Source organism: Bradyrhizobium murdochi (genome assembly GCF_000472965.1).
Lineage (GTDB): Bacteria > Pseudomonadota > Alphaproteobacteria > Rhizobiales > Xanthobacteraceae > Bradyrhizobium > Bradyrhizobium murdochi.
On record NZ_AXAU01000001.1, the window covers coordinates 278,401 to 735,593 of the forward strand.

Consider the following 457,193-nt stretch of genomic DNA (forward strand, 5'->3'; position numbering starts at 1 on the left):
GGGTCGACGTTGCCGAGACCTTGGCGATCGAGCGCGCCAAAAAGCTGTTCGGCGCGCAATTTGCAAACGTGCAGGCGAACTCAGGCAGCCAGATGAACCAGGCGGCGTTTCTGGCGCTGCTGCAGCCCGGCGATACCTTTATGGGCCTCGATCTTGCGGCCGGTGGCCATCTGACCCACGGCTCGCCGGTCAATATGTCCGGCAAGTGGTTCAAGGCCGCGCACTACACGGTGCGGCGTGAGGACCAGATCATCGACATGGACGAGGTGGCGAAGCAGGCCGAGCAGGTAAAGCCGAAGCTGATCATCGCCGGCGGATCGGCCTATTCGCGCGCCTGGGACTTCAAGCGCTTCCGCGAGATCGCCGATAGCGTCGGCGCCTATCTCCTGGTCGACATGGCGCATTTCGCAGGCCTCGTTGCCGGCGGCGTCCATGCCTCGCCAGTGCCGCACGCCCACGTCACCACCACGACGACGCACAAATCGCTGCGCGGCCCGCGCGGCGGCCTGATCCTCTGCAACGACGAGGCGCTCGCCAAGAAGCTGAATTCGGCGATCTTCCCGGGCCTGCAGGGCGGCCCGCTGATGCATGTCATCGCCGCCAAGGCGGTGGCGTTCGCCGAGGCGCTACGTCCGGACTTCAAGGTCTATGCGAAGAACGTCGTCGAGAACGCCAAGGCGCTTGCCGAAACGCTGCGCGGCCACGGCCTCGACATCGTCTCCGGCGGCACCGACAACCATCTGATGCTGGTCGACCTTCGGCCGAAGGGGCTGAAGGGCAACGTCTCCGAGAAGGCGCTGGTGCGCGCCGCCATCACCTGCAACAAGAACGGCATTCCGTTCGACCCCGAAAAGCCGTTCGTCACCTCGGGCCTGCGTCTCGGCACGCCGGCGGCGACGACGCGCGGCTTCGGCGTCGCCGAGTTCAAGCAGGTCGGCGGCATGATCGCCGAGGTGCTCAACGCGCTGGCGCAGTCGGAGGACGGCAAGGCGCCGCTGGTCGAAGCCGCGATCAAGGAACGCGTGAAGGCGCTCACCGACCGCTTCCCGATCTATCAGTAAGGTCTAGCAAGTCGAAGGTCCCGTTGGATGCGTTGTCCTAGCTGCAACAGTCTCGATACGCAGGTGAAGGATTCGCGTCCGACCGAAGACTCGGCCGTGATCCGGCGGCGGCGGGTATGCATCGCCTGCAACTTCCGCTTCACCACCTTCGAGCGGGTGCAGTTGCGCGAACTGACGGTCATCAAGCGCAACGGGCGCCGGGTGCCGTTCGACCGCGACAAGCTGGTCCGCTCGCTGCAGATCTCCTTGCGCAAGCGCCCGGTCGACCCTGAGCGGGTCGAGAAGATGGTTTCGGCGATCGTGCGCGAACTCGAGAGCGGCGGCGAGGCGGAAGTCTCCTCGGAGGCGATCGGCGAGATCGTGATGGAGCATCTGCGCCAGCTCGACGACGTTGCCTATGTGCGCTTCGCCTCCGTCTACCGCAATTTCCGCGAGGCCAAGGATTTTGAGACCGTGCTCGGCGAGCTCTCAGGCGAGGACGAAGCGCGGATCGCCACGTTGCGCAAATGATCTTCCGCATCCTGGAAGACCAGTACGGACAGAAGATCAGGGAGTCCAAAGCGGCGGACCAGCGCTTCATGCAGCTTGCGCTGTCGCTCGGCCGGCGCGGACTGGGGCGCACTTGGTCCAACCCGGCCGTCGGGGCGGTCGTCGTGAAGGATGGCGTCATCGTCGGGCGCGGCTGGACGCAACCGGGCGGGCGACCGCATGCCGAGCCGGAGGCGCTCAAACGTGCCGGCGAGGCGGCGCGTGGCGCGACGCTGTATGTGACGCTGGAGCCCTGTTCGCATTTCGGCAAATCGCCGCCTTGCGTCGATGCTGTGATCGCCTCCGGCATTGCGCGCGTGGTGTCGGCGATCGAGGATCCCAATCCGGAGGTGGCCGGGCAGGGGCATGCAAAACTCCGCGCGGCCGGGATATCCGTCGATGTCGGGCTCGGTGCTCAGGAAGCCGCGCGCGATCACGCCGGCCATTTCCGCCGCGTCCGCGACAAGCGCCCGCATGTGATCCTGAAACTCGCCGTCTCCGCCGACGACAAGATCGCTGCCGCCGGCCACAAGCCCGTTGCGATTACGGGCGAGGCCGCGAGAACGCAGGTGCATCTGTTGCGCGCGCAATGCGACGCGATCCTGGTCGGCATCGGCACCGTGCTGGCGGACGATCCGCTCCTGACTTGCCGCCTGCCAGGGATGGAAGCGCGGTCGCCGGTGCGCGTGGTGCTGGATCGCGCGCTGCGGCTGCCCGGCACCAGCAAGCTCGTTCAGTCCGCGCGGCAGACGCCGCTCTGGGTCATGACGTCGGACTTCGCCGAAGCTCCTGCGGCCATGAAACTCGGTGCGGCGGGCGCGCAGGTAATGCGCGTTGCAGCTACCGCGCAGCCGGGGCTGGATTTATCTGCGGTGCTGCACGCGCTGTCCGACAAGGGCATCACCAGGCTGATGGTCGAGGGTGGATCGCGGGTAGCGTCGTCCTTCGTCGCGAGCGGCTTGGTCGATGAAATCTGGCTGTTGCGCGGTCCTGATAAGGTGGGTGCTGACGGCATCCCCGCGCTGGACGCATTACCGCTGTCGACTCTCACCGGGTCGCCCGTGTTCAAGCCACGTGCTAGCGAAAGCCTGGGCAACGACACTCTCACGATTTACGAGCGCGCTTGAATGTTTACCGGAATTGTCACCGACATCGGCGAAATCGTCGCACTGACGCCAACGGCGCAGGGGCAGTTGCACCGGATGCGGATCGCCTGCCGCTACGACCAGACGACCATCGCCGACGGGGCCTCGATTGCCTGCAATGGCGTCTGCCTGACGGTAGTCGCTTCCAGCGTCGAAGGCGGCAAGACCTGGTTCGACGTCGATGCCGCCGCGGAAACGCTCGGCATGACCACGGCCAAGCATTGGGCCAAGGGAACAAAGCTCAACCTCGAACGCGCGCTGAAGATCGGCGATGAACTCGGCGGCCATATCGTCGCCGGCCATGCCGACGGCGTGGCCACCATCGTCAGGCGCGACGATCTGCCCGATATGGCGCGGTTCGAACTGCGCACCACGCGAGAGCTGGCGCGTTTCATCGCCGCCAAAGGTTCGGTGACGCTGGATGGCGTATCGCTGACCGTGAATACGGTCGAGGATGTCACATTTTCGGTGCTGATTATCCCGCACACGCTCAGCGTCACCACGCTTGGCGGCTGGGCAGCAGGCAGCGAGGTCAATATCGAGGTCGACCTGATGGCCCGCTATGCGGCGCGGCTGTCGGAAATGAAGTGACAGGGTAACATACGGCGCTTAAAACGCCGGCCCAACCCCTCATGGTGAGGAGGCGCACTTGCGCCGTCTCGAACCATGAGGCCCGGAAGTAAACCCATCCTTCGAGACGCGGCCATGAGGCCGCTCCTCAGGATGAGGACCGAGCAAGACGGAAGATAGTTGATGGCAGACGCACGGCGCGCACCGCTGAAAGACCAGACCGACATCACAGGCGCGCGCGCGCTGATCGTCGAGGCGCGGTTCTATGACGACATTCAGGACGCGCTGCTGGAAGGCGCCGTCGCCGAGCTGAAGGCCGCCGGCGTGACGCACGACGTCATCACCGTGCCGGGCGCGCTGGAGATTCCGGCCGCGATCGCGATCGCGCTCGATGCCGCCGACCGGAACGGCAAGCCGTATGATGCGGCGATTGCGCTCGGCTGCGTGGTGCGCGGCGACACCATCCATTTCGAGATCGTCTCGATCGAATCCTCGCGCGCCCTGATGGACCTTGCGGTCGCGCGAAAGCTGCCGCTCGGCAACGGCATCATTACCGTAAATACCGAGGCTCAAGCCTGGGCGAGGGCGCGCGCCAGCGAGTTGAACAAGGGCGGCGACGCCGCGCGCGCGGCGCTGGCGATGCTGCGGATCAAACGCCGGCTGGCAAAGGCTTAGGCGATGGCAGAGAAGAAGCCCGCCAAAACTCCCGACAAGAAAGCCAACCGCCGCGGCGCGGCGCGGCTCGCGGCCGTGCAGGCGCTGTACCAGATGGACATCGCAGGCGCCGGGATCAACGACATCTTCGCCGAGTTTGAAAGCCACTGGCTCGGCAACGAGGTCGAGGGCGAGAAATACCTGCCGGCGGAAGCTGCATTCTTCCGCGACGTGGTGTCAGGCGTGGTCCGCGACCAGGCGAGGCTCGATCCTCTGATCGACGACGCGCTGCAGAAGGGCTGGTCCTTGAAGCGGATCGACGCGATTTTGCGCGCGGTGCTGCGCGCCGGCTCCTACGAGCTCGAGCATCGCAAGGACGTGCCGGGCCGCGTGGTCGTCTCAGAATATGTCGACGTCGCCCATGCCTTCGTCGAAAAGGACGAGACCGGCATGGTCAACGCCGTGCTCGACCAGATCGCGCGCCAGTTCCGCGCCGACGAGTTCACGCGTGGCTAGCGGCAAACCAGTGTCCGGCGAGGAGGCGCTGATCGCGCGCTATTTCCGGCCGCTTGCAACCGACCCCGGCGCCTTCCGTCTCGACGACGACGCTGCGGTGCTGAAGCCATCGGGCGATGACATCGTGGTGACGACGGATGCAATTGTCGAGGGCGTGCATTTCCTGCCCGATGATCCGCCCGATGCGGTCGCGCGCAAGGCGCTGCGGGTGAACCTCAGCGATCTCGCCGCGAAGGGCGCGACGCCGGCCAGCTTTGTGCTGACGCTGGCGCTCCGCAGCGTGGATGAGGGCTGGCTACAACCGTTCGCGGCGGCGCTGGGCGAGGACATCCGGCAGTTCGCATGTCCGCTGCTCGGCGGCGATACGGTGTCGACGCCGGGACCGCCGATGGTGTCGGTCACCGCATTCGGCCGCGTGCCGTCGGGAAAAATGGTCCATCGCAGCGGCGCCAAGCCCGGCGAGCGCGTGATGGTGACGGGCACGATCGGAGACGCCGGGCTGGGGCTGGCTATCCTCCGCGGAGGGAAGGTGCATGCCGCCGCCGATACGGCCGCGCGGGAGATGCTGGTCGGGCGCTATCGCGTCCCGCAGCCGCGCGTGGCAATGGCCGAGATCGTTCGCGAATACGCCAGTGCTTCGATGGACGTCTCGGATGGATTGGCGGGCGATCTGACAAAGCTCTGCAGCGTGTCAGGCGTATCCGCCGTGATCGATCTGGCGCAGGTGCCGTTGTCCGGCGCAGCGCGGGGGTTGGTGTCGCGCGGCATTGTCGGACTGGAAACATTGATCGCCAGTGGCGACGATTACGAAATCCTCTGCACGATTCCGGAAGAGCGTGTTGAAGCCTTCGAAGCTGCCGCGGAGCGCGCAGGGGTTGCGCTTAGTTCCATTGGAACGATCGTCGCAGGGAGTGCAGTTCCGAAGTTCGTCGACAAGGAGGGCAAGGAAATCGCCTTGGAACGGCTGTCCTACAGCCATTTCTGAAGGCATCGCATAATGCCGTCGGCTTTATTTCCTGCCGGCCATTGCAATTTCGCTGAAAACCTATAGGTTGTAGCGCATTCGATTACCGCCGTGCCTTTTTGAACGCGCCCCACGGGGCTTCTTTCCAGAGACATCGTCGAGATTGGATTTGAATCCGTGCGATCGCCGCGCGGAATGAAAAGCCTATGTGCTTTGGAGAAGAGAAAATGGCTACAGGAACAGTGAAGTGGTTCAACGGTCAAAAGGGTTTCGGTTTCATTGAGCCGAGCGATGGCAGCAAGGATGTGTTCGTGCACATCTCCGCCGTCGAGCGCGCCGGCCTTGGCGGGCTGGCCGAAGGTCAGAAGGTTCAGTTCGAACTCAAGACCGACAAGATGCGGGGCAAGGTAAGCGCGGAAAACCTGTCGCTGGTCTAAGGCCTCGAAACGGTCGTTTCACGGATGTACTGGAATGGCTCGTGAGCCCGCTCGATCCCTCCCGGGGTTGAGCGGGCTCTTCTATTTGGGCCGGGCCGAATACCCGATGCCCCCCGGGCGCCAGTTGGCTGGACGTATTCCGGGTGACACCTTTCAAAAATCGACGGTTTTCGCCCTTCGTGACATTGCGCCGGAGGGGCGATTTTGGCATGGTCCCGCCCGATTTGAGGCCGCCCTTCTGGGCAGGGAAGGCCTCCTTTTTGTGCGTCCGCCGCGACCGCGGTGACGGCGCGGGGGTGGAACGAACAAAAAACTGAGGCAAATTCGATGACAGCATTGTGGGTGATTGTGCTCTGCGGAGCGCTTTCGATTGTCTACGCCATCTGGGCCACGTCTTCCGTTCTGAAATCGGACGCCGGCAATCCGCGCATGCAGGAAATCGCGGCGGCTGTCGCTGAAGGCGCGCAGGCCTATCTGCGCCGCCAATACATGACGATCGCCATGGTCGGCGTCGTGATCTTCGCGCTGCTGGCCTACTTCCTCGGCATGCTGGTTGCGATCGGCTTCCTGATCGGCGCGGTGCTGTCGGGTGCTGCCGGCTTCATCGGCATGAACGTCTCGGTTCGCGCCAACGTACGCACCGCCCAGGCGGCGACCACTTCGCTGGCCGGCGGCCTCGAACTGGCCTTCAAGGCGGGTGCGATCACCGGTCTTCTGGTGGCCGGTCTCGCGTTGCTCGGCGTCACCATCTACTTCGCCTATCTCACCCAGATCATGGGGCTGAAGGCCAACGATCGCGTCGTCGTCGACGCGCTGGTAGCGCTCGGCTTCGGCGCCTCGCTGATCTCGATCTTCGCCCGTCTCGGCGGCGGCATCTTCACCAAGGGCGCCGACGTCGGCGGCGACCTTGTCGGCAAGGTGGAAGCCGGTATTCCCGAAGACGATCCGCGCAACCCGGCGACCATCGCCGACAACGTCGGCGACAACGTCGGTGACTGCGCCGGCATGGCGGCCGACCTGTTCGAGACCTATGCGGTGACCGCCGTCGCCACCATGGTGCTCGCCGCGATCTTCTTCGCGACCTCGCCGCTGCTGGTGAACATGATGACCCTGCCGCTCGCCATCGGCGGCATCTGCATCATCACCTCGATCATCGGAACCTTTTTCGTCAAGCTCGGGGCCAGCCAGTCGATCATGGGGGCGCTGTACAAGGGCCTGATCGCAACCGGCGTCCTGTCGCTGCTCGGCGTTGCCGCCGTGATCCACTGGCTGATCGGTTTCGGTCCGCTGGAGGGCGTGAAATACACCGGCATGGCGCTGTTCCAATGCGGCGTCGTTGGTCTCGCCGTCACCGGCCTGATCATCTGGATCACCGAATACTACACCGGTACCGATTATCGCCCGGTGAAGTCGATCGCTTCGTCCTCGGTCACGGGCCATGGCACCAACGTGATCCAGGGTCTGGCGATCTCGATGGAATCCACCGCGATGCCCGCGATGGTCATCATCGCCGGCATTCTCATCACCTACAGCCTTGCCGGCCTGTTCGGCATCGCGATTGCCACCGCGACGATGCTGGCGCTGGCCGGCATGATCGTGGCCCTCGACGCCTTCGGTCCGGTTACGGACAACGCCGGCGGCATTGCCGAAATGGCCGGCCTGCCGAAGGAAGTTCGCAAGTCGACCGACGCGCTGGATGCGGTCGGCAACACCACCAAGGCGGTCACCAAGGGCTACGCGATCGGCTCCGCCGGTCTCGGCGCGCTGGTGCTGTTTGCGGCCTACAATGAAGACCTCAAGTTCTTCATCGCCAATACCGCGAAGTTTCCGTACTTCCAGGGCGTGCTGCCCGACTTCTCGCTCAACAATCCCTACGTGGTGGTCGGCCTCTTGTTCGGCGGCCTGCTGCCGTACCTGTTTGGCGCGCTCGGCATGACGGCGGTCGGCCGTGCGGCGGGCGCGATCGTCGAGGAAGTGCGGCGCCAGTTCCGCGAAAAGCCCGGCATCATGCAGGGCACCGACAAGCCGGACTACGGCAAGGCGGTCGACCTGCTGACCAAGGCGGCGATCAAGGAAATGATCATTCCGTCGCTGCTGCCGGTGCTGTCGCCGATCTTCGTCTATTTCGCGATCTACGCGATCGCGGGTGGCGGCGCGGCCGGTAAGTCGGCGGCGTTCTCCGCCGTCGGCGCTATGCTGCTCGGCGTGATCGTGACCGGCCTGTTCGTGGCGATCTCGATGACCTCAGGCGGCGGCGCCTGGGACAACGCCAAGAAGTACATCGAGGATGGCCATTTCGGCGGCAAGGGATCGGACGCCCACAAGGCCGCAGTGACCGGTGACACCGTCGGCGATCCCTACAAGGATACGGCGGGTCCCGCGGTCAACCCGATGATCAAGATCACCAACATCGTGGCGCTGCTGCTGCTGGCGATCCTGGCGCACTGATCCGGGGCGAGGCTGATCAAAACGAAAACCCCGCGGTGCAAGCCGCGGGGTTTTTCATGCGCGAGCCCGGTCGAGCATCTGCGATATCTGCTCGTCCCATTCTGGATGCAGTTGCTTTAGCGGCGCGAGGAAATGACTCTCGGGCCCTGTCAAATCGTTCATGCGGCTTGCGCAGCGGCGTGCATCGTCGACCTTGCCGAGCGCGACATGGCAGCATGCGAGCGTTTCCAGTGTAGGACGAAACGTCGGGCGAATGGCGAGCACCGTGTTGGCGGTCGCAAGGGCACGCTCAGCTTCTCCGGCGAGAAGCTGTGCATAGGCGAGCAGATTGTACCAAGTGAGATTTTGCGGATCGTTCGGATTTAACGCCAGACCATGCTCAAGCGGTTCGATTGCCTCTCGCGCCAGGCCCGCGAACAGACGGGCCAGGCCGAGAACCAGATGTCCCAATGCGAAGCTTGAGCTCAATGCGATCGCTTTCTCGGCTGCCGACACAGCCACCAGCGGCGCATTGCTGTATGCATTGGCAATAGCGAAGGCGTAGTGCGCATACGGATCTCTCGGATCGAGTGCTATCGCGTGCGCCGCGGCATCCACGCCTTCCTTGCTGTCCGCGCCGGGCGCGTCGCTCCAGCCGTACGCGATTATCCCGGCGCTGACGCGCCCGAGCCAGATGTGTGATTCCGGCAAGTCCGGGTCGATTGTACAAGCGTGGCGAAAGAGGGCCCGCGCCGCCAGGTGGCCGTCCCGGGTGACCTTGTGGAAATGCCACATTCCCCGACGCACCAGGTCCCACGCGGTCATGTTGCCGGTATGCCGCATGGCCGCAACGTAGGATTCGCTTTTGAGAAGCTCGGGCTCGATCGCACCCGCGACCCGCTCGGCGATCTCGTCCTGGATCGCAAAGACATCGGCCATCTCAAGGTCGTAGCGCTCTGCCCATACATTGCTACCATCGCTCGCGTCGATGAATTGCGCCGTAATGCGCAGCCGCAGCGCGGACTGGCGAACGCTTCCCTGCAGCACGTAACGCGCGCCAAGCTCGCGAGCAGCTTGCAGTGCGTCCATCTGTTTGCCCTTGAAGATAAAGGCAGAACCGCGCCCGATGACTCGGAACCAGCGAAACCGGGATAGCGCCGTGATGATATCTTCGGTCAGCCCATCGGCGAGATATTCCTTGTCGGCTTCGCCAATGATGCCGAAAGGCAGAACCGCGATAGAGGGGCGCGACTGGGCGTTGCTCTCAGCGCGCTGCGGCGTGGCGCTCTGCGCCCGAGAAGCGACCGGTCCAGCAAACCGGTAGCCGACACGCGGAACGGTAGTGATCCATTCAGCGCCGTCATGGGCGGTGCCGAGCAGCTTGCGCAGCGCCGCGATCTGGACTGATAGGTTGCTTTCCTCCACGGCGACGCCAGGCCAGGCAACGTCCATCAGGCTCGCTTTGCCGAGGATTTTGCCGGGCGACTGCAGGAAAGCCTGCAGCAGGAGGAGGCCCTTTTGGCCGACCGCGACCGGTCGGCCGTCCCGCGACAGCATTCCGCGATCCATATCAAGCATGAATGGGCCAAACGTGAAGGGCGCACTGGGCATGCGGCGAGCTTACCGGGCTTTGGAAGAATTTGGAATTTTTCGGACCGATCTTTGAGACTCCGGCCGTCCAGACGAGTGATCTTGCGCATGTTGGGTAAAAACCCGAACCGGAGAGATGAAAATGAGCAACATGATCGTACGGGAACGGCACGGCGTGGACTCGGGAGCTGGCGGGAAGGGGTTCGTCGTGAAGGGAAGTGCCAGCTACCGCGCCGAGCAGGGTTCTGACTATCAGCCGGGGATCAGTGCGGAGACTGTCGGCTCGAAGATGATTTGGCTCGGTATTATCACCCTGCCAGCCGGCCGACGCACCAAAGCCCATGTCCACGAGCATCATGAGACGGCGCTCTACATGATGAGCGGAGACGAGCTGGAGATCTGGACCGGCGACCAGCTACAGCACTGTGAAAAGGTGCACCCCGGTGACTACATCTATATTCCGGCGGGCGTCCTGCACGTTGCGGTTAATCGCGCCGCCACGCCGTCGGTCTTCGTCGGATCGCGTAGTGAGGCGACTGCGCAGGAGAGCGTGGTGATGCGGCCGGAGATGGACGAGCGGGTCCCGTGAGTGGCCACTGGCGATCCTGACGCAGTGAGCGGCGACAAGCTGATCGAAAAAGAACCCCGCGGTGAAAGCCGCGGGGCTTTGATTTTGGATGAGACGTCTGGCGCTCAGCCTGCATCCATCTGCAGGCCTTCGCGCTTGATGATCTCGCCGAACTTCGCCGTCTCGGCCTGCACGAAATCGGAGAACTGTTGTGGCGTTCCCCAGTCGGCGGTCGCGCCCATCTTCCCGATCGTCTTCTTGACGTCATCCCGCGCCAGCATCGCCTTGATCTCCTTGTTGAGCGCTTCAACGGCGGGAGCGGGCGTGGCCTTCGGCAGGAAGATGCCAAACCAGGAGGAGACGTCGAACTTCGAAAGCTCCGGCGCGCTTTCGCGCATCGTTGGAACGTTCGGGGCGAGTGTGCTGCGCTCGGGCGTGGTGACGGCGAGCGCGGTGAGTTTGCCTTCCTGGGTCTGCGGCAGCGTCGGGTAGAGATTGTCGAACAGGATCTGGATATCGCCGGCCAGCGCCGCCTGCAGCGCGGGGCCTGCGCCGCGGAACGGCACGTGCACCATCTTCAATCCGGTGAGCTGCAGGAACCAGGCGCCCGTGAGGTGAGGGCTCTGGCCTACGCCTGAGGAGGCATAGGTGAGCTTGTCCGGATTGGCCTTGATGTAGGCGATCAATTCGCCGATCGACTTGATGCCGGTCGACGGATGCGCCGACACGATATTCGGAATCCGGATCATGTTGCTGACCGGCTGCAACTGGTCGGCCTTGTAGGTCATGTTGCGGAAGATGCTGTAGGCAATCGCATTCGGACCGGGATTACCGACCAGGATGACATGGCCGTCCGCCTTGCCCCGCACGACTTCGCCGGTGCCGATGGTGCCGCCGCCGCCCGAGCGGTTTTCCACGACCGCGGACTGGCCCCAGGCGGTCTGCAGATGTGCGGCCAACAGCCGTCCCATCACGTCGGTGCTGCCGCCGGCTGCCGCTGGCACGATGAGACGCACGGTCTCGGTCGGGCGCCAGTCGGAGCCGTAACTCGCGCGCGGCAAGATCGCCGCAGCGGAAATGCCCGCGGCTCCGGTCAACACACGGCGGCGAGAAAAAGTTCTAATCGTCACAAGTTAACTCCCTGCTGAATCATTATTGATTGGCAGCGAGCCTAGGCAACGCGCGCATGCAGGGCAAGCGGGCGACTTGGCACAGGTTTTCCGCCTCGCGGAACAGGCGAAATCGCTATGACGTTTTCGAGCGAAGTGCATGCGGTTCGCTTAGCGACAACGCAAAGACAAAGTGCGGAGCTTGGTTCTGATTCAATCAGAACCGATTGGCGCTAGTTAAAGCTGAGTAGCTTGAACAGCGGCGTCAGGTAGCTGAGCTCCTGGCCGGACGTCGGCGTGGTGCGGCTGATGAAGTCGAAGATCTTGCCGTCCTGCAATCCGTAATTGGCGAGCCGCGTCACCTGGCGATTCTTGTCGAAATAGATCGCGATCACGCGCTGGTCGACCACCTGCTGATTCATGAACGCGACTTTGCGCTCGGAGCGCTGCGAGATGTAGTAAAACACCTCGCCGTTCAAGGTCGCGACCGTGGATGGCGTTCCCATCACGATCAGCACCTGGTCCTGGCTGGCGCCGATCGGAATCTGCTCCAACGCGTTGGGCGGCAGGATGTAGCCCTTCTGGAACTGCTCGCCGGTGCATCCGGCGAGAGCGGCGCAGACCAGTGCGACGGCTGCGGCGGCGCGAAAGCCGCGCCGGCGCGCGGTCAGGCGGCGCGGCGTGGACACGCGGGCGCTCAGGTGGCTCATTTCGGTCATCTCAGGAATTCGCCCGTCCTCTTGCATCGCGCGGTGCGTTGACGTACCGGGCAGCACGCTGGATTGCAACATGCGCGGCCCGGGAGGGCTCGCGTACGGAACCCACAATGCTTTGGCCGTTCAATCACTTCAGGAAACCCCGGACGCCGCTGCGCGGCACCATCGAGGCCATCTATGGCATGATCGTGACGCAGGCGCGAGAACCGTTGTTTTATCGGGACTTTGGGGTTCCGGATACGGTTAACGGCCGTTTTGACCTGCTTCTCCTGCACTTGTGGCTGGTCCTGCGGCGGCTGAAGTCGGTGGAGGGCGGTACGACGCTGTCGCAGGGGCTATTCGACCATTTTTGCGACGATATGGACGATAATCTGCGTGAGATGGGGGTTGGAGACCTCGCGGTGCCGAAGCGCATGCAGGCCTTCGGCGAAGCCTTCTATGGCCGGACCGCGGCCTATGACCTAGCGCTGACCGAGGGCCGCGAGGCACTGGCGCAGGCGATGTGCAAGAATATCCTGAATGGCGAGAACATCGAAAAGGCCCGGCTGCTTGCCGCCTACGCCGAGGCGGCAATGGCGGGCCTCGACAGCCTCGACGAGGCGACGCTGGTGAGCGGCCGGGGCAAGTTTCCCTCGCCGGAGAAAGCAGGCGCGCAGCAATGAGCAAGACTGGCACAGAGAAGCCCGACCCGTGGCGTGTTCCCGTTGCGGTGGCGCAGATCCCGGAGACGGGCCTACATCGTGATATCGAGGCCGACCAGGCTATCCGCAAAGCCGTCGCCGACACGGGCGGCTTGCGCGAGGTGCTATCGGCGGGGGCTTCCTTCGACGTGACGCCGAAGAGCGGCGGCCGCTTCCATGTGGCCGGCCATGTGCGGGCGCGGATCGGGCAGACCTGCGTTGTGACGCTGGAAGACATCGAGAACGACATCGACGAGCCGATCGATCTGATTTTCGCGCCGCCCGAGCAGGTCCCGCAGATGGCCGCGCTGGTCGATGAGGCCGAAGAGAGCGATGACGAGACGCCCGATCCGCCCGAGCCGATCGAGAACGGCATCATCGATCTCGGCAGGGTTGCCACCGATGCATTGTATCTCGCGGTCGATCCATATCCGCGCAAACCCGGCGCCGTATTTGAGCCGATGGTTGAAGCCGCCGATCCCGAGGATCACCCGTTCGCGGCGCTCAAGGCGTTGAAGGCGTCACCGAGGAAATCCGGCACCAGGAAGCCCAAAGGCAAGTAGCCGGCGGCTAAAGTAGTCCATGAGGCCGCATTCGGTTTGAGGTAGCTGCGTTATCTCGCCAGGAATCCTAAATAAGGCATTGAATTATCTGAATATATTTCTTATTCTTGACTTCGGGCCACACCGCTTCGCTTTTGCCAAAAGACGGCGGTCAAGAGGTTGTGTCGGGCCGGGGACACGCTATTGTCGCCGCCCGGCGGAGGTGCAGTATCGCGTTTCGCCGAGCACCGCCTAATGGTGCCATTCCAGTGCACCGCCGGCCTCTACGAGGGCCGCCAAGAGATCAGGTTTCCGGGACGTTCATGCCGCAAAAGGTTCGCATCGCGCTTGACGCCATGGGTGGCGATGTCGGCGCATCGGTCGTCATTCCCGGCGCCGCAATTTCTTTGAATCGGCATCCCGACAGCGAATTTCTGCTTTACGGCGACAGCAAGCAGATCGACGAACAACTCGCCAAGTACCCGGCGCTGCAAAAGGCGTCGCGCGTGATCCACACCGACGTCACTGTGAGCATGCACGACAAGCCGAGCCAGGCGTTGCGTCGCGGCCGCAAGACGTCGTCGATGTGGCTTGCGATCGATGCGGTGAAGAGAAAGGAGGCCGACGTCGCGGTCTCCGCGGGCAATACCGGCGCGCTGATGGCGATGGCGCGTTTCCATCTGCACACCATGCAGGGGATCGATCGTCCGGCCATTGCCGGCGTGTGGCCGACAGCGCGCGGCGATTCCGTCGTGCTCGACCTCGGCGCCACGATCGGCGGCGACGCGCACCATCTCGTGGCGCTGGCGGTGATGGGCAGCGCAATGGCGAGCGTGCTGTTGAACCGGGAACGGCCTACCGTCGGCCTCCTCAACATCGGGGTCGAGGAGATCAAGGGCCATGAGGAGATCCGCGAGGCGGCCGAGCTGCTGCGCGCGTCGCAGCTCAATTATATCGGCTTCGTCGAGGGCGACGGAATCGGCCAGGGCGCGGCCGATGTGATCGTGTCGGAAGGTTTTAGCGGCAACATCGCGCTGAAGGCTGCGGAGGGAACCGCGCGCCAGATGGCGGACTTCCTGCGCCAGGCCATGAAGAGCAGTTGGCTGTCCCGGATCGGTTACCTGTTCGCCCGCGGCGCGTTCAAGGCGCTGCGGGACAAGCTCGACCCGAACAAATCCAATGGCGGTGTGTTGCTCGGCCTCAAAGGCGTGGTTGTCAAAAGCCATGGCGGAATCAGCGCCGAAGGCTTTGCCTACGCAGTCGATGTTGGCTATGAGATGGTCCGCTGCGATCTCCTCACCAAGATCAATCAGATGATAAATAGCGACGGCAGTGCGCTGGCACCGACCGCGCAGGAGGCTGTCTCGTGACTGCGAAACGTTCGGTGGTGCTGGGCTGCGGCTCTTACCTGCCGCAGAAGGTGCTGACCAATGCCGAACTGGCGGCCCGAATCGATACTTCGGACGAGTGGATCGTGCAGCGTACCGGCATTCGGGAGCGCCACATCGCGGCCGAAGGCGAGTTCACCTCGCACCTGGCGATCAACGCCGCGCGCGCGGCGCTGGAACATGCCGGTCTCGACGCCCAGGCGATCGACCTGATCGTTCTCGCGACCTCGACGCCGGACAATACCTTTCCGGCCACCGCTGTTGCAGTCCAGAACGGGCTCGGCATCCATCATGGCGCCGCCTTCGATCTGCAGGCGGTGTGCTCCGGCTTCGTCTTCGCGCTCGCAACCGCCGACAATTTCCTGCGCTCCGGCGCCTACAAGCGCGCGCTGGTGGTTGGTGCGGAGACGTTTTCGCGCATTCTCGACTGGAACGACCGCGGCACCTGCGTGCTGTTCGGCGACGGCGCCGGCGCGGTCGTACTGGAAGCGCAGGACCAGCCGGGTTTGCCTTCCGATCGCGGCGTGCTCACGACCCATCTGCGCTCGGACGGCCGGCATCAGTCGAAGCTCTTCGTGGACGGCGGCCCGTCCACGACGCAGACCGTCGGTCATCTCCGGATGGAGGGCCGCGAAGTGTTCAAGCACGCGGTCGGCATGATCACGGACGTGATCGTGGATGCCTTCAATGCGACCGGGACGACGGCCGAGGACATCGACTGGTTCATCCCGCATCAGGCCAATAAGCGAATCATCGATGCTTCGGCGCATAAGCTTCATATTGCGCCGCAGAAGGTGGTGTTGACCGTCGATTTGCACGGCAACACGTCGGCTGCGTCGATCCCGCTGGCGCTCGCGGTTGCCGTCAAGGACGGGCGGGTAAAGAAGGGCGATCTGGTGCTGTTCGAGGCCATGGGCGGCGGCTTCACCTGGGGTTCCGCGCTGGTGCGCTGGTAGACGCGGCGCCAAAATGCTGTTTAAAATTGTAGTGCGGTTCCATGCTTCTGCATGATGGTCGCTGTTGACCATTGCGTGCTAACCTCATAATTTCAGGGAATAAATTTTGTTCGCCGAGAGTGCGGGGCAGGCGATGACCGGGACCGGAAAAACAGTCACACGCGTCGATTTGTGCGAGGCGGTCTACCAGAAGGTGGGCCTCTCGCGAACGGAATCCTCGGCGTTTGTTGAGCTCGTTCTGAAAGAAATTACCGATTGCCTGGAGAAGGGCGAGACGGTGAAGCTGTCGTCGTTCGGCTCCTTCATGGTGCGCAAGAAGGGTCAGCGTATCGGACGTAATCCGAAGACCGGTACTGAAGTGCCGATCTCGCCGCGTCGCGTGATGGTGTTCAAACCATCCGCTATTCTGAAGCAGCGGATCAACGGGCACACGCCCGGCAATGGCGAAAGCAAGACCGATTAAGAAGACCGACTAGCGAGATCGAGTAACACGGCCGCGTAGCAAGGCGAGTACCGCGTCTTCACCAACGAAATAAGTTGAGAGGAGCTGGCACTTGGACAAGGCCCCGGATGCGTTTCGCACCATTAGCGAAGTCGCTGAAGAACTCGACATTCCCCAACACGTGCTGCGGTTTTGGGAGACGCGGTTCGCCCAGATCAAGCCGATGAAGCGAAGCGGCGGGCGGCGTTACTACCGCCCGGACGATGTTGATCTGCTGAAGGGCATCCGCCGTCTGCTGTACGGCGAGGGCTATACGATCCGCGGCGTGCAGCGGATCCTCAAAGAGCACGGCATCAAATCGGTGCAGGGCCTCGCCGACCAGACCTCGGCGGTCACTTTCGGCGCAGTCGAGGAAGCGATCGGCCTCAGCCTGCAGGAGCCCGACGAGGGCGAGATCCCGACCGTCGCAGCCGACGACGAGGATTACGAGACCGAAGAGAAGGAAATCGATTACCGCTTCGTCGACACCGACGACGACGGCATTTTGCTGCCATTTGCGAGGGCCAAGCCGGGACCATCGGACGCCGACCGCGAGCGCCTGGAGCGGGTGCTGCAGGACTTGATCGCCTGCAAGCAATTGCTGGATAACGCAATGAAGGACGGCTGAGCGGGCGGGCGGAACTGCCGGTCTGTCGGCCGCAATGAGGCCGCTCTCCTGCCTTGCGCCGGGCGCCGATCGCAGCTAATGGAACGGCATCGGAGCGTGGCGCAGCCCGGTTAGCGCACTAGTCTGGGAGACTAGGGGTCGAAGGTTCAAATCCTTTCGCTCCGACCATTTCTTTCACGGGTGGCGATTTTGATCGCTGCTAGATGCCGAGAACCCAGACGGCAACAATGGTCCCCAACACAGCTATTCCGCTGACTGTCCAGCCCGTCAAATAGGCCGCACCATCGGTTTCCGGTCGATCCACCATGGTATCGCGCCACTGGGTCATGGCGGCCTCCTGTTCATTTTTATTGATACTGCCTCCTGTTTGTAAGTCGCTGCCGTGGGCTCAAGGTTCAAGCGGCGCGGGCCGCGAAATAATTCCCCGCGCTTCATGATCCAACCAAGCTCGATACCTGCACATATCCAACCGGTCGGAGACGCGCGGCGCCCTGGGCATGCCGGCTGTGGGTTCTTCAACCTCAGGGCACTGTGCCATGCGGAGGAATTTTGCACGGCATTTCCGATGCCCTGCCGTGTCAATTCCGCAACTGGATCGCGGTCCCGACCTTCAATAGGCTTGCCGCAACCCGGCGGGCAGGTCGGGAAAAGGGGATACACCCCGTTATCAGGGAATCGAAACGCGAGGGTCAACCCATGAAAGCACGTCCGACCGGCGTGATACCGCCGATGACGACGCCGTTCCGGAAAGACGGCGAGATCGATTTCAAACTCGTTGCTCCGCAGGTCGACTGGTTGATCGCGGCCGGCAGCCACGGCATGGCGGCGGGCGGTTCGACCGGGGAGGGCCATACGCTCGATCACGAGGAGTATCGGGATCTGGTGGCGGCGACGGTGGAGGCCGCGAAAGGGCGCGCGCCCGTGATCGCCGGCATCATCGTGGATTCCACCCGCGATGCGATCCGTCGCGGCAGACTGGTGCGCGACATGGACGTCGCAGCGCTACAGGTGACGCCGGTGCACTATTTGTTCAAGCCGGACGAGCAGGCGATGGTCGACCATTTCCGCCGCATGGCCGACGAAACCGGTATGCCGATCATCATCTACAACGTCGTGCCGTGGTCGTACCTCTCGCCGGCACTACTGACCCAGATCATGAACGAGGTGCCGCTGGTCGTCGGCGTCAAGCAGAGCGCGGGTGATCTGAAACTGTTTGCCGACCTCATGATGATGGCGCCGGACAAATTGATCTACAGTGCCGTCGATGCGCTGATGTATCCGTCCTACACGCTCGGCGCGCATGGTTCGATCGCGGCGATCCTGAGCGCCGCGCCGCATGCTTCCGTCGAACTCTGGAATGTGGTCAAGGCAGGCAACCACATTCGCGCGCTCGAACTGCACAAGAAACTGCTGACGCTGTGGAACGCGATCGTCTCGGACAATCTGCCGGCATGCACGCGCTATGCGCAGTCGCTGCAGGGCCTCCCGACGACATTCTCCCGCGCGCCGATGCCGGAAGCATCGCCCGCGCAGCAGACTGCGATCCGGAAGGCGCTGGAGGGATTGGGTGCGCTTGGCGGCTCGCGCGAGGCGGCGGAGTAAATTCCGCTGCGCGAAAACGCCCTGCAACACAATCGGGCCGCCCGTCTCGCGGACGGCTTTACCGGCAGCTCCCACCTGTTACTGTCGTTCCGCACGGGCTCCACGCCATGAGGGCCCCAACTCAAAAATTGCAAACCGAGGTAAGCGTCTCAATGAAGGATTTTGCCGGAAAGTTCGCCGTGATCACCGGGGGCGGCACGGGCATGGGCCGCGAGCTCGCGCGTCAGCTCGTGGCCGAAGGCTGCAATGTCGCGATGTGCGATGTCTCGCCGGAGGCGATGGCCGAGACCAAGCGGCTGTGCGAGGCGGAAAGGCTGCCGCAGGGCTTGCGCGTCACCACCCACGTCGCCGACGTCTCGATCGAGGCGCATCTGCAGCGCTTCCGTGACGAGCTGATCGAACAGCAAGCGACCGACAAGATCCATCTGTTGTTCAACAATGCCGGCATCGGCGGCGGTGGCAGTCTGTTCACCAACACGCGCGAGCAGTGGGAACGGACCTTCAACATCTGCTGGGGCGGTGTCTATCTCGGTGTCCGCACTTTTCTGCCGCTCCTGATGAAGGCCGAGGAGGCACACATCATCAACACATCGAGTGTCAACGGATTCTGGGCATCCGTGGGCGTGGGTGCCTCGCACACGGCCTACAGCGCCGCCAAGTTCGCAGTGAAAGGCTTCACCGAAGCGTTGATGACGGATCTGCGGCTCAACGCCCCGCACATCAAATGCTCTGTCGTGATGCCCGGGCATATCGGCACCTCGATCGTTGCCAATTCGCGCAAGATCCAGAGCGGATCGGAATCCGATGAACTCAGCCCGAACGAAATTTTGGCGACACGGCAGCGCCTGAAGGGCATGGGCATCGACACCGCGCCGATGTCGGATGACGACATCCAGCAGATCGCACTCGACCGCGCCCGCTCTTTCCGCGAGGAGGCGCCGACCACGGCGGCGGCTGCGGCAAAAATCATCCTCGACGGCGTCAAGGCCGATCGCTGGCGGATTCTCGTCGGCGACGATGCGCACAAGCTCGATGAGCGGGTGCGGCAGGCCCCGGAGAACGCCTACACGCCGGAGTTCTACAAGAGCTTTACGGAAGAGGTCGGCTGGCGACTCGGGTAGTGGACGATCGGTTCTGATGGAATCAGAACCGAAGCTTCGCTTTTTGATGCGTCTTCACGGCAACTGATGCCGCTCACGCGCGCGAGATGCGCTGACGCGAACCCGGGCGGTAGGCGAGGCGGGTGTGGCCCGAGCAATAGGGCATGCCTTCCACGGGCGTATTGCCGCAAAAGCAGAAGTCCTCTGCGCCTGGCGTGCTGATCGGCCAGCGGCATCTTTCGTTGCTGAGTTCGTATAGCGAGCAGCGGCGTTCGCTTACGATAGGTTCTTCCTGTAACGGCTGCGCGTTTTCGTAGACGGCTTGCAGGACTTGATATTGCAGCCTGGGGACGGATTTCCTGGAGCGCTCCCTGGCAGCCTTGGTCGGACGCGGTTCGGCTGGGGCGGGGCCGCGCGTCAATTGCAGGCGCGAGAGTTTGCCGATCACGGCGTTACGGCTGACGCCGATGCTGGCCGCGATCTCGCGGCAGGTGAGGCCGGCTTCAAAATGGCTTTTCAGGAGTTCGACGCGATCGGTAGTCCAGGTCGGTACATTCGTAAGCATTTTCTCGGTTCCACATTCTGTGAAAACCGCCGCGTTGCTCCCGTCAGGACGTCTTGCCGTTGTCGCGGATCGCAAGCAGCCCATCCTTGATGGCGAGCCGAATGCCTTCCTCGATCAGGGTCCTTGCAACGCCGGGAACACTTGTGCCGTGGGTGCCCTGTCTCACCAATTTTTCCATATACGCGATGGTCGAGAGCGCCAAGGTCACGGGAACGCGGTCGGTTTCGGCTTTTTCTGTAGCCATGGGGAACGCTAACTTTTAAATGCTGTACAGAAAAGTTACTATTTCGACTCTATTTAGTTTTGCACACATGAGTCAAATGACTTGTGGATAGCTCTCTATCCATTTGAAAAAACATATTAAAAGCCGAGGCACGGTTTGTGGATTTGCTAAAGCGCCCGTGACGCGCAGCGCGCGGCGGCCTTAACGGGGTTAACAGCCGCGGCGAAACGATCCAGCCGTACGGCCATTTCCTGATTGCTTCGCGCTGCAGGGAATGCCGATGATGTCCTGGGACGGCGGCAAGGGCGCAATGACGGTAACGAACGGTCTCTACACCATTCATATCGAGATGACGGACGGCGGCCATGGCCGCGCGCACGGCGTGATCGTACTGCAAGACGGCAAGATCGCTGGCGGTGACTCGTATTTCTATTACACGGGCTCTTACACCGCAGATCGCGGCAAGTGGCGCGGCGAACTGATCACCAACGAGCACACGAAATCGGCAGGCAGCCTGCCGCTGTTCGGCGGGCGCGAAGTCACTTGCGGCTTCAGCGGGTCGTACGCCGCCGATGGCGCGCAGGTGCAGGGGACCGCGTTGGTCGGAAAGACCAGCGTATTGTTTCACGCGCGGCTGAAGCTGCGCTCTCCTTTTTGAAGAGGCGCAAGTCGTCCAATCAGCCGTGCACGACCGCCTTCGCGATCATGCAGTGAATGCCCTTGGAGCCGTTCACCGTTTGCGTCACGCGCAGATCGGCGGCGAGGCTGCAGAGCGTGTAGGCATCCTCGCGCGACAGATTGCGCTTCTCGCCGAGCAGCACGATCATGTCGCGCAGCGCCCGCACCACGCATTGATCGAGATCGGGGTCCATCGCCATTGTCATGTAGTGGTCAGGCGTTTCCGCGCGGGGATAGGCGAGCCGCAGGTCCTTGCGCAGCGTCAGACGGAAGCGGCCCTGCAGCGCGGTCTCGATCGCGGTGACGCAGACTTCGCCATCGCCCTGCACGCCGTGGCCATCGCCGCAGGAGAACAGCGCGCCCGGCACGAACACCGGCAGATACAGCTTGGCACCGGCGCCCAGCTCCTTGTTGTCGAGATTGCCGCCCATCGCGCGCGGAATCAGCGAGGTGATGCGGCCCCAGGCTGCCGGCGGCGCCACGCCCATCACACCGAAAAACGGCTTGAGCGGCAGATCGAGCCCCCACGGCATGCGTCCCACCATCCGCTCGCGGTCGAGCGGAATGTTCAGGATCCGCGTTTCGTGAAAATCGTCGGGTAGCGTCCCCGCCAGCGGACGGATCAGATTGTAGCCCCAATCCTGCCGGAGCTGGACGTCGAGAATCTCGACCTCCAGCACGTCGCCGGGCTCGGCCCCTTCCACGGCGACCGGGCCGGTGAGAATATGGCCCGGCAGCATCCGCTCGCTTCGCGCGTGAATATCGGCAAGCTCGGGAGGTACGTGAAACTTGCTGCAATCAGGCGCCACGTCCGGGCCGCCGGTCACGGTGTCGATCGTGACCTCGTCGCCGCTAGCGATGGTCAGGACGGGCTTCAACTTGGCTTCGAAGAAGCCCCAGTGGCAGGTTTCGGGGCTGGAATGCAGGTGATGATGGGGCATGCGAAGGCTTTCTTGCCGGGATTGTCATGTTCAATTTGTCATTGCCGGACTTGGTCCGGCAATCCATCATTTTTCAAATGGGGCTGGCATTTAGCGAAGAAGATGGATACGCGGGTCAAGCCCGCGTATGACGAGTTTGCTTATCCGTGAGGCTTCCCTTGTTTTTTGTCCTCTCCAAGACGCTCGGCTTTCTGCTGTTGCCGACGAATCTGCTGATCGGCGTAGGCTTCGTCGGTGCCATCCTGATGTTCACGCGCTTTGCATCGCTCGGCCGCAAACTGGTGATCGCAGCCGTTCTGCTGCTCGTCATCTGCGGACTGTCGCCGCTCGGGAACCTGCTGCTCTATCCGCTGGAGCAGCGCTTTCCGCCATGGGACGGGGCGCGCGGTGCGCCTGATGGCATCATCGTGCTCGGCGCGTCGATCGAAGCCGATCTTTCCACTGCGCACGGCACACCGGTGGTGCGCAGCTCACCGGATCGCCTGATCGCGGCTGCCGCGCTGGCGCACCGCTACCCGAAGGCGCGCATTGTGTTCTCCGGCGGCAGCGCGAAACTGATTTCGAACGACGCCAGGGAAGCCGATTTCGCTGGCGCCATCTTCGAAAGCCTCGGCATCGACAAGTCGCGGCTGACCATGGAACGGGGTTCCCGCAACACGCTGGAGAACGCGGAATTCTCCAAAGCCTTGCTTGCGCCCAAGGAAGGCGAGCGTTGGCTGTTGGTGACTTCGGCCTTCCATATGCCGCGATCGATCGGCCTGTTCCGGAAGGCGGGATTTGCGGTCGAACCTTATCCCGTCGACTGGCGGGTCGGCGGACGTGACGATGTGTTTGACTTCACCAATGTCGCGATCGATGGACTGGGACGGACCGACGTGGCAGTGCGCGAATGGGCGGGTCTAATCGCTTACCGCGCCACCGGCAAGATCGACGAGTTGTTGCCGGGGCCGGCAAAGTAGCAGCGGGCAGCCAGCCGGGCTACAATCGAAGACAGGCGCCGGCTAAGCGCGCCGATTTGGGAGTTGACGCCATGCAACAGCAAACGCCGGAAGCGTTCGATTTGGCCGGCATGGTGGCCGACCTGAACAGCCTGCTACGGCTGAAGACGACTGTGATCGGCATCAAGATGTTTGCCAGCGTCGAGGAGATGACGGCGATTCCAAAAATCCGGCGTCCCTCGGCGGTGCATACCACCGATCAGATCGTCAGCATGGCTTCGCGGCTCGGCTGGACCGTCGGCATCACCGGCGACGATTTGGTCGGCGCGCAATGCCGAGCGGTGATCGGGCTTGCGCCGCAGGACGAGAAGTGGCTCGCGGGGGAAAACTACGTGGGCGTCTGGCATGGCACCGCCGAAGACGCACGCAAGCGCCAGGAAGCGCTCGACGTCGTGCCCTTCGGCCAGTACCAGGCGATGGCAGTGAGCCCGCTCACCAGCGGGCGGCTCAATCCGCCGGATATCTGTCTGGTCTATGCCACGCCCGGGCAGATGATCATTCTGATCAACGGCCTGCAATATACCGGTTACAAGAAATTCGAATGGGGCGTGGTCGGCGAGACCGCCTGCGCGGATTCCTGGGGCAGGGCGCTGAAGACCGGCGAGCCCTCTCTGTCGCTGCCGTGCTTTGCGGAACGGCGTTATGGCGGCGTGCCTGATGAGGAGATGCTGATCGCGCTCAAGCCGGAGCATCTTGCCAAGGCCATCGTAGGCATGAAGCAACTCGCAAAGAACGGTTTGCGCTATCCGATCGCGCCCTATGGGATCCAAGCTGATGTCCGCGCCGGGATGGGCGTGTCCTATCCGAAGAAATAGCCCAGCCGTCATTGCGAGGCGCGAGGCGATGACCGCGTCCGCCGTAGCTCAAGGAGCGAAGGCGGAAGCAATCCTGCCTTCCATCGTGGCCCGATTTCTGGATTGCTTCGCTTCCCTCGCAATGACAAAAGGGGCCAAATTCGTATCTGTAGGAAAGCCCAGCTATGTCTTCGTCGAAATTCGACATCGTCGTCTATGGCGCCACCGGCTTCACCGGCCAGCTCGTCGCCGAATATCTCGCCGAGCATTACAAGGGTGACGGCAGCCTCAAATGGGCGATGGCCGGCCGCAGCAAGGACAAGCTGGCTTCCGTCCGTGACGCGATCGGCGCGCCCAAGGACACGCCGTTGATCGTGGCCGATTCAAGCGATGTGGCATCGCTGAAAGCGATGGTGGAGCAGACGAAGTCGGTGATTGCGGGTGTTGGCCCATATCAGTTGTACGGAAGCGATCTAGTTGCCATCTGCGCTGCAACCGGCACCGATTATCTCGACTACTGCGGCGAGCCGATCTGGATGCGGCAAATGATCGACGCGCACGAGGCGCAGGCGAAAGCGAGCGGGGCGCGGATCATGTTCTCATGTGGCTTCGACTCGCTACCGTTTGAACTTGGCGCGTTCTTCGTCCAGACGGAGGCCAAGCGCGTGTTAGGCGTGCCCGCCTCTCGCGTCAAAGGTCGGGTGCGCGATATGCGCGGCACGCTCTCTGGCGGTACTGCCGCAAGCGCCAAGGCGACGTTCGGTGCTGTCGCCAGGGATCTCAGCCTCGTCTCCATCCTGAACGATCCCTTTGCGCTCACACCGGGATTTAGCGGCGTGCGACAGCCGCGCGGTAACAAGCCGGTTTACGAAGAAGATCTTCAATCCTGGGCCGCGCCTTTTACAATGGCCTTGATCAACACGCGCAACGTTCATCGCTCCAATATGCTTATGGGATTCCCGTACGGCCGCGAGTTCGTCTACGACGAGATGGTATTGACCGGTCCCGGCGATCAGGGAGAAGCGAACGCGAAGCTTGTAATGGCTGCGAACAACGAAAAGACCGGCCCCAAGGCACTCAAGCCGGGCGACGGGCCGTCGAAGGAAGAGCGCGAAAATGGCCGTTACGATTTGCTCTATGTCGCGACCACGCCTGATGGACGGCAGGTGCGCACGTCCGTGAAAGGCGACTGCGATCCCTACGGCGCGACGGGGAAGATGATCTCCGAATGCGCAATCTGCTTGTTGCGCGATACGCCTGACGTGCCAGCCGGCTTCTGGACACCGGGCGCAGCGATGCAGCACAAGCTGATCAAGCGGCTGGTTGATCACGCGGGGCTGACGTTTGAAGTTGAGAAATAGCCGCAGATCGTAGGGTGGGCAAAGCGCAGCGTGCCCACCGTCAATGTGCGGGCGGGTAGATGGTGGGCACGGCGCAACGCGCCTTTGCCCACCCTACGCTGCGACGGGTCACAATCGCTCCGCCCGCGCCGGATCGGCACCCGCCTTCCAGCGTTCGGCGGCGACGAACATGCCCCACATCGTTCCCAGCATCATCCAGAAGTGCCGCCAATGGTCGGTATCGATGATGAAGCTCTCGCCGACCGTGCCGAGGAAGGCTGCGAAGATTGCCAGATAGGCCGGTTGCCAGGGCGCGCGGACGAAGACATAGCGGAAGCCCGTCAGGACTGTGACGAAGACCAGCGCCGGATAGCAGACGCCGGAGAGCCAACCGCCCGACATGAACGCGTTCAGGTACGAATTGTGGGTGTCTTCCGGGAAGTAGCGAGTGAACTGTAGCGGGCCGATGCCGAATGGCAGGCCCAGCGCCATTTCTGCGCCGAGGATGTGCCGGCCGAACCGGCCGAAGCGGCCTTCGTCGTAGCTCTGGTCCAGGCTGGCGCGCTCCTTGAATAGCTGCGCAATCGAATCGAACGACAGAAGCACCGCAACCAGCGCGGCCGCCAGCACGACGGTAACGAGCGCCATCACGATGATGCGCGAGCGCTGCGACTGCGAGCGGCTGGTCAGCACCATCAATGCCAGCGTGAAGGCGGATGTAACGATCAGTTGACCCCACGCGGCGCGGGAGAACGAAAGCAGGATTGCTAGCGATATCACGCCGAACGCGATGGCGCTGCGGAGCGACTTGCCGAACTTGTCGGAGACGACGCTTTGCAGCGCGAACAGCGCGGGCAGGATCAGAAACGCGCCGAGCACGTTCGGGTCTTTGAAGGTGCCGCGGGCGCGGTCATACAGCGTCAGCAGGTCGCGCCCGCCGGGGACGAGATTGAAGTAACCCGCGATGCCCGCGAGCGCCGCAATCATCGCGCCGACGATGAGGCCGCGCCGGAGCATGTCGAGCCGCGCCGCGGTATCCTCGGAGATCACCATCGCGAAGAAGATGACCGTGATCGCCATATACCAGGAGGTCGCAATCCAGCTCGGCACATTTGGCCGATCCATGACGGGGGCCGCACTGATGCTGTAGCCGAGGTTGAGCAGGAACAAGAGCAACAGCAGCGGCATGAACGCCAGCCGCATCCGTGCGCCCGTGGCGAAGAAGATCACCGAGGCGGCAAGCGTCGCCAGCTCATAGGGGCTCGGCTCGATGAAGACGATGGCGATGGACGCGCCCACCAGCCATACCAGCGCGCGCTGCAGCGCGAGCACGCCGGGCGCGGCCGTTATCGATGGGAGTGATTCCCCGGCTGTCGCCGCATACGCCATTACATACTCACGCAACTCAATAGAACCGTCATTGCGAGCAAAGCGAAGCAATCCATCTATCCCAGCGCCGCGCCACGGGTTGCTTCCGCCTTTCGCGCGTTGAGCTACGGCGGACAAGTCGCTGCGCTCGCAATGACGGCTGGCGATCCTTCAATACGCGTTCTCGCTCTTGGTCATCAGTGCGATCGGCGTCTTGAGCAGGATGTAGAGATCGAACAGCACCGACCAGTTCTCGATGTAGTACAGGTCGAACTCGACGCGCTTCTGGATCTTCTCGTCGGTGTCGACTTCGCCGCGCCAGCCGTTGATCTGCGCCCAGCCGGTGATGCCGGGCTTGACGCGGTGGCGCGCGAAATAGCCGTCGACGGCCTCGTCGAACAGGCGGCTCTGCAACTTGCCTTGCACGGCGTGCGGGCGCGGCCCGACCAGCGACAAGTTGCTCTTGAACACGACGTTAAAGAGCTGCGGCAGTTCGTCGAGGCTGGTCTTGCGGATGAAGCGCCCGACGCGGGTGACGCGCGGGTCATTCTTGGTCACGACCTTGGAGGCGTTCGGATCAGCCTGATGGTGGTACATCGAGCGAAACTTGAAGACGTCGATGCGCTTGTTGTTGAAGCCGAACCGCTTCTGGCGGAACAGTATCGGCCCGGGGCTGTCGAGCTTCACTGCAATCGCGACCAGACCCATCACCGGCAGCGCCAGCAGCAGGATTGCGAAGCCGACGACGTGGTCGAACAGCCACTTCATCACCAGGTCCCAGTCGGTGATCGGCGCCTCGAACACGTCGAGGGTAGGCACCTCGCCGAGATAGGAATAGGAGCGGGGACGGAAGCGCAGCTTGTTGGTATGGGCCGAAAGGCGGATATCGACCGGAAGCACCCACAGCTTCTTCAACATATCGAGAATGCGCGTCTCGGCCGAAATCGGCAGCGCGAACAGCACGAGGTCGATGCGGGTGCGGCGCGCAAACTCGACGATGTCGTCGACCTTGCCGAGCTTGGGACTGCCGGCGCAGGTGTCCATCGCGCGGTCGTCGTTGCGGTCGTCGAACACGCCGAGCACATGGATGTCGGAATCGTCCTGCGTTTCGAGCGCTTGGACGAGTTCCTCGCCGTTCTGGTCGGCGCCCACGATGATGGTGCGGCGATCGAGCCGGCCCTGACGGGCCCAGCCGCGCACCAGCGAGCGCAGGAACAGGCGCTGCGTGACCAGCGCCGCGACGCCGCTCACGAAAAACGCCGTAAGCCACAGCCGCGAAATCTCGCTGCCGAGCTTCACGATGAAGGATGCGCCGATGAACAGCAGGAATACGAATGCCCAGGATGAAATCATCCGCGTCATCTGGCGAAGATGGCCGCGGAATAACTGCACCTGGTAGATATCGGCGGCCTGGAAGCAGATCACGGCCGTTGCCGCCACGCCGAAGATCGCCGCGAGAAATTCCCAGGAAAAGCCGCTGAGAGGCACGACGTAACCAAAATAGAGCGCAATGCCGATCGCGCTCAACATCGCGAAATCGATCACGCGAACCACGCCTGCGATCACGATCGGCGAATAGGCGCGGCCAACTTTCTGATTGGTGACGGCGAGCGCTGCCGGAGACAGCCTGCGGCGCCGTTCGATCTGCGGACGATCGGCGCTGGCGGTCGCCGCGGCATCGAGCATCGAGCGTGCGTTAATCGGTTCCACTGGTCCACGTCCGTTCTAGAGCGGGCACACAGCAACGTGCCCGCCGGTGCGGAATTCCCCACACCACGGACTTACGGGACAAATCGGAAGAAACAGTTACGTCGGTAATTTTCGGTTAACGATTGGCAAACGCCTCGCGGTAGCCGGCAACAACGCCCTCGACCATCGCCTTCTGCGAAAAATGCTGGAAGATTCGTTCGCGCAGCGATTTGGCCCGCTCCTTCGTCGCGGCCGGATCCTCCAGCGCGGCTTTGATGGCATCGGCCATGGCGGCCGCGTTGCTCGGCGCGAACAAGGCATCGCCATGCGGGCCGAAAATTTCGGGGATGCCGCCGACATTGGCGGCGACCATCGGAATGCCGGCGGCCGCCGCCTCGATCACGACATAGGGCATTGAGTCTCCGCGGGAGGGAACCACCAGCAGCGAGCCCTTGGAGAAGCCGTAACGCGCCTTGACGTGGCCGATGAAGCGCACGGCCTCACCGAGGCCGAGCCGCGCGACCTGGGCTTTGAGGCCTTCGCTTTCCTCGCCGTCGCCTGCGAGCGTCAGCGTCACCGGACGGCCGTCGGCGCGTAGCCGCGCTACCGCATCGATCAGAAGGTCGGCGCCCTTGATGTGCCGAAACTCGCCGACATAGATCAGGTCGGTGGCGTCCTCCGCCTTGACGACGGGATCGAATTCGCTGGCGGTGACGCCGTTGAACACGCATCGCACCAGCCCCTTCGGCGTGCCGATGGTGCGCTGGTAGGTGTTGCGAGCAAACGCGCTTTCGAACAGGAACAGGTCGGTATCGTTCATCAGCGCGCGTTCGACACGGGCATAGATGTTGCCCTTCAGCGTCGACAGCGGATAGTGCAGCGAGCCGCCATGCGGGGTGTAGACCCTGATCCTGTGGCGGGAAGCGGTCCTTATGCGCATGAAGGCGCCGGCCTTGGCGCCGTGACCGTGCAGCACGTCCGGCTTCAATTGGCGGATCATGCGCTGGAACCGGGCCCACACCAGAAGATCGCTCGGAAGCGGCTCGCGGCGAATGGCGGTGCGGTGAACGCCGAGCTTGAGGCGCGGGGCGATTTCCGCCAGCGCCTGCTCGGCGCGTTCGCCGCCGGTGAGGCTATCGGCAATGATGCCGACGTGATGGCCGCGGTCGACCTGGCCGTTGGCGAGATCGAGGATGTGGCGGAAAATGCCGCCGACCGGCGCGCGCGTCGCGTGCAGAATCCGAAGCGGCTGACCGTCAACGACAGGCATCGACACCGCCTTCAGATGCGACCGGAACCTGCGTGGTCCGGGCCAGGCAGCCCGCAAGCGTCAGCGCAGCAATCAGATATGGAATAGGGGCGAGCACGCCGCGCATTACAGGTATCCTGGAAAAGTATCCAGCGATTAAGGGCTTTGATGGTTAACAAAAAATGACTGCGCGCGCGAGGCGTTGCTCGGGCGCGCAGACAAGGCAAATTAACCCAGCGGCAACCATAATGAAGTGTAATCGGCCCTGTCGAGTGGACCGATAGTTGCGTCCACGGGAGTGTGGGATGCGTTTGGCGTTCTGGCGTGCAGGCAAGGACAAGCCGGTGGTGCAGCAGGCGACGGCTAGGCCTGTGGCTTCGGCGCCGAAGCCCGTCGCCGCATCCGATTCTGGCGATCTCGATCTGCATGCGCTTGGTCAGGCATTGATGCGCAGGCGGAGCTGGATCATCGTTCCGACATTGCTGGCGCTGGTGCTGTCGCTGGCCGCGGTCAACATGATCACGCCGCGTTACAAGTCGGAAGCGCGCATCCTCGTTGACGGGCGCGAGAACGTTTTCCTCCGGCCGAACGGCGAGCGCAACGAGGAGCGCAGTGCGCTCGACGCCGAGGCTGTCACCAGCCAGGTGCAGTTGGTGCAATCGCGCGATCTGGCCCGCGAGATCATCAAAAAGAACAAGCTTGCCGAGCTTCCCGAATTCGATCCGGTGCTGCAGGGGATCTCGCCGCTGAAGTCGCTGCTGGCACTGGTCGGCATCGGGCGCGATCCGTTTTCGTTGACGCCGGAAGAGCGCGTGCTGGAGGCCTATTATGAGCGTTTCACGGCCTATGCGGTCGACAAGTCGCGCGTGATCGTCGTTGAATTCCAGTCGCGTGATTCCGAACTCGCCGCGCGTGTCGCCAACTCGATCGCGGAAGGCTATCTGGTGCTGCAGCAGGACGCGCGGCAGCAGCAAGCGAAGTCTGCCAGCCAGTGGCTCTCAGGCGAAATAGAACACTTGCGCAAGCGCGTGGCTGACGCCGAATCGCGGGTCGAGGATTTCCGCTCCAGGTCGAGCCTGTTCGTGGGCACCAACAACACCACGCTGTCCAACCAGCAGATGGGCGAGATCAACACGCAGTTGAACAACGCCCGCGCGCTGAAGTCGGATGCGGAATCCAAGGCGCGGCTGATCAAGGAGATGCTTCAGAGCGGCAAGCCGATCGAGGCTTCCGAGGTGCTCAATTCCGAACTGGTGCGCCGGCTATCCGAGCAGCGCGTGACGCTCCGTGCGCAGCTCGCCGAGCAATCCTCGACGCTGCTCGGCGGTCATCCCCGCATCAAGGAATTGAAGGCCCAGCTTGCCGATCTCGATCGGCAGTCGCGCGAGGAAGCGGGCAAGGTGTCCCGCTCGCTGGAGAACGACGCCCGCATCGCCAGCGGCCGGGTCGAAGGCCTGACGGCGAGCCTCGATCAGTTGAAGAAGCAGGCTTCTTCGACCAACGGCCAGGACGTGCAGCTCCGCGCTCTCGAGCGCGAGGCCAAGGCCCAGCGGGACCTCTTGGAATCCTATCTCGCCAAATACCGCGAGGCGAACACCCGCGAGAATATCGAGGCGGCGCCGGCCGATGGCCGCATCATCTCCCGTGCCACCGTCTCCAACACCCCGACCTATCCGAAGAAGCTGCCGATCGTCTTGATCGCGACGCTGGCGACCCTGCTGCTCACTTCGGGCGCGATCGCGACAGGTGAGCTCTTGCGCATGACCGCGCCTCGGACACTCGGTACGGTTTCGCCGGAAGTTATGCGTGAAATCGCACCCGAAATTGCACCCGAAATCGTCTTGGCGTCTGCGCCGGAACCGGTGCGTGCGCCGGCGATCGCACCCGAGCTTCCTGTGGCGAACCTCGCTGAAGCGGATCACGTTGCAGAGCCAACCTTGATTGAGCCGCATGCTGACGCCCCGGGCATGGATGCTATTGCAGGGGACAGCGAGATCGAGCAACTGTCTGATGATCTGGTTGGCGCAGGCGCCGCAGCGCGCAAGGTCACCGTGCTCGGCACGGCATCGAGCGAGAGCATCACGCTGACCGCACTGACGTTGGCGCGGCTGATGGCGCAGCAGGCAAAGATCGTGGTCGTCGATCTCGTGGCGTCCTCGCCGACGATGACGGCGGCGTCGGTCGATCCGGTGGCGCCGGGGCTTGCCGAACTGATGCAGGGCGAAGCCTCGTTTGCGCAGATCATCACCAAGGACCGGCTGTCGCGGGTTCATCTCGTCAGCGCGGGACGCCCCGGCTTCGACCGTGCGCAGCTTCAGTCACCGCGGCTGACGCTTGCGATTGACGCGTTGCTGCGGGTCTACGATCATGTGCTGCTGGATGCTGGCACGGCGTCCGATCTGCCGGCCGAATTGCTGACGTCGCAGGCGCGTGCGGTCGTGGTGCCAGAAGCGTCGATGGCGCAGGATGCGCGCGTGCTGATGTGCGAACAGCTCAGGGCGGTCGGCTTCTTTGAGGTGACGATGCTGAGCAAACCCTGCGAGTCGTCGGACGCCGTCGAATCCGGCCCGCGCGTGGTGGCGGCTTGAACGATCTTGTAGGGTGGGCAAAGGCGCGCTAGCGCCGTGCCCACCATCTCTCCGAGATCACAGATAGAAATGGTGGGCACGCTTCGCTTTGCCCACCCTACGGTCCTGCCGGCGTCATTGCGAGGAGCGTAGCGACGAAGCAATCCATCTATCCCCGCGCGGAAAGATGGATTGCTTCGCGGAGCCTGTCATCCGGCGGCGCTTTGCGCCGACCGGGTGGCTCGCAATGACGGAGGAGCCTAGCCAAACGCGCTGCGCAGCTTTTGCGCCATCTCCAGCAGCGCCGGATTGTGCTTCACCAGCCGCTTGGTGCGATTGAGGCCGGACATGACGCTGGCCGCGAGCTTGCCGCGCTGGCTGAGCGGGATGAAGCTGTCGAAGATCAGCTCGTCGCTCTTGCAGAACAGCCGCTTGTAGTCGTCCGACCCGATTCCGAGGTCGAGCGCGCGGTATCCCTGTGCGGCATAGTGGTCGATGATGTCGCGCATCAGGATCAGGCCGGGGCTGTACTTTGAATTCGCCGACATTGTGTAGGTGTTGAACATCATCGAGAACCGATGCCCGTCCGCGACGCCGGCAAAAATCGCAATCACTTCCTCGTCGCATTCCAGCGCGTGGATGTCGATGGCATGCCTGCCGCCGGCGAGCGGCGCGGTGCAGGCGCTGCGGACGAATTCCTCGATGCCGGGATCGGCGAACACATTCGGCAGCTTCTGTTCCGCCATCCGCAGCGGCTTGACGCGGAAAAACCAGTCGAGCAGCCGGGTGATCTCGGCGGCTGACGACGCAACATAACTGCGATAACCGGGCAGGGACTGCAGCTTGCGTTCCTTGCCCTTGAGGCGGCGCCGGAACGAGTTGCTGATCAGCGCGGCGGGCGCTGCGCCCGGCTCGATCGCCAACAGCGGGCAATCATTGGCCGAAGGTTGATGCGGCAGCGAGGCGAACGGATTGGGCAGATCGCGCCAGCGAACCGGTTGCTGGTGCAGCGCGAGGACGTCGGCTTCCGACCGCCGCGATATCGCTAATATGAGGTCTTCGAGATCGGCTTGCGTTGCGCTTGCGGCGAAATCGCGGTCGAACAGCGCCATGTTGAAAGTGGAATGCTTGCCGCCCATGAAACTGGCGCAGCGCGCGCCAAAAGCGTGCCTGAGCGCGAGCGGAAGCAGCGCCAGCGGACGGCGTTCCGCGTCGAAGGCAATCACGATGAAGGGAACGAGGCCTTCGCGCGCGCCGACCTGCCGCTGCCAGGGGCTGAGGAAGTCGAATCGCTGATAGGGCGTGAAGAAGGTTTGCGCACCTTCCAGGTTGCGCCAGACGCCTTCCGCCGCAGCGAGGTCGCGAACGATGTCGATGCCGGCGATGCGGCTCGCCTTCGACCACCCATCTGCATCCGCCGTCCGGCCTTCGATCGCGGCAGCCATGGTCATCGCAGAGCCCGTGTTATATGAATTTGTTTACAATTTCGGCTTTGGCCGACCTTCGCAGGGAAATGTCAACAAAGGGTAATACGATGTGGCGCGGCGGGGGCAGCGCGACCGCATGGTGAGGGCGGTACGTTTGGCGTCGGATTTCGGAATTTTGCGGCGGGCCTGGATGGAGCTCGCCTATTTCAGCGGCTATTTCAGGCTGAAGCAGCGGCAGCGCGGTGGCGCCGGCGTCATTTTGCGGTTCGAGCGCGTGCGTCCGCGGGATTCCCGGCCGTTTCAGCCCAATCGGTGGCGTGAAATCACGCCGCAATTTCTCGACAGGACGATCCAGGGGCTGAAGCGCTGGAACTTCGACCTGGTCACGATGGACGAGATGTGCCGGCGGGCGGTCACGCTGCCAAGGGCCAATCGGTTTGCCTGCCTGACCTTCGACGGCGGCTGTAAGGATGTCATCACGCAGGCCTATCCGGTATTGTCGAAGCACGGCGTGTCCTTCACCGTCTACCTGCCCACCGCGTTTCCGGATGGGCTCGGCGAAGCCTGGTGGCTTGCGCTGGAAGAGATGATCGCGCGCGAGGATCGCATCAGCCTGGTGATTGACCGCAAGGAGCGGCGTTTCGCAACGGGCAGCACGTCCGAGAAGCATGACACGTTCGAATTTCTATCGAACTGGATGCGGACGCTGCCGCCGCCGGATCTTTCGTTCGCGATCCACGACCTCTGCACGCGCTACTCCGTCGATCTCGCGGCGCTGTCGCGCGCGGCCTCGATGGATTGGGACGATCTGGCCAAGCTCGCCACCGATCCGCTGGTGACGATCGGCAGCGCAACGGTGAACTATCACCCACTGTCCAACCTGAAAGGGACGGACGCGCAGCGCGAAATGACGATGGGCAAGGCGGTTGCGGAGACCGCCTTGCGCAAGCCCGTAAGGCATTTCGCCTATCCGTTCGGCGACCAGCAATCCTGGCGCCGCGAGCACGTCATCATGGCGCAAGAGGCAGGTTTCGCCAGCGCGGTATCGACGATCCCAGGCGTCGTTGAGGCCAGGGGATTCACCAACCTGCACGCACTGCCCCGAATCGCCTGGGACGGCCGGCAGGATTCGCTGCGCACGATGCGGGTGTTGCTGTCAGGGATGATGTTTCCCGCGGTCAGGCCGACCCGGGACAATTGGGTTTAGAGCGTTTTCAAGCGAAAGCCTGCCCCGGACTTGATCCGGGGTGGATACCGGTTCGCGTGAAGAAAACGCGTCAAAACAGGAATCTTCTAAGCGGCGCGATCGGGCCGCGACATCCAGCTCACGATCGGCATCGCCGGCAGCACCCATCCAAGGCCTGCCACGACATAGAAGATCGCCTGCAACAGGCCTGAACTGGCCAGCCACGGCGTCTGGGCGATGGTCATGCCCAACAGCGACCACACCACGACCAGCGCCAGCAAAGCGAGGGTTCCAAAGAATTTGCGGGTGCGTATCGTCATGTCGGATATATCGGGCTCGTGGCGGGTTGCGCGCGGGAAGGGGCGGACTATAAGGGGCGCGCCAATTCAATCAAGCGCGCCTTCGGGGCGAGCCAGGACGGATTTTCAGACGGGTTTTTATGACCGCTAGTTCCGCACAGCAGGCCCCGCATGCCAGCGCCATCAGATGGTGGCTGATCGTGGTTGCCGCGCTGATTGCGGTCATGGTGCTGGTCGGCGGCGCCACGCGCCTGACGGAATCCGGATTGTCGATCGTGGAATGGAAGCCGGTTACCGGCACGCTGCCACCGCTCAACGAGGCGCAATGGGCGCAGGCGTTCGAGGGCTACAAGGCCATTCCACAATACCGCGAACTCAACGCCGGCATGAGCCTTGCCGAGTTCAAGACCATCTTCTGGTGGGAATGGAGCCATCGCCTGCTCGGACGCGTGATCGGCGCGGTCTATCTGCTGCCGTTCCTGTACTTTCTGTGGCGTGGCGCGTTCAGCACCGAATTGAAAAAGCGGTTGTGGCTGATCTTCGGCCTCGGTGCGCTGCAGGGGGCGGTCGGCTGGTGGATGGTCGCCTCCGGCCTGTCCCAACGGACCGAGGTATCTCAATATCGTCTGGCGACGCATCTGGTGCTCGCGCTGATCATTTTTGCGTCGATCATCTGGACGCTGCGGCGGATGCGTGCGCGTCCGCAACCTGCGGCGGCGCCACGACTGAAGATAACCGCTGTGGCGTTGCTGGGATTGACCTTCCTGCAGCTCTATTTCGGCGCGCTGGTCGCGGGCCTGCGGGCGGGCAGGGTATACAACACCTGGCCCGAGATCGATGGCGCCTTCATTCCATCGGCGGCGCGGCTGTTCTTCGAGGAGCCGTGGTGGCGCAACTTGTTCGACAACACGCTCACTGTGCAGTTCGAACACCGCATGACCGCCTACGCGCTGCTGGCGCTGGCGGTCTTTCATGCGGTCGATAGCGTGAGGTCACGGGCCGATATTGCCGTGGTCGGCGGCGCCTGGTCTCTGGTGGCGGCGATCACGCTGCAGGCCGTGCTCGGCATTCTGACGCTGCTGCGCCAGGTGCCGATCGATCTCGCGCTGGCGCATCAGGCCGTCGCGATCGTGGTCCTGACGCTGGCGGTTTTGCAAACCGAGCGTCTGGTCGCGCGGCGCGCCGAGCACGACAGGCAGAAGCTGGCGATGCCGCTCGGGCAGCCCGGCTGAAATTGAGCAATTCTAATCTGCCGTCATTGCCGGAAGTGCCCGATTTGCAGGGGTTTCTTGCTGCGCAAGGGCCTTGATGCATTTGGGTGGCGTGCGACCGCTTTACTTGAATCGTTTGGACGATAAAACGAGCCAAAACAAAGGTTCGGTTTCATGTCGTCAGCCTTCATCCAAGCCGCTGTCATCCTGCTCCGCGAGGGGCTCGAAGCCATGCTGGTGATCGCAGCACTCGCGGGCTATCTGACCAAGGCCGGTGCCGCCCACCGCATTCAGGCGCTGTACGGCGGCGCGCTCGCCGCGGTCGGCGCCAGCTTCGTCGCCGCCTGGCTGTTTGCGGTGCTGAACTCCGGCGATCACAGCGATATCCTCGAGGGCGTCATCATTCTCGTGGCCGCCGCCCTGATGCTCTATGTCAGCGGCTGGCTGATGGTGAAGCAGGACCCGCGCGGCTGGCAGGATTACCTCGCGCATAAAGCCGACCGCGCGCTGTCGCAGGACACGGTGTGGGCGGTCGGCGCATTGGCTTTCCTCGCGGTGTTCCGCGAGGGCGCCGAGACCGTGCTGTTCATCCATGCGCTGGCGAAGACCGAGGGCGGCTGGAGCGCCGGCCTGTTCGCCGGGCTTGCCGCCGCGACGGTGGCCCTCGCCGTGCTGTTCTATTTCATCAACCTGATTGCGCGAAAGCTTCCGCTGCGGCCGCTGTTCATCGTCACCTCGGCGTTCCTGTTCGTAATGGCGATCAAGTTCATCGGCGAGGCGGTGCAGGAGTTCCAGGAGCAGGCGATCATCACGGTAACCGAGGTGAAGGGCTCGGCGTTTCTGACCGCGATCGGCCTGAATCCTTCCATGGAAGCGCTGTCGATCCAGGGCCTGGTGATCCTGTTTGCGCTGGCGAGCTATTCGGTGGTCCAGCGCAACAACCGCCTGATGCGCGAGGACAAGGCAATGCGCGCGGCCGAGTGATCCGCCAAAGCTACGCCGCCTGCCGATTGAGTCCGAGATAGTCGAGGCCGATATCGAGCGCGGCGGAGCTGTGGGTCAGCCAACCGGCGGAAATCAGATCGACGCCGGTCGCTGCGATCGCTTTAGCCGTCTCGGCCGTGATGCGGCCGGAAGCCTCGGTAATCGCCCGACGGCCGGTCATCGCCACCGCCTGCCGCAGCTCCTCGACGGTCATGTTGTCGAGCAGGACGGCATCGACGCCGATCGTAAGGGCTTGTTCGAGTTGCGCGAGGGTGTCCACCTCGACCTCGATCTTGACGAGGTGGCCGGCATGCGCCTTTGCACGTTCGATCGCGGTCCTGATATCGCCGGCCAGCGCGATATGGTTGTCCTTGATCAGAATGGCGTCGTCGAGCCCAAAGCGGTGATTGCTGCCACCGCCGGCACGGACCGCATATTTTTCCAGCGCGCGCAGCCCCGGCGTCGTCTTGCGGGTACAGACGATGCGCGCCTTGGTGCCTTGTGCGGCCGATACCAGCGAGGCCGTTGCGGTCGCGACGCCGCTGAGGTGGCAGAGAAAATTCAGCGCCGTCCGTTCGCCGGTCAATAGTCCGCGTGCCGGCCCCTCGATCGCGGCGATCACGTCTCCCGGCGCCACCACGCTGCCGTCGGGGCGCTCCGCTTCGAGTTGGATGGCAGGATTGACGAGCTGAAATGCACAGCGCGCGATGTCGAGCCCAGCCACCACGCCGGGCTGGCGCGCGCGCAGCACCAGCGAGGCGCGCTTGTCCGCCGGAACGATCGCGTCCGCGGTGATGTCGCCGGCGCGGCCCAAGTCTTCGAGCAGCGCGGTTCGAACCAGCGGCTCGTACACGACAGGCAGAAGCGGGGTTAGTGTCACGGCTGGGCACTCCCGGTAAACAGAGATTCGGTTTCAAAGATGTCGCGCGCGGTGTCGAGTGCGTCCGCAAGCGAGATGGATGAAGGCACGGCCGAAGGCAGGACCTCGGGGAAGTCGGTGCGAAAATGCCCGCCGCGGCTTTCCTCGCGCCGCCAGGCGGCGACCGCGATCATCAATCCCACCAACGCGGGATCGGCTGCCGCACTTTTGCCGTTGGCGAGCGCATGGAGGCTGCGGATCGCGCGCTCGATGCCGTGCCGGTCGCGGAGCACGCCGAGGCCTTGCGACAGGATCGGCCGTATGGCCGAAGGATCGGACGCGGGGGGAGGCGCGTCGGCCACGCGCGCTTTCGGCCGGCCGCGGCTCGCACCCGTGACGCTCTCTGCAACCCATTGCGCACAGACGATGGCTTCCATCAGCGAATTGCTGGCGAGTCGGTTGGCGCCATGCAACCCGGTGCGGCTGACCTCGCCGCAGGCCCAGAGGCCGTCCACGCTGCTGCGGCCTTCGCCGTCAACAGCGATCCCGCCCATGTGGTAGTGCACCGCCGGCCTCACCGGAATCGGATCGGCCGCGGGATCGATTCCGGCCATTTTGCAGAACGCGGAGATGACGGGATAGCGTTTTGCAAATTCCGCTCCCGGATGTTTGCGCGCGTCGAGGAAAACTCGATGTCCTTCCGCGCGACGGCGCCAGACCGCACGCGCGACGATATCGCGGGGCGCGAGTTCGGCACCGGGCTGATCCGCCATGAAATGCTGCCCGGTATCGTCGATCAGGATGGCGCCATCGCCGCGCACGGCCTCGGTGACCAGCGGCATCGGGCGCGACGGCCCGTCGAAGGCCGTTGGGTGAAACTGGATGAATTCGAGATCGGCGAGCAGCGCGCCCGCGCGCGCCGCCAGCGCCAGTCCCTGGCCGTAGCAGCCGGCGGGGTTGGTGCTGTCGAGGAACAGTCCGCCGATGCCGCCCGTCGCGATCACGACGCGACCGGTATCGATCACCAGCGGCCCCTGCGCGTTCACTGCGAGCACGCCCCTGATGGCGTTATCCTCGACGATCAGGCTGCGCGCTTCGACGCCCTCCAGCAGCGTGACCGACGGACAGCGGCGCACCGCTGCGATCAGCGCGCGCATGATCTCGCGGCCCGTGCCGTCGCCGGTGGCGTGCACGATCCGGTTGCGGCTATGGGCGGCTTCGAGGCCAAGCCGCCAGGCGCCATCGGGCCGTCGGTCGAAGGCGACACCAAGCCGCGCGAGATGCTCGACGGCGGCAGGCGCTGCGTGAACGATCCGGCTCGCAATGGCCTCGTCGCACAGGCCCGCGCCAGCGGCCAGCGTATCGGCCACGTGCAGGGCAGGGTCGTCGTCGTCGCCCATCGCTGCGGCCAATCCGCCTTGTGCCCACAGGCTCGAAGCTTCCGCGCCTAGCGGTGCCTTCGACAGCAATACGACCGGCTCGGGCGCCATCTGAAGCGCCGTCATCAATCCGGCGGCGCCGCCGCCGATGATGACGGGACGGTGGTTGAGCGCTGAAATCTCGGAGCTCATAGCGCGAGCATCCATTCGACGGCGCGACGGGCGGGCGCAGCAATCGCGGGATCGATCGTCACCTCGTCTCGGCCGGTTTCCAGCGCATGGCGAATGTTCTTCAGCGTGATCCGCTTCATGTGCGGACAGAGATTGCAGGGCCGGATGAACTCCACTTCGGGATGGAGCACGGAAACGTTGTCGCTCATCGAGCATTCCGTCAGCAGCACGACCCGGGGCGGGCGCTGCTTGCCGACGTAATCCGACATCGCGGCCGTCGAGCCGGAGAAATCGGCTTCCGCCACCACTTCGGGCGGGCACTCCGGATGCGCCAGGATGGTCACATCAGGATGGTTTTCGCGCAGTTGCCGGACGTCGGACGCCGTGAACAGCTCGTGCACCTCGCAATGGCCTTTCCATGCGATGATCTTCACGTCCGTCTGCGCGGCGATGTTCTGCGCCAGATATTCATCCGGCAGCATGATCACCCGCTCCACGCCGAGTGACTCCACGACCTTGAGCGCGTTCCCGGAGGTGCAGCAAATGTCGGATTCCGCCTTCACTGCGACCGAGGTGTTGACGTAGGTGACGACGGGAACGCCGGGATAACGCTGGCGCATCAGCCGGACATCCTGCGCGGTGATGGAATCTGCCAACGAACAGCCGGCTGCAAGGTCGGGGATCAGCACGGTCTTTTCCGGATTCAACAGCTTGGCCGTCTCGGCCATGAAGTGCACGCCGGCCAGCACGATGATGTCGGCATTAACCTTGGTGGCTTCGCGCGCCAGCAGCAGGCTGTCGCCGACGATGTCGGCGACACCGTGAAAGATTTCAGGTGTCTGATAGTTATGCGCCAGGACGACCGCGTTGCGCTCGCGCTTGAGCGCCAGAATGGCGTCGACATCCTCGGCAAAGACGGCCCATTCAGGTGGCGGGATGACCCGTTTGACACGATCGTAAAGCGGCGCGGTGCGGGCGAGCGCTGAGGAGCTGAGGTTGGCCATTTATACTCTCCGTGAGTATATCTTGGCTTATACTTATCCTGAGCATAATCGAAGTCAAGTGCGCGATAAGGGAAGTTTGGTTCCGACGATCGCCCGCTCGGCCAGCACGCCGTGGCGGAACCTGAACAATTTGGCGGGGCGGCCGACGGTGTCAGCGGCGATTGCGCCAGTTTCCTCAACGAGTTGCTGCTGCTCGATCAGGCGACGAAAATTCTGCTTGTGCACCAGCCGGCCTGCAAGCGCCTCAACGCTGCGTTGCAGTTGCAGCAGGGTGAATTCCGCTGGCATCAGTTCAAACACCACGGGGCGGTATTTGATCTTGGCGCGCAGGCGCGCGATCCCGGTGGCAAGAATGCGGCGATGATCGCCGGTCATTGGCTTACCCGGAATGACGGTCGTGGCGGCCGCCCCGTCACGCACGGCTTCCGGGATCAGGCCGGCTTCATAGAGCAGCTCATAGCGCTGCAGCACCAGCTCCTCATTCCATTCGCGATCGTCGAGGCCAAACGTGATGGCGGCGCGCTGCCAGCGTTGGCGCTGCAGGCCGGTGGTCTCAGCGGATTTCGCCCAAGCCCGCAGCCGCGACGTCAATGTCTTCGCCAGCGAAGCGGGGAGACCGGCCCGCTGATCCTCCCATGGGAAATATTCGTACCAGCCGGACCAGTGCGCCTCAAAACCCTGGCCGACCTTGTCTTCGCGTGTCAGGCCCAGATAGCTGATCGAGATCGAATGCGGTGACTTGGCACCTCCGGCGCGCCCACGATCGGCAAACGTGTAGAGCTGCTCGACATAGCCGAGCGGATGGCCGGTCTGTGCCTCGACCCAAGCCCGCAATCCCGTCTGCAGCGAACGGTGCGCGAATTCGAATGGGCCGCTCGGCAGCGCGCCGTCGTTGGCGATGGTCATGATCTTGGGCTCGCCCTCGGTGACGGCGACGAGGACGGCGACCAGATCCGCCGTGACCGCGTTGGCAGAACTTGTTGCCCTGTCTTTCTTCAATGCCCCTGCCACCTCTGTTGTCCGTCTCCGTCGCTGATGCACCGTTAGCAATATCCGTACACGCCGCAGGCGTAGGGCAGGCGAGCCCAGTAGGGTGTATAGGAGCCGCCATAATAAGGGCCGTCATAGCTGTAGGAATGGCTCGTTCCATAATAGCCGGGCAGCGTCGACGACCCTGGCAGCAATGGCGTACCCCTGACCAGCGGCACGTAGGGCACTACTCCCACCGGCTTGATCAGCACTTCGGGCTCGTCTTCCGCGACGACCACCAGTGGGCGGCCGCGCCGCACGTAGAGCGGTGCGGCGGGGGCGACCGTGGTTCGGTAATTGTAATGCGCCCGAGGTAGGCCCGGCGGCAAGTTGCTGGCGGCACGAACTGCGGCGCGCTTGGTGGCGGCGGGGCCGTCGGCGGCGACTGCGGTTCCGATCGCGAACGTTGCAATCAGCAATGACATCGTCCAGCGCAGCATGGTTGGCTCCGAATCGTTCGGGGGCGGGTCACCGCCACTTTATGCCGGAATGACCGTTAATGAGAGGCTCGTGATTGCAGAGCCTGGAAGGTGGTTGGACCTCAATCGGACGTCATCGCTCGCCAACGGGTCGCGCGAATGCGCGCCCGATGACAGGCTCCGGCGGGCGATCCAGTATCCCAGAGACTGGCAATGCAGCCGAGAGGCCGCAGCGTACCGGATACCCGCTTTTCGCGGGTATGACGATCTTCTTCGGGGCGATCCGACCGCGCCCATTTGCATCACGCGCTCAGCGCCCGCTCCAGATCCGCGATCAAATCTTCCTTGTCCTCGATGCCGATCGACAGGCGCACGACATCAGGCCCCGCGCCGCTTCTCACCTTGGCGTCGTCGTCGAGCTGGCTGTGTGTGGTCGAGGCCGGGTGAATCACCAGCGAGCGGGTGTCGCCTACATTGGCCAGATGCGAGAACAGTTTCAGGTTCGACACCAGGCTGACGCCGGCGTCGTAGCCGCCCCTGAGGCTGAAGGTGAATACGGCACCGGCGCCCTTCGGTGCGTATTTGCGCGCGAGCTTGTTGTACCTGTCGCTGGCGAGGCCCGCATAGTTTACCGCGGCCACCGCGGGATGACCGGCCAGAAATTCCGCGACCGCCTTGGCGTTCTCGCAATGCTTCTGCATGCGCAGCGGCAGCGTCTCGATGCCGGTCAGGATCATGAAGGCGTTGAACGGCGACAGCGCCGGGCCGAGATCGCGCAGACCCAGCACGCGGCAGGCGATCGCGAAGGCGAAATTGCCAAACGTCTCCTGGATCCTGATGCCGTGATATTCCGGCCGCGGCTCGTTGAGCATCGGATATTTGTTGTCCTTCGACCAGTCGAAGGTGCCGCCATCGACGATGATGCCGCCGAGCGAGTTGCCATGGCCGCCCAGGAATTTCGTCAGCGAGTGCACGACGATGTCGGCGCCATGATCGATCGGGCGGATCAAATAAGGCGTTGCCAACGTATTGTCGACGATCAGCGGCACGCCGGCCTTGCGGGCCACCTCCGCGATCGCTTCGATGTCGGTGATGCTGCCGGCGGGGTTGGCGATCGACTCGATGAAGATCGCCTTGGTGCGCGGCGTCACCGCGCGCTCGAAACTGCCGATATCATCGGGGTCGGCCCACGCCACATTCCAGCCAAAGCTCTTGAACGCATGCGTGAACTGGTTGATCGAGCCGCCATAGAGTTTTCGCGCGGCGATGAATTCGTCGCCCGGCATCAGCAATTGCTGCAGCACGACGACTTGCGCAGCATGTCCCGAAGCAACCGCAAGCGCAGCGGTGCCGCCTTCCAGCGCAGCAATGCGCTCTTCCAGTACGGCGGTCGTGGGATTGCCGATGCGGGTATAGATGTTGCCGAACGCCTGCAGCCCGAACAGCGAAGCGGCATGGTCGGCATCATTGAATACGAAGGACGTGGTTTGATAGATCGGCGTCACCCGCGCGCCGGTGGTAGGATCGGGCTGCGCGCCGGCATGCACGGCAAGGGTCGAAAATCCCGGGAGACGGTCGGTCATTCTTCTTCGTCCTGTTCTCTGGCTTGCTTGAAAATGCGTTGACGATGCTGATCGCAGCCGCGTCCGCCGTCAAGGCGAGGCGTTCACATGCGGCGGATTGGAAACGGGTCTGCTTGGTCAGGCCGCGTCTTCGAAATAATTGTTTCTCATTGCTTCACGTCGGCTCGCCTTTGTTCTTTGCGGCGCGATCCGACGCTGCCGTTGCCCCGCCGCCGACGCTCATCCGGTTCAGCGACAGCCGCATGCCCTGCGTCGGGATCGGCGCGCGCTTGGAGCTCAGCGTGCGCGAATTGACGCCCATCCATGAAATCTCCGACGACAGCCGACCATACTCGATCTTCGGGCAGCGGTTCATCACCACCTTGATGCCGACGGCTTCGGCTTTTTCGGCAGCCGCGTCGTCGCGCGCGCCGAGCTGCATCCAGATCACTTTTGGCAACGGCGACAATGTCAGGGCCTCGTTAACGACAGGCATGATGTGGCTCGAGCTGCGGAAGATGTCGATCATGTCGACGGGACGGCCGATATCGGACAGCGAGGCGACGAAGGGCTTACCGAGTAGCTGCTTTCCGACATGACCGGGGTTGACCGGAACCATGTCATAGCCACGCTGCGCCAGGTATTTGAACGCGAAGTAGCTCGGCCGCACATTGACCGGCGAGGCCCCGACCATCGCGATCGATTTCACGGAGTTGAGGATGCTGCGGATGTAATTGTCGTCGTATGCGTCGTGGTTCATTTGATTTCCTCAGACCCTCATGGTGAGGAGCGCGGAACGCGCGTCTCGAACCATGAGGCCACATACGGGCCTGCATCCTTCGAGACGCCGCTTGCGCGGCTCCTCAGGATGAGGAACGTCTATTTATCCTGCCACTTCGGCTCACGCTTTTCGATGAAGGCGCCGATGCCTTCCTCGGCGTCGCGCGCCATCATGTTCTCGGTCATCACTTCGGCCGCATAGCGATAGGCCTCGGCGAGACTCATTTCGGCCTGGCGATAGAACGCCTCCTTACCGAGCTTGACGGTGTAGGCGGATTTGAGCGCGACCTTCTGCGCCAGCGCGATCGCCGCATCGCGCTCGGTGCCGGCGGCCACGATTCGGTTGATGAGGCCGATATTCTTCGCCGTCGTCGCTGAAATCGGTTCACCGGTGAGCAGCATCTCCATCGCCTGCTTGCGCGGGACGTTGCGCGACAGCGCCACCATGGGCGTCGAGCAGAACAGGCCGATATCGACGCCGGGGGTCGCGAAGCCTGCCGCCTCGGAGGCGACCGCGAGATCGCAGCTCGCCACCAATTGGCAGCCCGCGGCGGTCGCGATGCCCTGCACGGCGGCGACGACGGGCTTCGGCAGGTGCACGACCGCCTGCATCATCGCGCTGCAGGCGTTCATGATCTGCGCGAAATAGGCGCGGCCGCGATCGGGATCGCTGCGGCGCGCGGTCAGTTCCTTCATATCATGGCCCGCGGAGAACGCGGGACCGTTGGCGGCGATGACGACGGCGCGGACGCTGTTGTCGCCGTGGATTTCCTGCAGCGCGCCGTGTAGCTCCGCGATCAGCCCCTCCGACAGGCTGTTGCGCGCCGCCGGCCGGTTGAGCGTGAGCACCCGGATGCTGCCGACATTTTCCTGCAGCAGGATCGGAGGTTGCGGCGTGGGTGCGCGAGCAGTTTGGGCAGTCATCTCTGAGGTTTCCACTCCAAGATTTTCATTTTGGCTTTGCTGATAACGTAATGTAACAGGCAGTCTTAATCGAGGGGCAGGGGTGGCATGGCGGAAGCGAAAATGAGCGTGGCTGAGCTGGAGAAGTTCCTCCGCGAGGAATTTCCGCAAGCCTTCAGCGATGGCGATATCACGATCGAGAGCGCCGACGGCGAGACCTGCCTGCTGCGGCGGCGCTTTGACGAGCGCATGCTGCGCCCAGGCGGCACCGTGTCGGGGCCGACCTTGATGGCGATGGCCGATTTCGCGATGTATGTAGTGCTGCTCTCGGCGATCGGCCCGGTGGGATTGGCGGTAACGACCAATCTCAACATCAATTTCCTGCGCAAGGGCCAGCCGGGACAGGATGTATTGGCCGCGGCCCGCCTGCTGAAACTCGGCAAGCGGCTGGCGGTTGGCGAGGTCAACCTGCTGTCAGGCTCGTCGCCCGATCCGATCGCCCATGTGACGGCGACCTATTCCATTCCAAACACATAGGCTTTTGAAAGGTAGTATCGCACCATATTTTTAAGCAATTGTTTTCATTGGTGTAATTTGCGAACATTGGCGTTGACTGACGGCGCGCCGTTCTCTAGAAACCCGCCAGTTCGGCGCATCTGGCGCCGATTTCCATTTTCACGGATTTCCTCACATGAAAACCTATTCGGCAAAGCCCGCCGAGGTGACGAAGAAGTGGGTCTTGATCGACGCCAAAGGCCTGGTGGTCGGCCGTCTCGCCACGCTCGTCGCGATGCGCCTGCGCGGCAAACATCTGCCCACCTATACCCCGCATGTCGATTGCGGTGACAACGTCATCATCATCAACGCGGCGCATGTGGTGCTGACCGGTCGCAAGCGCGACAACAAGGTCTACTACAAGCACACCGGCTTCATTGGCGGCATCAAGGAGCGGACCGCGAAACAGGTCCTCGAGGGCCGTTTCCCCGAGCGCGTGGTCGAGAAGGCCATCGAGCGCATGATCCCGCGCGGTCCGCTCGGACGCGTGCAGATGGGCAATCTGCGCGTCTACCCCGGCGCCGAACATCCGCATGAAGCCCAGCAGCCCGAGAAGGTTGATATCGCTTCGATGAACCGCAAGAACATGAGGGCCGCATAAGATGTCGGATACCATGCAGTCGCTCGACCAGTTGGCGTCGTTGAAGACGGCCGCTCCTGAAGCGCCGAAATATGTCAAGAAGGTCGACAAATACGGCCGCGCCTATGCCACCGGTAAGCGCAAGGATGCGGTCGCCCGCGTCTGGATCAAGCCGGGCGCCGGCAAGATCACGGTCAACACCCGCGAAGTCGAGATTTACTTCGCCCGTCCGGTGCTACGCATGCTGATCCAGCAGCCGCTGGTCGCGGCCGCGCGCGCCGGCCAGTACGACGTCATCTGCACGGTCGCCGGCGGCGGTCTGTCGGGCCAGGCGGGTGCCGTGCGTCACGGCATCTCGAAGGCGCTGACCAACTTCGAGCCCGATCTCCGCGGCGTGCTGAAGAAGGGCGGCTTCCTGACCCGCGACTCCCGCACCGTGGAGCGCAAGAAGTACGGCCGGGCGAAAGCGCGCAAGTCGTTCCAGTTCTCGAAGCGCTAATTGCTTCGCTAAAATTTGCAGCGGATTGCTGCATTCACCGGAAGAAAAAAGGGCGCCGATCGGCGCCCTTTTTGCTTACTATTTAGTGATGGGTTACTACGGATTTTCGTGAAAACTTGCTTACCCGCACTCACGAAATTGGAACACGGCCCTCCTAGTGTCCCCTGATGCGATGGCGCGAAATTGCATTTTCAGTATGCGCCGAACAAGTACCATCACACGCGTTCGGGTGAGCCCATGTCGTTCGATACTTCCACGCTCTATTTATTTGCCACGATGGTCGCGGGCATGCTCGGGGCGATGTTGGTGCTGTTCGGCAAGCAGGAAAACATTCCAGCCTTGAAGTGGTGGGGGACGGCCTATCTGCTTGGCGCATCGTCGGTGGCGATCTGGACCATCGGCGGCGCCAAACTCGGCGAGCCGCTGTTGCTGACGCTGCATGCGCTTGGTTTCGCGGCCTGCGGCATGGTCTGGAATGCCGCACGCGTATTCCACGGCCGCAAGCCCAATCTCCCAGGGCTTTCCCTCGGCGCGATCGCCTGGGTCGGCACGGTGCTGGCTTTGCCGTCGTTGAATCCCGCCATGCGGCTCGTCGTCGGTGCGGCGATCGTCGCGATCTACGCTGGGCTGACGGCTTCCGAATTGTGGAGCGAACGGCGGCGGACGATGCACAAGCGCTGGCCGACGATTGTCGTGCCCGTGATGCATGGTTGCGTGCTAGCGCTGCCGATCCTGCTCGGCAGCCTGCTGCGCCCGCATGACGAGACCTTTGCCAGCAGCATCTGGGTGACCGCATTCTCGATCGAACTGATCTTGTATGCGATCGGCACCGTCTTCGTGATCTTCATGCTGGTGTCCGACCGCGCCGTGACGGTGCACAAGACCGCGGCCTCGGTCGATCCCTTGAGCGGAATGCTGAACCGCCGCGGCTTTTCGGAAGCCTGCAATCAGGTGATCGAACGCGAGGCCGCCGCGGGGCGGCCGGTGACGGTGATGATTTTCGACATCGACCATTTCAAGAGCATCAACGACCGCTTCGGCCATCCCGCGGGCGACGAAATTCTCAAATTGTTCTCCACTGTCGTGGTCAGCAATTTGCGCATCAGCGATCTGTCGGGGCGCATCGGAGGCGAGGAGTTCGCGGCGTTGCTGGCGTGTCCGCTGGAAGAGGGCGTAATTGTGGCCGAGCGCGTGCGCGAGGCGTTCGAGGCATCCAAACTCGTCTGCGAAGAAGGCCCGGTCGTCACCACCGTCAGCATCGGCGTCGCCGGCGGTCCGGCGGGCACGGAGCTCGAAGTGTTGCTGGCGGCGGCCGATACCGCACTCTATCAGGCCAAGCGCGGCGGCCGTAACCGGGTCGAGGCGGCGGAAGAGCTGCCGCTGTCGCTCGAGAAGTGGCGGCGCAAGACCGCGGGGCGCGCAGCTTCGCAACGCCAGGTGCCGGCGACCTAGCCCGGAATGGTGCGCGCGGCTGAAGCGCTAGTTCGGGAGCCCGGATTTGATTGCGAGGTCTTGCACGACGGTGGCGACACGCATCAGTTGGGGCAGGGCCTGGTCGTGGAAGGCGGCCATGTCCATGCGCGTCGCATCGACCGTGATGCTCAAGCCGGCAGTCACCGAACCTTGCGCGTCGAAGATCGGCGCTGCCAGCGTGCGGAGACCGTAAGCATTTTCGCCGTCGGAGATCGCGTGGCCCTGCCGCCTGACGAGGTCGAGCCGGTCAAGCAGGGCATCGAGATCCGTCAGGGTTCGCTCCGATAATTTAATGCGAGGCCGCGATTCCAGCCGGCGGATCTGTTCGTCCCGCGGCAGATACGCCAGCATGACGTGGCCGAGTGCGGCGCTGTAAGCCGGAATTCGCGTGCCGGGCCGACGGTCCATCTTGTGCCGGTCGAGGCCCGTGCCGACGCGAGCGAGATAGATCACGTCGCCTCCGTCGAGCGCGCCGAGCGAGGCCGCATCAGACACTGACGGCACGAGGTCGCGCAGCAACGGCTCGGCCAAAGCGCGCAGCGTTCCCCCCGATAGCACCGTGTAGCCGAGATCGAGGCAGGCGACGCCAAGCCTGAACCGGCGGCTTTGTGGAACGGGGTGGAGATAGCCAAGCTCAACCAGCGTCTGGATCAGACGGAACGCCGTGCCGCGATCGAGATTGGCGCGCGCGGCAATCTCGCTGAGTGTCAGTTCGAAGGCGTCGCTCGAAAAACTCTGCAGAACGGCGAAGGCCTTGCCGACGGATGCGACGTGGTTCTTTGGATTTTTCGGCGCGGTGGTCGGCGCGCGCTTGGATGTCTTGGCCATCTCGTCAATGCCCGCTTGCAAGAACGACAGCCGGCGGCCCTTGACGGGGGCGGCGGTCCGGTTCTAGGAGAGTGCAAGCGACATAACAAATGTTCGCATTCCGAACAACAGGTTTCGGGCGATCGGAGGAACTTTGTCGACATCATCCCTGCATCCTCGTGGTGTGTTCTGTGCGGCGCTGACGCCGCTCGACGCCGGGCTCGCACCCGATCACGCGCGCTTTGTCGCGCATTGCCGCTATCTCCTGAGTGAGGGCTGCGATGGCATCGCGATGCTCGGCACTACCGGCGAAGCCAACTCGTTCTCAGTCGCCGAACGCACCGCGCTGCTCGAGGCGGTCGTGCGGGATGGCATCGCGCCGAACCGGCTGCTGCCCGGAACCGGAGTCGCGGCGCTCACCGATACGATTGTGCTGACGCGCCACGCGCTCTCGGTCGGCGTCGATACCGTGGTGATGCTGCCGCCATTCTATTACAAGGGCGTCACCGATGACGGCGTCTATGCATCCTACAGCGAAGTCGTGCAGCGGCTTGGCGACGCGCGGCTCAAGATCGTGCTCTACCATATTCCCCAGATGTCGGCGCAACCGATCTCGCATGCATTGATCGAGCGGCTGCGTGCGGTCTATCCGGCGACCTTCGTCGGCATCAAGGACTCCTCCGGTGACTTCGCCAACATGACCGCAATGGTCGAGCGTTTTCCGGGTTTTGCGGTGCTGGCCGGCGCGGATCCGCTGCTCCTGCCGCTATTGCGCAAGGGAGGCGCGGGCTGCATCACCGCTACGTCCAACCTCGTCGCGCGCGATCTTGCCTATGTCTATCGGCACTTCCGCGACAGCGACGATGACACTGGGCTCGCGGCGGCGCAGGCGCGCATCGTGAAGGCGCGCGAGCTTGTCTCACGTTTTGCGCAGATGGCATCGCTGAAGGCTCTGGTTGCGCAGCGAACCGGCCATGCCGGATGGCAACGCCTCCGGCCGCCGCTGGAGTTGCTGCCGGCTCCGCAGTTGAAAGAGCTGCTTGCTAACGCCGGCGCGTTTGCCGCCGCCAGCGTCTAGCGCCAGCGGGCGACGGGACGAACTGATGACCGGATCCTTCCAAAATGTGCTTGCTGGATTGGCGGCAATCGTCGGCGACAATTATGTCATCGATTCCGCGCCCGATCAGGAGCCCTATGTGGTGGACTGGCGCGGACGCTATCGCGGCCGCGCTGTCGCGGTGGTCAAGCCCGGCTCGACGGCTGAGGTCGCGGCGGTTGTCCGCTATTGTGCAGACAAGCGGCTCTCGATCGTCCCGCAAGGCGGCAACACCGGGATGTGCGGCGCCGCCACACCGGATGACAGCGCATTCAACGTCGTGATCCGGCTCGACCGCATGCGGCGTGTGCGCGACGTCAGTCCGCTCGCCAATACGATTACGGTGGAGGCCGGCTGTATCCTCGCCGAAGTGCAGGCTGCGGCCGCGGCTGTGGACCGTCATTTTCCGTTGAGCCTCGGCGCCGAGGGCTCGTGCCAGATCGGCGGCAATATTTCCACCAATGCCGGCGGCACGGCGGTGCTGCGCTACGGACCGATGCGCGATCTGGTGCTCGGGCTGGAAGCGGTGCTGCCGGACGGACGGATTTTCAACGGCCTGCGCGCGCTGCGCAAGGACAATACGGGCTACGCGCTCAAGCAGCTCTTCATCGGCGCGGAGGGGACACTCGGCATCGTCACCGCGGCGGTGCTGAAGCTGTTCGCGCCGCCGCGCAGCTCGGCTTTGGCGCTGCTCAAACTGCAAAGGGTTGATCACGCCCTGCAGATCATGCAGCGGCTGCGCGGCGCCGTCGGCGATCGGCTCGGCAGCCTGGAAATGATGTCGCGCAGCCAGATCGAGGCGATCGCCGCGACCGTGCCCCATGTCGCCATTCCCTTCGAACTCACCACGCCGTGGTACCTGATCGTCGAACTGACCGATACGCTGGCCGGGATTGACCTCAACGAGCCGCTGGCCGCCGTGCTTTCGGAGGCGTTGGATGCGGGACTGGCTGAGGATGCCGTGCTGGCATCGAGCGTTGCCCAGGCGAAGGCGATTTGGGCGGTGCGGCACAGCGTGTCCGAAGGCAACAAGCGCAGCGGCTATGTGGTATCGCACGACAGCGTGGTTCCGCTGGAGCGGCAGGCCGCGTTCGTCGCCAATGTCGAGGCCAGGATCATGGCGGCGGTACCCCATGCGCGCGTCGTGATGCATGGCCATATCGGTGACGGCAATATTCACGTGATCGCCCTGATCGACCGCGATCGCTGCCGTGACCCCGACGCGACGGCCGCGTTGGTGGCGAAGATCAACGAGATTGTCGACGACGAGACCGCCGCGCAAGGCGGGGCCATCAGCGCCGAGCACGGCATCGGCATCACCAATCGTGACCGGCTCGCGCGGGTGGCCGATGCGCTCGATGTCGACCTGATGCGCGGCATCAAGCAATTGCTCGACCCGAACGGCCTGATGAATCCAGACAAGATCTTCGCGAGCGAGCGCCGTACGACCCGCAGCGCCGGAGCGGCATGACGATGACGAGCGTCCGCCTTCTTGCCGACGACCTCACCGGTGCGCTCGACACCGCGGCCGAGTTCGTCGGCTTGTGTGGACCGTTCGACGTGACCTGGCCGGAGGCGCTCCCGACGCGCGAACCGCAAAATCTTGCGATCGACAGCGGAACGCGCGAACTCGCAAAGGCAGAGGGCATCGAGATCGTTGGACGGCTGGCGCCGCTGCTTTGTGATGGCGCGATCGCCTACAAGAAGATCGATAGCCTGTTGCGCGGAGCGTGGGCTGCCGAACTTGGCGCCTGCTTGCGCACTGGCTATTGGGCCTCCTGCGTCGTTGCGCCGGCTTTCGAGTACCAGGGACGCCGCACGTGCGATGGTCAGCAGTTCGCTCGCAAGTCGCAGAGCGAGTGGTATCCGGTCGGCGCGAATCTGCTGGCGCAACTCGAAGCGGAGAACATCCACGCCCGGCAAGGCCGGTTCGAGACGCTGTCGTATGGCGGCGTTCAGGTCTTCGATGCCGAGAGTGACCAGGATCTCGATCGTGTGGTCGAAATGGGCCGCCAGCTTGCTGCGCCTGTCCTATGGTCCGGGAGCGGCGGACTGGCCGGCGCGTTGGCGCGCGGCAGCTACGCTGGCGCATCGCGGCGCTTGAAGAAGCCGGTGCTCGGATTGTTTGGCTCCGATCAAATCGTCACCGCATCCCAGCTTGAGGCGTGCGGAGAGGCCACCATCGCCCTTGTCGAAGCCGAGGCCGGAGGTGCGGCGCGGGTGCACCGCAAGCTTGCCGATGACGGCGTGGCGCTGGTGAAGTTCTCGCTTTCCGAGGGCCTTTCGCGCCCGGAGGCGGCCAGGCGGATCGCGCGTGAAATGACCGCATTGATTGCAGCGCTTGATCCTCCCGGCACGCTGATCGTGGCCGGCGGCGAGACCTTGAAAGCGGTTTGCGTCGCTCTCGGTGCGCAGGCGTTGCGGGTCGCAGGCCGCCTCGTGCCCGGCCTGCCGCGCTCGACCCTGCAGGGCGGCCGTTGGGCTGGCGTTGACGTGATCTCCAAATCCGGAGCGTTTGGTACAAGGGAGCTATGGCGCGATCTGCTCCATGACAATCAACTGCTCAGCACAGGGAAACCGACATGACCTCTCGCCATCTCGCGATCACCATGGGCGATCCGGCCGGGATCGGGCCGGAAATCATCGTCAAGGCCTGCATCGGCTTGCAGGACCGGATTGCCAAGGGCGATCTGCGCCTTCTGATCATCGGCAGCGGCGCCGCATTGGGGGCCGCGAAGGCCGCGCTTGGCGCAAGCATCGCGATTCCGGAAGTGCGCGCCGAAGACCGCGATTGGTCCGATCTCTGTTTTCTACAGGCCGACGCTGAAGGCGCGCCGATCCATCCGGGCGTGTTGAGTGCCGATGGCGGAAGGTTTGCGTTCAAGGCGGTCGAGCGGGGCGTGCGGCTGACACAGGCCGGGCGGACCGCGGCCATCGTCACGGCGCCACTGAACAAGGAGGCGCTCAACAAGGCGGGCTACCACTATCCCGGCCACACCGAGATGCTGGCGCACCTCACCGGCGTGCGCGGCTCGGTGATGCTCCTGGCCCACGGCAACATGCGCGTCAGCCATGTCTCGACCCATGTGGCGCTGGAGGACGTGCCGAAGCGGCTGACGGCGGAGCGGCTCCGTCAGGTGATCGACCTCACCGACGATGCGCTGCGCCGGCTCGGTATCGCGCGCCCGAAGATCGCAATTGCGGCGCTCAATCCGCATGCCGGCGAGGGCGGGTTGTTCGGCCGGCAGGATATCGACGTCTCGGCGCCGACCATCGCCAAGGCGGTCGCCGATGGTCTCGACGTCGTCGGGCCAGTGCCGGGCGACACCATCTTCGTCAAGCTGCGCGCCGGCCAGTTCGACGCGGCGGTCGCGATGTATCACGACCAGGGGCACATTCCGGTAAAACTGCTCGGCTTCCAGGTCGATCCCGCGACCGGTCGCTGGCAGGAGCTTTCCGGCGTCAACATCACGCTAGGCCTTCCGATCATCCGCACCTCCGTCGATCACGGCACAGCCTTCGATATCGCCGGCAAGGGCATCGCCAACGAACACAGCCTGATCGAGGCCATCGATTACGCCGAGCGCCTGGCCGGCGGCCCCTCCATAGCTCCAAAGTGACGAGAGCAGACGTCCAATGACCAATTCCTTCACGCCGATCGAAATTCTGCGTCCCACCGTGGTCGAGTTCGGATGCGGAACGATTGCTGCCGCTCAGCGCTTTGCGGAGCGGATCGGCGCGCGGCGGCCGCTGGTGATTTCGGATCCATTCAACGCGAAGCGCATCGATCAGTTGGCGTTGCCCGGAGCAGTCAAGGTATTCGGCGACGTCAAGCCCGAGCCTGATATGCCCAACCTCGACAAGGCGGTGGCGATGGCGCGTGAAGCCGCGCCCGATCTCATCGTGGGTTTCGGCGGCGGCAGCGCGATGGATCTCGCCAAGCTGGTGGCTGTGCTCTGCACCGGCGATACCGCCTTTGCCGACATCGTCGGTGCCGAGAAGGTTACAGGCCGCAGCGTGGCGCTGATGCAGATCCCCACCACCTCTGGGACAGGCAGCGAAGCCGGCACCCGGGCGCTCGTGACCGATCCGGCGAGCCGCAACAAGCTCGCGGTGCAGAGCCGCTTCATGCTGGCTGACATCGCCATCGTCGATCCCGACCTCACGATGACAGTGCCAAAGGATATCACCGCGGCAACCGGCGTCGACGCGCTGGCGCATTGCGTCGAGGCTTACACCAGCCGCAAGGCGCATCCGGCCATCGATCTCTACGCGATCGAAGGCGCGCGGCTGGTCGGGCGCTATCTGCGGCGCGCGGTTGCCGACGGCAGCGACCGGGAAGCGCGTGCCGGCCTTGCGCTGGCCTCGCTTTATGGCGGCTATTGCCTCGGCCCGGTGAACACGACGGCGGGTCACGCGGTCGCCTATCCGCTCGGCACGCGGCATCACGTGGCGCATGGCCTCGCCTGCGCGGTGATCTTCCCGCATACGCTGGCGTTCAACATGCCGGCAATCTCGACGAAGACGATCGCCGTGCTGCACGCGCTTGGCTTGTCAGAACGTAACGTTCCAGCGGCTGCGTTCGACGCCGCTTATGGTTTCTGCACCGATCTCGGCATCGAGATGCGGTTGTCCGCGCTCGGCGTTCCCAAGGACGATCTCGGCGTCATGGCGGACGAGGCGCATGCCATCCGTCGTCTGCTCGACAACAACCCGCGCGATTTGAGCCGTGACGGGATTTTGAAGATGTACGAGAAGGCGTTCTAGCCCGCCTGGCTGCGGCGCACGGCACCGACCAATAACAAGCAGGAAGCAAGAGGAAACTTCGATGAGATTGATGAGGCTTATTGTTACGTCGGCGATGCTGCTGGCGGCGGCGCCAATGAAGGCGGAAGAGGCGTATCCCTCCAGGCAGGTGAGTGTGATCGTTCCCTTCGCCGCCGGCGGGACAGCGGATATCTTCGCGCGGATGGTCGCCAATCACCTTCAGGCGAAATTGGGCAAGCCGTTCGTGGTCGAAAATGTCGGCGGCGCCGGCAGCATCGTCGGCGTGACCCGGCTGGCGCGCTCGGCGCCGGACGGGCTGACATTGGGCTTGGCGAGCACATCCGCGCTTGCGATCAACCCGTCGCTGTATGGTCCGAAGCTCAGCTATCAGCCCGATAAGGATCTGCAGCCGATCGTCCAGATCAGCGTCGTGCCCAACGTGCTGGTCGTCAACCCCGACAAGATCAAGGCGCGGACCCTGCCGGACCTGATCGCCTATCTGAAGGCCAATCCGGAGAAGGTCTCTTTCGGTTCGGCCGGTGTCGGCACCTCGCAGCACCTGGCGGGCGAGTTGTTCCAGCAGATGACGGGTACCAGGATGGTGCATGTGCCCTACAAGGGCTCGAGCACGATGTTGACGGATCTCCTCAGCGGCCAGATCGACCTCGCGTTCGACAACGTGCCGCTGCTCCTGCCGCAGGCGAAGACCGGCAAGCTCGCGCTGATCGCGGCCGCAACGCCCAAGCGCGCGTCGTTCGATCCGAATCTTCCCACCGTCGCCGAGCATCTACCCGGCTTCGAGGCGGTCGCCTGGCACGGCTTCTTCGTCCCGGCCGCCACGCCGAAGCCGATCGTTGAAAAGCTCTCGGCGGAGATCCGGGCCTTCATGCAGCAGCCGGAGACGGTGCAGAAGATGGCCGAACTCGGCGCCGACGCCGTGGCGCTCGATGCTCAACCGTTTGCGGCTTACATCGCGTCGGAGACGGCGCGATGGAAGAAGGTCATCGAAGCCGCCAACATCAAGCTGGAGTAGCGCTTCTCAGCGCTGCCTGAAACATTACGCGCGAACAAGGCGATATGTCCGGAGGCTGATTCAACACTTTCGAATTGGTCTCCGGATGAAGTTGGTGTGGTAACCTCCCGTTTACCATTCCATCCATATCATCTGCGTATGAATTCATCCCGCAGACGAAACCCACAGGCTGCCCTGATGTCGCTCGAAGCGGCCGCAGCCTCCGCCCGCGGCGGGTTTGGCTGCATGTTCTCGACCTCGGAAGAATTCGAGATGGCGCTCATCACCGAGCGCCGTGCGCAGGGGCGTTACGTTCAGCGCAGAATGCGCTGGCCTGCCATCCTGTTCATCGGCTTTGCGCTGATGGTCGCCGGCACGGCGCTGCTATTCGGCTAGCCGCTACTCCTCACTTCGCCAATGGGTCGGGGCGAACCTGAATATGCACCGCCCGCGGCTTTGAGCCCTTGCCACCTTCCATCAACCAGGGTGTGCGGTCACCGCTCGAGCTCCAGAGACCACGGCCTTTCCAGCCAGCGTTTGGATCGTCAATGCGTCCGTCGAGGCCCTTGGCAAAAAAGCCGAGCGGATAGGGGATGCGCAGCATCACCATCTGCCCGTCCTTGAAGGCGACGAAGCCGTCGTTGAGGTTGGCGGTGGAGATCGGGATGTTCTCGCCGAGCCCGACCGTGTTGTGGTGATCGACCCAGGTGTAATAGCTCGCCTCGGCGCTGGAGTTCTCGAACCCTTCGAAGCCGGGGCCCGGATATTTGAAGTAGGCGAAGCCTTCCGGGCAGTGATTGCCGGTCGCGCCCGGCCCGTTCAGCGGCGCCTTGCACTTGCTGCGATGGAAGCGGATCAGGCTGCCGTTCGAGCCCGAGCCCCAGAGTACGCCGTTCTTGTCGATATCGCCGCCGCGAACGCCGATGCCTTCCTTCGGAATCGCGTAAAATTCCGACAGCTTGGTCTTGGGATCGAACCGCATGAAGCCGGGCGGCCCGACGAACACGTTGACGGTGTACCAGACCGAGCCGTCGGTCGGATGCGGCATCACCGCGTAGGGGCCGGAGCCCGCGATGCGCATGTCCTTGCCGGCCTCCGCCGGCTTGCCCGGGTCGGTATATTCGTCGACCTTGCCGTTGCCGTTGGTGTCGAGCACGAATGGTGCCCATCCCTGCGCTTTGACGGCATCGCCGGTCTCGTCCCATAGCCTGGTGTTCACCCATCCGGCGACCGGGCCGGTCCCCGAGAGCCACAGCGTATCGTCGGCGTCGTAGCCGAATTGCGGATGATGGGTGCCGAAGCAGGTATCGACGAAGCTGTACTTCTGGGTCTTGGGATCGAATACCGACACTTGCCGGCCCGAGCGTTCGAGCGGAAACGCCTTGGCCGACGGGTGATCAGACCCCTTCTTGCAATACGCTGGATTCTCGATGCCCCGCACGGCCGCCGCCAACCACAGGCGGCCCTTCTTGTCCAACATGCTGTTGTGATTATTGGTCCGCTGGCTCCAGATCTTCTCGTCGCCCCAATAGGCCGAAGGGCTGACCGGATTGAGGAGGGCCGTGCCATGCAGCGGAGGGCCGAACGATTCCGGCGCGTTGGGATCGGCGACCGGCATCTTTGAGAACGTTACCTTGTGCGTTTTGGGATCGAGGATCGGCATGTCGTCGGAGGAATATTCGTTCGCCCCGTACAGCGGGCCGTAGGCGTTGACGGTCGGGTAGCGGCGGTCCGAGGAGATCAGGTCGTGGACGAAGTGCTTCTCGGTGGCCCATTCCCAGGACGAGATCACGACGTTGCGCTCGATGCCGGCCGGCCGCGGCGGTTTTTCTTTCGGCAGTTCGCCCTTGGCCACCCGGTCCGTCCAGTCGCCGAAATATTTGAACGGCACGCCGCCCATTTGCCCCGCGAGCCGGTTCACCATCCATTCGCCGGTCTGCCCTGCAGCAACGCGGCGCATCCAGGCTTCCTCGCCCGATTTGAATTCGCCGAACGCGGCCGGAATCGTGCGGGTGGATTCCTGGCCGAGCTGATGACAACCGATGCAGTCGACATTGTTCATCCGCTGGCGCCAGATCTCCTGCGTGATCTCTTTCGGGATCTCGGTGGAGCCTCCGAAATCTTTTGCCGGCGGGATCTTCATCATCGTGTACCAGTAGATCGCCGAGTAATAATGAGCGGCGGCGGCATCGTTCGGTGCCGGGACCGCCGTGAGATTGACCTGCTGGCCGGGCTTGGCGCGCAGTTTGGGTGAATCCACAAGGCCATAGCCGCGAACCCAAATCGCGTAGTTGACGTTCGGCGGCAGGTCTGGGATCACGTAACGGCCCTGGTCGTCGGTGACAACCATCTTGGCCAATTTGGTCGGCAGTTCGGTGGTCTCCGCGATGACCCAGACGCCGGCCTCTGGGCCGTTCGGTCCGCGCACCATGCCACCGATATCATCATTGTCGATGGCGACCGCCGCTGGCTGCTGCGCATGCGATGGCGCCGCCATCAAGCTCAGTCCACTTGCCGCCGCAGCCAGGGTGAAGGAGAACAGGATCCGACCGAGATTCATCGTTTCTCTCCCCGTGACCATGAGCTTGTTGTCGCTCGTTGTTGGCGCAAGCCTACACCAGACCAGGGTTGCGGCGGGAGCATGTCACTGGCCCGGTTTCCTCACGCTTGCGGCATTGAGAGCCACCGTGCATCGCAGCAACACCTATGCATCCGCCTTTTGCTTTTGAGGCGGCTGGGTTAGACACGCCAATTCTCACGAGAGGGCGTAACCAATGATCACCGAAATCGCGCAAATCGACGTCAAGCCGGGCACCGAGAAGGAATTTGAAGCGGCCGTCGCCAAGGCCCGTCCGCTGTTCCTGCGCGCCAAGGGCGGCAAGGGGTTTGAACTGCACAAATCGATCGAGAAGCCGCAGCGATACCGGCTGGTGGCGAAGTGGGAGACGCTGGAAAACCACACCGTCGACTTTCGCGGCTCGGAAGATTTCACCGCCTGGCGCGCGCTCGTCGGCCCGTACTTTGCTTCGCCGCCCGAGGTCGAGCATACCGAGACGGTGCTGACCACGGCGGACTGAAGCCATCAGCCGGCCGCAATCGCGGCCGGCGTCGCTTCCGCCTTGAAATGATCGATCATCACCTTGGCGATCGCCATCAGGGGCAGGGCGAGCGCCAGCCCCCAGATGCCGAACACGACGCCGAGCAGGATCTGGAACGCAAACAGCGTCGCAGGCGGAATGTCCAGCGCCTGCCGCTGAATGATCGGTGTCAGCACGTAGCTTTCCAGCGCATGCACGCCGAGGAACAGGATGAAGGCGGAGAGGCCCGCGACCCATCCCGAAGCAAGACTCGCCAGCACCACGATCAGCCCGCCGAGAATGGCGCCGACCGTCGGGATGAAGGCGAGCAGGCCGGCCTGGATGCCCAGGATGAACGAGCTCTGGATGCCGATGATCGATAGTCCGATCCAGGTCACCAAAAACACCGCCATCATGGTGATGATCTGCGCGATCAACCAGCGCTCTAGCGTCTCGCCGATCCGGTCGACGATCGCAACCGCGCGCACGCGATGCTTCACGGGCGCCATGAACAGCAGTCCGTTGCGGTAGACGCTTGGCTGGGTTGCGAAGGCAATCCCCAAAAACAGCACGATGAAGAAGTTTCCGACTGCGCTGGCGGTGCCGAGAATCAGTTTCAGGCTCTGGCTGAAGATGGCGCCGCCGCTGGCCGCAATCGTGCCGGCGCTGGGAAGCGTGTGCGGTGTCGGCGTCGTGGCGGGCGCCGGCGTGCCATCGTCTGACGTCGACGACAACGTGCCGAAATCGAAAAAGCTGGTGTCGATGCCGTTCCGCTCCAGAAAGCCTTTGACGTTGACGAGCTGCGACTTGAGCGTGTTGCTCAACGCCGTCGTCTGCTGGGCGATTGTGGTGCCGCCGAGGAAGACGATGCCCGACAGCATGCCCGCGACCACCAGGCAGACCATCGTCAGGCGCAGCGCATGCGGCAGCCGCACCACGCGTCCAAGCAGGTTGCTCATGGCGTTGAGGGTGACGCCGAGCAGGATGCCGGAAAAGATCAGAAATAGTGTCGCGGCAAAGTGCCAGGTGAGGGCGAGCAGCGCGGCGAACAGCACGACGCCGATGCCGCCGACCGATATCGCCCACGCCATATCGTTGCGGGCCTGAAGGCGATTGTCAGCCGGACCTTTCACATTGATTCCTTTTCGCAGAATGTCGTCTGCAGTCTTTCGCCAAAAACGCCGCCGGGATCAAGCGGGAGCGCACGCGCCGGTTTGACGCTGCCACGTCCGGTATGCCAAGCGGTAGCCGAATCCGATATGGCGCCGGCGAGGACGAGATGAATTTCAAATGGTTCGGCCCGATTGCGCTGTTGGCGGCGCTGGTGATCGGCGACCAGATCAGAATCAACCGTCCCGCCCACAAATATCGTCTGTCGGTCGACGTCGAGACGCCGGACGGGCGCAAATCGGCATCCGGCGTGGTGGCCGTTTATCCCGATCGCAGCTACACCCGCCGCGGTCAGACCCGCACTGTCGGCGACGCCATTTTCGTCGATCTCGGGCAGGGCAAGAACCTTGTCGCGCTGCTCGCGCATGTCGACAACAACCTCGTCCTCGACGACGTGAACTACGTGGCTCTGCGCGCCTATGCCGCGGCGGCCGGCCAGCGGGTCTCGTTTAACGAGATGAGCCGGTTGACCGGCGTCGTGCCGGTAAAGGACGCGCTGATCCCGGTGCTCGTGACCTTTGCCGATCCGGCCAAGCCCGGCACCGCGCGGCGGATAGCACCCGACGATGCGGAGGCGGTGTTCGGCAGCGGGTATCGCATTCAGGGGATATCGGCTGAAGTGGTGCCGAATGGATATTGGCCGGTCGATTTCGGCGGCGCGCTGGGCAAGCCGGTCACACGTGGAATTCAGGCGAAACTGCCATGGCTGGGTGATGCCGGCAATTCGGCTGCCGCGGCGCTCCGGGCGGCCGGTTTGCCCGGGGTCGACGGCATGGACGCCCGCGAGGCTTTCACGCGAAAATAGCAGGGCAGGCCCGCGAGCCCCTGCCGGATATTGATCCGCCGCCGGCTCGCGGGCATTATCGTCCGCAATAGCGGCCCAACCCAGAAGATCCTTGCAGAGGACGATGACAGCGGAAAATTGGCGATGAGACGGCCCGTGGTCGGTGTGATCGGGAACGCCTATCGCGTCGAAAATCGTTTTCAGACCCAGATGGTCGGAGAGCGCAATTTGCGCGCGGTCACCGACGTGGCGGGGGCGCTGCCGCTGATGTTTGCCGGGTCGCCCGAGATTACCGACATCGGCGCGCTGCTCGACGTCGTCGATGGCATCGTGCTGACCGGCGCACGGGCCAATGTCCATCCGACCCGCTTCAAGACCGAGCCGCACGAGAGGCACGAGCCCTACGACATCCACCGCGACGACGTCGCGCTGGCGCTGACAGAGGCCTGCGTTGCCCGCGGCGTACCGATCTTCGGCATCTGCCGCGGCCTGCAGGAAATGAACGTCGCCTTCGGCGGCTCGCTGCATCCGGAAATCCGCGAGATCCCCGGCCGCATGAACCACCGCATGCCGCGGCTGGAGAACGGCGAAATCCATCCGGACCCGACGGTCGTGTTTGCCGACCGCCACGACGTCCACCTCACGCCCGGCGGCACCTTTGCAAGCCTGCTCGGCTGCGAAACCATCCGGGTGAATTCGCTGCACGGGCAGGGCATCCTCGAACCGGGGAGGCGCGTCGTCATCGAAGGCATTGCCGAGGACGGCACCATCGAAGCGATCCGGATCGCGGACGCCCCGAGCTTTGCGCTCGGTGTGCAGTGGCATGCCGAGTATGATCCGCAGCGCAACCCGATCAATCGCAAGCTGTTCGAGGCGTTCGGGGCGTCGCTCAAGGCGCACACACGCGCGAGGTGACCGGACAGACCCCGACCGGGCGCGTCCCGAAGCGACCTGATCCGTAATCCTACGGGGCCGAAAAGATGGGATCGGCTCCGGGAAGTCGGTTAAGTCACCCATCATCTCTACACTGGTAAAGCGGCCATGACGCAACCAGGACGTCTCGCGCCGGCGATGATCTTGCTGGTCCTCGTGACGTCCTGCGTCGTGAGCGCCGTGACCTATTTCCTGGCGACGCGCGCCCCCTCGCTGGGGCCGCTGGCGATCATCGTCGGCGCCGCGCTGGCGAGCGCTGCAATTATCGGCCTGTTTGCGATTCTTGCTGCGGCGAGGCTTTGGCACAGGCTTTCCGATGTGGAGGGCCTTGCGGATGGACGCAACGGAGCGGAGGAGGGACGCGCTGACCAGACGCTGATCGACAGCGACATGGCGCAAGCCATTATCGAAGGCTCGCTCGACGCCTTTGTCCAGACCGATGAGCGCTGCGTCATCCTCGGCTGGAGTTCGCATGCCGAGGCCCTGATGGGATGGACGCGCACTGAGGCCATCGGCCGGAGCGTGGACGAACTGGTCTTTCCGGAATCGCAGCGCGCGGTGCACCGGCAATGGATCGATCGATTCCTGAGCGAGGCGGCGGGCGATGCCGTCGGAGGACGCTACGAAACGCCGTTGCTGCACAAGGACGGCCGCGAATTCTTCGCCGAAGTATCGCTCACAGCACTGCGCCGCGGCGAAGGCTATATCGTCAACGCCTTCATCAGGGATATCACCGCCAAGCGCGCCGCGGAGGAGCAGTTGTTCCAGGCGCAGAAGATGGAGTCGGTCGGGCAACTGACCGGCGGCATCGCACACGACTTCAACAACGTGCTGACGGTGATCACGGGCACGATCGAAATCCTGGCCGACGGCGTCAAGCATGATCCGGCGCTCGCCTCGATCGCCCGAATGATCGGCGATGCCGCCGATCGCGCATCCCAGCTTACGGCCAACCTCTTGGCCTTTGCCCGCAAACAGCCGCTGCGCCCGCGCGAGACTGACGTCAACGCGCTGGTCGAGGAAGTGGTGCAACTGTTGGCGCCGACCCTCGGACGACAGATTCAAATCGAAACCGCATTGAGCGATCAGGTCTGGACGGCTTTGGTCGACGGCAGCCAGCTCTCCTCCGCCCTCGTCAATCTCGCGATCAACGCCCGAGACGCCATGCCCGATGGCGGCAGGCTGCTGTTCAGGACGGGAAATCTCACGCGCAGTGAGCATGACGCCGACATGGGTGGGCTCGGCGCAGGCGCCTATGTCGTGATCGAGGTGATCGATACCGGCGCCGGCATTCCACCCGCGATCCGCGACAGGATTTTCGAGCCGTTCTTTTCGACCAAACAGTTCGGCGTGGGCACGGGACTTGGGCTGAGCATGGTGTTCGGCTTTGCAAAGCAATCCGGCGGCTGCGTCGTGGTCGAGAGCGAGGAGGGTAAGGGTGCCTGCTTCCGCATCCTTCTCCCCAAGGCCGATACCGAGCCCTCGGACGCGCTTGGCGCGAGCGATGCACCGCCGGAGGCGGACAGCGAATTGCGCGGCGGAACGGAAACCATCCTCTGCGTGGAGGATGACGACGTGGTGCGGGCGCATGTCGTCGGCCGGCTCGAAAGCCTCGGCTACAAGGTCATTGCCGCCGCCAGCGCGGCGCAGGCGCTTGAGCTGGTCAACTCCGGTGTGGCATTCGATCTGCTGTTCACCGACATCGTCATGCCCGGCGCGATGAACGGCCGGCAGCTTGCGGAGGAGGTCGCCAAGCTGCGCCGGCCGCTTCGAGTGCTCTATACGTCCGGCCATGCCTTCGATGCCTTTGGTTCGAGCGAGCGCCCCGGCGATGGCGTGCTGTTGCTCGCCAAGCCGTACCGCAAGGCCGAATTGGCGCGCATGCTGCGCCTCTGCCTCGACCGTGCGATCGACCACATGGGCGACCCGATCCCCTTGCCATATTCGGTGCAGGAGGACGTCGATCGTTTCCTGAAGGAAAATCCGCCGGGGCGGGAGTAGGGCGGGACGGCTGGCTCCGCCGTCATTGCGAGCGCAGCGAAGCAATCCATCGCGCGGCAAGTGGAGATGTGGATTGCTTCGCTGCGCTCGCAATGACGTGGAGATAGCGACGCACACACTGCTGTCATCCCCGCGAAGGCGGGGATCCAGTACGCCGCGGCTTATCGGTTCAATCACTGCTGTCTCTGGAATACTGGATCGTCCGCCTTCGCGGACGATGACAACTGAATATGAGGCGGCATTCTCGCGACGCATTGCGTCCGAGCTTTGCCTGAAACTTCCCGCCCTCTGATTCAGAGGGCGCAGGGAAGACCGGGTGCTTGCTGCACCCGCGGTCTCGTGTGCAATTGTGCATAGCAAAAGCGCACACGAGCGTACAGGTACAGCGGGAGCATCCCGGCCTTCCCTGCGCAATGGCTTTACGGCTTACTTCGTGCTCTTCCCGGAGAACGGCTCTCTTGCCTCCGTCGCTGCACAAATAGTTTCACGCAGCTTAACACCAGCACCGCGGCGCCCGAACCACACGACTTCGCCGTACGCTTCCTGCGCCTACGTCTTGCGCCTTCCGCGTCCATCGCATCTCACCGCACGTTCGTGACGATCGCGAGCGCCCCTCAATGGGTGAGACGGGCGGAGTTATGCGACTGATTTGCCTCTCGCGTGAAGCGGAATATTTTTGATTCCCGGGCTTGACACGATTTCGGAAAATCCGAAGTGATTTGCCCGTCGTGCCAATTGGTCGCAGCCGCGGCATTGAAATTTCGCTTGGGCGCGTGGCAAATCAGCTTGTGCGCACGGGCCGCGCGAATGCGCGAAGATCATGGCTAGTCGCTAGCTAACTTCCGTGGAATAGATCCTTTACTTTACAGTTGTACTGATCGGCCATGACAACGTTGGGCCACCAGGCACGTGCTTCGGTCTCTGAGAAGGTTTATGCGGTATTCACCGCGGCGGCTGCGGCTATCCTCGCCTTTATCGTCGCACTGGACTTCAAATTAGCGGCGGATCAGTCGTTCTCAACTTTCATCCTCGACCCGGGCGGTTTTCCGGTCGGTCGGGATTTTCTTAACACTTGGATGGGCGGCCGCTCGCTGTTTTCGAGCGGTCCTACGGACTGGTTTGATTCCGACGTCTACATGGCTGCACTGGTCAAGGTGACCGGTATCTCCGATTTAGCACCAATGTACTGGTCGTATCCTCCGCATATTGTGCTCCTTATTTGGCCCTTTGGTTTGCTAGGCTTTTTGCCTTCCTACATCGTTTGGTGCGTAGTCGGGCTCGCGCTCTATGTGTGGGCGGCGGTCGCGAGTGGCGTCGACCGAAAATACTGGCTATTTCTGGCGGTCGCGCCTGCTGTCACCGTGAACGTGTTCTTGGGCCAAAATGGATTTTTGACGGCTGCGCTTTTGATCGGCGGACTGGCAAATCTCGATCGGCGACCGATCATCGCCGGAATCCTGTTCGGCATCCTGACTATCAAGCCGCAATTGGGGCTACTGCTTCCGGTATTGTTGGTATTGGGAGGACACTGGCGCGTCATTAGCTCAGCGGTCGCTACAACGGCGTTGCTCGTCGCCGCGACTGCAATATGGTTCGGGCCGGATATCTGGATACAGTATTGGCAGAAGGTAGCACCGCAGCAGCATGACTTGCTCAACGTCGCCGGTATCAAGGGCTGGCCGATCGTTGCCTCAGCCTTTGTCAACGCTCGCCTTATCGGCCTGTCGGACAGTAGTGCCTGGGTGGTCCAAGCAGTGATATCGGCCTGCGCTTTTGGCGCGGTTGTTTGGACGTTCTGGCGCAAGCGGGATCCGGTGCTCTCACAAGCGCTCTTCGTCACCGCGACCTTCCTGGTTTTGCCTTGGATAACGAACTACGACATGGTCGTGTTCGGATGGATTGTTGCGCTCTTGCGCCAGCGCGGAAACGAAACCGTTGCCGATCAGTGCCTTTCGCTGGCGCTGTGGATGTTGCCCATTCTGATGTTTCCATTGGGCTTTGCGCATATTCCCAGTGCGCTATTCATCCTACCGCTGTTCGCGGCTCGTCTGCTGTGGCGGTTGGCCCATGATAGATCCGAGCGAGCGTCATCAGCCGAGGTGCTGGTTGCAACGTAGTGGCAGGCACTACCGCAAAAACAAAAGGCGCCCGAATGCAGGCGCCTTTCGCATCTTACAACAACGATCCCGGCGGCAAGCCGCCGACTAGCAAGTAGCCCGCATGAGCGCAACGATATGCGGGGAGGGCGGCAATCCCGGGTGTCGCTGCGCTCACCCGGGCTACGCTTGCTGCATTGGAGGTCGTGGCGAAGCGCGATTGCGGTGACGTTGGTTTAACGCAAACCCAAGCTTTGCAGGAGCGACGGTGTCTGGGCATTTTGCACAGCCTGCTCCTGTGCCCGGGGGTCCGGCACGGGCGCGATCTGTACCGGTGCATTTTGCTCTTCCCGGACCCTTGCTCGGGGATGTCGCTGGGACCGGATCTCCGCTCGCGCATTGTGCACGGACCGGGCCCGTCGATGTTTCTTCGTTGGCTGGGCCTGAACTGGGGCACCCTGCGCAACCTGCACTGGGGCAGCTTGCGCGGGCTGTACGGGCACGACCTGTGCCCGTGTATCTTCCTGTGCCCGTGCATCTTCCTGTGCCCGTGCATCTTCCCTGGCCGCCCAGGCTTCGAATTCCTTCAACAAGGATTCGGCCGGTGGTTGACCGGTCACGGTTTGATTCTGATCGGCAGGTTCAGAAGCTGCTGCAATTTCGTCGCGCGCCGACACATCGCTTGTCTTCGGCGGCGAGTCCTGAGTGCTGGCGATTGATTGAACTGCTGGCGCCGACGAATCGGCGTCAGACTGAAGCGCCGGTTTTTCGACCCACATAGCCGTGACGTTCTCAACGAGCGCGACTGGATCTCCCACCGATAGGATCGCGATACCGATCGCTGTCGCCGTTACAGCCCAAATACTCGCCTTGAGGATTCGCGACGAGATAGCCGCTCTGTTCAAAGCCTTCCCGATATCCGGCTGCGCGATTTTTTCGGTATGTTCGGACAGAAAGAGAGGAGAACGATCCGGCGGGAAACCGTCTTTTGTCGCCATTGGCTGATGTCGCCTCTTGTTGTTCTTGTCCACCAGTACGCTGCCAGCGAGGTCTAAAAGCGACAATCACTGCCACGATTTGGGAGAAGTCTTGATTTCAATGGGATTTGGGAACCGCAAGATCACGCGGAAGCCCGGTTAGCGTTGAGCAAGACCGGAAATGAAAACAAAAGGCGCCCGAATGCAGGCGCCTTTCGCATCTTGCAACAATGATCCCGGCGGCAAGCCGCCGACTAGTTCACCGGTGATGATGTCGTCACTGGGGCACGCGGCGTGCGGGCGCGGGCGCGGCGGCCGGCCGCAGCTCCATTGTGGATACGCCTGCCGCAATATTCACGCCTGTCTGCCCCTGCACGGATAGCGGCTGCATCATTACCGTACGGTCCGAGCCTCCGACCAGGACGTTGGCACTCGCTCCGGCGCCGACCGTGCCGCCGGCAGTCGCACCCGTATAGGTTCCCGCCAATGCCGCCCGGCGCAGCGTGGTGGGCGCAAAAATCGCCCAGGCCAACTGGCCGCCGGTCGTGGCACCGATGTCGAGGCCAAGCGTGCTGACGGTACCCTCATAAGCCTCGCGCCCCCTGCCTCTCGATGATGCATAGATACAGCTCAATTGCCGCTGCCCGCCGACAACGAGGCCGACACCGGGCGCGATGTTGCAGGTGAGCGTGCCGACCCTCGTCCGCCCGGTGTCCTGAGCCGTGGCCGGCGGAGCCATGGCGAGGGCGAGCGCCAGAGCGACGCATGTGGTCGCGAGACTATTCAAGGTTGTTCTATTCAAGGTTGCTTTATTCATGGGCGGCGTCCTCCTTCGACGCATTCTGATGGACCCCCTCAACGCGCGGCGACATTGCGAGGTTCCTGCCGGCCTTAGAGCGCTTGCGGCCATATGAGCGGAATTCGCACCGCAGTTGGCCGTATGAGTATGCGAACGAGGCGGCCGAAGCGCCTGATTTTCCTCCGCAAAAACAAAAGGCGCCCCTCGGGACGCCTTTTGCATTGTCGGACGGTGATACTGGCGGCGCGAGCGCCGCGCGCCATCACTGCGAATAATACATCTCGAACTCGACCGGGTGCGGGGTCATTTCGAAGCGCTCGACTTCGGTCATCTTCAGCTCGATGAAGCTGTCGATGAAGTCATCGTCGAACACGCCGCCGTTCTTGAGGAAAGCGCGGTCCTTGTCGAGGTTTTCCAGCGCCTCGCGCAAGGAGCCGCACACGGTCGGGATCTGCTTCAGCTCTTCCTTCGGCAGGTCGTAGAGGTCCTTGTCCATCGCCGGACCCGGATCGATCTTGTTCTTGATGCCGTCGAGGCCGGCCATCAGCATCGCGGCGAAGCCGAGATAGGGGTTGGCCATCGGGTCGGGGAAGCGGACTTCGACGCGCTTGGCCTTCGGGTTCGCCGTATACGGGATGCGGCAGGAGGCCGAGCGGTTGCGCGCGGAGTAGGCGAGCAGCACGGGGGCTTCATAGCCCGGGACCAGGCGCTTGTAGGAGTTGGTCGACGGGTTGGTGAAGGCGTTGATCGCCTTGGCGTGCTTGATGATGCCGCCGATATAGTGGAGGCAGGTCTCCGAGAGGTCGGCATATTTGTTGCCGGCGAACACCGGCTTGCCGTCCTTCCAGATCGATTGGTGGCAGTGCATGCCCGAGCCGTTGTCGCCGTAGACTGGCTTCGGCATGAAGGTGGCGGTCTTGCCGTAGATGTGCGCGACCTGGTGGATGCAGTATTTATAGATCTGCATCTGGTCGGCCATCAGCGTCATGGTGTCGAACTTCATGCCGAGCTCGTGCTGGGCAGAAGCGACTTCGTGGTGATGCTTCTCGACCTTGACGCCCATCTTGGCCATCGCGCCAAGCATTTCCGAGCGCATGTCCTGCACCGAGTCCTGCGGCGGGACCGGGAAGTAACCGGCCTTGGTGCGGATGCGGTGGCCGAGGTTGCCGCCCTCATACTCGGTGTCCGAATTGATCGGCAGTTCCGAGGAATCGAGCTTGAAGCCAGTGTTGTAGGGGGTGGTCTGGTAGCGCACGTCATCGAACACAAAGAATTCGGCTTCCGGTCCGAAGAACACGGTGTCGCCGACGCCCGACGATTTCACCATTGCCTCCGCTTTTTTGGCGATGCCGCGGGGGTCGCGGTTGTAGGGCTCGCCCGTGGTCGGCTCCAGCACATCGCAGACGATGACCATGGTGGTCTCGGCGAAGAACGGGTCGATCGTCGCGGTCACCGGATCGGGCATCAGGCACATGTCGGATTCATTGATCGCCTTCCAGCCGGCGATCGAGGAGCCGTCGAACATCTGGCCTTCGGCAAAGGTGTCCTCTTCGATCATGCTGACGTCGAAGGTCACGTGCTGCCACTTGCCGCGCGGATCGGTGAAGCGCAGATCGACGTATTTTACGTCGTTGTCCTTGATCGATTTCAGGACGTCTTTAGCGGTCTTCATGAATACCCCTTTTGGCTTACGGACGGTTTCCGGAGCGCGACATTTCGCAGACGATCGATTGGACACCGCGAACGAAATCAGGCCGCGGAAGCAGCCCTTTTCTTGTTTTTCAGTCGCAAACTTTCGGATAGCACCCGGCTCAGATAGCGTCCAGCCCGGATTCTCCGGTTCTGATCCGGATCGCTTCCTCGATATTGGAGACGAAGATCTTGCCGTCGCCGATGCGCCCGGTCTGGGCGGCGCGGCGGATCGCGTCGATCGCCTTCTCGACCAACTCGTCCGAAATCACGATCTCGATTTTCACCTTGGGCAGGAAGTCCACGATGTATTCCGCACCGCGGTAGAGCTCGGCGTGTCCCTTCTGCCGGCCGAACCCCTTGGCCTCGGTGACCGTGATGCCCTGCAGTCCGACTTCCTGAAGCGCCTCTTTCACCTCGTCGAGCTTGAATGGCTTGATGATGGCTTCAATCTTCTTCACTGAGCGCCTCCCGGGCATTTCCAAATTGCAGAGTGCAGATAGCTTCGATGTCGCAGCCTGGTGAACTTACCTGGCGCCGTCTGGTTTGATCCTTGCATCCGGCAAAGCCGGAACTGCTACTGATTGCAAAGCCGGAACTGCTCATAATTTGCCGCTGACTGCGACGATCCTGAGCTCGGCTTTCCAACCGGCTTCCTCAAAAGCAGGGTCTATGCCAAGTTGTTAATGCGGCTGATTTCGGAACGTTATCAGACTTTTAACAGGCAAGTGAAAGAGGTCTACCGGCGGCTCGCATGATAGCGAAGCTTACAAAATAGGCAAATCGGTCATTTCGTGTGCAAACGAGGCGAAGCAGGCCACGGGCACCACGGGAATATGCCTTCAGAAAAGGCGGATGGATCGAGGATTCGGCATGGAAGTTTTGACCACGACCGAGATGGAGCGGGCCGACCGGCTGACGATCGCCGGCGGAACGCCTGGCTTCGCGCTGATGATGAGCGCCGGCCAGGCCGTGGCGGAGGCCGCGATGGATCTCGTCGAGGAGGGGCCGATCGTCGTGGTCGCCGGCCGCGGCAACAATGGTGGCGACGGCTTTGTGGCGGCCGCCGAACTCGCCGCACGCGGGCGTGAGGTTTCCGTCATCCTGCTGTGCGAGCGCGACAGCCTGCAGGGGGATGCCGCGCTCGCCGCGCGCGGCTGGAAATATCCGGTGTTGCCGTTCAACCCACAGGCGATCGGCAAGCCGGCCTTGATCGTCGACGCGCTGTTCGGCGCAGGTCTCAACCGTCCGGTCAAGGGCGATCCGCTCGAGATGATCGAGGCGATCAACGCCAACGGTGCGCCGGTGCTGGCCGTCGACCTGCCGAGCGGCATCAACGGCACCACGGGCGCGGTGATGGGCGCAGCAATCAACGCCGCCGAAACCGTGACTTTCTTCCGCCGCAAGCCGGCGCATCTGTTGATGCCCGGGCGCAAGCATTGCGGCCGCGTCCGCGTCGCAGAGATCGGCATCGATGCGCATGTGCTGCAGGAGATGCGGCCGCAGACGTTCGAGAACGTTCCGGAGAGCTGGCGAAAGTCGTTTCCGGTGCCTTCTATCGACGGCCACAAATATGCTCGCGGCCACGCCGTCGTGCTGTCGGGGGAATTGGCGTCGACGGGAGCGGCGCGGCTGGCGGCCCGTGGCGCGCTGCGGGCAGGGGCCGGCCTCGTCACCGTGGCCTCGCCGCGCGATGCGCTCGCCGTCAATGCCGCGGCGCTGACGGCGGTGATGGTTCGCCCCGTCGATAACGTGGTCCAATTCGCCGACCTTGTGGGCGACAGGCGGCTCAATTCCATCGTGATCGGGCCGGGCGCCGGCATCGGCGCGCGGACGCGCGATTTCGTCCATACGGCGCTTTCGACGAAGCGCGGCCTCGTGCTCGACGCCGATGCGCTGACGAGTTTTGCCGAAGCGCCGGAGCGGCTGTTCGAGCAGATCAGGGCGAGCGAGGATCCGCAGGTCGTGCTGACCCCGCATGAGGGCGAGTTTCCGCGCCTGTTCAGCGATATCAGCAACAAGCACCCCGGCCGTTCGAAGCTGGAGCGGGTGCGCGACGCCGCCCAGCGCTCCAGCGCGGTGGTGCTGCTGAAGGGACCGGACACGGTAGTGGCTTCGCCCGACGGGCGCGCCAGCATCGCCTCCAACGCGCCGCCCTGGCTCGCGACGGCGGGGGCCGGCGATGTGTTGGCCGGCATGATCGCGGGGCTGCTGGCGCAAGGCGTGCCGGCCTATGAAGCCGCCTGCATCGGCGTCTGGATGCACGGCGAAGCCGCGGGCGAGGCGGGGCCGGGCCTGATCGCGGAAGACCTTTCGGAAGTGCTGCCCGCCGTGTTCCGCCGGCTCTATGACGAGTTCGGGGTTGAGTACTAGCTCACCCGCCCGAGCTCTGAAGCTCGATCGCGATCACGAGCTGCCGTTGTTGATCTCAGTGTTGGTGTCATTCTTCTATTCTTCACGAATTTGTGAATCTGGGCCGGCGGAGGATTTGTCCGCGTCGTCGTCGTAACTTCAGAATTCACACGCGGCGAGCCGCGAAGACGGCAGGGGACGACGGCGAGTGAACGACGGCGGCAAGCGACGACGGTTTGAGGCGCTGGCAAGACCAGAACTCGATGCGCTGTTTCGTACAGCTCGGCGGATGACGGGCGATGCGGGGTTGGCTCAGGATCTTGTGCAGGATACCTGCCTCAAAGCCTACAAGGCGTTTTCGCTGGACGATGAACCCCGACAGATCCGACCTTGGCTTTTCCGCATCCTCATCAACGGTGTGGTTGATCATGCACGCCACCGCAAGCGGGAGGCTTTCGGAACGCACAACGCCGAATTGATAGCGGCAGCTCAGGCCGATCTTGAGCTTCATTCCCGGCCGGACCGCGCCCTCACAAGCCGCGAGACGGGACGCGCCATCGAGGCGGCGCTCGCAGCGTTGCCAATCGATCTGCGCGCCGTTGCCATCCTCGTCCTTGTCGAAGAGGCGTCCTACGCCGACACGGCGGCGGCCCTCTCGATTACCGACGATCTCGTGCGTTCGCGATTGTCCCGCGCTCGCGACCTGCTGCGGCAACACCTCGCCGAGCATAACGACACGGTCGCGGCGCAAGCAGTCCAGCACCTCAAGCGAGGTCTTGAATGACGATGCACCCAACAGACACGACTGCCTGCGACAGACTCCGCATAGTCATCGGCGCCTTTGTCGATGGAGAGGCGGATGAGGTGGAAGCCAGCGACGTTCGCACGCATCTGCGCACCTGCGCTTCTTGCCGCGCGTTGGCGCATGATCTCTCGACGATCAATCAGTTCTCGAGCGCGCTCTCCGAGGAGCGCGCGCCAGAGCATCTGTGGCCGGGTATCGCGGCTCGGCTGGAGCAGGCCGATGCGACGGATCCCGCACGACGGGCACGTCCGGTTTGGCGTATGGCCGCGATTGCTTGTGCAGTTCTGATCACAACATTTGTGATCGTCGTGTCGATGCTGCCGAACCGCGATGTCGTGCAAGCGTCCGTCGAGGACTTCATTACCTATCGCGCCAAGGGCTGGACCGTCGATCTTGCCGCCCGTGACGGCCGGACGGTGACCGAGTGGGCGCAGGCGCGCGTGCCCTTCGCTGTGCCGCCGGTGACGGATCGGATTGGCGTGTTCGAGGTCGGCGGCGTGCGGCTCTGCTGGCTGCTGGAGCGGCGCCTGCTCGGCGTCACTTACGAGACAGGCGATGATCGCGCAGTGCTTTATGTCATGGAAGCCGGTGGACTATCGCTGCCGCAACCGGATCGGGTGATCGGTGGCAATCGCCACGTGGCGGTGGCGCAGCACAAGGGTCATGGCGTGGCTGTCTGGACTGAAAACGATCTCGTGTTCGTTCTGGTCGCCGCTGAGCCTGTGTTTGATCGCATCTTGGAGTTAGCCGCTCAATCCATGCCCAAGCACGTTCGAATTGCCGCTCAGCATCCAGGCTGAACCAGCTCTTTCCCTCTCGTCGCATCGATCTCCAACCAAGGACAGGAGTTTTCCGGAATGTTCACCTTCGCCAATCCACAATCATCGACCGCGCAGGCGCAGATCGCGCTTGCGCTCCGCGTGGGCCTCGGTCTCGTCTTTATTGCCGGCGGGATCGCCAAGCTGGAGCGCCTGCTCACGCCCATGAAAGCCAAGGGGATCGTCGACCAGTATGTCGGGCCGCTCGGCTACATCAACCAGACCTTTCTTGATTGGCTGTTTGCGAGTCCTCTCGGAATGGTACTCACGCCGTGGAACTTCCTCACCGTGCTGTCGGCCTTCGAACTGATCTCCGGTGTTATGCTGGTGATCGGCCTGATGGTGCGGCCGCTCAGTGCATTATGGGCATTGCTGCTGTGGAGTTTCGTGGTCTCGTTGCCGGTCGTGACGACGCCGGGTGTGGCTTTAACGGCGAAAACCTATCAGTCGCCAGCCGAGTTCATCCAGATCCGCGACATCGCGCTCTCCGGCTTCTTCTTCGTTCTATACAATCTTGGTTCCGGCGCTCGCAGCATGGACGCGGGCCGCTACCTCATGCCTGAGACGCTTGGCCGTGACTGGGAACCCATGGGCCTGCTGCTACGCGTATCGCTCGGTGCCGTATTTCTCGTGGGCGGCCTTTTTGCAGGCTACGACAACATCATTACCTTCGGAGCACCGGGCTGGCTGCTGGCCATCATTGGCCTCGGCCTCATTGCAGGGGTCGGCGAGCGGTGGTTCGCGACGGCGGCTTGCGCGGTATTGCTGTGGTTCATGCTGACGAAGCTCCTTGCCGCGACCGGCGTCATCGCGTTCTTCAACGGGGTGAAGCGCGAGTTTGCGCTCCTGGCGGCGGCTGGAGCCATCGCCGCCTTCGGCGGCGGCAGCCTCTTCACGCTCGGCAAGATACAGGCTGCACTCGCCGGCTGGCGGGCCACATATTTTGGAGGTCGAGCCGAGCCTGCCCGGTCAGGTCACCGGCCTACGGCATGATCCCGGCCAAGATGTGCAGCGTCGCTGATACTGCACATCTTCTATGCGACGAAACGGTCACCAAACTTCGGTAGGTCGCTGGGTGAGCGCGCGCAGGTCGCCTCTGTCCTGGAGCGCGCCCGATGCGCCGCGAGCCGGCCGCTTTCGATGCGCAGGATATCTGCTCTCAAGTGCAGTCGCGGTTGAGGCCGCGCGGCACTTTTGCTCACAAAGCCGAGATGCTTCTCGATGAAGTTCGTGATTGTCTACGAATAGTTTGTTGCAATGCATGAGTCTCTGTTGGCACACCGCGTCATTTCGCTGCGCTGCGTAATTTGGCCGCTATCGGGGCATAGCGGACTTTGGCAAGCCGACCGCGCGGCGGGTTTATGGTGTTCACCGCCTAGTCGTAATCAGACGAGATATTTCGCAACGGCGCGCTCATCCCATTCCAGCCCCAGGCCAGGCCCTCGCGCAGTCAACGTGCCGTCGATGATCTCGGCCGGCTGGGCGAGGATGACGCGGGCAAAATCGAGGAACTCCAGCCAGTGTGCCGTGGGCGTCACTGCCAATACGTGCGCGCTGGCTTCGGCGAAGAGATGGCTCGACATCGGGATGTTGGCGGCGTGCGCCTGGGCGGCAACCTGCAGCCAGCCGGTGACACCGCCGCACTTCATCAGATCGGGCATGATGAAATCGCTGGCGCCTAGCGCGATCGCTTCGGCAAAGCCGCGCGGGAACCACCAGTTCTCGCCGGCCTGAATCGGCGTCGGCGAAGTCTCGCGGACCTTGGCGTGTCCCGAGAGGTTTTCCTGCGGCACGGGCTCTTCGATCCAGTGCAGATCGTAGGGCGCGAGGCGAGCGATACGGCGCGCGGCTTCCGCGGGATCGAGCGACTGGTTGAAGTCGATCATCAGCGCGATGTCGGGGCCGATGAGGGCGCGCACGCCCTTGACCACGCGCTCGTCATTGGCGGCATTGCCGTCGCCGCCCTTGATCTTGATGCCGCGAAATCCTTGTTCGAGCGAGCGGCGCAGCGCTCTTTCGTCCGCCACCGGATCGACCACGCCATAGCTGTCATAGGCCCGGATCGGTTTTGGCGACCCGCCGAGCAGTTCAACCACCGGCTTGCCGGCCAACTGGCCGAGCGCGTCCCAGTAGGCCATGTCGAGGCCGGATACCGCCATGCCGACCAGGCCCTGCCAGCCGAGCAGGCGGAATTTTGCGTCCATTGCCGCCATCAGATCGTAGGGCGCAACCGGCTGGCCTACGAGTTCGCGCCCGATCTCCTCGATCAGGTGCACCAGTGGCTTTAGCGTCAGCTTGCTGTAGGCGAAAATGTAGGAGCGGCCGGTAACGCCCCGATCGGTCTCGACATCGATCAGGACCAGCGGGCCGACATCGATCACGCCAAAGGCGTTCTTCACCGGGCGGGCGAGCGGCACGACGAGCGCTCGCGCCTTGACGCTGCGGATGGCGGGAACCGGCTTGCTCATGGCGTGCTCCTCATTCGACTGCGTACCATCGCACCAGGTGCGGTGCCGCCCAGTCGGTGGCGACGGATTCGATTAGCCAGCGGCCGGCATGCTCGGCGGCAAAGGCGATGCGTTGGGTCTGGCCGGGCTCGATCGCCAGCGTATCAAGCCAGAACGGCTTCCAGCCGTCGTCGAGCCGGTCCAGCAGGCGGAAATGATGGCCGTGGAGGTGGAAAACGGTGGCGACCGCGGCGCGGTTGGTGAGCGCCAGCACCACGGTGCGGCCTTTCCGGGCGCGGAAGGCGGGCGGAGCACTCACGGCAAAATTGGCTGGCGCCATCCAGTCGCCGGAAGGTCCGCCCAGCACAACATCGATCCGGACGGCCCCCTTGAGGTCGAGCCGCTCGGGCAGGCCGTTGGAGGGCAGCGGCGGTGCGGGCGGCAGCGGGGCCGGGCGGGCCGGCGGTTCGTTGGAGACAGTAAGTTTGCCGATCGGGCGGGCTTCCTTGCCATCATGCAGCAGGATCGCATGGGTCGTGCCTACTGAGGCGGTCAAATCGATGAAGGCGTCGACCCGCCCGCCCGGCGCCAGTACCAGCGCGCCATTGCGGGCCGGGAACGGCTCCGAGGGCTGGCTGTCGATGGCCATGACCCGGACCTCGAGCCCTTCCAGTTTGATAGCCATAACAGAGCGGTGGCAGCCGCTGATGATGCGGAGCCTGATCCGTTCGTTGCTCCGACCTGAGAGTTCGAGTGAAGTCCGGCCGTTAATCGTATGGAGGGGTGCGGTGTCCTTCGGATCGATTCCCGGCGCGATCGCTGTTCCATCGGGCCTTGCCTGCCAGTCCTCGATCAGGAGCACTTCATCGCGGTCGATGGCGACCTGCTCGGTTTCGCGAACGATCAACGGCCGTGCCCGCGTTGGTTGTGCCTGTCGATCGCCAAGCAGCCCGGGGTCGCAGAGGAAGGTCCCGGCGTGGCGCAGGGGAAGCTGCAAGGTGGCCTTGCCACCGCTTGTGAGGGCTCCGCGCGCCGTGAGGGGGGCGTGAGCCGGAATGCCGTCCATACCCCGCCAGTTGAGGACGACCGGCACTGGCAGCTCATTGGCAAAGGCGATCTCGGCCGTCTCGCCGCGCTTGAAGGTGAGGTCGGGTCCTTGCAGCGACCAGACCGGCGCGGCCGTACCGCCCGGCCGGAGTGCGAGAGTCTCCGGCGTGGCCTGTAACGTCAGCGGGGGACGTGTCTGGGCTGCGCCGGACGCCGGCCATGTCGGGGCCAGCGCGGCGGCGCCCAGCCCGGCCAGCAGTTCGCGTCGATCTAGCGTTGATTTGGGGCTTGCCATCGGACCAATGTGGACCATTTTCTGATGTGCCTGTCCTAGCTGTGACGCCTTGCCCCGGGGCTGTCAAAAAGGGCCATTTTTTTGCTGCGGAGGTGTAGGCTCATGTTATAAGCCCGCCGCCCGCGGCATCGCGGCCGGGTATGGATGCTTTTCACGCGGGCGTGGCGGAACTGGTAGACGCGCTGGATTTAGGTTCCAGTGACGAAAGTTGTGGGGGTTCGAGTCCCTCCGCCCGCACCAAGCGCTCTATCCAAGCGTTTGCATGACGAATACTGGAGGGCTTGCCTCCCCCTTTGGGGGAGCCAGGGTCAGCCGAACCACCGGCGCAGGGCTGCAAGGCTTGCGCGTCGAACAAAATTAGACACTGCCGCGGCCGCTTGGCCCGGCGCAAGCGGAAGAAGATTGACACCATGCAGGTCACCGAAACCCTCGCCGAGGGATTGAAGCACGAGTTCAAGGTCAGCGTTCCCGCATCGGACCTCGATGCCAAGGCGGATGCCAAGCTGGTCGACCTCAAGGACAAGGTGAAGCTCAATGGCTTCCGTCCCGGCAAGGTGCCGGTGAGCCATCTGAAGAAGGTGTATGGCCGCTCGGTGATGGCCGAGACCATCGACCAGACCATCCGCGACACTAACACGCAGATCTTCACCGATCGCGGTTTCCGCCTCGCGACCGAGCCCAAGATCACGTTGCCGACCGAGCAGAAAGAGGTCGAGGAACTGCTCGCGGGCAAGAGCGACCTGACCTACACGGTGGCGATCGAGGTCGTGCCGACGATCCAGCTCGCCGATTTCAAGACCTTCTCGGTGGAGAAGCCGGTGGTCGACGTGACCGACGCCGAAGTCGATGAGGCGATCAAGCGCATCGCCGACCAGAACCGTCCCTATGCGGCCAAGACCGAGGGCGCCAAGGCCGAAACCGGCGATCGCGTCACCATCAACTTCAAGGGCTCTATCAACGGCACGCCGTTCGACGGCGGTACCGGCGAGGGCATCCAGGTCGTGATCGGCGCCGGGCAGTTCATTCCGGGCTTTGAGGAACAGCTTGTCGGCATCGGGGCCGGTGAAACCCGCACGCTGAAAGTGTCGTTCCCGAAGAATTACGCCAGCGAGAAGCTCGCCGGCCAGCCGGCCGAGTTCGAGACCACGGCAACCCTGATCGAAGCCCCAGGCGAGACTGAGATCAACGACGAGTTTGCAAAAACGCTCGGCCTGGAATCGCTCGACAAGCTGAAGGAGGCCGCGCGCGAGCGGCTGGTTGCCGAGTTCGCCGGCGCCACGCGCCAGCGCGTCAAGCGCGCGCTGCTCGACCGTCTCGACGACAGCCACAAATTCGAGGCGCCGCCGTCGCTGATCGAGGAAGAGTTCAACCTGATGTGGAACTCGATCAAGGCCGAGATGGAATCCTCCGGCAAGACTTTTGCCGACGAGGACACCACCGAAGAGGCGGCCAAGGAAGAGTACAAGAAGATCGCCGACCGCCGCGTCCGGCTTGGCCTCGTGCTGTCGGAGATCGGGGAGAAGAACAAGATCACCGTGACCGATGACGAAGTCAGCCGCGCGGTGATCGAGCGGGCGCGATCGATGCCCGGCCGCGAGAAGGAGGTCTGGGACTACTATCGCAACAATGCCAATGCGCTGGCCCAGCTTCGTGCGCCGATTTATGAAGACAAGGTGGTCGATTTCATCCTTGAACTCGCCAACGTGACCGAAAAGAAGGTGTCGCGCGAGGACCTGTTCAAGGACAACGAGGCCGACGAGAAGAGCGCGGCCTGATCGATTTGGTCAGGCCGCCATTAATGATGAACGGCGATAGCGGCGTGGTGACGGCACCCGTCGCTATGAGACCGGCTGCGAATCAGTTTGAACTTCTCTCATTCGGCTCCGCAATTGCCCGGCCTTGTCGCCAGGAAATTGGCTCATATCTGTTCTGCGAGCGGCTTATGCGAGTTGTGAGTTGAAGTCCTGCATCACGGGACGTTCGTCCGCGCGGCAATCACGCTGCCTTGCCGATGGATGTTCGTTCCCGCTTATTCTCTATCCGAACCCTTGGGTGATTTATGCGCGATCCCGTTGAAACCTACATGAACCTCGTTCCGATGGTGGTCGAGCAGACCAACCGCGGCGAACGCGCCTACGACATTTTCTCGCGGCTTCTGAAGGAGCGCATCATCTTCGTGACCGGTCCGGTCGAAGACGGCATGTCGACGCTCGTCGTCGCCCAGCTTCTGTTCCTCGAGGCGGAGAATCCGAAGAAGGAAATCTCGATGTACATCAACTCGCCCGGCGGCGTGGTGACATCGGGGCTTGCGATCTACGACACTATGCAATTCATCCGTCCGCCGGTGTCGACGCTTTGCACCGGGCAGGCAGCCTCGATGGGTTCGCTGTTGCTCGCGGCTGGTGAAAAGGACATGCGCTTCTCGCTGCCCAATTCGCGCATCATGGTGCATCAGCCTTCCGGCGGCTTCCAGGGCCAGGCCACCGACATCATGCTGCATGCGCAAGAGATCCTGAATCTCAAGAAGCGCCTCAACGAAATCTACGTGAAGCACACCGGCCAGACCTACAAGGCGATCGAGGACGCGCTGGAGCGCGACAAATTCCTGACCGCCGACATGGCGCACGACTTTGGTATCGTCGACAAGGTGATCGACAAGCGCCCCGAAGAAGTGACGCCGGTGAGGGTCCCGTAAGGATACGGATCGCGACACCCCGCGTTGACCTTAACGGTTGGTTGAATCGGCAAATATGGCCGAAAGCCGCGTCTATGCCCCCGTGTAGGCCGAAAGTTCCGCTTTCGTGCCGGTTTTGCGGCGTGACAATACCGCAACGCTCGGTCGATTTCGTGAACTTCTCCCCGTGCGAACGCCACAAATCACGGTATTGTCACGGGTAGCCAAACCGGCCCCGATTAGCGAATTCTTGATAGTCGGGTGTCAGCATGGTTGGCTGTGTGAGATGCGTTAAGATCGCGGGGGATTGTGGAAGCCGTGATTCGCACGGTGGGTAATTGAGTTGGGGTCTTTTCTGGTACGGAATTTGCTCTATCTACCTTCAGGTCCGGTGCAGTGCCGGAATGGGTCGATCGGGTAACGGATCGAACGGCGGACGGAGACAGGAATGAGTAAGGTTGGCACGAGCGACTCCAAGAACACGCTATATTGCTCGTTCTGTGGAAAGAGCCAGCACGAAGTCCGCAAACTCATCGCGGGTCCCACCGTATTCATCTGCGACGAATGCGTCGAACTCTGCATGGACATTATCCGTGAGGAGAACAAGTCCTCGCTGGTGAAGTCGCGCGATGGCATCCCGACGCCGAAGGAAATCTGCAAGGTGCTGGACGATTACGTGATCGGCCAGAGCCATGCCAAGAAGGTGCTCTCGGTTGCCGTTCACAACCACTACAAGCGCCTCAATCACCAGACCAAGCACAACGACGTCGAACTCGCGAAGTCGAACATCCTGCTGATCGGTCCGACCGGTTCGGGCAAGACGTTGCTGGCGCAGACGCTGGCGCGCATTCTCGACGTGCCGTTCACCATGGCGGACGCGACGACGCTGACCGAAGCCGGTTACGTCGGCGAGGACGTCGAGAACATCATCCTGAAGCTGTTGCAGTCGGCCGACTACAATGTCGAGCGCGCGCAGCGCGGCATCGTCTACATCGACGAAATCGACAAGATCAGCCGCAAGTCCGACAACCCGTCGATCACCCGCGACGTGTCGGGTGAGGGCGTGCAGCAGGCGCTGTTGAAGATCATGGAAGGCACGGTCGCCTCCGTGCCTCCGCAGGGCGGCCGCAAGCACCCGCAGCAGGAGTTCCTGCAGGTCGACACCACCAATATCCTGTTCATCTGCGGCGGCGCGTTCTCGGGCCTTGAGAAGATCATCTCCGCACGCGGACGCTCGACCTCGATCGGCTTCGCCGCTCAGGTGCTGGCGCCCGAAGACCGCCGCACCGGCGAAATCTTCCGCCATGTCGAGCCGGAAGACTTGCTGAAGTACGGCCTGATCCCCGAATTCGTCGGCCGCCTGCCGGTGGTTGCGACGCTGGAGGATCTCGACGAGACCTCGCTGAAGAAGATCCTGACCGATCCGAAGAACGCGCTGGTGAAACAATACCAGCGGCTGTTCGAAATGGAGAACATCGAGCTCACCTTCGCCGACGAGGCGCTTGGCGCGGTCGCCCGCAAGGCGATCGAGCGCAAGACCGGCGCGCGCGGGTTGCGCTCGATCCTCGAAAGCATCCTGCTCGAGACCATGTTCGATCTACCCGGCTTGGAAGGTGTCGAAGAGGTTGTGATCTCGCGCGAAGTTGTCGAGGGAACTGCCCGTCCGCTCTACATTTATGCGGACCGTTCGGACCGGGCCGTCGAGAGCAGCGCCAGCGCCTGATACCGTCGCGCTGGCCAGAACTCATACTTTTGAATAACCCTTTGAATAAGGCGGCTGCCGGTGTTTCGGCGGCCGCTGTGGCGTAAGCGTTTTTCGCGCGTCTGATCCGCAATTTGCAGTCATTTTCCGTGACTTGACACCCCCATACCCGATAGCCACCTAATGCTCATGGTGGCGGAAATCACGTTCGAGATTCGTCGCAAAGATCATCCGGTGAGCGGCGGCAGCGAAGGCGGCCGACCGGCCCGGAACTCCCAGCACCTTGTGGCGGTTGCGCAAGCGATGCGGACTGCGTGCAAGGGGGCAAAACAGAAGGAATAGGCCATGACGACTCCAAAAACCCGGCCAACCATCATTCTCGGCGAAAGCCATTCGTATCCGGTGCTGCCGCTCCGCGACATCGTCGTATTTCCGCACATGATCGTACCGCTGTTCGTCGGCCGCGAGAAATCGATCCGTGCCCTCGAAGAGGTGATGAAGAACGACGCGCTCATCCTGCTCGCGACGCAGAAGAACGCGTCCGATGACGATCCGAGCTCGGATTCCATCTACGAAGTCGGTACGCTCGCCAGCGTGCTGCAGCTCCTGAAACTTCCCGACGGCACCGTGAAGGTGCTGGTCGAAGGGCTCGAGCGCGCGCGTGTGCAAAAGTATTCCGACCGCATCGAATATTACGAGGCGACCGCGATCGCGCTCGCCGATACCGACGCCAACTCGGTTGAAGCCGAAGCTCTGGCGCGCTCGGTCGTGTCCGACTTCGAAAGCTATGTGAAGCTTAACAAGAAGATCTCCGCCGAAGTCGTCGGCGTGGTTCAGGCGATCACTGACTTCGCCAAGCTCAGCGATCAGGTCGCGCAGCATCTCGCCGTCAAGATCGCCGATCGCCAGGGCATCCTGGAGACGTTGTCCGTCACGCAGCGCCTGGAGAAGGTGCTGGGCCTCATGGAGAGCGAGATCTCGGTGCTGCAGGTCGAGAAGCGCATCCGCTCGCGCGTCAAGCGCCAGATGGAGAAAACCCAGCGCGAGTATTACCTGAACGAGCAGATGAAGGCGATCCAGAAGGAGCTCGGCGACGACGAAGGTCGCGACGAGCTGGCCGATCTGGAAGAGAAGATTGCCAAGACCAAGCTTTCCAAGGAAGCGCGGGAGAAGGCGCAGCACGAGTTGAAGAAGCTGCGCCAGATGTCGCCGATGTCCGCGGAAGCCACCGTCGTGCGCAACTATCTCGACTGGCTGTTGTCGATTCCGTGGAACAAGAAGTCCAAGGTCAAGAAGGACCTTGAGCAGGCCCAGGCCGTGCTGGACTCCGACCATTATGGACTCGAAAAGGTCAAGGACCGCATCGTCGAGTATCTCGCCGTGCAGTCGCGCGCCAACAAGCTGACCGGACCGATCCTGTGTCTGGTCGGGCCTCCCGGCGTCGGCAAGACTTCGCTCGGCAAGTCGATCGCAAAAGCCACGGGCCGCGAATTCGTGCGCGTCTCGCTCGGCGGCGTGCGTGACGAGGCCGAGATCCGCGGTCACCGCCGCACCTATATCGGCTCGATGCCCGGCAAGATCATCCAGTCGATGCGCAAGGCCAAGACTTCGAATCCGCTGTTCCTGTTGGACGAGATCGACAAGATGGGCGCCGATTTCCGCGGCGATCCGTCGTCGGCGCTGCTCGAGGTCCTCGACCCCGAGCAGAACTCGACCTTCAACGACCACTATCTGGAGGTCGATTACGATCTGTCGAACGTCATGTTCATCACGACCGCGAATACGCTCAATATTCCGGGTCCGCTGATGGACCGCATGGAGATCATCCGGATCGCCGGCTACACCGAGAACGAGAAGGTCGAGATCGCGCGCAAGCACCTGATCCCGAACGCCGTCTCCAAGCATGGCCTCGATTCCAAGGAATGGTCGATCGACGACGATGCTCTGCTGTTGATGATCCGCCGCTACACCCGCGAAGCGGGTGTGCGCAACCTGGAGCGTGAGCTCTCCACACTCGCCCGCAAGGCGGTGAAGGAGCTGATGATCTCCAAGAAGAAGTCGGTCAAGGTCACCGAGAAGACTCTCGAAGACTTCCTCGGCGTGCCGAAATACCGCTTCGGCGAGATCGAGAGCGAGCCGCAGGTCGGTATCGTCACGGGTCTAGCCTGGACCGATGTCGGCGGCGAGCTGCTGACGATTGAAGGCGTCATGATGCCCGGCAAGGGCAAGATGACGGTTACGGGCAACCTGCGCGACGTGATGAAGGAGTCGATCTCGGCGGCGGCGTCTTACGTCCGCTCGCGGGCGATCAACTACGGCGTCGAGCCGCCGCTGTTCGACAAGCGCGACATTCACGTCCACGTGCCGGAGGGCGCAACCCCGAAGGACGGACCGTCGGCGGGTGTGGCGATGGCCACCGCGATCATCTCGGTCATGACCGGCATTCCGGTTCGGCACGATGTCGCGATGACCGGCGAAATCACGCTGCGTGGTCGTGTGCTGCCGATCGGTGGCCTGAAGGAGAAGCTGCTTGCGGCCGCCCGTGGCGGCATCAAGACGGTGCTGATCCCCGAGGACAACGCCAAGGATCTCACGGAGATTTCCGATGCGATCAAGGGCGGTATGGACATCGTCCCGGTTGCTCGGCTCGATGACGTCGTCGCCAAGGCGCTGGTCCGCGCCCCCGTGCCGATCGTCTGGGAAGAGGACACCAAGGTGCCGGTCAAGCAGGACGCCTCGGACGAAGCGGCTGGTGGCCTGACGGCCCACTGAGCTCGATCAGTCACCACTGATCATCGAACTGAAATGATAAAACGGCGCCTTCGGGCGCCGTTTTTTGTGCGGATAGGAGCTCGGTTTGAACCTCGGCCCGGCGACGGCGTTGATGAGGGATGGAAATCGACGGGCAATGCCATTGCGGGCGGGTGACCTATCAGGCCGATATCGACCCTGAAAAAGTGTCGATCTGTCACTGCACCGATTGCCAGAACCTGACGGGCTCGCCGTACCGGGTGACGGTGATCTGTTCGGCCGAGCAGGTCCGCATGACCGGCGCGCCGGCGAAGGTTTATCCGAAGAAAGGCGACAACGGCCGGACGCGCTTTCAGCACTTTTGCGAAGTCTGCGGCTCGCCATTGTTCACCAGCGGAGACGGCGGACCGGACGATTGGGGCATCCGCTGGGGCAGCATCCGCCAGCGCGATCGGCTCAAGCCGGCGCGCCAAATCTGGTGCCGCTCCGCCGCGCCGTGGATCCACGAGATTGGGGCGTTGCCGGGGCGGCCGGGCGACTAGAGCCATTTCGGTTCTGATTGAATCAGAACCGGGCTCTAGGTTTTTGTTTTGACGCGTTTTCTTGACGCGAACCGGTGTCCACTTCGCTAGAAAACGCTCTAGTGCAACCAAGCGCGGATATCCCACCTTGCACCAAAGGGGGTCGAGAGGCTAAACAGGCGGCTTACGGGCGGCTAGCTCAGCTGGTTAGAGCATCTCGTTTACACCGAGAGGGTCGGGAGTTCGAATCTCTCGCCGCCTACCAGCCTTCGCCCCTGCGGGCTTCGGCTCGGCATGCCAGCCTTCACGGCAGTGACGCAACGTTTGCTCCTCCGCAGGGGCGAAGGCTGTCGCGCCGAAGCGCGAAGAGCGAAGGCGGACCGGTGCGGAACATTCCGGAAGTAAAAGCCCTGCGGGGCTTCGGCTCGGCATGCCAAGCCTTCGCGGCAGTGACACAACGTTTGCTCCTCCGCAGGGGCGAAGGCTGTCGCGCCGAGCTTGAAGAGCGAAGGCGGACTGGCCTTACGCTCTTCTCATTTAGCCTTGTGGGGTTGTCGTAGTAGCCGGGAGAATTAGGGGCGCTCCTCCCAGGGAAACAGGTCCCTCATATTTGGGCTGCGGGGCCATCTTCTTGCGCACTACTCGGGATAGCCGGTTTTGAGCGTGCCTTGCTGAAATGGAGGAAGTTATTTCCGGCTTTATTGCATTTTGCAGCGAGTCGACCTTCGCCATAAGCTTGGAAAGCTGAGCAGATATCTTCTTCACGTCTTCATGTTCATCCGCTATCTGAGCAGATATTTTCTTCACACTGACGTGCTCATCCACGACGCTCTGTCTCAGAGAAGCAAGCGCAATTGAATCCTGCTGAAGAAGAGCTGTGTTTTGCTGCAACAGGATATTGTTCTCTTGCAGCGCGACAACGTGTTGCTGCTGAGCCGACTGAATATCCTTCAATGCGGCAACAGCCGGATCCGCTATCGGATCGGAAGCTTTCTGATGTGGAAGCAGTTCGGCCAAACGGCTGATATCCGGCAGGGTAAAATCCGGCGGCAGCGTATAGACGGCCGCTGCAGTGTTTACTCCAAGAGCGAACACCGCTAGCGCCAAGACCGATTTCCGGCTCGATTGTTTGCTCGGTGCGGTGGATTCGGGTTGTTCGGTTTGGCTCTGCGTTTCCGATGCCGTGGTCACGTGTACTAACCTCAAATGAGTGAAATGAAAAAGGAGCCGTCGCTGGATCGTCCCTCGCGACGGCTCCCTTACGCGACACCCAACTAGAACTGCCTGAAATAATAGGCCTATGAGATTAATTCGGCGTTAGCGCCTCCAGGGCGCAGGCTAGCGCCGAAGCTCGCTGAGCGACGACGGACCTGATCGACATCGAACCGAGCTTCCGATCACGATGCGTAATGGAGGACGCCATTACCAGCAATCTAAACGCTAACAGGTGCAGCGCGGGGCGGTGCCGAGCAATGCCGGACCACCCCGCGACTAAGAATTAGTAACCTCTACAAGTCTCACGATACCGACGGCAATTTCCTTCGCCGCGTTCACCCAACTCATCCTTGTTGAGGCAAGCATATCTTAGTTCGGCGCACAAATCTCTCCGAACTGGTCGCCCGCAGGCTTCCCGATATCTGCGGCAATTTCCTTCGCCCCGCTCTCCCAGCGCGTCCTTGTTTTCGCAGGCAAGCCTCAGTTGCTCGCATCGCCCACCTCCTCGATCTACCCGAACGCCTCCCGGTCCAATCTCAATGGATTGAGAAAAGGCCGAAATCGGAATTATAAAAAGAGCGGCCGCCGCTGCGGCGCCGAACGCATATTTACGCATTGCATTCATCTTAATCCCTCCAGGTGCTAGTGCCGGTCAGTTGCCTTGCGGCAATAGATCACGCGAAAGGCGGGATATCGTTCCGAAGGAAATGCACGAAAGTGTAGTTATGACTATAAATCTCGGGGTACATGAACGAACGAAGCGGCATCACGGCAATGATACGGCAATGATACGGCGTGAACGGTCCGGCATAGGGGCGACGGACGTTCGAAATTGAAAAAGGAGCGCGCAAATGGACACACCGGCAAGCCACGACCAGAACGCCGACCAGGTCGCCTACTGGAATGGGCCGGCCGGCCAGCGCTGGGCGGAGCGGCGGGCGGCGCAGGACGTGCTGCTCAAGCCGGTCGCCGACCTTGTCGTCGACCGGGCCAGGCTGAAGCCGGGAGACCGCGTCATCGATATCGGTTGCGGCAGCGGCGCCACCGCGATTGCGTTCGCGCAAAAGGTCGCCCCGTCGGGCCATGTGCTCGGCATCGACGTGTCCGGCCCGATGCTGGAGCGGGCGCGGCAGGCTGCGCCGAGCGACCTGCCGATCGATTTCGTTCTGGCGGATGCCACCGTCTATCCGTTCGAGCTTGCCAGCTTCGATGTGCTGGCCTCGCGGTTCGGCGTGATGTTCTTTGCCGATCCGGCGCTGTCGTTCGCCAACATGCGAAAGGCGCTGAAGCCTTCGGGGCGGCTGGCGTTCGCCTGCTGGCGCGAGCCGCGCGAAAATCCGTTCTTCATGGCGCCGCTTGCGGCCGCCTACAAGCACGTGCCAAAGCTGCCGCAGCTTGGGCCGGAAGACCCCGGGCCATTTGCGTTTGCCTCGGAGGAGCGCGTGCGCCGTATCCTGGACGCGGCCGGCTTTACCGGCGTCGAAATGGAAGCCTGTCCGCTGTTGCTGGATGCAGCGATCGGCCGCGGCCTCGACGGCGCGGTGCAGGGTGCGCTGGAGATCGGCCCGGTGAGCCGTGCGCTGGACGGCCAGCCGGAAGAAGCTCGCGCTGCCGTCGCTGCTTCCATTCGCGAAGCGCTAACGCCGTTCGCGAAGGGCGACGCGGTACTGCTGCCGGCATCGGTCTGGATTGTGACGGCGCGGGCGTCGTAGTTGGCGTCCGCGCAAAGCTCTCTCCCCGTCATTGCGAGGAGCGAAGCGACGAAGCAATCCATGTTTCCGCATTTGCCGATGGATGGATTGACGGGGAGAGAGCGGCGCGCGGACTCGCTACGCCCGCTCTTCCCAGATAATTGCCAGATGCACGATGGTCTCCGCCGCCTTCTCCATATCTTGACGGCTGACCCATTCCAGCCGCGAATGGAAGGCGTGTTCGCCGGCAAAAATGTTGGGGCAGGGCAGGCCCATGAAGGACAGGCGCGAGCCGTCGGTGCCGCCGCGGATCGAGCTTCGCACCGGTGTCAGCCCGGCGCGCTTGATCGCCTCGATGGCGTACTCGACCGTCTCGGGGTGACGGTCGATCACCTGTTTCATGTTGCGGTATTGCGGCTTGACTTCCATCCGGTAGGTGGAGCGCGGATAGTCCTTCATCACGTCTTTGACGATATCTTCCAGCAGGGCTTCCTTTTGCTGCAGCCCCTCACCGGTGAAGTCGCGCACGATGAAGCCGATGGCGGCTTTCTCCAGCGCGCCGGAAATGCCGATCGGGTGCAGAAAACCTTCTTTGCCTTCAGTCGTCTCAGGCGAGCAGGTATCCTTGGGCAGGCGGTCGATGATGGCGGCTGCGATCTTGATCGCGTGCTCCATCTTGCCTTTGGCAAAGCCGGGATGGGTCGAGACGCCTTCGATGGTTACGGTGGCGCCGTCGGCTGAAAAGGTTTCGTCCTCGATATGCCCGGCGCTTTCGCCGTCCATCGTATAGGCGAAATCGGCGCCGAGCTTTTTCAGGTCGACCTTATCGACGCCGCGGCCGATCTCTTCATCCGGCGTGAACAGGATCTTGATGGTGCCGTGCTTGATGTGCGGATTTTGAATCAGGAACCGCGCCGCATCCATGATCTCGGCAAGGCCCGCCTTGTTGTCGGCGCCGAGCAGGGTGGTGCCGTCGGTCGTGATGATGTCGTGGCCGATCTGGCCGGCAAGCGCAGGATGGTCGGCAAAGCGGATCACCTGGGTGGGATCAGCCGGCAGCACGATGTCGCCGCCGCGATAATTCTTCACGATCTGCGGCTTGACGTTGGCGCCGGTGCAGTCCGGGGAAGTGTCCATATGCGAGCAGAAGCAGATCACCGGAACCTTCTTCTCGGTAGTGGCCGGGATTGTCGCATAAACATAGCCGTGCTCGTCGAGATGGGCGTCGGCGAGCCCCATCGCCTGCAGCTCCGATGCCAACAGGCGGCCCAAATTCTTCTGCTTCTCGGTGGAAGGGCAGGTCGGCGAGGCCGGATCGGACTGGGTGTCGATCACGACATAGCGCAGGAGGCGCTCGGTGACATCGTGGGTGAAGGTTATGGGCGAGGCCAGCATGACGATCCGGAAAAGTTGAGCAAGGAAAGCGCTCTATAACAGAAAAGCGCCATTCCGGGTCCTCGCCGGAATGACGCTTCTGGTGCGATCGGTCTAGGGGAGCGTTGGTCAGACGGCTTCCTTGAGTTCCTTGGCCGCGCGGAACGCGACCTTCTTGCTGGCCTTGATCTGGATCGGCTCGCCGGTGGCGGGGTTGCGCCCGGTGCGGGCGGCGCGCTTGCGGACCTGGAGGATGCCGAGGCCAACGATCCTGATCCGCTCGCCCTTTTTCAGGTGTTTTGTGATCTTGCCGACCATGTCGGTCAGGATCGCCTCGGCGGCCTTTTTCGACAGATCATGTTCCTCGGCGAGAGTCGCCGCTAGATGCTTCAGTGTGATGGTGGCTGGAGCCGCCGCTTTCTTCGCCATGTCTGGCCCTCCTCGTTGGTTGAATGGCTTTGAGCGCGTTCGCTGGTACCGGTCCGCGCTGGGAAAATGCGTTCGTGGTGACTTGAAACCCGGGGGGTCCGGTACAACCGGAGCTGGGAGGATTTCAAGAAACCCAGACGTAGCAGGCCTCAAACGATTCGGATAATCGCCTCCCGCGGTGTTTTACCTGAAAACAGGCCGTTATTTGCATCACAATAGCAGAAATGCCCGTCTGGCGCGGGGATTCGCAACGTCCTTGACTAAGCGAGAGCGGGCCTTTATGCCCTCGGTTCTGCGCGGATCAGGATCTGATTACGGCATCCGCGGGAGTAGCTCAGTTGGTTAGAGCGCCGCCCTGTCACGGCGGAGGCCGCGGGTTCGAGTCCCGTCTCTCGCGCCATTTTCTCGATGGCTTGACGTTGATCTCCGAGACCGCCGCAAACAAAAAGGCCGCCCGAGGGCGGCCATTTTTATTCCAACGATATCGCTATCGTTTAGCGGACCGTCGAGGTGTTCGAGCTGGTGACAACCACCGGCTTGCCCGCTTTTACGACCTGGGCAGTTTGGCTGTACTCAGAACCGGTCCGAGCCGAAATGCCGAAGGCCGCAACCGCGATACCGGCCACCAATGCGACAACCACGATCTTCAGGTGGGTACTACGATCCGCCGAGTGGAAGGAGTGGTTCATGTGATGCCTCCCGGACGCCTTTGGCGTCCTGTGTTGGGAAGAGACGTACGCCCTGTCTGTTTCAGGATCGTTTCGCGGTTTCGGCAAAATGGTTTCATTCGGCCGGTTTGTGGCCGGTTTTTTGCCCAAGCATCTGTGATGTGGGTCACATACTGCCCGCGCGCCCGGATCAAACGCGGCTCACACCGGAGCCGCGCTGAACCTGCCGCTCACGCCTCGCGAATGAAATTGCCCGCCTCGAATTGAACGGCGGCGCGGTTGAATCGAACGAGACGCCGATCGGATCGCGGCCGGCGGCGATCGCTGCGAGCTGATCGCTCAGCATCCGCCGGATCATCAGGATGCCGCGGTCGCTCTGGCCGAAATGCTCCTCCGAATGCAGCGTCACCTCGCCCTGGCCGACCTGCGCCTCATAGTCGCCGGGTCCGACGTGGGCCGGTCGCGAACAGCACCAACTCCTCGCCGAGCACGCGCACTTTTCTGGGGATATTGGTGGCGCCGGACACGAGCCCGATCGGGTGCCAGTAGCGCCGCAGCAGTTCGCCCATTGGCGTGCCGCGGCCGACTGCCGTCAGCTCCGTCCGGGTCGTCGACGGCTTCACGGCGTAGCCAGTCCCGGGATCGCGATCCCGCTGCGTAATGGTCATGCCGTTTCCTCCCGCCGCGACTTTGATGCCGCGGTCATTCGATTTGCTTTAGGAAGTAGCTGATCGATGACAATGTCAGCGATTGCGATGAGACTATTCGATGACCCCATTCGATGGGCTTATCTGATGATCCTTCTTGATGGTCCTTGGCACCGGCGTGCTTTGTTGGGCAGAGGTTGCAAATGAGCCGGAAGCCGGAAAAGCAGACCGCGGCGTCGCCTACGGCCGCCGATGTCGCGGAATTGGCGCCGATCACCGCGATGATGTCATCGCGGCTGATGGTGCTGGCCAATCTGCTCAAGCGCGGCGCGATCCTGCGCTATAAGCGGCTAGCGGGCTTGTCTTCGGTGGAGTTCGGCCTGGTGGCTTCGCTGGGGCGGCGGCCGCCGATGAGCGTTATCCGGCTTGCGGAGGCGGTTGGCATGGACAAGGGCCAGATCAGCCGGGCGCTGGCGGAATTGGTCGCGCGCAAGCTGGTCGCCAAGGCGGTCAACCCGCAGGACAACCGCGAGACGCTGGTTTGCCTGACCAAGGCGGGGCTAGCCGCCCATGATGCAATTTGTGGCAGGGGCGCAGGAGCGTAACCGGCGCCTGATGGAACAGCTCGGCAAGGAAGAGCTGGCGGTGCTGCTCGACCAGATCGATCGCCTGACGGAGACGGCCGCCCAAATGCTCGCCGACGAAAAGGATTTGAAGTGAAGATTTGGCACCATGCGGCCCGGCCCGCGTTGATCGGGCGAGGCAGGAACGCAACACTTTTTCGGGTTCTGCCGACACGTCGACGGCGGACGGAGACGTGAAACCGGCTCGTCTTGCGCCCTCTGTTGCGCTGCGCTAAGCCAAGAATAATTCCAATCAACGAATCTGCGGCCAAATCCGCAGGAAAAGGCACCGCCGATGAACGGCATCCTGCAAGATTACCTGCCACTTGTGGTGTTTATCGGGGTGGCGAGCCTGATCGGTCTGGCGCTCCTGATCGCCCCGTTCCTGGTCGCGTTCCAGCAGCCGGACCCGGAAAAGCTCTCCGCTTATGAATGCGGATTCAACGCATTCGACGACGCCCGCATGAAGTTCGACGTTCGCTTCTACCTGGTAGCGATCCTCTTCATCATCTTCGACCTGGAAGTGGCGTTTCTGTTCCCGTGGGCGGTCGCGTTCGGCAAGTTAGGGGCCACCGGCTTCTGGTCCATGATGGTGTTCCTCGCCGTCCTCACGGTCGGTTTTGCTTATGAGTGGAAGAAAGGCGCGCTCGAATGGGATTGAGCCCGACAGCTTTAGGCTCTTCGCCTGATATCGCGCAGGCGCCGAAGGGCATTCTCGACCCCTCGACCGGCAAGCCGGTCGGGGCTAACGACCCGTTCTTCCTCGAGGTCAATCACGAGCTTTCCGACAAAGGTTTCTTCGTTGCCGCCGCCGACGATCTGATCACTTGGGCGCGCACCGGCTCGTTGATGTGGATGACGTTCGGCCTCGCCTGCTGCGCGGTCGAGATGATGCAGGTATCGATGCCGCGCTACGACGTCGAGCGCTTCGGCTTTGCGCCGCGCGCCTCGCCGCGCCAATCCGACGTGATGATCGTGGCGGGTACGCTGACCAACAAGATGGCGCCGGCGCTGCGCAAGGTCTACGACCAGATGCCCGAGCCGCGCTACGTGATCTCGATGGGGTCGTGCGCCAATGGCGGCGGCTACTATCATTACTCGTACTCGGTGGTGCGCGGCTGCGACCGCGTCGTGCCGATCGACATCTATGTGCCAGGATGCCCGCCCACGGCGGAGGCGCTGCTCTACGGCGTGCTGCTGCTGCAGAAGAAGATCCGGCGCATCGGGACCATCGAACGCTAAGGTTTTAGGTAATGGACGACGGCAAGCTCGATACCCTTGGGCAGACGATTGTTAGCGCGCTTCCGGGCGCGGCCACTGCCCATACGGTCGCGTTCAACCAGCTCACCGTCACGGTCGAGGCGAGCAAGATCGTCGAGGTTGTCAAGTACCTGCGCGACGATCCCTCATTGCGGTTTGTCAACTTCACGGACGTGACGGCGGTGGACTATCCCAGCCGCGAGAAGCGTTTCGACGTGGTCTACCACCTGCTGTCGCCGACGCTGAACGAGCGCATCCGCCTCCGAGCCGAAGCCGACGAGACCACGCAGGTGCCCTCGATCATCGAGGTGTTTCCCGGCGCCGACTGGTTCGAGCGCGAAACCTACGACCTCTACGGCGTGATCTTCACCGGTCACCCCGACATGCGGCGGCTGCTGACGGATTACGGCTTCGACGGCCATCCGCTGCGCAAGGATTTCCCGCTCACCGGCTTCGTCGAGGTCCGCTACGACGACCAGGAGAAGCGGGTGCTCTACGAGCCGGTCCGCCTCAACCAGGAATTCCGCAAATTCGATTTCCTCTCGCCCTGGGAAGGCGCGGACTATCCGCTTCCGGGCGATGAGAAGAGAAGTGGCGAGTAGCGAATAGCGAGTGGCGAATAGGGATGATTGTTGAGCGACCAATCGATCAATTCGTACCGGGACTTGAGGGTATGGCAGGATGCCATGACCTTAGCGGAGTCCTGCTATCGATTGACGCGCCAATTTCCGCGCGACGAGCTGTTCGGGCTGACATCGCAGATCAGGCGTTCGGCGGGATCAGTTCCTGCCAACATCGCGGAAGGTCACGGACGAGAAAATACCGGCAACTTCGTGCAACATCTGCGCGTCTCACAGGGGTCTCTGAGGGAGTTGGAAACGCACCTGCTATTGGCCGAGCGGGTGGGTATCTTGCCAGGACCGGATTTGGCGCCAGTTCTCGCCCAGTGCGAGAGCTTGGGAAAAATGCTTCGCGCCTTGATTCGGTCGCTTCAAGACAAGTCTGCGAAATGATGCCATTCGCCATTCGCCATTCGCTATTCGCTATGGCGCGGAGCGCCCAATGAACGAACAGCAGAACCTGCGTAACTTCACCATCAACTTTGGGCCGCAACATCCGGCCGCGCACGGCGTGTTGCGCCTTGTGCTTGAGCTCGACGGCGAAGTCGTCGAGCGTGTTGATCCGCATATCGGCTTGCTGCATCGCGGCACCGAGAAGCTGATCGAGCACAAGACCTACCTCCAGGCGATCCCCTATTTCGACCGGCTCGATTACGTCGCGCCGATGAATCAGGAGCACGCGTTCTGTCTCGCGGCGGAAAAGCTGCTCGGCATCACGGTGCCGCGCCGCGGCCAACTGATCCGCGTGCTCTACTGCGAAATCGGCCGCATCCTGTCGCATCTGCTCAACGTCACGACGCAGGCCATGGACGTCGGCGCGCTTACCCCGCCGCTGTGGGGTTTTGAAGAGCGCGAAAAGCTGATGCAATTTTACGAGCGCGCCTCCGGAGCGCGCATGCATGCGGCGTATTTCCGCGTCGGTGGCGTGCACCAGGATCTGCCGCAGAAACTGATCGACGATATCGATGCCTGGTGCGATCCGTTCCTGCAGGTCGTCGCCGACCTCGACACCTTGCTGACCGGCAACCGCATCTTCAAGCAGCGCAACGTCGATATCGGCGTGGTGTCGCTGCAGCAGGCCTGGGAGTGGGGCTTTTCGGGCGTGATGGTGCGCGGCTCCGGCGCGGCCTGGGACCTGCGCAAGGCGCAGCCCTACGAGTGCTACGCCGAGATGGATTTCGACATTCCGATCGGCAAGAACGGCGACTGCTACGATCGCTACCTGATCCGCATGGAAGAGATGCGCCAATCGGTCCGCATCATGAGGCAATGCATCGCCAAGCTGAACTCGCCGGACGGGCAGGGGCCCGTCGTCGTCGAGGACAACAAGATCGCGCCGCCGCGGCGCGGCGAGATGAAGCGCTCGATGGAAGCGCTGATCCATCACTTCAAGCTCTACACCGAAGGCGCGCACGTGCCCGCCGGCGAGGTCTATGCCGCGGTCGAGGCGCCGAAAGGTGAGTTCGGCGTCTACCTGGTCTCCGATGGCACCAACAAACCTTACAAGTGCAAGATCCGCGCGCCGGGCTTTGCCCATCTGCAGGCGATGGACTTCATCTGCCGCGGCCATCTGCTCGCCGACGTCTCGGCCATTCTAGGTTCCCTCGACATCGTGTTCGGAGAGGTCGATCGGTGATGGCGCAGGCGCCCATCCAGTTTGACCGGACTTCGGGCGTACTCGAGGGTGCGAACGCGTGGGAGCGCTTGGCTGCGGTGGCGCTGGCGCTAGGGTCGAAGGTGGCGTCGAATTTTTCGCACCGTGGCTACAATATGTGCGCCAATTTGTTGCGCACGACGCTGCCTGAGCGCGGCATCCAGATCAAACTCAATCCAGACGCCGTCTTCGAGTTTCCCTATGGCGACGGCTACTGGAGCAAGCTGCTTAACCGCACCTATAGCTACGAGGACGAGCTGGAGCTGCTGTTCAAGGACTCCGCCGACGTCGATTACACGCTGCTCGATTGCGGCGCCAATTACGGCTACTGGTCGGTCCTGGTGTCGAGCAAGCCGTTCGGTTCGCATAAGGCGATCGCGATCGAGCCCTCGGGGCAGAATTTCCCGAAGCTGGCCAACAACGCCAAAATCAACGGCAACCGTTTCGAGGTGATGAAAAGCGCGATCGGCGCCGCGCGCGGCACCGCGCGCCTGTCCGGCACCAAGCATGAGGCCTTCAGCATCGCCGGCGACCAGTCGGACGGCGAGGAAGTGCCGGTCATCGCGCTCGACAATCTGCTCGATGACGGCAAGGTCGCCGCGGATGGAAAATACCTGATCAAGCTCGACGTCGAGGGCGTCGAGATCGAGGCCATGAAGGGCGGCGCGCGGCTGATGCAGATCGACAGCGTCTTGCTGTGCGAGGAGCACGGCAATGATCCCGAGCATACCGTGTCGCGCTATATCCTCGAACAGACCCCGCTGAAGCTGATCGTCTACGATCCGCGCAGCCATCGCCTTGAAACCGTGACCGACCTTTCGATTCTGGATCGGATCAAAGTTTCAACCCATGTCGGCTACAACGTGTTCGGCACCGCAAGCGCATTCTGGCTCGCCCGGATCGATGCGCTCAATGCGAAAGCCGCGCGCCGCGTGCAATGAGAGACTAAACGATGTCCGTCCGCCGCCTCGCACCGAAGGAATTGCAGCCCGCGAGCTTCACGTTCACGGATGAGAATCTCGCTTGGGCCAAGGCCCAGATCGCAAAGTATCCGCCGGGCCGCCAGGCCTCCGCTGTGATCGCGATCCTGTGGCGCGCGCAGGAGCAGCATGAGGGATGGGTGTCGGAAGCCGCGATCCGCGTGGTCGCCGACCTGCTCGATATGCCCTACATCCGCGTACTGGAAGTTGCGACCTTTTACACTATGTTCCAGTTGCAGCCGGTCGGCAAGAAGGCCCATGTGCAGGTGTGCGGCACCACGCCCTGCCGCCTGCGCGGCGCCGGCGACCTGATCGAGGTGTGCCAGAGCCGCATCCATCACGAGCCCTTCCATCTGTCGAAGGACGGCAATTTCAGTTGGGAAGAGGTCGAGTGCCTGGGCGCCTGCGTGAACGCGCCGATGGTGCAGATCTGGAAGGACACCTACGAGGACCTGACCAAGGAAAGTTTCGGCAAGGTGCTGGACGGCTTTGCCTCGGGCAATCCGCCGAAGCCCGGACCGCAGATCGACCGTCAGTTCTCGGCGCCTGTGGGCGGGCCGACGACGCTGAAGGAACCCACATGAGGCGTGGCGCTACATTGTCCGTAAACCGGACGGAGAGGGGCCGCGTGATGGAGAAGTCGCGCTGTGCCGGGGCTCGCCTGCGCGCAGTCCAATCGCTGATCTGAGGAAGCTTCAAGTCATGCTCGACGACAAGGATCGCATCTTCAAGAACCTTTATGGCCTCCACGATTGGGGGCTGGAGGGTGCGCGCCGCCGCGGCGCGTGGGACGGCACCAAGGCGATCATCGACAAGGGCCGCGACTGGATCATCAACGAGATGAAGGCCTCCGGCCTGCGCGGGCGCGGCGGAGCGGGCTTTCCGACCGGCCTGAAATGGTCGTTCATGCCGAAGGAATCGACCGACGGCCGGCCGAGCTATCTCGTGGTCAACGCCGACGAATCCGAGCCCGGCACCTGCAAGGACCGCGAGATCATGCGGCACGATCCGCATCTGCTCGTGGAGGGCTGCCTGCTGGCGAGCTACGCCATGGGCGCGCATGCCTGCTACATCTATGTGCGCGGCGAGTTCATCCGCGAGCGGGAGCGCCTGCAGGCCGCGATCGACCAGGCCTATGACGCAAAACTGGTCGGCAAGGACAACGTCAATGGCTGGCCGTTCGATGTCTATGTCGCGCATGGCGCCGGCGCGTATATCTGCGGCGAAGAGACCGCGCTGCTGGAAAGCCTAGAGGGCAAGAAGGGCCAGCCGCGGCTGAAGCCGCCATTCCCGGCCAATGTCGGTCTCTATGGCTGCCCGACCACCGTCAACAACGTCGAGTCCATCGCGGTTGCGCCCGATATCCTCAGGCGCGGGGCAGCATGGTTCGCGGCGATCGGCCGGCCCAACAATGTCGGCACAAAGCTGTTCTGCGTCTCCGGCCATGTCGAGCGCCCCTGCAACGTCGAAGAGGCGATGGGGATTCCGTTCCGTGAGCTGATCGAGCGCCATTGCGGCGGCATTCGCGGCGGCTGGGACAATCTGAAAGCCGTGATCCCCGGCGGCTCGTCGGTGCGGATGGTGCCGGCCGAGCAGATCATCGACACACCGATGGATTTCGACAGCCTCGGCAAGCTGCGCTCCGGCCTCGGCACCGCCGCCGTGATCGTGATGGACAAGTCGACGGACCTGATCCGGGCGATCGCTCGCATCTCCTATTTCTACAAGCATGAGAGCTGCGGCCAGTGCACGCCATGCCGCGAGGGCGCAGGCTGGATGTGGCGCGTCTTGACCCGGATGGCCGAGGGCCGCGCCCACAAGCGCGAGATCGACATGCTGCTGGAGGTTACAAAACAGGTCGAAGGCCACACCATCTGCGCGCTCGGTGATGCTGCGGCATGGCCGATCCAGGGCCTGATCGCGCATTTCCGCCACGAGATCGAGGCGCGCATCGACCAGTATTCGCATAAGGCCGACATCGACGATGCCGGCGTGCGCGATCCCGAGAACTTGGTCGCGGCGGAATAGGGCAATGGCAAACGAACCGGACAGCATTGTGCTGGCGATCCTGCGCAAGATTGATCAGCGCACCGAGCGGATGGCGGAAGACCGCGAGCGTTACACCGCCAGACTGCAAGCTGGGAAAGACTTGAGACAGCAATGACCAAACTCATCATCGACGGCAAAGAGATCGATGTGCCTGCGGAGTACACGCTGCTGCAGGCGTGCGAGGCCGCGGGCGCCGAAATCCCGCGCTTCTGCTACCACGAGCGGCTGTCGATCGCCGGCAATTGCCGGATGTGCCTCGTCGAGATCAAAGGCGGCCCGAAGCCGGTCGCAAGCTGCGCCTGGGGCGTGCGCGATTGCCGGCCTGGCCCCAAGGGCGAGCCGCCGGAAATTTCCACGCGTTCGCCGATGGTCAGGAAGGCACGCGAAGGCGTGATGGAATTCTTGCTGATCAACCACCCGCTGGATTGCCCGATCTGCGACCAGGGCGGCGAGTGCGATCTGCAGGACCAGGCGATGGGCTACGGCGTCGACACCTCGCGCTTTGCCGAGAACAAGCGCGCGGTCGAGGACAAATATCTAGGCGCGCTGGTCAAGACCTCGATGAACCGCTGCATCCAGTGCACGCGCTGTGTCCGCTTCTCCGCCGAAGTCTGCGGCACGCCGGAAATGGGCGCCACCGGCCGCGGCGAGGACATGGAGATCACGACCTATCTGGAGCAGGCGCTGACTTCCGAGCTGCAGGGCAACCTCGTCGATATCTGTCCCGTGGGCGCGCTGACTTCGAAGCCGTATGCTTTTGCCGCGCGTCCGTGGGAGCTCGGCAAGACACAGTCGGTGGACGTCATGGATGGCGTCGGTTCCGCGATCCGCGTCGATACCCGTGGCCGCGAGGTGATGCGGATCCTGCCGCGCATCAACGAGGCGGTGAACGAGGAATGGATTTCCGACAAGACCCGTCACGTCGTCGACGGCCTGCGTACGCAGCGGCTCGATCGGCCCTATGTCCGCGAGAACGGCAAGCTTCGCGCCGCGTCCTGGCAGGAAGCCTTCGCGGCGGTCGCTGCCAAGGTCAGGATGAGCGACGGTAAGCGGATGGGAGCCATCGCTGGTGACCTCGCCGCGGTCGAGGAGATGTTCGCGTGCAAGGATCTGCTGGGCCGATACGGCTGCAGCAATCTGGCAGTGCAGGGCGGCGACGCCTTCGACCCCAAGGCGGGACGGGCGACCTACATCTTCAATCCGACCATTGTGGGCATCGAGCAGGCCGATGCGCTCCTGATCATCGGCTCCAACCCGCGCAAGGAAGCCGCCGTCCTCAACGCGCGGATCCGCAAGCGCTGGCGCACGGGTCAGCTCAAGGTCGCTCTCGTCGGCGCCAAGGCCGATCTAACCTACGACTACGACTATCTCGGTGCGGGCACGGATACGCTTGGCGAACTCGCCAGCGGCAAGCATTCCTTTGTCGAGGTGCTGAAGGGCGCCAAGAACCCGATGGTGCTGGTCGGCGCCGGTTCGCTGGCGCGCCATGACGGGGCGGCGGTCCTTACGCTGGCGGCCAAGGTCGCGGCAGGCGTAGGCGCGCTCAAGGATAGCTGGAACGGCTTTGCCGTTTTGCAGGATACCGCCTCGCGCGCGGGCGCGCTCGATATCGGCTTCGCCCCCGGCGCGGGCGGGCTCAGCCTCGCGCAGATGACGACATTCGGCACGCTCGACGTGCTGTTCCTGTTGGGGGCGGATGAGGTGAAGGTGCCGGACGGCACGTTCGTGGTCTATATCGGCACCCATGGCGATCGCGGCGCGCACCGCGCCGACGTCATCCTGCCGGGCGCGGCCTATACCGAAAAGTCCGGCCTCTACGTCAACACCGAGGGCAGGGCGCAGATCGCCAGCCGCGCGGCGTTTCCGCCCGGAGAGGCGCGCGAGGACTGGGCGATCGTCCGCGCGTTGTCGGACGTGCTCGGCAAGAAGCTGCCCTATGATTCCCTGCAGGCGCTGCGCCAGGCGCTGTTCAAGGCCTTCCCGCATCTGATGCGGATCGACCAGATCGAGCCCGGCAAGGCCAGTGACGTCAAGGCGCTCGCAGGCAAGAAGGGCGGCAAGGTCGACAAGACCCCGTTCAAGAGTTCGGTCGAGGATTTCTATCTGACCAACCCCATCGCGCGGGCCTCGACGGTGATGGCGGAATGTTCCCGGCTGGCGTCCGGGAAAATGCTGACGGCAGCGGAGTGAGCGTGATCTGATGGCTGAATTCTTCGCAAGCTCGTTCTGGACCGGCTTCCTCTGGCCGCTGATCATCATGGTCGCGCAGAGCCTGTTGCTGCTCGTCGTGCTGCTGATTGCGATCGCCTACATCCTGCTCGCCGACCGCAAGATCTGGGCGGCGGTGCAAATCCGCCGCGGCCCCAACGTGGTGGGTCCCTGGGGCTTGCTGCAATCCTTCGCGGACCTTCTAAAGTTCGTGCTGAAGGAGCCGATCATCCCGTCCGGCTCCAACAAGGGTGTGTTCCTGCTGGCGCCGCTGGTGTCCTGCGTGCTGGCGCTGGCCGCCTGGGCCGTCATTCCGATGGATGCCGGCTGGGTGATCGCCAATATCAATGTCGGCGTCCTCTACATCTTCGCGATCTCGTCGCTGTCGATCTACGGCATCATCATGGCCGGCTGGTCGTCGAACTCGAAATATCCGTTCCTGGCGGCGCTTCGCTCCGCGGCGCAGATGGTTTCTTACGAGGTCTCGATCGGCTTCGTCATCATCACGGTTTTGCTGTGCGCCGGCACGCTCAATCTCTCGGCCCTGGTGGAAGCGCAGAACACCCGCGGTTTCGCCAGCCTGATCGGACTGCCGCAGCTCACCATTCTGAACTGGTATGTGTGGCCGCTGTTCCCGATGTTCGTGGTGTTCTACGTCTCGGCGCTGGCCGAAACCAACCGTCCGCCGTTCGATCTGGTGGAAGCGGAATCCGAACTGGTGGCCGGCTTCATGGTCGAATACGGCTCGACGCCGTATCTGTTGTTCATGCTTGGCGAATATGTCGCGATCACCACGATGTGCGCGCTGGCGACGATCATGTTCCTCGGCGGCTGGCTGCCGCCGGTGGCGCTGCCGCCGTTCACCTGGATCCCGGGTGTAGTCTGGTTCGCGCTGAAACTGTTCTTCATGTTCTTCCTGTTCGCGATGGCGAAGGCGATTGTGCCGCGCTACCGCTACGATCAACTGATGCGGCTCGGCTGGAAGGTGTTTTTGCCGCTGTCGCTGGCGATGGTGGTGATTGTGGCCGGGGTGCTGCAATTCGCCGGCATTGCGCCGAAGTGAGGCCATCATGAGTGTCAACGTCAACGCAACCGCCCGTGCGCTTCTCTTGAGCGAATTCGTATCGGCGTTCTTTCTCGCCATGCGCTATTTCTTCAAGCCGAAGCCGACGATCAACTATCCGTTCGAGAAGAACCCGATCTCGCCGCGCTTCCGCGGTGAGCATGCGCTGCGCCGCTATCCGAACGGCGAAGAGCGCTGCATCGCCTGCAAGCTATGCGAGGCGATCTGCCCGGCGCAGGCGATCACGATCGAGGCCGGCCCGCGCCGCAACGACGGCACCCGCCGCACCGTGCGCTACGACATCGACATGGTGAAATGCATCTATTGCGGCCTGTGCCAGGAAGCCTGTCCGGTCGATGCCATCGTCGAGGGACCGAATTTCGAATTCGCGACCGAGACCCGCGAGGAACTCTACTATGACAAGGCGAAACTGCTCGCCAATGGCGACCGCTGGGAGCGCGAGATTGCGAAAGCCATCGAACTCGACGCGCCGTACCGGTGAGGTGAGGGTATGATCCTTCCCGCACTGTTCTTCTATCTCTTCGCTGGCGTCTGCGTGGCCTCGGCTGTGATGGTGATTGTGTCGCGCAATCCCGTGCATTCGGTGCTGTATCTTATCCTGGCCTTCGTCAATGCGTCCGGCCTGTTCGTGCTGATGGGCGCCGAATTCCTCGGCATGATGCTGATCGTGGTCTATGTCGGCGCGGTCGCGGTGCTGTTCCTGTTCGTGATCATGATGCTCGATGTCGACTTCACCGAGCTGCGCGAGGGCTTTATCGAATATCTGCCGATCGGTCTGGTGATCGGCGGCATCTTCCTCGCCGAATTGCTTTTGGTTGCCGGCGGCTGGGTCATGAGTCCCGGCACGGCGAAATCGATTACGGCGGCGATTCCGGCCAATGTCAGCAACACCGAGGCGCTGGGGCTGGTGCTCTATACGAAGTACATCCATTACTTCCAGATCGCCGGCATGGTGCTTCTGGTCGCGATGATCGGCGCCATCGTGCTGACGCTGCGCCACAAGGCGAAGGTCAAGCGGCAGGACATCAACGTGCAGAACGCGCGCACACCGGAGCTCGCGATGGCCGTGCGCAAGGTGGCGCCGGGGCAGGGGCTGCAGGATTCGGACGCGGCGGAGTGGGTAAAATGACGATCGGTCTGGGCCACTATCTCGCGGTCGCCGCCACCCTGTTCACGATCGGGATCCTCGGCATCTTCCTGAACCGCAAGAACATCATCGTCATCTTGATGTCGATCGAGCTGATCCTGCTCGCCGTCAACATCAACCTGGTGGCGTTCTCGACCTTCCTCGGCGACATCGTAGGCCAGGTGTTCGCGCTTCTGGTGCTGACGGTTGCAGCCGCTGAAGCTGCGATCGGTCTTGCGGTGCTGGTGGTCTATTTCCGCAACCGCGGTTCGATCGCGGTTGAAGACGTCAATCTGATGAAGGGCTAGCTCAGCTATGGTTCAGGCAATCGTCTTTCTGCCGCTGCTGGGCGCCATTCTGGCCGGCCTGATCGCGATCTTCGGGGCGCATGCGCGCAATCCGAGCGGCGATGAGGTCAAGCATCACGACCACGGCCATCACGGCCACGGCGATCACGCGCACGCCGCGGAGGCCCCTGACGATCATGGTCACGACGATCATCATGTCTCCGAGCCGCCGGCTCAGGGCTCGCGCGCGGCCGAACTGATCACGACGGGACTGCTGTTCGTTTCCGCGGCGCTCTCCTGGGTGACGCTGGTCGATGTCGGCTTCATGCACCATGACGCCCGGATCGCGCTGTTTCCCTGGATCAATTCCGGCGATCTGCAGGTGTCGTGGGCGCTGCGCGTCGACACGCTGACCGCCGTGATGCTGGTGGTGGTCAACACCGTCTCCTCGCTCGTGCACCTCTATTCCATCGGCTATATGGACGAGGATCCGCACCGGCCGCGCTTCTTCGCCTATCTCTCGCTGTTCACCTTCGCGATGCTGATGTTGGTGACCGCGGACAATTTGGTCCAGCTTTTCTTCGGCTGGGAGGGCGTCGGTCTGGCGAGCTACCTGCTGATCGGCTTCTGGTACCAAAAGCCGTCGGCGAATGCGGCGGCGATCAAGGCCTTCGTGGTCAACCGCGTCGGCGATTTCGGCTTTGCGCTCGGCATCTTCGCCGTCTACATGCTGCTCAACACCACCGATTTCGAGACCATCTTTGCCGGCGCGCAGGGGCTCTCGGGCAAGACCATTAATTTCTTCGGCTGGCACGCCGATGCGCTGACGCTGATCTGCCTGCTGCTGTTCATGGGCGCGATGGGCAAGTCAGCCCAGTTCCTGCTGCACACCTGGCTGCCGGACGCGATGGAAGGCCCGACGCCGGTCTCGGCGCTGATCCACGCCGCGACCATGGTGACGGCGGGCGTGTTCATGGTGGCGCGGCTGTCGCCGCTCTTCGAACTGGCGCCCAACGCGCAGGCCGTGGTGATGTTCTTCGGCGCCACCACCGCGTTCTTTGCGGCGACCGTCGGCCTCGTCCAGAACGACATCAAGCGCATCGTCGCCTATTCGACCTGTTCACAGCTCGGCTACATGTTCGTGGCAATGGGGGCGGGGGCCTATTCGGTCGGCATGTTCCATCTGTTCACGCACGCCTTCTTCAAGGCGCTGCTGTTCTTGGGGTCAGGCTCGGTGATCTACGCGATGCATCACGAGCAGGACATCCGCAACATGGGCGGGTTGAAGGACAAGATTCCCTACACCTACAGCGTGATGGTGATCGGCACGCTGGCGCTGACCGGCTTCCCGCTCACCGCCGGCTATTTCTCCAAGGACGCGATCATCGAGTCCGCCTATGTCGCGCATAATCCGTTCGCGTTCTACGGCTTTGCGCTGACGGTGGTCGCGGCCGGCCTGACCTCGTTCTATTCGTGGCGGCTGATCTTCAAGACGTTCCACGGCGAGCCGCACGACCAGCAGCATTACGAGGCCGCCCACGAGTCGCCGCTGTGGATGCTGGTCCCGATCGGCCTTCTCGCCGCCGGATCGATCCTGGCCGGCTTCCCGTTCAAGGAAGTGTTTGCGGGCCACGGCGTGGCAGAGTTCTTCCGCGATTCGCTCAAGATGCACCCGCACATCATCGACGAGATGCACCACATCTCGCCGCTCATCGCCTTCCTGCCGACGGTGATGATGGTGCTGGGCTTCCTGATGTCGTGGCTGTTCTACATCCGCCGGCCGTATCTGCCGGTCGAGCTCGCCAACCAGCACCAGATGCTCTACCACTTCCTGCTCAACAAATGGTACTTCGACGAGCTCTATGAAATCATTTTCGTTCGCCCGGCGAAGTGGCTCGGCCGCTTCCTGTGGAAGAAGGGCGATGGTTTCGTCATCGACGGCTTCGGCCCGGATGGTGTCTCGGCGCGCGTGCTCGACGTCACCCGCAATGTGGTGAAGATCCAGACCGGCTACCTCTATCACTATGCTTTTGCGATGCTGATCGGCGTCGCGGGGCTGATCACCTGGTTCATGTTCGGCTTGGGAGGCCAGTAATGACAACCTGGCCGATTCTTTCCGTCGTGACCTTCCTGCCGGTGCTGGGCGCGCTGGTAGTCTATCTCAGCCGTGGCGACGACGAAGCCGCGCGGCGCAATGCGCGCTGGATCGCGCTGTGGACCACGCTGGTCACCTTCGCGGTGTCGCTGATCCTGGTCTGGCGCTTCGATGCCGCAAGTGCGGACTTCCAGTTCGTCGAAAAAGCGAACTGGCTCGCCAGCGGCATCAGCTATCACATGGGGGTCGATGGCATCTCGCTGCCGTTCGTGATCCTGACCACCGCCTTGATGCCGCTCTGCATCATCGCGAGCTGGAAGTCGATCACCGATCGCGTGCGCGAATACATGATGGCGTTCCTGCTGCTGGAAACGCTGATGGTCGGCACCTTTTCGGCGCTCGACCTCGTGCTGTTCTATCTGTTCTTCGAAGGCGGCCTGATCCCGATGTTCCTGATCATCGGCGTCTGGGGCGGTCCGCGCCGGGTCTACGCGTCGTTCAAGTTCTTCCTCTACACGCTGCTCGGCTCGGTGCTGATGCTGCTCGCGATCATGGCGCTGTACTGGAATGCCGGCACCACCGATATCCCGACCCTGATGCAAACCGCCGTGCCGCGCAGCTTGCAGACCTGGGCGTGGCTGGCGTTCTTTGCCTCGTTTGCGGTGAAGATGCCGATGTGGCCGGTGCACACCTGGCTGCCCGACGCGCACGTCGAGGCGCCGACGGCAGGCTCAGTGATCCTGGCCGCGATCCTCTTGAAGATGGGCGGCTACGGCTTCCTGCGGTTCTCGCTGCCGATGTTCCCCCTGGCCTCGCATGATTTCGCGCCGCTGATCTTCTCGCTGTCGGTGATCGCCATCGTCTACACCTCGCTGGTGGCGTTGATGCAGGAAGACGTCAAGAAGCTGATCGCCTATTCGTCGGTGGCCCATATGGGCTTCGTCACCATGGGCATCTTCGCCGCGACCACGCAAGGCGTCGCCGGCGGCATGTTCCAGATGGTGTCGCACGGCATCGTCTCCGGCGCGCTGTTCCTGTGCGTCGGCATCGTCTACGACCGCATGCATACCCGCGAGATCGCGGCCTATGGCGGCCTCGTCAACCGGATGCCGCTCTACGCACTGGTGTTCATGGTGTTCACCATGGCCAATGTCGGGCTGCCCGGCACGAGCGGATTCGTCGGCGAATTCATGACGCTGCTCGGCACCTTCAAGGTCTCGATCCCGACGGCGACCTTTGCCACCCTCGGCGTCATCCTGTCGGCGGCTTACGCACTGTGGCTCTATCGCAAGGTCGTGTTCGGCCCGCTGACCAAGCCGTCGCTGGCCAGCATCAAGGACCTGACATTGCGCGAAAGCCTGACGCTGTTCCCGCTGGTCGCGCTGACCATCCTGTTCGGTGTCTATCCGAAGCCGGTGCTCGACATGTCGGCGGCCTCGGTTCAGCAACTCGTCAACAACTACAACGCCGCCGTGACTGCCGTGAAGGCAGCCGCGTTGATCCAGTAAGGCCTTTGCCATGAGCTTTTCGAGTGCAGGTTATCAGTTGCTGCCGGTATTGCCGGAGCTGGTGCTCGCCGTCGGCGCCATGGCGCTGTTGATGCTCGGCGCCTATCGCGGTGCGGAGACGACCAAGCTCGTCACCGGTCTGGCGGTCGTGCTGCTGGTCCTCACCGGCGTGCTGGAGCTGATGCTGCCGGCGGGAAAGCTTACCACCTTCGGCGGCAGCTTCGTCGTCGACGACTTTGCCCGCTTCCTGAAGATCCTTGCGATCATTGGTTCGGCGGTGACGCTGATCCTGTCGACGGAGTTTCTGTCCGATCCGTCCCGGCGCATTTTCGAGTACTCGATCCTGGTGCTGCTCTCCACGCTCGGCATGATGGTGCTGATTTCGGCTGCCGACCTGATCATGCTCTATCTCGGGCTCGAGCTGATGTCGCTCGCGCTCTACGTGGTTGCGGCAAGCAACCGCGATAACGCCAAGTCCAACGAGGCCGGGCTGAAGTATTTCGTGCTCGGCGCGCTGTCCTCGGGCATGTTGCTTTACGGCGCTTCGCTGATCTACGGTTTCACCGGCACAGTCGATTTTGCGGGCATTGCGGCGGCGGTGAAGACCGGCAGCGTCGGCATCGTGTTCGGCCTCGTGTTCCTGCTGGCCGGGCTCTGCTTCAAGGTATCCGCCGTGCCGTTCCACATGTGGACGCCTGACGTCTATGAGGGTGCGCCGACGCCGGTCACGGCGTTCTTTGCCTCGGCGCCGAAGGTCGCAGCGCTTGCGGTATTTACCCGCGTGACGCTGACCGCTTTCCCGGGCATCGTCCCGCAATGGCAGCAGATCCTCGTGTTCGTCGCGATTGCCTCGATGGCGCTGGGTTCGTTCGCCGCGATCGGGCAGAGGAACATCAAGCGCCTGATGGCCTATTCGTCGATCGGCCATATGGGCTTTGCGCTGGTCGGGCTTGCGTCCGGCACTGTGGAGGGCGCGCAGGGCGTGCTGGTCTACATCGCAATCTACGTCGCGATGACACTCGGCTCCTTCGCCGTCATCCTGACCATGAAGCGCAACGGGCAGGCGGTCGAGCAGATCAGCGATTTCGCCGGCCTATCGCGCACCAATCCGATGCTGGCGTTCTTGTTTGCGATGCTGCTGTTCTCGCTGGCCGGCATTCCGCCGCTCGCGGGCTTCTTTGCCAAATGGTACGTGTTCGTGGCCGCGATCAAGGCGGGCCTGTTCACGCTCGCCGTCATCGGCGTGCTGACCAGCGTGGTGGGCGCGTTCTACTATCTCACCATTATCAAGCTGATGTATTTCGACGAGCCGGCCGGCCAGGTCGAGCCGATGCGCATCGAATTGCGCACGGTGCTGGCGGTTGCCGGTATCTTCAACATCTTCTTCTTCGTCTATCCGGGGCCGCTGGTCAGCGTCGCCACGGCGGCGGCGAAGTCGCTGTTTTAGAGTGCATGATCCCAGAAAGCGGGCCCCGGGTTTCGGAGAAGATCATGCGCAGAAATAGGAAATGACTTTCTCGCTCGGTCCCAAAGCTATATCGGCGGGCTACCGTCTCGCCGCTTTCGACCAGATCGGTTCGACCAACGCCGAAGCCATGACGCGCGCCCGGAACGGCGAAGTTGGGCCGACGTGGTTCGTAACGACGGAGCAGACCGCGGGGCGCGGCCGCCGGCAACGCGCCTGGAGCGCGCCGCGCGGCAACCTCGCCAGCAGCATTCTGGAAGTCATGGATGTGTCGCCGGCCGTGGCGGCGACGCTGGGCTTTGCCGCCGGGCTTTCGCTGGAACGCGCGCTGCAGAAACTCAGCATCGAAGCCAATATGCGCCGGGCCGGCGCGGATCCTCTGAAATTCGCCTTGAAATGGCCGAACGACGTGCTGGCTGAGCGGCAAAAGCTCGCCGGCATCCTGCTGGAGGCCGAAGCCGTGGCGGGCAACCGTCTCGCCGTGGTGGTCGGCATCGGCACTAATGTCATTGCCGCGCCCGAGGGCACGCCGACACCAGCGACCTCGCTCGCCGCGCTCGGCGTTCATGTCGGCGCGGAGGAGCTTTTCACGGCGCTGTCGGACGCCTGGGTTGAATTCCGCGGCATCTGGGACAACGGCCGCGGCTTTACCGAAATTCGGAAAGCCTGGCTGGAGCGTGCCTTCGGCCTTGGCGAGCCGGTCGCGATCAGCACGGGAGCTGCGACCGTCGAAGGCACGTTCGACACCATCGACGAGAGCGGTTGCCTGATCGTTCGCAACGCCGAAGGCAAGCGCGCGGCCATCACGGCGGGCGAAGTCTATTTTGGCGCAGCGGCGTCAGTGGGGGCAGCCTGATGGCGCGGCCGGATGAACTGACGTTTGCGCCGCTTGGCGGTGTCGGCGAGATCGGCATGAACCTGTCGATCTACGGGCTCGGCAACCGCCACCAGCGGTCCTGGCTCGCGGTCGATCTCGGCGTCTCCTTCGGCGACGAGGAGCATCTGCCGGGCATCGACCTGATCATGCCCGATATCCGCTTCCTGGAGAAAGAGCGCAACAACCTGATGGGCCTGGTGCTGACGCATGCCCATGAGGACCATTTCGGCGCCATCATAGACCTCTGGCCGAAGCTGCAATGCAAGGTCTATGCGACCAAGTTCAGCGCCGCGCTGTTCGAGGCCAAATGCGCCGCCGAACGCAACCCGCCGAAAATCCCGGTGACCGTGGTGCCATCGGGCGGCCGCGTCGAGATCGGGCCGTTCACCGTCGAGTTCATTCCGGTCGCGCATTCGATTCCGGAATCGCATGCGCTGGCGATCCACACTTCCGTCGGCACCGTCCTCCACACAGGCGACTGGAAGATCGATCCGACCCCGGTCATCGGTCTGCCGACCGACGAGCGCCGCCTGCGCGAGCTTGGCGATGAGGGTGTGCTGGCGCTGGTCGGCGATTCCACCAACGCGGTGCGAGACGGGCGCTCGCCCTCGGAAACCGAGGTCGCCGCCACCATCAAGAAGCTGGTCGGCGCGGCCAAGGGCCGGGTCGCCGTCACCACCTTTGCCTCCAACGTCGCGCGGGTGAAGGCGGTGGCCGACGCCGCCAAGGCCGCCGACCGCGAGGTGGTCGTGGTCGGCCGCGCCATGGAACGCGTGGTGCAGGTCGCCCGCGAGACCGGCTATCTCGATGGCGTGCAGAATTTTCGCGGCGCCGATTATTACGGTCATTTCCCGCCGGACAAGGTGTTGGCGCTGTGCACCGGCAGCCAGGGCGAGCCGCGCGCCGCGCTGGCCCGCATCGCCAACAACGACCATCCGCAGGTGACGTTGAACAAGGGCGACAGCGTGATCTTTTCCTCGCGCACCATTCCCGGCAACGAGAAGGCGGTCGGCTCCATCATCAACGGGCTGATCGTCCAGGGCATCGAGGTCATCACCGACCGCAACGATCTCGTCCACGTCTCCGGCCATCCGCGCCGCGACGAGCTGCGCGACATGATCTCATGGGTGCGCCCGCAGATCCTGATCCCGGTTCATGGCGAGGCGCTGCATCTGTCGGAGCATGCCAAGCTGGCGCGCGCCGCTGGCGTGCCGAAAGTAATGACTTGCCGTAATGGCGATCTGGCCAAGCTCGGGCCCGGCGATCCCGGCATCATCGACGAACTGCCGTCGGGGCGACTCTACAAGGACGGTGCGATCCTGGAGGACTCCAAATCCCGCGCTGTGGTCGAACGGCGGCGGATGGGCTTTGCCGGCTGCGCCTTTGTCGCGATCGCCATGACCGAACAGGGCGAGCTGGCCGAAGATCCCGAGGTTGATCTCGTCGGCATCCCCGAGAAGAATACCGCCGGCGAGATGATCGACGAGATCGTGTTCGATTTGGTGATCTCGACCGTTGAAGGCCTGCCGCGGGCGCGGCGCCGCGACGCGGACGCCACGGCGGAATCGGTGCGCCGCGCGGTGCGGGCGGTCATTGCCGAGAATTGGGGTAAGAAGCCGATTTGCCTCGTTCACGTTCTAACGGTTTGAGGTAAAAGACCTTTCGGGCGGACACTGGTCCTCGCCGGGAGCGCTAGAGGCAGGGAGTGGAGTAATCATGCTGGGCCGGCTCAATCACGTCGCGATCGCAGTCAAGGACGCGGAAAAAGCCGCCAGGATCTATGGCGGCGCGTTCGGCGCCGAAATTTCCGGCGCGGTGCCGCTGCCGGAGCATGGCGTCATCACCGTGTTCGTGACGCTGCCCAACACCAAGATCGAGTTCATCCAGCCGCTCGGCGACGCCTCACCGATCGCCAAATTCGTCGAACGCAACGCCGACGGCGGCATTCACCACATCTGCTACGAGGTGCCCGATATCGTTGCCGCGCGCGACAGACTGATCAGCGAGGGCGCGCGCGTGCTCGGCGACGGCGAACCGAAGATCGGTGCTCACGGCAAGCCGGTGCTTTTTTTCCACCCGAAGGATTTCTCCGGCGCGCTCGTCGAAATCGAACAGGCTTGAATACTGATGGCTTACAGCATCTCCACCGCGCTTGCGATCTACTTCGTGCTGTGGTGGGTCGTGCTGTTCACGACGCTGCCGTTCGGCGTCCGCAGCCAGCACGAGGACGGCGAGGGCGCGCCCGGCACCGATCCAGGCGCGCCGGTGATGGCGCGGATGGGCTGGAAGCTGATGTGGACCACGATTGTTTCGGCCGTAATTTTCGGCATCGGGATGTGGGCGTATCACCAGGGCTATCTGAATATCGAACGGCTGTCGAAGCTGATGGGGCTGCCGTTCTGAATTTTTCGATGTGGCGACGCAAATGGCCTCGAAAGAAGCCGCAGGGATCATCGATCTGTACCAGCGCAAGGCGCGCCACTGGATCGGGAGCCGCGCCCGAACTGGCCTGTTTGAAAAGCCCTGGCTTGACTATTTTCTGGCGCTGCTGCCGCCCGCCAGCCCGATCCTCGATATCGGCTGCGGCTCCGCCGAGCCGATAGCTGCCTACCTGATCGGTCTCGGTCATTCCGTTACTGGCGTGGATTCTTCCCCGGCCATGATCGACGCCTGCCGGAAACGTTTTCCAAAGCAGGAATGGATCGTAGCCGATATGCGAGAACTTGCCTTGCAGCGGGCCTTTTACGGCATCCTTGCGTGGGACAGTTTCTTTCATCTCCATCACGACGACCAACGCCGGATGTTTCCGTTGTTTCGCGCGCATGCTGCGCCTGACGCAGCCTTGATGTTCACAAGCGGGCCTGCGCATGGCGAGGCGATCGGAAGTTTCGGAGGTGAGCCGCTGTATCATGCGAGCCTCGACCCGGCCGAATACCGTTCATTGCTCGACCGGAACGGGTTTCGTGTGGTCTCGCATATCGTCGAAGACCCCGATTGCGACGGCCATACCGTCTGGCTCGCACAGCTCATTTGAGACGTTGGGCCAAGTCGGGACGGGAGAGACGCTGGCCGCCGGCCGTACCTTGTGGCTATGATCCGGTCAAGGAAAGGCCGGATCAAATTTTCTGAAACGGGAGTGAACCGTAGCTCCCGCGCCGGCATGGGGGAGACCGGCATGAGTTCACAGCGACGATCATTGGCTGATCCACGGCAGGGCGACTATCGAATTCTCCATGAAGCCGACCTGCGGGACTACCTCGCAGGGCTTCCCGCGGTCGCGGCCCGCCTCGGCGGCGATCCGGCTGCCTGGTCGATCAGCGAAGTCGGCGACGGCAACCTCAATCTCGTGTTCATCGTCAAAGGGGCAGCCGGCGGCGTCGCCGTCAAGCAGGCGCTGCCTTACGTGCGGCTGGTCGGCGAAAGCTGGCCGCTGCCGCTGTCGCGCTCGCATTATGAATACCTGGCGCTGACGCGTCAGGCGGAGTTGGCGCCTCGGCTGGTGCCTAATGTGCTGCACCACAACGAGGCGCTCGCGCTTGTCGTCATGGAGCTGCTCGAGCCGCACATCATCATGCGCAAGGGGCTGGTGGCCGGCGCGACCTATCCGCGCTTCGTCGAGGACATCACGACCTTTCTGGCGCGCACGCTGTTTCTTTCGTCCGACCTCGCGGTATCGGCCGCCGAAAAGAAAGAGGGCATCGCTGCGTTCGCAGGCAACCATGCGCTCTGCAAGATCACCGAGGACCTGATCTTCACCGATCCCTACCGCGTGGCCGAGCAGAACCGCTGGACGCAGCCATGGCTCGATGCGGCCGCGGCGGCTTTTCGCGAAGACCTCGACCTCCACGTCGCGATCTCGCGGCTGAAACTGAAATTCCTGAACGCGCCGGAAGCTCTGATTCATGGCGACCTCCACACCGGATCGATCATGGTTACGGACAGCGAGACCAAGGTGATCGATCCCGAATTCGCGTTCTATGGCCCAATGGGCTTCGATATCGGCGCGGTCATCGCCAACCTGCTAATGGCTTATCTCGCGTCCGCCGTCACGAGCGGTCGCCTGGCGAGCGCCGTGCGTTCGAGACGTGGGTGCTGGAGACGGTCGAGGGTGTCTGGACGGAGTTCGCCCGCAAGTTTCTGGAGCTCTGGCGAACGCAAGCCGCAGGCGATGCCTATCCGCAGACGCTGTTCGAAGGCGAGGCCGGCGCCGCGCGGCTGGAGGCCGAGCGGCAGGCCTATATGGCGCGGCTGCTTGAGGATACCGTCGGGTTCGCGGCGGCAAAAATCATTCGCCGTATTCTGGGGCTCGCGCACAACATCGATTTCGAATTGATCGAAGACCCGAAGCGGCGGGCCGTGTGCGAGATGCGCAGCCTCCGGCTGGCACGCGCCATGATGGTAGACATGGCCTCGTTTCCGACCATCGTTGCCGTGACCAAGGCAGCCCGGGAAGTGCGCGACTGGCAGCCGGATTTCGCCGGCTGAAAGGGGCACGGAGGGGCAATGTCCGCTGTAGGGAGATACCGGGAGCCGGTATCTCGTTCTTGCAGGCGGGCTGACCTTAGCTTCGATGGTTCCAGAATTAACCGCCAGCGCGGACATCAAGGTTAAATAACAAGCTTACCCAAGCAATTCGGTTGCTCGCTTCCATAGGGAGGCTAACCGTCTAAGCCGTATTTCGAGAGACTTTTTGTGTCTGCTCACTTTTTCATTCAGGGAGCGCTGCCATGGCACGTTCAACAAAGCCGCCGCTTTTAGATACGATCGACCTCGAGCGCGAGATCGAAGAAGAGTTTCGCAAACTGCCGTCAGTTCGCGAATCCCAGCCGACCGACTACGCGCCGCCTTCCGTGCGCGCTCCAGAGTTGGGGATGCCGGATTATGTGGAGCATAGCGACGGCGCCACGGAGATCGGCAAGTTGTCAGCGGAAGCTGTTGTCCGCGAATATGAAGCCGCCGCGAAGGACATCGAGGCGCTGGGCGTTGAGCTCATCGAGCAGGCCAGGCAGTGCGAGGCAATGACTCGCGAAGCGCTCGCAGTGACCGAAGAACTGAAGGAGACCGCGGCGCGCTACCGTACGGAAGCCAAGCGCGTCTTCCTTCAAATTGAGAGCTGCTCGTTGTTAACGGCGGAGGTACGCAAGATCTGCGAGGAAATGAAGGATAAGATCGCAGCTCCGACCCTGGTCGAAACTAAAGCCGGGAAGTAAAGCCCGAGCCATCCAGGTACCGACGATGGTGTTAGCACGCCCGAGCTAGCTTCGTTACAGAGGCCGGCGGCTGAATGTCGTCGGAACGATTAATCAGCTACTCTAATAGCTCCATGCGCATTCTGCCGCCTAATCGAATGGCTCGGCGCTGCCTATAACAAGCACACGAACCAACGCCGGGTCTGACAGCCTGCGTGTTGAAGCCAGTGGTGCGCCGCACCTGTCGGGAAATTCGCGGCCATCGCTCCGCCCAGCCGCGCCTGCGCCACACGGAATACAGGCGAGCGATAGCAACCCATGAATGGAGTTCGATGTGAAATTTGTTCGCACCACGATCGCATCGGCCCTCTTGATAGCATCGTCATTCGCGCACGCGCAGCAACCCAATGTCACGGGCCGGAGGCTGTCGCCGGAAGACGTGCGGCGGGTTGCTCCGGCGCTTGAGAAGTACACACAAGAACGGCTCTACGGCGAGGTCTGGAAACGGCCCGGTCTGAGCCCGCGCGATCGCAGCATTGTCACGGTCGCCGCGCTCATCGCCCGCGAGCTGACCCTGCCGATGGCTTATTATTTCAATCAGGCGCTCGATAACGGCGTCAAGCCAAGGGAGCTTTCCGAGATCATTACGCATCTCGCCTTCTATTCGGGTTGGGCGAACGCCTTTGCGGCGATAGGACTCGCCAGGGACGTCTTTGCCCAGCGCGGAATCGGACCTGATCAGCTTCCTCCCGCGTCGCCTCAGCTCCTGCCGCTGAACGAAGCCGCGGAGGCCGATCGCGTTGCACGGGTCGGGCAGCAGTTCGGCGCCACCTCTCCGGGACTCGTTCAACACACCACCGATGTCCTGTTCCGCGACCTATGGCTACGCCCGGACCTCGCGCCACGTGACCGGAGCCTCGTGACCGTCAGCGCGCTGATCGCATCGGGCCAGGTCACGCAGGTGCCATACCATCTCAATCGGGCGATGGATAACGGTCTGACGCAAGAGCACGCTGCCGAAGCGATCATGCATCTCGCTTATTACGCAGGTTGGCCGAACGCCTTCTCGGCGCTGCCGGTCGCGAAAGACGTCTTCGAGAAGCGTCCCCGCTAATTTAGGAGGCCGACATGAGCGTTAAGCAGCCTCCAATTCTTAGGGCCGCGGTGCTGACGTTATTTCTGTGCGGGCCTGCACTTACCCAGGAGACGCAAAGCCAATACGTGCAGCTAGCAGAATTGGAAATCGATCCCGCTCAGTTGGAAAGCTACAAGGCTGCGGTTCTGGAGCAAATCGATGCAGCTATTCGCCTGGAGCCAGGAGTGCTGGTCTTATACGCCGTGTCTGAAAAGGATAATCCCGCCAACATCAGGGTTTTTGAAATTTATAGGGATGCGGATGCGTACAAGTCGCATTTGGAATCCGCTCATTTCAAAAAATACAAGGCCACGACGGAGAAGATGGTCAAGTCACTCAAACTTGTCCGGACGGACCCCCTTATGCTCGGCGCCAAGGCAAAGTGAGGGCGAGCGGTACGCCTCCTCTTGAACGCTGTTATCCCCGATAGCGCAGCGCGTCGACCAGCAAGGCAAAGGCCGGTGAAGACTGACGGCGGTGAGGATAATAGAGGTGGTAGCCCGACCAAGGCGGGCACCACTCTTCAAGCACGCGCTTCAGGCGCCCCTTCGCGAGATAAGGCTGCGCAATATCCTCCGGCACGAAGCCTAATCCAAGCCCGGCAGCGGCGGCATCCAGCACCTGGAAAATGCCGTTGAAGACGAGCTGGCCCTCGACGCGTACTTTCAGCTCGCGTCCGTCCTTCTCGAACTCCCAGGCATAAGTGCCGCCATAGGTCGGCAGGCGCAGGTTGATGCAGTTGTGGTCGATCAGATCCTGCGGCGTTCGTGGGGCTGCTCGTTTCGTAAAGTAGGATTTTGTGCCGACAACGGCGAAGCGGATGTCCGGCCCGATCCGCACCGCGATCATGTCCTTCGCAATCTGTTCGCCCCAGCGCACGCCGGCATCATGGCGCTCGGCAACGATATCCGTCAGGCCGTAGTCGATAACGATTTCGAGCTTGATGTCGGGATAATCCGGCAGGAATTTCTGCAGCTTCGGCCAGAGGACCGACTTGATTGCGTGATCCCCGGCCGTGATCCGCACCGTGCCAGCGGGCTTTTCCCGAAGTTCGCTCAAGGCCTCGAGCTCGGCTTCTATCTCCTCGAAGCGGGGTGCCACCGTCCGCACCAGCCGCTCGCCCGCTTCGGTCAGCGAGACACTGCGGGTCGTGCGGGTGAGAAGCCGCACGCCCAGACGCCCTTCAATTTGACGGATCGTCTGGCTGAGAGCCGACTGCGACACGCCGAGCTTTCCCGCCGCCTTTGTAAAGCTGTGCTCCCGCGCGACGGCGATGAGGTAGCGAAGATCGTCGAAGCTGCCGCGCGGCATTTATTGCACCACCTTATAAGTCCTTGCAGATTATAGGGACTAGTCGCGGCAGAGCCATCCCCTAATCGTGGCCCGAGGCATCGCGCAACGCGATGCTTCCCGAAGCTGCGCTTCACATCGGACATGCTGCTCACCGGTGAATCGTGTTCGAAGCCCGGGAACCGGTCAGGAGGCGGCGTAGTTATTCGATGCCCGTGGGGCGGCGCATAGGCCGCCGTCTGCATCAATCAGTGCTCAGCATACCCGGAGGCAGCCATGGCACTCGCGATCAAGGTCAACGGTACCATACAGAGCGTCGATGTCGATAATGACGCGCCGCTCCTTTGGGTCCTGCGTGATGCGCTCGGCCTGGCCGGCACGAAGTTCGGCTGCGGTGTCGCACAATGCGGCGCCTGCACCGTGTTCGTGGATGGCAAGCCCATGCGCTCCTGTACCCTGCCGATCTCGGCGCTCGGCACCCGCGAGGTGACCACCATCGAGGGCGTCTCCGGGCGGGAGGCCGAGGCGGTACAGCAAGCCTGGATCGCGCGCGACGTGCCGCAATGCGGCTACTGCCAGTCAGGCCAGGTGATGAGCGCCGTCGCGCTCCTCAAGCAGGTCAAGAAACCGAGCGACCGCGACATCGATCTCGCGATGAACGGCAACGTCTGCCGCTGCGCCACCTACGTTCGTATCCGCGCCGCGATCCACGACGCCGCCCGCGCGCTGGAGGGCTGAGCCATGACGACACACGACGTTGCGCTTTCACGCCGCGCGATGCTCAAGGGCGCCGCCGGCCTCGTCATCGGCCTTTATCTGCCCGAGAAGGCGCGCGCGCAATCGGGCGCGGCGCACGCCTTCCGTCGCGCCGCCGGCGGCGCTGATTTCGCGCCCAACGCCTTCATTCGCATCGGCGCGGACGATACGGTGACCGTACTGATCAAGCATATCGAGTTCGGCCAAGGTCCCTTCACCGGTCTCGCAACCCTTGTCGCCGAGGAGCTCGACGCCGACTGGTCGAAGGTGCGGGCCGAGCACGCGCCCTCCAACACCGACTTCTACAAGAATTTGGCCTTCGGCGTGCAGGGCACGGGCGGCTCTACCGCGATCGCCAATTCGTACGATCAGATGCGCAAGGCGGGCGCGACTGCGCGCGCCATGCTGGTCGCCGCCGCGGCGCAAAGCTGGGGCGTGCCGGCGCGCGAGATCACGGTTGAGCGCGGCGTGCTGCGCCATACCGGGACCGGTCGCGAGGGCCGCTTTGGGCAGTTCGCCGAGGCAGCCGCACGCCAGCCGGTCCCGTCCGACCCGCCGCTCAAGGACCCGTCCGTCTTTCGGCTGATCGGCCGCGACGACGGCTCGGTCAAGAAGCTCGACAGTGCCGCGAAATCCAACGGCACGGCGCAGTTCACGATCGACATGAGCGAACCCGGAATGCTCACCGTCGTCGTGGCGCACCCGCCGCGGTTCGGCGCCCGGGTCGCGTCCTTCGATGCGAGCGCGGCACGCGCGGTCCAGGGCGTGGTCGACGTCAAGCAGGTGCCGACCGGCGTGGCCGTCTACGCCAACGGCACCTGGCCGGCGATCAAGGGGCGCGAACAATTGCGCATCAGTTGGGACGAGTCGGCCGCCGAGAAGCGCAGCAGCGACCAGCTCATCGAGGAATACCGCGCGCTGGCGCGCCGGCCTGGCCGCATTGCCGGTGCCCACGGTGACGCGATCACGACGCTCGCGCGCGCCGAGAGAACCATCGAAGCCGAATACGTTTTCCCCTATCTCGCGCACGCCCCCATGGAGCCGCTCGACGGCTTCCTGCGCTGGGACGGACAGCGCGCGCATGCCCGCTTCGGCAGCCAGTTGCAGACGCTCGATCACCAGGCGATCGCCACGGTGCTTGGGCTCAAGCCGGAGCAGGTGGAATTGGAAACGATGCTCGCCGGCGGCAGTTTCGGGCGCCGGGCGCAGCAAACGAGTCATCTGGCTGCGGAATTGGCCGAAGTGGCGAAGGCGATCGGCCCTGGCCGGCCGGTGAAACTCGTCTGGACGCGCGAGGATGACATCCGCGGCGGCTATTACCGTCCGCTCATCGTGCACCGCATGCGCGGCGGCCTCCGTGATGGCAAGATCGTCGCCTGGACCGACACCGTCGTCAGCCAATCGATCTTGAAGGGCTCGCCCTTCGAGGCCGTGATGGCAAAGGGCGGCATCGACGCCACGTCGGTCGAGGGCGCGAAGGAAATCCCCTACGATATCGCCGATTTCCGCTGCGATCTGCACACGACGGATGTCGGCGTGCCGGTCCTGTGGTGGCGCTCCGTCGGCCATACGCACACCGGATATGCGGTCGAATGCTTCGTCGACGAACTCCTGCAGGCGACCGGGCAGGATCCGGTGGCGGGCCGGCTCGCCATGATGGGCAAGGCACCGCGCGAGGCTGGCGTGCTGCGCGCCGTGGCCGAGCTCGCGCAATGGTCCGGGCCCGGCCCGGTCAATGGCCGCGCCCGCGGCGTTGCGGTAGTGAAGAGCTTCGACAGCTACGTCGCCCAGATCGCCGAGGTCTCGGCCGGCGATGACGGCCCGCGCGTGCATAAGGTCTGGTGCGCGGTCGATTGCGGTGTGCCGGTCAATCCGGACGTGATCCGCGCGCAGATGGAAGGGGGCATCGGTTTTGGTGTCGGTGCGGCACTCTACGGCGAGGTGGCTCTCGACGAGGGCCGGCCGGTGCCGGCGAATTTCGACACTTACCGCGTGCTGCGCATCCACGAGATGCCTCAGGTCGAGGTGCGCGTCGTCAACTCGACCGAGAAGCCGACGGGCGTCGGCGAGCCGGGCGTGCCGCCGATCGGGCCTGCTGTCGCCAACGCAATGGCCCGGCTCGGCCTCGGGCGGCCGCGCCGCCTGCCATTGGTGAGGGCGGTCGCATGATGCGCGCACAGGCTCTTCTCGCGGCGGGGGCGGCCGCCGTGACGGTTCTGGTCGCGGGCGCGGCGGCGCAGACCACCCGCCAGCAGACTACTGCGAAGGACTTGCGCCCCGTCTCGAGCTTCCAGAGCGTCGCCGATCAACAGGCGCGTTCGATCGCGCTGTTCGAAGAGGCCGGCAAGGTGCTGCATCATCCGCGTTGTGTGAACTGCCACCCGGCGACCGAGCGGCCGTTGCAGAGCGACGCGATGCGGCCGCATCAGCCGCTCGTGGTGCGCGGGGCCGACGGGCACGGCGTGCCTGGCATGACCTGCAATACCTGCCACCACACCGCGAATTTCGATGCCGCCCGCGTGCCAGGCCATCCGCAGTGGCACCTTGCTCCGGCGTCGATGGCTTGGGAGGGGCGCACGCTCGGCGAGATCTGCGCGCAGATCAAGGATCCGAACCGCAATGGCGGCAAGGACATGGCCGCGCTCCTTCACCATATGGCGGAGGACTCGCTGGTGGGCTGGGGCTGGTCGCCCGGTCCGGGCCGCGAGCCAGCGCCGGGCACGCAGGCCTCGTTCGGCGCTCTGCTGCGGGCCTGGGCTGATGCTGGCGCGCATTGCCCGCCCTCATGAGGCGGAGGTGTTAACTCCGTATGGAATGTCCCTGCGGGGTCTTGGCTGGATCAAAACGCGTTTCGCATCGGTCGTCGAAGCCCCGCGCGCCATTTATTGCTCCAGCTTATAGGTCCTTGCGGATCATAGCGGCTAGTCGCGCCAGAGCCATTTCCTAATTTGTCATCATCAACGCGGGCATCCACCGCGGACCCCGCAACCATTCGGAACGCCTGATGATCACTCGCAGAGGCATGCTTAGCTCGACCTGCGGCATTGCGGCCGTGACATTCACCGGCGTCGCCGCGGTCCAGCCATGGCTGCCCCCACACAAGGAAGGACCGGAGCCATGCAGATCACACGATCCGGCTCGCAACCGTCCCGCAAGGGAGAGGCGAAGTATTTCACGGGCGATGTACGGATCGATCCACTTTTCCAGGCGCCAGATCCTGCGCGCGCCGGCGCGGGAAGCGTCACGTTTGAGCCGGGCGCCCGCACCGCCTGGCACACGCATCCGCTCGGTCAGACGCTCATCATCACGGCGGGGGTCGGCTGGGTTCAGGGCGAGAACGGCCCGGTCGAGGAGGTACGGCCCGGTGACGTGGTGTGGATCGCGCCGAACCTCAAGCATTGGCATGGCGCGACTCCGACCACGGCGATGACTCATATCGCGGTCAACGAATTGCGGGATGGCAAGAACGTCGACTGGATGGAGCACGTCACCGACGAACAATACCGAAGATGAACTCGCGGGCTGCGACCGCCGCGCGATCAAGGCTCTGCCGCGCGCCCCATGAGATCCGCATGGTCACATGGTCCAAAGATGAACTACGCAAGATCGCAGAAGGCGAGCGTGTGCTAGTCCGCCGTCCGCTCCCGCAAGCGCTGCGCATAGACGTTGATCACCAGCGCGGCCAGCAGGATCAGGCCGCGGATTAAAATCTTCAGGAAACTGTCGATGTTGACGTGATCGAGTCCGTTGTTGAGGACGCCGAGCACGAACAGGCCGACGATGGTGTTGCCGATGCCGCCGCGGCCGCCAAAGAGACTGGTGCCGCCGACCACGACGGCGGCGATCGAATCCAAAAGGTACGTGTCGAACTCGTTCTGTTGCGCGCTGCCGAAATGGGCGACGCCGAGCATGCCGCCGATGCCAGCGCAGACGGCGGAGATGACCATCACGCTGCCGAGGATGAGTTTGACGTTGAGGCCGGAATATTCGGCGGCCTCGCGGTTGCCGCCGACCATATAGACGTAGCGGCCGAAGCGGGTGTAGGTCAGCACCAGATGGCCGCCGAGCAGCATCAAGGCCGCCACGATCACGATCCAGGGGACGCCGCCGATCGATGTCGATCCGAGCGTCGAGACCAGCGGGGGCACCTTGTAGGCGATTTGCCCGCGTACCAACAGCGCCGAGATGCCGGCGGCGATCTGCATCATCGCCAGCGTCATGATGAAAGAGGGGATGCCGATAACCGTCAGCCCGAAGGCGTTGACGAGGCCGAGCAGGGCGCAGAGCGCCAGCGCCAAGAGGATCGCGGCCCATCCGGGCATCGGCACGTTGGCGATGTTGACGTAGGATTCCTGCAGCGTGAAATAGGCAACCGCAATGCCGGTGACGTTTGCGATGGCGGCGATCGAGAGGTCGATTTCGGCGCAGAGGATCACGAAAGTGAGGCCGACGGCGATGATGCCGGTGACCGAGATCTGGGTCAGGATGTTGCCGAGATTGTCCAACGTCGCAAACGAGGGACTGGCGGCGGCGAAGAAGCCGAACAGACAGATCAGCGTCAGGAACGGCGCGATGTTGCGCATCTGGGAGCGCAGCATCACGGCGAGCCGGTGCGGGCGTTTGCGATCGGAAGCGGGGACTGTCACGCTTTCACCTGAAGTCATGTCGGTCTCCTCACGCCGCTTCGAGCAGGCGGTCCTTGCTGATCCGTTCGTTGGAAAATTCGCGCACCACCGCGCCGCGCTTGAGCACGATGATACGGTCGGCAAGCGACAGCACTGTCTCCGGCTCGGTGGAGAGCACGATCACGGCGAGCCCCTTGGCGCGCAAATCCCTGACGATGTGGATGACGTCGTCCTTGGCGCCGACATCCATGCCGCGGGTCGGTTCGCACAGCACCAATAGCCGCGGCGGATAGCTCAGCCATTTCGCCAGCGCGACCTTCTGCTGATTGCCGCCCGAGAGCATGCCGAGATCGAGTTCGACGGCTGCGGGCCGAATCCGCAACTGGTCGACCTGCCGCGCGGCGATCTCGCGTTCGCGCGACGGCTTGAGCAGCAGGGATGAAATGCGGTCGAGGACGCTGATCGAGATGTTCTTGTAGACCGGCTCCTGGTGGAACAGCATGTCGCGCCGGCTCTCGGGCACGAAGGCGATGCCGGCGCGGCGTGCGCCGGCCGTGCTGCGGAAGGCCTTTTGTTCTCCGGCAATCGCCAGCGAGCCCTGGTCGGGTTTGAGCTTGCCGAACAGGATCCGCGCCAGTTCGAGCTGCCCGCATCCCATAAAGCCGTAGATGCCCAGCACTTCGCCGGCGCGGACGTCGAACGAAACGTCGCGCAGGCTGCGGGCGAGCGATAGCCCGCTCGCGTTCAGCACCACTGGCCTCTCGGCGGGCGGCGGCAGCATGATGTCATGCGTGTAGGTCTCTTCCAGCGCCTCGCGGCCATGGCCGATCATGGCCTCGATCAACGCGGGCTTGTTGGTATCGGCGGCCCTCGTCTCGGCGACCTTCCTGCCGTTGCGGAACACCGTTACGACGTCGGAGACGCGCAGGATGTCCTCGATGAAATGCGAGATGAAGACGATGCTGGTGCCTTCGTCGCGCAACCGCTTCAGGGTCGCGAACAGGCGCTCCACTTCCGGCGGCGACAGCGCCGAGGTCGGCTCGTCGAGGATGATGATGCGGGCTCCGGAAAACAGCACGCGGGCGATCTCGATCAGTTGCTGCAGGCCGATCGGCAGGTCGCCGAGCCGCGACATCGGATCGACGTCGATGCCGAAGCGTTTGAGTTGCTCGCCGGCCTCGCGTGCCATGCGCCGCCACTGCACGAAGCCAAAACGGTTGGTCGGCTGGTTGCCCAGAAACACGTTCTCGGCCACCGACAGATCTGGCGCCACGCTCAGTTCCTGATGCACCATCGCGATACCCGCCGCATGCGCATCGCGCACCGATCGAAAGCGGGTTTCCCGGCCGTCCAGGATGAAGCGGCCGGAAAAATCGGCATGCACGCCGGCGATGATCTTCATTAGCGTGCTTTTGCCCGCGCCGTTCTCGCCGACGAGACCATGGATCTCGCCGGGAGAAAGCGCAAAATCGACACTACGAAGGGCTTCGACGCCGCCGAAGGCCTTCGTGATCTCTTGCAGTTCGAGGATGGGCTTAAGTCCCACAGGCATGCTGACTCAGATCAGGAAATGGTCCTGCATCCACTGCATGCCGGCGGCATTGGCCTTGGTCACGACCGGGCCGTCAGTGATGACGTGCTTTGGGATACCCTGTCCGCTCTTCTCGCCCGCGGTCACCGCAGCGACGCCGGCAATGATGGCGCCACCATGGATGCGGCAGGAGGGATTGCGGACGGTCGCGAACATGCGGCCTTCGCTCACCGCCTGGATCGCCGGCGGCATGGCGTCGACGCCGCCGATCAGGATGTTGGTGCGGTTGCGCGCCTTCATGATGTTGTAGGCGGCCAGCGCCATGTCGTCATTGTGGAAGAAGGCAGCGTCGATCTGCGGGTGCTTTGTCAGATAGGTCTCCCACAGCCGCGCCGTCTTTGAGACATCCCAATCCGCGGGCTGGGTGTCCAGCACTTCGATGTTCGGAAATTGCTTCACCACTGTGTTAAAGCCCTTGGCGCGGCCCTGCGCGCCGGTGTGGCCGAGGGCGCCCTGCGTCATGATGATCTTGCCCTTGCCGCCCATGGCGTTGCACAGCGCCTGGGTCACCGAAGCGCCCATGAATTCATTGTCGGGCGCCAGGAACGAATGAACCTTGATCTGATCGAGCGGCGCGATCAGCGTGTCCATGTCGATCACGGGAATGCCGGCATCGATCATCTTCTGCACGGGCTGGGTCAGCGTGCCGATGCCGAACGCCTGGATGGCCACGAAATCCCATTTTTGCGACGCCATGTTATCGATCGCCGCGCGCTGCTTGACCGCGTCGAGCTGGCCGTCGAACCAGGTGACTTCGACGTTGAACAGCTTGCCCCACCATTCCGCCGCCTGCTTGCCCTGGGCGCACCAGGTCGCCTGCAGGCCTGCATTGGAGAACGCAGCCTTCAACGGTTTCTCTGAACGGGCGGCTGCCGCCAGCGCTGGATTAATACCCAGTCCCCCGAGCAGGGCGGCGGCTGCGCCAGCCGCGCCCGCGGCCTGAAGAAGGTCGCGCCTGGTCGTTGCCGTTTTGTCAGTTCCGGACATCGTTTGCTCCCTCGCTTGTCGTTTGTTATGGCCGTCGGCGTCGATTGCACGCACCGCGGATCGAGGCAGTCTTTCACACTCGGCGCGTTTGCGCCACCGGATGACTTGATCGTCGGTATCAATGAGCGCCCGAAGACTTTGGTCTCGTCATTTCACTGCGCTGCAACGAGGCCCTCGATCTCGCCGAGCAGTTCTTGCCACGCCGCATCGATTTCGTCCGACCAGTCCGGCCCGACGATTTCGCGTAGCGTCTGCGCGATGATGCCGAAGAACGCGACGAACAATTCGCGCGGCGTGCCGTAGGAGTCGTGCGAGGAAACTTCCGATGCGATCAGACGGAAATGGCCGGTGCGTTGGCCGGCAAAATCCAGAATGGCGTTGATCGTCAGGGCCAGCATCGAGCCCTTGACGAGTTCGCCGCCCTCGGTCCGAAACATCGTCCGCGCCTCGGGGTGCGCCTCGAACAGGCGGCGATAGACCAGCGGCGTCAGATCTTCGCAGCGCGCGGCGGCCAGTTCAAAACTTCGCTCGATCGGATTTGACGATGCCGTCATTGTCGTTTGCGATCGTAACGAAAAAAAAGAGCAGGGCACCAAGCCCTGCTCAAAAATTGTGTCGACCCTTAATTTCCTCGAAAATTGAGATTTGATCTTGATTGTCGAGGCGACGCTGCTTGTGCGCGTCAGGGCTCCTCCCGAGACTTGGACCACCAAGCTTTGCCTGTCGGCAAGCCTGAGCCCGAATTGGTAGACCATCTTTTTCGTCTTGTCACCAATTTCGGCAACGTTTGTTCAAAATTCCAGCACTCTGCGAAATGATTGGGAATATGCTACTCGCAGTTGTGGATTTAGCTGCAATTCGCCCGAGGCTTGGTATCCCGGTAAGGCGCCCTCCAAATGATGCAAAACGCATCTCTTTTCGCCAGCATCTCTCCTTGAAGCTGCAACATAGTTCCGGGAACCTGATCTCGACTCCAGACTCCTGAAGTGATTAAGGTCTGAAGCGGATGGGTTTGCGATGCGCCGGCGGCTGAAGAATTTTCTGCCAATTGTCCTGATTGCCCTGGTGGTGCAGATTTTTGCACCCATCGGCGCATGCTGGGCGGCCAGCATCGCGGCCTCCGATCCGCTCGCCGGCGCCGTGATCTGCCACGGCGATGGCGGCGGTGGTGCCGGGCAGGCCGACCAAGCCGGCCACCGCGCCCACGACGGATGCTGTTCGGTTTGCAACGTGCTGCAGACCGGAGCCCCGGTCGACGCGCCGGAGGCATCCGAGCTCATCGCGATTGATCGCCAGCCCGCGCGCGTGGTCTGGATAGAATTTGCCCCTGACCGGTTCGCTTCCCGTGCCGGTTCGCAAGCGCAGGCGCGTGCGCCTCCATCCATTTCCTGACCTCACTTGACCTTCGTCAAACGGTGCGGCCTGCGGCCGTGCCAGTTCGTCCAGTTGAGTAAGCCAGCCAAAGCGCTGGCGTCAGGAATGTCTTATGTACCCCCCTCGTGTTTTGGGAAGCGCGAGCCTGCTTGTGCTTGGCAGTGCGCTGTCCCTTACACCGTCGAATACGACCGCCCAGACGGCGTTGCCGGCGGTGACCGTCGATGCGCCGCGCGCCGTGACCGCCAGACCTGCGGCCCGAAAGCCGGCCATTCGCGCGTCCGCCCGGACGCAGGCGAGGCCGCCTTCGGCCAACCCCGCGCCTTCAGCGTCGCTAACCGCGGGCATTACCCCGAGCGTGGCGCGCGCGCTGCTTTACCAGGCGCGGAATGGCCAGACCGGGACGACCATCGATCGTAGCCAGTTCGACAACCGGCCTTCGTTTTCCGTGGCCGACGTGCTGCGCGACAGCCCCGGCATCTCGGTGAAGCAGGGCAACGGGCCGCGCGATATCGGTATCTCGATCCGCGGTTCCAACGCCCGAAACGGCTTCGGCATCCGCAACCTCGTGATCTTTGACGACGGCTTTCCGGTCACGCAGCCGGACGGGCTTTCCCGCAGCGACCTGATCGATCCCAATGCCTATGGCGCGATCGATGTCATTCGAGGACCGTCTTCAGCGCTCTTTGGCAACTATGCCACCGGCGGCGCGCTCAACTTCCGCACCCGCCCGGGGCTTACAATCGACGGGGTCGAGTACGGCGTCGATGGCGGCAGCTTCGGCTACCTCAACAACTATCTCGCCGCAGGCAAGAAGGTCGGCAATTTCGAGTACTCGCTGTTCGCCAGCGATGCGCGCGGCGACGGCTTTATCCAGAATAGCTGGTTCAATACCCAGACCGTGAATTTCTTAGGCACACTGCAGGCGACGCCCGACGACCGCTTCACGGTCAAGTTCATTAACAACAATCTCGATACTCGGGTGCCGCTCCGGCTGTCGCTCAACCAGTATTCTCAGAACCCGTTCCAGCAGGGCTGCGATATGGCGGGCGTCGCCGGCTGCGCCTCAGTTAACCTCCTCAACAACGGCTTCAATGGCACAAGGACTCCGATCACCGCCATCCAGGCCGGGCTCGGCCGCGAAGATCGCCGCACCATCGTCGGCGGTAGATGGGAGCACGATTTCGACAACACGACCACCTGGCGCAACCAGTTCGTGTTCGACGATCGCAATATCAACCAGCCGACGGGAGCGACCAGCGCGATCGGCGATTTCCCGTCGTACAACTACATGAGCGACGTCACCAAGCGCGGCGAAATCCTCGGCATGGAATCGACGACATACTTCGGCGCGTTCTACAATACGCTGACCGCGTCAAGCGACTCACGCCACGTCATGCCGGGAGGCAATGCGAAGCTCGGCCTACTGCAAAGCAATACCTGGAGCGACACCACGAACTATGGCGTTCGCGCTCGCGAGGAATTGAAGCTGACGCCGCAATTAACCGCTATTGCCGGCATCGGATGGGAAACCACGCATCTGAAGGGGATCAATTCCGCCTACAATTACGGAAACTCGCCGATTCCGATGCCGACGATCACCACGACGACCGCCGATCGGCAATTTCAGAACACCGCGCCCGAGCTGGCGCTGCTCTACAAGCTCAATCCCGAATGGCTGTTCCGCGCGCGCGTCGCCACCGGCTACGGCACCCCGCAGGTCAATAACCTCTTCGTCCTCCCGAACGGCCAGAACGGCAACAATACGCAGCTAAAGACGCAGCAGAACCTCGGTTACGACGTCGGATTCGACTGGACGCCGAACAGCGCGCTCAAATTCAGCGCGACCGGCTTCTATGAATTCTTCAAAAACGAGCTGGTCTCGCAAGCCACTCAGGTCGGCGCGCCCAATGCGAGCTTCACGTTCAACGCCCCGAAATCGGAACATCGCGGCGTAGAGCTGGCCGCCGACTGGAAGTTCTATCCCGGCTGGCGTTTCACGGCCGTCTACACCTATCTCGACGAGGTCTATACGGAATACACCGAGAATATCGTCAACGGCGCGACGTTCAGCTTCAACCGTGCAGGTAACAAAATTCCCGGCATCTCGCCGCACGAACTGACGGCGCGTCTTGGCTATGAGCAGATGTGGGGGCCGCTTGCCGGCCTCGGAGCATTCGTAGAAGTCCAGTGGAAGGATTCGTTCTACATGGACAACGCCAATCTCTTGAAGGCGCCCGGTTACGAACTGGTCAATCTCAACGTGCACTACAATACGGATCTCAAGTCCGACTACTTCAAGTCATTGAGCATGTATGTCGAAGTCAGGAACGTGTTCGACCGGACCTATGTGGCTTCCGCGAACAACATCGCAAACTCGGTGACGGCAGGCGGCATCCAGAATCCCGCCAGCGTGTTGGCGAATACGACCGGCTCGATCTACGCGGGTTCGCCGCGTGCGTTCATTGCCGGAATGAAGCTGGCGTTCAAATGACCGGACAACAACGCAGGAGGAGTAAAGCCATGCTGCGAATGAGCCTGCTCGCGATGCTCGCTCTCTCGCTTTGCCAAAGTGCAGCGCAAGCGCAAATGAGCCATCATCAGCACGCCTCGGAAGCCGCGTGCGAGGAGACAGCCTTGCGCTGTGCGTCGAAGGTCATGCCGGCCTTCGCGCCGGACGGAACGCTGTGGCTCGCCTGGATGGCGGGAGGCCAGATATCGGTCGCGAGTTCGAAGGATCAGGGGCGCAGCTTTTCGACGCCGGTTCAGGTGACAAAAGAAAAGCTCAACCTCGATTGGGGTCCGGATGCGCGTCCGCAGATCGTCATCGACAAGAATGGCGGCATTGCACTGGCGTTTTCGCGCTTCCGGGATAAGGCGTTCAATGGTCAGGTGCTGGCCACGAGGTCGGTCGATGGCGGCCAGAGCTTTGCCGCGCCGCAGCCGATCACGTCGAGTAACGAGAGCCAGCGCTTCGTGGCGCTCGGGCTTGATGCGGATGGTTCGGTGTTTGCGGCCTGGATCGACAAACGCAACCGCGTGCCGGCGCGTGAGGAGGGCAGGAAATATGAGGGGGCAGGGCTGTTCTTCGCATCATCGAAGGACGGGGGCGCGACCTATTCCGAGACGCACCTCGCAGCAGACAACACCTGTGAATGCTGCCGGCTTGGCCTCGCGTTCGCAGGCGCCGGCCGTCCGGTGGTGGTGTTCAGGAACATCTTCGAAGGCGGTGTGCGCGATCACGCGATCATGACGTTCGCCGACCCGGCGACGCCGGGCGAAGTTCGCCGCGTCAGCCGTGACGATTGGCAGATTGCCGCGTGCCCGCATCATGGGCCAAGTCTTTCGATCTCGCCCGCCGGCACTTACCACGTGACGTGGTACACCAACGGCAAGGTGCGCAAGGGGCTGTTCTATGCCCGCTCGCAAGACGAGGGACGTACGTTTTCCGATCCGCTTCCGCTCGGCCGCGCCGATCGCAATCCTACGCGGCCCTACGTTCTTGCCGGCCCGCGTGGCACCACCATGGTCTGGAAGGAGTTCGACGGCGAGAAGACCGCGGTCAACGCGATTGTCTCGCATGATGAGGGCAAGAGCTGGTCAACGCCGGTCGCGATCACTACGACGACCGATACATCCGACCACCCGCTGCTGGTCAGTGACGGGCAGAAGGTCTACCTTTCGTGGATGACCAAGGCCGACGGATATCGCCTTCTACCGATCGGAGATGGATCATGAAGCGCCTCCTGCTCGCCGTCATATTCCTCGTTGCCTGTCTGGGCGCCGCGCCCGGCGCCGAGACGCCGTCCGAGCTCACGCTCAAGCCGTTCGTGCGGGGAAGCTGGCAGGACGTGCTGCGTTCGCATGCCGGACGTCCGACGCTGGTGCATTTCTGGGGCGTCACCTGCGGTCCTTGCAAGGTCGAATTACCGTTGCTCGGCCAATTCATGAAGGACCATTCCGAGCTCGACGTTGTGATGATCAGCGCCGACCTCGTTCCGAATCTGGCCGGCGCGACGCGCGCGATGCTGCAGAAGGCCGGGCTGGGATCGGCGGAAAACTGGATCTTCAGCGATGGCTTCGTCGAACGCCTCCGGTTCGAGATCGATCCCGCCTGGCAGGGTGATATCCCGCGCACGCTTCTTATCGGGCGGGATGGAACCGTCACCACGATCGAAGGTTCGGCGGAAATACCGGACCTCGAAAAATGGTTGGTTCAGCAAAAGGCCGTGAAGAAATAAGGACGCAATCCCGCTATATTGTGAACATGAACGTTGCATTCTCAAGTTAATGCAACGGCGGCCCTCGGCCGTCCGTTGTGTGCCGGCCAGAAATCGAAAGACATCCGATGAAACCTGTCTTGCCATTGTTCGCCTTCGCCACCCTGTTTGCTCTCCTGGGTACGCCCGCGCACGCCCAGGAGGTCAAGGCCGGAGACCTCGTCATCAAGCAGGCTTGGAGCCGCGCTACGCCGAGCGGCGCAAAAATCGCCGGCGGATATCTCACTGTCGAAAACAAGGGCAGCGCGCCGGACAAGCTCGTTGGCGGCTCGGGCGATAATATCGGCAAGGTCGAAATTCACGAGATGGCGATGAACAACGGCGTCATGACGATGCGGCCGCTCGACAAGGGCCTGCCGATCGAACCGGGCAAGACCGTCAAGCTCGCGCCGGGCGGCTATCATTTGATGCTGATGGATCTCAAGCAGGCCTTCAAGCAGGGCGACAAGGTGCCGGTCACCCTCGAATTCGAGAAGGCGGGAAAGGTGACGTTGTCGCTCGATATACAGGGCGTCGGCGCGCAGGGGCCGGCGGGCGGCGAAATGAAGCACGATCATTCAGGGATGAAGAAGTAGGGAGCGGCTTGTGTAGGGTGGGCAAAGCGAAGCGTGCCCACCTTATCAAGCGCGATCTGCCGATGGATGGTGGGCACAGCGCAAGTGCGCCTTTGCCCACCCTACAAAACTAACAATTCGCTGCCAAAACGACCTACAAATCCGCGTTTTCAGGGGCTTTTTCGCGGCTTCCGGCCTTGTGTTTTCGCAGCCGATCCGGTTTCACTGCACCTCTTCCGGTAGCCCACTGATTCCTCGAGTTGTCCCATGCGGTTGTCGCGGTTTTTTCTACCCATCCTGAAAGAGAATCCGAAAGAGGCGGAGATCGTCTCGCACCGGCTGATGCTGCGCGCGGGCATGATGCGGCAGGAGGCGGCCGGCGTCTACGCCTGGCTGCCGCTCGGCTTCCGGGTGTTGAAGAAGATCGAGCAGATCGTCCGCGAGGAACAGGACCGCGCCGGCGCCCTGGAACTGTTGATGCCGACGCTGCAACTCGCGGACCTCTGGCGCGAGAGCGGACGCTACGACGCCTACGGCCCGGAGATGCTGCGCATCAGCGACCGCCACAAGCGCGAATTGCTGTATGGGCCGACCAATGAGGAAATGATCACCGAGATCTTTCGCGCCTACGTCAAATCCTACAGAAGCCTGCCGCTCAATCTCTATCACATCCAGTGGAAGTTCCGTGACGAGCAGCGTCCGCGTTTCGGCGTGATGCGCGGCCGCGAGTTCCTGATGAAGGATGCGTACTCCTTCGATATCGACGAGGCGGCGGCGCGCCGTTCCTACAACCGGATGTTCATCGCTTACCTGCGCACCTTCGCGCGAATGGGATTGAAGGCGATCCCGATGCGCGCCGAGACCGGGCCGATCGGCGGCGACCTCAGTCATGAATTCATCGTGCTGGCGGAAACTGGCGAGTCCGGCGTGTTCTGCAACAGCGACGTGCTGAACCTGCCGATCCCGCCCGACGACGTCGATTACGACGGCGATCTAACCCCGATCATCAAGCAATGGACGGCGGTCTATGCTGCAACCGAGGACGTCCACGACGCCGCTCGTTACGAGCGCGAAGTGCCGGCCGACAAGCGCGTCAATACGCGCGGCATCGAGGTCGGCCAGATCTTCTACTTCGGCACCAAATATTCCGATGCGATGAAGGCGCTGGTCGCCGGCCCTGACGGCGTCGACGTGCCGATCCATGGCGGTTCCTACGGCGTCGGGGTCTCGCGGCTGGTCGGCGCCATCATCGAGGCCTGCCACGACGATGCCGGCATCAAATGGCCGGAGGCGGTGGCGCCGTTCACGGCCGTGATTTTGAACCTGAAGCAGGGGGACGCAGCCGTGGATGGAGCCTGCGAGAAGCTTTACCGCGAGCTTCAGGCCAAAGGCGTCGATGTGCTCTATGACGATACCGACCAGCGCGCTGGCGCGAAATTCGCCGCCGCCGACCTGATCGGCATTCCCTGGCAAATTCTGGTCGGGCCGAAGGGCCTCGCCGAGGGCAAGCTCGAGATCAAGCGGCGCAGCGACGGCTCGCGCGAGAATCTCAGCCCTGCGGAAGTGGTGGCAAAGATCGCGGGATAAGATATCCACCGCGGCTGATATGTTGGCCAATACGGCCACATTTGGCCCGAATCATGGGATTATCGAGTAATGGATGAGACCATGAACGAGACAGCCCGAACTCCGCCTTTTGCGCCCTTCGAATGGCTGCTGTCCGGGCGTTACCTGCGGGCGCGTCGCAAGGAAGGCTTCATTTCCGTCATCGCCGGCTTTTCGTTCCTCGGCATCATGCTCGGCGTCGCCACGCTGATCATCGTGATGGCCGTGATGAACGGTTTTCGCAAGGAACTCCTGGATAAGATCCTCGGGCTCAACGGCCACCTGTTGGTGCAGCCGCTGGAATCGCCGCTGACCGACTGGAAGGACGTCGCCGAGCGCGTCAGCCAGGTCGACGGCATCCGCCTTGCCGCGCCGGTCGTGGACGGCCAGGCGCTGGCGTCCTCGGCCTTCAACGCCGCCGGTGTACTGGTACGCGGTATGCGCTCTGCGGACCTGAACAACCTCACCTCGATCGCCAAGAACATCAAGCAAGGCACGATGGAGGGGTTTGACGAGGGGCAGGGCGTCATCATCGGACGCCGGCTCGCCGATCAATTGTCGCTGCATGCCGGCGACACCATCACGCTGGTTGCGCCCAAGGGCGCAGTGACCCCGATGGGCACGACGCCGCGCATAAAGCCCTACAAGGTGGCGGCCGTGTTCGAGATCGGCATGTCGGAATATGACGCAAGCTTCGTGTTCATGCCGCTGCCGGAGTCGCAGGCCTATTTCAACCGCAAGGACGACGTGACTGCGATCGAGATATTCACCACCAATCCCGATCGAATCGACGCGTTCCGCAAGAGCGTGACGGAGGCAGCCGGGCGGCCGGTGTTCCTGGTCGACTGGCGGCAGCGCAACTCGACCTTCTTCAACGCGCTTCAGGTCGAGCGCAACGTGATGTTTTTGATCTTGACCATGATCGTGTTGGTTGCCGCGCTCAACATCGTCTCCGGCCTGATCATGCTGGTCAAGGACAAGGGCCAGGACATCGCCATCCTGCGCACCATGGGCGCCTCGCAGGGCTCGATCATGCGGATCTTCCTGATCACGGGCGCTGCGATCGGTGTGGTCGGCACGCTGACCGGATTCTTCGTCGGCATGCTGATCTGCCTGAATATCGAATCGATCCGGCAGTTCCTGTCCTGGATGACCAACACCGAATTATTCTCGCCGGAACTCTATTTCCTCTCCCGGCTGCCGGCCGAGATCGATTTCGGCGAAACCACTGCGGTGGTGATCATGGCGCTGACGCTGTCGTTCCTGGCGACGCTCTATCCGTCCTGGCGCGCCGCGCGCCTCGATCCCGTCGATGCGCTCCGGTACGAGTGAGGGCGAGATGGCCGAGGAGGCGGAAGATGTACCCGTTATCTATCTCCACGAGATAAAACGCGAGTACAGGCAGGGCGAGGCAACGCTGACCATCCTCGACGGCGCCAAGCTTGCGCTGTGGGCGGGGCAATCGGTGGCGTTGGTGGCGCCGTCGGGGTCCGGCAAGTCGACGCTGCTGCACATCGCGGGCCTGCTCGAAAGCCCCGATGACGGCGAGGTCTATGTCGCGGGCACGCCGACCTCGCAATTATCAGATATCGACCGCACCCAGATCCGGCGCTCCGACATCGGCTTCGTCTATCAATCGCATCGGCTGTTGCCGGAATTCACCGCGCTTGAAAACGTCATGCTGCCGCAGATGATCCGCGGCCTCAAACGCTCCGAGACGATCAAGCGCTCGCAGGAGATTTTGGCCTATCTCGGCCTCGGCGATCGCACCTCGCACCGACCGGCCGAACTGTCCGGTGGCGAGCAGCAGCGCGTCGCCATCGCGCGCGCGGTCGCCAACGCGCCCCGGGCGCTACTCGCCGACGAGCCGACCGGAAATCTCGATCCACATACCGCCGATCATGTGTTCAACGCGCTGATGCAGCTCGTGAAGGCGACGCAGGTCGCGATGCTGATCGCCACCCACAACATGGAGCTCGCCGGCCGCATGGACCGGCGCGTGTCGCTGGTCGACGGCCGGGTCGTCGAACTCGAATAACGGCGTTCAGTAAACGCCGCGCCTGCGCACCGGCCGATCCTGATAGGCGTTCGACGCGTAGGGATTGAGCACGCATTGTGCCGCGCGCCCCGAGGCGGACATATTACATTGTGACAGCGACGTATAACGGCACTCGTAGTAGGTGGCCGGGCCGTAGACACGCAGGCAGACCGGATAGTCGGATCCGTAGGTCTGCGCCCGAGCCGGCGCCGAAGCGGAGATCATTGCAATCGCGAGGATCGCCAAAACCGGAATGCGCATCAAAATCTCCCTTGAGATGTGCGATCGATCCGCATGTGCAGACGGCCAGCAGACATTCGACGCGCTGCGGCGTCAAATCACGTTCGCGCGCTGCAAGGGCTCGCGCTCAGTAGCCGTTGCGGTAGCGGTTGTAGCGGCGTGCCGCCGGTTCTTGAGATGCATGTGCGAAATACGGATTGATCTCGCATTGCGCCGGGCGGCCCGATGCCGACATGTTGCATTGAGCCAGGGAGGTATAGGCACATTCGTAGTAGTTGATCCCCCTGTTATAAACATGCAGGCAAACCGGATAGCGGGGATCGTAAGTCTGTGCCTGCGCCGGTGCCGCTGCCGAGGCCGCTCCGACTGCCAGAATTGCCAGAGTTAGAACTCGCATCAGAATCTCCTTGGGACTGCATCGGTCCGCGTGTGCTGACGGCCAGCAGATATTCGACGCGGTCCGGCGTCAAATCACGTTCACGCGCTGTAGGTGCGGGCGCCCGGAGGCTCGCGTGTCTCGGCGGCGAAAGGCCGCTGCTCAGTACCTGCCGTAACCGGGAGCGGGCGGCAGCGCGCGGCCGGGCAGCGGGCGATAGGCGGCGGGCGGCGGTTCGCTCTCGCCGATATAATAGGGATTGGCAATGCAGGTGAGAAAGCGTCCCGACGCGGTCGCCTGGCACTGCTCGTAGCTCGTGAACGTGCAGTAGCTCAGTGCCGGATATTCATCGCCCTGAAGGCAGAACGGATATCGGGTGCCGACCGCTTCGGCAGGCGCAGCACCGATAGCTACCAATCCGATCGCGGTCAGCACGGCTAGCATCGCTCTACGCATTTCGAATCTCCCTCACGGCGCATCGGCACTTCGCGTCCCATTCTGATCGACACAAGCCGCAGCTCTGCAATCCCGTCAAGCCAATCCGTGCTGCAATACCGCCGCAAAACTAAATGTGAACTTTTTTCGGCGAGCTACGGCGTAAAGTTTCGAAAAACGCCTGCAAGACAACATTAACTTGCGTTCACACTGAGGCCATTTGGTGTGGGCTGTTGCTGTGAGGTTACAGCAATTCGAGCCAACGATGCTATGAGCATGCCGCGGCCTTGGGGGCTGTCAAAAAAGGAACGGGAATAAGAATGAAGAAGGTTTTGCTTGTTACGGCCAGTCTGATCGCGCTCGGCGCGGCTGCGCCGGCTGTTGCTGCTGATCTCGCTGCGCGCCCTTACACCAAGGCGCCCCCGATGGTCGCTGCTGTCTATGATTGGACCGGATTCTACATCGGTGCGAACGGCGGTTGGGGTTCGAGCCGCAACGAGTGGGATGCGGTTCCGCCTTCTGGTCTCATCGGTCCCGAGGGCTCCCATGATGCGACTGGCGGAACGGTCGGTGGCCAGGTCGGCTATCGCTGGCAGGCTGGCACCTGGGTGTTCGGCGTTGAAGCCCAGGGCAACTGGGCCGACTTCTCGGGCAGCAACGTGAGCCAGGTGTTCGCTACTCGCAACCACACGAACGTCGATGCGTTCGGCCTGTTCACCGGTCAGGTTGGTTATGCCGTCAACAACGTCCTGCTCTACGTCAAGGGCGGTGCTGCGGTGACCTCGAACGAGTATCGCATCTCCAACCTCGCAGGCGCGACCATTGGCGTTACCGGCGACGACACCCGCTGGGGCGGCACGATCGGCGCCGGCCTCGAATACGCCTTCGCGCCGAACTGGTCGATTGGCGTCGAGTACAATCACCTGTTCATGCAGGACCGTACCTACACCTTCACCGCGCCGGGCGGCGGCTTCGTCGGCACCGACCGTATCAGTCAGGACGTTGATCTCGTCACCGCCCGCCTGAACTACAAGTTCGGCGCTCCGGGCGTCGCGAGGTACTGATCTCGCACTCGCTGCGAAACAACGAAGCCCCGGGGCGCTGTCCCGGGGCTTTTTGTTGCTGGCGGCTGGCCGGTTAACCAAACCGAAATGGTCGTAAGACGCTCTGTGAGACGGGTCTTGACTCTGAGAACAAAAAAGGAACAATGTTCCTCATATGTTCTTTGACCGTGGGAGTCGGATCATGTTGCGGATGTTCGTGGAAGAGGCGGCAGCGCTGGCGTCGATTACGCTGTTTGTCGGGATGATCGCGGTGTGGGCGCAGGTGATACCGCAGCTTTGAGGCGCGGCGGAGACCCGGCCCGATTCGGCTTGCGGGCTGGGCTGGGGAAAAGCCGGATGGCGGGAGCGCAAGCGGCGTTCCGCGTGGACTCCGTCCGGCCGAGGCATCACCATTGCGGCAGCGAGTCGGCGCTCCCTCGGTCGCCGATGATCGCTCCCATCATGATGCGAGAGCCCGTTAAGCGACCATGTCCAGTGCCGGATTCGTTCATCTCCACGTTCATTCGGCCTATTCGCTGCTGAAGGGCTCGATCAAGATCGCCAAACTCGGCGAACTCGCGAAAGCCGACCGCCAGCCCGCGCTGGCGCTGACCGACACCGACAACATGTTCGGAGCGCTGGAATTCTCCGACAAGATGGCCGGCTACGGCATCCAGCCGATCGTCGGCTGCGAACTCGCCGTCGATTTTGGCGACCAGGATCCCAACGCGCGCAATTCGCTGGCCGCCACGCCGTCGCGAATCGTACTGCTGGCGGCGCGCGAGCGCGGTTACCGCAGCTTGATGCGGCTGAACTCGCGGGCGTTCTTGGAAACGCCGGTCCATCAATCCCCGCACATCAAGCTCGAATGGCTGGAGGGCGATGCCGAGGATTTGATCGCGCTGACCGGCGGCCCCGATGGCCCGATTTCGCTGGCGCTCGACGCCGATCACACGGCGCTTGCAGCCGCGCGTATCGACCGGCTGGCGAGCCTGTTCGGCGACCGCCTCTATGTCGAATTGCAGCGTCACGGCGTCGACAAGGAGCGTCGCGTCGAGGCCGGCCTGATCGATCTCGCTTACGCCAAGGGCCTGCCGCTGGTTGCGACCAACGAGCCATATTTCGCGTCGAACGACGATTATGAAGCCCATGACGCGCTGTTGTGCATCGCCGGCGGCAAGCTGATCGCGGAGACCGACCGCGAGCAGCTTACCCCCGACCATCGCTTCAAGACCCGCGCCGAAATGGCGGTGCTGTTTGCCGACATTCCGGAAGCGCTGGCCTCCACGATCGAGATCGCCGAGCGTTGCTCGTTCCGGCCAAAGACGAGAAAACCGATCCTGCCGCGTTTCACCGTCGGTGCCGATTCGGGCTCCGACGCGGCAACCGAAGAAGCCGCGGAGCTGAAGCGTCAGGCCGAGGCGGGGCTCGCACGGCGTCTCCAGGTTCATGGCCTGTCGCCCGGCGCGACGGAAGAGGAATACCAGAAGCGTCTCGCCTTCGAGATCGACGTCATCAACCGCATGAACTATGCGGGCTACTTTCTGATCGTCTCGGACTTCATCAAATGGGCCAAGGCCCACGACATTCCGGTCGGTCCGGGCCGCGGCTCCGGCGCCGGCTCGCTGGTCGCCTACGCGCTCACCATCACCGACCTCGATCCGATTCGCTTTGGGCTGCTGTTCGAGCGCTTCCTCAACCCCGAACGCGTCTCGATGCCGGACTTCGACATCGACTTCTGCCAGGACCGCCGCGGCGAGGTGATCGACTACGTGCAGCAGCGCTATGGCCGCGATCAGGTGGCGCAGATCATCACCTTTGGAACGTTGCAGGCGCGCGGCGTGCTACGCGACGTCGGCCGCGTGCTGCAGATGCCCTACGGCCAGGTCGACAAGCTGACAAAACTGGTGCCGCAGAATCCCGCCGCGCCGGTGACGCTGGCGCAGGCGATCGAGGGTGAACCCAAGCTGCAGGCGTTCCGCGACGAGGACCCGGTGGTCGCGCGCGCCTTTGACATCGCCCAGCGCCTCGAAGGACTGACGCGCCACGCCTCGACCCACGCTGCCGGCATCGTGATCGGCGACCGACCTTTAAGCGAACTGGTGCCGCTCTATCGCGATCCCAAATCCGACATGCCGGTGACCCAGTTCAACATGAAATGGGTCGAGCCGGCCGGGCTTGTGAAGTTCGACTTCCTCGGCCTGAAGACGCTGACCGTGCTCGACGTCGCGGTAAAACTGCTCAAACAGCGCAACATCCATGTCGACCTGGCGACGCTGCCGATCGACGATGCGCCGAGTTACCAGATGCTGGCGCGGGGCGATGTGGTCGGCGTGTTCCAGGTGGAAAGCCAGGGCATGCGGCGGGCGCTGATCGACATGCGCCCCGACCGGTTCGAGGACATCATCGCGCTGGTGGCGCTCTATCGCCCAGGTCCGATGGCCAACATCCCGACCTATTGCGCGCGCAAGCACGGCGACGAGGAGCCGGAATATCTGCATCCGATCCTGGAGCCGATCCTGAAAGAGACGTTCGGCGTCATCATCTACCAGGAACAGGTGATGCAGATCGCGCAGGTGATGGCCGGCTATTCGCTCGGCGACGCCGACCTGTTGCGCCGCGCGATGGGCAAGAAGATCCGCGCCGAGATGGAGAAGCAGCGCGCGATCTTCGTCGCCGGCGCGGTCAAGAACGGCGTGCCGAAGGGGCAGGCGGACACGATCTTCGAACTGCTCGCCAAATTCGCCGATTACGGCTTCAACAAGAGCCACGCCGCGGCTTACGCGCTGGTGTCCTACCACACCGCCTACATGAAGGCGCATTACCCGGTGGAGTTCTTGGCGGCGTCGATGACGCTCGAACTCAACAACACCGACAAGCTCTCGGAATTTCGCGCCGAGGCGCAGCGGCTCGGCATCAAGGTCGAGGCACCGAACATCAACCGCTCGGGCGCCACCTTCGAGGTCGGCGAGAAAACCATCTACTACGCGCTGGCGGCGCTGAAGGGTGTCGGTTTGCAGGCGGTCGAGCAGATCGTGGAGGAGCGCAAGAAGGGCGCCTTCACCTCGCTTGCGGACTTCGCCGCCCGCGTCAATCCGCGCGCGATCAACAAGCGCATCATCGAAAGCCTCGCCGCGGCCGGCGCATTCGATACGCTGGAGTCGAACCGCGCCCGTGTCTTTGCCGGGGCGGACGCGATTCTCGCCGCCTGTCAGCGCAGCCACGAGGCGGCGACGATCGGCCAGAACGACATGTTCGGCAATGCTGCCGACGCGCCGACCATCATGCTGCCGCAGATCGAGCCCTGGTTGCCGGCCGAAAAACTCCGCCGCGAATACGATGCCGTCGGCTTTTTCCTGTCCGGCCATCCGCTCGACGACTACGCCGCCGTGTTGAAGCGGCTGCGGGTTCAGTCCTGGGCGGAATTCTCGCGTGCCGTGAAGACCGGCGCGACCGCGGGCAGGGTTGCGGCGACCGTGGTGTCGCGCATGGAGCGCCGCACCAAGACTGGCAACAAGATGGGCATCATGGGCCTGTCGGACCCGACCGGACATTTCGAGGCCGTGCTGTTTTCCGAGGGCCTGGCGCAATACCGCGACGTGCTGGAGCCGGGGGCGGCCGTATTGCTGCAACTCGGCGCCGAGTTGCAGGGCGAAGACGTGCGCGCGCGGGTGCTGCACGCCGAGCCGCTGGATGACGCCGCGGCCAAAACCCAGAAGGGCTTGCGGATCTTCGTTCGCGACACCAAGCCGCTGGATTCGATTGCGCGACGGCTCAACATGCCGGAAGCATCGGCGCAAAACGGTTCGGCCAAGGGCCTGCCGGCGAAGCCTGCGCCCGCGCCATCGGGCGGCGCCGATGGCGACGTCTCGCTTGTCATCATGCTCGATCTGCAGACCGAGGTGGAGATGAAGCTGCCGGGCCGCTTCAAGGTCTCGCCGCAGATCGCCGGCGCGATCAAGGCGGTTGCGGGCGTGGTTGATGTGCAGACACTATAACCAGCGCCTGGATATGGCGTACGCCAACATCTTCGCGAACAGAGAATTCGACTCTGCCAATCGCTGATCGTGCGCGGGAATCCTCGCGCCTGTTGCGCCGGTTTAAGAGCCAAAGCTTAACCAGCTTGAAAGCTTCGCCGCGCAATCATAGCCGATATGTCGGATCAGGCGTCAGCGACACGGACGCTGCAAGCCGCAAAGGCAAGGAAAAGTGCAATGTGCGAAAAATGCGTCTCAAATCAGCTTCATCCCACGGCGCCCTCGCGGCGATCTGTAGTTCTCTTCGCGGCCTCGGCACTTGGGCTGATGTTCGCCGACCCAGCTAATGCCAAGGATACGAAGACTCCTCCCAAGCCGCACAACGTGTTGTCGCCGGATGCCGCCCTCAAGAAATTGATGGAAGGAAATGCACGCTATGTTGACGGCACATCGAGGCGTCACGACTTCAAGCATGAAAGGGAGGCATTGGTCGGAGGTCAGAACCCTTACGCGGCCGTTCTGAGCTGCGCGGATTCGCGCATAGCGCCCGAATATGCCTTCGATAGCGCGCGCGGTGACCTGTTCGTCTGCCGCGTGGCCGGCAATTTCGCTAATGACGATACGGTTGCCAGCATGGAATACGCCGTCGCCGCGCTCGGCACGCCGCTGATCCTCGTTCTTGGTCACGACAGTTGCGGTGCCGTCGACGCGACGATCAAATCTCTGAAGGACGACAAGCCGCCACCGGGACACATTCCGTCTCTGGTGGCTGCGATTGCGCCGTCGGTGAAGGCGTCAGCACAGCAGAGCGGAAATGCGCTCGACAACGCTATCCGCCAGAACGTGATTGATAACGTCGCTAAGCTGAAATCGGCCGCACCGATCCTCAACGCAGCCGTTGAGCAGAACAAGCTCAAAGTGGTCGGCGGCATCTACCGGCTTGCAATGGGCAAGGTTGAGCTGTTGAGTTGACCAGGCTGGATGGGGCGCGGCGCGCGCCGCCGCGCCCAGCAGAGTGCTGGGCGTGGTCACGTTAGGGACGCTGCGGCAATGATTGCCGTCATCCGGTCTAGGTTTCCAAGCGTGATTTCACCACTGCGCCCGGCCGTATCTATCTCCTTCTCGTCAAGTCGAGCGCGAGGCATGATGCGGTGGCTGGAATGTCACTGGTCGGGGGATTGGCCGGCGTGGCGGTTGCGGCTGTCGCAACGTCCGGCAGCGATAATCTCGGGCCGGGCGAATTTATTCCGCTGGACGATCCGACCGCGAGAACGATGCTCGCGGAGCTGCAACTGGCAGATTAGAACGTTTTCAAGCGAAAGCTTGCCCCGGACACCGGTTAGCGCCAAGAAAACGCGTCAAAACAAAAATCTAGAGCCGGGTTCTGATTCAATCGTCCGGTCCACAGCCATCGCGCCGCCGTTTATCAAGCCGACTAAAGTCTATCGGGAGATGCTGCCAATTTGTGCCAGCATCGTCAGGCGTAACCGGCCGTTGACGGCTTGAGAGCGGGGACATCAAGATCGCGTGCGTTTGATCTGGGATCAATTCGCCACCCGCACCACCGAGCCATCCAGGCGGGCCGCGTCTGGACCAATTGCTATCACGGCTATCCGGCGCATGCCGCGTTCGGCGGTTACAAGCAATCGGGTGTCGGCCACGAGACCCACAAGATGATGCTGGACCATTACCAGCAGACCAAGAACCTCTTGGTCAGCTACAGCCCGCTCGGCTTCTTCTGACATCCTTCTGAGTTGGGCGACGGCGTTGCGCGGGGCACTTCAACCCCACGCAACGATGCGTTTCGCGAATTCAAGAAGTTGTCATTGCCTTTTTCGATGCCGACCTACCCGAAACCGTCATATAATCGAGTCGAGGGGGAACTGTGCTGCATCACGGGAGTATTACCTGAAATCGCAGTTACGGAGGTCCGCCATGAAAGTCAAAGACGCGATGCACAAGGGCGTCGACTGGGTCAACCCCGATACGCCTATCACCGAAGTCGCGAAGCTGATGCGAGAACATGACATCGGCTGCATTCCGATCGGAGAGGACGATCACCTGGTCGGGATGGTCACCGATCGCGACATCGTCTGCAAGGGGCTTGCGGACGGCAAGTTCGATGCCAGCCGTGCGAAGGCGCGGGACGTAATGACCGAAGGCATCCATTGCTGCCGGGAGGATGATGACCTTGCCAAGGCCGTCCATCACATGGAGACGCTGCAGGTCCGCAGGTTGCCGGTGATCAACAAGAGCAAGCGAATGGTCGGCATGATCAGCCTGGGCGACGTCAGCCGTTCGGCGCCCAATGATTTGCTGGCCGGATGCGTGAAGAGCGTTGCCGCCCATCACTGATGACGCGGCGGCTGCCCGTTCGCGCCGGCCCATCACGATTTTCCGTTCGCCGCAGGCTCGTGATTTCCGAGGCTGCGACAGCGGTGGGAATGGGTCACCGCCACAGTTGATGAGATGGGCACTGCGGGTGCTATGATCCGGCGATAACTGGCGCTTCAGTCGGCCGGTTTGCTGCAGCTTGCGTCGCTGCGTTCAAGCTCCCCAGCGAGGCATTTGGGTGGCTACAAGCGGTGAGAATAGGGCGGGCGAACAGGATGTCGCCGTTCGGTCTTACGCGGCCTCCGATTTCGAGGCCGTCGCTGATCTGTCGACCGTGTCAACCGGGAGCTGGCGCCGGCGGGAATGGAATCCCTGTTCGAGCAATACATTGCGACCACCATCGAGGGCGAGCTTTCGCGTTTGCTCGATGTCTTCTCGCGGGCGAGACGCAATGCGTTCTGGGTGGTTACGCCGGGCGAGGATAGCCGCCAGATCGTGGGCAGTTTCGGCATCGAGTGCCATAGCCGCGACACGACAGAACTCCGGCGCATGTACATCGATGCAGGTTGGCGCGGTTGCGGCTTGGCTCAGCGCATGCTGCGCACCGCCGAGAATATGGCGCACGAACTCGGCTTCTCCCGCATGATCGTCAGCACCGCTGACGTCCAACACGCCGCGTTCCGGTTCTACACCAAAAGCGGCTTTCAGCGCGTCAGGAGCGAAATCGCTGAGGCCATGACAGTCAAGCAGGCTGGCGGAGGGCTCCTCCGCCACTACTTCGAGAAGGCACTCTAGCCGCCACAGCCAGGATCGAGCGGTCTCAATCGTGCGTGCTGAAGTGGCCGCGCCAGGCCTTGGCGTTAAGTCGCGCGAATTGCTCGCCGTCCATGCGGATCAGCGTCGCGTGATCGCCCGCCTCCATGTAGATATCCCGTCGCGGGTCGATGCTGTCGTCGACGATGACATCGAGCCCATAGCACTCGCCAACCGGCGGGATGGCTCCAATGTCGCAGTCGACAAACAGCTCCGCGATCTCTTTTTCGCTCGCCAGGTCGACCTTGTGGCCGAGCTGACTTTTCAGGGTCGACAAATGCAGGTGATGGGAGGCCGGAAGAACGGCCATCATGTAGCCGCCGTCACGGCGGAGCACGACGGCCTTGGCCAGCGCATCGCCCGGCACGTGGCAGGCTTCTGCCGTGCGCGTCGATGACTTCGTGGGGGCATGAGGGATCACGTCGTAGGTGACGCTTTGATCCAGGTATTTCTGCAGGGTTGGGGCGACGGTCATGACGATTTCCTCCATTGCATGGGCATTCCGCACACCGGGAGGAACTCGCGCAGTCGCCTCACGATGCGGGCGAACACGATTAGGGTGAAAGGATACGCCCGCCGGGCGGCCGCGACAATGCGAATCTCCGTGCCGGAACCGGGCGGAGCAGAATCCGGGCTCGATTTGACTTGCAGCATGCCTTGCTGAGAGCGCATTTGTTCAAGAAAGGTTCAGCTTAACGCGCGTCCTATGCAGGCGGGCGGAGACAGGGTGGGATCCCATGCAGGCACTAAGAAGTTTGTCGATCCTCTCAGTGTGTCTCGTCGCGATGTCCGGACTGGCCGGTCATTTGGGCTCCGCCGCTGCGCAACAGCAGGAAAAGCGCATCGCGCTGGTGGTCGGCAATGCCGCTTATGCGAAATCGCCGCTGGCAACCGCGGCCAACGATGCCGGCCTGATCGCCCAAACCTTGCAGGCGGCGGGATTCGACGTCATCGGCGCCCGCGACCTCGATGGCGACACGCTGCGCAAGAGTTTCCGCGACTTCATCCAGAAGGCCGAAAGCTCGGGGCCGGACACGGTCGCGATGGTCTATTTGGCCGGTTATGGGCTGCAATTGGCCGGCGAGAACTATTTCGTGCCGGTCGATTCCGCGATCAACCGGGATACCGATGTTCCGACCGAGGCATTGCGGACCGGCGACTACATCCGCCAACTCGCTTCGCTCCCGTTGAAGGCCGGAATCGTCGTGCTGGACGCGGCGCGGCAGCAGCCGTTCGTCGAGGGACAGATCGCGAGCGGTCTGGCTCTGGTTGAGGCTGATCCGCATATGCTGATGGCGTTCAACGCGGCGCCCGGGACGGTAGCGCCTGCCGAACAGGGACCGTACGGCATCTACGCCCAATCGCTGGCCGAGATGATCCGGACCGGTGGATTGCCGCTGCCGGAGGTCTTCAATCGCGTCCGGCTTCGCGTCAACGAAGCCAGCAAGGGCGCCCAGGTGCCCTGGGACAGCCAGAAGGTCGACGCTAGCTTCACGTTCTTTGAGCGCTCACCGGATGCGCCCGCCCCGGCGCCGCCGGATCAGGTCGCCGCCATCCGCAGCAAACCGATCCGTGATCTCGGCGCGCAGGACGCTTACGCCGCGGCGCTGGAGCGGGACACGCTGCCGGCCTATGAGGATTTTCTCGCCGCCTATCCCGACGATCCCATGGCAAAGCGGGTGAGGGCGATCGTGGCAGCGCGGCGCGAAGCGATCACCTGGCGCCGCACCTACCGTGCCGACACCCCGAACGCTTATTGGTCGTATCTGCAACGTTACCCGCGTGGGCCTCATGCGGCCGACGCGCGCCGCCGGCTGGTCATTCTCACTGCGCCGGTCGAGCCGCCGCCGACATTCGATGTGATCGATTACGACGTGCCGCCGCCGCCGCCGGATGAGATCATCTATGTCGATCGTCCCGTGCTGGTGTTCAGCGATCCCGAGTTCGATTTTGTCCCGCCGCCACCGGCGCCGGTCTACTACCTGCCGCCGCCGCCGGATGATTTCGTGGTGCTGGAGCCGCCGCCGCCGCCGATCGGGCTGTTCATCCTGCCGCAGCCGATCTTTGTGCCGATACCGGTCTATGTGAGGCCGCCGCGCTATGTCGCGCCGCCGCCGAACAACATCATCTTTGCCAACATCCACAACCGGACCGTGATCAACAACGTCATCAACAGGCCGCAGCCCGCTTTGCCTGCGGCGGGACTTGGCGACAGGGGACGTCCCGGCTCCCCGGCGGCGAGGGTGGTTGCGCCGGCCCAGGTTGGTGGCGCCACACCGACGCTGCCGCCTGCCGTGGCGCAGCGGGCCACCCTGATCCAGCAGGGCAAAGCGCCGGTGCCGCCAAGCGCCGCGATCAATCCTGCCGTGAGGACCGGTCTGCCCGGCGCTCCGGCTGGGCAGACCGGACGGCCGGGCGCGGTGCAGCCGGCGAACACACCAGCCGCGCTGCCGCCGACACAGCCCCTGCCGAGGACCAACGCCCTGCCGGTTCCGGGCGCCAGGGGCGCGCCAGCCGCGCCGCCAAGCGCCGCCGTCAATCCGAACGCAAGGCCAGCGCCGGGTGCGTTGCGCCCGGGAACAGCGGCGCCCACCGCACCCGGCGCGGTTGGCGCACGGCCAGCCGTTGGCGCGACGGCTCCCGCGGCTCCGGCAGGCCGGCAGCCCGCGGTTGCGCCGCCGCCCAGTGCCGCCGCGCCATCAAGGCCGGCGGCTGCGGTTGCGCCAAAACCTCAATTGCAGCCTGAGCTGCGGCGTGGCGCGCCACCGTCTGCAGTGAATGTGGCAAGGCCTCCGCCACCGCCGGCAGGGCGAATAGCTCCGGCATCGCCCCCGCCCAGGATGGCCGCGCCGCCGCCACCGGCGAGGATGGCCGCACCGTCGCCTCCACCCAGGATGGCTGCGCCGGCCCCGCCGCCGCGTATGGCCGCGCCGCCATCGCCGCCGCCGCGGATGGCCGCGCCGCCGGCCCCGCCGCCGCGGATGGCCGCACCGCCGGCCCCACCGCCGCGGATGGCCGCACCCCCACCACCGCCGCCGCGGATGGCGGCGCCGCCACCGCCGCCGCCGAGGATGGCCGCACCACCCCCGGCACCCGCGCGGATGGCCGCACCACCGCCGATGGCTGCACCGCGTCCGGCGCCGGCGATGGCTGCACCGCGCCCGGCTCCGGCTGCTCCGGCGGCCGCGGCCAGGGGGTGCCTGCCGGGGCGATGCTGATTGTTAGCCGGCCAGATCCCCCCGGGTCTGGCCGGAGCGGCCCTAAAACGCTGATCTGGAAGACCGAAAAACCGGCCGTATTTCCTTGCTTCCGGCTGGAATCCGGCTATATAGCGCGCCATCTCACACGGAAACATGGCTCTCAAAGGCCGTCCGGTGGCAACCGGGCCAGTCAGGCTCGTTTGCTCACACGTTTCCGGAGGAACCAACCGGAGAACTATTACTATGGCGCTACCCGATTTTTCCATGCGTCAGCTCTTGGAAGCTGGCGTCCACTTTGGCCACCAATCGCACCGCTGGAATCCGAAGATGGCGGATTACATTTTCGGTGCCCGCAACAACATCCACATCATCGACCTCGCCCAGACCGTGCCGATGCTGCATCGCGCGCTGCAGGCGGTCTCCGACACGGTTGCCAAGGGCGGCCGCATCCTGTTCGTCGGCACCAAGCGCCAGGCGCAGGACGGCGTTGCCGAGGCGGCCAAGCGCTCGGCGCAGTATTTCGTCAATTCGCGCTGGCTCGGCGGCACGCTGACCAACTGGAAGACGATTTCGGGCTCGATCAAGCGCCTGCGTCACCTCGATGAGGTGCTGTCGTCCGGCGAAGCCAACTCCTACACCAAGAAGGAGCGGCTGACGCTGCAGCGCGAGCGCGACAAGCTCGACCGCTCGCTCGGCGGTATCAAGGACATGGGCGGTCTTCCCGACATGATCTTCGTGATCGACACCAACAAGGAAGACATCGCGATCCAGGAAGCGCAGCGGCTCAACATTCCCGTTGCAGCGATCGTCGACACCAACTCCGACCCGAAGGGCATCACCTATGTGGTGCCGGGCAATGACGACGCCGGCCGCGCCATTTCGCTGTATTGCGACCTGATGGCGCGCGCCGCCATCGACGGCATTTCGCGAGCGCAGGGCGACTCCGGCATCGACATCGGCGCCGCCGTTCAGCCGGTCCGCGAGGAAGTTCCGGTAGTGCCCCAGCCGACCGGCTTCCAGGGACTGGCCGGTCCGCGCGGCACTGCCGACAACCTCAAGAAGCTCACCGGCGTGTCGGGTACGATCGAGAAGAAGCTCAACGACCTCGGCATCTTCCATTACTGGCAGCTTGCCGAACTCGACCACGACACCGCGCACAAGATCGGTGAAGAAGTTGGTCTTCCGAGCCGGGCCGATGCCTGGGTCGCCCAGGCCAAGACGCTGACCGCGGAAGCGGAATAATTGGTTCGCCGCGTGGCCGGGTCTTCCGGCCACCGGTCCTGCTCCCCAGATACGGCATTCCCTGTAGCTGACGACGGCACGGTGCAAAGCGCGCGCCGCGCCCGCAGCTCACAGGCAAGAAGGATATTCGACGATGGCAACGATCACTGCGGCAATGGTCAAGGAACTGCGCGAGTCGACCGGCGCAGGCATGATGGACTGCAAGGCAGCGCTCACCGAAACCGCGGGCGACATGCAGGGCGCCCAGGACTGGCTGCGCAAGAAGGGCCTCTCGAAGGCCGCCAAGAAGGCCGGCCGCGTCGCGGCGGAAGGCCTGATCGGCGCGGTCACCTCGGGCGTCAAGGGCGTCGTGGTCGAAGTCAATTCCGAAACCGATTTCGTCGCCCGCAATGAGCAGTTCCAGGGCCTCGTCAAGATGATCGCGCAGGTCGCGCTCGACGTCGGCGCCGACGTCGAAAAGATCAAGGCAGCGAAGGTCGGCAGCGTGACGGTCGAAACCGCGATTTCGGACGCGATCGCCACCATCGGCGAGAACATGACGCTGCGCCGTGCTGCTTCGCTCGAGGTCGGCAAGGGCGTGGTGTCGAGCTACATCCATGGCGCGGTGATCGATGGCGCCGGCAAGATGGGCGTGCTGGTCGCGCTTGAATCCACCGGCAAGACCGATGAACTCGCACATCTCGGACGTCAGCTTGCGATGCATGTGGCTGCGACCAATCCGCAGGCGCTGGATCCGTCCGGCCTCGACCCCGAGATCGTGAAGCGCGAAAAGGACGTGCTGGCCGACAAGTATCGCCAGCAGGGCAAGCCGGAAAACGTGATCGAGAAGATCGTCGAGTCCGGCCTGAAGACCTATTACAAGGAAGTCTGTCTGTTGGAGCAGGCGTTCATCCACGACGAAAAGGGCAAGTCGGTCGCGCAAGCCCTGAAGGAAGCCGAAGGCAAGATCGGCGCGCCGGTGAACATTGCCGGATTTGTGCGCTATGCTCTCGGCGAGGGAATCGAAAAGCAGGAATCCGATTTCGCAGCCGAGGTCGCGGCGGCCAGCGGCAAGAAGTAACCGCTGCGGTCACAGTCTTCCGGCGCAAATGCGCCGGAAGTCGCCTGCGCGGGAGAGGGAAGCGTAAGCAATGGCTGAGCCGGTCTATCGTCGCGTCGTGATCAAGCTCTCAGGCGAGTATCTCGCAGGTAGCCATTTCTTCGGCATCGACCAGCCAACCGTTGACCGCATCGCCGACGACCTGATCGCGGCCCACAAGCTCGGCGTCGAGGTGGCCGTCGTGATCGGCGGCGGCAACATCGTTCGCGGCGTGGAAGTGTCCTCGCGCGGCGTTTCGCGCCCGACCGGCGACACCATGGGCATGCTCGCCACCGTGATGAACTGCCTGGCGCTGGAAGCTGCCATCGAGCGCAAGGGGGCGCCGGCGCGGACCTTGTCGGCGTTCGTGATGCCTGAGATTTCCGAGGTCTTCACCCGCGGTGCAGCGCACAAATACCTCGCCGAGGGGCGTATCGTCCTGCTGGGTGGCGGAACCGGCAATCCGTTCTTCACCACCGATACCACGGCAGTGCTGCGGGCGGCCGAGATCGGGGCGCAGGCAGTGCTCAAAGCCACCAATGTCGACGGCGTTTACAGTGCCGACCCCAAAAAGGACCCGTCCGCCAAGCGTTTTGATCGGCTGACGCATTCGCAGGCGATCGCCGGCGACTACAAGGTGATGGACGCGACTGCATTCGCGCTTGCCCGCGAGACGTCACTGCCTATCATCGTATTCTCGATCGCCGAGCCGGGTTCGATCGGCGCGATCCTGCGCGGCACCGGCCACGGCACGGTGGTTGCCGGCTAATATGCCGGTTGCAGTTTCGAACCGCGGCTTCAAGACGCCAGCGGCTGGTTTCCAAGGAGGGGAGAGCGTTATGCCCACGCCCGGTTTTGACATCAACGAATTGAAGCGCCGCATGCAAGGCGCCACCCATGCGCTCAAGCACGAGCTGGGTGGTTTGCGGACCGGCCGCGCGGCAGCGTCCATGCTGGAGCCGGTACAGGTCGAGGCCTACGGCTCGCACATGCCGCTCAACCAGCTCGCCACCGTCAGCGTGCCCGAGCCGCGGCTGCTTTCCGTCCAGGTGTGGGACAAGTCGATGGTGAAAGCCGTGGAGAAGGCGATCGTCGATTCCAATCTCGGCCTCTCGCCCGCGACCGAAGGGCAGGTGCTGCGCCTGCGGATTCCCGAGCTTAACGAAGAACGGCGCAAGGAACTGGTGAAGGTCGCGCATAAATACGCCGAGGCCGCCAAGGTTGCTGTTCGCCACGTCCGTCGCGACGGCCTGGATATCGTCAAGAAGCTCGAGAAGAATCACGAGATCTCCGAAGACGATCAGGAGCGCTTGGCCCATGACGTGCAGAAGGCGACCGATAGTACAATTGCGGAAATAGATCAGTTGCTGGCGGCGAAGGAAAAGGAAATCCTCACCGTTTGATGACAAGGTTCACGAGTTGAGACTGGCCCTGGAATTCAGATAATGCCGAACGCCGCCGCCCCCGCCACGGAAGGACCGGATCGCTCCGTCCCGTTGCATGTGGCGATCATCATGGACGGAAATGGGCGCTGGGCAGCAGCGCGCGGCTTGCCGCGCGCCGAAGGTCACCGCCGCGGCGTCGATGCGCTGCGCCGCGTCGTTCGCGCCGCCCATGAACTCGGCGTGCTCTATCTGACGATCTTTTCGTTCAGCTCCGAAAACTGGTCGCGGCCGGCGAGCGAAATCGGCGATCTGTTCGGATTGCTCCGCCGCTTCATCCGCAACGATCTGGCGACGCTGCACCGCGATGGCGTGCGCGTGCGCGTGATCGGCGAACGAGAGGGGCTGGAGCCCGATATCTGCACGCTCTTGAACGAGGCCGAAGAACTGACGAGAGGCAACACCAAGCTCAATCTCGTGGTCGCGTTCAATTACGGATCGCGCCAGGAAATTGCCGGCGCTGCCCAACGGTTGGCGCGTGAAGTTGCGGAGGGCAAGCGCGATCCCGCCTCGATCGATGCCGATACGCTCGGCCGCTATCTCGATGCACCTGAGATTCCCGATCCCGACCTGATCATCCGCACGAGCGGCGAACAGCGGCTATCGAACTTCTTGATGTGGCAGGCGGCCTATAGCGAACTTGTGTTCGTGCCGATCCATTGGCCGGATTTCGACAAGGCCGCGCTCGAAAGCGCCATAGCCGAATATGCCAGACGGGAACGCCGCTTCGGCGGTCTGGTTGCGAAAACCGGATCGTGACCGACCCCGAGCCCTCGTCGGCGGCAGCAAGCGCGCCCGATTCACGCAATCTCGTGATGCGTATCGCCGCCGCCGCGGTGCTGATCCCGCTTGCGGTCGCCATCGCCTATGCGGGTGGCTGGCTGTGGGCCGCGCTGGTGACGCTGGCGGCCATCGGTCTGTTCGTCGAATGGCTCGCGATCGTGGGCCTCGCCGGGGCAACGCGTGTGATCGTCCCGGGCGTGGCCGCGCTTGCGCTCGGCGGGGTTTGCTTTGCGATCGGCCGGCTCGATGCCGCCCTGATCGTGCTCGGCATCGGCTTTGTCGCGGTGGTGTCGATCGCGCCGGAGCGGCGAAACTGGGCGGCAGCCGGATTTCTGTACGCGGCGGCGGCCGAAATTGCCTCGGTGCTGGTGCGTCTGGATTCCGTAAAGGGTTTTGCCGCCCTGATGTTCGTGCTGCTGATTGTGTGGGTGACCGACAGTGGCGGCTATTTCGCGGGCCGCGGTATTGGCGGACCGAAACTGTGGCCGCGCGTCAGCCCGAAAAAGACCTGGGCCGGCGCCATCGGCGGTTTTGCCGCCAGTCTGGCCGTGGCAGGCGGGTTTGCCGCCTTCGGTCTTGGTAAGATGGGACCGTTATTGCTGCTTTCGGCGGCCCTCTCGGTGGTTTCGCAGTTCGGCGACCTCTTCGAATCCGCCGTGAAGCGCCGTTTTGGCGTAAAGGACTCAAGTCACATCATTCCCGGCCATGGCGGACTAATGGACCGTCTGGACGGGTTTGTCGCAGCCGTTGTTGTGGCGGCACTTTTCGGCTTTCTGCGGGGCGGCGCCGATGGCGTCGGTCGCGGTCTTATGGTTTGGTGAAACGATGAGCGCAGTTCCATTGCGTAACAACAAGGCCGCTTTGTCGGATGCACGCACCGTCACGGTGCTGGGCGCCACAGGCTCCATCGGCGACAGCACCATGGATCTGCTGCGTGGCGCGCGCGACCGCTATCAGGTCGAGGCGCTGACCGCGAATTCCAACGTCGAAGCGCTGGCCAGGCTTGCGAAGGAATTCGGCGTACGATTCGCTGCGATCGCAGACCCCGCGCGGCTTGGCGAACTGGAGGATGCGCTGGCGGGCACGAACATCGAATGCGGCGCCGGCGAAAGCGCGATCATCGAGGCCGCCGCGCGTCCGGCCGACTGGGTGATGGCGGCGGTGAGCGGGGCGGCCGGGCTGAAGCCGGCGCTCGCTGCGGTCGACCGCGGCGCCGCCGTCGCATTAGCGAACAAGGAATGCCTGGTGTGTGCCGGCGATTTCTTCATGCAGCGCGCGGCGAAGGCCGGCGCCTGCATCCTTCCGGCGGATTCCGAACACAACGCGCTGTTTCAGGCGCTCTCTTCCGGCAATCGCGAGGAATTGGTGCGCGTGATCATCACCGCATCCGGTGGCCCGTTCCGCACCTGGGCGCCGGCCGACATTGAGCAGGCGACGCTTGAGCAGGCCTTGAAGCATCCGAACTGGAGCATGGGCCAGAAGATCACCATTGATTCGGCCTCGATGATGAACAAGGGCCTCGAAGTCATCGAAGCCTCCTATCTGTTCGCGCTCTCGGCCGACGAGATCGACGTCCTCGTGCATCCGCAGTCGATCATCCACGGCATGGTCGAATTCTCCGATCGCTCTGTGGTTGCACAGCTCGGCGCGCCTGACATGCGCATCCCGATCGCGCACTGCCTTGGATGGCCCGATCGAATCATCGGCCCGTCGGCCAGGCTGGACCTCGCAAAAATCGGCCAGCTCACGTTCGAGGCGCCGGACTTCGAGCGGTTCCCGGGCTTGCGGCTGGCCTACGAAGCGTTACGTACGGGACGTGGCGCGACCACGGTATTCAACGCCGCCAATGAGGTGGCGGTGGCGGCGTTCATCGCCGGAAAGATCAAGTTCGGGTCGATCGCGCGCCTCGTCGAAGCCACCATCAACGATTGGATTCGTGCCGGGAACCTTGCGCCTTTGAGCTCGGCGGACGACGCGATCTCCGTTGACCATAACGCGCGAAATCGAGCCGCCTCCCTATTGCCTCAAATTGCCTTAAAGGCATCCTAGAGGTTTGGGGACGGAGCCATCGGCTCTTGTCGAGGGGAACCTGATGTCAGAGTTTTTTCTAAGCAGTTTCAGTACGTTGGGCCACGGGCTCATCGGCTACATCATTCCCTTTTTGTTCGTTCTGACCATCGTCGTGTTCTTCCACGAACTCGGCCACTTCCTGGTCGCCCGCTGGGCGGGCGTGAAGGTGTTGACGTTCTCGCTCGGGTTCGGGCCGGAACTTGCCGGCTTCAACGACCGTCACGGCACGCGCTGGAAGATTTCCGCGATCCCGCTAGGCGGCTACGTGAAGTTCTTCGGCGACGAATCGGAGGCCTCGACGCCCGCATCGGCCGAATCGCTCGCCCGCATGAGCGAGGAAGAGCGCGCCGGCAGTTTCCATCACAAGAAAGTCGGCGCGCGCGCAGCCATCGTGGCCGCCGGTCCGATCGCGAATTTCATTCTGGCGATCGTCATTTTCACCTGCCTCTTCACTTTCTTCGGCAAGCCGAGCACGACGGCACGCGTCGACAAGATCGAAGCCAGCAGCGCCGCCGAGCGAGCGGGCTTTCAGGTCGGCGATGTCGTCACCGCTATCGACGGCAAGAGGATCGGCAGCTTCTCGGACATGCAACGCTTCGTGAGCGTTCGCGCCGGCGAGACCATGACCTTCACCGTCAAGCGGGGTGATTCCACGCTTGAATTGAAGGGCACGCCGGAACTGCGCGAAGTGAAGGATCCGTTCGGAAACACCCAGAGGCTCGGAATTCTCGGCATTACCCGTGCGACCTCGCCGGGCGAGGTGACCACTGAGAAGGTCGATCCGGCAACCGCATTCTGGCTCGGAATCAAGGAAACCTGGTTCGTCATCGAGCAGACGCTCGCCTATATCGGTAACATTTTTACCGGCCGGGCGAGCGCGGACCAGATCGGCGGGCCGATTCGGATCGCGCAGATTTCGGGGCAGGTGGCTACCTTGGGAATCATTCCACTGCTGCATCTGGCGGCGGTGCTGTCCATTTCGATCGGGCTATTGAATTTGTTCCCGGTGCCTTTGCTCGATGGCGGTCACCTTATGTTCTACACGGCCGAGGTGCTTCGCGGGCGTCCATTGTCGGAAAAATCCCAGGAATACGGGTTCCGAGTCGGGCTGGTTTTGGTCCTGATGCTGATGGTCTTCGCCTTCTATAACGATTTCCATCAGGTGCCCTGGCTGAAGGGGCTGTTCGGGAGGTCGTAGAAGCGGCTTTTTTATGACGTTGCCCTTTGGCAACGTCTTGGAATGAAATTGGAATCGCATCGCGATGTCTGGTTTGCCCCCCTGTCGAAATTGGCTACAAGCAATGCAACTTTGGGATTCTGCCGGTTCGTAGGGGTACGAGCCGGCAGTGCAATGACGAGGGCGCGTTGCGCATGATGTTGGGAATGCGAGTGCGGGGGGGTCTGCTGGCCGCTCTGATCATGGTTGCCGCGCCGATGGGGGGCGCGTTGGTGTCAGTGCCGGCCACGGCGCAGACCGCGGCGTCGATCGTCGTTGAAGGGAACCGGCGTGTCGAGGTCGAGACCATCCGCTCCTATTTCAAGCCGGGCCCCGGCGGCCGCCTCGGGCAGGCCCAGATTGACGATGGCCTGAAAGCGCTGATCGAGACTGGCCTGTTCCAGGACGTGCGAATCAACCAGGTCGGCGGCCGGCTGGTCGTGACGGTCGTCGAAAACGCCGTGATCGGGCGCATCGCCTTCGAAGGCAACAAGAAGGTCAAGGACGAACAGCTTTCGGCTGAAATCCAGTCCAAGCCGCGCGGTACTTTCTCGCGCCCGATGGTTCAGTCGGACGCCCAGCGCATCGCCGAAATCTACCGGCGCTCCGGCCGTTATGACGTGCGCGTCACTCCGGAAATCATCGAGCAGCCGAACAACCGCGTCGATCTGATCTTCACGATCACCGAAGGCAGCAAAACCGGCGTCAAGTCGATCGAGTTCATCGGCAACGTCGCCTATTCGTCCTATCGCCTCAAGGACGTTATCAAGACGCGCGAATCGAACCTTCTGAGCTTCCTCGGCGGCGCCGACGTCTATGATCCCGACCGGGTCGAGGCGGACCGCGATCTGATTCGCCGCTTCTACCTCAAGAACGGTTACGCCGACGTGCAGGTGGTCGCCGCACTGACCGAGTATGACCCCGAGAAGAAGGGCTTCCTCGTCACCTTCAAGATCGATGAGGGGCAGCAATATCGCGTTGCATCCGTCGATTTCCAAACCTCCATCCCGACCCTCGATGCCGCCTCGATGCGCAGCTTTTCGCGCGTCAGCGTCGGCTCGGTTTACAATGCCGAGGCGCTGGAGAAATCCGTCGAGGAAATGCAGATCGAGGCTTCACGGCGCGGCTACGCCTTCGCCGTGGTGCGTCCGCGCGGCGATCGCAATTTCGAGCAGCACACCGTTTCGATCGTGTTCGCTGTCGACGAAGGCCCGCGAACCTATATCGAGCGCATCAACGTCCGCGGTAACACCCGTACCCGCGACTACGTGATCCGCCGCGAGTTCGACCTGTCCGAAGGTGACGCCTACAACCGCGCCCTGGTCGATCGCGCCGAGCGCCGGCTGAAGAACCTCGACTTCTTCAAGAGCGTGAAAATCCTGACCGAGCCCGGCTCGTCGACCGACCGCGTGATCCTGATCGTCGATCTCGAAGAAAAATCGACCGGCGACTTCTCGGTGTCGGGCGGCTATTCGACCACGGACGGTGCGCTGGCCGAAGTCAGTATCTCCGAGCGCAACTTCCTCGGCCGCGGCCTGTATGCGAAGGCTGCCGTGACCTACGGTCAGTACGCGCGCGGCGGCTCGCTGTCGTTCGTCGACCCCTATCTGTTCGACTATCGCGTCGCGCTCGGCCTCGACCTGTTCTACCGCGAGCAATTGGCCAACAGCTACATCGCCTATGGCACCAAGACGCTGGGCTTCAGCCCGCGGCTCGGCTTCACCTTGCGCGAAGATCTTGCGCTGCAGTTGCGCTACTCGATCTATCAGCAGGAAATCTCGCTGCCGAACGCGCTCGCGAACTGTAACAACAACTCGACGAACTCGTTGCTCGCGTTCAATCCGTCGCCGGCATATGCGAATCTGGTCGGTGCGCCCGCCGGCGGATCGATCACGGAGGGAGGCCAAACCGCCACCGACGTCTCGGGCCAGGGTTTGTGGTGCTACTTCGACGGCGAAGCTTCGCTGCCCGTCCGCAGGGAACTGCAGAGCGGCAAGGCGCTGACCTCGTCGGTTGGCTATTCGCTGAACTACAACACGCTGGACAACAACAAGAACCCGACCGACGGCTTGCTGATCGACTGGAAGCAGGACTTCGCGGGCGTTGGCGGCGACGTGAGCTACATCAAGTCGGCGATCGACGCGAAGTACTACACCCCGCTGGTCGCCGATATCGTCGGCCTGATCCACCTCCAAGGCGGTATTCTCAACCAATTCGGCGGCAGCGAGCTGCGCATGCTGGATCACTTCCAGATGGGCCCGAACCTGGTGCGCGGTTTTGCGCCGAACGGTATCGGTCCGCGCGATTTGAATCCGTTCGGTACGCGTGACGCGCTCGGCGGCACCAAGTACTGGGGCGCTTCGTTCGAATTGCAGATGCCGTTCTGGTTCCTGCCGAAGGAAGTCGGACTCAAGGGCTCGGTCTATGCCGACGCCGGCGGACTGTTCGACTACAAGGGTCCGACGTCGTGGGCAGCAACGGGCGAGGTCAATGTGCCCGGCTGCGTCCCGCCGACGCAAGCGACCGCGACGACCGCGGCCTCTCCCGGGACCTGTTTGGGATTGCAGTATGACAACGGCAATGTGGTCCGCACCTCGGTGGGTGTCGGTATCATCTGGGCCTCGCCCTTCGGTCCGCTGCGCTTCGACTATGCGGTTCCGCTTACGAAGGGCCAGTTTGACCGCGTGCAGGAATTCAAGTTTGGCGGTGGCACATCGTTCTGAGGTGTATTGAAGCGAAATGGGCTAAGGTCCACGTGACGAGTACACCAAGGAGTAAGGGGAGGGTTCGGCTTCGCGTCTTCGAAGCCGGCTCTCCGGTGTGAATAGCGGCCGGACTGCGACGGGTGAAATGGCGCAGCCGATATTCTTCAAGCAACCTCCTTCCTCAACGCTGGCCGAGCTGGCCGCGTTGACAGGAGCGGTATTGGTCGACCCTGCGCGGGGCGATCATGTGATCAGGGGCCTCGCTTCGCTCGACGAAGCCGGCCCGATGCATCTAGCGTTCTTCGACAATCTCAAATACGCCGATCAGCTCAAGGCGACCAATGCCGGCGCTTGTCTGATCAGCCCGCGTTTCGAGGCCCAGGTGCCCGCCCATGTGGCGGTGCTGCGGGCGACCCAGCCGTTCCGCGCCTTCGTCAAGCTGGCGCGCGAGTGGCACGCCGATGCGCTCCGCCCGCAATCCTGGTTCGACAATGACGGCATCGCGCCATCGGCGATCATCGATCCGTCCGCCCATCTCGAGGACGGCGTCATCGTCGATCCGCTCGCGGTGATCGGCCCACGGGTCGAGATCGGCACTGGCACCGTAATCGGTGCCGGCGCGGTGATCGGCGCCGACGTCAAAATCGGCCGCGACTGCAATGTCGGCGCGCGCAGCGCGATCCAGTTCGCCCTGATCGGCAACAACGTGCTGATCCACCCCGCCTGCAGTATCGGACAGGACGGTTACGGCTTCATTTTCTTCGGCCCCGAGGGCCATTTGAAGGTGCCCCAGACCGGCCGCGTCCTGATCCAGAACGACGTCGAGATCGGCGCCGGCACCTGCATCGACCGCGGCAGCCTGCGGGATACGGTAATCGGTGAGGGCACCAAAATCGACAATCAGGTCCAGATCGGCCACAATGTAACCATCGGCAGGCACTGCCTGCTCGCGGCCCAGATCGGGCTCGCGGGCAGCCTGACGATCGGCGACAACGTCGCGCTGGGTGCCAAGGTGGGCATCAACAACCACCTCAAGATCGGCGATGGCGCGCAGGTGACGGCGATGAGCGCGGTCAAGGACGATATCCCACCCAACGGTCGCTGGGGCGGCCATTTTGCCAAACCGACCAAGCAGTGGTTCAGGGAGATTGTTGCAGTAGAGCGGCTGGTGCAGGGTAGCACCGTCGATCCGAAAGGCGAAGGGCGCGAGTGATGGAGGAGGCACCGGTCAGGTTTGAGCTCGTGGATATCAACGAGATCCTCAAGACGCTCCCGCACCGTTATCCAATGCTGCTGATCGATCGGGTGATCAAGATCCGGACTGATTACAGCGGCATCGGCATCAAGAACGTTACCTTCAACGAGCCGCCGTTTCTCGGCCATTTCCCCGAACGTCCGGTCTATCCCGGCGTGATGATGATCGAGGCCATGGCGCAGACCGCCGGCGTGATCGGCATCAAGTCGGTCGAAGGCACCGAGAAGCCGCGCGCGGTTTATTTCCTCACCATCGACAAGTGCAAATTCCGCAAGCCGGTGATGCCCGGCGACACCATCGAGTACCACATGCGCTCGATCGGCCGCCGCAAGGCGATGTGGTGGTTTCACGGCGACGCCAAGGTAAATGGCGCGGTGGTCGCGGAAGCCGACGTCGGCGCGATGCTGACGGATTGAGCCGGACTGGATTTGTCCGTCACACAACTGACGTCTTGCTGATGTCTTTGTACAATCCTTGGTAGTGGCGCCCATTTTCGAGGTCGATTGACGAAATTTGCGGATTAGACCTGGCTTGGGTCCACGTTTTTTAACGGAGGCGTCCTTGAACAAGTTTGCGTCCATCATTTCGTGTTTGGTCATTTTTCTGCTGATGCCGCCGCAAGGTTACGCGGCAGATCTCAATGGTCTTGTCGCGTCCCTCAAGGGTGGCGGCTACGTCATCGTGTTTCGACACGGCGCCACCGACGATAGCCAGAAGGACATTTACCCCTTCAAATTCGACGACATGAGTGCACAGCGCCAACTGAGCGAGAAGGGCCGCACGCTGGCGCGCGAGCTTGGAGCTGCACTCGCGAAACTTGGCATACCAATCGGCGAGGTCTACACCAGCCAGCTAAACCGCGCGGTCGAGACCGGCAAGCTGCTCAGCGGCAAGGACGTTTCTCCCGTCGACGCCCTGACCGACAGCGGCGCGGGCAGTGCGTCGGCGATGGCGAATCCCGATGGCAAGAACGCCAAAATTGGGCGCGCTGTCCGCGATCTCGTCAATGCGCCTCTGAAAGCCGGCGTCAATAATGTGGTGGTGACACACAAGACCAACGTTGCCGATGCCTTCGGAAAGGAATTTGGCGATATCCGCGAAGGCGAGGCGCTCGTCTACAAGACCAGTAGCTCAGGCCCGGCCGTCCTGGTCACGCGCGTGCAACCTGGCGAATGGATTGCTCAGACCGGCAGTTAGAGCCTTTTCGGTTCTGATTGAATCAGAACCGGGCTTTAGATTCTTGTTTTGACGCGTTTTCTTGACGCGAGAACCGGTGTCCATCCCCGGACAAAGTCCGGGGAAGGCTTTCGCTGGAAAACACTCCGGCAGGACACCGTTCGACCGTGCATCAACCTTGGGGCGATCGGTCCAGCCCAATTGTGACGTGTTGAGGGAACTTCAGCCGGCCAGCAGCTTTATAGATGCTGTGGGGAATCTGTTGCCGGATGGCCGCATGAAGTTTCTCTGGGTCGGAGTTGCACTGTTAGTTCTCGGCGGACATGCCGTGGCCCGCGATGACGGTCGCTACGCCAAATCTCCGCTCAAGTCGTGGTTCGACAGCCTCAGGAGCGGAAAGGGGCCATGTTGCTCCGACGCCGATGGCTCTGTTGTCGCCGATGTCGATTGGGAATCCAAGGACGGCCATTACCGCGTGCGGCTCGAGGGCCAATGGATCGACGTCCCCGACGATGCCGTGATTACCGAGCCCAATCGCGCAGGCCGAACCATGGTGTGGCCGATGAAGGACTCGCTCGGGATTACGATCCGCTGCTTCCTGCCCGGCAGCATGACATAGCGACGGCTTGTCTCGGCCTTTGGGGTGTGGAAATGGGCGGCAGCGGATGGATGTTGCAGGCCTTGCGCGCTCGACACATGACGTAATCATACGTCACTAGACAGCATTGAAATGCCGCGCTAACCACCGGAAAACGCGAGATATTCGCGCGCAATCGATGGGCTGGGCTGCTTGATGGGTATGATCGATCCAACCGCGCGGGTTGAGGATGGCGCTGTGATCGGAGAGGGGACAACAATCGGTCCCTATTGCATCATCGGGCCGAACGTCACCATAGGCGCGAACTGCAAGTTGATCGCGCATGTGAACGTGGCGGGGCATACGACCATCGCCGATGGCTGTGTTATTTACCCGTTTGCTGCATTGGGAGGTCCGCCGCAGGACCTCAGCTATCGCGGTGAACGGACCCGGCTCGAGGTCGGCGAAGGATGCACCATCCGCGAAGGCGTAACGATGAATATCGGAACGAAGAAGGGCGGCGGCCTCACGCGGGTGGGCGCACGCGGTTACTTCATGAACAACAGCCACGTCGGCCATGATTGCGTCGTGGGGAGCGACGTTATCTTCGCGACGTCTGCGACGCTGGGCGGTCATTGCGAGATTGGCGATTTCGTCTACATCGGCGGGCTGTCTGCCGTGCATCAGTTCACGCGGATCGGGCCGCAAGTGATGGTCGGTGGCGTCTGCGGCGTGCGCGGCGACATCATTCCGTTCGGTCTCGCCAATGGACAGTATGCCAGCCTCGAAGGGCTGAACATCATCGGCATGAAGCGCCGCAAATTCACCAGGGAGCGGCTTGTCAAGGTGCGCTCGTTCTACCAAAAGCTGTTTCACGGGCCCGGTATTTTTGCCGAGCGGCTGAACGCGGTGCAACCGATGGCTGGAGAGGATCCGGCGATCGCGGAAATCCTCGCCTTCATCGGCGACGGTAAACTTCGTCCGCTCTGCCTTCCCGCCGGCGACGGCAACAAGCCTTGATGACGGGATCGCCGCAACCATGATCTCAGCGGCTTCCGATATTTCATCGCCCGTCGGTGTCATCGCAGGCGGCGGCGCGATGCCGTTCGCGGTGGCGGATTCGCTTGCCGCGCGGGGATTGGCGCCAGTGCTGTTTGCGCTGCGCGGCGCCTGCGATCCGGATCGCGTCGGCCGCTTCCGCCATCACTGGATCTCGGTCGGACAACTCGGCCGCGCCACAAAGCTGTTCCGCAGCGAGGGCTGCCGCGACCTGATCTTCATCGGCACGTTGCTGCGGCCTGCGCTGTCGGAAATCAGGCTGGACTGGGGAACGATCCGCGTCATCGGCCGCGTCTGGGCGGCGTTTCGCGGCGGCGACGATCATTTGTTGTCGGGGATCGGCCGCATCCTCGAACAGGACGGTTTCCGGATGGTCGGTATCAGGGATGTCGCCCCCGACGTCCTTATGCCGGCGGGAAACATTGCCCGTGCCACGCCGGATGCCGCCGCCGCCGCCGATATTGCCAAGGGGCGGGAGGTGCTTGGCGCGCTTGGCCCGTTCGACATCGGCCAGGCCGTGGTCGTGATCGACGGGCACGTGGTTGCGGTGGAGGATATCGAGGGCACCGACGGACTGCTGGCGCGCGTGGCGAGGCTGCGTGAGGCGGGGCGCATTCGCGCCAAGTCCGGCCGCGGCGTGCTGGTGAAGGCACCGAAGAGCGGGCAGGATTTGCGCTTCGACCTGCCGGCCGTGGGCGCAAAAACCATCGAAGGCGCAGCCAGCGCCGGACTCGCCGGCATTGCCGTGATCGCCGGCCATACCATTGCCGCGGATTCGCAAGCCATGATCGAGGCCGCTGATAATGCCGGCTTGTTCATCCAGGGCTTGCCCGCGTGACGCCGGCTCGCGCGACCGCCGGGATGGAGCGGAGGATATTTCTGATCGCGACGGAAGAATCCGGCGATCGCCTCGGCGCCAGCTTGATGAAGGTGCTGCGCCAGCGCCTTGGCGATGCGGTACAGTTCGAGGGCGTCGGCGGCCGCGCAATGGCGCGCGAAGGCCTGGAGTCGCTGTTTCCGATTGAAGAACTCTCGATCATCGGGCTGGCGGCAGTCGTCAAGGAATTGCCGAAGATCCTCGGGCTGATCAAGGAAACGGCCATCGTGGTGACGGAGGCATCGCCCGATATTCTCGTCATCATCGACAGCCCCGACTTTACCCATCGCGTCGCCAGGCGTGTGCGCGCCAAGGATCCCAAGATTCCGATCGTCGATTATGTGTCGCCCTCGGTATGGGCGTGGCGACCCGGTCGGGCGCGCGCGATGCTGAAATATGTCGATCACGTGCTGGCGCTGCTGCCGTTCGAGCCGGAGGCCTATCGCAGGCTGCACGGCCCTCCCTGTACCTATGTCGGTCACCCCCTGACCGAGCAACTGGCCTCGCTGCGGCCGAATGCCGATGAGAGCAGGCGACGGGCGGAGTCGCCGCCGGTGCTGTTGGTGCTGCCGGGAAGCCGACGCAACGAAATTCGTCACCACATGGCGGTATTCGGCCAGGCGGTGGGGCTGCTGCAGGAGCAGGGCGTAGCGTTCGAGCTCATGCTGCCTACCATGCCGCATCTGCAGGAAGCGGTCGTCGATGCGGTGAAGGGCTGGCCGGTCCAGCCCCAGGTCGTGATCGGCGAGCAGGACAAACGGGCGGCCTTTCGGATCGCCCATGCGGCGCTGGCCAAATCCGGTACGGTGACGCTCGAACTGGCACTGGCCGGTGTGCCGATGGTGACGGGCTACCGGGTCGGCGCCATCGAAGCTTGGATCTTGCGGCGCGCGATCAAGGTGAACTCGGTGATACTGGCCAATCTCGTGATCGGCGAGAACGTCATTCCCGAACTCCTGCAGGAAGACTGTACTCCAGAAAAGCTCGCAGCAGCGCTGCGTGATGTGTTGAGCGACAGCGACCTGCGTCGAAAGCAACTCGAGGCCTTCGGCAAGATCGACGGCATCATGTCGACCGGCAACCAGCCGCCCAGCGTGCGCGCCGCGGACATCGTGCTGGCGACGATGCATCAGGCGCGGCGGGGGTAGGAATGTAGGATGGGTGGAGCGAAGCGATACCCATCAATCGCGGCATACACTGGCGATGGGTATCGCTGCGCTCCACCCATCCTACGAAAAAGCAAAAAGCCGGACGCGATGATCGCATCCGGCTTTCATCATGTCTTGCAAGCGACGTCGGTTACTTCCGCTTGTCCATCGCCACGTAGTCGCGGCGGGCGACGCCGGTATAGAGCTGGCGCGGACGGCCGATCTTCTGCTGCGGATCCTCGATCATCTCGCTCCATTGGCTGATCCAGCCGACGGTGCGGGCGACCGCGAACAGCACGGTGAACATCGAGGTCGGGAATCCCATCGCCTTCAGCGTGATGCCCGAATAGAAGTCGACGTTCGGGTAGAGCTTGCGGTCGATGAAGTACTGATCGTTGAGCGCGATCTTTTCCAATTCCAGCGCCACCTTCAGCATCGGGTCGTCGCCATGGCCGGTCTCGGCCAGCACGGCGTGACACATCTTCTGCATGATCTTGGCGCGCGGATCGTAGTTCTTGTAGACGCGGTGGCCAAAGCCCATCAGGCGGACTTCTGAGTTCTTGTCCTTCACCTTCGCGATGAATTCCGGAATCTTGTCGACGGAACCAATCTCCGCGAGCATCGCCAGCGCCGCTTCGTTGGCGCCGCCATGCGCCGGGCCCCACAGGCAGGCGATGCCGGCCGCGATACAGGCGAACGGGTTGGCGCCGGACGAGCCGGCGATGCGCACCGTCGAGGTCGAGGCGTTCTGCTCGTGGTCGGCGTGCAGGATGAAGATCTTGTCGAGCGCGTCAGCCAGCACCGGATTGATCTTGTAGTCCTCGCACGGCACCGCGAAGCACATGTGCAGGAAGTTCTCGGCAAAGGAGAGCGAGTTCTTCGGATACATGAAGGGCTGGCCGACGGTGTATTTGTAGGCCATCGCGGCCAGCGTCGGCACCTTCGCGATCATCCGCATCGACGCGATCATGCGCTGCTTCGGATCGTTGATATCCGTCGAGTCGTGATAGAACGCAGCCAGCGCGCCGACGGCGGCGACCATGATCGCCATCGGATGGGCGTCACGGCGAAAACCCTGGAAGAAGCGGGCCATCTGCTCGTGAACCATGGTGTGATGGATCACGCGGTAGTCGAAGTCCTGCTTCTGAGCGGCGGTCGGAAGTTCCCCGTACAGCAGCAGGTAGCAGGTCTCGAGGAAGTCGCCCTTTTCGGCGAGCTGCTCAATCGGGTAGCCACGGTATTCCAGCACGCCGGCGTCGCCGTCGATATAGGTGATCTTCGACTGGCAGCTTCCGGTGGAGGTGAAACCGGGGTCGTAGGTGAACATCCCGGCCTGGGCGTAGAGCTTGGCGATGTCGATAACATCTGGCCCCACCGTGCCGCTGAGGATCGGGAAATCGTAGGTCTTGTTGCCTACCGTGAGCGTTGCAGTCTTGTTGCTGGATTTTGCGTCCATCGTGAAGTCCCCGATGAAATCGTTGCGAAAACCGCGCCTGACCCTGGTGCCATTTCCGGGGCACAAGCAAGGAGGCCGGCTTGTCTGGAAGCGGCGGCAAATGGGTTAGCTTATTGCCCTGTGCACTGCAAGATGGCCGGAAACCCGCATAAGGTAGGGGCTTCAGCCGGCCGCCTGATCAGCTAGCCGACCCAGGCATTCCTCCCGCCCCAGCACTGCCAAAACGTCGAAAATGCCAGGCGAAGTCGTCCGCCCGGTCAGCGCCACCCGGAGCGGTTGGGCGACGGCGCCGAGCTTGAGGCTGTTCTGCTCCGCGAAATTCCGCATGGCGGATTCGGTGGTTTCGGCGCGCCAGTCGGTCACGGTTTCCAGCGCGGTGCGGAGTTGGCCGATCAGCGTCCGGGTTTCCGGCGTCAGCAGAGCCAAGGCCTTCGGTTCGATCTGGAGCGGGCGGTCGGCAAAGATGAAGTAGGCGCCCGAGATAAGCTCGATCAAGGTCTTGGCGCGTTCTTTCAAGCTCGGCATCGCGCGCAGCAATTGTGCGCGGGTGGTGTCGTTGAGTTTTGCCTTCAGATCGGCGCCGTCGGGGACATAGTCCAAGACGCTCTCGAACTGGGATACCAGCGCGCCGTCATCGGCGTTGCGGATGTAGTGGCCGTTGAGGTTTTCCAGCTTGGCAAAATCGAAGCGTGCAGCAGACCGCCCGATCGCCGGCAGGTCGAACGCGTCGATCATTTCCTGCGTCGAGAAAATCTCCTGGTCGCCATGGCTCCAGCCGAGCCGGACCAGGTAATTGCGCAGCGCCTCCGGCAGATATCCCATGGCGCGGTAGGCATCGACACCGAGCGCACCATGCCGCTTCGACAGTTTTGAACCATCGGGCCCGTGGATCAGCGGGATATGGGACATGTTCGGGATGTCCCATCCAAGCGCATCGTAGATCTGCTTCTGGCGTGCGGCGTTGATCAGATGGTCATCGCCGCGGATGACATGGGTCACGCCCATGTCATGGTCGTCGACCACGACAGCCAGCATGTAGGTCGGATTGCCGTCGCCACGCAGCAGCACGAGGTCGTCGAGGTTTTCGTTCTGCCAGACCACGCGCCCCTGCACCTGATCCTCGATCACGGTCTCGCCGGTCTGCGGGGCCTTCAGGCGAATGGTCGGCTTCATGCCGGCGGGCGCGTCTCCCGGGTCACGATCCCGCCACATCCCGTCATAGAGGCGGGTGCGGCCCTCCGCGCGCGCCTTCTCGCGCATCGCGGTCAGCTCCTCCGCGGTGGCGTAGCAACGGTACGCCTGGCCGCTGGCGAGCAGTTGCTCGGCCACTTCGCGATGACGGGCGGCGCGGCTGAACTGATGAATGACATCGCCGTCCCAATCGAGCTCGAGCCATTTCAGCCCATCCAGGATGGCGGCAATGGCGGCTTCCGTGGAGCGCTCGCGGTCGGTGTCCTCGATCCGCAGCAGCATCTTGCCGCCGCGCTTCTTGGCATAGAGCCAGTTGAACAGCGCGGTCCGGGCGCCTCCGATATGGAGGAAGCCGGTGGGCGAAGGGGCGAAGCGTGTGACGACGGAATCGGTCATTACCAAGCACGTGAGCGGTGAACGGCGGTGGTGTATAGCAGGAACGGTTCATAACTAAAGCCCGGGCCGGTGGCAAAGTGGGCTTGGCTCACAGGGGCGAATTTGGCAGAAGGTTCGCCAATCCCTAACAGGAACTCAGGATGACCACAGAACCGGTAACGGCAGAGGCGGGGCGCGATTTCATCCGCGACATCGTCCAGGCCGATCTCTCTTCCGACAAGCACAGCCGGATCGTGACCCGATTTCCGCCGGAGCCGAACGGCTATCTGCATATCGGCCATGCCAAGTCGATTGCCCTCAATTTCGGCATCGCGCAGGAGTTCGGAGGCAAGTGTCATCTGCGCTTCGACGACACCAACCCGACCAAGGAAGAGCAGGAATATATCGATTCCATCCAGGCCGACGTGCATTGGCTCGGCTACGACTGGGGAACTGATCTCTACTACGCCTCCGACTATTTCGATCGTCTGTATGACTGGGCGGAGGGCCTGATCAAGGCGGGCGATGCCTATGTCGACGACCAGTCGCAGGAGGAAATCCGTATCAACCGCGGCACGCTGACGGAACCCGGCAAGAACTCGCCGTTTCGTGATCGCACCGTGGAGGAAAACCTCGACCTCTTCAGACGCATGAAGGCCGGCGAGTTTCCGAATGGCAGCCGCGTGCTGCGCGCCAAGATCGACATGGCGGCCGGCAACATCAACCTGCGCGACCCCGTACTCTACCGCATTCTCCATGCCGAGCATCCGCGCACCGGCACCAAATGGTCGATCTATCCGAGCTACGACTACGCGCACGGCCAGTCGGACGCCATCGAAGGCATCACGCATTCGATCTGCACGCTGGAATTCGAGGACCACCGGCCGCTCTATGATTGGTTGCTGGACAAGCTGCCGGTGCCGTCAAAGCCGCGCCAGTACGAATTCGCCCGCCTCAACCTGACCTATACGCTGCTGTCGAAGCGCGTGCTGACGCAGCTCGTGCGCGACGGTCATGTGTCGGGCTGGGACGACCCGCGCATGCCGACGATTGCAGGCCTAAAGCGTCGCGGCGTGCCGCCGGCCGCGGTGCGCGAATTCGTCAAGCGCATCGGGGTGGCGAAAGCCAACAGTGTGGTCGATGTCGGCATGCTGGAATTCTGCATTCGCGAGCACCTCAATAAGACGGCGCAGCGGCGGATGGCGGTGCTGCGGCCGCTGAAAGTCGTCATCGAGAATTATCCGGAAGGGCAGACGGAAGAGCTCGAGGCCGTCAACCATCCCGACGATCCGGCCGCGGGCACGCGCAAAATCTCGTTCGGGCGCGAGCTCTATGTCGAGCGCGACGATTTCATGGAGAACCCGCCGAAGAAATTCTTCCGCCTCTCGCCGGGCAATGAGGTGCGGCTGCGCTACGCCTATTTCGTGAAATGCACCGGTGTCATCAAGAACGATGCGGGCGAAGTGGTCGAGCTCCGCTGCACCTACGATCCCGCCACCAAGGGCGGCAACGCCCCTGATGGCCGCAAGGTAAAGGCCACGATGCACTGGCTGTCGGCCAAGGATTCGGTGCCGGCGGAAATCCGCGTATACAACCAGCTCTTCGCGAACCCGAGCCCGAGTGCTGCGAATTTCGCCGCCGATCTCAACCCGGAATCGCTGGAGGTGTTGCCTGACGCGCGGATCGAGCCATCGGTCGCCTCAGACAATTCGGGCGAGGTGATGCAGTTCGAGCGGCAGGGCTATTTCGTGCGCGACAAGGATTCGGCGCCTGGCAAGCCGGTATTCAATCGCACCATCGGCCTGCGCGACACCTTTGCGAAGGAAGTCGGCGGGAAGGGGTGAGGCGATGAGCAACGAGGCCGAGAGCATCGTAGCCGGGATCATTGAGAAGTGGTCCGCCCACTTCACCTGGCTGGATGCCGACGCTCTCGCCTCGCTCTACTCGAAGGGCGCCTTCTTCTTCGGCTCAAACCCGACGCTCTATCGCGGCAGGGAAGGGGTCGCGGCCTATTTCAACGGTCTGCCCCGATGGCGGTCGCCGACGGTTGAGTTTGCCGATGTTAAGACCGCGCTGGTTGGCCCTGGCCTGATCAACATGGTCGGTACCGCGTCATTCTTCGTGAACCAGGGCGAGTCGCAGCTCTCGGTCAAGATAAGCTGGGTTATCGTTCGAGAAGACGATGACTGGAAAATCGTCAGCCATCACGTTTCATCGAGGACGCCGCTGATCAATCAGGTTCGCTAGGAAGAGGAAGGCGGTCGTGCGGGATCGCAAATGCGCTGCAAGAGCAAGGACAACTGTCGGGTTTCGATCCACTAGCCTGGCCTGGCACCTGACCCAACGATGAGCTCGAGCTCGGACTCGAAGCGGCCGCTGGTTTCAAACTGCTTCAGGCACTGATGAACCTCGCTCCAAGCCTTGGATTTTTCCGCCTCGCTGAGGTCCGCCACGACCGCGCGGTATGCCCCGGCGGCTTCCCGCATCAACTGCAGAGCGTCGGATGCGTTTGGCAGCCTTAGTCGTGTCCGCACCGTTCTCATTTTCACATCTGCAAAGCCGCTGTCCTTCATCACGCGTTCCAATATGCCATCCCCTCCCAATGCGAAGATGCCGGGCTGCCCAGGTGCGGGAGGGGACTTGCCGGCATTGCGCAGAAGGATGGCCATCGGCTGCGCCATGAAGGGATTATTGGCCGGCGTCGTAAAGACCAGTGCCGCGAAACGCGCGCCAGGCTTCAGTACACGTCGGACAGCCTCCAACGCCTTGGGCGGCGATGGGAAAAGCATCAATCCCAACCGGCAAATCGAGGCGTCGAACGGCGGCTGCGCGTCATTCAGTTCGTCCGCCGCACATTCAAGAGTTTCGATATTCTGAAGACCTGCGCGAGCAGCATTTCGGCGCACGTTATCCAGCATGGTGCCCGAAATATCACTGGCTATCACCTTGCCGTTCGGGCCTACGCGCGTCGCCGCCTGGATGCTCTGGCTTCCGGCACCGCAGGCAAGATCCAGAATTCGCATCCCGGGTCGGATACCGGCCATGTCGATCAGCGCGTCGGTTGCGCTGGAAAGACTCTCAGCGAATACGTGCTCCCACTTCGCCCAGCCAGGCGCTGCTGATTCCCACGTTCTGCGAAGCTCGGATTTCAATGAATCGTCGGTCATCGACAGTCTCCCGGAGCTGGCTCAGCGAATGTAGACATCGCTAGCTAATGCGGGCGCTGGGTCTAGATGTCGTAATACAAATGGAACTCGTATGGATGAGGGCGCAGCCGGATTGGATCGACCTCTTTCTTCCGCTTGTAATCGAGCCAGGTCTCGATCACGTCGCCGGTGAACACGTCGTTACGGAGCAGGAAGGCGTGATCGCGCTCGAGCGCGTCAAGCGCCTGATCCAGCGACCCTGGTGTCGACCTCACGTTCTTCGCCTCGGCGGGCGGCAGGTCATAAAGGTTCTTGTCGATCGGGCTGCCTGGATCGATCCGGCTGGTGATGCCGTCGAGACCGGCCATCAGCATCGCGGCAAAGGCCAGATAGGGATTGCAGGAGGGATCCGGCGAGCGAAATTCAACCCGCTTTGCCCGCGGGTTCGGCGAATACATTGGAATCCGGCAGCAGGCTGAGCGATTGCGCTGGGAATAGACCAGATTTATCGGAGCCTCATAGCCGGGCACCAGACGCCGATAGGAGTTCGTGGTGGGGGCGCAAAGCGCACACAACGCCCAGGCGTGGGTCAACAGGCCGCCGATGTAGTAGCGGCCGAGCTGACTCAACTCGGCATAGTCGCTCTTGTCGTAGAACAGGTTGGTCTCGCCTTTCCACAGGGACTGGTGAACGTGCATTCCCGAGGCGTTGTCCTCGAACAGCGGCTTCGGCATGAACGTCGCGGTCTTGCCGTGCTCGCGGGCAGTGTTCTTCACCACGTATTTGTAGATCATCAGATTGTCCGCCATGCGCGTGAGCGTAGTGAAGCGCATGTCGATCTCGTTCTGGCCGCCGGTCGCGACTTCATGGTGATGGGCTTCGATCTGGATGCCCAGCTGTTCCATCGTCAGCACCATTTCGGTGCGGAGAGCCTGCATGCTATCGGTCGGGGGAACGGGAAAATATCCTTCCTTGGGGCGCGGCTTGTGGCCCAGATTCGGCTCTTCCTCCGCGCCGGTATTCCAGCTGCCTTCACTGGAATCGATTTCGTGGAAGGCATGATTGATGCCCTGTCCGTAGCGCACCTCGTCGAACACAAAGAACTCCGCCTCCGGGCCGAAGTAACTCGTATCGGCGAGGCCGGTGCCCTTCAGGTTGGCTTCGGCCTTCTGGGCGATGTAACGGGCGTCACGGCTATAGGGTTGACCGGTCACGGGGTCCCTGATGTTGCAGATCAGGACCAGGGTCGACACAGGGGAATACGGGTCGAGAAAGGCCGTGGCTGGGTCCGGCACGACCAGCATGTCGCTTTCCTGAATTTCCTGAAATCCGCGGATGGATGAGCCATCGAATCCAATGCCTTCGCTGAGAGCATCGATACTCGCTGCACCCGGCGGGACGGAAAAATGCTGCCACACCCCGGGCAAGTCGGTAAAGCGCAGATCGATCATCTGCACCTTCTCGTCTTTGATCGCCTTCACGAGATCTTCGGCTGTCGCACACTTCGGAAACATGGCTTCAACTCCTGGAGAGCCGCATCTTGGACGTTGCAATGCCATCAGCCGTGGCGAAGCGACTTGCGACGGCTCCTGGCCCATGTTCTGCGTTGCCGCGCCGGCAGCCTTAGCTTTGGTGGGGACCACGCATCATCTTCATCGCGTCTTCGATATGCCGCCAGGTTCTGGCCAGTTCGACCTCGCCTTTTGCCTCGAGTTCGATGGCATTCTGGGCGGCTTCCGCAATGGCCTTGGGGCCATGTGCTTCCAGTAACTGCCGCGCATAGTCGTGGATTTCGGTTTCTCGCATGGCGTCATGCTCCTCTCATCCTGAGCGCGACCGTGAATTCCAGTCGAGCTGAGAACCGTAGACGTTGACACCTGATCCCGCGCGCACAGTGTGCATCCTGCTGCGGCGCACTTGCAAGAGCGCTTTCAACAGCGCGTTCCTGCCGGTGAGCTGCCGGGAGCGGATAGTGGCTCCGGGAAGAGCAACGGCAACACAACGCAAGCCGGACGGTTACGCTTTGAGTAGCGGTCGGCCGCGATGGGCGTGTGTCAAGCGTGATGACCTTTCGCACCCGCGGCGCTTCAGGATCGGCCTAGCAGCCACGGCAAATGCTGCGCAGGGATTTGGCGAGCTGAGCATCCTCCTGGGCCACCGGCTCATACGGCTTTTGCTGTGCCTGCCGGGCCGCATCGGCCTGTTGCCGGGCGGCCCGCGCAACGTCCTGGCGCTGATAGCACGCCTCGCGCTCTGCTCTCGCCTCGATGAAGCGGCATTGCTCCGGAGTGGCGGCATTGGCGTTAGAGGTGATCAAGATCACCGCAAATAAAAGGCTGGCCGCAAGCTTCATGTCGCTTCTTTGTCCTGATTCCGGTTCAATCCATAGCGTTCGACTGTAACGCCAGCCGGCGTGCATTTCTTCAGGTTTCTGCTTCCGTTCCGCTAGCGAACGGAATACAGCTTCCGGTAGTCTTGCGGTCTCCACGGGATCGTAAGGTGTAGGCTCGGTGGCGGAGCAGGGCGACACGTCGGGCCGAAAACGGGGCTATGCGGGCACCTGGCCGCCGCGCGCTGCGGCGCCGGTCGGTGGCATTTTGCCGTCGCGCCCCGCGTTCTGGCCGCCACTGATCGAGACCTTGCGTATCTGGGCGCGCGCGGAAGCCGGCGCCGGGCGCCTGCTGCCGTGGGTGCCGGTAGCGTTCGGTACCGGCATTGCGTTTTACTTCGCCGCCGATCATGAGCCGGTGCTGTCAGTGGCTGCCATTGTGGCGATTGCGCTGTGTGCGGTGGCGGTGCTGTTGCGGCGGCAGAAATTCTTTCCCGCCGCGGTGATGATTGCGGCCGTCGCCGCGGGCTTTGCGGTCGCGACCTGGAAGACCGCGCGGATTGCGCATGGCGTGCTGGCGCGGCCGATGTTTTCGGTGTCGCTGACGGGCTTTGTCGAGACGCGCGACATTCGCGAGCGCACCGACCGTTTTGTCCTTCGCGTCGTCACCATGGAAAGCGCGCGCGGAACGATCAAGCTGGAGCGCGTACGGCTCTCGGTAAGGAAGGGCACGGCCCCGCCGGTCGGCAGCTTCGTCGAGCTGAAGGCGCGGCTATTGCCGCCGCTCGCGCCAGTGCGACCGGGCAGCTACGATTTCAGCCGCGACATGTTTTTCGCCGGCATCGGGGCCTCCGGCTTCGTGATGGGCGCGATCAAGACCGCCGAGCCGCCCGCGGCGGGCGGCGGGCTCCGCCTGCGCTATTCGGCCGTGATGCAGGGCCTGCGCGATACGATCGATGCGCGGATCAGGACCACGCTGGAAGGCGACAAGCGCGCGATTGCGACCGCGCTGTTGACCGGACGGCGCGACGCGATCTCGCCGCCGGTGAACGACGCGATGTTCGTCTCCGGCCTCGGCCATGTGCTGTCGATCTCCGGTTATCACATGGCCGTCGTCGCCGGCGTCGTGTTTTTCGCGGTCCGGGCGCTATTGGCGCTGTTTCCCGTGCTCGCGGTCGGCCAGCCCATCAAGAAATGGTCGGCGGCGGCAGCCCTCGGTGCCGCCGCGTTCTATTTGCTGCTGTCGGGCGCCGAGGTCGCGACGCAAAGATCGTTCTTCATGACGGCCGTGGTGCTGATCGCCGTCATGGTCGATCGCCGCGCGATTACGTTTCGCACGCTCGCGGTCGCCGCCCTGATCGTGCTGACGGTCGCGCCGGAAGCGCTGATACATCCGAGTTTTCAGATGTCGTTTGCGGCGACGCTCGGGCTGGTGGCGCTGGTGCAGATCGGCATGCCGCGCCTGTTCGCGACGGCGGATCATACCGCAACGGCGCGCGTGGCGCTGTGGGGCGGCCGCGAAGTCACGATGCTGTTGCTGGCCTCGTTGGTGGCGGGGCTTGCGACCTTGCCTTACGCCGCCTTTCACTTTCACCGGGTCACGCCTTACGGCGTGCTGGCAAACCTCGCGGCGATGCCGGTGGTCTCCGCATTGGTGATGCCGGCGGGCCTGCTCGGCCTCGTCGCGATGCCGTTCGGCTTCGATCGACTGTTCTGGGCGGTCATGGGCCTCGGCATCGACTGGATGATTGCGGTGACGCAATGGGTCGCGGCGTTACCCGGCGCAGTCGGCCGGGTGCCGGCCTTCGGCATCGGCCCGCTGATTGCGGCGAGCCTCGGCATCATCCTGCTCGGCCTGTTGCGCACGCCGCTGCGCTGGTCGGGTGCGGCGCTGGTACTATCAGCGGCGCTGTGGGCGGCGAGGGTGCCGCAACCCGATATCCTGATTTCCGCCGACGGACGCAATGTCGGGGTGCGCGGCCAGGATGGCCGGCTGCATTTGATGCACGCGGCCAAGGGGTCTCGGGACGTCTTTCTCTTGAAGGAATGGCTGGCGGCGGACGCGGACGCACGAACGGCGGCTGACGCCTCGCTCACGTCAGGCGTCTCATGCGACGATCTTGGCTGCGTGGTGCAAGCCGTCGGCGGTGGCCTGATCGCGCAGGCGTTCAGGCCCGAGGCGTTTTCGGACGATTGCGAGCGCGCAGCAGTCATTGTGACGCTGCGGCAGGCGCCCGCATCATGCGCAGCTTCGATCATCGATGCTGAACGGCTGCGGCGGCAGGGAGCATTGGCGTTGCGGCGGAATGCTGGGGGATTTGTCGTCGAGGCGGTCAAGCCGAGGGGGATCGACCGGCCTTGGTCGCCGGCCATAGCTGACGAGAGCGAGGCCGACACCACCGTGCTGGCGCCGCGCGTCGTGCCACCGCGCAGCGTCGATGCCACGCCGGCCGAGGCAGACCTGCGGGCGGAGGATTAGACGGGCGTCAGTGCTCGTCGACCGTGGGTTTGGCTGGAATTTCGAACGCGCCGAGATGGAATTCCTCGGGCGCGTCGGGCGCTGACGGCAGAGCGACCAGCGTGAACGATGCGTCGGGGAATTGCTGCCAGATTGCGAGATCTTCGGCCGTGATGGTGAGCCAGCCGTACCTGAACATGTACCGCCCGGGCTCGGTGACGCGCCCGGCTTTTTGCCACGTTACCTTGTTGACCACCGACTGCCCCCTGCGGTGCCGAGTTCTGAAAAATGTACCCCCATGATCCGCCGGCCTGGACCGGCGGATCATATGAGCGTGGGCGTTTATCCGGTCACGATCGATTCGGCCGGTGGCGCTTCCGTTACCTTCGGGGCGCGTTCGCCGCCGGTCTGGACCACCGGCAATTGCAGCACAGTCGCGCGCTGGCCTTCGCAAAGCTGCGTCACCAGCACATGGCTTCCGTCGGGAAATTCGATCGCGTCATGGTGACGGTCGGAAATATGGGGGTCGATTTGATTGAACTTGCCGACCCGCCAGTCGGTGGTTCGAGTCCAGATCCACCGGTTGTCGTATCTGACGTCCTCAGCGAACGCCAGTTCGGTGCCGGGAAGCATGCAGACCGCCACTGCAGGCTCGCGTTCCGACGCAAAGCCGCGGGTCGATGTACCGCGGAACGTCGTGGTGATCAGCGTCTCGCCGACCACGGCAGGCCGCGTAGCCACAGCATGCAGGCTATAGTCACACATCGGATGGCTCCCTCGTTTGAGATAGCTGACCCGTGTCTAGAAGGAGGCACAGGCCTCTATCAGAGTGGACATGGCGCAGAGCCTTTTCTCGTTTCTGGGCAATTCTGCGACTGGCGCAATGCGCCACATTCACAAACGCGCTAACGGGCGTTGGTTCCAAACACGCAACAAAAAACCCCGGCCACGGGCCGGGGCTCTTTTCCGTCACGGCCCGGACGGCATAACGGGTCAGTATTTGCGGTACAGCCCGATCAGCTTGCCTTGAATCCGGACCCGGTTCGGCGGCAGAATGCGGACTTCGTAGGCGGCGTTGGCGGGCTCGAGCGCAATCGAGGCGCCGCGGCGGCGGAAGCGTTTCAGCGTCGCTTCCTCCTCGTCGATCAGCGCCACGACGATATCGCCCGTGTCGGCGGTTTCGTTGCGTTGGATCAGCGCCATATCACCGTCGAGAATGCCGGCGTCCACCATGGAATCGCCGCGCACTTCGAGCGCGTAATGTTCGCCGGAGCCGAGCATATCGGGCGGTACGCTGATGGTGTGGCTGCGGGTCTGCAGCGCCTCGATCGGCGTACCGGCGGCAATCCGGCCCATGACAGGCACGGCGACCGGGCGATTGCCGTCGTCCTCCGCGGCCGGCGCGCTCACCGTGCGCCTGCCGAGCGTGCCCTCGATGACGCTCGGCGTGAAGCCGCGGCGGCTGTTGGCGGCGGCTGCGAGTTCGGGCAGCTTGATGACTTCGATGGCGCGGGCGCGGTTGGGCAGGCGGCGGATGAAGCCGCGCTCCTCCAGCGCCGTGATGAGGCGGTGGATTCCGGATTTCGAGCGCAGATCAAGCGCGTCCTTCATCTCGTCGAAGGAGGGCGGCACGCCAGCCTCTTTCAGCCGTTCATTTATGAAACGCAGAAGTTCATACTGTTTGCGCGTAAGCATCGCGAGCAATCCCCCGGTTGGCGTCGTCTCGTTCCGAATTTTCAGCGCCCAGATCGTCGAGTCCCCAAACTCTCGATCAAAGACACTAGCACTCGAAACAAATCATGAACGGACACTATATGTTCGATATGTGTTCCGCAACCACTTAATTTCAGGTGAACGCGTTGCGGTTCCGGCCCAAGGTGCTGCGGGAACGCCGTTCCAGGCGTCATTCCGGCAGCCGGAGCAGCTCGCAACGCGATCCCTTTGCGGCAGCCGGCGCGAACGGCGGACGTATCACAAGTGCGCGCGCCGCAGCGAGATTCCCTGATAGCGACGAGTCCTGATGGTTCACGGGCACGGCAACCAGCGTGCCGTCGTCGCGCGCTTCGAGGCGGGCGCGAAGATAGTCTTCGCGCTGATCATTGGCGGCGAGATCGCGGCCGAGCAGCGCGTTTTCGCGCAGGTGATGGATGGTATCGCGGCCCGATAGAGCGCGAATCAGCGGCACCAGAAACAGGAAGCCGCAGACATAGGAGGAGACGGGATTGCCGGGCAGGCCGATCACCCGCATCGCGCCCAGTTTGCCATGCATCATCGGCTTGCCCGGCCGCATCGCGATCCGCCAGAACGCCATGGCGATGCCCTCGGCCTCCAGCGACCGCTTGACGAGGTCGTGGTCGCCGACCGAAGCGCCGCCAATGGTGATCAGGATGTCGGCGTCGGCCTTGCGAGCACGGCTGATGCCTTCCGCGGTCGCGGCGACGGTGTCAGCGGCGATCCCGAGGTCGATGATTTCTGCCCCTTCGGCCCGCGCCAGCGCCTGCAAGCCGTAGCCGTTGGAATAGACGATCTGGCCGGGGCTGGGGCTTGTGCCCGGCATCACCAGCTCGTCGCCGGTTGCAAGCATCGCTACTTTCGGGCGGCGGTGCACCGCAAGCTCCGGGTAGTTCATGCCGGCGGCGAGCGAGAGGTCGCGGTCGGTGAGGCGGCGCCCGCGTTTGAGGAGGACGTCGCCTTCGCGGAAATCAACGCCCGCGGCGCGGATATGCCGTCCTGGAACGGCGGCTTCTGTGATGGTGATATGATCGCCGTCGACGCCAGTGTCTTCCTGGATGATGACAGCGTCGGCGCCGTCGGGAATCACGCCGCCGGTAAAGATCCGCACCGCTTCGCCCGGGCCTACCTTCCGCTCGAACGGGCGGCCGGCGGCGACCTCGCCAATCACTTTCAGCTGTGCGCTGACATCGGCGGCGTCAGCCGCGCGCACCGCATAGCCGTCCATCGCTGACATCGCCTGCGGCGGCTGCGTCCGCCGCGCGGCGACGTCGCGTGCGAGAATGCGGTGATAGGCGTCATCGAGCGCCACCATTTCTTCAGGGACGGGATCGGCGCCCGCGAGGATGGCAGACAATGCATCGGCAACCGGCATCAACGCCACGGGCAGACCTCCCTCAAATTCCAAGTGCTTAGATTCCAAGTGCGGTCAGTGCCCTCGCCACGTCATCCGTCGATGTCACGTGGATGGCAGAAAGGCCGCGCGCCCGCGCACCTTCGATGTTGGCAGCCGAGTCGTCGAAGAATAGGATCCGCGACGCCGGCACACCGATCGCTTTTACCACATGATCATAGGCTTCGGCGTCGGGTTTGCGCAAACCGATGCTGGAGGACAGGAATATCTGGCGGAAATGGCCGAGCACATCCGCATAGGCCTGCGAAAAATGCGTGACATGGGCCGGATTGGTGTTGGAAAAAGCATAGAGCGGCAGGCGTTTTGCTGCGCGCGCCAGGAGCGGCGAAATTCCGGGCATTTCGCCGGTGAAGATCGCGTTCCAGCCTTCCAGGAACTGCGCGTCGGTGATGCCGATGCCGAGCGACCGGCGCAGGCTCGCAAAGAACGCCGCATCGTCGATCCGGCCGGTCTCGTGGTGCTTGAAACTGTCGTCCACCACAAAGCGTCCGGCGAGGTCGGCAGGCGCGCAGCCCGCATGCCCCGCCCAGCACGTCATTACCTCTTCGAAACTGATGTCGAGCACGACACGGCCGAGGTCGAACAGCAAGGCGTCGACGGAATGGGGCGCTGGCGGCGAATTCATGGCAGTCGTTTACAAAACCGGACCGGCCTGGGCAACGGCCACGGCGATTTGCGTCGCAGCCCAATCCGACGCTTAAGCCCGTACGCAGGCTGTGCTAAGGCTTCGGGCCAATTTCTTGGGGCCATTTTCTTGGGGCCAATTTCAGGGAGTAGTCGCATGCAAGTTGTCGGCAGAATCCTAGGCGCTGTCGCCGTGATCGCTTTATTGGCCGGATCCGCTGCCGCCCAGCAAGGTCCGCCCAAATATGGCGAGGAGGAGAAGCCCAAGACGCCCTCGCAAATCGCGGCCGAGAAGGACGCCGAGCGGGCCTATCGGAGATCGCTCGGCAACATTCCCGAGCAGCAGAAGAGTTCGGATCCCTGGGGGACGATGCGCGGCGACAGCACACCGCCGAAAGCGGCGGCCAAGGCGCCGGCAGCGAAGTCAAAGGCCAAATCCGCCGAAGGGGCTGCAAAGTAGAAGATGTCGGCAAGCCCGGCATGACGAATCCCCTATCTAACGTGATGATTTCATTCAGACTCTGAAAGCCGTATTGCTCCGGGTCGGCGTGCCTTGATCCGACCAAAAAGCCATTGTGAGTTGGCGGGGCCGGGACAGGGGCGCCGATTCACAGGGATGGTGTGGGCGTCCGTAGAGATAGAGGGACGCCCCACGATGCGCAGGAATTTTGCCTTTCTTCTCGGCACGGTGACGGGCGCGTGTCTGACCGCTCTCGTGATCGGACCTCAAGGCGCGCATCTGGTGGCGGCGGCAAAGGCTGCGGCCCGTTCCGACACCTACACCCAGCTCAATTTATTCGGCAACGTATTCGAGCGGATCAAGACCAGCTACGTCGAGAAGCCGGACGATTCCAAACTGATGGAAGGCGCCATCAACGGCATGATCTCGGCGCTCGATCCTCATTCGCGCTACATGAATGAGAAGGGCTGGAGCGACATGCAGGAGACCACCCATGGCGAATTCGGTGGGCTCGGCATCGAGGTCACGATGGAAGACGGCCTCGTCAAGGTGGTGACGCCGATCGACGATACGCCCGCGGCCAAGGCCGGTATGCTGTCAGGCGACGTGATCACCCAAATTGACGACGAGGTCATCCAGGGCATGACCCTCGAACAGGCGGTGGGCCGGATGAAGGGCCCCGCCAACAGCAAGATCCGCCTCAAGGTCGTGCGCAAGGGGGCCGCCGCGCCGATCGACGTTGCCATCGTGCGCGAGATCATCCGGGTGCGGCCGGTCCGTTTCAAGACCGACGGCGGCGACATCGGTTACATCAGGATCACCCGTTTCAACGAGCAGACCACCGACGGCCTGAAGAAGGCGATCGCCAGCATCTCGAAGGAAATTCCGCCGGAAAAACTGACGGGCTATGTGATCGATCTCCGCAACAATCCCGGCGGGCTGCTCGATCAGGCGGTGTCGGTGTCGAGCACCTTCATGAACCGGGGCGAGGTGGTCTCGACGCGTGGCCGCACTTCGGAGGAAACCCAGCGCTTCACCGCGCGCGGGGGTGACATCACCAAAGGCAAGCCGCTGGTCGTGCTGATCAACGGCGGCTCGGCTTCGGCATCCGAAATCGTGGCCGGCGCGCTGCGCGACCACAAGCGCGCCACGCTGATTGGCACGCGCACTTTCGGCAAGGGCTCGGTGCAGACCATCATCCCGCTCGGACAGGGCAACGGCGCGCTGGCGCTTACCACGGCGCGCTACTTCACGCCGTCGGGTCGCTCGATCCAGGCCCAGGGCATCGCGCCCGACGTCGAGGTGCTGCAGGACGTGCCCGATGAACTCAAGGGCCGCGCCGAGCTGAAGGGCGAAGCCTCGATGCGTGGTCACCTCGCCGCTGAAGGCGCCGAGCAGACCGGCTCGCAAGCCTACGTCCCGCCGAATGAAAAGGACGACAAGGCGCTCAACGCCGCGTTCAACCTGCTGCGCGGCGGCACCGTGAATGCAAATGCAGTCACGGCCGCGAAGCGGGCGGTGGCGAACTAAATTCAGAACCCACCGCGTCATTGCGAGCCATCCGGCGGCGCTTTGCGCCGACCGGGTGGCTCGCAATGACGGAAACAATCAGCGCGTAGTATGCGTCAGGGCGCGCGTAGCGATCTGGAAAACATGACCGCTTTTTGAAACCTCATCTCCATCCGCTCGTAGTTCGCGTCGAACACCATATGCGTTCGAACGGAGCAGTCATGTCGAGAAAATGGATTTTACCGGCCCTGATCTTGTCCCTTGGTTCGAGTGGAGCCCTGCAGGCCAATCCGCTGGATTCACCTGGCGTCGTCTATATCGACGGGCTGCCGTGCAATCGCGCGTGCCAGTCCTACATGGCCTGGTCTGATCAGGCATTGTCTGCCCGGCACCGCGCGGTTCGCGAGACTGATGTCGCAGTGCCGGCTAAGGCCGAAACCGCAAGACCAGAACACGCCACTCCCGCACGCGTAGCGAGGCAGGGCGCACCTGTTTCCCGCGCTGCGCCGCGCGGCAGCAAGGCGGCCTCCAATACGAGGCCGCCAACCGCCAAGAAGGCCGCCGCTCCCGCGCTCGCAGCAGCCGGGAAGAACATTCCGGCGGTGACGGCGCCAGTGGCTCGCGAAAAGGCCGTCGCGGCTGGCCAGCCGCCGGAGCGCAAACTGGAAACCCCTGATAGCCCCGAGCCCAGTCAGGCAGCCGCCGTCGCTGCGTCGCAGCCTGCGGGGACTCCCAAGCCGGAGGTGGAGACTCCCAAGTCGGAGGTGAAGTCGGAGGTCAAATCCGAGGTCGCCCTGCCGCCGCCGGCCACGCTTGAGATCGCCGCGACGCCTGCCGCGCCCGAGGCGACTGCGTTGCCTTCCTCGGCCGGCGTTGCTCCCGCTCCGGCCTCTCGAACCATCCAGCAACAGCTTGTGGAAGCGACGGGATTGGCCGATCTCGTCACGGCGATCGGGACGGGGAGGGAGGCGGCCAACAAATCCGACAATCCGGAAACAGCGCCCGCCGACGTGAGCGATACCGACAAAGCGGTATCCGCAGCGCCAGACGACCCGGATCTGGTCGCGCTTGTGCTGGCACGTCCGGAGATCAATTCGCTATCCGACCTGAACAACAAGAGCATTGCGATCGAGGAGAAGCAGTCCGCATCGAGCGGACGTGTCAGCGCCGCGTTCATGGCGGCGGGAGCCGCGGAAGTCCAGTTCAGCGAAGGGCAGCGAGGTGCGATCGACCGGCTGATCAGCGGCGAAGTCCCGGCCGCGGTCCTGACATTGGCTTCGCGCCAAGCCGCCGAGTGGTTTCCCGATATCGAAGGCTTCAAGACGTTTCGGGTGCCGCTCGCGCAGCAGGCGCGACTCTAGACGTCACAGCATAGCCCGGATGCGCGACTTGTCCGCCAAAGCTCGAAGAGCGTAGGCGGAAGCGACATCCGGGTTGGCTTGTTCCCTCAATATCGCGGAGCCTGTCATCACTCCGCGAGCGCCCTTGCGCTCGTCGCTGGGCGCGCATTCGCAACCCGTTGGCTCATGCGGGGATCTGCTGAACTGACCGCGGTCTTTCCATGCCCTTTCTCGTTCACAATTCGCCGGGAAACGATCCCTCCCTCGCGCGTTGTCGGAGAGAACCTAGGAGATAGCTCATGCGAACCTCAATTCTCGCGACGATGGTCGCTTTTGGAACCGCACTCAGCATGCCGGCATTGGCTCAGCAGTCGACGGCGCCCGGCCAGCAGGTGCAAACCGACAAACAGATGCAAGAGGAAGCGGATAAAGGAATCAAGACCCGCGACTCCGGACAATCCGGCCTTGTCAGCGAACAGGAAAAGCCCGGTGCTTCCGCACATCCGCCCGGGCAACCTCATCCGGGCAGCCAAACGACGGGTTCGGGCACTGGCACGAGTGGCGGGCAGGGGGCGGCGCCTGGGAGCAGTCCGCGTTAGCCCTGAGTTTCAGCAATGGATGGTTCGACCACGTGCGGCCTACACCGTGCGCGCCGCGTTCTTGCGCCTGTAACTACGGTGACAGTGTCACCGTAATTCCAGACGTGATCATGAAATTCAAGTAGCTTGTCGCCCCGTTCGGACCAGCAGCCGAGGTGTGAATGCGGGGCTCCGTATCGTAGGTTTCGGGCGATGCAAGGCGCTCTTCGATGGCGACCCGGGCATCAATACGTTCAATCCTCACCAGACGCTAACCTGGTTTCTTACCGACAATACGCACGATTTCCTCCATTCGCCGTCGTTGCGCAGCGAGCACGTCCGAGAATTCTTGCGGGGTGCTGGTGCGCAGGCTTTGCCCGGCGGCGGTGAGGCGCGTTGCGATGGTCGGATCCATGGCTACCGCCGAAATGTCCTTGGCAAGACGGCCACGCAGTGCTTCCGACAAGTCTCGCGGCCCAAAGAAGCCGCTCAGGCCGTCCATCGCCAAGTCAGGAAATCCGGCCTCCGTAACGGTCGGCGTTTCTCCGGCAGCGGCAGCGCGCTGCTGATTGGTGACGGCGAGTAGCCGAACCTTTCCAGCCTCGATTGGGGCGCGCACGACGGATAGCCCATGAATGATGACGTGCAATCGACCCGACATTAGATCCTGAATCGCGGGCGCAAGCTCGCGGTATGAGATGTAGGTCAAATCAAGATTGAGCCGCTTGCTAAACGCAGCGAAAACGTAGCGAGGCAAGCCCGGTCCGGCGGTCCAATTCAGTTGTCCTGGATGCGAACGCACGTAGGTGATGAGATCGCCGAGTGAGGTGACGGGCACTCCATCGCTCACTGCCACAACCAAGGTGATGTCAGAGGCCATGGCGATGGGTACTGCATCGCGCTCCGGATCGTAGGGCAGCGCCTCCTGAATCAATGGCTGAAGCGCAAAGGGGGCGCTTACTGAGAAAAGCAGCGTATGATCGTCGCGCACCGCTGCGAAGGCTGACACACCAACCGTTCCGTCGCCACCGGGGCGATTCTCCACCACGACAGGTTTGCCCCACCGGGTAGCCAGACGTTCGGCAAATAGACGAACCGTTAGGTCAGACCCGGTTCCCGCGGGCTGCGGCATGATTATACGCACGGCACGCAGCGGCCACGATTCCGCGTGGAGTGGCGACTCGAAAGAAGCGAGACCCATGCCTGTAAGGGTGGCCAGCAACAGAATGCGTCGCAACTTGTCCATGATGATCCTCCTTGATCATTTGGCCGTCTTCGATGGTTGCGAGAGTTGGCGCCGGCGGCGTCCGACGCCGGGCTTGGCGTAGGCTTCGTTGGCTTTGATGATTTTGACGAGTTGATCCAGGAACAATTCCCGTTCAGCCGGGTCAAGCGGTTCAAGGATACGGCGCTGGGCCGCGCGCATAGGTGCGCGGAGCCGTTCTTGGAGCGCATGGCCGCGTCGTGTCAGGCGTAACCGCCGAGCCCGGCGGTCGGCACTATCCACGCGGCGCTCTATCAGCTTTCGCCTTTCAAGCTTTTCGACAAGGACGCTCGCTGAATTGCGATCGATGGCCAATCGCGCTGCAACTCCGATCTGGTCGATGTCCGGCTCGTGGCCGAGATAGACAAGCACAGCGTATTCGAGCGGCGCCAGGTCCTCGCCCGACAAGACTTCCGCCACCACTCCCGTGCAGAGCTGAGCAAAGCGGCGAGCCAATGCCACAGGAACGCGGCGAATGGGCACGCCGCCCTTCCAGGTTAGCACCTGAATCGGGCGATCCGTATCGAGGGGTACAGAACGTCTTGCCATTATCGTGCATATAATCATAATAATGACGATCATTATAATGATAATATCATTGGAGTCAACTTGGCCAGTAGGGAGTGAAGGATGCCGGAAAGCGTCGAGACAGTTGTCATCGGCGGAGGCCAGGCCGGCCTTTCGATGAGCTATCATCTCGCCCGCAAGGGTCGGGAGCATGTGGTGCTAGAACGAGGGCGCGTCGCCGAGCGCTGGCACAGCGAACGCTGGGACTCGCTGGTCTTCCAATTTCCTAACATCATGCTTCGCCTGCCAGGTCAGCCGTATGCCGGCGATCAGCCTGACAGCTTCATGGACCGGGAGGGCGTGGCGCGGTTCGTCGCGGACTATTCCGTCAGGATTGCCGCTCCGCTGCGCTGCGGAGTGAACGTTACCTCCCTGCGGCAGACGGACCAAGGGAGCTTCCTCCTGCAGACCGGTCAAACTGCGCTGGAAGCGAAAAACGTGGTGGTTGCGACAGGCCCCTTCCAACTCCCGTCCATTCCATTGTGCAGCGCGTCGCTTCCGTTCTCAATCCATCAAGTCACAGCGAACCGCTATACCCGGCCATCCGACCTTCCTGCCGGCAATGTGCTCGTGGTTGGATCCGGTGGTTCGGGTTGCCAGATTGCCGAGGAGCTGCGCGAGGCCGGCCGCAAGGTCTTTTATTCAATCCGGCGCCATCGCCGCATGCCTCGCCGGTACAGGGGGCACGACCTGATCTGGTGGTTGGAAGCGAGCGGCATGACCGATTACACGAGCGAGGGAATGCCACCAGAGTGGCGCAACGCTAAGGCGCCACTGATGACGGGAGTGCGCGGTGGCCGCACGGTCGATCTGCGGCAAATCGCCCGCGAGGGGATTACTCTGCTTGGAAGTCTGCTGGATATCGTAGACGGCCGTTTGCACTTCGCCGCCGATCTGAATGAGAACCTGAAAGCGGGCGACGCAAGCTTCGTTCAGTTCGTCAGGACGATAGATGCATTTATCGAACGCGAGGGAATGGCACTGCCACCCGAGGAGGCATTCGACCCCCTTCTAAGGCAGGCTCCGGAGCCTCTTCGTGAGATCGACGTTCTCGACATGCGCGAGGCAGGCATTACTGCCGTGGTCTGGGCGACAGGTTACCGGTACGATTTCGGTTGGATCGACTGTCCCGTGTTCGACGAGCGCGGCGCGCCAAAGCAGCATCGCGGCGTGACAGCCGTGCCAGGGCTGTACTTTCTCGGATTGCTCCGCATGTACAAGGTCAAGTCGTCCTTTCTTTGGGGAGTGGGCGAAGACGCCGAATACCTCGCTGAGCAGATCGCAGTGGGCCGGCGGTGAGCGGCGGCTCTATCGTATTGAGCTCACTTGCTGGCTAAAGGCGGCAGAATTCATGAGACTCTCCGCTTGCGCCAATACTCGATTTTCTCGTGCAACTTCAAGCTGATTTGCCCTGTCCAGCCTTGCCCGCAAAAATATTCCGCTTCGCGCCAGACCCAAATCACCCTTACAACTCCGGCCATCCCGTCCCGAAGAAGAGGGGCGTTGGCCATCGTCACGAACGTTGGGGCGGGTTGCGGTGGACGCGGCAGCGTCGGGCGCGTGGATGTGATCGCAGGGCGGTTATCCGTGAGCGGACACAGCGTGCAGGACGTACGGCGCTTAAACGCCTCCGCCAGAATTTTGGCCAGCAAGCACTTGGCTGGTTGAAGTCTCTGGCAGGGGAGGCTGCGTACGGCAAAACCGTGTGGTCCTGGCACCCGTGGCTGGTGTTAAGCCGGCGGAGGTTCTTCGAAACCCGACCGGGTTCGATGAATCGCTAATCTGTCGGCGATGGAGGCAAGAGGAATTCGTCTCCAGGGAGAGCACGGCATAAGCCGTCAACCCATCGCGCAGGGAATGCCGGGCTGCTCCGGCTGTACCTGTATGCTCGTGTGCGCACTCTTTAAGTGCATTTGCACGCGAGACCGCGGGTGCAGCAAAGCACCCGGCATTCCCTGCGCCCTCTCACTTTCAGGGCGAAGCGAAACAGTACAACTCGGGCAAATCATGCTGCGAGAATGCGGACGTGTATCCTCTCCGTTGCTTGAATTCGAATCGAAGAACACACATCGATGTCGTCCCGGCCTTGAGCCGGGACCCATAGCCACAAATGTTTACGTGGTGCAGCGCTGGGCCGCAATCCCGTTCACAACCAACGTCAGTGGTTATGGGTCCCTGCGTTCGCAGGGACGACGAGGAGATAGCGTCGCTCGCAATGATGAATGAACAGCGTTGCTCCAAACCGCTACGCCGTCCGCGCAACCGATTTGCGCTTGCGCGGCCGGCCCGGTGCCACCTCGGGGCCTTGCCGATCCTCATGCAGCAGCGGCCTGATCTCCGCCGCCGGCTTCGGCGCGCTGAACAGGTAACCCTGCATTTCCGAGCAACCGAGTTCGCGCAGCAAGTCGCGCTGCTGTTCGGTCTCGACGCCTTCGGCCGTCGTCGTCATGTGGCGTTCGGCGGCAATGTTCACCACCGCTTCCACGATGCAGGAGGAGCCTTCCGGCTCGTCGATATCGGTGATGAAGCAGCGGTCGATCTTGATCTTGTCGAACGGAAAACGCTGCAGATAGCTCAGCGAGGAATAGCCGGTGCCGAAATCGTCGAGCGCGATGCGAACCCCGATGGCGCGGAGGTCGTGCAGAACGGCGAGCGCGGCCTCGTCATCTCTGATCAGCACGGCCTCGGTGATCTCAAGCTCCAGCCGGCTCGCCGCGAGGCCCGATGCGGCGAGCGCCGCCATCACCTTCAGCGCCAGCGTGCCGCTCCTGAATTGAGTCGGCGAGACGTTGACCGCGAGCCTGACATTGCCGGGCCAGGTCGCTGCCTCCTTGCAGGCCATGGTCAGCACCCATTCGCCGAGCTGGTTGATCAGGCCGGTGTCCTCCGCGAGCGGCACGAACTCGGCGGGCGAAATCATGCCGCGCTGCGGATGGCGCCAGCGCACCAGCGCCTCGCAGCCGGTTATCGCGTTGGTCTGCAGGCTCAGACATGGCTGGTAATAGACCTCGAAGCCGCCGTCGACGAGCGCCTGGCGCAGGTCCATTTCCAGGCTGCGGCGGGCGCGGACCTCGGCTTCCATCTCCGGTTCGAAGAAGCGATACGTGCGGCGGCCGGCGGCCTTGGCGGCGTACATCGCCAGATCCGCGTTCTTCAGGATCTGGTCGATATCGGATCCGTCTTGCGGCGCGAGCGCAATGCCGATGCTGGCGTCGGTGGTGACCTGGTGGCCGAGGCATTGATAGGGCGAGCGGATCGCCTCGAAGATGCGGCTGACGAGCTTCATCACGTCGTCGATATCATCGATCCCGGTCTGCACGATGGCGAATTCGTCGCCGCCGAGCCGGGCCACGAAATCTGATCTCCGCGTGCAGGCGGCGAGGCTGGCCGCGACCGATTTCAGGAGTTCGTCGCCGATCATGTGGCCCAGCGAATCGTTGACGCTCTTGAATTCGTCGATGTCGATATAGAGCACTGCCAGTGGCCGGTTCGGCGCGACGTAAGACAATTCGCGCTTGAGCCGCTCGTGGAAAAGGGTGCGGTTCGGCAAATCGGTCAACGAGTCGTAATGGGCGAGGTGAGTGATGCGCTCCTCGGCGCGCCGCCGCTCGGTGATGTCTTCATGGGTCGCCAGCCATCCGCCGTCCGCCACCGGTTCGTTGACGACCTGGATCGAGCGCCCGTCGGGCGTGGATATCACCATGGCGTTGCGGTGCGCGATGTCGCGGAGCACCATCTCGACGTAGTGATCGATGTCGCCGACGAACGAGCCGGTCTCCTTGCGATGGGCGATCACCTCGCGGAAGCTGCAACCCGGCTTCACGACTTCGGCCGATAGGCCGTACATTTCGAGGTATCGCCTGTTGCAGATGATGAGCTGCTGCTTCGCATCGAACAGCAACAGGCCCTGCGTCATGTTGTTGACGGCGGTGTCGAGACGCTGCTTTTCCAGCGTCAGCCGCTGCTTGGATGCGCGGTGCTGATAGGAAAGCTTGCGGACGACGAGAAACAGCAGCGCGGCGATCGCCAGCACGGAAAACCCGGTGACGGCGATCAGGATTCCGATCTGCTCGCGCCAGTCGGCTAGCGCGGTCGATGTGGTGATCGAGGCGACCATTACGATCGGAAAATTGGTCAGCGCGCGGGACGCGATCAGCCGGTCCTCGCCGTCGATCGGGCTGGTGAGGCGCGAGGTGCTGCGGGGCAGTTCGAAGACCTGCCGCTGGGCGGCCGGACCGGTCCTGAAGTTCTTGCCGACCAGCTCCGTCACATGCGGATAGCGTGCCAGCAGCGTGCCGTCGCTGTGGTGCATGGCGATGGAGGCACCGGGGCCGAGCGCGACTGTTGCGAAGAACTTTTCGAAATGGACGGGTTCGATGCCGCGGCCGATGACACCGAGCAATTCGCCGTTCGGCCCGGTGATCTTGCGCGCGATCACGGTGGTCCAGGCGCCGGTGATGCGGCTGTAGACCGCCTCGACCAGCATCTCCGGCGATTGCGGGCCGGACTTGAATGTTCTGAAGTAAGCGCGGTCCGCCGAGTTGACCGGCGGCGGCGGCCAGGCGGCCGACGCATTGATCAGATTGCCATCGGCGTCGAAGATGTTGATGCCACCGACATAGGACAGCGCGTCGATCTTGGATTTCAGGATGAGATGGATTTCATGGCCGGACATCCGGCGCTTGTAGTTTTCGAGCGTGGCGATCCCGCTGGAGCGCATGAACGCGATCAGGTCCTTCTGAACGACCTGAAAATCTTCGAGCTGCTGGTCGAAATGGCGGGCGAGCAGCAGCACGGTGTTTTCCAGCTCGCGTTCGCTATTGCGCAGCGCGCGCTCGCGGAAATTGCCAGCCATAATGGTCGCGCCGATCGCGATGGTGGCGATCAAAAGCGTACCGCCCAGGATCAACCAGCGGATCGGGCCGCCGCGAAAGGCGAACGCGATCTTCAATGATCTGGTGCCGGTTGAAACCATGGAACGCGATCGCTGCCGGGACATGAACTGCCGGAAGCGGCGTCCTCCCAAATCCGGCCTATACAATCGATACCGCGCCGGGATGGAGTTGACGTTAGGAAGTCTGGTTAACGAATGGTTAGCTCGGTGGCGACTGGGGGCTGTGACAACCACAGGGGAGGGTCGGGTTCCAGCCATCCCCAGGCGTCCGGGTCGTGACGAAGATAATTGCTGCAAGGATGTTGGCGGCAACGCCGGCCAGGATCGGCAGCGTATAGTCGTGGGTGAGATCGAACGCGAAGCCGGCAGCGCTGGGACCGATCAGGGTCCCGAAGGCGACGCTCGTGTAGAGAATGCCGATGATGCCGCTGACATTGCGGCCGCCGAAATCATCCATCACGACGGCCGGAAGCACGGCGACCCAGGCGCCGTAAATCATGCCGTAGACGAACGCAAAAACGGCAAGCGGCCAGAATGTCGTTGAGATTGTCCAGATCGCCAACGCGATCGCCATGCCCGCGAAGAGCAGGAGCAGGGCGGACTGGCGGCCGATCCGGTCGGCGACACCGCCGAGGAAAAACCGGCCGGCCGTGCTGCCGATGCCGATGATGCCTAGCAGCAGCACGGCGGATGTGGCCGGGACGCCGTGGTCCGCGGCATAGGGAACGAGATGCACGAACGGCACGAACAAGCCGAACGAGCAGATCAGGCAGGCGACGTATAGCGAGATGAAGCGTCGCGACCGGATCGCCTCGCGCACCGAAGCACCTTCGGCCTGTGTCAACATGGCTCCCTGCTGGAGTGGATCGCCATCGGGACTGAGGCCCCGGCCGCGCGGATCGTTCTCGAGAAGGAGCGCCATCCCCCCGCCGACAATCGCGGCGAATGCGCCGAGCGCAAGATAGGCGCCGCGCCATCCGAGCATCTCGATCAGGAACGCTGCCTGCGCCGGCATCACCAGTGTGCCAACCCCGATCCCGCTGACGGCGAGACCAGAGGCAAAGCCCCGCCGCCGCACGAACCAGCGCTGCACCGCGCCGACCGAAGGGACATAGGCGCAGCCGACACCAAGGCCGACGCCGAGGCCGTAGGCTGCGTACACCTCGACCAGGTTGCGCGCGGCACTTGCCGCGGCAAGCCCGAGGCCGATCAGCAGCATGCCCGCCAGCGCGAGGCGGCGGGAGCCATAGCGGTCGGCGAGGGGACCGCTGACGATGCCGAGGCCGAAATAGAGAAAGCCGGCCAGCGAAAACACCAGCGATACCGAACCGCGCGAGGCGTCGAAATCGCGCTGCAACGAGTCGAGAAACGCGCTGAACGTATAGGCGCAGCCGAAGCCGACAAAGGTCACGGCAAAAGCGGCAGCCACCACAAACCAGCCATAGAAGATGCGGGAATTGGGCAACGCTGACTGGACACTCAATGCTGCCTCCATGCGCTCAGCGACGGATGGCGGCGATGCCAGGATGTGACCCTCTGGAAAGCTGCGCCAGCGCGTACCAGCGTGGCTTCGTCGAGATTGGCGGCCACAAGCTGAAACGCGATCGGCATTCCGGCTGCGGAAAACCCGCCGGGCAGCGTGATCGTGGGATGACCGGTCAAGTTGAACGGGCAGGTGTATTCCTGCAATCTGGCGATCAGGTCCGGCCGGTCGCCGAGCGTCCGTATCATGGCGAGCGTCAAGGGTGGAAATGGGTGAACCGGAATGAGCAGCAGATCGATTGTCTCGAACAGCGATGCGATCCGGCCGCGCAATTCCAGCCGCCGCAGCAGGACTCTCTGGTAGTCGGAAGCGGATAACGCGCGACCTGCCTCGATGACGGCGGCGAGGACCGGGCCATAGTCGTCCTTGCGGGCGGGATAGGTTGCTTCGTGCGCGACCGCTGCCTCCACCGCACAATTCGGTACCCAATCGGCGACGGCCTGCTTCACGTCGGGAAACCGCACATCGACGATGTCAGTACCAAGGGCACGTAACGCCTTGATTGCTTCGCCCAGTACCTGTTGGGTCGCAACGTCTACGCCGTCGCTGCTCCACTTCGCGTCGAAGCCAATCCGCAGGCCTCTTACGTCCTGTTCCGCCGCAGCCAGATAGTCGGGCACAGGATCGAGGACGGCTGTGGGATCGGCATGATCGGGTCCGGCGATGATGCCTAGCATGGCGCTGGCATCCGTCGCGCTCCGGGCAATGACCCCGACATGGTCCAATGTCGCTGCGAGTTCGAACACGCCGTGGCGGCTGACGCGTCCCCAACTTGGCTTCAAGCCGGTAAGACCATTGGCGGCACACGGCCAGCGGATCGAACCGCCGGTATCGGACGCGAGCGAGCCATAGCAGAGCCCCGCTGCAGTTGCGACGGCCGAGCCACTTGATGAAATGCCCGGCCAGTACTCCGGATTCCACGGATTCTTTGGCGGCGTTACGGATGGATGGTGGTCGGAATAGGCGCCTTCCGTTAGCTGGAGCTTGCCCAGCACGACCGCGCCGGCTTCATTCAGGCGGTGCACCACCGTTGCGTCTTCATCCGGCAGGAAATCGCCGTGGACCACGGTACCGGCAGCGGTCGGAACATTCCTTGTCCAAAATAGATCCTTCACCGCAATTGGAACACCGTGCAGGGGCCCGCGATACCGGCCCGCTGCGATTTCGGCGTGCGCAGCTTCGGCTTGCGCCATCGCAGCATCGGCCATCACCCGGACGTAGCTGCCGAGTTCGCCATCTAAAGCGGCGATGCGATCGAGTTGCGCACGGGTCGCTTCCAGCGGAGAAATTTTGCGGGTCCTGATGCATGCCGCAAGCTCCGTGAGTTCAAGGTAGTGCAGATCGTCGGTGCAAATATCCATCCTGCCTCCGTCAGCGATGCGGCGCCTGGAATCTTCCGGCGAAGGACCATCGTCCGTCGTCAACACCGGTATAGACGTTATACCGGTGTCTATTGATGTCAACCGGTAAATCTGCTTTACTGGTGTTGCAATGTCGAAACTGTCCAGACAGTTCAAGGTTCCCGACGAGTTGGCCAATCTCTACGATTTCGCCAATACGCTCGACGTAAGGCATTTCACGCATCATGGCGTGCAGCATCCGCAAAGTGATGAACTGGCAAGCGCGAAGGAATTCGCAGTGTGGATGCGGCAACGTGGGCTGTTGCTCGCGGACGCGAGGGTTTCGCCGGCGATGCTCGCAACCGCGCTTGAGCTCAGGAGCTTGATCCGCGATTATCTGCAGCGTGATCCGCCTGAGCGAAGCAAGAACAGGGACTCGGTCCGCGCGCTGAACAAAGTGCTCAAACTGTTTCCGCTGCTCGCGACAGCAAGGGATGATGGCGGCATGGTGCTTAAGCCAGCGCGTGACGATGCGCTGGCGGGGCTCTCATCGATCATTGCGGAGCTCTACGACGGCTCCAGAAATGGAACGCTTGATCGGCTGAAAATGTGCGCTTCCGACGAATGCCGCCGCGTGTTCTTCGATCGTTCGAAGCCCGCCACGCGGCGATGGTGCATGTCGTCATTGTGCGGGAACCGCATGAAGACAAGGAATTATCGCGAGCGCCAGCGCAACGCTGAATAGGTCACTTGCGTGGATGGCTTCGCAAAACTGCACGAAGCACCTTCCGTACCGCAATGGTCACACGTGCGTGACAATTGAGAGGGCGTCGCCGCGCTCAGCGCTCCGCGCGATAGTGGCCGGACTTGCCGCCGCTCTTCTCGACGAGATGGATGCCTTCGATGCGAACACCGCGCTCGACCGCCTTGATCATGTCGTAGATCGTCAGGCACGCGACCGACACCGCCGTCAGCGCTTCCATTTCGACGCCTGTCGGGCCGGTGACCTTGACGGTGGCGCGGACGATGCACCCCGGCAGTTTTTTGTCAGGCGTGATGTCCAGCGTCACCTTGGACAACGCCAGCGGATGGCACAGCGGGATCAATTCCGATGTGCGCTTTGCCGCCATGATGCCGGCGATGCGGGCCGTGCCTAGCACGTCGCCTTTCTTGGCATTGCCGGAGACGATCAGATCGAGCGTGCCCTTGGCCATGACGACACGCCCCTCGGCGATGGCGGTGCGCTCGGTCGCTGCCTTCGCGGAGACGTCGACCATCCGCGCCTCGCCGGCGGCGTCGATATGGGTCAGGGCGCCGCCCTTGGAAGCCTTCCGCGCCATCTGCTAGCCGGTCCCGGTCGCGCGGGCCGTATCGGAACGTGCCAGCAATGCGCGGGTTGCCGCGGTCACATCGGCCTGCCGCATCAGGCTTTCGCCGACCAGAAAGGTCGACATGCCGACGCGCTCGAGGCGGGCGAGATCATCAGGCGTAAAGATACCGCTTTCGCCGACCATCAGGCGGTCACGCGGGATCAGCGGCGCCAGCGCCTCGCTGGTCGCAAGCGTGGTCTCGAAGGTCCGTAAGTTACGGTTGTTGACGCCGATCATCGGCGAACGAAGTTTTAGCGCGCGGTCGAGCTCAGTGCGGTCGTGGATTTCGATCAGTACGTCGATGCCGAGCGCAATCGCCGCGTCTTCGATATCCCTCGCGGCGGCATCGTCGAGCGCAGCCATGATGATCAGGATGCAATCCGCGCCATGGGCGCGGGCTTCCATCACCTGATAGGTGTCGAACAGGAAGTCCTTGCGCAGCACCGGCAGATTGGTTGCCGCGCGCGCCGCCACCATGAAATCGAGATGGCCCTGGAACGAGGGAGCGTCCGTCAGTACCGATAGGCACGCCGCGCCGCCGGCCTCGTAAGCCTTGGCCAGCGCCGGCGGATCGAAATCGGCGCGGATCAGCCCCTTCGACGGCGAGGCCTTCTTCACCTCGGCGATCAGCGCGTAGTCTCCACGGGCGAGTTTTTCCCGAATGGCGCGGACGAAGCCGCGCGGCGGCGGTGCCGCTTTCGCGCGAGCCTCGACCTCAGCAAGCGGATGCGCGCGCTTGGCCGCAGCGATCTCTTCGCGCTTATAGGTCTCGATCTTGCTCAGGATATCGGACATTTCTAGCGCCCCTTTGGACTCAGCCGCGTGAGACCGCGATCAGGTGCTTCAGCCGTGCCGCCGCCGCGCCGCTGTCGAGCGATTTCGCGCCGATCGCGACGCCTTCCTTCAGGTCCCTGGCACGGCCGGCCACGATCAGCGCCGCCGCGGCGTTCAACAGCGCGACGTCGCGATAGGGGCTGGGCTTGCCGTTGAGCACGCCTTGCAGCGCCAGCGCATTGGCGTCCGCATCGCCGCCCCTAAGCGCGTCGACATTGCAGCAGGTGAGCCCCGCGTCCTCCGGAGTCACCTCGAACGTAGTAATCTTTCCGTTGTCGAGGCTGGCGACAAAGCTCGCACCCGTGAGGGTGATTTCATCGAGCCCGTCGGAGCCGTGGACGACCCAGACGGATTCGGAGCCGAGATTTTTCAAGACTTGCGCCAGTGGCTGCACCCAGTGCCTGGAGAACACGCCGACCATCTGGCGCTTGACGCCGGCCGGATTGGAGAGCGGCCCGAGCAGATTGAAGATCGTGCGGGTGGCGAGCTCGACGCGGGTCGGGCCGACATTCTTCATCGCGGGGTGATGTGCGGGCGCGAACATGAAGCCGATGCCGGCCTCCTGCACACAGCGGCCGACCTGGTCGGGCGTGAGGTCGATCTTGACGCCGAGGGAGGCCAGCACGTCGGCAGCCCCCGAACGCGACGACAGCGCGCGGTTGCCATGCTTGGCGACGGGCACGCCGGCGCCTGCGACGATGAAGGCCGCGCAGGTCGAGACGTTAACCGAACCGGACCCGTCGCCGCCGGTGCCGACGACGTCGACCGCGTCCGCAGGCGCCTTGACCCGCAGCATCTTGCTGCGCATCGCCGCCACCGCGCCGGTGATCTCGTCGACGGTTTCGCCGCGAACCCTGAGCGCCATCAATAGCCCGCCCATCTGCGAGGGCGTGGCCTCGCCGGACATCATGGCATCGAAGGCGGAGGCTGCCTCGTCACGCGACAGCGTCGCGCCGGTGGCTACTTTTCCGATGATAGATTTGAGGTCGTCCATCGTTTGGCTTTCAAAATCGAGACCTCATGGTGAGGCGGCTCTTGCGCCGTCTCCGGACGATACTTCGCATCGCTCGGAGAACCATGAGGCCCGGCTCTCATCCTTCGAGACGCGGCCAAGTGGCCGCTCCTCAGGATGAGGTGAGTTATTATGCTCAATTGTTCGCGCCCGTCACCTGCGCAAAGGCGGCCGCGTTGATGGAGGTGCCAATCTGGGATTCGATCTTGGTCACGTATTGCGCGATCTGTTCGTCGGTCAGGCCCCGCTGCAACGTCTCCTTCAACTTCTTCAGCTCATCGGAGGCCATGTCGACCGGCGGCACCGTCACGTCGGTGACGCGCAACACGATCCACTCGCTGCCACCGGTGCCCGGCGTCTGCGTGACGCCGTCCTTGGGCGTCCGGAATGCGGCCGTGATGGCGGCGGAGGGCACGCCTGAAAGCGAGGCGTCGCGGCGGAAACCGGTCGCAGTCTCGACCCTTGCTCCGACCGCAGCCGCTTCGGCGGCGAGCGTGCCGCCTTGCTCGACCTTCTGCACCATCTCGGTTGCCTTCGCGCGCAACTTGCTCGAAATCTGGTCTTCGCGCCATTTTGCCTCGACCTGGCTGCGCACCTCGTCGAGCGAGCGCTCGCGCGAGGGCGTAATGCCGAGCACGTCGTACCAGACATAGCCGCCGGCAAACTGGATCGGTTCGTTGTCGACGCCGATATCGCTGTTGAAGGCCTGCGAAACCACGTCGAGGCCGCGCGGAATATTCGCCACCGGCTGGCCGTCGGGCGCCCGGCCGGAACGATCGACGGCCTCGATCGTGACAGGGCTGAGGCCGAGCTTCTGCGAAGCCTCGACCACATTGGCGCCGCCGCTGCGCTCGTCTTCCATCTTGTTCTGGATTTCGTTGACCTTGGCGCGCGCGCGTTCGGTCGCGATTTCTTTTTTCACCTGCGCTGCGACGCTTTCATAGGTCGGCGTCACACCCGGCTCGATCTTGCCGACCTTGACCAGCGCTACGCCGAACCGGCCCTGCACCGGCTGGCTGACTTCGCCTGACTGCAGCGAGAACGCGGCATCCGCAATCGCCGGATCGATGATTGCGTTCTTCGCGATCACGCCGAGATCGACGTCGGCCAGATTGAGGTTGCGCTCCTTGGCGACGTCGTCGAACGATGTTCCCGACGTGATGCGGCTGCGCGCGGCCTGGGCTTCGCCTTCGTTCGGAAAAAACATCTGCGACACTTCGCGCTTTTCCGGCGTCCCGAGCTGGTCGCGGCGCTGCTCGAAGGCCTTCTTCGCATCCTCGTCGGAGACCTCGGTCCACTTGCCGATCTCTTCGGGGCTGATCACGACAAAGGACAGTTTGCGATACTCAGGCGCGCGGAACTGGGTCTTGCGATCCTCGAAATAGGCGGCGAGCGCCTCGGGCGACGGCGGATCGATCGTGCCGGCCTGCGCCGCGTCGAGCGTGACGTACTCCATAGAACGCTGCTCGTTCTGGAAACGGGCGAGCGCCTCGATCAGGACCTTCGGTGGCTCCGCCCCGGCCGAGACGGCGCCGACGATCTGGCGCCGCAGCCCGACGCGCCGCTGTTCGGCGAGATAGCGCTGCTCGGTGTATCCGAACTGGCGGATCGTGGCCTGGAATCGCTGTGGGTCGAACTTGCCGCCCAATCCCTTGAAATTCGGGTCGTCGTAGATCAGCCGCATGGTCTCTTCCTGCGACTGGGCAAGCCCTTTGCGCCGGGCTTGCTCATCCAGCGCGGCTTCGGCGATGGTCTGTTGCAACACCTGCCGATCGAGCCCGAAGGCGCGGGCCTGCTCAGGGGTCAGCGGACGGCCGAAACTGCGGCCAAGCTGCTGCAGCTTTTCCGTGTAGATCTGGCGGAATTGCTCCGTGGAAATCTCGGTCTTGCCAATCGTGGCGAGCGACGACTGGCCAAATCCCTTGAAGATGTCGGCAATACCCCAAACTGCGAAACTGACAATCAAAACGCCCATCACGACGGCCATGACAACCTTGCCGAGCCAGTTTGATGAGGCTTTCCGAATTCCTCGAAGCATGGGTCCAACTTGTTTTTAAAGGAGAGGGGGAACCGGGTCGTGCCCAAGGGAATTCGATCCGGGACCGAATTCCGCAACAAGGCGTCACCGAGTTGAAAACGCATCATAAAGTGGCCGCGCCCCCCTCGCAACCTCGCCCGTGCGGGCTATTTGAAGCGGTCAATGGCCCCTGGATCGCCCGACGGGTATCTGGAACTGGCGGCGTGGCTCTGCTAGCGCATCTAGAACGCTGACATTTGCGGGACAATCGACATGACCGATGCCATCCGGCCGCTGATCGCCGGCAACTGGAAAATGAACGGCCTGAAATCCGCCTTAGGTGAATTCGAGGCAATGATCGCGGGGGCGGGTGCGTTGGCCGGCAGGGCCGACCTGCTGGTCTGCCCTCCGGCCACCCTGATCGGCGGCTTTGCCGATAGAGCGCTCGGTTCAAAACTCACGGTCGGGGCGCAGGATTGCCATGCCAAGGCCTCGGGCGCCCATACCGGCGATCTCTCGGCGGAAATGCTGGCGGATGCCGGCGCCACCGCCATCATTGTTGGGCATTCGGAGCGGCGTGCCGATCATGGCGAGGCCGATGCGGTGGTCCGGCAGAAGGCGGAAGCGGCTTGGCGGGCGGGCCTGGTGGCGATCGTCTGCATCGGCGAGACCCAGAAGCAACGCGATGCCGGCCAGACGCTGGATGTCTGCGGCGGGCAGCTCGCCGGTTCGTTGCCGGACGGCGCGACATCAGCCAATCTGGTAGTGGCTTATGAGCCGGTATGGGCGATCGGCACCGGTCTGACGCCGACACCAAAAGATGTCGAACAAGTTCATCGCTTTATCCGCGATGTTCTCACCAGCCGATTTAAGGCCGAAGGCAACAAGATCCGGATTCTCTATGGCGGATCGGTCAAGCCTTCCAATGCGGCCGAACTGATGGCGGTTGCCGATGTGAACGGCGCATTGGTTGGTGGCGCCAGCCTGAAAGCTGTGGACTTTCTGGCGATTGCGGAGGCCTGCTAACTCAGGCGGGCGCGCTTTCCTGCAACCGCTTCCAGTAGATCAGCGTGCCCGTCAGCCCCCCATGGGGTTTAAATGCGTAATCCGGAATCACGCCGGTCAGCTTGAATCCCATCCGCTCATACAGTCCCGCCGCACCTTCGTCCTCGGCGGTGTCGAGCACCAACAACCAGCGCCCGCGCGCGATCGCCAGCCGCTCGGCCTCGCGCAGCAGCGCCGTGGCGACGCCGCGGTGGCGGTGACTGATGCGCGTCATCATCTTCGCGATCTCGGCGCGATGCGGCTGGTTCGGCGGAAGGTCGAGCAACAGCGTGACCGTCCCGATCAGCCTGTCCCCGTCAAAGGCGCCAAGGATGATCCGCTCGCCGCGGCCTGCAGCGCTAAGCGAGTTGGACCAGAACGCCTCGGCCGTCTTCTGTGACAGTGGATGCATGAAACTGACCGAGCCACCGTTTGCCACGGTTTCGATCAGCAAATCACCGAGCATCGCGCAAGTTTCGGGCGACGGGTTCAAGGCTTTGATCAGGATGTCCGACATCAGGATGAATTTCCGCAAGGTTAGCTTCTAGGATTGATGGCGTGCCGCGAGCGCGCCCGCTTGATCTCTGCAATCCGCTCGACATCCTCGACCTGCAGGTGTCGCCCGCGTTCGAGAATCTCCAGCGTGTATTCTTCGTAGGTGAGGCCCAGCCGCTCAGCTTTTCGGATGCGAAACGCGACGATGCCGGGCGAGGGATTGTGCCAGGCCGCGCGATGCGCCGCCTTCCAGTAGAAGTAATTGCCGATGCCGCCGCTGCCCCATTCAGGCCGATGCTCATCCTCGAGCGGCGGCCCGCCATTGTGGCCGGCGGGAATCGGGTCGTCCGTGTTTTCGGGCTGGGTCGCGGCGTTCTTGCAGGCGATCTCCAGCATCGGCGTCAGCTCCGGGCAAGGGCAACGACGTAAGTGCAGGGCGCAGTGGTCTCGTTGGCAAACGTCACTTCCGCCGGCGGACCGAAGCCGAGGCAGTCGCCGGGCCCAAGTTCGTGGCGTTCGCCGCCATCGATGAGCACGAGCGCGCCCGACAGCACCCAGAGGACCTGGCGGATGTGGGCATAGGACGAGGCGGGCAACGTCACGCGCTGCTTCGCCGGCATCTCGACCTTGACGACCTCGATGGGGTGATCGGGCCGGTTGAACACCTGCCGGCGCAAATAGCCGGTCTCGGGATCGCGCCACACCGGCTGCTCGGCGGCGCGCGAAAGACGCCCGCCCTTGCCTTCAGCGCGCAGCATCAGCCCGGCAAGGGTGAGGTCGAAGGCGCTGGCGAGCCGAACCAGCACCACCGCGGTCGGGCTGACTTCGGCGCGCTCGATCTTGCTGATGGTGGCTTTTGATACGCCGGAGCGTTCGGCGAGGTCGGCCAGCGACCAGCCGCGGCTGTCGCGTTCGAGCCGCAGGCGGTGGGCGAGCCGGGTGCTGAGAGCGTCTACTAAAGTATCCATTTGTCTATTATAAGAGAAATTGGTGCGACCTCAAGTCCTGGATGCGAACTCGGGCGGGATGTGTGGGCAGCCTTGCTGTGGCGCCTGCGGCAATTATCTCCACGGCGGCGGTTGGGGGTGACAATGCCCCGTCCGATCGTGTAACACCGCGCAACTTCAGGAAAACCCGCAAGCTCTTGGTGCAGCCGAAGCCCGGCGCTCTTCGCTTGTGACGGAAGGTTTTGATATGCAGACCGTCATTATCGTCGTTCACCTCATGATCGTCGCCGTGCTGATCGGCGCCGTGCTGCTGCAGAAATCCGAAGGCGGCGGCCTTGGCATGGGCGGCGGCGCCGGCTTCATGTCGAGCCGTGGCACCGCCAATCTCCTGACGCGGACGACCGCCGTTCTGGCAGGGCTTTTCTTCGTGACCAGCATGGCGCTGGCCTGGCTCGCGGGCGTCGATCGCAAGCCCGCATCGATCCTCGGCCCCGCGCCGACGACGCAGTCCCAGCCGGGTGGCGCAACGCCGGTCGCTCCGCCGACCTCCGGCGGCGTGCTCGACACGCTTAAGAAGGTGGATGAGCAGCAGTCGGGCCCGCAGGCACCGCGTTCGCAATAAAGCAGGGTGGCCATGCAGGGCGGCCCTCTACCGTCCTGCAGCAGAACTTCCCATTAATGCTCTGAAATCGTTTTAGAATTCACGTCACCCACAGCCCGGCAAAATGTTTGCCCGTGCATGCGATTCGTTTTGGAGAATCGGGGCAGTGGCCTTAAAGGTAGAATCCCATGGCGCGGTACATATTCATCACCGGCGGCGTGGTTTCTTCGCTCGGAAAGGGTCTGGCTTCGGCGGCACTCGGTGCCCTGCTGCAGGCTCGCGGGTACAAGGTCCGTCTCCGCAAACTCGACCCCTATCTCAACCTCGATCCCGGAACGATGTCGCCGTATCAGCACGGCGAAGTGTTCGTAACCGATGACGGCGCCGAGACCGATCTCGATCTCGGCCATTACGAGCGCTTCACCGGGCGTCCGGCCACCAAGGCCGACAACATCACCACCGGGCGCATCTACCAGGACATCATCACCAAGGAACGCCGCGGCGATTATCTCGGCGCGACCATCCAGGTCGTCCCGCACGTCACCAACGCGATCAAGGAATTCGTTGTCTCCGGCAATGACGAGTACGACTTCGTGCTGGTCGAGATCGGCGGCACCGTCGGCGACATCGAGGGCTTGCCGTTCTTCGAGGCGATCCGTCAGCTCAAGAACGAGCTGCCGCGCGATCACGCGGTCTACATTCATTTGACGCTGCTACCCTACATTCCGAGTGCCGGCGAGTTGAAGACAAAGCCGACGCAGCACTCCGTGAAGGAGCTGCGTTCGATCGGCATTCAGCCCGATATCCTGTTGTGCCGTACCGACCGCGAAATCCCGAAGGAAGAGCGGCGCAAGCTCGGCCTGTTCTGTAACGTGCGCGAAAGCGCCGTCATCGAGGCGAGGGACGTCGACAACATCTACGCCGTCCCTGAAGCCTATCACGCTGCCGGCCTCGACGACGAGGTGCTGGCCGCGTTCGGCATCGCGCCAAAGATTCCGCCGGCGCTGCAAAGCTGGAACGTCATCAACGAGCGCGTGCGTAATCCGGAAGGCGCCGTGACGATTGCCATTGTCGGCAAGTATACCGGGATGAAGGACGCCTATAAATCGCTGACCGAGGCGCTCTCCCATGGCGGCATCGCCAACAAGGTGAAAGTCAATCTCGACTGGATCGAGAGCGAGGTGTTCGAGAACGAGGACCCGACGCCGTTTCTCGAACACGTCAACGGCATTCTGGTGCCCGGCGGCTTTGGCCAGCGCGGCGCCGAGGGCAAGATCCGCGCCGCGCAGTTCGCGCGCGAGCGCGACGTGCCGTATTTCGGCATCTGTTTCGGCATGCAGATGGCGGTGATCGAGGCCGCGCGCAATCTCGTCGGCATCGAGGAAGCCAACTCCACCGAGTTCGGCCCGACCAAGGAGCCGCTGGTCGGCCTGATGACGGAATGGCTGCGCGGCAACGAGTTGGAGAAGCGCTCGCAGTCCGGCGACCTCGGCGGCACCATGCGGCTCGGCGCTTACCCCGCAACGCTGAAGCGCGGCAGCCGCGTCTCGGCCGTTTATGGCGGCGCCACCGAGATTTCCGAACGTCACCGCCACCGCTACGAGGTAAACACCGCGTACAAAGACCGCCTCGAACAGCACGGCCTGCGCTTCTCGGGCCTTTCGCCCGACGGCGTGCTGCCGGAGATCGTCGAATACGAGGACCATCCCTGGTTCATCGGCGTGCAATTCCACCCCGAGCTGAAATCACGGCCGTTTGAGCCGCATCCGCTGTTTGCGTCGTTCATTCAGGCGGCGGTGGTGCAGAGCCGATTGGTGTAGAGCTACGGAATTGTAGGGTGGGCAAAAGCGGAGCGTGCCCACCATCTTACGGCACATCTCTGGACGCAATGGTGGGCACGGCGCTGTGCGCCTTTGCCAACCCTACGGCTCCGCCTTTGACGAACGCGTCAATTGTTGCGACAAACCGCTCCCGTTACCTGCAAGAACAATAACCTTGGGAGCAAAGCCGATGATCATGGAAATGCGCGTCTATCGCTGTCTGCCCGGCCGCCTGCCGGCGCTGATGAAGCGTTTTGATACGCTGACGCTGAAGCTGTGGGACAAGCACGGCATCAAGCAGGCCGGCTTCTACACCACGCTGATCGGCACCTCCAATCAGGAACTGACCTACTTCATCGCCTGGGACTCGCTTGCCGAGCGCGAGAAGAAATGGACCGCGTTTCAGAGCGATCCGGATTGGATCGCCGGCCGCGCCAAGAGTGAAGAAGACGGCCAGATCATCGACAACATCGTCAGCCAGTTGCTGGTGCCGACGGCGTTCTCCGCGGTAAAATAGCTCGCGGCGCAACCCTGATATTCAGGGGTTAAACGGGGTTGATCCCTGAGCATTTTCTGTCAAGAAAATGCTCGGCCTTTTGAATTGCGGGTATTCTGGCCGCAAAACCGGTGTCCACTTTTGCAGAATGCGCGCGTGTCGCGGACCGGCATGGTCCGCGCCGGACGTAAAGGAAAATCCCTTGAACGCGAAACCCGAAGCAGCCCCGGTCGTCTCGGTCGGTCCGGTCAAATTCGGCAATGATCTGCCGATTTCGATCATTGCCGGACCATGCCAGCTCGAAAGCCGTGCGCACGCCCTCGAAGTGGCGACTGCGCTGAAGGAGATCGCAGGCCGGCTCGGCGTAGGCCTCGTCTACAAGACCTCCTTCGACAAGGCCAATCGAACGTCGGGCTCCGCCGCGCGCGGAATTGGCTTGGCGCAGGCCTTGCCGATCTTCGCCGAGATACGCTCCTCGCTCGGTTTGCCCGTGCTGACCGACGTGCACGAGACCGCCCAATGCGCCGAGGCGGCACAGGCAGTCGATGTGCTGCAGATCCCGGCCTTCCTGTGCCGGCAGACCGATCTGCTGCTTGCGGCGGCCGCGACCGGGAAGATCGTCAACGTCAAGAAAGGTCAGTTTCTCGCGCCGTGGGACATGGCGAACGTCGTCGGCAAGATCACCGGCGGCGGTAATCCGAACGTGCTGGTTACCGAACGCGGCGCTTCGTTCGGCTACAACACGCTGGTATCGGACATGCGTGCGTTGCCGATCATGGCGCAGACGACAGGTGCGCCCGTCATTTTCGACGCCACCCATTCGGTGCAGCAGCCGGGCGGGAAGGGCACCTCATCGGGCGGCCAGCGCGAATTCGTTCCGGTGCTGGCGCGCGCCGCGGTCGCCGTCGGCGTCGCCGGCGTGTTCATCGAGACCCATCCTGATCCGGACCGCGCGCCGTCAGATGGACCCAATATGATTCCGCTACGCGAGTTCGAAGCCTTGGTGAAGACTCTGATGGGTTTTGACGCGCTGGCCAAGAACGCCTCGTCGTGACCGCCGCCAGCGGCATGCCGCCGGCGCTCAACATCATTGCGCTCGCGACGTTTTCGGCAGCCCTGTCTGCCCGCGCGCTCGATCCGGTGTTGCCGCATGTGGCCGAGGATTTTTCGGTCAGCATCGCCACAGCCGCGAGTTTCGCCGCCGCCTTCGCCTTCACCTTTGCCATTATTCAACCGGTGCTCGGCGCCTTTGCCGACATGTTCGGCAAGGCGAGGTTGATGATCGTCTGCCTGGCGTTGCTCGGCTTCGCCAACATTCTCGGCGCGATGGCGACCTCGTTCCCGCTATTGTTTGCGAGCCGAATTCTGGCCGGCATCGGTTCGGGCGGCGTGTTTCCGATCGCGCTGGGGCTGACCAGCGATCTCGTTGGTGCCGAGAAGCGTCAGGTCGCGATCGGGCGTACGCTGGCTGGCGCCATGACCGGCAATCTTCTGGGCGCTACGGTGTCCGGCCTGATCGGCGATTTCCTCGGCTGGCGTGGCGTGCTGGCTGTGCTCGGTGGGATCGTCGTGCTGGCCTCGATCGTGGTTGCGGTCGGCTTCCGCGGCGCGGCGCTGACACATCCGCCCCGGACCAGCCTGGCAGCCCTCAAACAGGGCTATCGTACGATTTTCACCAACCCGAACGCGCGCATCTGCTACGCGGCCGTCTTCATCGAAGGCTGCTGCGTGCTCGGCCTGTTTCCGTTCATTGCCTCTTTCTTGTTCGACCTCGGACAAACCTCGCTGTCGATCGCGGGTGTCGTCATCGCGGGCTTTGCGGTCGGTGGCCTCTTCTACACCATGACCGTATCGCGGCTTCTGCCGAAGATCGGTGTCAACGGGATGATGATCGGAGGAGGCGCGCTGGTCGGCGTCCAACTCATCGCGGTCGCGATGGGACCGGAATGGAAGTTGCAGTTGTTCAGCCTGATCTTCATGGGCTGGGGTTTCTACATGATCCACGGCAGTCTGCAGGTATTTGCCAGCGAATTGTCGGCGGAGGCGCGCGCGACAGCACTGTCGTTGCACGCGTTCTTTTTCTTCATGGGGCAGACCGTCGGCCCGATCGCCTATGGCTTCGGCATCCAGCATGCCGGCAAGGTCCCGACCTTGCTCACCGCGGCGGCCGTGATGATCGCGCTCGGCCTTATCTGCGCGAAGCTGCTGCGCCAGACGCCGCCGGCGGATGCGGCGGCGAAGTAGCCCGGGTATAAACAAGCCGATGATGCGGTCGATAAGATAGACCGCCGTGACATTGCCTTGTCGTAACCGGTCCGGATGTCGACGCAGTCCGGGATTTCGACCTTAAAATGTAAGAAATCGGGACTCGCTTGCCGCCATATCTTTCGGAGCGGCTGTATGCTTGGGAGTCTGTGATAAAGATTGCCGGTGGACCGCCGAAGCAATGCAGTTTTTGACTTCTTTTGTATTGGTACCAGCGATGATTGTCCGAGAACGTTTTCGCGGCCTTTTCCAGAAGTACTTGCTCGTGCTGTTTATGGCCGTCGCGATTCCGCTCGCGATTAACGGTATTGTCGAAGCTTGGTTCGGCTATCGCGACCAGCGAGCGAGGCTTGATCAGTTGCTTGGCGTTCAAGCAACGTCTGCCGCGGCCGAAATCCACGACTTCATTTACGGCATCACAAACCAGCTCGGTTGGTTAGTGCAGGTTCCCTGGAGCGACGAGCCCGACGAGCGACGGCGGACCGAGGCGCTACGCTTGTTTCGGCAGGCGCCTGCGATTGTTAGTCTCGCACTCCTCGACAACAGGGGCCTAGAGCGCCTCTATGTTTCACGGATCGGGCTCAATCGAATTGAAAGCCGCACAGATCGATCTGCTGATCCCGCGGTAATTGGCGCCCGCTCGGGGCAAGTCTGGTTTAGCGACGTAAGCTACCATCGAGGCTCCGAACCACGCCTGACGGTTGCGGTCGTTGGTAATCGACCATCGGTCGGAGTAGTTATCGCGGAAGTCAATCTCAAGCTGATTTGGGATGTGATTTCAGCGATAAAGGTGGGAAAGACCGGCTTCGCGTTCGTTTTGGACCGACCGGGTCGGCTCATTGCTCATCCCGACATCAGTCTCGTCCTCCGTGGAGCAGAAGAAGCAACCTCCAAGCCGTTCCGCGCCATACGCGACGCAATCGGGCCCGCGGGGAGCGGCTTCGCGACAAGCCGAGATGTCCACGGCCATGAGGTTGCCGCCGTCGCGGCTCCCGTTGCGGGTCCCGATTGGACTGTAGTCGTCGAACAGCCGCTAGCTGAAGCCTACGCACCGATCTATGCAGTCTTGTGGCGAACCGTGGCGCTCCTCGCGGGGGGCACAATTCTCGCCGCGTTGCTTGCCTACGCACTGGCGCACCGGATGACCGAACCAATAAGGGTTCTTGAGGAAGGGACTGAGAGGATCGGGGCTGGGTCTTTCGACCACCGCATTTCCATCGAGACCGGCGACGAGTTTCAGCGCCTTGCAAACAGCTTTAACAAGATGGCTGCCGAGTTGGCGCTGGGGCAGGAGCACCAGGAGCGCATAGCGAAACTCAAGCGATTCCTCGCACCGCAAGTGGCCGACCTCGTCGATCGAGCGGGCGACGACAGTGTATTGGACGGGCGCCGCGCAGAAGTCGTCGTTATATTTTGCGACTTGCGAGGCTTCACCGCATTTTCCGCAGCACTTGCACCCGAGGAAGTCATGAACGTGCTGTCGGAGTACTATGAGGTGCTTGGCAAAGCTATTACGCAATTTGAGGCGACACTCATCAGTTTCTCGGGAGACGGCCTTATGGTTCTCGTGAACGCTCCCGTGCCCGTTGAAGAACCGGCACTAAGAGCTGTCGATCTGGCCGTTGAGATGCAGAAGAGTGTGCAACGACTCATCGCCGGCTGGCGATCGCGAGGCTACCAGGTTGGGTTCGGGATTGGTCTTGCCAGTGGGGCAGCAACGGTTGGACGGATCGGGTACGCTAGCCGGTTCGATTACACCGCCATCGGCAGCGTGGTGAATCTAGCGGCCCGCCTATGCGCATCTGCCGCAGATCGGGAAATCCTGATAGACTCCGAAGTCGCCGAATGCGTTAGGGGCAAGCGCTTCCTGGTCGAACTTGGGGACCGCCAAATCAAGGGATTTGACGAAGCTATTCCGGTATTCGGAATTTCCTTCGATACGCCCATAGCTGACGGCAAACTGCGGCGGCCTGGCTAAATCCGCTCGCGACTAGTCAGCGTCGCGGGATATGCTGGGACAGGCGGCCGACGGGCTGCTCATTGGGTGAAGGTATGAAGAGTGCCAACTTCAATGCAATAGCGCGGCGCAGATGCGTCAGTCGGCGAGACTTTCTCTCGTTGATGGCGGGCGCTGCCACTTGGACAACCTCGCTTCACGCGCAAAAACTGGCGATGCCGGTCATCGGCTATCTTTGCGCGGAGTCTCCGGAGCTATTTGCCAGTCGACTCAAAGCTTTTCACCAAGGACTTGGCGAAGCCGGGTTTGTCGAAGGCCGTAATGTTGCCATTCTCTATCAGTGGGCCGAAGGGCGATACACACAATTGCCTGCCTTGGCTGCCAACTTGGTCGCCCGCAATGTCGACGTCGTCGTCGCGCCCGGCGGCGCGGAGGTTGCGCTCGCCGTGAAGGCCGCCGGCGCGAGCAATGCAATCGTCTTTGAGATGGGTGGCGACCCCGTTCAGTTAGGTGTCGTGGACAGCTTGCGGCGGCCGGGGGGCAATATCACGGGGGTTTCGAGCCTGAGCGTCGACGTGTCGCCGAAACGGCTTGAGTTGATGCATGAACTACTGCCGACCGCAGCTAAATTGGCGGTGGTCGCCAACCCCACAAGTCCGACCGCCAATTCACAATTGCAGAAGCTACGCTCGGCCGCCGAAACCCTGGGAGTGCATCTACAGGTCTTGAACGCAAGTACTGAAAAGGAGTTCGAGCCAATTTTCTCCACCGCAGCTCAGGAAGCGAGTGGGCTCGTCTTTACCTCGGACCCCTATTTCGCATTTCGCAGTAGAGGGCTGGCCGAGCTCGCGATGAAATATCGCGTGCCCGCAATTACCCAATCCCGAGACTTCCCTGCCGCAGGCGGCTTGATGAGCTATGGGGGAGACTTTGCGCAATCGCATCGGCGCGCGGGCATGTATGTCGGGCGCATCCTCAAAGGCGAGAAGCCCTCTGATCTTCCGGTCCAGCTTGTCACCAAGGTGGAGTTCATCATTAACGTTAAGGCCGCCAAGTTACTTGGACGAGAATTTTCGCCTTCACTCGTCAGCGGCGCTGATGAGGTAATTGAGTAAGAGATCCTTTCGGCCGTTTTGCGAACTGCCGACGAGTTCTCGCAGTCGGATTAGAGGCCAAGCGTGATCTCGGCCCAGCGCATCACAGTGCTGCCATTGAGAAATTCGATCACGCTGGGTTCGATAGCTGCCGGCTCGTTGTGGCCGAGCACAGCAGTCGCAGCGATCATGTCGCAGCGTTCCCTGAAAACGACCGAGATCGCCGTCTTGCCAAGCGGATTCGTTCTGATCAGCGCCTCAGCCTCGTCCGCGGTACGGGGCAACGCCCTGGTCGGGTACCCACACGTCCTTCGGCAGTTTGCCCGTCTGCCAGAACACGTCGATCGGGATGCCGCCGCGCGGATACCAGTAGCCGCCGATGCGAAGCCATTTCGGCTTGATCTCGGCCGCGATCCGCTTGCCGATCATGACCGTGCAGTCCTCGTGGAAGGCGCCGTGATTGCGAAAGCTCGCGACATAGAGCTTTAGCGATTTGGATTCCAGCAGCCATTGTCCCGGCACATAGTCGATCATGAGATGCGCGAAATCCGGCTGGCCGGTCACCGGGCAAATCGAGGTGAATTCCGGGGCGGTGAAGCGAACCAGATAATTGGTGCCGGCTTGCGGATTGGGCACGCGGTCGAGCTGCGCCTTTTCCGGGCTATCAGGCCATTCCACGGCGCGACCGAGTTGCAATGATTGGGGCAATGATTTCTGCAGTGATTTCTTGGCCATCGTGATCGTCCTTTGCGATGGCTGACATGAACGCTGCGGGGGTAATCGTCAACCGTTAGCGCGAGGCTGGGTCGCCAAGAAACCGCACCAGCGCCTGCCGTTCGCCGGCGTCCTCGATCCCGCGGATCGACATCCACAATCCCGGAAACATTGCGGCGGGATCGGTGAGGAAAGTCTCGAGGCGCTTTTCATCCCAGGCCATTCCCTCGTCGCGTGCCTTGCGCAGCGCCGGCGAGTAATCGAACTCGGGATCACCCGCCACGGTGCGCCCGATCAGTCCTGACAGGTTGGGGCCGGGCAGGCCGCGCTCGGCGGGATCGAGGCTGTGGCAGGCGCGGCAGGGCATGAAGGCCCGTGCGCCATCTTCCTCCGCGAGAGCGGGGAGGGGCAGGGAAAGCAACAAGAGCAGCAGGACGGCGAAGGACTTCACGCGACCGTCTGTATCACGACCAGGCGGTCATTGCCGGATTCACCGCCCCAGGTTTCGCCGGGTCGGCCATCGAGCTGGCGCACATTCGCGCCCGGTTTATCGCTGGGAAATGCGTTGAACTTCGCCGTCACGGGATCGAAGCGCACGATGGCATTCGCTCCGAAGTCGGTGAGCCAGACCTTGTCCTTGTCGTCGACATAGACCGCGTAGGCGCGCGGATTGCTGCCCGGCAGCTTCCATGCCTTCCAGGAGCCGTCAGCAGGATCGTGCATCGATACGTTGCCGCTGTTCCACTCGCTGACCCAGATCCGGCCCTTCGAATCCGACCACACGCGCCGCGCGCCCTGGTTCGGCGTCGACGGCTCGACCACGGTCGCGTTGCCGGTTGCCGGATCGATTTTGGCGATGTGATTGCCGGCGAGCGAGGCGTACCAGACGTCGCCCTTCGGCGTGACCGTCATGCCGTAGGTGCCGCGGCCGCGCGGCGATTTGAACACGGTCATGTCGCCGGATTTCGGATCGAGCCGGCCATAGATGCCGGACTGGCCGGTGAACCAATAGATGCCGCCTTTGTCGAACACGCCTGTGTTGAGGTTGGCGTATGCCTCCTTTTCAGGCAGGCGGAACAGCGTCACTTTATGATCCGTGGGATCGACGCGCGCGATCGCGTTCTGTCCGCCCTCGGTGATCCAGGGCGCGCCGTCGGGGCCGATGACGACGCCGTGGGGCGCGGCGCGCTTGCCGAGATCGACCAGTTGGTAGGAGCCGTCACGCGGGTCGAGGCGTCCGAGCGTGCCGTTGCGCTGGCCGCAGAACCAGATCGTGCCATCCGGGGCCGGCGTCGTGTCGCGCGAGCCCATCCCTGTCTTGACCGGATAATACTTGACGCGGAACGGGCCTTCCTGAGCATTCGCGTGACGCAAGAGGGCGGGGGCCGCAAGGATTCCGGCGGCGGAGTTCCGAAGAAACTGGCGGCGATTCATTGCGTTACCCCGGTCTATCAATGTGAAGGTTTGGACGCTGATATCAACCTTGGAGGAGTTTATCCTGACCTAGCTCCTTGGTCTGGAAAAGGCCTTAGCCAAAGCGTTCACATTTGCTTGCGCGCCGTGTAAGACGCCCCCGAAATCGCCACCCACCAGTTTAGGAAAGTGCAGATATGACCGCCATCGTCGACATCATTGGCCGTGAAATTCTCGATAGCCGGGGCAATCCCACCGTCGAAGTCGACGTAGTGCTGGAAGACGGCTCGATCGGCCGCGCGGCTGTACCTTCCGGTGCGTCCACCGGCGCCCATGAGGCGGTCGAACTCCGGGACGGCGACAAGCAGCGCTATCTCGGCAAGGGCGTGCAGAAGGCGGTGGAAGCCGTCAACGGCGAGATCTTCGAGGCGCTGAGCGATCAGGCCGTCGAGGACCAAGTCCACATCGACCAGATCATGATCGATCTCGACGGTACGCCGAACAAGAGCAGGCTTGGCGCCAACGCCATCCTCGGCGTCTCGCTGGCCTGCGCCAAGGCGGCGGCCGAATCCTTCGACATGCCGCTCTATCGTTATGTCGGCGGCACCTCGGCGCGGACGCTGCCGGTGCCGATGATGAACATCATCAATGGCGGCGTGCATGCCGACAACCCGATCGACTTTCAGGAATTCATGATCCTTCCTGTGGGCGCCGCGAGCTTCGCCGAGGCGCTGCGCTGCGGTTCGGAAATCTTCCACACGCTGCGTAGCGAACTGAAGAAGGCCGGCCATAACACCAATGTCGGCGACGAGGGCGGTTTTGCGCCGAACCTGCCGTCGGCGGACGCAGCCCTCGAATTCGTGGTGAGCGCGATCGGCAAGGCCGGCTACAAGGCAGGCAGCGACGTGATGCTCGGCCTCGACTGCGCGGCCACCGAGTTCTTCAAGGACGGCAATTACGTCTACGGCGGCGAGAACAAGACCCGCTCGCGTTCCGAGCAGGCAAAATATCTCGCCGATCTCGTCTCGCGCTATCCGATCGTCACGATCGAGGACGGCATGTCCGAGGACGACATGGAAGGCTGGAAGGAATTGACCGACCTGATCGGCAAGAAGTGCCAGCTCGTCGGCGATGACCTGTTCGTCACCAATGTCACCCGCCTTGCCGACGGCATCAAGAACGGCCGCGCCAATTCGATCCTGATCAAGGTCAACCAGATCGGCACACTTACGGAGACGCTCGCCGCCGTCGAGCTGGCGCACAAATACGGCTACACTTCCGTGATGTCGCACCGTTCCGGCGAGACGGAAGATTCCACCATCGCCGATCTCGCGGTCGCTACCAATTGCGGCCAGATCAAAACCGGATCGCTGGCCCGCTCCGATCGCACCGCCAAGTATAACCAGCTCCTGCGTATCGAGCAGCAACTCGGCAAGCAGGCAAAATATGCCGGCAAATCGGCGCTGAAGGCCTTGGCGTAACGCATCGGCGCAACCAGATAGGACGGACACAAGGGGGAGGATGGCGATGAGTGAGGGAAAAAGCGGGCTTCAGCTGCGTTCGCTGCTCAAGAAGAGCGGCGAACTCGAATTGTCGCTGGTCGATGTCCCGACGCCCGAGCCGGCCGACGACGAAGTCGTGGTCCGTGTCGAGGCGACCCCGATCAATCCCTCCGATCTCGGGCTCTTGATCGGCCCGGCCGACATGTCGACCGCCGAGGAATCCGGCAGCGCGGACGCGCCTGTTATCACCGCGAAGATGCCGGAAGCCGCGATGCGGATGATGGCGGCACGGCTCGACCAGTCGCTTCCCGTCGGCAATGAAGGTGCCGGCGTGGTGATCAGGACCGGGTCTTCGGACGCCGCGAAAGCGCTGATGGGCAAGGCGGTCTCGATGATCGGCGGCGCGATGTACACGCAGTACCGCACCATCAAGGTCAGGGACATCATGGAGCTGCCGTCAGGCACCACGCCGGCCGACGGCGCATCATGGTTCGTCAATCCCTTGACCGCGCTCGGGATGACCGAGACGATGCGCCGCGAGAACCACAAGGCCCTGGTGCACACCGCGGCTGCCTCCAATCTCGGGCAGATGCTCAACAAGATCTGCATTAAGGACGGCATCGGCCTCGTCAATATCGTGCGCAGCAAGGAGCAGGCCGACATCCTGCACAAGATCGGCGCCAAATATGTCGTCGATTCCACCGCAGACACGTTCATGGACGATCTCACCAACGCGCTGGTGGAAACCGGCGCCACCATTGCGTTCGATGCGATCGGCGGCGGCAAGCTGGCAAGCCAGATTCTGACCTGCATGGAAATCGCGGCCAACAAGACCGCGAAGGAATACAGCCGCTACGGCTCGAACGTGTGCAAGCAGGTCTATATCTATGGCAGCCTCGACAATCGCCCGACCGAGCTCAGCCGTACGTTTGGCCTGACCTGGGGCGTCGGCGGCTGGCTGTTGACGCCGTTCCTGCAGAAGATCGGCCCCGCCGAAATCGGCCGGCTGCGCCAGCGTGTCGCGTCCGAGCTCAAGACCACCTTTGCCAGCCACTACACGCAGGTAGTGTCGCTGCAGGAGACGCTGCAGCTTTCCAACATCGCCATCTACAACAAGCGCTCCACCGGCGAGAAATTCCTGATTAATCCGAACAAGGGGTGAGCGCGCGCTTCCATCGCCGCGAACAGGCTGCCTTTCAGGCGGCCTGTTTTTGCATGCCGAGGCAGCCGTAAAGATAAGTTGATGCACTTGCATCTTTCTGGTGATCTGGCGTAAGGGAGCGCTGGCGCTTTCGCTTCAAAAGGGGAATTCAATGGCCACCTATTACACCATCGTCACGATCGTCGGTTCTCTCCGCAAGGAGAGCTTTTCGCTCAAGGTCGCCAATGCGCTCGCCAAGCTGGCGCCGGCTTCGCTCAAGCTCGATGTGACCACGCTGCATGATATCTCCTTCTTCAACCAGGATTTGGAAGAAGCACCGCCGGCTGACTGGCTGGCGTTTCGCGAAAAGCTGCAGAAGTCGAACGGCGTGCTGTTCGTGACGCCCGAATATAACCGCTCGATCCCGGGCGTGTTGAAGAACGCGATCGATGTCGGGTCGCGCCCCTATGGCAAGAGCTCGTTCCTCGGCAAGCCGACCGGCATCGTCAGCAACTCGCCCGGCGCGCTCGGCGGCGTCAGCGCCGCCAAGCATTTGCAGAACATCCTGCCGGGCATTTCCGGCCCGATCCTCGGCCAGCCCGAAATCTACCTCAACGGCATCGGCGACGCCTTTAACGAGAAGGGCGAGCTCGTGAAGGAAGCGGTGCAGAAGGTGCTGCAGCAATACATCGACGCGTTTGCGGCATTCATCGAGAAGCAGAACAGATAAGGACGTCATTGCGAGCGAAGCGACTTGTCCGCCGTAGCTTTAGCGAAGGCGGAAGCAATCCATATGCAGCATAGCGGATAGGTGGATTGCTTCGTCGCTTCCGCTCGTCGCAATGACGGCTGCGACATTCGTGCCGCTGGCCTTAGTATTCCATTAACCGGACCGTCGCATCTTGACGGCATGGTCTCCCGCACCCGATTGAAATCCATCCTGACCGGGCTCGCCCTCTATACGATGGCGGCGATGATGGTCGGCTATTTCGGCGTCAATGCTTACACCGGCAAATACGGCTTGAACGCGCGGCAGGAGCTCGATCAGGAAATCATTGCCCTGACTTCGGAATTGGCGCGGCTGAAGCGGGAGCGGGCAGAGGGCGAGCAGCGGGTATCGCTGCTGCGGTCCGACCGGGTCGATCCCGACATGCTGGATGAGCGCGCGCGCTTCCAGCTCGACTACGCCAATCCGCGCGATCTGGTCCGGACCATCAAGCCGAACTGATTTTCAAACCGGTGTTACGAACGCGGCCGTCATGGGGACGATGCCAGCGTGACCGGTCCGCAAATTTCAAAAAATCGCGAAATCAATTTCGAAAATGTCGCAGCCCACATTGCACTGCGGCATAGCAATATTTTCTCCAGCGCACGCAATCCTTTCACGGCGGTTTGAGTTGGGATAGAGAGGGGCTGATCCGTCTCTCTTTCCCCCGGAATTGCCATGGCTGCACCCAAGAAAAGCGTCGCGAAAGAATCAGGGCAGGAGAAGGCAAACGGGTCCCCACCGGAATTCACCAAGGCGCAGGAACTGGCCGCGCTGCGGGACATGCTCTTGATCCGCCGCTTCGAGGAAAAGGCCGGCCAGCTCTACGGCATGGGTGCGATCGGCGGGTTCTGCCATCTCTATATCGGCCAGGAAGCTGTGGTGGTCGGAATGCAGATGGCTCTGAAGAAGGGCGATCAGGTAATAACCGGATACCGTGACCACGGCCACATGCTGGCCTGCGGGATGGACGCCAACGGCGTCATGGCCGAACTCACCGGCCGCCGCGGCGGCTACTCCAAGGGCAAAGGCGGCTCCATGCACATGTTCAGCATGGAGAAGAATTTCTTCGGCGGCCACGGTATCGTCGGCGCCCAGGTTTCGCTCGGGACCGGCCTTGCTTTCGCCAATCGCTATCGCGGCAATGATTTCGTCAGCGTCGCCTATTTCGGCGACGGCGCATCCAACCAGGGCCAGGTCTATGAGAGCTTTAATATGGCGGAGCTGTGGAAGCTCCCGGTGATCTATGTGATCGAGAACAACCGCTACGCCATGGGCACGTCGGTGACGCGCTCCTCGGCCCTGACCGATTTTTCCAAACGCGGCGCCTCCTTCAACATTCCGGGCCAGCAGGTCGACGGCATGGATGTGCGCTCCGTGAAGGCCGCCGGGGACGAGGCGGTCGCCTGGTGCCGCGCCGGCAAGGGGCCGTTCATCCTGGAAATGCAGACCTATCGCTACCGCGGCCACTCGATGTCCGACCCGGCGAAATACCGGACCCGCGAAGAGGTCGAAAAAATCCGCACCGACCAGGACCCGATCGAGCAGGTGCGCAACCGCCTGCTGGCCGCCAAGGTCAGCGAGCAGGAGCTGAAGGCGATCGACGCCGAGGTCCGCGAGATCGTCAACGCATCCGCCGATTTCGCCCAGCGCGATCCCGAGCCCGATCCGTCCGAGCTCTGGACCGACGTCTACAGGTAATTCAACCGCATAGTTCGTAAAACGTGGGACCTGGTTTGCTGCTCTCGCGACCTGCAGATCAAACGAGCGCAGAACCAACTGACGAGTGATTTTCGGGAGCCGATATGCCCATTCAAGTGCTGATGCCTGCGCTGTCGCCCACCATGGAGAAGGGCAATCTTGCGAAGTGGCTGAAGAAGGAAGGCGAGCCGATCAAGTCGGGCGATGTCATCGCCGAGATCGAGACCGACAAGGCGACGATGGAAGTCGAGGCGACCGATGAGGGCACGCTCGGCAAGATATTGATCCCGGAAGGCACCGCCGACGTCGCCGTCAACACGCCGATCGCGACCATTCTGGCCGACGGCGAGAGCGCCGCCGATCTCGGCAAAGCGAGCGCGCCGGCGCAAGCGGCCAAGGCCGCGGAATCCGCGCCCCCCGCCGAAGCCAAAGCGGAAGCGCCGCAGCCCAAGGCCGAGAAGGGGCCAGCAGCGCCGCCGGCCGCGGTCGCCGAGCCCGATCCGGAAGTCCCCGCCGGTACCGAGATGATCACGCAGACCATTCGCGAGGCGTTGCGCGATGCGATGGCGGAAGAGATGCGGCGCGACCCCGACGTGTTCATCATGGGCGAGGAGGTCGCGGAATATCAGGGCGCCTATAAGGTGACCCAGGGGCTCTTGCAGGAATTCGGCGCGCGGCGCGTGATCGATACCCCGATCACCGAGCATGGCTTTGCCGGCGTCGGCGTTGGTGCTGCGATGTCGGGGCTGAAGCCGGTCGTCGAATTCATGACGTTCAATTTTGCCATGCAGGCGATCGACCAGATCATCAACTCCGCGGCCAAGACGCTGTACATGTCGGGGGGGCAGATGGGCTGCTCGATTGTATTCCGCGGCCCGAACGGTGCCGCCGCCCGCGTCGCCGCCCAGCACAGTCAGGACTACTCGGCCTGGTACTCGCAAATTCCCGGGCTGAAGGTGATCGCGCCGTTCTCGGCGGCCGACTACAAGGGGCTGCTCAAGGCCGCGATCCGCGATCCCAACCCCGTCATCTTCCTCGAAAACGAAGTCTTGTACGGCCACACCGGCGAGGTGCCAAAACTCGACGACTACGTGATCCCGATTGGCAAGGCGCGTATCGTTCGCTCGGGCAAGGACGTAACGCTGATCTCGTGGTCGAATGGCATGACCTACGCGCTGAAAGCCGCCGACGAGCTCGCGAAGGAAGGCATCGAGGCCGAGGTGATCGACCTGCGCACGCTGCGCCCGATGGACACCGAGACGATCATCAACTCGGTAAAGAAGACCGGCCGCGCGGTGACGGTGGAAGAGGGCTGGCAGCAGTCCGGCGTCGGCGCCGAGATTGCCGCCCGCATCATGGAGCAAGCCTTCGACTATCTCGATGCGCCGGTCGCGCGCGTATCCGGCAAGGACGTGCCGATGCCCTATGCCGCGAACCTCGAAAAGCTCGCATTGCCTTCCGTTGCCGAGGTGGTCGCAGCCGCCAAGGCCGTTTCTTATCGGTAAGCCCATGGCCGGTCCGAACGAACAACCGCTGCCGCCGGACGTGATCGGCCGCGAGGACGCCGTTGAAGTCCTGCGCGCCTTCGTCGTCGATGGTGGGCTCTCGATCGCGTTCCAGCGCGCTTTCGAGGAACCTGACATGTGGGGCCTCTTGCTGGTCGATATCGCCCGCCACGCCGCCCGCGCCTATGCGCGCGAGAGTGGCTACACCGAGGACGAGGCGCTCGCGCGCATCGTCGAGATGTTCGAAGCCGAAATCAACCGGCCGACCGACATGGGCTCCACCACGCCCCGGTCGCAACAGGGTCACTGACGATGCCGATCAACATTTTGATGCCCGCGCTGTCGCCCACGATGGAAAAGGGCAACCTTGCCAAGTGGCTCAAGAAAGAGGGCGACAAGGTCAAGTCCGGCGACGTAATCGCCGAGATCGAGACCGACAAGGCGACGATGGAAGTCGAGGCGGTCGACGAGGGCACGATTGCCAAGATTCTGGTGCCGGAGGGTACGCAGGATGTCCCCGTCAACGACGTGATCGCGGTGCTGGCCGGCGACGACGAGGATGTGAAGGCGGCAGGCGCCGCGCCCGCGCCGAAGGCTGCTGAAGCGCCCAAGGAGGCACCCAAAGAAGCGCCCAAGGAAGCACCTAAGCCTGCTGCCGCGGCAGCGGCGCCAACACCTCCGCCCGCAGCGGCTTCCGCGCCTGCCCCTCAGGCGGCGGCGCCTGCCAAGGGCAACGGCCAGGCCCGCATCTTCTCGTCGCCGCTCGCGCGCCGTCTCGCCAAGGATGCGGGCATCGATCTTTCGCGCATCAACGGCTCGGGCCCGCATGGCCGCGTCGTCGCCCGCGACGTCGAGGATGCGAAATCCGGCAAGGGCCTGAAAGCCCCGGCCGCCGCGCCTGCGGCGGGTCCGAGCATTGCGCCTATGGGCGCGTTTGCGCCCGGGATGTCCGACAAGCAGATTTTGGCGCTGTTCGAGGAAGGTTCCTACGAGATCGTGCCGCATGACGGCATGCGCCGCACCATTGCGCAACGGCTGACCGCGTCGGTGCAGACCGTGCCGCATTTCTATCTGACGATGGACTGCGACATCGGCAAGCTCCTGGTCGCGCGCGAGGAGATCAACGCCGCAGCCCCCAAGGACAAGGAAAAGAAGCCGCTCTACAAGCTCTCGGTCAATGACTTCGTCATCAAGGCGATGGCGGTCGCGCTGCAAAAGATTCCGAATTGCAACGTGAGCTGGACCGATGGCGGCATGGTCAAGCACAAGCACTCCGACATCGGCGTGGCCGTGGCCATGCCCGGCGGCCTGATCACGCCGATCATCCGCAAAGCCGAGACCAAGACACTCTCCACGATTTCGTCCGAAATGAAAGACTTTGCCGCGCGCGCGCGGGCGCGCAAGCTGAAGCCGGAAGAATACCAGGGCGGCACCACGGCGGTGTCCAACCTCGGCATGTACGGCATCAACCACTTCACCGCCGTGATCAATCCGCCGCACGCGACGATCCTTGCGGTCGGCACCAGCGAGGAGCGTCCCGTGGTGCGTGCCGGCAAGATTGAGATCGCGCAAGTGATGAGCGTGACACTGTCCTGCGATCACCGGGCGATCGACGGCGCGCTCGGCGCCGAGCTGATCGGCGCCTTCAAGCAGTTGATCGAAAACCCCGTCATGATGATGGTATGAGGCGAGGATAACCGCACCGTCATTGCGAGCGCAGCGAAGCAATCCATCGCATCGGCGACAAGGTGGATTGGTTCGTCGCAAGGGCTCCTCGCAATGACGGAGAACTGTGATGGTCGCACCACGATAACGAGCACATAGCCATGGCCGACAATTCCTTCGACGTCATCATCATCGGCTCCGGCCCCGGTGGCTACGTCACCGCGATCCGCTCGGCGCAGCTCGGCTTCAAGACCGCGATTATCGAGAAATCTTATCTCGGCGGCATCTGCCTGAACTGGGGCTGCATCCCGACCAAGGCGCTGCTGCGCTCCGCCGAGATCTTTCACTACATGCAGCACGCCAAGGATTACGGCCTTTCCGCCGAGAAGATCTCGTTTGATCCGAAGGCCGTCGTGCAGCGCTCGCGCGGCGTCTCGAAGCGGCTGAATGACGGCGTCGGCTTCCTGATGAAGAAGAACAAGGTGACGGTGATCTGGGGCGATGCGTCGATCGACGCGCCCGGCAAGGTCACAGTGAAGAAGTCGCAGGTCGAGGCGCCAAAAGGCGCGTTGGGCGAGGGCGCCTATCAGGCCAAGCACATCATCATCGCCACTGGCGCGCGGCCGCGCGTGCTGCCGGGGCTCGAGCCCGACAAGAAACTGGTCTGGACCTATTTCGAGGCGATGGTGCCGGATCGGATGCCGAAATCGCTGCTGGTGGTCGGCTCCGGCGCGATCGGCATTGAGTTCGCCTCGTTCTTCCACACCATGGGTGCTGACGTCACCGTGGTCGAGGTGTTGCCGCAGATCCTCCCGGTCGAGGATGCGGAAATCGCTGGCCTCGCGCGAAAACGGTTCGAGAAGCAGGGCATCAAGATTCTCAGTGATACCAAGGTCACGAAGCTCGAGAAGAAGGCCGACAGCGTGGTCGCCACCATCGACGACGGCAAGAAGCCGCAGACGGTCGAGTTCGAGCGGGTGATCTCGGCGGTCGGCGTGGTCGGCAATGTCGAGGGCCTCGGCCTGGAAAAACTCGGCGTCAAGACCGACCGCGGCGTCGTCGTGATCGACGGCTACGGCAAGACCAATGTCCCCGGCATCTATGCTATTGGTGACGTCGCAGGTCCGCCGATGCTCGCCCACAAGGCCGAGCACGAAGGCGTCGTCTGCATCGAGGCGATCAAGGGCCTGCATCCGCACGCCACGGACAAGAACCTCATTCCCGGCTGCACCTATTGCCACCCGCAGATTGCCTCCGTCGGTCTGACCGAGGCGAAGGCGAAAGAGGGCGGCCGCGAGATTCGCGTCGGCCGTTTCCCGTTCGTCGGCAACGGCAAGGCAATCGCGCTAGGCGAGGACCAGGGCCTCGTCAAGGTGATCTTCGACAAGAAGACGGGGCAATTGCTCGGCGCCCACATGATCGGCGCGGAGGTGACCGAGTTGATCCAGGGCTACGTGGTCGCCATGAACCTGGAGACTACGGAAGAGGAGTTGATGCACACCATATTCCCGCATCCGACGCTGTCCGAGATGATGAAGGAGGCCGTGTTGGATGCCTACGGCCGCGTGCTGAATATCTGATGCCGCCGTCATTGCGAGCGAAGCGAAGCAATCCATCTATCCGCTTGCGGCGCTATGGATTGCTTCGTCGCAAGAGCTCCTCGCAATGACGGACAACGAGATCGCTCAATAAGAAAGAAACGAAGCGTGAAAGACAACGACAATTTGACCATTGAACGCCCGACGTTTGTGACCCATCTCGAATGCGCGATGGAAGGCGATCGGTACGAGGCCGACCAGATCCACAATCTTTCCAAGGCCGGCAAGCCGCTACTGGTGCGCTACGACCTCGCTGGCGTGAAGAAGGCGCTGACCAAGGAAGCCCTCGCGCAGCGTCCAGCCGACATGTGGCGCTATCGCGAACTGCTGCCGGTGCGTAAGGTCACGGACATCGTCAGCCTCGGCGAAGTGACGACGCCGCTGATCCGGCTGCCGAAGCTTGCGAAAAAGCTCGGCGGCGGCGAGATCATCGTCAAGGACGAAGGACGTCTGCCGACCGGCTCGTTCAAGGCCCGCGGCCTTGTGATGGCGGTGTCGATGGGCAAGGCGCTTGGTATCAAGCACATGGCGATGCCGACCAACGGCAATGCGGGCGCGGCGCTCGCGGCCTACGCGACGTCCTGCGGCATCAAGACGACGATCTTCTGCCCCGCCGACACGCCGGAGGTGAACGTCAGCGAGATCGAGCTGCAGGGCGCCACCGTCTATCGCGTCAACGGTCTGATCGACGATTGCGGCAAGATCGTCGGCGAGGGCAAGGCAAAAGCCGGCTGGTTCGACACCTCGACGCTGAAGGAGCCTTACCGGATCGAAGGCAAGAAGACGATGGGCCTCGAGCTCGCCGAACAGCTCGGCTGGGAGATGCCCGACGTGATCTTCTATCCGACCGGCGGCGGCACCGGCCTGATCGGCATGTGGAAGGCGTTTGCCGAACTGGAAGCCATCGGCTTCATCGGCGCGAAGCGGCCGCGGATGGTCGCGGTGCAGGCGTCCGGCTGCGCGCCGATGGTGCGCGCCTTCGAGAACGGCACCGAGCACGCCCCGCGCTGGGAGGATGCCCACACCATTGCCTCCGGCATCCGCGTGCCCCAGGCGGTCGGAGATTTTCTGATCCTGCGCGCGGTCCGCGAGAGCAAGGGATTTGCGATCGCGGTGTCGGACGAGAAGATTTCTGCTGCGCTCAACGAAGTGGCGCGCGAGGAGGGCCTGCTGTTGTGTCCGGAAGGGGCGGCGACGTATGCTGCCTATCAGCAAAGCCTTGCCGACGGCCGCGTGACGAAAAACGATCGCGTCATGCTGTTCAATTGCGCGACAGGGCTTAAATATCCGCTGCCGCCGGTCACGCGCACGCTCGATCGCCACCAGCCGATCGACTACGCAAAACTCTGACCATCGCGCGGCGGAATGTGATGGGAGCATGAGATGCGAAAGATCATTCTGGCCGCGATTGCAGTGCTGGCGTTCGGTGGTGTTGGGGCAGCGCAAAGCTTTCCCTCGCGTCCGGTCACCATCATTGTGCCATTCTCCGCCGGCGGTCCGTCGGATGCGATGGCGCGGATTCTCGCCGAGCGCATGAAGGCCTCGCTCGGCGAGCAGGTCCTGGTCGAGAACGTGACCGGGGCGGGCGGTTCGGTCGGCGTCGGCCGCGCGGTGCGATCGCCGCCTGACGGCTACACGATCAGCTTTGGCCATCTCGGCACCCACGTTGCCAATGGCGCGGTTTACAAGCTTGGCTACGATCTCGTCACCGATCTCGAGCCGGTCGCGCTATTGCCGAGCAACCCGATGATCATCGTCAGCAAGAAGGCGGTTCCCGCAACCTCACTGAAGGAATTTCTGGCATGGCTGAAGGCGCAGCCGGCCGCGCCGATCGCGGGCACCGCCGGCGCCGGGTCCGGCAGCCATATCGCCGGGCTCTATTTCGAGAACGTCAGCGGCATCAAGCTGCAATATGTGCCGTATCGCGGCACGGGACCGGCGATGAACGATCTCGTCTCCGGACAGATCGATATGATCGTCGACCAGACCTCGAACTCGATCGGGCAGGTACGCGCGGGCAATATCCGCGCCTATGCCATTACCGATAGCAAGCGCGTGGAATCCGCGTCCGACATCCCGACCGTGGATGAGGCGGGGCTGCCCGGATTTCACATGACGCTGTGGTCCGGCCTCTGGGTTCCAAAGGGCACGCCGAAGGACGTCATCGCCAAGCTGAATACGGCGACGGTGGAGGCGCTGAACGATCCGGCGGTGCGCAAGCAGCTTGAAAACCTCGGCCTGCAAATGCCCCCCAAGGACAAGCTAACGCCGGAAGCGCTCGGCGCCTGGCAAAAGGCCGAAATCGCAAAATGGTGGCCGATGATCAAGGCCGCCAATGTGAAGGTGGATTAGCTCCAGGCAGGGAACCTAAGGGGAGTGCGGACGTTTAACGCTCTTATACGGAGCGTACGATGGCTGAAAACGACAACCGATCCAAGGGCACAATCGGACTCATCCTCGGCGGAGTCATCGCCTTGGCTGCGGCGGTATTCATTCTCACCGGCGGTGAATTGGGCGGGACTAAGGACGTGACCAGCGATGCTGACCTTCCGCCGGTCTCCTCGCCTGAAAAGAAATAGCGCGAAAATGGGTTGGTAAGTGTGCTGATTTGTCCGATCTCTTCGGACTGCAGCGGTTAGTCTAAGCTGTCCATGGATCGGACCTACGACCTGTTGTTCCCCAGTCGCGAGTGACCAAATGCCATATCACTAGTCACCGGTCGCTGGCCATTTAGTCGGTGTCGATCATGAGCGACAAACCTTCAAGCACACATTCCCTGAGATCGACGAGCAGCGAAATCTGGCTCGTTGCATCAATGCGTGCGAGCCTTGCGGAGTCGGCAGATCACACAGAATCGATCAGCGTCGAACGGAATGGAACTGTCGAGTTCTGATTCGTCTCAATATCGGTCGCAGGCCGGAAGGCGACTTTCACACGCTTGCAGGATTTGCGATTGCTCTACTCGGCAGAATACCCCTGCCATTGGCGACCAGTTCGCTTGGGAGGGGTGGCGATTCCGGATCGTTGATATGGACGGTTCGCGGATTAGCAAGGTTCTTGCATCAAGAGACTGAACGATCCGGCTGTACGCGAACAGCTTGAAAATCTCGGCCTGCAGATGCCGCCCAAGGACAAGCTCATGCCGGCGCCTGGTAAAAGGCCGAGATCACAAAATGGTGGCCGATGATCAAGGCGGCCAACGTCAAGGTGGATTAGCCCGGCGCTGCGCGCTTGCTCATGATGTGTCACGATGGCTTACGTATGTGGGGCGTGTAACCGGCGGCCGTCTAACTTCATCCGCCGCTCCCCGGTGAGGCTGCATGGCCCTTGCCGCTTGTTCGAAGCACTGTCGTCACTGAACGCTGGGCAGCCGCTCCAGCGCGACTTGTTGCCACAGCCGAGATAGTCAATTGCGTTTTGACGCAGGTGGTGCCTCAATTCTTTCCGTCTGTTGGAGATGCATGGAATTTCATTGTCTGCCCGGAATGCAGCTATTGACTGGCCTCCGCTGCAGTGGCGCTTTTCGCCGTCAGGATAGCCTGGCCGCGATCATACTGACGATCCATTTGCACGGAACGCTTTAACTCATTATCAGGAGCCTCCCATGAAACGAGCATCGCTATTCACTGCGGTGACACTCACCGTCATCGGCCTTGCAGGCCCGACGCTTGCACAAACGCCGAAAGGCCCACTTGTCAACGGCGAATGGCTGGAGAAGAACCTTAGCGATCCCAAGGTGCGTGTCGTCGAGGTGAGCGTCGAACCGGGCCTGTTCGAACGCGGCCATATCCCCAATGCGCAGAACGTTGTCTGGCACACGGATCTGGTTGACACGGTCCGCCGCGACATCGCTACGAAGGAGAAATTTCAGGACCTCGTCCGCAAGCTCGGCATCGACAAGGATACGACCGTCGTCCTCTACGGCGACAACAACAACTGGTTTGCCGCCTGGGGCGCCTGGATTTTCAAAAGCTACGGCTTCGATAACATAAAGCTGCTCGATGGCGGCCGGAAGAAATGGGAGGCTGACAAGCGTCCCTTCGACAGCCGTGTGGCCTCGGTAGCGCCGAGCCAGGTTTCCATCGGCGAGCCCAACAGCAAGCTGCGCGCGCGGCTGTCCGACGTGAACGACGCGGTGTCGAAGAAGAGCAATGCGACCATCGTCGACATCCGCTCGCCGGACGAATATTCCGGCAAGGTGTTCGCTCCTCCGGGTTCGCAGGAGCTGTCGGTGCGCGCCGGCCACGTCCCGGGTGCGATCAACGTTCCCTGGGTCCGCGCCGTGAACGAGGATGGCACGATCAAGTCGGCTGACGAATTGAAGAAGCTTTATGCAGCAGCGGGCATCGATGATTCGAAGCCGATCATCGTCTACTGCCGCATTGGCGAACGCTCCAGCCACACCTGGTTCGTGCTCTCGCAGATTCTGGGCTATGATGTGCGCAACTATGACGGCTCGTGGACCGAATACGGAAACACGGTTGGCTTGCCCGTCGTCAACGTGGCAGGGACCGTCTGGGGTGGCAAGTGAAGCGCTGACATCGCAGGACAAGGCTTACGCGCATCGCATCGATGCGCCGCAGACCGCAACGGCGCCGGGCTCCCCGGCGTCGTTCGCATTTGTGCCCTCACTCGTGCGCTTGCTGGTCTCGGCTGCGCTTCTGGTGGTGCTGGCGGCGCTGGCTTACGTGCTCCACCTGAACCGCCAGCCAGGTCTTTCGCTCTCGCTTCTCTTGGGCGCAGCCTTCGGCATTGTCCTGCAACGCTCGCGCTTCTGCTTCTTCTGCAATTTTCGCGACTGGTTCGACCGTGGCGATCCGCGTGGCCTGTTCGGAATCCTCGTGGCGCTCGCGGTCGGCATCGTCGGCTATGCCGTCGTGTTCGGGGCGTGGTTGCCCGATCCGTCCAGCGGCCGGCTGCCGCCGGACGCCTTCATAGGCCCGGTGAGCCTCGTCCTGCCGGTTGCCGGCCTCGCATTCGGTGCAGGTATGGCGATATCAGGCTCCTGTGTCAGCGCGCACCTCTATCGCCTCGGCGAGGGATCGGCGACCGCGCCTTTCGCGCTGATCGGCACGGTGATTGGCTTCATTCTCGGCTTCATGAGCTGGAATACGCTCTACCTGACCCAGATCGTTGGCGCGCCCATAGTGTGGCTGCCGCACTGGGTCGGCTATGCCGGCACGCTGGTGGCGAGCCTGATCATGCTCGCTCTCGTCGCGCTCTGGCTGTCGCGCGGCGGCCAGCAACGCTCTCAGCCAGTAGACGATACGCCCTGGCGCAAGATACTGATCCATCGCTGGCCAGCCTGGATCGGCGGAGCGATCGTTGGCGTTATCGGCATGGTGGCGTATCTGCGCGTCGCGCCGCTGGGCGTCACCGCAGAGATTGGCAGCCGCGCGCGTCAGATCGCCTCGGTGACAGGTCTCTCGACCGGCAGGCTTGAGGGACTTGATACGCTGCGGGGCTGTGTCACCGTCATTCGCGACGGTCTCGTTTCCAATAACGGCGCGTTCATCGCAGCGCTCGTTGTCGCTTCCTTTGCCGCCGCATTCGTATCCGGCCAATTCAAGCCGGAGCGGCCGACCGCCGGTCAGGCCAGCCGCGGCGTGATCGGTGGCATTCTGCTTGGCTGGGGCGCCATGACAGGCCTTGGCTGCACGATCGGCACGTTGCTTTCCGGCATCATGGCCGGAGCGCTCTCAGGCTGGGTCTTCGCGGTGGCGGTGTTCACAGGCATCGCCGCCACACTGCTCGTGGGGCGCCGCATCGGGGCGCTAGGTTGAAAGTCGGAGTGCAAGGGCTGGCGGCCGGCCCTTGCAAGTGATTTCAGGAAGTTGTTTGAGTGCCGGACTGCGTTTGCCTTACGCGTTTTTGACGTTTCAGCTTGGAAGATGGCTTCCGCGTCAGTCGGCGTTTCGGTACGGATCTCTCAGGGACGACCACCGGGAAGTCGCGCTGACCTCAGGGCTTGGCACGTTCCGATCGCGTCAGACATCGTCAACGGTACGGATGCGCTCGAAAGCTAAAGGCGGTGTGGGGCGGCGGAGCGTGCAGTCGGCGCGCAGCTTGAGTGCACACCATCTTGTCTGTGGAACTGAGCGAAATTGATCCGGACCCCGTGCCGGAGTTCAAACCGGGCTTTTTCATACAATGATCGCTTTGTTGGCAACAGGCGCCAGCTCCGGCGCGCTACCGGCCGCGCGCAAGCGTGCCCTATGGCAGGCCCCGCGATGTTTGCAAGCGTCAGAGCGTCCCGCATATCGCTGCGCTTATGCGGGCTGCTTGCTGTGACGCCGACGCAGTCCAGCGCCCGGCTCCGACTTGGTCGGCGCCGGACGCTGCAGAACAAGGGTCTGGAGGCGGCCCTTGTTCCTTGATCGCTGCTTACGCGTAGGTGGCCATGTTGGCCATCGCCGTCATTTCGTTGTGGTGGCCGCCGTCGGTGCCGCCACCGGCCAGCACGCCATCGTCTTCGATATCGAAGTGCGCGCCGCCGAGTTCGCCAACCTTCTCGTAGGCGCCATACACGGTTTGGGTAACGTTGATGTCGCTCTGCTTCACCAGGTTGCCGTAGACGGTAATGGTGCCGAGCAGATCCTCGTCATGCGCGCCGGCATTACCCTGCTGGCTGATGACGGTGATCACGCTGTAGTCGTTCCTGCCGTCGCCGTTGCTGTCTTTGTGCTCGATCGACTTGACCTCGGCGGTGTGCGCCGAGATTTCGATCTTGTCGCCCTGGGCGCGGTTGAAGTCGCGGATCACGTCGTTGCCGAAGCCGTCGACCCAGTGATCATGCGTGGCGCCGTTCTCGCCGGTGACGCCAACCCAGTCGATGGTGCCGTCGTCGTTGACATGCTTGGCGACGATCTCGTCCTTGGCGTTCACCATGCCTTCGAAGCGGAAGGTGTCGCCGCCCCTGCCGCCGGTGAGGGTGTCGTTGACCGCCTTGAACGCGGCGGTTTCTTCCGCGAAGATCTGGGTCGTGCCGTCCTGGGCCGCGACCATCTCGCCGGCGTCCGACCGACTGAGCAGCACGTCGTTGCCGGAGCCGCCATCCATGCGGTCAGCGCCGAAGCCGCCGACCAGGAGATCGCCGCCGGAGCCGCCCGAGAGATTGTCGTTGCCCGAGCCACCCCACACCTTGTCGTCGCCGGAGCCGGCGTTGAGCGTGTCGTTACCGGCCATGCCGGCGACCGAGTCCGCCTTGGCACCGGAGTACAAGACGTTGTTGCCCGTCGTGCCGTTCAGATGATCATGGTCGGCGCTGCCGCCCGTAAACCGGGCTAAAAAATCATCGAGACGGCCGTCGTCGAAGAACCTGTTCAGATTGAAGCGTGCCATTAGTCGAACCTCTTACTCAGAGGCCTCACGGACTAGAAACGACCACGGACTTTGGGAAAGCCTCGCGTGATGCGCGCGGGAAGGACGTGAGGCAGGATCCTTCACCCGCATCGAAGAAGAAACAGCAAAACGGGCCCGTGGCTGGACGTGTGCGCGGCGGATTTGCGCTGTGCAGGGGCAATATGGTGACGCGAAAGGCGTTGGCGCGCCGATCCTTGGGCGTGCGCCTCAATTCCAGCCGGCGATGAAAACATCTGCGATAGTTGCGTACCGCGTTGTTCTCTCTCGTATATGAATGACAAGCGCCGATGGTGCACGCGTTGCGAGCCGCATCATTGCGTGACGAAAACTGGCGCAAAAAGTGCCGGTCGCACAAAAATGACGCGATCCCTTTCGAACGCTAGGCATGGCACGGGATGCAATTTTCGGCGTGCGCAATAGCGCAACCCTCGATAGGCGCCGTGGATGTCGCGCGAGCTGCCTTGTCCGATTCGCGGCGAGGCTGGAGGCGGTCTGGGCGCGTCGGGCTATTCTCGCGTTGGACTTGCATTCGCCGTCGCCCTCAGGTTGTGACCGGTTGGAGGCTGGTTCCCTCGAACGAGGTTCTTCGACGGGTTCCGCGGACTTGAAAGCCCGAATAATGGTTGCCGCCGGGCCACGATTGTTGCGAGACTACAACAACAAGGGAACATTTGGTTAACCGGCTCGCCCGCCTCTTGCTTGCGCCGCTTTTTGGCCACACCCCTCCATGAAACCATTTCTTTCATAGCTGATTGGCCACAGCAGGCAAAGGCGACGGGAAATTGCTCCCGAGACCGACAGGGAGATGGCTGGGAGAACAGGTTCCGCTGATGGACGCCAAGACCGACATCAAGAAGAGGTTGCCGAGCCGTCACGTGACGGAGGGGCCGGAACGTGCTCCTCATCGGTCCTATCTCTACGCGATGGGGCTAACCACCCAGCAGATCCACCAGCCTTTCGTCGGCGTGGCGTCCTGCTGGAATGAAGCCGCACCCTGCAATATCTCGCTGATGCGCCAGGCGCAGGCGGTCAAGAAAGGCGTCGCGGCTGCCGGCGGCACCCCGCGCGAATTCTGCACCATCACCGTGACCGATGGCATCGCCATGGGCCACGATGGCATGCGCTCGTCCCTGCCGTCCAGGGAGTGCATCGCCGACTCGGTCGAGCTGACCGTCCGCGGCCACGCCTACGACGCCCTCGTCGGGCTCGCGGGCTGCGACAAATCGCTGCCGGGCATGATGATGGCGATGGTCAGGCTCAACGTGCCCTCGATCTTCATCTATGGCGGCTCGATTCTGCCGGGCAATTTCCGCGGCCAGCAGGTCACGGTGCAAGACATGTTCGAGGCTGTAGGCCGACACTCGGTCGGTGATATGTCGGATGCCGATCTCGATGAAATCGAGCGGGTGGCTTGCCCCTCGGCCGGGGCCTGCGGCGCGCAATTCACCGCCAACACCATGGCGACCGTGTCAGAGGCGATTGGTCTGGCGTTGCCCTATTCGGCCGGCGCGCCGGCGCCTTACGAGATTCGCGACGCGTTTTGCGCCGCCGCCGGCGAGAAGATTCTGGAGCTGATCGCAGCCAACATCCGCCCGCGCGACATCGTCACCCGCCGCTCGCTGGAAAACGCCGCCGCCGTCGTTGCCGCCTCCGGCGGGTCGACCAATGCTGCGCTGCACCTGCCGGCGATCGCACATGAGTGTGGGATAAAATTTGACTTATTCGACGTCGCCGAAATCTTCAAAAAGACTCCTTATGTCGCGGATTTGAAGCCAGGGGGCCGTTATGTTGCCAAAGACATGTTCGAGGTTGGTGGCATTCCGCTTCTGATGAAGACGCTGCTCGACAATGGCCACCTGCACGGAGATTGCATTACCGTCACGGGCCGTACGATCGCCGAAAATCTCAAGAGCGTGAAATGGAATCCGCACCAGGATGTGGTGCGGTCCGCCGACAACCCGATCACCGTCACGGGAGGCGTTGTCGGGTTGAAGGGTAATCTCGCGCCGGAGGGTGCGATCGTGAAGGTCGCGGGCATGTCGAAGTTGAAATTTACTGGTCCTGCCCGTTGCTTCGACCGCGAGGAAGACGCCTTCGAGTCGGTTCAGAAAAAGACCTACAGGGAGGGCGAGGTCATCGTGATCCGCTACGAGGGGCCGCGCGGCGGTCCCGGGATGCGGGAGATGCTCTCGACGACGGCGGCGCTGACCGGGCAGGGGATGGGCGGCAAGGTCGCCCTGATCACCGACGGCCGGTTCTCTGGCGCCACCCGCGGCTTCTGCATCGGCCATGTCGGACCGGAGGCGGCCGTGGGCGGCCCGATCGCCCTGTTGCAGAATGGTGACATTATCGAGATCGACGCCGAGGCCGGAACTCTTAACGTAAAATTGACCGACGCCGAACTCGCCGAACGTAAAACCAAATGGCTGCCTCGACAGACTAACCATACGTCGGGTGCGCTGTGGAAATATGCCCAACAGGTTGGGCCGGCGGTGGATGGGGCTGTGACCCATCCTGGCGGTGCGCACGAGAAACAGTGTTATGCGGACATCTAGGCGTATAATTCTTGCGTTGATGTTGGGGGCCGCGCCAGTGGCTGCTCCCGGATTCGCATTTGATGGCGCACCGGTGAAGCCGGACGCCACGCTCCCCATAATGAACCAGCCCACTGCCGCGCAGGCCGTCACGGCGCAGGCGCTGAAGAAGGCTGCGCCCGCGGCAGCTACCGCTACGGCGACTGCGGTCAACGCGCCTTCGCTGACTTCGCTGCAATACGCCGCCGAGGGTGGCCATCCCGTCGCGCAGTGGAAGCTCGGCCGGATGTATGCTGACGGCGATGGCGTGGTGCAGGACGACCTGCGCGCCTTCGAATATTTCAGCCGCATCGCCAACGCGCATGCCGAGGACAGCCCGTCGGCGCCGCAGGCCGCGATCGTCGCCAACGCCTTCGTGGCGCTGGGGCGCTACTATCTCAACGGCATCCCGAATTCCAAGATCAAGGCGGACACCGAACGCGCCCGGGAGATGTTCTCCTATGCCGCGTCCTATTTCGGCAATGCCGACGCGCAATACGATCTGGCACGGCTTTACCTGAAGACCCCGGACGCCTCGCGGGACGATTTCCGCTATGGGGCGCGCTGGCTTGGTCTGGCTGCCCAGAAGGGCCAGCATCAGGCGCAGGCCATGCTCGGCCAGATGCTGTTCAACGGCGACCGGCTGCCGCGGCAGGCCGCCCGCGGATTGATGTGGCTGACGCTGGCGCGTGACAACGCCGCGCCCGACGAGACCTGGATCCGCGAAAGCTACAATCGCGCCTTCGCCAAGGCCTCCGACGACGACCGCGCCACGGCGTTGCAAATGCTCGAGCACTGGGTGCAGGGCAAGCGGGACTGACGGTCGATTTGTAGGGTGGGCAAAGCGTAGCGTGCCCACCATTCACGTCAACGACTTCCGAGAGATGGTGGGCACGGCGCAAGAGCGTCTTTGCCCACCCTACTATTCTGTCGCTCAAGCCTTCTCCAGATCGAAATCCGCCCAGACCGGCACATGGTCGGACGGCTTCTCCCAGGCGCGGACGTAGCTGTCGATGCCGACGTCGGTCAGGCGGTCGCTGGCCTGCGACGACAGCAGGAGGTGGTCGATTCGAAGGCCCCAGTTCTTCTGCCAGGCGCCCGCCTGGTAGTCCCAGAAGGTGTAGAGGCCCCGTTCGTCGGTCACCGCACGCAGCGCATCGGTCAGGCCGAGGCCGAGCAGGGACTGGAAGGCCTCGCGGGTTTGCGGGCGGAACAGCGCGTCGTTACCCCAGGCGGCGGGGTTATAGACGTCGGCGGCCGCCGGAATGACGTTGAAATCGCCTGCGAGCACCAGCGGCTCTTCTGCCTTCAGCCGCTCTTTCGAGTACTCAAGAAGCCGCGACATCCATTTGAGTTTATACGGGTATTTGTCCGTATCCGGCGGGTTTCCGTTGGGTAGATAGAGGCAGGCGATCCGCATCACACCGGTCTTCAGCGTCACCACGCCTTCGAGGAATCTGGCATGGGCGTCCTCATCGTCGCCGGCCAGACCCGATTTGGTCTCGTCGAACGGCAGTTTCGACAGCAGGGCGACACCGTTGAAGGTCTTCTGGCCGTGGGTGACGACGTTATAGCCAAGCGACTCGAGCTCCAGCCGCGGGAACGCGTCGTCAACGCACTTGGTTTCCTGCAGGCAGACGACGTCCGGCGAGCAGTCTTTCAGCCACGTCATGAGATGCTCGAGCCGCTGCCGGATCGAATTGACGTTCCAGGTTGCAACACGCATGAATTCTGTCCGGATCGTAACTACACAATTTCTGCTGCAGTGGCATACCATGTGCAGCCGGGCTGTGATAACCGTTTAAGAATAAGGCGCAAACATCGCCGTCAAGGGGCAGGAGTAAACCGTCCCGTCCGTTGTGGGACCGGCGAGCGTGAAAATTATGAAAAAGCGTACCTTGATAGTTGTTACCGGCGCCATCGCCATTGCTACCGCGGCCGGCTTCATTACCCGCTCCTCATGGATGGGCGGCAGCAGCAACGCTCAAGCCCCGCAGCGGCCGCGGACGGTTTCGGTCGAAATGGCAAAGGCGGAGCGCAAATCCGTCCCGGTCGATGTCGACGCCAATGGGACGGTGACGCCGATCTCCAGCGTGGCGCTGAAATCGCGGCTGGAAACGACCATCATCTCAGTGCATTTCGAGGATGGCGCCAAGGTCAACCAGGGCGACTTGCTGTTCACACTCGATAGCCGCCAGATCGACGCCCAGATCGAACAGGCCGAGGGCGTGCTCGCCAGGGACCAGGCGCAGCTCGAGGGCGCGCAGCGTGACCTTCGCCGCTTCAACGATCTGGTCGCCAAGGGCGCGACCACGCAGGTCAACGTCGATAACGCCAGGACACAGTCCGATATCCTGACCGGTACCATCAAGGCCAATCAGGCTGCGCTGGACAACCTGAAGGTCCAGAAAAGCTACACCATGATCCGCGCGCCTATCTCGGGCCGGATCAGCGCGGCCAACGTGAAGGCCGGCAATTTCGTGCGCCCCGCCGATGCCACCCCGCTTGCGGTCATCAACCAGATGGCGCCGGTCTATGTGACATTTGCGGTACCGCAGCGCGTGCTGGTCGATTTGCGGGAGTCGATGGCGAAAGGGATCTCCACCGTCACCGCGATGATCCCGGGCCATCGGCGTTCAGAGACCGGCAAGGTCGCGATGGTCGAAAACACCGTGGACGCGACCACCGGCATGGTCACCGTGCGCGGCATTATGGCCAACGAGAATGAGACGTTGTGGCCGGGCACGCTGGTCGCCACCAAGCTCGTCATCCGCAACGAAGACGCAATCGTAGTGCCGACGGTCGCCGTGCAGCGCAGCCAGAGCGGCAATTTCGTCTTCGTGGTCAAGGATGGGGTCGCCAAGGTCCAACCCGTCACGGTCGACCGCACCTCGCAGGGCATCTCGGTGATTTCGGAGGGGCTCGCCGGCGACGAAAGCGTGGTGGTCGACGGGCAATTGCTGCTGTCTGACGGAACGCGGGTCGAGCCGCGGGCTAAAAAGGCCGGGGCGTAACCGATGACCCTGTCCGAACTCTGCATCCGCCGGCCGGTCATGACGACGCTGATCACGGCGTCGATCATCGCGTTCGGGATCTTCGGCTTTCGCCTGTTGCCGGTCTCTGCGCTGCCGCGGGTCGATTTCCCGACCATCGCCGTGACCGCAACCCTGCCGGGCGCGAGCGCGGATACCATGGCGTCCTCGGTTGCGGGCGTCATCGAGCGCCAGCTCTCGACGATCGCCGGCATCTCGTCGATGTCGTCGAACTCCTCGCAGGGCACCAGCACCATCACCATCCAGTTCGACCTCAACCGCAACATCGATGCCGCCGCGCTGGACGTGCAGACCGCGCTGACGATCGCGCAGCGCCGGTTGCCGCGGGAGATGATCATCCCGCCGAGTTTCCGCAAAGTGAATCCGGCCGATTTCCCGGTGCTGTTCGTGGTGCTCGGCTCGTCGACGCTGCCGCTGTCGGCGGTCAACGAGTATGGCGAGATCACGATCGGTCAGACCCTGTCGCAGATTCCGGGCGTCGCCCAGGTCAGCGTCTACGGCGCGCAGAAATTCGCCATCCGCGTCCAGGCCGATCCGGAGGCCGCCGCGGCGCGCGGGCTATCGCTCGAGGACATTCGCAGTGCGGTTTCGGCCGCCAATTCCTCGACCCCGGTCGGCACGCTGAACGGGCCGAAGCAGGACGTGGCGCTGCAGGCCTCGGGCCAGATGGATAAGGCGATGGACTATCGCCAGATCGTGGTGGCCTGGCGCAACGGCTCCCCGGTCAAGCTCGACGAGGTGGCGCGGATCTACGACAGCGTCGAGAACGAGCGGATCGCGAGCTGGCTGAACGGCGACCGTTCGATCGTGCTCGGCATCCAGAAGCAGCCGGACGCCAACACGGTGGCGGTGGTCGACTCCATCCTGGCCAAACTGCCGGTGCTGCGGGCGCAGATCCCGCCATCGGTCTCGATCAACGTGCTGATGGACCGCTCGATCTCGATCCGCCAGGCGGTGGCCGACGTCGAGGAAACGCTTTTGATCGCGATCGGGCTGGTGATCCTGGTGATCTTCCTGTTCCTGCGCTCGGCGTCCGCGACGTTCATTCCGGCGCTGGCGGTGCCGATTTCGCTGTTCGGCACCTGCGCGGTGATGTACGCGCTCGACTATTCCATCAACAACATGACGCTGCTGGCGATGACGCTGTCGGTCGGCTTCGTGGTCGACGACGCCATCGTCATGCTGGAGAACATCGTCCGCCACATCGAGCATGGCATGCGGCCGTTCGAGGCGGCGCTGAAGGGCGCCCGCGAGATCGGCTTTACCATCATTTCGATCACCTTTTCGCTGATCGCGGTGTTCATTCCGGTGCTCCTGATGGGTGGCATCGTCGGCCGCGTGTTCCGCGAATTTGCGGTGACGGTATCGGTCGCCATCCTGGTGTCCGGATTCGTGTCGCTGACGCTGACGCCGATGCTGTGCGCGCGCGTGCTGCGGGCGCATGATCCGAACAGGCGACCGAACATCGTGCTCCGCATCTTCGAGAGGATGTTCGATTCCTGGCTGCGCGCCTATGAATGGACGCTTGACTGGGTGCTGGCCCGAAAATTCCTGATGCTGATGGTGACGCTGGCGACGCTGGGCGGCACCGTCTACCTCTATATGATCGTGCCGAAAGGCTTCTTCCCGCAGGAGGACACCGGCTTCCTGATCGGCGTGACCGAAGCCGCCACTGATACTTCCTTCGATGCGATGAAGGAGCGGCAGCAGGCGCTGGTCGACGTGCTCAGATCTGATCCGGCGATCGACTACATCAACTCCACTGTCGGCTCGGGCGGCCCCAATCCGACAGCGAATTATGGACGCCTGTTCATCGCTCTGAAGCCGAAAAAGGAGCGCGATAACCTCAACACGATCATCGGGCGGCTGCGTGGCAAGGCGCGGCAGGTCCCAGGCATGCAGGCGTTTTTCCAGCCGATCCAGAATCTCAACATCGGCGGCCGGATTTCGAAGAGCCAGTATCAATACGTGATGCAGAGCGGCGACACCGACTCGCTGTACCGGCTGGCGCCGGAAATGCGTGAGAAGATCGAGAGGCTGCCCGGCCTGCTCGACGTCACCACCGACCTCTACATCAAGAACCCGCAGATGACGGTCGATATCGACCGCGAGAAGGCCGCGGTCTACGGCGTCACCGTCGATCAGGTCCGCAACCAGCTCTACAACGCCTATGGCTCGCGCCAGATCGGCACCATCTACATGCCGTCGAACGACTACCAGATCATCCTGGAGGTACAGCCGCAGTTCCGGATCGATCCGTCCGACCTGTCCAAGCTCTACATGAAGACTCAGAACAACCAGACCATCCCGCTGTCGGCGGTGGCAAAACTGGTTCCGACTGTCGGTCCGCTGCAGATCAACCACCAGGCGCAGCAGCCGGCGGTGACGATCTCCTTCAACCTCGCGCCGGGCTATTCGCTGGGCTACGCGGTCGACGAGATCACCAAGCTGGAGCAGGCTTCGAACCTGCCGGCGACGATCGCCACCGGATTCTCCGGCACCGCGCAAGTGTTCCAGGATTCGCTGCGCGGGCAGGGCGTCCTGATCCTCGCCGCCGTGTTCGCCGCCTTCGTCATCCTCGGCATTCTCTACGAGAGCTTCATCCATCCGATCACCATCATCTCCGGCCTGCCGTCGGCCGGTATCGGCGCGATCCTGACCCTGATGATGTTCGGGATGGAAATGTCCGTGATTGCGATGATCGGCATCGTGATGCTGGTCGGCATCGTCAAGAAGAACGCCATCATGATGGTCGACTTCGCGCTGGAGCGTCGCCGCGTCGGCTTAAGCGCCGAACACGCGATCCGGGAAGCGGCGCTGTTGCGTTTCCGTCCGATTATGATGACGACGTTCGCCGCGATCTTCGGCACGCTGCCGATCGCGCTCGGTGCCGGTGCCGGCGCCGAACTGCGCCAGCCGCTCGGCGTCGCGGTGGTCGGCGGTCTCTGCCTGTCGCAACTGCTGACGTTGTACATCACGCCTGTCATCTACATTTATCTCGACCGCATCGACCGCCGCCTGCGGCGCAAGCTCGAACCGCAACTGCAGGAAGCGGGCGAGGGCGAGCGGCCGCACGTGGTCGCCGCCGAATGATGACGTTCGGGCGGACATCGCGATTCATCGCCTTGCTGGTCACGCTCGCATGGGTGGCGGGCACGATCGATCGCGCCAACGCCGATGAGCCGATCGAAATCTTCGACGCCCATCTGCACTACAATTGGGAGCCAAAGCCCCATTTTGGCGTCGACGAGGTGCTGGCGCTGTTCAAAAAGCACCGCGTCACCGGCATCCTCGCGACCAGCCGTCCGAACACCGGCACGCATGCGCTCATGAATGCCAAGCCGCAGGGCCTTTGGATCGTTCCGTTCATCCGGCCCTATCGGGTGCGCGCCGACATCCAGACCTGGTTCGGCGACCCCTTCATCTTCGACCTCGTGCAGGACGAGTTCAAACGCGGCTATTACCGCGGCATCGGCGAATTCCACATCTCGGGCAAGGCGGCCGATACCGAGTGGGTGAAGAAGACCGTCGATTTCGCGGTCGAGCACGACCTCTATCTGCATGCCCATGCCGATGACGTGGCCGTCGAAATCCTGATGCGCCACAATCCGCGCGCCCGCATCATCTGGGCTCATACCGGTTTTGGTCTCTCGACCGACCGAGTCGCCGAGATGTTGTCGAAATATCCGAAGCTGTGGGGCGAGTTGTCCTACCGCGGCGGCATCGTGAACGGCAGCGGCAAGCTGACGGCCGAATGGCGCGCGCTGTTCGAGCGCTATCCCGACCGCTTCCTGCTCGGCTCCGATACCTGGATCAACGAGCGCTGGGAAAGCTACGGAGAGATCATCGCTGGTTATCGCGCCTGGCTCGCGCAATTGCCGCCGAAGATCGCAGCGCAGATTGCCAATGGGAATGCGCGAGCGCTGTTCGGCGCCGAGCGCTGAGCCGAAGCGTGAAGGTCGCCTCAATCCGCAAACTCGCAGCCAAGAGCTTGCGTCCAGCGCTATCGTCGAAGCGAAATTGAGGTGACCTGACGCACAGCGACATCTGTGGGACGCCGATGGGCGCGGCGGTTCTCACGCGGTGAAGACGGGTTTCATCGCCGAAAATGGCAGGACGTAGGAGGTTGTGGAGGTTTCCTGGGCCATTGGCGCGATCATGGTCCGGGTTCTGCCAAAGCACCAGAATTTGTGCTGCCGCGCTCGGAATTGGCATGGAATTGCTTTTGGGACCGCCCCCTGCTGGCGAAGATCACGAGATCAAGCGCTGAACCTTTCTTCCGTCGCTAAGACCCATAGTTGTGTCCGAGCCTGCATGCTGGACAATCCCAGAACGCCAGCCGCTGGCGAGGCACGGCATTCCACATTTTAAATCCAGCAAACGCAGGAGGAGCACATGCGCAAGTCTCTCGCCATTTTCCTTTCTGGCGTGGCTCTGACCATTGCGGCGTCGACCGCTCTAGCCGGAGAGCAGGTACTTGAGTTCAAGCTCGTGACCAAGCCAATCGACTACAAAATAACAGAGGCAGCAAACATCGAAGGCCAAACGGTCGCGTCCGGTAGATTGTTCGGCGTTGCCGTCTTCAAGGACGGCCGTATCGGGGTGAAAGAGTTCGTCAATTCCGCAGACTTGCTCAAAGGCACGGGATCTTTCTACGGCTACAGCACCTACACGTTCGAGGAGGGTTCGATCACGGCGCGTTACACCGGCTCGGTCAAAGACGGCCGGTCAAACGGCGAATATACGATCCTCTCGGGCACGGGTGCCTATGCGAACGCTGCGGGCACGGGCACCATCGAAAGCGCGCCGAACCCGTTCAAGGGCGTCAACCTCTTGAACATAAAACTGGTCGTCAAAACGCCCGGTACGTAAGAGGCCTTACACGCAGACGCGCCTCCGCCACTCTAGTGCCGTGAGGCGCGGCTTGCTCATGCGCACGAGCTATGGCGAGATACTGGCCGGCTCTCGGGCGGGGTTCGCGCAGTTGCCGCCGAAGATCACGGCGCAGATCGCGCGCGGCAATGCGCGGGCACTCTTCGGCGACGGCTGCACGGTTTGAGGGCCTCAATCCGCAAACTGACCCGCTGCCTTGATGATCGGCGCCCAGCGATCGACCTCGCTGATCAGTTTTGTCTTCAGCGCCTCAGGCGTCGCTTCGCTTTGCGGGACAGGTTCCGTGTTGATGTCGTTGAAGCGCTTCACCAAATCCGGGTCGCGCAACGCCTCTTGCAGCGTCTTGGACAGTTTTTGCACGATCTCGTCAGGCGTACCCTTGGGCGCATAGATGCCGTGCCATGCGCCGACTTCAAAGCCCTTCAGGCCCGCTTCGTCGGCGGCCGGCAGATCGGGCATGGACGCGAGCCGTGTCTTCGTCGTGATGGCGTAAGCCTTGACCAGCTTCGATGCGATCGGGCTCGTGGTGTTGGTGGTCTGGTCGCAGGAGAGGTCGATCTGCTTGGCGATCAGATCATTCATCACAGGCGCATTGCCCTTGTAGGGCACGGTCAGGATTTCCTTGCCGACCGCGGTCATGAACAGCATGCCGCAGAGGTGCGACGCGGCGCCTAGGCCGGCATTGCCGAACGTCATCTTGTCGCCGTTGGCCTTGATGTAGGTAACGAGTTCGGCGAGCGTGTTCGGCGGAAGATCGGGCCGTCCGATGATCGTCATCGGCGCATTGGTGACAAGGCCGATCGGCGCGAATGCCGTCTTGGTGTCGTAAGGCAGCTTGCGATACAGCGTGGCGGCGGTGGAGATGCCGATATGGTGGATCAGAAGGGTGTAGCCGTCCGCCTCCGCGCGCGAGGCCCGCGTGGCCGCGATCGTGCCGCCGGCGCCCGTGGCGTTTTCGATGACGATTGTCTGGCCCAGGAGTTTTGACATCGATTGCGCGGTCACCCGCGCGACCGTGTCGGTGGCGCCGCCGGCGGCGAACGGGACCAGCAACGTAATAGGCCTGCTGGGATAGTTCTGCGCCAAAGCGGCGGAACTGAGCATCGTAAGCGTTGCGGCGATGACGGCTGTTTTCCTCATACGTGCCTCCCGTAGAATTTGTTTTGTTTGGCTTTGAACGCAGGCCTCTTGCCGCACGACCGGTTCGCCGTGCGGGCCTCACACATTGGAGCTATGGATCGCCTCCACAACGGCCGCGGTGACATCCTTGGTCGTCGCTGTGCCGCCGACATCGGGCGTCGTGATACCGGCGCCCGTGACCTTCTCGACGGCGCGCATCAGCCGTGCCGAGGCTTCGGCCTCGCCGAGATGATCGAGCATCTGCGATGCCGTCCAGAAGCTGGCGACCGGGTTGGCGATGCCCTTGCCGGTGATGTCGAACGCCGAGCCATGGATCGGTTCGAACATCGAGGGAAAGCGCCGCTCCGGATCGATGTTCGCCGTCGGCGCCACACCGAGGCTGCCGGCGAGCGCACCGGCGAGATCGGACAGGATATCGGCGTGAAGGTTGGTCGCGACGATGGTGTCAAGGCTCTGCGGCTTCAGCGTCATCCGCACCGTCATCGCGTCGACCAGCATCTTGTCCCAGGTGACGTCAGGAAACTCTTTCGAGACCTGCTCGGCGATCTCGTCCCACATCACCATGCCATGCCGCTGCGCATTCGATTTTGTCACCACCGTGAGCAGCTTGCGCGGCCGCGACTGCGCCAGCTTGAATGCGTAGCGCATGATGCGCTGGACCCCGACCCGGGTGAAGACGGCGACTTCCGTGCCGACTTCTTCCGGCAGGCCGCGATGCACCCGTCCGCCGCAGCCGGCATATTCGCCTTCGGAGTTTTCACGCACGATCACCCAGTCGAGGTCGCCAACCTCGGCATGGCGAAGCGGCGAGGTGATGCCGGGCAGGATCCGGGTCGGCCGGACATTGGCGTATTGATCGAACCCCTGGCAGATCGGCAGGCGCAGGCCCCACAGCGTGATGTGATCGGGCACGTCGGGCGCGCCGACCGCACCGAAATAGATCGCATCAAATTTCTTCAGCGTGGCGAGGCCGTCGGCCGGCATCATCGCGCCGTGCTTGCGATAATAGGCCGAGCCCCAATCGAACGTTTCGACGTTGAATTTCACGTCGCCGAGCCGCCTCGCGAGGTTTTCGAGCGCAGTGACGCCAGCGGCGATGACTTCCGGGCCGATGCCATCGGCCGGAATGGCGGCGATTGAATATTCACGCATCGAACTCTCCTTGGAAACGATCTCCGCTCGTAGACCAGTCATTGCAAGGAGCGGAGCGACGAAGCAATCCATCGCTCCACTTGCGGCGCTATGGATTGCTTCGCTGCGCTCGCAATGACAGGGGCACCTGCGGGCCTTGCTCGGAGCATCCTGTGGCGGCCGCCGCCGATGGACAACTGCCTCGCGTTTATACAAAAAATTGATATAATCCTGGCGGGGAGGAGCGATGGACCTTCATCACTTGCGTTGCTTCGTGGCTGCCGCCGAAGAACTGCATTTTGGCCGGGCGGCGCAACGGCTCGACATGCTGCCGTCGGCGCTCGGTCGCTTCATCCGCCTGCTCGAAGAGGACCTCGGCACGCGGCTGATGACGCGCACGACGCGAAGCGTCGCCCTGACAGATGATGGCGCCGTGCTGCTCAAGGAGGCGCGGGCGCTGTTGGCGCAGGCCGATGCGCTTGCAGGGCGGTTTCGCACCGGCGGCCGCAAGCGCGCGGCAATCATTCGCGTCGGCGCGATCGACAGCGCCGCCGCGGGACTGTTGCCGCGGCTGTTGCACGATTTCCGCAGGCGGCGGCCTGACGTCACCGTGCAATTGGTCGAGGACAAGACCGTGCGACTGCTGCCGCGGCTGTTGTCCGGCCGGCTCGATCTCGCCTTCGTGCGCCCGCCGGAGCGGCCCGACAAGCGTCTGGAGTTTCTGTTTCTGCTGCACGAGACGGCTGTCGTCGCGGTCGCCGATCGGCATCCGCTGTCACAGCGCAAGCGCGTGACCATCGCCGATCTCGAGCACGAGCCGTTGATCGTGCCCGAACGGCGCTCGCGTCCGCACAGCCACGACCTCACCATGAAACTGTTCGCCGAGGCGGGGTGTGAGGCGCGCGTGTCGCAAATCGCTGATGAGAAGCAAACCATCGTCAACCTGGTTTCCACCGGCCTTGGCGTCGCCATCGTCCCGCGCTGGACATCGCGCATGGCGACGCGCGGCGTCCGCTTCATCCGCCTTGCCGCCTCCGACATGAACAAGCTGCCGCTAGCGGCCGCCTGGACGCGCGGCACGCGCGATCCGGTCAGGGATGACGTTCTCGAAATGCTGAAAAGCGATTTGCCGCGCTACGCGCGCGAGGCGTAGAGCGCTTGTTTGTTGTAGGATGGGTAGAGCGACGATCTACACCACGTCGTCCCGGACAAGCGAGCGTAGCGAGCGCGATCCGGGACCCATACGCCGCGGCGGATGTTGTCCGGGAAGGGTGGTCGCCGGCTGTGCTTCAACAATTGGCGACGGTGATTATGGGTCCCTGCGTTCCGCAGGGACGACAAGTGGAGACGCCTTCGCGTCTCTGTCTCAAACCGAAAAACTGGTCCCGCAGCCACACGACGCCGTGGCGTTCGGGTTGACCACGCGGAACGAGGCGCCGATCAGATCGTCGACGAAATCGACTTCTGAGCCGGCGAGGAACGGTACCGAGGCCGGATCGACCAGCACCACCGCGCCCTCGCGCGCGATCACCAGGTCATCCTCGGCCTTGGCGCGGTCGACGTCGAACTTGTACTGGAAGCCGGAGCAGCCGCCGCCCTCGACGGAGATGCGCAGCATGGCGCCGTCGCCTTCGTTCCTGAGGATTTCGCCGATGCGGCGAGCAGCCCGCTCGCTGACGGTGATGGCAGTGGTCATTGCATGGTCTCCGGCCCCGTCATACCCAATTCATTTGGTATGGCGCGTTAGACATAGTTAAGTGCGCAATCTCGCGGAATCAAATGGATAAGGACTAAAAAACCGTGTCGGTCGGAATGGCTGCCCCCCGCGCGCCTTATGGCTGCGACCCTGACCGGAGCCGCGGCCGGCTGTTTCCGGAGCCGCCGAGCCGGACTCGCAGCCCGTTCCGGCGCGATTGCGACCGGGTGATCCATTCCACCGCGTTCCGCCGGCTGAAGCACAAGACACAAGTTTTCGTGTTCCACGAGGGCGACCACTACCGCACCCGGCTGACCCATTCGCTGGAAGTGGCGCAGATCGCCCGCGCGCTGGCCCGCCAGCTCGGCCTCGACGAGGATCTCACCGAAACGCTGGCGCTGGCCCATGACCTCGGCCATCCCCCGTTCGGCCATGCCGGCGAGCGGGCGCTCGACAAATGCCTTAGGGATCACGGCGGCTTCGACCACAACGCGCAGGCGCTGCGGGTCGTGACCTCGCTGGAGCATCGCTATCCCGAGTTCGACGGGCTGAACCTGACCTGGGAGTCGCTGGAGGGCATCGTCAAGCACAACGGCCCGCTGACCAAGCGGGACGGGGCCCCGGCCGGGCCTTACAGCGACAGCGACATCCCCATCGGCATTTCCGATTTCAATCAAAAATTCGATCTCGAGCTATGGAGCTACGCCTCCCTGGAGGCGCAGGCCGCAGCGTTTGCCGACGACATCGCCTATGATGCCCACGACATCGACGATGGCCTGCGCGCCGGCCTGTTTGCCGTCGACGACCTCAAGGTGATGCCGCTGACTGAGGCGATCATCGCCGAAATCGACCGGCACTATCCCAATCTTGACGACGCTAGGCGCGGCGCGGAACTGGTACGCGAGCTGATTTCCTACATGATCGTGGCGGTCATGTCGGAGGCGGACAGGCGCTTGGCACAAGCGAAGCCGCAATCGGCTCATGACGTCCGCCACCATCACCAGCCGCTGATCGCCTTTCCGCCTGACGTCGCCGAGGAGGAGGCCGCCATCAAGGCGTTCCTGAAGCAGCACATGTATCGCCACCACCGGGTGATGCGGGTGATGGGCGAGGCGGAAGGCATCCTGTTCGACCTGTTCGCGCGCTACCAGAATTCGCCGGGGGACCTGCCGGCCGAATGGGTGGAGGGTACCGAGCGCGTCACGGATGGCGAGCGGGCGCGCCGGATTGGCAATTTCATCGCCGGGATGACCGACCGCTACGCCCTGATGGAGCACCAGCGGCTTTTTGACTCGACCCCGGATTTGCGTTAGGCGGCGGCCATGTCCGATCAGCCAGCCACACAACATCTGTTCGCCGACGCGCTGGCGCGCGTGCAGGCGATCTGCGCCGCGCTCGCAGCCGAGGGCCAATGGCCCGCCGGCACCGATTTCTCCCGCGTCGTGGTCGAACCGCCGCGTGATGCGAGCCATGGCGATATGGCTACCAACGCCGCGATGGTGCTGGCCAAGGACGCCAAGGCAAAGCCGCGCGAACTCGCCGACAAGATCGCGGAAAAATTGCGCGCCGACGATCTGGTTGCCGCCGTTGAGGTTGCCGGACCCGGCTTCATTAATCTCACCTTGAAGCCTCAGGTCTGGGCCGACGAATTGCGCACCATGCTGCGCGAAGGTGCGGCCTATGGCAAAAGCGCAGTCGGCGCCGGCGCCAAGGTCAATGTCGAATATGTCTCGGCTAATCCGACCGGGCCGATGCATGTCGGCCATTGCCGCGGCGCGGTGTTCGGCGATGCGCTGTGCGGCCTGCTGGATTTCGCAGGCTATGACGTCACCCGCGAATATTACATCAATGACGCCGGCGCGCAGGTCGACGTGCTCGCGCGCTCGGCCTACCTTCGCTATCTGGAAGCGCTCGGCGAAGTCATCGGTGAGATCCCGGAAGGGCTTTACCCCGGCGACTATCTCGTGCCGGTCGGGCAGGCGCTTGTTGCCGAACACGGCGACAAGCTGAAGGCGATGGCTGAAGCCGCTTGGCTGCCGATCGCGCGCGCCAAGGCGATCGCCATGATGATGGACATGATCAAGGGCGACCTCGCCGCGCTCAACATCAAGCACGAGGTGTTCTTCTCGGAGCGGTCGCTGATCGAGACCGGCAACAACAAGGTCACCGAGACCATCGATTTCCTGCGCGCCAAGGGCGACATCTACGAGGGTCGCCTGGCGCCGCCGAAGGGCAAGCCGGTCGAGGATTACGAGGACCGGATCCAGACGCTGTTCCGCGCCACCGCCTATGGCGACGACGTCGATCGTCCGCTGATCAAGTCGGATGGCTCTTACACCTACTTCGCTTCCGACATCGCCTATCACAAGAACAAGGTCGATCGCGGCTTCCTCGACATGATCGATGTGTTCGGTGCCGACCATGGCGGCTACATCAAGCGCATGCAGGCGGCGGTGAAGGGCGTCAGCGGCGGCAAGGCGGCGCTCGACGTCAAGGTGGTGCAGCTCGTTCGCTTGCTGCGTGCCGGCGAGCCGGTGCGGATGTCGAAGCGCTCCGGCGATTTCGTCACGCTGCGTGAAGTGGTCGACGAGGTCGGGTCCGATGCGGTGCGGTTCATGATGCTGTTCCGCAAGAACGACGCCGTGCTCGATTTCGACCTCGCCAAGGTGCTCGAGCAATCGAAGGACAATCCGGTTTTCTACGTCCAATACGGGCACGCCCGCGGCCACTCAATTTTCAAGAATGCCCGCGAGGTAGTCCCAGACCTCCCGGAGGATGACGCGGCCCGGACGGCCTATTTGGGGGATTCCCCGGTGGAGCGGCTGACGGATCCGGCCGAACTGGACCTTTTGAAGCGGCTGGCGCTCTATCCCCGGATAATCGAGGCGGCGGCGGTCGCACACGAACCACACCGAATCGCTTTTTATCTGTATGATTTAGCCAGTGAATTTCACGCGTTATGGACGAAGGGGCGGGATTTGCCCTATTTACGCTTCATTATAACTAATGATGCAGAAATCACGAGGGCGCGACTGGCTATGGTCCAGGGCGTCGTCTCGGTTCTGGCATCGGGCTTAGCCGTTCTCGGCGTCCACGCTCCGACCGAGATGCGGTAGGCAGGGGCGAAGGCCCTTCACGGATGGGGGTTCGTGGGGGTATCTGGCAGGGGCCACGCTCGTCATGGTTTGTTTGACATGGCGGGTTGGCGCTGTCCCGTAGGGGATGCATCATCACGATGGCTGATCGATATCAGGAACGACATTTTCCCTCCGCCGACCAAGATCGCGGCGAGAGCGATCCGCTTGCCGAGCTCGCAAGGCTGATCGGGCAGAACGACCCGTACGGGGCTGCCGCCAAACCGGCACCGCGTCCGCTGCAGTCGCGGGCGAATGTGCGTCCACAGCAGTATGATGCACCGGAAGATCTCGACGCGCCGCCGGCCCCGCCGGCATGGATGCAGCGTGCGCGCCAGGAGACGCGGCAGGAAACCCCGCCGCCACCACTTCCATCGCCTTTGCCGCAGGATCAGGCTCACGACGACGAGCCGGACTACCAGCCGGCGCCGGTGCACCCCTTGCACCGCTACGCGGCCCAGCATCAGGCGCCCGCGCAGGACTCGCAGGACTATTACGAGGCTCCGCAGCAAGATGCCGACGAGCCGCAGCAGGACCCGTCGCGCTATGACGAAGCGCTGTATGGACGGCTCGAAAACGGCGAGCACGACTATCGGCGCGATCCGGCCTATCCGGACGATCCGTATGCGTACCAGGGCGAGTACGAGGAGGAGGAGCCCGCTCCGAAGAAGCGCTCGAGCGGCCTGATGACGGTCGCTGCGGTGCTGGCGTTGGCTGTGGTCGGGACGGGCGCTGCCTTTGCCTATCGCACTTACATCGGTTCGCCCCGCTCGGGCGAGCCGCCGATCATCAGGGCCGACAACAGCCCGACCAAGGTAATGCCGGCACCGTCTGACGTGGGCGCCGCCAAGGCGCCTGACCGCATGCTGCCAGGCGATGGCGGCGAGAAGCTCGTGTCGCGCGAAGAGACGCCGGTGGACGTCAATGCAAGGTCCGGCGCGCCGCGCGTGGTGTTTCCGCCGCTGAATCCGAATAGCAACCCGCCGCCGGTCGCGAGCGTTTCGCCGTCCGGCCCGCCGCCCCAGACCGGCGTGAACGGTACGATGCCGAACAACGAGCCGCGCAGGATCAGGACGCTCGCCGTGAAGGGCGACCCCGCCGACAATGGCGGCATCCCGGCAGGGGCCAGCGCGCCGCCGCCGAGGCCGGCACCGACGACGCGAAGCGCGGCTGCTCCGGCTGCGGCTCCCGTAACACCGCCAGCGCGTAATCCGGCTTCGGCCAATGCCAGCGCCAATACGCCGGTGTCGCTCGGGCCGCAGGCCGATCCCGCCTCGCCAACCCGAATGGCGGCGACCAATCCGACCCAGCCGGCTGCTCCGACTGGCGGTGGCTATCTGGTCCAAGTCTCCTCGCAGAAGAACGAGGCTGACGCTCAGGCCTCCTATCGGGCGCTGCAGAGCAAGTTCCCGAGTGTGCTGGGACAGCATTCCTCGCTGGTGAAACGCGTCGATCTCGGCGAAAAGGGCGTCTATTACCGCGCGTTCGCCGGCCCGTTCGGCTCGTCCGAAGAGGCGGCGCAGGTCTGCAGTAGCCTGAAATCTGCCGGCGGACAGTGCTTCGTCCAAAGGAATTAACGGCGGTTTCCTTGACCCCGGGGCCGTGAGGGGCCTAATCGGCCCCCATGACAAGCCGCGCATTCATCACGGGCGTATCGGGACTGGAGCTGAGCGCCGCGGAGCGCGAATTCATCCGTGGCGAGCGGCCATGGGGTCTCATCCTGTTCAAACGCAACGTCGAGACACCAGACCAAGTATCTGCGCTTGTTAATGAATTTCGAAACTGCGCAGGCGAGGCGGATGCGCCGGTCCTGATCGACCAGGAAGGCGGGCGGGTGGCCCGGCTCGGGCCGCCGCATTGGCCGGTCTATCCGCCCGGCGCCACCTTCGGTGCGCTCTACAACATCGAGCCGGCGCTGGGCCTGCAGGCCGCGCGCTTGAGCTCGCGCCTGATCGCGGCCGACCTGATCGACCTAGGCATCACCGTCGATTGCCTGCCGCTGGCGGACGTGCCGGTGGCTGGCGCGGATGCCGTGATCGGGAACCGGGCCTATGGAACCGAGCCGGGCAAGGTCGCAGCGATCGCCCGAGCCGTCACCGAGGGACTGGAGCAGGGCGGCGTGCTACCCGTGCTGAAGCACATTCCCGGCCATGGTCGGGCAAATGCGGATAGCCATTTCCGGCTCCCGACCGTTGATACAGCGCGGGAAGAGCTGGAACGAACCGATTTCGCCGCGTTTGAACCGCTGGCAGACCTGCCGATGGCCATGACCGCGCATGTTGTGTTTAGCGCGTTAGATCCCGTCCAACCGGCGACGACTTCTGCGACAATCATCCGGCAGGTGATTCGCGGCGTAATTGGGTTCCAGGGTTTGTTGATGAGTGATGACGTGTCGATGAATGCGTTGGCGGGATCGATCTCGGATCGGACCCGCGCCATCGTCAGCGCCGGCTGCGACATGGTCCTGCACTGCAACGGCAAGCTCGACGAAATGCGCGATGTGGCGCGCGAGACGCCGGAACTGACGGGCGAGGCCTTGAGCCGCGCCACACGGGCGCTGGCTTCGCGAAAGCAGCCTGAGGCGTTCGACCGGCAGGCGGCGCGGGCTGAACTTGAAGCGTTGATGGATCGGGTAGGAACGGCATGACAGCTGAGATTCTATCGTTTGAAACCGGACGGCCCGCCGAAATCACCGACGGCGAGCCGGCGCTGGTCGTCGACGTCGAGGGCTATGAGGGCCCGCTCGACCTGCTGCTCACGCTGGCGCGGCAGCAGAAGGTCGATCTCGCCAAGATTTCGATCCTGGCGCTGGCAGACCAGTATCTGACCTTCATCGAGGCGGCGCGAAAGATCCGCCTCGAACTCGCCGCCGATTACCTCGTGATGGCCGCCTGGCTTGCGTTCCTGAAATCGCGGCTGTTGCTGCCCGAACCGGCCACGCCCGATGGGCCAAGCGCCGAGGAAATGGCGACTGCGCTGGCCAACCGGCTGCGCCGGCTCGAAGCCATCCGCGAAGCCGCCAACCGGTTGATGAACCGGCCGCAGTTCCAGCGCGATATCTTCCCGCGCGGCAATCCGGAAACGATCGCCGAAATCAAGCATCCCAAATTCACCGCGACACTGTTCGACCTGCTCACCGCCTATGCCACGCAGCGCCAGCAGCGCGTGCTGGCGACGGTGCATTTGGCCAAGCGCACGGTGTGGTCGCTGGCCGAAGCGCGCGCTTCACTGGAGCGGCTGGTCGGCATGGCCGAATCCGAGGAGTGGAGCTGTCTCGACGATTACCTGCTCAGCTATGTGGTCGATCCCTCGCAGCGGGCGACGGTGTTCGCGTCGAGCTTTGCCGCGGCGCTCGAACTGGTGCGCGAAGGCGAGATGGAATTGAACCAGAAAGAGGCGTTCGCGCCGCTGTATTTTCGTAAGCGTCCGCCGCAGGCCGCAATGCCTGCGCCGGATATGACGGTCGAGTAAGTGGAAGGAGACCTAGCCATGGCAAGCCTGGCGGAAAAACGCATGGAAGATGCCGAGGATCATCCCATCGACCAGCATACCGATCAGGCCGCGCGGCCCGAGGAGTTGCGGCTGCTCGAAGCGTTGCTGTTTGCCTCTGCGGAGCCGATCGACCAGGCGACCTTGGCTAAGCGCATGCCCGACGGCGTCGACGTCAAGGCGGCGCTGGCGCAGTTGCAGGCGGAATATGCGCCGCGCGGCGTCAATCTGGTGCGCGTCGCCAACAAATGGACGTTCCGCACCGCGGGCGACCTGTCGTGGCTGATGACGCGCGAAAGCACGGAGACGCGGCGGCTGTCGCGGGCGGCGATCGAGGTACTCGCGATCATCGCCTATCACCAGCCCGTGACGCGCGCCGAGATCGAGGAGATCCGCGGCGTGATCACGTCAAAGGGAACGCTGGATGTGCTGCTCGAAACCGGTTGGATTCGCCCCCGCGGCCGCCGCAAGACGCCGGGGCGGCCGCTGACGTTCGGCACAACGGAAGCGTTCCTTTCGCAGTTCAGCCTGGAGGCGCTGAGCGACCTGCCCGGCCTGGAAGAGCTGAAGGGGACGGGGCTTCTGGATTCGCGGCTGCCTTCCGGCTTCAGCGTTCCGACGCCGTCGGATGACGTGGTGCTGCGCGAGGACGAGGATCCGCTGGAGGCTGGCGATAACCTGGAACTGCTGCTGGCTCCGGCCGCCGAGCCTGAAGGCGGCAGCGAAAGCTAGTTCCGATGGCGCCGCCGATTATCCACTCAGGCGGGGTTAATAATAGCCATAATACGTAGCCGCGACAGCGATTTGCCGCGGCAGGGGTCCTTGTTTTTGACACCCCGCGGGCCTACCTTCCGCGAAAGCTTGGCCGGAAGCCGGCCGTCTCTTTTGGAGGGTTGCAGGATGGGTTCGCTTAGCATTTGGCACTGGATCGTCGTGATCGCAGTGGTCCTGCTGTTGTTCGGCCGCGGCAAGATTTCTGACCTGATGGGCGATGTTGCAAATGGCATCAAGGCCTTCAAGAAGGGCATGCAGGACGATGAGAAGGCGCCCGAAAAGCCCGCCGAACCGGTGAAGACCATCGATCACAATGCGACGCCGGCGCCGACAGCGCGGACGGATGTCGGCAGCAAGGCTGTCTGAACCAACCAGACATCTTGAACCAGGCACCCGGGATAGACGCCGGTTGAGAAAAGACGCGGGCGGCTCCAAATCTTTGCTAAAGGGATTGGGGCGCGGACGTCTCGCGTGAGCGGAAGAATTCATGTTCGACATCGGGTGGAGTGAACTGGTCGTCATCGCGGTCGTCGCGCTGATCGCCATCGGCCCGAAAGAGCTTCCCGGTGTGCTGCGCATGGTCGGGCAATGGATGGGCAAGGCGCGCAAGATGGCCGCCGAATTCCAGGGCCAGTTCCAGGAAGCCATGCGCGAGGCCGAAATGGCCGACCTCAAGAAGAGTTTTGACGAGGTCAAGGACGTGGCTACGGGTCTTTCGCCGGCCAACGTCATGACCTCGCTGCAAAAAGACGTCAACGACGCCCTGCAGATTGGGGATATCGACAAGCCTGCCGACAAGCCGGTGGATGCGCAAGTTGCCTCCGCGACCGGCGAGCCTGTCACGCCAACGACCCCAGCCCTGCCCACACCGGAAACCTTCGTCGAGGCCGAGGCGCATGTGGCGGCCTCCGAGCCGCTGGCGATCACGCGTGAAGTTCAGGCCGCGCCGCAGGATATCGCGCCGGCGGCGCCCGACATTCTCAAGGACGCCAAAGCGTCATGACCATCGAAGACATCGAGGCCAGCAAGGCGCCGTTGATGGACCATTTGATCGAGCTGCGCTCGCGGCTGATCAAGGCGCTGCTCGGCTTTGGCATTGCGTTCATCCTCTGCTTCTTCTTCGCCAAGCAGATCTACAACGTGCTGGTCTGGCCGTTCGTCTGGGTGGCGGGCGCCGAGAATTCGAAATTTATCTACACCGCGCTCTTGGAATATTTCCTCACGCAATTGAAGCTCGCGCTGTTCGGTGCCGCCTTCATCTCGTTCCCGATCGTGGCGACGCAGATTTATAAATTCGTGGCGCCCGGCCTCTACAAGCACGAGCGTGGCGCGTTCCTGCCGTACTTGATCGCAACTCCTTTCTTCTTCGTGCTCGGCTCGCTCCTGGTCTATTTCGTGGTGCTGCCGATGCTGGTGCGGTTCTCGCTCGGCATGCAGCAGATGGGCGGCGACGAGAGCGCGCAGATTCAGTTGCTGCCCAAGGTCGGCGAATATCTGTCGCTGATGATGTCGCTGATCTTCGCCTTTGGCGTCGCGTTCCAGTTGCCGGTGATCCTGACGCTGCTGGGCCGGATCGGCATCGTCACTTCCCAGATGCTGCGCGAGAAGCGGCGCTATTTCATCGTGATCGCCTTCGTGATTGCCGCCGTGCTGACGCCGCCCGACGTCATCAGCCAGGCCTCGCTCGCGATTCCCTTGATGGCGCTCTACGAGGGCGCGATCGTCGCGGTCCGCATGGTGGAAAAGAAGGCCGCCGCCGCGCGAGCCTCGTCGACGTCCACTAGCCCGCCTCCGGAAGCCAATCCGGCGGAATAGGCACTTACCGTGCTCCGCAATTGCCTGTCATTCCCCGCGAAAGCGGGGAATCCAGTACACCGCGACCTAGTGAATTTATCGCGAACGGCTCTGGAATACTGGATCACCCGCTTTCGCGGATGATGACGAGGGCCGCCGCGCACTGTAAACAATTAACAATAAGTGTTGAATGTTTGCAGAGTGACGACCCATGCACGACATCAAATCGATCCGCGACAATCCCCAGGCGTTCGACGCCGGCCTGAGGCGCCGGGGGCTGGCGCCGCTGTCGGCCTCGCTGCTCGCGATCGACGAGAAGCGCCGGGCTGCGATCCTGGCGTCCGAGCAGGCGCAGGCGCGGCGCAATGCGGCTTCGAAGGAAATCGGTGAGGCGAAGAAGGCCAAGGATGATGCGCGCGCCAATAAGCTGATGGCGGAAGTCGCCGAGCTCAAGACCATGATGCCGGACCTCGAGCTTGCCGCGAAGACGGCGGACGAGGAACTGGCGAAAGAACTCGCTGCGATTCCGAACCTGCCGCTCGACGACGTCCCCGAAGGCGCAGACGAGCATGGCAATGTGCAGCGCCATGTCTTCGGAAAAATCCGCAACTACACCTTCACGCCGAAGCCGCATGACGATCTCGGCGGCGCGCTCGGCTACATGGATTTCGAGGCGGCGGCGAAACTCTCAGGCGCGCGCTTCGTGGTGCTGAAGAAGGGCTTGGCGCGGCTGGAGCGTGCGATCGGGCAGTTCATGCTCGATCTCCATACCAACGAGCACGGCTACACCGAGGTCAATCCACCGCTGTTGGTGCGCAACGACGTGATGTTCGGCACTGGCCAGTTGCCGAAATTTGAGGACGACCAGTTCTGGGCCATTAAGGGGGAGCTGCTAGCAGCGCCGGATGAGCGATTGAAAACTGAACGTCTGGGTCTCATCCCCACCGCCGAAGTCTCGCTTACGAATCTCGTCCGCGAATCCATCGTCGATGAGAAAGAACTGCCGATGCGGCTGACAGCGCTGACGCCGTGCTTCCGCGCCGAAGCGGGCGCCGCCGGGCGCGATACCCGCGGCATGATCCGGCAGCATCAATTTACAAAAGTCGAACTGGTTTCGATCGCAACACCGGAGACCAGCCGTGACGAGCACGAGCGCATGCTGTCATGCGCCGAGGAAGTGCTGCGCCGGCTCGACCTGCATTACCGCGTGATGACGCTGTGCTCCGGCGACATGGGCTTTTCCGCGCAGAAGACCTACGACATCGAGGTCTGGATGCCCGGGCAAGGTGAGGGCGGCGCTTACCGCGAAATTTCGAGCTGCTCGGTCTGTGGTGATTTCCAGGCGCGGCGCATGGATGCGCGCTCCCGCGGGCCCGACGGCAAGCCGCGTTTCGTGCACACGCTGAACGGCTCCGGCACGGCGGTCGGCCGCGCGCTGATCGCGGTGATGGAAACCTATCAGCAGGAAGACGGCTCCATTGCGGTGCCTGTGGTGCTGCAGCCCTATATGGGCGGGCTCAAAACCATCGAGCGGGATAAATAGCGCAAAGCAAAATGGCATTGCATCGCGACATCCTTTGGATCGGGAGGCAATGGGCTGTTACCGGCCACGGGATGCAATTGATCGACCAGCGGCTGATGGGCGCCTTCGATATCGAAGTGGCCCATTTGTGGGACGACGATCTGATCGCGCGCATGCATGCCAAGGAGTGGCTCAACGTCGCTGACTTCGACAAGGGGCTGGCGGTTGCGCGGACGCGGCACAAGCAGCCGGAGGCGGGGGTGCCCGTAGCTGGGGCGCTTCCGGCGATCGAGCCCGTTGCGGCATTTTCGCCCAAGCCGGCGGACGCGACTCCGCCCTCTCTGCCCGTCGAATCGGCGCAACAGGCATCGCCAGACCTGCAGATGAAAATCGATGGCGGCGCCAGATTTGCCCGCCCCTGGCGTGTCTGGATGAAGAAAACATGAGGAAATAGGCCGGTTTGCCTCAGCCCCGATAGCCGGATAAGACGACAGCCAAAGGCAAAAGCTACCTTGACCTGAACCTGAAGGCATTTTGACGGATGCGAATTCTCTGCACCAACGACGACGGCATCCATGCGCCGGGTCTGAAGATCGTCGAGGAGATCGCCCGTGCGCTGTCCGACGATGTCTGGATTGTGGCGCCGGAGCTCGATCAGTCCGGTGTCTCGCATTCACTGTCGCTGAACGATCCCTTGCGCTTACGCGAAATCGGTCCGCGCCATTTCGCGGTGCGGGGCACGCCGACGGATTGCGTGATCATGGGCTCGCGCCACATCCTCGGCGAGAAGATGCCCGATCTCGTGCTGTCCGGCGTCAACAAGGGCCGCAACGTCGCCGAGGACGTCGTCTATTCCGGCACGATCGCGGGCGCGCTCGAGGGCACGATCCTGGGCATCCCGTCGTTTGCGCTCAGCCAGGAATTTTCCATCGAGACCCGTCACGCGCCGCTGTGGGACACCGCGCTGAAATTCGGCCCCGGCATCCTGCGTAAGGTGATCGATGCCGGCGTGCCGAAAAATACCGTGATCAACGTCAACTTTCCCGCCTGCACGCCCGATCAGGTTAAGGGTGTTCGGGTGACGCGGCAGGGCAAGCGCAATCTCGGCTTCCTGAAAATCGACAAGCGCCACGACGGCCGCGGCAATCCGTATTACTGGATCGGTTTCGAACGTGCCGCGACAATGGATACACCGGCCGATGGCACCGATCTGGCGGCACTCGCGGCGCGCTACGTGTCAGTCACGCCGCTGCGGCTGGATCGTACCGATGAAGCGTTCTCGGAAGAGTTGACGACGACGCTGAAGTGACGCGAAGCGTCATACCCGCCACCGGGTCGCGCGAACGCGCGCCCGATGACAGGCTCCCGCGGGTATCCAGTACGCCGCGGCTTCTCGGTTTCTTTCAAAGGTCTCTGGGATACTGGATCATCCGCTTTCGCGGATGATGACGGTTGGATGTGCGAATGGACGCCCTAAACCGGCGCGCTCTTCAACGTAGTGGCGATCACCTGGGCCAGGGTTTCCAGTTGGAATGGCTTCTGCAGCGCGGGGCGGTCGCGATATTCCTGCGGCAGGCCGGAGGAGCCGTAGCCGGTCGCAAAGATGAACGGACGGTTGCGCGCTGTTATCAGTTCGGCCACCGGCGTGATCACCTTGCCGTTGACGTTGACGTCGAGAATGGCGAGATCGAATTCTGTCGATTGCACCAGCTTGACCGCTTCACCGATTTCGCCGGCCTCGGCGGCTACGCTGTGGCCCAGCTCTTCCAGCATGTCAGCGACCATCATGCGGATCATGACCTCGTCTTCAACGAGGAAAACTGAACAGCCCGCCGGCCGTGTCGCTACCATGATGGATTCCTTGCCCTTCCGAGTATCGAGGTTCGCAAAAAACGGACCCGGGTGCAATGTCGGTATGGGCGGCTAGGCGGTGTGTGAAGACTCTTCGCAAAGGATTTTCCCGGGCCCCAACGTCGGGACGCGGTCCCAGTTCCGGACTAGGAACCACAATCTTAAGGAAAATCATTCCTTAAGTGCGCGGACGTTATATTACATCCGGCGAGGCCGAAGCATTGGATTGGCGGCAGACTCCCGCCACGAGACCGCTATGTCCCAAGAACCGCTCGAAAAGATGATGTTTCAGCTCACTCTGCGGCGGCGGGGGATCAGCGACCAGGCGGTGCTGCGGACCATGGAAGAGGTGCCCCGCGAGCATTTCGTGGCGGCTGGCGATCGCGGCCATGCCTATCGTGACAGCGCGCTCGGCATCGCCTGCGGGCAAACCATCAGCCAGCCCTTCGTGGTCGCCTACATGACCGAGCAGCTACAACTGCAGAAGCACCACAAGGTACTCGAGATCGGGACCGGCTCCGGCTACCAGGCCGCGGTGCTGTCGCGGCTAAGCGCGCATGTCCTGACCATCGAGCGCTACCGGACGCTGGCGGACACCGCGCGCGACCGGCTCGAAGCGCTGGGCTATTTCAATATCGAAGTGATGTTGGGCGACGGCTTCCAGATTCCGCCTGGCGCCGGCGACTTCGACCGCATCATCGTGACGGCTGCGATGGAGCAAATCCCCGAAAAGCTGTTGGAGCGGCTGCTGCCAGGCGGCATCCTGATCGCGCCGGTCGGGCCCCATCATGGCAGCCAGACGCTGGTCAGGGTGACCCGAACGGACAGCGGTTTTGAGCGCAAGGGGTTGGTCGATGTGCGCTTCGTCCCGGCCCTGCCGGGAATTGCGCGCGAACTGTAGAATCCCGGATTGGCGGTTCCCGCCAACATCTTATTCCAAGGGTTAAGCGGTTATTTACTCGGTACGTGTTTACTCAAAACAGTATTTTGTTGCGTACGAGTGAGTAACCATGTCCCGTCTCGCCGAGTTGCTTCGCTCGCGTCGGGTACCGCAGGCCGCGGTGCTGGCGCTGATGTCGGTCGGCTTTGCCGGCTGCAGCGCCGATATGCAGACGCGCTTTTCCGATAGCTCGTTCTCCAATCCCTTTGCCTCTCAGCCCGAAGCGACCGGTTCGGTGCGAGCTCCCGCCGTCGAACGCCGCGAGCCGCCGCAATATGCCCGGCCGCAGGCCTCGACCCTGCAATATCAGTCCCAGGACCTGCCGCCGCCCGCCGCTGCTGCGCCGCAGGCCTATCCCGCCAACTCGGGCGGGGTGTCGGGAGGAGGGCGCGGGATTTCGTCCTATGCGCCGCCATCGCGCCCGCCCATCGAGACCACCGCCACGGTGCCGCCACGCTCGGTGGCCGCTGCGCGCCCATCTGCTCCGGGCGGCACCACGATCATCGTCGGCACCAGCGACACGCTCGACATTCTGGCCAAGCGCTACAACGTTTCAGCCGCTGCGATCCTGCAGGCCAATGGCTATAAGGGCCCGCGCGTGCTGTCGCCCGGCCAGCAACTGATCATTCCGCGCCAGACGGCGACGGCAGCGCCCGCGCCGGCCATCGCGCCTGCGGCCAGCAAGCCGGTTGCCGCGGCGGCAGCGCCGAGCGTCCATGTCGTCAATCGCGGCGATACGCTGATGAGCATCGCCCGGCGCAATCAGGTTTCGGTCAGCGAACTCGCCAGGGCCAACAATCTCGATCAGTCCGCCAAGCTCAGCCTCGGCATGAAGCTGACCGTGCCGGGTTCGAAATCCGCCGCGACAGCACCGGCGGCCCAGCCCGTTGCCGCAGCTCCGGCCCAGCCGGCCGCAGCGGTTGCGGCATCGGCCACCAAGGTAGCCTCGGCCGGCGGTCCACCGCAGAGCGCGCGGCTCGCGCAGGCGACCACCAACGTCACCGAGGAGAAGCCGGTCGTCGAGCAAGCCTCGGTCAAGCCCAGCGAAGCCACCGGCGCGCTGCCGACCTTCCGCTGGCCGGTGCGTGGCAAGGTGATCACGAGCTATGGCGCCAAGACCAACGGCAAGTCGAATGACGGGATCAACCTGGCGGTGCCGGAGGGAACGCCGGTGAAAGCCGCGGAAGATGGCGTGGTCGCCTATTCCGGCAACGAGCTCAAGGGCTACGGCAATCTGGTTCTGGTGCGGCACTCCAACGGTTACGTCACCGCATATGCCCATGCGAGTGAACTGCTGGTGAAGCGCGGCGATACAATCAAGCGCGGCCAGATCATTGCCAAATCGGGTCAATCGGGCGAGGTGGGGTCGCCGCAGCTCCACTTCGAAATCCGCAAGGGATCTTCACCGGTTGACCCGCTTCAATTCCTGAACGGGGCGTAAGGCTTCGTGTCCCGGACGCGGTGCAGTAGGACGCTGCGCCGCAGAGCCGGGACCCAGAGCGTGCCGTGAAGTTGGACCCGGTTCTGCAGCGCACCGCCATAGCGCGTCGAAGACGCGCGTAAACGCGCTTATGGCGCTGCGCAGCGCCCGGGGAACGCAGTCCGTCATGACTTCCCGGCCAGTCTCACGCCGAGCCTTCCGGCCAATTCCTGTGTGAACTGCCAGGCGACGCGCCCCGAGCGGGAGCCGCGCGTGGTCGACCATTCCAGCGCCTCGCGCTCCAGCTCTTCGTCGGCAATCTTGATGCCGAAATGGCCGCAATAGCCGCGCACCATGGCGAGGTACTCATCCTGGCTGCAGCGGTGAAAGCCGAGCCACAGACCGAAACGGTCCGACAGCGACACCTTCTCCTCGACGGCTTCGCCGGGGTTGATCGCGGTCGAGCGCTCGTTCTCGATCATCTCGCGCGCCAAGAGGTGCCGCCGGTTCGAGGTGGCGTAGAGGATGACGTTGTCGGGGCGTCCCTCGATGCCGCCTTCCAGCACCGCCTTCAGCGATTTGTAGGAGGCGTCATTGCCGTCGAAGGAGAGGTCGTCGCAGAACACGATGAAGCGGAAATCGGAACTGCGTAAGAGGTCCATCAGGCCGGGCAGGCTCTCGATGTCCTCGCGGTGAATCTCGATCAGCTTGAGCCGGTCGGCCGGCTTGCGATCGATGTTGATACTGGCATGTGTCGCCTTCACTAGCGACGATTTGCCCATGCCGCGTGCGCCCCACAGCAGCGCATTGTTGGCGGGCAGGCCGTCGGCAAAGCGCTCGGTATTTTCGATCAGGATGTCGCGCATCCGGTCGATGCCCTTGAGCAGGCCGAGGTCGACGCGGCTGACGCGCGGTACCGGCGAAAGGCGCCCCTCCGGATGCCAGACAAAGGCATCGGCCGAGCTGAACGCCTCGGGGCCTCCCGTCGCCGGCGAGGCCGCGGAGAGATGGCCGGCGATCGCTTCCAGCGCGATGGCGATCCGCTCGGCGGTGGCGCCGTTAAGCCTGTTTGCCGGACCTTTTGTCGCGGTTTTCCCATGTCCTCGCGAGGCGGCCTTGGGGGCGGCGCGGGACGCTGTTTGAGCCGCAGTTTTCTTGACTTTTTTCGACATTTCCCGAGTTCCTGACGGCGCAGCCTTAACGGGCCTTGGAAGCTCTCGCAAGCGGCCTAAATGAGGGGGCGGCCAACGTTGCAATTGGGCCCGCCGCCGCTATAGTCCGCGCAAATTTACCCGGACCGGCGACATGTCCAAGCTGCTGTGCCCAGGCATGGCCGGTTCTTTTCCGTCTCACGAGGATTGTTCGAATGCTGATTACCCCTGCGTACGCCCAGGCTGCAGCCGGTGGCGATGCCAACAGCATGTTGATGTCGCTGCTGCCGTTCGCACTGATCTTCGTGATCATGTACTTCCTGATTCTGCGACCGCAGCAGAAGAAGATCAAGGATCACCAGGAACTGGTCAAAAACATCCGCCGCGGCGACACCGTCGTCACCTCGGGCGGCCTGGTCGGCAAGGTGACCAAGGTGGTGGACGACGACCAGATCGAGTTCGAGATTTCGGACGGCGTCCGCGTGCGGCAGATGCGGCAGATGATTTCGGGCGTTCGCGCCAAGGGCGAGCCGGCCAAGGAAAAGAGTGAGGCCAAGGACGAGACGTCCGCGAGCTGAGTTTTCCGCGCCGCTTGCCGCGGCGCATTTTCCTGACGGGTCTACTCGATGTTGTATTTCTCGCGGTGGAAGGCGCTGGCGATCATTCTGACCGCGGTGATCGTCTGCCTGTTCGCGGTTCCGAACTTTTTTTCCCAGGAGCGTGTGAAGACCTGGCCGGTGTGGGCGCAGCGCCACATCGTGCTCGGCCTCGATCTGCAGGGCGGCTCATACCTGCTGCTCGAAGTCGATTCCAACTACGTGAAGAAGGAAAAGCTCGATCAGGTGCGCGACGAAGTCCGTCGCGTGCTGCGCGACGCCAAGATCGGGTATACAGGCTTGGCCGTGCGCGCCGACGCCGTCGAGGTCCGTGTCAAGGAGAGTGACCAGCAGGCGGCCCTCACCAAGCTGCGCGAGCTGTCGCAGCCGCTTGGCGGCCTGCTCGGCTCCTCAGGGCAGCGCAGCCTCGAAGTCTCCGATGCCGGCGGCGGCCTGTTCCGTCTCACCGTGCCGCAAGCCGCCATCACCGAGCGCATCCGGCAAACGATTGAACAGTCGATCCAGATCGTCGAGCGCCGTATCAACGAACTGGGCACGGTCGAGCCCTTGATCCAGCGGCAAGGCACCGATCGTATCCTGGTCCAGGTACCAGGATTGCAGGATCCAACCGACCTGAAGCGCATCCTTGGTCAGACCGCCAAGATGGAATTCCGCATGGTCGATCCGTCGGTATCTCCGGATCAGGTTCAGTCGGGGCGGGGGGTTCCGGCGGATTCGGAAGTCTTGATGAGCGAGCAATCGCCCAAGGTTCCCTACGTCATCAAGCGGCAGGTGCTGGTGTCGGGCGGCGACCTGACCGACGCGCAGCCGGGCTTCGACCAGCGCACCAACGAGCCGATAGTGAACTTCAAGTTCAACAGTTCGGGCTCGCGCAAATTCGCGCAGGCGACGTCGGAAAATGTCGGGCAACCCTTTGCCATCGTCCTCGACAACAAGGTGATATCCGCACCCGTGATCCGTGAACCGATCACCGGCGGCCAGGGGCAGATTTCCGGCAACTTCACGGTGCAGGCGGCCAACGAACTCGCGCTGCTAATGCGTGCCGGCGCACTGCCGGCGCCGCTGACCGTGATCGAGGAGCGCACCGTCGGTCCCGGCCTCGGGCAGGACTCGATCGAGAAGGGCAAGCTCGCAGCCTATGTCGGCTCGATCATGGTCATCGCATTCATGCTGCTGACCTACCGCCTGTTCGGCGTGTTCGCCAACATAGCGGTGGCCATCAACGTCGCGATGATCTTCGGCATCCTGTCGCTACTCAACGCCACGCTGACGCTGCCCGGCATTGCCGGCGTCGTGCTGACGGTCGGCATCGCGGTCGATTCCAACGTGCTGATCTATGAGCGGATCCGCGAGGAGCTGCGCGGCGGACGCAATGCGATCTCGGCGATCGACGCCGGCTTCAGGCGGGCGCTGGCGACTATCTTGGACTCCAATATCACCACCTTCATTGCCGCAGCGGTGCTGTTCTACATCGGCACCGGCCCGGTTCGCGGCTTCGCCGTCACGCTCGGCATCGGTATCATCACCACGGTCTTCACAGCGTTTACGCTCACCAGCCTGATCGTCGCTGGCTGGGTGCGCTGGAAGCGGCCGAAGACCGTGCCGATCTAGGGACCCCACTGTGACTCAATCTATTCTCATTGCGCTGGGCGTTCTGATCGTCGTGCTGACCGTGGTCGCTGTGTTCGATCTGTTGCCGCCGCTGCGCATCGTCCCTGACGTCACGCATTTCGATTTCACGCGCTTTCGTCGCATCAGCTTTCCAATCTCCGCGGCGCTTTCGATCCTTGCGATCGTGCTGTTTTTCACCCACGGGCTGAATTTCGGCATCGACTTCAAGGGCGGCACGCTGCTTGAAGTGCAGTCCAAGTCCGGTTCCGCCGATATCGGCGCGATGCGCGCGTCGCTGAGCAATCTTGGCCTAGGCGACATTCAGTTGCAGCAATTCGGCGGTCCGGCCGACGTGCTGATTCGGGTAGCCGAGCAACCCGGCGGCGACGCCGCGCAGCAGGCGGCGGTGCAGAAAGTCCGCGGCGCGCTCGGCGATTCCGTTGAGTATCGCCGCGTCGAGGTGGTGGGACCGCGCGTTTCCGGCGAATTGCTGGCTTACGGCATGCTCGGCATGATGCTCGCGATTTTCTCAATCCTGATCTATCTCTGGTTCCGATTCGAATGGCAGTTCGCGCTCGGCGCCATGATCGCCAACGTCCACGATATCGTGCTGACGATCGGCTTCATGTCGATCTCCCAGGTCGACTTCGACCTCACGAGTATTGCCGCGTTATTGACGATTCTCGGTTACTCCCTGAACGATACGGTCGTGATCTACGATCGCATCCGGGAAATGCTGCGGCGTTACAAGAAAATGCCGATGCCGCAACTGCTGAACGAATCCATCAATTCGACACTGTCGCGCTCGATCATCACTCACGTCACGGTGACGCTCGCGTTGCTGGCGCTGTTGTTGTTCGGCGGTCAGGCGATCCACAGCTTTACGGCCGTCATGGTGTTCGGCGCGCTGCTGGTTGGCACCTACACCTCGATCTTCATCGCCGCGCCGATCCTGATCTATCTGGGCGTTGGTGAGCACCGCGAGGCGCCGGATACGCCTGTGAAGAAGCCGGATACGCCGGCAAAGAAGTAGTCATGGCAACATCCTCGGACGCTCCGCATCTTCCGAGGCCGGCACCGATCGAAGCCTACGGCAAGGGCGGCTTCGCTTTCGCCGACATGTCGCATCGCGGCTCGCTTCTGTGCCTGCCGGACGGCATCTGGGCCTGGCCGGTGACAAAGCCCGCCGAGATCGATCAATATTCGCTGGACCGCGTGTTCAAGGCGGCCAATTCCATCGATACGCTGATCGTCGGCTCCGGCACCGAAATCTGGCTGCCCCCGCACGGGCTGCGCGAAGCGCTGCGTGCGGTCAGGGTGGTGCTGGACCCGATGCAGACGGGACCGGCGATCCGCACCTACAATATCATGCTGGGCGAGCGGCGGCGCGTCGCTGCGGCGTTGATCGCGGTGCCATGAGCGCCACGGCGACGTCGAAAGAATCCGCTGCGTTCTGCGCCGATCTGGTGCGCACGTACGACTTTGTCCGCTATGCCTCGACACTGTTCCTGCCTCAGGTCCAGCGTCGCGCACTGCTGTCGATCTATGCCTTCAACGTCGAGATTTTGCGCGTGCGCGAACAGGTCAGCCAGCCTCTGCCGGGCGAAATCCGGCTGCAATGGTGGACCGATATGCTGGAAGGCGCCGGCCATGGCGGCGTCGAAGGCAATCCGGTTGCAGCCGAACTCCTGCAGACCATTGCCGAATTCCGCCTGCCGATCGAGCCGCTGTCGCGGCTGATCGAGGAGCACCAATTCGACCTCTACAATGATCCAATGCCGTCAATGGCGGCGCTGGAAGGCTATGTCACCGACACCGCCTCGGCGCTGTTCTCGTTGGCTGCGCGGACTGCGGCACAGCCGTCGGTCGCGATCGACCATCTCTCCCGCCATGCGGGTCTCGCCCAGGGCATGGCGCAGGTGATCGCAGCGCTGCCGCTCGATGCTGCGCGGCGGCAGTTGTTCGTACCACTGCAATTGCTGCAGCAACATGGCAGCGGCATGGAGCAGGTCTTTTCGGGCAAGCAGGCGCCGCAGGCGCGCGCCGCGATTGATCAGTTGATCGGAGAGGGGCAAAAACATCTCCGTACGGCCTTCGAGTTGCTCACGCATGTGCCGCCGCAAGTGCGACCGGTATTCCTGCCGCTGGCGATGGTTCGCCGCGATCTGGAGCGGATGTCACGGGCTGACGTCGATCCGTTCGTGCCGCATCCAACGTCACGACTTCGGACGCTGTGGACGCTCTGGCGCGCTTCGCGCTCGCGGGAATTTGGCGAGTAAGAGGGCTCTGATCTTGCAGCGTCATTGCGAGCGGAGCGAAGCAATCCATCTCGCGGCATAACGGAAGAATGGATTGCTTCGTCGCTGCGCTCCTCGCAATGACGCCGGAGTGTCTATCACGAATTCAATTCGCTACTCTCAAAATTGAACCGGTCCCGCAGATTCTTGCGACTCTCCAGAATGTCCTTCAGGAACGCGCGGTCGACCTCGTTGTTGATCAGCGGCTCGATCAGGTCGACCTGATTCATCGCGACGAGCTGCAGGATCTCCGTGCGCGGCTTGCCGGCGGCGTCGCGCGGCAAGGCGTGCACCACCTGAATATGCTCCGGCGGCCTGACGCCCTTGGCGGAAGAAAGCTCGCTGCGCAACTGCTTTTCCAGTGCGACCTCGTCGGCCTCGACGAAGGCGTACAGCCCGACACCGGTACGGCGGTCGGCGAACGCGACAATGGCGGTATCGCGCACTTCAGGATTTTTCCTGATCAGGGCGCTCAGCACCGGCGCGTCGTTGACCAGCCGGCGGCCGCCACCTTCGCGATCGGTGAAGTTGAACAGGCCGCGGGTGATGGCCTGGTAGACCTTCTTGCCGGTCTTGAGCCAGATGCTGGCGACAAAGGATTTGCGCGCCAAAATCTTGCGCTCCATCGGCGTCAGCGCGGCCGGCGCGTAGCTGCGCTTGTGCTTCAGCATATGCCGCAGATCTTCGTAAGCCGCGATCCGGAATAGCCGGCTGCGAGTCTTGAAACAGGCGGCGAGTTGAAAATCGGTGAGATAGGCGCGGCCGTTGCGGCCCACGAGCCAGTTCTGCTCCTTGGCGAGATCGTTGTGGCAGATGCCGGCCCGATGCAGCTTGCGAAGAGCGAGCTTAGCGGAGCGGAAATAGGCGATGTCGCCATGGGGTTTTGCCAGGTGCAGCGCGACGCCGTCAATGAAGCCGCGCACCAGTGCCCGCCGACCGGCCCATAGCAGTCTCGGGCCGACATCGAGATCGCGTGCCAGTGCCAGCGCGCGGCGCTCGCGGACGAACAGATGTTGGGCGAGCGGATAAGACCACAGCGGCACCTGATCGAGCCGGCGCAGCACGGCATCGACCTCGCCGGCATCGTCGCGAAACCGGCCCCGTTCGACGGTGGAGAATACGTCGCGCTTCAAAAGCACGCCTTCAATCCATAGCGCCGATAAAATGGCAGCGTCGTCTTTCGGCAAGCCCATGGGATTACGCCGCCGCTGCTACGCGCAGATGATCAGCGATCCAGCGATCGAGATCGGTCAGCGCACGCGCGCTGAGCGCCTGCTTCTTGGCGACCGTCTTCTCGTTGCCGCGCAGCCTGCTGCCATCGGCCTTCTTGGTCGGCACGTTGGCAAGCGGCGGGAACAGGCCGAAATTGATGTTCATCGGCTGGAACGAGCGTGTTCCGGCCTCGATCGTTTCGATGTGGCCGCCGGTGATATGGCCGAGCAGCGAGCCCAGCGCCGTCGTCGCAGACGGTGATTCGAGCGACTGTCCTCGCGCATTGGCTGCAGCGTAGAGACCTGCGATCAGGCCGATGCTGGCGGACTCCACATAGCCCTCGCAGCCAGTCATCTGGCCGGCAAAGCGCAGCCGTGGCTGCGCGCGCAGCCGCAATTGCCCATCCAGGAGCTTTGGCGAGTTCAGGAAGGTGTTGCGATGCAGGCCGCCGAGCCGGGCGAATTCGGCGTTCTCGAGCCCCGGAATGGTACGAAACACGCGCTGCTGCGCGCCGTAATTCAGCTTGGTCTGGAAGCCGACCATATTGTAGAGCGTGCCGAGCTTGTTGTCCTGTCGTAGCTGCACGATGGCATAGGGTTTGACTATCGGGTTGTGCGGGTTGGTCAATCCTACCGGCTTCATTGGACCGTGCCGCAGCGTGTCGTGGCCGCGCTCAGCCATCACCTCGACCGGCAGGCAGCCGTCGAAATAAGGCGTATTGGTCTCCCAGTCCTTGAAATCTACCTTCTCGCCGGCGAGCAACGCCGCGACGAAGGCGTCGTATTGCTCCTTCGTCATCGGGCAGTTGATGTAATCGGCGCCGGTGCCGCCGGGCCCGACCTTGTCGTAGCGCGACTGAAACCACGCTACCGACATGTCGATGGAGTCCTTGTGCACGATCGGTGCGATCGCATCGAAGAACGCCAGCGCGTTCTCGTCGGTGAGTTCGCGGATGGCGTCCGCCAGCGGTGCCGAGGTGAGGGGGCCGGTGGCGACGATCACGTTGCCCCATTCGGCCGGTGGTAGGCCGGCAATCTCGGAGCGGTCGATCTCGATCAGGGGATGGTCGTGCAAGGCCCGGGTGACGGCGGCGGAAAATCCGTCGCGGTCAACCGCCAGCGCCCCACCCGCGGGCACCTGGTTGGCGTCGGCGGAGCGCATGATCAGCGAGCCCAGCCGGCGCATCTCGGCGTGCAGCAGGCCCACGGCGTTGTTGGCGGCGTCGTCCGAGCGGAACGAGTTGGAGCAGACGAGTTCGGCCAGGCCCTCGGTGCGATGGGCCTCGGTCATTCGCGAGGGGCGCATCTCGTGCAGGACCACGCGAACGCCTGCATTGGCGATCTGCCAGGCCGCTTCCGAGCCGGCAAGGCCGCCGCCAATCACATGGACGGTGTCAGTTTGGGGAGTGTTGGAAATCATGCGCGCAGGGTTAGCGCGTTTTCGCGCCTGGCGCACCTACGAAGCGCTTCCAAGCGAAGCCTGGCCCGGTGCAAACGACAACGCCCGCAGCGGGGCGGGCGTTATCCGTTCATCCAGGCGGCTGAGCAATGATCAGCCGTTATAGTTTCCGGCGGCAACGCGCGGAATGTCCGAACGATCAAGGCCGATATCGGCCAGTTCCCGATCGCTGAGCTGGGACAGTTCGCTGACATTGCGCTGATAATCCCGGAACGCCTGGATCATGCGGATGAGCGAGAGCAACATGGTAGTCTCCTTGCAGTTACGATTCAGCCCTTGGAGGATGGCCTCATCGTTGAAATGAATATAGCTTGGATTTTTGCAGTGCGGAAGTTCCTATGTTGCGATGCAGCTAATCCTAGAACGCATAACGGCGGTAACGGCCGCTTAACGAGTCGACATGGTGGCGGATTAGCCGGCGGAAGCGCGATGGACGTGCGCCAAACATGTAAAGTAATGCCGTAGATTTGCGGGTTTCACGTAATCTTCAGATAACTTTTAACTGGCGACCAAGGAGGTCGGAAACCAGCTCGAGGGCTTTCAAGGGCCGACAAAATGCGCCGCGAATAGCGACGCTCTTAAAATCTTCTTATGCGCGAATCGCATGTTGTTTGCAAAGCAAAATGAATATAAATTCATTATTACGTGGGACAATCATGGTAGGGCCGCCGCAATGGCAGCTTTTGGTGAATGGGCCCGGCCTGCAGGGCCGGTCACCACGGCCAGTCCTCTGAGTTCGTTTCAAGGCGCCCGCGAAAGCTGCGTCGCGAAATAGCCGATGGTCTTTGCGTAGACCTCGCTCCTGTTCCACTCCTTGATCGCAGCGAAATTGGCGCTGCCAGGTTCCCAATCCTTGCCGCGCTGCCAGCCGTGGTTGGCGAGGAAGTTGGCGGTCGAGGCCAGCACGTCGGGTGGGCTGCGCAGGAGGTCGCGGCGGCCGTTGCCGTCGAAGTCGACCGCGAACTTGATGTAGGACGACGGCATGAACTGGGTCTGGCCGATTTCGCCGGCCCAGGCGCCGCGCATTTCCTGCGGCGCGATATCGCCGCGTTCGACGATGCGTAGTGCGTCCATCAACTCGGCCTTGAACAGGTCGGCGCGGCGGCAATCGTAAGCCAGCGTCGCCAGCGCGCGCAGTGTCGGGAATTTTCCGATGTTGACGCCGAAATCGGTTTCCAGGCCCCAGATCGCCACCAGCACTTCGCCGGGCACGCCATACGCTTGTTCGATGCGCCCGAGCACCGAGCCGTATTGCTTGAGCATGTTGGACCCACGCGTCAGCCGCGGCGGGACCATGCGGCCGGAGAATTCCTCAAAACTCTGGCTGAAGACCTTTTGCGATTGGTCGCGGGCCAGCACGCTCTTGTCGAGCGTGACGCCGGTCAAGCCGGCCTGGATGGCGGACGCCGATATTCCCTTGGAGGCCGCTTCCTTTTTGAAGTCTTCCAGCCATGTTTCGAACGGGCCCGTGCCGCAGGGCGCACCGAGCGCGGCAGTAGAGGTCAGTAACAGCGCACCCAAGGTCAGGGCGCGCAGGGAAAGGCGAGAGATCATCGTGCCGTTCGCTCCACGATCGATGCGTCTTCAGCATTAGTGTCGACGCCACGCCGAATGTTCGAAGCAAGGTCGGCCAAAACAAGGCTTATCTAGGTGCCCGCAATGCTATTCCGTTGAATGTGCTCAATTCATCGTTAGTGAGAGGTGAACAGTTAATCCGCTGGTCGGATTCGACCGGCGGATTGATCGATCAGGTTCCGTGCAGGCCTATACGTTATTCCCTGCGCCGCCATGGGAACAGATTGGCCGGGAAGTCGGCAGCAGGCTTGCGTTCGCGGTGCGCGCGGGGCGGAAGCGGTTGCGGGTTGAGTTCCGGCTCTATCGTCTCGCGATAGAGATGCCAGGTAGCGTGCCCGAGCAGCGGGATGATGACGGCAAGGCCGAGGAAGAACGGCAACGTTCCCGCGACCAGCAGCACCGCGACGATCAAGCCCCAGGCAGCCATCGGCACCGGGTTATGTGCGACCGCGCGCAGCGAGGTCACCATCGCATCGCCAGCGCCGGCATGACGTTCCAGCATCAGTGGGAACGAAACCACGCTGATGCAGAGCGCGACGAGGGCAAACAGGAAGCCGACGCCGCAGCCAACCACGATTAGCCACCAGCCTTGTGGCGTCGTCAGCACGCGCGTCGCGAAATCGGAAAAGCCGGTCACTCCCTCATAGCCGAACGCAGCGATGTAGATCGCCTGCGCGGTCGCCACCCAGGTCACAAAAAGTGCCAGCAGCAGCACGCCGAACCCGAGCATCGCGCCGAACGACGGCGAACGCAGCACCTCGAGCGCATCCCAGGCAGTTGCCTGTTCGCCGCGTTCGCGACGGCGGCTCATCTCGTAAAGGCCGAGCGCCGCGAATGGGCCGATCAGGGCGAAGCCTGCGGCCAGCGGAAACAACAGCGGTATGACAGAATAGCCGAGAACGGCGCGTGCCAGCACCAGTCCGAGAACGGGATAGATCACACACAGGAGGATGGCGTGGCTTGGCACTGCCTTGAAATCCTCCCAGCCGCGCCGCAACGCGCGACCGAGTTCGGCGAAGCCGATGGTTCGGATGACTGGCGCGGCAGCGGCATCCGGTGCGCGCTGCGCCATCGATGTGACATTGCCGTGATAGGTGGCCATGGTCGCTCCCTCACGGCCGCATTGCGTGCCAATCGAAAGACGCACACGCGCCGTTTCATAAAACGATCACGATCAAGCCAGACGCGAAGACAGAGGATGGAACTGGGCCATGTCGCGAACTGTCGAGATAGGATACTTCCAAACAGCAACAAACGCACTCACGCTTAGGTGAATGTTTCATTGGCAAGCTTCCCTTAGGTGGCTAGACTTGCAACCGATCCCGGCGTGGTGCTGCCGGTCAAACAGTGCCGCCCAAGACTCACCCCATCCTCAACTCATTGGGAGCGAACGATGAGCATTTTCGGAAAAATCATGAGCGCGATCTTCGGCACCAAGGCAGATGCCGCGCCGGCTGGCGGCGGTGCGGCTGCGGGAGGCGGCTCATCCCCCGGTGCGGCCGCTGCACCTGCGGCGACTGTCGACGTCGCGCCGATCCTCGATCAGGCAGTGAAGGCCAAGGGTGAGAAGCTGGAGTGGCGCACCTCGATCGTCGATCTGATGAAGGCGCTCGACATCGATTCCAGCTTCGCCGCGCGCAAGGATCTTGCGAAAGAACTCGGCTACACCGGGGACAGCAACGATTCCGCCAGCATGAACATCTGGCTGCACAAGCAGGTCATGGCCAAGCTGGCCGCCAATGGCGGCAAGCTGCCGCCTGATATCAAGCACTGACGCTTCGCTTGGTCCTGACATGCGAAGGTCCGCCGCGGCGCGGGCCTTCTTTTTTGGTGCGATTGTAACGCAGCAAAACGCGTAACGGTATCTACTTCGTGGAGAAAACGCTGTAGATGCGGGCGGACAAGAAGACTCATAAAACAAGGAGGATCCCAATGAGCAATGTTGATCGCAGGACCATTCTGGCCACGGGCGCGCTGGCGCTGGCGGGTACGGCGGCGCAAGTGGGCACGGCCGCAGCGCAGGTCGGCTCGAAATCGATTTTTTCGGTTGGCACGACGACCATTCCCATCGCCGGCGAGACCGATGTTTTTCCGGTGCGGCGAATCTATTGCATTGGGCGCAACTATGCCGCGCATGCCCGCGAAATGGGCTCGGATCCCAATCGCGAGCCGCCGTTCTTCTTTCAAAAGCCAACCGACGCGATCCAGAATGTCGCCATCGGAACGGTTGGCGATCATCCGTATCCGTCGCTCACCAAGAACTATCATTATGAGGTAGAGCTGGTGGCAGCGCTGAAATCGGGCGGCACCAAAATCCCCGTGGAGCAGGCGCTCGATCATGTCTACGGCTATGCGTTAGGCCTCGACATGACGCGGCGCGATCTGCAGCGGGCAATGGGCGACGAGAAGAAGCCATGGGAAATCGGCAAGAGCTTTGATCGCTCCGCGGTGCTCGGGCCGATTCATCCAGCCACGAAGACCGGCCATTTTACCAAGGGCGCGATCTCGCTTGCGGTGAATGGCACCGTCAAGCAAAACTCCGATCTGCGGAATATGATCTGGAACGTGGCGGAGCAAATCGCCAAGCTTTCGGAAGCTTTCGAGCTCAAGGCGGGTGACATCATCTATTCGGGCACGCCGGAAAATGTCGGTCCCGTCGTGAAGGGCGACGTTGTCCTGTGCAAGCTCGAGGGCCTACCGGATATGTCGATCCGGATTACGTGAGCGTGCCACCTGTCGCCGTCGCGTTCCGCAGGGACGACTGTGGTTTGGTGTGCCACGTCACCCCGTCAGATCGGCAAATTCCGGATTTCTGCGCAGATAATCCACGACAAAGCCGCAGCCGGCGATGACCTTGCGTCCGTCGGCGCGGATCAGTTCGAGGGCGCCCCTGACCAGCTTAGAAGCGACGCCGCGGCCGCGCAGGGCGCGCGGCGTTTCGGTATGGGTGATGATGACCGCCGCGGGCGTGATGCGATAATTCGCGAACGCCACGGCGCCATCGATATCGAGTTCGAAGCGGTTTTGAGCCTTGTTGTCGCGGACGGCGGCCATGCAGCGATTCCTGGATGATTCACTGTTTGATTTAGAGACATGAACCCGCCGGTGCAAACCGCCGACGAACGGACAACTGCCAGGCTGATATGCTGTCTAGAGCCTTGACCACTGCATTGCTGGGCACTGCGGTGATATCGTCGCAACCGACCACCTCAACGAGCCGGCTCGCACAAGCGCAAAAGCGCGCCGCGGCTCGGTGCAGTGCAATAAGGACGCGTAATCGCACAGGAACTTTGCCGGCGAGGTCTTGCAACCGGGGGTGAGGTTCCTACGTCTTTAGAATGACATACGCCGCTGAGGCGGCCGGGTCTGGGTTCGATATCGGAAATGCTGTGATCGCGGCCGCCGACGTATGCCTCTTTTCAAGGGGAGGTCTACAATGTCGGGCTTTGGTTTCATCAGCAAGCATCGCACATGGGAAGATTGGCTCGGCATGCTGCTTGGCGTGCTGATCGTGGTATCGCCGTGGTTTCCGTTCTCCAGCCACGACGTGATGGACGCCGAACGCAGCACCATGATCCTCAATACGTTCGTGATCGGCATGCTGGTCTTCGGTCTGGCCCAGCTTGAATATGTCGCACTGCAGCGCTGGGAGGAGGTGGGGGAGATCGCGCTCGGCCTATGGCTGGCCGCTTCACCCTTCATCTTCGGCTATGCCGGTGACGACATGCTTCGGGCCTGGCACGTCGCCCTCGGTGGAATCGTCGTCCTGCTGGGCGCGCTTCAGCTCTGGCAGGATTGGCGCTTGAGCGATCAGGAACTGGCCAATCATCCGCAATAATTCTGGAGAGCCCGTCGGCTCCACACATGGCTGGCGGGCTCTCGATTCAATTCTAATTCTTGAATGAGACGATAAGCGGGGCGCGGACCGGGGGCGCCGTCGACGGCATCCATGTCGTCGATCTTCCATTGGCCGACGAAAATCATTTGCGCGGGTTTATGGACGCGAACGGCTGGTCATGGTGATGTCGGTTCGCTGGCCGCGATACTATCATGGCCTGTAACGCCTGACGGCGGATTTGAGCTCACAGCGGCCTTTCTGCTATCGTTGCCATGAGATGTTCTATTGTCCGAAGCGTGATGGTTGATTTCCTGTGACTGAAACGGTGACCATTCCTATCCCGCGCGGCGGTCTCGCGCGGATGTCGCGCCGGGTGATGAATCTGGCGCATATGCTGACCCAGAATGCCCGCCGCCATGGCGAACGCATTGGCTTCATTTGGGGCGATAGATCCTGGACCTGGCGCGAGATCGATGGTGCCGTGTCGGCTCTGGCAGCAGGCCTCGCCGCGCGCGGTATCGCCAAGGGCGATCGCATCCTCGTGCATTCCAAAAATTGCGACGAGATGTTCTGGTCGATGTTCGCGGCGTTTCGGCTCGGCGCAGTCTGGGTGCCGACCAATTTCCGCCTGATGCCGGACGAGGTCGCCTATCTCGCCAGCGCCTCCGGTGCTAAGGCCTTTTTGTGTCATGGCGATTTTCCGGATCACGCTACGGCGGCAGCCAATCCGGCGCTCGAATTCACCTGGCGGGTCGGCGAGGGCGCCCTCGGCGAGAAGACGGTCAGTGACGTGATCGCCGAGCATGCCGGCGCCAAGGTCGAGAATGCGGCGGTCGACTACGACGACCCCTGCTGGTTTTTCTTCACCTCCGGCACGACCGGGCGCTCCAAGGCCGCGGTTCTCACCCATGGGCAGATGGCCTTTGTGGTGACAAATCATCTCGCCGATTTGATGCCGGGCACGACGGAGACGGATGCCTCGCTGGTGGTCGCGCCGCTGTCGCACGGCGCCGGCGTGCACCAGCTCGTACAGGCGGCGCGCGGCGTACCGACCATTCTGCTGCCGTCGGAAAAATTCGACATCGCGGAAGCGTTCCGGCTGATTGAGGCCCATCGCGTCAGCAACATCTTTACCGTGCCGACGATTCTGAAAATGATGGTCGAGCATCCGGCGGTCGACAAATATGATCATTCCTCGCTGCGCTTCGTGATCTATGCCGGCGCGCCGATGTATCGCGAGGACCAGAAGGCCGCGCTGAACAAGCTCGGCAAGGTGCTCGTGCAGTATTTCGGCCTCGGCGAGGTCACCGGCAACATCACGGTGATGCCGGCCAGTCTGCACGACACGGAGGACGGCCCGCAGGCCCGCATCGGTACCTGCGGCTTCGAGCGCACCGGGATGCAGGTGTCGATCCAGGGCGATGACGGGCGCGAGCTCAAACCGTTCGAGACCGGCGAGATCTGCGTGATCGGTCCCGCCGTGTTCGCCGGCTATTATGACAACCCCGAGGCCAACGCGAAGGCGTTTCGCGACGGCTGGTTTCGCACCGGCGATCTCGGCCACATGGACGAGGAGGGATTCGTCTATATCACTGGCCGCGCCTCGGACATGTACATTTCCGGCGGCTCCAACATCTATCCGCGCGAGGTTGAGGAGAAGATTCTCACCCATCCCGCGATCGGCGAGGTGGCGGTGCTCGGCGTGCCCGACCCGTTCTGGGGCGAGGTAGGGGTCGCCGTCTGCGTCGCGCGCGAGGGTGCTACTGCCGTGAGCGAAGCGGAGCTTGCCGCATTCCTGGCGCCCAAGGTGCCGCGCTACAAAATGCCGAAACGCTTCTTCTTCTGGGAGGCGCTGCCGAAATCCGGCTATGGCAAGATTCCGAAGCGGCTGGTTCGCGATGAGCTGGAGGCGAGGGGGCTGCTTGACCTTATCTCCAAGACGGATAGCTGAGGCGATGCGCAGCGTCGCGCAGCCCGGGCCGCCAGCGCCCGAGCGCATCCAATGGGTCGAGGCGCGGGGACGGGCGTTCTCGTTCACGCTGCAGGCGGGCCTTCCGCTGCTCGAGGCCGCGCGCCGCGGCTTTGCCGAAGCCGGCTTTTCCGGTGGTGTGTTGGGCATGCGGGGAGGGGCGCTTGGGCCGTTTGCCTATGTGATGCCAGCGCTGTCGAAGACCGGCGCCAATGCCGCGTTCTACAGCGATACGTTCCGGCCGTCCGGCATCACGCGGCTGAAGCTCGGCGCGATGACGCTCGGCGAGCGCGACGGCGCGCCGTTCTTCCATTGCCACGGGCTGTGGACCGAGACAGACGGACATCTGCACGGCGGCCACATTCTTCCCGAGGAAAGCGTCGTCGCCGAATCGTTCGCGGTGGAAGCATTCGGCATCGACGGCGCGATGTTTGTGGCTGAGCCCGATCCCGAAACCAACTTCAAATTGTTCGGGCCGGTGGCGCGCGCGAGCACGGACGCCGAGACCACGAGCCGCGCCTTTGCGCTGCGGCTGCGGCCGAACCAGGATTTTGCAGCGGCGCTGGAGACTTTCTGCCGGCAGCACGGAATCCTGCGTGCGCGGATTCACGGCGGCGTCGGCTCCACCATCGGCGCGCATTTCACCGATGGCCGAACCGTGGTGCCGTTTGCGACCGAGCTTGCGATCAAGGCCGGCACGATCGCGCCCGGCGCCGACGGCATACTGCAGGCTGAGCTCGATGTCGCGCTGGTCGATTATCTCGGCGGCATCGCCGAGGGACGGCTGATGCGCGGCGACAATCCGGTGCTGATGACGATGGAGCTCGTGCTGGAGGTGGTGTGAGGACGATTTCTCACGACGGGCTGTCATGCCCCGCGAAGGCGGGGCATCCAGTACGCTGCGGCTTATCGCTCAATCACTACTGTCTCTGGAATACTGGGTCACCCGCTTTCGCGGGTGACGACGGTTCGTGTCAGATCGTACCAAGGACTCACCTGAAGTGATAGTTCACCCCGACTTTGATGGTGTGAAAATCGACCGTACCGGAGTCAAACACGTCGCCGCCCAGATTGTAGGTCTCGCTGCCGAGGCTGGTGTACATGTATTCGGCCTTGGCCGACCAGTTCGGCGTGAACAAATATTCGAGGCCGCCGCCGATGGTGTATCCGGTGTGAGACTGGCTATCCGAAAGCGACACGCCGAGCGCGGGCACTGAAAGGGAGTCCTTTCTGTTGGCCCACGCAAAACCGCCCTTGGCGTAGATGAGGGCCGCATCCAATGCGAAGCCCGCGCGGCCGGTCACGCTGCCGAACGAGTTGATCTTGAGTTCCTCCGTGGCCAGGACGCCCCCGCCGATGTCTGCGGTGAGGCTGTCCTTGATGCTGGCGCCGGCGGCGTCGACTTCGACACCGAATACGAACTGGCTACCGGGAAGCTGCCAGTTGTAGCCGATAGTGCCGCCGCCGAAGCCGCCGCCGCCATCGCCCTCGCTCTCCCAGCCGTAGCCGCCCATCGCGCCGATATAGAAGCCGGACCAGTTATACGCCGCAACCACCGCCGCCGGGGGAGCCGCCTTGGCGTAGGGCCGCGCCCGCAGGTCGGCGGCCGAGGCCGCGGTCGCGACCGAAAGAGCCACACCAGCTAAAAGTAGTCGTTTCATATTTTGTCCCCTGAAGTTGAACACTCGTATAACCCCCTGCAGGCCCCATAACGGACCGATTGCACCGGCATGGTGACGTATCGTTTTCGGAAAGCGGGCGCGAACGCGCCCCCAAAGAGCCGTTTGCAAGCGACGTTTGCGCGGATGTGAGAACGTCGTTCGCAGGTTAACCATACGTCATGTATGCCGGCAAAAATTGGACCGAAGCGCGTTCGCTCATTGGCGTGGACAGGTTGCTATTTCGACAGCAGTGCGGCGACGTGTGGCGTGGAGTGCGTTCTCGATTTGCGCGCGCGCGCGAGAGAGAGAGAGGGGCAGGTAGGCCTCGCGTCAGCGCCGCTTTCGAACGTGAACGTTGATGTCGAGATCGATCTCGTTGACGCAGGTCTGCGTCGTGCGATGCGAGCGGCCCTCGTGCCAGCGGCCCGGGCGCGTGCGCGCATCTCTGACATTCGCGAGCTTCAGGCAGCGCCATTGCGGCAACGGGCCACTGCTTTCGCCAGCAAACTGCCAAGCGAGCACGACCTCTTCGCCGCTCTTGTTGGTGCCGATGATGTGCGGGCATAGTTCGCGGACGCGGCCGTCATAGACGCAGACGACCTGCTGCTCACCGAGGATGGCATTGCGGAAGAGGGTGTAGGCGGCGCTCGGCATCGGCAGGGTACCATCTAGGATTGTACACCATTGTCTGTATAACCCTTCCGAATGACTTTGTTCCGCGGGGCTGCGAACCATGGCTTACAAGCGCAATCGTGCGATCAATCTGCCGGCGCCGTACCTGAAGCGGGTTTGGATCGAGCCATCGCGGATCACCGACCGGGAGGCCTATCCGTTCTGCCTGCCGCTGCTGCGCGATGAGTTCGAACTGACTTTCAACAAGGCGATCACCATCATCGTCGGCGAGAACGGCACCGGCAAATCGACCTTGCTCGAAGGCATCGCTGTGCTTGCCGGCTACGACGAAGCCGGCGGTGGTAAGGGGTACATGCCCGTCGATCATTCGAAGGCGTTGGAGAAGATGGGTGGAACGTTGTCGACCGCCCTTCGCGCAAGCTGGCTGCCAAAGATCACCAACGGATGGTTCTTTCGTGCTGAGAGTTTCTTTTCGGTGGCCCGATATCTCGATGAAGCGGCCATCGGAACGCCCGGCCCGCCGCCTCCCGATTTCCTCTCGCACTCCCACGGCGAAGGCTTTTTGCGCTTCTTCGAAGAGCGCTGCCAGCGGCAGGGCATCTTCATCTTCGACGAGCCGGAATCCGCGCTCTCGCCATCGCGTCAGATCGAGTTTCTGAAACTGATGCGGCGGATGGACGAGATCGGCCATTGCCAGATCATCATGGCCACGCATTCGCCTGTCCTGATGGCCTATCCGAACGCGACGCTGCTGCGGCTGACGAAATATGGGCTCGAGCCGGTGACCGTACGCGAGACCGACCACTACAAGGTCCTGCGCGAATTTTGCGACGACCCGGATGGTTTCGTGCAGGCGGCGATCGAGGAGTGAAGGTTTGTAGGGTGGGTAGAGCGCAAGCGAAACCCACCATGTTGCATCGTACGACGACTTTGATGGGTATCGCTTCCGCCTACGCTCGTTGGGCTACGGCGGACAAGTCGCTCTAGCCATCCTACGGTACTGCAAACTTTGTCGCAGGCTGGATCACCTACGCTGGGCTCGTTTGTGCTATTATATCGGCCGAACAAGGGAAAACAGGGAGGACGCCATGCCTCATACCCTGGTGCCCAGTGATCGCGTCGAGCGTGTGAACGTGTACGGGCGCGACGGCACAAAACTCGGCTCGATCGAGCGGCTGATGCTCGACAAGGTGAGCGGAACGGTTGCCTACGCCGTGATCAAAACCGGCGGGCTGCTCGGCAGCCACCATCATTATCCGATTCGCTGGGACGCGCTCCGATTTGATCCCGCGCGTCAGGCCTACCAGACCGACGTGACGCTGGAGGACCTACACACGGGGCCGTCCGAACTCGATGATGACGCCTTCGACTGGGGTGACCGCTCGCAGCCGCATCCGCATTATTGGACGGTGTAACCGCGCCGGCGGAGTGACCTGCTCGCAGGGAGGAAGAAACGACGGATTACGCTTCGCTCCACCCATCATCCCACGCTACTGGCATGGGTGTTCCGGGTTTTGTGTCTGGCTCACTCCGCCGCCTCGCTCGCGGCTCCGCTCTTCCGCGGCTTGCCTTCCGCTTTCTTCAGCACCGGGGCCAAAAACTTCCCAGTATAGCTCCGCGGCGCTTTGACGATGTCTTCCGGCGGGCCCCAGGCGACGATTTCGCCGCCGCCGTCGCCGCCTTCGGGGCCGAGGTCGATGACCCAGTCGGCGGTCTTGATGACTTCCAGATTGTGCTCGATCACGACCACCGTGTTGCCTTGCGCCACCAGCTCGTGCAGCACTTCCAAAAGTTTTGCCACGTCGTGGAAGTGCAGGCCCGTCGTCGGCTCGTCCAGGATGTAGAGCGTGCGCCCGGTGGCGCGCTTTGAGAGCTCTTTGGCGAGCTTGACGCGTTGGGCTTCGCCGCCGGACAAGGTCGTCGCCTGCTGGCCGACGTGGATATAGTCCAAGCCGACGCGGTGCAGCGTCTTGAAGGTTTCGCGCACGCGCGGGACCGCCTTGAAGAATTCGGCAGCTTCTTCCACCGTCATGTCGAGTACGTCCGAGATCGACTTGCCCTTGAACAGGACCTCTAACGTCTCGCGGTTGTAGCGTTTGCCCTTGCAGGTGTCGCAGGTGACGTAGACGTCGGGCAAAAAGTGCATCTCGATCTTGATGACGCCGTCGCCCTGGCAGGCCTCGCAGCGGCCGCCCTTGACGTTGAAAGAGAAGCGGCCGGGCTCGTAGCCGCGCGCCTTGGCTTCGGGCAGGCCGGCAAACCATTCGCGGATCGGGGTGAAGGCACCGGTATAGGTCGCAGGGTTGGAGCGCGGGGTGCGGCCGATCGGCGACTGATCGATATCGATGATCTTGTCGATATGCTCCAGCCCCTCGATGCGGTCGTGGGGGGCGGCGCCTTCGCTGGCGTTGTTGAGTTTGCGCGCGATGGCGCGGTAGAGCGTGTCGATCAGCAGCGTCGACTTGCCGCCGCCTGAAACGCCGGTGACGCAGGTGAACAGCCCCAACGGAATTTCCGCCGAGACGTTTTTCAGGTTGTTGCCGCGGGCGTTGACGACCTTGATGGTTCGCCTGTGGTTCGGCGGCCGGCGCTCGGGGATCGGCACCGACAATTCGCCGGTGAGGTATTTGCCCGTCAGCGATTTTGGATTCCGCATGATGTCTGCGGGCGTGCCCTGCGCCACGATGTGGCCGCCATGCATGCCGGCGCCGGGGCCGATGTCGAGCACGTAATCCGCAAGACGTATCGCGTCCTCGTCGTGCTCGACCACGATCACGGTATTGCCGAGGTCGCGCAGCCGCTTCAGCGTCTCCAGCAGGCGCGCATTGTCGCGCTGGTGCAGGCCGATCGAGGGCTCGTCCAGCACGTAGAGCACGCCGGTCAGCCCCGAACCGATCTGTGAAGCGAGGCGGATGCGCTGGCTTTCGCCGCCGGAGAGCGTGCCGGAGGAGCGGGAGAGCGTGAGGTAATTCAGGCCGACGTCGAGCAGGAAGGACAGCCGCTCGCGGATCTCCTTCAAGACGCGCGCAGCGATCTCGTTCTGCTGGTCGTTGAGCGCCTTCGGCACGCTTTCGAACCATTCGCCGGCGCGCTTCACCGACAGCTCGGAGATCTCGCCGATATGCTTGCCGCCGATCTTGACGCAGAGCGCCTCGGGCTTGAGGCGATGGCCGTTGCAGGCCTCGCATGGGATATCGGAGAAATACTTTGCCAGTTCCTCGCGCGCCCATTCGCTCTCGGTCTCGCGGTAGCGGCGCTCGAGGTTGGTGATGACGCCCTCGAAGGGCTTTTTGGTATCGTAGGAGCGGACGCCATCCTCGTAGGAGAATTTGATCTCGTCGTCGCCGGAGCCATGCAGCAGCGCTGCTTGCGTCTTCTTCGGCAGGTCCTTCCACTTGGTGTCGAGCGTGAACTTGTAGAACTTGCCGAGCGCGGTCAGCGTCTGGATGTAGTAGGGCGAGGACGACTTTGCCCAGGGCGCAATCGCACCCTTGCGCAAGGTCAATTCCTTGTCGGGAATGACGAGGTCCTCGTCGATATGCTGCTCGATGCCGAGGCCGCCGCAGGCGGGGCAGGCGCCATAGGGATTATTGAACGAGAACAACCGCGGCTCGATTTCGGGAATCGTGAAGCCAGAGACCGGGCAGGCGAATTTCTCCGAGAACAGAATCCGTTCCGGCCCGCTCTTGTCGTGGATCTTTGCGGTCTTCTTCTTGTCCTCGGCCGCAGGCGCGCCCGCCGGCGCGTCGGCATATTCGATCACGGCGAGCCCCTCGGCGAGCTTCAGTGCCGTCTCAAAACTTTCGGCGAGGCGCTGGCCGAGATCGGGACGGACCACGATGCGATCGACCACGACGTCGATGTCGTGCGGGAATTTCTTGTCGAGCGTCGGCGCCTCCGACAGCTCATAGAAAGTGCCGTCGATCTTGACGCGCTGAAAACCCTTCTTGAGCCATTCGGCGAGCTCTTTCTTGTACTCGCCCTTGCGGCCGCGCACGACCGGCGCCAGTAGATAGAGCCGGGTGCCCTCGGGCAGTGCCAGCACGCGATCGACCATCTGCGAGACGACCTGGCTTTCGATCGGCAATCCCGTGGCCGGCGAGTAGGGCACGCCGACGCGCGCCCATAGCAAGCGCATGTAGTCGTAGATCTCGGTGACGGTGCCGACGGTGGAGCGCGGGTTCTTCGAGGTGGTCTTCTGCTCGATCGAGATCGCAGGAGACAGGCCGTCGATCTGGTCGACGTCTGGTTTCTGCATCATCTCTAGGAACTGGCGCGCGTAAGCCGAGAGCGATTCGACGTAGCGGCGCTGGCCCTCGGCATAGATGGTATCGAAGGCGAGCGAGGATTTGCCGGAGCCGGAGAGGCCGGTGAACACCACGAGCTTGTCGCGGGGAATCTCGAGATCGACATTCTTGAGATTGTGCTCGCGCGCACCGCGGATGGTGATCGCACGCGATGCGGAGCCGGCGTTCTGTTGGCGCTTCGCCCTTAGCACTTCATCCATATCGGCATTTCCAGGCGCGAGGCACGCGCCACGTTGGGCGCGCATTGCCGGCGAGGGACCGGGATCAGGCGCCGATGATTGAAAGTCGGAACATAGGAAGAACGGCTGGGAATTTCCAGTGTCGCGTGCGAATCATCAACGGATTGTTTGCGCTGAAATATTTTTGGCAGCAGCCGTCAGCAGCTCCGTGCGAAACGCCGCGGAAAATAAATCGCCTCCGTTCCGGTTTCGGAACGGAGGCGCAGGCAGTTTCAGCAGGAAATCTTAGAAGTGATAATTCACGCCGACCTGAACACTGTTCAGGTTGAGCGTTCCGCTCGCAATAGGAGCAACGCCTGCGAAGTAGGTCTCGCCCTGGAAGCTGCGATAGAGGTACTCAGCCTTGACCGACCATTTCGGTGCGAACATCACCTCGACGCCAGCACCGAGAGTCCAGCCGGAATGGATCTGGCTATCCGACACGCTCACGCCGAGCGCTGACAATGTCAGACGGTTGTCGGCCCAGGCATAACCGCCGGTGCCGTAGACGAGGACCTGGTCGAAGGCGTAGCCGACGCGGCCACGAACGGTACCCATCGAGCGAATCCGGGTCTCTACGGCGGCGAGCGCCGGGTTACCCACCCTTACGCCGACATCTGCCCAGGCGGCGTCGGCCTCAACGCCGAGCACGAAGTTGCCAGTCTGCCAGTTGTAGCCGAGCGTGCCGCCGGCGAAGCCGCCGCTGATCTCGCCCAACGCATCTGAGGTGTTTTCCTGGGCGTAGCCGCCCATCGCGCCGAGGTAAAAGCCGGTCCAGTTATTGATCGCAATCGCTGCGGCCGGCGCCTTGGTGTAGGGCCTGGCAGCGAGATCGGCGGCCATCGCGGGCGCCATCCCAAGCGCGATCAGGCCAGTGGTGGTCAGCAGAATCTTCTTCACTTTCTTTTTCCTTTCGCGGCTCTCCAACGCAACTTTCCTCAGCCGTCAATTTGAGGTTGCCTGGCGATATAGCGCGAAGTTCCCTAAAAATGCTGTCGCGGAAATACCACATCAGCGGCAAAAGCGTGGAAATGCAATCGTTCCGTGTGTCGGTCGTGCCGGTCTACAACCAAACAAAAAGGCCGGCACAAGGCCGGCCTTCTCAGTGCTGGTTATCACCGCAAACAAAAAAGGCCGGCGTGAAGCCGGCCTTTCCGTAGTACCACCGCGCTGGCTTTGCGATCAGTACCTCGCGATGACGGGGCCGCCCCAGCGGTAGTTGACGCGGACCGTGACGAGATCGACGTCCTGGCTGATGTTACTAGTCCTTGAGAACGAGCCGGCGGGAGCACCAACAAAGTTGCCGGACGCAGCAAAGTCGATGTCGCGGTCACCCATGAACAGGTGGTTGTACTCGACGCCAACCGACCAGTTCGGGGCGAAGCCGACTTCGAGACCGGCACCAACGACGCCGCCCCAACGCGTTTCCTTGGCGCTGTCGATCAGCAGCCCGGTCGCGACATCGAACCCCCGGTACTTGTCGCTGGTCACGGCCGCGCCGCCCTTTACGTAGAGCAGGACGTTGTTCCAGGCATAGCCAACCTGACCGGTGATCAGTCCGAACGCGTTGATCCTCGACTCATTCTCAACGGGAGCGAGAAAGGCCAAACTTGTGTTGGAGCCTTGGAAGTCAGCCCAGTTGCCTTGCCCTTCCACGCCGAACACCCAGGTGCCAGCCTGCCAGCGGTAGCCGAGTTGACCACCGGCCGTGCCGCCAGTCGCATCGTGGCAGCCTTCGGCCACGGGCGGAACGAAAGGACCCAAGGCGTCGGCGGTGAGATCCCAGCACTTGCGGCCCGAACCCCAGCCGCCGTTGGCGCCGATGTAGAAGCCGGTCCAATCGTAGATGGCGGCGACTGGAGCAGGCGGCGCCTTGGTGTAAGGGCGCGCAGCGAGGTCGGCCGCCGCCGCAGGTGCAGCGAACGCAATGAGAGCAACCGAAGCTAACAGGTACTTCTTCATGATCTATCCCCAGTTTTGTCCGCTTCCCGCTAGGCCTGAAGCGTTGTTGTGACGCGAGCGCCCGCGCCGCTGGAGAATTCTATAGCGCGACTCGCGCGGAAATGGCGTGTCCCGGATGCAACACGCGCGAACCAAGTTTATGGAAGAAGCTTATGATTTATCTGGTATAATTGGAACCGAGACGGGAACTTTCGGGTTCCATTTCGCTTCTTTCGGTTCCCCCGTGGGTTCCCGGGGTTCGCCTAGAGATTGCAAAGCCGCCAGCAGGCGCACATAGGACGTCATCCGGAACAAAGCTGGAACGTGCACCTAGGCGATGCTATATGTGGATAACCGGCGACTTGCCGAGGGATCGCCAAGTCAGCGGGGTCTGTCGGTGTATAGGTCCGGATGTCCGGGAGCGGACGCGGAAACGGACAAGCGACAGGTCAAGACGGCCGGCACGGAAGCGGCCGGACTAGTAATTTTTGCCGGCGATATCGAGTGGAGAGCGGCGATGGCGGGAAGCGTGAACAAGGTGATTCTGGTCGGCAACCTCGGCAAGGATCCTGAAATCCGGCGGACACAGGACGGGCGACCGATCGCCAATCTGAGCATCGCGACATCGGAGACCTGGCGCGACAAAGGCACCGGCGAGCGCAAGGAAAAGACCGAGTGGCACCGCGTGGTGATCTTCAACGAGGGGCTCTGCAAGGTCGCCGAACAGTATCTGAAGAAGGGCGCCAAGGTTTACATCGAGGGCCAGTTGCAGACGCGCAAATGGACCGACCAGAGCGGGGTCGACAAATACTCGACCGAGGTCGTGCTGCAGGGCTTTAACTCGAACCTGACCATGCTCGACGGCCGCAGCGGCGGGGGTGGCAGCTTCGGCTCCGATGATTCCGGTGATTTCGGCTCGAGCGGTCCGGCTAGCTCCGCGCCGCGGCGGGCGGTCGCGGCGGGCAGCCGCAACAGCGATATGGACGACGATATTCCGTTCTAGAGGCAGGGCGTTCGGCCGGCGAGAAATCCGCTTGCGAGAACGGGCGTTCACGCCCGCTTTACGGCTAATGTGCCGCCGCAGGAATCGGCTGCATTCGGCTGAAAACCGCCTACAGGCGCGTTGCGATTCGGGCGCCCGGTCGGTTCGCTCAGCCGTCATGTTGTTAATATTCACATGAGGTATTTCGCTTAAGCTGCTCCAGCCTTGAACGCCAACCGGACCTGGAGCGCCCACCATGAGCCTCGCACCGCTGCTGGAGGCGCCCGGGACGATCCCGTTGCATGCCTTCGCAGCCATGGCGGCGTTTGCGCTTGGCATCGTGCAATTCGCAGCACCGAAGGGAACCCTGCCGCACCGGACCATCGGCTGGATCTGGGTCGTGCTGATGGCTGCGGTCGCGATCAGTTCGCTCTGGATCCATGAGACCCGGATGTTCGGGCCGTTGAGCCCGATCCATCTGCTGTCGATCTTTGTGCCGATCATGCTGACGCTCGCGGTCCTGCATGCCCGCCAGGCACAGTGTCGGCGCTCACCGCAAAGCGATGGTGTCGATCTTCTTTGGAGCGCTCGTGGTCGCCGGCTTGTTCACCTTCTTACCCGGACGGATCATGCATGCGGTTTTTGGCCATTACGCCCACCATGGGAACATCGTTTTTGACACCGTCTTCCGGCCTTGAAATGGCGGTCCCGGTAGGGCTCGCGAGAGCTGTCTCCGATCCCGGTAAGTCCATGAAAAAACGAGCGGAAAAACAGCTTCCGCCTGACAGCTTCGGGGTGGTTATCGGACCCTCGATGCGCTATATGATTCTTAGCTGAGAACTGACTGGATTCCCCTTTGTCCGACAACGAAGACGACAAGCCCGGCGAGCCGCCGGAGCACTCCGACATTCGCCCCGTTTCCATTCTCGACGAGATGAAACGCTCTTACCTCGATTACGCCATGAGCGTGATCGTGGCGCGGGCGCTGCCGGACGCGCGCGACGGGCTGAAGCCCGTGCATCGGCGCATTCTCTACGCAATGCACGAGAACGGCTTCGAGTGGAACAAGCCGTACCGCAAGTCGGCGCGCACGGTCGGCGACGTCATCGGTAAATACCACCCCCACGGTGACCAGTCCGTCTATGACGCCCTAGTGCGCATGGCGCAGGAATTCTCCATGCGCGTGCCGCTGATCGACGGCCAAGGCAATTTCGGCTCGGTGGACGGCGATATGGCGGCGGCGATGCGCTACACCGAATCCCGCCTGACCAAGATCGCGCAGAGCCTGCTCGACGACATCGACAAGGACACTGTCGACTTCCAGCCGAACTACGACGGTTCCGAAAAAGAGCCGTCGGTCCTGCCGGCGAAGTTTCCGAACCTTCTGGTCAACGGCGCCGGCGGTATCGCGGTCGGCATGGCCACCAACATTCCGCCACACAATCTCGGCGAAGTCATCGACGCCTGCGTGGCGCTGATCGACAACCCCGCGCTTACCATCGACGATCTCATCAACATCGTGCCAGGCCCGGATTTCCCGACGGGGGGCATCATCCTCGGCCGCCAGGGCATCCGCTCGGCCTATCACTTAGGCCGCGGCTCGATCGTGATGCGCGGCAAGGTGACGATCGACACCATCCGCAAAGATCGCGAAGCGATCATCATCACCGAAATTCCCTACCAGGTGAACAAGGCCACCATGGTCGAGCGCATCGCCGAACTGGTGCGCGAGAAGAAGATCGACGGCATTTCCGACCTGCGCGACGAATCCGACCGCGACGGATTCCGCGTCGTGGTCGAACTGAAGCGCGATGCGGTGCCCGACGTGGTGCTGAACCAGCTCTATCGCTTCACGCCGCTGCAGACCAATTTCGGCGCCAACATGGTGGCGCTGGATGGCGGCCGGCCGCAATTGATGAATCTGAAAGACCTGCTGACGCTGTTCATCGCGTTCCGCGAGCAGGTCGTCACCCGTCGCACCAAGTTCCTGCTCAACAAGGCGCGCGATCGCGCCCATATCCTGGTTGGACTTGCGATTGCGGTTGCCAATATCGACGAGATCATTCGCGTCATCAGAACCTCGCCCGATCCGAACACGGCGCGGGATACTTTGATGTCGCGCGACTGGCCGGCCAAGGACGTCGAAGCGATGATCACGCTGATCGACGACCCCCGTCACCGGATGGCGCCGGACGGCACTGCGCGGCTGTCGCTCGAACAGGCCCGGGCCATTCTCGACCTGCGCCTGCAACGCCTGACCGCGCTCGGCCGCGAGGAGATTTCCGAAGAGCTCGACAAGCTCGCGGTGGAAATCGCCGATTACCTGGAAATTCTGCGCTCTCGCGCGCGCGTGCAGGCGATCATCAAGGACGAGCTCGCCGAGGTGAAGAACGAGTTCGCGACCCCGCGGAAAACCGTGATCGTCGAGCAGGAAGGCGAGGTCGAGGACGAGGACCTGATCCAGCGCGAGGACATGGTGGTCACGGTCTCGCACGCCGGCTACGTCAAGCGCGTGCCGCTTTCGACCTATCGGGCGCAGCGGCGTGGCGGCAAGGGCCGTGCGGGCATGCAGACCCGCGACGAGGATTTTGTCAGCCGGCTGTTTGTGGCCTCGACCCATACGCCGGTGCTGTTCTTCTCCTCGCGCGGCCAGGTCTACAAGGAAAAGGTCTGGCGGTTGCCGATGGCGGCACCGAACGCCCGCGGCAAGGCGATGATCAACATCCTGCCGCTGGAGCAGGGCGAGCGCATTACCACCATCATGCCGCTGCCGGAGGATGAATCCTCCTGGGCCAATCTCGACGTGATGTTCGCTACCACCGGGGGCACGGTCCGCCGCAACAAGCTGTCCGACTTCGTCGATGTCCGCCGCTCCGGCATCATCGCCATGAAGCTCGGGGAGGGTGAATCGATCGTCGACGTACAGATCTGCACCGAGCACGACGACGTGCTGCTGACGGCGGCCGGCGGGCAGTGCATCCGTTTCCCGGTCAGCGACGTGCGCGTCTTCACGGGGCGCACCTCGATGGGCGTGCGCGGCATTGCGCTGGCGGGGGGCGACAAATTGATCTCGCTGGCGATCCTGCGCCATGTCGAGACCACCTCGGACGAACGGTCGGCCTACCTGAAGATGCGCCGCGCGGTCGCCGGTGAAACCGCGGTTGAAGAGCCTGTTGATGCCGAGGGCGAGGAGACGTCGGGTTCGCTCCAGCTCTCGCAGGAGCGCTACGCCGAAATGTCGGCGCAGGAGCAGGTGGTGCTGACGGTCTCCGTCAACGGCTACGGCAAGCGCACCTCGTCCTACGAGTACCGCACCACCGGCCGCGGCGGCAAAGGCATCGTCGCGATGAGCGTCAACAACCGCAACGGCAAGCTGGTGGCGTCGTTCCCGGTGGAGCATAGCGATCAGATCATGCTGGTGACCGACAAGGGCCAGCTCATCCGCTGTCCGGTCGAGGACATCCGCATCGCCGGCCGCTCGACGCAAGGCGTCATCGTGTTCGATACGGCGGAGGACGAGCACGTGGTGTCGGTCGAGCATATCTCGGAAGACGAGAACGGCGTGAACGGGAACGGCGGCTAGCGCCGTCCACCGTCATTCCGGGCCTGCGTGCTGCACGCGCATCCCGGAATGACGAGGTGCGTAGTCCGGATAGCTGGACGCTTGCCCCGGCGCGCCGCGTCGGGCTCCCGCTCACGGTAAACCAAGCATTAACTATAGATTGATACCGTTTGCCGTGTCCGGGTGGTGACCGTCCGGCCAACGGGAGCGGATCTCATGCCCGTCGAGATGCTGACGTATGCCGATCTGGGCGAACGGCTCAAGATTTCCCCAGAAGCTGCCCGCGCTCTGGTGAAGCGACACCGATGGCCGCGCTCCCGCTCCAACGACGGCAAGACGCTTGTCCAGGTTGACCTCAGCGAATTCAGCCATTCCCCGATACCCCGTCAGCCGCAAACGCAGGCCGGTCACCAGGTGGTCACCGCCCTAAAGCAACGAATCGAGACGCTGCAGACTGAGCTGGCGGAGATGAAGGTGATTGCCAGCGGTCATCGCGCCGACTTCGAAAGAGAATGCGAACGCACCAACAAGCTCTTGGCCGAACTGCTCAAAGTCAGCACGGAAAGCGTGGGAGCCCGGGAAAGGGCTGCTCTGCTCGAAGGCAAGCTGTCGATGCTAACGCAACCCTGGCGACGCCGGCTGGTCGATGCTTTCACCCTTGCGCTACCGCAAGTCGCCTCCAACCCTCGCGAGAGCGCCGGCCCCGTAGCTCAGTCACAGAATTGAACCGGCCTGCCAACGTGTCGGTGCTTCGCCGCGATTGGCACAAACTTCAGATCACACCGGACATCTCCGGAGCGTTGCCGATCTAGGTTCAACCGCGGCGCCGATTGACATACAGGAGCGTCACTGTAGCGCATCAAGCAACGCCTTGGCCTCCCGCAGGTCAGGGGTGTCGAAACCTTCCGTGAACCAGCCATAGGTCGGCGCGAGAACATCACTGGCCTGCCGCTGCTTGCCCTGATCACGCCAGAGCCGGGCCAAGCTCGTGGTGGCGCGCAACTCCAGCGTCTTCGCGCTCTGGCGACCGGCCACGTCAAGCGCTCGCCGAAAGTACGCTTCCGCTTCGGTCCTGTCGCCGCCTGGCCTCGCCGCCGTCAGCTCCCCAATCAAGCGATAAATTTCCGCCTCCCATCGCCGCTCGCCGGTCTCCTCGACAGCGGCCGCAGCTTCGGCCAGCGCAGTCAATCCTGGCTCAATTTCTCCGGACCACGCCAAAGCTTCAGCCAGCAGCGCAAGATAATAGGGTCGACGGATGCGCACGCCCGTCGGCTGGAGGGCCGCGAGACCATCGCGAACCTCCGCGATCCCTTCCACCGGCTGCCCGCGTACCGTGATCGCCCAACCCCGCAAGATGCTTCCAGCCGCCGCCAAGTGCGGTGCGATGCCATGCTCGGCGCACACCGCGATCGCAGCTTCCGCTTGCTCCCGGGTCGGCTCCGCTTCCCGCCGATGCTGGTAGACCATCGCCGCGAACACCAGCGCGAGAACAAGGCTAAAGGGATGCGATAGCTCCCGAGCCATGCTCACAGCTTCGCGCGCAGCGGCAAGTGCCTGCTCGGGGAAGCCAAGCGGCCAGAGCGTGGCTGCCGCGGTGTATCGGTTGCAGATAGCCGCGTCGTGGCTGCCATAAATGAATTTATGGGAGCGGTACGCGTCCGGCAGATAGAGCGCCAATCCCGCCTCGAGATGCGCCCTGCACGCGGGCAGATCCGGGAGATTGAGAAGGGTTGTCCATGCGGCATGATGCGCCTGCAGGAGGAGCGCCGGATCTGCGCTCTCTTGGGCGAGTGCGAACAGCTCATCCAGCAGATCGCGAGCCGTCTTGAACTCGCAGCGCTGCTGGTACACGAGCCACAATCCCCAACTGACGGTAAAGAGCTGCGCCACATCGCCGGCTTGCCGGCATAGGTCACGGGCACGCAGGTAGACTTGCTCCACCTCCGGTGCCGACCAGCTCTTGGTGCTGATCAGCACGGGCGCAAGCACGAGCTGCAGGTCGAGTTCGCGGCAGGCGCGTTCCGCTGGATCGGCGACCCGATCGACGAGGTTCAGCCCCTTGCGGAGATGGGCGATCGCCTCCGCGTGTGCCGAACGCTCTGCTGCGCGCTGGCCGGCCTTGCGCCAGTAGGCAACAGCGTTTTCCGTTAGGTTGGCCTCGGTGAAGTGGTGCGCAAGCACCTCCGGCTGGGTAGTAGCAATGTCCGGGAACTTCTCCTCCAGCGCTCGTGCGATGCGCGCGTGCAGCGGTTGCCGCTTGCTGCGCAGCAGCGTGCCGTAGGCGGTGTCCTGGACAAGGGCGTGCTTGAAGCTATAGGCCGATGAACCACGACGGAAAATCAATTGTGACGCAGCAAGCTGTTCGAGGGCCGCCTGCAAGGGAGCTTCCGACAGGGGCGAGACGGCCCGTATCAGATCGTCAGAGAACTCCCGGCCAATGGCGGCGCCAGTCTGGGCAATTTCTTTGGCTTCCAGGCCGAGGCGGTCGAGACGGGCCAGGAGTGAGGCGTGCAGGGTAGCCGGGACGGCGAGTGCACCCGGTGAGATTCGCGACAGCACGGCCTTGGCATCTCCTTCACCGGCTCCCGTTTCGAGCACCGCCTTGGTCAGTTCCTCCACGAACAGCGGCACGCCGTCCGTGCGGTCGACGATCTCGTGGACGATCGCACGGGGCAGCACCTTCTCGCCGACTACCCGCTCCACGAGGGTTGCGGTGTCGCGGCGGTTCAAGCGACCGAGCGTCAGCATCGTGACGTGCGGCTGGCCGATCCACGGCGGCGGGAACTCCGGTCGGAAGGTGAGGAGCAACAGCACCGGCAGATGCTGCACGCGGTCGACCGTCACCTGGAGCAACTCAAGCGAGGTCGGGTCGATCCAGTGCACGTCTTCGAAGACCATCAACACGGGATTGCGCCGAGACAGGTCCTCCACGTGGCGGACCACGGCCTGAAGCGTGCGCTCCTTCTTCGCCTGCGGACTGAGCGCAACTGGACCATAGCGGTCGGAGGGCAACGACAGCAGTTCCGCCAAGAGTGGCACGTCCTCGGTAGCGGTCGCTGCGCCCGCCAACAGCGCCTCGAGTTTGTCGAGCTTGACCTCCAGCGGATCGTCCCGGGTAAACCGGGCCGCCCGCTCCAGTTGCCTGATGACGGGGTACAGCGCGCTGCCCTGGTAGTGCGGCGAGCAGAAGCAGCGCCGGCGCGCGTACGGCTCGGCTTGAAGCTTCTCCTGGAGGGCCGCCACGAGCCGCGATTTCCCGACCCCGGGCTCGGCTGAAAGCAGCACCACCTGCCCCTCGCCAGAGATCGTTCGCTGCCATCGGCGCAGCAGCAGTTCGATCTCCTCCTCGCGACCGACCAGCGGGGTCAGACCGGCCGAATGAAAGGCTTCAAACCGGCTCTCGACGGCGCTCGACCGGAGCACCTGATAGGCTTGGACCGGCTGCAGGAAGCCCTTCATCGCAACCGTGCCGAGATCACGGTACTCGAAAAGATCACCCAGCAGATGGCGCGTCGTGGGGCCGACGACAATGGTGTTCGGCTCGCCAAGAGCCTGCAGGCGCGCCGCGAGGTTGGGCGTCTCGCCTACCACGACGCGTTCCTGTGCTTCGCCTGAGCCAATGAGGTCGCCAACCACGACAAGCCCTGTGCCGATGCCGATCCGGACCCGAAGACGCTCGGATGTTTCCAGTTGGTCGACGGCGTCGATGAGGGCCAAACCGGCGCGCACCGCTCGCTCGGCATCGTCCTCGTGCGCCTGTGGGTAGCCGAAATAAAGCAGTACGCCGTCGCCCATGTACTTGGCGACGAAGCCGTCGAAGCGGGCGACCGTCTCAGCGACGCAGCGGTGATAGGCGCCGATCACTTCGCGTAGGTCCTCCGCGTCAAGACCAGCCGACAGCGCGGTAGAACCAACAAGGTCGCAGAACATCACCGTGAGCTGCCGCCGTTCGGCCGAAGAGACGGCACTCAGGCTTGGTGCCGGCGCGGCGCTCGGGCCTGCCAACTCCGAGGGCTGTGGCAGGCATGCGGCCGCTTTCAATAGCTTCTTGCGCTGGCCAAGCGAGAGACCGAGCTTCTCTAGGTCCGCCTCGCTCAGCTCAGGCAGGATATTGAGATCGACATCGTTCGCCCGCAACGCGGATGCGAACTGCACCAGGCCAAGCGGCGCCAGCCAGCGCTCCAGCTCGTCCACGGCTTCCTCCTCGCTCGTGCGGATTCTACCAGATCGAGCGCGCGCTCCAAAGGGATCTTTGCCGCCTGCAGGAGTTCCGAAAGCGGTGGGCTCGGCTCCGATCCGATAGTCGGGTCGTGGCCATTCGCGTCAGTACCTGCCGTGCGGTAACGCGTCGATGTTTATCGATCGTGCTTATCGCTTGCTGTGACGTGCGAGCACGCGGTCCACCATCGCTCCCGCTGTGCCGAGATAATTGGATGGTTCGCACAAGGCGGCCAGCCGATCGTGCGGCAAAGCGGATGCGATGGCCGGGCGTCGCAGCAGCGCATCGAGCAGCGCGTCGCTACGCGCGAACGCATCGCGGCAGGCGGCGTAAACCTCATCATGGGCCAACTGACGACCGAGCGCGGGCGCGAGCCCCATCATGACCGCCTCCGCCACGATCAGCCCGCGCGTGGCATGAAGGTTTCGCTTCATCGCTTCGGGATCGACGATCAGGTCGGACAGCATGAATTGCGCCTGCGCCAGTGAGCCAGCGGTCAGAAGACAGACCTGGGGCAAAGCGAACCATTCGCAGTGCCAGGGCCCGGTGGCGCGTTCGAGATCCTGCACCATGGCATCTAACATCAGCGAAGCGGCGTCGCGGGATGCCTTTGCGTTCGCCAGTAGAATTTCCGAGGAGATCGGGTTGCGCTTCTGCGGCATGGTCGAGGAAGCGCCGCGATGCGAGGAGAACGGCTCGAACACCTCGCCGATCTCGGTCGCCATCAGGATCATGACGTCGTAGCCAATCTTGCCGAGTGCGCCGCAGATCACGGCGAGCGTCTGCGCCAGTTCGACAAGTCCGTCGCGGGCGACGTGCCAGGTGATGTCGGGTTCGGCCAGACCGAGCACGCGGGCATAGGCGGTACGTACATCCAGTCCGCGATCGCCGAGTGAAGCCAGCGTTCCCGCCGCGCCGCCGAGCTGCGCCTGAAGGGCGCGAGGCTTGACCTGTTCGAGCCGATCGGCCGAGCGCTGCAGCGCCGACAGCCAGACCGCCGCCTTGTGCCCGAACGTGATCGGCAGCGCCTGCTGCAGATGGGTTCGGCCGGCCATCGGCGTGTCGCGGTGGAGGCGGGCGAGATTGACGAGAGTCGTCATGACCTCGCCGAGCTGGGTTTCGATCAGCGCGACCGCTTCGCGCAGTTGCAGGACGATCGCGGTATCCATGATGTCCTGGGTGGTCGCCCCCCAATGCAGATAGCGGCCGGCTTCGCCGAGTCGCTCCGATAGCTGGCGGACCAGGCCGACAATGGGATAGCCGACGTTCTCGGTGTCGCGCTTCAACTGCTCGATATCGAGCGCGATCGCCGGCGCGTGCCGCTCGATCGCCTCGGCCGCCTCGCGCGGAATCACGCCGGTCTCGCCTTGCGCAATGGCAAGCGCGACTTCAGCCTGCACATAGGCCTTGAGCTGCGCCTCATCGGAAAACACCGCTCGCATGGCCGGCGTCGAGAAAACGTCGCGATAGAGGGCGCTGTCGAACATCGTGCTGGCCACGCGCTTGTTTCCTTTCTGCTAATATGTCCGGCCATCTGATTGATAGGTACAAATCAGTCAAGCGCGGCCGCGAAGACCCAGAACGCGTGCTCGCGCGCCTGAGGCAGGCAGGAGAATTTCGCGCAATCCAAGCCTCCAGAACGCCAATGGCGAGCAGGGGGGCATCCCTACTCGCCACGAGAGCGTTCCTTGGAGGTGGGGTCGGAACGAATATTTTGCCGTTACGGGGTGCGGTCGGCGGTCACCAGGCGGGCTTCCCTCACCACGGCCTTGGAGCCGGCGGCGCGGAGGCAGGAGGCTTCGAAATTCGGCCAAGCCTGCTGCGAGCAATCCTTGCCGACAGTGCGGATATCCAGGCGGTCACCCTTGGCAAGCGCCTGCGGCACGCTGGCTTCGACCTGCGGGGCAAAGCCGGGCAATACGGTCATCGCGGCGGCAATGAACGCGGCAGCAGCGATGGCGGAAAAAGCCTTGATCATGACGGTCCCCTGTCATGGGCCTTGGCGGCCCGTCGTTTCGTTGGGTGGACTTGTAGGGGGCGCAAGTTTCCGGCCGTCTTCGCGGGCGCGGAAAATGGTTTCGTCCGGACCGAGTTTTGTTTCGTCGGCCCGGGAGGGACGAAACATTGCCTGCCCGCCTGAGACACACGAGGTCCCGAGACTGGTTCATTGGCCGACCCGACGTAAGAACCCGGACCCGAAGGGAACCTAACCCGGCTTGCCGGGCCGCCCGGGGCGGGGTAGGAGGGGAATATGTCCCGTATCGCGCTCTATCCCGGTTCATTCGATCCCATCACCAACGGCCATCTGGACGTGCTGCGGCACGCCGTGACGCTGTGCGACCGCCTGATTGTCGCCATCGGCGTCCATTCCGGCAAAAAGCCGCTGTTTTCGACCGAGGAGCGGCTCGAGATGGTTCGGATGGTGTGTGAGCCGATTGCGCAAAAGGCGGGCTGCGCTTTCGACTGCACCACCTACGACAATCTTACCGTAGCTGCGGCGCGGCAGGTCGGCGCGACCATCATGATTCGCGGCCTGCGCGACGGAACCGATATGGACTACGAAATGCAGCTTGCCGGCATGAACGAGGTCATGGCGCCAGAGGTGCACACCGTGTTCGTTCCGGCGTCGCCTGTGGTCCGCCCGATCACCGCCACGCTGGTGCGCCAGATCGCCGGCATGGGCGGCGACTTCTCCGCCTTCGTGCCGCCCCAGATTGCCGCGAGGCTGAAGGCCAAGTTCGCGGGCTAACGCGCTGCTACGCGCTTTCCTGTTTCCACATGACCGGAGCTTTCATGATCCGAATTCTCGCCGTTCTCGCCGCGCTGTTCGTTGTGGCCCCCGCGATCGCGCAGCCGCTGCCCGCCAATCTCGACAAGGCGAATGCGATCGTGATCGACACCACCAAGGGCCGCATCGTGATCAAGCTGCGCAACGACATCGCGCCCCAGCATGCCGAACGCATCAAGCTGCTCGCGCGCGAGGGCTACTACAACAACGTGCCGTTCCATCGCGTGATCGAAGGCTTCATGGCGCAGACCGGCGACGGCAAGAACTTTAACGGCACCGGCGGCTCGAAACATCCGAACCTTCCGGCCGAGTTCTCCAACGTGCCGTACAAGCGCGGCATCGTCGGCATGGCGCGAACCAGCGATCCCAACTCGGCCAATTCGCAGTTCTTCATCATGTTTGCCGAAGGCGCGTCGCTGAACGGCAAATACACCGTGATCGGTGAAGTAGTGTCGGGCATGGACGTGGTCGACAAGATCAAGCGCGGCGAACCGGTCGTCGACCCCGACAAGATGGTGAAGGTGCAAGTCGCATCCGACGTCAAGTGAGGCCATGACGGCGGACCGCAGCAAGCCATTCGTCTGGTTTGCCGCTGTTCTCGTGTGGCTTGCATCTGTTGCGCATGCGGCGGCTCAGCCGCAGCAACTCGACACACTCAAGGACGTCTTCGCCAAATTGTATTCGTGCTGGCAGCCGCCGCCTTACTCGCGCGCCAACCCGATGGACATCACGGTCGTCGTCAGCTTCAACCGCGAGGGCGCCATTCTGGGCCAACCCAGGATCACCTACGAATCGGAACACGCCAGCGATAACGACAGGGTCGCGTACCGAATTGCCGTAATGGAGACATTGCAACGCTGCACGCCGTTGCCATTTACCGAGGGACTGGGCGGTGCGGTCGCCGGCCGGCCTTTCGCGGTCCAATTTAGAACCCGCAAACGTCCACCCAAACCGGAAGAGAAAAGAGCATGGCTGATACCGAAAATACTTTGATCCTTGAAACCACCCAGGGCCCCGTCAGCATCGAAATGCGTCCCGACCTCGCACCTGGCCACGTCGCTCAGATCAAGAAGCTGGTGCGTGAGGGATTTTACGACGGCATCGTGTTCCATCGCGTCATCGAGGGCTTCATGGCGCAGACCGGCTGCCCGCACGGCACCGGCACCGGCGGTTCCGGCAACAAGCTGAAGGCCGAGTTCAACAAGGAACCGCATGTGCGCGGCACCGTCTCGATGGCCCGCGCCGCGAACCCGGATTCCGGCGACAGCCAGTTCTTTATCTGCTTCGACGACGCCTCCTTCCTCAACGGCCAGTACACGGTCTGGGGCAAGGTCACGTCGGGCATGGAGAACGTCGACAAGATCAAGCGCGGCGAGCCGGTGCAGAACCCGGACAAAATCGTCAAAGCGCGCATGGCGCTGGACGCGTAACTCTCGCCCCGCTGCAGCACCCGGGCCTCATCCTTCGAGACGCGCTATCGCGCTCCTCAGGATGAGGAACTGGCGTTGAGGCGCAAAGCCAATGCGCACCGATCTCTTCGACTTCGAACTTCCCGCCACCAGCGTCGCGCTGCGGCCCGCGAGCCCGCGCGATACTGCGCGGATGCTGGTGGTGCAGCCCGATGGCGTGCTGCGCGACCGCACCGTCGCCGAGTTGCCGCAATGGCTGGAGCCCGGCGACCAGCTCGTCGTCAACGACACCAAGGTGATCTCCGCCCAACTCAAGGGCCGGCGCATCGGCCGCGAGACCGAGCCGAAGATCGAGGCGACGTTGATCAAGCGGCTGGACGGCTCGCGCTGGCGCGCGCTGGTTAAGCCTGCGAAAAAGCTCGCGCCCGGCGACATCGTTCGCTTCGGTAACGAGGGCAAGGTCTGCCTGCTCGGCCATCTCGACGCCGAGGTCGAGGCCAAGGGCGAAGAGGGCGAGATCACGCTGTCGTTTTCATTTCACGGTCCGGCGCTGGATCAGGCCATCGCCGATCTCGGCACGCCGCCGCTGCCGCCCTATATCGCCTCCAAACGCACGCCCGACGATCGCGATGCTGCCGACTATCAGACCATGTTCGCAGCGAACGAGGGGGCTGTCGCGGCGCCGACGGCGGGACTGCATTTCACGCCCGAGCTCGAGATGGCGCTACGCCGCCACGGCGTCGAATTGCATCGGATAACACTGCATGTCGGGGCGGGGACCTTCCTGCCCGTGAAGGTGGAGGAGACCTCCGAGCACCGGATGCATGCCGAATGGGGATCGATCTCGGCTGATACCGCTGCCGCGTTGAACGCCGCGCGCGCCCAGGGCGGGCGCATCATAGCGGTCGGCACCACGTCGCTACGGCTATTGGAGAGCGCCACGGCCGAAGACGGCACCGTTCAACCGTTTGACGGCGAGACCTCGATCTTCATCACGCCGGGCTATCGCTTTCGCGCGGTCGACATCCTCATGACCAATTTCCACCTGCCGCGCTCGACGCTGTTCATGCTGGTGTCGGCGTTCTCCGGTCTGGACACGATGAAGCACGCCTATGCGCATGCGATCGCAGCCGGCTACCGGTTCTATTCCTATGGCGATGCCTGCTTGCTGTTTCGCGCGCCGGATTGAACCAAAGCCGGACGGCTTTGCTTGAAAAAGAGGCCCGCCAATTGGGCGGGCAAAGGTCAGGGAGGAAGCGCTCTGACAATAAAGCGCTAACGCATGTCTCTTTGATTCGGCGGCTGACGCCAAGATCGTATAACTACCGTCTCTCGGCGCATCGGTGCGCGGGAACAACAGGGGCCTTGCATGAACTTTTCCGGCATTTTCGCGCGAATGGTCGCGCTGATCGGCGCCGCGGCGCTGCTGTGGCGCCGTCTACAGGGATCCGCGCCCAAAGCGGCCTGGGGCAACACGCCGGCAATTCCTGAGGCGAAGCCGCAAGGGGCGATCCCGACGCTGAAGATGCCGACGGCCCAAGGCTGGAGTGACGGGCAGACGCCGACTGCAGCGCCCAGGCTCAAGGTCAACGCGTTTGCGACCGGCCTGGACCATCCGCGCTGGATCAACGTGCTGCCCAATGGCGACGTGCTCATCGCAGAAGCCACCCAGATCGCGGGACCGCCTAGGAGCGTGTTCCACTATGCGATGCAGGCTACGATGCGGCGTGCCGCGGCGCTCGGTGTCAGCGCCGACCGCATCACCCTGTTGCGCGATCGCGATGGTGACGGCGTTGCTGAAGGGCGCGGGGTCTTCATGGAGGGACTGAGCCAGCCGTTCGGCATGGCGCTGGTCGGCGACACCTTCTATGTCGGCAACACCGACGGCGTGGTCGCCTTTCCCTATGTGGCTGGCGCGGACCGCATCACCGCCGAGGGACGAAAACTCGTGACATTCAAGCCCGGCGGACATTGGACGCGGAGCCTACTGCCGAGCGCGGATGGCAAAAAGCTCTACGCCGGCGTCGGCTCGCTCAGCAACATCGCCGAGATGGGCATGGAAGTGGAGGAGGGCCGCGCCGCGATCTATGAACTCGATCTTGGCGACGGTACGAGCCGCATCTTCGCCGGCGGACTGCGCAACCCCGTGGGCCTCGCCTGGGAGCCCAACACGGGCGCGCTCTGGACGGTCGTTAACGAGCGCGATGGGCTCGGGGACGAGACGCCGCCGGACTATCTGACTTCAGTGCGCGACGGCGGCTTCTACGGCTGGCCCTATTGCTACTGGGGACAGACGGTGGACGACCGCGTGCCGCAGGACCCGGCCTTGGTCGCGAAGGCGATTCAACCCGACTATGCGCTCGGCGGGCACACCGCCTCACTCGGCCTGTGCTGGATGCCATCAGGCACGCTGCCGGGCTTTCCGGACGGCATGGTGATCGGCCAGCACGGCTCCTGGAATCGCAGCACGCTGAGCGGCTACGCCGTCGTCTTCGTGCCGTTCGAGAACGGCCGCCCCTCCGGTCCGCCGCGGGATATTTTGACGGGCTTTCTCGCAGCCGATGAGAAGGTCTCGTATGGGCGACCAGTTGGCGTGACGCTCGGTCCCGACCGCTCGCTGCTGGTGGCAGACGATGTCGGCAATGTGATCTGGCGCGTGACCGGCGCGTAGCCGGTAGGGTGGGCAAAGCGAAGCGTGCCCACCATTCACATTCACAAGCGGACCGATGGTGGGCACGGCGCAAGAGCGCCTTTGCCACCCTACGGCACGTTCACGCCATCGCACGTTGCGGCAGTAACTCCGCGATCTGGATTGCGTTCAGCGCTGCACCCTTCAGGAGCTGGTCGGCCGATACGAACATCGAGATCGAGTGGCCGGAGGCATCGCTGAGATCCTTGCGGATGCGGCCGACCAGAACATCGTCCTGGCCCGACGCATCGATCGGCATCGGGAAATAGTTCTTCGCGCGATCGTCGACGATTCTGACGCCCGGCGCCTTCGACAGGATCGCGCGCACTTCATCCTCGGTGATCGGCTTTTCGCATTCGAAGGTGATGGCTTCGCAATGGGCGCGCAGCACCGGCACGCGGACGCAGGTGACGCCGATGGCGATCTTGTCGTCCTCGAAGATCTTGCGCGTCTCCTTGATCACCTTGGTCTCTTCGTCGTTGTAGCCGGTCTCGGGATCGATTGCCGTGTTGTGGCTGAAGACGTTGAAGGCGTAGGGGAGCGGGATCACCTTGGGCGTGAACGGCCGGCCGTCGAGATAGGCGCGGGTCGATTCCACCAGTTCCTCCATGGCGGCCGCGCCTGCACCGCTCGCCGCCTGGTAGGTCGAGACGATCATGCGCTTGATGCGGTTCTGGCGGTGGATCGGCCACAGCGGCACCAGCGCGGTGATTGCCGAGCAGTTCGGATTGGCGATGATGCCCTTGTGGTCGCGGATGCGGCCCGCGTTGATCTCGGGGATCACCAGCGGCACGTTCGGGTCCATCCGGAACGCCGAGGAATTGTCGACCACGACCGCGCCGGCCTTCACGGCAGCAGGCGCGAACTTCCGCGAGATGCCGCCGCCGGCCGAGAACAGCGCGATGTCGACGCCCTCGAACGACTTTTCCGTGAGCTCCTCGATCACGATCCTCTCGCCGCGGAAGTCGATGGTCTTGCCGGCCGAGCGGGCGCTCGCCAGCGCCTTGAGCTTGCGGACGGGAAAGTTGCGCCTGTCCATCGTCGCGATGAATTCGGCGCCGACCGCGCCGGTCACGCCGGCAATGGCTACAACGGGTTCGTGGCTCACGGGTCTATCCTCTGGTTGAGCATGAATGCTGCGAGCAATAAAAAAGCCCCGGTCCTTTTCAGGCGGGGCTTCGGTTCAGATAATGCGATCGTTCGACTACGCGCGCACGGCTCCCGAGCCCCCGGAGGGTGCTTTGGTTTTCGTGGTCGCTTTGGTCGAAGTCGTCATGGCGCGGACTTATGCGGCAGAGTTCGACCGGCGTCAACGGCTTTTAGCCGTCAATTCCGAGCGTGAACGCTGTGCCCGCGTTCATCTATCGGCAAGAATGCGTCTGGCCGTCGTAGCCCCGGTAAGTCCCGGACGACGGATTGTAGGTGCGGAATTGGGTGCAGAGCGTGACCATGGTCCGCTCGCGCGGCTTGCGGGCTGCCCTGGCCGGCTGCGCCGATTTACTGTGCTCTGCACCTTTGCTGTGGACCGCGCTTTCTGATTGCTTGGCGACAGACTTCTGCTTCAAGGCGGGCTTCTCGTGCGCAACCGCTGTTTTTGTCCCAGTAGGAGCCGGCTTCTGCTCCACGACTGCAGGCTTCGCGTCCGGGACGGTCGGCTTCTGCGGCGCGGCCGCCGGCTTGTCCTGCGCTACAGCTGGTTTCTCCTCCGTGGACGCCGGCTCTACGACGGCAGGTTTGTCGTCCGCGGCGGCCGACTTCTCCGTCACAGCTGCGGGCTTGTCCTGCGCAACAGTTGGTTTGGCCTCGGTGGGGGCAGGTCTCTGCTCGACAATGGCAGGCTTGTCGTCCGTGGCAGCCGACTTCTCCTCCACCGCCGCGGGCTTGTCCTGCGCGATTGCTGATTTCTCCTCAGCGGGCGCCTGCTTCTGCTCGACGGTGGCGGGCTTGTCGTCCGCGGCGGGCGGTTTCTCTTCTGCCGCGGCCGCAGGCTTTTCCTGCGCAGGCGCCGAAGGCTGCGCTGCGGTCGGGTTCGGATTGTCCGCGGCCGATGTCTGCGCGAACGCTTGAGCGCTTATCACCACAAACAAGACACAGCAAAGCACGCCGGCGCGCTCGGCGGCGGTCGATAGAGCTGACAAACGCATGGATTGATACTCAGCTAATTGGTTCCCATGAATGCTCCACACGCATTTGCGGCAAGTCTGTGAACAGCGCGGCTCTTTCGCGAGCGACGAAGCGCTTAAGACCGCAAGTGTGTGCCGACTGCCACATCACCGTCTTGAGGGCTTGGCGCCAAACCGCGAAAGCGTCTTGGTAAAAGTGCAACTGTGAAACGAGACATGCTCGTTCTACAATCAAAGTGCACCGGACGGCCTAAGACGTGGCTCGCCGCTCCCGCGTGGCTCGAGAGCAGACGAGCCGCATCATCGCCGCCTTGCGGCGCCGGGAGGCTCAAGGATCACCGCTTTCAGCTCATTGCCACTCATGACGACGATCGCGAAATTCAGCCGGCCGCGTTCGCGGATCAGGCCGCCGCTGATGGCCTTACCCGACGCCGCGTGCTCGGCCACGCGGACGGCATCTGCCAGGCGCTGCCGGATCGTCTTGAGTGCAACGAGGTTACTGCGGTCCTCGGCATCGAACTCCTTCAGGGGCAGGGCGGCTTCGCCGCCGACGATCCTGCCGGTCGTGGCGTCGATGGCGTGGTGCCAGATGCGGTCGTTGTGAAGGGTCTTGACGCGGTAGACCGGTGAATCCGGCGCGCCGTCGAAGCTGACATCGGCGGTCGTCGCGCCGGCATGCAGGGCTTCGGCAATCGCCATCGCCTGGCTCAGCGAGACCGCCGACCCGCGGAAAAGCGCGAGCTCGCGGCTGACCGCCTGCTGGTCGGACGCGGCGCCATCGCCGGCCTCGTTGCGGAGCGAGGCTGGCTCGCCGGTCGACAACGCGGTGGCATAGACCGGGGCAGGCAGGATGAACGCCACAAGGATAGCTGCAAGCAACTGTCTCCATCTCGGCGCATGCATTGTTGCAGTCTCCATCGATGAGCCTGTCTCTGCCGGCGGTTGGGCCGGATCGTCTCGAAGAAAGCGCGGCCGACCCTTTGGAGGTATTCGGGCCGGCCGCGGAACGCCGCAGAGGTACCGCTGCTTGCGGCGATCGAAGCGGTGCGAGCCCCCGCTGGGACCAGTGAAAGCGGAAACCCGCACTCGCTTATAACAAAACCATACCGTATCGTTTTGTTTTGGTCAACGATGCCGCCGTGGGTAACGCACGTGAAACGCCGTTCTCACGGAATTGTCAGCGGGAAGGGCGCCGCCGAATGGTTCCCTTAGCGGTTCCCTTGGGGGCGGACTGAACGCGGCTCGCTGGCCCAAGCGCACCGGCCAGGAACAGCCTGATCGCCAAGCGCATGCGCTTTTCGGCGGACTTCATCTCCAGCGGCGTTCCGAACGTCGCCATGCGATGGGTGTGACCGACGACCACGTCGAGAAAGACCTCAGCCGCGATGCCGGTATCCTCGACGTCCATAGCGCCCTGTGCGACCAAATGATCGAAGAAGCGCGCGGTCGTCGAGACGGCTTTCAACCAGCCTTCTTCCTTGCCAAGTTTGGCGATGTCAGGAAAGTTGATGGCCTGCGCCGTCATCATGCGGCTGAACGCGACGGCATCAGGCCCGCAGGTGAATGTCAGCATCTCGCGCCCGACTTCTATCAGGCGCTGCTCGACCGAAATGTCCGAGGAACGCGTGAGCTGCACCTCCGCCGCTTCGGCAAGCGGCGCAAGCCAACGGTCAATTTCGCGCCTCAGCACCTCCGCAAACAGTCCGCGCTTGTCGCCGTAGCGCGAATAGACGGTGGGTTTGCTGACCCGGGCTGCTTCCGCGACCGCATCGAGCGAGGTCGCGTCGTAGCCCCGGTCCAAGAAAAGCCGGGTGGCAACTTCGATCAGGCGCTGATCGCGCTCGATGGCGGCGCTCTTCGTCGGCCGGCCGCCGCGCGACTTCGGGACCTCTCGTCTTGCCGGTCTGGCCTTGGTCGCAGTCAATCCCATGCCCATCGATTCCTGCGCGGTCGTGATATCAGTCATTGCTCTATAACGCGCAGTAGCAGGGGCGTCATCGCGAATCTGGCCGAATTGGCCATATCGTCAACGTGAACTCGCGCCTCTCTTCCACCACGGCGAACCTCTCGCTGCCGTCTTCGCCGTCCGCGTTTGGCGCGTCTTGGTCCTGAAGCACTCTTGGGCGCCCAAAATCTTGCAGAAAAACCCACACAAAACTCAGTCAGGGTGCAAGCTCTGCTTTAACCTCACCGAGCAGCGCCATGCCACCTAACCGACCCAATTCGTCCGAACATTTCGCACTCTTGCCGTAGCAGCCGAATGCAACCGCTACGCGCTCCGAAAGCGGTCCGATGCGGGGCAGGCCTGTATCGCCAAAGGTGGTCATGCAAGGCACGACGCGGCGTTCTTCGAACTTGAAGTCGCGAATACGGTCAAGAATCTGTTTTTGAAGCCCATCAGCAACGTCGATTGATCCGCCCGATTTGAACCAGTCCTTGATATCCGCCTCGCTTTCGAGCGGCATATCAACCGGATCACCGCCGAGCTTTAGCCAAGTCTGGCCGTCCGGATAGGCGATTGGCGGCAGAATATAGGGATTCTGGCCTTTGGGTCCGATACAACGCATCGATGGCATTCCGGCTAAACGTTGAACCTCCGCCGCCCCAAGCCGAAACAGCGCTGCGGTACGTCCATAGACCGTAAAACCCAAGGATTGACCGAGCAGTGATTGGGTATGCCCGCCAGCCGCAACGAGAACACGCTCGGCCTCGACGCTGCCCGTTGTCGTCCGGATCGTAACACCCGAGCCGCTTTCCGAAATCCCTAGAGCAGGTTCGTCGATAGTCCGAACCCCGGCGCGCTCCGCCGCGATCGTCTGCGCCCGGACCAAGCGGCGCGGGCTGATGTATCCGGCATTCCGCGGCTCGAAATACCCCTGCATACCCGCTGTTGATCTCAGAAACGGAAATCGCTCCGCGAGCCCCGTGTCATCATATGCTTCACAAAGGATCCCGGCCTCAGCGCAGATTTTTCCAACCGAAGCGACGTCGCTGCTTTCGCCAGAGCCAACGTGAAGCACGCCGACTTCTCGGTAAAATTCCACACCGCTTTCCGCTGAAATCTCGCCGTAGCGCGAAATCGCAGCGCGGTTCACCTGCCTCCAAAAGGCTCCCGGATCGAAACTTCGCGTAATACGGCCCTCATCGTAGTGACTTCCAAAGACGCCGCCGTGGCTCGAAAAATCTGCCGGTTCATTAGGCCCGATCAGTGCAACATCATGGCCCATTTTGCACAAGTGTCGCGCAGCCGCCGATCCGATCAGACCACGTCCGATCACCGCAAGTTTGATCGCTTTATTAGCGCTCACGATTAACTCCTACGCCTTGCTGGCATAAGCAGCATGAAATCCACCATGTCAGAACCGCTCCCCTTGCTGGCCAAGGCATTGGGTCACGCCAAATGCCTTATCTATATTTCCGATACTTCTAGAGGCCATTGTCTTTCGGCACTACGGAAGAATGAAACGCCAAACTTCAGAGACCTGGCCCGCTTGTTCTTCAGGGCGGCAGCTCACGGAAGCGTCGAGGTCCAGGCGCGGCCCGATGCAGCCTTCTCATAGCCATACCGATAAAGGGCACGCATATAGGCCGTGTCGAACCCCTCAGAGGGCGACGCGGGATAGTCGCGCTCAATATAGGACAGATGGAAGCCCCAGCGATTGCGCTTGGCGAAATCGTAGGTCGAGAAGATGACCGAGCGCGTCTGGGACTGGGTGATAGACGACAGGCTGCGTGAGGCGACATCGATCGTGCTGTTGGACACGAGTTCAAAAGTTCGTTCGAGCTTCTTGTTGACGAGAATGTAGATGTTCATCCGGCTGTTTCCGGGCAGACGTCCCTGGAAGAGCAGGGCATCCGGCAGCGTCAGGACCGGAGCGGTCACGCCGCCATCGACATGCATCTCCTCAAAGCGCCGGCACTGACCCTCGGCTTCGATCAGGATCGGCGGGAAGACCAGGGGAATGCTGGCGGAGGCCGCCATCACGTCGCGAAACAGGCGCAGCGCCTCGGGCGAACCGACGGCTGCGATTTTCCCCATGTCCCAAACGACGGTGCGTTGGGTGTCGAGATCGGTCGTCACCACCAGCAGTTTTCGGCCCTTGGCATTTTCGCGCGCAACGGCGGCGAGGATCTCCGGCCCGACATAGCGGGCCACCAGCTCGCGCAGTCGCTTATTACCGAACAGGCCGGATCCGAAGAGCACGCGAATGATGCTGGGATCAGCGAGCAGGCTCTCCGCTATGCCGCTGGTGTAGACCTCCCTCAACGTGTCGTCGTATTGGGACCCGAGAAACGCAAAAGGCGCAATCAGGCCGCCGGTGCTCACGCCTGAGACGACCGAGAAGGTCGGGCGGGTGCCGGCTGCGGTCCAGCCGTTCAACACGCCCACGCCATAGGCGCCATCGGCGCCGCCGCCGGAGAGCGCGAGATAGGTCTTGGTTGAGGAGAACTGGTCTTTCTCGAAGCGGAATTTTGTGACGGGTTCGTCGGTGTAGCGCCGCAGGCCGTCGATATCGAGCACGCGGGCGCTAGAGGCATCGGCAGCGCTGTAGGGCGTCCGCGGCAGGGACGTGCAGGCGGCAGCCGCGAGGCTGCACAGCAAGACGGCTGACCTGCGCAGGCGTGAGCCTGCCCTCCTGATCCATCGGTCGGAGAGGAGTGATCCAGTCGGTAAAGAGGGGGAGGGCATTCGCCGTCAGTCACCGTACACGTGCTTGCCGCCGCCGGCCTCATCGCCCGCGACGTCCGTCCTGCCCCACTTATAAAACTATACGGTATCGTTTTATTTAACAAGTGCGAGAGCTGAGGCGCTCTGGGCGGCTCAATTGTGTCCGGCGTGGGGCACGGGCTGCTCGGAACGCGCACTGGGCGGGTTGATTGGCCGTTCCCGGCACGCAATAAGCAGCACCATGAGTCTTCCCAATCATTTCGAGTTGCTCGCCACCAACGGCCAGGCCCGCACCGGCCGCCTGACCACGCCGCATGGCGTGGTGCAAACGCCGGCCTTCATGCCGGTCGGCACCGCTGGCGCGATGAAGGGCATGCACTGGCGCGACGTGCGCGATGCTGGCGCCGATATCGTGCTCGGCAACACCTACCATCTGATGCTGCGGCCGGGCGCCGAGCGCATCGCTGATCTCGGCGGCCTGCAGGCCTTCACCGGCTGGAACGGCCCGATGCTGACCGACTCCGGCGGCTTCCAGGTGATGTCACTGTCGGACCTGCGCAAGGTGAGCGAAAAGGCCGTGACGTTTCGCTCGCATATCGACGGCGCCAAGGTCGAGCTGTCGCCGGAGCGTTCGATCGAGGTGCAGCGCCTGCTCGGCGCCGACATCGCGATGCAGATGGACGAGTGCGTGCGGCTGCCGGCGTCGCGCGACGACGTCGAACGCGCGATGCGGCTGTCCTTGCGCTGGGCGGAGCGCAGCAAGCGCGCCTTCGAGACCGCCCCTGATGGTTACATGCTGTTCGGGATCGTGCAGGGCGGCGACATTCCCGAGATGCGCCACATCAACGCGCGTGAATTAGTGGATATCGGTTTTCACGGCTACGCGATCGGCGGCCTGGCGGTCGGCGAGCCGCAGGCGGTGATGCTTGCGATGATCGAGGAAACGGCGCCGGCGCTTCCTGTGGACCGTCCACGCTATCTGATGGGCGTCGGCACGCCCGAGGATTTGCTGGAAGCAGTGGCGCGCGGCATCGACATGTTCGATTGCGTTCTGCCGACGCGGAACGGGCGTCACGGCATGGCGTTCACCCGCTTCGGCCAGATCAATCTGCGCAACGCCCGTCATGCCGACGATCCGCGTCCGCTCGACGAGGAGAGCGAGTGGCCCTCGGCGCGCAACATCTCACGCGCCTATTTGCATCATCTGGTGAGGTCAGGAGAGACGCTCGGCGCGATGCTGTTGTCGGAAATCAACGTGGCCTATTACCAGCATCTGATGCGGGGCATGCGCGACGCGATCTCACAAGGTTCGTTTGCTGATTTCCGCGCGCGTACGCGCGCCGGCTGGACGAATGGCGATATATCGCCGCGCTAGGATACAAACGATTGGCGGCGCCATGGAGGTTCGATCCTGGCCCGGCGCAGGACGCGGATCACAAGTAAATTATGCACCCGTTCGCCTCCAGGTCCGAAAACCATCGGGGCGATTCCAATGTGGTAACCCAACGAAGGTCGAGCTTCTCAAGGCGCGGCAGCGTGATCAGGCCCTCAGGCAGGCTGGTGACCGGATTTCCGCGAAGGTCGATCTGGCGCAGCTCGCGCATCGCACCGATAGAGTCCGGCAGCGTCGCCAGCTGATTGTTGCGCAGGTGAAGCTCGCGCAGGCTCGTCAGCTGCGAGATCGACGGCGGAAGCTCTGTCAGACGATTGTCCGTGACGCGAAGCTCAATGAGACCCCTCATGGTCGTGACGACCTCGGGGAAAACTTCGAACGCGTTCTCGCTGATATTGAGGTACCGCAAGCGTTGAAGGCGGCCGAGCGAAGCTGGAAGCTGCGTCAGCTGGTTATCATGCAAATAGAGGAAGTCGCGCAGCCCCTCCAGGCGGCCGAGACCGGTCGGCAGCTCACATAGCCTGTTATGGCCGAGGTCGAGCATCCGAAGCAGCCTGAGATCCCCGACACGTTCCGAAATCTCGGTCAACTCGTTGTCGGCCAGAACGAGCGTCTGCAGGTCGGTCCTGAGCCATACCTCGTCCGGTACGACGCCCAGCCTCTGCTTCCAAAGCGAAAGATGTGGATTCAACTCGCCCATCGCCCGAGATCATGCCGAGCCGTAGCGCTGAAGCCAACTCCCGCTTCCAGGCGCTCGCCCGCGGCACGTTCGAGACATTCAAAAACAAACGCGCGCCGGATGGGCGCGCGGTGACGTTGCTCAGAGGTGAGGGCCTGGACGTCAGTTACAGGCGAACCGCTTGACCGAATGCTTGGTCACGAAGCCGTAACCGCAGGTATCACAGGTCCAGAGATAGCTGATCACGTTGTCGTTGAGGTAGGCTGACGCTTCCGCAGCCACCATGGTGTCCGCACAAACGGGGCAGGTCGGCAAATCACAGCCACGCGGATCGGGCCGGGTCGCGACGGTCGACAGGATTTCAGCAATAGCTGGCATCGTGACCTCCTTGCGATCTTGCGATTTGTTGATTGAAACCTCGGCTCCATCCACGACCAAAGTATAACCAAAACCTTTGACGATGTCGCAACACAAATGCGTTGATTTCACGAAATTTGGCGAAGTTCTTGTTTTGCAATGCAGCGAATTCTTCGTTCCGGCAATTCCGGCTTGCGCATCGATGTGGCCGCCTCCTAAGTAGGAGAGCGCCTTTTCCCCGCACATGATCGCTTTGGGAGTGTCGAGATGGATGCGTCGTCAGCCGCGAGTGCAGTGCAACGTCCGGGGCGGGGACGGGTCTTCGACTCAATTGTCGATGCGATCGGCGACACGCCAATCGTTCGTTTGCGCAAATTGCCGGAGGCGCATGGCGTTAGCGCAACCATCCTGGCCAAGCTGGAATATTTCAATCCCGCCGCGAGCGTCAAAGACCGCATTGGCGCGGCGATGGTGATCGCGATGGAAAAGGCCGGCGTGATCAACGCCGACACCGTGCTGATCGAGCCGACCTCAGGCAATACCGGCATCGCGCTGGCGTTCGTCGCGGCCTCACGCGGCTACCGGCTGAAGCTTGTCATGCCGGAGTCGATGTCGATCGAGCGGCGCAAGATGCTGGCGTTCCTCGGCGCTGAGATCATCCTGACGCCGGCCGCGCAGGGCATGAAGGGCTCGATCGCAACCGCTGAGGAACTGGTGCGGACCACGCCTAACTCCGTGATGCCGCAGCAGTTCAAGAACCTCGCCAACCCCGAAATTCATCGCCGCACCACGGCGGAAGAGATCTGGAACGACACCGGCGGCAACATCGATGTCTTCGTTGCCGGCGTCGGCACCGGCGGCACCATCACCGGCGTCGGACAGGTGCTGAAACCGCGCAGGCCGTCTTTGCGGATCGTTGCCGTCGAGCCGGAGGAAAGTCCGGTGCTGGGCGGCGGCCAGCATACGCCGCACAAGATCCAGGGCATCGGCGCCGGCTTCATTCCGGACATTCTGGATCGCTCAGTGATCGATGAGATCGTCAGGGTCAACGGCCCGACGGCGATTGAAATCTCGCGTGCGCTGGCGCGCATGGAGGGCATTCCCGGTGGCATCTCCGCGGGTGCTGCGATCGCGGCGGCGCTCGCGATCGGCAAGCGTCCCGAGAGCACCGGCAAGACCATTCTGGCTGTCGTGCCGTCGTTCTCCGAACGGTATTTGTCGACGGCCTTGTTTGAAGGAATTTAGCGATGGCGGACCAGCCGCGGCGACCGAGAACCCTGAACGATGCGCGCACCGAAGCCGAGGCCGCATTCAAGCGCGCGACCGCGAAGGTGGCGCAAGCACCCGCCAAGCAAGCCGCTGTTCCCGGCGTGCGCGAGCAGGTCACGCTGCGGATCGATCAGGACGTGCTGGAATGGTTTCAGGAGGGTGGTCCGGGTTGGCAGGATCGCATCAACGAGGCGCTGCGAAAGGCTGCAGGCATTGGTTTGCGACCTGCAAAATAAAAAGGCCCGGGATGATCCCGGGCCTTTTTGGCAGATGGGTCGCTTGCCGTTAGCGCAGCATGCCGCCGACGACGCCGCCGATGAAGCGCCCGGCACCGGCCGGATCGGGGCCGGGGTTGCTATACTGGCGCTGCGGCGGGGGCTGCTGTGGCTGCGGTTGAGGCTGCGCCTGAACGGTGCTGGGGGCGCGGCGCTTGGGGGCGGGACGCTCCTCATCGGAACTCGCAGTCGGCGCGGCCGCCACGATCTCCGTCAACAGCGCCTTGTGCTGCAGCTTGTTGAGGTAACCGCTCTTCGGATAGCCGCGCGCCGCCTGCCAGCGCGTGATCACGGCGCGGGTCGGGGCGTCGAACTGGCCGGTGACCTTGGTATCGAAACCGAGCCCGTTCAGGCGGCGCTGCACGTCGCGGCGCTGGCCCTTGTCGAGGCCGATCTGGTCCTCGGTGGTCTGGTTTGCTTCGTCCTTGAAGGTCGCGGGATCGATACCAGTGCTCAGGTTGCGGGTTGCATCCTTTGCACCGCTCTCCAGCGACGCAATCCGCGACAGCGCCAGCGACCGGAACTGACCGTTGGGATAGTTGGTCAGATAGGCGTTGAACTCTTCCGGCTTGTTGGAATCCTTGATCGAGCGCCAGAACTCCAGTTCGACGTCCGAGCCAGGCTTGGCACCTGAGGCGGCCGGCGCTGCAGCCGCCACGGCGCCGGGCGCGGGCGCGCCGTTCAGGTAGACCGCGCCGATCAGGTTGGTGTGACCCCAGGGGAGCTGACCCTTGTTGGTCTCCTCGTTGACCTGGGCACGGACCTTGGTCATCGCCTGCTGGATCTCGACGCCGGGCTGGGTGAGGTTGGCGAGCAGGGCGCGCGTGAACGGGCTGTTGCCGCCTTCCTGGCCGTCGAGCGCGGTCTGGCCCGGGCCGGTCGCAAACGCGATCAGCGTGCCTTCGCCGGACTTCATTTCGGCGAGACCGGTCTGCACGTTGACGCTGCGGGTGGCGGAGTTCGACTTGATCTTGGCTGCGAACGGGTTGTCGCGGCAGGCGTCGAGGAACACCAGCTTGACCTTGGCATCGCCCATGGTCTGCTCGAGGGTGAGGTCGATATTGATCGCGGCGCCAAGCTTGACGTCCATTTCGGATTTGATGTCGGCGTCGATCGGCAACAGATAGTTGGTGCCGGAGATGGCAATGCCATGGCCGGCATAGAAGAACAGCGCGACGTCGGCGCCTTGCGCCTTCTTGCCGAAGTCGAGCAGACGTTCGGTCATCTTGTCGCGCGTGAGGTTGGACCCTTCGACCACCTCGAATCCGACATTGCGTAGCGCGGCGGCCATCGCCTTGGCGTCAACCGAGGGATTCGGAAGGGGTGCGACGTTCTTGTAGGTGCCGTTGCCGACGACGAAAGCGACGCGCTTTTCGGCTTGAGCGGTTCCGGCCGCAAAGACGATGCATATGACGGACAAAATGAGCGTTGGGTAACGCATAAGAAATCCCCCTGCAGAATCAACAAAGGTTTTGGCTGTAACGCTGGCTGGACATTACAAATATCGCCCGCTTCGCACCACAAAAAAGCAGCCGAACGGCCAAATCCGGAGCCATCCGTTACCCTCGCGACACGCGCCCTAGCGTGATCTAGATCACAGCCCAGGAAATAAACTTCAGCTTTGCACGCGCGCAGGCGGCGAAGGATTCGGTTTCAGGTTCAGCAGATTGCCGGTGAGGATCAGCGCCGCGCCGAACACGGTGAATGCATCCAGCCGTTCCGAATAGATCAGCCAGCCCGCAGCGGCGCTCAACGGAACCCGCAGAAAATCCATCGGGATCACCACGGTGGCATCCGCGTGCAGCATCGCGCGCGCCATGCAGTAGTGAGAGAACGTGCCGCAAAACGCGATCACCACCACCCAGCCCCAGAGATGGGCTGGCGGCCAGCTCCAGACGTAGAGCGCGGGGAAGAGACCGGCCGCCGACTGTATCACCAGCATCCAGAACATGATCGAGAGCGTCTGCTCGGTCCGGGTGAGCGACTTTACCATCGCTACCGAAACGCCGAACCCGACCGCGGCCGCCAGCGCGATCAACTGCCCCGGATTGATCTCGCTGGCAGCGGGGCGAACGATCACAAAGACGCCGACGATTCCGAGCACGATCGCAGCGATCTTCCAGGGTGTCATGCGCTCGCCCAGAAACGTAGCGGCCAGGATCGCGGTCCAGATCGGCATGGTGAATTCGATCGCCACCACCTGACCGATCGGGATCAGCGTGAGCGCAAAGAACCAGCCGAGTTGCGCGCCGTAGTGAACAAGGTTGCGCGCAACGTGCTGCGGCAGGCGTTTCGTCTTCATCATGGCAAATCCGCCCCTGGCGCGGATCAGCGGGTACAGCATCAGAAAGCCGAGGATCGAGCGCATCTCCATGAGCTGGAACACGTTGATCTCGCGCGCCGCCTCGCGCCCGGCGATCGCGATGATCAGCATCAGGGTCAGCCAGCCGGCCATCCACAGCGCGGCCAGGGTTTTGGATTGTGTGCGGTCCATTCGCGGGGAGATCAGTTGAGGGCGTGCCGGTATCGGCGAGCGCGCCACAATTTGCAACGCGCAAATGCGCGGGGGCAGCGATGCACGCCTTTGCAATTTCACTGTGGGAGCGGCTGCCGGTTCAGTGCTAAGCACCTTCGTCATTCCGGACGTCGCGCAGCGGCGATCCGGAATCTCGAGATTCCGGGTCTGGTCCTTCGGACCATCCCGGAATGACCAAGGAGGAGGACTTACGCATGCGCATCTTGCAACCGGCCGAATGGTCGAAACCCCGCGGCTTCTCGCATGGTGTCGAGGTCGACGGCCCTGGTAAATGGATCGTGCTGGCCGGCCAGACCGGCGGCGACGAGAAGGGCGAGTATGCTCCCGACATGGCCGCGCAGGTCGGCACGGCGCTCAAGCGCATCGTCAAGCTGCTTGGGGAAGCAGGCGCCGGTCCTGAGCACATCGTGCGCTTGACCTGGTACCTGACCAGCCGCAGCGAATACGAGGCTTCAGGTCCCGGCATCGGTGCGGCCTGGAAGGAAACACTCGGGCGCAATTTCCCGCCGTCGACGCTGCTCTACATCGACGGGTTGGTCGACGTCAGGGCCAAGGTCGAAATCGAAGTCACCGCCTTCGTGCCCAAGGCGTAACCGGACATCACAACTGCCGCACGGGCGCTGTCCGTTTGATCAGGCGCGCCGGCAAAGACAAAAGGATACTATAAGCCAATGACCGCTACTCGATCGACCTCGGCAGATTTCGTCACCGCCTTCGCAACCGGCTGGCCCGAGCACCAGCCTCACATCATGGTGCTGTCGCTGACCACGCACCGCGGCGTGCAGGATTTTGCGTTCAACAAGGAGCAGGCCTTGCTGATCGCCAAGACGATCAAGGAAACCGCGGCGAAGCTCGAGAAGCCGAAGACGAGTTAGGGAGGGTCGCCATACCGAGAACTGTCCATCGCCCGCGAATGCGGGCGATCCAGTATTCCAGCGACGTCCGTATTCCAGCGACGTCCGTGGTTGAACCGAGAAGCCGCGGCGTACTGGATCCTCGCTTTTCGCGGGGATGATGACGGGGGTTATTTAGACAGCGAGATATTGGCAGCGCGGAACACGCTGTCGGCCCTCAGGGCGATCTGCTGCTTGTTGCCGGTGGTCTTCAGCGAGATGTTGGCGGCGAATCCGGCCGCCTGGGCGATCACCTGGAAACTGCCGCCAGCCCCGCGGCCCTGGATGGTGCCGCCGATGTTCCGGCTGGTTTCGCTCCAGGTGCCACTGACTTCGCCTCCGGCTGCGACCACCGCCGCTTGCAGGTTGAACCTGTAGGCGTCGCTGGCGCAGGTGAGGGCCATTTCCATGCTGGCCCCGATCACCCTGTAGGTGGAGCGGCAGCGGATCCGCTCGCTCGAACCGTCATCCAGCGTCACCGTGCCAGGACCGGACCATGTGCCGGCCATGCCGGCGAACGTACTGGACTGGGCGTAGCTCGTAGTGGTGGTGGCCAAGACCGTCATAAAGGCCGTCATAAAAAAAGCGACGGCTGCGAATGTCAGCCGCCGCGCTTTGGCAGAAGATTCAAAAGTTTGGCTTGCCTTATTGACGGGACGCTTCCCATCGACCGCTACATGCGACGCCCGCTGAAGCCCCATTCCATTTCCCCGATCCGGAGTTGCCACTGAGTTGACCGTTCGCATATGCACCATTGATCGAGACTCGCACAAGTCCCCCGCTGCCGACGCTGCCGGAAACCGGACCGCCAGAAATCTTGCCGCCGGTGACATTCACGGTCGACGTAGTCTGCGCATCGCAATTGCCCGTTTTTGTGACAACCGTGACCTGCCAAAGGCCGTCATAGGGGTTCTGGGCGGAGGCGGGAGCGCTGGCAAAGGTGGCGGCGGAAGCAAGCAACGAAACAAACAACAGGTTGTGAATGCGGTTGGAGCGCATGGATCAAGTCCTCGAAATGTGTGTGATGGCTCGCCTTATCTGGTCACAATGTGTCCAAACTTGGGTGCGCCGCAGCACCGTGGAAAGTTCCCGCGATCTCAAACACATCAAGGTGAATCCGGTTCCGGGCGGGGAACGAAAAATTCGCCGTTTGAACATAATTGGGAGTCGATTGGAGGTATTAAGGTAAGGATTAGTGCTTGCCGTCGCACAGGCTCGGCGCCTGGGTGGCGAACTCCTCCTCCTGCGGCGTGGCGGGGAGATTGTTATGGGTCTTGGCGTGAAAGATGACGTCAGCGAGCAGTTTCTGGCCGAGCGGGGCCAGCGCGCGCTCCCAGAGCTCGCGCGCAGTCTCTCCCTTCCTGACGAACACCCATTCCTGCGCGGCGATCGCGCCGGCATCCATCCGGTCGGCGAGATGGTAGATGGTACCGCCAGCGATTGGATCGCCTTCCTTGATGGTCCATTCGACTGCGGCAATGCCGCGATGCCGGGGCAGCAGCGAGGGGTGATAGCCAATGCCGCCGAGTTTTGCTGTGGCCAGCGCCTCCCTGGTGACGCGGGCATGGCTGTGTGCAGTGACGATCAGCTCGGTCCCCCGTGCGATTTCGGAGGCGATCACGCGCTTCGGATCGGCCTGCACCACGACGTCAATCCCGGCGGCCCGGGCCGCGGCGGCAAGCCGGTCTTCACCGTCGTGAACGACGACGCGAACGATATCGACCCCATGTTGGCGCAAGGTGTTCATTGTCGTCACGCCAAAATGGCGGGAACCGACCAGGGTAATCCGCATGTGTTCTGTCCGTCGTTAATCAGGCCGATATGCCGATAGCACACGATGCCGGCCTGTTTCGCTGCTCGCCAACAGGCTCGCGGGTTATCAACAGGGCAGGGCGCCGAGCATAGGCGGAGTGGCAGGCGCCTAATCCCGTTCCGTCACCATGACAGGATTCGCAGTTCTGGCCTGGAATAGGGCGAGGCCGGTGATTGGACCGGCTCGGGCTGTGGTTCAGCTACCCTTTGCAGGCACTCCCGCAAGTCGGCGCTGCACTGCTTCATCTGGTTGCGAAGCTCGCGCCGGGCGAAGGTGGTGAGGGTGGGATCGCCAAGCTGCTGCCAGGCAGCGCGCAGCCATTGCTGCAGGGCGCGGATATCGGAATCGAGCACTTCGGGCTGGTTCATGCCGCCGGAATCTCAAAACGTGATCGCGCCTTAATTAGGACTGATTCTCGCGCCGACGCCTACTCCGTAACAGGGCGGACAGCACGATATGGGCTCCGCCTGGAAGCTGGGGAACGCGCGCCCTACATGTTCGTTGAGTGGGAGCCTCCTGGAGAGACCTCGATGTCCCGCAATCCGGCGCTTGTTCTCTTCGTGGCGCTCAGCCTGATCGTTCCCGTAAAGGCATCAGCACAACTGACGCCGCCAGCCGGCTCGGCTGGCGCCGGCAATTCGCCGATATCGGGCGTGCCGTTCGGACCGGCCAACCCTAGGGCGCTATCCGATCCCAGCGGCATCGGCAATGCCGCAAGCGTGCCACCGCTCCGCCCCAACCCCCCGCCGCCGGCCGTCTCCTACGGCTCAGTCGAAACGCCGCGCGCACGTGTCGTGACGCCGCCATATCCAAGCGCCTCGCAGCGGATCATCAGTGCGCGCAAGGCCCCGCGTAAGTCACCGGTTCGGCCGCGGGGGCGGCCGGAGGTGAGTAGGTTCACCGGGATCTGCCGCGGGTGCTAGCGATCAGATTGCGATCCATCCTGCGGGAAACCAAGCCCGCCGGAAGACTGACATTTTCGCGTCCGGCCACGGCCAGGAACAAATTTTCTCTTGCCGGATTTGTCCAACGTCAAGCGCTCAGCGGTCGTGCGTGCTGGTCCTGCATGTGCCGACACCGAGTATCGTGCAACGCAAAATTGCCCTTTGGCAGGGATGGCAGGAATGAACATCCAGCGACGGACGGCCAAGACTTTCTCCCAGCCAGGCCGCTCCGCCTCCTTCGCGCTTGATCTGCCTCGCGATGAATGGCGGCCGGCGCACGAAGACCGGCTGGCTGTCACGTACGAACATGTCGGCGTCGGCATCGTCGAGATCGATGAGGCCGGGCGGATGCTGCGCGTCAACCAGAAGGCCTGCGATATGGTGGGACGAGAAGCGGCCGACTTGCTCGGCCGCTCCATCTTTGACGAAACCTCGCCACAGGAGGTCGCGCAGGATCTCGCGCAGTTCAGACGACAGATCGCGGGCGAAATCGATCGCTACACCATCGAAACGCGTCTCGCGCGCAAGGACGGGTCATACTTCTGGACCGAAGTGACGTCCTCAAGCGTTTGCGATGCGTCGGGAAATTTCCTCTACGCTGTGCGCGCTCAGCATGACATCAGCGCCCGCAAGCAAGCCGAACAGGCGCGGTGCGCCGCCGAAGACCGTGCGCAGCAACTCGTGTCGATCGTGGAATCCTCCGACGACGCGATCATCAGCAAGGATCTCGACGGGATCATCAGGACCTGGAATTCAGGAGCCGAGCGGCTGTTCGGCTATGCCCCCGGCGAGGCCATCGGCAAGCCCGTGACGATTCTTTTTCCGCCAGGACGCGAAAACGAGGAGCCTGGGATCCTCGCGCGCATACGGCGAGGCGAGCGCATCCACCACTACGAAACGGTTCGCCGGCGGAAGGACGGGAGCCTTGTGGACATCTCGCTGACTGTCTCGCCCGTGCGCGACCACGCGGGAATTATCGTCGGCGCGTCGAAGATCGCCCGCGACATCACCGATCGCAAGCAAGCCGAACGCAAGCTGCGGGAGAGCGAGCAGCGCCTTTCCGAATTGCTCGCGGCGATTCCCGCCGCGATCTACACGACCGACGCGCAGGGGAAAATTACGTATTTCAATCCGGCGGCAGTCGAATTCTCGGGGCGGACGCCCGCGCTCGGCAGCGACGAATGGTGTGTCACATGGAAGCTGTTCAACCCCGACGGCACGCCGCTCCCGCACGACCAGTGCCCGATGGCGGTTGCGCTGAAAGAAGGACGCGCCGTGCGCGGCGCCGAGGCAGTTGCTGAACGGCCGGACGGGACGCGGGTGCCGTTCATTCCGTTCCCGACGCCGCTGCAGGACACTTCCGGCCAAATCACCGGCGCCATCAACATGCTGGTTGATATCAGCGAGCGACGGCAAGCGGAAACCCAGCAACGGCTCTTGCTCGATGAACTCAATCATCGCACCAAGAACAACATGCAGATGCTGCAGTCGCTACTTTTCTCCGCGGCAAGGACCGCGCGCAGCGAGGAGGCGCGCAAAGTCCTGAACGAAGCCAGCGCACGGATCGCGGCCATGGCGGCGGCGCAGCGTGTGCTGTACGGCCGAAGCGATGCCACCTGCTTCGCTGCGGAGGAATTTCTGCCGGCGGTTTGTCAGACCATTCGGCAGTTGCTGCCGACGGATGCACGAATTGAGTGTGACGCGGCGCGCGGCGTGCTTTCCAACGACATGGCGATGCCGCTGGCATTGATATTGAATGAGCTGCTGACGAACGCAGTGAAGCACGGCATCAGGGATTATGCGAGGCAGGCCGTTCGCGTCAGCCTGACCAGCCAGGACGGACGGCTGGCGCTCTGCATCGAGGACGACGGCGAGGGGTTCGACCTGGAAGCCGTGCGCAAGACCTCGTCCGGGCTCCGGCTCGTACTCGGCCTCGCACGCCAGCTCCATGGAACACTTCGCGTCACGAAACGCCCTTCGCGGGCGTGCCTCGATTTTCCTGCTGCCAAGAGCTAGGCCGGTGACCGATGACGACGGCCCATCAGAACGCAGGGCATATTGCGTTGCCATCCGAGCCGGACCGGAATCGTCGCCACCTGCTGAAGAGACCCGGCGCATGGAAGGGAAGCTGCGGGTTCTTGTCGTCGAGGACGATTTCCTGATCGCCATGCAATCCGAAGTCGCGCTGACGGCTGCGGGCTTTGAGGTTGTCGGTCCGGCCGCGACCGCCGAGGAAGCCATCGCGCTCGCCAGCGAGGCCCAACCGACGCTTGCCGTGATGGATATTCGCCTGGCCAGCACCCGCGACGGCATCGACGCCGCACGGCAACTCTATCAGGACTTCGCCATTCGCTGCATCTTTGCGACCGCGCACGACGATGTGTACACGCGCGGGCGCGCCGAGCCCTACGCCCCGCTCGGATGGCTGCCGAAGCCGTACACCATGGCGTCGCTGGTCTCGGTGGTCGTCGAAGCTCTCGCGCAGTTGCGCCGGCCGTAGCGGAAGCGTCGGCAGTCGGACCGGAGCTATGGAACTTTTCGGCCGAAGCAATTGCAGAGAAGACGGATCGACCGTGGATGGGCGGCCTTCGTGGGAGGGGTGTACTTCAACGCTCAGCCGCTAGCAGTATCTCTAATGCCGCGCTCGCGGCTCAACCGTCCGGCGGCCAAGGACCTCCGTCGGATAGGAGATCGACAAGGGGCAGCAGACGTTTGACAAATGCGCCTGAGGCGCCGCGGCGCCTCAGGCGACGTTTTGCTTTCTCCGCGGCGCTAGTCGGTGCGGTAGGCATCCAGCGCGTGGGCGGCGAAGATCCCTACGCTAATCAGGGCAAGGATCCCTGCTGACAGCTCGATCATTGTTCGGCGTCCCTGTGTTTTTGTTAATAACTAGGTACGCAGTCGTTTGTTTCAGGCAGCAGTCGAGCAATCGTGAACTTGACGTTTGGCGAGGGACAGCCGGGCTAAATGGAACAGGGGAAGACCTTCGGCCAGCGCTTCTTCATCCCCGCGGCAAGCTGGAATACCAGGCGATTTCGGATCGCGTCGATGGGGCGTACGTCGATGGGGGCGTACTTGGCGTGAGCGCGACGGTCGGCCGCCTTCACTCTCAGCCATAGGTAGTGCACCGATCGTCCTTCAAGACAAAGCCGCCAGGCGGAGATCGCCTGACGGCTTGCTGGTGTGGGCCCGGACGCTTGGGGGATTGTCCGGTGGCTGATCGTTAGGCCTCCCCGCAGCGGGCGGCAATCGAACTTGCAGTTTAACCTAACCAGTCAACCTTACCGACCGCGATCGCTCTTGGTGAGCTCAAGCAAAAGCAACGTAATGGTCGATTTAAGATTTTCACGGCGCGTGGTCAAAGCTCTCACCGTCATCGGAAATGCAAAGTGATAAGGATCTCTCGTCGGACTTTTCTGTAGTTCAGCCTCAATGCTTTGATCAAGCAAGCGGAGGACGTTCTTGATATCGATTAGCATTGCTTCAGTTTGTTGACGCCTTCGCCTAAGCACGTCATCCGCCGCGAGCTGCTTGCGCTCTGCCATGGCCTGTCGCTTAGCCTGAACGCGAACATGATGTCGTAGATCCGCTGTCTCGAATTGGGGCTGGCTCATTTGTTTGCTCCGCAATGGCACATCGCTGGCAGCGATACGTGGCGATGCTGTGCGGAGAGCAAGGAGCTTGCCAGAAACAAAATGACCGCCCGAAGGGCGGTCTCTCTGTTTGTGAGTGCAGCTTTGAGCGGCGCGATCGTCCCAGGACTTCGACCGCGGTCGACGAGGGTGTTAACTTTTTCTTAAGGATTCCGCTGAGATAGTTCAGACTTTAAGAAATTGCGAATCATCGGGCTGGAGATTTGCCATGCTCACGACGGTTCTCTTGATGGCTTTGACCGCGCTGGCCGCTTGCACGGTTATTCTTGTCCGCTTCGAATTGTTAGCCCGAAAGCGAAGAGCGTCATAACTGCTTCAGGCGGTAAGCCAATGCAGGCGAGGGTAGCGCAGCCGGACATCGGGAGCCGAACGGCTGTGTAGCTACAGGTCGAAGACCACGCCAAGTCTGAACTCCTTGCGCCACACAACGCGGCAAGGGAGCTTTAGCTTGTCATCCGGCAAGATCAATGTGAACTCATTGGGAATGCGGATCAGTTCGGAAAAGTCCAGCGCCGCGCCCGTGCTAGATATGTCACGAACGATGCAAGGATACTTGTCGCCGCCGTAATCGATCTTGGCAGGCTTCATCACGCGAACACGTGGAGCAATCCGGGTTTCCACCATCGCAATAATCCACTCTAAAATGTTGCCTTAATAGCACTGAACTCTTAAGGCGTTGCAAAGATGGAACCCGTTTTCAGGCAATCGTGCTTTCTCAAATAGCGGCCTCACATCCGAGCCCCGCTTGCCGCAGACTTGATAGCCGCAGCTTCGTGCCCAATTTTGCCAAGAATCGAAATCAGCCTGAATAAGCCATTTTGGGGAGTGCCCTTTGGGGAGTGCCCTGGCATGGCGCGGCTCTGCGCATGTCGTCCGGCAACGTCGTGCGCAGAGCCGTCTATTGTCAGAAGGCTCCGGCAACGAGGACCCGCGAGCACGTATTGCCGGGGCCGCTAACAGATTGATTCAACGCGGTACGCACATCATGGATTGCCGACTCCATCGGTGATGTGGGCCGCAAGGGGGAGATGGCTGGGATGTGGCCGGGCACACGTTCCGAACGGGCAAACCTTGCTGCCATCCATCGCGGACACAAGCCCCTTCAGACGTGCTGCTGCACCCGACGCCACATCCGCCCGCGGCCAAAGCTGGTTCGGCAAGAGCAAAAGCTACAAAGAAGGCCCCAAAGCAAGCAAAGCGGATCATCATGGCGGCTCCTCGCTGTCTTGAGCACGGGTTAAACTTGTGCTGTGAATACCGTTCCTTTGCTCTGCTCGGATCCAAGCTACCGCCGGTCACGCTAGGGGCTCATTGCGGCCAGCGGCCCGGCGCGGATACGCGACGCTGCACTAGAGCCGCTAATCCAACGGCTTTAGGTACCCTCGCGGGGCTGGCAGCAAGGCTACCCGGCAAGCCATCCACTGTCATACTAGCTTCACCTGCCATTTTTTCCCGGCAAAGTGTCGTATCATTGTTCCAGTGTCAGCTTTGTAACAGACGCGTCCCATTCCTGATGCTTCAATGTCCCAGTTTCAGCACGTGCAGTTACTTACCGAGTTAGCCCGGCCACTGGCCGGGCTTTTTCGTAGGCTACAGTGACCCCAGCGTCTGCCATACGATGGCCAGCACCAGGAGCATGGCGTAAGCGGTTCTGCGGCCAATGCGGTTTACTTTAGTAGACTCGGCGATGCCGCTGATAACCTCCGAAATATGGATTGATGACACACTGTGCCGAGCGGCCCGATGCCGATGCGTTGCATTGAGGCAGGGACGTGTAGCGGCATTCGTAATAGGTGGCCGGGCCATATACCCGCAGGCAAACCGGATAAGCCGGATCGTATGTCTGGGCGGCCACCGGCCCTATTGAGACTATCCCGATAGCCAAAATCGCCAAGGCCAGAATGCGCATCAGAGCCTCCTTCGGCATTCACTCCAAGACCTCATACTCGAAGGCCACACCTTCCGGATCGTTCTCCTGGAACCATTTTTCCGCGGCGTCCTCGCTCGCAAACCTTGTCACCAACTTGATTGCTTGTGCGGACAAGTGGAGGCTGGAGCCTGCGGGAGTTTTAGCTGACAATCTCCCTGACCTTGATGCCGCGCAAGGCCTCGATGCAGTCAGCCACCAAATGCAAGAACTCTTGCCGCTTTATGCGCTTCACCTGACGCCCTTCCATATTAATTAGAATGAACCTCGCCATGTCGTGGGCGACTTCAAACTGCGATTTGCCGGTAACCTCAACGTCTATTCTCTCAGCCATTTCGCTCTCCGCTAGTTGTAATTGGAAGGCAGCGGTCGAGGACTTTCGAACGACGACGCGCCTCACGCTTCGCTCGAATGATCCCATCTGCGCCGAGCACAGCGAGGGAAGCGACGAATATCCGCTGCAGGGCACCGCCTGTCACGCCTGTTTGCTCGTCCCCGAGGCGTCCTGCGAGGCGCGGAATGCGCGGCTCGTCCGAGGCCTGCTGACCCAAACGGTCCTAGGTGGCGGATTTTCGCTGTTGGGACGAGGCAGAGCCGTAGTTGCCAAGCGCTGCGTCGCGTTACCTTGTGCCAAGAGTTTGCGTTCCCAAGCGAGCGCATGGCGGACGATCAGGGAAAGATCATCCCATTGAGGCCGCCAGCCTAGCAGATTGCGCATCCGTTCCACCGACGCCACGATCTCCGCCGGATCGCCAGGCCGGCGGGCGGCAAGTTCAACGGGAAAATCGTTTCCGGATTCGCGCCGCATGGCCTCGATCACCTGCAAGACCGAAAAGCCGCGGCCGTAGCCGCAATTTAGCGTCAGGGATTCTCCACCACCGCGCAGGTATGAAAGCGCGCGATAATGGGCGTTTACGAGGTCGCTCACGTGGATATAGTCGCGAATGCAGGTCCCGTCAGGCGTGGGGTAATCGGTGCCGAAAACCTGCATCTTCTCTCGCAGACCCACGGCGGTTTCCGCTGCAACCTTGATAAGGTGCGTTGCCTTTCGCGTTGCCTGTCCAGTGCGCAGAGCAGGATCGGCGCCTGCTACGTTGAAATACCTCAAGATCACGTAGCGTAGGCCATGAGCGCGTGCAGCATCACGCAGCATTGTTTCGGCCATGAATTTGGATGAGCCGTAAGGTGATACAGGCGCAACGGGGGTCTCTTCCGTGACAGGATTTGACGGTGGATTCCCGTACACTGCAGCCGTCGACGAGAGAATGAAACGCCGCACTCCACTCCTGATTGCGATCTCGAACAGGTTTCGAGAATTCGCGGTGTTGTTGCGATAATATCGAAGCGGTTCGGCAACCGACTCCGGAACAACGGCAGAAGCCGCAAAATGAATGATCTCCGAAATCCTATACTTCGCGATCAGCCGCGCAACTCGCCGCTGATCCCCGATATCCTCAACGAAAACCGAAACTCCCGATGGTATTGCCCATTCGAAGCCCGACGAAAAATCATCGATCACGACGGGCTGTTCGCCACGATCAGCGAGTTCGTACACCATGTGGCTCCCGATGTATCCGGCACCTCCGGTGATAAGGATCGCCATTGCTGTCCCCTTTAGGCGACCTGATTTGAACTTCGGAACAAAGTTCCTTTCAGGCGTGTTATGCCCATTCCAAGGACAACACTTGAGGTGCGCTGGGGGTTCGTTCCCGATTAAGCGATTTAGCTGGGTGTCGCCTGATATGATGCAGGCGGCGGTATCGGCCGGTGGATGGTAGAAGCGTCCGCCTCTCGATTCGCCGCTTGAAACTCTTCGTGCCGCCGCTCAATCGCATTGGTGGTAGTAGCGATGTGGCGATTCCGCCACGCGAATTCCCACCACATTTCCAGGCAGCACCAGTGCGTTGTCATGCAACCAGTTAAGGGCAATGCATGGCGCTTGAACAGGTGGATGGCGACGGCTCTGGGTTTGTGAGGCCGAAAGTCGGCCTCGCATTTGCTGCTCGCCATGCCGAGACGTTGCTCGTGCTCCTTGTGCTGAGCGTGGCCTTGGTCATCGGGCTTGTGACCGCCGCGGACTACGGGGTGTCGACTGACGAATTCAATACGGACGATTACGGCCCAAAGGCGCTTGCCTGGTACGCGAGCGCTTTTACCGACCGGTCTCAGTTCGAGACGGTCGAAGAGTATCTTTGGATGTATGGACCGTGGTTTCAGATGCTCGTCGCGGCCGTGCAGTCGCTTGAGCTCGCGAACCCGATCACGGTCCGGCACGCCATCACCTTCCTGTTCGGCCTCGCTGGGCTCGCCGCGGTCGTGCCGATAGCACGGCTCACGGTCGGGTACTGGGCTGGGTTGACGGCGCTCGCCCTGTGCCTGCTGACCGGCTACTTGTACGGCAACCTGTTCTTTGCCCCGATCGACGTGCCATTCCTGTTCGCCATGAGCTGGTCGACGCTCGCGATCGTCCTGATGGTGCGGCAGGAGGTGCCGAGCTGGCGTCTGACCCTTGCGACGGGCCTTGCCACTGGCCTCGCCATTGCGACGCGCACCGGCGGGGTGATCACGCACGCCTACCTCGTCGGCGGCATGAGCCTGTGCGCGCTCGAGGCGCTGCTGCGCCATGGCCGCGCGGGCTACGGCCAATTGCGCCAGATCGCCGTGCATACGCTGGTCGCCATCCTCGTCGCCTGGCTGACGGCGATTGCGCTCTGGCCGTGGTTGCAGACTGGAAATCCGCTCATGCGATTCTTCGAGGCCTATCGCCACTTTGCTCCGCTCGACACCTCGTTCGAATTCCCGAACTGGGGCCGGCCCACGTTCACCGACAAGCTGCCCCCCTGGTACATTCCCGGACAGCTCGTGGCGCGTTTGCCCGAGGGCTTTTTGGCGTTGCTGTTGCTCGGCATCGCGGTCTGGATCGGTGCTGCAGCGTCGTGGACGCGCGCCGCCCTCGGCGCCCTGCGTCGGTCCGGCGTCGTAGGACTGCGACCAGTCGCCGCCGAGCTCGCAGGATCGCGCGCGGTGCTGGTCGTCAGTGTGGCGGCGTTCGGGCCCATCGGGGTGCTCATCCTGCAGGGCTCAACGCTCTATGACGGTGTCCGCCACGTATTGTTCGTGATTCCAATGCTCGCCATCGTGGCCGCGCGCGGGTTGACGAGCCTCTTGCCCTTCTTGCGACGCTTCCCGATGGTGCCCGCGGCCCTCGCGGTCGCGCACACGGCCGTCATCGTGGTGACACTCGTCATCCTGCATCCGCTCGAATATATCGCGATGAACAGCCTGGCAGGCGGCGTCGCCGGCGCTTACGGCCGATTCGACCTCGACTATTGGAGCATGGCGGCTCCCGAGGCGCTGCGCCGCCTCGAGAGTCGAATTGACGCCGAAGGCCGGTTCGCGGGAGATCCACCGCGCGTGCTGGTCTGCCTGGGCTGGCGCGAACAACTGGCCGGCGTGATGTTCCGTCGCAACTGGATTGCCGAAACCGATCTGCAAAAGGCCGACTACCTGATCACCACCGAGCGTTGGCCGTGTGCCAATGGCACGTCGGCCGTACTGGTTGATGAGGTCACGCGATTTGGCCGCCCGTTCGCCCAGATCTACGCCAATCGTCGCGGGCTCGGCGAGTGACGCCGACTTCGGGCGCGACTTGACAAGGGCATCTACTTCTTCGGCATCTACTTCTTCGCCTGCAATTCGATCGGGGGCGCCTCGGCCTTTCGGCCCAACATGACCGGACGACGTTTTCGCGGCTGGCCTGCCTCGCGCCGGCTCTCCTTGGCGCGATCGATCGCGACGGCGCGCGCCAGCCGCGTGATCATATCGAGCTGAAGCCGCAACTTGAGATGCAAGTTGAGCATGATGAGCAGGCTGATCACGACCCAGGTGTAGACGATGAGGTCGGAGCCGCGGCCGATTCCCACGAAGGCTGCAAGCGTGGTGGCATGCTCCGGCACCCAAACGAAGTAGAGGCCGGCGATCGCAGCGCTGCTCGCGAGCGGGCCGATGATCGGCACCGTCCGATGCTCCAACCAGGCGTAGACCAGAACCAACGCCAGAAATGCCGTCAACAATAGCTGCGCGATCATCGGTAGAGCCTCCGCGCAAACAGATCGATCAGGATGGCCAGCGCATCGGTGATGCGTTGACCCTTGGCCAGCGAATAGGCGCTGTACTCGATGTTCACCGGCACCTCGACAAAGCGCAGGCCGCTCTGCGCGATCTGGTGCAGGATCTCGGATGCGTGCGCCATTCGGTTCTGTCGCAAGGAGATCGCGCGGGCGCCGCGCGCGGTCATCGCCCGTAAGCCATTGTGGGTATCGGTGACCGGCAGTCCGGTGCTCGCGCGCGTGAACCAAAGCGCAGCGCTGAGCAGGATGCGGCGCGACACCGGCAGATTTGCCGTCGCGCCGGTGAGAAAGCGGCTGCCGAGCGCGAAATCGATGCCGGGCTGCTCGATCGCCGCGAGCAGCGCCGCGATGGCCAGGGGGGAATGCTGGCCGTCGGCGTCGAACGTGACGAGCGCATCCGCACGCCGCTTGAGGGCGTAGTCGATGCCGGTCTGCAGCGCGGCGCCCTGTCCGAGGTTGACCGGATGCCGGACGACGACCGCGCCTGCGAGCAATGCAACGTCGCCGGTCCGGTCACTGGAGCCGTCATCGACCACGACGACCGTGTATCCGGCGCGGCGAATGCCGGACACGACGCTGCCGACCATCGGCGCTTCATTGTACGCCGCGACAACGATCCAGGGATTGCGAATCCGGCCGGTCATGTCTGATCAACCCACAACAGGAACAAGCGGCAACCAGAACAAACCACAACAAGGCCGCAGGCGATCACCGCGACTCCAACCAGGAGACGCGCCGGCAACAATGCGATCCGGCCGACGTTGAGGCGCTCCATCATGGGGGGCTCGTATCCGGACATGTTGGCGCCTTGCTCAAGACCACGCGCATCGCGTCAAACAGGTTCACCGGAATGGCGAACCGGTTGCCGGTCGGGCTGGCCGCGATCTTGCGACCGAGCATGCGACCGACCTGGAAGGCGATCAGCGAGAACGGCACGAATTTCCAGGGGTAATCGGAACTCTCGACGCGAAAGCCGACCGATTGGGCCAGAGACGCGATGCTGGCGCGATTGAAGAACCAAAGGTGCTGCGGAGGCGTCATCAGGCGCCAGTGCGCGCCGGTCGACCGCGCCGCCAAGGAGCCGAAGTCTCCGGTCGTCAGCACGATGATTCCGTCCGGCCGGAGATGGTCCGCGAGCAACGCGAGGGCTTTCTGCGGGTCGGGCAGATGCTCGATGACGTCGAGAAGGACGATAACATCCAGGGTGCCAAGCGGCTTGAGAGTAGCTTCGCTCAGCAGGCCGCAGATGACGTTCAAGCCGAGATCGCCAGCATGGGCAGCAGCCTGGCCCGCCGGCTCGATGCCGCTCACCTCAAATCCCGCGCGGCGGGCTTCATCGAGAAAAAAGCCGTAGGCGCAACCGATCTCGAGCAGGGAGCCCTGGGGCTTGCGGTGCTGGATGAACTCGACGGTGCGGGCGAACTCGCGCCGTAGCACGGGTTCGGCGCCGCGATAATCGGCGTAGCCGTCGGACTGACGGCCGGAAAAGTAGCCGTCGTCATAATAGGCGAGGGGATCGAAGCTCGATGCCTCGGTGCGTCCCAGTCCACAGTCCCGACATTGAAAGATGTCGCAACCGTTCTTGATGTAAAGAAACCGATGTGGCGTCGCCCGACTGCACGCGGGACACTTAAGCGTAAACGCAGCGCGGTCGTTTCGCATCAGCACATGCGTCCCCAACGGCGTTTCTCCAGTGCAAAAAAACGCCTCCGATGCCGAACTGTTCCGCTTGGCGAACGGCCACGGGGTCGCAGCTTGCTTTGCTGTGTCCGGGCTTCGAATATTTGAGCCCTTTCGGCGTCCAACCGTGACCCTGGTCAGAGTCTTATTTCGTCTTATTTCGACAATGCCTCAGATGGTTAGGTACAACGCGGAGGGAGCAAGCAACCTTGGACGCCGATTGGGGGCAGGGCGCGACGATTCACACGTGGCATCGTATAATGCGGCGCGGATGCCGCGCACGAGCCGTTGAGCACGCGCGAATGCGGAGCGCTGCCGCAGTCCTGTTCAGGATGGCCGCTCTGTTGACCATTCGACAGATATTGCCAGATTGTCCCGCCTATATTGGAGCGTAAGACGGGTACCCGCTACCCTGTCTGGCTATTTGAAAGTGGGGGAAGACTTTGTATGGCCTGACCCCGCGCTGGGACCATTTTTATTCACCAGACAGCTCTTATGACGGACTACGCGGTCAGGATCGTTTTCTTCAGTGCATTGAGACTGAGCCTCTCTCCCATATCTCTGAAGTTTCCTCGCGAGCAATAATTCAAAAGATGCAGTCAGTTCTCCGCGAAAAACTGCTCGCCAAAAGGGCAGCGCTAGAAGATCGATTTCATCAGCTCAACCAGCCGCGGAGCGATTTAGCAAGCGCGAAGCCCGCTCACGGGTGAAGCCGTCGATCTAACTAAACCGCCAATCGAGATTCGGTGTACNAAGCGGTGTCGCCCNGCGAAGGTAGGGGACGCCTTTGTGCCGTTGACGCTTGCAGCGCCTCTGCAATACGGACCGTCTCTCTGAGCTTTTGAAGTTCGGCCATGCGGTGGGAAAGATCGAGGTCTATCTGCGAGAGACGCTGGTCCGATGAAATAAACTGATTCATCTTTTAATCCTCTCACCAACGCACCACTCAGAACCTTGCAGGTTATTCCCCTGGACGCGTGAAGGTCTGCCCGCTTTGTTACACATGGCTGGACAAATATGAGCGAAGCAAGTTGGCGGCTCGAATTGGCTGGACGCCCAAATAAACGCGGTTCCGAAGCGTCATATAATATGATTAAACGGCTCCCTTTTCATAGTTGCCGCCCCGTAAATGGCGGAATTAATATTTTTCATTCTGAAAAGGAGAGCGCGCGCGATGGACGATCGCGACCAAAGTGAGATCGAAGACCGGCGCAAGTTCCTAATCTCAGCTGGTCGTTTGCAGCCGTGAAGCCCCGCAATTACGCTGCTGCTTTCAACTTCTCTGACCTCGGATGCAATCGCGCATTCGGGTGGCGGGCCAAGGGGCAACAACGGCTACGAACGGCAAAGACGAAAAGTATCGGTGATCCAGGGCTCTATCCTGAGGGCAACTGGAACTCCTAGGCACCCCGAGGCCTCGTTCTTTTTCGCCGCGTGCTTGTGCGCGTGAACAACTTCCGATTTCCCAGTTCTACCTTTGGGACGAAGGCGGGTGCCGATGCGCGCTTACCACTGTGACTTGAGAGAGGGCGACGATCTCGCCCCGACGAAGGACTGGAACTTCTTAACAGTGAGCGGGTGCAGGAAGAGGCCGCCCGCTACTAGCCGACATGGCACGGGACGCGATCAGAAAGAACGACGCCGGGGCGGGGCACCAAATGGCAATCGAAGTCCGTGACGACGACGGTTCTGCAGGTGAAGTTGCCGATTGTGGAGTGTGGCCGAGGACGAGCAACAGGCGACCATGTGTCGGATCCGCCTTGCTCCGAGCGGTCACCGTGGTAGACCAATAACTTTCCGAATAGGCAGCCGATTGGTCTATGAACTCCGAAGATGTTGCTCGATCAGTTCGCGAGCGGCCTCGAACACGTCTGGCGAGGAAGTCATGGTCTGGTTAGTCTCAAGCATCAAAAGTGCCTGCTCGTAGATCTCATGGCCTTCCTCGGCGGTAATGAGATTATTGCGGACCATCGACTGAAGCATTGCCGCTTGCATGGCGCCGGCCATTAGGCTTGACGCTATGGCCAACTCGAGCGCAGAGAGCTCCTTCATCAAACGCCCCTGTGCAAAGTCAAACAAGTTGACACGTGGTAGAAACTTGGGAGGCAACCGAGTGGTTCCTAGGCGATCGTTTGGCGCCTTCCACCCGAGCGTACAAGCAAGCGGCGGAACTAGTTTTCATTGTCCTCCCTCATCTTCACCGCTCCGTTGACTATTGCCAGATTTTCCCGCCCATTTGGGTGCCAGACGGGTACCCACTACGCTGTCTGGCTGACTGGAATGGGAATACCCCGATGGCCCCGGCGCGATCCCCGCGCCAGGGCCTTTTTTCTTCACGTTTGCCAGCTTAGGGCGCGCGGTCAGGTTCTCGAACTGTAGATCCTAATTTAATACTTTCTGCGCGTTGCGACTGAGCCTCTCTCCCATATCTCTAAAGTTTCGATATCGTGAGCAACAATCAATTGCTTTCGTGATCGCGGAGACGCGTCATGCCTCGTGAGTGGGAGTCAATGTCGATTGAAGAACTGTTCGAGCTTCACCAACTGATGCAGTCAGTTCTTCGTGAAAAGCTGATCGCCAGGAAGACGCTGCTGGAAGATCGAATACGTCAGCTCAACCAGCCGTCCGATAGTGACGGCGGGAGGGATCGCCGGCCTTAATCGGCAACATAGTCGTCGATCTTTCGCGATACGCTCGCTCCGCGCGCAGGGCTGCCTCTTTTTGTCGAACCAGCTCCCGCAGAGTCGCGAGCTCAGCAAACCTTCGGATTAGCTCAGTGTTATCTTTGTCCAATTGATACAGGTAGTAGCTCGGAATCTGGACTTTAGCCCTCATCAGCCCCTCCTACGCGCACCCTGCACCCAGTGGTCGAAGGATACGACTCTCGCGATGATAAGTTCCTAAGTCGTTGCCTATTTCTCCTGAGTGGACAGGGCTGCTTGCGGAACCTGCGGCCGATGCGATATCGGCGGCCGATACTCGCTACCTAACGATACTTGTCAGGCTTGCCGTTTGGGCTGCCGTCGCCGTTGCCGTAGCCGTTGTTGCCTTTCGGCTCCCATGGAAGTTCGCGCCAGAATGCGCGACCGCATCAGAGGTGAGAGATGTCGATAGCAGCAGCGTTATTGCTGGGGGTGTTACGGCTGCAAGCCTGCCAGTTGAAATCAGAAATTTCCGGCGGTCTTCGGTCTCTTGTTGCTCGCGGTGATCCATGACTGCCTCCGAGCCGGTAATTTAGACGAGAGTTATCCTGATTTAATTTGAGATGATAATTATATTTGCTTCAAATTACTGTCTGCCCGTTAGGGACGCACTTAGAGGAAATTGTACACCCCGGCGTCATCGAAGAGCGGCCTGATGTCGGCGCGCGCTTGTTTGGGAGCACTGCAGCATTGCATTGCACACGTAATTGTTCCCGGAAGTCACACCAAGCGGGGAACTCTTCGCGCAGAAAAGGCTTGGTGTTGGCAACCCCCGGTCAAACTGAAGGTTCAAATTAGTTTGCTGATGTTAGTTGGTGAGTGGAAATTTGGGAAAGATCCATGACCACTTTGCAAGCGATAGCATTTGGAGCCATGCTCGCGTGGACGCCATCGCTCATTATCCTGGCAATTTCGCTATGGGACGTTCACGAGCTTGAGGGGATGGAATAGTCGGCCTGTTTGCCGAATTCGGTACGGTCCAATCTCGTACGTCAATCTCTATGAATTCGCTGTCGTTCAATACGATTTAGCGCGCCATGCGCGCACGTCTGTACGGCCCCGACAAAGGGCAGGCCCCGACAGCGTGAACCGGCGGGCCGAAAAATAACTTTCGACGGAATGCGCTCGATGGGCGTTCACGCTGTCTCAGCGATCTGCACGAGATCAAGCATGGGACTCGTCAGGCAACGTGTACTGTTATCCGGGATTAAATGGCAATTAAATGTTATTTGACTCTGCCGAGTTTTCAATGATGGTGGTGGCGCAGGTCTCACTTTTCTCACGACAAAAGGAGGCTTTCTATGGCCCATTTGGAGAATGAGGCCGAAGCCGATCGGCGGAAATTCCTAGCAGCCTGCGGAAAATTCGCAGCAATCACCCCGCCGGCGATTACGCTATTGTTGTCGACAACCTTGACCTCAGGCGCGATCTCGGCGTCTGGTGCCAGGGGAAACAACGGCGTCGGCAACGGCATTGATCCGCAGCCCCCGGGAAATCCGCCAATCAACGATGGTCCGGGAACAGGCCCAGGAAACCCAGGCAACAGGCCTTAGTTGATACATGGAACCTCAGCCGCGGGGGCGAGGCGGAGCGTTCTACTGCCCCGAAGGCTGCCGCGACTAACTCGCCAAAGTTCGCGATGCCTGCCTGATGGGCTTGGAGGGCATGGTGTCAAAACGACCGAGGATTAGACATGGGCCAATTTATTTCATCGGAGCAGCGTCTCTCGCAGATAGACCTCGATCTTTCCCACCGCATGGCCGAACTTCAAAAGCTCAGAGAGACGGTCCGTATTGCAGAGGCGCTGCAAGCGTCAACGGCACAAAGGCGTCCCCTACCTTCGCCGGGCGACACCGCTTCGTACACCGAATCTCGATTGGCGGTTTAGTTAGATCGACGGCTTCACCCGTGAGCGGGCTTCGCGCTTGCTAAATCGCTCCGCGGCTGGTTGAGCTGATGAAATCGATCTTCTAGCACTGCCCTTTTTGCGAGCAGTGACACCTCCCTGAGGCAAAGGGATGACCCTCCTTTTCATGCGGTCTCCGAGGTGATCGAACTGCTTAGGGAGCTCTCCCACCTCAGCACCGCGCGCGAGTTGGCTTGAACTGGCATTATCGCGCGGCCTTGCACTTAAAGACGTTTCCCTGAGACTGTCGGCCCGGACGGAGCGGAGCGCAGAGCCGACTTGATTTGATGTCTCCGGGAAATCGAAAACTGGAGTTGCTTTTCGGAATATTTTTGGCCTCGGCGCTCGCGCTGGGGCCACTTTTATTCTCGGCCGGCTCGCGCTGCGGGCCAAGCCGCGCCCGGTTCGCGCTCCTGCATACAGGGTCGGCTGTTTTCGTACCTGTCACACCCAGTCAGTTCAGCGCGAAACGCACTTCATGGATTGTCGGCTCAGGCTCTTGCATCTGCCGGCGCAATCACGCGCTGGACGGGAGATGCCAATGTCATGCGAACAACTGCAATGCTGCGCTACTTCTCATCACGTCGCAGAAAGGAAGGTAGACGGCATTAGCGCACTGACCACGGCCATGCTAATGGCGATTGCTGTTTTTGGGCTTGTGGCCGGGCCGCGGTTGGCGATGGCTTTTGCGCCTGGGCGACATTGGCCGACTGCCGCGGACGCGGCAGTGGTATCTCGGGCATTACCTTTGGCTGTTCGGGGCTCACCTTTGGCTCTGCAGGCATCACTGTTGGCTCAGAAGCGTTGGCGATGACGCGGGCGAGTTGTTCCTGGCTTGCGTTGAGCCGCTCGGTGAGCGTTTGGCTTTCGCGCGCCATCTGGATCTGGGTCGCTTTGACCTGCTCGATGATACTGTTGTTGCGTGCCATTTCTTGTTGGCTCGCCTTGAGTTGGCTCGCGACATTTTCATTGTCGCGGACCAATTGTTCTTGCCTCACACTGAGCTGTTCTACCGCTTGCCTCAAGGCAGCGAGATCGTGCGTCATCGGTTGGAGTTGCTGCGCCAAGTCGGAAGACATCGCGACGGCATTTGGCGCTGCGTCTTTGACGGCTCCCGGCGGGGCCTCTGACAGAGGTGCTGGGTCCGAGGGGGCCATCATCGCTGTATGAGCGGAGGACGACAACCACCAAGTAGCGCCACCAACGGATGCTGTCACGAGAGAGCAGACGAAAACCACATAGTGCCAACCCGCTGATCGATGAATCGTTGCCCGCGGGACGCGAGACGTCTTCATAGTGGTCGGCGGGGCCGAAGGATGCACTCCGGCTTCGATTAGCAAGTTCGAAAGACAGCTCTCGATCTGCCCTTCCACGAACTTGTTGTCCCGCGTGGAAACCATTTTGGTGCTCCGTGTCAAATGCAATGGCACCCGCCACCGCGCATCTGCGCTACGACGAACTAACATTTCGACGGGACGGTCTTGAGCCTACGAAGCTTCCAAGGGATGAGCTTTTAACTGCGCGTCACGTCGTCTTTCTCTAATTCACCCGGAACTGTACCGGCGTTATTAACGCAACCGGGAAGGCGGAACTATGTTCACGGCCGGAGAACTACGGAAGGAACCATGACCCTTCAAACGCAGTTCCGACGCCAGCGAAAGGCCTCCCCGGTCAACAGGATGGTGATCAGGCGCAGCCTTTGCTCCCCTTGATCATGGGAGCCTCATCTGCATCGACTATGCCAGTGGGGGCGCTCTGCCGCTGCGCGAAGGATATCGAGACCGGCGTAGCGCGAGTAGCAGAGGCCGCTGGCAAAGCGCTTGACCGGAGATTGATGTGCGCGCCCGTGAGGGCACCAGCTGGAGGTGGCTCAAAGTCACGCGAAGAGCAAAATGACGGCCGCAATTGTGGTGTCCCGCTCGGGCGTCAGAATAACGCACCGCTTGCCAAGGCCCTTTTCGCGCCATCAATCGTTGCGCCAATTGCCCAACGCTGAGCCAGATTGTCAGGTGTTCTGAATGCAGATGTCACCCGTGAGGTTTTTGTTAGCAATTCTTGTCCTGACCGCGACGTATTTGTTTGGAGCCTATAGTGCGCGCCAGCAATTATTTCCGTTTCCGTTTTTGCAGGCGCTGAAGTCTGGCGTCGCGGGCAGGACGGCTCCTGAAGACCTCCACACGTTTGATCAAACGGGACGGCTCGTTTCGGGCGATCAGAAGAAAGCTGTCACCTGCCCGGAGCAGACGAACCGTACAGCCGTTCTGCTGCTGATCGGGCAGTCCAACGCTGGAAATCACGGGGGGCAACGGTTCCGCTCGGAACACGGAGAGAAGGTTGTGAATTTTTTCGATGGACGATGTTATGTCGCCGCGTCGCCCCTGCTGGGATCCGATGGCATCGGCGGTGAGTATTGGACCCAGATCGGCAATCTTCTGCTGGAACGCGGATCGTTCGACCAAGTCGTACTGGCTCCCGTGTCCATAAGCGGCTCTGAGGTCTCCCGTTGGGGGCCGGGCGGCGATTTGAACGCAATCATGACCGACACCGCGAGCCGTCTGCAGCGGCAAGGACATCTTGTGACGCACGTACTCTGGGTGCAAGGTGAGATCGACTACGTGAAGGGAACGAGCGAGAAGGACTACCGCGACCGCTTCTTGTCGCTGGTTAACTCGTTGAGATCTCATAACGTGGCGGCGCCGGTATACATTGGCATCGCGACCAAGTGCTTGGGAGTAACAAATGGAGGAACGCTCCCACTCTCCCGACAACGCCGTCGCGCGCGCTCAACTGGCGCTCCCTGACCCCGGTGCCAACCTGAGAAGCGGAGTTAATTCAGACGCCCTGCTTGACGATTTGGATCGATACGACGATTGCCATTTCGGCTCATCGGGAGAACAGAAGGTCGCCAAAGCCTGGGCAGACTTGCTCTCAAACGTGCCGTGAAGGTCGAGCGTAGACTGGAGATGCTCGATCAGCCGCTGAGCGATGTCGGGCCGACGAAGTCTTGCAGGCGCTGGTCCGCTTACTTAGACGCTCAGCTCATCGCCGACGGGCTGCGCCACGGTCGCAGCATGGACCGGCTCTTGGCCGCGCTCTGCGGCCTGCGCTGATCGCACCATCTCTCTAAGTTTCTGAATTTCAGCCATTTGGTCGTGAAGGTCGATCGAGATTTGCAGAAGGCGATGCGTCCGGGCTTCAAGCGACTGTTCCATGTTGCACCTCTACGCCCCTTACCAGCCCTGCTATGCTACTCTCTCGGTTGCGCCCGTCTGCATCGTAGGGCGCTAAAGGCCCGGCGTACGAGGTTCGAACGACATACGCCGGGGCCTCCGTTACAGCTTGTGGTCAGGCTGTGCTCGTGAATCCCGGGATGGGATTGCTGGCGTCATCGCAGAGAGCGTTTCCATGGCCGACAGCTCTTCGGTGAGCCGTTTGGCGACAAATTCGCGTTCGAAGTCCGTCAGGCTGGTTTCTAGCAATTGGCGATAGCGCTGAATGTTGCCGCGATGCGTTCTAAGCCGAGCGCAATTCTCATCAATCATATTGTACTCCTAATAATCGGTCGAAAATCAATGATTGGAAATCTGAGGTCTCCTGTACTCACACTCCGGGAGCAAGCATAAACCGTGCCGCCTACCTAGTGTAAGGATCCAAGGCTATGGATTCGTGACAGTGAAACGACGCGGCGCGCCGGAATGTTATCCCGGTAATAAATACTGACGAGCGGCCGGAACAATCCCGGAATTTCAGGGGCGTGAAATTCCCAAATAGTCATTTTCCGCGAACTTCCGGATGAATTTTTTGTCTTTGAAATCAAGGGCAACGGCATTCTTCAGCCCAGAGCAATTCCTTCTTTATAGGGGGAAATTTCAAGCCTGCGAAATCCAGTCTTTCATTGCTCGCAAGTCCAAAGACTGGGTCCCAAAACGGGTGGCTTGCTCCTGAATAAAAGTTTTAGGGCGGGTACTCCCGGATCGCGACGCGCGCCAGCTTGGGCCGCCTGAGCCGCCGCAGACCAGTCGTTTCTTAGCGGGGAAATATCGGCGCGGTCGTCTCCGACAAGAGTTCTGCAACCAACCGCGCGCGAAATGGGCAGCAACGCCTGCGCATCTTTGCTGGGGCCGTCATTCCAATGCGCCAGGGGGCTATTCTTGGCGCTCACACCAAACGCGGCTAGCTGCCTCCCGTTCCCAGGCGCGCGCCGGTTCACGCTGGCGGACTTCCTTCCTGGACTTTCGACGACGGACCGCAGCCCGCTACATGCGCTTGCCTGACTAACTCGCGCAATAAATCCAAATCGCGGAGATCAGTCAGAAGATTTGCGGACAGGGTGGAGTAGGCGTCAATACGCGGCTGAAGAGAAGGCATTTAAAAAAACCCTCACTAACTAATACTAATACCTCATTGTGAAGAGGGACGACGGCAGCTTCAACAGGATTCGTCTAATTTGAGAGCCACACCCGGAGTCTTACGGGACGATTTCAATTTGCGGGCTGAGCCTCTAGCGAAAGAGGCCTGCGCCCGTTGTCGTCTTGAAAGGGGGCAACGAAGGCGCCTGATCCGACTCCTGATCGCCCGCTACAAGCTCAGGTTTGAGCGTGGCGGCTGAGACGACACCAACGCCACCCTTCGTTAACTTCGGGCCCGTAAGCTCAAAGCAATCGCGGAGGTCATCACTCGCGAGAGTAATGCGTAGAGCCGTCGCTGTCTCAACCCAGCGGCGGCTTTTGCGTGCAAAGGGTACCTCCGCGGGCCCTTCCTTTCGCCCGGTTTCTGTCACCATCATTCCGTGTTTCGAATCGATGGGGAGAATTGACGTGGCGACAGGGACAGTGAAGTGGTTCAACGCGACAAAGGGCTATGGATTTATTCAGCCCGACGCTGGCGGCAAGGACGTGTTCGTCCATATCTCGGCCGTCGAGAGAGCAGGTCTGGGCAGTCTGAACGAGGGCGCGAAGGTGAGCTACGAAGTCGTAGCGAACCGAGGTAAGGAGTCTGCCGAAAACCTCAGAGTGGGCTGATAGTCGCAGTCATCCGGCGGTCCACGCTGCCCTTTGTCAGCGGCCGTACAGACCGCGCCCCGATGGCCGGCTATTCTGCACGGCCCCTGGCTGCATGTCCCCAGAGCTTAGCCGGGGGTAATCTCCAAGGTCGGCGGCCCCGGTGCGTTGCGTATTGCCGGGGCCGCTTCATTCCACGAGCCGTATGGTCCGGCGCCGCTTCATGCGATCGAGAGCCTGGACAACTTCGTCTCGATCGAGCACGGCTATTAACCGGTGCACCGTTGTCGTGGCGTCGCGCGGGCCGGGTGCGATGTATTCCCCGAGGATGCGCCTGGCATCCTCCATAGCCCGCAGGACGATGTCCTGATCGGGGGTGTTCATGGTACGCGCCTTACTGAGCGCGACTCAAATTCAGAAAAATGGACTTCGTTCCTACTGGTTGCGCGAACAACTTCCGAGTTTCATGGTTCTACCCTCGGTGCGAAGGTCGGTGACGATGCGGCGGTACTACTTTGACTTGAGAGAGGGGGACGATCTCTCTCCTGACGAGGAAGGGCTGGAACTTCCCAGCATTGAGCGAGTGCAAGAAGAGGCCGCCCGCTCACTGGCCGACATGGCGCGGGACGCGGTCAGAAAGAACCGCGACGGGCCGGGGCACCAGATAGCAATCGAAGTCCGTGACAACCACGGCCCGGTTCTACAGGTGAAGTTCACCTTTGAGATTGATCGGCACAGGGACTGAGACCGGGATTTAAGAGTGGCGATCGCAAGCGGCCGAGCGCATAATGAGCGCATGGCTGAATCACATCATAGGTCGTGCAAGTGCGGCGCGGTTTATAACCGCACCGAATCCATGGCCTCGGGCAGACAGGTCAGCAGCTTTGAATGCTCGGTTTGCGGGGCCACGATGGAAAGCTGGAACACCGCTTGGGTTCCGGCCTTCCGCTTGGTTGTCGGGCCAGTGATACTTCCTCAGCAGTAGGGCCGCCTCTGGCGGCCTCTTTTCATTCGAGCACTTCATACTCAAAGGCGACGCCCTCAGGGTCGTTCTCCTCGAACCATTTTCCGCGGCATCCACATTGGCGAACACCTTGATGTGCTCAGGGTCGCCGACCTGCTTGCTGGTGTTGATGTAGACAAAAACGGTCATTAGCGTTTCTTGAGCTTCCGTTTCCCCCAACGGAGGTCTTTGCGCTCAAGCTTGTATATCCGCTCGACAAATCGGATCGTCAACCTCTCTCGACCAACTCAACCACCCTCATACTTCGCGCTGAGCAGTTTTCGTACGCGCCAAGTAACAAGAGCGAAGATTGCGACAGTTGCCAAAATCGGCAAAAGGGCAAGCCCGAGTGGCTTATCCCCAACCAGTGACGCTCGCCCCGTCGCTCCGAGAAAGGTGAATATGAACACTTGGGGAGCGTTGAAGATCAGGGTGACCAGCATGAAAGTGATGAGCTTGATTCTTGTAAGACCAAAGAGATAGTTCTGCAGTGCCCCCGGAACGGGAGCGCCTAGTCGCATGAGCGCGATGATGCGCCAGCCCTCCTTATCAACGGCTTCGGCAATGGCGTCGAGGTTTGGCCGCTATTTGAGCTTTCGCCGAAACCAATCAGCGGCGATGTGTCTGGATAACAGAAATGCCAGCGCCCCTCCCGCAACGCCAGCCACAAGGATGATAGGCGCCGCGCCAATACCAAAGGAGGCGCCGGCTGCGACGATGAGGATCGTACGAGGAAAGACTACCAGCGCTGCAAGCACGAAAAACAGCCCAAGGGCAGCGCCCGACGTCGCGGAAAGGTCTCCCCATCGTTGGAAGGCATCGATGATGTGGTCTGTCATCTCAAATTGCGTGCGGCCAGCTCAACTAAGGCCCATTGCCATAATTAGTGACTTTAGTCCAATCGGCCGCGGATCGACCCAGCCAATGGAGCCGAGCACCTGGCTCTCTCGCGTGCGACGCTGGCGGGCCCCTTTTCATACGAACCCGCTCAGCGATCTATCTTTAGCAATCAAAGAGCGGTCGTCCCTAAGGCGCTAAATACTATCCAGACCTTTTGCAATCTCTCGCCCGATCTCTCTTATCGAACCGTCTTCTGCAGCCTCAGTTTGAAGGCCCGTAAGGCCTTATCAACCGTAGCTGGCGCCATGCCGATAGCATTTAGGTGTTCTACGATTTCTCGTTCTTCGCTTTGACAAGCTTCGAATGCCAGCTCGATCGCTTCAGAGGTGCCGCCCGTAGGCCTTAATTTTTCATCTTGCGAACGAACTGCGCGGTAGACACAACCTTCGTAGTTTTTTCTCAGTTGCGGCAGTAGGTCGTCCGCTTTGCTACCGACGTTGCCGATAAGCGCGAAAAGCAGGACCAACACCGCAAAGCGCTGCATCGACTGCCGCATCACTTCTTCGCCTTGAGCCCCAGATCGACCAGCCGGCAGATGGCTTCGTTCATTTTGCGCGATCCTTTCGGACGACCTGAAATTCTTCCGGCCCTTTAAGCAGGCGCTTCTTCCGCGTGGCTTGGTCGTCGGGGGTGGCTGCAGCGTCAGCCATCTTGTCGATCGCCTTGCCGGCCATCTCGCGCGCGCGGAGCCTCTGGCCCTCACTAGCCTGCCGGGCACTTGTTTTGACGGTCAGGCCTAACTCAACCAGCCGGCGGATGGCTTCAGATAGCGTTGGCTTGTCGGGCTGGTTTTCCGCCCATCTCACGACGGATGCGCGCATCACAGGCGAAGCCCGGAAGCCCATTAGGGGGTCGGTACCAGTTGCAGGTCGGCCCGGCTTTTTACGTTTAACGGATATTGACTTCGACATAATTACGTTTAACGTAAAAGCAAGCCGAAGGGAAGCGGCAACTTCCCCTCGGCTCTAACCCGAGCCACACAAGGAGTGGAATCCAAATGACCCGAGCTGATCCGCGTCTTAGCACGCCACCCACAAACACGTCCTTAAACAACACCGCCGGGCCGACCGCCGCCGACACCTCTCGGCGCCGATTCCTGTCTCAAGCCGCGGCAATGACCGCTGGAGCCGCGTCTCTTGCAACGGCACTTTCCGCTGCCGGGATCGTCCGCGGCCGCTGGGCAAGCCCTTGATCCGATCCTCGGGGCCATTGAGGCGCACAAGGCAGCTCATGCCAAAGTGGTCTCGTGGGTCGATCGCTATGGCAAGCTCGAGAGTGAGCTACCGGCGGAAAGGCGTCGCTCCGACATCGACAACATCGTCGAGACCGATGATCCGATATGGATCGAAGCAGAACGAGAGCTTGGCCAAGCCTGGAATGCCGAGACCGATGCCGCGTGGGCGCTTCTCGAAGTGCTCCCCAGTACCAGAGAGGGCTTACAGACGTTGATCGAGCACGCCGTATCCTACGACGGTCAGTGGCCGGATGACTGGCAAGTCGGTTTGCTCGAGAACATCGCCGAGGCGCTTCCTGAACTCTGGCAGGAAGGAGCCGCGGCATGACCAATAGCTCCACCACCACACACAACGCTGACGACGCACTGTTCGAACTTCGTCAGATGAGCATTCTTGGCCTTCGAGCGCTGGACGGCATGGGCGAGGTATTCCGCCGGGACTACGAGGAGGCGAGCGAAGCGCTGTCGTTCTGCCTGCACGACATCCTCATGCGCATAAAGAAACTGGAGGAGCACGCTGCACCCAGCAAGTGAGGCAGTTAATCGCCTACCGGCCCGGCCTCAGCGCCGGGCTTTTTCTTTTAGAGTCGAGCGAATGCTTGGCGGCAACGGCAAGTTCTTTCAAGGCGTTGGCGCAATACGTCCGTCGCCACTAACGCGGGTAGGGGCGGGACCCCATCTCGTTCCGCTCCGGTGCATCGATAATGGCAAACAATCTGGCGATGGTGGACCGGTGAAAATCAGGCGGCTAGGTTCGGGTTTTTAAAGCATTTGGGAGCCTCACGATGTTGCAGGGTTTCCTCTGGTTATTTGACGATCCTGTCGCCGACTTGCTGCTCGTCAGCACATTCATTCTGGTCGCCCTCCAGTTCCGACAACTTAGACTCTTGCAGCGCCGAACAGACGCGCTTGCATCTGAGGTGTACGAGCTCAAGATGCTTGTGAGGACCATCTCGTATGTGCCCGAGGCGGCCGACATGATCCGGATCAGCAGCCGATGCGATTGGAAGAGCCGGCACTGCGGACCTGACTGGTACGCGCCAGGCAGGTTCATGGTTGATTGACCCAGGGCCAGCGACTCGTAAACAGCGCCTGCTGGGCACGAACCTCAAGGGCGGGCCGAGCGCCAATCCGTAGTTCTGCGGTGTGCATAATCTCTTGTTCACCGCCGTATTGCCCATTTCTCATCCACTCATCGACTTTTTTCATGATCGCGAGGGGCGCGGCGACATGTTGAGTGATGAGTGGGAATCCATGACAATCGATGAGCTGTTCGAGCTCCGCGAAATGATGCAGGATGTCCTTAGCGAAAGGCTAAAAGCCCGCAAGGCCGAGATCGAGCGTAAACTACAGATGCTCAATCAGCCGTCGAACGATGTCGGGCAGACGAAGTCTCGCGATCAGTAGTCCGCCTGTTAAGCGAGCAGCTCGATGCCTGGAGGCTGTGCGACCATCTCGGGCTTAATGGACCCTGTTTCTCGGCCACCTGCACGGCATCTCGGAGGGCCCTAAGTTCGGCCATTCTGGTCCGGAGATCGGTCGAAGCCTGAAATAGACGCTCGGAAACCTGATTAATCTGTTCCATTCCTAATACTCCTCTACGCAAATAAGTCGTGCATCCAAATGGTCGTCGACGAGCAATCATCATGCCAAAGCCTTCGCCGGCACCCTATCGCCAGGGACGGAAGCTAGGCCCAGTTTGTTTCAGGAAGTTGTCAACTTGGTACGGCACGTTGTCGTCCGGCGGGAGAGAATTCTGCCGCGACAAGCCCGGCGATTCCGATCGATTAATCGCGGCGAGACATCCTCGCGGGTAGTAATGCGCAGAGCCGTCGCTGTCCTCCAGCGGCGGCTTTTTCGCGCCCGTCTCTTCAGGCTGACTTGCCACTTATCGACGTTCAGCTAACTTCGGTGCAGCGGAGTGTCCCATGAATTGGCGATCTGCGGCAAGGAAGGCAAGCCTATGGATCCTGGGGTCTCTCGGCGTCGGTATATTGGTTGCCAAAGCCATTGAAAAATGGGGAGACCGCATTGGGTATCTCGACGACCCCACAAAGGGTCTCCAGTGGGCGCTCGCCAAAGCTGCTGCAGTCACGGAACACTGGGTCTTCTATCCAGCTTTGACTTTCCTGATCGGATTGGCGATCGGCCTGTGGGCTGATGCGTTATTTCGCAGCCGAAGCGCCGAAAGGGAAGCGGAGCTTGCACTGCTGGGATACGATCTGAGGGAATTTTCAGACTTCATTGTTGAGCGCGCTGGCCAGATTAACCAACGGTGGCCGACGTGCATAAGTGACCGCATGCCGGACCTGCAAGCCTTGCTAAATCGGGCGCATGGCGCTGGGCTACCCGCTCCACCGCCAGAGGTCATGCAGCTAAGCGACGATGGCGAGCACTTTGCCGGTTACCTCCGGGACGTGGGCACGTTTCTGATCAACAATCAGTTTGCGGGAGCGAAGAACGTCGCCATTCATTGGAATGCAGAGATCGAAAGATACGCTGCCAGCCGTCAGGGCGGCGTTTGATGGTCTGATGGACCGACAAAGCGTGGCAAGAGTCGACCCGGTCTGACCGCAAGGTTCCATTACTGCCTGGAACCCCGCGCAAGGTTGGCAATTGAACTTTTATGAAGATGGCCAAAGCAATCCGCCAGCAGGCAGTCACTGCAGAACGCGCGGCGGCGAACGCGGCTGACGAGTTTGTGGCGGATCAAATGAAATCTTTGGCCCAGGCCTTCAGAGCTCAGGCCGAAGTCATGAAGAAGAACAAAAAGAACAAGAAAAAGAAGAAATGAGATTCTCGATAAAGGCGAAGTGCAAGGACGGCGAAATCCTGCATCGGAGGAAGACCCCCGAGGCTGCGCTGAAGAAGGCTCGCGAAATGTCGCAAACTGGGTGTTACGACATCTACATCACCACGCCGGAAGGACGAGACTACCATTCCTCTGAGTTTGCTGACCTACCGCGCACGCCCGTTGCGCGGCGACCCTCGCACCCGTCCCGGATCGGAGGGCGAATCCGCTGAACTGATTGCGACTGCAACTTAGGAAGACGGCTCGGCGTCACCGCCGACCTTTTCCTTGCCCCAGCGCGCTCTCGACTTCGCCCGGCCCGGCATGCGCTTTTACTGGATTGATATTCCCCTTAGCCGCGCCGTTCTCGCCGCGTCAACGACATGAGTAGAATGAATACAATGATGGTCAGTGCCACCACCGCGCGGTCGTGACGATGCCGACATCGCTGGCGAATGCCATTACGAACAGGCCGATAAGCGCGACTGTTCCCAGAAAGATCTGCGCAAGCCGCTTCCCGCCGCCCAATATGACCCAGACCATGTGAGGGCTCGCAAAATTGCGCCGCTGGGCCCATGCTGCAGGACATGCTCGAGACACGTCAAGCGGACCTGCCAAGGGCGGAGGGTCGAGCTTCACACGAAGGGGATCAGGCGTCACTTCCGTTACCCCGCTTGTTACCCAGGGTCGAAATATGAGGTGATCCGGCGCGACAGGATGGAAAAATATCTCAGTATTTTCAATGGTGAGCGCGGAGGGACTCGAACCCTCGACCCCATGATTAAAAGTCACGTGCTCTACCGCCTGAGCTACGCGCTCACTCGCCGCGCTGTGTAGGGGGCGGGCCCCTGCGGGTCAATAGCACAAGCACGGCAAATTCGTGGTCTGCTCGATCCCAATTCTCTTTAGCTAGCTAAAGGTTAGTTCGGAATCTTCAACTACCCGTCGCCAATCGCTCCACGGCGGTTAGTTGACCTCACGGCGAATCTCGGAGGCGACCGGCTGGGACTGGGTGTTGACCGTCGGCAGGGTGACCGGGCGCAGCCCGATCAGTTCCGCCGTCCGCACCGCGCTGTTGCGCCAGAAGGCGAAGGAATTGATGCGGGAGTTTTCCAACACCGCGATCGCAACCGCCGCAAGGAACGGCAGGCTTTGCAGCACCAGCACTCCCGCGAAGATATAGATCTCGCGCACTTCCTTGTAGCCGTTGGTGACGACCAGGACGGCGGCGCCGATCAGCAGCAGCACGCCGATCACAGCCTCCCAGAACGCCTGGAATTCGATCGACATCCGCGACAGCCCGCCCTTGGAGGTGCGGGCGAAGGCGAGATGCTCGGTGATCAAGCCTTGGGCCACCGCGCGCGACACCGTCCATTGCACGCTCATTGCCGCGATCATGGCGCCCAGCATCTGGCCGGCTTTGATATTCACCCGCAGGCGATAGAGCGCCACGAAATGCACCAGCGAGACGACGAAGGAGCCGATGATCGGCAGCGTCAGGATCTTGTCGGGGATGGCGATGTCGGCAAAGGCCACGATCGGCACCCAGATCAGGTTGAGGATCGCGACCACCACGCCCAGGCTTTCGGCGCCGAGCCAGTTCAGCCAGCCCAGCGAAAATTCGCGGCGCTGGTCCGGCGTCAGCCGGCTCGCGCCGGGCAGGAAGCGCCGCCAGTGCTTCTTGACGATCTGGAAGCCGCCATAGGCCCAGCGGTGACGCTGCTTCTTGAACGCCTCATAGGTGTCGGGCAGGAGGCCCTCGCCATAGCGGACGTTGGTGTAGTGCGTCAGCCAACCCTGCTGCTGGATGGTTAGGCCGAGATCGGTGTCCTCGCAGATGGTGTCGCTGGACCAGCCGCCGGCCATATCCATCGCGGAGCGGCGGATCAGGCACATCGTGCCGTGCACGATGATCGAGTTGAACTCGTTGCGCTGGACCATGCCGATGTCGAAGAACCCGGCATATTCGCCGTTCATGATGTAGTGCATCAGCGAGCGGTCTCCGTCGCGATGCTCCTGCGGCGCCTGCACCAGGCCGACGCGCGGGTCGGCGAAAACAGGCACGAGATCCTTCAGCCAGTCCGGATGCACGACATAGTCGGCGTCGATGATGCCGATGATCTCGGCATCCGCCGCGGTGCGCTCCATGGCGATGCGAAGCGCGCCGGCCTTGAAGCCCTGCACCTTCTCGGCATTGATGAACTTGAAGCGTTCGCCGAGCGCACGGCAGTGGTCCTGGATCGGCCGCCAGAATTCCGGGTCGGGCGTATTGTTGATGATGCAGACGCACTCGAAATTCGGGTAGTCGAGCCGCGACACCGCATCCAGCGTCTGCTTCAGCATCTCGACCGGCTCGTAGTAAGCGGGGATGTGAATCGAAACCTTGGGGAAGGCGACGTTCTCGCCGATGGTGGCGGGCGCTAACGGCGCGCTCTTGGTAATCAGCCGGCGCGGACCGCGGCCAAAGGCAATCGCGGCGATTTCGTCGATGCGCGCCATCGCGATCAGGATCAGCGGAACCAGCAGGATCAGGCCAAGCGTCAGCGCAAACGCCGAGCCGAACACGAAATAATGCCCGGCCCAGTAGGCGAACACGGTGGAAACCCAGGCGCCGACGCCGTTCGCTGCCGCTGAAAGCAGCAGCGCCTGCATGATTGTCGGCTGCTCGATCCGCAGGATCGGCAGCGACATCAGGATGCCCATCAGTAGCGCGATCGCGGCGAGCTTCCAATAGTTCTCGTTCACGATCGGGCCGGTCCACGCGAATTTCGGTTCGCGATTGGCATCGAGGATGCCCCAATAGGGGCCGACGCCGCCTTCGAAGAATTTCCAGGGCTGATCGATCGCCTCGACGATGTTGTAGTCGATGCCGATGGCTTCGGCGCGGGTGACGAAATTGCGCAGCACCGAGGCCTGTTCGAACGGGCCGGGCTCGGCGTTCTTCAAATTGTATCCAGCGCTCGGCCAGCCGAACTCGGCAATCACGATCCGTTTGCCGGGAAACTGATCGCGCAGGAGCTGGAACATGGCCACCGCCTGATCGACGGCTTGCTTGTCGGTGAAGTTCTCCCAATACGGCAGCACGTGCGCGGCGATGAAATCGACAGAGGACGCCAGTTCCGGATTGTCGCGCCAGATGTTCCAGATCTCACCGGTCGTCACGGGAACGTTGACGGATTTCTTGACCTGCTTGATCAGCTCGACCAGGTCGTCGATCTTTTGCTCGCCGCGGAAAATCGTTTCGTTGCCGACGACTATCCCGTTGACGTTGCTGTTGCGCTTGGCGAGGTTGATCGCCGCTTCGATCTCGCGCTTGTTGCGATCGGAATTCTTGTCGATCCAGGCGCCGACGGTGACCTTCAGGCCGAATTCGGCAGCGATCGGCGGCACTAGTTCGACGCCACCGGTCGAGGAGTAGAGACGAATCGCGCGCGTGATCGTCGAGAGCTTCTTCAGGTCGGCGCGAATCTTTTCGATCTGCGGAATATTGTCGACGTCGGGATGCGCCGAACCCTCGAACGGCGCATAGGAGACGCTCGGTAAAATGCCCCTGAAATCGGGCGCCGCTTGCTTTTCCTGGAATAGGCCCCACAGCCCGGCGTGAGCTGCGGTGACGAACAGCAGAACGGCAACGATGGCGCGCATCGGTGACTAAACCATACGGGGCTGCAATTTATAGGAAGCGAACCTGTCCCCTAGGTTCGACCGAGACGACGGCGTCATTAGGATAGTCCTGCCCCGCGTTTTCACAACTGGTATGACGCCATGACTTTTTTAAGGACGGCGCTCTAAGGGCGTGAACGATCCAAACGCCGGACAAATAGGATCGTTCCTCTGAACGTATCCTGAATGCCGACGTCTATTTCGCCTGCGGGCTAGGCGCGGCGCTGGGGGCCGGCGAGGGCGAAGCGGCCGGCGCAGGCGCCGCGCTGCCGGCGGTCGCAGGCGGCGGGTTGGCTGCTGCGGCAGCCTGCGGCTGAGCGCCCGGATTGATCCAGCAGACGTGGATGCGACTGTCGAGCGTTTCCGCCACCTTGGGATCGATCTGTCCGCCAAAACGAGTCAGGCAGCGGAAGGTGGCCTGGACATGCCCGCCGGGGCAGCCGAACCGGTCATAGAGATCGAGGTGCCGGAACGCGGTATCCAGGTCGTCGCGCCACATCAGGCGAACCACCCGGCGGCCGAGCCAGACGCATTCGGGATTTCCGGCCGGGCCGTTGATTGCCTGGGCTGCCTCGACGAATTCGTCGGCCTTGCGCTGGTTGTCCTTGTTGGCGTCGGCGGCACTGGTCGGCGCCTTGCCTTGATCCTGCGGGGTCGGGCTGCCACTCTGGGCAAACGCCCCGCCTGATCCAATCAGGAGGGCCAGGCCGGCAGCGGCAAAGCGCCTCAAAACCGCAACTCTTGGATCAAGCACCCTTCGACGCATACATTCCCCGATCAATTTCCTGCCGCGAGCGGCTGGTGTGGTGTTCTGGCTTGTTGCCGCCCAAATAGGTCCCCAATGCGGCGGAAACATCCGGCGATTCACATGACGGGTATTTCAGATTTTGTCCAGCAAAGTCACAACTTTATCACGGACGCTGGTAAAACTGCCGCAGGGACGAGGCAGAATAGGGCGATCGTGCATCTTGGCAGAACGCCGATGAACGGGTAATCGACGGTCCCCGCCCGGAGGATGGAACCGATTTCTCTTCGTACGCCGCTGGCGCTTCTCCTGTCATCGCTCGCTATGATCGCGGCCCTTTGGTGGTGGCTCGCCACGCCGATTACGCTTGCACGCGCGCCGATCGATCCCACGGCCAAGCTGCAATGCGTCTCCTATGCGCCGTTCCGCGGCGCGCAGACACCCCTGATACCGACCACGCAGATCCTTCCCGAACAGATCGCGGAAGATCTGGCGCAGCTCGCCAAGATTACCGACTGCGTGCGGACCTATTCGATCGAGAATGGGCTCGACCAGGTTCCGGCGCTGGCCGCCAAGGTGGGGCTAAAGGTGATCCAGGGGATCTGGCTCTCAAGCAACCGGATCAAGAATCTTGCCCAGATTTCGGTTGCGATCGAACTGACGAAGGAACATCCGGACGTCATTACGGCGCTGGTGGTCGGCAACGAGGTGCTGCTGCGCGGCGAGATGACGACATCGGATCTCGCCGCCCACATCCGCTCGGTCAAGTCGCGGGTCACCGTGCCCGTCACCTATGCCGACGTCTGGGAGTTCTGGCTGCGCAACCGCGAAGTCTACGACGCGGTCGACTTCGTCACGATCCATATCCTGCCGTACTGGGAAGACATGCCGGTGCGTGCAAAACACGCCGCTGGCCATGTTGACGACATTCGCAAGCGGATGGCGGTGGCATTTCCGGCTAAGGAAATCCTGATCGGCGAAACCGGCTGGCCGAGCGCGGGGCGGATGCGCGAAGGCGCGCTGCCGTCGCGCACCAACCAGGCGCGCGTGGTGTCGGAAATCCTCGATCTCGCCAAGCGCGAAAAATTTCGAGTCAACCTGATCGAGGCCTACGACCAGCCGTGGAAGCGTGAGCTCGAAGGCACCGTCGGCGGCTATTGGGGCATGATCAACGACGCGCAGCGGGCAGTGAAATATCCGCCCGGCGAGCCGATCAGCAATTATCCGTTCTGGAAACTGCAGATGGGAGGCGGAATGGCGCTCAGCGCTTTCGTCTTCCTGGCCGGCTGGTTGACGCTGCGGCGGCGGCCATGGAAGCCAGGGCTGGCCGCCTGGATTGCGGTCGGGACATCGGCTACGACCGCCGGCATGCTGCTCGGAGTCGCCGCCGACAAGATGTTTTACGAGAGCTACGGCGCAGGCGGCTGGCTGCAATGGGGCGCGCTGCTGGCAGCCGCCATTGCCTCGCCGATGCTGTGTGCGAACGCCGCGATGTCGGGGCGCTCGCTGCCGACCTTCCTCGAACTGCTCGGACCGCGCGAGGGCCGGACCAAGTCGGTGCTATCGGCGTTGCTGGGGCTTGCGCTTATCGTCACCACGCTGATCGCGGCGCAAACCGCGCTCGGCTTTACGTTCGATCCGCGCTACCGCGATTTTCCGTTCGCTTCGCTGACCATGGCGGTGGTGCCGTTCGCGGCGCTGATGCTGCTGAACCGGCCGAAAGAGGGCGTGCGCCCGATTGCCGAATCCGCCTTTGCCGGCTTGCTGGTCGCGGCCGCGCTCTTCACCGGCATCAACGAGGGCAATCAGAACTGGCAGGCGATGTGGACCTGCGCGGTCTATTTGCTGCTGGCGCTCACGCTGTGGCGGGCGCGGGCCTTGCAAATCCCAAAATGAGCAGCCCGATCGCAATACCCGACAGCGCGATATTGTAGAGCACGATCCCGAATCCCGCCGCGATCAGGCCGCCGGTCAGCAGCACGATCGACGGCCGCATGACGTGAAGCGTAGCAATGATCAGCGCGGTGATGCCGAATACCGAATTCTTGAACAGGTAGGTGGCGAGCGTCCGCGACTTGCACTGCATGGTCTGCAGGCCGGCGTCGCAGGCCAGCGCAACCGTCGAGAACTCGACCGTGAGGTAGCGCAGATAGAGCGCGTAGCCGACGGTGACGAAGCCGACCACCAGCAGGAATTGAACTTGATAGGGCGTGAGCCGGAACGGGGATTTTTTCATCGGCGCAATATGGTCGGGATTGGCGGTCGGGACAAGCGTTCGCAGGCAAGCGAGAAAACAAGTCAGAATTTCGTCACAACGCCCTGTAGTAGCTTGCTAAAGCCTCATCCTGAGGAGCCCGCGAGAAGCGGGCGTCTTGAAGGATGTAGGCCACAGACCGGGCCTCATGGTTCTCCCGGCGATGCGAAGCATCGTCCGGAGACGCGCGGAGCCTGTCATCGGGCCGCGCTATGCGCGGACCCGTTGGCGCTCCTCACCACGAGGGCCTTATAACGCAGTAAATAGCCAAAAGCTTATTGTGAATTTTTCCTGCCGAAGATGGACGAAAATGTCGTCTGCGTTGGCTCCGGCGGCGGCTCCGGCTTCTTCGCCACCTCCTCAACGACGGTCGCCGCCGGTTGCTTGGCGATGGCGCGCCGGCGCGGGGCAGGCTTGGCGGCAGTGGGCGGCGGATCGTTCAACGACAGCCGCTGGCCATCGAAGATCGCGGTCTCGCAGGGGCGGCTGTTTTCAGCAAGGATGGCGCAGATCCTCGCGGCGGCGCCGGCGTCGTTCAGCGGACCGGCGACCAGGCGAAGCTGCATGCCGAGGCCGTTGACGCCTTCCTTCACGACGATGATCGGGCGCAGTGCCGTCAGCGGCGCGTTCGATCTGGATTTCAGCAATCCGCGCCACAACGCGCGCAGGCCGTTCACCGAATTGGCGCTGCCGAGATCGACCCCGAATTCGGTCCGCTGCAGGGAGATTTTTGGCGCGGTGGCGTCATCCGCCTCCGCATCTGATGGCGCCAACGCGACGACATCCGGGATCGGGCTTGCGATCACCGGGTTCGGCCCTCTGCCCAGCTCGATCAGTTTGGCGGCGGCGGGGTCAGACGGAGCCATCATCGATTGCGCGGCCATCAGTGGCGTAGCGGGCGAGGGTTTTGTGGGCTCCGGCGTGACGGCGTCGACCTTTGCCATCTCAGCCTTTGTCATCTCAGCCTTGGCCGTTTCCAGCTTGGCGCTCTCTGTTTTGGCTGCGTCGGTCTTTGCCGCCTCCTTTGCCGCGTGCGAAACCGTCGGCGGGGCAGGCTCGGCGGTGGCCTTGTCTGCGACCGCCGCTGCGACCGGGGCGGTCGCTACCGGCGCGACGCTTGGCGACGGCGGTTTTTGGGCGGCTTGCGGTTCGGCATTGGCAGCAGGCGGCGAAGCCTGCGCGGAACCCTGGCGAGCGACGGCCCCGGTGACGGATTCGAGCCCCTGTTCCAGGCTGGTGACACGGGAATAGAGCCGGTCGCGATCGCCGTTGAGGGTATCGATGGCGGCGGCGAGCCGCCGCGCCTCATTCTGCGTTTCCCTGGCTACGAGCTGAATTTGCTGCGCCTGCCGGGTGATATCTGCGGCTGCGACCTGTTCGCGCTTCAATCCAAGGGATGATTGGTTGGCCATGACGGCCAGAATCACCGCAGCCGTCGCGCCAACACCCCAGGACCCGAGCCGCCACAGCGCGCGACGGTCGAGTTCATCTTCGTCGGCCAACAGGTTGCTCAGCACGCCGCCGCTGTCATCCGCCTCGAAGTCCGCGAGATGGTCAGGTTTTTTGGCCAAACGCTCTCGGCCCTCCTCAAGGCCCGCCGAATCACGGAGTAAACATTAACAGGAAATGCGCTGCCCACTTGTTTCCGGACATTTTCGGGGCAGCGAATCGGTTTGATCTCCAGTGGAAAACAATTAAAGACGGCCGGCGCAACCGTGTTGGCCTTGAGGACCAGAATGACCGCTCGATCCAGCCTGACTGTCGTGCTTGCCGCCGGCGAGGGCACGCGCATGCGATCCGCGCTGCCAAAAGTGCTGCACCAGGTCGCCGGCCAGTCGCTGCTGGCGCATGTGCTGGACGCGGCCCCGCACGGCACGGGCGCCTCGCTTGCGGTCGTGATCGGGCCGGACCACAAGGCGGTCGCCGACGAAGTCAGGCGCGTCCGCGCGGATGCTGCGACCTTCGTTCAGGCCGAACGACTCGGCACCGCGCACGCCGTCTTGGCCGCCCGCGAGGCGATCGCGCGCGGCGCCGACGATCTGCTGGTGGCGTTCGGCGATACGCCGCTGATTTCGCCCGAAACCTTCGCCCGGCTGCGCGCGCCGCTGGAAAAAGGCGCGGCGCTGGCCGTGCTCGGCTTCCGCGCCGTCGATCCGACCGGCTACGGCCGGTTGCTGCTTGAGGGCGACCGCCTGATGGCGATCCGCGAACATGCCGACGCGACAGATGAAGAGCGCAAGGTCACGCTGTGCAATGCCGGCGTGATGGCGTTCGATGGCCGCCGCGCGCTGGAAATCCTCGACCGGATCGGCAATGCCAACAGCAAGGGCGAGTATTATCTGGTCGATGCCGTCGCCATCGTCAGGGAAATGGGATTGGAGGCCGTCGTGATCGAAACCAGCGAGGATGAAGTGCGCGGGATCAACAACAAGGCCCAGCTCGCGGAGGCCGAAGCCGTGATGCAGGCGCGGCTGCGCCAGGCGGCGCTCGAGGCCGGCGTGACGCTGATCGCGCCGGAGACGGTCTATCTCGCCGCCGACACCAAGTTCGGTAGCGACGTCACCATCGAGCCGTTTGTCGTGATCGGCCCCGGCGTCACCATCGCCGACGGCGCGGTGATCCATTCGTTCTCTCATATCGTGCAGACCTCGATCGGCAAGAAGGCGTCCATCGGTCCCTATGCGCGCCTGCGCCCGGGCACCTCGCTCGGCGACGGCGTTCGGATTGGCAATTTCGTGGAGACCAAGGCCGCGACGATCGAAGCGGGCGCCAAGGTCAACCATCTCTCCTATGTCGGCGACGCCCATGTCGGCGCCAATTCCAACCTCGGGGCCGGCACCATCACCTGCAACTACGATGGCTTCTTCAAGCACAAGACGCTGATCGGCGAGGGCGCCTTCGTCGGCACCAATTCCTCGCTGGTGGCGCCGGTGAAAATCGGCAAGGGCGCCTATATCGGCTCGGGCTCGGTCATCACCAAGGACGTGCCCGACGACGCGATGGCCGTGGAGCGCAGCCCGCAGAGCAACCGCGAGGGCGGCGCGGCGCGCTACCGCGAAATGAAGATGCGGGCGAAGGCTAAGAAAGAGGGGTAAGCGGAGCGTGTGTTAACCCGACTGCGTCATAAACCCCTCATGGTGAGGAGCGCGAAGCGCGTCTCGAACCATGAGGTCCCGTCTGTGGCCCACATCCTTCGAGACGCCCGCTCTGCGGGCTCCTCAGGATGAGGGGTGGTTGAGAAGTTATGACGCAGTAGAATTAAGCTTTCCCGCTTAGACTGTTTCAATCGGCGATACGCTTTTCGGTCGAAAATGCCGTGAATGGGCCCGGCACCTTGCGGACCTTCGCGAAACCCCTTGGCGCGCCAGCACGATTTAGCAATTTGGCTACCAATTGGTGCCAGCATTCCGCCATTGCGGATAGGTCGCGATCAGCGACAGCGAATTCCGAAAGGCTTTAACTCGACCAGCCCGGTTGGCGGTCTCTTTCCTTTGGAGAGGCCCACGATGTTCAAAGGCTTTGTAATGGCAGCCTTGATGCTGCTTGGTGCGTCGCAGCTAGACCAGTATCTCACCCATGGTCGGTATACCGATGCCGCCATATCGATGCTGCGGCAGATCAGGCACTCGTTCGGTATCTGACCTGCAACCCGGCTGGGGTCGGCTGCAATGCGTCAGGCCACTTCGGTTGACGCCGAAGGGAACGCATTAACCTTGATGAATATTCATTCAAGTTCCTGCAACCATCAGTCTCGCTCGGCGTCATGCCTAAGTGCGTGGAGCGCATTATGGACGACGACGACAGGGAACAGCGTGAACTTCAAGAGCGGGTGATGCGTTTCCGCGCGATGGAGCGCGAGGTCACTGACCCGCTTGCAATTGGGCTCCTGCACGACATCGTCACAGAATTGGAAGCGGCCCTGGAGCAGCCTGACAAGTAGTCAAGCAAAAGCCCGGCAGCCATTTCGGACTGCCGGGCCTTACGCAAATACTAGGTGAACTAATACCGCGCCGCTGCAATGCGGCTATTCTGATGCGGATTTCGGCACCGTCTATCCGGAAGAGTACGGGCGCGCACTGTCGTCCCGTTGGAACCGAACCCGCGTACCTTTGCGGGCGGGCGCACTTTGTATGCCGGCAGAGCGCGACTGTTTCGCGCAATCATTCGCCATAAGGCTAACGTCGAAGCTGCTCGCAATAGTTGTTTATTGAGGGCAATACGCTAGAGTGCCGCGCGGGGGAACTTGATGTCATTCGCAGACAAGCTCGTCCGAACGCCTCGTCGTGAGAAGTCGGGCGAAACGGGATACGAGCGATACGATTATCAGGCGAGTTGGGGGCTCGCGCTAATCTTCGAGAGTCACAATGACCTCGACGATTACGCCATCGCTTTCGAGTTTCACGATGACATCGTGCGTCTCAACAGTAGCTCCTCCCCGACGCGCGCGCGGTTTTATCAGGTCAAGACGAAGGTGAAGGGCCACTGGACCCTGACTGACTTGACCGCGCGTAAGCAGTCGAAAGACAAGACCTCTTTGCTGCCGTCCTACATCGGAAAGATGCTCGACAACTACCAGCTGTTTCCCGGCGAAACAGAACGTTTGAGCTTTGTTTCGAACGTGCCATGCGAATTTATGGACGCCTCGGCGACGGTTTGTTGTTTCGCCGATTGTAAAGCAGAAGACTTTGCCAAATTTCTCGCGAAGCTAAAGCACGAGTGTTCCTCAGCATCCGAGAGTACCGCAAAGCTCATGCATTTCGTCCGAGCAGATTTGAGTCTGCACGATGCATCTGCCCATCTCAAAGGAATGATGCAAAACTTCGTAACCAGTCAGCTGGGTACGGTTAGTTACGCCCCGGATACACTTTACAAGACGATCATTGAGGAGTGCCGCACCAAATCCAAATTCACAGGATCCATTCACTCATTCGATGATTTGATCAAGCATAAGGCTATCACCAAGAGTCAAGTAAACGGTTGGCTATCACAGATCACTGCCAGCCATGCTCTGCCAACTTGGACCGAGATCAGCAACGATCTGACATACGGTGCAATGGAGAAGGCAAAAATCGCGAAGGAATGGCATCTCTATAGAACGCTAGCGCTTGGAGCTGGTAACGAAGCAATAAACCGCGTCCGAACACGCATTCGCGCAGAATTGAAGAAGCTGAGTTTCTCGCTTGATTTGACGCCGTTGACCGAGGATGTCTTCAGTAAGGTATGGAGCTTCGCAACGGCCACGATTTCCGACCTGACTGGAAGCCGTTTAAGAGCAATGATCATCTACGAGGTGATGACTTATGACGCGTCAGGAGATGTACAAAAAGCTGATCAGAAGCTTGCGGACGCGAAGCCATGAAAAACTTGCAATTAAAAAGGCTGCTTCTGTTGTCCGTGCGCGAGAAGGCGGCACAGATGGTCGAGTTCGATCCGAACACGACCGTGGTGCTCGGCGAAAATGACACCGGCAAATCTTGTCTCATCAAGTCGATCTATGCCGCATTCGGAGCTGACGCTGCGAAGGTAAACCCGACGTGGGTTGAGGCGAAGGTAGATACCTTCGTAGATTTTACGGTTGATGGGGTGCCGTATAGCATCCTGCGATCCGGAAACAATTTCGGCCTGTACAATGGCGATGGCGAGGCGATTTGGTCAGGCACCGGCGTTACTCGCGGGATCGGACCAGAGCTGGCTCGCCTGCTGCGTTTTGAACTCACACTTCCCGATCGCAGCGGTGAGCTGATTATCCCTCCACCAGCGTTTCTGTTTCTGCCATTTTACGTCGATCAAGACGTCAGTTGGGTGGGCAACTGGAATTCATTCTCCAATCTGCAAATGTTCAGCAACTACCGAAAAGATGTTGCGAACTTCCATGCCGGTCTACGGCCAAATGAATATTACCAAGCAAAGGCACTGAAAGCTGCGGCCGATAAAGCGCGCGATGAATTGAAGGTCGACCGGCGGGCATTGGATCGCGCGAGCAAGCGCCTTCGGTCGACGCGCACGCGATTGCACTTTGATCTTTCCCCCGATCAATTTGCTGATCAGATAGACGCGCTCGTCGCCGAGTGTCGAGGTTTGCAGGTTGAGCAGGATAAAGCGCAACGGGTCCTGTCGGAGCTCAATTCAAAAAGGGCGATTCTCGTAGAGCAGGCGGCGATCGCGGAAAATGCTCTTGCCGACCTTGATGCTGATTACGAATTTCTAAGGCGAGAGAGCGACGACGAAATCGTTTGTCCCACATGCGGGACCGTTCATGCCAATGACTTTGCCAATAAGTTCAGTCTAATATCGGACGTTGACACCTGTCGCGGGTTTCTCATTGAGGTCCGTCGGGAAATCGAAACGGTGGATGCTCAAATATCTGCTGAAAAGGAGCGGCTGCGATCATTTTCGGGATCGATCGAGCGGATCAACAGCATTCTCGATGAGCAGAGAGGCGAGCTCAAGCTTCGCGATTTGATCGAGGGCGAGAGCGAAAAGCTAATGGACAATACATTCGCCGCAGAGGAGAAGGAAATAGACTCCCAAATCGGTGCGCAAGAGATGAAATCCGATGAGGCCGCTCAGAGCATGAAGTCGTTTGACGACAAGAAGCGGCAGGAAAACATCAAAGGGTTCTACTTGCAGCAAATGGATTCATTTGTGCAACTGCTTCAGGTGCCTAACCTGACAGCAAAGAACTACAAGGCGATCGACAGCAATATCCGTGAAACGGGCAGCGATCTGCCGCGCGCACTCCTGGCATACTATTATTCATTCATCCATACAATGAAGCGGTTTTCTACGTCAGCGTTCTGTCCCATCGTTGTTGACACGCCCGTACAGCAAGACCAAGACGCGACAAATGCTGCGCGGATGATAACCTTTTGTCTCAACCAGATTCCTGAGGGCTCTCAGCTTATTCTGGGCACAGTGAGTTTGCACGGCGTCGAATACGATGGTCATGTGGTCGAGACAGATACTAAAAACAAGTTACTTAAGGCAGATTTGTTCGAGGAAGTCAGTGATTTCCTAAAACCATACTACAGCAAGCTACTCCAATGAGGTGCTCATCGTCGTGCCGCGAGGTGACCAGCACGACGACGGGCTTGGATCGCGGTTTGGCTTACGGTGCAGTGCATTTAATTATCGTTCTCGCTGCGGGAGCCAGGGTCAGGACCCCACACACCGAACGAAAAACTCGGATGACGACTTCGAGCCCAGAACGGACCTGATCAGCCGGTCGACGGCTAGTTGACTGCCAATTGAGCGGCGAAAGCCCGCTTGTAGGCGGCCCGTGCTTCGCCGCGGGCGACATAGGCGGCCAGGTTCGGAAATTCGTCCAGAATGCCCGATGATCTCAGCCTGAGCAGCACCGACACCATCATCAGGTCGCCCGCGCTGAACGCACCGTCGAGCCAGTCGGCTTCGCCCAGGCGAGCGGAAAGCTGGTTCAGCCGGCTGCGCACACGATCCTCGACCAGAGGCAGACGCTCCTTGTTCCAGGGCTTGTCGCCCTCAAGGAGCCTGGCGGTCTCGCGTTCAAGGATCGGCGGCTCCACTGTGTTGACCGCGGCGAACATCCATGTGATCGCGCGCGCCCGGGCATTGGCGTCATCGGGCAGCAGGCCCGCATGGCGCTCGGCAATATGGAGCACGATCGCTCCTGTCTCGAACAGGGCGAGATCGCCTTCTTCATAGGTCGGGATCTGGCCGAAGGGATGAAGCGCCAGATGCGCCGGCTCCTTCATCGCACGGAACGAAACAAGGCGAACCTCGTAAGGTTGGCCCACTTCTTCAAGCGCCCAGCGAACGCGCGTGTCACGCGCCAGTCCCTTGCCGCCGTCGGGCGAACGTTCAAAGGCGGTGATGGTGATGGTCATCGCGGGCCCCTCCTGGCAAAGATCCGGCTGCGGGTCTGGCAAGCTATCGTGATAAATTCAACGACAATTACGGTAACAGTGCACTCAATCCGACCGAAGGTTGCTGGCGTGGTGCATTAAATGCACTGTCACCGTAATTCCGGTCCGGATGCGGAGCGGCACGATCCAGATCAAGATGGGCGCTCGACAGCCGCCCAAGGAACTCGCCTTGGGCTGGACACTCCTCGGCCACCGCGCTCACGAACCGCTTGTGGAGGACGTCAACAATGAAACGCTGCCTTGCTGCTTTCGCAATCGCCGCCAGCCTGTTCGCACCAGTTGCGCACGCCAACGATGCCCTGGAAGCCAAGGTGCGGGCCTACGTTCCGGTCGTCTCCCTCGCCAAAGCATGTGACATCAGGATCAATGACGCCACCTTAGGTGACCACCGCGCCATGCTCGAAGCGGCGAAATCCGACCCGAACGCCAACAAACTCGCCTACCGCGTCCATTACGAAATACAGACGGCCTACATCAAGGCCCGCGACGGAGGTCAGCGGGTCGCCTTCTGCAGGGACTTCATCGCGGCCAACACCCAATACGCCAAGGCGCGCTTCACCGCCGTGGTCGAGGGCCACATGAGCGACGTCAGCACGAGTGTGCAGAAAGCGATCGCCCACAACGTCTGCGGTGCGCCCCCCGTCAAGCTGTCCAAGGCCGACTGGAAACCGTACGCGCACATCAAAAAGATGCTTCAGAACGAGCAAAAGTTGGCCAAGGAAAACGCCGAGACGAACGGCTGGAACGTCACCGAGGAAACGACGGCGGTCACCGAACAGTTCTGCGCGGCGATAAAAACCCGATGAGCATCACCGCCGCCAAAAGTCCGAGCCCCGCTGATGCGTCTTTGCGCGGGATTACGGTGACACTGCACAAATTGCACCGGTGGCCGCGTCACAAACTGGGATGATGGGCAAATCAATTCTGATTTTCAGAAATCGCGTCAAGCCCCGGAATCAAAAATATTCAGCTTCCATTGCCGGCCAAATCACCGCTATCAATTCGCCCGTCCACCCCGGCAAGAGGGGCGTATCGCGATCGTCACGGACGCGGGGTTGGATGCGGTGGACGCAGCGGCGTCGGGCGCGATCGTGGTCGCAGGGCGGGTTCTCCCGTGAGTGTTCCAACGTTTGCGCAGACGACCGGCGTTTCAAGGCCTTCGTCAGAACCTCAGTCGGCATCCCGCCGATCGGAGTGAAGGTGAGGGCGCTGCGTACGGCGAAGTCGTGTGGTCCTGGCATCCGTGGCTGGTGTCAAGCTGACGGAGGCGCGTCGAGCCCAACCGGATTCGACAAGCCTTTAATCCGGCAGCGATGGAGGCAAGAGGAATTCGTCTCCAGGGAGAGCACGAAGTAAGCCGTAAAGCCATTGCGCAGGGAATGCCGGAGTGCCTCGGCTGTACCTGTATGCTCGTGTGCGCATCTTTTAGCGCTTATTGCACACGAGACCGCGGGTGCAGCAAGCACCCGGCATTCCCTGCTCCCTCCTTCTCGGGGGGAACCAAGGCCAAGCCTCGGGCAGTTCATGCCGCGAGATCGCGGACTCATATTCCGCCAGGATGGCGGATGTGACAGGGTAATCGCGGGTGGCGGCCGTTAAGCTTTCCGCTTAAGACTGTCTCAATCGGCAATAATTATTGAGTATCTGTCGGCCTGCCATTGCCGGTAAGAGACTAACGGGTTGCGACGCATTTCGTCGATTTGGGGAAATTGAACCGCATGTGCGGCATTGTCGGCATTCTCGGACGCGCTCCGGTCGCGGAGCTTCTGGTAGACTCACTCAAACGGCTTGAATATCGCGGCTATGATTCCGCAGGCGTCGCCACGCTGGAAGGCGATCACCTCGCGCGCCGCCGGGCCGAGGGCAAGCTGAAGAATCTCGAGAAGCGGCTGGATGCGGAACCGCTGAAGGGGCACACCGGAATCGGGCACACCCGCTGGGCGACGCACGGCAAGCCGACCGAGAACAATGCGCATCCGCACGCGACCGATCGCGTCGCCGTGGTCCACAACGGCATCATCGAGAACTTTCGCGAGCTGCGCGAGGCGCTGGAGAAGAAGGGCGCGGTCTTCAAGACCGAAACCGATACCGAAATCGTTGTCCACCTCGTCGATAGTTTTCTCCAGAAGGGCATCAAGCCGGTCGAGGCGGTGAGGGCGGCGCTGTCGGAACTGCGCGGCGCGTTCGCGCTCGGGTTCATCTTCGCCGGCGATGACGATCTGATGATCGGCGCCCGCAACGGCCCGCCGCTGGCGATCGGTCACGGCGACGGCGAAATGTATCTGGGGTCGGACGCGATCGCGCTCGGGCCGTTCACCGATACGATCAGCTATCTCGAAGACGGCGATTGGGTGGTGCTGACGCGCAAGGGCGCGACCGTCTACGACAAGACCAACGCGATCGTTCACCGCGACGCGGTCAAACATAGCGCCTCGACCTCGCTGGTCGACAAGGCGAACTACCGCCACTTCATGGCCAAGGAAATCCATGAGCAGCCGGAAGTGGTCGGCCATACGCTGGCACGTTACGTCGACATGGCGAGCGAGCGCGTCATGTTGCCGGTCAAGCTGCCGTTCGACTTCAAGGACATCCAGCGCATTTCGATCACGGCCTGCGGCACCGCGAACTATGCCGGCTATGTCGCCAAATACTGGTTCGAACGGCTGGCGCGCATTCCCGTCGAAATCGATATCGCCTCCGAATTCCGTTACCGCGAGGCGCCGTTGCGCAAGGGCGATCTCGCGATCTTCATTTCGCAGTCCGGCGAGACCGCCGACACGCTGGCCGCGCTGCGCTATGCCAAGGCCGAGGGCGCCCACACCCTCTCTGTCGTCAACGTGCCGACCTCGACGATTGCGCGCGAAAGCGAAACCGTGCTGCAGACGCTGGCCGGTCCCGAAATCGGCGTCGCCTCGACCAAGGCCTTTACCTGCCAGTTGATGGTGCTGGCCTCGCTCGCGGTTGCGGCCGGCAAGGCGCGCGGCGAACTGTCTGGCGAAGACGAGACCAAGCTCGTCCACGGCCTCGTCGAGATTCCGCGGCTGATGGCGGCGGCGCTGACGTTGGAACCGCAGATCGAAAAGCTGGCGCGCGACATCTCGAAATCGAAGGACGTGCTCTATCTCGGCCGCGGCACCAGCTATCCGCTGGCGCTGGAAGGCGCGCTCAAGCTGAAGGAAATTTCCTACATCCACGCCGAGGGCTATGCGGCCGGCGAACTCAAGCACGGGCCGATCGCGCTGATCGACGAGAACATGCCGGTGGTGGTGATCGCGCCGTTCGACCGGGTGTTCGAGAAGACGGTCTCCAATATGCAGGAAGTCGCGGCCCGTGGCGGCAACATCATTCTGATGACCGATGCCAAGGGAGCGGCCGAAGCCACCGTCGACTCGCTGGTCACGATCGTGCTGCCCGACATGGCGTCGGCGTTCACCCCGATGGTCTATGCCATCCCGATGCAGCTTTTGGCCTATCATACCGCCGTGGTGATGGGCACCGACGTGGATCAGCCGCGAAATCTCGCGAAATCGGTAACCGTCGAATAGTCAAGACTATCCGCTGTCACGCTGGCCCTTCAAAAACCTGCTAGGATGGCTTAGCTGGCATAGGCGCGATCAGCAAAAGTGGACCCCGGTTTTGCGTCCGATCGCGCCCGAATGTCGAGTTCGGCCGCCCTGACCTGGAACCACGATGAACCGCGAAGAACTGCCCCCGACCGCGTCCCCGGAGGAGCCCCTGCCGGAGGCGCACCACGCCGGGCTAATGGCCCGTTTCCGGAACTATTTTCTGACCGGACTGATTGTCGCAGGGCCGGTCGCGATCACGCTCTATCTGACCTGGTGGTTCGTGAACTGGGTCGACAACCTGGTCAGGCCGTTCGTGCCGACGGTCTACCGTCCCGAAACCTATCTGCCGTTCGGTCTGCCCGGTTCGGGCCTTATCGTCGCCGTGGTTGCGCTGACGCTGCTCGGGTTCCTTACCGCCAATTTGATCGGGCGGACCCTGGTCGACCTCGGCGAGCGGCTGCTCGGCCGCATGCCCGTGGTGCGCGCGATCTATCGCGGCCTGAAGCAGGTGTTCGAGACGCTGTTCTCGGGCAAGGGGTCGAGCTTTCGCAAGGTCGGCCTGGTTGAATTTCCCTCGCCGGGCATGTGGTCGATCGTTTTGATCTCGCAGTCGCCGAGCGCGAACGTGGCAAGCCAGCTTCCCGGCCAGGAAGAGCACATCTCGGTGTTCCTGCCCTGCGCGCCGAACCCGACCACGGGTTTCTTTTTCTACGTGCCGAAGAGCAAGATCATCGAAGTCGACATGACGACCGAAGACGCGGCGACGCTGATCATGTCGGCCGGCGTGGTGCAGCCCGGCTCCGATCAACAGAAACGCAACGCCGCGCTAGCCGGCATGGCGAACGCGGCGCGTGTGGCGAATTCGGCTGCCGGGCTGAAGCCGGCTCCCGCGAAGGCGAAGGTGGAGTAGGGCGGCGCCGACATCATGACCAAGAAGATCGAAGGCATCATTCCGGTGATGATCACGCCGTTTACCGAAAGCGGCCAGATCGACTATCCCGGCCTCGGCCGGCTGGTGGAATGGTACATCGACAATGGTTCGGACGCGCTGTTTGCGGTCTGCCAGTCCAGCGAGATGCAGTTTCTCACCCTCGACGAACGGGTTGCGCTCGCCGCTTTCGTCAAAAAAGCCGCGGCCGGCCATGTTCCGGTGATCGCGTCCGGTCACATCAGCGAAAGCCTGGACGACCAGCTTGCCGAACTGACCGCCATTGCTGCGACCGGAGTCGACGGCATGGTGCTCGTCACCAACCGGCTCGACGCCAAGCAGGAAGGCGGGAGCAAATTCATCGACGACCTGAGCTGGCTGCTCGATCGGCTGCCGACGCAAATTCCGCTTGGTCTGTACGAATGCCCGGCGCCCTATCGTCGTCTGCTCACCGACGACGAGCTGACGTTCTGCGCCAACACCGGCCGCTTCGTCATCCTCAAGGACGTCTCCTGCGACCTCGAAACGGTGAAGCGCCGCGTGACGCTGACCAGGGGCACGCCGCTTTCGATCGTCAATGCCAATGCGGCGATTGCCTTTGAGGCAATGAAGGCAGGCTCACGCGGGTTTACCGGCGTATTCACGAATTTTCATCCCGATCTCTACAAGTGGCTGATGACCGAGCATGCCTATCATCCGGCGCTGGCGGACGAACTTTCCGTCTATCTCGCGCTGTCGGCTATGGCCGAACCGATGGGCTACCCGAAGCTTGCCAAGCTCTATCACCAGCGCCTCGGCACGTTCTCCTGTACCGACAGCCGCGCCGTCACCTTCGATATCCGCGAGAAGTTCTGGGCGCTGGAGGCGCTGCTCGACAAGATCGTCGAGGGCGCCGAGCACTACCGGACCCGCATTGCCACGGTTACGAGTTATCCCGCACCGATCAGCGGCACCGCTTCATCGCGCTCATACAGATAGAGCAGACAGCGCAGCGCTTCGCCGCGCTCGCCCTTGAGCTTCGGATTGTCCTTCATGATGCGCAGCGCTTCGTCGCGCGCCTGCGTGATGAGCTGGCCGTGCACGTCGGAGCGGGCGATGCGATAGCCGGGTAGGCCGCTCTGACGGATGCCGAGCACGTCGCCTTCGCCGCGCAGTTTGAGATCCTCTTCGGCAATCCGGAAGCCGTCGGTGGTCTCCCGGATCACCTTCAGCCGCGCCGCCGACATTTCGCCGAGCGGCTCCTTGTAGAGCAACAGGCAGGTCGAGGATTCCGCTCCACGGCCGATCCGGCCGCGGAGCTGGTGCAATTGCGCGAGCCCGAAGCGTTCGGCGTTTTCGATCACCATGATGGTCGCGGCGGGGACGTCGACGCCGACCTCGACTACGGTGGTGGCGACCAGAAGCCCGATCTCGTGGGCGGCAAACTGCGCCATCACGCGATCCTTATCCGTGCCCTTCATCTGCCCATGCACCAGCCCGACGCGGTCGCCGAAACGTTTCTGCAGCCGCTCGAAACGCTCGGTGGCGTTGGTGAGATGTTCGGTGCCCTCGGCCTCGGATTCCTCGACCAGCGGACAGATCCAGTAAACCAGCTTGCCCGATTTCAACGCGCGGCCGACGGCATCGACGACTTCATCGAGGCGGCTGGCCGGAACCGCGCGAGTGTCGATCGGCTGGCGGCCAGCCGGTTTTTCCCTCAATTCGGAGACGTCCATGTCGCCGAAATAAGTGAGTACCAGCGTGCGGGGGATCGGCGTTGCGCTCAAGACCAGCACGTCGACGGCTTCGCCCTTGTTGGTGAGCGCGAGCCGTTCGCGCACGCCGAAGCGATGCTGTTCGTCGACCACCGCGAGCGCCAGCGACTTGAAGATCACGTCGTCCTGGATCAGCGCGTGGGTGCCGACCAGAAAATCGATTTCGCCGGCTTCGAGCCGCGCTAAAATCTCGCGCCGCTCCTTGCCTTTTTCGCGGCCGGTCAGGATCGCTACGCGAAGACCTGCGCGCTCTGCCAGCGGCGCGATGGTCTTGATATGCTGGCGCGCGAGGATTTCGGTCGGCGCCATCAGCGCGGCCTGCTTGCCGGCTTCGGTGACGGCAGCCGCGGCGAGCAGCGCCACCACCGTCTTGCCGGACCCGACGTCGCCCTGCAGCAGCCGCAACATCCGTACCGGCTGGAGCAAATCCTCTGTGATGGCGGCGACCGCCGCGCGCTGCGAGCCGGTGAGCGCGTAGGGCAGCGCGTCGATGATCTTGTGGCGCAGGTGACCGTCGCCGGCGTTGCGGTCGCCGGCCGGACGCCGCAATTGCGCGCGCACCAGCGCCAGTGCCAGTTGACCGGCGAGCAGCTCGTCGAAGGCGAGCCGCGACCAGAACGGGCCGTCGGGCAAAATGTCCGTGAGCTCGACCGGCACATGCACGCGGGTGAGCGCTTGGCGGATCGGCGGAAAGTTGCAGCGGCGGATCACTTCCGGGCTGATCCATTCGGGCAGCTCCGGCAACTTCTGCAGCGCCTGCGCGATCGCCCGGCGCAGCGACCCTAGCGCGAGGCCTTCCGTTAGCGGATAGACCGGATCGATACCGCTGAGTTTTGCAAATCCCGCCTCGTCGACGATGCGATCGGGATGCACGATCTGCGGGATGCCGTCATACATTTGCAGCGTGCCGGAAACGTAGCGCTTTTCGCCGACCGGCAGCAGCTTTTCGACATAGCCGGGCTTGGCGCGGAAGAACGTCAGCACCACGTCGCCGGTATCATCAGAGGCATAGACGAGGTAGGGCGCGCGGGCACTGCGCGGCGGAGGCGGCCGGTGACGGTCCACGGTGACTTCCAGCGTCACGACGGTTCCCGGTACAGCCTCGCGGATCTTCGGCCGTGCCCTGCGGTCGATCACGCTGGCCGGCAAATGCAACAGCAGATCGACCAACCGCGGGGTCTCGTCGCGGTCGAGCAAATAGCGCAGCAGCTTGTCCTGTTTCGGCCCGACGCCGGGCAGGCTCGTGACCGGCGCAAACAAGGGATTGAGCAGGCTGGGGCGCATCAGGTCTCTCGTCGCACATAGCGCGTCATGCGCGGGCTTGCTGACTTCGCCAAGGCTTCGGCGGCCGAGCGCGCTCGTGGTCGGGCGAAGCCTTGGCGGAGACGGGACCCGCGCATCCATCACTCTTGAAAAGATGATGGATTGCCGGGTCAAGCCCGGCAATGACACCGTAGTGGTAATTCACGGAACTGTTGGGGCTGACATTCGTCATCTCGACCGCTATATCAACCCGGCCCGGCACGTCCGGGCTTTTGGCGTTCGAATGGATAGGACAATGACGGGTACGACACGATCGAGCGGTGGCCTCGATGACCGCCGCAAGCGGCTTTTATTTCGCTGCTGGCATCGCGGCACCCGTGAGATGGACCTCATCCTTGGGCGCTTTGCGGATGCCGAGATATCGGGCATGCGCGATGACGATTTGACCGAGCTGGAACGCCTGATCGAGGTGCCAGATCCCGATCTCTACGCCGCACTGACCGGCGACAAGCCGCTCGATCCGGAATATGCGACCGCGTTGTTCGAACGTATCAAGGCGTTTCGCGCTGTGGATCACGAAGCATGAAGGCGCCCGTTAAATCGCCCGCCGCGCTGCTGGCACCCGGCCGCGCACTGACGTTTGCCAATGTCGCCGAGGGCGCGGAGGGGCTTGTCGTCTCCGACCTCGCGCGCGCGGTCGCAGCCAAGCCGAAACCGCCGGCGGTCAGCCTTGCCGTGGTCTGCCGCGATGGTCCGCGGATGCAGCAACTGGCGCGGGCGCTGGAGTTTTTCGCCCCTGATTTGCCCGTGATGCAGTTTCCGGCCTGGGACTGTCAGCCCTATGATCGGGTGTCACCGCATGGCGGCATCCTGGCGCAGCGGCTGACGACGCTGGCGCGGCTATCGCGCCTGCAGGGCAGCGACAAACCGCTGATCGTGCTGACGACCGTCAACGCCATCGTGCAGCGCGTGCCCGCGCGCGAGGTGGTAGCGGCGCAGGCGCTGTCGGTCGCGCCCGGCCATGTCGTACCGATGGATTCGATCGTCGCCTGGCTGGAGCACAATGGCTACAACCGCTCCTCGACCGTGCGCGAGCCCGGCGAGTACGCCGTGCGCGGCGGCATTCTCGATCTGTTTCCGGCCGGGCTCGACCAGCCGGTGCGGTTCGACTTCTTCGGCGACTCCCTCGAATCGATCCGCACGTTCGATGCGGAAACCCAGCGCACGCTGCTCGACATGCGCGCGCTCGATCTGGTGCCGATCTCGGAATTCCAGCTCGTCACCGAAACCATCCGCCGCTTTCGCATGGGCTATGTCGCGGCGTTCGGCGCGCCCGAGCGCGACGATCCGCTCTATGAGGCCGTCAGCGAAGGCCGCCGCCATCCGGGCATGGAGCACTGGCTGCCGCTGTTCCAGGAGCGGATGGATACGCTGTTCGATTATCTCGACGGTGCGCCGGTCGCGATCGAACCGCAAGGCGAGGACGCCGCGCGCGAACGCTTCAAGCAGATCGCGGACTATTATGAGGCGCGGCGCGAGGCGCTGGAGCATCCCGGATCGGGCGCGATCTACAAGCCGTTACCTCCGGACCGGCTCTATCTGACGGAAGCGGAGTGGACGACGCGGCTAGGCGACGCCGCGGTGGCGCGGCTGACGCCGTTTGCGGTGCCGGAAGGGGCCGGGGACGTGTTCGACGCCGGCGCGCGGCAGGGCCGCAATTTTGCGCCCGAGCGCGCCGACACTTCGGCCAACGTGTTCGAAGCCGTCGTAGCGCATGTGCTGGCATTGCAGGCGCAACGCAAGAAGGTGGTGATCGCGCTGTGGAGCGAAGGCTCCCGCGACCGCATGGCCAGTATGCTCAGGGATCACAAGCTCGCCAATATCACCACCGTCAACGCCTGGCGTACCGTGCAGGCGACGCCGCGCAACGAGGCCATGCTGGCGGTGGTCGGCATGGAGAGCGGTTTCGAGACCGACGAATTCGCCGTCATCAGCGAGCAGGACATTCTCGGCGACCGCCTGGTGCGCCAGCGCAAATCAAGCCGCAAGCTCGACAATTTCATCTCGGAAGTCACGAGTCTTTCGACCGGCGATCTCGTGGTGCATGTCGAGCACGGCATCGGGCGCTTTGTCGGCTTGCAGACGATTGAGGTGGGCGGCGCGCCGCACGACTGTCTCGAACTGCACTATGCCGCTGAAACAAAGCTGTTCCTGCCGGTCGAGAACATCGAGCTGTTGTCGCGCTACGGCTCCGATCACGCCAATGTCGAATTGGACCGGTTGGGTGGCGGCGGTTGGCAGGCGCGCAAGGCCAAGCTGAAGAACCGGATCCGCGAGATCGCCGGCGAACTGATCAAGATCGCAGCCGAGCGGCAACTGCACGAAGCGCCGAAAATGCCGGTGCAGCCGCATGTCTATGACGAATTCTGTGCGCGCTTCCCCTATGAGGAGACCGAGGATCAGCTTGGCGCCATCACGTCCACGCTGAAAGACCTCGAAACCGGCCGTCCCATGGACCGGCTGATCTGCGGCGACGTCGGCTTCGGCAAGACGGAGGTGGCGTTGCGCGCGGCGTTCGCGGTCGCGCTCGAAGGCAAGCAGGTCGCCGTCGTCGTGCCGACCACGCTGCTCGCCCGTCAGCACAGCAAGAATTTTGCCGAACGCTTCAGAGGTTTTCCAGTCAACGTCGCGCAGGCGTCCCGGCTGATTCCGGCCAAGGAGCTGACGCAGGTCAAGAAGGGGCTGGCCGAAGGCAATGTCGACATCGTCGTCGGCACCCATGCGCTGCTCGGCAAGTCGATCAAGTTCAGGGATCTGGGCTTGCTGATCGTCGACGAGGAGCAGCACTTTGGCGTCAGCCACAAGGAAAAGCTGAAACAGTTGCGGGCGCAGGTGCATGTCTTGACGCTGAGCGCGACGCCAATCCCGCGAACGCTGCAGCTTGCGCTGACCGGCGTGCGCGATCTTTCGATTATCGCCTCGCCCCCGGTCGATCGCCTCGCGGTGCGCACCTTCGTGGCGCCGCACGATCCGCTGATGATCCGTGAGGCGCTGCTGCGCGAACGCTACCGGGGTGGGCAGGCGTTCTATGTGGTGCCGCGCATCGAGGACCTTGCCGGCGTCAAGGACTTCCTCGACAAGAACGTGCCGGAGATGAAGGTCGCGGTTGCGCATGGCCAGATGCCGCCGACCGTGATCGAGGACATCATATCGGCCTTCTATGACGGCAAATACGACATCCTGCTTTCAACCACCATCATCGAGTCCGGCCTCGACATCCCGAACGCCAATACGCTGATCGTGCACCGCGCCGACATGTTCGGGCTGGCGCAGCTCTATCAGTTGCGCGGGCGGGTGGGGCGCTCGAAGCTGCGCGCTTACGCGCTGTTCACGCTGCCGGCGCAGCAGAAGATCACCGCGCAAGCCGAGCGGCGGTTGAAGGTGCTGCAGTCGCTGGAAACGCTGGGCGCGGGCTTTCAGCTCGCATCGCACGACCTCGACATCCGCGGCGCCGGCAACCTGCTCGGCGAAGAACAATCCGGCCACATCAAGGAAGTCGGCTTCGAGCTCTATCAATCGATGCTGGAGGAGGCGATCCTCAACCTCAAGGCCGGCGTGGCCGAGCCCGCCGCAGACCGCTGGTCGCCGCAGATCACCATCGGCATGCCGGTCTTGATCCCGGAGGATTACGTCAACGATCTTTCGGTGCGGCTGTCGCTGTACCGTCGGCTCGCCGATCTCGATACCGACGAGGAGATCGACAATTTCGCCGCCGAGATGCGCGACCGTTTCGGCGTGCTGCCGGACGAGGTCCGCTATCTCTTCAAGGTCGCGGCCATCAAGGCCTATTGCCGCCGCGCCAATGTCGAGAAAGTCGACGCCGGTCCGAAGGGCGCGGTGATTTCGTTCCGCGACAACAGCTTTGCCCAGCCGGATCGCCTCGTCGCCTTTATCCGTCAGCACGGCCAGGCCGCGAAGGTGCGGCCGGATATGAAGGTGGTGTTCCTGCAGCAATGGAAAACGCCGGAAGAGCGGTTGATGGGTACGACCGAGATCTTGCGGCAGCTCGCCAATCTCGCGGAGAGCAAGAAGGCGGCGTAGTGTCTGTCATCATTGCGAGGAATTGTAGGGTGGGCAAAGCGAAGCGTGCCCACCATTTCGCAACAGCATTCTGGATAGATGGTGGGCACGGCGCAAAGCACGCTTTGCCCACCCTACGAAGCTGCGCTAAACGGCTGCCAGTTCATGACGCCGCCCGTTGCGCGTCTTCCTGCAGCCGTGACCGCAGCGATTTCACGGAATCGTTGGGCAGGAGCGTTGCAACCGTTACGGTTGGCTCCGACCGTGCGTCGCGCTGGCCGTGGCTGGTATGGCGCATCACGCTCGACAGCCGCCGTGCGATGGCGTGAGCCGACTTCAGGTCGGCCTCTGCAAAGACCACGACAACCGAGCCGTCATCCTGGGCGGCGCCGAAATCCATTTGCCGCATCAGGCGGCTGATGATCCGCGCGCCGTCGAATTGCGCGCGGGGGTGTCCGGGATCGAACGCAAAGCGCGCCACCGACAATCCGCCGCCGCGTTGCTGGGTCTGGTAGATAGCGCTGGCAAAGTCGCGCTCGAAGGCTTCCGGGGTGAGCAGACCGGTCCGCGCGTCGATCAGGCCATCGGCGTCGATGGCCTTCAGCGTGCGGCTCAGATGCGCTTCGAAGGCGTACTGGCGGATCAGCGGCAGCCCAATCGCTGCCACCTGGACAGCGTCGCCGGAGATGATCTCGAGGTTTGGCAAATCATAGGCCGGCGCCAGATCGCCTGCCGTCACGACGACGGGAAGATTGCGGAAACGGGCGTCCTCCGTCAGCACGGTGAGGAAGGCATCGACCACGCGCAGGCTGAATCCTTCGCCGAGCACGATGCCGTCGATGTCCCTGACGTTGAGATGCTTCGCAGCCGCCTCGATCGAAAGCGCGCCGACCACGCCGGTGCGCTCGCCAAGCGCGACCGACAGCGCCGGATAGGCGCCGCCGCGGCCGATCAGCAGCACGGTAGCGTCGCGCGCCGGATCGATATGCGACAACGCCATCGGCGCTGCCGGCACCAGCCGGCGCATCACGGTCGCATGCAATGACCGCACCCGAAGTGCGGCGCGCAGGCGGGCCGCCAGCCGGTCGGACCCGCCTTGCTGGGCGTGTGGGACTTGGCTCTGAAAGACTTGGCTCTGAAAAAAGGGAATGGCGTTGTCCGGAACAGGGTTCTGCGGGTCGATCGCGATCAGCGGCAGATAGGGCTGTCGCGCTGCGACCCGCACGGCCAGCTCCGCCAGTCCGGCTGCATTGGTGCCGGAGGTTTCGGCCAGCACGGCCGCCGGTTGCACCTGCTCGACCGCGCGCGCCGCATCCGTCCACCCGCTCTCGATCACCGGAAACAGTCGCGCGACATCGAGCGTGGCGGCAAACGACGGCCGTTTCGCGGTCGATACGACGAGGATCGGACCTTGCTGGGACATCTGCTGAGAACTCGGATCAGGCGGGCAATAGGATGCCACGATCCTAGTTTGCCGCGCTTAATGCGGCGTCAACGAGCGCCCGCCAGCAGCCTCTCAGGCGGCGTTGCTCCGATCCCGAAATGCTTCCACCATCAACGGGTTAAGTCCAAGTTCTGTCAGCGCGTCTCGGGCGCGGGCGTTGTCGAGCGCACGGCCGGCAAGCCGGTGGCCGCTGAGACGGTCCGGCAGCGCGGTCAGCAGCGCGCCCTGACCGAGCCGGCGCGCCCACTCCTGCAGGTCCTGCGCCAGGAATCGGTAGCCGCCGACGACCATCACGCCGGACGGCGGCGCGGTGATATTGACCGCGCCGGTGACGCGATCGAGCCGCGCCGCGTAATCCGTATCCACGTAGTCGCGCGGCGGCGCCGCGATCAGGGAATCACTCGGCGGTGGAGGCGGCGCATAGGCCGCAACCGGCACCATCAGTCCGCGTAGTCCCAGCGTGCCGCGCGGCGTCAGCAATATCTCGCCCGCGATCGACGATCCCGGCAGATCGCGCGGCGCCCCGTGGGGGCCCGGCTTGATCAGGGCCGGGGAGCCGTCTTCCGCGATCCGGCGGGCACCGAACAATCCGGCCTCGCCGAACAGATAGACATCCGTCAGCGTCGCCTGTTTCGCGGCCCAGCACGCACTGGAGCCGATCTGCTCCGGGGTCCGCCACAGGCCGATGACATTGCGCAGGCTCGGCATCCGCGCGCCGAGGTCCAGTTCGTCCAGCCGCAGCGCCAGTTGGGCGGGAGCGATCAGCGTGTCGCAGGCCTGCTCGTCGATCTGCTGTTCCAGCACCTCGTCGTCGAACGGATGGTGCAACACCAGTGTTCCGCCCGACAGCAGCCAGATCGCCAGCGACGAGGCGAGGCCGGCAAATGACATCGGCGAGAAGGCCGATAGGATGGTCGCGCCCTGCGGCACGTCGCTTTCGAGGGAGATGGCAAGGCCGCCCGCAATCAGGCCGAGATGGGCGCGCGGGACCGGCCGAAAGCCGTCCGGGGTGACATCGAAGGAAATCAGCGCCGCCTTGCGGCCGTCCTGGACCACAGCGCGCGTGGTCGGGGATTCCCGGAAGATGGCATTGTCGAGCGAGGCCATGCCTTCGGGTAGCTCGCCACCGAAGCCGCAGACATGGCGGATCGAGAACGCTTCGGCAGCAGCGTTCAGGGCGAGATCCGAGTAGATCACGCCGTCGACCTTGCCCGAGCTCACGATCGCCCGCGCGGCGGTGCGGTTGAGCGCCATGGTCAATTCCGACTGCCGCCAGAGCAGCGGCAGCACCGCGACGACGAGGCCGGCGCGGAAGGCGGCGAGCACGGTGAGCGCGAATTCGATCGTGTTCGGCAATTGAACCGCGATCACGGAATTGGACGGCAAGCCGGATTCGATGAAGTGCGCGGCCAGCGACGAGATCATGCGGTCGGCCTGCGCGAAGGTGAGACGCTTCGGCGGCTGGCCGGTGATGCGCTGCTTGTTGGGGGGATCGACCAGCGCCAGCGCGTCCGGCTGCCGTGCCAGGTTCCGTTTGAACAACGTATCGAGCGTTGGCGAAGCGGTGGGCTGGGTCACGGCGTTACTTCTGTCAGGGAGGGTGGATCGCTTGGCGAGTTCACTTCATTTCCGGCTTCTGCCACCAGGTTTCCGGCAGATAGCCCGTCAACGCGGTCGCTGTAGGTTGTTCTATCCGATTCCACCGCGCAATCCATTGCTCCTGCATGTTAAACACTGGAATTGCGTAGAAGCCCGACATCAGGACGCGGTCGAGCGCCCGCACCGCGGAGACGAAAGGCGGACGTTCGCGCGCCTCGAGCAGGGCAGCGATCATGGCGTCGATCGCGGGCTCCTTGGCCCCCATGTAATTCCGGGTGCCGGGAATGTCGGCGGCTTGGCTGCCAAAGTAGAAGGACTGCTCGTTGCCGGGGGATAGCGACTGGTCCCAGCGGTTCTGTAGCATGTCGAACTCGTAGCCCAGCCGGCGCTGGTCGAACTGCACGGGGTCGACGACGCGGACGCTGGCCTCGATGCCGGCGCGCTTGAGGTCGCGCTGATAGGAAAGCGCAATCCGCTCCTGGTCGCGCGTCGTCACCAGGATTTCGAAGGTGAGCGGCGTCCTGGACGAACGCTGCCGCAGCACGGCTCCATCGAGATCGTAGCCGGCTTCCGACAGCAAGCTCAGCGCCTGGCGCAGCGTTGTTCGATCGCGGCCCGATCCGTCGGTGACGGGCAGGCGGTACGTGCCATCGAGAATATCCGGCCGGATCCGTGCGGCGAACGGCTTCAAGAGTTCGCGTTCGCGCTCGTCGGCCGGTCGGGCGTAGGCGGATAGTTCGGACCCTGCGAAGAAGCCCGCCGCGCGTGCATAGAATCCGAAAAAGTAATTGCGGTTGATCCACTCGAAATCGAACAGCAGCGTCAGGGCCTGCCGCACGCGGATGTCTGAAAACACCGGACGCCGCGTGTTGAACACCAGGAATTCCGAGGGCTGCGGCATTCCGGTCTTGATGGTGTCGCGGATCACTTCGCCGTTGCGGGCGGCCGGAAAATCGTAGCCGTCATGCCAGCGCAGCGGCTCGTGCTCGGCGCGAAAGTCATAGAGGCCACGCTTGAATGCCTCGAACTGGCCGTTGGCCTCGCGATAGAAGTCGAGCCTGATCTCGTCGAAGTTCCACAATCCACGATTCACCGGCAGGTCGCGGCCCCAATAGTCGGGATTGCGGGTCAGCGTGACGCTGGCCCCCGGCTTGACGGCGGTGACGCGATAGGGCCCGGAACCGACCGGTGCGGTCATCGTGGTTTCCTCGAACGTTGCCGGATCGACCGCATGCCGCGGCAAGACGGGCATCAGCCCGAGGATCAGCGGCAGTTCGCGGTCGTTGCCGCCGCCGAAATCGAACCGCACGGTGAGCGGATCGGGTGCTTCGGCCTTTACGACTTTGGAATAATACTGGCGGTGGTTGGGGCGCCCCTTGTCGCGCAGCAAGGCCCACGAAAACAGGACGTCCTCTGCCGTGACCGGCTCGCCGTCGGCGAAGCGCGCCCTCGGGTCGAGGTGGAACGTGACGTAGCTGCGCGCGTCGTCGGTTTCGACGGTTTTGGCCAGCAAGCCATAGAGCGTGAAAGCCTCGTCATTGCCGCGCGCCATCAGGCTCTCGACCACAAAGCTCCTGATCTGCGGAACCGCGAGGCCTCGGACGATCATGGGGTTGAGGCTGTCGAAGGTTCCCAAGGCGCCCCAGACCAGCCGTCCGCCCTTCGGCGCTTCGGGATTGGCGTAGGGCATATGCGTGAAACCGGCGGGAAGAGCGGGCGCGCCGTGCATCGCCAGCGCGTGGCTTTCGGCTGCTCTGGTTTCGTGGACCGGCCCAAGCGGCGTCACAGCCAGCGCCAGGGCAATGCCGGCGAGCACACGCAGGCGGATACGACCGGAGCGGATCATAGGCGGGCAGCGATCTGATTCGAAATTGCGCACGAAGAAAGCTTTACCATAGGCTTCGGCCTCGGCCTGCGGGGAACGCCAAAGATGCTTGTCGGCATTGATCTTTTCGTCTGCCGCTGTATTGAAGGCGGGCAGTTGATGACCGCGGGAACGCCGGTCACGTATCCGCCTCAATTGCCAACGAGACAGCCGCCCCAGCGCGGGTTGGTGTCGGTGCCTGTAGCGGTTTCGGGCGCTCCGGTTCAGAAAGGGTTTTCCGCAATGAATTTCCGTATCTTCGCCGCGTCGATTCGGCCGCGTGGGCAGATCTTGGCCCTGTTGGCGGCCTCGGCATTGTCGGCAACGTTGATTGCGTCGGGCGCGCAAGCTCAGCAGCCCGCGCCAGCGCCCGGGGCCCCGAAGGCTGCCCCGGCGCCTGCCGCTCCGAAAGCGCCTCCGAAGGCTGCCCCCAAGGGTCCCGCCGGCGCTCCAGCGGCACAAGCCCCTCCGGCTGGCGCTCCCGGCGCCGCCCCGCCCCAGGAGCAGCAGGTCCAGCTAATCTACGCGCCCTGGACCAAGTTCTGCCTCAAGGGTCAGGAAGCCGGCGCCAAGCAGGTTTGCTTCACTGGCAAGGACGGCCGCATCGAGTCGGGCCAACCCGTCATCGCCGCCGTCATCATCGAGCCGGAAGGCGAGCCGAAGAAGCTCCTGCGCGTGACCTTGCCGCTCGGCATGCAGCTCGTGCACGGAACCCGGATCATCGTTGATAACAATCCGCCGCAGCAGGGCCCGTATGTGATCTGCTTCCAGAACGGCTGCATGTCAGACTACGAAGCAACCCCCGAGCTGATCGCCAACTTGAAGAAGGGCCAGAATCTGGTTGTTCAGGCGATCAATTCCAACGGTGCGCCGCTGACGCTGCCGCTGCCGCTCGCCGGTGAATTCGCCAAGGCCTTTGACGGTCCGCCGACCGATCCGAAGCAGTTCGAGGAAAACCAGAAGAAGCTTCAGGAAGAGCTGCAGAAGCGTGCTGAGGAGCAGCGCAAGAAGCTGGAGGGCACCCAGCCGGGCGCCACTGCAAATCCGGCGGCGAAGTAACAGCCGCGCCATTCGACAAAACAAAAGGCGCCCGACCAGGGCGCCTTTTTCGTTGCCGGAAGAAGAATGCTAGTTGAGCGACGGGTTGCGCGGGCGGTAGCCGCCGGACTTGTCCTTCACGAAGATCTCGGCCACCTGCGAGTGCCGGATCGGCTCGCCGGAATCGTCCGGCAGCAGATTTTGCTCGGAGACGTAGGCGACGTATTCGGACTCCGAGTTTTCCGCGAGCAGGTGATAGAACGGCTGATCCTTGTCAGGCCGAACCTCTTCGGGGATCGACAACCACCATTCCTCGGTATTGTTGAATTCCGGATCGATATCGAAAATCACGCCACGGAATGAAAACACCCGGTGGCGGACGATCTGCCCGATCTGAAACTTGGCGGTGCGCGCTTTGATCATGTCCCGTCGAATAGACCATGATTGTGGCCGATGCTAGGGGCAATAGGACGAATTAACCTTTACGCGTGGTGGCCATATCCGGCGCCATCTCCCCAAAATCACTGACGAAAAGACGCTTGACGAGATGGTCGATATCCTCAACCTCGCGCTTCCCTATTTTGGCCTGATCTTCATCGGCTTTGCCTGCGGCAAGACCCGAAGGCTGCCGGAATCGGGCCTCGCCTGGATGAACTTCTTTCTGCTCTACGTCTCGCTGCCGGCCTTGCTATTCCGCATCATGTCGGAGACGCCATTTTCCGAACTGAACAACCCGCCATTTCTGATCGCAACCACGCTGGCAACCGTGAGCGCCTTCGTGCTTGCCATGGTGGCAGGCCGCATCATCGGCGAACTGTCGCTGCGCAAGGCGACGATGGCGGGTCTAGCCGGCGCTTACGGCAATATCGGCTATATGGGCCCCGGGCTGGCGCTGGCGGTGCTCGGAGCCAAGGCAGCCGCGCCGACCGCGTTGATCTTCTGCTGCGACAGCATTTTTCTGTTCACGATCGTACCGCTGCTGATGGCGCTGAGCGATCGCAAGCATCCGTCGTTCCTGTACGCCATTGGCGTCGCCGCGCGGCAGATCGTGCTCAATCCGCTGATCATGTCGGCCGCCGCCGGGGCGCTTGTCGCGGCGTTGCACATTCAAGTGCCGGTCGCCGTCGACAGAACCTTGCTATTTCTCCAGAACGCGGCGGCACCGACGGCGCTGTTTGTGCTGGGCGTGACCGTGGCACTGCGGCCGTTTGATCGGGTACCCTGGGAAGTGCCGGGCGTGATCGCGATCAAGCTCCTGATCCATCCGCTCATCGTGTTCGGGCTGATGCTGCTGTTCGGCCCGTTCGCGCAGCCCTGGGCCGCGACCGCGGTACTGATGGCCGCGCTGCCGCCGGCGCTGAACGTGTTCGTGATGGCCCGGCAAAACAACACCTGGATCGAGCCGGCGTCGGTCGCCGTCCTGATCGGAACCTTTGCCTCCGTAGTCACGCTGACCAGCGTGATGTGGTTCATCCAGAGCGGGCGGCTGGCGTTTCCGTAAGCGTGACACAAAATCGCGAAAACAACCCCATGCAAAGTAGAGTGGGGCTAGGTTCGCAGCCCTCACGCTGGCGTCCGGGGCTAGCTCACGCGCTTCCAGGTCGGCGCCAGCCCCTCGCGCATCGCAAGCCGCCGCAGCGGGCCGAACGAGCCGAGGAGGTGCATGCCGACAGCGCGCAGCGATTGCATGGGCAGGAAATCGCTAAGCAATGAACGGTTGGCGACATCGATCGCGATCAGCCGGCTAGCGACGTCGGCACGGCGCGCGGATTGATAGCGCGCCAGCACGGCCAGCGACCCCGGATCCTCGCCGCGCGAGATCGCATTGCCGGCGATATCGGCGATATCGGCCGCATCGCGCAATCCCATGTTGAGGCCTTGGGCGCCGATCGGCGGCACCACGTGGGCGGATTCGCCGACCAGCGCGACACGATGGCTGGCGAACTGTTCGGGACGCTCGATCGTCAGCGGAAACAGGTTGCGCCCGGCTTCCACCTGGACGCGGCCGAGAATGGAGTGCGACTGTCTTTCCGTGGCTTCCGACAATTCCTCGTCACCAAGCGAGATCAGCCGCTCCGCTTCTCTGGTTTCCGAAACCCACACCACGCTGCAGCGGTTGCCGGGCAGGGGCACGAATACGCATGGACCCTGGGCGGTGTGAAACTCGGTGGAGATGCCGTTGTGCGGTCGAGAATGGGAGATGTTGAAGGTCAGCGCCGACTGATGAAGGTCGCGGCGGCTGGTCTTGATACCGGCCGCCTCGCGGGACGGTGATTGCCGCCCGTCTGCGCCGATCACGAGCCGCGCAGAAAGTTGCTCGCCCTTACCGGCACGGATGGCGACGATCGCGTCCTGCGGGTCGATCGCGGCGGCCTCATCGTCAAATCGAGTCAAATTGGAAAGTTCAGCGGCGCGCTCTTCGAGGGCAACCATTAACGATCGGTTGTCGATGTTGTAGCCGAACTGTTCGAGACCGATCTCGTCCGAGGAAAACCGCACCTCGGGCGCGCGGATCAGCCGGTCGGTGTCGTCGACAAGGCGCATGATCCGCAAGGCGGCCGCCTTGTCCCGGCAGCGCGGCCAGACCTCGAGACGTTCGAGCAACTCGGTGGAAGCCCCCAACAGCGCCGTGGTGCGGTTGTCGGCATAGGGGGCACGACGGGCGAGCAGGGCGGTTCTCGCACCGGTAGCGGCCAGCGCGACGGCTGCCGTCAGGCCCGCCGGCCCGCCGCCGATCACGGCAGCGTCATAAACTTGAGATGCGTCATTCATATCGAGACAATTGACGCTCGGGCTGGCATTTTCAAGCCATCAACCGGCCGAAATGTTTCCGCTCAATCGCGCGGCGGAACGCCGCAAAAGCGCCGATATGCAAATAGCAGCGATTCCTGATAGCACTGCCGAGCCAATGGACCAGACCACAGAGCCAGATTCCGCCCCCACGACCATCCGAATGCGAACCGCCGCATTCGCCGTACACATTTTCACGGCACTGGGCGCGGGCGTCGCGCTGCTGGCGATGCTCGAGGCCGTTCGCGAACATTGGGCCAGTATGTTCGGCTGGCTCGGCGTCGCCTTGATCATCGATGCCATCGACGGGCCGCTGGCGCGAAAGCTGGACGTTGTGCGGCTGCAGCCGAACTGGTCGGGCGACGTGCTCGATCTCGTCGTCGATTTCGTGACCTACGTCTTCGTTCCGGCCTATGCCATCACCGCGAGCGGGATGCTGCTGCCGGTGGCGGCGCCGCTGCTCGGGATCGGCATTATGGTTTCCGGTGCGCTCTATTTCGCCGACCGGCGCATGAAGGCGTCCGACAACCACTTCCGCGGCTTTCCGGCGCTGTGGAACGCGGCGGCGTTTTATTTGTTCTTGCTGCACCTGCCGCCGGCACTCTCCACTCTCGGAATCGCAATCCTGATCGCGCTCACATTCGCCCCGTTTCATGTGCTGCATCCGATCCGGGTGGTGCGGCTACGCTGGCTGACCCTGTGGCTGATGGCTATTGGAGCCGCGCTGGCGATCTATACGCTGATCCGCGATTTCGACGTGGGCACTCCCATCGTCGCCGCGCTGTGCGCCATTGCGGCTTACGTCATAGGAAGTGACGCCGTGATCCGGCTAATCAAGTCGTTCAAGGCATGATGGAATTATTGACCAGCCCGGAAGCCTGGGCGGCGCTGTTGACATTGACGGCGCTGGAAATCGTGCTCGGCATCGACAACGTCATTTTCATCTCCGTGCTCGTCTCGCGCATCCCGCCGGCGCAGGCCAAACGCGCGCGTCAAATCGGCTTGCTGCTGGCGCTGGTGTTCCGCATCGTGCTGCTCAGCGTGATGGTGTGGCTGATCGGCCTGACGGAGCCTGTCATCACGATAAGAAATGTCGAACTGTCCTGGCGGGACATCATCCTGATTGCCGGCGGAGCCTTCCTGATCGCGAAGGCGACGCATGAAATTCATGGCGAGGTCGAAGCGAGCGATGGCGAGGTCGATGCCGAACCCAGGGCCAGCGCATTCTTCTGGGTGATCGTCCAGATTATCATTATCGACATCGTGTTCTCCCTGGACTCGATCATCACCGCGATCGGTATGGCGCAGGATCTGGAGATCATGATCGCCGCCGTCGTGATCGCATGCGTCGTCATGTACGTCTCGTCGGGTCCGGTGGCCCGGTTCGTGGCCAATCACCCGACCACCAAGATGCTGGCATTGGCATTCCTGGTGCTGATCGGCGTGGCGCTGGTAGCGGACGGATTCCACTTCCATATCCCGCGCGGCTACATCTATTTTGCCATGTTGTTCGCGGCCGCGGTCGAACTGTTCAATGTGCTCGCCAGGCGCAACCGCAAGAAGGCCGCCAGACGGCCGGTCAGTTGACAAGCGGGCGGCGATGGCTTTCGTTGCGCACTCAAGTCGGGCGCTTGAACAAATACCGAGGGAGAGACTGTCATGACCAAGGCCGTGCGTGTGCACAAGGTGGGCGGACCGGAGGCCCTGGTGTATGAGGACGTCGAGGTCCCGGCACCGGGACCGGGTGAGGTTCGCATCCGTCAGCATGCCGTCGGGTTGAACTTCATCGACGTCTATTTCCGCACCGGCCTCTACAAGGCGCCGGGGCTGCCGTTCATTGCCGGCAATGAGGCCGCGGGCGAGGTCCTGGCCGTGGGCCCGGGCGTTACCAATTTTCATCCCGGCGACCGCGTGGCCTATTATTTCACGCTCGGCGGCTACGCCAGCGAGCGGGTGATTCCGGCCGACAAGCTGGTCAAGCTGCCCGACCACATCACCTATGAGCAGGGCGCCGTCCTGATGCTGAAGGGGCTGACGGTCTGGTACCTCCTGCACAAGACCTTCAAGGTCGAACCCGGCCATCGCGTGCTGATCCATGCCGCCGCCGGTGGCATCGGCCTTCTGGCCTGCCAGTGGGCGAAGGCGCTCGGCGCGCATGTGATCGGCACAGTCGGCTCCAAGGCCAAGGCCGATCTCGCGCTCGCCAATGGCTGCGATCACGTCATCCTCTATAACGAGGAGGACTTCGTCGCACGCGTGAAGCAGATCAGCCGCAATGAGCTCTGCGACGTCGTCTATGACGGCGTCGGCAAAACCACCTTCCCGGGCTCGCTGTCGTGCTTGCGGCCCCGCGGCCTGTTCGTCAGCTTCGGCAACGCCTCCGGCCCGGTGCCGCCGTTCCCGCTCGCCGAGCTCAACAATCACGGCTCGCTGTTTGCCACCCGGCCGAAGCTCAATGACTATGTCAGCACCCGCAAGGAATTGCTCGAAGGTGCCGACACGCTGTTTGCCGCCGTCATCAACGGCAAGCTCCACGTGCCGATCAACCACGCCTATGCGCTGAAGGATGCCGCCAAGGCGCATACCGAGCTGGAGAGCCGGGCGACGACAGGGGCGGCGATTCTGAGGCCGTAAAGTCTTTCCGTCATTCCGGGGCGCGATGCGCAGCATCGAACTATGGGGCGCTCTCGCGCCCCTGAGAATCTCGAGGTTCCGGGTTCACGCTTCGCGTGCCCCGGAACGACGATCGAAAGAGTCATGCCACCCGCCTTGCCGCACCTGCCTTGACCAAAATCGCATCGAGGCAATCGATCATCAGCGATATCTCCTCGCGCGTGACGTTGAGGGCGGGCATGAAGCGGAGCGCATCGGGCTGCGGCGAGTTGATGAGGACGCCGTCCGCGAGCGCTTCCGCTACGATCGACGCGCCGATCGGCAGCTTCAGATCGAGCGCCAGCAACAGCCCGCGGCCCCGGACTTCGCCGAGCCCGTGACGCGCGGACAGTTTCTGCAGCTCGCTTTCCAGGAACAGGCCGGCATCCGCAGCCGCTTTCAGAAATTCCGGCTTCGAAACCTCCTCAAGCACCGCAAGCCCCGCAGCGCACATCAACGGATTGCCGTTGAACGTGCCGCCCTGGTCGCCATGCTCGAAGCAGGAAGCTTGCTCAGTCGCGAGCAGGGCAGCCAGCGGCACGCCGCCGCCGATGCCCTTGCCGAGTGTCATGATGTCGGGCTCGATGCCGGCATGCTCATAGTGGAAGAGCTTTCCGGTTCGGCCCATGCCGGTCTGGATCTCGTCGACGATCAGCAGCAGGCCGTGCTCCTTGGTCAGCGCGCGCAGCTCTTTGAGGAATTGATCGGTTGCAGGCCAGACGCCGGCTTCGCCCTGGATCGGCTCCAGCATCACGGCGACCGTGTTGTCGGAGATCAGCGCCTTTACTGAATCGAGATCGTTGAGTTTGGCTTTGCGGAAGCCTGATACCTTTGGCTCGAACAGTGGCTCGAACGCCTTCTTGCCCGATGCCGACATGGTCGCGAGCGTGCGGCCGTGAAATCCGCCTTCGAAGGTGATGATTTCGAACGCGCCGTTCTTGTATTTCGTGCCGTATTTGCGCGCGAGCTTGATGGCGCCTTCATTGACCTCCGCGCCCGAATTGGCGAAGAACACCTGATCGAAGCAGCTCTTCTCGCGAAGTGCCTGCGCGAGCTTCAGGCTGGGACCGTTGTAGAACGCGGGGCTTGGTGTCAGCAGCAGTTTTGCCTGCGCGGCAAGCGCTGCGGCGACGATCGGCGGCGAATGGCCGAGGCAGTTGACGGCCCATCCCTGCATGAAATCGAGGTACCGCTTGCCGGCGTCATCCCAGAGATACGCGCCTTCGCCGCGAACGAACACGGCCTGCGGGCGGGCGGTGATGTTCATCAGCGCGTCGAACGGATGGGCAGCATGGGTCATGTCGATCTCCTTAGGGGGTTGGGGGAAGGGGCAGGCCGAAACGCAAGAAGGCCGCACTTTTGAGGGTGCGGCCTTCTCGAAAACTTGGCTGAAACTAGCTAATCAGCGTTGTCGTCGGACACGGCGCGACCCATCATCGTCGCGGGAGCGACGACGCAGGCAGGCGCGGCGGTTGGTCCGGTTCAGCTTCATGGCGATGGCCCATACAGCCGAACGGTGCGCCATGTCAAGCCGCGTCCGGTGTTCAGAATCCCGCGACGCTGCCGTGCAGGTCATACTGATCCGACCGCTCGATCTTCGCGGTGACGATCTCGCCGACCTTCAGCGGGCGGCGGCTGGAAAGATAAACGGCGCCGTCGATCTGCGGCGCGTCGGCCTTTGAGCGGCCCTTTGCGACCGTCGGCCCGACTTCGTCGATGATGATCTGCTGTCTGGTGCCGACCTTGCGCTTGAGACGGCGCGCGGAGATTTTCTGCTGCCGCGCCATCAGTGCGCTCCAGCGTTCCTGCTTCACCTCATCAGGCACGGCATTGCCGATCGCATTCGAGGCGGCGCCCGCGACCGGCTCGTATTTGAAGCAGCCGAGGCGATCGATCTCGGCTTCTTCCAGCCAGTCGAGCAGATAGGCGAAGTCGGAATCGGTCTCGCCGGGGAAGCCGACGATGAAGGTCGAGCGCAGCGTCAGCTCAGGACATTCCTCGCGCCATTTCTTGATCCGCGCCAGCGTCTTTTCCTGCGCGGCGGGACGCTTCATGGCTTTGAGGACGTCCGGGCTTGCATGCTGAAATGGGATGTCGAGATAGGGCAGGATCTTGCCCTCGGTCATCAGGCCGATGACTTCGTCGACATGCGGGTAGGGGTAGACATATTGCAGCCGCACCCAGGCGCCGAGATCGCCGAGTTCCTTGGCGAGGTCGAAGAATTTGGCGCGGACCTGGCGGTCCTTCCAGGGGCTTTCGGAATACTTCACGTCGACGCCATAGGCCGACGTGTCTTGCGAGATAACCAGCAATTCCTTGACGCCGGCTGCGACGAGCCTTTCCGCCTCGCGCAGCACGTCATTGGCCGGACGCGACACCAGGTCGCCGCGCAGTTTTGGGATGATGCAAAAGCTGCAGCGGTTGTTGCAGCCTTCGGAAATCTTCAAATAGGCGTAGTGGCGCGGCGTCAGCTTGACGCCCTGCGGCGGCACCAGATCAAGGTGCGGATTATGGACAGGCGGCAGGGCCCGGTGCACGGCCTCCAGCACGCTCTCATATTGCTGCGGGCCCGATATCGAGAGCACGCCCGGATAGGCGGCCTCGATCTGCTCGGGTTCCGCGCCCATGCAGCCGGTGACGATGACCTTGCCGTTCTCCGCCATCGCCTCGCCGATGGCGCCGAGCGATTCCTGCTTGGCGCTGTCGAGGAAGCCGCAGGTGTTGACGATCACGATGTCGGCGCCGTCATGCTTGCGGGCCAGCTCGTAGCCTTCGGCGCGCAGCCGGGTGATGATGCGCTCGGAATCCACCAGCGCTTTGGGGCAGCCGAGTGACGTGAATGAAATACGCGGCGCTCTTTCCATGTAATCGCCTGGAACCTGCATTTGAATTGTTCGGATATGCGATCCAACTAATTGATCTGATAGCAAAATTCAACCACTGGCCTGTTCCGGCGAGGAGAAAGTTTTGCTCGTTCGTGACGACCTGAACAGGAGCGAACATTTGCCGGCCAACGATCAGAAAAAGGAAAATACTGTATCATTAGACGTATGATCCGAACGCACAACTGGATAGCGACAACCGGCGGTCCTCACCTGCTGATTGCTGATGAACAACTCTCGCATTGGCAGGGTATTGAGCGATGGCGCGATCATAGCGATCCGGCTGACCAGAGCGACTATGCGCGTGCGTGCCGAGTAACGACTTGGCTGGGATCGATCGCCTGCCACCAAGCCAGCGCTGTTGTGTTATCTGGCGATGTTGGCGACATCGCATGGTACTGCAATAGTCAGGGTGATGGAGGCTATCTCGTCCAATGGCTTGGCGTTGATGACGAACGACTCATCGAGCCTGCATTGCGCACACCACAAATGCGAGACCTTCTGGAAAGTTCAGACGCCGAGCGGCTTGAATTTGAGACAGGTGCATCCGGTGCAATGTGGCTGATCGATGCATCGGAGCGAGGCTGCGATCTGCACGACAATCATCAATGTCTAGTGTTGCCGCCAGGCAGCTACCTCGCAAAGGCCGCGTACTACAGCTCTGCCGGGCTGTCGATTGTCGTTCGCGAAATCTGTCGGATCAGTTCACCACCCAACGAAGCTAGCTAGAGTTCGTGGCCAGACCGCAACCGCCTTCGGGCGGCAATCTTCTTTTGGGAATAGCCGGCAAGAAGCTTACATTCGTTGTCTCAGGAGCACCCAAGCGAAACAAAGCTGACTTTGGGCGCAGCGGCCTGTTGCATATCTAAATCTGCCTGATTGATGGGCACGAACTAGTCCTAATTACCCATAATTACAAGGCTTTGCGCCAGCGTCTGACGTGCTATGGATGCTTTGCCGGGTTAAGAGTTGATCGATGAGCGCTGAGTCGTCGCCGAAAATCGTTATTGTCGACGAAAGCCCGATCCGGGCCGCAATTCTGGAAGAGGGGTTGCGGGAGGCGGGCTTTACCGGCGTGGTCCATATCAGCGAAATGCAGAGCCTGCTGGCGCGAATCTATGCGCTCGACCCCGACGTCATCTTGATCGACCTGGAAAACCCCAGCCGCGACGTTCTGGAACAGATGTTCCAGGTCAGCCGCGCGGTACGGCGGCCGATCGCGATGTTCGTCGACCAGAGCGATGCGGCCTCGATCCAGGCCTCCGTCGATGCCGGCGTTTCCGCCTACATCGTGGACGGCCTGAAGAAAGAACGGATCAAGCCGATCCTCGACCTCTGCATTTCCCGCTTCAACGCCTTCTCCAAGCTGCAGGACGAGCTCGACCGCACCAAGTCGGCGCTCGAGGAGCGCAAGGTGATCGACCGCGCCAAGGGAATCCTGATGAAGGTGAAGGGCCTCACCGAAGAGGAGGCCTATGTGCTGATGCGCTCCACCGCGATGCGCGAGAAGAAGAAAATCGGCGAGATCGCGCAGTCGATCCTGACCGCGTCGGAGCTACTGAAATGACGACACCGCTGCATATCGGCTTCATTCCCCTCGTCGACGCGGCCGCGCTGATCATCGCCGTGGACAAGGGCTTTACGGCCGCCGAAGGGCTCGATGTCACGCTGGTGCGTGAAGTGTCGTGGTCCAACGTCCGCGACAAGCTCAATATCGGCATGTTCGACGCGGCGCATCTGCTGGCGCCGGTGGCGATCGCCTCGAGCTTGGGGCTGGGCCACGTCAAGGTGCCGATCGTGGCGCCATTCAATCTGGGCCTCAATGGCAACGCGATCACGGTATCGCCGGCGCTGCACGCCGCGATCATGAGCGAGATCGACGGCGACCCGCTCGATCCCATGGCCACGGCACTGGCGCTCGCCCGCGTCGTTGCCGCCAGGCGCAAGAGCGGCGCGGAACCGCTGACGTTCGGCATGACGTTTCCGTTCTCCACCCATAACTACCAGCTCCGGTTCTGGATGGCGGCGGGCGGGGTCGATCCCGACGAGGATGTTCGCCTGGTGGTGCTGCCGCCGCCCTACATGGTGGACAGCCTCGCCAATGGCCATGTCGATGCGTTCTGCGTCGGCGCGCCCTGGAACTCGGTCGCGGTCGATCTCGGCGTCGGCCACATCCTGCATTTCGTCTCCGATATCTTGGTGCGCGCGGCCGAAAAGGTTCTCGCTGTCAGGCAAAGCTGGTCGGAAAAGAATCCGAACGCGCTGGCTGCGCTGATCCGGGCGGCTGCCCACGCCGCCGAATACATCGAGGAGCCCGGAAACCGCGCCGAGACCGCCCATATCCTGGCGCGGCCCGAACGGCTCGGCGTCGGCGCCGAGGTGATCCAACGCGCCCTCGACGGTCGACTGAAGATTTCACCGGACGGCCAGCAGCGCGAGAGCGGCCGCTATCTGCTGGTCGGGCGCGAGGGGGCGGGCCGGCCCGATCCGGCGCAGGCCGCCTGGCTTTACGCCCAGATGGTGCGCTGGGGACAGACACAGATGCGGCCGGATGCGCTGCGAACCGCCATGGCGGTCTTTAGGCCCGAACTCTACGACGCCGCCATGGGACGTCCGGGGGCGGCTCCCAACGCGCCTGGTGCCATCGGTGCCTTTGCCGGCCCCGCGTTCGACCCCGCGGATATCGCCGGGCATCTGGCGGCCTTCAAAATTGGGCATTGGAAGCCATAAGCCAGTAGATTGAAGCAATATTGGGCAATTGCAAAGATTGCCTAGCTCTTGGGCAGAATGCTCAGAAAGCATCTATGAAGCTGGCTTCATAGTTTCGAGTTCTTTGTCGAAACAGATTGAAATTTCAAGATATTCGCCGCGTCTCCATCTGGCACGCAACTTGTATGGTGCAGTGCGGTCGGCTCGTCGCAGATGCCTGCTGACCTACGTCCAAGATGGATTTCCGCAGCAACGAAGCTGGTCGGACCGCGTACCCAGAACCACAGCCCGGCACTGCGCCGGGCCGATCTCCTGGGCGGTCCATCCCTTTCGTTGACGCCACCAATCGTGGCCGCAGGAGCTTCGTCGCGCATGAAAATCGAGCCGATCGCAGTCGACTTTACCGACGAGCAGAAGCGCTACCTCGAAGGCTTCACCGCGGGCTTGCAGATCAGCCGGGTCGGGCGCGGCCTCGGCAATGCGGGAAAGGCGAATGCCGAACCGACGGGGCCGGATGCCGTCCATATCAAGGCGCAGGACAAGGTCACGGCTTCCGGCAAAAAGCTCGCCGATCAGGAGAAGTTCAAGCGCGAGGAGCATCCGTTCGATGCCTATCCCCGGCTGAAGCAGCAGGCGCTCGACAACGCGCCGCCGAACCCGGCAGATAATTTCCGCTGGCGCTATTACGGTCTGTTCTACGTCGCGCCGGCGCAGGACTCCTACATGTGCCGCCTCAGGATTCCGAACGGCATCCTGAAGCACTGGCAGTTTTCGGGACTGGCCGATCTCGCCGAGCGGCTGTGCGGGCCGTTCTGCCACGTCACCACGCGCGCTAACTTGCAGGTGCGCGAGATTCCGCCCAAGCACGCGGTGGCTTTGATCGAGGGCATTCAGGATCTGGGTCTTTGTTCGCGCGGCACCGGCGCGGACAACATCCGCAACGTCACGGGCACGCCGACGGCGGGGATCGATCCGCAGGAACTGATCGACACCCGCGAATATGCCCGCGAGTGGCACTACCACATCCTCAACGATCGCTCACTGTATGGCTTGCCGCGCAAGTTCAATGTCGCCTTCGACGGCGCCGGCAAGATCGCCGTGCTGGAAGACACCAACGACATCGCGTTCACCGCGGTCGACGTGAAGGACGGCTTTGGTGCCGAGCCCGGCATCTGGTTTCGCTTAGGGATCGGCGGCATCACGGGCCACAAGGATTTTGCCAAGTATAGCGACATCATCGTGAAGCCGGCCGATGCCACCAGGGTGGCGGACGCCATCGTGCGCATCTTCATCGAACTCGGCGATCGCACCAACCGCAACAAGGCGCGGCTGAAATATGTGCTCGATGGGATGGGGCACGAAAAATTCCACGCGCTGGTCGAGGAGCGGCTCGGCAAGCCCTTCACCCGCGTGCGGCCCGAAGCGCTTGCGCCGCGGCCTGCCTCGGATCGCACGGCGCATATCGGCGTGCACAGGCAGAAGCAGGAGGGGCTGAACTGGATCGGCGTGTCGCTGCCGCTCGGCAAGATCACGTGTGAGCAGATGCGGGGGCTGGCCAAAATCGCGCAGGATCTTGGCGACGGCGATATCCGCCTGACGGTGTGGCAGAACCTGCTGATCCCGGGCGTACGCGACGAGAATGTCGAGCTTGCGGTCGCCGCGATCAAGAAGATCGGGCTTGCGGTCGAGGCGTCGCAAATCCGGGCCGGGCTGATTGCCTGCACCGGCAATGCCGGCTGCCGATTTGCGGCGGCAAATACCAAGCGCCATGCCGCCGAAATCGGCGATTGGTGCGAGCCACGCGTTAGCATCGACACGCCGATCAACATCCACGTCACCGGTTGCCATCATTCCTGCGCGCAGCATTACATCAGCGATATCGGCCTGATCGCCGCGAAAGTGGATGTTGGCGAAGATGCCGATCCCGTCGAAGGCTATCATCTCTTCACTGGCGGCGGCTTCGGTCCCGACGCCGATGTCGGGCAGGAGGTCTATCGCGACGTCAAGGCCGAGGATGCGCCGAGGACGGTCGAGAAACTGCTGAAGGCCTATCTCACGCATCGCGCATCGCCCGATGAAACTTTCCTGACATTTGCGCGCCGCCATGACGGCGAGACACTGCGCAAGCTGGCCGATGCCCAAGTCACTGACGCTCAGGTGTCCTTATGAATCAGATCACGCCTCCGCCCAAGGTCGAGATCATTCCCTCGAACGCGCCATTCTCCGAAGCGCAGCGCTCCTGGCTGAACGGGTTCTTTGCCGGGCTCCTGTCCGATGCGACGCCGTTGTCGGCCGAACAAGGCGCTGAAGTCATGCAGGGCGCGGCCGGCGATGGCGATGACGGCGAAGCGCCGTGGCACGACCAGACCATGCCGATCGCCGATCGCATGAAGCTTGCAGAGGGCCGGCCGTTGCGGCGGCGGATGATGGCGGCAATGGCGCAGCAGGATTGCGGCCAGTGCGGCTATGACTGCCATAACTATTCGGAAGCGATCGCAAACAAGAGCGAAGCGCGGCTCAACCTCTGCGTCCCCGGCGGCAAGGAAACTGCGCGGATGCTGAAGTCGCTTTATGAGGAGATCGACAAGGCACCGTCATCGGCGCCTGCGGTAGCGGCGGTTGCGGTTGCGCCGACGGCTCCAGGCGAGCCCGGCCGCTCGCGGGACAATCCCGCAAACGCAAAATTCCTGTCGCGGCGACTGCTCAACGGCAAGGGTTCGGAGAAGGAGACCTGGCATATCGAGTTCGACCTCTCCGGATGTAGCCTCGACTATGTCGTGGGCGATTCGTTCGGCATCTTTGCGCGCAACGACATCGGCCTGGTCGACCAGATCATCGCGCTACTTGGCGCATCACATACAACGGAGGTGAGGGGAAAGACGCTGCGCGAAGTATTGCGCGACGACGTCTCGCTGTCGCCTGCGCCGGATTCATTGTTCGAGTTGATCTCGTATCTGACCGGCGGCGCGCTACGCGAGAAAGCCCGCGCGCTGGCGCAGGGCGAAGATCCCGATGGCGACGCGGCAACGCTCGATGTCATGGCGGTATTGCAGAAATTCTCCCGCGTCCGCCCACATCCCGAGGCCTTTGTTGAAGCGCTGGAGCCATTGCAGCCGCGGCTCTATTCGATCTCGTCGTCGCACAATGCGACGCCCGGCAAGCTGTCGCTCACGGTCGACTGCGTGCGCTATGTGGTCAACAAGCGTCGTCGTTTGGGTTTGGCCTCGACGTTCCTTGCCGAGCGCATCAATCCCGGCGACGAGGTCAAGGTCTACGTACAGAAGGCCCATGGCTTCGCGCTGCCGCAAGACCCGAAGACCCCGATCATCATGGTCGGCCCCGGGACGGGTATCGCGCCGTTCCGCGCCTTCCTGCTCGATCGCCGCGCCACCGGCGCTTCCGGCAAGAACTGGCTGTTCTTCGGCCATCAGCGCAGCGATTGCGATTTCTTCTATGCCGACGAACTCAATGCGATGAAGACCTCGGGCCTCTTGACGCGATTGTCGCTGGCGTGGTCACGCGATGGCAACAAGAAGTTCTACGTGCAGGACCGCATGCGCGAGGTCGGGCGCGAGGTATGGACCTGGCTTGCCGAAGGCGCCCATGTCTACATCTGCGGCGATGCCAAGCGGATGGCCAAGGACGTCGAGCGCGCGCTGGTCGACATCGTCGCCCAATTCGGCGCCCGAACCACCGACGAGGCCGTCAGCTTCGTCGGGGAACTCAAGAAAAAGGGCCGGTTCCAGCAGGACGTTTACTAATTCGGGTTCCAACTCCACACAAATCCGCCGAATAAAATTCTCGCTCTGGTCGGAACGAAGGGAAATTTCCCCTCGAAATGGAGCGCACCGGAGCGCCCCCATCGCTATTTCGGCGGATATCTTGCATCGGTGCGCGATCGATATTCCATATGCAGTCCATGCCGCGTTGGAGATCGATCATGCGCGAACTTTCGGCGGAAGCCCGCCTGCACCTTTATGCACGCTCGGTGTCCCGCCGTTCCGGCACCGGCGTTCACACGGCTGCGCTTTACAGCGCATTCGCGCTCATTGCCGCCATCGTGTTCGGCACGCTGTCGGTCCATCCGTTCTAGGCGTTTTTCTGACGCGTTTTCTTCACGCGAACCGGATTCCACTTCGCTTGAAAACGCTATGGCTACGCCGTCTTGAACGGCGCGACCGTAATCCCCGCATCCTTCAACGCCTGACGAACGCCGCGCGCGATGTCGACGGCACCCGGCGTGTCGCCATGAATGCACACGGTGTCGGTGCGCATCTTGATCACCTTGCCGGTGACGGAGACGACCGCGCCGTCCTGCACCATCCGCACCACGCGATCGGCGATTTGTTTCGCATCGTGCAGCACGGCGCCGGGCTTCTTGCGCGACACCAGTGAGCCATTGTCTTCATAGGCGCGGTCGGCGAACACCTCGTGCACCATCGGCAAATTGGCGGCCTCGCCCGCCTGCACCAGCTTGGAATTGGCGAGCACCACGAAAATCAGATTGGGGTCAACCGCCTTGATGCCGCTGGCGATCGCTTTCGCCGTCGTGTCGTCCTCGCAGGCGACGTTGGAGAGCGCGCCATGCGCCTTGACGTGGGTAACCTTGTAACCGGCCGCGGTCGCAATCGCCTGCAGCGCACCGATCTGGTAGGCGATGAGGTTCTCGATCTCCGAAGACTTGAGGCCCGGGATCGGCCGCCGGCCGAAGCCGTGCAGGTCGCGATATCCAGGATGCGCGCCGACACTGACGCCGCGCGCTTTCGCCAGTTCGACCGTGCGGCGCATGATGTCGGGATCGCCGGCATGAAAGCCGCAGGCGACGTTTACCGACGTCGCAAGCTCGATCATCGCGGCGTCATTGCCCATTTCCCACGCGCCAAATCCTTCGCCGAGATCGCAATTGAGGTCGATGGTTGTCATGTTGTCCGTCCGCTTCTCGTGAGTGGATTGGTGCTCAGTCCGGGCCCGCTATGTCGGCCATCGATACCGCGTGCCAGGTTCCGGCATCGACCGCGCTGACGGCATGGCCCGCGACATTGGCATCGTGCAGCGCGTCGATGTTGAGATCAACGCTTTCGATTGCACGAAGCCGATCGGGCAGGGTGCGCAACAGTTCCGCAAACTTGCGTGCTTCGGCCTGCGCTTCCGCCATGCTGACGGCGCGAAAGCGAAAGGCGTGCCCGGCGGGGATCTGTGCCAATCGCCCGAGGTCGGCCGAAATCACCGTCGCGATCTTGGGATAGCCGCCGCTGGTGCCGCGATCCGGCATCAGCACGATCGGCTGGCCGTTACCGGGCACCTGCAGGCTGCCGTTGACAGTGCCGTCGGAGACAATGTTGTGGCCGTGGAGGTGCTTGAGGGTGGGGCCTTCAAGCCGGTAGCCCATGCGGTCGCTGGTCGCCGATATCTTCCATTCGCTGTCGACAAACAGTTTTTTGGTCTCATCCGTGAATTCGTCGTCCTGTGGACCCCAGACTATGCGGATCGGCGCGTCGGTTGCCGCCGGCAATTCGATCCGCCGTTCCGCCGCACTGCTAGCGGCCTTCGCCGGCAGCTCGTCGCCGGCCTGCAGTGGGCGAGGATAGGGACTACCGAGGCCTGCGCGGGCATTGACGGCCAAGCTGCCGAACATCGGCTCGCCGGAAATGCCGCCTTCAATCGCGAGATAGCTGAACGCGCCGCCGCGGGCAAAGCCGAGCGTCAGCGTCTCGCCATCGGCGATGGTTGCGGATGTATCCGGCGCCACGGCGCGGCCGGCAATATCGGCATTGCGCGGGGCTCCCGTCAGCGCGACGCGCACCGCAGCCCCGCGCGCGGTAAATTTCGCCCCGAACGGGCCGACTTCGACGACCGCCGTGAACGGCTCATTGCCAACCAGCGTGTTGGCGGCCGCCAGCGCCAGCCGATCCATTGCGCCACTTGGCACCAGGCCGTAGCGCTGGGCGCCGGGACGTCCGCCGTCCTGTACCGAACTCGCCGGGCCGATCGATGCAATGACAAGCTTGCTCATGAGGTGATCTGCTCGGCAATGAATTCGCCGGCTTCGGCGGCGCGATCCTGTTCCGCAAACGTCTTGGCATCGACGGGCGTGAAAGTGACGTTGTCGCCCGGCTCAAGCAGGAAGATCGGATCGCGGTGAAGCTGGTAGGTGCGAACGGCTGTCCGCCCCAGAAGATGCCAGCCGCTCGGGCCGGCGAGACACTGCACGCCGGTCTGCACTCCGCCGATCGAGATGGTGCCGGCCGGAGTTAGCAAACGCGGATTCTGCCGCCGCGGCATATGGAGAGAGTCCGCAAGCCCGCTGAGATAGGACCATCCGGGCGTAAAGCCGATCATCGCGACCCGGTAGTCGCCGGCGACGTGCCGCGCCACGATCTCCTCAGGCGTCGTGTTGAGGGTTTTTGCGACGTCCTCGAGGTCGATGCCGTGCTCGCCGCCATAAACGACCGGAATGCGCCAGCGCCGGGTTTTGGTCGTTGCCGGTACCGGGAGCTGTGCGAGCGCGAGAATCTTTTCGCCAAGCTTGTCGAAACCGATCTGGACCGGGTCGTAATGAACCAGCAGCGAACGATAGGTCGGCACCGTCTCGGTGATGCCTGCGATCGGCTCAGCGGCCAGCGCGCGGTCGAGCGCCAGGACCCGCCGGTTGGCGGCATCGTCGATGTTGCGGCTGAATTCTACCGTGATGGCGCTGTCGCCACTCGGCAACAGGCGGGGCGGGGGTAGCGTCGCAGCCATGGCCTCTAAACTTATCTCGCAGCTCTCGTTCTAGCCTCAACCTCTAGCGTGTTTTGGGCGCGAGTGGAATTCGCTTCGCGCGAAATCCGCCAGTAAGTTCAATAAATTAATCTGCATTCCGATGATAAGATGTTGTGATCGCGCTTCTTTCCACGAGATCTTGACGCGGCACAGGCGCTTCGCAAGATGCGCTACCTTTCACCTATCCTGCGGAGCCCGCATTCCAGATGTCCCTGTCCCCCGAAGCCATCGCAACCCTGTCTGGCGTCTCGACCGCCACCATCACCACCGTGCTGCTCAAGAAGGGCCTGCGAAACGTGTGGATGCGCGGCACCAAGCCGCTGCGGCCGGGGCAGCCGCGGCTGGTCGGACCGGCCTTCACGCTGCGCTTCGTGCCGGCGCGCGAGGATCTCGCCACGCCTGAATCCTGGTCGTCGCCGATTTCGACCCGCACCGCGATTGAAGCCATGCCGAAAGGCTGCATCGCCGTAGTCGATGCCATGGGCGTCTCCGATGCCGGCATCTTCGGCGACATCCTCTGCGCCCGCATGGTCAAGCGCGGGGTTGCGGCGCTGATCACCGATGGCGTGGTGCGTGATGTCGAAGGCGTGCTCGGCACCAATCTCCCGGTCTGGTGCGACGGCTTCGCCGCGCCGCCCTCCGTGGCGGGGTTGACCTTCGTGGGCTGGGGCGAGCCGATCGGCTGCGGCGGGGTCGCGGTATTTCCGAACGACATTGTCGTCGCCGACCAGGACGGCGCCGTGCTGATCCCGCAGGCCCTGCTCGACCACGTGCTGGCCGAAGGGCCGGAGCAGGAACGGATGGAAGCCTGGATCGTCAACGAGGTGAACAACGGCGCAGCATTGCCCGGCCTCTATCCGATGAACGCCGAGACCAAGGCGCGCTACGCCGCGACGAAGAAGTAACTTCAACAGGCAGAGGCAACTCCATGGAAATCCATCTCGCGGGCTCCCGGCCAACGCGCCGGGCGCCGACCGAATATTTCACCGGCACGGTGCTGCAGGATCCGATCATCCAGGCCGAGGCGCCGGCACGGCTGGCCTCGACGCGCGTCTCCTTTGAGCCCGGCGCGCGCACGGCTTGGCATACGCATCCGCTGGGCCAGACGCTCTACGTCATCTCGGGGGTCGGACGGGTGCAGGCCAAGGGTGGTCCGATCAGGGAAATTCGTCCCGGTGACGTCGTCTGGATTCCGCCCGGCGAGAAGCACTGGCATGGCGCTTCGCCGACCAACGCGATGACCCACATCGCCATGCAGGAAGCGCTCGATGGTAGCTACGTGACCTGGATGGAGCACGTGACCGACGCGGAATATTCCGAGAAGGTCGGCTGAGTTCCTGCCGCTTCACATCCGCTGCGCGGTCCAGGTGCCGGAGCACAGGGCCGCGCGCCATGTGCCTGATCCTGACGTGCCCGTGAGCGTGCCGGAGCCGACCGCGCGCTTCAAGCCGCTTGCAAGTGTCACGCGGATCGCGCCGGCTTCGGCGACGCGGCCGGATGCCGTGACAGCCGCGCTGTTTGAGGCGACCTGGCCGTTGCTGATTCCGATCGAGACCGACGCTCCGCTGAGACACGCGACGTTCGATGAGGCGATCTGCACATTCCAGTCGCCGTCGAATGTTGCGGCTGCGGATGGCGTCGTGGTGGCCAACACGGCAAGTAGCGAAACGGCGACAGCAGATTTGCGAAGAGTTCCCATGGCGTGCCCCTGTTGTTTGGACACGTCCATAGTTCCATAGCCGTTCCAAGGCGACCGTGACTGTCATCACGCGCGGGACGCGGGACAAGACCTCAAAGAAGGACTCCGTCCAACAGCGTCACCGTCGTCAAAATGACTCGCCGAGTCAGTTGACGCGGGTCCAGGTCTGGCCGCCGCAGAACATGCCGCCGAAGGCGCAGCCCTGAACGCGCAGGCTGTCGGTGCCCTTGAGGGCGATCGTCGAATCATAGGTGCTGCCGGTGTTCGGATCGAAAATCCGGCCGCTCCACTTGTCCTTGCCGGGCTTCATGTTGATCAGGACTTGCTCGCCGTTCTGGTTCGACTTCTTGTCGACGGAATAGCCGCAGAGATTGGGGCCGCACGGTTCGATCCGCACCTTGCCTTCCTTCTCCTCGGTCAGCCAAACGCCGAGCGGTGAGTTCGCAGGCGGCGCCGCCGAATCTGCCGGAGCCGCGGCCTGTTTCTGTTGCGGCGGCGGTGGCGCCGGCGCGGCAACGGGAGCAGGTGCTGGCGGGACTGCCGGAGTGGAGTTCTGTTGCACTGGGGGAGCAGCGGGCGTTGCTGCCGCAGGTGCGGGGGCGTCAGTCGGCGCAACGGCTGCCGTCGCGCTCGACGGCGCTGCCGCGGCGGGAGCGGCCGGAGCAGGGGCAGCAGGTGCCGGCGCAGTCGCAGGGGCAGCCGCTTGCTCTGCTGGTGCCGGCGCGGCCGGCGCTGGCGCAGTCTCGGGTGTGGCCTGCGGGGCGGTCTTTGCCTGCTGCGGAGCCTTCCTGGTCGGACGATCAAGATCGCCTTCCTCGCCACGCGCGCGTTTGGTCTTCTTGCCGGTATTGTCGTAGACGCCGGGAATAGAAACGGTGCCGCGATCGGGATCGATCGTAATGGTGCGGCCGCCATACTCGAAAGTGTACTGCGCCTGTGCAGCGGTGACGGTGCCAGCCAGCAAGAGCGCGGCGATAGCGAGGCACTTCTTCATTATAACGACCTCCTGAACAGGGAATCCGGATTCCGCAGCTACTACGCAGCGGCAGCTTCACTCAACGTGATCCAGATCACTTTCAAACTATAAGTCGTGTACTAGCCGCTTTGGTTCAATTCGACCGCGGCAGTCTAAGTTGCGCCCAATGGACGGTCAATTTCCTCGGAAAACAGGCTTGTCCAATCGAGAATCAATCGAGCCAGACGGAATAAATTTTCCTGAAGCTTCCGTCCTGGATAGCTTCTGGTGATAGCGGATCTCCGACGCGTCCGTCATCATCAGCCGATCCGCGGCGTACTGCGGTCAATGAAGGAAGTTACGACTCGCCGTCATCCTTGCGCGCCAGATTGGCGGCGGCGCTAAGCCCGGTCATCTCGCTCTTCAATTGCTCGAAGCGTCGGCGCGCGTTGCTTTCGCGATCGTCGACCATCTGAATCGCGGCTTCCCTCGACATCGGCCCGGCGACGATCGGAGTGGAGTTCTCCCCGATGGTCTCGTCGACATAGTAATCGCCATTGTCGAGGCGGACCGTCCATTTGAAACGGATCGCAGTCATCGGGCCGGGCCCGAACTTGCAGTAGCCGTGAGCCTCGATGGGCGGAGGAGATGTGGGGATGGGCGGAGGGCCCACCGGTATCTGCGCCGCGACCGCGGGCTTGTCGGGTTCGCGACGGCTTTCCGGCGGGTCAAGGATGCTGGCGATGGTCGCCAGGGCGTTGTCGGTCGGGTCGCTTAGGGTCACGATTCAGCCTCCGGATCGAGCCCGTTTGCGGAATCAGTATCCGTCGCCGCCCACGGCCCTTTGCTTGCTTCCGAATAAAGCCATGCTTTGTCAATCCGTGGCTTTTTTGAGGCGTAGCTAAGCGCGCACCGGCGGTAATTTGTTCTTCCAGGGCCGGACCTGTTCGAGCTGGCCGGCCAGGCGGAACAGGGTGGCCTCGTCGCCGAACCTGGCCGAAAACATCATGCCAAGCGGCAATCCGGCCTTGTTCCAGGCTAGCGGCACCGACATGGCTGGCTGCCCGGACATGTTGAACATGGAGGTGCCGGGCATGTAGCGGCGCAGGATCGGGGCAATGTGCGACAGATCGTTTGACATGGTGTTGAGTTCGCCAATGCGCAGCGGCGGCGCGCATAAGGTCGGGCACAGGAAGACGTCGCAGCTCTCGAAGAAGGTCGCCAGTGAACGGGAAATCTGGAAGGCAGCGAGCTGGGCCGCCACATAGTCGGTCGCCGAGGTCCTCGTCGCGTTGCGCGAATGCGCCAGCGTCAATATCTCGAGATCATTATCCGTCATCTCCCGCCCGAGCCGCTGCTCGATCAAAGGAACCGTCAGTGCGGTGTTGCCGCTGACGATAGTGGTCATGACCGCGGCTGGATCGGCGGCAAGCGCAGGCGCCTGTTCCTCGACGTGATGGCCGAGCCCCGCCAGAAGGCTTGCGATCTCACGCACGGCTGCCGCGATTTCCGGATCGATGGCATCGCCATACGGCGATTTATCGGTGAACGAGATACGGAGCTTGCCCGGGTCGCGGCCGACTTCCTGCGAAAACGGCCGCTCCGGCGGCGGCGCGAAATAGGGGCTCGACGGCTCCGGCCCGTGAATCGCGTCCATCATCACCGCGCTGTCGCGCACGCTGATGCTCACGACATGGCCACAGGAGAATCCGCCCCAGCCTTCGCCGCGATCGGGGCCGAGCGGATTGCGCGCCCGGGTCGGCTTCAGGCCGAACACGCCGGAAGCGGAGGCGGGGATGCGGATCGAGCCGCCGCCATCGCTGGCGTGCGCGACGGGAAGGATACGGGCTGCAACGGCCGCAGCGGCGCCGCCGGATGACCCACCGGAGGAATGCTCCAGATTCCAGGGATTGCGGGTTGGCCCGAACAGACGCGACTCCGTCGTCGGCATCAGTCCGAATTCGGGACTGGAGCTCTTGCCGAAGATGGATACGCCGGTCTCGAGGAAACGCCGCGCCAGCGTCCCGGTGTGGTCAGCCACGAAATCCTTCAGGACCGTGGCTCCTGACGTCGTGCGCGTGCCTTCCAGGAGGTCGAGGTCCTTCAGCAGAAATGGCACGCCGGTAAAGGGACCGTCGGGCAGGCCGTGTTCGATCTGACGCTCGGCATACTCGTAATGCTTGACGACCACCGCATTGATCTGCGGATCGACCATTGCCGCGCGGGCGATGGCCTCGTCGAGCAATTCCTTAGCCGAGACCTCCTTCTTCCGAACCAGTTCGGCAAGGCCGACCGCGTCGTAATCGCCGTATTCCTTGAAGGCCATGCACACACCTCGCTTGCCGGCCGGCCGATAGACCGGCCATGCCCTGGGGCCATTATTTTTTGCGATCTAGCCGAGCACGTCCTGATTGATCACGTTCTGGCGCAAGGGATCGCCGTCCAATACGCTCAGAATGTTGCGGGCGGTCTGCTCGCTCATCCGGTCCACGGCTTCCACGGTGACGCCGGCGACATGCGGCGCCATGATGACATTCGGCAGGGCGAGCAACGCCTGACCGGCCGGCGGCGGCTCCTGCTCGAAAACGTCAAGGCCCGCGCCGGCAAGCTTGCCGGACACTAGCGCGGCGTGCAGCGCGGCCTCGTCGACGATTCCGCCGCGCGCTGTGTTGATCAGATAGGCGGACGGCTGCATCCGCCTCAGCCTGTCGGCATTGAACATGCCGACCGTCTCCGGATTCTTGGGGCAATGGATGCTGACGAAGTCGGCGCGCGGCAGCGCCGCATTGAGGTCGGCGACCGGTTCGCAACCGGCGGCCTTGATGTCGGCGGGGGGCTTATAGGGGTCGAAAACCAGGACGTTCATTTCCATCGCGAGGCAGCGCTTGGCGGTGCGCGTGCCGATGCGCCCGAAACCGACGATCAGAACGGTCTTGCCGAAGAGGTCGTAGGGCAGCATCCCGAGCCTATCAGCCCATTTGTCGTCCCTGACGAGCGAATGCATTTCCGTTGCGCGCTTGGCGAGCGTCAGCATCATGAACAGCGCATGTTCGGCAACCGACGGCGAATTGGCGGTGCCGGCCACCATAAGCGGCACCTTGCGGCGGCTCAGCGCGGGGACGTCGACGGCGTCGAACCCGACGCCGATCCGGGTGACGACCAGCATGTCTTTCGAGGCTTCGAGTTCGGGCTCACCAAAGCGGGTGGCGCCAAGGGCGACGCCATGAACCGGCGCGTGCTCCTTCAGCTTGGCTTCGAAATCCTTCTGCGAAATCATGTTGGGAAATTCGACGAGTTCGATGTCGTCTCGCGCGTGGAGTAGCGCTCTTCCCTGCTGCGACATCGATTCCGTGATGAAGATTTTCTTCTTGTTGGTAGCCATTTCCTGCCCTTAGGTCACGCAATTGCGCCGTCAAAGGACGACGCCGGTCACCTCGTTTAGCAGGTGCATATTGTTGAGGTCCACAGCCAATCGCAGGGGAGCGCCATCCTCCGCGCCGGCATTGGGATTGACCCGGCCGCAAACCTGCGAGCCTTCCAGCGTAAAATAGATCAGCGTCTCCATTCCCATCGGCTCGGTGACGTCGAGCACGGTATCGAAGGCCTCTACGCCGGCTGCAAGATGCGGTCGAGCCTCGGTGATATGCTCGGGCCGCAGCCCCAGCAGCAATTTGTCGGTACGCGGAATGCCCTGATATCGGGCGGCACGGGCCGGCGGCAGCGGGAAGGCGATGCGGTCGGTCAACCGGATGTGCAACTTGCCGGCGAGATCCTCCAACCGGCACGGGATGAAATTCATCGCCGGCGAACCGATGAAGCTGGCGACGAATTTCGTCGCCGGCTTGTGATAGAGCTCGTTCGGCGTGCCGATCTGCTCGATCCGTCCATGGTTCATCACCACGACGCGGTCGGCCAGCGTCATCGCCTCCACCTGGTCGTGGGTCACGTAAACCGTCGTGGTGCGAACCTTCTGGTGCACCTTCTTGATCTCGATCCGCATCTGCACGCGCAGCTTGGCGTCGAGGTTGGACAACGGCTCGTCGAACAGAAACACCTTTGGGTTACGCACGATGGCGCGGCCCATGGCGACGCGCTGGCGCTGGCCGCCGGACAATTGCTTCGGCTTGCGGTCGACAAGTTCGACGATGTCGAGCATGCGCGCGGCTTCGTCGATACGACTCTTGATCTCGGCTTTCGGATAGCGCTTCAGTCGCAGCCCGAACGACATGTTCTCCGCAACCGTCATGTGCGGATAGAGCGCGTAGTTCTGAAACACCATCGCGATATCGCGATCCTTCGGCGGCACGTCGTTGACGATGTCGCCGCCGATCATGATGTCTCCGTCGGAGATATCTTCCAGGCCGGCGATCATCCGCAGCGTTGTCGACTTTCCGCAACCCGATGGTCCGACCAGCACCACGAATTCATGGTCCGCAATGTCGAGATCGATGCCGCGCACCGCCTCGACTTCGTCATAGCGCTTCACAACCTTACGCAGCGTCACGTCAGCCATGAGATCAACCCTTTGTCGCGCCGGCGGTCAGGCCGGCAATGTAATAGTCCATCAGGAACGCGTAGATGATGAGCGGCGGCGCCGCGCCGAGCAGGGCGCCGGTCATGATCTGCCCCCAGTTGAACACGTCGCCCTTGATCAGCGAGGTAATGATGCCGACCGGCATCACCAACTGGTCGGTCGACGTCGTGAACACCAGTGGATAGAGGAATTGCGCCCATGACACCGTGAAGGCGAAGATGGTCGCCGCAATGATGCCGGGAAAGGCAACCGGAATGAATATCCGCGTCAGCGTCTGGATCCAGGACGCGCCGTCGATGACGGCGGCTTCGTCGAGTTCCTTCGGGATCGAGGCGAAGTAGCCGATCATGATCCACGTGCAGAACGGCACAGTGAGCGTCGGATAGAGAATGAGCAGCACGTACCATCTGTTGATGAGCTGGATGCCGGTCCAGTCACCGATGACCGCAAACATCTTGAACAGCGGAATGAAGAGCAGCGTCTCGGGGATGAGATAGGTCAGGAATACGCCGGTCGCGAGCGTCGCCGAGCCCCAGAACCGCATTCTCGATAGCGCAAAGGCGGCGGGTACCGATATCAGCATGGTGATGGTGACGACGAAGATAGAGACGATCGCCGAGTTCCAGAAGAAGCGCAGGAACTGGTTCGACGTCAGAAGCGCGATGTAGTTCTCCAGCGTCGGATGGAACACCCACCACGGATTGGTCGCCGCCGAAATCTCCGCGCTGCTCTTGAGCGAGGTGATGAACATGTAGATCGGCGGCGTCAGGAAGAAGATCGCGAAGATCACCAGGAAGAAATACGACCAGCGTAGCGCCCAGGCCCGGTCGCGGCTCATGCTGCCGTACTTGACCTTGCGGGTCGGTGCAGCCTTGTCGATTGTTGCCGTGGTCATCAGGATTCGTTCCCACGTTTGTTGATGTCGCGCAGGATGAAGATCGCCGCGATCGCCAGGATCGGCACCATGAAGAGGGATACGCTGGCGCCTAGCGGTATATCGCTGCCCTCGATTCCGATGCGGAACGCCCATGTCGCGAAGATATGGGTGTGATCGAGTGGGCCGCCCGCGGTCAGGATGCGCACGATGTCAAAGTTGGCGAACGTCACGATCAGCGAGAACAGTGTCGTAATCGCGATGATGTTTCGCATCATCGGCAGCGTGACGTACCAGATGCGCTGCCACCAATTGGCGCCGTCGATGGCTGCGGCTTCATAGAGCTGTTCCGGCACGGATTTCAGCGCCGCCAGATACATGATCATGAAGAACGGCGCGCCAACCCAGATGTTGACGAGAATGACCGAGAAGCGCGCCCACATGGCATCGCCGGTCCATGGGATCGGTCCGATGCCGAAGAAGGAGAGCGTATAGTTGAACGCACTGTAGGAGGGATCGAACAGCCACAGCCAGGCGAGTGTGCTCATCGCCGGCGGGATCACCCACGGCACCAGCAGCATGCCGCGCCATTTGCGCTGGCCCTTGGCCGGTATGTTGTGAACGAAATGCGCAATGATGAAGCCGAGCACCGCCTTGAAGACGACGGCCGTGATCGCGAAGATGCAGGACTGCTTGACGACGAGCCAGAACGTCTCACGCCGGAACAGGAACTCAAAATTGCTGAGCCCGACGAAGCGCTGCATCGACTTGTTCAGCGTCGCCAAGTGCAGCGCATAGAAGGCCGGATAGATGACGAGGGTCGCGATCAGCAGAAGCAGCGGCAGGGTCATCAAGAATGCGACAGTCGACTTGCGCCTGAGCGCATTGTGCAGGCTGGAGCGTTTGCGCGCGGTTTGCGCGGCAGCCCGGTTTGGCCGCAATGCGACGTCAGCCATGATGCGTTTTCATCCCTATAACGTTTCTGTCGGCTTCGCCGGGCCTACGATTGAAGGTGGATAGGGAATGGCGGCCTGCGATTCAGGCAGGCCGCCAGGATATCCCCGTCCGTCAGCTCCGCATGAAGCCTTCGCACTCACCTTCTGCCCAGGCGAGCACCTTTTCCATCGCTTCGCCCTGGTGATAGCGCAGGCACATCTTGGTCAGGGTCGCCTGCGTATAGATCTGCTGAGCGATCTTCGGTGGGGCGGGAGCCGCAGCGATCGAGAGCGTCTGATGGTTGTGCGGGTTCGGGTAGTGGTAGAGCGTGCCCTTCGGCGGCGCTTCCTCCTGCCAGACCTTCAGCGTGGTAAGTTTTTCGTAGCAAGGCAGGTCGTAGCCGCCGCTCGCTACGCACATCTTCTCGATCGCATCCGGCTGCGAAAGCGCCCTGAGCACGCTCTTGGCCGCTTCCTTGTTCTTGGAGAACGACCAGGTGCCCCAGAAGTAGGAGAGGTAGGGTGCGTAGCGGCCCTTAGGTCCGGCCGGGAAACCATGAGTCCAGCACTGCTCGGCCACCTGCGGTGCGTCGCGCTTGGCGACGGCCCAGGCGCTCGGTGGGTTCATGACCAGGGCGCCCCTGCCGGAGACCAGCCATTTGTTATTGGAAGAGTCGTCCCAGGCGCCGGCGTCCGGCGGCAGGAAGGCGATCAGCTTCTTGTAGAATTCCAGCGCCTGGCGCACCGCGTCGGTCTTGACGGTGAGGTTGCCCTTCTCATCGACAAGGGCTGCACCGAACGACTGAAAGATCGCGCCGGCCGTATCGACATTGTCGCTGGTCTCGCCAAGTCCGATGCCGAACGGAACGCCGCCTTTTTGGCAGGCCTCTGCGGCTTTGAGGAAGGCATCCAGAGTCCAGCTCTCGGCCTTAGGCGCCTGGCCAGCCGGATACAGTGCCTGCACGTCGATGCCGGCGTGCTTCTTCATCAGGTCGATGCGCGAGCAGGGGCCCTTGATCTGGCTCCCGACGCTCGCGGGCACCGCGAGCCATTTGCCTTTAGACTGGCCGAGATATTTCACGGTACCGTTGGGTTCGCCGTTCTGCTTGATGAGGCCTTCCATGACGTCGTTCATGGGTTCCAGCAGCTCGGCCTGCGCATGCGGCCACCAGGTCGGCATGGCGAGAATGTCGTGGCCGGATTTCGCCTGTGCTTCGGCTGCGATGGTGAGCAGGTTCTTGTTGCCCTGGCTCGGGATGTAGTCGATCTGAACCTCGACCTTTTCCTTCTCAGCCCATGCGTTGACGATATCGGTGGACGCCTTGTTGGCGCCGGGAACCCAGTGATCCCAGAAACCGATCGATAGCTTACCGGCGGCATGGGCGCCGCGCACATAGGGCGCGGTGATGAGCGCTGCGGATGATAGCGCTGTCGCAGCAACGAATTGTCGGCGAGAAAGCTTCCTGCGTGACATAGCGTTTCCTCTTTGCTGAGCCAGATTTTGCTTCTTATTATTCTTCCCCGTCTGGAGGGGAGCCGCATCGAGGCGGCCGCCAGCGGAGATTTTGTAATCGGATCAGACCAGAATTGTTCGCATCTGTCGAGAAAACACAACGGCCGCCGTCATTGAACTAACGTTGCGTGGAAATTCCGGGCCGCGGGAGCGACGATGTCGTGGCGTCGGCATCGTCAATAATCGCGCGACGATATTGCGCCGCACACTTCGCGCTCGAGCAGGTGTGCATTTGCGTCGCAGTCGATCGAACGCGCATGTAACGCCTTTGCCCGGAAGCTGTTTCCTGCCGGGGAACCGTCCGGCGCAGCGGTGGACGAGTTTGGGGCGGAAACGATAGTTTAGGCAAAGAGGGATTCTCGCGTGCCTTCGCGATTGCGCGTGGCAAGTTTCTCGATCGGACCATGGAGACCCGACAATGATACGTCCTCAGCAGCTTGCGCCGACGCCGTCGCGTTGGTGTTTTGTATTTGGCGCCATAGCCGTGCTGGCTCTTGGCACATGTGCGACTGCGAACGCGCAAGGGCTGGTGCAGGGCGTGCAACAAGGCGCGCGCGAAGGCAACAAAGCTGCCGGCCCGGTTGGTGGCGTGCTGGGCGGCGCGATCGGCGGCGTCGTCGGCGTGGTCACCGGTGTCACCGGCGTCCTGACCGGGGGCAACAATAACAACAAGGGCGGGCAGGCACCGGCGGCGAAGGATTCCAAACAAGGCGAGGCTTCCAAGCAAGGTGATACCGCGAAGCCTTCGAAAGGGGCCAAAGCGACGAAGACCGCAAAGCAGCAACAACCGCAGCAGCCGGCCGTTCTCACCCAGACCGGCGCGCCGCAACTGACGGCAGAACAGATCGTCGCCAACAGCGACGCCAATATCGAGCGGATCAAGAAGGAGCTAAATCTGACGCCCGAGCAGGAGAAGCATTGGGCCGCGTTCAACAGTGCGATGCACTATCTCGGTCATAATGGCGCCGACCGGCTCAATCTGCGCATTGCGCGCGCCAAACGCGATCCTCCCGACGACATCATCGAGCAGATGCGCAATGAGGCTCAATTTCTCAATGATCGCGCCGTCGATCAGCGCAACGTGGCCGATGCCGCCGAGCCGCTATTTGCCACCCTGGACGACAAGCAAAAGGCGGTCTTCATTCAGGAAATGGTCAACCTGAGCCACGAGCGCGGGCTCGACTAGATGGGTCGGCCGGACGAACAGCCGGGTACGTGTGCCCTGGGGTAGGTTGAAAGGCACGGCACCCGGCTATTCTGCCGCAGCGGCGCGGCCCCTCCCAATCTCATTGCAATGATGATGAAACCCTGACGGACTCGCGCCTTACTGATGGCTGACTTGCGGCGTTGTCGGGAACTTGGTTCTTTGACCGGTGGTGTTGCAGCCCGACATCACACGTAGGTCAGGTGGTGCAGCGGGGCCCTTCAGGTTTTCGGAAAGTTCAGCTCCACGCCGACGCCGTCGGGATCGTAGAGAAAGAACTGGATGTCGCCGGTGCGCGGCACGACGCTCTCGCGGAATTTGACGCCTTTCGACTGTAGTCGCTTTCGCATGCCCTCAACGTCGGTGGCAGCAAAGGCGATATGGTCGAGCCGGCCGGTATCTTCATACTTCTTCTCGGTCCCACGGACGACGATGCCCTCACGCGGCTTGCGCGTGCCCATCAGATGCACGGTGGCCGTGCCGCCGGAATAGAGCCAATAGCCGGGGAAATCGAGCGGCGGGCGATCGCCGTTTTCCAGCCCAAGCACATCGCAATAGAAATCCTTGGTGCGCTCGAGATCGGCGGGCTCAATGGTGTAGTGCTGCAGTCCGCCAAGTCCCATGGTCGCGCTCCCTAAACAAAACTAAGGTCGGTATCGACGCCCATCATCCAGGCGCCGACGGTTTCAAAATGCCTGAGCTGGCCTTGCAACTGCTGGGTCACGGTATGGATGTCGCGGAACCGCCGCTCCAGCGGATGGTTCTCGAAGATCGCGGTGGCGCCCGCGGCGTTGTAGGCGAAGTCGACCGCCTCGCGCGCCTTGTGGATGGCATGGGTCGAGGCCATGCGGATGTTCATGCGCTGCGCGACCGTGATGGTGGCGCCCGCGGTGAGAGCCTTCCAGGTATCGGCCATCGATTGCAACACGTAGCCCCGCGCGGCGCGGAGATTGACTTCCGCCTGGGCGAGATTGCACTGGACCACGGCATTATCCCGCAACGAGGTCCTCGCGCCACGCGGCACCTTGTTGCGCATCGTATCGACGAAGTTGTCGAGGGCAGTGCGGGCGATGCCGCAGGCAACACCGGCAAAGCCGACCTGATAGCAGGTGTGGTTGCTCATGCGGTAGAGCGGGCCACGCTCGCGGCATTCCCGGTCGAACTCACGCGTGATCGAATGGTCGGCACGCACGAAAAAGTCGTTGAGCGCGAACTGGTCGCTGGCGGTGCCGCGCAGGCCCACGGTGTTCCAGATGTCGGTCCACTCGACGTCTTCAGCGCGTACCAGCATGGTGCGCTCGAGCGGGGCTCCATTGGCGTCGTATCTGGGCGAACCGTCGGCCGCATAGATCGGGCAGTGCGCGCCGAGCCAGGTCGCATGCCGGCCGCCGGATGCAAAGGACCAGACGCCGGTTACCCGGTAGCCGCCGTCGCATTCGACCGCGCGAACCCTGGGGCCGGGGCCCCACGCCAATACGGCGCGCGGATCGCCGAAGATCGCCTGCGCCACCGGCAGATCGAGATAGGCTGCCGACATCGCGCAACCGCCGGCCTGGCTGAGACACCAGGCGGTGGAAGCATCGGCCTTGGCAATGGTTTCAATGACGTGGAAGAAAGTCACGGGATCGGTTTCGATCCCGTCGGTCGAGCGGGGCAGCATGAGGCGGAACAATTGCGCGTCGTGCAGCTTGTCGAGCAGCGTGGGCGGTAGCCGCCGCGCGGCCTCGATGTCGTCGGAAGCTGCTGCGACATCGGAACGTATGGCCTCGGCCCGGGCGATCACTGCCTGGTCGCCGGCAAGATCGGCAGAGTTTGCGATCGGTGTATTCAAGGCCAGCCTGCCGGTTCGTCGCGTTCGCGTGCCAGTGACCAGTAGATAGTGATCAGTGTTTAAGGCTATCGCGCCATCGCCACGATCGGCAAGTCCATAGCGACGCGGAGCACGCCTGCGCAGAGGCGATGGGGATTTCGTGCCGCTTTGCACAATGAGGCCCAACAATTGCGTGCAAGCAATCGCGTGGACTTGCGCAAACGACATGGCAGCTCGGCCGGCCACGCCTGTTCCAGCCAACGCGTCCGACTGGTTTAAGGTATTGCGCTAGCCTAGCGGTTGGGCCGGCATCGATCCGGGATAGGACAGACGGGATGGAAGAGCGACGAAAATTTCCGCGAACGGAGATGGAGGAGCCTGCCTATGTTTCGTCGGGTGGCTCCGTGATGCGCTGCGTGGTGCGGAACATCTCGCGCGAAGGCGCTGCGATCGATGTCGACAATCCGGCCTTCGTCCCGCAGCGCTTTCGCCTGGTGATGGCAAAGGATCCATCGATCGTGCACGAGTGCCGGGTAGCATGGATCCAGAAGAATCGTATCGGCTTGACCTTCATCGGGATGGTGGACGCTGTTATGGATCGGCCAACGCCGAACGGGACGCGCTGAGCATACTACTCGATCCGCAGCTTTGCATCGCGCACCACCTTGCCCCACTTGTCCATCTCCAGCTTGATGCGCGCGCCGAACTGATCTGGCGTATTCGCGATCGCCTTGAAGCCGAGCGTCGTGAGGCGTTGCGTCACGTCCGGCTGTGCGACAATCCTGGCGATCTCGCGGTGAAGCAGATCGACGATTTCCTTCGGCGTCCCTGCGGGGGCGACGATCCCGGTGAGTGTGTCGGCCTCCTGATCCTTGATCCCCTGTTCGGCGAAGATCGGGACGTCAGGCAGGCCTGCGGCCCGCTCGGTCGAAGCCACACCAAGCGCGCGCAATTGTCCGCTCTGCACCGCCGAAAGGGCAGGCGGCAGCGCGGTAAAGGCGATCGGCGTGTGCCCCCCGATGGTCGCCTGAATGGCCGGGGCAGCGCCCGTGAACGGGACGTGGACGAGGTCGAGCTTGAAAGCTAACCGAAACAGCTCGCCACCCAGATGCGGCGTCGATCCGACGCCGGGGCCGGCAAAGCTGTATTTGCCGGGATTGTCCCTGACGAGTTGCACCAGTTCCGGCAACGTTTTGGCCGGCACTTGCGGGTTGACCACGACGACATTCGGCGAAACCGCAACCAGCGTCACCGGCGCGAAATCCTTGACCGGATCGTATGGCACCTTGGCATAAAGGCTGGGATTGACGACGAATCCGGTGCTGACCACCATGATGGTGTAGCCGTCCGGCGTCACGCGCGCGACCTGGCCGGCTGCGGTGTTGCCGCCGGCGCCGCCGATGTTCTCGACAAAGAACTGCTGGCCGAGATGGTCGGTGAGCTTCTGCGCCACGATGCGGGCGATGGCATCGGTTGGTCCGCCCGCTGGGAAACCGACCACGACGCGCACCGGCTTGCTTGGATAGTTTTGCGCCGACGACGCCAGGATACCGGATAGCAACCACGCGGTTGCCAACAAGACCCGCAAAGCCGTGGCCATGGCGCTCTCCCCAATATGTTTGTTGGGACCATCATCGGCGAGGCCGCGACGCCGGACAAGAGGTTATTGCGACGGCCGGCGAGCGTTACTTCTTCAGCAGCGGCTTGAGCCGTTCTTCCAGCTCCTCGAACGACATCGAGCCCTGCAGCCGCACGCCGTTGAGGAAGAAAGTCGGCGTCGAGGTAACCTTCAGCTCGCTATAAGCGTATTGCTGGTCAGCGGTAAGCTTGTCGAATTGTGCCTGATCCTGCTCGCAGGTCGCGACTTCCTGCTCGCTCATTCCATGCAGTTTGCCGACATAGATCAGCGTATCCTTGGTCTGCGCCATCAGGCGTTCCTGCAGTTTGAACAGGGTCTCGACGGCGCTGAGGTATTTTTCGGAATCGCCCTTGCCGGCGCAGCGCGCCAGTATCGAGGCTGCGGCAGCCTTGATGTCGAGTGGAAATTCGCGGAACACGAAGCGTACCTTGCCGGTGTCGATGTATTTCGAACGCAGCATCGGAAGCACATTCTGGCTGAACGCTGCGCAATGCGGGCAACTCATCGAAGAATATTCGGTGATGGTCACCGGCGCCTTCGCAGACCCAATGGCGATTTCGGGGAGGGATCCCGGTTTGGCGACGTTAGCGGCAATCGCGCTTTGCGCCGTCGCGGAGCCCGCGAAGGCGAGCGACGCGAATGCAACGAGCGCGACGACGGCGATGGGACGATAGTCTTTCAACGTAGCTCCGAACCGAATTTGGCAAGCGATCGTGCGATGGAAGTGCGTCTTTTATTGGCTTAGCGAGCCAAAAGCCACCCGATCAGATTGATTGCGCACCGGGAACCGTCGCCATTTGCGGCCGCGCCGTGCGAAGGGATGTTGTCGCCTGTCATGACCGATGATTTGATGCAAGCGTGACACCTGCGCCGCCCCGCCACGCGGCCGGGCCTCGTTCTGCTCAGCGAAGTACAACAAGAGAAGGTCATGACCGAGCACACGACGCTGTTGAGCGAAACGCAGACGGCGGATGCCATGTTGCGGGCGCGGGCCAAGCGGGTCGTTCCCGGCGGCATGTGGGGCCACCTGAATGCCGCGCGGCTCCCGGAAGGCTATCCGCAGTTCTTCGCCTCCGCGGAGGGCTGCCGCGTGCGCGACGTCGACGGGCGCGAGTACATCGACTTCATGTGCAGTTGGGGGCCCATCCTGCTCGGCCACCGGCATCCCGAAGTTCAGGCGGCGGCTGAGGCGCAGGCCGCCAAAGGCGACTGCTTGAACGGCCCGGGCGAGGTCATGGTGGAGCTTGCGGAGGATCTCGTCGCCATCCTGCCGCATGCCGATTGGGCGATGTTTCAGAAGAACGGCGGCGATGCGACCACGTGCTGCGTGACGATCGCCCGTGCCGACACCGGACGCCGCAAGGTGCTGGTTGCGCGCGGCAGCTATCACGGTGCGCTGCCATGGTGCTCGCCGAGCGTTGCCGGCGTGACCGCCGAGGACCGCGCGCATCTGGTGCACTTCGAATACAATGATGTGCAGAGCCTGCGAGCAGCGGTCGAGGAAGCGGGCAAGGATCTCGCTGCGGTCCTGGTGACGGCGTTCCGCCACGACATGGGGCGCGATCTCGAACTGCCGACGAAGGAATTCGCGGCAGCCGCGCGTGCGGCATGCGACGCGGCTGACGCCGCTTTGATCATCGACGAAGTGCGGGCCGGCCTGCGTCTCGATATCAGGGGAAGCTGGGAAGCGTTCGGCGTGCGTCCGGACCTGTGCGCCTGGAGCAAGGCGATCGCCAACGGCTACGCGCTGGCCGCCGTTACCGGCAACGACCGCTTCCGCGAAGCCGCCACCGAGGTATTCGTCACCGGGTCGTTCTGGTGCGGCACGGTGGCGATGGCGGCAGCGCGAACGACGCTGCGGATCGCGCGCGAGACGGATGTGCCCGGGCATATTCGTGCGATGGGAATGAAGCTGCGCGAGGGATTGGCATCGTTGGCGAACGAGCACGGCATCGCGATCCGCCAAAGCGGCCCGCCGCAAATGCCGCTGATGCTGTTCGAGGCTGACACGGACGTGCGAAAGGGCAGGGTATTTTGCTCAGCCGCGCTGCAGCATGGCGCGTTCTTTCATCCCCAGCACAACATGTTCCTATCCTCGGCACATCGCGCTTCCGATATCGACGAGGCGCTGCAGGCGGCCTCGCATGGCTTCAAGGCCGTGCGAGAATTGGAGGCGAGGTCCAATCGATAGATCGATTGGCGGGCGTCAATAAAATGCCCCGCAATGCGGCCTTTACGACCGGCGATGGCGGGGCAGTCCTAGGAAAAAACGGCGAGAGCGCGCGCGGTAGGTCGTTCCTTCAGCGGGAGGTGTCGGCGTGCCCAGCCCGCCTTTGTGTTCCATGCGCTCAAGAAATGGCAGAACGCCGTGGCTGGTGCTGCGCTGCCGACGTAGCCATGTTAGGGAAAGTTCGGGCGGTTCGATCGACGGGATCAGGCAAGACCCGCTCGTCGCGGATAGACCGCACGTGTTTGCGTGAGGATAGCAGACGAAATGCACGCCATGGTCCTGCAAACGCCCGGCGCGGCACTGCGGTTTGAGCCGCGCGAGGACCCAGTGCCCGGGCCTGGCGAAGTGCGTATCAAGGTTGGCGCGTGCGGCGTATGCCGGACCGACCTGCACGTCGTCGATGGAGAACTGCCTGATATTGCCTACCCGATCGTTCCCGGCCACGAGGTGGTCGGTCGGGTGGAAGCTCTTGGTCCCGCTGTGACGTCTCTAAGGATCGGCGAAAGGGTCGGCGTTCCCTGGCTCGGTCATACCTGCGGCGACTGTCCCTATTGCCGGAGCGGCCGTGAAAATCTTTGCGACCGTCCGCGCTTCACCGGCTACACGCGCGACGGCGGATTTGCCACGCATCTCGTCGCGGACGCGCGCTATTGCTTTCCACTCGGCGAGGCCGACGACGACGTGGCTGTCGCTCCTTTGCTGTGTGCGGGCCTGATCGGCTGGCGCTCGCTGGTGATGGCGGGCGATGGAGAACATCTCGGCATTTTCGGCTTTGGTGCAGCCGGCCATATCATCGCGCAGGTCGCTCGCTGGCAGGGGCGTTCGGTCTACGCGTTCACTCGTGCGGGCGACGTCGTGGCGCAGCGCCTTGCACTATCGCTCGGCGCAGCTTGGGCCGGCGGGTCGGAGGAGAAGCCTCCGGTGCCGCTCGACGCAGCTATCATCTATGCGCCGGTCGGCTCCCTGGTGCCGTTGGCATTGCAAGCTGTGCGCAAAGGCGGGCGCGTGGTCTGCGCCGGCATTCACATGTCGGACATTCCCTCATTCCCTTACCGCATGCTCTGGGAGGAGCGGCGGCTGCTTTCGGTTGCCAACCTGACGCGGGGCGACGGGACCGAGTTTTTCAAGGTCGCAGCGCAAGCTTGTATCAAGACGCACACCAGCGTGTTTCCGTTGCAGGAAGCGAATGAAGTCCTCTCCAAACTGCGCACAGGACAGATCACGGGCGCCGCCGTGCTGCAGCCATGACTATGCGACCACCCCCAAATGCTGCCGCAGCCGATGCTGACAATCAGCAGCACGTCCTCGATTTCCTCGATCGCTCCAGTTTCGGTGCAGCCGGGGGCGGCAAGCGGATCGATACCCATGCCTCCATGGTTTTTCTCGGACCTGATCGGGTATTGAAGATCAAGCGTGCCGTGCGGTTACCATTCCTCGATTATTCGACATTGGAGAAGCGCAAGAGCGCCTGCGAGGAGGAACTGAAGGTCAACGCCGGCAACGCTCCCGAGCTCTATCGAGGCGTTGTTCCGATCACGCGCAATTCCGATGGCGTTCTCGAAATCGGCGGCTCGGGCACCGTGGTCGAATGGGCGGTCGAAATGACACGGTTCGACGAGACGCAGTCGCTCGACCGTATCGCCGCAGCGAAGACGATCGATCCGTCGCTTGCGACGGCCGTGGCCGATGCGGTTTTGCGGTCCCACGACAGGGCAGCGCGCCACGACGGCGAAAGCTGGCTTGCCTCCATTCTACCCATCATCGGCCGCAATACCGCAAAATTTGAAACCGTGCACGGACTTGATTCCGTTGCGATCGATCAACTCGATGCCGCCAGCCGCGCCTCTGCAACGACATTGCAGCCGCTGCTCAGACAGCGCGCCGAGCAAGGGTTCGTGCGCCGTTGCCACGGCGACCTGCATCTGGCGAATATTACATTGGTCGACGGCCGGCCGCTGCTGTTCGATGCCATCGAGTTTGATCCCGTCATTGCCACGACGGACATTCTCTACGATCTCGCGTTTACGCTGATGGATCTGATCCACTTCAATCAGGCGGCAGCGGCAAACGCAGCGTTCAATCGCTATACTACGGCAGCCGCCGATGAAGACTTCGATGGGCTACGCCTGCTGCCACTGTTCTTGTCGATGCGGGCAGCGATCCGCGCGCACGTGCTGTTCGTGAAAAGCGAACATGCCGGAGAGAGCGACGCAGTGTGGCAGGAGGCGAAGCGCTATTTCGACCTGGCAAGACGCCTCATTGCGCCCACGCTGCCGTTGCTGGTGGCAATCGGCGGGCTGTCGGGGACGGGGAAGTCGGTGCTTGCTCGCGGACTCGCGCCTCTGATCGAGCCGCCACCCGGCGCGCTCATCGTGCGCTCGGATGTCGTCCGCAAGCGCCTGTTCGGTATCAGCGAAACTACCCCTCTGCCGGAATCTGCCTATCGACCCGCAACGACGGAGCGAGTATATGACGCGCTTTCGAGCGCTGCGCTGCGTGTGCTCGCCCAGGGCTGTTCGGTGGTGCTCGATGCCGCCTATCTGCAGGAGGCGGAACGAAAGGAAATCGAGAATCTCGCGGCCACGCACAATGCGCGGTTCGTCGGCCTATTTCTGACGACCGATCTCGCGACGCGGCTGGCGCGGATCGAACAGCGCAAGGATGATGCGTCCGATGCGACACGAAGCGTCGCCCTGAAGCAGGAGACTTTCGCGCTCGGCGCGGTACAATGGCATATGATCGATGCCTCTGGGACGCCGGAACAGTCGCTGCGCAACGCCCGGGCGGTCCTGCCTTTGGCGCCGGACGAGCCTTGACGATGCGCGGCCGCCCAACCAGTACATCCCGCCTGCACAACACCTCTGCGGTGAGCCTCGACTGTGCAACCGCATTCCAGACGATCGCGCTCGACTGCATCGCTTCGATCAAGGCCCAGCACAGCAGCGCATGCGCCGGCGATGCCGAGGCGGTGCATCAGATCCGCGTTGCGATTACACGGTTGCGCGCCGCTGTGGCGTTCTTCGCGCCGATCGTGGTCGATGCGGAATGGCTGCGTCTAAAAAAGGAAATCGCCTGGCTGAATGGTTCGCTCGGCGCCGCACGCGACAGTGATGTCCTCGTCGAATATGCACGCCGCAAGCGTTACCGCGGTTGGGCTGAGCACATCATCAAGCAGGTGGGTCAGTGCCAGACGCGGGATCACCGCCGCCTGGTTCGCTGTCTGCGCACCGTTCGGACGCGCCGCCTGATCTCGGCAATCGCTGACTGGACCAGACAGGGAGAGTGGCTGGCGCGGTGCAACCGGAATGAGACGGAGGCTCTACAAGTCTATTGCGCTCGCGAACTCAACCGTTGGCACGAACGGTTGATCCGCAAGGGACGCCACCTGAAGGCGCTGGGTGAATCGCGCCGTCACCGGCTGCGGATCAGGGTCAAACGCTTCCGCTACATGCTGGAAGCGCTCACGGAAACCGTCGCGCTGCAGAGACGCGGCGAATTGCATCACCTGCACCGGCCAGCAAAGCGAATGCAGCGCGCATTGGGCGACCTCCGCGATATCAGGCGTTTCGCCGGTCTTGCCAGCCAATCGCCGCAGGCCGAAAGCGGTAAACGGAGCAAGGTGCCGCCGGGCTATCGCCATCGAAGGAAAGTGCTGCTCGGCGCCGCCATCGCGTCCTATCGTGAACTGAAACAGGCCTGGGCCTGCTGACGTCATCGTTCGCAGTGCTCCCATTGTCGTGCGCAGTTGGTTGCGCTGATCCATGGCGGGCGGGGATGCGACCTTTCGTCTCCGTGAGTTCCTTGTCTCATCTCCTAGTCGCGGTAACTGCGGTCGCAATAACGCCAGTTTGATGCACCTAACTGTTCAGTCCGAAGCCGGTCAGTATCGCTTCGGTGGAAATTCAGAAATCGGAGATTGTCATGTCAGAGCTGTCTGAACGGGCTGCTTCCGGTTCCTTTCCAGCAGCCGCAAACGCAGAAGCGGAAGCCACCAAGCTAAACCAGGGCGTGCTGGAGTTCATGCTTGGTGCGCAGAAGATAATGTTCGAGGAACTGGTGTTTCTCAGCGACGAGATGCTGGAGCGAACGCAGACCGAGATGCACCTGTACACTGAGTTCGTCGCGAAGATGGCTAGCGCGCATTCGGTACGGGACGTCAGGACGATGTGCCAGGAATGCGGCCAGCATCAGCTCGACTTCTTCCGCCGCGACTCCGAACGGTTGTTCAGGCACGCCGAACGGATGATCGCGGCCACGTCGAACTTGATCAGCGGACGCTCCTCGAGCTGATTGGCCAATGGTATGCACCTGAAAATCGCCCCTGCCGACGGCGGTAAGTTACCGTCTTGCCTCTTCGCATAGGCCGCGACCTGCCGGTACTGGAGAACGATGTCCACCTATCGTCTGAAAAATTTGCTTTCGCCGGACTCCGTCGCACTGGTGGGGGCCAGCCCGCGCCACGGCTCGGTAGGCCGTGCCATTCTCAGCAATATTCGCAAGGCCCAATTCAAGGGCGAATTCGGCCTCGTCAATCTGCGCTATCACGAGATCGATGGCGTCGCGGCCGCAGACAGCCTCGCAAAACTGTCCTTTGCGCCGGAACTCGTTGTCCTCACTGCACCAGCCCACACCATCGCCGGCCTGATAGATGAGGCGGGTCGGCGCGGCGCGGCCGGCGCCGTCATCGTCAGTGCTGGGCTCGGCCACGGTCCGGGGTCGCTCGCGGAAGCGGCTGAGCGGGCCGCACAAAAATACGGCATGCGGCTGATCGGTCCGAATTGCCTCGGCATCATGATGCCCGGCGTCAGTCTCAATGCGAGCTTTTCCGCACATATGCCGGCCGCGGGTCATTTGGCGCTCATCTCGCAGTCTGGCGCCATTGCCGCCGGCATGGTGGATTGGGCGGCACAGCGGGCCGTCGGATTTTCCGGCATTGTTTCAATCGGTGACCAGCTCGATGTCGATATCGCCGATCTGCTCGATTATTTCGCGCTGGATGAAAAGACCCACGCCATCCTGCTGTACATCGAGGCGATCAAGGATGCCCGCAAGTTCATGTCGGCGGCGCGGGCCGCCGCCAGAATAAAACCGGTTGTGGTCGTCAAGTCAGGCCGCATGGCGCAAGGCGCGCGGGCCGCTGCAACCCATACCGGAGCGCTCGCCGGCGCTGATGCCGTCTACGACGCTGCGTTTCAACGCGCCGGCATCCTGCGCGTATCGGATCTACGCGAATTGTTCGACTGCGCCGAGACGCTCGGGCGGGTCAAATCGCCTCCTGGAAAGCGGCTTGCGATTCTGACCAATGGCGGCGGCATCGGCGTGCTGGCGGTTGATCGGCTGGTCGAACTCGGCGGTATTCCTGCGGCTCTCTCGTCGGCGATCCGCGAGAAGCTGGACGCTGTTTTGCCGCCGACATGGTCGAAATCGAACCCGGTCGATATCGTCGGCGATGCCGATCCCGCGCGCTATGCCGCAGCGCTCGAAGCGTTGCTGGCCGATCCCGAAAACGACGCCGTGCTGGTGATGAACGTGCAGACGGCGATTGCGCGCGCCGACGAAATCGCCGTGGCCGTGACCGGCGTGGTGCAGAAATATCGTGCCGGGCAGCGCATGGCGCCGAAGCCCGTTCTCGCGGTCTGGGTCGGCGCGGAGCCATCGATCGGCGATCTCTTGAGCGCGGCCGGCATTCCGAACCATCCGACCGGAGACGACGCCGTGCGCGGCTTCATGCATCTGGTCCACCATCGCGAGGTGGTGGAGGCGCTGGCGCAGGTTCCGCCCGCGATGCCGAGCGAATTCGCTCCCGATATCAATGCAGCGCGGCAGATCGTTGCTGCGGCGCTGGCCGATGGCCGTTCATGGCTCGATCCGATCGAGGTCAAGCGGCTCCTTGACGCTTACGATATCGCGGCCGTGCCTACCTTTGCCGCCGCCGATGCCGAAGAGGCGGTCACGCATGCGAATGCGATCTTTGCGCAGGGGGCGACCGTCGTGCTGAAGATCATGTCGCGCGACATCGTCCACAAATCCGATGTCGGCGGCGTGGTGCTCAATCTCACCAGCGCCGATGCGGTGCGCAAGGCGACCAGCGAGATTCTCGCGCGGGCAAGATCGCTGCGGCCTGAGGCGCGCATATCGGGCGTGATGGTGCAGGCGATGGTGGTGCGGGCAAAGGCGCGCGAGCTTATTCTCGGCCTCGCCGACGATCCGACCTTTGGTACTGTCGTCGTGTTCGGCCGTGGCGGAACGGCAGTCGAGATCATCAATGACAAGGCGCTGGCGCTGCCGCCACTCGACCTGCAACTGGCGCGCAGCCTGATCGAACGTACCCGTGTCTCGCGGCTGTTGCGCGCCTATCGCGACGTGCCGGCGGTGAAGCAGGACGCAGTCGCAATGGTTCTGGTCAAGCTGGCGCAGATGGCCGCCGACATACTCGATATCCGTGGGCTCGACATCAATCCGCTGTTGGCGGATGAGGCGGGCGTGCTGGCGGTTGATGCGCGGGTTGTGATCGGGCGCGTGGAACGAAAGTTTCGTGGTTCGGGCCCGGCGAACTTCGCCGTGCGGCCTTATCCCTCGCAATGGCAGCGTCACATCGAGGTCAAGGACGGCTGGCGCGTGTTCGTTCGTCCGATCCGTCCCGAGGATGAGCCGGCGATCCACGAGATGCTGAAACACGTTACGATGCAGGATCTGCGGCTCCGGTTCTTTGCACCGATGAAGGAATTTTCCCATGAATTCATCGCCCGCCTGACCCAGCTCGATTACGCCCGGGCGATGGCCTTCGTCGCCTTCGACGAGGAGACCAACGAACTGGTCGGGGTGGTCAGGATCCATTCGGACTCGATCTATGAGAGCGGCGAATACGCGATCCTGCTCCGATCCGATCTCAAGGGCAGGGGGCTCGGGTGGACCCTGATGCAGATGATCATCGAGTATGCAAAGTCCGAAGGATTGAAGGCGATTTCCGGCGACGTGCTGACGGAAAACACGGTGATGCTGGCGATGTGCCGCAGCCTCGGCTTCGAGGTGAAGTCGGACCCGCGGGAGCACGATATCTGCAACGTCAGGCTGAGGCTTTAGTTGTCGTCAGCGCACGGCATGCGCCTTTACGCTGCCGTGTGCGGGATCGACCACTGCGGTTGTCCGTCAGTGCGAAAACAGGATCGGGAGCGGCGGCTTCGACAGCCGGCTCTTGGTGGCGCCGCCGAGGATGAATTCGCGCCATCGCGAATGTCCATAGGCACCCATCACGAGAACGTCGACCCGATGTGATGCTGTATGGGCTTCGAGCACCTCGCCGAACCGCCTGCGGCCGCTTCTGCTTGCACCGAAAAGGATCAACATCTCCCACCGTGCTGGCAGGTCAGAGACTGGGCATCAGGGAGGTCGACGAGGGCATTTGGCTCGCCAGCTTCATGCACTATGATCTTGGATACTTCGACCTGGAGCAGAAAACCTTGCAGCCCCTCGACAATCCGTTCGGCACGAGGTTGTCACTCATGTCTTAGGTACGTTCCGTTACACATGTCTCCGGGCTGGACATAATGTAACTGGCGGAAGGGGTGGGATTCGAACCCACGGTACCCTTGCAGGCACGCCGGTTTTCAAGACCGGTGCCTTAAACCACTCGGCCACCCTTCCAGCTCAATAATATCAAGTGCTTATCGGATGTTCCGAACAGAACAAACCGCGAAACTGGCACCCGATTGGCACCCTAGCGACTCAGCGCCGCGTTGATCGCCGCTGCCGCCTTGCCGTCGTCCTTTTGGAACAGATGGGCATAGATGCGCAAGGTAATATCTGGCTTTGCATGCCCGAGGCGCTTGGAAATTGTGACGATATCCACGCCGGCATCAATCAACTGGCTCGCGTGGGTGTGGCGTAGGTTGTGGAATGCCAGATCAGGCATCCTGATCTGATCCGCAAAGTCGCTCCAAGCCTTGCTGTATCGCTTTTGAGAGGGCAGGCCACCGTCAAGGCCCGCGAATAGCAGGGCGTCGTCCCTAAGCTTGCCGGCACCGAGCTTAACCCGGAATTCCAACTGCTCTTTCCGGAACTCGCGCAGCGTTTCGACCAGAAGATCGGGCAGGGTGATATCCCGCCGGCCGGCCTTGGTTTTGGGCGCCTTGAATCGAACGCAGTGCGCCTTGGTTTCCTCCAGCGCCTCGCGGACCTGAATCACCTTCCGGTCAAAGTCGACGCGGCCCCAGCGGAGCGCGAGCACTTCGCCAAGTCGCATGCCGGTGAACAGGGAAATCATTGCCGGGACAAAAAGACGGTGGCCGCGCACCAACTCGATAAACCCCGGAACATCCTTGACGATCACCATTTCGTCGTCGTCGACCTTCGGCGCGGATTGAGAGGCGACGACGTTCTTAACAACCATTTCGTTCTTTGCGGCGTCGCGCAGCGCTTTCCCGAGCACGCGGTGGGCATGGCCGATCGTCCGTGGCGAAAGTCCGCCTTTGCCGTTTGCCCTGCCGCTGGTCCGCAGCGTCGTATGCCATTCCTCTATATCGAGCGTTCGCAGTTTCTGGAGCAACTTGGCGCCAATGTGCGGCACGATCTGATTTTCCACCAGTTCTCGATAACGGGCGGCCGTCCTGGCGCTAATGTCTCCGGCGGCTTCCCAGTGGTCGACGCGGACACGCACGAATTCGCCTACAGTTATTTTGTTCGGTTCGACGTATTTGGATTGGTCAACCGCTGTGATCAGTTCGGCCAGTTTGATCTGCGCCTGACGTTTGGTGCCGCGGAAAGTGACGAATTGAGTGCGGCGCTCGCCCGTCTTTTCGTCACGGCCGGCATCGAATTTGAGCCGAAACGAATTCTTGCCGCGCTGCTGGATATGGCCCCTCATTGTTCGTCGCCCTTCTTAGCCCGTCGGGCGACCACCGGTTCGAGGCGATCACGCAGGATCTTCGCAAGTTCCGTCAGGCGGGCAATCTCCGCATGCGCTTCAAGCCACTTCACCTCGAACCTCTGTGCAGTGGCATCCACATAGGACTGCATGTCGTCGCGTTTAAACGATGCTTCGAGGCGATCAACGATCTCGCCTGTGAGCGTTCGCCCGTTTTTTTCTGCTGACTTTTCCAGCCGCGCCAACAGCGACGGCTCAACTCTGAGCCGGAGATGCGGCGTGTGCGTGTCCTTGGTCTTGGTCTTCCGTGCCATCTCTTAAATCCCCCTTGTTCCGCTCGGCTCTATCCCCATAGCACACAAAAAAACATCTAGGTACAGGAAATTGCCCTTGCTGGGACAAAATTGTACCCTAGCTAATGCTAGGTACAGAACTGTTCCCTAGCTCTAACAGGCCCAGTTTTCGGCCAGAAAGTCTGATCCGTGAACGAGGAATTGAGACAGCTCCTATCGAAGCCCACCGCGTCGATACCCGATGTTGGCCGCATCTGTTTCGGGCTGAGCCGTAATGGAAGCTATGACGCCGCGCGCCGCGGCGATTTCCCGACGATCAAGATCGGCCGACTGCTGAAGGTGCCGACAGCGGGACTGCGCCGCCAGCTCGGGCTGGAGACGGCCTGATGAGCGAGCTAGTCGACGCAGGCTTTCTGCGTGATGCTGCGATCCGCATACGGCAGCGAATGTCCCGCACTGCTGAGGACATCGTCGAGATTGGGCGCGACCTGATCGAAGTGAAGGGCCGATTGGCCCACGGAGAGTTCCTGTCGTGGATCGATGCTGAGTTCAGAATGAGCAGCGACACTACTCAACGCTTTATGCTTGTGGCAAAACTACAAATTCCGCCCGTTGCGGAATTTCAACCCTCCGTCCTCTACGCGCTCGCCGCCCCCTCGACCCCTGAGGAAGTTCGCGCCGCCGTCACAGAGAAGGTGGCATCGGGCGAGGCCGTCACTGTCGCCGACGTGAAGGCACTGAAGAAGGCGGCGTCCATTGGCAAATCGGCAACGGTTGCCGATTCCCAGGTCGCCAAGGTCGGTGAGATCGCGGCGGCGAAGGCGGAGCTGCGCGCGGTGGTAACAGACGCCGCGACACGCGGTCTCCGGGGCCGCACTGGCTCATCCAACAAGAACCCGAACTATCAACCGCCGTCGGCGGCCTCCGCAGCGTGGATGCACGTTTACGGTGTTGCACGGGCCCTGGTCGAGTGGGCGACTCCGGACAATGTCGCACTTGCGATCGCCGGGCGCAATGAGCGGGGTGACGATCAGTACGCCAATATGAGGGCGGTTTGGGAATGCCTCGACACGGTCTCGAATCTCATCGGCTCATTGGGCGCGCGCCCCGGCCTCGCCGAGATGGGCAAGAGGGTGGTGCACGGCGTCCCAGAAGAAAGCTTTAAGCAGGCGACGCATCTGATCGGTACCGTCAATCGCTTTGCCGAGTTCTGCCGCGCCAACTCGGCGGCCACAGTTGCCTCCAGCGTCTTGCCTTCGGAGCAATTGGACATCACAGCCGACATTGCCGTCATCTCTGCATGGCTCGACCGTTTCGCGGTGGCGCTAGATAGAGCTGCCCCAAAATGGATAGCTCCGCATGCCGCCAAGCTTTCCAGCGAGATGATGGACTTTTCGAGATCAGCCTTGCTGAACCGCTTGGGCCGTTCGAAACCCGGGGATCCGCCGAAGCCGTCGCATTCATGGCGTCCCACGCCATCGCTCGGGACACTTGGCTGCGACGAAACACCAGATACAGGAAGATCGAGCAATGACGGTCATAGACCTGCGGGACAAGTTCGACGCGCGGGCCGAAGAGGCCGAGGCAATTCGCTGGCAGGGTGCCCGCGACGTTGAGATCGATAAAGTGATCATGCTCATGCTCGGTCGCCTAGAGCGGAAGGACTTCTCGGCCGCCGAAATTGCGGATCGTTTCCGGTGCTGGGCGGACAGCATTGCCGAGATCGAGATTGAGGACTCGGCATAACCCCAACAAACGACAACGCCCTCGGCGAGCATCCGAGGGCGTCGGTAGCAATTAGGCCAAATCCTGGAGGGGATCCATGCCAATCAACAGTTTCAAGTATAAAACATATGCCATCAGCCAACTCGAGATTCAAGCGCTCCCAGCACGATAGCGTTGACAGCGCGCACGCTAAGCCAGTCAGGCCGGCTCAAGCTAAGCGCCGATATCACACATACAGCCGAGGCGGGCATCGCCTGCGCCAGATCGAGCTCCTCATCCGCGATCGGCACGGAAAGGTGCCAGACACCGACGACAGCGAGACCTATCTGCTTCCGGTCGCGAGATGCGTCCGCAAGATCCTGGCCGACAAGGGCAAACCCGCGACGGCCGACAAGGTCATCGCCCCATTCGGCTACTGGTGCGAGAGGTGGGCGCCGCACCTCTCGGCGGACCAGATCGGCGATATCGTCCAGCAGGCGCTCAACGAGCCATATTTTGATCGCGACGATGTCCTCGGTGTGGCCCTGCGCCTCAGCTACGCCGAGCGCCAACGGCTTCAGATCACAACCATCGGCAGTTTTGATGTCGATCGGAGGGCGCGGAAAAGGCTCAACCGGGACCGAAAACGGGAGCGCGATCGGCTGCGCGCGGCAGAGAACCGCAGGGCAAAGGGCGCGACGCCGCGGGCCGAAAGTCTTTCTAGGACCAAGCCTTGGGAACAGATGGGAGTCAGTCGGCGGACCTATTACCGGAGGATGGCTAACGGTGGCACAAGTTCGTCGCCTCACCCTTCTTATATATCGGCAAGCGACGATGTTGTGCCACTTGGCACGACCCCCGCAGCTTGCGAGGGGCGCGAAGTCGCGCCGGCCTTACGGCCTAAGCTACGGCCTACGGCCTACGCCCTCGCCGGCCTGAGCAAGGTGGAGGGCCAGAAGATTCCCGCGAAGGAAGTAAGTAAGGAAACCAAGCCAGAAGCACCTCCCAGGCTGAGTGAGATGACAAGCGGTGAGCGCCTCGACGGTCGTATTGTCGGAGAGTGCGCATGACGACTGCGCTGCTCACTCACCCTACTGCGTCACCGCTCAGCCTCTTCACGCAGCCCCATGGCACGCAATGCTGTTCGCTGGCTGAAGGACTTCGCATCGGGCGGTGGCGCACCGGTGGCCGCCTGATCAACGACAATCGCGCTCGTGATCTGCCTGCTGATACGCGCTCGATCGCCGGCCGGTCCTTCTCGACACTGCTTGCAACGAGCGCATCAGCGGCCACGGCTGGGGCGGGAAGGGGGCCATCCGCGGAAAATTTCATAGGGACCGGTATAGCGGAATCACGCCATGCGCCGCGAGCGCGCCCGATGAATCGCTGTGTGTTGAGATTTCCAAAATCGACTTGTTTGTGAGGTTCACGAAGCCATGACCAAACGTAAGGCCGTTCCGAAGGCCAAAAAGAAGACGCCCAGGTCCCGCAAGGGCTTGGCTCAATCAGAATTCGGCCGGCTCGTCGGCTGCACGCAACAGCGGGTTTCCCAACTCGCAAAATCCGGCGTGATCCCGGTGCTGCCGAGCGGCCGGATCGACGAGTTTGCGGCAACGCCGGCTTACGTGACTTTCATCAAGCGGACGCCAGATGAAGCCATGAAACGCGTTCGTGAGGCGAGGGCAAAGGAGATTGAGCTGAGGGTCGCGAAAGAGCGGCGCGAGCTGATTTCGCTCGAAGACGTAAATTACGCGGTCGGCATGATCGCCTCAAAGTTTTGCGGCGAGCTGGCTGGCGTCGCGGCGGCAAGTACGCGTGACCTTGGATTGCGAGAGATCATCCAGACGAACCTCTCCGCGGCCATCTTGAGATTCAAGGCGTCGCTCGACGCGGTGACTGACGACGCCAAAGCCGGGCGGCCTATCGGCGACGACGATGCGGAGGATGAAGATGAAGATTAAACTCTCTGAGGCCTTGGCAATCATCAGCGCCCCTCGCGACGTCGCTATCGAACGCGCTCTCGCGGACGACGCTACAATCGAGGATGTTGCGCGCGCTGGCCTCCTTATCAGGAAAGTCACGACATTCTGGTTGCGTCACGCCGACCCAGCGAACCATCAAGCAATCCTGCACGCCGAGGATGAGCACCTGAAGGCCATGTCGCTACGGCTAATGGAGATCGACGTCGGCTCCGACCTGACTGCGGCAACCATCGCTGCCGACGTCCTGCGACCGAGGGCGAAGCCGTGACCGACGCCGAAATCATCGTACAATTGGAAAAAGCGCTCGAGTCCTTGCGCGCGCGTCAGAGCTCCAAGACGCCGCTGCCAGCGCTCACGGTCGCAAAGGCAGTTGCCAAACCGCGGCCGGCGCCCGCCGCTCCTCCAAGTTCAAGGCCCGTCGCCAACGCGGCTCAACCGAGGTGGAAGCCTGCTGTCCGGGCCTTTGCGGATCGCGGTTTTCCCTTTGACGATTGGCTCGTGCGCCGGATTTGCAGCAATCATGATTGGGCGCTGAAACTGCCCGGAGGCTGGCATGTGGATCATGCAAAATTCGATGACTATGCGACTCTGGTTGAGTTGAGACAGGCCACCTTCAATACGACCCAAAAGTACGAATCGTCCGAATCGTCGGTGGCGAATAGCGCGTAGACAGCGCAAATAGACTTCAGGTGGTTGAGGCCGCGGATGTAACGGCCCCAGCACGATGGCGCCACGGGACCGGAAAGCATCCCGTGGGCGCCATCGCACCAGGAGAAAGCAAATTGCACGAGCACGATTATTCCCTAGGGACGGACCGATGCCCGCGCTGTATCGAGCTGCGGAATCTCGTGCACGATATGAATTTGCCGCCCAGTCGGTGCCCGGCCTGCATCGAATTCCGGCGCGAGAGGTCGAGGCCGTCGAGAGGCACGCACGTACCGGGCTTCGGCACCTCCGCACCCGGCCTCAGCAGCTTTCTGGTCCATGCAGATAGGACGAACACAACCATGCCGAACGCTCCGGCAAAAACTGACAGTGAGTTGTTGGCGGCGGCCGAGCGGGCGGCTTACTCCGCGATTGAGCAGCGGCGAGCAAAAGAAGCTGCCAAGCAGGCGATCGCTGCCTCGTGGAACGAAGTCATTACCGACATCAACCGAACTCTGTCGCCGTCCGGCACGGTCTCAACGAACAGCCGGACGTCTGCGCCGTCGCGATCCTCAGACAGTCGCGGCGGCGCCTCAATTCTGAAGGGATGAAAAATGACCAGCCGAACCGCCGTTGAACAGGCCCGCGCCGCTCTCGCGGCCATCGAGACCGAACTCGCCGTGCTCGAGGTTGCCAAGAGCGAAGCAGCCCGTGACCAGACATTGTTCAACGAGTGGCGCACCAAGTATGCCGCCGCGACGTCGGAACGGGAGAGACTCGTCGCGCTGATCGAGGTTCTCGAAGCGGAAGCAGCAACCGCTGAGGTCAAGGCTGCCGAGGACGCGCTGCGCAGGCGCCATGCCGATCGCAAGGTAGCGAATGAAAAGTTGGCGCAACGCATCCGGACTGACATCAAGAGGGCAAACTCGATCCTGCTTGCGCTCGTGCGGGATGTTGCCGATGCGGCTGCGGAGGATGCGAGGATTAATGAGTCGTTGCCGGATGACATGGAGCCGCTTATTCCGGCGGATTTCATTGCCCGTGGGTGCCGCGGCCTGGAACGTCAGGAACTGAAAACGACGCGGACGTGGCTGTGGGTTAATGCGAGAGGCGGCGGCTTGATCGGCGATCAGGACAGTGTCGTCGACCGCGGGAACGGCTTCGGTCAAATCGGCGAGGGTCCTTACACCGTAAATTGTCAGCGCTCGCTGTTCGTACAGACCGAGTACTTTCCCGCCGAGCCCGCCCAGCGGCCGGAGCCGCTGTGGCAGATGAGGTTGCCTCGTCCTGACGGACCTGGCTGGGCGTTTGATGGTGCGCGATGCAATTATCCCGCTGCCGTTCTTGATGAGCTTGCGAGAGGTGCACGAGTCGGGGAGCCGCGCGAGCGATCCGTCGAGGTCGAGCTGAAGCCGGTGCCCTCGATCGAAAAAGAGGCCGCCGCCTGATGTCCGCGAAGACAATCGAAGCCCGTGCTGTCATTTCGGCAAAAGATTCCACCGGCAGCACGCTAGACAAAATCGCCGCGAAATTCCGCGGTGTCGAGAAAAATGCTCGCGCGCTTGAGGGCATCCGGCCATTAAAATTCACCGGCGGCCTCGATGAGGAGTTGCGCCGACTTAAACTCACCGAGCGTGAACTACAGTCCGTCCGCAAGGCACAGGCGGCGCTGCAATCGCAATTGCTGGCGGACCCGGTTGGCCGTCGGCCGTCGATGTACTTCCGCGCGCTCGATGATTGGAAGAACAAGACCGTCAGCCATTGGCGAGAGATCAAGGCCAGTGTCGACGACACCGACAAGGCACACCGCAAGTTCTTCGCCCACGCGGGCGCGGCTGCCCTGCGCTGGGGCATGGTTGCAGGCGGCATCGGAAGTTCGGCTTATGCGGCCAGCCGCGCCGCTCGATTTACATTCGATAAGACGCAGGAAGCGAGCCGAGAGACGACAAAGCAACGGCAATCGGGCCTTACCCAGGCGCAGTCTGATGCCATTGCGGCCGAGGCTGAGCGACAGTCGCAGCTTTACCCGAGCATCAGTCAGACCGAGTTCAGGTCCGCCGGCCGCGAGGCAACGATGCAGCTCGGAAGTTCTGAAGCTGGTCTGAAAATGATGTCGACGATCGGAAAATTCATGACCAGCGGCAAGGTGTTGTGGGGCAGCGACCGGATCGACGAACAAACGAGGAAGGCGCTGCAGATCCTCGATGCTCGCCAGATCACGGACCCCGAACGCGCATCCAGTCTGCTCGATGCATTGGTTCGATCGTCTCAAGTCGAAGGTGGGCCTGATTTAAAGGCCGAAGATCTCCGCACCTCGTTGAGGTATGGCCGAGACATGCTTCGAGGTCAGAGCGACCGGTTCATCACCTCGGTCCTACCGCAGCTTGGTGTCGACATGGGGTATCCGCAGGCTGGCACCGGCCTGGCGTCGATGCACTCGGCTCTGATCGGTGGCCGGCAGAAGGAAGCAGCGACAGAGTTTCAGAGAGCAGTCGGTCTGCGCAATGACAGCGGCCTCGTGGGGCAAAGTCTTTTTGCGCGCGATGTCGACAAGTGGTTCGACGAACACTTCATCCCAGCGATGAAGAAGGCGAAGGTCAACACTGAAGATCCGGCCGAGGTCGCCGCATTCAATTCCAAGTTTTTCTCAAACCGGACGGCCGCCGACGTTGCCGGCAATATGGTAAGCGGCCAGGCGCAGCGGATCAGGCGCCGCGAGCAGCAGGAGAGGGCGACAGGCATCGCCGGAGCCGAGAGCCTGCACACCAGAGACGTCGGCGTCGCGCTGGAGGCGGCAAGCACGCAACTGACGAACTTGGCATCGAGCGCGAAGCTGGCAGATGCATCGATCGCTGGCTTGAACAGCGCGATGGGGCTGCTCCAGCAACTCAACGAGTCGACCAAGGATGGGTTGGTGCGCGATCTAGCTGATCGAGCGAAAAAGACTTTCGACACCGACATGCGCGAAATCAGAATGATCGGCGGCGCAATTGGCAAACTTGTGGAATGGGACCGAGCGAATGCCAAGAACTTTCCTTCGGTCGTCCCCGAGTGGCTGGGCGGTCCAAAGGCCCCGACCTATTCACCGGGCGAAGACCCGATGGGCAGCGACTATCAGCGCCGTCAGTTTCGCAGCAAGGAGTTCTGGGAGGGACTCGGTCGCGAAGGTGCCTCGGCTGCGAGCGCCGCGCGACTTCGCCGAGAAGCAGATATCCAGAGCGCGTCACCCTTTGCAGTGCCAAGCCTCAGCAAGACCATGACCTACGGAACAGGCATAAACGGCAATGACGACAAGACGGTTTCCGTGCAGGGCGATGTGCATGGCGAGGCAGCGCTCTCGATCAAGATCGAAGCGCCAGAACTGATCAAGGCCTACTACGACGCGCAGAGGGCCATTTCGTTGGCTGGTCAGCTCACAAGCAACGGCGTGGGCTCGACCGGCAAGAGCAGCCCCGACGCGGCGGCACCGGCCACACCGGCACAACCCACGGCCCCGTAGTGAGCCGCTCGACGCATACGTCACCTTTGTTCCGATTTTAGAGGACCTCTCTGATGAACGTGGAAAGCGAGATCAAGGATCTGAAGACAAGGCTCGAAGCCACCGAAGCTGTCCATGCGCTTCTTATTGGCGCATTGGCCCGCATCGTAGTTTCGCCCGCAGGCTTCACGGCGGACGAACTCATGAGAGGCGTTCGGGAAAGCATTTCAACCCGAACGAACGGCAACGATCCAGCCCTCGTGGAAAGAATGCAACTGCTCAGCGAGCAATACGTTGAGGATGCGATCTACCTCGTCGAACATTGCATGAAATCCTTTGATCGGCCCTCCTGACCAGGCCCGCGCTCAAACTTGCAATAGGATCGATCATGCGTTTCGGCGTCGGCGTCCGCTTTCCCCTTCCAGGCGTAGTTCAGCTAGTCGGAAGGGCATTTGTCCGCAGTCGGGCGGGAGTTGTCGCCGGCGGCAAGGTGTCGTTGTCAGGCAAAGCGACCACGCGCCAAGCGTCGCGACCGGGACTCGGCAGCGTCCCGGTCATCGCCTCGACCTCGTTCAGCATCGCGACCAACCCGGGCTTCAATGCCTTGATTGGTCAGGTTGTCGCCACCAACAGCCCGACGTCGTTCGCCATCATCGCCGGCAACCCGTCGGGCTTCTTCTCCATCACCAATGGCGGCAGCTTGCGCACCGGCACGTCTGCGGCCCCGCCGGACAACAACTACTCGCTGACCATCACGGCGTCGAACAGCTTCGGCACCAGCCCACCGAAGTCTATCACGGTCACCGTCGGCGCGGCGCCTGTGGTCAGCGATCAGTCGATGAACCTCACGATACCGGCAGCCAGCGGCGATCCTGTTGGCACCGTGGCGGTCTCCGCCGGAACGCCGACCGGCTTCTCCATCACGGCCGGCAACTCTTCCGGTTACTTCGCAATCAACAACACGGGCGACATCACAGTTACGTCCGCAGGCGCTTCGGGCATTACCGCGCAGTCCTATCCGCTCACGGTGCAGGCGGCCAACGCGCTCGGCAATGATACGGGCGTCGTCACGGTGGTTGCGGCCACCGCGTCGCAAACTCCGGCCATTCCGATGAGCTTGAATGACTCGCGGTTCGCCAGCAATACGAACGGCCCGACCAGCATTCAGACGGCTGCAAATCTGATTAACCGGCAATGGATGCAGGGGCCGGCTTATGCGAGCGGCGAGCCGATCTTCTACATCGAGTCGACCGGCACTCAAGTCATCAACATGATTCAGTGTCGCGCGGACTGTCGCGAGGGGCCGCGGCTTGGCCTCGCTCCGACCGCGACGTTCAACGTGGATCAGTGCTTCATCAACTGCATAGGTAAGCCCCCTGTCGACCACGCGGACGCATTCCAGGCGTTCGGAGGCGGGGGCAATGTCAACATCACCAATTCCTGCATCCGCGCCTACACGGACAGTGAAGCAAATAGCTTGGGAAGCTTTATCGGCTCGGGCGGCTTCTTCTGGGCGGACGCTGCGCAGGGGACGATCACGTTTGACAACTGCCTGTTCTGGGGCGGCGAGCGGATGATCGCCATCTATGCCGACGTCGGCACGACGACAAACGTCCGCATGAGAAACTGCTTCTTTGCAACGCCGTTCCCATTCGAAACCGGGTACATGTACGACATCAGAGCCGTGCCGGGCGGTACGTTGAATATCCTTGAGTGGACCAACAACCGCCGCTGCACGATCAGCGGGGGCGTGATCGTTCCAGGGACCATATTGCCACCTCCATAATCTCACACATCTCCAGGGTGATCATGCTCGGTTCGAGCCCGGTACAAAAGGCCAAGGGGGTCGGGACAACTGCGACGGTAGACTGCTCGTTTCCGTCGGCGACGACTTCGGGCAACCTGATCGTTCTCGCTTTTGCGTCCAACGACTATAACGGCAGTCCCGGCGCCGGCTGGTTTCAACAGACCGGAATGGAGCAGCAGACTTTCCACGGGGGATACCTGTGGTTTCGGATATCTGCTGGCGAAACTACGTTTTCGTACACGATTGGATCCGCCACAAACAGCGCCTGGGTCATAACCGAATGGTCCGGTGTCGATGCTTCGCCCTATGACACTTCCGCCGGCCAGTTCGAACAGACGACGACGGAAACCTACACCACGCCAGCGATCACCCCAAGCACAGGTGACCACGTTCTGTTCGCCATGATGGGCGGCTCACTTGGTGGCGGCGCGGACCTGACGGCCAACTCGTGGGGAACGTGGCTCAACAGCTTCACGGCTATCGACTCCCAGGGCTCGGGCGGAAGCGGGACTAACGACCTTGTGGGCTTGGCCTACAGGCTGGTTGCGGGAGACGGCTCCACCACATATTCGTCAGGCGCGACTGCGGACATCGTATTGCAGTCTAAGTCCGGGCTGATCATCTCGTTCAAGGCGGCGGCGCCTTCAACGGCGGCACTGGTCGGCAAGGCAACCGCGGCGGCGGCACTGCGGTCTGCATTCTCAGGCAGGACAGCGCTGCAGGGCGCGTCATCGCTGGAGATCGTCGCCAGCGCCGGGATGAACACGCAGTCGTCCCCAACGTCTGCCCCCATCCTCGTCTCCGGCACATCGACGGCATTCAACACAGCCACGACACCAAAGACCGCCAGCGGCATCACCGTGCAGAACGGCGATGTCATCGTCGCCCACGGTATGCTGGAGACTGCCGCCGGCGGAACAATCAACATTGCCACGACAGCCGGCAGCACGGTCGCGTGGACGTTGCTGGAGGACGTGCCTGGTGTCTCGGAGCCCAACCAGGCGTATTTGCGGACATGGTGGACCACCGCGTCGGCACCCGGCACCATATCTGTCCAGTTTTCAAAGGGTGCTGGCAGCGCCGCCTTTGGCGGCATCGTCAAGGTCTATCGGAATAGCAGCGGTGTGGGCGCGGCAGAGGCCGCGCACAATGGGGACAACGCCAGTGGACTGCCATCTGTCTCGCTCACCACGACGCGCGACTTCTCTGCACTGGATTTCGCCTGCGTGGACTGGTTTGCGACCAGTGGCACCGCGACTTTCACGTCCTCGGCCGGGACGCCGGCCACAGACCTCGACGTTCTGTCGAGCGGCGCGTATCGCGTTTATTCGTCGCACATCGACGCTGGCAGCGCCGGGTCAAAGACGATCGGGATGTCTTCGCCGAGCACCCAGCGCTTTGTCGCCTCGGCAATTGAGGTGCTCGGGCTCGGTCAGGTCGGCTCGCTGGTGGCTAGGGCGACAGTCTCGTCGAGGGGCACGAGCGCGTTCTCTGGCACCACGGGGCTGACTGGCAGCGCTGCCTCCTCGGTGAACGGACGCTCCACCTTCTCCGGCCGCGTTCCGCTGGCGGGCAGGGCCGCTGCTGCCGTGGCGGCGGGGTTCGCGCAGAGCGTCGCGCTGCAGTTCCAGACCCGGTTCTTCCCCGCGATGCGGGGGACACTGACCACCGTCGTTTCGCTGGGATCGTCTGCCGGTTCGGCCACGATGCTCCGGATGCGCGGGGAGGCGACCGCTCGAGCCGCGCTTGCTGCGAGGGTTGCGTCGGCGGCCCAATCGACAGCGGCGGGCGGAGGGAGCGCGTCACTGAGCGGAATGGCGAAGATCGCCTCAAGCGCCAAGAACACATTTTCCGGACGTGTGGTCCTGGCAATCCAGACCCGATTCCTCCCCGCGATGCGGGGCGCCCTCAACGCGGTCTCGGTGCCGACGTCAATCGCTCTTTCCTCGGCGACAGCCATAGTCGGCCGCGCGCGCGCGTCGATCGTCGGGCGCGCGTCGCTGGAGGCACGCTCAAACGTCTCCAGCCGCGCCACGGGCAGCCTGTCGGCCATCGCGGCCCTCTCAAGCCGGACCGCGGCCAAGGCGATGGGCGCGGCCTCTGTGGCCGCTAGAACGGCGCTGGCGACTGCGGCGACGGTCAGGACAGCGATCAATGGCTCGATGGTCGGCCGTGTCGCGCTTCTCGGGCGCGCAGCGATGGCAACGGCGTCTCGCGCGATCGTTCCCGGCACCCTGGTGGAGCTGATTGCGCGCGCAACGACCGCCGTAAAGACAATCGGGCGCGCATCTGCTGGGACTTCGCTAACCGGCAAATCCGCACTGCAGGTCCAGGCCGCTGCCCAGCCGCCGCGCCTGACCGCGTTCATGGCCGCATTCACTGCCGTTGTAGCCAGAGCTCGTGCCGGCACCTCGGCCACCGCCGATTTTGCGGCGGCAGCACGGACCAAAATAGCCGTCAGCGCCCGCAGCACGTTCTCCGGCGTTGTGAACTTGGGCGCAAGCGTCAAAGCAACGACTGCGGCGAGGCTGAGTGAGCCGTTTCTGCCCTTGGCCGCTCGCGCAGTGATGCGCACGTCCGCCCGCGCGCTGCTGTTCATCCTGCGGCCGATCATCCCGGTGCCGGTTTCGCCCCGCTCGGGTAGGCTCGGACGGCTCCGGCAATCGCTCGAGAAGGCGTTCGGCGAGGAGTTCGACATCAATCCGATGACGGCCGCCGTCGACGTCAACAGCCGCGTGCTGCCGGACATCTCGCGCGACCCGAAGATTGACGTCATCGGCATCTGGCAGGGCCCGGCCACCTCGCGCGCACCGATCGCCCGCGGCTCCATGAGCGACGACAAGGCCCATAACTGGAACGTGTCGTTCCCGTCGGTGCGGTTCGATGACGCGGCGATCGCCGGCGTTCGGAGAGGCGACAAGCTGACTCGGAAGCTGGACGGTGCCGTCTACATCATCGAGCGGGTCGTGCCTGACGGCTTTGGACGCACCACGGTGCAACTGACGTCGCGCAAGCGGGAGACCGTGAATTGAGCCTACGGGCGCGAACATTGCTGAATGTGCGAGGGCATCTTATTTCAAGGATCGAGCGCTTTTCCTTGGCGGGCTTGGCGCTCGCAGCTCGGTCGACGCCGGACGAACGCGCGGCCGAGTTGCACTTTCTATTGGAGGTGGTTCGACGGTGAGGAAGCTTGCGGCAATTTGTGCTGACGTGGGCGTTGAGCTCCTACCGACCACGGCAACGGTGCGATCGGGGCAGACGACAGCGCAGTCGACGCTTCAACAGATCCTCGAGAATCGCGGCGAGGGTCATGTCATCCAACTGTTGCGGACCTTTACCGAGACGGAAAACAGCCGCGCCCGCATCGACGCATTCGCGCTCCATGCCATTTCGGATATCATGGTCGCCTATCCGTCATGGGCCGACTCTGGCTTGCGATGGTTCGAAGTCTTTGACCGGGTGGATATCGCAGCGGCCCAGCGCCAGGCGAAGTTGAACCGCGATGTGGTTCCACAGCGTTACGGGGTGGCTGCCGCGCTCTTTCCCGCACTTCACAGCGAATTTGTCCCTCCCGCGCCTGTGAAGCCCGATAGGAAGGCCATGGCTGCTGCGGCCCGGGCGGCGCAGGACGCGGCTCGGTTGGCGCATGTGGAGCGCCGGCTTGAGTTGGGTCGTCAATTGGCGGCACTGCGGGATGTCACGCCTAATAACAGAATGTTTGGCCGTACCGTCCGCCAGCAATTCGATCTTCACGATTCCATGTACGTCGCGGAGTTAATGCGGTTAGCGCGACGGTATGGCGATAGGCCCGAGATTTTCCGCAATGTCGGGTGGCGCACGTTGGTAGAGCTGGCGTCGTCGGCCACGCCGGAGGCAGTGCGCCAGAAGTTCGAGACCAGGATCTTGGCTGGCGAACGCGTCAATGGCGCCGAGATAATCAGCGCTCGCCTTCCAATTGGAGTTCGCACGCCGCGGCCGGCTTAGTCGTGCGCTCGAAGTTAATGGTATTGGACGAGTTCAGACGCAGCCAACAAGAGAGCGCCGGACCCGTAGACTTGGGTGTCTGTGATCTGAACGGCGTCCGGCTGGTCGCCGATCTGCTGCACGCGGCCCAACCTGCCGTTAACTGTCGCCAATGCCAGAGCCCGCCAGCCTCTTTCAATCACTGGACTAAATCTCTTCGCTTCCAGAAGCCCCATCCGCACCCCAGCGGCTAGGCCGTATGTAAAGAAGCCAGTGCAACTGGACTCTGGGATGCTTACGTCGGGAGGAGCGAGCAGCGATGTGGACCAGAATCCATCCGGTCGCTGGAGGCTCGCCACGCGATCCGCGATCTCGACGAATAGCTTGACGTATTTCTCGCGCAACGGGTCGCCGTGGTGAAGCTCGCGTAGGATGTTGACGAGCCCAGCGAGCACCCAGCCGTTACCGCGGCCCCAGAATACCTTCTCGCCATGTGCGCCGGTTTTACCGATGAAGCGGCTGTCACGGTAGAACAGGTACTCGTCGCTGTCGAACAGGAAGTCTTTCGTGGCCCAGAACTCTCTGTCCGCATAATCACGAAAGCGCTGGTCCCGCTGGATGCGCGCAATTCCGAACCATGTCGCGGGTCCCATGAAGATGGCATCGGACCAGCACCATCGCTGCAGGCACTTCGTGCTGTCGAACTCGAGAGAGGACTGTGGCGGGTGCTGCAGGATATACTCCAACCGCTGCACCGTCGGTTCGATCATGCGTCGATCGCCGAAATGATCGTAGGCGGCGATATAGACCTGAGCAATGGCATGATCGTCAGCGAAGTAGATCGGAGGCGCCCAATCACTATGCCCGAGCTGCCAGCCGGTGCGTTCGCCAAGCTCTTGGATCGCGTCGAAGTATTTCATCTGACCTGGTGTCGCGGCCCATCTTGCGAGACCGATATAGAAGGCAGCGCGTGTCCAATCTGTTTCAGGAGCCTCGGGCACTTCATGGAAGTGCGACATCTGCCAGTTCGCGACTTGCTGGGCAGTATTGCGTACGACTTCCGGCGCAAGTGAAGCGGTGAGCAGGATGATGGCAGCCAGTGCAATTGCTTTCATGCGTTTGACCCAAACTACGAATTACCATAGGACCATCGGCGCATAGAACTGCGGCGGGACGGCACAAGCTACCGTTAATCCAGCAGGTAGGCCTCGTTAAAATACAGGTCGTGCAAGAAAAAGCCGCCACGCTCCCACCGGTGCGGATGATAAAGGCCGCCGGCCGAGGCCCCAGGGGCGAGGTCCGTCCAGATAAGGGCTATGGTCCGCTCAGCCCTCTCCAACGCTAAGCCAATGATCTGGCGCGCGCCGGCAAGCGCGTCAACGGCGCCGAGTTGATCCGCGCTCGCTCCGCTCGTGTGAAGTCGGGCGCAAAGTCATTCTAAGTCCTCTCGGATCGATCCAGGCATTGTCCGCCGCAGCATTGCGCGCGCAAACTTTGCTCCTTCTGAAAATCCGAAACTTCAATTGACTCGTCGGGCAAATCAGGTGTTTATAGGGGGCCTGCTGATTTTCAGGAGGCTTCTTTATGTCCGATCAATCTTCCGAGCTTGTAGAGATCTCGAAACTCAACGGCGATTTCAGAAAGAACTACGGCAAACTGATTGGTGCCTATCTTTACCTGCGATCTGTTAGCGCCGCGCGCGGCCGTTCTTGGTTTTGGGCCGGATTGGTTTCTTTCGCCTGTTCTGTAGCGCTGGCTTGGCTGGCGCGACATGGTCTAACTTGGTTACACGCCGGATAAGTGATCGAGCAAGTGCCTCCGGCGTCTGGAAGCTAGCAATTCCAAGGCGGGTACGCCGCTTCTCTGAAAACCTGATCGTATTCCTGTCTGTACGGATTGTAGGTACTAACAGGTAATCGCGCAGGGTCTTGCTTCGGTCCGCCAGCCGTATCGCGACTATCCACCCATCGGGCAAATTGCGGCGCTGGATAAACCAACGCGGTGCATAGTGGTCTCGGCCTGGATGCTCCATCTGCGCAATGCGAAAATAGATATTCACACCGTTTACTCGCAGGCCGTCGGCCAATTCATTGGGAACAACGCGTGCGACCTCCTTTTCGATTCTTGCTGCAACCTGCGACTGGAACTGAGACAGCCGATCAAGCCAGATATGTCGGCTTTCCCAATACTCGAAGTTTCGCTTGGGCACATAACCGACCAATCTGTACGCGTTACGCATGGTGCCAAAATGCGCCCTGTAGACATGGTGACTAGGGAGATCAACCGTCTTGCTTATAATCTTCGGGGTAAGGCGACCTTCTTTCATCAGTGTTCGGCGTAGCCGCGCCAACATCTCTCCTTCGGTGAGGCCATCTACGCGGCGCTCTGTGATAATCTTTTTGGCCGCAAGAAAATCATCAAGCGCAACAATCGGCTCAATGCAGCCTTTGGTCCTGATCCATTTGTCGGGAGAATTGTTAACGCGGTTTGTCCTGAGCTTCGATGATTGACGATTGTAGACGATGTTTCCAATGTAGTTTTCGTTTTTGAGGATTCGCGTTATCTTAGGTCCCGTCCAGCGCTCCCCACAGCAAGGGGGAATACCGTGACGATTCAGCTCGCGGGCGAGAGCCGTCTCGGACTTCACGTCGAGAAATCGACGGAATATCCATTTTACTATCGTGACTTCTTTTACTCCACCTGGCTGTAACCTGACGTGATCAGTTTGGATGTACTTGCGATCTCCCTTCTTGAGAATTCCTTTTGGTTGCCGCTTCTCATCTACTAACACCCGCTCCAGAGCATACGGAGTGGGGCCACCCGACTTAAAACCCATACCTGCAAAGCGACATGCTCCCGCGTGAACCTTCACCGATAGTTCACGACTGTATTCCGCCGCCATCACTCTCTTGATGTTCTTGACGATGCTCGACACCATGCTGTCGTCGTTTTCGAACTGCTCTGCGCAATAGGCCACCTTGATACCGGCCTGTTTGCAGATGAATTCGTAGTAAGCGCTTTCGTCGATGTCCTGAAAGCGTCCCCATCGGCTAACGTCGTAGATTAGGATGTGACCGAAGTCGGCGCGATCTGACTCTACGTCGTCAAGGAGCTGCAATAGGCCCGCACGGTTCTTTAAGTTTAGCCCGCTTTCACCTTCGTCTCGGTAAGTGCGAACAATCGAGAGGTTGCGCGTCTGGGCATATGCCGCGATTACGGCAGCTTGGCTTTCAATTGAGTACCGCTGATAGTCCGTAGACATACGGACATACTGCGCCGCGCGAAGCGCCCTCTGGGTTTTTTCCAGTTGCGTATTGCGGCGGATGACGAGCGCATTGACCATGCATCAATGCTCCAATGCCGCAGCAGCGAAGCTGCCGGCAACGAGTCTTGATCAAAATCCCGTAGTAGAGAAAATGCAAGACCAAGACTGGTTGTAGAAGGCTGGAATATCCAGAAGACCCGATACCACCGCCTTTCCTGAAATTACATCATGAGACTTTTGTGATGTAGCAGTGGCAAATCTTGCAGGACCTCCCGTCTTTAGCCGGCGAGTGCCCACCCAAGAAACATAAGATTATCCGGATCATCAATTCCTCCCCCACCCGGATAGAGGCATATCACCACAACTCCTGATCGAGCAACCGGGGCTGGTAACTTCCTAACATCAATAGGTCCCGCCGGTCCAAGTTGGCGGGCTATCGAATGCGTTGCGAGTTTGTTGGATGCAATCTATGATTACGGGCGCGGGCGGCCCCAACCTTCGGCGAATGGGGGCCGTTTCTTTTGGCACTGGCCACTTCCGGCGGATCTAGGGTGACGAGCTTCCGGGCTTAGGTGATACGCGCGCCCAATTGGGTCGAGGAAAGGATCTGGCATGAAGTCCCTCTTGTCCATGCTCCAACGCAAGTTTGCGCCACGTGATCCCGATGCGGCGATCAAGGCAAACCCCTGCGATGTTTCTGCGTGGGTGCGATTAATCGACGCGCGTGCCCTGTCCGGAAGCTTGAGTCCTCACGCTATGGCTCTGGTCAAATCCCATGACCTTAATCCGGCCGGGCATGCGGTCCACGCCTTCGCGGCAGATATTGCCAAGAAAGGGGGAGAGGCCCTTGAACGTCTAGCGGCCGATCCGACCAAGAACGTGGAGCCTGCGATCGAGGAACTCGTAAAGTGGAAGACGGCCATCCAGTGCGGCCACTCGCACGACGTGTCCAAGGGCTACTTCATCGATGCAGAGCCGGTTATGGAATTGCAGTGGAATCAAATCATCTTCCCCTTGATTAGGGATCTCGATTTTACCACGGTGCTCGACCTCGCCTGCGGACATGGCCGCAATTCCGAGTTTCTACGCCGACACGCTAAATCCCTGCACCTCGTCGATATCAACAACTCGTGCATCGACGCCTGCCGCNNGCGGTTNGGTGACNCCAAAGACGGGACGCGGTTCTATTATCATGTCACCGACGGCAATCACCTCAAGATGATCCCGAACGACAGCATCACTCTCGTCTACAGCTGGGATTCGATGGTTCATTTCGACAAGTTGATCGTTCGCGACTATCTGCTCGACATCAAGCGGGTTTTGAAGCCTGGCGGATCGGCGTTCCTACATCATTCGAACTACGGTGAGATGGCTCCCGACAGCAACTGGGCCACGAACACCGGTACGCGGTCCGACATGTCCGGCAAAATCATGCGGGAGTATGCCGCTGCACTCGGACTTGATATCGTGCTGCAGAAGATCCAGGGCCGCGCGGAAGGTTGGGGTGAGGATGGACTCGATTGCGTCTCGATCCTGCACAAGAGGGGCGTTTAGCGAGAGCATAAAGTGTATAGCAGTCCGTCGTTTCGCGCAGTGTCTCGACGGCGATTAACCTCCGATTCCCATGCGCCTCCGGTTGCCAATCTGATTGAGATCCTGCCGGCGCTGAGCCGGGGTGACCGGGTTGCTACCTAATTTGCTGGAACTGGTGGCCCAGGCTGATCGTTGGATCGGTATGCCGATTGAGTTCTTACATGGACGCCCTTTAGGGCCGGATGAGCTGGATATGATTCGGATGCAGATCGAATCCGGCTTCGACACCATTGAAGCAATCGATCCCGAAGTGCGCGGCATCGTCGAACGCAACTGGCCGCACTTGCTAGCAAAGCTGCCTCCGGAAGAAACTGACTAGTGAAAAGGCCGCCTCCTCAGTCTGCGCTGCGCCTTCCGGATCGACAAAGACGGTCATTGATCCCTCTTCAGCTTGCGCTTGCCCCAGTGAGGCATTTTCAGATCCGGATTAAAGACCCGCTCGACGTGGCGGTTCAACGCTCGCATGACGCCGATCCTGGCAAGCATTGTTGGGCCGCCGTTCTCCGCCACTAGGATCAGCGCCTTCATCGCAGCCTGCCATTCCGGCGCGGAGTGCTCAGCCTGCGGCAGCTTCATGATGTAGCTGGCCGCATCCTCTAAGGAGAGGAGCTGCCGGCCCCTTGGAAGCGGGATCGGATCGTCAAACGGGGTAGACCAGGGCAATTAAATCCACTCGGGCAATTAATTGGTATTCCGCCTCACAGCAGACCCCAAATCTAGCGACTTGTCATCTCGTTCACGTTTTGTACTATCCCCAAGCATCGGATAGCCGACGCAGTTGGACATGCCATGAACGAGGGCGCCGGGCCTTGAATACGAGAGACCGTGAGATCGAGATCTTGTTCAGGCGGCTCCGACTTTACGACCAGCTCGGGCGCCGGGCCGAAGGTCTTTACCGGACAATCCAGAGAGAATTGAAGGAGCGCTATGGGCCTAGATCACGTTCGCTCCGAAATCGAGCACATGCGCGTCCAGGTCGGAAGACAGCGTAAGGAGATCCTGCAGCTTCAGCGCGCCGGCATCGCGACAGCATCGGCAGAGCTGTTGCTGACGAGGATGCTGGCGAAGATTGAGGGGCTGTGCGCCGAGAGGGACCGGCTCAAGGCAGAGCAGGGCGGCCCGATGAAGGGGCGCGTGCTCGGCGGCCGGAGCTGGTGATGCCAGAGCCGCTCAACTGGTACGACGAGACGGCGGCCGACAACTCGCCGTGGCTGAGGGCGCTTGCTGAAGTGCGGCACCGCGCTACACGCGAAGGCCATTGCTACCAGCACGTCCAGGCGATCATCGTCGCGATCGATCAGTATGCAGAGAAGGCGCTCGGCAACCGCGACTACTTTCTCAATCGGCCCTACAGCATTGGAGGCCCTAGGAAGGACCATGTTCCGTAGCGTCCGCAGAGCTATCGCATTGGTCAACGCTTGCCACGCGGCACCGGGTGAAGGCCTGGAGCTCAACTGGGCGCTGTTACGTGCCGGACACGAAGAGCGGAGAGTCGCGTCCGGTGCATCTTCTGCCAGTGCTGGTCAACGCCTTCCGGAAGCCGCCGGCGCGATGCTCACGGGCTCAGCGGATTCTTCCAGTGCCGTGCGCTGACCAGCACTAATCGCCGCGATGGAATTCTGAGCCGGGGTGAACATCACTCAAAGCAAAAAGCGCAGGATCGCGCTGAAGGCGGAAAAGACGGAATCCCGGCCGCAGGCCGATCGGCCGCGCATGAGGGGGAACAGCCGTTTCTAACTCTTCTGATCGGGGCGGGAAATCTCCTTTACCGATCGCCGAAGATGCTCCCATTCGGGCTTTAGCTGAAGAATTATCCTACCCAGAACGCGTGGGAGGTCACTAACGTAAAACCTGCTTTTCTTGTTCTTGGACTCGTAGCTATATCGAATTTCCTCGAATGCTTTGTTTGCCGCCATCAGGGCGCTAGGCAGGTCTCTCTTTATGGGGAGTTCGATAGCGGGCAGCTTCGTTTCGATTGTGCGCCACATCGGCTCCCGTAACGGTACAACCTCGGTATTCCATATATGCTCAATGCGAGACCTTGTTTTGGGTGAAACCAAATTGAAGAGGTAGACAAGATGGTGTCCCGTCGGCACGTCACCAGTTTCGATACAAATGATGCATTTCAGGAAGAGTTCAGAATTAAACGCGGAAAGAACCATGGCTGGCTGCACTAATTCGGCCCCCATTTCTGGGTTTTCATCTATGTTGAAGTTGCCAATAACGGCATCCGCAAGGTGGAATCCGCGCGCGTGCATGAAGATATTTTTGGGGTCGATGCCCTTCAAAAATGGTTTGGGCATAATTCAGTCATCGTCCCTTAGCCTTCAGACAAGCCGCCGGATGGCTTCCACGAAAGTTATACGCCCGCGGGCGCCTGAGCGACGCTGATCACATGCCGCTCGTTCCCGACGGTGATAACGATCGTGTAGGTCTTTTGGCCGCCTGCTTGGTCAGTCGGCGGCGCAAGGTGCAATTGGCCCCCGTACCATTCCCCCGGCATGAGTGTGTTGTCCTTGATCACTGCCTGCTCGAGCATGGCCATGTTGCGTTGGCCGGTTTCGACGGTTGCCGCGATCATGGCCTCGTTCTGTGCAGCGGCATTGCCCTGCGCTATGGCGGCAGCCGTCGGGCTATAGAAGGTGCCCGTTCTGCCGCTTGGCGTGGTGTAGCTTCCGCGGCCGGCGTTAGCGGCGCTATAGGCGTTCCCTGCGGCAGCCAGGCCGGTCAAGATGGCGGCGGCTACTTGGCGATTTTTCTCCTCCTGGACCAGCATCTCATAGCTGACCACCTGCATGCTGTAATCGGTCCCCGCGACATGCTGAATCGCCTCGACTTGCGCGACCCGGAAATCGACCGGCTGCCGCCCAAGGTTGTTGATCCCGACCACAAACACCGGCCGCCCATTGGCTTGGAGCTGTCGTGCTGCTGGTTTCACCAGAACAAGCGAACTTTTCTGTCGGGATACGAGGGCAGGTTGCCCATCGCGCATCAGCGCTTGCTGCTGAGGATTTGATGCCTTGAAAGAAACGGTTTCGCCGCTTGATACGCAGCCGCCCAGCGTGGCGCAAAGCCCCGCAATCATCAGATTACGCATAAGAATATATCCCCCCGTACCCGGGGCTATCCAAGCTCAACCGATGGTGGAGAGCAAGCGGGAAACGCGCCCAAAGCGCTCCGCGGGAGTTCTTTTCGGTGAGTAAATCATGGCGGGCACTGGCGGGTCCAAGGCGGAATGAGAAGCCAGTTGAAAGACCGCCCGAAGGCGGTCTCTCTTCGCAGGAAGGCTGTTTAGCGCTCTAGGTCCAAAGCCCCTCGCTTATCGTCTCGATCCTAGAAGTCTCGCTGTCGTAAAAAATTGGCGCATCGAGCGACACCGGCGATCGGATGTCACCGCGAACAAAGGGGGTTGGCAGCATCCGGTGGGCGGCCGCGGCGAATTCCCTGTAGCGCCTGGGCGCGTCCTCAAGTTTCAGTCGGCCCTCAAGGTGAGCAAAGACCATTTCCGATATGATCTCCTCACGCCGGAGCTTGTCCATGTTGGTCGGGACGCACGCGCCGATGACGTCGTAGACGTTCATCGCGGCGGCTCTGCCCATGGGCAGAGACCGGATGACGGCAGGCTCCGGACGGTAGATGCCGAGCCTGTGCGCTTTGTTGTAGATGCCGCCCTTGGTGAAGCTCACGCCGAACTGCCGCTTAATCCGAGAGGCGATGTCCTCGACTCGCACCGGCTTGGCGAACTCGGTCGCGAGAACCTGCAAGGTTTGCTTGGTCCACTTGTACGGCCTGCGACCTCGGAATGAATTGCGTGCCAACAGCGCTTTCAGTTCACGCCCCTCAGGCGTGTCCAGCTTCGTCAGCTTGACCAGCGTGTTTTGCGACACAACCGAGTCGATAACCTTCTCTTTCCCCATCCACCGGCCGCAAATTCTCGATGCGTGCTGTCCTTCGCGAGCCAATTGTAACACGCGCTGAATGCGCTCGGCCGAGATATTCAAGACGCCGGCCTTCTTCGATACCGCGACGCAGTCGCGACACACGACCTGCGCCTGCGTCGTGATCACCGTGTTCTCTCGAGTTCGGATGTGCCCGTGCTTGCAGAGCCCGTTGTAGGTCGCAGGGTCGGCGCGGCGCCTTTCAGCCCTTTCGGCCATGCACGCTGCACAGAAACGATACTCCCTAAAAGTCAGTTGGGTATTGCCTTTCCAGGGGTGTCCATTTTTGCAGAAGCCGTCGGCGGTCGCCCTATAGCGTTCAAGGCGCTTCTTGACGAGGGACGTAGTAGCGGGTTTTCGCGTGGATGAACTCATTGGGTGCTCTCCTGTGAGAAGCCCCAAGCCCGAGCGGGACGACGATCCTGAGTCGCGGCGGCGCGATGGCGCGCGCGGAGATATCCCCCGAGGAGGGGATGGATTTTATTTGGGACCGAAAGCGCTCAGGAGCCCGATCGCTATGGGGATGAGAGCAGCGCAAATCCATAAGGCGGGTGCACTGGAGCTTAGGCCGGCGATAAGGATCCAAAGACCGAAGCCGACGATGAGGGCCGAGGTCGCATAGGCGGCCGCTTTTTCCATGTTCGATCCAGCAGCAAAACCGGGATCGATCGCCTCTATTGACTCGCTACGGGGCTAAAACGTTCCGGTTTGTGCGGACGGCTGCCCCGGGAGGGCGGGATTTCGTTAGCAAATCAGCGGGGGGCGGATTGTTGATCATTTCCCTTTAGCCTTTAGCCCCAGCTCCACAAGCCGGCGTATGGCTTCGGAGCGGGTTGGCAGGTCGGGCTGACCAGCGGCCCATTTGTCCACCTCGCGCCCGATCTCTGGAGCTAGTCTCACGGCCGTTACAGGATGAACGCCACCTTTCTTCTTTGGTCGCCCACGCGATTTTTTGTTTACTAAAATTGACCGTTTCATATTTTTAGTTTACAGAAAATGCAAGCCGAGGGGAAGCGCCAACTTCCGCCCCGGCTCTAACCCCAAGCAAGGAAGCGACACCATGCCCAAGGCTGATCCGCGTCTTAGCACGCCACCCCTAAGCACGTCCTTAAACAACCCCGCCGAAACGACCACCACCGAAGCCGTCGACACCTCCCGGCGCCGATTGCTTGCTCAAGCCGCAGCAATGACCGCCGGAGGCGCGGCCCTAGCGACGGCTCTCTCGATGCCCGGATCGGCCGCACCCGCTGGGCAAGCCCCTGATCCAATCTTTGAAGCAATTGAGCGGCACAAGGTAGCTCACGCTGACTGGGTCTCGTGGGTCGATCGCCATGGCAAGCTCGAAGATGAGATCCCGGCGGAAAAGCGCTGCTCCGACACGAGCCGTGACAACGTCGTGGAAACCGACGACCCCAGATGGATCGAGGCTGAGCGTCAGCTAGACCTGACCGCAGACGCCGAGATCGCGGCGGCTTACACACTCATTGAGGTGATCCCCACCACACGGCTCGGAGTGCTTGCCTTGCTCGATCACGCCGTAAGGCACGACACGGACGGCTTTGCTTGGCCGGATGAGTGGCGCGAAGGCTTGCTCGAGAACCTCGCCGAGGCGCTCCCGCAACTCTGGCAGGAGGGGAGGACGGCATGATGAACAAGAGCGACATCGACTGGGCCCTGCACCAGATCCAGCAAATGGTCATCATTGCGCGGCGTTCGACACAGGGTCTGAAGCCGAGCAAAGATATCGCATATCTCCTCATGCCAGTCGGGCAGCACGAGTCGCTGGAGTTCAGCCTCGGCGACATCCTGGATAAGGTGACCGCACTCAAGGAGGGTTGGGACGACACCGAACACCGCGGGAAAGCTGCTCCGGACGCGGCGTCGGACGGTGAAGGGTCTCGCCCGACCGACAGGCCCATTCGCGACTGGAACGGCGCATACACGGACATCGAGGGCTCTATCTGCGATGCGGTTCACATGATCGATATCGCGGCTGAGTTCGCTAACGACACCATCGACCGTGGCGACCAGCTTACGTTCGCCGTGAACCAGAGCCAGCAGATGATGGAAGACCTCAAAAAGCGCTACTACGAGAATTGGGAAGCCGCTGGCTGAACTGCGATCCAGCTCAAAGACACCAAGCCCGGCCCAGCGCCGGGCTTTTTCATGGGCCAGGATGAGGGCTTTGACGGGGTAGCACGAGAGGGGACGCCGCTTCACGCCGGCAGGTTTTTTCCTTAGCCGAGAGCCGGCACTGGTGCGCGACTATGCCGTTGCGACGTTGGCACCCGAATTGGCACCCAACGCCTTAATACAGGCCGGAATTGCGAGGGACGGGGAGGGGCGCGGCTCGCTCGGAAACGCCGATAGAATGGGACGTTTCGGGACAAGCCGCTACCGCTTGATATGACCAAAACAACATTTCAAGACCGGTGCCTTAAACCACTCGGCCACCCTTCCAGCTCTGGAATTTCAGTCGCTTAGCGTAGGGCTGGCTCGAACGCAATGCGAACATGGCCCCGATGTGCATCCCACCCCTCTATTTTGGAGGAAACCCAGCGGCGAGGGCGTTGCCCTTTGGCTAGCCGCGTGCACGTTGCGTGGTGCACTTCATACGCGCCGGAAAATTATGGGTGGCGGCATCGGCCGCAATGCGTTCTCCGGCGGTTCGTCGGGCGGATGCTAATTCTGCCGGGATCACATCGTCCCGGTACCGTCGCCGCAATTGGTTCGGACATTTGTTTAACCGAACGCAACGGCCAGCAGGCTGGTGCACAGCAGCACGAAGCTGGCAGTCGCCAGCGCGAGAAATCCGTTAGAGACCATGTCGTGGTTGCGCATCAGACACCTACCACACCGGATGCTCGTCCGAATTTATTAGACCTTTCCGATTCCCCGATCGGAACTACCGAGCCATTTCTCTCTGAAGCCGGGCGGCTACTGCCGCCGGTCTTCACACCTCACGCTCTGGAACGATAGCCTTCAAACGCATGGGCAAGAAAAATGCCTGCGCTCACCAAGCCCATCAACGCTGTTACTGTCTCGATCATCGCACAAATCCTTTGCGCCCCTGCAACGCACAGAACGACTGCACCGTTGCACAGTCAAAAAGATTCACGGGCCAGAATCGCATATCGGTCGTGAGTGATGATTTGATGCAACAGATTGTCTGAAAGCGGCACAGAAAGGCTATGACGAAGGGCGCATACACAGTGAATCGAACCGTTGCGCCCAGTTCGACGGGCGGCACGCAAAGCAACCATTCATTCACCACGCGGGACCAGACCCCATTTCCGCCGTGTTCGGGTTGCGATATCTTCATCATGTGATGCGGAGGTGGGCCGCATCGTGGGGTAAGGCCGCAACGCTTCGACATAGGCAGTCGGCCGCTGGAAATGGTAGTTGGGGTGATGGGGATTCGACGGCCAACAACAATCGTTCTGGCAGTTCGTGGTACAGTTGCCGTGGCAACATGCCTTGTCCTTGCCAATTGCGCCTCGTCGGACAAATTCGCCAGGCGGATCGATCCCAAATACGGCGTCTCCTCCAGCCCCCGCGTGGTGGCGTTCGGAGAGCCCGTGCCAAAGGGCGGGGGAACTTACCGTATCGGCAAGCCCTACACCGTCGCGGGCCGGGTCTACGTGCCGGAAGAGGATCCGAACTATCGCGCCGAGGGAATGGCTTCCTGGTATGGCGACGATTTCCACGGCCGGTTGACCGCCAACGGCGAGGTTTTCGATATGACCTCACTGACGGCGGCCCATCCGACCCTGCCGATCCCGAGCTACGCCCGCGTCACCAATGTCCGGAACGGCAAGTCGCTGATCGTGCGCGTCAACGACCGCGGCCCTTATCACGGCAACCGCCTCATCGATGTCTCCAACAAGGCCGCGGAACTGCTTGATTTCAAAGCAAATGGCGTCGCTCGGGTGCGGGTTGAATATGTCGGCCGGGCCCCGCTTGAGGGTTCCGATGATCGCCAGCTCCTGGCGACGCTCCGGACCGGCGAGCCCGCGCCGTCCCCGGCGACGGTCCGGGTCGCCTCGGCTCGTCCGTTTGTTCCCGAGATACCGTCGTCCGCCGGCCGAATCCGGGGCGACGTGCCGATGCCGGAGGGACGGCCCTATAGTCTCGGCAATACCTCGGCGGACCATGCCTCGATCAACGCGACCTCGGAAATGTCGGCCTCCAGCCGCTCGCGCGGCCGTGCCGCGGAAAATCCGCGCGCCGTGTCCTACGAGAACGAGACCAGCTATGTGGCACCACGTCAGGCTTACCTGCCGGTCGATCCACGTGGTCCGAGCGAAGTGCTCAGCGGGCGCGGGCTGTACTAAAGCGTTTTCAAGCGAGAGCCTCCCCGGACCTGATCCGGGGTGGCGCCTGGTCCGCGTCAAGAAAGTGCGTCGAATAAGCTACTCCTTCAGGAAGGCGATCAGGGCGGCGTTGACCTCATCGGGCCGCTCCTGCTGAATCCAGTGACCGGCCCCGTCCAGTATGAGCCTTTGCCGCAAGTTCGGCAGCACGCGCTCCATCTCGTTGACCAGCTTGGCGCCGATCAGCCCGGTGATGACGCCATCCTTCGATCCCGCGATGAACAGCGACGGTTGGTGGATTTGTGCGCCCTGCCAGGGTGCGGTCAGTTCCCAATTGCGGTCGATATTGCGATACCAATTCAGTCCGCCGCGAAAGCCGGACTCCTGATAGACGGCCGCGAAATAGGCGAGGTCGGTCTCGGTCAGCCAGCCCGGCAACGGCCGATTCGGATCGGCGCCAGCGAGAAATCCCTTGCCCTCCTGAACAAATTGGTGGGCCGCCGGATCAGAGAACCCGCGCCCGGCCAGTACAATTCGCATGGTCGCTGCGACATCGCGCTCGAATTCGGCCTCTGCCACACCCGGCGCCTGAAAATACTGCCAGTAGAAATTGGTGATGCCGTTGTTTCGCAAGGTCTCCAGCGGCAGGCCGCGTCCGCGGGAAGGGGGCGGAACGCTGAGGCCCGCCACCTTGGTAAAGATATCGGGCCGGAACATCGCCGCGTGCCAGGCGACCGGCGCACCCCAATCATGGCCGACAATGACGGCCTGCTTTTCGCCAAGTGCCGCCACCAGCGCGACCATGTCGCCGACATTGTGGAAGATGGTGTAGGCGCCGACGTCCGCCGGCGCGCTGGTCCGGCCGAACCCGCGCATGTCGGGGGCTACGACATGGAAACCGGCTTCCGCGATGGCTCCGATCTGGTGCCGCCAGGAGTAGGATAACTCGGGCCAACCATGGCAGAGCAGCACCAGCGGCCCCTGACCCTGTTCGAAAATAAAGAAGTCGAGCCCGTTGACGGAAATAGTGCGTGAGGTTGGCATCGCGTTTCCGCCCTGTTTTTCGTATCTTGTCCGGAAATTGCAGCATCGCAACGATACGTTTCTTCGTTCGGCACCGCAATCGGATCGACACCGCCACAAGTCCAAAAACCTGTGTTGTTTGCGATACTTCCAACTGTTAGAACACACGGATTCAGGACATCGCCGATGGCAGCAGAGACTTCCGTTACCCGTAAATCCGACACGGCGGCGCGCGGCCTGATGGCCGCCGTCTTCGCGCTCTCGGTCGGCTGGGGCGGCATCGTGTATGCCGCCAACAACAGCGTGCAGGGCGCACCGAAGAAGGACGAAGGCGGCTTCGATGGCGATGCGCCGACCGCGATCCTGGTCGAGGCGTCCAGCGGCAGCGTGCTGTTCGAGAAGAACGCCGACGAATTGCGGGCGCCGTCCAGCATGATGAAGCTGATGACGGTCGAGGTGGTGTTCGATGCCATCAAGCAGGGCAAGGTCAAACCGACAGACGAATATCGGATCAGCGAAAACGCCTGGCGCAAGGGCGGCGCGCCGGCCGGCGGCTCGACGATGTTTGCCATTCTCAACAGCAAGGTGTCGGTGGACGACCTGCTGAAGGGCGCGATCATCCAGAGCGGCAACGATTCCTGCATTGCGCTTGCCGAAGGCATGGCCGGCAACGAGCGGATTTTTGCCGCCGACTTCATGACCAAACGGGCGCGCGAACTCGGCCTGACGAAATCGACCTTCGGAAACTCCAGCGGGCTGCCGGACCCTGCCAACAAGATGACGGTTCGTGAACTAGCCAAACTCGCCCGCCACCTGATCCTGGCCTATCCCGACATGTACAAACTGTTCGGAGAGAGAGAATTCACCTGGAACAAGATCCGGCAGCAGAACCGCAATCCGCTGCTGAACTCGCTAAATGGTGCCGACGGGCTGAAGACCGGCTACACCAAGGAGGGCGGCTACGGCATGGTCGGCTCCGCCGTGCAGAACGACACGAGGCTGATTGTCGCGATCAACGGACTGGATGATCCCGACGATCGTGCCTCAGAGGCCAAGAAGATGCTGGAGTGGGGCTTTCGCAATTTCGAGACGCGCACGCTGTTCGCGGCCAACCAGCAAGTCGGCTACGCCAAGGTGTTTGGCGGCGAAAGCCGCTCGGTGAAGCTTGCCAGTCCCGAGCCGATCAAGGTGATGGTGCCGAAGAACGGCAGCGAGAAACTGATCGCGCGGATCGTTTACAAGGGCCCGGTCCAGGCGCCGATCCAATCCGGCCAGCAGGTCGGCGTCGTCAAGGTGTGGCGCGGCCCCAACATCGCCGTGGAGGCACCGGTCTATGCCGCTGAAGCGATCGGCACCGGTTCGACCGTGCGTCGCGCAATCGACGGGGTCAGCGAGCTCGTCATCGGCGTGTTCCGCGCGGGCGCAGAGAAGCTCTGAGCATGACCCAGGCAACGCTGCAGCGGCCTTCCGGACGCGGGAAGTTCATTACGTTTGAAGGCGGCGAGGGCTCGGGCAAGTCCACGCAGATCAAGAAACTCGCCGAGCGCCTTGCCGCAGCAAAGCTGCGTACCATCGTCACCCGCGAGCCGGGCGGCTCGCCGGGCGCCGAAATCATGCGGCATCTCGTGCTCTCTGGGATGGGCAAGCTGCTCGGGCCGGACGCCGAGACGTTGCTGTTCGCCGCGGCCCGCGACGATCACGTTCGCACCGTCATCCAGCCCGCGCTTAGCCAGGGAACATGGGTGCTGTGCGATCGCTTCTCGGATTCGACCCGCGCCTACCAGGGCAGCCTGGGGCAGGTCTCTCCGATCGTGCTCAACGCCATGCAGCGCGTCACCATCGGCGATCTGAAGCCGGACCTCACCATCATTCTGGACATCCCGGTTGAGGTTGGTTTGCAGCGCGCGGCCGCTCGCCGCGGCAGCGGTGTGCCTGACCGGTTCGAGTCAGAAGACCTGCAATTCCATCAGAACCTGCGCGACGCCTACAGGCAAATTGCCGCCGAAGACCCGCAGCGCTGCGTGCTGATCGATGCCAATGCCGATGCCGACGCGGTTGCTGCTCACGTCTGGACGGCGGTGCGCGACCATGTGTTCGCGGTCCCGAGCCCGGCGGGGACGGCATGAGCGCGCGCAAGGTCGAGCAGGAGAAGGCGGTCACACATCCTCGCGAAACGGCCGATCTGTTCGGTCACCGCGAGGCGGAGACGGCCTTGCTGAATGCCTATCGCAGCGGCCGCATTCCGCATGCCTGGCTGATCGGCGGCCCGCAGGGCATCGGCAAGGCGACGCTGGCCTATCGCATGGCCCGTTTCGTGCTTGCCAATCCCAATCCATTGCTGCCTTCGGTGCAGCGCGCCGAGACGCTGGCACTCGATCCGGCTGATCCCGTCGCGCGTCAGATTACCGCCGGCGCCCATGGTGGGCTGTTGGTGCTGGAACGAGGTCTCAACGATCGCGGCGTGATGCGCACAGTCATCACCGTGGATGAGACGCGGGAGACGATTTCGTTTTTCGGCTCGACCGCGGCGGTCGACGGCTGGCGCGTATGTATTGTCGACACCGTCGACGAGCTCAATCCAAACGCCGCCAATGCGTTGCTCAAGATCCTCGAGGAGCCGCCGCACCGATCGCTGTTTCTGCTCGTCAGCCATTCGCCGGCGCGGGCGCTGCCAACGATCCTGTCCCGCTGCCGAAAGCTGCCGCTGCGGCCGCTTGCGACCGGCGACGTCGTGAGCGCGGCGGCGCGGGCCGCCGACATAGCCCCCGATGATCCCGCGCTGTCGGAAGCTGCCGATGCCTCGGAGGGGAGCGTGTCCCGCGCACTGACGCTGCTCGGCGGCGACGCGCTGAAGTTGCAGCAGCGGACGGCGGCGCTGCTGGCGACGCTGCCGCAGGTCGACCCGCGCGAACTGCATGCGCTTGGCGATGCGCTGGGCACCAGCGACCGGGTGGCGCTGGCCGCTTTCATCGACGGCATCGATCGCTGGATCGGCGAAAAGCTGCGCGTCGACGATGCCAATGCAAATCTGCCCCGCCTTGCACGGCTGGCGGAGGTATGGGAAAAGATCATCCGCGCCGCGCGCGACACCGAAGCGTACAATTTGGAGCGAAAACCGCTGGTTTTCTCGGTGTTCGGGATGCTCGCGGACGCGACGCGGTAATCCTCCGCCGGATATCAATCCCGACAATCTATGAGCAATAAAGGAATTCGTGGTGGCGACGGCTGCAAAGAAAGCTTCGAAAAAGCGCAAGGCGAAGAAGGCTCGCAAATCGCCGCCCGTTAGCGCCAGCAAGAAGGCGGCAGCGAAAAAGCGTGCAGCCAGGAAAAGTGCGACCAAGAGCAAGCGTGTCGTGAAGAAGGGCGGCAAGGCTTCGAAAAAGGCCGCAAAGAAGGCTTCGAAGAAAGCGGCGAAGAAGTCGACCAAAAGGGCTGCCAAGAAAGCTGTCAAAAAGTCGGCGAAGAAATCCGTTACGAAAACTCCGTCGAAGAAGCGCGCGGTAACGCCGAGCCCTGCCGTTCAAGCGGTGCCGATGACAGAAAGCCCGAAGCCCGCCGCGCCACGCGCAGAGCCGGCTCCCGTCGCCAGGCCGGCAGCGCCCGCCGAACGCGACACCTACTTCATCACGACCGCGATCGCCTATCCGAACGGCCTTCCGCATATCGGCCACGCCTATGAGGCGATTGCGACCGATGCGCTCGCACGATTTCAGCGGCTCAACGGCAAGGACGTCTTTTTCCTCACCGGCACCGACGAACACGGCCTCAAGATGGTGCAAACCGCTGAAGCCGAAGGAATGGGCGTCGCTGAGCTGGCCGCGCGCAATGCCGGCCGGTTCAAGGAGATGGATGAGCGCCTCAACGTCTCGTTCGACCGCTTCATCCGCACCACGGAGCCTGACCATCATCGCTCGGTTCAGGTGGTCTGGGATCGGATGCAGCGGAATGGCGATATCTATATCGATACCTATTCCGGCTGGTATTCGGTGCGCGACGAAGCCTATTACGCCGAGGAGGAAACCGTCCTCGGCGAGGACAATGTGCGCCTCGGCCCGCAGGGCTCGCCGGTCGAGTGGGTCGAGGAGAAGAGCTACTTCTTCAAGCTATCCGCCTATCAGGACCGCTTGCTGCAGCTCTACGAAAGCCAGCCGGATTTCATCGGCCCGGATTCACGCCGCAACGAGGTCATCAGTTTCGTAAGGAGCGGTCTGAAAGATCTGTCGATTTCGCGCACGACGTTCGATTGGGGCGTCAAGGTGCCGAATGATCCCGAGCATGTGATGTATGTCTGGGTCGATGCACTGACCAACTACATCACCGGCGTCGGCTTTCCCGACGAAAGCGATCCGAACTGGCGCTACTGGCCGGCGGACGTCCACGTCATCGGCAAGGACATTATTCGCTTCCACGCGGTGTACTGGCCGGCGTTCCTGATGTCGGCCGGCATCCCCGTGCAGAAGCGGGTTTACGCGCATGGCTTCCTGTTCAGCAGGGGCGAGAAGATGTCGAAGTCGGTCGGCAACGTCGTCGATCCCTTCAATCTGGCCGATCAGTATGGCGTCGACCAGATGCGCTACTTCTTCCTGCGCGAGGTGCCGTTCGGACAGGACGGCAACTACAGCCATGAAGCCATCGTCGCGCGCATCAACGCCGACCTCGCCAACGATCTCGGCAATCTGGCGCAACGCTCGCTGTCGATGATCGCAAAGCAGCTTGGTGGCGTGCTGCCGGAGCCCGGCGAGTTCACCGATAACGACAAGGCGATCCTGGCGCAGGCCGACGCCATGCTGGAAACCTCGCGGACCGCGATGGCGACCCAACAGATCCATCAATGGCTGAACGCGGTGTGGGCCGTGGTGGCCGAGGCCAACCGTTATTTCGCGGGCGAGGCACCCTGGGCGCTGGCCAAGACCGATCCTGACAGACAGAAAACCGTGCTGTACGTGACGGCGGAGGTGGTGCGTCAGGTGGCCATTCTGACCCAACCGGTGATGCCGGATGCATCCAGCAAGCTGCTGGATAGCCTCGGCATTTCCAACGAGAAACAAGCGCGCGATTTCGCGGCGCTTGCCACGCGGATTAAGCCGGGAACGACGCTGCCGCCACCGGTCGGTGTATTTCCGCGCTACGTCGAACCAAAGGTGGATTGAGCCGTTTGCAAGCCATGCTCGTCGACAGCCACTGCCATCTCGACTTCCCGGATTTTGCCGAGGACCTCGACGCCATCGTCGCGCGTGCCGAGGCCGCCGGGATCGGTCGTATCGTCACGATTTCGACCCGGGTCAGGCGGCTCGGCGGGCTGCTCGCCATCGCCGAGCGGTTCCCCAACGTCTATTGCTCGGTCGGCACCCATCCGCATCAGGCCGATGAGGAAGACGGCATTCCCGCAAGCGAGCTGATCGAACTAGCCAAGCACCCGAAGGTCGTGGCGCTCGGTGAGGCGGGGCTGGATTATTTCTACCAATACGGTTCGCGAGAGGCGCAGGAGCGCGGCTTTCGCGCACATATTGCGGCTGCGCGCGCCACGGGCCTGCCGCTGGTCGTTCACACCCGCGAAGCCGACGAGGACTGCGGCCGCATTCTCGAAGACGAACTGGCAAAGGGATCTTTTAAAGCCGTCCTCCATTGCTACACCGGCGGACGCGAGCTGGCGATGAAGGCAATTGCGTTGGGCCTGTCGATTTCGTTCACGGGCATTTTGACGTTCAAGAAGTCGGAAGCCTTGCGCGAACTCGCCGCCGAACTCCCGGCCGACCGCATCATGGTCGAAACCGACGCGCCCTATCTGGCGCCCGGCAAATTTCGCGGCAAGCGCAATGAGCCGTCTTACGTGGTCGAAGTCGCCAAAGTGCTGGCGGAAACGCGCGGCGTCTCGCTGGAAGAGATTTCGCGGCAGACGACCGAAAACTTCTTCCGGCTGTTCTCCAAAGTGCCGGCGCCGAAGGTTGCGGCATGAAGTTGACGCTGACGATCCTCGGTTGCGGCTCGTCAGCCGGTGTGCCCCGCCCGGCGCTCGGCTGGGGCGCCTGCGATCCCAACAATCCCAAGAACCGCCGCCGCCGTTGCTCGCTGCTGGTCGAGCGCACGGGTGCCCACGGCACCACGCGAATCGTGATCGACACCTCGCCCGATCTGCGCGAGCAGTTGATCGATGCGGAGGTCGACCACATCGACGCGGTGTTTCTGACCCATGAGCACGCCGACCAGACCCATGGCATCGACGATCTCCGATCGGTCGTGCTGCACCAGCGCCGCCGCATTCCCGTCTATTTCAATCAGTCGACCGCCAAAGACATGATGGCGCGGTTCTCCTATTGCTTCATCGCACCCGAGGGCAGCGATTATCCGCCGATCCTGACGCGTCATTCGATCGAAGCCGGCGAGAGCCACACCACTGAGGGGAAGGGCGGCCCGGTGAAACTTTCCGCGTTCCTGGTTCAGCACGGCAAGATTCCCGCGCTGGGATTCCGCATCGGGGCTGCCGCCTACACCCCCGATCTCCACGACATTCCCGAGGAGAGCTGGCCGTCGCTCGAAAACCTCGACCTCTGGATCGTCGACGGCCTGCGCTATGCCGGGCATCCCAGCCATTTCAGCGTCAACGACGCGCTGTCCTGGATCAAGCGCTTCAAGCCGAAGCAGGCCGTCATCACCAACATGCATTCCGACCTCGACTACGAGGTATTGCGCCAGAGCCTGCCGCCGGGCGTGATCCCGGCCTATGATGGCTTGCGGCTGAAGCTGAATAGCGCAGGCTGAGTCTGCCGCGGCAAGTCTGCTCGCCACGCGGAGGAACGTCGATGATTGGTCTGTTCTTTGAAGTCCAGACAAGGCCTGGGCACCGCGATCAATATCTCGATCTTGCGGCCTCGCTAAAGCCCGAGCTTGAAGCGATGGGCGGCTGTCTCTTCATCGATCGCTTCAGGAGTTTGACGCGAGAGAACCTGCTGCTGTCGTATCAGATCTGGCAGGACGAGGGGGCCCTGACGGCGTGGCGGGTCCATGCTCACCATCACGACGTCCAGACAATCGGCCGCGAGAAGGTCTTTTCGGACTATCGCATCCGGGTCGCCCAGGTGATCCACGAAGCACGGCCAGGGCAACCGGTTTGGCGGCCAGAGCGGCGCACGCCTTATAACGATCCCGCAAGGCGCACGCCGACTTATGTGCTGGCGGCGGAATCGAAGAACGCCACGCTGCCGGCAGAGACCGGATGGCGCCGTGACGCTTTCGCAAGCGTCTATCGTGACGGGCATTTCGCGCACCTGATCGATCTACCAACCGATCAAGCTGGCATCGAATTCGGCGCCAGGCTGTTTGCCGATCCGACAACCGAGTATTTCCGCGTTTTCGAGGTCATGCGCGACTACGGCATGTTCGAACGCACTGAGGCGCCGCAATACTACCGGCCGGTGGAACGATCGTAGGGTGGGCAAAGGCGCGTAAGCGCCGTGCCCACCATCGTGTGCTAAACTTCTCCGAGCATGGTGGGCACGCTTGCGCTTTGCCCACCCTACGAAATTACGCCGATATCGCCTTCGCGGACTCCACCTGATTTCGCAGCATGAATTTCTGGATCTTGCCGGTTGATGTCTTCGGGATCGGGCCAAACACGACCGCCTTGGGTGTCTTGAAGCCGGACATATGGTTGCGGCAAAAGGCGATGATCTCGGCCTCCGTGGCATTGGCGCCATCCTTCAGCTCGACAAAGGCACAGGGCACTTCGCCCCATTTGGGGTCGGGCTTTGCGACGACGGCGGCGAACAGCACGGCGGGGTGCTTGTAGAGGACGTCCTCGACCTCGACGGAAGAAATGTTCTCGCCGCCGGAGATGATGATGTCCTTGGAGCGGTCCTTGATGATGACGTAGCCATGCTCGTCGAGCACGCCGAGATCGCCGGTGTGAAACCAACCGCCGGCGAAGGCTTCCTCCGTCGCCTTCTCGTTCTTCAGATAGCCCTTCATCACGATATTGCCGCGGAACATGACCTCGCCGATGGTTTCGCCATCGCGCGGCACCTCCTGCATGGTCTGCGGGTCGAGCACGGTGACGGCTTCCTCCAGCGGGTAGGGCACGCCCTGCCGGCGCTTGAGCTGCGCGCGCTGGTCGGCTGGCAGTTCGTCCCAGCCCGGCTGCTCGGCGCAGACGGAGGCGGGGCCGTAGACTTCGGTCAGGCCATAGACGTGCGTCAGCTTGATGCCGATACTTTCGGCGCCCTCGAGCACGGCGACCGGAGGTGCTGCGCCCGCGATCAACCCGACCACGCGGCGAGCCTTGTCGCCCTTGGGCGCACCGGGCGCGTTGATCAGCGTGTTGTAGATGATCGGTGCACCGCACATGTGGGTAACGCTGTGCTTCGCGATCAGCTCGAAGATTTTTGCCGGATCGACCTTACGCAGGCAGACATTGGTGCCGGCGGCGGCTGCGACCGTCCACGGGAAGCACCAGCCGTTGCAATGAAACATCGGCAGCGTCCAGAGATACACCGGATGCTGGCCGAGATTGCCGGCCAGAATATTGCTGACAGCATTGAGATAAGCGCCGCGGTGATGAGTAACGACACCTTTCGGGTTGCCCGTCGTGCCCGAGGTATAACTGAGCGCAATCGCGTCCCATTCATCGCCCGGAAGCCGTGCGACGAAGCCAGGATCGCCCGTCGCGACCGCCGCCTCGTACTCTATCTCACCAATCCGCTTGCCGCCTGCAAACGCGGCGTCATCGACATCGACGACGAACGGTTTTGGTCCCTTCATCAGCGTCATCGCTTCTGCAATCACGCCGGCAAATTCAGGATCGACCAGGATGATTTTCGCGCCGCCATGGTCGAGCTGGAAGGCAATCGAGGGCGCGTCGAGCCGGATGTTCAGCGCGTTCAGCACCGAACCCGTCATCGGCACGGCGAAATGCACCTCGTTCATCGCGGGGACATTCGGCAACATCGCCGCGACCGTGTCGCCGACGCCAATACCCCGTCCGGCGAGCCAGGACGCAAAGCGTCGACAGCGTTCATGGGTCTCGGCCCAGGTAAAGCTGCGGCCTTCATAGACCGTGCTGATATGATCGGGATAAACGGCGGCGCTGCGGGCAAGAAAACTCAGCGGCGTCAGCGGCACGTAATTCGCCGGCGTTTTGTCCAATCCGATCGAATACTGGTTCTGGGCTGCGCTCATTGGCTGTGTCCCATCTGCAAAGGTTTGACCTTACAAGAACCCGATGGAAATCCACGGGAAGATCGCCACGATAATCAGGCCGACCATCAGCGCCAGCAGGTAACCCCAGATCGGCCGGATACCCTCGGCCGGGTCGACGCGCCCGATGGCGCAGGCCGCATAATAGCCCACTCCGAAGGGCGGCGCGAATAGCCCGATACCCATCGCGAGAATAACGATCATCGCGTAGTGGACCTCGTGGACGCCGACCGCACGGGCGATCGGAAACAACAACGGCCCAAACAGCACGATCGCCGGAATGCCCTCGAGCACGCTGCCCAGGATCACAAAGGCCACGATCGAGACGGCGATGAACGTCGCCGAGCCACCGGGCAGGCCGGTCATGGCCGCCGCCAGCGTCCGCGAAAAGCCAGACTGTGTGAGGCCCCAGGCCATGCCGGTAGCGCAGCCGATGATCAGCAAGATCGCGCCCGACAGGCACGCGGTCTCGACCAACATTGGCACGATCCGGCGCCAGTCGAAATTGCGGTAGATCAAGAGACCGTAAATCAGGTAGCCGACGACGAAGGCATATACGATGCCGATGGTCGAAACCTCGGTTGCGGTCGCGATGCCCTCGACCACCGCGTAACGGATCACGAACGGCAGCGCGATGGCGGGCAGGGCGATGGCAAACGCGCGGACGATCTCGGTGACGCTCGCCCGCGTGACGTGCCGCAGATCCTCGTTCCGGTAACGCCACCACACCAGCGCCGACAGCGTGATTGCCAGCACCAGGCCCGGCAACAGGCCGCCGGTGAACAGCGCCGCGATCGATACTCCCGTGACCGAGCCGATGGTGATCAGCACCAGGCTCGGCGGAATAGTCTCGGTCTGCGCGCCCGTGGCGGAGAGCAGGGCGACCAGGTCGCCCGGCTTGGCGCCACGCGCTTTCATCTCGGGAAACAGCACCGGCGCCACGGCGGCCATGTCGGCGGCCTTGGAGCCGGAGATGCCCGACACCAGATACATCGCCCCGACCAGCACGTAATGCAGCCCGCCGCGGACATGACCGAGCAAGCTTGCGAGGAACGCCACCATGGCGCGCGCCATGCCCGTCATCTCGATCAGCAGGCCCAGGAACACGAACAGCGGCACCGACAAGAGGATGAGGTGGCTCATGCCTTCGTCCATGCGCCCGACCAGCACCATCAGCGGCGTGCCCGTGGTCAGCGCCAGATAGCCATAGGTTGCCAAGCCAAAGCCGAACGCAATCGGTACGCCGGCAAACACGCAGAAGCCGGCCACGCCGACAAAGAAGACGATCAGATTGAGGTTGCCGAGCGGTTTGAGCGAGCCTCTGAGCAGCCAGAATATCCCGATGACAAGTGCGACCGACAGGATCGCGCCCAGCACCGTGCGGATGTTGCCCACGCGGGCGAGCCGCAGGAAAGCAAACAGCGCCATCAGGGCAATGCCGACCGGTAGCGCCGCGGCACGCCAACTATTGAGGATCTGCAACGCCGGCGTGGTGATGTAGCTTTCCTCGTAGGCGTATTCATAAGCCGGCCAGGCAATCAGGATGAGGAATGCCAGGGCGGCTGCTGTCGCCACCAGATCGAGATAGGCGCGCATCGCAGGCTTCGCGTTGGCGACGACCGCCGTCATCCTCATATGCTCGGCGCGTCGGAACGCAACCGCGGCGCCGAGCATGGCGAGCCACAGGAACAGGATTGAGGCGAGTTCGTCAGACCAGATCAGCGGCCGGTGCAGCGCGTAGCGCGCTACCACGCCGGCAAACAGGATGACGATTTCGGCGACGACCAACAGCGCTGCGGGAAGCTCGACCAGCATTCCCAGGGTGTGCTCGATCGACGCCAGCAACGAACGGCGGCGAGGGGGCTGAGCCACCTCACCGCCAACCACTTCACTCAGTTCGGCATGAGCCACGACGGCCGCTCACATGCGCTCAGGACAGCTTGCCCACGGATTTCTCGAGCAGCTCCCAGGCCTGGTCGCCGTATTTACCTTTCCATTCCGCGTAGAAGCCGGCCGAGCGCAGCTTGTCGCGGAACGGCGTCACGTTGGGCTGGTTGAAGGTCAGGCCCTTGCCGGCCAGTTCCTGCTGCAGCCCGGCGTTCAGCTTGGCGACGTCCTCGCGCTCTTTGATGGCCGCCGCGTTGATATTCCTGGCGACGATCGTCCTGACATCCTCGGGCAGCTTTTCCCAGGCGCGGCGGTTCGCCAAGAACCAGAAGCCGTCCCACATGTGGTTGGTCAGCGAGCAGAACTTCTGCACTTCGTATAGTTTGGCGGTCGAGATGATCGCCAGCGGGTTTTCCTGGCCCTCGACGATCTTGGTCTGTAGCGCCGAATAAACCTCGCTGAAATTGATCGAGGCGGGCGCTGCATCGAACGCCTTGAACATCGAGGTCCAGAGCGGCGACACCGGCACCCGGATCTTGAAGCCCTTGAGATCCTCCGGGCCGCTAATGGCCTTGGTCGAGGATGTGGTCTGGCGGAAGCCGTTATCCCAGATCTTATCCATCACCACGAGGTTCGCCTTGGTGATCTCGCCGCGGACATAAGCCCCCAAGCCGCCGTCCATGGCCTTCCAGACCGTGTCATAATCCGGGAACGCAAAACCGATGCCGCTGATGGACGCCGCCGGCACCAGCGTCGCCAAAATGAGTCCCGAGAGCGTGAAAAACTCGACGCCGCCAGACCTGATCTGGCTCAGCATGTCCGTGTCGGAACCGAGCTGGTTGTTCGGGAAAATCTGCAGGTCAAACCGGCCGTTGGTCTCGGCCTCGATCGCCGCCGCCATTTCCTTGGCGCGAGCGTTCATCGGATGTCCGTCCGGAAGATTATTGGCGTATTTGTAGGTAAATTCGGCGGTCTGGGCCCGCGCCACCAACGGTGCGCCGATGCCGCCCAAAACCGCTGACGCAGCGGATGCCTTGAGAAGCGTGCGTCGTGAAAAGCTCATCTCATTCTCCCTTGAGAGTTATTGTTCTTGAGGTCCGAGAAACGAACCTGCGGTCCACGGGATCATCAGCGATCACCGCGCTCGCGCGCTTATTGCAGCGTCAGCAGATGTCGGCAATAGGAATGGCCGGGACGCAGCAGATCCAAAACGTCTTAGCCGCCTGGGGCGAGCCGGTTCGGCGCCAAGCTGACTGGATTTGCCAACATATCCGCCTAAATATCTGATCTAATTGTAGATATCGATATTCCATAATATACCTTATGCGAATCCCGGTGATCGGACTGTGCCCTGACCCTGTGCATTTCAGGTCTAGGAATTTCGCAGCCAGAATGTGCTCGACGTTAGACCGAGGGAACTCAACGCGGAAGCAGCGGACCGAGAGGTCCCAGGTCGATATTCAGGTCCTCGGCGGCGAGTTCGAAGTGCTCCCGCAGGCGCGATATGCGGTTGTCTAGAAGCATCAGCGTCATGCCGACGCGCTCCTCCTCCGCTTCGGTCAAGCCGCCCTCGTCGACACGACGAAGCGCCTGTCGCTCCACGAGTTGACGCAGCAACTCCACGACGGTGAGCACCAGGCGGGCCAGATCTCGT

At 62.4% G+C, this 457,193-nt stretch carries 430 protein-coding genes, 6 tRNA genes and 10 pseudogenes (2 of these 446 only partly in view); 276 read left to right on the forward strand and 170 right to left on the reverse strand.

Translation table 11 applies throughout. The annotated features are described in order from the left end of the window. The 9 genes from glyA to YUO_RS0101520 form a co-directional block, all read left to right on the forward strand. Positions 1-1,061: the 3' portion of a serine hydroxymethyltransferase gene (gene glyA, locus YUO_RS0101480; RefSeq protein ID WP_028345696.1), read on the forward strand. 250 nt of this gene lie to the left of the window's left edge; only the last 1,061 of its 1,311 coding nucleotides appear in the window; its start codon lies off the left edge, out of view; its stop codon occupies positions 1,059-1,061. A gap of 27 nt (positions 1,062-1,088) precedes the next feature. Further along, positions 1,089-1,571 carry a transcriptional regulator NrdR gene (nrdR, locus tag YUO_RS0101485; RefSeq protein WP_028345697.1) on the forward strand — a complete coding sequence of 161 codons (483 nt, stop codon included), beginning with the start codon at positions 1,089-1,091 and terminating at the stop codon, positions 1,569-1,571. Continuing rightward, a complete protein-coding gene (gene ribD, locus YUO_RS0101490; RefSeq protein ID WP_028345698.1) occupies positions 1,568-2,716 on the forward strand; it encodes a bifunctional diaminohydroxyphosphoribosylaminopyrimidine deaminase/5-amino-6-(5-phosphoribosylamino)uracil reductase RibD in 1,149 nt (382 codons plus the stop codon). The genes nrdR and ribD overlap by 4 nt, the downstream gene beginning before the upstream one ends. After that, positions 2,717-3,325 carry a riboflavin synthase gene (locus YUO_RS0101495; RefSeq protein WP_028345699.1) on the forward strand — a complete coding sequence of 203 codons (609 nt, stop codon included), beginning with the start codon at positions 2,717-2,719 and terminating at the stop codon, positions 3,323-3,325. It begins immediately after the preceding gene. 162 nt (positions 3,326-3,487) lie between these two features. After that, on the forward strand, positions 3,488-3,979 hold the full coding sequence (gene ribH / locus YUO_RS0101500; protein WP_028345700.1) for a 6,7-dimethyl-8-ribityllumazine synthase: 492 nt from the start codon (positions 3,488-3,490) through the stop codon (positions 3,977-3,979). A gap of 3 nt (positions 3,980-3,982) precedes the next feature. Then, positions 3,983-4,474, forward strand: a complete 492-nt coding sequence (nusB, locus tag YUO_RS0101505; RefSeq protein ID WP_028345701.1) for a transcription antitermination factor NusB — start codon at positions 3,983-3,985, stop codon at positions 4,472-4,474. Beyond that, a complete protein-coding gene (thiL, locus tag YUO_RS0101510) occupies positions 4,467-5,459 on the forward strand; it encodes a thiamine-phosphate kinase (protein WP_028345702.1) in 993 nt (330 codons plus the stop codon). The genes nusB and thiL overlap by 8 nt, the downstream gene beginning before the upstream one ends. Positions 5,460-5,665: 206 nt before the next feature. Next, entirely contained in the window at positions 5,666-5,875 is a 210-nt protein-coding gene (locus tag YUO_RS0101515) for a cold-shock protein (protein ID WP_028345703.1), read from the forward strand. Between the two features lie 327 nt (positions 5,876-6,202). Beyond that, positions 6,203-8,323, forward strand: a complete 2,121-nt coding sequence (locus YUO_RS0101520; protein WP_028345704.1) for a sodium-translocating pyrophosphatase — start codon at positions 6,203-6,205, stop codon at positions 8,321-8,323. A 54-nt stretch (positions 8,324-8,377) separates the two neighbouring features. On the opposite strand, the gene YUO_RS0101525 is transcribed toward YUO_RS0101520, so the two are convergent. Continuing rightward, positions 8,378-9,859 carry a winged helix-turn-helix domain-containing tetratricopeptide repeat protein gene (locus YUO_RS0101525; protein ID WP_235782602.1) on the reverse strand — a complete coding sequence of 494 codons (1,482 nt, stop codon included), beginning with the start codon at positions 9,857-9,859 and terminating at the stop codon, positions 8,378-8,380. A gap of 184 nt (positions 9,860-10,043) precedes the next feature. On the opposite strand from YUO_RS0101525, the gene YUO_RS0101530 reads away from it, so the two are divergent. Beyond that, positions 10,044-10,481: a cupin domain-containing protein gene (locus YUO_RS0101530; protein WP_156908510.1), complete on the forward strand. Its 438-nt coding sequence runs from the start codon at positions 10,044-10,046 to the stop codon at positions 10,479-10,481. Between the two features lie 104 nt (positions 10,482-10,585). On the opposite strand, the gene YUO_RS0101535 is transcribed toward YUO_RS0101530, so the two are convergent. Next, positions 10,586-11,590: a Bug family tripartite tricarboxylate transporter substrate binding protein gene (locus YUO_RS0101535; RefSeq protein WP_035725741.1), complete on the reverse strand. Its 1,005-nt coding sequence runs from the start codon at positions 11,588-11,590 to the stop codon at positions 10,586-10,588. A 212-nt stretch (positions 11,591-11,802) separates the two neighbouring features. Beyond that, positions 11,803-12,279 carry an outer membrane protein assembly factor BamE gene (locus YUO_RS0101540; RefSeq protein ID WP_235782603.1) on the reverse strand — a complete coding sequence of 159 codons (477 nt, stop codon included), beginning with the start codon at positions 12,277-12,279 and terminating at the stop codon, positions 11,803-11,805. Between the two features lie 116 nt (positions 12,280-12,395). Between YUO_RS0101540 and YUO_RS0101545 the strand changes: the two genes are divergently transcribed. From YUO_RS0101545 to YUO_RS0101575, 7 genes are all read left to right on the forward strand, one after another. Next, the gene (locus YUO_RS0101545) at positions 12,396-12,947 is read left to right on the forward strand and encodes a ubiquinol-cytochrome C chaperone family protein (protein WP_028345709.1); all 552 of its coding nucleotides are present in this window, start codon (positions 12,396-12,398) and stop codon (positions 12,945-12,947) included. Continuing rightward, complete coding sequence (locus tag YUO_RS0101550; protein ID WP_028345710.1) at positions 12,944-13,528, forward strand: YceD family protein; 585 nt, start codon at positions 12,944-12,946, stop codon at positions 13,526-13,528. The genes YUO_RS0101545 and YUO_RS0101550 overlap by 4 nt, the downstream gene beginning before the upstream one ends. A gap of 302 nt (positions 13,529-13,830) precedes the next feature. Beyond that, positions 13,831-14,877: a phosphate acyltransferase PlsX gene (gene plsX / locus YUO_RS0101555; RefSeq protein ID WP_028345711.1), complete on the forward strand. Its 1,047-nt coding sequence runs from the start codon at positions 13,831-13,833 to the stop codon at positions 14,875-14,877. Then, complete coding sequence (locus tag YUO_RS0101560; RefSeq protein ID WP_028345712.1) at positions 14,874-15,851, forward strand: beta-ketoacyl-ACP synthase III; 978 nt, start codon at positions 14,874-14,876, stop codon at positions 15,849-15,851. The genes plsX and YUO_RS0101560 overlap by 4 nt, the downstream gene beginning before the upstream one ends. Before the next feature lie 133 nt (positions 15,852-15,984). Continuing rightward, complete coding sequence (locus YUO_RS0101565; RefSeq protein WP_028345713.1) at positions 15,985-16,314, forward strand: integration host factor subunit alpha; 330 nt, start codon at positions 15,985-15,987, stop codon at positions 16,312-16,314. Positions 16,315-16,405: 91 nt separating this feature from the next. Further along, positions 16,406-16,960, forward strand: coding sequence for a MerR family transcriptional regulator (locus YUO_RS0101570; RefSeq protein ID WP_028345714.1), 555 nt, complete (start codon positions 16,406-16,408; stop codon positions 16,958-16,960). A 90-nt stretch (positions 16,961-17,050) separates the two neighbouring features. Continuing rightward, positions 17,051-17,128: transfer RNA gene (locus YUO_RS0101575), tRNA-Pro, on the forward strand. A gap of 31 nt (positions 17,129-17,159) precedes the next feature. Here YUO_RS0101575 and YUO_RS48430 read toward each other — a convergent pair. Beyond that, a complete protein-coding gene (locus tag YUO_RS48430) occupies positions 17,160-17,288 on the reverse strand; it encodes a hypothetical protein (RefSeq protein WP_256441605.1) in 129 nt (42 codons plus the stop codon). Between the two features lie 368 nt (positions 17,289-17,656). Here YUO_RS48430 and YUO_RS0101580 point away from each other — a divergent pair, with 368 nt between their 5' ends. After that, positions 17,657-18,562: a dihydrodipicolinate synthase family protein gene (locus YUO_RS0101580; protein ID WP_028345715.1), complete on the forward strand. Its 906-nt coding sequence runs from the start codon at positions 17,657-17,659 to the stop codon at positions 18,560-18,562. A 152-nt stretch (positions 18,563-18,714) separates the two neighbouring features. Further along, positions 18,715-19,683: an SDR family oxidoreductase gene (locus YUO_RS0101585; RefSeq protein WP_028345716.1), complete on the forward strand. Its 969-nt coding sequence runs from the start codon at positions 18,715-18,717 to the stop codon at positions 19,681-19,683. Positions 19,684-19,756: 73 nt separating this feature from the next. Here the strand turns inward: YUO_RS0101585 and YUO_RS0101590 are convergent, their stop codons facing one another. Both YUO_RS0101590 and YUO_RS0101595 read right to left on the reverse strand, forming a co-directional pair. Then, positions 19,757-20,227 (reverse strand): GcrA family cell cycle regulator, encoded by a 471-nt coding sequence (locus YUO_RS0101590; protein ID WP_028345717.1) that lies wholly within the window; start codon positions 20,225-20,227, stop codon positions 19,757-19,759. Between the two features lie 43 nt (positions 20,228-20,270). Beyond that, positions 20,271-20,471 carry a hypothetical protein gene (locus YUO_RS0101595; protein WP_028345718.1) on the reverse strand — a complete coding sequence of 67 codons (201 nt, stop codon included), beginning with the start codon at positions 20,469-20,471 and terminating at the stop codon, positions 20,271-20,273. A 259-nt stretch (positions 20,472-20,730) separates the two neighbouring features. Between YUO_RS0101595 and YUO_RS0101600 the strand changes: the two genes are divergently transcribed. Beyond that, positions 20,731-21,108, forward strand: a complete 378-nt coding sequence (locus YUO_RS0101600) for a GrlR family regulatory protein (RefSeq protein WP_028345719.1) — start codon at positions 20,731-20,733, stop codon at positions 21,106-21,108. Positions 21,109-21,127: 19 nt separating this feature from the next. On the opposite strand, the gene YUO_RS0101605 is transcribed toward YUO_RS0101600, so the two are convergent. Then, positions 21,128-22,069: an acetamidase/formamidase family protein gene (locus YUO_RS0101605; RefSeq protein WP_028345720.1), complete on the reverse strand. Its 942-nt coding sequence runs from the start codon at positions 22,067-22,069 to the stop codon at positions 21,128-21,130. A 158-nt stretch (positions 22,070-22,227) separates the two neighbouring features. Between YUO_RS0101605 and YUO_RS0101610 the strand changes: the two genes are divergently transcribed. The 3 genes from YUO_RS0101610 to YUO_RS0101620 all read left to right on the forward strand — a co-directional run bounded on the left by YUO_RS0101610 (position 22,228) and on the right by YUO_RS0101620 (position 25,222). After that, positions 22,228-23,028 (forward strand): YdcF family protein, encoded by an 801-nt coding sequence (locus tag YUO_RS0101610; protein WP_028345721.1) that lies wholly within the window; start codon positions 22,228-22,230, stop codon positions 23,026-23,028. A gap of 71 nt (positions 23,029-23,099) precedes the next feature. Next, entirely contained in the window at positions 23,100-23,882 is a 783-nt protein-coding gene (locus YUO_RS0101615) for a DUF169 domain-containing protein (RefSeq protein WP_028345722.1), read from the forward strand. 164 nt (positions 23,883-24,046) lie between these two features. Further along, positions 24,047-25,222 (forward strand): saccharopine dehydrogenase family protein, encoded by a 1,176-nt coding sequence (locus YUO_RS0101620; protein ID WP_028345723.1) that lies wholly within the window; start codon positions 24,047-24,049, stop codon positions 25,220-25,222. Between the two features lie 108 nt (positions 25,223-25,330). On the opposite strand, the gene YUO_RS0101625 is transcribed toward YUO_RS0101620, so the two are convergent. From YUO_RS0101625 to YUO_RS0101635, 3 genes are all read right to left on the reverse strand, one after another. Further along, positions 25,331-26,590, reverse strand: coding sequence for an O-antigen ligase family protein (locus YUO_RS0101625; protein ID WP_028345724.1), 1,260 nt, complete (start codon positions 26,588-26,590; stop codon positions 25,331-25,333). A 150-nt stretch (positions 26,591-26,740) separates the two neighbouring features. Then, a complete protein-coding gene (locus tag YUO_RS0101630) occupies positions 26,741-28,279 on the reverse strand; it encodes an undecaprenyl-phosphate glucose phosphotransferase (RefSeq protein WP_028345725.1) in 1,539 nt (512 codons plus the stop codon). 115 nt (positions 28,280-28,394) lie between these two features. Then, positions 28,395-29,528, reverse strand: coding sequence for a glycosyltransferase family 4 protein (locus YUO_RS0101635; RefSeq protein WP_028345726.1), 1,134 nt, complete (start codon positions 29,526-29,528; stop codon positions 28,395-28,397). Positions 29,529-29,812: 284 nt separating this feature from the next. Between YUO_RS0101635 and YUO_RS0101640 the strand changes: the two genes are divergently transcribed. Further along, positions 29,813-32,095 (forward strand): GumC family protein, encoded by a 2,283-nt coding sequence (locus YUO_RS0101640; protein WP_028345727.1) that lies wholly within the window; start codon positions 29,813-29,815, stop codon positions 32,093-32,095. Positions 32,096-32,334: 239 nt separating this feature from the next. Here YUO_RS0101640 and YUO_RS0101645 read toward each other — a convergent pair whose 3' ends face one another. Next, positions 32,335-33,525, reverse strand: coding sequence for a GNAT family N-acetyltransferase (locus YUO_RS0101645; protein WP_028345728.1), 1,191 nt, complete (start codon positions 33,523-33,525; stop codon positions 32,335-32,337). A gap of 130 nt (positions 33,526-33,655) precedes the next feature. Here YUO_RS0101645 and YUO_RS0101650 point away from each other — a divergent pair, with 130 nt between their 5' ends. Then, positions 33,656-34,708: a polysaccharide deacetylase family protein gene (locus YUO_RS0101650; protein WP_028345729.1), complete on the forward strand. Its 1,053-nt coding sequence runs from the start codon at positions 33,656-33,658 to the stop codon at positions 34,706-34,708. An 86-nt stretch (positions 34,709-34,794) separates the two neighbouring features. On the opposite strand, the gene YUO_RS0101655 is transcribed toward YUO_RS0101650, so the two are convergent. Then, positions 34,795-35,007, reverse strand: a complete 213-nt coding sequence (locus YUO_RS0101655; protein WP_028345730.1) for a DUF2842 domain-containing protein — start codon at positions 35,005-35,007, stop codon at positions 34,795-34,797. Between the two features lie 119 nt (positions 35,008-35,126). Between YUO_RS0101655 and YUO_RS0101660 the strand changes: the two genes are divergently transcribed. Then, the gene (locus YUO_RS0101660) at positions 35,127-36,218 is read left to right on the forward strand and encodes a COX15/CtaA family protein (protein ID WP_028345731.1); all 1,092 of its coding nucleotides are present in this window, start codon (positions 35,127-35,129) and stop codon (positions 36,216-36,218) included. Positions 36,219-36,371: 153 nt separating this feature from the next. Next, positions 36,372-37,181, forward strand: coding sequence for an FTR1 family iron permease (locus YUO_RS0101665; protein ID WP_028345732.1), 810 nt, complete (start codon positions 36,372-36,374; stop codon positions 37,179-37,181). Positions 37,182-37,191: 10 nt separating this feature from the next. On the opposite strand, the gene nadC is transcribed toward YUO_RS0101665, so the two are convergent. The 8 genes from nadC to YUO_RS0101705 form a co-directional block, all read right to left on the reverse strand. Then, positions 37,192-38,061, reverse strand: a complete 870-nt coding sequence (gene nadC / locus YUO_RS0101670) for a carboxylating nicotinate-nucleotide diphosphorylase (protein WP_028345733.1) — start codon at positions 38,059-38,061, stop codon at positions 37,192-37,194. After that, entirely contained in the window at positions 38,058-39,611 is a 1,554-nt protein-coding gene (locus YUO_RS0101675) for an L-aspartate oxidase (protein ID WP_028345734.1), read from the reverse strand. Before YUO_RS0101675 ends, nadC begins: the two co-directional genes overlap by 4 nt. Continuing rightward, positions 39,608-40,594: a quinolinate synthase NadA gene (nadA, locus tag YUO_RS0101680; RefSeq protein WP_028345735.1), complete on the reverse strand. Its 987-nt coding sequence runs from the start codon at positions 40,592-40,594 to the stop codon at positions 39,608-39,610. The genes YUO_RS0101675 and nadA overlap by 4 nt, the downstream gene beginning before the upstream one ends. 54 nt (positions 40,595-40,648) lie before the next feature. Further along, positions 40,649-41,593, reverse strand: coding sequence for an NUDIX hydrolase (locus YUO_RS0101685; RefSeq protein WP_430649524.1), 945 nt, complete (start codon positions 41,591-41,593; stop codon positions 40,649-40,651). Between the two features lie 44 nt (positions 41,594-41,637). After that, complete coding sequence (locus YUO_RS0101690; RefSeq protein WP_028345737.1) at positions 41,638-42,063, reverse strand: hypothetical protein; 426 nt, start codon at positions 42,061-42,063, stop codon at positions 41,638-41,640. A gap of 281 nt (positions 42,064-42,344) precedes the next feature. Beyond that, on the reverse strand, positions 42,345-43,625 hold the full coding sequence (locus YUO_RS0101695; protein ID WP_028345738.1) for an O-acetylhomoserine aminocarboxypropyltransferase: 1,281 nt from the start codon (positions 43,623-43,625) through the stop codon (positions 42,345-42,347). 154 nt (positions 43,626-43,779) lie between these two features. Further along, positions 43,780-44,364: a CoA-binding protein gene (locus tag YUO_RS0101700; RefSeq protein WP_028345739.1), complete on the reverse strand. Its 585-nt coding sequence runs from the start codon at positions 44,362-44,364 to the stop codon at positions 43,780-43,782. A 119-nt stretch (positions 44,365-44,483) separates the two neighbouring features. Continuing rightward, positions 44,484-45,308, reverse strand: a complete 825-nt coding sequence (locus YUO_RS0101705; RefSeq protein WP_028345740.1) for an enoyl-CoA hydratase — start codon at positions 45,306-45,308, stop codon at positions 44,484-44,486. An 87-nt stretch (positions 45,309-45,395) separates the two neighbouring features. On the opposite strand from YUO_RS0101705, the gene YUO_RS0101710 reads away from it, so the two are divergent. From YUO_RS0101710 to YUO_RS0101725, 4 genes are all read left to right on the forward strand, one after another. Next, positions 45,396-45,824, forward strand: coding sequence for a PaaI family thioesterase (locus YUO_RS0101710; protein ID WP_028345741.1), 429 nt, complete (start codon positions 45,396-45,398; stop codon positions 45,822-45,824). Between the two features lie 154 nt (positions 45,825-45,978). Further along, positions 45,979-46,443, forward strand: a complete 465-nt coding sequence (gene rplM, locus YUO_RS0101715) for a 50S ribosomal protein L13 (protein WP_028345742.1) — start codon at positions 45,979-45,981, stop codon at positions 46,441-46,443. Between the two features lies 1 nt (position 46,444). Next, on the forward strand, positions 46,445-46,921 hold the full coding sequence (gene rpsI, locus YUO_RS0101720) for a 30S ribosomal protein S9 (protein WP_028345743.1): 477 nt from the start codon (positions 46,445-46,447) through the stop codon (positions 46,919-46,921). 237 nt (positions 46,922-47,158) lie between these two features. After that, on the forward strand, positions 47,159-48,373 hold the full coding sequence (locus tag YUO_RS0101725; protein WP_028345744.1) for a GGDEF domain-containing protein: 1,215 nt from the start codon (positions 47,159-47,161) through the stop codon (positions 48,371-48,373). Between the two features lie 27 nt (positions 48,374-48,400). Here YUO_RS0101725 and YUO_RS0101730 read toward each other — a convergent pair whose 3' ends face one another. Next, positions 48,401-49,222 (reverse strand): IclR family transcriptional regulator, encoded by an 822-nt coding sequence (locus YUO_RS0101730; protein ID WP_028345745.1) that lies wholly within the window; start codon positions 49,220-49,222, stop codon positions 48,401-48,403. A 133-nt stretch (positions 49,223-49,355) separates the two neighbouring features. Here YUO_RS0101730 and YUO_RS0101735 point away from each other — a divergent pair, with 133 nt between their 5' ends. The 7 genes from YUO_RS0101735 to YUO_RS0101765 all read left to right on the forward strand — a co-directional run bounded on the left by YUO_RS0101735 (position 49,356) and on the right by YUO_RS0101765 (position 56,472). Further along, positions 49,356-50,279, forward strand: coding sequence for a dihydrodipicolinate synthase family protein (locus YUO_RS0101735; protein ID WP_035725749.1), 924 nt, complete (start codon positions 49,356-49,358; stop codon positions 50,277-50,279). A 25-nt stretch (positions 50,280-50,304) separates the two neighbouring features. After that, positions 50,305-51,768, forward strand: coding sequence for an FAD-binding oxidoreductase (locus tag YUO_RS39505; RefSeq protein ID WP_051379177.1), 1,464 nt, complete (start codon positions 50,305-50,307; stop codon positions 51,766-51,768). A 2-nt stretch (positions 51,769-51,770) separates the two neighbouring features. After that, positions 51,771-52,883: a four-carbon acid sugar kinase family protein gene (locus tag YUO_RS0101745; protein ID WP_035725752.1), complete on the forward strand. Its 1,113-nt coding sequence runs from the start codon at positions 51,771-51,773 to the stop codon at positions 52,881-52,883. Beyond that, positions 52,880-53,917 carry a 4-hydroxythreonine-4-phosphate dehydrogenase PdxA gene (pdxA, locus tag YUO_RS0101750; RefSeq protein ID WP_028345748.1) on the forward strand — a complete coding sequence of 346 codons (1,038 nt, stop codon included), beginning with the start codon at positions 52,880-52,882 and terminating at the stop codon, positions 53,915-53,917. The genes YUO_RS0101745 and pdxA overlap by 4 nt, the downstream gene beginning before the upstream one ends. Before the next feature lie 16 nt (positions 53,918-53,933). Beyond that, entirely contained in the window at positions 53,934-55,064 is a 1,131-nt protein-coding gene (locus YUO_RS0101755; RefSeq protein ID WP_028345749.1) for an iron-containing alcohol dehydrogenase, read from the forward strand. Positions 55,065-55,125: 61 nt separating this feature from the next. Beyond that, positions 55,126-56,097 carry a Bug family tripartite tricarboxylate transporter substrate binding protein gene (locus tag YUO_RS0101760; RefSeq protein ID WP_028345750.1) on the forward strand — a complete coding sequence of 324 codons (972 nt, stop codon included), beginning with the start codon at positions 55,126-55,128 and terminating at the stop codon, positions 56,095-56,097. A 138-nt stretch (positions 56,098-56,235) separates the two neighbouring features. Beyond that, a complete protein-coding gene (locus YUO_RS0101765) occupies positions 56,236-56,472 on the forward strand; it encodes a hypothetical protein (protein ID WP_028345751.1) in 237 nt (78 codons plus the stop codon). 10 nt (positions 56,473-56,482) lie between these two features. Here the strand turns inward: YUO_RS0101765 and YUO_RS0101770 are convergent, their stop codons facing one another. Next, entirely contained in the window at positions 56,483-58,636 is a 2,154-nt protein-coding gene (locus YUO_RS0101770) for a carboxypeptidase-like regulatory domain-containing protein (protein ID WP_063830271.1), read from the reverse strand. 214 nt (positions 58,637-58,850) lie between these two features. On the opposite strand from YUO_RS0101770, the gene YUO_RS0101775 reads away from it, so the two are divergent. Continuing rightward, entirely contained in the window at positions 58,851-59,153 is a 303-nt protein-coding gene (locus tag YUO_RS0101775; protein ID WP_028345753.1) for an antibiotic biosynthesis monooxygenase family protein, read from the forward strand. A gap of 5 nt (positions 59,154-59,158) precedes the next feature. Here the strand turns inward: YUO_RS0101775 and YUO_RS0101780 are convergent, their stop codons facing one another. Further along, positions 59,159-60,244 (reverse strand): AI-2E family transporter, encoded by a 1,086-nt coding sequence (locus YUO_RS0101780; RefSeq protein WP_051379179.1) that lies wholly within the window; start codon positions 60,242-60,244, stop codon positions 59,159-59,161. A 188-nt stretch (positions 60,245-60,432) separates the two neighbouring features. Between YUO_RS0101780 and YUO_RS0101785 the strand changes: the two genes are divergently transcribed. The 4 genes from YUO_RS0101785 to YUO_RS0101800 all read left to right on the forward strand — a co-directional run bounded on the left by YUO_RS0101785 (position 60,433) and on the right by YUO_RS0101800 (position 66,158). Beyond that, the gene (locus YUO_RS0101785) at positions 60,433-61,128 is read left to right on the forward strand and encodes a hypothetical protein (protein WP_028345755.1); all 696 of its coding nucleotides are present in this window, start codon (positions 60,433-60,435) and stop codon (positions 61,126-61,128) included. A 123-nt stretch (positions 61,129-61,251) separates the two neighbouring features. Then, positions 61,252-62,022, forward strand: a complete 771-nt coding sequence (locus YUO_RS0101790; protein WP_028345756.1) for a gamma-glutamyl-gamma-aminobutyrate hydrolase family protein — start codon at positions 61,252-61,254, stop codon at positions 62,020-62,022. A gap of 126 nt (positions 62,023-62,148) precedes the next feature. Further along, positions 62,149-64,041, forward strand: coding sequence for a PAS domain S-box protein (locus YUO_RS0101795; RefSeq protein ID WP_028345757.1), 1,893 nt, complete (start codon positions 62,149-62,151; stop codon positions 64,039-64,041). A gap of 884 nt (positions 64,042-64,925) precedes the next feature. Next, positions 64,926-66,158, forward strand: coding sequence for a glycosyltransferase family 87 protein (locus YUO_RS0101800; RefSeq protein WP_028345758.1), 1,233 nt, complete (start codon positions 64,926-64,928; stop codon positions 66,156-66,158). A 215-nt stretch (positions 66,159-66,373) separates the two neighbouring features. Here the strand turns inward: YUO_RS0101800 and YUO_RS0101805 are convergent, their stop codons facing one another. The 4 genes from YUO_RS0101805 to YUO_RS0101820 form a co-directional block, all read right to left on the reverse strand. After that, on the reverse strand, positions 66,374-67,168 hold the full coding sequence (locus YUO_RS0101805; RefSeq protein ID WP_156908440.1) for a hypothetical protein: 795 nt from the start codon (positions 67,166-67,168) through the stop codon (positions 66,374-66,376). A 223-nt stretch (positions 67,169-67,391) separates the two neighbouring features. Next, positions 67,392-67,931 carry a DUF992 domain-containing protein gene (locus YUO_RS39510; RefSeq protein WP_063830263.1) on the reverse strand — a complete coding sequence of 180 codons (540 nt, stop codon included), beginning with the start codon at positions 67,929-67,931 and terminating at the stop codon, positions 67,392-67,394. A 244-nt stretch (positions 67,932-68,175) separates the two neighbouring features. Then, entirely contained in the window at positions 68,176-69,585 is a 1,410-nt protein-coding gene (gene glnA, locus YUO_RS0101815; RefSeq protein ID WP_028345760.1) for a type I glutamate--ammonia ligase, read from the reverse strand. A gap of 139 nt (positions 69,586-69,724) precedes the next feature. Beyond that, entirely contained in the window at positions 69,725-70,063 is a 339-nt protein-coding gene (locus YUO_RS0101820; RefSeq protein ID WP_027537227.1) for a P-II family nitrogen regulator, read from the reverse strand. 412 nt (positions 70,064-70,475) lie between these two features. Between YUO_RS0101820 and YUO_RS0101825 the strand changes: the two genes are divergently transcribed. The 4 genes from YUO_RS0101825 (at position 70,476) to YUO_RS39520 (ending at position 74,570) form a co-directional block, all read left to right on the forward strand. Further along, positions 70,476-71,975: a bifunctional ADP-dependent NAD(P)H-hydrate dehydratase/NAD(P)H-hydrate epimerase gene (locus tag YUO_RS0101825; RefSeq protein WP_028345761.1), complete on the forward strand. Its 1,500-nt coding sequence runs from the start codon at positions 70,476-70,478 to the stop codon at positions 71,973-71,975. Between the two features lie 187 nt (positions 71,976-72,162). Further along, a complete protein-coding gene (locus YUO_RS39515; RefSeq protein WP_083754429.1) occupies positions 72,163-72,738 on the forward strand; it encodes an RNA polymerase sigma factor in 576 nt (191 codons plus the stop codon). Further along, complete coding sequence (locus YUO_RS0101835; RefSeq protein WP_028345762.1) at positions 72,735-73,559, forward strand: anti-sigma factor family protein; 825 nt, start codon at positions 72,735-72,737, stop codon at positions 73,557-73,559. Before YUO_RS39515 ends, YUO_RS0101835 begins: the two co-directional genes overlap by 4 nt. Positions 73,560-73,616: 57 nt before the next feature. Then, entirely contained in the window at positions 73,617-74,570 is a 954-nt protein-coding gene (locus tag YUO_RS39520; protein WP_063830264.1) for a DoxX family membrane protein, read from the forward strand. A 392-nt stretch (positions 74,571-74,962) separates the two neighbouring features. Here YUO_RS39520 and YUO_RS0101845 read toward each other — a convergent pair whose 3' ends face one another. Next, complete coding sequence (locus tag YUO_RS0101845; protein WP_028345763.1) at positions 74,963-76,045, reverse strand: enolase C-terminal domain-like protein; 1,083 nt, start codon at positions 76,043-76,045, stop codon at positions 74,963-74,965. A 10-nt stretch (positions 76,046-76,055) separates the two neighbouring features. Continuing rightward, complete coding sequence (locus YUO_RS0101850; RefSeq protein WP_156908441.1) at positions 76,056-77,384, reverse strand: multicopper oxidase family protein; 1,329 nt, start codon at positions 77,382-77,384, stop codon at positions 76,056-76,058. Positions 77,385-77,521: 137 nt separating this feature from the next. Here YUO_RS0101850 and YUO_RS0101855 point away from each other — a divergent pair. The 7 genes from YUO_RS0101855 (at position 77,522) to YUO_RS0101890 (ending at position 85,279) form a co-directional block, all read left to right on the forward strand. After that, positions 77,522-77,606, forward strand: a tRNA-Leu gene (locus YUO_RS0101855). A 170-nt stretch (positions 77,607-77,776) separates the two neighbouring features. Next, the gene (gene tig, locus YUO_RS0101860; RefSeq protein WP_028345765.1) at positions 77,777-79,141 is read left to right on the forward strand and encodes a trigger factor; all 1,365 of its coding nucleotides are present in this window, start codon (positions 77,777-77,779) and stop codon (positions 79,139-79,141) included. A 284-nt stretch (positions 79,142-79,425) separates the two neighbouring features. Next, a complete protein-coding gene (locus YUO_RS0101865; protein ID WP_028345766.1) occupies positions 79,426-80,061 on the forward strand; it encodes an ATP-dependent Clp protease proteolytic subunit in 636 nt (211 codons plus the stop codon). Between the two features lie 427 nt (positions 80,062-80,488). Next, positions 80,489-81,763, forward strand: a complete 1,275-nt coding sequence (gene clpX, locus YUO_RS0101870) for an ATP-dependent Clp protease ATP-binding subunit ClpX (protein WP_028345767.1) — start codon at positions 80,489-80,491, stop codon at positions 81,761-81,763. Between the two features lie 324 nt (positions 81,764-82,087). Next, a complete protein-coding gene (lon, locus tag YUO_RS0101880; RefSeq protein WP_028345768.1) occupies positions 82,088-84,514 on the forward strand; it encodes an endopeptidase La in 2,427 nt (808 codons plus the stop codon). A gap of 119 nt (positions 84,515-84,633) precedes the next feature. Continuing rightward, the gene (locus YUO_RS0101885) at positions 84,634-85,035 is read left to right on the forward strand and encodes a GFA family protein (RefSeq protein WP_028345769.1); all 402 of its coding nucleotides are present in this window, start codon (positions 84,634-84,636) and stop codon (positions 85,033-85,035) included. Between the two features lie 167 nt (positions 85,036-85,202). Then, a tRNA-Val gene (locus YUO_RS0101890) sits at positions 85,203-85,279 on the forward strand. Positions 85,280-85,551: 272 nt separating this feature from the next. On the opposite strand, the gene YUO_RS0101895 is transcribed toward YUO_RS0101890, so the two are convergent. Then, positions 85,552-86,205: a hypothetical protein gene (locus tag YUO_RS0101895; protein WP_235782604.1), complete on the reverse strand. Its 654-nt coding sequence runs from the start codon at positions 86,203-86,205 to the stop codon at positions 85,552-85,554. 875 nt (positions 86,206-87,080) lie between these two features. Here YUO_RS0101895 and YUO_RS0101900 point away from each other — a divergent pair. Next, positions 87,081-87,941 (forward strand): class I SAM-dependent methyltransferase, encoded by an 861-nt coding sequence (locus tag YUO_RS0101900; RefSeq protein ID WP_028345771.1) that lies wholly within the window; start codon positions 87,081-87,083, stop codon positions 87,939-87,941. Between the two features lie 117 nt (positions 87,942-88,058). Here YUO_RS0101900 and pepT read toward each other — a convergent pair whose 3' ends face one another. Both pepT and YUO_RS0101910 read right to left on the reverse strand, forming a co-directional pair. Continuing rightward, entirely contained in the window at positions 88,059-89,315 is a 1,257-nt protein-coding gene (pepT, locus tag YUO_RS0101905; RefSeq protein WP_028345772.1) for a peptidase T, read from the reverse strand. 108 nt (positions 89,316-89,423) lie between these two features. Further along, a pseudogene (locus YUO_RS0101910) lies at positions 89,424-89,735 on the reverse strand (HU family DNA-binding protein); the annotation flags it as partial. A gap of 311 nt (positions 89,736-90,046) precedes the next feature. Between YUO_RS0101910 and YUO_RS0101915 the strand changes: the two are divergent. Then, a tRNA-Asp gene (locus YUO_RS0101915) sits at positions 90,047-90,123 on the forward strand. A gap of 94 nt (positions 90,124-90,217) precedes the next feature. On the opposite strand, the gene YUO_RS0101920 is transcribed toward YUO_RS0101915, so the two are convergent. From YUO_RS0101920 to YUO_RS48830, 3 genes are all read right to left on the reverse strand, one after another. After that, positions 90,218-90,412, reverse strand: a complete 195-nt coding sequence (locus tag YUO_RS0101920) for a hypothetical protein (protein WP_028345774.1) — start codon at positions 90,410-90,412, stop codon at positions 90,218-90,220. Positions 90,413-90,581: 169 nt separating this feature from the next. Beyond that, positions 90,582-90,800 (reverse strand): hypothetical protein, encoded by a 219-nt coding sequence (locus tag YUO_RS48825; protein WP_028345775.1) that lies wholly within the window; start codon positions 90,798-90,800, stop codon positions 90,582-90,584. 22 nt (positions 90,801-90,822) lie between these two features. Further along, the gene (locus YUO_RS48830) at positions 90,823-91,059 is read right to left on the reverse strand and encodes a Rieske (2Fe-2S) protein (RefSeq protein WP_028345776.1); all 237 of its coding nucleotides are present in this window, start codon (positions 91,057-91,059) and stop codon (positions 90,823-90,825) included. Positions 91,060-91,241: 182 nt separating this feature from the next. Between YUO_RS48830 and YUO_RS39525 the strand changes: the two are divergent. From YUO_RS39525 to YUO_RS0102065, 27 genes and pseudogenes are all read left to right on the forward strand, one after another. Continuing rightward, a pseudogene (locus YUO_RS39525) lies at positions 91,242-91,758 on the forward strand (MarR family winged helix-turn-helix transcriptional regulator). Positions 91,759-91,956: 198 nt separating this feature from the next. Further along, entirely contained in the window at positions 91,957-92,322 is a 366-nt protein-coding gene (locus YUO_RS0101940) for an NADH-quinone oxidoreductase subunit A (RefSeq protein WP_028345777.1), read from the forward strand. Continuing rightward, entirely contained in the window at positions 92,313-92,903 is a 591-nt protein-coding gene (locus tag YUO_RS0101945) for a NuoB/complex I 20 kDa subunit family protein (RefSeq protein ID WP_028345778.1), read from the forward strand. The genes YUO_RS0101940 and YUO_RS0101945 overlap by 10 nt, the downstream gene beginning before the upstream one ends. Before the next feature lie 11 nt (positions 92,904-92,914). Continuing rightward, a complete protein-coding gene (locus YUO_RS0101950; RefSeq protein WP_028345779.1) occupies positions 92,915-93,523 on the forward strand; it encodes an NADH-quinone oxidoreductase subunit C in 609 nt (202 codons plus the stop codon). A gap of 30 nt (positions 93,524-93,553) precedes the next feature. Continuing rightward, a complete protein-coding gene (locus tag YUO_RS0101955; RefSeq protein ID WP_083754498.1) occupies positions 93,554-93,934 on the forward strand; it encodes a four helix bundle protein in 381 nt (126 codons plus the stop codon). Positions 93,935-93,983: 49 nt separating this feature from the next. Then, positions 93,984-95,177 (forward strand): NADH-quinone oxidoreductase subunit D, encoded by a 1,194-nt coding sequence (locus YUO_RS0101960; RefSeq protein ID WP_028345781.1) that lies wholly within the window; start codon positions 93,984-93,986, stop codon positions 95,175-95,177. Continuing rightward, a complete protein-coding gene (locus YUO_RS0101965) occupies positions 95,177-96,136 on the forward strand; it encodes an FkbM family methyltransferase (protein ID WP_028345782.1) in 960 nt (319 codons plus the stop codon). Before YUO_RS0101960 ends, YUO_RS0101965 begins: the two co-directional genes overlap by 1 nt. 11 nt (positions 96,137-96,147) lie before the next feature. After that, positions 96,148-96,759, forward strand: coding sequence for an NADH-quinone oxidoreductase subunit NuoE (gene nuoE / locus YUO_RS0101970; RefSeq protein ID WP_028345783.1), 612 nt, complete (start codon positions 96,148-96,150; stop codon positions 96,757-96,759). A gap of 118 nt (positions 96,760-96,877) precedes the next feature. After that, positions 96,878-98,203 carry an NADH-quinone oxidoreductase subunit NuoF gene (gene nuoF / locus YUO_RS0101975; protein WP_028345784.1) on the forward strand — a complete coding sequence of 442 codons (1,326 nt, stop codon included), beginning with the start codon at positions 96,878-96,880 and terminating at the stop codon, positions 98,201-98,203. A 4-nt stretch (positions 98,204-98,207) separates the two neighbouring features. Further along, entirely contained in the window at positions 98,208-98,339 is a 132-nt protein-coding gene (locus YUO_RS48435; RefSeq protein ID WP_283806395.1) for a hypothetical protein, read from the forward strand. After that, positions 98,336-100,414 carry an NADH-quinone oxidoreductase subunit NuoG gene (gene nuoG / locus YUO_RS0101985; protein WP_028345785.1) on the forward strand — a complete coding sequence of 693 codons (2,079 nt, stop codon included), beginning with the start codon at positions 98,336-98,338 and terminating at the stop codon, positions 100,412-100,414. The genes YUO_RS48435 and nuoG overlap by 4 nt, the downstream gene beginning before the upstream one ends. Positions 100,415-100,424: 10 nt before the next feature. Next, positions 100,425-101,495: an NADH-quinone oxidoreductase subunit NuoH gene (gene nuoH, locus YUO_RS0101990; RefSeq protein WP_028345786.1), complete on the forward strand. Its 1,071-nt coding sequence runs from the start codon at positions 100,425-100,427 to the stop codon at positions 101,493-101,495. A 7-nt stretch (positions 101,496-101,502) separates the two neighbouring features. Beyond that, complete coding sequence (nuoI, locus tag YUO_RS0101995; protein WP_028345787.1) at positions 101,503-101,997, forward strand: NADH-quinone oxidoreductase subunit NuoI; 495 nt, start codon at positions 101,503-101,505, stop codon at positions 101,995-101,997. A gap of 9 nt (positions 101,998-102,006) precedes the next feature. Continuing rightward, positions 102,007-102,645, forward strand: a complete 639-nt coding sequence (locus tag YUO_RS0102000) for an NADH-quinone oxidoreductase subunit J (RefSeq protein WP_028345788.1) — start codon at positions 102,007-102,009, stop codon at positions 102,643-102,645. Further along, positions 102,642-102,950, forward strand: a complete 309-nt coding sequence (gene nuoK / locus YUO_RS0102005; RefSeq protein ID WP_028345789.1) for an NADH-quinone oxidoreductase subunit NuoK — start codon at positions 102,642-102,644, stop codon at positions 102,948-102,950. Before YUO_RS0102000 ends, nuoK begins: the two co-directional genes overlap by 4 nt. A gap of 7 nt (positions 102,951-102,957) precedes the next feature. After that, complete coding sequence (gene nuoL / locus YUO_RS0102010; protein ID WP_028345790.1) at positions 102,958-105,024, forward strand: NADH-quinone oxidoreductase subunit L; 2,067 nt, start codon at positions 102,958-102,960, stop codon at positions 105,022-105,024. Beyond that, positions 105,024-106,532, forward strand: coding sequence for an NADH-quinone oxidoreductase subunit M (locus YUO_RS0102015; RefSeq protein ID WP_028345791.1), 1,509 nt, complete (start codon positions 105,024-105,026; stop codon positions 106,530-106,532). Before nuoL ends, YUO_RS0102015 begins: the two co-directional genes overlap by 1 nt. A gap of 10 nt (positions 106,533-106,542) precedes the next feature. Then, entirely contained in the window at positions 106,543-107,979 is a 1,437-nt protein-coding gene (gene nuoN, locus YUO_RS0102020; RefSeq protein WP_028345792.1) for an NADH-quinone oxidoreductase subunit NuoN, read from the forward strand. A 61-nt stretch (positions 107,980-108,040) separates the two neighbouring features. Continuing rightward, complete coding sequence (locus tag YUO_RS0102025) at positions 108,041-108,853, forward strand: biotin--[acetyl-CoA-carboxylase] ligase (RefSeq protein ID WP_028345793.1); 813 nt, start codon at positions 108,041-108,043, stop codon at positions 108,851-108,853. Beyond that, positions 108,853-110,523 carry a ribonuclease J gene (locus YUO_RS0102030; RefSeq protein ID WP_028345794.1) on the forward strand — a complete coding sequence of 557 codons (1,671 nt, stop codon included), beginning with the start codon at positions 108,853-108,855 and terminating at the stop codon, positions 110,521-110,523. The genes YUO_RS0102025 and YUO_RS0102030 overlap by 1 nt, the downstream gene beginning before the upstream one ends. 67 nt (positions 110,524-110,590) lie before the next feature. Beyond that, positions 110,591-110,995: a methylmalonyl-CoA epimerase gene (mce, locus tag YUO_RS0102035; RefSeq protein ID WP_028345795.1), complete on the forward strand. Its 405-nt coding sequence runs from the start codon at positions 110,591-110,593 to the stop codon at positions 110,993-110,995. A 6-nt stretch (positions 110,996-111,001) separates the two neighbouring features. Next, complete coding sequence (locus YUO_RS0102040) at positions 111,002-111,277, forward strand: DUF1467 family protein (RefSeq protein ID WP_028345796.1); 276 nt, start codon at positions 111,002-111,004, stop codon at positions 111,275-111,277. A gap of 22 nt (positions 111,278-111,299) precedes the next feature. Further along, a complete protein-coding gene (locus YUO_RS0102045) occupies positions 111,300-111,908 on the forward strand; it encodes a class I SAM-dependent methyltransferase (protein WP_028345797.1) in 609 nt (202 codons plus the stop codon). Positions 111,909-112,049: 141 nt separating this feature from the next. Continuing rightward, positions 112,050-113,359: pseudogene (gene mtnK / locus YUO_RS39530) on the forward strand (S-methyl-5-thioribose kinase). A gap of 242 nt (positions 113,360-113,601) precedes the next feature. Then, positions 113,602-114,084, forward strand: a complete 483-nt coding sequence (locus YUO_RS0102055; RefSeq protein WP_028345798.1) for a hypothetical protein — start codon at positions 113,602-113,604, stop codon at positions 114,082-114,084. A 301-nt stretch (positions 114,085-114,385) separates the two neighbouring features. Further along, on the forward strand, positions 114,386-115,177 hold the full coding sequence (locus YUO_RS0102060; RefSeq protein ID WP_051379182.1) for a carboxymuconolactone decarboxylase family protein: 792 nt from the start codon (positions 114,386-114,388) through the stop codon (positions 115,175-115,177). A gap of 14 nt (positions 115,178-115,191) precedes the next feature. After that, on the forward strand, positions 115,192-115,584 hold the full coding sequence (locus YUO_RS0102065; RefSeq protein WP_028345800.1) for a putative quinol monooxygenase: 393 nt from the start codon (positions 115,192-115,194) through the stop codon (positions 115,582-115,584). Between the two features lie 31 nt (positions 115,585-115,615). On the opposite strand, the gene YUO_RS0102070 is transcribed toward YUO_RS0102065, so the two are convergent. After that, positions 115,616-116,509: a LysR family transcriptional regulator gene (locus YUO_RS0102070; RefSeq protein WP_028345801.1), complete on the reverse strand. Its 894-nt coding sequence runs from the start codon at positions 116,507-116,509 to the stop codon at positions 115,616-115,618. Between the two features lie 255 nt (positions 116,510-116,764). On the opposite strand from YUO_RS0102070, the gene YUO_RS0102075 reads away from it, so the two are divergent. From YUO_RS0102075 to YUO_RS0102090, 4 genes are all read left to right on the forward strand, one after another. After that, positions 116,765-117,226, forward strand: a complete 462-nt coding sequence (locus YUO_RS0102075) for a (2Fe-2S)-binding protein (protein ID WP_028345802.1) — start codon at positions 116,765-116,767, stop codon at positions 117,224-117,226. A gap of 3 nt (positions 117,227-117,229) precedes the next feature. Beyond that, positions 117,230-119,413 (forward strand): xanthine dehydrogenase family protein molybdopterin-binding subunit, encoded by a 2,184-nt coding sequence (locus YUO_RS0102080; protein ID WP_028345803.1) that lies wholly within the window; start codon positions 117,230-117,232, stop codon positions 119,411-119,413. After that, positions 119,413-120,033, forward strand: a complete 621-nt coding sequence (locus tag YUO_RS0102085; protein WP_028345804.1) for a hypothetical protein — start codon at positions 119,413-119,415, stop codon at positions 120,031-120,033. Before YUO_RS0102080 ends, YUO_RS0102085 begins: the two co-directional genes overlap by 1 nt. A 328-nt stretch (positions 120,034-120,361) precedes the next feature. Beyond that, positions 120,362-120,757: a (R)-mandelonitrile lyase gene (locus YUO_RS0102090; protein WP_028345805.1), complete on the forward strand. Its 396-nt coding sequence runs from the start codon at positions 120,362-120,364 to the stop codon at positions 120,755-120,757. Positions 120,758-120,870: 113 nt separating this feature from the next. On the opposite strand, the gene YUO_RS0102095 is transcribed toward YUO_RS0102090, so the two are convergent. From YUO_RS0102095 to YUO_RS0102110, 4 genes are all read right to left on the reverse strand, one after another. Next, on the reverse strand, positions 120,871-121,908 hold the full coding sequence (locus YUO_RS0102095) for an ABC transporter permease (protein WP_028345806.1): 1,038 nt from the start codon (positions 121,906-121,908) through the stop codon (positions 120,871-120,873). Positions 121,909-121,918: 10 nt separating this feature from the next. Next, positions 121,919-123,421: a sugar ABC transporter ATP-binding protein gene (locus YUO_RS0102100; protein ID WP_028345807.1), complete on the reverse strand. Its 1,503-nt coding sequence runs from the start codon at positions 123,419-123,421 to the stop codon at positions 121,919-121,921. 6 nt (positions 123,422-123,427) lie between these two features. Beyond that, a complete protein-coding gene (locus YUO_RS0102105) occupies positions 123,428-124,447 on the reverse strand; it encodes a sugar ABC transporter substrate-binding protein (RefSeq protein WP_028345808.1) in 1,020 nt (339 codons plus the stop codon). 152 nt (positions 124,448-124,599) lie between these two features. Continuing rightward, on the reverse strand, positions 124,600-125,001 hold the full coding sequence (locus tag YUO_RS0102110; RefSeq protein WP_028345809.1) for a globin: 402 nt from the start codon (positions 124,999-125,001) through the stop codon (positions 124,600-124,602). 463 nt (positions 125,002-125,464) lie between these two features. On the opposite strand from YUO_RS0102110, the gene YUO_RS0102115 reads away from it, so the two are divergent. The 8 genes from YUO_RS0102115 (at position 125,465) to YUO_RS0102150 (ending at position 134,298) form a co-directional block, all read left to right on the forward strand. Continuing rightward, a complete protein-coding gene (locus YUO_RS0102115; protein ID WP_028345810.1) occupies positions 125,465-125,839 on the forward strand; it encodes a DUF2946 family protein in 375 nt (124 codons plus the stop codon). A 94-nt stretch (positions 125,840-125,933) separates the two neighbouring features. Continuing rightward, positions 125,934-128,315, forward strand: a complete 2,382-nt coding sequence (locus tag YUO_RS0102120) for a TonB-dependent receptor family protein (RefSeq protein ID WP_028345811.1) — start codon at positions 125,934-125,936, stop codon at positions 128,313-128,315. A gap of 29 nt (positions 128,316-128,344) precedes the next feature. Next, complete coding sequence (locus tag YUO_RS0102125; protein ID WP_028345812.1) at positions 128,345-129,559, forward strand: sialidase family protein; 1,215 nt, start codon at positions 128,345-128,347, stop codon at positions 129,557-129,559. Beyond that, positions 129,556-130,062: a TlpA family protein disulfide reductase gene (locus YUO_RS0102130; protein WP_028345813.1), complete on the forward strand. Its 507-nt coding sequence runs from the start codon at positions 129,556-129,558 to the stop codon at positions 130,060-130,062. Before YUO_RS0102125 ends, YUO_RS0102130 begins: the two co-directional genes overlap by 4 nt. 107 nt (positions 130,063-130,169) lie before the next feature. Then, on the forward strand, positions 130,170-130,676 hold the full coding sequence (locus tag YUO_RS0102135; RefSeq protein WP_028345814.1) for a copper chaperone PCu(A)C: 507 nt from the start codon (positions 130,170-130,172) through the stop codon (positions 130,674-130,676). A gap of 246 nt (positions 130,677-130,922) precedes the next feature. Then, on the forward strand, positions 130,923-132,242 hold the full coding sequence (gene proS / locus YUO_RS0102140) for a proline--tRNA ligase (RefSeq protein ID WP_028345815.1): 1,320 nt from the start codon (positions 130,923-130,925) through the stop codon (positions 132,240-132,242). 69 nt (positions 132,243-132,311) lie between these two features. Beyond that, a complete protein-coding gene (locus tag YUO_RS0102145) occupies positions 132,312-133,592 on the forward strand; it encodes a lipoprotein-releasing ABC transporter permease subunit (protein WP_028345816.1) in 1,281 nt (426 codons plus the stop codon). A 7-nt stretch (positions 133,593-133,599) separates the two neighbouring features. Then, positions 133,600-134,298 (forward strand): ABC transporter ATP-binding protein, encoded by a 699-nt coding sequence (locus YUO_RS0102150; protein ID WP_028345817.1) that lies wholly within the window; start codon positions 133,600-133,602, stop codon positions 134,296-134,298. 6 nt (positions 134,299-134,304) lie between these two features. On the opposite strand, the gene YUO_RS0102155 is transcribed toward YUO_RS0102150, so the two are convergent. The 3 genes from YUO_RS0102155 to YUO_RS0102165 form a co-directional block, all read right to left on the reverse strand. Further along, on the reverse strand, positions 134,305-134,559 hold the full coding sequence (locus tag YUO_RS0102155) for a DUF3551 domain-containing protein (protein WP_028345818.1): 255 nt from the start codon (positions 134,557-134,559) through the stop codon (positions 134,305-134,307). A 106-nt stretch (positions 134,560-134,665) separates the two neighbouring features. Continuing rightward, entirely contained in the window at positions 134,666-134,935 is a 270-nt protein-coding gene (locus tag YUO_RS44440) for a DUF3551 domain-containing protein (RefSeq protein ID WP_028345819.1), read from the reverse strand. 141 nt (positions 134,936-135,076) lie between these two features. Continuing rightward, complete coding sequence (locus YUO_RS0102165) at positions 135,077-135,370, reverse strand: DUF3551 domain-containing protein (RefSeq protein WP_028345820.1); 294 nt, start codon at positions 135,368-135,370, stop codon at positions 135,077-135,079. A gap of 299 nt (positions 135,371-135,669) precedes the next feature. Here YUO_RS0102165 and YUO_RS0102170 point away from each other — a divergent pair, with 299 nt between their 5' ends. The 7 genes and pseudogenes from YUO_RS0102170 (at position 135,670) to YUO_RS0102205 (ending at position 143,498) form a co-directional block, all read left to right on the forward strand. Then, a complete protein-coding gene (locus tag YUO_RS0102170) occupies positions 135,670-136,413 on the forward strand; it encodes an outer membrane protein (RefSeq protein ID WP_028345821.1) in 744 nt (247 codons plus the stop codon). A 467-nt stretch (positions 136,414-136,880) separates the two neighbouring features. After that, positions 136,881-140,390, forward strand: a complete 3,510-nt coding sequence (dnaE, locus tag YUO_RS0102180; protein ID WP_028345822.1) for a DNA polymerase III subunit alpha — start codon at positions 136,881-136,883, stop codon at positions 140,388-140,390. Positions 140,391-140,606: 216 nt separating this feature from the next. Then, positions 140,607-141,341 (forward strand): carbonic anhydrase, encoded by a 735-nt coding sequence (locus YUO_RS0102185; RefSeq protein ID WP_028345823.1) that lies wholly within the window; start codon positions 140,607-140,609, stop codon positions 141,339-141,341. A 188-nt stretch (positions 141,342-141,529) separates the two neighbouring features. Continuing rightward, on the forward strand, positions 141,530-141,673 hold the full coding sequence (locus tag YUO_RS45880) for a hypothetical protein (RefSeq protein ID WP_156908444.1): 144 nt from the start codon (positions 141,530-141,532) through the stop codon (positions 141,671-141,673). A gap of 261 nt (positions 141,674-141,934) precedes the next feature. Then, positions 141,935-142,111 (forward strand): annotated as a pseudogene (locus tag YUO_RS0102195) (aldehyde dehydrogenase family protein); the annotation flags it as partial. A 193-nt stretch (positions 142,112-142,304) separates the two neighbouring features. After that, positions 142,305-142,724, forward strand: a complete 420-nt coding sequence (locus tag YUO_RS0102200) for a CBS domain-containing protein (protein ID WP_028345825.1) — start codon at positions 142,305-142,307, stop codon at positions 142,722-142,724. Positions 142,725-143,066: 342 nt separating this feature from the next. Then, positions 143,067-143,498: a GNAT family N-acetyltransferase gene (locus YUO_RS0102205; protein WP_028345826.1), complete on the forward strand. Its 432-nt coding sequence runs from the start codon at positions 143,067-143,069 to the stop codon at positions 143,496-143,498. 25 nt (positions 143,499-143,523) lie between these two features. On the opposite strand, the gene YUO_RS0102210 is transcribed toward YUO_RS0102205, so the two are convergent. After that, positions 143,524-143,991 carry an aminoacyl-tRNA deacylase gene (locus tag YUO_RS0102210; RefSeq protein ID WP_028345827.1) on the reverse strand — a complete coding sequence of 156 codons (468 nt, stop codon included), beginning with the start codon at positions 143,989-143,991 and terminating at the stop codon, positions 143,524-143,526. A gap of 262 nt (positions 143,992-144,253) precedes the next feature. Here YUO_RS0102210 and YUO_RS0102215 point away from each other — a divergent pair, with 262 nt between their 5' ends. The 17 genes from YUO_RS0102215 (at position 144,254) to lpxB (ending at position 163,344) form a co-directional block, all read left to right on the forward strand. Next, positions 144,254-146,734, forward strand: coding sequence for a caspase family protein (locus YUO_RS0102215; protein WP_028345828.1), 2,481 nt, complete (start codon positions 144,254-144,256; stop codon positions 146,732-146,734). A 225-nt stretch (positions 146,735-146,959) separates the two neighbouring features. Continuing rightward, complete coding sequence (locus YUO_RS0102220) at positions 146,960-147,958, forward strand: 30S ribosomal protein S2 (RefSeq protein WP_028345829.1); 999 nt, start codon at positions 146,960-146,962, stop codon at positions 147,956-147,958. A gap of 133 nt (positions 147,959-148,091) precedes the next feature. Next, positions 148,092-149,018, forward strand: a complete 927-nt coding sequence (tsf, locus tag YUO_RS0102225; RefSeq protein WP_028345830.1) for a translation elongation factor Ts — start codon at positions 148,092-148,094, stop codon at positions 149,016-149,018. A 70-nt stretch (positions 149,019-149,088) separates the two neighbouring features. Then, positions 149,089-149,805: a UMP kinase gene (pyrH, locus tag YUO_RS0102230; RefSeq protein WP_028345831.1), complete on the forward strand. Its 717-nt coding sequence runs from the start codon at positions 149,089-149,091 to the stop codon at positions 149,803-149,805. Positions 149,806-149,875: 70 nt separating this feature from the next. Continuing rightward, positions 149,876-150,439 carry a ribosome recycling factor gene (gene frr / locus YUO_RS0102235; RefSeq protein ID WP_028345832.1) on the forward strand — a complete coding sequence of 188 codons (564 nt, stop codon included), beginning with the start codon at positions 149,876-149,878 and terminating at the stop codon, positions 150,437-150,439. A gap of 42 nt (positions 150,440-150,481) precedes the next feature. Beyond that, the gene (locus tag YUO_RS0102240; RefSeq protein WP_028345833.1) at positions 150,482-151,237 is read left to right on the forward strand and encodes an isoprenyl transferase; all 756 of its coding nucleotides are present in this window, start codon (positions 150,482-150,484) and stop codon (positions 151,235-151,237) included. A 56-nt stretch (positions 151,238-151,293) separates the two neighbouring features. Next, positions 151,294-152,082 carry a phosphatidate cytidylyltransferase gene (locus YUO_RS0102245; RefSeq protein ID WP_035726048.1) on the forward strand — a complete coding sequence of 263 codons (789 nt, stop codon included), beginning with the start codon at positions 151,294-151,296 and terminating at the stop codon, positions 152,080-152,082. 4 nt (positions 152,083-152,086) lie between these two features. Beyond that, complete coding sequence (gene dxr, locus YUO_RS0102250; protein WP_028345835.1) at positions 152,087-153,310, forward strand: 1-deoxy-D-xylulose-5-phosphate reductoisomerase; 1,224 nt, start codon at positions 152,087-152,089, stop codon at positions 153,308-153,310. Between the two features lie 43 nt (positions 153,311-153,353). Further along, positions 153,354-154,529: an RIP metalloprotease RseP gene (gene rseP / locus YUO_RS0102255; protein WP_028345836.1), complete on the forward strand. Its 1,176-nt coding sequence runs from the start codon at positions 153,354-153,356 to the stop codon at positions 154,527-154,529. A gap of 173 nt (positions 154,530-154,702) precedes the next feature. Further along, the gene (gene bamA, locus YUO_RS0102260; RefSeq protein ID WP_028345837.1) at positions 154,703-157,270 is read left to right on the forward strand and encodes an outer membrane protein assembly factor BamA; all 2,568 of its coding nucleotides are present in this window, start codon (positions 154,703-154,705) and stop codon (positions 157,268-157,270) included. Positions 157,271-157,397: 127 nt separating this feature from the next. Beyond that, complete coding sequence (lpxD, locus tag YUO_RS0102265; RefSeq protein ID WP_028345838.1) at positions 157,398-158,465, forward strand: UDP-3-O-(3-hydroxymyristoyl)glucosamine N-acyltransferase; 1,068 nt, start codon at positions 157,398-157,400, stop codon at positions 158,463-158,465. After that, positions 158,465-158,923, forward strand: a complete 459-nt coding sequence (fabZ, locus tag YUO_RS0102270; RefSeq protein ID WP_028345839.1) for a 3-hydroxyacyl-ACP dehydratase FabZ — start codon at positions 158,465-158,467, stop codon at positions 158,921-158,923. Before lpxD ends, fabZ begins: the two co-directional genes overlap by 1 nt. Before the next feature lie 145 nt (positions 158,924-159,068). After that, positions 159,069-159,704: a histidine phosphatase family protein gene (locus tag YUO_RS0102275; protein ID WP_028345840.1), complete on the forward strand. Its 636-nt coding sequence runs from the start codon at positions 159,069-159,071 to the stop codon at positions 159,702-159,704. A 256-nt stretch (positions 159,705-159,960) separates the two neighbouring features. After that, positions 159,961-160,302, forward strand: coding sequence for a hypothetical protein (locus YUO_RS0102280; protein WP_035725766.1), 342 nt, complete (start codon positions 159,961-159,963; stop codon positions 160,300-160,302). 174 nt (positions 160,303-160,476) lie between these two features. Next, on the forward strand, positions 160,477-161,280 hold the full coding sequence (lpxA, locus tag YUO_RS0102285; RefSeq protein ID WP_028345842.1) for an acyl-ACP--UDP-N-acetylglucosamine O-acyltransferase: 804 nt from the start codon (positions 160,477-160,479) through the stop codon (positions 161,278-161,280). A gap of 19 nt (positions 161,281-161,299) precedes the next feature. Further along, positions 161,300-162,157, forward strand: coding sequence for an LpxI family protein (locus YUO_RS0102290; protein WP_035725768.1), 858 nt, complete (start codon positions 161,300-161,302; stop codon positions 162,155-162,157). Positions 162,158-162,180: 23 nt separating this feature from the next. After that, positions 162,181-163,344: a lipid-A-disaccharide synthase gene (gene lpxB, locus YUO_RS0102295; protein ID WP_035725769.1), complete on the forward strand. Its 1,164-nt coding sequence runs from the start codon at positions 162,181-162,183 to the stop codon at positions 163,342-163,344. Positions 163,345-163,495: 151 nt separating this feature from the next. Here lpxB and gltA read toward each other — a convergent pair whose 3' ends face one another. Both gltA and gltX read right to left on the reverse strand, forming a co-directional pair. After that, positions 163,496-164,800: a citrate synthase gene (gene gltA, locus YUO_RS0102300; RefSeq protein ID WP_028345845.1), complete on the reverse strand. Its 1,305-nt coding sequence runs from the start codon at positions 164,798-164,800 to the stop codon at positions 163,496-163,498. Positions 164,801-164,962: 162 nt separating this feature from the next. Then, positions 164,963-166,387, reverse strand: coding sequence for a glutamate--tRNA ligase (gltX, locus tag YUO_RS0102305; protein ID WP_028345846.1), 1,425 nt, complete (start codon positions 166,385-166,387; stop codon positions 164,963-164,965). Between the two features lie 140 nt (positions 166,388-166,527). Here gltX and YUO_RS0102310 point away from each other — a divergent pair, with 140 nt between their 5' ends. After that, positions 166,528-168,210, forward strand: a complete 1,683-nt coding sequence (locus YUO_RS0102310; protein WP_028345847.1) for a glutamine--tRNA ligase/YqeY domain fusion protein — start codon at positions 166,528-166,530, stop codon at positions 168,208-168,210. Positions 168,211-168,214: 4 nt separating this feature from the next. Next, on the forward strand, positions 168,215-168,613 hold the full coding sequence (locus tag YUO_RS0102315) for a YybH family protein (RefSeq protein WP_028345848.1): 399 nt from the start codon (positions 168,215-168,217) through the stop codon (positions 168,611-168,613). Positions 168,614-168,684: 71 nt separating this feature from the next. Here YUO_RS0102315 and YUO_RS0102320 read toward each other — a convergent pair whose 3' ends face one another. The 4 genes from YUO_RS0102320 to YUO_RS0102335 form a co-directional block, all read right to left on the reverse strand. Continuing rightward, positions 168,685-169,533: a class I SAM-dependent methyltransferase gene (locus YUO_RS0102320; RefSeq protein ID WP_028345849.1), complete on the reverse strand. Its 849-nt coding sequence runs from the start codon at positions 169,531-169,533 to the stop codon at positions 168,685-168,687. Between the two features lie 62 nt (positions 169,534-169,595). Continuing rightward, on the reverse strand, positions 169,596-171,026 hold the full coding sequence (gene glnA, locus YUO_RS0102325; RefSeq protein ID WP_028345850.1) for a type I glutamate--ammonia ligase: 1,431 nt from the start codon (positions 171,024-171,026) through the stop codon (positions 169,596-169,598). Positions 171,027-171,135: 109 nt separating this feature from the next. Next, complete coding sequence (locus tag YUO_RS0102330; RefSeq protein WP_028345851.1) at positions 171,136-171,318, reverse strand: hypothetical protein; 183 nt, start codon at positions 171,316-171,318, stop codon at positions 171,136-171,138. A 292-nt stretch (positions 171,319-171,610) separates the two neighbouring features. Further along, positions 171,611-171,865, reverse strand: coding sequence for a hypothetical protein (locus YUO_RS0102335; protein WP_028345852.1), 255 nt, complete (start codon positions 171,863-171,865; stop codon positions 171,611-171,613). A 157-nt stretch (positions 171,866-172,022) separates the two neighbouring features. Here YUO_RS0102335 and YUO_RS0102340 point away from each other — a divergent pair, with 157 nt between their 5' ends. After that, a complete protein-coding gene (locus tag YUO_RS0102340; protein ID WP_028345853.1) occupies positions 172,023-174,320 on the forward strand; it encodes a ComEC/Rec2 family competence protein in 2,298 nt (765 codons plus the stop codon). A 7-nt stretch (positions 174,321-174,327) separates the two neighbouring features. Here YUO_RS0102340 and YUO_RS0102345 read toward each other — a convergent pair whose 3' ends face one another. From YUO_RS0102345 to YUO_RS0102365, 5 genes are all read right to left on the reverse strand, one after another. Then, positions 174,328-174,555, reverse strand: a complete 228-nt coding sequence (locus YUO_RS0102345; protein WP_028345854.1) for a hypothetical protein — start codon at positions 174,553-174,555, stop codon at positions 174,328-174,330. A gap of 86 nt (positions 174,556-174,641) precedes the next feature. Next, positions 174,642-175,064: a hypothetical protein gene (locus YUO_RS0102350; RefSeq protein WP_028345855.1), complete on the reverse strand. Its 423-nt coding sequence runs from the start codon at positions 175,062-175,064 to the stop codon at positions 174,642-174,644. Positions 175,065-175,292: 228 nt separating this feature from the next. Continuing rightward, positions 175,293-175,994 carry a transcriptional repressor LexA gene (gene lexA, locus YUO_RS0102355; RefSeq protein WP_028345856.1) on the reverse strand — a complete coding sequence of 234 codons (702 nt, stop codon included), beginning with the start codon at positions 175,992-175,994 and terminating at the stop codon, positions 175,293-175,295. 208 nt (positions 175,995-176,202) lie between these two features. Further along, positions 176,203-177,414 carry a molybdopterin molybdotransferase MoeA gene (locus YUO_RS0102360; protein WP_028345857.1) on the reverse strand — a complete coding sequence of 404 codons (1,212 nt, stop codon included), beginning with the start codon at positions 177,412-177,414 and terminating at the stop codon, positions 176,203-176,205. Positions 177,415-177,442: 28 nt separating this feature from the next. Next, positions 177,443-178,069 carry an HAD family hydrolase gene (locus tag YUO_RS0102365; RefSeq protein WP_028345858.1) on the reverse strand — a complete coding sequence of 209 codons (627 nt, stop codon included), beginning with the start codon at positions 178,067-178,069 and terminating at the stop codon, positions 177,443-177,445. Positions 178,070-178,225: 156 nt separating this feature from the next. On the opposite strand from YUO_RS0102365, the gene YUO_RS0102370 reads away from it, so the two are divergent. From YUO_RS0102370 to YUO_RS45885, 4 genes are all read left to right on the forward strand, one after another. Further along, positions 178,226-178,528: a hypothetical protein gene (locus tag YUO_RS0102370; RefSeq protein WP_035725772.1), complete on the forward strand. Its 303-nt coding sequence runs from the start codon at positions 178,226-178,228 to the stop codon at positions 178,526-178,528. Positions 178,529-178,723: 195 nt separating this feature from the next. Then, the gene (locus YUO_RS0102375; RefSeq protein WP_028345860.1) at positions 178,724-180,058 is read left to right on the forward strand and encodes a S41 family peptidase; all 1,335 of its coding nucleotides are present in this window, start codon (positions 178,724-178,726) and stop codon (positions 180,056-180,058) included. A gap of 200 nt (positions 180,059-180,258) precedes the next feature. After that, positions 180,259-181,398, forward strand: a complete 1,140-nt coding sequence (locus tag YUO_RS47530) for a hypothetical protein (protein ID WP_235782605.1) — start codon at positions 180,259-180,261, stop codon at positions 181,396-181,398. A gap of 278 nt (positions 181,399-181,676) precedes the next feature. Then, positions 181,677-181,976 (forward strand): hypothetical protein, encoded by a 300-nt coding sequence (locus YUO_RS45885; protein WP_156908445.1) that lies wholly within the window; start codon positions 181,677-181,679, stop codon positions 181,974-181,976. Between the two features lie 250 nt (positions 181,977-182,226). On the opposite strand, the gene YUO_RS0102395 is transcribed toward YUO_RS45885, so the two are convergent. Together YUO_RS0102395 and YUO_RS44450 are read right to left on the reverse strand one after the other, a co-directional pair. Continuing rightward, on the reverse strand, positions 182,227-183,201 hold the full coding sequence (locus tag YUO_RS0102395; protein ID WP_083754432.1) for a Bug family tripartite tricarboxylate transporter substrate binding protein: 975 nt from the start codon (positions 183,199-183,201) through the stop codon (positions 182,227-182,229). Between the two features lie 15 nt (positions 183,202-183,216). Continuing rightward, a complete protein-coding gene (locus tag YUO_RS44450; RefSeq protein ID WP_198027956.1) occupies positions 183,217-183,801 on the reverse strand; it encodes a MarR family winged helix-turn-helix transcriptional regulator in 585 nt (194 codons plus the stop codon). A 48-nt stretch (positions 183,802-183,849) separates the two neighbouring features. Between YUO_RS44450 and YUO_RS0102405 the strand changes: the two genes are divergently transcribed. Beyond that, the gene (locus tag YUO_RS0102405; RefSeq protein ID WP_028345863.1) at positions 183,850-185,085 is read left to right on the forward strand and encodes a flavin-containing monooxygenase; all 1,236 of its coding nucleotides are present in this window, start codon (positions 183,850-183,852) and stop codon (positions 185,083-185,085) included. A gap of 946 nt (positions 185,086-186,031) precedes the next feature. Here YUO_RS0102405 and YUO_RS0102410 read toward each other — a convergent pair. The 3 genes from YUO_RS0102410 to YUO_RS0102420 form a co-directional block, all read right to left on the reverse strand. Then, positions 186,032-188,761 (reverse strand): bifunctional diguanylate cyclase/phosphodiesterase, encoded by a 2,730-nt coding sequence (locus tag YUO_RS0102410; protein WP_035725775.1) that lies wholly within the window; start codon positions 188,759-188,761, stop codon positions 186,032-186,034. A 118-nt stretch (positions 188,762-188,879) separates the two neighbouring features. Then, positions 188,880-190,163, reverse strand: a complete 1,284-nt coding sequence (locus YUO_RS39555) for an MFS transporter (RefSeq protein WP_235782606.1) — start codon at positions 190,161-190,163, stop codon at positions 188,880-188,882. Continuing rightward, a complete protein-coding gene (locus YUO_RS0102420; RefSeq protein ID WP_028345865.1) occupies positions 190,160-191,584 on the reverse strand; it encodes an amidase in 1,425 nt (474 codons plus the stop codon). Before YUO_RS0102420 ends, YUO_RS39555 begins: the two co-directional genes overlap by 4 nt. A gap of 130 nt (positions 191,585-191,714) precedes the next feature. Between YUO_RS0102420 and YUO_RS0102425 the strand changes: the two genes are divergently transcribed. Next, positions 191,715-192,308, forward strand: coding sequence for a CGNR zinc finger domain-containing protein (locus YUO_RS0102425; RefSeq protein WP_028345866.1), 594 nt, complete (start codon positions 191,715-191,717; stop codon positions 192,306-192,308). Between the two features lie 94 nt (positions 192,309-192,402). Here the strand turns inward: YUO_RS0102425 and moaC are convergent, their stop codons facing one another. The 4 genes from moaC to YUO_RS0102445 all read right to left on the reverse strand — a co-directional run bounded on the left by moaC (position 192,403) and on the right by YUO_RS0102445 (position 196,817). After that, a complete protein-coding gene (gene moaC, locus YUO_RS0102430; RefSeq protein WP_028345867.1) occupies positions 192,403-192,903 on the reverse strand; it encodes a cyclic pyranopterin monophosphate synthase MoaC in 501 nt (166 codons plus the stop codon). Positions 192,904-192,906: 3 nt separating this feature from the next. Beyond that, complete coding sequence (gene trpC / locus YUO_RS0102435; protein WP_028345868.1) at positions 192,907-193,728, reverse strand: indole-3-glycerol phosphate synthase TrpC; 822 nt, start codon at positions 193,726-193,728, stop codon at positions 192,907-192,909. Positions 193,729-193,747: 19 nt separating this feature from the next. Beyond that, positions 193,748-194,761, reverse strand: a complete 1,014-nt coding sequence (gene trpD, locus YUO_RS0102440; protein ID WP_028345869.1) for an anthranilate phosphoribosyltransferase — start codon at positions 194,759-194,761, stop codon at positions 193,748-193,750. Positions 194,762-194,915: 154 nt separating this feature from the next. Next, entirely contained in the window at positions 194,916-196,817 is a 1,902-nt protein-coding gene (locus YUO_RS0102445; RefSeq protein ID WP_028345870.1) for a peptidylprolyl isomerase, read from the reverse strand. Between the two features lie 252 nt (positions 196,818-197,069). Here YUO_RS0102445 and tpiA point away from each other — a divergent pair, with 252 nt between their 5' ends. After that, positions 197,070-197,822, forward strand: coding sequence for a triose-phosphate isomerase (gene tpiA, locus YUO_RS0102450; RefSeq protein ID WP_028345871.1), 753 nt, complete (start codon positions 197,070-197,072; stop codon positions 197,820-197,822). 1 nt (position 197,823) lies between these two features. Here the strand turns inward: tpiA and YUO_RS0102455 are convergent, their stop codons facing one another. The 3 genes from YUO_RS0102455 to YUO_RS0102465 are packed head-to-tail and all read right to left on the reverse strand — an operon-like array spanning position 197,824 to position 199,303. Further along, positions 197,824-198,357, reverse strand: a complete 534-nt coding sequence (locus YUO_RS0102455; protein ID WP_028345872.1) for a GNAT family N-acetyltransferase — start codon at positions 198,355-198,357, stop codon at positions 197,824-197,826. 20 nt (positions 198,358-198,377) lie between these two features. Continuing rightward, a complete protein-coding gene (locus YUO_RS0102460; RefSeq protein ID WP_035725778.1) occupies positions 198,378-198,731 on the reverse strand; it encodes a hypothetical protein in 354 nt (117 codons plus the stop codon). Between the two features lie 5 nt (positions 198,732-198,736). After that, positions 198,737-199,303 (reverse strand): helix-turn-helix domain-containing protein, encoded by a 567-nt coding sequence (locus YUO_RS0102465; protein ID WP_028345874.1) that lies wholly within the window; start codon positions 199,301-199,303, stop codon positions 198,737-198,739. A 226-nt stretch (positions 199,304-199,529) separates the two neighbouring features. On the opposite strand from YUO_RS0102465, the gene secG reads away from it, so the two are divergent. The 7 genes from secG to YUO_RS0102500 all read left to right on the forward strand — a co-directional run bounded on the left by secG (position 199,530) and on the right by YUO_RS0102500 (position 207,536). Next, positions 199,530-199,904, forward strand: coding sequence for a preprotein translocase subunit SecG (secG, locus tag YUO_RS0102470; protein ID WP_028345875.1), 375 nt, complete (start codon positions 199,530-199,532; stop codon positions 199,902-199,904). Positions 199,905-200,071: 167 nt separating this feature from the next. Further along, positions 200,072-201,703, forward strand: a complete 1,632-nt coding sequence (gene pyrG / locus YUO_RS0102475; RefSeq protein WP_028345876.1) for a CTP synthase — start codon at positions 200,072-200,074, stop codon at positions 201,701-201,703. A 190-nt stretch (positions 201,704-201,893) separates the two neighbouring features. After that, positions 201,894-202,220: an NIPSNAP family protein gene (locus YUO_RS0102480; RefSeq protein ID WP_028345877.1), complete on the forward strand. Its 327-nt coding sequence runs from the start codon at positions 201,894-201,896 to the stop codon at positions 202,218-202,220. Positions 202,221-202,401: 181 nt separating this feature from the next. Further along, positions 202,402-203,253 (forward strand): 3-deoxy-8-phosphooctulonate synthase, encoded by an 852-nt coding sequence (kdsA, locus tag YUO_RS0102485; RefSeq protein WP_028345878.1) that lies wholly within the window; start codon positions 202,402-202,404, stop codon positions 203,251-203,253. A 14-nt stretch (positions 203,254-203,267) separates the two neighbouring features. Next, entirely contained in the window at positions 203,268-204,443 is a 1,176-nt protein-coding gene (locus YUO_RS0102490; protein ID WP_051379277.1) for an MFS transporter, read from the forward strand. Between the two features lie 238 nt (positions 204,444-204,681). Then, positions 204,682-206,442 carry a cache domain-containing protein gene (locus YUO_RS0102495; RefSeq protein WP_028345880.1) on the forward strand — a complete coding sequence of 587 codons (1,761 nt, stop codon included), beginning with the start codon at positions 204,682-204,684 and terminating at the stop codon, positions 206,440-206,442. A 143-nt stretch (positions 206,443-206,585) separates the two neighbouring features. Continuing rightward, complete coding sequence (locus YUO_RS0102500; protein ID WP_028345881.1) at positions 206,586-207,536, forward strand: ABC transporter substrate-binding protein; 951 nt, start codon at positions 206,586-206,588, stop codon at positions 207,534-207,536. 237 nt (positions 207,537-207,773) lie between these two features. Here YUO_RS0102500 and queF read toward each other — a convergent pair whose 3' ends face one another. The 3 genes from queF to YUO_RS0102520 are packed head-to-tail and all read right to left on the reverse strand — an operon-like array spanning position 207,774 to position 209,663. Continuing rightward, positions 207,774-208,250 (reverse strand): preQ(1) synthase, encoded by a 477-nt coding sequence (queF, locus tag YUO_RS0102510; RefSeq protein WP_028345883.1) that lies wholly within the window; start codon positions 208,248-208,250, stop codon positions 207,774-207,776. Between the two features lie 55 nt (positions 208,251-208,305). Then, positions 208,306-208,680, reverse strand: coding sequence for a c-type cytochrome (locus YUO_RS0102515; RefSeq protein ID WP_028345884.1), 375 nt, complete (start codon positions 208,678-208,680; stop codon positions 208,306-208,308). Further along, positions 208,677-209,663: a Vgb family protein gene (locus YUO_RS0102520; RefSeq protein WP_028345885.1), complete on the reverse strand. Its 987-nt coding sequence runs from the start codon at positions 209,661-209,663 to the stop codon at positions 208,677-208,679. The genes YUO_RS0102515 and YUO_RS0102520 overlap by 4 nt, the downstream gene beginning before the upstream one ends. 176 nt (positions 209,664-209,839) lie before the next feature. Between YUO_RS0102520 and eno the strand changes: the two genes are divergently transcribed. The 15 genes and pseudogenes from eno to YUO_RS0102590 all read left to right on the forward strand — a co-directional run bounded on the left by eno (position 209,840) and on the right by YUO_RS0102590 (position 225,303). Further along, positions 209,840-211,123: a phosphopyruvate hydratase gene (gene eno, locus YUO_RS0102525; protein WP_028345886.1), complete on the forward strand. Its 1,284-nt coding sequence runs from the start codon at positions 209,840-209,842 to the stop codon at positions 211,121-211,123. A gap of 46 nt (positions 211,124-211,169) precedes the next feature. Further along, positions 211,170-212,306, forward strand: a complete 1,137-nt coding sequence (locus YUO_RS0102530) for a zinc-binding dehydrogenase (protein ID WP_028345887.1) — start codon at positions 211,170-211,172, stop codon at positions 212,304-212,306. 151 nt (positions 212,307-212,457) lie between these two features. Continuing rightward, complete coding sequence (locus YUO_RS0102535; protein WP_028345888.1) at positions 212,458-213,015, forward strand: NADPH-dependent FMN reductase; 558 nt, start codon at positions 212,458-212,460, stop codon at positions 213,013-213,015. Positions 213,016-213,195: 180 nt separating this feature from the next. Next, positions 213,196-213,513, forward strand: a complete 318-nt coding sequence (locus tag YUO_RS0102540; protein WP_028345889.1) for an FtsB family cell division protein — start codon at positions 213,196-213,198, stop codon at positions 213,511-213,513. Between the two features lie 216 nt (positions 213,514-213,729). Further along, on the forward strand, positions 213,730-214,752 hold the full coding sequence (gene pdhA, locus YUO_RS0102545) for a pyruvate dehydrogenase (acetyl-transferring) E1 component subunit alpha (protein ID WP_028345890.1): 1,023 nt from the start codon (positions 213,730-213,732) through the stop codon (positions 214,750-214,752). 104 nt (positions 214,753-214,856) lie between these two features. Further along, on the forward strand, positions 214,857-216,257 hold the full coding sequence (locus YUO_RS0102550) for a pyruvate dehydrogenase complex E1 component subunit beta (protein WP_028345891.1): 1,401 nt from the start codon (positions 214,857-214,859) through the stop codon (positions 216,255-216,257). 4 nt (positions 216,258-216,261) lie between these two features. Further along, positions 216,262-216,567, forward strand: a complete 306-nt coding sequence (locus tag YUO_RS0102555) for a DUF5076 domain-containing protein (RefSeq protein ID WP_028345892.1) — start codon at positions 216,262-216,264, stop codon at positions 216,565-216,567. A gap of 2 nt (positions 216,568-216,569) precedes the next feature. Next, positions 216,570-217,943, forward strand: coding sequence for a pyruvate dehydrogenase complex dihydrolipoamide acetyltransferase (locus YUO_RS0102560; protein WP_028345893.1), 1,374 nt, complete (start codon positions 216,570-216,572; stop codon positions 217,941-217,943). 140 nt (positions 217,944-218,083) lie between these two features. Continuing rightward, positions 218,084-219,502, forward strand: coding sequence for a dihydrolipoyl dehydrogenase (gene lpdA, locus YUO_RS0102565; protein WP_028345894.1), 1,419 nt, complete (start codon positions 218,084-218,086; stop codon positions 219,500-219,502). 126 nt (positions 219,503-219,628) lie between these two features. After that, entirely contained in the window at positions 219,629-220,870 is a 1,242-nt protein-coding gene (locus YUO_RS0102570; RefSeq protein WP_028345895.1) for a threonine synthase, read from the forward strand. A 33-nt stretch (positions 220,871-220,903) separates the two neighbouring features. After that, positions 220,904-221,872, forward strand: coding sequence for a tripartite tricarboxylate transporter substrate binding protein BugD (locus YUO_RS0102575; RefSeq protein ID WP_028345896.1), 969 nt, complete (start codon positions 220,904-220,906; stop codon positions 221,870-221,872). 59 nt (positions 221,873-221,931) lie between these two features. Continuing rightward, positions 221,932-222,099: a hypothetical protein gene (locus tag YUO_RS45890; RefSeq protein WP_156908446.1), complete on the forward strand. Its 168-nt coding sequence runs from the start codon at positions 221,932-221,934 to the stop codon at positions 222,097-222,099. A gap of 476 nt (positions 222,100-222,575) precedes the next feature. Continuing rightward, positions 222,576-222,736: pseudogene (locus YUO_RS48835) on the forward strand (tripartite tricarboxylate transporter substrate binding protein BugD); the annotation flags it as partial. A 388-nt stretch (positions 222,737-223,124) separates the two neighbouring features. Then, positions 223,125-224,051 carry a sulfurtransferase gene (locus YUO_RS0102585; protein ID WP_028345897.1) on the forward strand — a complete coding sequence of 309 codons (927 nt, stop codon included), beginning with the start codon at positions 223,125-223,127 and terminating at the stop codon, positions 224,049-224,051. Continuing rightward, on the forward strand, positions 224,041-225,303 hold the full coding sequence (locus tag YUO_RS0102590; protein WP_235782608.1) for a YeeE/YedE family protein: 1,263 nt from the start codon (positions 224,041-224,043) through the stop codon (positions 225,301-225,303). Before YUO_RS0102585 ends, YUO_RS0102590 begins: the two co-directional genes overlap by 11 nt. Before the next feature lie 601 nt (positions 225,304-225,904). Here the strand turns inward: YUO_RS0102590 and YUO_RS43575 are convergent. Further along, positions 225,905-226,861, reverse strand: a complete 957-nt coding sequence (locus YUO_RS43575; protein ID WP_051379186.1) for a calcium-binding protein — start codon at positions 226,859-226,861, stop codon at positions 225,905-225,907. 851 nt (positions 226,862-227,712) lie between these two features. Between YUO_RS43575 and ilvD the strand changes: the two genes are divergently transcribed. Together ilvD and YUO_RS0102605 are read left to right on the forward strand one after the other, a co-directional pair. Beyond that, positions 227,713-229,437 carry a dihydroxy-acid dehydratase gene (gene ilvD / locus YUO_RS0102600; protein ID WP_028345899.1) on the forward strand — a complete coding sequence of 575 codons (1,725 nt, stop codon included), beginning with the start codon at positions 227,713-227,715 and terminating at the stop codon, positions 229,435-229,437. Then, positions 229,424-230,275: a tetratricopeptide repeat protein gene (locus tag YUO_RS0102605; protein ID WP_028345900.1), complete on the forward strand. Its 852-nt coding sequence runs from the start codon at positions 229,424-229,426 to the stop codon at positions 230,273-230,275. Before ilvD ends, YUO_RS0102605 begins: the two co-directional genes overlap by 14 nt. 114 nt (positions 230,276-230,389) lie before the next feature. Here the strand turns inward: YUO_RS0102605 and xth are convergent, their stop codons facing one another. Beyond that, positions 230,390-231,181, reverse strand: coding sequence for an exodeoxyribonuclease III (gene xth / locus YUO_RS0102610; RefSeq protein ID WP_028345901.1), 792 nt, complete (start codon positions 231,179-231,181; stop codon positions 230,390-230,392). A 157-nt stretch (positions 231,182-231,338) separates the two neighbouring features. On the opposite strand from xth, the gene YUO_RS0102615 reads away from it, so the two are divergent. The 5 genes from YUO_RS0102615 (at position 231,339) to YUO_RS48440 (ending at position 237,567) form a co-directional block, all read left to right on the forward strand. Further along, positions 231,339-232,469 carry an efflux RND transporter periplasmic adaptor subunit gene (locus YUO_RS0102615; protein ID WP_028345902.1) on the forward strand — a complete coding sequence of 377 codons (1,131 nt, stop codon included), beginning with the start codon at positions 231,339-231,341 and terminating at the stop codon, positions 232,467-232,469. A gap of 3 nt (positions 232,470-232,472) precedes the next feature. Beyond that, on the forward strand, positions 232,473-235,601 hold the full coding sequence (locus YUO_RS0102620) for an efflux RND transporter permease subunit (protein WP_028345903.1): 3,129 nt from the start codon (positions 232,473-232,475) through the stop codon (positions 235,599-235,601). After that, the gene (locus YUO_RS0102625; RefSeq protein WP_028345904.1) at positions 235,598-236,452 is read left to right on the forward strand and encodes an amidohydrolase family protein; all 855 of its coding nucleotides are present in this window, start codon (positions 235,598-235,600) and stop codon (positions 236,450-236,452) included. The genes YUO_RS0102620 and YUO_RS0102625 overlap by 4 nt, the downstream gene beginning before the upstream one ends. A 451-nt stretch (positions 236,453-236,903) precedes the next feature. Then, a complete protein-coding gene (locus YUO_RS0102630; RefSeq protein ID WP_028345905.1) occupies positions 236,904-237,380 on the forward strand; it encodes a hypothetical protein in 477 nt (158 codons plus the stop codon). Positions 237,381-237,438: 58 nt separating this feature from the next. Beyond that, positions 237,439-237,567: a hypothetical protein gene (locus YUO_RS48440; RefSeq protein WP_283806396.1), complete on the forward strand. Its 129-nt coding sequence runs from the start codon at positions 237,439-237,441 to the stop codon at positions 237,565-237,567. Between the two features lie 5 nt (positions 237,568-237,572). Here YUO_RS48440 and YUO_RS0102640 read toward each other — a convergent pair whose 3' ends face one another. Then, positions 237,573-238,541, reverse strand: a complete 969-nt coding sequence (locus YUO_RS0102640) for a tripartite tricarboxylate transporter substrate binding protein BugD (protein ID WP_028345906.1) — start codon at positions 238,539-238,541, stop codon at positions 237,573-237,575. 78 nt (positions 238,542-238,619) lie between these two features. Next, positions 238,620-239,693, reverse strand: a complete 1,074-nt coding sequence (locus YUO_RS0102645) for a tartrate dehydrogenase (RefSeq protein WP_028345907.1) — start codon at positions 239,691-239,693, stop codon at positions 238,620-238,622. A gap of 226 nt (positions 239,694-239,919) precedes the next feature. Between YUO_RS0102645 and YUO_RS0102650 the strand changes: the two genes are divergently transcribed. Continuing rightward, a complete protein-coding gene (locus YUO_RS0102650) occupies positions 239,920-240,825 on the forward strand; it encodes a LysR family transcriptional regulator (protein ID WP_028345908.1) in 906 nt (301 codons plus the stop codon). Between the two features lie 213 nt (positions 240,826-241,038). On the opposite strand, the gene erpA is transcribed toward YUO_RS0102650, so the two are convergent. Continuing rightward, positions 241,039-241,368, reverse strand: coding sequence for an iron-sulfur cluster insertion protein ErpA (gene erpA, locus YUO_RS0102655; RefSeq protein WP_028345909.1), 330 nt, complete (start codon positions 241,366-241,368; stop codon positions 241,039-241,041). Positions 241,369-241,472: 104 nt separating this feature from the next. Between erpA and YUO_RS0102660 the strand changes: the two genes are divergently transcribed. From YUO_RS0102660 to surE, 12 genes are all read left to right on the forward strand, one after another. Next, positions 241,473-242,681, forward strand: a complete 1,209-nt coding sequence (locus tag YUO_RS0102660; protein WP_028345910.1) for a deoxyguanosinetriphosphate triphosphohydrolase — start codon at positions 241,473-241,475, stop codon at positions 242,679-242,681. A 9-nt stretch (positions 242,682-242,690) separates the two neighbouring features. After that, positions 242,691-244,484, forward strand: a complete 1,794-nt coding sequence (gene argS / locus YUO_RS0102665; protein ID WP_028345911.1) for an arginine--tRNA ligase — start codon at positions 242,691-242,693, stop codon at positions 244,482-244,484. A gap of 119 nt (positions 244,485-244,603) precedes the next feature. Next, entirely contained in the window at positions 244,604-246,079 is a 1,476-nt protein-coding gene (locus YUO_RS0102670) for an SPOR domain-containing protein (protein WP_028345912.1), read from the forward strand. 47 nt (positions 246,080-246,126) lie between these two features. Further along, positions 246,127-247,149, forward strand: coding sequence for a beta-N-acetylhexosaminidase (gene nagZ / locus YUO_RS0102675; protein WP_028345913.1), 1,023 nt, complete (start codon positions 246,127-246,129; stop codon positions 247,147-247,149). After that, the gene (locus YUO_RS0102680) at positions 247,146-247,973 is read left to right on the forward strand and encodes a segregation and condensation protein A (RefSeq protein ID WP_028345914.1); all 828 of its coding nucleotides are present in this window, start codon (positions 247,146-247,148) and stop codon (positions 247,971-247,973) included. The genes nagZ and YUO_RS0102680 overlap by 4 nt, the downstream gene beginning before the upstream one ends. Positions 247,974-247,991: 18 nt before the next feature. Next, positions 247,992-248,723: an SMC-Scp complex subunit ScpB gene (scpB, locus tag YUO_RS0102685; RefSeq protein WP_028345915.1), complete on the forward strand. Its 732-nt coding sequence runs from the start codon at positions 247,992-247,994 to the stop codon at positions 248,721-248,723. 168 nt (positions 248,724-248,891) lie between these two features. Beyond that, entirely contained in the window at positions 248,892-249,131 is a 240-nt protein-coding gene (locus YUO_RS0102690) for a twin-arginine translocase TatA/TatE family subunit (protein WP_028345916.1), read from the forward strand. Between the two features lie 121 nt (positions 249,132-249,252). Then, positions 249,253-249,768, forward strand: a complete 516-nt coding sequence (gene tatB / locus YUO_RS0102695) for a Sec-independent protein translocase protein TatB (protein ID WP_028345917.1) — start codon at positions 249,253-249,255, stop codon at positions 249,766-249,768. Next, complete coding sequence (tatC, locus tag YUO_RS0102700) at positions 249,765-250,580, forward strand: twin-arginine translocase subunit TatC (RefSeq protein ID WP_028345918.1); 816 nt, start codon at positions 249,765-249,767, stop codon at positions 250,578-250,580. The genes tatB and tatC overlap by 4 nt, the downstream gene beginning before the upstream one ends. Positions 250,581-250,770: 190 nt before the next feature. After that, entirely contained in the window at positions 250,771-252,102 is a 1,332-nt protein-coding gene (serS, locus tag YUO_RS0102705; RefSeq protein WP_028345919.1) for a serine--tRNA ligase, read from the forward strand. An 11-nt stretch (positions 252,103-252,113) separates the two neighbouring features. Next, positions 252,114-252,527, forward strand: coding sequence for a hypothetical protein (locus YUO_RS0102710; RefSeq protein ID WP_028345920.1), 414 nt, complete (start codon positions 252,114-252,116; stop codon positions 252,525-252,527). A gap of 95 nt (positions 252,528-252,622) precedes the next feature. Next, positions 252,623-253,390 (forward strand): 5'/3'-nucleotidase SurE, encoded by a 768-nt coding sequence (gene surE / locus YUO_RS0102715; RefSeq protein WP_028345921.1) that lies wholly within the window; start codon positions 252,623-252,625, stop codon positions 253,388-253,390. A gap of 164 nt (positions 253,391-253,554) precedes the next feature. Here surE and YUO_RS0102720 read toward each other — a convergent pair whose 3' ends face one another. Beyond that, complete coding sequence (locus tag YUO_RS0102720; RefSeq protein ID WP_028345922.1) at positions 253,555-253,932, reverse strand: response regulator; 378 nt, start codon at positions 253,930-253,932, stop codon at positions 253,555-253,557. A 256-nt stretch (positions 253,933-254,188) separates the two neighbouring features. Here YUO_RS0102720 and YUO_RS0102725 point away from each other — a divergent pair, with 256 nt between their 5' ends. Then, positions 254,189-254,833 carry a protein-L-isoaspartate(D-aspartate) O-methyltransferase gene (locus YUO_RS0102725; RefSeq protein ID WP_083754436.1) on the forward strand — a complete coding sequence of 215 codons (645 nt, stop codon included), beginning with the start codon at positions 254,189-254,191 and terminating at the stop codon, positions 254,831-254,833. A 109-nt stretch (positions 254,834-254,942) separates the two neighbouring features. After that, the gene (locus tag YUO_RS0102730; RefSeq protein WP_028345924.1) at positions 254,943-256,313 is read left to right on the forward strand and encodes a LysM peptidoglycan-binding domain-containing M23 family metallopeptidase; all 1,371 of its coding nucleotides are present in this window, start codon (positions 254,943-254,945) and stop codon (positions 256,311-256,313) included. A 164-nt stretch (positions 256,314-256,477) separates the two neighbouring features. Here YUO_RS0102730 and YUO_RS0102735 read toward each other — a convergent pair whose 3' ends face one another. Beyond that, complete coding sequence (locus tag YUO_RS0102735) at positions 256,478-257,464, reverse strand: ATP-binding protein (protein ID WP_028345925.1); 987 nt, start codon at positions 257,462-257,464, stop codon at positions 256,478-256,480. A gap of 194 nt (positions 257,465-257,658) precedes the next feature. On the opposite strand from YUO_RS0102735, the gene yajC reads away from it, so the two are divergent. Genes yajC through YUO_RS0102760 form a run of 5 tightly spaced genes read left to right on the forward strand, consistent with a single transcriptional unit; the run spans position 257,659 to position 261,950 of the window. Next, positions 257,659-258,021 (forward strand): preprotein translocase subunit YajC, encoded by a 363-nt coding sequence (gene yajC / locus YUO_RS0102740; RefSeq protein ID WP_028345926.1) that lies wholly within the window; start codon positions 257,659-257,661, stop codon positions 258,019-258,021. 48 nt (positions 258,022-258,069) lie between these two features. Continuing rightward, on the forward strand, positions 258,070-259,671 hold the full coding sequence (gene secD / locus YUO_RS0102745) for a protein translocase subunit SecD (RefSeq protein WP_028345927.1): 1,602 nt from the start codon (positions 258,070-258,072) through the stop codon (positions 259,669-259,671). Positions 259,672-259,681: 10 nt separating this feature from the next. Further along, on the forward strand, positions 259,682-260,704 hold the full coding sequence (gene secF / locus YUO_RS0102750) for a protein translocase subunit SecF (RefSeq protein WP_028345928.1): 1,023 nt from the start codon (positions 259,682-259,684) through the stop codon (positions 260,702-260,704). Positions 260,705-260,706: 2 nt separating this feature from the next. Then, positions 260,707-261,090, forward strand: coding sequence for an Mth938-like domain-containing protein (locus YUO_RS0102755; protein WP_028345929.1), 384 nt, complete (start codon positions 260,707-260,709; stop codon positions 261,088-261,090). Then, positions 261,087-261,950 (forward strand): phytoene/squalene synthase family protein, encoded by an 864-nt coding sequence (locus YUO_RS0102760; protein WP_028345930.1) that lies wholly within the window; start codon positions 261,087-261,089, stop codon positions 261,948-261,950. Before YUO_RS0102755 ends, YUO_RS0102760 begins: the two co-directional genes overlap by 4 nt. Before the next feature lie 116 nt (positions 261,951-262,066). Here YUO_RS0102760 and YUO_RS0102765 read toward each other — a convergent pair whose 3' ends face one another. From YUO_RS0102765 to YUO_RS0102785, 5 genes are all read right to left on the reverse strand, one after another. Continuing rightward, entirely contained in the window at positions 262,067-263,161 is a 1,095-nt protein-coding gene (locus YUO_RS0102765) for a serine/threonine protein kinase (protein ID WP_028345931.1), read from the reverse strand. Between the two features lie 4 nt (positions 263,162-263,165). Then, a complete protein-coding gene (gene trmFO / locus YUO_RS0102770) occupies positions 263,166-264,599 on the reverse strand; it encodes a methylenetetrahydrofolate--tRNA-(uracil(54)-C(5))-methyltransferase (FADH(2)-oxidizing) TrmFO (RefSeq protein WP_028345932.1) in 1,434 nt (477 codons plus the stop codon). Between the two features lie 132 nt (positions 264,600-264,731). Further along, the gene (locus tag YUO_RS44460; protein WP_074278622.1) at positions 264,732-264,884 is read right to left on the reverse strand and encodes a DUF1127 domain-containing protein; all 153 of its coding nucleotides are present in this window, start codon (positions 264,882-264,884) and stop codon (positions 264,732-264,734) included. A gap of 495 nt (positions 264,885-265,379) precedes the next feature. Then, positions 265,380-266,192, reverse strand: coding sequence for a lytic murein transglycosylase (locus YUO_RS0102780; RefSeq protein WP_028345933.1), 813 nt, complete (start codon positions 266,190-266,192; stop codon positions 265,380-265,382). A 217-nt stretch (positions 266,193-266,409) separates the two neighbouring features. Further along, a complete protein-coding gene (locus YUO_RS0102785) occupies positions 266,410-267,315 on the reverse strand; it encodes a DUF2189 domain-containing protein (RefSeq protein WP_028345934.1) in 906 nt (301 codons plus the stop codon). A gap of 291 nt (positions 267,316-267,606) precedes the next feature. On the opposite strand from YUO_RS0102785, the gene YUO_RS0102790 reads away from it, so the two are divergent. Then, positions 267,607-267,987 carry a DUF3597 domain-containing protein gene (locus YUO_RS0102790; RefSeq protein WP_028345935.1) on the forward strand — a complete coding sequence of 127 codons (381 nt, stop codon included), beginning with the start codon at positions 267,607-267,609 and terminating at the stop codon, positions 267,985-267,987. Between the two features lie 158 nt (positions 267,988-268,145). Next, positions 268,146-268,937, forward strand: coding sequence for a fumarylacetoacetate hydrolase family protein (locus YUO_RS0102795; RefSeq protein ID WP_028345936.1), 792 nt, complete (start codon positions 268,146-268,148; stop codon positions 268,935-268,937). Between the two features lie 57 nt (positions 268,938-268,994). Here the strand turns inward: YUO_RS0102795 and YUO_RS0102800 are convergent, their stop codons facing one another. Continuing rightward, on the reverse strand, positions 268,995-269,267 hold the full coding sequence (locus YUO_RS0102800) for a GNAT family N-acetyltransferase (protein ID WP_028345937.1): 273 nt from the start codon (positions 269,265-269,267) through the stop codon (positions 268,995-268,997). Positions 269,268-269,649: 382 nt separating this feature from the next. Between YUO_RS0102800 and YUO_RS0102805 the strand changes: the two genes are divergently transcribed. The 3 genes from YUO_RS0102805 (at position 269,650) to YUO_RS0102815 (ending at position 272,864) form a co-directional block, all read left to right on the forward strand. Further along, positions 269,650-270,051 (forward strand): SPW repeat protein, encoded by a 402-nt coding sequence (locus YUO_RS0102805; RefSeq protein WP_028345938.1) that lies wholly within the window; start codon positions 269,650-269,652, stop codon positions 270,049-270,051. 313 nt (positions 270,052-270,364) lie between these two features. Continuing rightward, entirely contained in the window at positions 270,365-272,002 is a 1,638-nt protein-coding gene (locus tag YUO_RS0102810) for an acyl-CoA synthetase (protein ID WP_430649525.1), read from the forward strand. Between the two features lie 4 nt (positions 272,003-272,006). Further along, positions 272,007-272,864, forward strand: a complete 858-nt coding sequence (locus YUO_RS0102815; protein ID WP_028345940.1) for a PCC domain-containing protein — start codon at positions 272,007-272,009, stop codon at positions 272,862-272,864. Positions 272,865-273,012: 148 nt separating this feature from the next. On the opposite strand, the gene YUO_RS0102820 is transcribed toward YUO_RS0102815, so the two are convergent. Together YUO_RS0102820 and YUO_RS0102825 are read right to left on the reverse strand one after the other, a co-directional pair. Beyond that, the gene (locus tag YUO_RS0102820; protein WP_028345941.1) at positions 273,013-273,681 is read right to left on the reverse strand and encodes an outer membrane protein; all 669 of its coding nucleotides are present in this window, start codon (positions 273,679-273,681) and stop codon (positions 273,013-273,015) included. Positions 273,682-274,011: 330 nt separating this feature from the next. Further along, positions 274,012-274,335 (reverse strand): hypothetical protein, encoded by a 324-nt coding sequence (locus YUO_RS0102825; protein WP_028345942.1) that lies wholly within the window; start codon positions 274,333-274,335, stop codon positions 274,012-274,014. A gap of 79 nt (positions 274,336-274,414) precedes the next feature. Here YUO_RS0102825 and YUO_RS0102830 point away from each other — a divergent pair, with 79 nt between their 5' ends. Both YUO_RS0102830 and YUO_RS0102835 read left to right on the forward strand, forming a co-directional pair. Beyond that, entirely contained in the window at positions 274,415-275,185 is a 771-nt protein-coding gene (locus YUO_RS0102830) for an AAA family ATPase (protein WP_028345943.1), read from the forward strand. 217 nt (positions 275,186-275,402) lie between these two features. Next, positions 275,403-275,729 (forward strand): PRC-barrel domain-containing protein, encoded by a 327-nt coding sequence (locus tag YUO_RS0102835; RefSeq protein ID WP_028345944.1) that lies wholly within the window; start codon positions 275,403-275,405, stop codon positions 275,727-275,729. Positions 275,730-275,839: 110 nt separating this feature from the next. Here YUO_RS0102835 and uvrA read toward each other — a convergent pair whose 3' ends face one another. From uvrA to YUO_RS0102850, 3 genes are all read right to left on the reverse strand, one after another. Next, on the reverse strand, positions 275,840-278,821 hold the full coding sequence (gene uvrA, locus YUO_RS0102840; RefSeq protein WP_028345945.1) for an excinuclease ABC subunit UvrA: 2,982 nt from the start codon (positions 278,819-278,821) through the stop codon (positions 275,840-275,842). Between the two features lie 264 nt (positions 278,822-279,085). After that, on the reverse strand, positions 279,086-279,739 hold the full coding sequence (locus YUO_RS0102845) for an outer membrane protein (RefSeq protein ID WP_028345946.1): 654 nt from the start codon (positions 279,737-279,739) through the stop codon (positions 279,086-279,088). A gap of 282 nt (positions 279,740-280,021) precedes the next feature. Further along, positions 280,022-280,801 carry an outer membrane protein gene (locus YUO_RS0102850; protein WP_028345947.1) on the reverse strand — a complete coding sequence of 260 codons (780 nt, stop codon included), beginning with the start codon at positions 280,799-280,801 and terminating at the stop codon, positions 280,022-280,024. Positions 280,802-281,297: 496 nt separating this feature from the next. On the opposite strand from YUO_RS0102850, the gene YUO_RS0102855 reads away from it, so the two are divergent. The 4 genes and pseudogenes from YUO_RS0102855 to YUO_RS39570 all read left to right on the forward strand — a co-directional run bounded on the left by YUO_RS0102855 (position 281,298) and on the right by YUO_RS39570 (position 286,050). After that, complete coding sequence (locus YUO_RS0102855; protein ID WP_028345948.1) at positions 281,298-281,783, forward strand: single-stranded DNA-binding protein; 486 nt, start codon at positions 281,298-281,300, stop codon at positions 281,781-281,783. Positions 281,784-282,018: 235 nt separating this feature from the next. Next, positions 282,019-282,460, forward strand: a pseudogene (locus tag YUO_RS39565) (DUF2306 domain-containing protein). A gap of 158 nt (positions 282,461-282,618) precedes the next feature. Beyond that, positions 282,619-285,345: a DNA gyrase subunit A gene (gene gyrA / locus YUO_RS0102865; protein ID WP_028345949.1), complete on the forward strand. Its 2,727-nt coding sequence runs from the start codon at positions 282,619-282,621 to the stop codon at positions 285,343-285,345. 195 nt (positions 285,346-285,540) lie between these two features. Beyond that, positions 285,541-286,050, forward strand: a complete 510-nt coding sequence (locus tag YUO_RS39570) for a hypothetical protein (protein ID WP_051379188.1) — start codon at positions 285,541-285,543, stop codon at positions 286,048-286,050. A 120-nt stretch (positions 286,051-286,170) separates the two neighbouring features. Here YUO_RS39570 and YUO_RS0102875 read toward each other — a convergent pair whose 3' ends face one another. From YUO_RS0102875 to YUO_RS0102885, 3 genes are all read right to left on the reverse strand, one after another. Then, positions 286,171-289,518 (reverse strand): adenylate/guanylate cyclase domain-containing protein, encoded by a 3,348-nt coding sequence (locus tag YUO_RS0102875; RefSeq protein ID WP_051379189.1) that lies wholly within the window; start codon positions 289,516-289,518, stop codon positions 286,171-286,173. Positions 289,519-289,692: 174 nt separating this feature from the next. Then, positions 289,693-291,030 (reverse strand): 3-carboxy-cis,cis-muconate cycloisomerase, encoded by a 1,338-nt coding sequence (gene pcaB, locus YUO_RS0102880; RefSeq protein WP_051379190.1) that lies wholly within the window; start codon positions 291,028-291,030, stop codon positions 289,693-289,695. Between the two features lie 233 nt (positions 291,031-291,263). Further along, positions 291,264-291,521 carry a hypothetical protein gene (locus YUO_RS0102885; protein ID WP_028345952.1) on the reverse strand — a complete coding sequence of 86 codons (258 nt, stop codon included), beginning with the start codon at positions 291,519-291,521 and terminating at the stop codon, positions 291,264-291,266. A 273-nt stretch (positions 291,522-291,794) separates the two neighbouring features. Here YUO_RS0102885 and coaD point away from each other — a divergent pair, with 273 nt between their 5' ends. The 6 genes from coaD to YUO_RS0102915 all read left to right on the forward strand — a co-directional run bounded on the left by coaD (position 291,795) and on the right by YUO_RS0102915 (position 296,411). Further along, entirely contained in the window at positions 291,795-292,292 is a 498-nt protein-coding gene (gene coaD / locus YUO_RS0102890) for a pantetheine-phosphate adenylyltransferase (protein WP_028345953.1), read from the forward strand. A gap of 44 nt (positions 292,293-292,336) precedes the next feature. Continuing rightward, complete coding sequence (locus YUO_RS0102895) at positions 292,337-292,879, forward strand: peptidylprolyl isomerase (protein WP_028345954.1); 543 nt, start codon at positions 292,337-292,339, stop codon at positions 292,877-292,879. A gap of 4 nt (positions 292,880-292,883) precedes the next feature. Further along, entirely contained in the window at positions 292,884-293,324 is a 441-nt protein-coding gene (locus tag YUO_RS0102900; protein ID WP_028346716.1) for a hypothetical protein, read from the forward strand. After that, positions 293,300-293,761, forward strand: a complete 462-nt coding sequence (locus YUO_RS0102905) for a peptidylprolyl isomerase (RefSeq protein WP_028345955.1) — start codon at positions 293,300-293,302, stop codon at positions 293,759-293,761. Before YUO_RS0102900 ends, YUO_RS0102905 begins: the two co-directional genes overlap by 25 nt. A 91-nt stretch (positions 293,762-293,852) precedes the next feature. Next, positions 293,853-294,929 (forward strand): tRNA preQ1(34) S-adenosylmethionine ribosyltransferase-isomerase QueA, encoded by a 1,077-nt coding sequence (queA, locus tag YUO_RS0102910; RefSeq protein WP_028345956.1) that lies wholly within the window; start codon positions 293,853-293,855, stop codon positions 294,927-294,929. Positions 294,930-295,109: 180 nt separating this feature from the next. Next, on the forward strand, positions 295,110-296,411 hold the full coding sequence (locus YUO_RS0102915; RefSeq protein ID WP_028345957.1) for a PQQ-dependent sugar dehydrogenase: 1,302 nt from the start codon (positions 295,110-295,112) through the stop codon (positions 296,409-296,411). A 100-nt stretch (positions 296,412-296,511) separates the two neighbouring features. Here the strand turns inward: YUO_RS0102915 and YUO_RS0102920 are convergent, their stop codons facing one another. The 6 genes from YUO_RS0102920 to YUO_RS0102945 all read right to left on the reverse strand — a co-directional run bounded on the left by YUO_RS0102920 (position 296,512) and on the right by YUO_RS0102945 (position 303,155). After that, complete coding sequence (locus YUO_RS0102920) at positions 296,512-297,537, reverse strand: aspartate-semialdehyde dehydrogenase (protein ID WP_028345958.1); 1,026 nt, start codon at positions 297,535-297,537, stop codon at positions 296,512-296,514. Positions 297,538-297,790: 253 nt separating this feature from the next. Then, entirely contained in the window at positions 297,791-298,615 is an 825-nt protein-coding gene (locus tag YUO_RS0102925; protein WP_156908448.1) for a BA14K family protein, read from the reverse strand. A 237-nt stretch (positions 298,616-298,852) separates the two neighbouring features. After that, positions 298,853-299,413, reverse strand: a complete 561-nt coding sequence (locus YUO_RS0102930) for a PepSY domain-containing protein (protein WP_235782609.1) — start codon at positions 299,411-299,413, stop codon at positions 298,853-298,855. A 316-nt stretch (positions 299,414-299,729) separates the two neighbouring features. Then, positions 299,730-300,482 (reverse strand): TetR/AcrR family transcriptional regulator, encoded by a 753-nt coding sequence (locus tag YUO_RS0102935; protein WP_028345961.1) that lies wholly within the window; start codon positions 300,480-300,482, stop codon positions 299,730-299,732. Positions 300,483-300,714: 232 nt separating this feature from the next. Next, complete coding sequence (locus YUO_RS0102940) at positions 300,715-301,860, reverse strand: NAD(P)/FAD-dependent oxidoreductase (protein ID WP_063830265.1); 1,146 nt, start codon at positions 301,858-301,860, stop codon at positions 300,715-300,717. A 203-nt stretch (positions 301,861-302,063) separates the two neighbouring features. Next, a complete protein-coding gene (locus YUO_RS0102945) occupies positions 302,064-303,155 on the reverse strand; it encodes a patatin-like phospholipase family protein (RefSeq protein WP_028345963.1) in 1,092 nt (363 codons plus the stop codon). A 307-nt stretch (positions 303,156-303,462) separates the two neighbouring features. Between YUO_RS0102945 and tgt the strand changes: the two genes are divergently transcribed. Further along, entirely contained in the window at positions 303,463-304,596 is a 1,134-nt protein-coding gene (gene tgt, locus YUO_RS0102950) for a tRNA guanosine(34) transglycosylase Tgt (protein WP_028345964.1), read from the forward strand. A 58-nt stretch (positions 304,597-304,654) separates the two neighbouring features. Here tgt and YUO_RS0102955 read toward each other — a convergent pair whose 3' ends face one another. Together YUO_RS0102955 and YUO_RS0102960 are read right to left on the reverse strand one after the other, a co-directional pair. Further along, positions 304,655-305,314 carry a leucine-rich repeat domain-containing protein gene (locus YUO_RS0102955; protein ID WP_028345965.1) on the reverse strand — a complete coding sequence of 220 codons (660 nt, stop codon included), beginning with the start codon at positions 305,312-305,314 and terminating at the stop codon, positions 304,655-304,657. A gap of 141 nt (positions 305,315-305,455) precedes the next feature. Next, positions 305,456-305,671, reverse strand: a complete 216-nt coding sequence (locus YUO_RS0102960; RefSeq protein ID WP_028345966.1) for a hypothetical protein — start codon at positions 305,669-305,671, stop codon at positions 305,456-305,458. A gap of 246 nt (positions 305,672-305,917) precedes the next feature. Here YUO_RS0102960 and cysK point away from each other — a divergent pair, with 246 nt between their 5' ends. Beyond that, positions 305,918-306,895, forward strand: a complete 978-nt coding sequence (gene cysK / locus YUO_RS0102965) for a cysteine synthase A (protein ID WP_028345967.1) — start codon at positions 305,918-305,920, stop codon at positions 306,893-306,895. Between the two features lie 2 nt (positions 306,896-306,897). Beyond that, entirely contained in the window at positions 306,898-307,155 is a 258-nt protein-coding gene (locus tag YUO_RS0102970; protein WP_028345968.1) for a BrnA antitoxin family protein, read from the forward strand. 49 nt (positions 307,156-307,204) lie between these two features. Here the strand turns inward: YUO_RS0102970 and YUO_RS0102975 are convergent, their stop codons facing one another. Together YUO_RS0102975 and YUO_RS0102980 are read right to left on the reverse strand one after the other, a co-directional pair. After that, complete coding sequence (locus YUO_RS0102975; RefSeq protein ID WP_028345969.1) at positions 307,205-308,635, reverse strand: caspase family protein; 1,431 nt, start codon at positions 308,633-308,635, stop codon at positions 307,205-307,207. 174 nt (positions 308,636-308,809) lie between these two features. Further along, positions 308,810-309,688 carry a DMT family transporter gene (locus YUO_RS0102980; RefSeq protein WP_028345970.1) on the reverse strand — a complete coding sequence of 293 codons (879 nt, stop codon included), beginning with the start codon at positions 309,686-309,688 and terminating at the stop codon, positions 308,810-308,812. 236 nt (positions 309,689-309,924) lie between these two features. On the opposite strand from YUO_RS0102980, the gene YUO_RS0102985 reads away from it, so the two are divergent. Both YUO_RS0102985 and YUO_RS0102990 read left to right on the forward strand, forming a co-directional pair. Then, complete coding sequence (locus YUO_RS0102985; protein ID WP_028345971.1) at positions 309,925-310,323, forward strand: RidA family protein; 399 nt, start codon at positions 309,925-309,927, stop codon at positions 310,321-310,323. A gap of 78 nt (positions 310,324-310,401) precedes the next feature. Continuing rightward, positions 310,402-310,605, forward strand: coding sequence for a hypothetical protein (locus YUO_RS0102990; RefSeq protein WP_028345972.1), 204 nt, complete (start codon positions 310,402-310,404; stop codon positions 310,603-310,605). Between the two features lie 149 nt (positions 310,606-310,754). Here YUO_RS0102990 and YUO_RS0102995 read toward each other — a convergent pair whose 3' ends face one another. The 4 genes from YUO_RS0102995 to YUO_RS0103005 form a co-directional block, all read right to left on the reverse strand. Continuing rightward, positions 310,755-311,189: a hypothetical protein gene (locus YUO_RS0102995; RefSeq protein WP_156908449.1), complete on the reverse strand. Its 435-nt coding sequence runs from the start codon at positions 311,187-311,189 to the stop codon at positions 310,755-310,757. A 79-nt stretch (positions 311,190-311,268) separates the two neighbouring features. After that, a complete protein-coding gene (locus YUO_RS44465; protein ID WP_083754438.1) occupies positions 311,269-311,622 on the reverse strand; it encodes a hypothetical protein in 354 nt (117 codons plus the stop codon). Positions 311,623-311,815: 193 nt separating this feature from the next. Next, on the reverse strand, positions 311,816-312,415 hold the full coding sequence (locus YUO_RS0103000; protein WP_028345974.1) for a formyltransferase family protein: 600 nt from the start codon (positions 312,413-312,415) through the stop codon (positions 311,816-311,818). Between the two features lie 143 nt (positions 312,416-312,558). Further along, the gene (locus YUO_RS0103005; RefSeq protein WP_028345975.1) at positions 312,559-312,804 is read right to left on the reverse strand and encodes a hypothetical protein; all 246 of its coding nucleotides are present in this window, start codon (positions 312,802-312,804) and stop codon (positions 312,559-312,561) included. Positions 312,805-312,966: 162 nt separating this feature from the next. Here YUO_RS0103005 and YUO_RS0103010 point away from each other — a divergent pair, with 162 nt between their 5' ends. The 3 genes from YUO_RS0103010 to YUO_RS0103020 all read left to right on the forward strand — a co-directional run bounded on the left by YUO_RS0103010 (position 312,967) and on the right by YUO_RS0103020 (position 315,880). Then, the gene (locus YUO_RS0103010; protein WP_028345976.1) at positions 312,967-313,359 is read left to right on the forward strand and encodes a hypothetical protein; all 393 of its coding nucleotides are present in this window, start codon (positions 312,967-312,969) and stop codon (positions 313,357-313,359) included. Between the two features lie 201 nt (positions 313,360-313,560). Then, entirely contained in the window at positions 313,561-315,396 is a 1,836-nt protein-coding gene (locus tag YUO_RS39575; RefSeq protein WP_051379193.1) for a PAS domain S-box protein, read from the forward strand. 4 nt (positions 315,397-315,400) lie between these two features. After that, entirely contained in the window at positions 315,401-315,880 is a 480-nt protein-coding gene (locus YUO_RS0103020) for a response regulator (protein WP_235782610.1), read from the forward strand. 781 nt (positions 315,881-316,661) lie between these two features. Here the strand turns inward: YUO_RS0103020 and YUO_RS0103035 are convergent. The 5 genes from YUO_RS0103035 to galE form a co-directional block, all read right to left on the reverse strand. Next, positions 316,662-316,994 carry a hypothetical protein gene (locus YUO_RS0103035; protein ID WP_028345978.1) on the reverse strand — a complete coding sequence of 111 codons (333 nt, stop codon included), beginning with the start codon at positions 316,992-316,994 and terminating at the stop codon, positions 316,662-316,664. 420 nt (positions 316,995-317,414) lie between these two features. Beyond that, the gene (locus YUO_RS0103040; RefSeq protein WP_028345979.1) at positions 317,415-317,657 is read right to left on the reverse strand and encodes a PilZ domain-containing protein; all 243 of its coding nucleotides are present in this window, start codon (positions 317,655-317,657) and stop codon (positions 317,415-317,417) included. A 1,048-nt stretch (positions 317,658-318,705) separates the two neighbouring features. Beyond that, positions 318,706-318,942, reverse strand: a complete 237-nt coding sequence (locus YUO_RS44470; protein WP_083754501.1) for a DUF3551 domain-containing protein — start codon at positions 318,940-318,942, stop codon at positions 318,706-318,708. Positions 318,943-319,102: 160 nt separating this feature from the next. Then, entirely contained in the window at positions 319,103-319,294 is a 192-nt protein-coding gene (locus YUO_RS0103050) for a hypothetical protein (RefSeq protein WP_156908450.1), read from the reverse strand. A gap of 141 nt (positions 319,295-319,435) precedes the next feature. Beyond that, complete coding sequence (gene galE, locus YUO_RS39580; protein WP_063830266.1) at positions 319,436-320,563, reverse strand: UDP-glucose 4-epimerase GalE; 1,128 nt, start codon at positions 320,561-320,563, stop codon at positions 319,436-319,438. Between the two features lie 329 nt (positions 320,564-320,892). Between galE and YUO_RS0103060 the strand changes: the two genes are divergently transcribed. Next, positions 320,893-322,590, forward strand: a complete 1,698-nt coding sequence (locus YUO_RS0103060; RefSeq protein WP_028345981.1) for a hypothetical protein — start codon at positions 320,893-320,895, stop codon at positions 322,588-322,590. A gap of 47 nt (positions 322,591-322,637) precedes the next feature. On the opposite strand, the gene YUO_RS43580 is transcribed toward YUO_RS0103060, so the two are convergent. The 4 genes from YUO_RS43580 to YUO_RS0103085 form a co-directional block, all read right to left on the reverse strand. Beyond that, positions 322,638-323,048, reverse strand: coding sequence for a DUF2304 domain-containing protein (locus YUO_RS43580; RefSeq protein WP_028345982.1), 411 nt, complete (start codon positions 323,046-323,048; stop codon positions 322,638-322,640). Further along, complete coding sequence (locus tag YUO_RS0103070; protein WP_028345983.1) at positions 323,045-323,734, reverse strand: glycosyltransferase family 2 protein; 690 nt, start codon at positions 323,732-323,734, stop codon at positions 323,045-323,047. Before YUO_RS0103070 ends, YUO_RS43580 begins: the two co-directional genes overlap by 4 nt. Before the next feature lie 130 nt (positions 323,735-323,864). Next, complete coding sequence (locus YUO_RS0103075) at positions 323,865-324,752, reverse strand: class I SAM-dependent methyltransferase (protein ID WP_156908451.1); 888 nt, start codon at positions 324,750-324,752, stop codon at positions 323,865-323,867. Between the two features lie 1,836 nt (positions 324,753-326,588). After that, positions 326,589-326,822 (reverse strand): hypothetical protein, encoded by a 234-nt coding sequence (locus tag YUO_RS0103085; protein ID WP_028345985.1) that lies wholly within the window; start codon positions 326,820-326,822, stop codon positions 326,589-326,591. A 458-nt stretch (positions 326,823-327,280) separates the two neighbouring features. Here YUO_RS0103085 and YUO_RS45895 point away from each other — a divergent pair, with 458 nt between their 5' ends. Further along, the gene (locus YUO_RS45895; protein WP_156908452.1) at positions 327,281-327,430 is read left to right on the forward strand and encodes a hypothetical protein; all 150 of its coding nucleotides are present in this window, start codon (positions 327,281-327,283) and stop codon (positions 327,428-327,430) included. Between the two features lie 326 nt (positions 327,431-327,756). Here the strand turns inward: YUO_RS45895 and YUO_RS47535 are convergent. Next, positions 327,757-327,983, reverse strand: a pseudogene (locus YUO_RS47535) (hypothetical protein). A 790-nt stretch (positions 327,984-328,773) separates the two neighbouring features. Between YUO_RS47535 and YUO_RS48840 the strand changes: the two are divergent. After that, complete coding sequence (locus tag YUO_RS48840; RefSeq protein WP_083754440.1) at positions 328,774-329,025, forward strand: hypothetical protein; 252 nt, start codon at positions 328,774-328,776, stop codon at positions 329,023-329,025. Between the two features lie 961 nt (positions 329,026-329,986). Here the strand turns inward: YUO_RS48840 and YUO_RS47545 are convergent. Further along, positions 329,987-330,424: a hypothetical protein gene (locus YUO_RS47545; RefSeq protein WP_235782612.1), complete on the reverse strand. Its 438-nt coding sequence runs from the start codon at positions 330,422-330,424 to the stop codon at positions 329,987-329,989. A 978-nt stretch (positions 330,425-331,402) separates the two neighbouring features. Between YUO_RS47545 and YUO_RS39590 the strand changes: the two are divergent. After that, positions 331,403-332,321, forward strand: a pseudogene (locus tag YUO_RS39590) (sialate O-acetylesterase). 83 nt (positions 332,322-332,404) lie between these two features. Here the strand turns inward: YUO_RS39590 and YUO_RS45900 are convergent. Then, positions 332,405-332,590 carry a hypothetical protein gene (locus tag YUO_RS45900; protein ID WP_156908453.1) on the reverse strand — a complete coding sequence of 62 codons (186 nt, stop codon included), beginning with the start codon at positions 332,588-332,590 and terminating at the stop codon, positions 332,405-332,407. 120 nt (positions 332,591-332,710) lie between these two features. Continuing rightward, positions 332,711-332,920: a hypothetical protein gene (locus tag YUO_RS0103120; protein ID WP_028345988.1), complete on the reverse strand. Its 210-nt coding sequence runs from the start codon at positions 332,918-332,920 to the stop codon at positions 332,711-332,713. A 1,275-nt stretch (positions 332,921-334,195) separates the two neighbouring features. Between YUO_RS0103120 and YUO_RS0103130 the strand changes: the two genes are divergently transcribed. Further along, the gene (locus YUO_RS0103130) at positions 334,196-334,399 is read left to right on the forward strand and encodes a cold-shock protein (protein WP_028345990.1); all 204 of its coding nucleotides are present in this window, start codon (positions 334,196-334,198) and stop codon (positions 334,397-334,399) included. A gap of 168 nt (positions 334,400-334,567) precedes the next feature. On the opposite strand, the gene YUO_RS0103135 is transcribed toward YUO_RS0103130, so the two are convergent. Next, positions 334,568-334,762, reverse strand: coding sequence for a hypothetical protein (locus YUO_RS0103135; RefSeq protein ID WP_028345991.1), 195 nt, complete (start codon positions 334,760-334,762; stop codon positions 334,568-334,570). Here YUO_RS0103135 and YUO_RS0103140 point away from each other — a divergent pair. Next, a complete protein-coding gene (locus tag YUO_RS0103140; protein WP_347335908.1) occupies positions 334,761-335,123 on the forward strand; it encodes a DUF6894 family protein in 363 nt (120 codons plus the stop codon). The genes YUO_RS0103135 and YUO_RS0103140 overlap by 2 nt on opposite strands. Positions 335,124-335,183: 60 nt before the next feature. On the opposite strand, the gene YUO_RS46975 is transcribed toward YUO_RS0103140, so the two are convergent. The 5 genes from YUO_RS46975 to YUO_RS0103160 all read right to left on the reverse strand — a co-directional run bounded on the left by YUO_RS46975 (position 335,184) and on the right by YUO_RS0103160 (position 337,102). Continuing rightward, on the reverse strand, positions 335,184-335,531 hold the full coding sequence (locus YUO_RS46975) for a hypothetical protein (RefSeq protein WP_198027998.1): 348 nt from the start codon (positions 335,529-335,531) through the stop codon (positions 335,184-335,186). A gap of 98 nt (positions 335,532-335,629) precedes the next feature. Next, a complete protein-coding gene (locus YUO_RS48845; RefSeq protein WP_083754442.1) occupies positions 335,630-335,947 on the reverse strand; it encodes a VTT domain-containing protein in 318 nt (105 codons plus the stop codon). An 18-nt stretch (positions 335,948-335,965) separates the two neighbouring features. Beyond that, positions 335,966-336,220, reverse strand: coding sequence for a TVP38/TMEM64 family protein (locus YUO_RS39595; RefSeq protein WP_028345994.1), 255 nt, complete (start codon positions 336,218-336,220; stop codon positions 335,966-335,968). Between the two features lie 239 nt (positions 336,221-336,459). Next, positions 336,460-336,777 (reverse strand): hypothetical protein, encoded by a 318-nt coding sequence (locus YUO_RS0103155; protein ID WP_028345995.1) that lies wholly within the window; start codon positions 336,775-336,777, stop codon positions 336,460-336,462. Positions 336,778-336,826: 49 nt separating this feature from the next. Continuing rightward, positions 336,827-337,102, reverse strand: coding sequence for a hypothetical protein (locus tag YUO_RS0103160; RefSeq protein ID WP_235782613.1), 276 nt, complete (start codon positions 337,100-337,102; stop codon positions 336,827-336,829). 315 nt (positions 337,103-337,417) lie between these two features. On the opposite strand from YUO_RS0103160, the gene YUO_RS0103165 reads away from it, so the two are divergent. The 6 genes from YUO_RS0103165 to YUO_RS46980 all read left to right on the forward strand — a co-directional run bounded on the left by YUO_RS0103165 (position 337,418) and on the right by YUO_RS46980 (position 340,309). Next, on the forward strand, positions 337,418-337,843 hold the full coding sequence (locus YUO_RS0103165) for a hypothetical protein (protein WP_028345997.1): 426 nt from the start codon (positions 337,418-337,420) through the stop codon (positions 337,841-337,843). Next, positions 337,840-338,049: a hypothetical protein gene (locus YUO_RS0103170; protein WP_028345998.1), complete on the forward strand. Its 210-nt coding sequence runs from the start codon at positions 337,840-337,842 to the stop codon at positions 338,047-338,049. Before YUO_RS0103165 ends, YUO_RS0103170 begins: the two co-directional genes overlap by 4 nt. Positions 338,050-338,300: 251 nt before the next feature. Beyond that, the gene (locus YUO_RS0103175; RefSeq protein ID WP_028345999.1) at positions 338,301-338,579 is read left to right on the forward strand and encodes a hypothetical protein; all 279 of its coding nucleotides are present in this window, start codon (positions 338,301-338,303) and stop codon (positions 338,577-338,579) included. A 94-nt stretch (positions 338,580-338,673) separates the two neighbouring features. Continuing rightward, positions 338,674-338,922, forward strand: coding sequence for a hypothetical protein (locus YUO_RS39600; protein ID WP_035725797.1), 249 nt, complete (start codon positions 338,674-338,676; stop codon positions 338,920-338,922). Between the two features lie 521 nt (positions 338,923-339,443). Next, positions 339,444-340,040: a hypothetical protein gene (locus YUO_RS0103185; protein ID WP_028346000.1), complete on the forward strand. Its 597-nt coding sequence runs from the start codon at positions 339,444-339,446 to the stop codon at positions 340,038-340,040. Positions 340,041-340,141: 101 nt separating this feature from the next. Next, positions 340,142-340,309, forward strand: coding sequence for a hypothetical protein (locus tag YUO_RS46980; RefSeq protein ID WP_198027957.1), 168 nt, complete (start codon positions 340,142-340,144; stop codon positions 340,307-340,309). Positions 340,310-340,714: 405 nt separating this feature from the next. Here the strand turns inward: YUO_RS46980 and YUO_RS48445 are convergent, their stop codons facing one another. The 4 genes from YUO_RS48445 to YUO_RS0103210 form a co-directional block, all read right to left on the reverse strand. After that, positions 340,715-340,849 (reverse strand): hypothetical protein, encoded by a 135-nt coding sequence (locus YUO_RS48445; protein ID WP_283806398.1) that lies wholly within the window; start codon positions 340,847-340,849, stop codon positions 340,715-340,717. Between the two features lie 200 nt (positions 340,850-341,049). After that, a tRNA-Lys gene (locus YUO_RS0103200) sits at positions 341,050-341,125 on the reverse strand. A 147-nt stretch (positions 341,126-341,272) separates the two neighbouring features. Further along, positions 341,273-343,951 carry a glycosyltransferase gene (locus tag YUO_RS0103205; RefSeq protein ID WP_028346001.1) on the reverse strand — a complete coding sequence of 893 codons (2,679 nt, stop codon included), beginning with the start codon at positions 343,949-343,951 and terminating at the stop codon, positions 341,273-341,275. A 214-nt stretch (positions 343,952-344,165) separates the two neighbouring features. Next, complete coding sequence (locus YUO_RS0103210) at positions 344,166-344,735, reverse strand: beta-1,3-glucan biosynthesis protein (protein WP_028346002.1); 570 nt, start codon at positions 344,733-344,735, stop codon at positions 344,166-344,168. Between the two features lie 249 nt (positions 344,736-344,984). Between YUO_RS0103210 and YUO_RS0103215 the strand changes: the two genes are divergently transcribed. Continuing rightward, entirely contained in the window at positions 344,985-346,610 is a 1,626-nt protein-coding gene (locus YUO_RS0103215) for a glycoside hydrolase family 17 protein (RefSeq protein WP_028346003.1), read from the forward strand. Here the strand turns inward: YUO_RS0103215 and YUO_RS0103220 are convergent. Further along, positions 346,570-346,950 carry a hypothetical protein gene (locus YUO_RS0103220; RefSeq protein WP_028346004.1) on the reverse strand — a complete coding sequence of 127 codons (381 nt, stop codon included), beginning with the start codon at positions 346,948-346,950 and terminating at the stop codon, positions 346,570-346,572. The genes YUO_RS0103215 and YUO_RS0103220 overlap by 41 nt on opposite strands. 293 nt (positions 346,951-347,243) lie before the next feature. Continuing rightward, a complete protein-coding gene (locus YUO_RS39605; protein WP_051379195.1) occupies positions 347,244-348,539 on the reverse strand; it encodes a hypothetical protein in 1,296 nt (431 codons plus the stop codon). Positions 348,540-348,704: 165 nt separating this feature from the next. Between YUO_RS39605 and glmU the strand changes: the two genes are divergently transcribed. The 5 genes from glmU (at position 348,705) to YUO_RS44485 (ending at position 354,015) form a co-directional block, all read left to right on the forward strand. Further along, complete coding sequence (gene glmU, locus YUO_RS0103230) at positions 348,705-350,063, forward strand: bifunctional UDP-N-acetylglucosamine diphosphorylase/glucosamine-1-phosphate N-acetyltransferase GlmU (RefSeq protein ID WP_028346005.1); 1,359 nt, start codon at positions 348,705-348,707, stop codon at positions 350,061-350,063. A gap of 411 nt (positions 350,064-350,474) precedes the next feature. After that, complete coding sequence (locus tag YUO_RS48450; RefSeq protein ID WP_283806399.1) at positions 350,475-350,609, forward strand: hypothetical protein; 135 nt, start codon at positions 350,475-350,477, stop codon at positions 350,607-350,609. A 146-nt stretch (positions 350,610-350,755) separates the two neighbouring features. Then, positions 350,756-350,908, forward strand: a complete 153-nt coding sequence (locus tag YUO_RS46985) for a hypothetical protein (protein ID WP_198027958.1) — start codon at positions 350,756-350,758, stop codon at positions 350,906-350,908. Between the two features lie 306 nt (positions 350,909-351,214). Continuing rightward, positions 351,215-352,327, forward strand: coding sequence for a dsDNA nuclease domain-containing protein (locus tag YUO_RS0103250; RefSeq protein ID WP_035725802.1), 1,113 nt, complete (start codon positions 351,215-351,217; stop codon positions 352,325-352,327). After that, on the forward strand, positions 352,324-354,015 hold the full coding sequence (locus YUO_RS44485) for a hypothetical protein (RefSeq protein WP_051379196.1): 1,692 nt from the start codon (positions 352,324-352,326) through the stop codon (positions 354,013-354,015). The genes YUO_RS0103250 and YUO_RS44485 overlap by 4 nt, the downstream gene beginning before the upstream one ends. A gap of 185 nt (positions 354,016-354,200) precedes the next feature. On the opposite strand, the gene YUO_RS0103265 is transcribed toward YUO_RS44485, so the two are convergent. After that, on the reverse strand, positions 354,201-354,833 hold the full coding sequence (locus tag YUO_RS0103265) for a glutathione S-transferase family protein (protein WP_028346007.1): 633 nt from the start codon (positions 354,831-354,833) through the stop codon (positions 354,201-354,203). Between the two features lie 266 nt (positions 354,834-355,099). On the opposite strand from YUO_RS0103265, the gene YUO_RS0103270 reads away from it, so the two are divergent. The 4 genes from YUO_RS0103270 to YUO_RS39620 all read left to right on the forward strand — a co-directional run bounded on the left by YUO_RS0103270 (position 355,100) and on the right by YUO_RS39620 (position 360,344). Next, positions 355,100-355,678 carry a hypothetical protein gene (locus tag YUO_RS0103270; RefSeq protein ID WP_028346008.1) on the forward strand — a complete coding sequence of 193 codons (579 nt, stop codon included), beginning with the start codon at positions 355,100-355,102 and terminating at the stop codon, positions 355,676-355,678. A gap of 912 nt (positions 355,679-356,590) precedes the next feature. Then, positions 356,591-358,417 carry a glutamine--fructose-6-phosphate transaminase (isomerizing) gene (gene glmS / locus YUO_RS0103275; RefSeq protein ID WP_028346009.1) on the forward strand — a complete coding sequence of 609 codons (1,827 nt, stop codon included), beginning with the start codon at positions 356,591-356,593 and terminating at the stop codon, positions 358,415-358,417. A 145-nt stretch (positions 358,418-358,562) separates the two neighbouring features. Beyond that, complete coding sequence (locus YUO_RS0103280) at positions 358,563-359,348, forward strand: DUF502 domain-containing protein (protein WP_028346010.1); 786 nt, start codon at positions 358,563-358,565, stop codon at positions 359,346-359,348. 15 nt (positions 359,349-359,363) lie between these two features. Further along, positions 359,364-360,344 (forward strand): dihydrodipicolinate synthase family protein, encoded by a 981-nt coding sequence (locus YUO_RS39620; protein WP_051379197.1) that lies wholly within the window; start codon positions 359,364-359,366, stop codon positions 360,342-360,344. Here the strand turns inward: YUO_RS39620 and recG are convergent. Continuing rightward, positions 360,296-362,404, reverse strand: a complete 2,109-nt coding sequence (recG, locus tag YUO_RS0103290) for an ATP-dependent DNA helicase RecG (protein ID WP_028346011.1) — start codon at positions 362,402-362,404, stop codon at positions 360,296-360,298. The genes YUO_RS39620 and recG overlap by 49 nt on opposite strands. 274 nt (positions 362,405-362,678) lie before the next feature. On the opposite strand from recG, the gene YUO_RS0103295 reads away from it, so the two are divergent. Both YUO_RS0103295 and mfd read left to right on the forward strand, forming a co-directional pair. Further along, positions 362,679-362,969 (forward strand): FAD assembly factor SdhE, encoded by a 291-nt coding sequence (locus YUO_RS0103295; protein ID WP_028346012.1) that lies wholly within the window; start codon positions 362,679-362,681, stop codon positions 362,967-362,969. Then, positions 362,966-366,484, forward strand: coding sequence for a transcription-repair coupling factor (gene mfd, locus YUO_RS0103300; RefSeq protein WP_028346013.1), 3,519 nt, complete (start codon positions 362,966-362,968; stop codon positions 366,482-366,484). The genes YUO_RS0103295 and mfd overlap by 4 nt, the downstream gene beginning before the upstream one ends. A 142-nt stretch (positions 366,485-366,626) precedes the next feature. Here mfd and YUO_RS0103305 read toward each other — a convergent pair whose 3' ends face one another. From YUO_RS0103305 to YUO_RS0103315, 3 genes are all read right to left on the reverse strand, one after another. Continuing rightward, positions 366,627-367,886, reverse strand: a complete 1,260-nt coding sequence (locus tag YUO_RS0103305) for a hypothetical protein (protein WP_028346014.1) — start codon at positions 367,884-367,886, stop codon at positions 366,627-366,629. A 93-nt stretch (positions 367,887-367,979) separates the two neighbouring features. Further along, the gene (locus YUO_RS0103310) at positions 367,980-369,485 is read right to left on the reverse strand and encodes an AMP-binding protein (protein ID WP_028346015.1); all 1,506 of its coding nucleotides are present in this window, start codon (positions 369,483-369,485) and stop codon (positions 367,980-367,982) included. Between the two features lie 40 nt (positions 369,486-369,525). Beyond that, entirely contained in the window at positions 369,526-371,352 is a 1,827-nt protein-coding gene (locus YUO_RS0103315; protein ID WP_028346016.1) for an extracellular solute-binding protein, read from the reverse strand. A 261-nt stretch (positions 371,353-371,613) separates the two neighbouring features. Here YUO_RS0103315 and YUO_RS0103320 point away from each other — a divergent pair, with 261 nt between their 5' ends. Then, positions 371,614-372,429, forward strand: coding sequence for an invasion associated locus B family protein (locus YUO_RS0103320; RefSeq protein ID WP_028346017.1), 816 nt, complete (start codon positions 371,614-371,616; stop codon positions 372,427-372,429). Between the two features lie 69 nt (positions 372,430-372,498). On the opposite strand, the gene hspQ is transcribed toward YUO_RS0103320, so the two are convergent. Continuing rightward, complete coding sequence (gene hspQ / locus YUO_RS0103325; RefSeq protein ID WP_028346018.1) at positions 372,499-372,831, reverse strand: heat shock protein HspQ; 333 nt, start codon at positions 372,829-372,831, stop codon at positions 372,499-372,501. Positions 372,832-372,955: 124 nt separating this feature from the next. Between hspQ and YUO_RS0103330 the strand changes: the two genes are divergently transcribed. Then, positions 372,956-373,909 (forward strand): AEC family transporter, encoded by a 954-nt coding sequence (locus YUO_RS0103330; protein WP_028346019.1) that lies wholly within the window; start codon positions 372,956-372,958, stop codon positions 373,907-373,909. Between the two features lie 80 nt (positions 373,910-373,989). Here the strand turns inward: YUO_RS0103330 and YUO_RS0103335 are convergent, their stop codons facing one another. Continuing rightward, positions 373,990-375,180, reverse strand: coding sequence for a UbiH/UbiF family hydroxylase (locus YUO_RS0103335; RefSeq protein ID WP_028346020.1), 1,191 nt, complete (start codon positions 375,178-375,180; stop codon positions 373,990-373,992). Positions 375,181-375,316: 136 nt separating this feature from the next. On the opposite strand from YUO_RS0103335, the gene pcsA reads away from it, so the two are divergent. The 3 genes from pcsA to YUO_RS0103350 all read left to right on the forward strand — a co-directional run bounded on the left by pcsA (position 375,317) and on the right by YUO_RS0103350 (position 377,832). Beyond that, complete coding sequence (pcsA, locus tag YUO_RS0103340; RefSeq protein WP_028346021.1) at positions 375,317-376,051, forward strand: phosphatidylcholine synthase; 735 nt, start codon at positions 375,317-375,319, stop codon at positions 376,049-376,051. After that, positions 376,048-376,785 carry a TerC family protein gene (locus YUO_RS0103345; RefSeq protein ID WP_028346022.1) on the forward strand — a complete coding sequence of 246 codons (738 nt, stop codon included), beginning with the start codon at positions 376,048-376,050 and terminating at the stop codon, positions 376,783-376,785. The genes pcsA and YUO_RS0103345 overlap by 4 nt, the downstream gene beginning before the upstream one ends. A 72-nt stretch (positions 376,786-376,857) precedes the next feature. Then, on the forward strand, positions 376,858-377,832 hold the full coding sequence (locus YUO_RS0103350; protein ID WP_028346023.1) for a quinone oxidoreductase family protein: 975 nt from the start codon (positions 376,858-376,860) through the stop codon (positions 377,830-377,832). 121 nt (positions 377,833-377,953) lie between these two features. On the opposite strand, the gene YUO_RS0103355 is transcribed toward YUO_RS0103350, so the two are convergent. Together YUO_RS0103355 and rimO are read right to left on the reverse strand one after the other, a co-directional pair. Next, positions 377,954-379,150, reverse strand: coding sequence for an acetylornithine transaminase (locus YUO_RS0103355; protein WP_028346024.1), 1,197 nt, complete (start codon positions 379,148-379,150; stop codon positions 377,954-377,956). A gap of 244 nt (positions 379,151-379,394) precedes the next feature. Continuing rightward, positions 379,395-380,714 carry a 30S ribosomal protein S12 methylthiotransferase RimO gene (rimO, locus tag YUO_RS0103360; protein ID WP_028346025.1) on the reverse strand — a complete coding sequence of 440 codons (1,320 nt, stop codon included), beginning with the start codon at positions 380,712-380,714 and terminating at the stop codon, positions 379,395-379,397. A 186-nt stretch (positions 380,715-380,900) separates the two neighbouring features. Here rimO and YUO_RS44490 point away from each other — a divergent pair, with 186 nt between their 5' ends. The 6 genes from YUO_RS44490 (at position 380,901) to YUO_RS39625 (ending at position 387,534) form a co-directional block, all read left to right on the forward strand. Continuing rightward, positions 380,901-381,461 carry an Imm21 family immunity protein gene (locus YUO_RS44490; RefSeq protein WP_083754443.1) on the forward strand — a complete coding sequence of 187 codons (561 nt, stop codon included), beginning with the start codon at positions 380,901-380,903 and terminating at the stop codon, positions 381,459-381,461. Between the two features lie 247 nt (positions 381,462-381,708). Next, entirely contained in the window at positions 381,709-382,299 is a 591-nt protein-coding gene (locus YUO_RS0103370; RefSeq protein ID WP_028346026.1) for an ANTAR domain-containing response regulator, read from the forward strand. Next, entirely contained in the window at positions 382,296-383,462 is a 1,167-nt protein-coding gene (locus YUO_RS0103375) for a CmpA/NrtA family ABC transporter substrate-binding protein (protein ID WP_028346027.1), read from the forward strand. Before YUO_RS0103370 ends, YUO_RS0103375 begins: the two co-directional genes overlap by 4 nt. Before the next feature lie 351 nt (positions 383,463-383,813). Beyond that, on the forward strand, positions 383,814-385,610 hold the full coding sequence (locus tag YUO_RS0103380; RefSeq protein WP_028346028.1) for a NirA family protein: 1,797 nt from the start codon (positions 383,814-383,816) through the stop codon (positions 385,608-385,610). Next, complete coding sequence (locus YUO_RS0103385) at positions 385,607-387,202, forward strand: sulfite reductase subunit alpha (RefSeq protein ID WP_028346029.1); 1,596 nt, start codon at positions 385,607-385,609, stop codon at positions 387,200-387,202. Before YUO_RS0103380 ends, YUO_RS0103385 begins: the two co-directional genes overlap by 4 nt. 179 nt (positions 387,203-387,381) lie before the next feature. Further along, the gene (locus tag YUO_RS39625) at positions 387,382-387,534 is read left to right on the forward strand and encodes a hypothetical protein (protein ID WP_198027959.1); all 153 of its coding nucleotides are present in this window, start codon (positions 387,382-387,384) and stop codon (positions 387,532-387,534) included. A 62-nt stretch (positions 387,535-387,596) separates the two neighbouring features. On the opposite strand, the gene YUO_RS0103395 is transcribed toward YUO_RS39625, so the two are convergent. From YUO_RS0103395 to pxpB, 3 genes are read right to left on the reverse strand one after another with little or no spacing between them, the layout of a single operon-like run. After that, a complete protein-coding gene (locus tag YUO_RS0103395) occupies positions 387,597-388,364 on the reverse strand; it encodes a LamB/YcsF family protein (protein WP_028346030.1) in 768 nt (255 codons plus the stop codon). A 34-nt stretch (positions 388,365-388,398) separates the two neighbouring features. Then, entirely contained in the window at positions 388,399-389,454 is a 1,056-nt protein-coding gene (locus tag YUO_RS0103400) for a 5-oxoprolinase subunit C family protein (RefSeq protein WP_028346031.1), read from the reverse strand. Beyond that, positions 389,451-390,182 (reverse strand): 5-oxoprolinase subunit PxpB, encoded by a 732-nt coding sequence (gene pxpB / locus YUO_RS0103405; protein WP_028346032.1) that lies wholly within the window; start codon positions 390,180-390,182, stop codon positions 389,451-389,453. Before pxpB ends, YUO_RS0103400 begins: the two co-directional genes overlap by 4 nt. A 227-nt stretch (positions 390,183-390,409) precedes the next feature. On the opposite strand from pxpB, the gene YUO_RS0103410 reads away from it, so the two are divergent. Both YUO_RS0103410 and YUO_RS0103415 read left to right on the forward strand, forming a co-directional pair. Next, positions 390,410-391,108: a ribonuclease activity regulator RraA gene (locus tag YUO_RS0103410; protein ID WP_028346033.1), complete on the forward strand. Its 699-nt coding sequence runs from the start codon at positions 390,410-390,412 to the stop codon at positions 391,106-391,108. A 23-nt stretch (positions 391,109-391,131) separates the two neighbouring features. Continuing rightward, positions 391,132-391,536 carry a (R)-mandelonitrile lyase gene (locus tag YUO_RS0103415; RefSeq protein WP_028346034.1) on the forward strand — a complete coding sequence of 135 codons (405 nt, stop codon included), beginning with the start codon at positions 391,132-391,134 and terminating at the stop codon, positions 391,534-391,536. A gap of 12 nt (positions 391,537-391,548) precedes the next feature. On the opposite strand, the gene YUO_RS0103420 is transcribed toward YUO_RS0103415, so the two are convergent. From YUO_RS0103420 to YUO_RS0103460, 9 genes are all read right to left on the reverse strand, one after another. Next, the gene (locus YUO_RS0103420; RefSeq protein ID WP_028346035.1) at positions 391,549-391,902 is read right to left on the reverse strand and encodes a hypothetical protein; all 354 of its coding nucleotides are present in this window, start codon (positions 391,900-391,902) and stop codon (positions 391,549-391,551) included. 145 nt (positions 391,903-392,047) lie between these two features. Next, complete coding sequence (locus tag YUO_RS0103425) at positions 392,048-392,896, reverse strand: DUF2147 domain-containing protein (protein WP_028346036.1); 849 nt, start codon at positions 392,894-392,896, stop codon at positions 392,048-392,050. Between the two features lie 319 nt (positions 392,897-393,215). Further along, positions 393,216-393,641: a hypothetical protein gene (locus YUO_RS0103430; RefSeq protein ID WP_028346037.1), complete on the reverse strand. Its 426-nt coding sequence runs from the start codon at positions 393,639-393,641 to the stop codon at positions 393,216-393,218. 117 nt (positions 393,642-393,758) lie between these two features. Next, entirely contained in the window at positions 393,759-395,183 is a 1,425-nt protein-coding gene (locus YUO_RS0103435; protein WP_028346038.1) for an amidase, read from the reverse strand. Between the two features lie 66 nt (positions 395,184-395,249). Continuing rightward, positions 395,250-396,239 carry a hydroxyacid dehydrogenase gene (locus YUO_RS0103440; protein WP_028346039.1) on the reverse strand — a complete coding sequence of 330 codons (990 nt, stop codon included), beginning with the start codon at positions 396,237-396,239 and terminating at the stop codon, positions 395,250-395,252. A 30-nt stretch (positions 396,240-396,269) separates the two neighbouring features. Beyond that, positions 396,270-397,370: an ABC transporter ATP-binding protein gene (locus tag YUO_RS0103445; RefSeq protein ID WP_028346040.1), complete on the reverse strand. Its 1,101-nt coding sequence runs from the start codon at positions 397,368-397,370 to the stop codon at positions 396,270-396,272. A 4-nt stretch (positions 397,371-397,374) separates the two neighbouring features. Further along, positions 397,375-398,286: a carbohydrate ABC transporter permease gene (locus YUO_RS0103450; RefSeq protein ID WP_028346041.1), complete on the reverse strand. Its 912-nt coding sequence runs from the start codon at positions 398,284-398,286 to the stop codon at positions 397,375-397,377. After that, positions 398,286-399,221, reverse strand: coding sequence for a carbohydrate ABC transporter permease (locus YUO_RS0103455; RefSeq protein ID WP_028346042.1), 936 nt, complete (start codon positions 399,219-399,221; stop codon positions 398,286-398,288). Before YUO_RS0103455 ends, YUO_RS0103450 begins: the two co-directional genes overlap by 1 nt. Before the next feature lie 112 nt (positions 399,222-399,333). Beyond that, positions 399,334-400,674, reverse strand: a complete 1,341-nt coding sequence (locus tag YUO_RS0103460; protein WP_028346043.1) for an ABC transporter substrate-binding protein — start codon at positions 400,672-400,674, stop codon at positions 399,334-399,336. A gap of 457 nt (positions 400,675-401,131) precedes the next feature. On the opposite strand from YUO_RS0103460, the gene YUO_RS0103465 reads away from it, so the two are divergent. Next, positions 401,132-401,899: a Spy/CpxP family protein refolding chaperone gene (locus YUO_RS0103465; RefSeq protein ID WP_028346044.1), complete on the forward strand. Its 768-nt coding sequence runs from the start codon at positions 401,132-401,134 to the stop codon at positions 401,897-401,899. Positions 401,900-402,138: 239 nt separating this feature from the next. Here the strand turns inward: YUO_RS0103465 and YUO_RS0103470 are convergent, their stop codons facing one another. Then, complete coding sequence (locus YUO_RS0103470; protein WP_028346045.1) at positions 402,139-402,540, reverse strand: VOC family protein; 402 nt, start codon at positions 402,538-402,540, stop codon at positions 402,139-402,141. A gap of 11 nt (positions 402,541-402,551) precedes the next feature. Further along, positions 402,552-403,748, reverse strand: coding sequence for an acyl-CoA dehydrogenase family protein (locus tag YUO_RS0103475; RefSeq protein WP_051379198.1), 1,197 nt, complete (start codon positions 403,746-403,748; stop codon positions 402,552-402,554). 314 nt (positions 403,749-404,062) lie between these two features. Here YUO_RS0103475 and YUO_RS39630 point away from each other — a divergent pair, with 314 nt between their 5' ends. Further along, entirely contained in the window at positions 404,063-404,353 is a 291-nt protein-coding gene (locus tag YUO_RS39630) for a PilZ domain-containing protein (RefSeq protein WP_035725810.1), read from the forward strand. Positions 404,354-404,358: 5 nt separating this feature from the next. On the opposite strand, the gene YUO_RS0103485 is transcribed toward YUO_RS39630, so the two are convergent. Beyond that, complete coding sequence (locus YUO_RS0103485) at positions 404,359-405,327, reverse strand: Bug family tripartite tricarboxylate transporter substrate binding protein (protein ID WP_028346047.1); 969 nt, start codon at positions 405,325-405,327, stop codon at positions 404,359-404,361. An 85-nt stretch (positions 405,328-405,412) separates the two neighbouring features. Beyond that, the gene (locus YUO_RS0103490) at positions 405,413-406,048 is read right to left on the reverse strand and encodes a DsbA family protein (RefSeq protein WP_028346048.1); all 636 of its coding nucleotides are present in this window, start codon (positions 406,046-406,048) and stop codon (positions 405,413-405,415) included. A 246-nt stretch (positions 406,049-406,294) separates the two neighbouring features. Between YUO_RS0103490 and YUO_RS0103495 the strand changes: the two genes are divergently transcribed. The 6 genes from YUO_RS0103495 to YUO_RS0103520 all read left to right on the forward strand — a co-directional run bounded on the left by YUO_RS0103495 (position 406,295) and on the right by YUO_RS0103520 (position 414,679). After that, a complete protein-coding gene (locus tag YUO_RS0103495; RefSeq protein WP_051379199.1) occupies positions 406,295-407,557 on the forward strand; it encodes an aminotransferase class III-fold pyridoxal phosphate-dependent enzyme in 1,263 nt (420 codons plus the stop codon). Between the two features lie 303 nt (positions 407,558-407,860). Continuing rightward, positions 407,861-408,844 carry a zinc-dependent alcohol dehydrogenase family protein gene (locus YUO_RS0103500; protein WP_028346050.1) on the forward strand — a complete coding sequence of 328 codons (984 nt, stop codon included), beginning with the start codon at positions 407,861-407,863 and terminating at the stop codon, positions 408,842-408,844. Positions 408,845-408,846: 2 nt separating this feature from the next. Next, positions 408,847-410,412 carry a bifunctional aminoglycoside phosphotransferase/ATP-binding protein gene (locus tag YUO_RS39635; RefSeq protein ID WP_051379200.1) on the forward strand — a complete coding sequence of 522 codons (1,566 nt, stop codon included), beginning with the start codon at positions 408,847-408,849 and terminating at the stop codon, positions 410,410-410,412. Between the two features lie 2 nt (positions 410,413-410,414). Then, complete coding sequence (locus YUO_RS0103510; protein WP_035725813.1) at positions 410,415-411,305, forward strand: CHAD domain-containing protein; 891 nt, start codon at positions 410,415-410,417, stop codon at positions 411,303-411,305. 212 nt (positions 411,306-411,517) lie between these two features. Next, positions 411,518-411,886, forward strand: coding sequence for a hypothetical protein (locus YUO_RS0103515; protein ID WP_028346052.1), 369 nt, complete (start codon positions 411,518-411,520; stop codon positions 411,884-411,886). A 99-nt stretch (positions 411,887-411,985) separates the two neighbouring features. Then, a complete protein-coding gene (locus tag YUO_RS0103520; protein ID WP_028346053.1) occupies positions 411,986-414,679 on the forward strand; it encodes a bifunctional acetate--CoA ligase family protein/GNAT family N-acetyltransferase in 2,694 nt (897 codons plus the stop codon). Between the two features lie 66 nt (positions 414,680-414,745). Here the strand turns inward: YUO_RS0103520 and YUO_RS45905 are convergent. Continuing rightward, positions 414,746-414,907: pseudogene (locus YUO_RS45905) on the reverse strand (universal stress protein); the annotation flags it as partial. Here YUO_RS45905 and YUO_RS48850 point away from each other — a divergent pair. Continuing rightward, positions 414,901-415,107 (forward strand): annotated as a pseudogene (locus tag YUO_RS48850) (IS481 family transposase); the annotation flags it as partial. The pseudogenes YUO_RS45905 and YUO_RS48850 overlap by 7 nt on opposite strands. A gap of 43 nt (positions 415,108-415,150) precedes the next feature. Here the strand turns inward: YUO_RS48850 and YUO_RS0103535 are convergent. The 3 genes from YUO_RS0103535 to YUO_RS39640 form a co-directional block, all read right to left on the reverse strand. After that, a tRNA-Ser gene (locus YUO_RS0103535) sits at positions 415,151-415,240 on the reverse strand. 73 nt (positions 415,241-415,313) lie between these two features. Further along, on the reverse strand, positions 415,314-416,459 hold the full coding sequence (locus tag YUO_RS0103540; RefSeq protein WP_028346056.1) for a tyrosine-type recombinase/integrase: 1,146 nt from the start codon (positions 416,457-416,459) through the stop codon (positions 415,314-415,316). After that, positions 416,456-416,773, reverse strand: a complete 318-nt coding sequence (locus YUO_RS39640; RefSeq protein ID WP_035725816.1) for an Arc family DNA-binding protein — start codon at positions 416,771-416,773, stop codon at positions 416,456-416,458. The genes YUO_RS0103540 and YUO_RS39640 overlap by 4 nt, the downstream gene beginning before the upstream one ends. 168 nt (positions 416,774-416,941) lie before the next feature. On the opposite strand from YUO_RS39640, the gene YUO_RS39645 reads away from it, so the two are divergent. The 13 genes from YUO_RS39645 to YUO_RS0103610 all read left to right on the forward strand — a co-directional run bounded on the left by YUO_RS39645 (position 416,942) and on the right by YUO_RS0103610 (position 430,352). Then, entirely contained in the window at positions 416,942-417,139 is a 198-nt protein-coding gene (locus YUO_RS39645) for a hypothetical protein (RefSeq protein WP_035725819.1), read from the forward strand. Then, a complete protein-coding gene (locus YUO_RS43590) occupies positions 417,139-418,368 on the forward strand; it encodes a DUF3102 domain-containing protein (RefSeq protein WP_028346057.1) in 1,230 nt (409 codons plus the stop codon). Before YUO_RS39645 ends, YUO_RS43590 begins: the two co-directional genes overlap by 1 nt. Before the next feature lie 405 nt (positions 418,369-418,773). Next, the gene (locus YUO_RS43595) at positions 418,774-419,526 is read left to right on the forward strand and encodes a hypothetical protein (protein WP_156908455.1); all 753 of its coding nucleotides are present in this window, start codon (positions 418,774-418,776) and stop codon (positions 419,524-419,526) included. 498 nt (positions 419,527-420,024) lie between these two features. After that, the gene (locus YUO_RS0103570; RefSeq protein WP_156908456.1) at positions 420,025-420,417 is read left to right on the forward strand and encodes a hypothetical protein; all 393 of its coding nucleotides are present in this window, start codon (positions 420,025-420,027) and stop codon (positions 420,415-420,417) included. Then, on the forward strand, positions 420,407-420,706 hold the full coding sequence (locus tag YUO_RS0103575; RefSeq protein ID WP_156908457.1) for a hypothetical protein: 300 nt from the start codon (positions 420,407-420,409) through the stop codon (positions 420,704-420,706). The genes YUO_RS0103570 and YUO_RS0103575 overlap by 11 nt, the downstream gene beginning before the upstream one ends. Further along, on the forward strand, positions 420,703-421,107 hold the full coding sequence (locus tag YUO_RS0103580; RefSeq protein ID WP_028346060.1) for a hypothetical protein: 405 nt from the start codon (positions 420,703-420,705) through the stop codon (positions 421,105-421,107). The genes YUO_RS0103575 and YUO_RS0103580 overlap by 4 nt, the downstream gene beginning before the upstream one ends. Positions 421,108-421,445: 338 nt before the next feature. Then, positions 421,446-421,694, forward strand: coding sequence for a hypothetical protein (locus YUO_RS45910; RefSeq protein WP_156908458.1), 249 nt, complete (start codon positions 421,446-421,448; stop codon positions 421,692-421,694). 3 nt (positions 421,695-421,697) lie between these two features. Further along, positions 421,698-422,531 carry an efflux RND transporter periplasmic adaptor subunit gene (locus tag YUO_RS0103585; protein ID WP_028346061.1) on the forward strand — a complete coding sequence of 278 codons (834 nt, stop codon included), beginning with the start codon at positions 421,698-421,700 and terminating at the stop codon, positions 422,529-422,531. Further along, positions 422,531-424,582, forward strand: a complete 2,052-nt coding sequence (locus YUO_RS0103590) for a hypothetical protein (RefSeq protein WP_028346062.1) — start codon at positions 422,531-422,533, stop codon at positions 424,580-424,582. The genes YUO_RS0103585 and YUO_RS0103590 overlap by 1 nt, the downstream gene beginning before the upstream one ends. Positions 424,583-424,635: 53 nt before the next feature. Next, a complete protein-coding gene (locus tag YUO_RS0103595) occupies positions 424,636-424,914 on the forward strand; it encodes a hypothetical protein (protein WP_028346063.1) in 279 nt (92 codons plus the stop codon). A 35-nt stretch (positions 424,915-424,949) separates the two neighbouring features. Then, positions 424,950-426,347 (forward strand): cadherin repeat domain-containing protein, encoded by a 1,398-nt coding sequence (locus tag YUO_RS0103600; RefSeq protein ID WP_028346064.1) that lies wholly within the window; start codon positions 424,950-424,952, stop codon positions 426,345-426,347. 23 nt (positions 426,348-426,370) lie between these two features. Beyond that, positions 426,371-429,400, forward strand: a complete 3,030-nt coding sequence (locus tag YUO_RS0103605; protein WP_156908459.1) for a hypothetical protein — start codon at positions 426,371-426,373, stop codon at positions 429,398-429,400. 148 nt (positions 429,401-429,548) lie between these two features. Continuing rightward, positions 429,549-430,352, forward strand: coding sequence for a hypothetical protein (locus YUO_RS0103610; protein ID WP_156908460.1), 804 nt, complete (start codon positions 429,549-429,551; stop codon positions 430,350-430,352). A gap of 14 nt (positions 430,353-430,366) precedes the next feature. Here YUO_RS0103610 and YUO_RS0103615 read toward each other — a convergent pair whose 3' ends face one another. Both YUO_RS0103615 and YUO_RS39660 read right to left on the reverse strand, forming a co-directional pair. Then, a complete protein-coding gene (locus YUO_RS0103615; RefSeq protein WP_028346067.1) occupies positions 430,367-431,446 on the reverse strand; it encodes a glycoside hydrolase family 88/105 protein in 1,080 nt (359 codons plus the stop codon). A 572-nt stretch (positions 431,447-432,018) separates the two neighbouring features. Continuing rightward, on the reverse strand, positions 432,019-433,674 hold the full coding sequence (locus YUO_RS39660; RefSeq protein ID WP_051379202.1) for a recombinase family protein: 1,656 nt from the start codon (positions 433,672-433,674) through the stop codon (positions 432,019-432,021). 903 nt (positions 433,675-434,577) lie between these two features. Here YUO_RS39660 and YUO_RS48855 point away from each other — a divergent pair. Further along, positions 434,578-435,150 carry a class I SAM-dependent methyltransferase gene (locus YUO_RS48855; protein ID WP_430649528.1) on the forward strand — a complete coding sequence of 191 codons (573 nt, stop codon included), beginning with the start codon at positions 434,578-434,580 and terminating at the stop codon, positions 435,148-435,150. A gap of 121 nt (positions 435,151-435,271) precedes the next feature. Continuing rightward, complete coding sequence (locus tag YUO_RS45915) at positions 435,272-435,508, forward strand: hypothetical protein (protein WP_156908461.1); 237 nt, start codon at positions 435,272-435,274, stop codon at positions 435,506-435,508. Positions 435,509-435,561: 53 nt separating this feature from the next. Here YUO_RS45915 and YUO_RS0103640 read toward each other — a convergent pair whose 3' ends face one another. Beyond that, positions 435,562-435,765, reverse strand: a complete 204-nt coding sequence (locus YUO_RS0103640; RefSeq protein WP_347335909.1) for a hypothetical protein — start codon at positions 435,763-435,765, stop codon at positions 435,562-435,564. A 351-nt stretch (positions 435,766-436,116) separates the two neighbouring features. Here YUO_RS0103640 and YUO_RS39670 point away from each other — a divergent pair, with 351 nt between their 5' ends. Continuing rightward, entirely contained in the window at positions 436,117-436,347 is a 231-nt protein-coding gene (locus YUO_RS39670) for a hypothetical protein (protein ID WP_035725822.1), read from the forward strand. Continuing rightward, positions 436,347-436,577, forward strand: a complete 231-nt coding sequence (locus YUO_RS0103650) for a hypothetical protein (protein WP_028346069.1) — start codon at positions 436,347-436,349, stop codon at positions 436,575-436,577. Before YUO_RS39670 ends, YUO_RS0103650 begins: the two co-directional genes overlap by 1 nt. A 345-nt stretch (positions 436,578-436,922) precedes the next feature. Here the strand turns inward: YUO_RS0103650 and YUO_RS0103660 are convergent, their stop codons facing one another. From YUO_RS0103660 to YUO_RS0103670, 3 genes are all read right to left on the reverse strand, one after another. Continuing rightward, on the reverse strand, positions 436,923-437,492 hold the full coding sequence (locus YUO_RS0103660) for a hypothetical protein (protein WP_028346070.1): 570 nt from the start codon (positions 437,490-437,492) through the stop codon (positions 436,923-436,925). Between the two features lie 56 nt (positions 437,493-437,548). Further along, positions 437,549-438,286: a hypothetical protein gene (locus tag YUO_RS0103665; protein WP_028346071.1), complete on the reverse strand. Its 738-nt coding sequence runs from the start codon at positions 438,284-438,286 to the stop codon at positions 437,549-437,551. Positions 438,287-438,488: 202 nt separating this feature from the next. Further along, positions 438,489-439,502, reverse strand: a complete 1,014-nt coding sequence (locus YUO_RS0103670) for a hypothetical protein (RefSeq protein ID WP_156908462.1) — start codon at positions 439,500-439,502, stop codon at positions 438,489-438,491. 685 nt (positions 439,503-440,187) lie between these two features. Between YUO_RS0103670 and YUO_RS0103680 the strand changes: the two genes are divergently transcribed. From YUO_RS0103680 to YUO_RS0103695, 3 genes are all read left to right on the forward strand, one after another. After that, a complete protein-coding gene (locus tag YUO_RS0103680) occupies positions 440,188-440,775 on the forward strand; it encodes a hypothetical protein (RefSeq protein WP_156908463.1) in 588 nt (195 codons plus the stop codon). After that, positions 440,772-441,242 carry a hypothetical protein gene (locus YUO_RS0103685; RefSeq protein ID WP_028346074.1) on the forward strand — a complete coding sequence of 157 codons (471 nt, stop codon included), beginning with the start codon at positions 440,772-440,774 and terminating at the stop codon, positions 441,240-441,242. The genes YUO_RS0103680 and YUO_RS0103685 overlap by 4 nt, the downstream gene beginning before the upstream one ends. A gap of 1,295 nt (positions 441,243-442,537) precedes the next feature. Further along, the gene (locus tag YUO_RS0103695) at positions 442,538-443,461 is read left to right on the forward strand and encodes a septal ring lytic transglycosylase RlpA family protein (RefSeq protein WP_051379204.1); all 924 of its coding nucleotides are present in this window, start codon (positions 442,538-442,540) and stop codon (positions 443,459-443,461) included. A 78-nt stretch (positions 443,462-443,539) separates the two neighbouring features. Here YUO_RS0103695 and YUO_RS0103700 read toward each other — a convergent pair whose 3' ends face one another. Further along, positions 443,540-444,484 carry an alpha/beta fold hydrolase gene (locus tag YUO_RS0103700; protein WP_028346076.1) on the reverse strand — a complete coding sequence of 315 codons (945 nt, stop codon included), beginning with the start codon at positions 444,482-444,484 and terminating at the stop codon, positions 443,540-443,542. 165 nt (positions 444,485-444,649) lie between these two features. Here YUO_RS0103700 and YUO_RS0103705 point away from each other — a divergent pair, with 165 nt between their 5' ends. The 7 genes from YUO_RS0103705 to YUO_RS0103735 are packed head-to-tail and all read left to right on the forward strand — an operon-like array spanning position 444,650 to position 451,890. Next, complete coding sequence (locus YUO_RS0103705) at positions 444,650-445,900, forward strand: D-alanyl-D-alanine carboxypeptidase family protein (protein ID WP_051379205.1); 1,251 nt, start codon at positions 444,650-444,652, stop codon at positions 445,898-445,900. A 2-nt stretch (positions 445,901-445,902) separates the two neighbouring features. Beyond that, the gene (tmk, locus tag YUO_RS0103710; protein WP_028346078.1) at positions 445,903-446,589 is read left to right on the forward strand and encodes a dTMP kinase; all 687 of its coding nucleotides are present in this window, start codon (positions 445,903-445,905) and stop codon (positions 446,587-446,589) included. Next, a complete protein-coding gene (locus YUO_RS0103715; RefSeq protein WP_028346079.1) occupies positions 446,586-447,626 on the forward strand; it encodes a DNA polymerase III subunit delta' in 1,041 nt (346 codons plus the stop codon). Before tmk ends, YUO_RS0103715 begins: the two co-directional genes overlap by 4 nt. A gap of 52 nt (positions 447,627-447,678) precedes the next feature. Then, positions 447,679-449,613, forward strand: coding sequence for a methionine--tRNA ligase (gene metG / locus YUO_RS0103720; protein WP_083754448.1), 1,935 nt, complete (start codon positions 447,679-447,681; stop codon positions 449,611-449,613). Positions 449,614-449,627: 14 nt separating this feature from the next. Continuing rightward, a complete protein-coding gene (locus YUO_RS0103725) occupies positions 449,628-450,419 on the forward strand; it encodes a TatD family hydrolase (protein WP_028346081.1) in 792 nt (263 codons plus the stop codon). Next, a complete protein-coding gene (locus tag YUO_RS0103730; RefSeq protein WP_028346082.1) occupies positions 450,416-451,222 on the forward strand; it encodes an MBL fold metallo-hydrolase in 807 nt (268 codons plus the stop codon). Before YUO_RS0103725 ends, YUO_RS0103730 begins: the two co-directional genes overlap by 4 nt. A 41-nt stretch (positions 451,223-451,263) precedes the next feature. Further along, positions 451,264-451,890, forward strand: coding sequence for an antibiotic biosynthesis monooxygenase family protein (locus YUO_RS0103735; protein WP_028346083.1), 627 nt, complete (start codon positions 451,264-451,266; stop codon positions 451,888-451,890). A gap of 94 nt (positions 451,891-451,984) precedes the next feature. On the opposite strand, the gene YUO_RS0103740 is transcribed toward YUO_RS0103735, so the two are convergent. The 4 genes from YUO_RS0103740 to YUO_RS0103755 all read right to left on the reverse strand — a co-directional run. Next, a complete protein-coding gene (locus YUO_RS0103740; RefSeq protein ID WP_028346084.1) occupies positions 451,985-453,634 on the reverse strand; it encodes an acyl-CoA synthetase in 1,650 nt (549 codons plus the stop codon). 30 nt (positions 453,635-453,664) lie between these two features. Further along, on the reverse strand, positions 453,665-455,563 hold the full coding sequence (locus YUO_RS0103745) for a TRAP transporter large permease (protein ID WP_028346085.1): 1,899 nt from the start codon (positions 455,561-455,563) through the stop codon (positions 453,665-453,667). Positions 455,564-455,582: 19 nt separating this feature from the next. Beyond that, positions 455,583-456,602 carry a TRAP transporter substrate-binding protein gene (locus tag YUO_RS0103750; protein ID WP_028346086.1) on the reverse strand — a complete coding sequence of 340 codons (1,020 nt, stop codon included), beginning with the start codon at positions 456,600-456,602 and terminating at the stop codon, positions 455,583-455,585. A 356-nt stretch (positions 456,603-456,958) separates the two neighbouring features. Further along, positions 456,959-457,193, reverse strand: the 3' portion of a protein-coding gene (locus tag YUO_RS0103755) for a gas vesicle protein K (RefSeq protein ID WP_235782614.1). It continues 71 nt past the right edge of the window; the window shows 235 of its 306 coding nt (coding positions 72-306); its start codon lies beyond the right edge, outside the window; its stop codon occupies positions 456,959-456,961.

Coding starts and splice junctions, on each gene's coding strand:
- nrdR (WP_028345697.1), top strand. CDS start 1,089: ATGCGTTGTCCTAGCTGCAACAGTCTCGATACGCAGGTGAAGGATTCG.
- ribD (WP_028345698.1), top strand. CDS start 1,568: ATGATCTTCCGCATCCTGGAAGACCAGTACGGACAGAAGATCAGGGAG.
- YUO_RS0101495 (WP_028345699.1), top strand. CDS start 2,717: ATGTTTACCGGAATTGTCACCGACATCGGCGAAATCGTCGCACTGACG.
- ribH (WP_028345700.1), top strand. CDS start 3,488: ATGGCAGACGCACGGCGCGCACCGCTGAAAGACCAGACCGACATCACA.
- nusB (WP_028345701.1), top strand. CDS start 3,983: ATGGCAGAGAAGAAGCCCGCCAAAACTCCCGACAAGAAAGCCAACCGC.
- YUO_RS0101515 (WP_028345703.1), top strand. CDS start 5,666: ATGGCTACAGGAACAGTGAAGTGGTTCAACGGTCAAAAGGGTTTCGGT.
- YUO_RS0101520 (WP_028345704.1), top strand. CDS start 6,203: ATGACAGCATTGTGGGTGATTGTGCTCTGCGGAGCGCTTTCGATTGTC.
- YUO_RS0101525 (WP_235782602.1), bottom strand. CDS start 9,859: ATGCTGTCGCGGGACGGCCGACCGGTCGCGGTCGGCCAAAAGGGCCTC.
- YUO_RS0101530 (WP_156908510.1), top strand. CDS start 10,044: ATGATCGTACGGGAACGGCACGGCGTGGACTCGGGAGCTGGCGGGAAG.
- YUO_RS0101540 (WP_235782603.1), bottom strand. CDS start 12,279: ATGAGCCACCTGAGCGCCCGCGTGTCCACGCCGCGCCGCCTGACCGCG.
- YUO_RS0101545 (WP_028345709.1), top strand. CDS start 12,396: ATGCTTTGGCCGTTCAATCACTTCAGGAAACCCCGGACGCCGCTGCGC.
- YUO_RS0101550 (WP_028345710.1), top strand. CDS start 12,944: ATGAGCAAGACTGGCACAGAGAAGCCCGACCCGTGGCGTGTTCCCGTT.
- plsX (WP_028345711.1), top strand. CDS start 13,831: ATGCCGCAAAAGGTTCGCATCGCGCTTGACGCCATGGGTGGCGATGTC.
- YUO_RS0101565 (WP_028345713.1), top strand. CDS start 15,985: ATGACCGGGACCGGAAAAACAGTCACACGCGTCGATTTGTGCGAGGCG.
- YUO_RS48430 (WP_256441605.1), bottom strand. CDS start 17,288: ATGACCCAGTGGCGCGATACCATGGTGGATCGACCGGAAACCGATGGT.
- YUO_RS0101580 (WP_028345715.1), top strand. CDS start 17,657: ATGAAAGCACGTCCGACCGGCGTGATACCGCCGATGACGACGCCGTTC.
- YUO_RS0101585 (WP_028345716.1), top strand. CDS start 18,715: ATGAAGGATTTTGCCGGAAAGTTCGCCGTGATCACCGGGGGCGGCACG.
- YUO_RS0101590 (WP_028345717.1), bottom strand. CDS start 20,227: ATGCTTACGAATGTACCGACCTGGACTACCGATCGCGTCGAACTCCTG.
- YUO_RS0101595 (WP_028345718.1), bottom strand. CDS start 20,471: ATGGCTACAGAAAAAGCCGAAACCGACCGCGTTCCCGTGACCTTGGCG.
- YUO_RS0101600 (WP_028345719.1), top strand. CDS start 20,731: ATGATGTCCTGGGACGGCGGCAAGGGCGCAATGACGGTAACGAACGGT.
- YUO_RS0101605 (WP_028345720.1), bottom strand. CDS start 22,069: ATGCCCCATCATCACCTGCATTCCAGCCCCGAAACCTGCCACTGGGGC.
- YUO_RS0101615 (WP_028345722.1), top strand. CDS start 23,100: ATGCAACAGCAAACGCCGGAAGCGTTCGATTTGGCCGGCATGGTGGCC.
- YUO_RS0101620 (WP_028345723.1), top strand. CDS start 24,047: ATGTCTTCGTCGAAATTCGACATCGTCGTCTATGGCGCCACCGGCTTC.
- YUO_RS0101625 (WP_028345724.1), bottom strand. CDS start 26,590: ATGGCGTATGCGGCGACAGCCGGGGAATCACTCCCATCGATAACGGCC.
- YUO_RS0101635 (WP_028345726.1), bottom strand. CDS start 29,528: ATGCCTGTCGTTGACGGTCAGCCGCTTCGGATTCTGCACGCGACGCGC.
- YUO_RS0101640 (WP_028345727.1), top strand. CDS start 29,813: ATGCGTTTGGCGTTCTGGCGTGCAGGCAAGGACAAGCCGGTGGTGCAG.
- YUO_RS0101645 (WP_028345728.1), bottom strand. CDS start 33,525: ATGACCATGGCTGCCGCGATCGAAGGCCGGACGGCGGATGCAGATGGG.
- YUO_RS0101655 (WP_028345730.1), bottom strand. CDS start 35,007: ATGACGATACGCACCCGCAAATTCTTTGGAACCCTCGCTTTGCTGGCG.
- YUO_RS0101660 (WP_028345731.1), top strand. CDS start 35,127: ATGACCGCTAGTTCCGCACAGCAGGCCCCGCATGCCAGCGCCATCAGA.
- YUO_RS0101665 (WP_028345732.1), top strand. CDS start 36,372: ATGTCGTCAGCCTTCATCCAAGCCGCTGTCATCCTGCTCCGCGAGGGG.
- YUO_RS0101675 (WP_028345734.1), bottom strand. CDS start 39,611: ATGAGCTCCGAGATTTCAGCGCTCAACCACCGTCCCGTCATCATCGGC.
- nadA (WP_028345735.1), bottom strand. CDS start 40,594: ATGGCCAACCTCAGCTCCTCAGCGCTCGCCCGCACCGCGCCGCTTTAC.
- YUO_RS0101690 (WP_028345737.1), bottom strand. CDS start 42,063: ATGCTGCGCTGGACGATGTCATTGCTGATTGCAACGTTCGCGATCGGA.
- YUO_RS0101695 (WP_028345738.1), bottom strand. CDS start 43,625: ATGACCGACCGTCTCCCGGGATTTTCGACCCTTGCCGTGCATGCCGGC.
- YUO_RS0101700 (WP_028345739.1), bottom strand. CDS start 44,364: ATGAACCACGACGCATACGACGACAATTACATCCGCAGCATCCTCAAC.
- YUO_RS0101705 (WP_028345740.1), bottom strand. CDS start 45,308: ATGACTGCCCAAACTGCTCGCGCACCCACGCCGCAACCTCCGATCCTG.
- YUO_RS0101710 (WP_028345741.1), top strand. CDS start 45,396: ATGGCGGAAGCGAAAATGAGCGTGGCTGAGCTGGAGAAGTTCCTCCGC.
- rplM (WP_028345742.1), top strand. CDS start 45,979: ATGAAAACCTATTCGGCAAAGCCCGCCGAGGTGACGAAGAAGTGGGTC.
- rpsI (WP_028345743.1), top strand. CDS start 46,445: ATGTCGGATACCATGCAGTCGCTCGACCAGTTGGCGTCGTTGAAGACG.
- YUO_RS0101725 (WP_028345744.1), top strand. CDS start 47,159: ATGTCGTTCGATACTTCCACGCTCTATTTATTTGCCACGATGGTCGCG.
- YUO_RS0101730 (WP_028345745.1), bottom strand. CDS start 49,222: ATGGCCAAGACATCCAAGCGCGCGCCGACCACCGCGCCGAAAAATCCA.
- YUO_RS39505 (WP_051379177.1), top strand. CDS start 50,305: ATGACCGGATCCTTCCAAAATGTGCTTGCTGGATTGGCGGCAATCGTC.
- YUO_RS0101745 (WP_035725752.1), top strand. CDS start 51,771: ATGACGAGCGTCCGCCTTCTTGCCGACGACCTCACCGGTGCGCTCGAC.
- pdxA (WP_028345748.1), top strand. CDS start 52,880: ATGACCTCTCGCCATCTCGCGATCACCATGGGCGATCCGGCCGGGATC.
- YUO_RS0101755 (WP_028345749.1), top strand. CDS start 53,934: ATGACCAATTCCTTCACGCCGATCGAAATTCTGCGTCCCACCGTGGTC.
- YUO_RS0101760 (WP_028345750.1), top strand. CDS start 55,126: ATGAGATTGATGAGGCTTATTGTTACGTCGGCGATGCTGCTGGCGGCG.
- YUO_RS0101765 (WP_028345751.1), top strand. CDS start 56,236: ATGAATTCATCCCGCAGACGAAACCCACAGGCTGCCCTGATGTCGCTC.
- YUO_RS0101770 (WP_063830271.1), bottom strand. CDS start 58,636: ATGAATCTCGGTCGGATCCTGTTCTCCTTCACCCTGGCTGCGGCGGCA.
- YUO_RS0101775 (WP_028345753.1), top strand. CDS start 58,851: ATGATCACCGAAATCGCGCAAATCGACGTCAAGCCGGGCACCGAGAAG.
- YUO_RS0101780 (WP_051379179.1), bottom strand. CDS start 60,244: ATGGCGTGGGCGATATCGGTCGGCGGCATCGGCGTCGTGCTGTTCGCC.
- YUO_RS0101785 (WP_028345755.1), top strand. CDS start 60,433: ATGAATTTCAAATGGTTCGGCCCGATTGCGCTGTTGGCGGCGCTGGTG.
- YUO_RS0101790 (WP_028345756.1), top strand. CDS start 61,252: ATGAGACGGCCCGTGGTCGGTGTGATCGGGAACGCCTATCGCGTCGAA.
- YUO_RS0101795 (WP_028345757.1), top strand. CDS start 62,149: ATGACGCAACCAGGACGTCTCGCGCCGGCGATGATCTTGCTGGTCCTC.
- YUO_RS0101800 (WP_028345758.1), top strand. CDS start 64,926: ATGACAACGTTGGGCCACCAGGCACGTGCTTCGGTCTCTGAGAAGGTT.
- YUO_RS39510 (WP_063830263.1), bottom strand. CDS start 67,931: ATGAATAAAGCAACCTTGAATAGAACAACCTTGAATAGTCTCGCGACC.
- glnA (WP_028345760.1), bottom strand. CDS start 69,585: ATGAAGACCGCTAAAGACGTCCTGAAATCGATCAAGGACAACGACGTA.
- YUO_RS0101825 (WP_028345761.1), top strand. CDS start 70,476: ATGGAAGTTTTGACCACGACCGAGATGGAGCGGGCCGACCGGCTGACG.
- YUO_RS0101835 (WP_028345762.1), top strand. CDS start 72,735: ATGACGATGCACCCAACAGACACGACTGCCTGCGACAGACTCCGCATA.
- YUO_RS39520 (WP_063830264.1), top strand. CDS start 73,617: ATGTTCACCTTCGCCAATCCACAATCATCGACCGCGCAGGCGCAGATC.
- YUO_RS0101845 (WP_028345763.1), bottom strand. CDS start 76,045: ATGAGCAAGCCGGTTCCCGCCATCCGCAGCGTCAAGGCGCGAGCGCTC.
- YUO_RS0101850 (WP_156908441.1), bottom strand. CDS start 77,384: ATGGTCCACATTGGTCCGATGGCAAGCCCCAAATCAACGCTAGATCGA.
- tig (WP_028345765.1), top strand. CDS start 77,777: ATGCAGGTCACCGAAACCCTCGCCGAGGGATTGAAGCACGAGTTCAAG.
- YUO_RS0101865 (WP_028345766.1), top strand. CDS start 79,426: ATGCGCGATCCCGTTGAAACCTACATGAACCTCGTTCCGATGGTGGTC.
- clpX (WP_028345767.1), top strand. CDS start 80,489: ATGAGTAAGGTTGGCACGAGCGACTCCAAGAACACGCTATATTGCTCG.
- lon (WP_028345768.1), top strand. CDS start 82,088: ATGACGACTCCAAAAACCCGGCCAACCATCATTCTCGGCGAAAGCCAT.
- YUO_RS0101885 (WP_028345769.1), top strand. CDS start 84,634: ATGGAAATCGACGGGCAATGCCATTGCGGGCGGGTGACCTATCAGGCC.
- YUO_RS0101900 (WP_028345771.1), top strand. CDS start 87,081: ATGGACACACCGGCAAGCCACGACCAGAACGCCGACCAGGTCGCCTAC.
- pepT (WP_028345772.1), bottom strand. CDS start 89,315: ATGCTGGCCTCGCCCATAACCTTCACCCACGATGTCACCGAGCGCCTC.
- YUO_RS0101920 (WP_028345774.1), bottom strand. CDS start 90,412: ATGAACCACTCCTTCCACTCGGCGGATCGTAGTACCCACCTGAAGATC.
- YUO_RS48830 (WP_028345776.1), bottom strand. CDS start 91,059: ATGACCATTACGCAGCGGGATCGCGATCCCGGGACTGGCTACGCCGTG.
- YUO_RS0101940 (WP_028345777.1), top strand. CDS start 91,957: ATGAACGGCATCCTGCAAGATTACCTGCCACTTGTGGTGTTTATCGGG.
- YUO_RS0101945 (WP_028345778.1), top strand. CDS start 92,313: ATGGGATTGAGCCCGACAGCTTTAGGCTCTTCGCCTGATATCGCGCAG.
- YUO_RS0101950 (WP_028345779.1), top strand. CDS start 92,915: ATGGACGACGGCAAGCTCGATACCCTTGGGCAGACGATTGTTAGCGCG.
- YUO_RS0101960 (WP_028345781.1), top strand. CDS start 93,984: ATGAACGAACAGCAGAACCTGCGTAACTTCACCATCAACTTTGGGCCG.
- YUO_RS0101965 (WP_028345782.1), top strand. CDS start 95,177: ATGGCGCAGGCGCCCATCCAGTTTGACCGGACTTCGGGCGTACTCGAG.
- nuoE (WP_028345783.1), top strand. CDS start 96,148: ATGTCCGTCCGCCGCCTCGCACCGAAGGAATTGCAGCCCGCGAGCTTC.
- nuoF (WP_028345784.1), top strand. CDS start 96,878: ATGCTCGACGACAAGGATCGCATCTTCAAGAACCTTTATGGCCTCCAC.
- YUO_RS48435 (WP_283806395.1), top strand. CDS start 98,208: ATGGCAAACGAACCGGACAGCATTGTGCTGGCGATCCTGCGCAAGATT.
- nuoG (WP_028345785.1), top strand. CDS start 98,336: ATGACCAAACTCATCATCGACGGCAAAGAGATCGATGTGCCTGCGGAG.
- nuoH (WP_028345786.1), top strand. CDS start 100,425: ATGGCTGAATTCTTCGCAAGCTCGTTCTGGACCGGCTTCCTCTGGCCG.
- nuoI (WP_028345787.1), top strand. CDS start 101,503: ATGAGTGTCAACGTCAACGCAACCGCCCGTGCGCTTCTCTTGAGCGAA.
- YUO_RS0102000 (WP_028345788.1), top strand. CDS start 102,007: ATGATCCTTCCCGCACTGTTCTTCTATCTCTTCGCTGGCGTCTGCGTG.
- nuoK (WP_028345789.1), top strand. CDS start 102,642: ATGACGATCGGTCTGGGCCACTATCTCGCGGTCGCCGCCACCCTGTTC.
- nuoL (WP_028345790.1), top strand. CDS start 102,958: ATGGTTCAGGCAATCGTCTTTCTGCCGCTGCTGGGCGCCATTCTGGCC.
- YUO_RS0102015 (WP_028345791.1), top strand. CDS start 105,024: ATGACAACCTGGCCGATTCTTTCCGTCGTGACCTTCCTGCCGGTGCTG.
- nuoN (WP_028345792.1), top strand. CDS start 106,543: ATGAGCTTTTCGAGTGCAGGTTATCAGTTGCTGCCGGTATTGCCGGAG.
- YUO_RS0102025 (WP_028345793.1), top strand. CDS start 108,041: ATGACTTTCTCGCTCGGTCCCAAAGCTATATCGGCGGGCTACCGTCTC.
- YUO_RS0102030 (WP_028345794.1), top strand. CDS start 108,853: ATGGCGCGGCCGGATGAACTGACGTTTGCGCCGCTTGGCGGTGTCGGC.
- mce (WP_028345795.1), top strand. CDS start 110,591: ATGCTGGGCCGGCTCAATCACGTCGCGATCGCAGTCAAGGACGCGGAA.
- YUO_RS0102040 (WP_028345796.1), top strand. CDS start 111,002: ATGGCTTACAGCATCTCCACCGCGCTTGCGATCTACTTCGTGCTGTGG.
- YUO_RS0102045 (WP_028345797.1), top strand. CDS start 111,300: ATGGCCTCGAAAGAAGCCGCAGGGATCATCGATCTGTACCAGCGCAAG.
- YUO_RS0102055 (WP_028345798.1), top strand. CDS start 113,602: ATGGCACGTTCAACAAAGCCGCCGCTTTTAGATACGATCGACCTCGAG.
- YUO_RS0102060 (WP_051379182.1), top strand. CDS start 114,386: ATGGAGTTCGATGTGAAATTTGTTCGCACCACGATCGCATCGGCCCTC.
- YUO_RS0102065 (WP_028345800.1), top strand. CDS start 115,192: ATGAGCGTTAAGCAGCCTCCAATTCTTAGGGCCGCGGTGCTGACGTTA.
- YUO_RS0102070 (WP_028345801.1), bottom strand. CDS start 116,509: ATGCCGCGCGGCAGCTTCGACGATCTTCGCTACCTCATCGCCGTCGCG.
- YUO_RS0102075 (WP_028345802.1), top strand. CDS start 116,765: ATGGCACTCGCGATCAAGGTCAACGGTACCATACAGAGCGTCGATGTC.
- YUO_RS0102080 (WP_028345803.1), top strand. CDS start 117,230: ATGACGACACACGACGTTGCGCTTTCACGCCGCGCGATGCTCAAGGGC.
- YUO_RS0102085 (WP_028345804.1), top strand. CDS start 119,413: ATGCGCGCACAGGCTCTTCTCGCGGCGGGGGCGGCCGCCGTGACGGTT.
- YUO_RS0102090 (WP_028345805.1), top strand. CDS start 120,362: ATGCAGATCACACGATCCGGCTCGCAACCGTCCCGCAAGGGAGAGGCG.
- YUO_RS0102095 (WP_028345806.1), bottom strand. CDS start 121,908: ATGACTTCAGGTGAAAGCGTGACAGTCCCCGCTTCCGATCGCAAACGC.
- YUO_RS0102100 (WP_028345807.1), bottom strand. CDS start 123,421: ATGCCTGTGGGACTTAAGCCCATCCTCGAACTGCAAGAGATCACGAAG.
- YUO_RS0102105 (WP_028345808.1), bottom strand. CDS start 124,447: ATGTCCGGAACTGACAAAACGGCAACGACCAGGCGCGACCTTCTTCAG.
- YUO_RS0102110 (WP_028345809.1), bottom strand. CDS start 125,001: ATGACGGCATCGTCAAATCCGATCGAGCGAAGTTTTGAACTGGCCGCC.
- YUO_RS0102115 (WP_028345810.1), top strand. CDS start 125,465: ATGCGCCGGCGGCTGAAGAATTTTCTGCCAATTGTCCTGATTGCCCTG.
- YUO_RS0102120 (WP_028345811.1), top strand. CDS start 125,934: ATGTACCCCCCTCGTGTTTTGGGAAGCGCGAGCCTGCTTGTGCTTGGC.
- YUO_RS0102125 (WP_028345812.1), top strand. CDS start 128,345: ATGCTGCGAATGAGCCTGCTCGCGATGCTCGCTCTCTCGCTTTGCCAA.
- YUO_RS0102130 (WP_028345813.1), top strand. CDS start 129,556: ATGAAGCGCCTCCTGCTCGCCGTCATATTCCTCGTTGCCTGTCTGGGC.
- YUO_RS0102135 (WP_028345814.1), top strand. CDS start 130,170: ATGAAACCTGTCTTGCCATTGTTCGCCTTCGCCACCCTGTTTGCTCTC.
- proS (WP_028345815.1), top strand. CDS start 130,923: ATGCGGTTGTCGCGGTTTTTTCTACCCATCCTGAAAGAGAATCCGAAA.
- YUO_RS0102145 (WP_028345816.1), top strand. CDS start 132,312: ATGGATGAGACCATGAACGAGACAGCCCGAACTCCGCCTTTTGCGCCC.
- YUO_RS0102150 (WP_028345817.1), top strand. CDS start 133,600: ATGGCCGAGGAGGCGGAAGATGTACCCGTTATCTATCTCCACGAGATA.
- YUO_RS0102155 (WP_028345818.1), bottom strand. CDS start 134,559: ATGCGCATTCCGGTTTTGGCGATCCTCGCGATTGCAATGATCTCCGCT.
- YUO_RS44440 (WP_028345819.1), bottom strand. CDS start 134,935: ATGCGAGTTCTAACTCTGGCAATTCTGGCAGTCGGAGCGGCCTCGGCA.
- YUO_RS0102165 (WP_028345820.1), bottom strand. CDS start 135,370: ATGCGTAGAGCGATGCTAGCCGTGCTGACCGCGATCGGATTGGTAGCT.
- YUO_RS0102170 (WP_028345821.1), top strand. CDS start 135,670: ATGAAGAAGGTTTTGCTTGTTACGGCCAGTCTGATCGCGCTCGGCGCG.
- dnaE (WP_028345822.1), top strand. CDS start 136,881: ATGTCCAGTGCCGGATTCGTTCATCTCCACGTTCATTCGGCCTATTCG.
- YUO_RS0102185 (WP_028345823.1), top strand. CDS start 140,607: ATGTGCGAAAAATGCGTCTCAAATCAGCTTCATCCCACGGCGCCCTCG.
- YUO_RS45880 (WP_156908444.1), top strand. CDS start 141,530: ATGTCACTGGTCGGGGGATTGGCCGGCGTGGCGGTTGCGGCTGTCGCA.
- YUO_RS0102200 (WP_028345825.1), top strand. CDS start 142,305: ATGAAAGTCAAAGACGCGATGCACAAGGGCGTCGACTGGGTCAACCCC.
- YUO_RS0102205 (WP_028345826.1), top strand. CDS start 143,067: ATGGAATCCCTGTTCGAGCAATACATTGCGACCACCATCGAGGGCGAG.
- YUO_RS0102210 (WP_028345827.1), bottom strand. CDS start 143,991: ATGACCGTCGCCCCAACCCTGCAGAAATACCTGGATCAAAGCGTCACC.
- YUO_RS0102215 (WP_028345828.1), top strand. CDS start 144,254: ATGCAGGCACTAAGAAGTTTGTCGATCCTCTCAGTGTGTCTCGTCGCG.
- YUO_RS0102220 (WP_028345829.1), top strand. CDS start 146,960: ATGGCGCTACCCGATTTTTCCATGCGTCAGCTCTTGGAAGCTGGCGTC.
- tsf (WP_028345830.1), top strand. CDS start 148,092: ATGGCAACGATCACTGCGGCAATGGTCAAGGAACTGCGCGAGTCGACC.
- pyrH (WP_028345831.1), top strand. CDS start 149,089: ATGGCTGAGCCGGTCTATCGTCGCGTCGTGATCAAGCTCTCAGGCGAG.
- frr (WP_028345832.1), top strand. CDS start 149,876: ATGCCCACGCCCGGTTTTGACATCAACGAATTGAAGCGCCGCATGCAA.
- YUO_RS0102240 (WP_028345833.1), top strand. CDS start 150,482: ATGCCGAACGCCGCCGCCCCCGCCACGGAAGGACCGGATCGCTCCGTC.
- YUO_RS0102245 (WP_035726048.1), top strand. CDS start 151,294: ATGCGTATCGCCGCCGCCGCGGTGCTGATCCCGCTTGCGGTCGCCATC.
- dxr (WP_028345835.1), top strand. CDS start 152,087: ATGAGCGCAGTTCCATTGCGTAACAACAAGGCCGCTTTGTCGGATGCA.
- rseP (WP_028345836.1), top strand. CDS start 153,354: ATGTCAGAGTTTTTTCTAAGCAGTTTCAGTACGTTGGGCCACGGGCTC.
- bamA (WP_028345837.1), top strand. CDS start 154,703: ATGATGTTGGGAATGCGAGTGCGGGGGGGTCTGCTGGCCGCTCTGATC.
- lpxD (WP_028345838.1), top strand. CDS start 157,398: ATGGCGCAGCCGATATTCTTCAAGCAACCTCCTTCCTCAACGCTGGCC.
- fabZ (WP_028345839.1), top strand. CDS start 158,465: ATGGAGGAGGCACCGGTCAGGTTTGAGCTCGTGGATATCAACGAGATC.
- YUO_RS0102280 (WP_035725766.1), top strand. CDS start 159,961: ATGAAGTTTCTCTGGGTCGGAGTTGCACTGTTAGTTCTCGGCGGACAT.
- lpxA (WP_028345842.1), top strand. CDS start 160,477: ATGGGTATGATCGATCCAACCGCGCGGGTTGAGGATGGCGCTGTGATC.
- YUO_RS0102290 (WP_035725768.1), top strand. CDS start 161,300: ATGATCTCAGCGGCTTCCGATATTTCATCGCCCGTCGGTGTCATCGCA.
- lpxB (WP_035725769.1), top strand. CDS start 162,181: ATGGAGCGGAGGATATTTCTGATCGCGACGGAAGAATCCGGCGATCGC.
- gltA (WP_028345845.1), bottom strand. CDS start 164,800: ATGGACGCAAAATCCAGCAACAAGACTGCAACGCTCACGGTAGGCAAC.
- gltX (WP_028345846.1), bottom strand. CDS start 166,387: ATGACCGATTCCGTCGTCACACGCTTCGCCCCTTCGCCCACCGGCTTC.
- YUO_RS0102310 (WP_028345847.1), top strand. CDS start 166,528: ATGACCACAGAACCGGTAACGGCAGAGGCGGGGCGCGATTTCATCCGC.
- YUO_RS0102315 (WP_028345848.1), top strand. CDS start 168,215: ATGAGCAACGAGGCCGAGAGCATCGTAGCCGGGATCATTGAGAAGTGG.
- YUO_RS0102320 (WP_028345849.1), bottom strand. CDS start 169,533: ATGACCGACGATTCATTGAAATCCGAGCTTCGCAGAACGTGGGAATCA.
- glnA (WP_028345850.1), bottom strand. CDS start 171,026: ATGTTTCCGAAGTGTGCGACAGCCGAAGATCTCGTGAAGGCGATCAAA.
- YUO_RS0102330 (WP_028345851.1), bottom strand. CDS start 171,318: ATGCGAGAAACCGAAATCCACGACTATGCGCGGCAGTTACTGGAAGCA.
- YUO_RS0102335 (WP_028345852.1), bottom strand. CDS start 171,865: ATGAAGCTTGCGGCCAGCCTTTTATTTGCGGTGATCTTGATCACCTCT.
- YUO_RS0102350 (WP_028345855.1), bottom strand. CDS start 175,064: ATGTGTGACTATAGCCTGCATGCTGTGGCTACGCGGCCTGCCGTGGTC.
- lexA (WP_028345856.1), bottom strand. CDS start 175,994: ATGCTTACGCGCAAACAGTATGAACTTCTGCGTTTCATAAATGAACGG.
- YUO_RS0102365 (WP_028345858.1), bottom strand. CDS start 178,069: ATGAATTCGCCGCCAGCGCCCCATTCCGTCGACGCCTTGCTGTTCGAC.
- YUO_RS0102370 (WP_035725772.1), top strand. CDS start 178,226: ATGCAAGTTGTCGGCAGAATCCTAGGCGCTGTCGCCGTGATCGCTTTA.
- YUO_RS0102375 (WP_028345860.1), top strand. CDS start 178,724: ATGCGCAGGAATTTTGCCTTTCTTCTCGGCACGGTGACGGGCGCGTGT.
- YUO_RS47530 (WP_235782605.1), top strand. CDS start 180,259: ATGTCGAGAAAATGGATTTTACCGGCCCTGATCTTGTCCCTTGGTTCG.
- YUO_RS45885 (WP_156908445.1), top strand. CDS start 181,677: ATGCGAACCTCAATTCTCGCGACGATGGTCGCTTTTGGAACCGCACTC.
- YUO_RS0102395 (WP_083754432.1), bottom strand. CDS start 183,201: ATGGACAAGTTGCGACGCATTCTGTTGCTGGCCACCCTTACAGGCATG.
- YUO_RS44450 (WP_198027956.1), bottom strand. CDS start 183,801: ATGATCGTCATTATTATGATTATATGCACGATAATGGCAAGACGTTCT.
- YUO_RS0102405 (WP_028345863.1), top strand. CDS start 183,850: ATGCCGGAAAGCGTCGAGACAGTTGTCATCGGCGGAGGCCAGGCCGGC.
- YUO_RS0102410 (WP_035725775.1), bottom strand. CDS start 188,761: ATGGTTTCAACCGGCACCAGATCATTGAAGATCGCGTTCGCCTTTCGC.
- YUO_RS0102420 (WP_028345865.1), bottom strand. CDS start 191,584: ATGGATATTTGCACCGACGATCTGCACTACCTTGAACTCACGGAGCTT.
- YUO_RS0102425 (WP_028345866.1), top strand. CDS start 191,715: ATGTCGAAACTGTCCAGACAGTTCAAGGTTCCCGACGAGTTGGCCAAT.
- moaC (WP_028345867.1), bottom strand. CDS start 192,903: ATGGCGCGGAAGGCTTCCAAGGGCGGCGCCCTGACCCATATCGACGCC.
- trpC (WP_028345868.1), bottom strand. CDS start 193,728: ATGTCCGATATCCTGAGCAAGATCGAGACCTATAAGCGCGAAGAGATC.
- trpD (WP_028345869.1), bottom strand. CDS start 194,761: ATGGACGACCTCAAATCTATCATCGGAAAAGTAGCCACCGGCGCGACG.
- YUO_RS0102445 (WP_028345870.1), bottom strand. CDS start 196,817: ATGCTTCGAGGAATTCGGAAAGCCTCATCAAACTGGCTCGGCAAGGTT.
- tpiA (WP_028345871.1), top strand. CDS start 197,070: ATGACCGATGCCATCCGGCCGCTGATCGCCGGCAACTGGAAAATGAAC.
- YUO_RS0102455 (WP_028345872.1), bottom strand. CDS start 198,357: ATGTCGGACATCCTGATCAAAGCCTTGAACCCGTCGCCCGAAACTTGC.
- YUO_RS0102460 (WP_035725778.1), bottom strand. CDS start 198,731: ATGCTGGAGATCGCCTGCAAGAACGCCGCGACCCAGCCCGAAAACACG.
- YUO_RS0102465 (WP_028345874.1), bottom strand. CDS start 199,303: ATGGATACTTTAGTAGACGCTCTCAGCACCCGGCTCGCCCACCGCCTG.
- secG (WP_028345875.1), top strand. CDS start 199,530: ATGCAGACCGTCATTATCGTCGTTCACCTCATGATCGTCGCCGTGCTG.
- pyrG (WP_028345876.1), top strand. CDS start 200,072: ATGGCGCGGTACATATTCATCACCGGCGGCGTGGTTTCTTCGCTCGGA.
- YUO_RS0102480 (WP_028345877.1), top strand. CDS start 201,894: ATGATCATGGAAATGCGCGTCTATCGCTGTCTGCCCGGCCGCCTGCCG.
- YUO_RS0102490 (WP_051379277.1), top strand. CDS start 203,268: ATGCCGCCGGCGCTCAACATCATTGCGCTCGCGACGTTTTCGGCAGCC.
- YUO_RS0102495 (WP_028345880.1), top strand. CDS start 204,682: ATGATTGTCCGAGAACGTTTTCGCGGCCTTTTCCAGAAGTACTTGCTC.
- YUO_RS0102500 (WP_028345881.1), top strand. CDS start 206,586: ATGGCGGGCGCTGCCACTTGGACAACCTCGCTTCACGCGCAAAAACTG.
- queF (WP_028345883.1), bottom strand. CDS start 208,250: ATGGCCAAGAAATCACTGCAGAAATCATTGCCCCAATCATTGCAACTC.
- YUO_RS0102520 (WP_028345885.1), bottom strand. CDS start 209,663: ATGAATCGCCGCCAGTTTCTTCGGAACTCCGCCGCCGGAATCCTTGCG.
- eno (WP_028345886.1), top strand. CDS start 209,840: ATGACCGCCATCGTCGACATCATTGGCCGTGAAATTCTCGATAGCCGG.
- YUO_RS0102530 (WP_028345887.1), top strand. CDS start 211,170: ATGAGTGAGGGAAAAAGCGGGCTTCAGCTGCGTTCGCTGCTCAAGAAG.
- YUO_RS0102535 (WP_028345888.1), top strand. CDS start 212,458: ATGGCCACCTATTACACCATCGTCACGATCGTCGGTTCTCTCCGCAAG.
- YUO_RS0102540 (WP_028345889.1), top strand. CDS start 213,196: ATGGTCTCCCGCACCCGATTGAAATCCATCCTGACCGGGCTCGCCCTC.
- pdhA (WP_028345890.1), top strand. CDS start 213,730: ATGGCTGCACCCAAGAAAAGCGTCGCGAAAGAATCAGGGCAGGAGAAG.
- YUO_RS0102550 (WP_028345891.1), top strand. CDS start 214,857: ATGCCCATTCAAGTGCTGATGCCTGCGCTGTCGCCCACCATGGAGAAG.
- YUO_RS0102555 (WP_028345892.1), top strand. CDS start 216,262: ATGGCCGGTCCGAACGAACAACCGCTGCCGCCGGACGTGATCGGCCGC.
- YUO_RS0102560 (WP_028345893.1), top strand. CDS start 216,570: ATGCCGATCAACATTTTGATGCCCGCGCTGTCGCCCACGATGGAAAAG.
- lpdA (WP_028345894.1), top strand. CDS start 218,084: ATGGCCGACAATTCCTTCGACGTCATCATCATCGGCTCCGGCCCCGGT.
- YUO_RS0102575 (WP_028345896.1), top strand. CDS start 220,904: ATGCGAAAGATCATTCTGGCCGCGATTGCAGTGCTGGCGTTCGGTGGT.
- YUO_RS45890 (WP_156908446.1), top strand. CDS start 221,932: ATGGCTGAAAACGACAACCGATCCAAGGGCACAATCGGACTCATCCTC.
- YUO_RS0102585 (WP_028345897.1), top strand. CDS start 223,125: ATGAAACGAGCATCGCTATTCACTGCGGTGACACTCACCGTCATCGGC.
- YUO_RS43575 (WP_051379186.1), bottom strand. CDS start 226,861: ATGGCACGCTTCAATCTGAACAGGTTCTTCGACGACGGCCGTCTCGAT.
- ilvD (WP_028345899.1), top strand. CDS start 227,713: ATGGACGCCAAGACCGACATCAAGAAGAGGTTGCCGAGCCGTCACGTG.
- YUO_RS0102605 (WP_028345900.1), top strand. CDS start 229,424: ATGCGGACATCTAGGCGTATAATTCTTGCGTTGATGTTGGGGGCCGCG.
- xth (WP_028345901.1), bottom strand. CDS start 231,181: ATGCGTGTTGCAACCTGGAACGTCAATTCGATCCGGCAGCGGCTCGAG.
- YUO_RS0102615 (WP_028345902.1), top strand. CDS start 231,339: ATGAAAAAGCGTACCTTGATAGTTGTTACCGGCGCCATCGCCATTGCT.
- YUO_RS0102620 (WP_028345903.1), top strand. CDS start 232,473: ATGACCCTGTCCGAACTCTGCATCCGCCGGCCGGTCATGACGACGCTG.
- YUO_RS0102625 (WP_028345904.1), top strand. CDS start 235,598: ATGATGACGTTCGGGCGGACATCGCGATTCATCGCCTTGCTGGTCACG.
- YUO_RS0102630 (WP_028345905.1), top strand. CDS start 236,904: ATGCGCAAGTCTCTCGCCATTTTCCTTTCTGGCGTGGCTCTGACCATT.
- YUO_RS48440 (WP_283806396.1), top strand. CDS start 237,439: ATGCGCACGAGCTATGGCGAGATACTGGCCGGCTCTCGGGCGGGGTTC.
- YUO_RS0102640 (WP_028345906.1), bottom strand. CDS start 238,541: ATGAGGAAAACAGCCGTCATCGCCGCAACGCTTACGATGCTCAGTTCC.
- YUO_RS0102645 (WP_028345907.1), bottom strand. CDS start 239,693: ATGCGTGAATATTCAATCGCCGCCATTCCGGCCGATGGCATCGGCCCG.
- YUO_RS0102650 (WP_028345908.1), top strand. CDS start 239,920: ATGGACCTTCATCACTTGCGTTGCTTCGTGGCTGCCGCCGAAGAACTG.
- erpA (WP_028345909.1), bottom strand. CDS start 241,368: ATGACCACTGCCATCACCGTCAGCGAGCGGGCTGCTCGCCGCATCGGC.
- argS (WP_028345911.1), top strand. CDS start 242,691: ATGTCCGATCAGCCAGCCACACAACATCTGTTCGCCGACGCGCTGGCG.
- YUO_RS0102670 (WP_028345912.1), top strand. CDS start 244,604: ATGGCTGATCGATATCAGGAACGACATTTTCCCTCCGCCGACCAAGAT.
- nagZ (WP_028345913.1), top strand. CDS start 246,127: ATGACAAGCCGCGCATTCATCACGGGCGTATCGGGACTGGAGCTGAGC.
- YUO_RS0102680 (WP_028345914.1), top strand. CDS start 247,146: ATGACAGCTGAGATTCTATCGTTTGAAACCGGACGGCCCGCCGAAATC.
- scpB (WP_028345915.1), top strand. CDS start 247,992: ATGGCAAGCCTGGCGGAAAAACGCATGGAAGATGCCGAGGATCATCCC.
- YUO_RS0102690 (WP_028345916.1), top strand. CDS start 248,892: ATGGGTTCGCTTAGCATTTGGCACTGGATCGTCGTGATCGCAGTGGTC.
- tatB (WP_028345917.1), top strand. CDS start 249,253: ATGTTCGACATCGGGTGGAGTGAACTGGTCGTCATCGCGGTCGTCGCG.
- tatC (WP_028345918.1), top strand. CDS start 249,765: ATGACCATCGAAGACATCGAGGCCAGCAAGGCGCCGTTGATGGACCAT.
- serS (WP_028345919.1), top strand. CDS start 250,771: ATGCACGACATCAAATCGATCCGCGACAATCCCCAGGCGTTCGACGCC.
- YUO_RS0102710 (WP_028345920.1), top strand. CDS start 252,114: ATGGCATTGCATCGCGACATCCTTTGGATCGGGAGGCAATGGGCTGTT.
- surE (WP_028345921.1), top strand. CDS start 252,623: ATGCGAATTCTCTGCACCAACGACGACGGCATCCATGCGCCGGGTCTG.
- YUO_RS0102720 (WP_028345922.1), bottom strand. CDS start 253,932: ATGGTAGCGACACGGCCGGCGGGCTGTTCAGTTTTCCTCGTTGAAGAC.
- YUO_RS0102725 (WP_083754436.1), top strand. CDS start 254,189: ATGTCCCAAGAACCGCTCGAAAAGATGATGTTTCAGCTCACTCTGCGG.
- YUO_RS0102730 (WP_028345924.1), top strand. CDS start 254,943: ATGTCCCGTCTCGCCGAGTTGCTTCGCTCGCGTCGGGTACCGCAGGCC.
- YUO_RS0102735 (WP_028345925.1), bottom strand. CDS start 257,464: ATGTCGAAAAAAGTCAAGAAAACTGCGGCTCAAACAGCGTCCCGCGCC.
- yajC (WP_028345926.1), top strand. CDS start 257,659: ATGCTGATTACCCCTGCGTACGCCCAGGCTGCAGCCGGTGGCGATGCC.
- secD (WP_028345927.1), top strand. CDS start 258,070: ATGTTGTATTTCTCGCGGTGGAAGGCGCTGGCGATCATTCTGACCGCG.
- YUO_RS0102755 (WP_028345929.1), top strand. CDS start 260,707: ATGGCAACATCCTCGGACGCTCCGCATCTTCCGAGGCCGGCACCGATC.
- YUO_RS0102760 (WP_028345930.1), top strand. CDS start 261,087: ATGAGCGCCACGGCGACGTCGAAAGAATCCGCTGCGTTCTGCGCCGAT.
- YUO_RS0102765 (WP_028345931.1), bottom strand. CDS start 263,161: ATGGGCTTGCCGAAAGACGACGCTGCCATTTTATCGGCGCTATGGATT.
- trmFO (WP_028345932.1), bottom strand. CDS start 264,599: ATGATTTCCAACACTCCCCAAACTGACACCGTCCATGTGATTGGCGGC.
- YUO_RS44460 (WP_074278622.1), bottom strand. CDS start 264,884: ATGTTGCTCTCGCTCATCCGCATGATCCAGGCGTTCCGGGATTATCAG.
- YUO_RS0102780 (WP_028345933.1), bottom strand. CDS start 266,192: ATGATCTCTCGCCTTTCCCTGCGCGCCCTGACCTTGGGTGCGCTGTTA.
- YUO_RS0102785 (WP_028345934.1), bottom strand. CDS start 267,315: ATGGCCACCTATCACGGCAATGTCACATCGATGGCGCAGCGCGCACCG.
- YUO_RS0102790 (WP_028345935.1), top strand. CDS start 267,607: ATGAGCATTTTCGGAAAAATCATGAGCGCGATCTTCGGCACCAAGGCA.
- YUO_RS0102795 (WP_028345936.1), top strand. CDS start 268,146: ATGAGCAATGTTGATCGCAGGACCATTCTGGCCACGGGCGCGCTGGCG.
- YUO_RS0102800 (WP_028345937.1), bottom strand. CDS start 269,267: ATGGCCGCCGTCCGCGACAACAAGGCTCAAAACCGCTTCGAACTCGAT.
- YUO_RS0102805 (WP_028345938.1), top strand. CDS start 269,650: ATGTCGGGCTTTGGTTTCATCAGCAAGCATCGCACATGGGAAGATTGG.
- YUO_RS0102815 (WP_028345940.1), top strand. CDS start 272,007: ATGCGCAGCGTCGCGCAGCCCGGGCCGCCAGCGCCCGAGCGCATCCAA.
- YUO_RS0102820 (WP_028345941.1), bottom strand. CDS start 273,681: ATGAAACGACTACTTTTAGCTGGTGTGGCTCTTTCGGTCGCGACCGCG.
- YUO_RS0102825 (WP_028345942.1), bottom strand. CDS start 274,335: ATGCCGAGCGCCGCCTACACCCTCTTCCGCAATGCCATCCTCGGTGAG.
- YUO_RS0102830 (WP_028345943.1), top strand. CDS start 274,415: ATGGCTTACAAGCGCAATCGTGCGATCAATCTGCCGGCGCCGTACCTG.
- YUO_RS0102835 (WP_028345944.1), top strand. CDS start 275,403: ATGCCTCATACCCTGGTGCCCAGTGATCGCGTCGAGCGTGTGAACGTG.
- uvrA (WP_028345945.1), bottom strand. CDS start 278,821: ATGGATGAAGTGCTAAGGGCGAAGCGCCAACAGAACGCCGGCTCCGCA.
- YUO_RS0102850 (WP_028345947.1), bottom strand. CDS start 280,801: ATGAAGAAGTACCTGTTAGCTTCGGTTGCTCTCATTGCGTTCGCTGCA.
- YUO_RS0102855 (WP_028345948.1), top strand. CDS start 281,298: ATGGCGGGAAGCGTGAACAAGGTGATTCTGGTCGGCAACCTCGGCAAG.
- YUO_RS39570 (WP_051379188.1), top strand. CDS start 285,541: ATGCCCGTCGAGATGCTGACGTATGCCGATCTGGGCGAACGGCTCAAG.
- pcaB (WP_051379190.1), bottom strand. CDS start 291,030: ATGTTCGACAGCGCCCTCTATCGCGACGTTTTCTCGACGCCGGCCATG.
- YUO_RS0102885 (WP_028345952.1), bottom strand. CDS start 291,521: ATGATCAAGGCTTTTTCCGCCATCGCTGCTGCCGCGTTCATTGCCGCC.
- coaD (WP_028345953.1), top strand. CDS start 291,795: ATGTCCCGTATCGCGCTCTATCCCGGTTCATTCGATCCCATCACCAAC.
- YUO_RS0102895 (WP_028345954.1), top strand. CDS start 292,337: ATGATCCGAATTCTCGCCGTTCTCGCCGCGCTGTTCGTTGTGGCCCCC.
- YUO_RS0102900 (WP_028346716.1), top strand. CDS start 292,884: ATGACGGCGGACCGCAGCAAGCCATTCGTCTGGTTTGCCGCTGTTCTC.
- YUO_RS0102905 (WP_028345955.1), top strand. CDS start 293,300: ATGGCTGATACCGAAAATACTTTGATCCTTGAAACCACCCAGGGCCCC.
- queA (WP_028345956.1), top strand. CDS start 293,853: ATGCGCACCGATCTCTTCGACTTCGAACTTCCCGCCACCAGCGTCGCG.
- YUO_RS0102915 (WP_028345957.1), top strand. CDS start 295,110: ATGAACTTTTCCGGCATTTTCGCGCGAATGGTCGCGCTGATCGGCGCC.
- YUO_RS0102935 (WP_028345961.1), bottom strand. CDS start 300,482: ATGGGATTGACTGCGACCAAGGCCAGACCGGCAAGACGAGAGGTCCCG.
- tgt (WP_028345964.1), top strand. CDS start 303,463: ATGAGTCTTCCCAATCATTTCGAGTTGCTCGCCACCAACGGCCAGGCC.
- YUO_RS0102955 (WP_028345965.1), bottom strand. CDS start 305,314: ATGGGCGAGTTGAATCCACATCTTTCGCTTTGGAAGCAGAGGCTGGGC.
- YUO_RS0102960 (WP_028345966.1), bottom strand. CDS start 305,671: ATGCCAGCTATTGCTGAAATCCTGTCGACCGTCGCGACCCGGCCCGAT.
- cysK (WP_028345967.1), top strand. CDS start 305,918: ATGGATGCGTCGTCAGCCGCGAGTGCAGTGCAACGTCCGGGGCGGGGA.
- YUO_RS0102970 (WP_028345968.1), top strand. CDS start 306,898: ATGGCGGACCAGCCGCGGCGACCGAGAACCCTGAACGATGCGCGCACC.
- YUO_RS0102975 (WP_028345969.1), bottom strand. CDS start 308,635: ATGCGTTACCCAACGCTCATTTTGTCCGTCATATGCATCGTCTTTGCG.
- YUO_RS0102980 (WP_028345970.1), bottom strand. CDS start 309,688: ATGGACCGCACACAATCCAAAACCCTGGCCGCGCTGTGGATGGCCGGC.
- YUO_RS0102985 (WP_028345971.1), top strand. CDS start 309,925: ATGCGCATCTTGCAACCGGCCGAATGGTCGAAACCCCGCGGCTTCTCG.
- YUO_RS0102990 (WP_028345972.1), top strand. CDS start 310,402: ATGACCGCTACTCGATCGACCTCGGCAGATTTCGTCACCGCCTTCGCA.
- YUO_RS0102995 (WP_156908449.1), bottom strand. CDS start 311,189: ATGACGGTCTTGGCCACCACCACTACGAGCTACGCCCAGTCCAGTACG.
- YUO_RS44465 (WP_083754438.1), bottom strand. CDS start 311,622: ATGCGCTCCAACCGCATTCACAACCTGTTGTTTGTTTCGTTGCTTGCT.
- YUO_RS0103000 (WP_028345974.1), bottom strand. CDS start 312,415: ATGCGGATTACCCTGGTCGGTTCCCGCCATTTTGGCGTGACGACAATG.
- YUO_RS0103005 (WP_028345975.1), bottom strand. CDS start 312,804: ATGAACCAGCCCGAAGTGCTCGATTCCGATATCCGCGCCCTGCAGCAA.
- YUO_RS0103010 (WP_028345976.1), top strand. CDS start 312,967: ATGTCCCGCAATCCGGCGCTTGTTCTCTTCGTGGCGCTCAGCCTGATC.
- YUO_RS39575 (WP_051379193.1), top strand. CDS start 313,561: ATGAACATCCAGCGACGGACGGCCAAGACTTTCTCCCAGCCAGGCCGC.
- YUO_RS0103035 (WP_028345978.1), bottom strand. CDS start 316,994: ATGAGCCAGCCCCAATTCGAGACAGCGGATCTACGACATCATGTTCGC.
- YUO_RS0103040 (WP_028345979.1), bottom strand. CDS start 317,657: ATGGTGGAAACCCGGATTGCTCCACGTGTTCGCGTGATGAAGCCTGCC.
- YUO_RS44470 (WP_083754501.1), bottom strand. CDS start 318,942: ATGCGCATTCTGGCCTTGGCGATTTTGGCTATCGGGATAGTCTCAATA.
- YUO_RS0103050 (WP_156908450.1), bottom strand. CDS start 319,294: ATGGCTGAGAGAATAGACGTTGAGGTTACCGGCAAATCGCAGTTTGAA.
- galE (WP_063830266.1), bottom strand. CDS start 320,563: ATGGCGATCCTTATCACCGGAGGTGCCGGATACATCGGGAGCCACATG.
- YUO_RS0103060 (WP_028345981.1), top strand. CDS start 320,893: ATGGCGCTTGAACAGGTGGATGGCGACGGCTCTGGGTTTGTGAGGCCG.
- YUO_RS43580 (WP_028345982.1), bottom strand. CDS start 323,048: ATGATCGCGCAGCTATTGTTGACGGCATTTCTGGCGTTGGTTCTGGTC.
- YUO_RS0103070 (WP_028345983.1), bottom strand. CDS start 323,734: ATGACCGGCCGGATTCGCAATCCCTGGATCGTTGTCGCGGCGTACAAT.
- YUO_RS0103075 (WP_156908451.1), bottom strand. CDS start 324,752: ATGCGAAACGACCGCGCTGCGTTTACGCTTAAGTGTCCCGCGTGCAGT.
- YUO_RS0103085 (WP_028345985.1), bottom strand. CDS start 326,822: ATGAAGGAGCTCTCTGCGCTCGAGTTGGCCATAGCGTCAAGCCTAATG.
- YUO_RS45895 (WP_156908452.1), top strand. CDS start 327,281: ATGTCGATTGAAGAACTGTTCGAGCTTCACCAACTGATGCAGTCAGTT.
- YUO_RS48840 (WP_083754440.1), top strand. CDS start 328,774: ATGGCCCATTTGGAGAATGAGGCCGAAGCCGATCGGCGGAAATTCCTA.
- YUO_RS47545 (WP_235782612.1), bottom strand. CDS start 330,424: ATGACGCACGATCTCGCTGCCTTGAGGCAAGCGGTAGAACAGCTCAGT.
- YUO_RS45900 (WP_156908453.1), bottom strand. CDS start 332,590: ATGGAACAGTCGCTTGAAGCCCGGACGCATCGCCTTCTGCAAATCTCG.
- YUO_RS0103120 (WP_028345988.1), bottom strand. CDS start 332,920: ATGATTGATGAGAATTGCGCTCGGCTTAGAACGCATCGCGGCAACATT.
- YUO_RS0103140 (WP_347335908.1), top strand. CDS start 334,761: ATGGTACGCGCCTTACTGAGCGCGACTCAAATTCAGAAAAATGGACTT.
- YUO_RS0103135 (WP_028345991.1), bottom strand. CDS start 334,762: ATGAACACCCCCGATCAGGACATCGTCCTGCGGGCTATGGAGGATGCC.
- YUO_RS46975 (WP_198027998.1), bottom strand. CDS start 335,531: ATGACCGTTTTTGTCTACATCAACACCAGCAAGCAGGTCGGCGACCCT.
- YUO_RS39595 (WP_028345994.1), bottom strand. CDS start 336,220: ATGACAGACCACATCATCGATGCCTTCCAACGATGGGGAGACCTTTCC.
- YUO_RS0103155 (WP_028345995.1), bottom strand. CDS start 336,777: ATGCGGCAGTCGATGCAGCGCTTTGCGGTGTTGGTCCTGCTTTTCGCG.
- YUO_RS0103160 (WP_235782613.1), bottom strand. CDS start 337,102: ATGCGCGCATCCGTCGTGAGATGGGCGGAAAACCAGCCCGACAAGCCA.
- YUO_RS0103170 (WP_028345998.1), top strand. CDS start 337,840: ATGACCAATAGCTCCACCACCACACACAACGCTGACGACGCACTGTTC.
- YUO_RS0103175 (WP_028345999.1), top strand. CDS start 338,301: ATGTTGCAGGGTTTCCTCTGGTTATTTGACGATCCTGTCGCCGACTTG.
- YUO_RS0103185 (WP_028346000.1), top strand. CDS start 339,444: ATGAATTGGCGATCTGCGGCAAGGAAGGCAAGCCTATGGATCCTGGGG.
- YUO_RS46980 (WP_198027957.1), top strand. CDS start 340,142: ATGAAGATGGCCAAAGCAATCCGCCAGCAGGCAGTCACTGCAGAACGC.
- YUO_RS48445 (WP_283806398.1), bottom strand. CDS start 340,849: ATGGTCTGGGTCATATTGGGCGGCGGGAAGCGGCTTGCGCAGATCTTT.
- YUO_RS0103205 (WP_028346001.1), bottom strand. CDS start 343,951: ATGCGCGCCATCGTTGCCGTTCTGCTGTTCGTCACCGCAGCTCACGCC.
- YUO_RS0103210 (WP_028346002.1), bottom strand. CDS start 344,735: ATGCGTCGAAGGGTGCTTGATCCAAGAGTTGCGGTTTTGAGGCGCTTT.
- YUO_RS0103215 (WP_028346003.1), top strand. CDS start 344,985: ATGGAACCGATTTCTCTTCGTACGCCGCTGGCGCTTCTCCTGTCATCG.
- YUO_RS0103220 (WP_028346004.1), bottom strand. CDS start 346,950: ATGAAAAAATCCCCGTTCCGGCTCACGCCCTATCAAGTTCAATTCCTG.
- glmU (WP_028346005.1), top strand. CDS start 348,705: ATGACCGCTCGATCCAGCCTGACTGTCGTGCTTGCCGCCGGCGAGGGC.
- YUO_RS48450 (WP_283806399.1), top strand. CDS start 350,475: ATGTTCAAAGGCTTTGTAATGGCAGCCTTGATGCTGCTTGGTGCGTCG.
- YUO_RS46985 (WP_198027958.1), top strand. CDS start 350,756: ATGGACGACGACGACAGGGAACAGCGTGAACTTCAAGAGCGGGTGATG.
- YUO_RS0103250 (WP_035725802.1), top strand. CDS start 351,215: ATGTCATTCGCAGACAAGCTCGTCCGAACGCCTCGTCGTGAGAAGTCG.
- YUO_RS44485 (WP_051379196.1), top strand. CDS start 352,324: ATGAAAAACTTGCAATTAAAAAGGCTGCTTCTGTTGTCCGTGCGCGAG.
- YUO_RS0103265 (WP_028346007.1), bottom strand. CDS start 354,833: ATGACCATCACCATCACCGCCTTTGAACGTTCGCCCGACGGCGGCAAG.
- YUO_RS0103270 (WP_028346008.1), top strand. CDS start 355,100: ATGAAACGCTGCCTTGCTGCTTTCGCAATCGCCGCCAGCCTGTTCGCA.
- glmS (WP_028346009.1), top strand. CDS start 356,591: ATGTGCGGCATTGTCGGCATTCTCGGACGCGCTCCGGTCGCGGAGCTT.
- YUO_RS0103280 (WP_028346010.1), top strand. CDS start 358,563: ATGAACCGCGAAGAACTGCCCCCGACCGCGTCCCCGGAGGAGCCCCTG.
- YUO_RS39620 (WP_051379197.1), top strand. CDS start 359,364: ATGACCAAGAAGATCGAAGGCATCATTCCGGTGATGATCACGCCGTTT.
- recG (WP_028346011.1), bottom strand. CDS start 362,404: ATGCGCCCCAGCCTGCTCAATCCCTTGTTTGCGCCGGTCACGAGCCTG.
- YUO_RS0103295 (WP_028346012.1), top strand. CDS start 362,679: ATGACGGGTACGACACGATCGAGCGGTGGCCTCGATGACCGCCGCAAG.
- mfd (WP_028346013.1), top strand. CDS start 362,966: ATGAAGGCGCCCGTTAAATCGCCCGCCGCGCTGCTGGCACCCGGCCGC.
- YUO_RS0103305 (WP_028346014.1), bottom strand. CDS start 367,886: ATGTCCCAGCAAGGTCCGATCCTCGTCGTATCGACCGCGAAACGGCCG.
- YUO_RS0103315 (WP_028346016.1), bottom strand. CDS start 371,352: ATGATCCGCTCCGGTCGTATCCGCCTGCGTGTGCTCGCCGGCATTGCC.
- YUO_RS0103320 (WP_028346017.1), top strand. CDS start 371,614: ATGAATTTCCGTATCTTCGCCGCGTCGATTCGGCCGCGTGGGCAGATC.
- hspQ (WP_028346018.1), bottom strand. CDS start 372,831: ATGATCAAAGCGCGCACCGCCAAGTTTCAGATCGGGCAGATCGTCCGC.
- YUO_RS0103330 (WP_028346019.1), top strand. CDS start 372,956: ATGGTCGATATCCTCAACCTCGCGCTTCCCTATTTTGGCCTGATCTTC.
- YUO_RS0103335 (WP_028346020.1), bottom strand. CDS start 375,180: ATGAATGACGCATCTCAAGTTTATGACGCTGCCGTGATCGGCGGCGGG.
- pcsA (WP_028346021.1), top strand. CDS start 375,317: ATGGACCAGACCACAGAGCCAGATTCCGCCCCCACGACCATCCGAATG.
- YUO_RS0103345 (WP_028346022.1), top strand. CDS start 376,048: ATGATGGAATTATTGACCAGCCCGGAAGCCTGGGCGGCGCTGTTGACA.
- YUO_RS0103350 (WP_028346023.1), top strand. CDS start 376,858: ATGACCAAGGCCGTGCGTGTGCACAAGGTGGGCGGACCGGAGGCCCTG.
- YUO_RS0103355 (WP_028346024.1), bottom strand. CDS start 379,150: ATGACCCATGCTGCCCATCCGTTCGACGCGCTGATGAACATCACCGCC.
- rimO (WP_028346025.1), bottom strand. CDS start 380,714: ATGGAAAGAGCGCCGCGTATTTCATTCACGTCACTCGGCTGCCCCAAA.
- YUO_RS44490 (WP_083754443.1), top strand. CDS start 380,901: ATGATCCGAACGCACAACTGGATAGCGACAACCGGCGGTCCTCACCTG.
- YUO_RS0103370 (WP_028346026.1), top strand. CDS start 381,709: ATGAGCGCTGAGTCGTCGCCGAAAATCGTTATTGTCGACGAAAGCCCG.
- YUO_RS0103375 (WP_028346027.1), top strand. CDS start 382,296: ATGACGACACCGCTGCATATCGGCTTCATTCCCCTCGTCGACGCGGCC.
- YUO_RS0103380 (WP_028346028.1), top strand. CDS start 383,814: ATGAAAATCGAGCCGATCGCAGTCGACTTTACCGACGAGCAGAAGCGC.
- YUO_RS0103385 (WP_028346029.1), top strand. CDS start 385,607: ATGAATCAGATCACGCCTCCGCCCAAGGTCGAGATCATTCCCTCGAAC.
- YUO_RS39625 (WP_198027959.1), top strand. CDS start 387,382: ATGCGCGAACTTTCGGCGGAAGCCCGCCTGCACCTTTATGCACGCTCG.
- YUO_RS0103395 (WP_028346030.1), bottom strand. CDS start 388,364: ATGACAACCATCGACCTCAATTGCGATCTCGGCGAAGGATTTGGCGCG.
- YUO_RS0103400 (WP_028346031.1), bottom strand. CDS start 389,454: ATGAGCAAGCTTGTCATTGCATCGATCGGCCCGGCGAGTTCGGTACAG.
- pxpB (WP_028346032.1), bottom strand. CDS start 390,182: ATGGCTGCGACGCTACCCCCGCCCCGCCTGTTGCCGAGTGGCGACAGC.
- YUO_RS0103410 (WP_028346033.1), top strand. CDS start 390,410: ATGTCCCTGTCCCCCGAAGCCATCGCAACCCTGTCTGGCGTCTCGACC.
- YUO_RS0103415 (WP_028346034.1), top strand. CDS start 391,132: ATGGAAATCCATCTCGCGGGCTCCCGGCCAACGCGCCGGGCGCCGACC.
- YUO_RS0103420 (WP_028346035.1), bottom strand. CDS start 391,902: ATGGGAACTCTTCGCAAATCTGCTGTCGCCGTTTCGCTACTTGCCGTG.
- YUO_RS0103425 (WP_028346036.1), bottom strand. CDS start 392,896: ATGAAGAAGTGCCTCGCTATCGCCGCGCTCTTGCTGGCTGGCACCGTC.
- YUO_RS0103435 (WP_028346038.1), bottom strand. CDS start 395,183: ATGGCCTTCAAGGAATACGGCGATTACGACGCGGTCGGCCTTGCCGAA.
- YUO_RS0103440 (WP_028346039.1), bottom strand. CDS start 396,239: ATGGCTACCAACAAGAAGAAAATCTTCATCACGGAATCGATGTCGCAG.
- YUO_RS0103445 (WP_028346040.1), bottom strand. CDS start 397,370: ATGGCTGACGTGACGCTGCGTAAGGTTGTGAAGCGCTATGACGAAGTC.
- YUO_RS0103450 (WP_028346041.1), bottom strand. CDS start 398,286: ATGACCACGGCAACAATCGACAAGGCTGCACCGACCCGCAAGGTCAAG.
- YUO_RS0103455 (WP_028346042.1), bottom strand. CDS start 399,221: ATGGCTGACGTCGCATTGCGGCCAAACCGGGCTGCCGCGCAAACCGCG.
- YUO_RS0103460 (WP_028346043.1), bottom strand. CDS start 400,674: ATGTCACGCAGGAAGCTTTCTCGCCGACAATTCGTTGCTGCGACAGCG.
- YUO_RS0103465 (WP_028346044.1), top strand. CDS start 401,132: ATGATACGTCCTCAGCAGCTTGCGCCGACGCCGTCGCGTTGGTGTTTT.
- YUO_RS0103470 (WP_028346045.1), bottom strand. CDS start 402,540: ATGGGACTTGGCGGACTGCAGCACTACACCATTGAGCCCGCCGATCTC.
- YUO_RS39630 (WP_035725810.1), top strand. CDS start 404,063: ATGGAAGAGCGACGAAAATTTCCGCGAACGGAGATGGAGGAGCCTGCC.
- YUO_RS0103485 (WP_028346047.1), bottom strand. CDS start 405,327: ATGGCCACGGCTTTGCGGGTCTTGTTGGCAACCGCGTGGTTGCTATCC.
- YUO_RS0103495 (WP_051379199.1), top strand. CDS start 406,295: ATGACCGAGCACACGACGCTGTTGAGCGAAACGCAGACGGCGGATGCC.
- YUO_RS0103500 (WP_028346050.1), top strand. CDS start 407,861: ATGCACGCCATGGTCCTGCAAACGCCCGGCGCGGCACTGCGGTTTGAG.
- YUO_RS39635 (WP_051379200.1), top strand. CDS start 408,847: ATGCGACCACCCCCAAATGCTGCCGCAGCCGATGCTGACAATCAGCAG.
- YUO_RS0103510 (WP_035725813.1), top strand. CDS start 410,415: ATGCGCGGCCGCCCAACCAGTACATCCCGCCTGCACAACACCTCTGCG.
- YUO_RS0103515 (WP_028346052.1), top strand. CDS start 411,518: ATGTCAGAGCTGTCTGAACGGGCTGCTTCCGGTTCCTTTCCAGCAGCC.
- YUO_RS0103520 (WP_028346053.1), top strand. CDS start 411,986: ATGTCCACCTATCGTCTGAAAAATTTGCTTTCGCCGGACTCCGTCGCA.
- YUO_RS0103540 (WP_028346056.1), bottom strand. CDS start 416,459: ATGAGGGGCCATATCCAGCAGCGCGGCAAGAATTCGTTTCGGCTCAAA.
- YUO_RS39640 (WP_035725816.1), bottom strand. CDS start 416,773: ATGGCACGGAAGACCAAGACCAAGGACACGCACACGCCGCATCTCCGG.
- YUO_RS43590 (WP_028346057.1), top strand. CDS start 417,139: ATGAGCGAGCTAGTCGACGCAGGCTTTCTGCGTGATGCTGCGATCCGC.
- YUO_RS0103575 (WP_156908457.1), top strand. CDS start 420,407: ATGAAGATTAAACTCTCTGAGGCCTTGGCAATCATCAGCGCCCCTCGC.
- YUO_RS45910 (WP_156908458.1), top strand. CDS start 421,446: ATGCCGAACGCTCCGGCAAAAACTGACAGTGAGTTGTTGGCGGCGGCC.
- YUO_RS0103585 (WP_028346061.1), top strand. CDS start 421,698: ATGACCAGCCGAACCGCCGTTGAACAGGCCCGCGCCGCTCTCGCGGCC.
- YUO_RS0103590 (WP_028346062.1), top strand. CDS start 422,531: ATGTCCGCGAAGACAATCGAAGCCCGTGCTGTCATTTCGGCAAAAGAT.
- YUO_RS0103595 (WP_028346063.1), top strand. CDS start 424,636: ATGAACGTGGAAAGCGAGATCAAGGATCTGAAGACAAGGCTCGAAGCC.
- YUO_RS0103600 (WP_028346064.1), top strand. CDS start 424,950: ATGCGTTTCGGCGTCGGCGTCCGCTTTCCCCTTCCAGGCGTAGTTCAG.
- YUO_RS0103605 (WP_156908459.1), top strand. CDS start 426,371: ATGCTCGGTTCGAGCCCGGTACAAAAGGCCAAGGGGGTCGGGACAACT.
- YUO_RS0103615 (WP_028346067.1), bottom strand. CDS start 431,446: ATGAAAGCAATTGCACTGGCTGCCATCATCCTGCTCACCGCTTCACTT.
- YUO_RS39660 (WP_051379202.1), bottom strand. CDS start 433,674: ATGGTCAATGCGCTCGTCATCCGCCGCAATACGCAACTGGAAAAAACC.
- YUO_RS0103640 (WP_347335909.1), bottom strand. CDS start 435,765: ATGAAGCTGCCGCAGGCTGAGCACTCCGCGCCGGAATGGCAGGCTGCG.
- YUO_RS39670 (WP_035725822.1), top strand. CDS start 436,117: ATGGGCCTAGATCACGTTCGCTCCGAAATCGAGCACATGCGCGTCCAG.
- YUO_RS0103650 (WP_028346069.1), top strand. CDS start 436,347: ATGCCAGAGCCGCTCAACTGGTACGACGAGACGGCGGCCGACAACTCG.
- YUO_RS0103660 (WP_028346070.1), bottom strand. CDS start 437,492: ATGCCCAAACCATTTTTGAAGGGCATCGACCCCAAAAATATCTTCATG.
- YUO_RS0103665 (WP_028346071.1), bottom strand. CDS start 438,286: ATGCGTAATCTGATGATTGCGGGGCTTTGCGCCACGCTGGGCGGCTGC.
- YUO_RS0103670 (WP_156908462.1), bottom strand. CDS start 439,502: ATGAGTTCATCCACGCGAAAACCCGCTACTACGTCCCTCGTCAAGAAG.
- YUO_RS0103680 (WP_156908463.1), top strand. CDS start 440,188: ATGCCCAAGGCTGATCCGCGTCTTAGCACGCCACCCCTAAGCACGTCC.
- YUO_RS0103685 (WP_028346074.1), top strand. CDS start 440,772: ATGATGAACAAGAGCGACATCGACTGGGCCCTGCACCAGATCCAGCAA.
- YUO_RS0103695 (WP_051379204.1), top strand. CDS start 442,538: ATGGGGATTCGACGGCCAACAACAATCGTTCTGGCAGTTCGTGGTACA.
- YUO_RS0103700 (WP_028346076.1), bottom strand. CDS start 444,484: ATGCCAACCTCACGCACTATTTCCGTCAACGGGCTCGACTTCTTTATT.
- YUO_RS0103705 (WP_051379205.1), top strand. CDS start 444,650: ATGGCAGCAGAGACTTCCGTTACCCGTAAATCCGACACGGCGGCGCGC.
- tmk (WP_028346078.1), top strand. CDS start 445,903: ATGACCCAGGCAACGCTGCAGCGGCCTTCCGGACGCGGGAAGTTCATT.
- YUO_RS0103715 (WP_028346079.1), top strand. CDS start 446,586: ATGAGCGCGCGCAAGGTCGAGCAGGAGAAGGCGGTCACACATCCTCGC.
- YUO_RS0103725 (WP_028346081.1), top strand. CDS start 449,628: ATGCTCGTCGACAGCCACTGCCATCTCGACTTCCCGGATTTTGCCGAG.
- YUO_RS0103730 (WP_028346082.1), top strand. CDS start 450,416: ATGAAGTTGACGCTGACGATCCTCGGTTGCGGCTCGTCAGCCGGTGTG.
- YUO_RS0103735 (WP_028346083.1), top strand. CDS start 451,264: ATGATTGGTCTGTTCTTTGAAGTCCAGACAAGGCCTGGGCACCGCGAT.
- YUO_RS0103740 (WP_028346084.1), bottom strand. CDS start 453,634: ATGAGCGCAGCCCAGAACCAGTATTCGATCGGATTGGACAAAACGCCG.
- YUO_RS0103750 (WP_028346086.1), bottom strand. CDS start 456,602: ATGAGCTTTTCACGACGCACGCTTCTCAAGGCATCCGCTGCGTCAGCG.